This is a genomic window from Sphingomonas aestuarii, from assembly GCF_054457155.1.
The window spans coordinates 102,501-556,536 of the sequence record NZ_JBTKVV010000002.1; the positions used below are offsets into that span (position 1 = coordinate 102,501).

415 protein-coding genes, 7 tRNA genes, 2 rRNA genes, 1 pseudogene and 1 riboswitch (1 of these 426 running past the window's edge) are annotated in these 454,036 nt (G+C 65.2%); of the genes and pseudogenes, 226 read left to right on the plus strand and 199 right to left on the minus strand.

The window, feature by feature from the left end; genetic code table 11:
* Positions 1–265 precede the first annotated feature (265 nt).
* From ACX0GZ_RS03715 to ACX0GZ_RS03740, 6 genes are all read left to right on the plus strand, one after another.
* A 23S ribosomal RNA gene (locus tag ACX0GZ_RS03715) occupies positions 266–3,059 on the plus strand.
* Between the two features lie 125 nt (positions 3,060–3,184).
* Positions 3,185–3,299: ribosomal RNA gene (gene rrf / locus ACX0GZ_RS03720) — 5S ribosomal RNA — on the plus strand.
* Positions 3,300–3,401: 102 nt separating this feature from the next.
* A tRNA-Met gene (locus tag ACX0GZ_RS03725) sits at positions 3,402–3,478 on the plus strand.
* Positions 3,479–4,161: 683 nt separating this feature from the next.
* A complete protein-coding gene (locus ACX0GZ_RS03730; protein ID WP_458813507.1) occupies positions 4,162–6,258 on the plus strand; it encodes a TonB-dependent siderophore receptor in 2,097 nt (698 codons plus the stop codon).
* A complete protein-coding gene (locus ACX0GZ_RS03735; RefSeq protein WP_458813509.1) occupies positions 6,255–6,818 on the plus strand; it encodes a hypothetical protein in 564 nt (187 codons plus the stop codon). Before ACX0GZ_RS03730 ends, ACX0GZ_RS03735 begins: the two co-directional genes overlap by 4 nt.
* Entirely contained in the window at positions 6,815–8,290 is a 1,476-nt protein-coding gene (locus ACX0GZ_RS03740; protein ID WP_458813511.1) for a PepSY-associated TM helix domain-containing protein, read from the plus strand. The genes ACX0GZ_RS03735 and ACX0GZ_RS03740 overlap by 4 nt, the downstream gene beginning before the upstream one ends.
* A gap of 3 nt (positions 8,291–8,293) precedes the next feature.
* On the opposite strand, the gene ACX0GZ_RS03745 is transcribed toward ACX0GZ_RS03740, so the two are convergent.
* Positions 8,294–10,102 carry a DUF885 domain-containing protein gene (locus ACX0GZ_RS03745; protein WP_458813513.1) on the minus strand — a complete coding sequence of 603 codons (1,809 nt, stop codon included), beginning with the start codon at positions 10,100–10,102 and terminating at the stop codon, positions 8,294–8,296.
* Between the two features lie 155 nt (positions 10,103–10,257).
* Entirely contained in the window at positions 10,258–10,887 is a 630-nt protein-coding gene (locus ACX0GZ_RS03750; RefSeq protein ID WP_458813515.1) for a 5'-methylthioadenosine/S-adenosylhomocysteine nucleosidase, read from the minus strand.
* Positions 10,888–11,007: 120 nt separating this feature from the next.
* Between ACX0GZ_RS03750 and ACX0GZ_RS03755 the strand changes: the two genes are divergently transcribed.
* Together ACX0GZ_RS03755 and ACX0GZ_RS03760 are read left to right on the plus strand one after the other, a co-directional pair.
* Positions 11,008–11,799 carry an SDR family oxidoreductase gene (locus ACX0GZ_RS03755; protein WP_458813517.1) on the plus strand — a complete coding sequence of 264 codons (792 nt, stop codon included), beginning with the start codon at positions 11,008–11,010 and terminating at the stop codon, positions 11,797–11,799.
* On the plus strand, positions 11,799–12,158 hold the full coding sequence (locus ACX0GZ_RS03760; RefSeq protein ID WP_458813519.1) for a bleomycin resistance protein: 360 nt from the start codon (positions 11,799–11,801) through the stop codon (positions 12,156–12,158). Before ACX0GZ_RS03755 ends, ACX0GZ_RS03760 begins: the two co-directional genes overlap by 1 nt.
* Before the next feature lie 140 nt (positions 12,159–12,298).
* On the opposite strand, the gene ACX0GZ_RS03765 is transcribed toward ACX0GZ_RS03760, so the two are convergent.
* Positions 12,299–12,589 carry a 4a-hydroxytetrahydrobiopterin dehydratase gene (locus ACX0GZ_RS03765; RefSeq protein ID WP_458813521.1) on the minus strand — a complete coding sequence of 97 codons (291 nt, stop codon included), beginning with the start codon at positions 12,587–12,589 and terminating at the stop codon, positions 12,299–12,301.
* A 48-nt stretch (positions 12,590–12,637) separates the two neighbouring features.
* Between ACX0GZ_RS03765 and ACX0GZ_RS03770 the strand changes: the two genes are divergently transcribed.
* From ACX0GZ_RS03770 to ACX0GZ_RS03785, 4 genes are read left to right on the plus strand one after another with little or no spacing between them, the layout of a single operon-like run.
* Positions 12,638–13,045: a metallopeptidase family protein gene (locus ACX0GZ_RS03770; RefSeq protein ID WP_458813523.1), complete on the plus strand. Its 408-nt coding sequence runs from the start codon at positions 12,638–12,640 to the stop codon at positions 13,043–13,045.
* Positions 13,042–13,626 carry a heme ABC exporter ATP-binding protein CcmA gene (gene ccmA, locus ACX0GZ_RS03775; RefSeq protein WP_458813525.1) on the plus strand — a complete coding sequence of 195 codons (585 nt, stop codon included), beginning with the start codon at positions 13,042–13,044 and terminating at the stop codon, positions 13,624–13,626. Before ACX0GZ_RS03770 ends, ccmA begins: the two co-directional genes overlap by 4 nt.
* Positions 13,623–14,264 (plus strand): heme exporter protein CcmB, encoded by a 642-nt coding sequence (locus ACX0GZ_RS03780; RefSeq protein WP_458813527.1) that lies wholly within the window; start codon positions 13,623–13,625, stop codon positions 14,262–14,264. The genes ccmA and ACX0GZ_RS03780 overlap by 4 nt, the downstream gene beginning before the upstream one ends.
* A gap of 19 nt (positions 14,265–14,283) precedes the next feature.
* Positions 14,284–15,102, plus strand: a complete 819-nt coding sequence (locus tag ACX0GZ_RS03785) for an alpha/beta hydrolase (RefSeq protein ID WP_458813529.1) — start codon at positions 14,284–14,286, stop codon at positions 15,100–15,102.
* Here ACX0GZ_RS03785 and ACX0GZ_RS03790 read toward each other — a convergent pair.
* The 10 genes from ACX0GZ_RS03790 to coxB form a co-directional block, all read right to left on the minus strand.
* Positions 15,099–15,974, minus strand: a complete 876-nt coding sequence (locus tag ACX0GZ_RS03790; protein ID WP_458813531.1) for a class I SAM-dependent methyltransferase — start codon at positions 15,972–15,974, stop codon at positions 15,099–15,101. The two genes, ACX0GZ_RS03785 and ACX0GZ_RS03790, sit on opposite strands and share 4 nt — an antisense overlap.
* Positions 15,975–16,012: 38 nt before the next feature.
* Positions 16,013–17,407, minus strand: coding sequence for a threonine synthase (gene thrC / locus ACX0GZ_RS03795; protein WP_458813533.1), 1,395 nt, complete (start codon positions 17,405–17,407; stop codon positions 16,013–16,015).
* Positions 17,408–17,521: 114 nt separating this feature from the next.
* Positions 17,522–18,136 carry an SURF1 family protein gene (locus tag ACX0GZ_RS03800; protein WP_458813535.1) on the minus strand — a complete coding sequence of 205 codons (615 nt, stop codon included), beginning with the start codon at positions 18,134–18,136 and terminating at the stop codon, positions 17,522–17,524.
* The gene (locus ACX0GZ_RS03805; protein ID WP_458813537.1) at positions 18,133–18,534 is read right to left on the minus strand and encodes a DUF983 domain-containing protein; all 402 of its coding nucleotides are present in this window, start codon (positions 18,532–18,534) and stop codon (positions 18,133–18,135) included. The genes ACX0GZ_RS03800 and ACX0GZ_RS03805 overlap by 4 nt, the downstream gene beginning before the upstream one ends.
* Before the next feature lie 120 nt (positions 18,535–18,654).
* Positions 18,655–19,548, minus strand: coding sequence for a cytochrome c oxidase subunit 3 (locus ACX0GZ_RS03810; RefSeq protein ID WP_458813539.1), 894 nt, complete (start codon positions 19,546–19,548; stop codon positions 18,655–18,657).
* A gap of 46 nt (positions 19,549–19,594) precedes the next feature.
* Positions 19,595–20,128 carry a cytochrome c oxidase assembly protein gene (locus ACX0GZ_RS03815; RefSeq protein WP_458813541.1) on the minus strand — a complete coding sequence of 178 codons (534 nt, stop codon included), beginning with the start codon at positions 20,126–20,128 and terminating at the stop codon, positions 19,595–19,597.
* Positions 20,125–20,259: a hypothetical protein gene (locus ACX0GZ_RS03820; protein ID WP_458813543.1), complete on the minus strand. Its 135-nt coding sequence runs from the start codon at positions 20,257–20,259 to the stop codon at positions 20,125–20,127. Before ACX0GZ_RS03820 ends, ACX0GZ_RS03815 begins: the two co-directional genes overlap by 4 nt.
* A complete protein-coding gene (locus tag ACX0GZ_RS03825; protein WP_458813545.1) occupies positions 20,256–21,170 on the minus strand; it encodes a heme o synthase in 915 nt (304 codons plus the stop codon). Before ACX0GZ_RS03825 ends, ACX0GZ_RS03820 begins: the two co-directional genes overlap by 4 nt.
* Positions 21,171–21,301: 131 nt before the next feature.
* Positions 21,302–22,966: a cytochrome c oxidase subunit I gene (ctaD, locus tag ACX0GZ_RS03830; RefSeq protein WP_458813547.1), complete on the minus strand. Its 1,665-nt coding sequence runs from the start codon at positions 22,964–22,966 to the stop codon at positions 21,302–21,304.
* Between the two features lie 3 nt (positions 22,967–22,969).
* Positions 22,970–24,115 (minus strand): cytochrome c oxidase subunit II, encoded by a 1,146-nt coding sequence (gene coxB, locus ACX0GZ_RS03835; RefSeq protein WP_458813549.1) that lies wholly within the window; start codon positions 24,113–24,115, stop codon positions 22,970–22,972.
* Positions 24,116–24,312: 197 nt separating this feature from the next.
* Here coxB and pyrE point away from each other — a divergent pair, with 197 nt between their 5' ends.
* The 10 genes from pyrE to ACX0GZ_RS03885 all read left to right on the plus strand — a co-directional run bounded on the left by pyrE (position 24,313) and on the right by ACX0GZ_RS03885 (position 34,684).
* A complete protein-coding gene (gene pyrE, locus ACX0GZ_RS03840) occupies positions 24,313–24,897 on the plus strand; it encodes an orotate phosphoribosyltransferase (protein ID WP_458813551.1) in 585 nt (194 codons plus the stop codon).
* Positions 24,898–25,066: 169 nt separating this feature from the next.
* On the plus strand, positions 25,067–25,795 hold the full coding sequence (locus tag ACX0GZ_RS03845; RefSeq protein WP_458813553.1) for a pyridoxine 5'-phosphate synthase: 729 nt from the start codon (positions 25,067–25,069) through the stop codon (positions 25,793–25,795).
* Between the two features lie 145 nt (positions 25,796–25,940).
* Positions 25,941–26,342, plus strand: coding sequence for a holo-ACP synthase (gene acpS / locus ACX0GZ_RS03850; protein WP_458814318.1), 402 nt, complete (start codon positions 25,941–25,943; stop codon positions 26,340–26,342).
* 16 nt (positions 26,343–26,358) lie between these two features.
* Positions 26,359–27,237 carry a signal peptidase I gene (gene lepB, locus ACX0GZ_RS03855; protein ID WP_458813555.1) on the plus strand — a complete coding sequence of 293 codons (879 nt, stop codon included), beginning with the start codon at positions 26,359–26,361 and terminating at the stop codon, positions 27,235–27,237.
* A gap of 161 nt (positions 27,238–27,398) precedes the next feature.
* The gene (gene maiA, locus ACX0GZ_RS03860; RefSeq protein WP_458813557.1) at positions 27,399–28,028 is read left to right on the plus strand and encodes a maleylacetoacetate isomerase; all 630 of its coding nucleotides are present in this window, start codon (positions 27,399–27,401) and stop codon (positions 28,026–28,028) included.
* Positions 28,025–30,073: a TonB-dependent receptor gene (locus ACX0GZ_RS03865; protein WP_458813559.1), complete on the plus strand. Its 2,049-nt coding sequence runs from the start codon at positions 28,025–28,027 to the stop codon at positions 30,071–30,073. The genes maiA and ACX0GZ_RS03865 overlap by 4 nt, the downstream gene beginning before the upstream one ends.
* A gap of 64 nt (positions 30,074–30,137) precedes the next feature.
* Positions 30,138–31,151: a hypothetical protein gene (locus ACX0GZ_RS03870; protein WP_458813561.1), complete on the plus strand. Its 1,014-nt coding sequence runs from the start codon at positions 30,138–30,140 to the stop codon at positions 31,149–31,151.
* Complete coding sequence (locus ACX0GZ_RS03875) at positions 31,120–31,647, plus strand: DUF2141 domain-containing protein (RefSeq protein WP_458813563.1); 528 nt, start codon at positions 31,120–31,122, stop codon at positions 31,645–31,647. The genes ACX0GZ_RS03870 and ACX0GZ_RS03875 overlap by 32 nt, the downstream gene beginning before the upstream one ends.
* Positions 31,648–31,787: 140 nt before the next feature.
* Positions 31,788–32,975: a glycosyltransferase gene (locus ACX0GZ_RS03880; protein WP_458813565.1), complete on the plus strand. Its 1,188-nt coding sequence runs from the start codon at positions 31,788–31,790 to the stop codon at positions 32,973–32,975.
* 80 nt (positions 32,976–33,055) lie between these two features.
* Complete coding sequence (locus tag ACX0GZ_RS03885) at positions 33,056–34,684, plus strand: alkaline phosphatase D family protein (protein ID WP_458813567.1); 1,629 nt, start codon at positions 33,056–33,058, stop codon at positions 34,682–34,684.
* A 9-nt stretch (positions 34,685–34,693) separates the two neighbouring features.
* Here the strand turns inward: ACX0GZ_RS03885 and pepN are convergent, their stop codons facing one another.
* Positions 34,694–37,279 carry an aminopeptidase N gene (pepN, locus tag ACX0GZ_RS03890; RefSeq protein ID WP_458813569.1) on the minus strand — a complete coding sequence of 862 codons (2,586 nt, stop codon included), beginning with the start codon at positions 37,277–37,279 and terminating at the stop codon, positions 34,694–34,696.
* Positions 37,280–37,399: 120 nt separating this feature from the next.
* Between pepN and ACX0GZ_RS03895 the strand changes: the two genes are divergently transcribed.
* The 4 genes from ACX0GZ_RS03895 to ACX0GZ_RS03910 all read left to right on the plus strand — a co-directional run bounded on the left by ACX0GZ_RS03895 (position 37,400) and on the right by ACX0GZ_RS03910 (position 43,787).
* Positions 37,400–39,073, plus strand: coding sequence for a M28 family metallopeptidase (locus tag ACX0GZ_RS03895; protein WP_458813571.1), 1,674 nt, complete (start codon positions 37,400–37,402; stop codon positions 39,071–39,073).
* The gene (locus tag ACX0GZ_RS03900) at positions 39,073–40,650 is read left to right on the plus strand and encodes a M28 family metallopeptidase (protein WP_458813573.1); all 1,578 of its coding nucleotides are present in this window, start codon (positions 39,073–39,075) and stop codon (positions 40,648–40,650) included. The genes ACX0GZ_RS03895 and ACX0GZ_RS03900 overlap by 1 nt, the downstream gene beginning before the upstream one ends.
* A 96-nt stretch (positions 40,651–40,746) precedes the next feature.
* Complete coding sequence (locus tag ACX0GZ_RS03905; protein ID WP_458813575.1) at positions 40,747–42,369, plus strand: M20/M25/M40 family metallo-hydrolase; 1,623 nt, start codon at positions 40,747–40,749, stop codon at positions 42,367–42,369.
* 584 nt (positions 42,370–42,953) lie between these two features.
* A complete protein-coding gene (locus ACX0GZ_RS03910) occupies positions 42,954–43,787 on the plus strand; it encodes a Rossmann-fold NAD(P)-binding domain-containing protein (protein ID WP_458813577.1) in 834 nt (277 codons plus the stop codon).
* On the opposite strand, the gene ACX0GZ_RS03915 is transcribed toward ACX0GZ_RS03910, so the two are convergent.
* The 4 genes from ACX0GZ_RS03915 to ACX0GZ_RS03930 all read right to left on the minus strand — a co-directional run bounded on the left by ACX0GZ_RS03915 (position 43,697) and on the right by ACX0GZ_RS03930 (position 48,803).
* A complete protein-coding gene (locus ACX0GZ_RS03915; RefSeq protein WP_458813579.1) occupies positions 43,697–44,614 on the minus strand; it encodes a DMT family transporter in 918 nt (305 codons plus the stop codon). The genes ACX0GZ_RS03910 and ACX0GZ_RS03915 overlap by 91 nt on opposite strands.
* 8 nt (positions 44,615–44,622) lie before the next feature.
* The gene (locus ACX0GZ_RS03920; RefSeq protein ID WP_458813581.1) at positions 44,623–45,624 is read right to left on the minus strand and encodes a threonine aldolase family protein; all 1,002 of its coding nucleotides are present in this window, start codon (positions 45,622–45,624) and stop codon (positions 44,623–44,625) included.
* Between the two features lie 200 nt (positions 45,625–45,824).
* Positions 45,825–47,933, minus strand: coding sequence for a transglycosylase domain-containing protein (locus tag ACX0GZ_RS03925; protein ID WP_458813583.1), 2,109 nt, complete (start codon positions 47,931–47,933; stop codon positions 45,825–45,827).
* A 303-nt stretch (positions 47,934–48,236) separates the two neighbouring features.
* Positions 48,237–48,803: an HNH endonuclease gene (locus ACX0GZ_RS03930; protein WP_458813585.1), complete on the minus strand. Its 567-nt coding sequence runs from the start codon at positions 48,801–48,803 to the stop codon at positions 48,237–48,239.
* Between the two features lie 102 nt (positions 48,804–48,905).
* On the opposite strand from ACX0GZ_RS03930, the gene gluQRS reads away from it, so the two are divergent.
* The 5 genes from gluQRS (at position 48,906) to egtD (ending at position 52,975) form a co-directional block, all read left to right on the plus strand.
* On the plus strand, positions 48,906–49,754 hold the full coding sequence (gene gluQRS / locus ACX0GZ_RS03935; RefSeq protein WP_458813587.1) for a tRNA glutamyl-Q(34) synthetase GluQRS: 849 nt from the start codon (positions 48,906–48,908) through the stop codon (positions 49,752–49,754).
* An 88-nt stretch (positions 49,755–49,842) separates the two neighbouring features.
* A complete protein-coding gene (locus ACX0GZ_RS03940) occupies positions 49,843–50,073 on the plus strand; it encodes a twin transmembrane helix small protein (protein ID WP_458813589.1) in 231 nt (76 codons plus the stop codon).
* Positions 50,074–50,077: 4 nt separating this feature from the next.
* On the plus strand, positions 50,078–50,644 hold the full coding sequence (locus ACX0GZ_RS03945; protein WP_458814320.1) for a cob(I)yrinic acid a,c-diamide adenosyltransferase: 567 nt from the start codon (positions 50,078–50,080) through the stop codon (positions 50,642–50,644).
* A gap of 82 nt (positions 50,645–50,726) precedes the next feature.
* Positions 50,727–51,995, plus strand: a complete 1,269-nt coding sequence (egtB, locus tag ACX0GZ_RS03950; RefSeq protein ID WP_458813591.1) for an ergothioneine biosynthesis protein EgtB — start codon at positions 50,727–50,729, stop codon at positions 51,993–51,995.
* A 2-nt stretch (positions 51,996–51,997) separates the two neighbouring features.
* Complete coding sequence (gene egtD, locus ACX0GZ_RS03955) at positions 51,998–52,975, plus strand: L-histidine N(alpha)-methyltransferase (RefSeq protein ID WP_458813593.1); 978 nt, start codon at positions 51,998–52,000, stop codon at positions 52,973–52,975.
* A 121-nt stretch (positions 52,976–53,096) separates the two neighbouring features.
* Here the strand turns inward: egtD and ACX0GZ_RS03960 are convergent, their stop codons facing one another.
* A complete protein-coding gene (locus ACX0GZ_RS03960) occupies positions 53,097–54,239 on the minus strand; it encodes a DUF1176 domain-containing protein (protein WP_458813595.1) in 1,143 nt (380 codons plus the stop codon).
* Between the two features lie 86 nt (positions 54,240–54,325).
* On the opposite strand from ACX0GZ_RS03960, the gene ACX0GZ_RS03965 reads away from it, so the two are divergent.
* The gene (locus ACX0GZ_RS03965; protein WP_458813597.1) at positions 54,326–55,195 is read left to right on the plus strand and encodes a 3-hydroxybutyryl-CoA dehydrogenase; all 870 of its coding nucleotides are present in this window, start codon (positions 54,326–54,328) and stop codon (positions 55,193–55,195) included.
* Here the strand turns inward: ACX0GZ_RS03965 and ACX0GZ_RS03970 are convergent.
* From ACX0GZ_RS03970 to ACX0GZ_RS03980, 3 genes are read right to left on the minus strand one after another with little or no spacing between them, the layout of a single operon-like run.
* Positions 55,162–55,524, minus strand: coding sequence for a DMT family transporter (locus ACX0GZ_RS03970; RefSeq protein ID WP_458813599.1), 363 nt, complete (start codon positions 55,522–55,524; stop codon positions 55,162–55,164). The two genes, ACX0GZ_RS03965 and ACX0GZ_RS03970, sit on opposite strands and share 34 nt — an antisense overlap.
* Positions 55,521–55,649 (minus strand): hypothetical protein, encoded by a 129-nt coding sequence (locus ACX0GZ_RS03975; protein WP_458813601.1) that lies wholly within the window; start codon positions 55,647–55,649, stop codon positions 55,521–55,523. The genes ACX0GZ_RS03970 and ACX0GZ_RS03975 overlap by 4 nt, the downstream gene beginning before the upstream one ends.
* Positions 55,625–55,951 carry a MerR family transcriptional regulator gene (locus ACX0GZ_RS03980; protein ID WP_458813603.1) on the minus strand — a complete coding sequence of 109 codons (327 nt, stop codon included), beginning with the start codon at positions 55,949–55,951 and terminating at the stop codon, positions 55,625–55,627. The genes ACX0GZ_RS03975 and ACX0GZ_RS03980 overlap by 25 nt, the downstream gene beginning before the upstream one ends.
* On the opposite strand from ACX0GZ_RS03980, the gene ACX0GZ_RS03985 reads away from it, so the two are divergent.
* The gene (locus ACX0GZ_RS03985) at positions 55,929–56,075 is read left to right on the plus strand and encodes a hypothetical protein (RefSeq protein WP_458813605.1); all 147 of its coding nucleotides are present in this window, start codon (positions 55,929–55,931) and stop codon (positions 56,073–56,075) included. The genes ACX0GZ_RS03980 and ACX0GZ_RS03985 overlap by 23 nt on opposite strands.
* A gap of 41 nt (positions 56,076–56,116) precedes the next feature.
* On the opposite strand, the gene ACX0GZ_RS03990 is transcribed toward ACX0GZ_RS03985, so the two are convergent.
* Both ACX0GZ_RS03990 and ACX0GZ_RS03995 read right to left on the minus strand, forming a co-directional pair.
* The gene (locus ACX0GZ_RS03990; protein WP_458813607.1) at positions 56,117–57,424 is read right to left on the minus strand and encodes a sugar MFS transporter; all 1,308 of its coding nucleotides are present in this window, start codon (positions 57,422–57,424) and stop codon (positions 56,117–56,119) included.
* Between the two features lie 42 nt (positions 57,425–57,466).
* A complete protein-coding gene (locus ACX0GZ_RS03995) occupies positions 57,467–58,735 on the minus strand; it encodes a NupC/NupG family nucleoside CNT transporter (RefSeq protein ID WP_458813609.1) in 1,269 nt (422 codons plus the stop codon).
* Between the two features lie 166 nt (positions 58,736–58,901).
* Here ACX0GZ_RS03995 and ACX0GZ_RS04000 point away from each other — a divergent pair, with 166 nt between their 5' ends.
* From ACX0GZ_RS04000 to ACX0GZ_RS04025, 6 genes are all read left to right on the plus strand, one after another.
* Positions 58,902–59,339: a PepSY domain-containing protein gene (locus ACX0GZ_RS04000; protein WP_458813611.1), complete on the plus strand. Its 438-nt coding sequence runs from the start codon at positions 58,902–58,904 to the stop codon at positions 59,337–59,339.
* A gap of 183 nt (positions 59,340–59,522) precedes the next feature.
* On the plus strand, positions 59,523–60,182 hold the full coding sequence (locus ACX0GZ_RS04005) for a queuosine precursor transporter (protein WP_458813613.1): 660 nt from the start codon (positions 59,523–59,525) through the stop codon (positions 60,180–60,182).
* A gap of 128 nt (positions 60,183–60,310) precedes the next feature.
* Positions 60,311–61,210, plus strand: a complete 900-nt coding sequence (gene argB / locus ACX0GZ_RS04010) for an acetylglutamate kinase (protein WP_458813615.1) — start codon at positions 60,311–60,313, stop codon at positions 61,208–61,210.
* Between the two features lie 228 nt (positions 61,211–61,438).
* Complete coding sequence (locus tag ACX0GZ_RS04015; RefSeq protein WP_458813617.1) at positions 61,439–61,741, plus strand: YggT family protein; 303 nt, start codon at positions 61,439–61,441, stop codon at positions 61,739–61,741.
* A gap of 47 nt (positions 61,742–61,788) precedes the next feature.
* On the plus strand, positions 61,789–62,664 hold the full coding sequence (gene folD, locus ACX0GZ_RS04020; RefSeq protein WP_458813619.1) for a bifunctional methylenetetrahydrofolate dehydrogenase/methenyltetrahydrofolate cyclohydrolase FolD: 876 nt from the start codon (positions 61,789–61,791) through the stop codon (positions 62,662–62,664).
* The gene (locus ACX0GZ_RS04025) at positions 62,661–63,290 is read left to right on the plus strand and encodes a MarC family protein (RefSeq protein ID WP_458813621.1); all 630 of its coding nucleotides are present in this window, start codon (positions 62,661–62,663) and stop codon (positions 63,288–63,290) included. Before folD ends, ACX0GZ_RS04025 begins: the two co-directional genes overlap by 4 nt.
* On the opposite strand, the gene ACX0GZ_RS04030 is transcribed toward ACX0GZ_RS04025, so the two are convergent.
* Positions 63,242–65,077: an AcrB/AcrD/AcrF family protein gene (locus ACX0GZ_RS04030; RefSeq protein ID WP_458813623.1), complete on the minus strand. Its 1,836-nt coding sequence runs from the start codon at positions 65,075–65,077 to the stop codon at positions 63,242–63,244. The two genes, ACX0GZ_RS04025 and ACX0GZ_RS04030, sit on opposite strands and share 49 nt — an antisense overlap.
* A 62-nt stretch (positions 65,078–65,139) precedes the next feature.
* Here ACX0GZ_RS04030 and ACX0GZ_RS04035 point away from each other — a divergent pair, with 62 nt between their 5' ends.
* On the plus strand, positions 65,140–65,568 hold the full coding sequence (locus ACX0GZ_RS04035; RefSeq protein WP_458813625.1) for a GtrA family protein: 429 nt from the start codon (positions 65,140–65,142) through the stop codon (positions 65,566–65,568).
* 15 nt (positions 65,569–65,583) lie between these two features.
* Complete coding sequence (locus tag ACX0GZ_RS04040; RefSeq protein WP_458813627.1) at positions 65,584–66,309, plus strand: class I SAM-dependent methyltransferase; 726 nt, start codon at positions 65,584–65,586, stop codon at positions 66,307–66,309.
* Between the two features lie 123 nt (positions 66,310–66,432).
* Here ACX0GZ_RS04040 and ACX0GZ_RS04045 read toward each other — a convergent pair whose 3' ends face one another.
* The 6 genes from ACX0GZ_RS04045 to ACX0GZ_RS04070 form a co-directional block, all read right to left on the minus strand.
* On the minus strand, positions 66,433–67,503 hold the full coding sequence (locus ACX0GZ_RS04045) for a glycosyltransferase family 2 protein (protein ID WP_458813629.1): 1,071 nt from the start codon (positions 67,501–67,503) through the stop codon (positions 66,433–66,435).
* A 184-nt stretch (positions 67,504–67,687) separates the two neighbouring features.
* A complete protein-coding gene (locus tag ACX0GZ_RS04050) occupies positions 67,688–69,223 on the minus strand; it encodes a methyl-accepting chemotaxis protein (RefSeq protein WP_458813631.1) in 1,536 nt (511 codons plus the stop codon).
* Positions 69,220–69,528 carry a hypothetical protein gene (locus tag ACX0GZ_RS04055; protein WP_458813633.1) on the minus strand — a complete coding sequence of 103 codons (309 nt, stop codon included), beginning with the start codon at positions 69,526–69,528 and terminating at the stop codon, positions 69,220–69,222. Before ACX0GZ_RS04055 ends, ACX0GZ_RS04050 begins: the two co-directional genes overlap by 4 nt.
* Positions 69,529–69,562: 34 nt before the next feature.
* Positions 69,563–69,967, minus strand: a complete 405-nt coding sequence (locus tag ACX0GZ_RS04060) for an acyl-CoA thioesterase (protein WP_458813635.1) — start codon at positions 69,965–69,967, stop codon at positions 69,563–69,565.
* Positions 69,968–69,998: 31 nt separating this feature from the next.
* Positions 69,999–72,098 (minus strand): RelA/SpoT family protein, encoded by a 2,100-nt coding sequence (locus tag ACX0GZ_RS04065; RefSeq protein ID WP_458813637.1) that lies wholly within the window; start codon positions 72,096–72,098, stop codon positions 69,999–70,001.
* An 80-nt stretch (positions 72,099–72,178) separates the two neighbouring features.
* Positions 72,179–72,487, minus strand: coding sequence for a CC_3452 family protein (locus ACX0GZ_RS04070; protein WP_458813639.1), 309 nt, complete (start codon positions 72,485–72,487; stop codon positions 72,179–72,181).
* A 149-nt stretch (positions 72,488–72,636) separates the two neighbouring features.
* On the opposite strand from ACX0GZ_RS04070, the gene ACX0GZ_RS04075 reads away from it, so the two are divergent.
* Positions 72,637–73,128, plus strand: coding sequence for a winged helix-turn-helix transcriptional regulator (locus ACX0GZ_RS04075; RefSeq protein ID WP_458813641.1), 492 nt, complete (start codon positions 72,637–72,639; stop codon positions 73,126–73,128).
* Between the two features lie 106 nt (positions 73,129–73,234).
* Here the strand turns inward: ACX0GZ_RS04075 and ACX0GZ_RS04080 are convergent, their stop codons facing one another.
* Together ACX0GZ_RS04080 and ACX0GZ_RS04085 are read right to left on the minus strand one after the other, a co-directional pair.
* Positions 73,235–73,666 (minus strand): acyl-CoA thioesterase, encoded by a 432-nt coding sequence (locus tag ACX0GZ_RS04080; RefSeq protein WP_458813643.1) that lies wholly within the window; start codon positions 73,664–73,666, stop codon positions 73,235–73,237.
* A 38-nt stretch (positions 73,667–73,704) separates the two neighbouring features.
* Positions 73,705–74,913, minus strand: a complete 1,209-nt coding sequence (locus ACX0GZ_RS04085; protein ID WP_458813645.1) for an LL-diaminopimelate aminotransferase — start codon at positions 74,911–74,913, stop codon at positions 73,705–73,707.
* A gap of 167 nt (positions 74,914–75,080) precedes the next feature.
* Here ACX0GZ_RS04085 and ACX0GZ_RS04090 point away from each other — a divergent pair, with 167 nt between their 5' ends.
* From ACX0GZ_RS04090 to clpS, 3 genes are all read left to right on the plus strand, one after another.
* Positions 75,081–76,820, plus strand: a complete 1,740-nt coding sequence (locus tag ACX0GZ_RS04090; protein WP_458813647.1) for a PHA/PHB synthase family protein — start codon at positions 75,081–75,083, stop codon at positions 76,818–76,820.
* A gap of 115 nt (positions 76,821–76,935) precedes the next feature.
* Positions 76,936–77,706, plus strand: a complete 771-nt coding sequence (locus ACX0GZ_RS04095) for a phasin family protein (RefSeq protein ID WP_458813649.1) — start codon at positions 76,936–76,938, stop codon at positions 77,704–77,706.
* 234 nt (positions 77,707–77,940) lie between these two features.
* Positions 77,941–78,270 carry an ATP-dependent Clp protease adapter ClpS gene (gene clpS / locus ACX0GZ_RS04100; RefSeq protein WP_458814322.1) on the plus strand — a complete coding sequence of 110 codons (330 nt, stop codon included), beginning with the start codon at positions 77,941–77,943 and terminating at the stop codon, positions 78,268–78,270.
* Positions 78,271–78,398: 128 nt separating this feature from the next.
* Here clpS and ACX0GZ_RS04105 read toward each other — a convergent pair whose 3' ends face one another.
* On the minus strand, positions 78,399–79,136 hold the full coding sequence (locus ACX0GZ_RS04105) for a Crp/Fnr family transcriptional regulator (protein ID WP_458813651.1): 738 nt from the start codon (positions 79,134–79,136) through the stop codon (positions 78,399–78,401).
* Between the two features lie 136 nt (positions 79,137–79,272).
* Between ACX0GZ_RS04105 and murA the strand changes: the two genes are divergently transcribed.
* A complete protein-coding gene (gene murA / locus ACX0GZ_RS04110; protein WP_458813653.1) occupies positions 79,273–80,556 on the plus strand; it encodes a UDP-N-acetylglucosamine 1-carboxyvinyltransferase in 1,284 nt (427 codons plus the stop codon).
* Between the two features lie 32 nt (positions 80,557–80,588).
* Here murA and ACX0GZ_RS04115 read toward each other — a convergent pair whose 3' ends face one another.
* The 4 genes from ACX0GZ_RS04115 to ACX0GZ_RS04130 form a co-directional block, all read right to left on the minus strand.
* Positions 80,589–81,062 carry a hypothetical protein gene (locus ACX0GZ_RS04115; RefSeq protein ID WP_458813655.1) on the minus strand — a complete coding sequence of 158 codons (474 nt, stop codon included), beginning with the start codon at positions 81,060–81,062 and terminating at the stop codon, positions 80,589–80,591.
* Positions 81,059–82,891 (minus strand): DUF885 domain-containing protein, encoded by a 1,833-nt coding sequence (locus tag ACX0GZ_RS04120; protein WP_458813657.1) that lies wholly within the window; start codon positions 82,889–82,891, stop codon positions 81,059–81,061. Before ACX0GZ_RS04120 ends, ACX0GZ_RS04115 begins: the two co-directional genes overlap by 4 nt.
* A gap of 206 nt (positions 82,892–83,097) precedes the next feature.
* Positions 83,098–84,312, minus strand: a complete 1,215-nt coding sequence (locus tag ACX0GZ_RS04125) for a dipeptidase (RefSeq protein WP_458813659.1) — start codon at positions 84,310–84,312, stop codon at positions 83,098–83,100.
* Between the two features lie 63 nt (positions 84,313–84,375).
* On the minus strand, positions 84,376–85,413 hold the full coding sequence (locus ACX0GZ_RS04130) for a ligase-associated DNA damage response exonuclease (protein ID WP_458813661.1): 1,038 nt from the start codon (positions 85,411–85,413) through the stop codon (positions 84,376–84,378).
* An 89-nt stretch (positions 85,414–85,502) separates the two neighbouring features.
* Between ACX0GZ_RS04130 and ACX0GZ_RS04135 the strand changes: the two genes are divergently transcribed.
* From ACX0GZ_RS04135 to pdeM, 5 genes are all read left to right on the plus strand, one after another.
* A complete protein-coding gene (locus tag ACX0GZ_RS04135) occupies positions 85,503–85,706 on the plus strand; it encodes a hypothetical protein (protein ID WP_458813663.1) in 204 nt (67 codons plus the stop codon).
* Positions 85,707–85,829: 123 nt separating this feature from the next.
* Entirely contained in the window at positions 85,830–86,003 is a 174-nt protein-coding gene (locus ACX0GZ_RS04140) for a hypothetical protein (protein WP_458813665.1), read from the plus strand.
* Positions 86,004–86,108: 105 nt separating this feature from the next.
* Positions 86,109–88,553, plus strand: coding sequence for a ligase-associated DNA damage response DEXH box helicase (locus ACX0GZ_RS04145; protein WP_458813667.1), 2,445 nt, complete (start codon positions 86,109–86,111; stop codon positions 88,551–88,553).
* A 55-nt stretch (positions 88,554–88,608) separates the two neighbouring features.
* Positions 88,609–89,592: a retroviral-like aspartic protease family protein gene (locus ACX0GZ_RS04150; RefSeq protein ID WP_458813669.1), complete on the plus strand. Its 984-nt coding sequence runs from the start codon at positions 88,609–88,611 to the stop codon at positions 89,590–89,592.
* 44 nt (positions 89,593–89,636) lie between these two features.
* Positions 89,637–90,299, plus strand: a complete 663-nt coding sequence (gene pdeM / locus ACX0GZ_RS04155) for a ligase-associated DNA damage response endonuclease PdeM (RefSeq protein WP_458813671.1) — start codon at positions 89,637–89,639, stop codon at positions 90,297–90,299.
* Here the strand turns inward: pdeM and ACX0GZ_RS04160 are convergent.
* The 6 genes from ACX0GZ_RS04160 to ACX0GZ_RS04185 form a co-directional block, all read right to left on the minus strand.
* Positions 90,296–90,985 (minus strand): head GIN domain-containing protein, encoded by a 690-nt coding sequence (locus ACX0GZ_RS04160; protein WP_458813673.1) that lies wholly within the window; start codon positions 90,983–90,985, stop codon positions 90,296–90,298. The two genes, pdeM and ACX0GZ_RS04160, sit on opposite strands and share 4 nt — an antisense overlap.
* Positions 90,986–91,024: 39 nt before the next feature.
* Entirely contained in the window at positions 91,025–91,768 is a 744-nt protein-coding gene (locus tag ACX0GZ_RS04165) for a head GIN domain-containing protein (protein ID WP_458813675.1), read from the minus strand.
* A gap of 117 nt (positions 91,769–91,885) precedes the next feature.
* Complete coding sequence (locus tag ACX0GZ_RS04170; RefSeq protein ID WP_458813677.1) at positions 91,886–92,419, minus strand: CarD family transcriptional regulator; 534 nt, start codon at positions 92,417–92,419, stop codon at positions 91,886–91,888.
* Positions 92,420–92,688: 269 nt separating this feature from the next.
* Complete coding sequence (gene fdxA, locus ACX0GZ_RS04175; RefSeq protein ID WP_458813679.1) at positions 92,689–93,030, minus strand: ferredoxin FdxA; 342 nt, start codon at positions 93,028–93,030, stop codon at positions 92,689–92,691.
* A 35-nt stretch (positions 93,031–93,065) separates the two neighbouring features.
* Entirely contained in the window at positions 93,066–93,395 is a 330-nt protein-coding gene (locus ACX0GZ_RS04180; protein ID WP_458813681.1) for an RNA-binding S4 domain-containing protein, read from the minus strand.
* On the minus strand, positions 93,385–95,892 hold the full coding sequence (locus ACX0GZ_RS04185) for a helicase-related protein (RefSeq protein ID WP_458813683.1): 2,508 nt from the start codon (positions 95,890–95,892) through the stop codon (positions 93,385–93,387). The genes ACX0GZ_RS04180 and ACX0GZ_RS04185 overlap by 11 nt, the downstream gene beginning before the upstream one ends.
* A gap of 217 nt (positions 95,893–96,109) precedes the next feature.
* Here ACX0GZ_RS04185 and ACX0GZ_RS04190 point away from each other — a divergent pair, with 217 nt between their 5' ends.
* Entirely contained in the window at positions 96,110–97,624 is a 1,515-nt protein-coding gene (locus ACX0GZ_RS04190; protein ID WP_458813685.1) for a peptidoglycan DD-metalloendopeptidase family protein, read from the plus strand.
* A gap of 139 nt (positions 97,625–97,763) precedes the next feature.
* Here the strand turns inward: ACX0GZ_RS04190 and ACX0GZ_RS04195 are convergent, their stop codons facing one another.
* From ACX0GZ_RS04195 to ACX0GZ_RS04225, 7 genes are all read right to left on the minus strand, one after another.
* On the minus strand, positions 97,764–99,437 hold the full coding sequence (locus ACX0GZ_RS04195; RefSeq protein WP_458813687.1) for an ATP-binding protein: 1,674 nt from the start codon (positions 99,435–99,437) through the stop codon (positions 97,764–97,766).
* Between the two features lie 79 nt (positions 99,438–99,516).
* The gene (locus ACX0GZ_RS04200) at positions 99,517–100,284 is read right to left on the minus strand and encodes a TIGR02186 family protein (RefSeq protein ID WP_458813689.1); all 768 of its coding nucleotides are present in this window, start codon (positions 100,282–100,284) and stop codon (positions 99,517–99,519) included.
* The gene (locus ACX0GZ_RS04205) at positions 100,281–101,195 is read right to left on the minus strand and encodes a sulfite exporter TauE/SafE family protein (RefSeq protein WP_458813691.1); all 915 of its coding nucleotides are present in this window, start codon (positions 101,193–101,195) and stop codon (positions 100,281–100,283) included. The genes ACX0GZ_RS04200 and ACX0GZ_RS04205 overlap by 4 nt, the downstream gene beginning before the upstream one ends.
* A gap of 61 nt (positions 101,196–101,256) precedes the next feature.
* Positions 101,257–102,273: a hypothetical protein gene (locus ACX0GZ_RS04210; RefSeq protein WP_458813693.1), complete on the minus strand. Its 1,017-nt coding sequence runs from the start codon at positions 102,271–102,273 to the stop codon at positions 101,257–101,259.
* Complete coding sequence (locus ACX0GZ_RS04215; protein ID WP_458813695.1) at positions 102,273–103,643, minus strand: glycosyl transferase family protein; 1,371 nt, start codon at positions 103,641–103,643, stop codon at positions 102,273–102,275. The genes ACX0GZ_RS04210 and ACX0GZ_RS04215 overlap by 1 nt, the downstream gene beginning before the upstream one ends.
* Before the next feature lie 224 nt (positions 103,644–103,867).
* Positions 103,868–104,389 carry an RcnB family protein gene (locus tag ACX0GZ_RS04220; protein ID WP_458813697.1) on the minus strand — a complete coding sequence of 174 codons (522 nt, stop codon included), beginning with the start codon at positions 104,387–104,389 and terminating at the stop codon, positions 103,868–103,870.
* Between the two features lie 122 nt (positions 104,390–104,511).
* Complete coding sequence (locus ACX0GZ_RS04225; RefSeq protein WP_458813699.1) at positions 104,512–104,988, minus strand: outer membrane protein assembly factor BamE; 477 nt, start codon at positions 104,986–104,988, stop codon at positions 104,512–104,514.
* A 146-nt stretch (positions 104,989–105,134) separates the two neighbouring features.
* Between ACX0GZ_RS04225 and ACX0GZ_RS04230 the strand changes: the two genes are divergently transcribed.
* From ACX0GZ_RS04230 to ACX0GZ_RS04240, 3 genes are all read left to right on the plus strand, one after another.
* A complete protein-coding gene (locus tag ACX0GZ_RS04230) occupies positions 105,135–105,656 on the plus strand; it encodes a ubiquinol-cytochrome C chaperone family protein (protein ID WP_458813701.1) in 522 nt (173 codons plus the stop codon).
* Positions 105,653–106,180 carry a YceD family protein gene (locus ACX0GZ_RS04235; RefSeq protein ID WP_458813703.1) on the plus strand — a complete coding sequence of 176 codons (528 nt, stop codon included), beginning with the start codon at positions 105,653–105,655 and terminating at the stop codon, positions 106,178–106,180. Before ACX0GZ_RS04230 ends, ACX0GZ_RS04235 begins: the two co-directional genes overlap by 4 nt.
* Before the next feature lie 197 nt (positions 106,181–106,377).
* Complete coding sequence (locus ACX0GZ_RS04240) at positions 106,378–106,545, plus strand: GIY-YIG nuclease family protein (RefSeq protein ID WP_458814355.1); 168 nt, start codon at positions 106,378–106,380, stop codon at positions 106,543–106,545.
* 60 nt (positions 106,546–106,605) lie between these two features.
* On the opposite strand, the gene ACX0GZ_RS04245 is transcribed toward ACX0GZ_RS04240, so the two are convergent.
* Positions 106,606–107,283, minus strand: a complete 678-nt coding sequence (locus ACX0GZ_RS04245; protein ID WP_458813705.1) for a TetR/AcrR family transcriptional regulator — start codon at positions 107,281–107,283, stop codon at positions 106,606–106,608.
* Between the two features lie 116 nt (positions 107,284–107,399).
* On the opposite strand from ACX0GZ_RS04245, the gene ACX0GZ_RS04250 reads away from it, so the two are divergent.
* Both ACX0GZ_RS04250 and ACX0GZ_RS04255 read left to right on the plus strand, forming a co-directional pair.
* On the plus strand, positions 107,400–109,631 hold the full coding sequence (locus tag ACX0GZ_RS04250; RefSeq protein WP_458813707.1) for a TonB-dependent receptor: 2,232 nt from the start codon (positions 107,400–107,402) through the stop codon (positions 109,629–109,631).
* Between the two features lie 96 nt (positions 109,632–109,727).
* On the plus strand, positions 109,728–111,011 hold the full coding sequence (locus tag ACX0GZ_RS04255; protein WP_458813709.1) for a spinster family MFS transporter: 1,284 nt from the start codon (positions 109,728–109,730) through the stop codon (positions 111,009–111,011).
* Positions 111,012–111,150: 139 nt separating this feature from the next.
* Here ACX0GZ_RS04255 and ACX0GZ_RS04260 read toward each other — a convergent pair whose 3' ends face one another.
* The 5 genes from ACX0GZ_RS04260 to ACX0GZ_RS04280 all read right to left on the minus strand — a co-directional run bounded on the left by ACX0GZ_RS04260 (position 111,151) and on the right by ACX0GZ_RS04280 (position 115,776).
* The gene (locus tag ACX0GZ_RS04260; protein WP_458813711.1) at positions 111,151–112,722 is read right to left on the minus strand and encodes a peptide chain release factor 3; all 1,572 of its coding nucleotides are present in this window, start codon (positions 112,720–112,722) and stop codon (positions 111,151–111,153) included.
* A gap of 151 nt (positions 112,723–112,873) precedes the next feature.
* The gene (locus tag ACX0GZ_RS04265) at positions 112,874–113,620 is read right to left on the minus strand and encodes an SDR family NAD(P)-dependent oxidoreductase (RefSeq protein WP_458813713.1); all 747 of its coding nucleotides are present in this window, start codon (positions 113,618–113,620) and stop codon (positions 112,874–112,876) included.
* Positions 113,621–114,253: 633 nt separating this feature from the next.
* Complete coding sequence (locus tag ACX0GZ_RS04270) at positions 114,254–114,472, minus strand: hypothetical protein (RefSeq protein ID WP_458813715.1); 219 nt, start codon at positions 114,470–114,472, stop codon at positions 114,254–114,256.
* A 20-nt stretch (positions 114,473–114,492) separates the two neighbouring features.
* Entirely contained in the window at positions 114,493–115,017 is a 525-nt protein-coding gene (locus tag ACX0GZ_RS04275; RefSeq protein ID WP_458813717.1) for a hypothetical protein, read from the minus strand.
* A gap of 9 nt (positions 115,018–115,026) precedes the next feature.
* Positions 115,027–115,776, minus strand: a complete 750-nt coding sequence (locus ACX0GZ_RS04280) for an XRE family transcriptional regulator (protein ID WP_458813719.1) — start codon at positions 115,774–115,776, stop codon at positions 115,027–115,029.
* On the opposite strand from ACX0GZ_RS04280, the gene ACX0GZ_RS04285 reads away from it, so the two are divergent.
* The 11 genes from ACX0GZ_RS04285 (at position 115,775) to ACX0GZ_RS04335 (ending at position 123,068) form a co-directional block, all read left to right on the plus strand.
* Positions 115,775–116,044 carry a helix-turn-helix domain-containing protein gene (locus ACX0GZ_RS04285; RefSeq protein WP_458813721.1) on the plus strand — a complete coding sequence of 90 codons (270 nt, stop codon included), beginning with the start codon at positions 115,775–115,777 and terminating at the stop codon, positions 116,042–116,044. The two genes, ACX0GZ_RS04280 and ACX0GZ_RS04285, sit on opposite strands and share 2 nt — an antisense overlap.
* 2 nt (positions 116,045–116,046) lie before the next feature.
* Complete coding sequence (locus tag ACX0GZ_RS04290; protein ID WP_458813723.1) at positions 116,047–116,943, plus strand: hypothetical protein; 897 nt, start codon at positions 116,047–116,049, stop codon at positions 116,941–116,943.
* Complete coding sequence (locus tag ACX0GZ_RS04295) at positions 116,940–117,440, plus strand: LexA family protein (protein WP_458813725.1); 501 nt, start codon at positions 116,940–116,942, stop codon at positions 117,438–117,440. The genes ACX0GZ_RS04290 and ACX0GZ_RS04295 overlap by 4 nt, the downstream gene beginning before the upstream one ends.
* Positions 117,437–117,679 (plus strand): hypothetical protein, encoded by a 243-nt coding sequence (locus tag ACX0GZ_RS04300; protein WP_458813727.1) that lies wholly within the window; start codon positions 117,437–117,439, stop codon positions 117,677–117,679. The genes ACX0GZ_RS04295 and ACX0GZ_RS04300 overlap by 4 nt, the downstream gene beginning before the upstream one ends.
* 11 nt (positions 117,680–117,690) lie before the next feature.
* On the plus strand, positions 117,691–118,056 hold the full coding sequence (locus tag ACX0GZ_RS04305; protein WP_458813729.1) for a hypothetical protein: 366 nt from the start codon (positions 117,691–117,693) through the stop codon (positions 118,054–118,056).
* Positions 118,057–118,144: 88 nt separating this feature from the next.
* Positions 118,145–118,495 carry a hypothetical protein gene (locus ACX0GZ_RS04310; RefSeq protein ID WP_458813731.1) on the plus strand — a complete coding sequence of 117 codons (351 nt, stop codon included), beginning with the start codon at positions 118,145–118,147 and terminating at the stop codon, positions 118,493–118,495.
* Positions 118,492–118,974 (plus strand): hypothetical protein, encoded by a 483-nt coding sequence (locus ACX0GZ_RS04315; RefSeq protein ID WP_458813733.1) that lies wholly within the window; start codon positions 118,492–118,494, stop codon positions 118,972–118,974. Before ACX0GZ_RS04310 ends, ACX0GZ_RS04315 begins: the two co-directional genes overlap by 4 nt.
* Positions 118,971–120,914: a transposase domain-containing protein gene (locus tag ACX0GZ_RS04320; RefSeq protein ID WP_458813735.1), complete on the plus strand. Its 1,944-nt coding sequence runs from the start codon at positions 118,971–118,973 to the stop codon at positions 120,912–120,914. Before ACX0GZ_RS04315 ends, ACX0GZ_RS04320 begins: the two co-directional genes overlap by 4 nt.
* A gap of 209 nt (positions 120,915–121,123) precedes the next feature.
* Positions 121,124–121,858, plus strand: a complete 735-nt coding sequence (locus tag ACX0GZ_RS04325) for a hypothetical protein (RefSeq protein WP_458813737.1) — start codon at positions 121,124–121,126, stop codon at positions 121,856–121,858.
* Between the two features lie 188 nt (positions 121,859–122,046).
* Positions 122,047–122,838 (plus strand): DNA adenine methylase, encoded by a 792-nt coding sequence (locus ACX0GZ_RS04330; protein WP_458814324.1) that lies wholly within the window; start codon positions 122,047–122,049, stop codon positions 122,836–122,838.
* 11 nt (positions 122,839–122,849) lie between these two features.
* Positions 122,850–123,068 carry a hypothetical protein gene (locus tag ACX0GZ_RS04335; RefSeq protein WP_458813739.1) on the plus strand — a complete coding sequence of 73 codons (219 nt, stop codon included), beginning with the start codon at positions 122,850–122,852 and terminating at the stop codon, positions 123,066–123,068.
* Positions 123,069–123,165: 97 nt separating this feature from the next.
* On the opposite strand, the gene pheT is transcribed toward ACX0GZ_RS04335, so the two are convergent.
* The 7 genes from pheT to ACX0GZ_RS04370 all read right to left on the minus strand — a co-directional run bounded on the left by pheT (position 123,166) and on the right by ACX0GZ_RS04370 (position 130,116).
* Positions 123,166–125,547, minus strand: a complete 2,382-nt coding sequence (gene pheT, locus ACX0GZ_RS04340; protein ID WP_458813741.1) for a phenylalanine--tRNA ligase subunit beta — start codon at positions 125,545–125,547, stop codon at positions 123,166–123,168.
* Entirely contained in the window at positions 125,544–126,620 is a 1,077-nt protein-coding gene (gene pheS, locus ACX0GZ_RS04345) for a phenylalanine--tRNA ligase subunit alpha (protein ID WP_458813743.1), read from the minus strand. The genes pheT and pheS overlap by 4 nt, the downstream gene beginning before the upstream one ends.
* Before the next feature lie 38 nt (positions 126,621–126,658).
* On the minus strand, positions 126,659–126,991 hold the full coding sequence (locus ACX0GZ_RS04350; RefSeq protein WP_458813745.1) for a GIY-YIG nuclease family protein: 333 nt from the start codon (positions 126,989–126,991) through the stop codon (positions 126,659–126,661).
* 168 nt (positions 126,992–127,159) lie between these two features.
* Positions 127,160–127,525 carry a 50S ribosomal protein L20 gene (gene rplT / locus ACX0GZ_RS04355; RefSeq protein WP_458813747.1) on the minus strand — a complete coding sequence of 122 codons (366 nt, stop codon included), beginning with the start codon at positions 127,523–127,525 and terminating at the stop codon, positions 127,160–127,162.
* Between the two features lie 13 nt (positions 127,526–127,538).
* On the minus strand, positions 127,539–127,742 hold the full coding sequence (gene rpmI, locus ACX0GZ_RS04360) for a 50S ribosomal protein L35 (RefSeq protein ID WP_458813749.1): 204 nt from the start codon (positions 127,740–127,742) through the stop codon (positions 127,539–127,541).
* A gap of 132 nt (positions 127,743–127,874) precedes the next feature.
* Positions 127,875–129,071 carry an MFS transporter gene (locus ACX0GZ_RS04365; protein WP_458813751.1) on the minus strand — a complete coding sequence of 399 codons (1,197 nt, stop codon included), beginning with the start codon at positions 129,069–129,071 and terminating at the stop codon, positions 127,875–127,877.
* Positions 129,061–130,116 (minus strand): LacI family DNA-binding transcriptional regulator, encoded by a 1,056-nt coding sequence (locus ACX0GZ_RS04370; RefSeq protein ID WP_458813753.1) that lies wholly within the window; start codon positions 130,114–130,116, stop codon positions 129,061–129,063. Before ACX0GZ_RS04370 ends, ACX0GZ_RS04365 begins: the two co-directional genes overlap by 11 nt.
* Positions 130,117–130,247: 131 nt before the next feature.
* Here ACX0GZ_RS04370 and ACX0GZ_RS04375 point away from each other — a divergent pair, with 131 nt between their 5' ends.
* From ACX0GZ_RS04375 to ACX0GZ_RS04385, 3 genes are all read left to right on the plus strand, one after another.
* Complete coding sequence (locus ACX0GZ_RS04375; protein WP_458813755.1) at positions 130,248–130,817, plus strand: sigma-70 family RNA polymerase sigma factor; 570 nt, start codon at positions 130,248–130,250, stop codon at positions 130,815–130,817.
* The gene (locus tag ACX0GZ_RS04380; RefSeq protein WP_458813757.1) at positions 130,810–131,547 is read left to right on the plus strand and encodes an anti-sigma factor; all 738 of its coding nucleotides are present in this window, start codon (positions 130,810–130,812) and stop codon (positions 131,545–131,547) included. The genes ACX0GZ_RS04375 and ACX0GZ_RS04380 overlap by 8 nt, the downstream gene beginning before the upstream one ends.
* Before the next feature lie 86 nt (positions 131,548–131,633).
* A complete protein-coding gene (locus ACX0GZ_RS04385) occupies positions 131,634–132,224 on the plus strand; it encodes a fasciclin domain-containing protein (protein ID WP_458813759.1) in 591 nt (196 codons plus the stop codon).
* 190 nt (positions 132,225–132,414) lie between these two features.
* Here ACX0GZ_RS04385 and ACX0GZ_RS04390 read toward each other — a convergent pair whose 3' ends face one another.
* The 3 genes from ACX0GZ_RS04390 to ACX0GZ_RS04400 are packed head-to-tail and all read right to left on the minus strand — an operon-like array spanning position 132,415 to position 137,332.
* Complete coding sequence (locus ACX0GZ_RS04390) at positions 132,415–133,653, minus strand: threonine synthase (protein WP_458813761.1); 1,239 nt, start codon at positions 133,651–133,653, stop codon at positions 132,415–132,417.
* Between the two features lie 8 nt (positions 133,654–133,661).
* Positions 133,662–134,474 (minus strand): class I SAM-dependent methyltransferase, encoded by an 813-nt coding sequence (locus tag ACX0GZ_RS04395; RefSeq protein ID WP_458813763.1) that lies wholly within the window; start codon positions 134,472–134,474, stop codon positions 133,662–133,664.
* Between the two features lie 2 nt (positions 134,475–134,476).
* Positions 134,477–137,332, minus strand: a complete 2,856-nt coding sequence (locus ACX0GZ_RS04400) for a M16 family metallopeptidase (protein ID WP_458813765.1) — start codon at positions 137,330–137,332, stop codon at positions 134,477–134,479.
* 101 nt (positions 137,333–137,433) lie between these two features.
* Here ACX0GZ_RS04400 and ACX0GZ_RS04405 point away from each other — a divergent pair, with 101 nt between their 5' ends.
* Positions 137,434–139,014: a cisplatin damage response ATP-dependent DNA ligase gene (locus ACX0GZ_RS04405; protein WP_458814326.1), complete on the plus strand. Its 1,581-nt coding sequence runs from the start codon at positions 137,434–137,436 to the stop codon at positions 139,012–139,014.
* 153 nt (positions 139,015–139,167) lie between these two features.
* Here ACX0GZ_RS04405 and ACX0GZ_RS04410 read toward each other — a convergent pair whose 3' ends face one another.
* The 3 genes from ACX0GZ_RS04410 to ACX0GZ_RS04420 are packed head-to-tail and all read right to left on the minus strand — an operon-like array spanning position 139,168 to position 143,091.
* The gene (locus tag ACX0GZ_RS04410) at positions 139,168–140,463 is read right to left on the minus strand and encodes a HAMP domain-containing protein (protein WP_458813767.1); all 1,296 of its coding nucleotides are present in this window, start codon (positions 140,461–140,463) and stop codon (positions 139,168–139,170) included.
* A complete protein-coding gene (locus ACX0GZ_RS04415; protein ID WP_458813769.1) occupies positions 140,460–141,932 on the minus strand; it encodes an SLC13 family permease in 1,473 nt (490 codons plus the stop codon). Before ACX0GZ_RS04415 ends, ACX0GZ_RS04410 begins: the two co-directional genes overlap by 4 nt.
* Entirely contained in the window at positions 141,925–143,091 is a 1,167-nt protein-coding gene (locus ACX0GZ_RS04420; RefSeq protein WP_458813771.1) for a glycerate kinase family protein, read from the minus strand. The genes ACX0GZ_RS04415 and ACX0GZ_RS04420 overlap by 8 nt, the downstream gene beginning before the upstream one ends.
* A 117-nt stretch (positions 143,092–143,208) precedes the next feature.
* Here ACX0GZ_RS04420 and ACX0GZ_RS04425 point away from each other — a divergent pair, with 117 nt between their 5' ends.
* Complete coding sequence (locus ACX0GZ_RS04425) at positions 143,209–143,430, plus strand: hypothetical protein (protein WP_458813773.1); 222 nt, start codon at positions 143,209–143,211, stop codon at positions 143,428–143,430.
* 25 nt (positions 143,431–143,455) lie between these two features.
* Here ACX0GZ_RS04425 and ACX0GZ_RS04430 read toward each other — a convergent pair whose 3' ends face one another.
* A complete protein-coding gene (locus ACX0GZ_RS04430) occupies positions 143,456–144,289 on the minus strand; it encodes a cold-shock protein (RefSeq protein ID WP_458813775.1) in 834 nt (277 codons plus the stop codon).
* 224 nt (positions 144,290–144,513) lie between these two features.
* Between ACX0GZ_RS04430 and ACX0GZ_RS04435 the strand changes: the two genes are divergently transcribed.
* The 6 genes from ACX0GZ_RS04435 (at position 144,514) to rpoN (ending at position 149,759) form a co-directional block, all read left to right on the plus strand.
* Complete coding sequence (locus ACX0GZ_RS04435) at positions 144,514–145,335, plus strand: TerC family protein (RefSeq protein WP_458813777.1); 822 nt, start codon at positions 144,514–144,516, stop codon at positions 145,333–145,335.
* A gap of 49 nt (positions 145,336–145,384) precedes the next feature.
* Positions 145,385–146,002, plus strand: coding sequence for a ribonuclease D (locus tag ACX0GZ_RS04440; RefSeq protein ID WP_458813779.1), 618 nt, complete (start codon positions 145,385–145,387; stop codon positions 146,000–146,002).
* A gap of 11 nt (positions 146,003–146,013) precedes the next feature.
* Positions 146,014–146,652 carry an LPS export ABC transporter periplasmic protein LptC gene (lptC, locus tag ACX0GZ_RS04445; protein WP_458813781.1) on the plus strand — a complete coding sequence of 213 codons (639 nt, stop codon included), beginning with the start codon at positions 146,014–146,016 and terminating at the stop codon, positions 146,650–146,652.
* A 9-nt stretch (positions 146,653–146,661) separates the two neighbouring features.
* Positions 146,662–147,225 carry an LptA/OstA family protein gene (locus tag ACX0GZ_RS04450; protein ID WP_458813783.1) on the plus strand — a complete coding sequence of 188 codons (564 nt, stop codon included), beginning with the start codon at positions 146,662–146,664 and terminating at the stop codon, positions 147,223–147,225.
* 128 nt (positions 147,226–147,353) lie between these two features.
* The gene (lptB, locus tag ACX0GZ_RS04455; protein ID WP_458813785.1) at positions 147,354–148,130 is read left to right on the plus strand and encodes an LPS export ABC transporter ATP-binding protein; all 777 of its coding nucleotides are present in this window, start codon (positions 147,354–147,356) and stop codon (positions 148,128–148,130) included.
* A 126-nt stretch (positions 148,131–148,256) separates the two neighbouring features.
* Positions 148,257–149,759 (plus strand): RNA polymerase factor sigma-54, encoded by a 1,503-nt coding sequence (gene rpoN / locus ACX0GZ_RS04460; protein WP_458813787.1) that lies wholly within the window; start codon positions 148,257–148,259, stop codon positions 149,757–149,759.
* Between the two features lie 33 nt (positions 149,760–149,792).
* On the opposite strand, the gene ACX0GZ_RS04465 is transcribed toward rpoN, so the two are convergent.
* Positions 149,793–149,867, minus strand: a tRNA-Thr gene (locus ACX0GZ_RS04465).
* 91 nt (positions 149,868–149,958) lie between these two features.
* Between ACX0GZ_RS04465 and ACX0GZ_RS04470 the strand changes: the two genes are divergently transcribed.
* Positions 149,959–150,111, plus strand: a complete 153-nt coding sequence (locus ACX0GZ_RS04470; RefSeq protein WP_458813789.1) for a hypothetical protein — start codon at positions 149,959–149,961, stop codon at positions 150,109–150,111.
* Between the two features lie 126 nt (positions 150,112–150,237).
* Here ACX0GZ_RS04470 and ACX0GZ_RS04475 read toward each other — a convergent pair whose 3' ends face one another.
* Together ACX0GZ_RS04475 and ACX0GZ_RS04480 are read right to left on the minus strand one after the other, a co-directional pair.
* Positions 150,238–150,651, minus strand: coding sequence for a cupin domain-containing protein (locus ACX0GZ_RS04475; RefSeq protein WP_458813791.1), 414 nt, complete (start codon positions 150,649–150,651; stop codon positions 150,238–150,240).
* Positions 150,633–152,429 carry an aminopeptidase P family protein gene (locus tag ACX0GZ_RS04480; protein ID WP_458813793.1) on the minus strand — a complete coding sequence of 599 codons (1,797 nt, stop codon included), beginning with the start codon at positions 152,427–152,429 and terminating at the stop codon, positions 150,633–150,635. Before ACX0GZ_RS04480 ends, ACX0GZ_RS04475 begins: the two co-directional genes overlap by 19 nt.
* Before the next feature lie 171 nt (positions 152,430–152,600).
* Here ACX0GZ_RS04480 and ACX0GZ_RS04485 point away from each other — a divergent pair, with 171 nt between their 5' ends.
* The 4 genes from ACX0GZ_RS04485 (at position 152,601) to ACX0GZ_RS04500 (ending at position 156,868) form a co-directional block, all read left to right on the plus strand.
* The gene (locus tag ACX0GZ_RS04485; protein ID WP_458813795.1) at positions 152,601–152,936 is read left to right on the plus strand and encodes a tetratricopeptide repeat protein; all 336 of its coding nucleotides are present in this window, start codon (positions 152,601–152,603) and stop codon (positions 152,934–152,936) included.
* A 117-nt stretch (positions 152,937–153,053) separates the two neighbouring features.
* On the plus strand, positions 153,054–153,869 hold the full coding sequence (locus ACX0GZ_RS04490; protein WP_458813797.1) for a hypothetical protein: 816 nt from the start codon (positions 153,054–153,056) through the stop codon (positions 153,867–153,869).
* A gap of 45 nt (positions 153,870–153,914) precedes the next feature.
* Positions 153,915–155,975, plus strand: coding sequence for a S9 family peptidase (locus ACX0GZ_RS04495; RefSeq protein WP_458813799.1), 2,061 nt, complete (start codon positions 153,915–153,917; stop codon positions 155,973–155,975).
* A complete protein-coding gene (locus ACX0GZ_RS04500) occupies positions 155,975–156,868 on the plus strand; it encodes a PEP-CTERM sorting domain-containing protein (RefSeq protein WP_458813801.1) in 894 nt (297 codons plus the stop codon). Before ACX0GZ_RS04495 ends, ACX0GZ_RS04500 begins: the two co-directional genes overlap by 1 nt.
* A 66-nt stretch (positions 156,869–156,934) precedes the next feature.
* Here the strand turns inward: ACX0GZ_RS04500 and ACX0GZ_RS04505 are convergent, their stop codons facing one another.
* Positions 156,935–157,222, minus strand: a complete 288-nt coding sequence (locus ACX0GZ_RS04505; protein WP_458813803.1) for a BolA family protein — start codon at positions 157,220–157,222, stop codon at positions 156,935–156,937.
* A gap of 35 nt (positions 157,223–157,257) precedes the next feature.
* Here ACX0GZ_RS04505 and ACX0GZ_RS04510 point away from each other — a divergent pair, with 35 nt between their 5' ends.
* Complete coding sequence (locus ACX0GZ_RS04510; RefSeq protein WP_458813805.1) at positions 157,258–157,872, plus strand: J domain-containing protein; 615 nt, start codon at positions 157,258–157,260, stop codon at positions 157,870–157,872.
* 101 nt (positions 157,873–157,973) lie between these two features.
* On the opposite strand, the gene ACX0GZ_RS04515 is transcribed toward ACX0GZ_RS04510, so the two are convergent.
* The 5 genes from ACX0GZ_RS04515 to ACX0GZ_RS04535 all read right to left on the minus strand — a co-directional run bounded on the left by ACX0GZ_RS04515 (position 157,974) and on the right by ACX0GZ_RS04535 (position 161,296).
* Positions 157,974–158,435: an SRPBCC family protein gene (locus tag ACX0GZ_RS04515; protein WP_458813807.1), complete on the minus strand. Its 462-nt coding sequence runs from the start codon at positions 158,433–158,435 to the stop codon at positions 157,974–157,976.
* Positions 158,432–158,920 carry a VOC family protein gene (locus ACX0GZ_RS04520; protein ID WP_458813809.1) on the minus strand — a complete coding sequence of 163 codons (489 nt, stop codon included), beginning with the start codon at positions 158,918–158,920 and terminating at the stop codon, positions 158,432–158,434. The genes ACX0GZ_RS04515 and ACX0GZ_RS04520 overlap by 4 nt, the downstream gene beginning before the upstream one ends.
* Before the next feature lie 11 nt (positions 158,921–158,931).
* A complete protein-coding gene (locus ACX0GZ_RS04525) occupies positions 158,932–159,702 on the minus strand; it encodes a VOC family protein (RefSeq protein ID WP_458813811.1) in 771 nt (256 codons plus the stop codon).
* 137 nt (positions 159,703–159,839) lie between these two features.
* Positions 159,840–160,550 (minus strand): DUF1428 domain-containing protein, encoded by a 711-nt coding sequence (locus ACX0GZ_RS04530; RefSeq protein ID WP_458813813.1) that lies wholly within the window; start codon positions 160,548–160,550, stop codon positions 159,840–159,842.
* Between the two features lie 32 nt (positions 160,551–160,582).
* Positions 160,583–161,296, minus strand: coding sequence for a glutathione S-transferase family protein (locus ACX0GZ_RS04535; protein ID WP_458813815.1), 714 nt, complete (start codon positions 161,294–161,296; stop codon positions 160,583–160,585).
* A 208-nt stretch (positions 161,297–161,504) separates the two neighbouring features.
* On the opposite strand from ACX0GZ_RS04535, the gene ACX0GZ_RS04540 reads away from it, so the two are divergent.
* From ACX0GZ_RS04540 to ACX0GZ_RS04565, 6 genes are all read left to right on the plus strand, one after another.
* On the plus strand, positions 161,505–162,209 hold the full coding sequence (locus tag ACX0GZ_RS04540) for a winged helix-turn-helix transcriptional regulator (RefSeq protein ID WP_458813817.1): 705 nt from the start codon (positions 161,505–161,507) through the stop codon (positions 162,207–162,209).
* A gap of 190 nt (positions 162,210–162,399) precedes the next feature.
* On the plus strand, positions 162,400–163,404 hold the full coding sequence (gene cobS, locus ACX0GZ_RS04545) for a cobaltochelatase subunit CobS (protein ID WP_458813819.1): 1,005 nt from the start codon (positions 162,400–162,402) through the stop codon (positions 163,402–163,404).
* A 52-nt stretch (positions 163,405–163,456) separates the two neighbouring features.
* Positions 163,457–163,729, plus strand: coding sequence for a type II toxin-antitoxin system Phd/YefM family antitoxin (locus ACX0GZ_RS04550; RefSeq protein WP_458813821.1), 273 nt, complete (start codon positions 163,457–163,459; stop codon positions 163,727–163,729).
* A 3-nt stretch (positions 163,730–163,732) separates the two neighbouring features.
* The gene (locus ACX0GZ_RS04555; protein ID WP_458813823.1) at positions 163,733–164,119 is read left to right on the plus strand and encodes a type II toxin-antitoxin system VapC family toxin; all 387 of its coding nucleotides are present in this window, start codon (positions 163,733–163,735) and stop codon (positions 164,117–164,119) included.
* Positions 164,119–165,951: a cobaltochelatase subunit CobT gene (gene cobT, locus ACX0GZ_RS04560; protein ID WP_458813825.1), complete on the plus strand. Its 1,833-nt coding sequence runs from the start codon at positions 164,119–164,121 to the stop codon at positions 165,949–165,951. The genes ACX0GZ_RS04555 and cobT overlap by 1 nt, the downstream gene beginning before the upstream one ends.
* Positions 165,948–166,238: a ribbon-helix-helix domain-containing protein gene (locus ACX0GZ_RS04565; protein WP_458813827.1), complete on the plus strand. Its 291-nt coding sequence runs from the start codon at positions 165,948–165,950 to the stop codon at positions 166,236–166,238. Before cobT ends, ACX0GZ_RS04565 begins: the two co-directional genes overlap by 4 nt.
* Positions 166,239–166,322: 84 nt before the next feature.
* On the opposite strand, the gene ACX0GZ_RS04570 is transcribed toward ACX0GZ_RS04565, so the two are convergent.
* Together ACX0GZ_RS04570 and ACX0GZ_RS04575 are read right to left on the minus strand one after the other, a co-directional pair.
* Entirely contained in the window at positions 166,323–170,948 is a 4,626-nt protein-coding gene (locus tag ACX0GZ_RS04570) for an NAD-glutamate dehydrogenase (RefSeq protein WP_458813829.1), read from the minus strand.
* A 114-nt stretch (positions 170,949–171,062) separates the two neighbouring features.
* Positions 171,063–172,352 carry a PAS domain-containing protein gene (locus ACX0GZ_RS04575; protein WP_458813831.1) on the minus strand — a complete coding sequence of 430 codons (1,290 nt, stop codon included), beginning with the start codon at positions 172,350–172,352 and terminating at the stop codon, positions 171,063–171,065.
* Positions 172,353–172,532: 180 nt separating this feature from the next.
* Here ACX0GZ_RS04575 and ACX0GZ_RS04580 point away from each other — a divergent pair.
* A tRNA-Thr gene (locus ACX0GZ_RS04580) sits at positions 172,533–172,608 on the plus strand.
* A gap of 151 nt (positions 172,609–172,759) precedes the next feature.
* Here the strand turns inward: ACX0GZ_RS04580 and ACX0GZ_RS04585 are convergent.
* The 5 genes from ACX0GZ_RS04585 to ACX0GZ_RS04605 are packed head-to-tail and all read right to left on the minus strand — an operon-like array spanning position 172,760 to position 176,304.
* A complete protein-coding gene (locus ACX0GZ_RS04585) occupies positions 172,760–173,071 on the minus strand; it encodes a phage head closure protein (protein WP_458813833.1) in 312 nt (103 codons plus the stop codon).
* Positions 173,071–173,346, minus strand: coding sequence for a head-tail connector protein (locus tag ACX0GZ_RS04590; RefSeq protein ID WP_458813835.1), 276 nt, complete (start codon positions 173,344–173,346; stop codon positions 173,071–173,073). The genes ACX0GZ_RS04585 and ACX0GZ_RS04590 overlap by 1 nt, the downstream gene beginning before the upstream one ends.
* Complete coding sequence (locus tag ACX0GZ_RS04595) at positions 173,343–174,518, minus strand: phage portal protein (RefSeq protein WP_458813837.1); 1,176 nt, start codon at positions 174,516–174,518, stop codon at positions 173,343–173,345. Before ACX0GZ_RS04595 ends, ACX0GZ_RS04590 begins: the two co-directional genes overlap by 4 nt.
* Positions 174,509–175,072 (minus strand): HK97 family phage prohead protease, encoded by a 564-nt coding sequence (locus ACX0GZ_RS04600; RefSeq protein ID WP_458813839.1) that lies wholly within the window; start codon positions 175,070–175,072, stop codon positions 174,509–174,511. Before ACX0GZ_RS04600 ends, ACX0GZ_RS04595 begins: the two co-directional genes overlap by 10 nt.
* 2 nt (positions 175,073–175,074) lie before the next feature.
* Entirely contained in the window at positions 175,075–176,304 is a 1,230-nt protein-coding gene (locus ACX0GZ_RS04605; RefSeq protein WP_458813841.1) for a phage major capsid protein, read from the minus strand.
* A gap of 132 nt (positions 176,305–176,436) precedes the next feature.
* Here ACX0GZ_RS04605 and ACX0GZ_RS04610 point away from each other — a divergent pair, with 132 nt between their 5' ends.
* Together ACX0GZ_RS04610 and ACX0GZ_RS04615 are read left to right on the plus strand one after the other, a co-directional pair.
* The gene (locus tag ACX0GZ_RS04610) at positions 176,437–176,712 is read left to right on the plus strand and encodes a hypothetical protein (RefSeq protein WP_458813843.1); all 276 of its coding nucleotides are present in this window, start codon (positions 176,437–176,439) and stop codon (positions 176,710–176,712) included.
* Between the two features lie 17 nt (positions 176,713–176,729).
* The gene (locus ACX0GZ_RS04615) at positions 176,730–176,969 is read left to right on the plus strand and encodes a hypothetical protein (RefSeq protein WP_458813845.1); all 240 of its coding nucleotides are present in this window, start codon (positions 176,730–176,732) and stop codon (positions 176,967–176,969) included.
* Here ACX0GZ_RS04615 and ACX0GZ_RS04620 read toward each other — a convergent pair.
* From ACX0GZ_RS04620 to ACX0GZ_RS04645, 6 genes are all read right to left on the minus strand, one after another.
* Positions 176,966–178,549: a terminase large subunit gene (locus ACX0GZ_RS04620; RefSeq protein WP_458813847.1), complete on the minus strand. Its 1,584-nt coding sequence runs from the start codon at positions 178,547–178,549 to the stop codon at positions 176,966–176,968. The two genes, ACX0GZ_RS04615 and ACX0GZ_RS04620, sit on opposite strands and share 4 nt — an antisense overlap.
* A gap of 416 nt (positions 178,550–178,965) precedes the next feature.
* Positions 178,966–179,355, minus strand: a complete 390-nt coding sequence (locus tag ACX0GZ_RS04625; protein ID WP_458813849.1) for a hypothetical protein — start codon at positions 179,353–179,355, stop codon at positions 178,966–178,968.
* Positions 179,356–179,414: 59 nt separating this feature from the next.
* The gene (locus tag ACX0GZ_RS04630) at positions 179,415–180,074 is read right to left on the minus strand and encodes a hypothetical protein (protein ID WP_458813851.1); all 660 of its coding nucleotides are present in this window, start codon (positions 180,072–180,074) and stop codon (positions 179,415–179,417) included.
* Entirely contained in the window at positions 180,074–180,331 is a 258-nt protein-coding gene (locus tag ACX0GZ_RS04635) for a hypothetical protein (protein WP_458813853.1), read from the minus strand. Before ACX0GZ_RS04635 ends, ACX0GZ_RS04630 begins: the two co-directional genes overlap by 1 nt.
* Positions 180,324–180,611 (minus strand): hypothetical protein, encoded by a 288-nt coding sequence (locus tag ACX0GZ_RS04640; RefSeq protein WP_458813855.1) that lies wholly within the window; start codon positions 180,609–180,611, stop codon positions 180,324–180,326. Before ACX0GZ_RS04640 ends, ACX0GZ_RS04635 begins: the two co-directional genes overlap by 8 nt.
* A gap of 104 nt (positions 180,612–180,715) precedes the next feature.
* Positions 180,716–180,895: a helix-turn-helix domain-containing protein gene (locus ACX0GZ_RS04645; protein ID WP_458813857.1), complete on the minus strand. Its 180-nt coding sequence runs from the start codon at positions 180,893–180,895 to the stop codon at positions 180,716–180,718.
* A gap of 103 nt (positions 180,896–180,998) precedes the next feature.
* On the opposite strand from ACX0GZ_RS04645, the gene ACX0GZ_RS04650 reads away from it, so the two are divergent.
* Together ACX0GZ_RS04650 and ACX0GZ_RS04655 are read left to right on the plus strand one after the other, a co-directional pair.
* On the plus strand, positions 180,999–181,706 hold the full coding sequence (locus ACX0GZ_RS04650) for a hypothetical protein (RefSeq protein ID WP_458813859.1): 708 nt from the start codon (positions 180,999–181,001) through the stop codon (positions 181,704–181,706).
* Entirely contained in the window at positions 181,624–182,811 is a 1,188-nt protein-coding gene (locus ACX0GZ_RS04655) for a tyrosine-type recombinase/integrase (protein WP_458813861.1), read from the plus strand. Before ACX0GZ_RS04650 ends, ACX0GZ_RS04655 begins: the two co-directional genes overlap by 83 nt.
* Before the next feature lie 83 nt (positions 182,812–182,894).
* Here ACX0GZ_RS04655 and ACX0GZ_RS04660 read toward each other — a convergent pair whose 3' ends face one another.
* Entirely contained in the window at positions 182,895–184,526 is a 1,632-nt protein-coding gene (locus tag ACX0GZ_RS04660) for a recombinase family protein (RefSeq protein WP_458813863.1), read from the minus strand.
* Positions 184,527–185,733: 1,207 nt separating this feature from the next.
* Between ACX0GZ_RS04660 and ACX0GZ_RS04665 the strand changes: the two genes are divergently transcribed.
* Positions 185,734–187,386, plus strand: a complete 1,653-nt coding sequence (locus ACX0GZ_RS04665) for an MFS transporter (RefSeq protein ID WP_458813865.1) — start codon at positions 185,734–185,736, stop codon at positions 187,384–187,386.
* A gap of 401 nt (positions 187,387–187,787) precedes the next feature.
* Positions 187,788–188,210, plus strand: a complete 423-nt coding sequence (locus ACX0GZ_RS04670; protein ID WP_458813867.1) for a dicarboxylate/amino acid:cation symporter — start codon at positions 187,788–187,790, stop codon at positions 188,208–188,210.
* A gap of 135 nt (positions 188,211–188,345) precedes the next feature.
* Here the strand turns inward: ACX0GZ_RS04670 and ACX0GZ_RS04675 are convergent, their stop codons facing one another.
* Both ACX0GZ_RS04675 and ACX0GZ_RS04680 read right to left on the minus strand, forming a co-directional pair.
* Entirely contained in the window at positions 188,346–188,843 is a 498-nt protein-coding gene (locus ACX0GZ_RS04675; RefSeq protein WP_458813870.1) for a transposase, read from the minus strand.
* A 65-nt stretch (positions 188,844–188,908) separates the two neighbouring features.
* On the minus strand, positions 188,909–191,419 hold the full coding sequence (locus ACX0GZ_RS04680; protein ID WP_458813872.1) for a glycoside hydrolase family 3 protein: 2,511 nt from the start codon (positions 191,417–191,419) through the stop codon (positions 188,909–188,911).
* Between the two features lie 130 nt (positions 191,420–191,549).
* Between ACX0GZ_RS04680 and ACX0GZ_RS04685 the strand changes: the two genes are divergently transcribed.
* On the plus strand, positions 191,550–192,383 hold the full coding sequence (locus tag ACX0GZ_RS04685) for a glycoside hydrolase family 16 protein (protein WP_458813874.1): 834 nt from the start codon (positions 191,550–191,552) through the stop codon (positions 192,381–192,383).
* A gap of 4 nt (positions 192,384–192,387) precedes the next feature.
* Here ACX0GZ_RS04685 and ACX0GZ_RS04690 read toward each other — a convergent pair whose 3' ends face one another.
* The 3 genes from ACX0GZ_RS04690 to ACX0GZ_RS04700 form a co-directional block, all read right to left on the minus strand.
* Positions 192,388–193,071, minus strand: a complete 684-nt coding sequence (locus tag ACX0GZ_RS04690; protein ID WP_458813876.1) for an MFS transporter — start codon at positions 193,069–193,071, stop codon at positions 192,388–192,390.
* A complete protein-coding gene (locus tag ACX0GZ_RS04695; protein ID WP_458813878.1) occupies positions 193,068–193,598 on the minus strand; it encodes an MFS transporter in 531 nt (176 codons plus the stop codon). Before ACX0GZ_RS04695 ends, ACX0GZ_RS04690 begins: the two co-directional genes overlap by 4 nt.
* Positions 193,599–193,676: 78 nt before the next feature.
* Complete coding sequence (locus tag ACX0GZ_RS04700; RefSeq protein ID WP_458813880.1) at positions 193,677–195,929, minus strand: beta-glucosidase; 2,253 nt, start codon at positions 195,927–195,929, stop codon at positions 193,677–193,679.
* Positions 195,930–196,152: 223 nt separating this feature from the next.
* Here ACX0GZ_RS04700 and ACX0GZ_RS04705 point away from each other — a divergent pair, with 223 nt between their 5' ends.
* From ACX0GZ_RS04705 to folP, 15 genes are all read left to right on the plus strand, one after another.
* A complete protein-coding gene (locus ACX0GZ_RS04705) occupies positions 196,153–199,173 on the plus strand; it encodes a TonB-dependent receptor (protein ID WP_458813882.1) in 3,021 nt (1,006 codons plus the stop codon).
* A 98-nt stretch (positions 199,174–199,271) separates the two neighbouring features.
* Entirely contained in the window at positions 199,272–200,834 is a 1,563-nt protein-coding gene (locus tag ACX0GZ_RS04710) for a tryptophan halogenase family protein (RefSeq protein ID WP_458813884.1), read from the plus strand.
* Entirely contained in the window at positions 200,827–201,543 is a 717-nt protein-coding gene (locus tag ACX0GZ_RS04715; protein ID WP_458813886.1) for a SapC family protein, read from the plus strand. The genes ACX0GZ_RS04710 and ACX0GZ_RS04715 overlap by 8 nt, the downstream gene beginning before the upstream one ends.
* Positions 201,536–202,573: a cupin-like domain-containing protein gene (locus ACX0GZ_RS04720; protein ID WP_458813888.1), complete on the plus strand. Its 1,038-nt coding sequence runs from the start codon at positions 201,536–201,538 to the stop codon at positions 202,571–202,573. Before ACX0GZ_RS04715 ends, ACX0GZ_RS04720 begins: the two co-directional genes overlap by 8 nt.
* Positions 202,570–204,078, plus strand: coding sequence for a tryptophan halogenase family protein (locus ACX0GZ_RS04725; protein WP_458813890.1), 1,509 nt, complete (start codon positions 202,570–202,572; stop codon positions 204,076–204,078). The genes ACX0GZ_RS04720 and ACX0GZ_RS04725 overlap by 4 nt, the downstream gene beginning before the upstream one ends.
* A gap of 2 nt (positions 204,079–204,080) precedes the next feature.
* Positions 204,081–205,151, plus strand: coding sequence for a LacI family DNA-binding transcriptional regulator (locus ACX0GZ_RS04730; RefSeq protein ID WP_458813892.1), 1,071 nt, complete (start codon positions 204,081–204,083; stop codon positions 205,149–205,151).
* A gap of 245 nt (positions 205,152–205,396) precedes the next feature.
* Positions 205,397–206,169, plus strand: a protein-coding gene (locus tag ACX0GZ_RS04735) for an IS5 family transposase (protein ID WP_458813894.1) whose coding sequence is annotated in 2 segments (ribosomal slippage) — positions 205,397–205,754 and positions 205,754–206,169 — 774 coding nt in all. Because the reading frame shifts where the segments join, the coding sequence is not laid out codon by codon here.
* Positions 206,170–206,267: 98 nt separating this feature from the next.
* Positions 206,268–206,945: a response regulator gene (locus tag ACX0GZ_RS04740; protein ID WP_458813896.1), complete on the plus strand. Its 678-nt coding sequence runs from the start codon at positions 206,268–206,270 to the stop codon at positions 206,943–206,945.
* A complete protein-coding gene (locus ACX0GZ_RS04745; RefSeq protein WP_458813898.1) occupies positions 206,942–208,012 on the plus strand; it encodes a sensor histidine kinase in 1,071 nt (356 codons plus the stop codon). The genes ACX0GZ_RS04740 and ACX0GZ_RS04745 overlap by 4 nt, the downstream gene beginning before the upstream one ends.
* Before the next feature lie 116 nt (positions 208,013–208,128).
* Positions 208,129–208,812, plus strand: a complete 684-nt coding sequence (locus ACX0GZ_RS04750) for a LuxR C-terminal-related transcriptional regulator (RefSeq protein WP_458813900.1) — start codon at positions 208,129–208,131, stop codon at positions 208,810–208,812.
* Between the two features lie 389 nt (positions 208,813–209,201).
* The gene (locus tag ACX0GZ_RS04755; protein ID WP_458813902.1) at positions 209,202–217,709 is read left to right on the plus strand and encodes a peroxidase family protein; all 8,508 of its coding nucleotides are present in this window, start codon (positions 209,202–209,204) and stop codon (positions 217,707–217,709) included.
* Between the two features lie 78 nt (positions 217,710–217,787).
* Positions 217,788–219,533, plus strand: a complete 1,746-nt coding sequence (locus ACX0GZ_RS04760; RefSeq protein ID WP_458813904.1) for a type I secretion system permease/ATPase — start codon at positions 217,788–217,790, stop codon at positions 219,531–219,533.
* Between the two features lie 5 nt (positions 219,534–219,538).
* Entirely contained in the window at positions 219,539–220,897 is a 1,359-nt protein-coding gene (locus ACX0GZ_RS04765; RefSeq protein WP_458813906.1) for an HlyD family type I secretion periplasmic adaptor subunit, read from the plus strand.
* Positions 220,898–221,757: 860 nt separating this feature from the next.
* Complete coding sequence (locus ACX0GZ_RS04770) at positions 221,758–222,888, plus strand: DNA methyltransferase (RefSeq protein WP_458814328.1); 1,131 nt, start codon at positions 221,758–221,760, stop codon at positions 222,886–222,888.
* A gap of 101 nt (positions 222,889–222,989) precedes the next feature.
* Complete coding sequence (folP, locus tag ACX0GZ_RS04775) at positions 222,990–224,117, plus strand: dihydropteroate synthase (RefSeq protein ID WP_458813908.1); 1,128 nt, start codon at positions 222,990–222,992, stop codon at positions 224,115–224,117.
* A gap of 109 nt (positions 224,118–224,226) precedes the next feature.
* Here the strand turns inward: folP and ACX0GZ_RS04780 are convergent, their stop codons facing one another.
* Positions 224,227–224,973: an SDR family NAD(P)-dependent oxidoreductase gene (locus ACX0GZ_RS04780; RefSeq protein ID WP_458813910.1), complete on the minus strand. Its 747-nt coding sequence runs from the start codon at positions 224,971–224,973 to the stop codon at positions 224,227–224,229.
* Between the two features lie 53 nt (positions 224,974–225,026).
* Entirely contained in the window at positions 225,027–226,451 is a 1,425-nt protein-coding gene (locus ACX0GZ_RS04785) for a sigma-54-dependent transcriptional regulator (RefSeq protein ID WP_458813912.1), read from the minus strand.
* Between the two features lie 154 nt (positions 226,452–226,605).
* Between ACX0GZ_RS04785 and ACX0GZ_RS04790 the strand changes: the two genes are divergently transcribed.
* The 6 genes from ACX0GZ_RS04790 to ACX0GZ_RS04815 all read left to right on the plus strand — a co-directional run bounded on the left by ACX0GZ_RS04790 (position 226,606) and on the right by ACX0GZ_RS04815 (position 231,284).
* Positions 226,606–226,728 (plus strand): aa3-type cytochrome c oxidase subunit IV, encoded by a 123-nt coding sequence (locus ACX0GZ_RS04790; RefSeq protein WP_458813914.1) that lies wholly within the window; start codon positions 226,606–226,608, stop codon positions 226,726–226,728.
* A 1-nt stretch (position 226,729) separates the two neighbouring features.
* Positions 226,730–227,851: a Re/Si-specific NAD(P)(+) transhydrogenase subunit alpha gene (locus ACX0GZ_RS04795; RefSeq protein ID WP_458813916.1), complete on the plus strand. Its 1,122-nt coding sequence runs from the start codon at positions 226,730–226,732 to the stop codon at positions 227,849–227,851.
* 77 nt (positions 227,852–227,928) lie between these two features.
* A complete protein-coding gene (locus ACX0GZ_RS04800) occupies positions 227,929–228,309 on the plus strand; it encodes an endonuclease domain-containing protein (protein ID WP_458814330.1) in 381 nt (126 codons plus the stop codon).
* Between the two features lie 3 nt (positions 228,310–228,312).
* Positions 228,313–228,606, plus strand: coding sequence for an NAD(P) transhydrogenase subunit alpha part 2 (locus ACX0GZ_RS04805; protein ID WP_458813918.1), 294 nt, complete (start codon positions 228,313–228,315; stop codon positions 228,604–228,606).
* Positions 228,607–228,634: 28 nt separating this feature from the next.
* Positions 228,635–230,176, plus strand: a complete 1,542-nt coding sequence (locus ACX0GZ_RS04810) for an NAD(P)(+) transhydrogenase (Re/Si-specific) subunit beta (protein WP_458813920.1) — start codon at positions 228,635–228,637, stop codon at positions 230,174–230,176.
* Positions 230,177–230,285: 109 nt separating this feature from the next.
* Positions 230,286–231,284 (plus strand): hypothetical protein, encoded by a 999-nt coding sequence (locus tag ACX0GZ_RS04815; protein WP_458813922.1) that lies wholly within the window; start codon positions 230,286–230,288, stop codon positions 231,282–231,284.
* 12 nt (positions 231,285–231,296) lie between these two features.
* Here ACX0GZ_RS04815 and ACX0GZ_RS04820 read toward each other — a convergent pair whose 3' ends face one another.
* Positions 231,297–232,130: an inositol monophosphatase family protein gene (locus ACX0GZ_RS04820; RefSeq protein WP_458813924.1), complete on the minus strand. Its 834-nt coding sequence runs from the start codon at positions 232,128–232,130 to the stop codon at positions 231,297–231,299.
* Between the two features lie 87 nt (positions 232,131–232,217).
* On the opposite strand from ACX0GZ_RS04820, the gene ACX0GZ_RS04825 reads away from it, so the two are divergent.
* Positions 232,218–232,293: transfer RNA gene (locus tag ACX0GZ_RS04825), tRNA-Val, on the plus strand.
* Positions 232,294–232,308: 15 nt separating this feature from the next.
* Here ACX0GZ_RS04825 and ACX0GZ_RS04830 read toward each other — a convergent pair.
* The gene (locus ACX0GZ_RS04830; RefSeq protein WP_458813926.1) at positions 232,309–232,890 is read right to left on the minus strand and encodes a helix-turn-helix domain-containing protein; all 582 of its coding nucleotides are present in this window, start codon (positions 232,888–232,890) and stop codon (positions 232,309–232,311) included.
* A gap of 93 nt (positions 232,891–232,983) precedes the next feature.
* Between ACX0GZ_RS04830 and ACX0GZ_RS04835 the strand changes: the two genes are divergently transcribed.
* Positions 232,984–233,439 carry a DUF6456 domain-containing protein gene (locus ACX0GZ_RS04835; RefSeq protein WP_458813928.1) on the plus strand — a complete coding sequence of 152 codons (456 nt, stop codon included), beginning with the start codon at positions 232,984–232,986 and terminating at the stop codon, positions 233,437–233,439.
* Here ACX0GZ_RS04835 and ACX0GZ_RS04840 read toward each other — a convergent pair.
* The gene (locus ACX0GZ_RS04840) at positions 233,429–235,852 is read right to left on the minus strand and encodes a DUF2339 domain-containing protein (RefSeq protein ID WP_458813930.1); all 2,424 of its coding nucleotides are present in this window, start codon (positions 235,850–235,852) and stop codon (positions 233,429–233,431) included. The two genes, ACX0GZ_RS04835 and ACX0GZ_RS04840, sit on opposite strands and share 11 nt — an antisense overlap.
* A gap of 129 nt (positions 235,853–235,981) precedes the next feature.
* On the opposite strand from ACX0GZ_RS04840, the gene dapF reads away from it, so the two are divergent.
* Complete coding sequence (dapF, locus tag ACX0GZ_RS04845; protein WP_458813932.1) at positions 235,982–236,932, plus strand: diaminopimelate epimerase; 951 nt, start codon at positions 235,982–235,984, stop codon at positions 236,930–236,932.
* A gap of 149 nt (positions 236,933–237,081) precedes the next feature.
* On the opposite strand, the gene ACX0GZ_RS04850 is transcribed toward dapF, so the two are convergent.
* Positions 237,082–237,492, minus strand: coding sequence for a hypothetical protein (locus ACX0GZ_RS04850; RefSeq protein ID WP_458813934.1), 411 nt, complete (start codon positions 237,490–237,492; stop codon positions 237,082–237,084).
* Between the two features lie 135 nt (positions 237,493–237,627).
* The gene (locus ACX0GZ_RS04855) at positions 237,628–240,678 is read right to left on the minus strand and encodes a type ISP restriction/modification enzyme (protein ID WP_458813936.1); all 3,051 of its coding nucleotides are present in this window, start codon (positions 240,676–240,678) and stop codon (positions 237,628–237,630) included.
* Between the two features lie 272 nt (positions 240,679–240,950).
* On the opposite strand from ACX0GZ_RS04855, the gene ACX0GZ_RS04860 reads away from it, so the two are divergent.
* From ACX0GZ_RS04860 to ACX0GZ_RS04925, 14 genes are all read left to right on the plus strand, one after another.
* A complete protein-coding gene (locus tag ACX0GZ_RS04860) occupies positions 240,951–241,484 on the plus strand; it encodes a hypothetical protein (RefSeq protein WP_458813938.1) in 534 nt (177 codons plus the stop codon).
* Positions 241,471–242,817, plus strand: a complete 1,347-nt coding sequence (locus ACX0GZ_RS04865; RefSeq protein ID WP_458813940.1) for a DNA-packaging protein — start codon at positions 241,471–241,473, stop codon at positions 242,815–242,817. The genes ACX0GZ_RS04860 and ACX0GZ_RS04865 overlap by 14 nt, the downstream gene beginning before the upstream one ends.
* A 180-nt stretch (positions 242,818–242,997) precedes the next feature.
* A complete protein-coding gene (locus ACX0GZ_RS04870; protein WP_458813942.1) occupies positions 242,998–244,110 on the plus strand; it encodes a phage portal protein in 1,113 nt (370 codons plus the stop codon).
* An 88-nt stretch (positions 244,111–244,198) separates the two neighbouring features.
* On the plus strand, positions 244,199–244,507 hold the full coding sequence (locus ACX0GZ_RS04875) for a DUF6127 family protein (RefSeq protein WP_458813944.1): 309 nt from the start codon (positions 244,199–244,201) through the stop codon (positions 244,505–244,507).
* Entirely contained in the window at positions 244,495–244,884 is a 390-nt protein-coding gene (locus ACX0GZ_RS04880; RefSeq protein ID WP_458813946.1) for an HK97 family phage prohead protease, read from the plus strand. Before ACX0GZ_RS04875 ends, ACX0GZ_RS04880 begins: the two co-directional genes overlap by 13 nt.
* 134 nt (positions 244,885–245,018) lie before the next feature.
* Complete coding sequence (locus ACX0GZ_RS04885; RefSeq protein WP_458813948.1) at positions 245,019–246,077, plus strand: phage major capsid protein; 1,059 nt, start codon at positions 245,019–245,021, stop codon at positions 246,075–246,077.
* 83 nt (positions 246,078–246,160) lie between these two features.
* On the plus strand, positions 246,161–246,709 hold the full coding sequence (locus ACX0GZ_RS04890; RefSeq protein ID WP_458813950.1) for a head-tail connector protein: 549 nt from the start codon (positions 246,161–246,163) through the stop codon (positions 246,707–246,709).
* Positions 246,706–247,107 (plus strand): tail completion protein gp17, encoded by a 402-nt coding sequence (gene gp17, locus ACX0GZ_RS04895; RefSeq protein ID WP_458813953.1) that lies wholly within the window; start codon positions 246,706–246,708, stop codon positions 247,105–247,107. Before ACX0GZ_RS04890 ends, gp17 begins: the two co-directional genes overlap by 4 nt.
* Before the next feature lie 239 nt (positions 247,108–247,346).
* A complete protein-coding gene (locus ACX0GZ_RS04900) occupies positions 247,347–247,754 on the plus strand; it encodes a phage major tail protein, TP901-1 family (RefSeq protein WP_458813955.1) in 408 nt (135 codons plus the stop codon).
* The gene (locus ACX0GZ_RS04905; protein ID WP_458813957.1) at positions 247,751–248,062 is read left to right on the plus strand and encodes a gene transfer agent family protein; all 312 of its coding nucleotides are present in this window, start codon (positions 247,751–247,753) and stop codon (positions 248,060–248,062) included. Before ACX0GZ_RS04900 ends, ACX0GZ_RS04905 begins: the two co-directional genes overlap by 4 nt.
* Positions 248,063–248,160: 98 nt before the next feature.
* Positions 248,161–248,331 carry a phage tail assembly chaperone gene (locus ACX0GZ_RS04910; protein ID WP_458813959.1) on the plus strand — a complete coding sequence of 57 codons (171 nt, stop codon included), beginning with the start codon at positions 248,161–248,163 and terminating at the stop codon, positions 248,329–248,331.
* Positions 248,324–248,899: a tail tape measure protein gene (locus tag ACX0GZ_RS04915; protein WP_458813961.1), complete on the plus strand. Its 576-nt coding sequence runs from the start codon at positions 248,324–248,326 to the stop codon at positions 248,897–248,899. The genes ACX0GZ_RS04910 and ACX0GZ_RS04915 overlap by 8 nt, the downstream gene beginning before the upstream one ends.
* Positions 248,900–248,970: 71 nt before the next feature.
* The gene (locus ACX0GZ_RS04920) at positions 248,971–251,268 is read left to right on the plus strand and encodes a DUF2460 domain-containing protein (RefSeq protein WP_458813963.1); all 2,298 of its coding nucleotides are present in this window, start codon (positions 248,971–248,973) and stop codon (positions 251,266–251,268) included.
* A complete protein-coding gene (locus ACX0GZ_RS04925) occupies positions 251,265–252,077 on the plus strand; it encodes a DUF2163 domain-containing protein (RefSeq protein ID WP_458813965.1) in 813 nt (270 codons plus the stop codon). The genes ACX0GZ_RS04920 and ACX0GZ_RS04925 overlap by 4 nt, the downstream gene beginning before the upstream one ends.
* On the opposite strand, the gene ACX0GZ_RS04930 is transcribed toward ACX0GZ_RS04925, so the two are convergent.
* On the minus strand, positions 252,062–252,391 hold the full coding sequence (locus ACX0GZ_RS04930) for a hypothetical protein (protein ID WP_458813967.1): 330 nt from the start codon (positions 252,389–252,391) through the stop codon (positions 252,062–252,064). The genes ACX0GZ_RS04925 and ACX0GZ_RS04930 overlap by 16 nt on opposite strands.
* A 94-nt stretch (positions 252,392–252,485) precedes the next feature.
* Here ACX0GZ_RS04930 and ACX0GZ_RS04935 point away from each other — a divergent pair, with 94 nt between their 5' ends.
* From ACX0GZ_RS04935 to ACX0GZ_RS04945, 3 genes are all read left to right on the plus strand, one after another.
* Positions 252,486–254,612 carry a phage tail protein gene (locus tag ACX0GZ_RS04935; RefSeq protein WP_458813969.1) on the plus strand — a complete coding sequence of 709 codons (2,127 nt, stop codon included), beginning with the start codon at positions 252,486–252,488 and terminating at the stop codon, positions 254,610–254,612.
* Positions 254,613–254,631: 19 nt separating this feature from the next.
* On the plus strand, positions 254,632–255,144 hold the full coding sequence (locus tag ACX0GZ_RS04940; RefSeq protein ID WP_458813971.1) for a DUF2793 domain-containing protein: 513 nt from the start codon (positions 254,632–254,634) through the stop codon (positions 255,142–255,144).
* Positions 255,145–255,254: 110 nt separating this feature from the next.
* On the plus strand, positions 255,255–256,358 hold the full coding sequence (locus tag ACX0GZ_RS04945) for an OmpA family protein (protein WP_458813973.1): 1,104 nt from the start codon (positions 255,255–255,257) through the stop codon (positions 256,356–256,358).
* A gap of 310 nt (positions 256,359–256,668) precedes the next feature.
* Here the strand turns inward: ACX0GZ_RS04945 and ygfZ are convergent, their stop codons facing one another.
* A complete protein-coding gene (ygfZ, locus tag ACX0GZ_RS04950) occupies positions 256,669–257,412 on the minus strand; it encodes a CAF17-like 4Fe-4S cluster assembly/insertion protein YgfZ (protein WP_458813975.1) in 744 nt (247 codons plus the stop codon).
* A gap of 63 nt (positions 257,413–257,475) precedes the next feature.
* Between ygfZ and ACX0GZ_RS04955 the strand changes: the two genes are divergently transcribed.
* On the plus strand, positions 257,476–258,804 hold the full coding sequence (locus tag ACX0GZ_RS04955) for a dihydroorotase (RefSeq protein WP_458813977.1): 1,329 nt from the start codon (positions 257,476–257,478) through the stop codon (positions 258,802–258,804).
* A 1-nt stretch (position 258,805) separates the two neighbouring features.
* On the opposite strand, the gene ACX0GZ_RS04960 is transcribed toward ACX0GZ_RS04955, so the two are convergent.
* Positions 258,806–259,603, minus strand: coding sequence for a DUF1134 domain-containing protein (locus ACX0GZ_RS04960; protein WP_458813979.1), 798 nt, complete (start codon positions 259,601–259,603; stop codon positions 258,806–258,808).
* 159 nt (positions 259,604–259,762) lie between these two features.
* Here ACX0GZ_RS04960 and ACX0GZ_RS04965 point away from each other — a divergent pair.
* Positions 259,763–259,854, plus strand: a tRNA-Ser gene (locus ACX0GZ_RS04965).
* On the opposite strand, the gene ACX0GZ_RS04970 is transcribed toward ACX0GZ_RS04965, so the two are convergent.
* The 8 genes from ACX0GZ_RS04970 to ACX0GZ_RS05005 form a co-directional block, all read right to left on the minus strand.
* Entirely contained in the window at positions 259,815–260,723 is a 909-nt protein-coding gene (locus ACX0GZ_RS04970) for an XdhC family protein (protein ID WP_458813981.1), read from the minus strand. The two genes, ACX0GZ_RS04965 and ACX0GZ_RS04970, sit on opposite strands and share 40 nt — an antisense overlap.
* Positions 260,720–262,921, minus strand: a complete 2,202-nt coding sequence (paoC, locus tag ACX0GZ_RS04975) for an aldehyde oxidoreductase molybdenum-binding subunit PaoC (RefSeq protein WP_458813983.1) — start codon at positions 262,919–262,921, stop codon at positions 260,720–260,722. Before paoC ends, ACX0GZ_RS04970 begins: the two co-directional genes overlap by 4 nt.
* On the minus strand, positions 262,918–263,871 hold the full coding sequence (locus tag ACX0GZ_RS04980) for an FAD binding domain-containing protein (protein WP_458813985.1): 954 nt from the start codon (positions 263,869–263,871) through the stop codon (positions 262,918–262,920). The genes paoC and ACX0GZ_RS04980 overlap by 4 nt, the downstream gene beginning before the upstream one ends.
* Positions 263,868–264,488 carry an aldehyde dehydrogenase iron-sulfur subunit PaoA gene (gene paoA / locus ACX0GZ_RS04985; protein ID WP_458814332.1) on the minus strand — a complete coding sequence of 207 codons (621 nt, stop codon included), beginning with the start codon at positions 264,486–264,488 and terminating at the stop codon, positions 263,868–263,870. The genes ACX0GZ_RS04980 and paoA overlap by 4 nt, the downstream gene beginning before the upstream one ends.
* 105 nt (positions 264,489–264,593) lie before the next feature.
* Positions 264,594–265,754, minus strand: coding sequence for an acyl-CoA dehydrogenase family protein (locus tag ACX0GZ_RS04990; RefSeq protein ID WP_458813987.1), 1,161 nt, complete (start codon positions 265,752–265,754; stop codon positions 264,594–264,596).
* A gap of 161 nt (positions 265,755–265,915) precedes the next feature.
* The gene (locus ACX0GZ_RS04995; RefSeq protein ID WP_458813989.1) at positions 265,916–267,007 is read right to left on the minus strand and encodes an ATP phosphoribosyltransferase regulatory subunit; all 1,092 of its coding nucleotides are present in this window, start codon (positions 267,005–267,007) and stop codon (positions 265,916–265,918) included.
* 108 nt (positions 267,008–267,115) lie between these two features.
* Positions 267,116–268,693 carry a phosphoglycerate dehydrogenase gene (serA, locus tag ACX0GZ_RS05000; RefSeq protein WP_458813991.1) on the minus strand — a complete coding sequence of 526 codons (1,578 nt, stop codon included), beginning with the start codon at positions 268,691–268,693 and terminating at the stop codon, positions 267,116–267,118.
* Between the two features lie 127 nt (positions 268,694–268,820).
* On the minus strand, positions 268,821–269,951 hold the full coding sequence (locus ACX0GZ_RS05005) for a phosphoserine transaminase (protein WP_458813993.1): 1,131 nt from the start codon (positions 269,949–269,951) through the stop codon (positions 268,821–268,823).
* A 278-nt stretch (positions 269,952–270,229) separates the two neighbouring features.
* Here ACX0GZ_RS05005 and ACX0GZ_RS05010 point away from each other — a divergent pair, with 278 nt between their 5' ends.
* Positions 270,230–270,889 carry an extensin family protein gene (locus tag ACX0GZ_RS05010; protein ID WP_458813994.1) on the plus strand — a complete coding sequence of 220 codons (660 nt, stop codon included), beginning with the start codon at positions 270,230–270,232 and terminating at the stop codon, positions 270,887–270,889.
* Between the two features lie 39 nt (positions 270,890–270,928).
* Positions 270,929–271,792 carry an LOG family protein gene (locus ACX0GZ_RS05015; RefSeq protein ID WP_458813996.1) on the plus strand — a complete coding sequence of 288 codons (864 nt, stop codon included), beginning with the start codon at positions 270,929–270,931 and terminating at the stop codon, positions 271,790–271,792.
* Positions 271,793–271,997: 205 nt separating this feature from the next.
* Here the strand turns inward: ACX0GZ_RS05015 and ACX0GZ_RS05020 are convergent, their stop codons facing one another.
* Entirely contained in the window at positions 271,998–272,639 is a 642-nt protein-coding gene (locus ACX0GZ_RS05020; RefSeq protein ID WP_458813998.1) for a c-type cytochrome, read from the minus strand.
* 116 nt (positions 272,640–272,755) lie between these two features.
* Here ACX0GZ_RS05020 and ACX0GZ_RS05025 point away from each other — a divergent pair, with 116 nt between their 5' ends.
* The gene (locus tag ACX0GZ_RS05025; RefSeq protein WP_458814334.1) at positions 272,756–273,646 is read left to right on the plus strand and encodes a prephenate dehydratase; all 891 of its coding nucleotides are present in this window, start codon (positions 272,756–272,758) and stop codon (positions 273,644–273,646) included.
* A 126-nt stretch (positions 273,647–273,772) separates the two neighbouring features.
* Here ACX0GZ_RS05025 and nudC read toward each other — a convergent pair whose 3' ends face one another.
* The 3 genes from nudC to mutY are packed head-to-tail and all read right to left on the minus strand — an operon-like array spanning position 273,773 to position 277,010.
* Positions 273,773–274,648 carry an NAD(+) diphosphatase gene (nudC, locus tag ACX0GZ_RS05030; RefSeq protein WP_458814000.1) on the minus strand — a complete coding sequence of 292 codons (876 nt, stop codon included), beginning with the start codon at positions 274,646–274,648 and terminating at the stop codon, positions 273,773–273,775.
* Complete coding sequence (locus ACX0GZ_RS05035; protein WP_458814002.1) at positions 274,645–275,955, minus strand: serine hydrolase domain-containing protein; 1,311 nt, start codon at positions 275,953–275,955, stop codon at positions 274,645–274,647. The genes nudC and ACX0GZ_RS05035 overlap by 4 nt, the downstream gene beginning before the upstream one ends.
* On the minus strand, positions 275,952–277,010 hold the full coding sequence (mutY, locus tag ACX0GZ_RS05040) for an A/G-specific adenine glycosylase (RefSeq protein ID WP_458814004.1): 1,059 nt from the start codon (positions 277,008–277,010) through the stop codon (positions 275,952–275,954). The genes ACX0GZ_RS05035 and mutY overlap by 4 nt, the downstream gene beginning before the upstream one ends.
* 35 nt (positions 277,011–277,045) lie before the next feature.
* On the opposite strand from mutY, the gene ACX0GZ_RS05045 reads away from it, so the two are divergent.
* From ACX0GZ_RS05045 to smc, 4 genes are read left to right on the plus strand one after another with little or no spacing between them, the layout of a single operon-like run.
* On the plus strand, positions 277,046–277,600 hold the full coding sequence (locus tag ACX0GZ_RS05045) for a DUF721 domain-containing protein (protein ID WP_458814006.1): 555 nt from the start codon (positions 277,046–277,048) through the stop codon (positions 277,598–277,600).
* Complete coding sequence (locus tag ACX0GZ_RS05050) at positions 277,600–278,271, plus strand: DsbA family protein (RefSeq protein WP_458814008.1); 672 nt, start codon at positions 277,600–277,602, stop codon at positions 278,269–278,271. Before ACX0GZ_RS05045 ends, ACX0GZ_RS05050 begins: the two co-directional genes overlap by 1 nt.
* A 25-nt stretch (positions 278,272–278,296) precedes the next feature.
* Positions 278,297–279,031 carry a thioredoxin domain-containing protein gene (locus ACX0GZ_RS05055; RefSeq protein ID WP_458814010.1) on the plus strand — a complete coding sequence of 245 codons (735 nt, stop codon included), beginning with the start codon at positions 278,297–278,299 and terminating at the stop codon, positions 279,029–279,031.
* 21 nt (positions 279,032–279,052) lie between these two features.
* Entirely contained in the window at positions 279,053–282,457 is a 3,405-nt protein-coding gene (gene smc / locus ACX0GZ_RS05060) for a chromosome segregation protein SMC (RefSeq protein WP_458814012.1), read from the plus strand.
* Between the two features lie 123 nt (positions 282,458–282,580).
* Here smc and ACX0GZ_RS05065 read toward each other — a convergent pair whose 3' ends face one another.
* Positions 282,581–282,865, minus strand: coding sequence for a chorismate mutase (locus ACX0GZ_RS05065; RefSeq protein ID WP_458814014.1), 285 nt, complete (start codon positions 282,863–282,865; stop codon positions 282,581–282,583).
* Positions 282,866–283,045: 180 nt separating this feature from the next.
* Between ACX0GZ_RS05065 and ACX0GZ_RS05070 the strand changes: the two genes are divergently transcribed.
* Genes ACX0GZ_RS05070 through ACX0GZ_RS05090 form a run of 5 tightly spaced genes read left to right on the plus strand, consistent with a single transcriptional unit; the run spans position 283,046 to position 287,351 of the window.
* Positions 283,046–284,059: a polyprenyl synthetase family protein gene (locus tag ACX0GZ_RS05070; protein ID WP_458814016.1), complete on the plus strand. Its 1,014-nt coding sequence runs from the start codon at positions 283,046–283,048 to the stop codon at positions 284,057–284,059.
* Positions 284,059–284,250 (plus strand): hypothetical protein, encoded by a 192-nt coding sequence (locus ACX0GZ_RS05075; protein WP_458814018.1) that lies wholly within the window; start codon positions 284,059–284,061, stop codon positions 284,248–284,250. The genes ACX0GZ_RS05070 and ACX0GZ_RS05075 overlap by 1 nt, the downstream gene beginning before the upstream one ends.
* 1 nt (position 284,251) lies before the next feature.
* Positions 284,252–284,560 carry a hypothetical protein gene (locus tag ACX0GZ_RS05080; RefSeq protein WP_458814020.1) on the plus strand — a complete coding sequence of 103 codons (309 nt, stop codon included), beginning with the start codon at positions 284,252–284,254 and terminating at the stop codon, positions 284,558–284,560.
* A complete protein-coding gene (gene hrpB, locus ACX0GZ_RS05085) occupies positions 284,547–287,036 on the plus strand; it encodes an ATP-dependent helicase HrpB (RefSeq protein ID WP_458814022.1) in 2,490 nt (829 codons plus the stop codon). The genes ACX0GZ_RS05080 and hrpB overlap by 14 nt, the downstream gene beginning before the upstream one ends.
* 33 nt (positions 287,037–287,069) lie before the next feature.
* The gene (locus ACX0GZ_RS05090) at positions 287,070–287,351 is read left to right on the plus strand and encodes an ETC complex I subunit (RefSeq protein ID WP_458814024.1); all 282 of its coding nucleotides are present in this window, start codon (positions 287,070–287,072) and stop codon (positions 287,349–287,351) included.
* A gap of 126 nt (positions 287,352–287,477) precedes the next feature.
* Here the strand turns inward: ACX0GZ_RS05090 and ACX0GZ_RS05095 are convergent, their stop codons facing one another.
* From ACX0GZ_RS05095 to ACX0GZ_RS05110, 4 genes are read right to left on the minus strand one after another with little or no spacing between them, the layout of a single operon-like run.
* Entirely contained in the window at positions 287,478–287,972 is a 495-nt protein-coding gene (locus ACX0GZ_RS05095) for an NUDIX hydrolase (RefSeq protein WP_458814336.1), read from the minus strand.
* A gap of 35 nt (positions 287,973–288,007) precedes the next feature.
* Positions 288,008–288,694, minus strand: a complete 687-nt coding sequence (locus ACX0GZ_RS05100) for a TPM domain-containing protein (protein WP_458814026.1) — start codon at positions 288,692–288,694, stop codon at positions 288,008–288,010.
* Positions 288,694–289,500 carry a TPM domain-containing protein gene (locus ACX0GZ_RS05105; protein ID WP_458814028.1) on the minus strand — a complete coding sequence of 269 codons (807 nt, stop codon included), beginning with the start codon at positions 289,498–289,500 and terminating at the stop codon, positions 288,694–288,696. Before ACX0GZ_RS05105 ends, ACX0GZ_RS05100 begins: the two co-directional genes overlap by 1 nt.
* Positions 289,501–289,502: 2 nt before the next feature.
* A complete protein-coding gene (locus tag ACX0GZ_RS05110; RefSeq protein WP_458814030.1) occupies positions 289,503–290,093 on the minus strand; it encodes a LemA family protein in 591 nt (196 codons plus the stop codon).
* A 97-nt stretch (positions 290,094–290,190) separates the two neighbouring features.
* On the opposite strand from ACX0GZ_RS05110, the gene mscL reads away from it, so the two are divergent.
* On the plus strand, positions 290,191–290,646 hold the full coding sequence (mscL, locus tag ACX0GZ_RS05115) for a large conductance mechanosensitive channel protein MscL (protein ID WP_458814032.1): 456 nt from the start codon (positions 290,191–290,193) through the stop codon (positions 290,644–290,646).
* 28 nt (positions 290,647–290,674) lie between these two features.
* Here the strand turns inward: mscL and ACX0GZ_RS05120 are convergent.
* From ACX0GZ_RS05120 to ACX0GZ_RS05135, 4 genes and pseudogenes are all read right to left on the minus strand, one after another.
* Positions 290,675–290,925: pseudogene (locus ACX0GZ_RS05120) on the minus strand (family 43 glycosylhydrolase); the annotation flags it as partial.
* 109 nt (positions 290,926–291,034) lie between these two features.
* Complete coding sequence (locus tag ACX0GZ_RS05125) at positions 291,035–291,460, minus strand: OsmC family protein (protein ID WP_458814034.1); 426 nt, start codon at positions 291,458–291,460, stop codon at positions 291,035–291,037.
* Between the two features lie 16 nt (positions 291,461–291,476).
* Positions 291,477–291,851 (minus strand): glycine zipper 2TM domain-containing protein, encoded by a 375-nt coding sequence (locus ACX0GZ_RS05130; RefSeq protein ID WP_458814036.1) that lies wholly within the window; start codon positions 291,849–291,851, stop codon positions 291,477–291,479.
* A gap of 74 nt (positions 291,852–291,925) precedes the next feature.
* Positions 291,926–292,285, minus strand: a complete 360-nt coding sequence (locus tag ACX0GZ_RS05135) for a glycine zipper 2TM domain-containing protein (RefSeq protein WP_458814038.1) — start codon at positions 292,283–292,285, stop codon at positions 291,926–291,928.
* A gap of 810 nt (positions 292,286–293,095) precedes the next feature.
* On the opposite strand from ACX0GZ_RS05135, the gene ACX0GZ_RS05140 reads away from it, so the two are divergent.
* The 4 genes from ACX0GZ_RS05140 to acnA all read left to right on the plus strand — a co-directional run bounded on the left by ACX0GZ_RS05140 (position 293,096) and on the right by acnA (position 298,415).
* Complete coding sequence (locus ACX0GZ_RS05140; protein WP_458814040.1) at positions 293,096–293,359, plus strand: hypothetical protein; 264 nt, start codon at positions 293,096–293,098, stop codon at positions 293,357–293,359.
* Positions 293,360–293,396: 37 nt separating this feature from the next.
* Complete coding sequence (locus ACX0GZ_RS05145) at positions 293,397–295,157, plus strand: gamma-glutamyltransferase family protein (protein WP_458814042.1); 1,761 nt, start codon at positions 293,397–293,399, stop codon at positions 295,155–295,157.
* A complete protein-coding gene (locus ACX0GZ_RS05150; protein WP_458814044.1) occupies positions 295,154–295,576 on the plus strand; it encodes a VOC family protein in 423 nt (140 codons plus the stop codon). The genes ACX0GZ_RS05145 and ACX0GZ_RS05150 overlap by 4 nt, the downstream gene beginning before the upstream one ends.
* 166 nt (positions 295,577–295,742) lie before the next feature.
* On the plus strand, positions 295,743–298,415 hold the full coding sequence (acnA, locus tag ACX0GZ_RS05155; protein WP_458814046.1) for an aconitate hydratase AcnA: 2,673 nt from the start codon (positions 295,743–295,745) through the stop codon (positions 298,413–298,415).
* Positions 298,416–298,655: 240 nt separating this feature from the next.
* On the opposite strand, the gene ACX0GZ_RS05160 is transcribed toward acnA, so the two are convergent.
* The 3 genes from ACX0GZ_RS05160 to ACX0GZ_RS05170 form a co-directional block, all read right to left on the minus strand.
* A complete protein-coding gene (locus ACX0GZ_RS05160) occupies positions 298,656–299,558 on the minus strand; it encodes a pirin family protein (RefSeq protein WP_458814048.1) in 903 nt (300 codons plus the stop codon).
* 5 nt (positions 299,559–299,563) lie between these two features.
* Positions 299,564–300,184 (minus strand): nucleotidyltransferase family protein, encoded by a 621-nt coding sequence (locus tag ACX0GZ_RS05165; RefSeq protein ID WP_458814050.1) that lies wholly within the window; start codon positions 300,182–300,184, stop codon positions 299,564–299,566.
* A gap of 107 nt (positions 300,185–300,291) precedes the next feature.
* The gene (locus ACX0GZ_RS05170; RefSeq protein ID WP_458814052.1) at positions 300,292–303,396 is read right to left on the minus strand and encodes a TonB-dependent receptor plug domain-containing protein; all 3,105 of its coding nucleotides are present in this window, start codon (positions 303,394–303,396) and stop codon (positions 300,292–300,294) included.
* Between the two features lie 426 nt (positions 303,397–303,822).
* On the opposite strand from ACX0GZ_RS05170, the gene ACX0GZ_RS05175 reads away from it, so the two are divergent.
* The 7 genes from ACX0GZ_RS05175 to dacB all read left to right on the plus strand — a co-directional run bounded on the left by ACX0GZ_RS05175 (position 303,823) and on the right by dacB (position 313,557).
* Positions 303,823–306,210 (plus strand): penicillin acylase family protein, encoded by a 2,388-nt coding sequence (locus tag ACX0GZ_RS05175; protein WP_458814054.1) that lies wholly within the window; start codon positions 303,823–303,825, stop codon positions 306,208–306,210.
* 14 nt (positions 306,211–306,224) lie between these two features.
* Positions 306,225–307,802 (plus strand): N-acyl-D-amino-acid deacylase family protein, encoded by a 1,578-nt coding sequence (locus ACX0GZ_RS05180; protein ID WP_458814338.1) that lies wholly within the window; start codon positions 306,225–306,227, stop codon positions 307,800–307,802.
* A gap of 89 nt (positions 307,803–307,891) precedes the next feature.
* Positions 307,892–308,929 carry an N-acetyltransferase DgcN gene (gene dgcN / locus ACX0GZ_RS05185; protein WP_458814056.1) on the plus strand — a complete coding sequence of 346 codons (1,038 nt, stop codon included), beginning with the start codon at positions 307,892–307,894 and terminating at the stop codon, positions 308,927–308,929.
* Positions 308,887–309,885, plus strand: a complete 999-nt coding sequence (gene dgcA, locus ACX0GZ_RS05190) for an N-acetyl-D-Glu racemase DgcA (protein ID WP_458814058.1) — start codon at positions 308,887–308,889, stop codon at positions 309,883–309,885. Before dgcN ends, dgcA begins: the two co-directional genes overlap by 43 nt.
* The gene (locus ACX0GZ_RS05195; RefSeq protein ID WP_458814060.1) at positions 309,882–311,129 is read left to right on the plus strand and encodes a dicarboxylate/amino acid:cation symporter; all 1,248 of its coding nucleotides are present in this window, start codon (positions 309,882–309,884) and stop codon (positions 311,127–311,129) included. The genes dgcA and ACX0GZ_RS05195 overlap by 4 nt, the downstream gene beginning before the upstream one ends.
* Positions 311,130–311,163: 34 nt before the next feature.
* Positions 311,164–312,048: a LysR family transcriptional regulator gene (locus ACX0GZ_RS05200; protein WP_458814062.1), complete on the plus strand. Its 885-nt coding sequence runs from the start codon at positions 311,164–311,166 to the stop codon at positions 312,046–312,048.
* Between the two features lie 78 nt (positions 312,049–312,126).
* Positions 312,127–313,557: a D-alanyl-D-alanine carboxypeptidase/D-alanyl-D-alanine endopeptidase gene (gene dacB / locus ACX0GZ_RS05205; protein WP_458814064.1), complete on the plus strand. Its 1,431-nt coding sequence runs from the start codon at positions 312,127–312,129 to the stop codon at positions 313,555–313,557.
* Here the strand turns inward: dacB and ACX0GZ_RS05210 are convergent.
* Entirely contained in the window at positions 313,531–314,571 is a 1,041-nt protein-coding gene (locus tag ACX0GZ_RS05210; protein ID WP_458814066.1) for a serine hydrolase domain-containing protein, read from the minus strand. The genes dacB and ACX0GZ_RS05210 overlap by 27 nt on opposite strands.
* Before the next feature lie 23 nt (positions 314,572–314,594).
* On the opposite strand from ACX0GZ_RS05210, the gene ACX0GZ_RS05215 reads away from it, so the two are divergent.
* Positions 314,595–314,723 carry a hypothetical protein gene (locus ACX0GZ_RS05215; protein ID WP_458814068.1) on the plus strand — a complete coding sequence of 43 codons (129 nt, stop codon included), beginning with the start codon at positions 314,595–314,597 and terminating at the stop codon, positions 314,721–314,723.
* Positions 314,724–314,786: 63 nt separating this feature from the next.
* Positions 314,787–315,407, plus strand: coding sequence for a thermonuclease family protein (locus ACX0GZ_RS05220; protein WP_458814070.1), 621 nt, complete (start codon positions 314,787–314,789; stop codon positions 315,405–315,407).
* 467 nt (positions 315,408–315,874) lie between these two features.
* Here the strand turns inward: ACX0GZ_RS05220 and ACX0GZ_RS05225 are convergent, their stop codons facing one another.
* The 7 genes from ACX0GZ_RS05225 to ACX0GZ_RS05255 all read right to left on the minus strand — a co-directional run bounded on the left by ACX0GZ_RS05225 (position 315,875) and on the right by ACX0GZ_RS05255 (position 321,687).
* The gene (locus ACX0GZ_RS05225; protein ID WP_458814072.1) at positions 315,875–316,729 is read right to left on the minus strand and encodes an NgoMIV family type II restriction endonuclease; all 855 of its coding nucleotides are present in this window, start codon (positions 316,727–316,729) and stop codon (positions 315,875–315,877) included.
* Positions 316,726–317,670, minus strand: a complete 945-nt coding sequence (locus ACX0GZ_RS05230; protein ID WP_458814340.1) for a DNA cytosine methyltransferase — start codon at positions 317,668–317,670, stop codon at positions 316,726–316,728. Before ACX0GZ_RS05230 ends, ACX0GZ_RS05225 begins: the two co-directional genes overlap by 4 nt.
* A gap of 184 nt (positions 317,671–317,854) precedes the next feature.
* On the minus strand, positions 317,855–318,913 hold the full coding sequence (locus ACX0GZ_RS05235) for a ribonucleotide-diphosphate reductase subunit beta (protein WP_458814074.1): 1,059 nt from the start codon (positions 318,911–318,913) through the stop codon (positions 317,855–317,857).
* Positions 318,914–318,945: 32 nt separating this feature from the next.
* On the minus strand, positions 318,946–319,125 hold the full coding sequence (locus ACX0GZ_RS05240; RefSeq protein ID WP_458814076.1) for a hypothetical protein: 180 nt from the start codon (positions 319,123–319,125) through the stop codon (positions 318,946–318,948).
* Positions 319,126–319,132: 7 nt separating this feature from the next.
* Positions 319,133–319,456, minus strand: coding sequence for a hypothetical protein (locus tag ACX0GZ_RS05245; protein ID WP_458814078.1), 324 nt, complete (start codon positions 319,454–319,456; stop codon positions 319,133–319,135).
* A 105-nt stretch (positions 319,457–319,561) separates the two neighbouring features.
* Positions 319,562–319,756: a hypothetical protein gene (locus tag ACX0GZ_RS05250; RefSeq protein WP_458814080.1), complete on the minus strand. Its 195-nt coding sequence runs from the start codon at positions 319,754–319,756 to the stop codon at positions 319,562–319,564.
* Positions 319,747–321,687, minus strand: coding sequence for a ribonucleoside-diphosphate reductase subunit alpha (locus ACX0GZ_RS05255; RefSeq protein ID WP_458814082.1), 1,941 nt, complete (start codon positions 321,685–321,687; stop codon positions 319,747–319,749). The genes ACX0GZ_RS05250 and ACX0GZ_RS05255 overlap by 10 nt, the downstream gene beginning before the upstream one ends.
* A 513-nt stretch (positions 321,688–322,200) precedes the next feature.
* On the opposite strand from ACX0GZ_RS05255, the gene ACX0GZ_RS05260 reads away from it, so the two are divergent.
* A complete protein-coding gene (locus ACX0GZ_RS05260; protein ID WP_458814084.1) occupies positions 322,201–323,793 on the plus strand; it encodes an amidase in 1,593 nt (530 codons plus the stop codon).
* Positions 323,794–324,158: 365 nt separating this feature from the next.
* On the opposite strand, the gene ACX0GZ_RS05265 is transcribed toward ACX0GZ_RS05260, so the two are convergent.
* Positions 324,159–324,572 carry a DUF4345 domain-containing protein gene (locus ACX0GZ_RS05265; protein WP_458814086.1) on the minus strand — a complete coding sequence of 138 codons (414 nt, stop codon included), beginning with the start codon at positions 324,570–324,572 and terminating at the stop codon, positions 324,159–324,161.
* Positions 324,573–324,574: 2 nt separating this feature from the next.
* Positions 324,575–325,036, minus strand: coding sequence for a DUF2721 domain-containing protein (locus ACX0GZ_RS05270; RefSeq protein ID WP_458814088.1), 462 nt, complete (start codon positions 325,034–325,036; stop codon positions 324,575–324,577).
* 105 nt (positions 325,037–325,141) lie between these two features.
* Here ACX0GZ_RS05270 and ACX0GZ_RS05275 point away from each other — a divergent pair, with 105 nt between their 5' ends.
* Positions 325,142–326,242 carry a GNAT family N-acetyltransferase gene (locus tag ACX0GZ_RS05275; RefSeq protein ID WP_458814090.1) on the plus strand — a complete coding sequence of 367 codons (1,101 nt, stop codon included), beginning with the start codon at positions 325,142–325,144 and terminating at the stop codon, positions 326,240–326,242.
* On the opposite strand, the gene trmB is transcribed toward ACX0GZ_RS05275, so the two are convergent.
* Positions 326,243–326,935 (minus strand): tRNA (guanosine(46)-N7)-methyltransferase TrmB, encoded by a 693-nt coding sequence (gene trmB / locus ACX0GZ_RS05280; RefSeq protein ID WP_458814092.1) that lies wholly within the window; start codon positions 326,933–326,935, stop codon positions 326,243–326,245.
* Between the two features lie 108 nt (positions 326,936–327,043).
* Between trmB and ACX0GZ_RS05285 the strand changes: the two genes are divergently transcribed.
* From ACX0GZ_RS05285 to ACX0GZ_RS05300, 4 genes are read left to right on the plus strand one after another with little or no spacing between them, the layout of a single operon-like run.
* A complete protein-coding gene (locus ACX0GZ_RS05285; RefSeq protein WP_458814094.1) occupies positions 327,044–329,143 on the plus strand; it encodes a catalase in 2,100 nt (699 codons plus the stop codon).
* Positions 329,140–329,754 (plus strand): phosphatase PAP2 family protein, encoded by a 615-nt coding sequence (locus ACX0GZ_RS05290; RefSeq protein ID WP_458814096.1) that lies wholly within the window; start codon positions 329,140–329,142, stop codon positions 329,752–329,754. The genes ACX0GZ_RS05285 and ACX0GZ_RS05290 overlap by 4 nt, the downstream gene beginning before the upstream one ends.
* Positions 329,741–330,019 (plus strand): UvrB/UvrC motif-containing protein, encoded by a 279-nt coding sequence (locus ACX0GZ_RS05295; RefSeq protein WP_458814098.1) that lies wholly within the window; start codon positions 329,741–329,743, stop codon positions 330,017–330,019. The genes ACX0GZ_RS05290 and ACX0GZ_RS05295 overlap by 14 nt, the downstream gene beginning before the upstream one ends.
* A 45-nt stretch (positions 330,020–330,064) precedes the next feature.
* Positions 330,065–330,334: a hypothetical protein gene (locus tag ACX0GZ_RS05300; RefSeq protein WP_458814100.1), complete on the plus strand. Its 270-nt coding sequence runs from the start codon at positions 330,065–330,067 to the stop codon at positions 330,332–330,334.
* Here the strand turns inward: ACX0GZ_RS05300 and ACX0GZ_RS05305 are convergent.
* The 3 genes from ACX0GZ_RS05305 to lnt form a co-directional block, all read right to left on the minus strand.
* A complete protein-coding gene (locus tag ACX0GZ_RS05305; protein ID WP_458814102.1) occupies positions 330,331–331,191 on the minus strand; it encodes a hypothetical protein in 861 nt (286 codons plus the stop codon). The genes ACX0GZ_RS05300 and ACX0GZ_RS05305 overlap by 4 nt on opposite strands.
* Positions 331,192–331,378: 187 nt before the next feature.
* Complete coding sequence (gene metK / locus ACX0GZ_RS05310) at positions 331,379–332,590, minus strand: methionine adenosyltransferase (protein WP_458814104.1); 1,212 nt, start codon at positions 332,588–332,590, stop codon at positions 331,379–331,381.
* Positions 332,591–332,667: 77 nt separating this feature from the next.
* Complete coding sequence (gene lnt, locus ACX0GZ_RS05315; protein ID WP_458814106.1) at positions 332,668–334,209, minus strand: apolipoprotein N-acyltransferase; 1,542 nt, start codon at positions 334,207–334,209, stop codon at positions 332,668–332,670.
* Between the two features lie 105 nt (positions 334,210–334,314).
* On the opposite strand from lnt, the gene ACX0GZ_RS05320 reads away from it, so the two are divergent.
* From ACX0GZ_RS05320 to ACX0GZ_RS05345, 6 genes are all read left to right on the plus strand, one after another.
* The gene (locus ACX0GZ_RS05320) at positions 334,315–334,617 is read left to right on the plus strand and encodes a polyhydroxyalkanoic acid system family protein (RefSeq protein WP_458814108.1); all 303 of its coding nucleotides are present in this window, start codon (positions 334,315–334,317) and stop codon (positions 334,615–334,617) included.
* A 94-nt stretch (positions 334,618–334,711) separates the two neighbouring features.
* Entirely contained in the window at positions 334,712–334,933 is a 222-nt protein-coding gene (locus ACX0GZ_RS05325) for a hypothetical protein (protein WP_458814110.1), read from the plus strand.
* A 43-nt stretch (positions 334,934–334,976) separates the two neighbouring features.
* A riboswitch (cobalamin riboswitch) is annotated at positions 334,977–335,166 on the plus strand.
* 251 nt (positions 335,167–335,417) lie between these two features.
* Entirely contained in the window at positions 335,418–337,361 is a 1,944-nt protein-coding gene (locus tag ACX0GZ_RS05330; protein ID WP_458814112.1) for a TonB-dependent receptor plug domain-containing protein, read from the plus strand.
* A 47-nt stretch (positions 337,362–337,408) separates the two neighbouring features.
* Positions 337,409–338,185 (plus strand): ABC transporter substrate-binding protein, encoded by a 777-nt coding sequence (locus ACX0GZ_RS05335; protein WP_458814114.1) that lies wholly within the window; start codon positions 337,409–337,411, stop codon positions 338,183–338,185.
* On the plus strand, positions 338,182–339,165 hold the full coding sequence (locus ACX0GZ_RS05340; RefSeq protein ID WP_458814116.1) for a FecCD family ABC transporter permease: 984 nt from the start codon (positions 338,182–338,184) through the stop codon (positions 339,163–339,165). Before ACX0GZ_RS05335 ends, ACX0GZ_RS05340 begins: the two co-directional genes overlap by 4 nt.
* Positions 339,162–339,917, plus strand: a complete 756-nt coding sequence (locus ACX0GZ_RS05345) for an ABC transporter ATP-binding protein (protein ID WP_458814118.1) — start codon at positions 339,162–339,164, stop codon at positions 339,915–339,917. The genes ACX0GZ_RS05340 and ACX0GZ_RS05345 overlap by 4 nt, the downstream gene beginning before the upstream one ends.
* Here ACX0GZ_RS05345 and ACX0GZ_RS05350 read toward each other — a convergent pair whose 3' ends face one another.
* The 9 genes from ACX0GZ_RS05350 to ACX0GZ_RS05390 form a co-directional block, all read right to left on the minus strand.
* Positions 339,918–340,274, minus strand: coding sequence for a HesB/IscA family protein (locus tag ACX0GZ_RS05350; protein ID WP_458814120.1), 357 nt, complete (start codon positions 340,272–340,274; stop codon positions 339,918–339,920).
* A gap of 137 nt (positions 340,275–340,411) precedes the next feature.
* Positions 340,412–340,879 carry an SUF system Fe-S cluster assembly protein gene (locus tag ACX0GZ_RS05355; protein ID WP_458814122.1) on the minus strand — a complete coding sequence of 156 codons (468 nt, stop codon included), beginning with the start codon at positions 340,877–340,879 and terminating at the stop codon, positions 340,412–340,414.
* Positions 340,876–342,093 (minus strand): cysteine desulfurase, encoded by a 1,218-nt coding sequence (locus tag ACX0GZ_RS05360; protein WP_458814124.1) that lies wholly within the window; start codon positions 342,091–342,093, stop codon positions 340,876–340,878. The genes ACX0GZ_RS05355 and ACX0GZ_RS05360 overlap by 4 nt, the downstream gene beginning before the upstream one ends.
* Positions 342,094–342,201: 108 nt before the next feature.
* Positions 342,202–343,284 (minus strand): SufB/SufD family protein, encoded by a 1,083-nt coding sequence (locus tag ACX0GZ_RS05365; RefSeq protein ID WP_458814126.1) that lies wholly within the window; start codon positions 343,282–343,284, stop codon positions 342,202–342,204.
* A 5-nt stretch (positions 343,285–343,289) separates the two neighbouring features.
* Positions 343,290–344,033, minus strand: coding sequence for a Fe-S cluster assembly ATPase SufC (gene sufC / locus ACX0GZ_RS05370; RefSeq protein ID WP_458814128.1), 744 nt, complete (start codon positions 344,031–344,033; stop codon positions 343,290–343,292).
* The gene (locus ACX0GZ_RS05375; protein ID WP_458814130.1) at positions 344,020–344,268 is read right to left on the minus strand and encodes a hypothetical protein; all 249 of its coding nucleotides are present in this window, start codon (positions 344,266–344,268) and stop codon (positions 344,020–344,022) included. The genes sufC and ACX0GZ_RS05375 overlap by 14 nt, the downstream gene beginning before the upstream one ends.
* Positions 344,261–345,724, minus strand: coding sequence for a Fe-S cluster assembly protein SufB (sufB, locus tag ACX0GZ_RS05380; RefSeq protein ID WP_458814132.1), 1,464 nt, complete (start codon positions 345,722–345,724; stop codon positions 344,261–344,263). Before sufB ends, ACX0GZ_RS05375 begins: the two co-directional genes overlap by 8 nt.
* 9 nt (positions 345,725–345,733) lie before the next feature.
* The gene (locus ACX0GZ_RS05385) at positions 345,734–346,222 is read right to left on the minus strand and encodes an RrF2 family transcriptional regulator (RefSeq protein WP_458814134.1); all 489 of its coding nucleotides are present in this window, start codon (positions 346,220–346,222) and stop codon (positions 345,734–345,736) included.
* A gap of 82 nt (positions 346,223–346,304) precedes the next feature.
* Positions 346,305–347,153 (minus strand): AraC family transcriptional regulator, encoded by an 849-nt coding sequence (locus ACX0GZ_RS05390; RefSeq protein ID WP_458814136.1) that lies wholly within the window; start codon positions 347,151–347,153, stop codon positions 346,305–346,307.
* Positions 347,154–347,394: 241 nt separating this feature from the next.
* Here ACX0GZ_RS05390 and ACX0GZ_RS05395 point away from each other — a divergent pair, with 241 nt between their 5' ends.
* The 3 genes from ACX0GZ_RS05395 to ACX0GZ_RS05405 all read left to right on the plus strand — a co-directional run bounded on the left by ACX0GZ_RS05395 (position 347,395) and on the right by ACX0GZ_RS05405 (position 350,615).
* On the plus strand, positions 347,395–348,378 hold the full coding sequence (locus ACX0GZ_RS05395; RefSeq protein ID WP_458814138.1) for a quinone-dependent dihydroorotate dehydrogenase: 984 nt from the start codon (positions 347,395–347,397) through the stop codon (positions 348,376–348,378).
* A 125-nt stretch (positions 348,379–348,503) separates the two neighbouring features.
* Positions 348,504–348,743 carry a DUF2061 domain-containing protein gene (locus tag ACX0GZ_RS05400; RefSeq protein WP_458814140.1) on the plus strand — a complete coding sequence of 80 codons (240 nt, stop codon included), beginning with the start codon at positions 348,504–348,506 and terminating at the stop codon, positions 348,741–348,743.
* A 75-nt stretch (positions 348,744–348,818) separates the two neighbouring features.
* Positions 348,819–350,615, plus strand: a complete 1,797-nt coding sequence (locus ACX0GZ_RS05405; protein ID WP_458814142.1) for an AMP-dependent synthetase/ligase — start codon at positions 348,819–348,821, stop codon at positions 350,613–350,615.
* A gap of 118 nt (positions 350,616–350,733) precedes the next feature.
* Here the strand turns inward: ACX0GZ_RS05405 and ACX0GZ_RS05410 are convergent, their stop codons facing one another.
* Positions 350,734–353,622, minus strand: a complete 2,889-nt coding sequence (locus ACX0GZ_RS05410; protein WP_458814144.1) for a M16 family metallopeptidase — start codon at positions 353,620–353,622, stop codon at positions 350,734–350,736.
* Positions 353,623–353,784: 162 nt separating this feature from the next.
* On the opposite strand from ACX0GZ_RS05410, the gene ACX0GZ_RS05415 reads away from it, so the two are divergent.
* Positions 353,785–354,360 carry a NifU family protein gene (locus ACX0GZ_RS05415; RefSeq protein ID WP_458814146.1) on the plus strand — a complete coding sequence of 192 codons (576 nt, stop codon included), beginning with the start codon at positions 353,785–353,787 and terminating at the stop codon, positions 354,358–354,360.
* Between the two features lie 64 nt (positions 354,361–354,424).
* Complete coding sequence (locus ACX0GZ_RS05420; protein ID WP_458814148.1) at positions 354,425–355,030, plus strand: malonic semialdehyde reductase; 606 nt, start codon at positions 354,425–354,427, stop codon at positions 355,028–355,030.
* Between the two features lie 6 nt (positions 355,031–355,036).
* On the opposite strand, the gene ACX0GZ_RS05425 is transcribed toward ACX0GZ_RS05420, so the two are convergent.
* Positions 355,037–355,921, minus strand: coding sequence for an alpha/beta fold hydrolase (locus ACX0GZ_RS05425; protein ID WP_458814150.1), 885 nt, complete (start codon positions 355,919–355,921; stop codon positions 355,037–355,039).
* A 203-nt stretch (positions 355,922–356,124) separates the two neighbouring features.
* Complete coding sequence (locus tag ACX0GZ_RS05430; RefSeq protein WP_458814152.1) at positions 356,125–356,802, minus strand: OmpA family protein; 678 nt, start codon at positions 356,800–356,802, stop codon at positions 356,125–356,127.
* Between the two features lie 186 nt (positions 356,803–356,988).
* Between ACX0GZ_RS05430 and ACX0GZ_RS05435 the strand changes: the two genes are divergently transcribed.
* A complete protein-coding gene (locus ACX0GZ_RS05435; protein WP_458814154.1) occupies positions 356,989–358,296 on the plus strand; it encodes a hemolysin family protein in 1,308 nt (435 codons plus the stop codon).
* 180 nt (positions 358,297–358,476) lie between these two features.
* Here ACX0GZ_RS05435 and ACX0GZ_RS05440 read toward each other — a convergent pair whose 3' ends face one another.
* Together ACX0GZ_RS05440 and purD are read right to left on the minus strand one after the other, a co-directional pair.
* Positions 358,477–359,109 (minus strand): helix-hairpin-helix domain-containing protein, encoded by a 633-nt coding sequence (locus tag ACX0GZ_RS05440; RefSeq protein ID WP_458814156.1) that lies wholly within the window; start codon positions 359,107–359,109, stop codon positions 358,477–358,479.
* Positions 359,110–359,213: 104 nt separating this feature from the next.
* The gene (gene purD, locus ACX0GZ_RS05445; RefSeq protein WP_458814158.1) at positions 359,214–360,476 is read right to left on the minus strand and encodes a phosphoribosylamine--glycine ligase; all 1,263 of its coding nucleotides are present in this window, start codon (positions 360,474–360,476) and stop codon (positions 359,214–359,216) included.
* Between purD and xseA the strand changes: the two genes are divergently transcribed.
* Genes xseA through ACX0GZ_RS05460 form a run of 3 tightly spaced genes read left to right on the plus strand, consistent with a single transcriptional unit; the run spans position 360,475 to position 363,010 of the window.
* Positions 360,475–361,866: an exodeoxyribonuclease VII large subunit gene (gene xseA, locus ACX0GZ_RS05450; RefSeq protein WP_458814160.1), complete on the plus strand. Its 1,392-nt coding sequence runs from the start codon at positions 360,475–360,477 to the stop codon at positions 361,864–361,866. The genes purD and xseA overlap by 2 nt on opposite strands.
* A gap of 23 nt (positions 361,867–361,889) precedes the next feature.
* Positions 361,890–362,090, plus strand: coding sequence for a DUF2093 domain-containing protein (locus ACX0GZ_RS05455; protein WP_458814342.1), 201 nt, complete (start codon positions 361,890–361,892; stop codon positions 362,088–362,090).
* On the plus strand, positions 362,087–363,010 hold the full coding sequence (locus ACX0GZ_RS05460; protein WP_458814162.1) for a M23 family metallopeptidase: 924 nt from the start codon (positions 362,087–362,089) through the stop codon (positions 363,008–363,010). Before ACX0GZ_RS05455 ends, ACX0GZ_RS05460 begins: the two co-directional genes overlap by 4 nt.
* A gap of 5 nt (positions 363,011–363,015) precedes the next feature.
* On the opposite strand, the gene ACX0GZ_RS05465 is transcribed toward ACX0GZ_RS05460, so the two are convergent.
* Positions 363,016–363,642, minus strand: coding sequence for a DNA-3-methyladenine glycosylase family protein (locus ACX0GZ_RS05465; protein WP_458814164.1), 627 nt, complete (start codon positions 363,640–363,642; stop codon positions 363,016–363,018).
* 67 nt (positions 363,643–363,709) lie between these two features.
* On the opposite strand from ACX0GZ_RS05465, the gene ACX0GZ_RS05470 reads away from it, so the two are divergent.
* On the plus strand, positions 363,710–364,027 hold the full coding sequence (locus tag ACX0GZ_RS05470; protein WP_458814166.1) for a 2Fe-2S iron-sulfur cluster-binding protein: 318 nt from the start codon (positions 363,710–363,712) through the stop codon (positions 364,025–364,027).
* Positions 364,028–364,134: 107 nt separating this feature from the next.
* Here ACX0GZ_RS05470 and rlmB read toward each other — a convergent pair whose 3' ends face one another.
* On the minus strand, positions 364,135–364,881 hold the full coding sequence (gene rlmB / locus ACX0GZ_RS05475; RefSeq protein WP_458814168.1) for a 23S rRNA (guanosine(2251)-2'-O)-methyltransferase RlmB: 747 nt from the start codon (positions 364,879–364,881) through the stop codon (positions 364,135–364,137).
* A gap of 104 nt (positions 364,882–364,985) precedes the next feature.
* On the opposite strand from rlmB, the gene ACX0GZ_RS05480 reads away from it, so the two are divergent.
* Positions 364,986–365,071, plus strand: a tRNA-Tyr gene (locus tag ACX0GZ_RS05480).
* Positions 365,072–365,088: 17 nt separating this feature from the next.
* On the opposite strand, the gene ACX0GZ_RS05485 is transcribed toward ACX0GZ_RS05480, so the two are convergent.
* The 5 genes from ACX0GZ_RS05485 to ACX0GZ_RS05505 form a co-directional block, all read right to left on the minus strand.
* A complete protein-coding gene (locus ACX0GZ_RS05485) occupies positions 365,089–366,237 on the minus strand; it encodes a GNAT family N-acetyltransferase (RefSeq protein ID WP_458814170.1) in 1,149 nt (382 codons plus the stop codon).
* Between the two features lie 193 nt (positions 366,238–366,430).
* Positions 366,431–367,768: a mechanosensitive ion channel family protein gene (locus tag ACX0GZ_RS05490; protein WP_458814172.1), complete on the minus strand. Its 1,338-nt coding sequence runs from the start codon at positions 367,766–367,768 to the stop codon at positions 366,431–366,433.
* Positions 367,759–368,961 (minus strand): cystathionine beta-lyase, encoded by a 1,203-nt coding sequence (gene metC, locus ACX0GZ_RS05495; protein WP_458814174.1) that lies wholly within the window; start codon positions 368,959–368,961, stop codon positions 367,759–367,761. The genes ACX0GZ_RS05490 and metC overlap by 10 nt, the downstream gene beginning before the upstream one ends.
* Positions 368,958–369,794 (minus strand): 3-mercaptopyruvate sulfurtransferase, encoded by an 837-nt coding sequence (gene sseA / locus ACX0GZ_RS05500; RefSeq protein ID WP_458814176.1) that lies wholly within the window; start codon positions 369,792–369,794, stop codon positions 368,958–368,960. The genes metC and sseA overlap by 4 nt, the downstream gene beginning before the upstream one ends.
* A gap of 44 nt (positions 369,795–369,838) precedes the next feature.
* The gene (locus tag ACX0GZ_RS05505) at positions 369,839–371,374 is read right to left on the minus strand and encodes a cryptochrome/photolyase family protein (protein ID WP_458814178.1); all 1,536 of its coding nucleotides are present in this window, start codon (positions 371,372–371,374) and stop codon (positions 369,839–369,841) included.
* Positions 371,375–371,403: 29 nt separating this feature from the next.
* On the opposite strand from ACX0GZ_RS05505, the gene queF reads away from it, so the two are divergent.
* The 3 genes from queF (at position 371,404) to ACX0GZ_RS05520 (ending at position 375,612) form a co-directional block, all read left to right on the plus strand.
* A complete protein-coding gene (queF, locus tag ACX0GZ_RS05510; RefSeq protein ID WP_458814180.1) occupies positions 371,404–371,850 on the plus strand; it encodes a preQ(1) synthase in 447 nt (148 codons plus the stop codon).
* 149 nt (positions 371,851–371,999) lie between these two features.
* Entirely contained in the window at positions 372,000–374,285 is a 2,286-nt protein-coding gene (locus ACX0GZ_RS05515; protein WP_458814182.1) for a glycosyltransferase family 4 protein, read from the plus strand.
* Between the two features lie 49 nt (positions 374,286–374,334).
* The gene (locus tag ACX0GZ_RS05520; protein WP_458814184.1) at positions 374,335–375,612 is read left to right on the plus strand and encodes a glycoside hydrolase family 130 protein; all 1,278 of its coding nucleotides are present in this window, start codon (positions 374,335–374,337) and stop codon (positions 375,610–375,612) included.
* Positions 375,613–375,784: 172 nt separating this feature from the next.
* Here the strand turns inward: ACX0GZ_RS05520 and ACX0GZ_RS05525 are convergent, their stop codons facing one another.
* From ACX0GZ_RS05525 to hflK, 4 genes are all read right to left on the minus strand, one after another.
* Positions 375,785–377,413 carry a helicase HerA-like domain-containing protein gene (locus ACX0GZ_RS05525; RefSeq protein ID WP_458814186.1) on the minus strand — a complete coding sequence of 543 codons (1,629 nt, stop codon included), beginning with the start codon at positions 377,411–377,413 and terminating at the stop codon, positions 375,785–375,787.
* Positions 377,414–377,510: 97 nt separating this feature from the next.
* Positions 377,511–379,046: a Do family serine endopeptidase gene (locus ACX0GZ_RS05530; protein ID WP_458814188.1), complete on the minus strand. Its 1,536-nt coding sequence runs from the start codon at positions 379,044–379,046 to the stop codon at positions 377,511–377,513.
* A 118-nt stretch (positions 379,047–379,164) separates the two neighbouring features.
* Positions 379,165–380,025, minus strand: coding sequence for a protease modulator HflC (hflC, locus tag ACX0GZ_RS05535; protein WP_458814190.1), 861 nt, complete (start codon positions 380,023–380,025; stop codon positions 379,165–379,167).
* A complete protein-coding gene (gene hflK / locus ACX0GZ_RS05540) occupies positions 380,022–381,134 on the minus strand; it encodes a protease modulator HflK (RefSeq protein WP_458814192.1) in 1,113 nt (370 codons plus the stop codon). Before hflK ends, hflC begins: the two co-directional genes overlap by 4 nt.
* Before the next feature lie 242 nt (positions 381,135–381,376).
* Between hflK and ACX0GZ_RS05545 the strand changes: the two genes are divergently transcribed.
* Positions 381,377–382,342 (plus strand): Mrp/NBP35 family ATP-binding protein, encoded by a 966-nt coding sequence (locus tag ACX0GZ_RS05545; protein WP_458814194.1) that lies wholly within the window; start codon positions 381,377–381,379, stop codon positions 382,340–382,342.
* Between the two features lie 4 nt (positions 382,343–382,346).
* Complete coding sequence (locus ACX0GZ_RS05550) at positions 382,347–382,775, plus strand: CoA-binding protein (protein ID WP_458814196.1); 429 nt, start codon at positions 382,347–382,349, stop codon at positions 382,773–382,775.
* Between the two features lie 47 nt (positions 382,776–382,822).
* Here ACX0GZ_RS05550 and ACX0GZ_RS05555 read toward each other — a convergent pair whose 3' ends face one another.
* Genes ACX0GZ_RS05555 through ACX0GZ_RS05565 form a run of 3 tightly spaced genes read right to left on the minus strand, consistent with a single transcriptional unit; the run spans position 382,823 to position 384,839 of the window.
* Positions 382,823–383,353, minus strand: coding sequence for a flavodoxin family protein (locus ACX0GZ_RS05555; protein WP_458814198.1), 531 nt, complete (start codon positions 383,351–383,353; stop codon positions 382,823–382,825).
* Positions 383,350–384,177 (minus strand): 2,3,4,5-tetrahydropyridine-2,6-dicarboxylate N-succinyltransferase, encoded by an 828-nt coding sequence (gene dapD / locus ACX0GZ_RS05560; protein WP_458814200.1) that lies wholly within the window; start codon positions 384,175–384,177, stop codon positions 383,350–383,352. Before dapD ends, ACX0GZ_RS05555 begins: the two co-directional genes overlap by 4 nt.
* Positions 384,162–384,839 carry a pyrimidine 5'-nucleotidase gene (locus tag ACX0GZ_RS05565; RefSeq protein WP_458814202.1) on the minus strand — a complete coding sequence of 226 codons (678 nt, stop codon included), beginning with the start codon at positions 384,837–384,839 and terminating at the stop codon, positions 384,162–384,164. Before ACX0GZ_RS05565 ends, dapD begins: the two co-directional genes overlap by 16 nt.
* 113 nt (positions 384,840–384,952) lie before the next feature.
* Between ACX0GZ_RS05565 and ACX0GZ_RS05570 the strand changes: the two genes are divergently transcribed.
* Positions 384,953–387,340, plus strand: a complete 2,388-nt coding sequence (locus ACX0GZ_RS05570) for a S8 family peptidase (protein ID WP_458814204.1) — start codon at positions 384,953–384,955, stop codon at positions 387,338–387,340.
* A gap of 239 nt (positions 387,341–387,579) precedes the next feature.
* Here ACX0GZ_RS05570 and ACX0GZ_RS05575 read toward each other — a convergent pair whose 3' ends face one another.
* Positions 387,580–390,273, minus strand: coding sequence for an Rne/Rng family ribonuclease (locus ACX0GZ_RS05575; protein ID WP_458814206.1), 2,694 nt, complete (start codon positions 390,271–390,273; stop codon positions 387,580–387,582).
* Between the two features lie 471 nt (positions 390,274–390,744).
* Between ACX0GZ_RS05575 and ACX0GZ_RS05580 the strand changes: the two genes are divergently transcribed.
* The 4 genes from ACX0GZ_RS05580 (at position 390,745) to ACX0GZ_RS05595 (ending at position 396,659) form a co-directional block, all read left to right on the plus strand.
* Positions 390,745–392,001: an N-acetylmuramoyl-L-alanine amidase gene (locus tag ACX0GZ_RS05580; protein WP_458814208.1), complete on the plus strand. Its 1,257-nt coding sequence runs from the start codon at positions 390,745–390,747 to the stop codon at positions 391,999–392,001.
* 69 nt (positions 392,002–392,070) lie between these two features.
* On the plus strand, positions 392,071–394,614 hold the full coding sequence (locus ACX0GZ_RS05585) for a penicillin-binding protein 1A (protein ID WP_458814210.1): 2,544 nt from the start codon (positions 392,071–392,073) through the stop codon (positions 394,612–394,614).
* Between the two features lie 114 nt (positions 394,615–394,728).
* On the plus strand, positions 394,729–395,856 hold the full coding sequence (prfB, locus tag ACX0GZ_RS05590) for a peptide chain release factor 2 (protein ID WP_458814212.1): 1,128 nt from the start codon (positions 394,729–394,731) through the stop codon (positions 395,854–395,856).
* Positions 395,853–396,659 (plus strand): class I SAM-dependent methyltransferase, encoded by an 807-nt coding sequence (locus tag ACX0GZ_RS05595; RefSeq protein ID WP_458814214.1) that lies wholly within the window; start codon positions 395,853–395,855, stop codon positions 396,657–396,659. The genes prfB and ACX0GZ_RS05595 overlap by 4 nt, the downstream gene beginning before the upstream one ends.
* On the opposite strand, the gene ACX0GZ_RS05600 is transcribed toward ACX0GZ_RS05595, so the two are convergent.
* A complete protein-coding gene (locus tag ACX0GZ_RS05600) occupies positions 396,631–397,032 on the minus strand; it encodes a JAB domain-containing protein (RefSeq protein ID WP_458814216.1) in 402 nt (133 codons plus the stop codon). The genes ACX0GZ_RS05595 and ACX0GZ_RS05600 overlap by 29 nt on opposite strands.
* A gap of 134 nt (positions 397,033–397,166) precedes the next feature.
* Between ACX0GZ_RS05600 and ACX0GZ_RS05605 the strand changes: the two genes are divergently transcribed.
* The 7 genes from ACX0GZ_RS05605 to ACX0GZ_RS05635 all read left to right on the plus strand — a co-directional run bounded on the left by ACX0GZ_RS05605 (position 397,167) and on the right by ACX0GZ_RS05635 (position 404,887).
* A complete protein-coding gene (locus tag ACX0GZ_RS05605) occupies positions 397,167–397,961 on the plus strand; it encodes a thymidylate synthase (protein ID WP_458814218.1) in 795 nt (264 codons plus the stop codon).
* Between the two features lie 40 nt (positions 397,962–398,001).
* Positions 398,002–398,487 (plus strand): dihydrofolate reductase, encoded by a 486-nt coding sequence (locus ACX0GZ_RS05610; RefSeq protein ID WP_458814220.1) that lies wholly within the window; start codon positions 398,002–398,004, stop codon positions 398,485–398,487.
* A gap of 119 nt (positions 398,488–398,606) precedes the next feature.
* Positions 398,607–399,773: a dipeptidase gene (locus tag ACX0GZ_RS05615; RefSeq protein ID WP_458814222.1), complete on the plus strand. Its 1,167-nt coding sequence runs from the start codon at positions 398,607–398,609 to the stop codon at positions 399,771–399,773.
* 179 nt (positions 399,774–399,952) lie between these two features.
* Positions 399,953–400,882 carry a bifunctional riboflavin kinase/FAD synthetase gene (locus ACX0GZ_RS05620; protein ID WP_458814344.1) on the plus strand — a complete coding sequence of 310 codons (930 nt, stop codon included), beginning with the start codon at positions 399,953–399,955 and terminating at the stop codon, positions 400,880–400,882.
* A 42-nt stretch (positions 400,883–400,924) separates the two neighbouring features.
* Positions 400,925–403,960, plus strand: a complete 3,036-nt coding sequence (locus tag ACX0GZ_RS05625; protein WP_458814224.1) for an isoleucine--tRNA ligase — start codon at positions 400,925–400,927, stop codon at positions 403,958–403,960.
* Positions 403,957–404,475: a signal peptidase II gene (lspA, locus tag ACX0GZ_RS05630; protein WP_458814226.1), complete on the plus strand. Its 519-nt coding sequence runs from the start codon at positions 403,957–403,959 to the stop codon at positions 404,473–404,475. The genes ACX0GZ_RS05625 and lspA overlap by 4 nt, the downstream gene beginning before the upstream one ends.
* Positions 404,468–404,887 (plus strand): DUF3035 domain-containing protein, encoded by a 420-nt coding sequence (locus ACX0GZ_RS05635; RefSeq protein WP_458814228.1) that lies wholly within the window; start codon positions 404,468–404,470, stop codon positions 404,885–404,887. Before lspA ends, ACX0GZ_RS05635 begins: the two co-directional genes overlap by 8 nt.
* A gap of 163 nt (positions 404,888–405,050) precedes the next feature.
* On the opposite strand, the gene ACX0GZ_RS05640 is transcribed toward ACX0GZ_RS05635, so the two are convergent.
* The 4 genes from ACX0GZ_RS05640 to ACX0GZ_RS05655 form a co-directional block, all read right to left on the minus strand.
* Positions 405,051–405,818, minus strand: coding sequence for a TorF family putative porin (locus tag ACX0GZ_RS05640; protein WP_458814230.1), 768 nt, complete (start codon positions 405,816–405,818; stop codon positions 405,051–405,053).
* Between the two features lie 205 nt (positions 405,819–406,023).
* Positions 406,024–406,485, minus strand: coding sequence for a RidA family protein (locus ACX0GZ_RS05645; protein ID WP_458814232.1), 462 nt, complete (start codon positions 406,483–406,485; stop codon positions 406,024–406,026).
* Positions 406,486–406,782: 297 nt separating this feature from the next.
* Positions 406,783–407,403 (minus strand): HAD family hydrolase, encoded by a 621-nt coding sequence (locus tag ACX0GZ_RS05650; RefSeq protein WP_458814234.1) that lies wholly within the window; start codon positions 407,401–407,403, stop codon positions 406,783–406,785.
* Positions 407,400–407,675 carry a DUF3572 family protein gene (locus tag ACX0GZ_RS05655; RefSeq protein WP_458814236.1) on the minus strand — a complete coding sequence of 92 codons (276 nt, stop codon included), beginning with the start codon at positions 407,673–407,675 and terminating at the stop codon, positions 407,400–407,402. Before ACX0GZ_RS05655 ends, ACX0GZ_RS05650 begins: the two co-directional genes overlap by 4 nt.
* 94 nt (positions 407,676–407,769) lie before the next feature.
* Here ACX0GZ_RS05655 and ACX0GZ_RS05660 point away from each other — a divergent pair, with 94 nt between their 5' ends.
* Positions 407,770–408,132, plus strand: coding sequence for a response regulator (locus tag ACX0GZ_RS05660; protein WP_458814346.1), 363 nt, complete (start codon positions 407,770–407,772; stop codon positions 408,130–408,132).
* Between the two features lie 321 nt (positions 408,133–408,453).
* Here ACX0GZ_RS05660 and rpmG read toward each other — a convergent pair whose 3' ends face one another.
* Positions 408,454–408,621, minus strand: coding sequence for a 50S ribosomal protein L33 (rpmG, locus tag ACX0GZ_RS05665; protein ID WP_019516727.1), 168 nt, complete (start codon positions 408,619–408,621; stop codon positions 408,454–408,456).
* Positions 408,622–408,823: 202 nt separating this feature from the next.
* On the opposite strand from rpmG, the gene ACX0GZ_RS05670 reads away from it, so the two are divergent.
* From ACX0GZ_RS05670 to ACX0GZ_RS05680, 3 genes are all read left to right on the plus strand, one after another.
* Positions 408,824–409,144, plus strand: coding sequence for a hypothetical protein (locus ACX0GZ_RS05670; protein WP_458814239.1), 321 nt, complete (start codon positions 408,824–408,826; stop codon positions 409,142–409,144).
* Positions 409,145–409,156: 12 nt separating this feature from the next.
* The gene (locus ACX0GZ_RS05675) at positions 409,157–409,723 is read left to right on the plus strand and encodes a TMEM165/GDT1 family protein (RefSeq protein ID WP_458814241.1); all 567 of its coding nucleotides are present in this window, start codon (positions 409,157–409,159) and stop codon (positions 409,721–409,723) included.
* A gap of 98 nt (positions 409,724–409,821) precedes the next feature.
* Positions 409,822–410,313, plus strand: coding sequence for a Dps family protein (locus ACX0GZ_RS05680; RefSeq protein WP_458814243.1), 492 nt, complete (start codon positions 409,822–409,824; stop codon positions 410,311–410,313).
* Positions 410,314–410,427: 114 nt separating this feature from the next.
* Here ACX0GZ_RS05680 and ACX0GZ_RS05685 read toward each other — a convergent pair whose 3' ends face one another.
* Positions 410,428–411,951 carry a leucyl aminopeptidase family protein gene (locus tag ACX0GZ_RS05685; protein WP_458814245.1) on the minus strand — a complete coding sequence of 508 codons (1,524 nt, stop codon included), beginning with the start codon at positions 411,949–411,951 and terminating at the stop codon, positions 410,428–410,430.
* A gap of 95 nt (positions 411,952–412,046) precedes the next feature.
* On the opposite strand from ACX0GZ_RS05685, the gene ACX0GZ_RS05690 reads away from it, so the two are divergent.
* Complete coding sequence (locus tag ACX0GZ_RS05690) at positions 412,047–412,757, plus strand: SDR family NAD(P)-dependent oxidoreductase (RefSeq protein ID WP_458814247.1); 711 nt, start codon at positions 412,047–412,049, stop codon at positions 412,755–412,757.
* A 151-nt stretch (positions 412,758–412,908) separates the two neighbouring features.
* On the plus strand, positions 412,909–414,261 hold the full coding sequence (locus ACX0GZ_RS05695) for an MFS transporter (RefSeq protein WP_458814249.1): 1,353 nt from the start codon (positions 412,909–412,911) through the stop codon (positions 414,259–414,261).
* Positions 414,262–414,505: 244 nt separating this feature from the next.
* Here ACX0GZ_RS05695 and ACX0GZ_RS05700 read toward each other — a convergent pair whose 3' ends face one another.
* The 4 genes from ACX0GZ_RS05700 to ACX0GZ_RS05715 form a co-directional block, all read right to left on the minus strand.
* Positions 414,506–416,125 carry an alpha-glucosidase gene (locus tag ACX0GZ_RS05700; protein ID WP_458814251.1) on the minus strand — a complete coding sequence of 540 codons (1,620 nt, stop codon included), beginning with the start codon at positions 416,123–416,125 and terminating at the stop codon, positions 414,506–414,508.
* 32 nt (positions 416,126–416,157) lie between these two features.
* Positions 416,158–417,972: an alpha-amylase family glycosyl hydrolase gene (locus ACX0GZ_RS05705; RefSeq protein WP_458814253.1), complete on the minus strand. Its 1,815-nt coding sequence runs from the start codon at positions 417,970–417,972 to the stop codon at positions 416,158–416,160.
* Entirely contained in the window at positions 417,969–419,507 is a 1,539-nt protein-coding gene (locus ACX0GZ_RS05710; protein ID WP_458814255.1) for a tryptophan halogenase family protein, read from the minus strand. The genes ACX0GZ_RS05705 and ACX0GZ_RS05710 overlap by 4 nt, the downstream gene beginning before the upstream one ends.
* A 90-nt stretch (positions 419,508–419,597) precedes the next feature.
* Positions 419,598–422,300 (minus strand): TonB-dependent receptor, encoded by a 2,703-nt coding sequence (locus ACX0GZ_RS05715; protein ID WP_458814257.1) that lies wholly within the window; start codon positions 422,298–422,300, stop codon positions 419,598–419,600.
* A gap of 360 nt (positions 422,301–422,660) precedes the next feature.
* Here ACX0GZ_RS05715 and ACX0GZ_RS05720 point away from each other — a divergent pair, with 360 nt between their 5' ends.
* Positions 422,661–423,692 carry a LacI family DNA-binding transcriptional regulator gene (locus tag ACX0GZ_RS05720; RefSeq protein ID WP_458814259.1) on the plus strand — a complete coding sequence of 344 codons (1,032 nt, stop codon included), beginning with the start codon at positions 422,661–422,663 and terminating at the stop codon, positions 423,690–423,692.
* Between the two features lie 12 nt (positions 423,693–423,704).
* Complete coding sequence (locus ACX0GZ_RS05725; protein ID WP_458814261.1) at positions 423,705–425,198, plus strand: MFS transporter; 1,494 nt, start codon at positions 423,705–423,707, stop codon at positions 425,196–425,198.
* Positions 425,199–425,331: 133 nt separating this feature from the next.
* Here the strand turns inward: ACX0GZ_RS05725 and ACX0GZ_RS05730 are convergent, their stop codons facing one another.
* Genes ACX0GZ_RS05730 through ACX0GZ_RS05755 form a run of 6 tightly spaced genes read right to left on the minus strand, consistent with a single transcriptional unit; the run spans position 425,332 to position 431,214 of the window.
* A complete protein-coding gene (locus ACX0GZ_RS05730) occupies positions 425,332–426,189 on the minus strand; it encodes an RDD family protein (protein WP_458814263.1) in 858 nt (285 codons plus the stop codon).
* Complete coding sequence (locus tag ACX0GZ_RS05735) at positions 426,173–427,174, minus strand: stage II sporulation protein M (protein WP_458814265.1); 1,002 nt, start codon at positions 427,172–427,174, stop codon at positions 426,173–426,175. The genes ACX0GZ_RS05730 and ACX0GZ_RS05735 overlap by 17 nt, the downstream gene beginning before the upstream one ends.
* Positions 427,171–428,424: a DUF58 domain-containing protein gene (locus ACX0GZ_RS05740; RefSeq protein ID WP_458814267.1), complete on the minus strand. Its 1,254-nt coding sequence runs from the start codon at positions 428,422–428,424 to the stop codon at positions 427,171–427,173. The genes ACX0GZ_RS05735 and ACX0GZ_RS05740 overlap by 4 nt, the downstream gene beginning before the upstream one ends.
* The gene (locus tag ACX0GZ_RS05745) at positions 428,421–429,377 is read right to left on the minus strand and encodes an AAA family ATPase (RefSeq protein WP_458814269.1); all 957 of its coding nucleotides are present in this window, start codon (positions 429,375–429,377) and stop codon (positions 428,421–428,423) included. Before ACX0GZ_RS05745 ends, ACX0GZ_RS05740 begins: the two co-directional genes overlap by 4 nt.
* Positions 429,374–430,555 (minus strand): hypothetical protein, encoded by a 1,182-nt coding sequence (locus ACX0GZ_RS05750; RefSeq protein ID WP_458814271.1) that lies wholly within the window; start codon positions 430,553–430,555, stop codon positions 429,374–429,376. The genes ACX0GZ_RS05745 and ACX0GZ_RS05750 overlap by 4 nt, the downstream gene beginning before the upstream one ends.
* Entirely contained in the window at positions 430,555–431,214 is a 660-nt protein-coding gene (locus ACX0GZ_RS05755; RefSeq protein ID WP_458814273.1) for a DUF4129 domain-containing protein, read from the minus strand. The genes ACX0GZ_RS05750 and ACX0GZ_RS05755 overlap by 1 nt, the downstream gene beginning before the upstream one ends.
* 152 nt (positions 431,215–431,366) lie before the next feature.
* Between ACX0GZ_RS05755 and ACX0GZ_RS05760 the strand changes: the two genes are divergently transcribed.
* Both ACX0GZ_RS05760 and ACX0GZ_RS05765 read left to right on the plus strand, forming a co-directional pair.
* Complete coding sequence (locus ACX0GZ_RS05760; protein ID WP_458814348.1) at positions 431,367–432,782, plus strand: amidohydrolase; 1,416 nt, start codon at positions 431,367–431,369, stop codon at positions 432,780–432,782.
* Between the two features lie 11 nt (positions 432,783–432,793).
* The gene (locus ACX0GZ_RS05765) at positions 432,794–434,092 is read left to right on the plus strand and encodes an amidohydrolase family protein (protein ID WP_458814350.1); all 1,299 of its coding nucleotides are present in this window, start codon (positions 432,794–432,796) and stop codon (positions 434,090–434,092) included.
* Between the two features lie 233 nt (positions 434,093–434,325).
* Here the strand turns inward: ACX0GZ_RS05765 and ACX0GZ_RS05770 are convergent, their stop codons facing one another.
* A complete protein-coding gene (locus ACX0GZ_RS05770; RefSeq protein WP_458814275.1) occupies positions 434,326–435,084 on the minus strand; it encodes a FadR/GntR family transcriptional regulator in 759 nt (252 codons plus the stop codon).
* 187 nt (positions 435,085–435,271) lie between these two features.
* Complete coding sequence (gene bglX / locus ACX0GZ_RS05775) at positions 435,272–437,590, minus strand: beta-glucosidase BglX (protein ID WP_458814277.1); 2,319 nt, start codon at positions 437,588–437,590, stop codon at positions 435,272–435,274.
* Between the two features lie 496 nt (positions 437,591–438,086).
* On the opposite strand from bglX, the gene ACX0GZ_RS05780 reads away from it, so the two are divergent.
* The 8 genes from ACX0GZ_RS05780 (at position 438,087) to ACX0GZ_RS05815 (ending at position 449,962) form a co-directional block, all read left to right on the plus strand.
* Positions 438,087–440,945: a TonB-dependent receptor domain-containing protein gene (locus tag ACX0GZ_RS05780; protein WP_458814279.1), complete on the plus strand. Its 2,859-nt coding sequence runs from the start codon at positions 438,087–438,089 to the stop codon at positions 440,943–440,945.
* 79 nt (positions 440,946–441,024) lie between these two features.
* Positions 441,025–442,530, plus strand: a complete 1,506-nt coding sequence (locus ACX0GZ_RS05785; RefSeq protein ID WP_458814281.1) for a glucoamylase family protein — start codon at positions 441,025–441,027, stop codon at positions 442,528–442,530.
* A 113-nt stretch (positions 442,531–442,643) separates the two neighbouring features.
* Positions 442,644–442,979: a hypothetical protein gene (locus ACX0GZ_RS05790; RefSeq protein WP_458814283.1), complete on the plus strand. Its 336-nt coding sequence runs from the start codon at positions 442,644–442,646 to the stop codon at positions 442,977–442,979.
* A gap of 17 nt (positions 442,980–442,996) precedes the next feature.
* Complete coding sequence (locus tag ACX0GZ_RS05795; protein ID WP_458814352.1) at positions 442,997–443,749, plus strand: tryptophan 2,3-dioxygenase; 753 nt, start codon at positions 442,997–442,999, stop codon at positions 443,747–443,749.
* Positions 443,746–444,999 (plus strand): aminotransferase class V-fold PLP-dependent enzyme, encoded by a 1,254-nt coding sequence (locus tag ACX0GZ_RS05800; protein ID WP_458814285.1) that lies wholly within the window; start codon positions 443,746–443,748, stop codon positions 444,997–444,999. The genes ACX0GZ_RS05795 and ACX0GZ_RS05800 overlap by 4 nt, the downstream gene beginning before the upstream one ends.
* Before the next feature lie 77 nt (positions 445,000–445,076).
* A complete protein-coding gene (locus ACX0GZ_RS05805; RefSeq protein ID WP_458814287.1) occupies positions 445,077–447,266 on the plus strand; it encodes a TonB-dependent receptor in 2,190 nt (729 codons plus the stop codon).
* Positions 447,267–447,288: 22 nt separating this feature from the next.
* Positions 447,289–447,969 carry a Fe2+-dependent dioxygenase gene (locus tag ACX0GZ_RS05810; RefSeq protein ID WP_458814289.1) on the plus strand — a complete coding sequence of 227 codons (681 nt, stop codon included), beginning with the start codon at positions 447,289–447,291 and terminating at the stop codon, positions 447,967–447,969.
* Between the two features lie 67 nt (positions 447,970–448,036).
* Entirely contained in the window at positions 448,037–449,962 is a 1,926-nt protein-coding gene (locus ACX0GZ_RS05815; RefSeq protein WP_458814291.1) for a PhoX family protein, read from the plus strand.
* 226 nt (positions 449,963–450,188) lie between these two features.
* Here the strand turns inward: ACX0GZ_RS05815 and ACX0GZ_RS05820 are convergent, their stop codons facing one another.
* The 4 genes from ACX0GZ_RS05820 to ACX0GZ_RS05835 all read right to left on the minus strand — a co-directional run.
* Entirely contained in the window at positions 450,189–450,644 is a 456-nt protein-coding gene (locus ACX0GZ_RS05820) for a YaiI/YqxD family protein (RefSeq protein WP_458814293.1), read from the minus strand.
* Entirely contained in the window at positions 450,641–452,434 is a 1,794-nt protein-coding gene (locus ACX0GZ_RS05825) for a DEAD/DEAH box helicase (protein ID WP_458814295.1), read from the minus strand. The genes ACX0GZ_RS05820 and ACX0GZ_RS05825 overlap by 4 nt, the downstream gene beginning before the upstream one ends.
* Positions 452,435–452,621: 187 nt before the next feature.
* Positions 452,622–452,698 (minus strand) — tRNA-Pro (locus tag ACX0GZ_RS05830).
* Between the two features lie 105 nt (positions 452,699–452,803).
* Positions 452,804–454,036: the 3' portion of an FAD-dependent oxidoreductase gene (locus ACX0GZ_RS05835; RefSeq protein ID WP_458814297.1), read on the minus strand. The gene runs 84 nt beyond the window's last position; 1,233 of the gene's 1,317 nt are visible here — the last part of the coding sequence; its start codon lies off the right edge, out of view — the gene reads right to left on this strand; it ends in the stop codon at positions 452,804–452,806.

Here is a 454,036-nt window from a genome sequence, read left to right on the forward strand (position 1 = left end):
TTGTGAATGGGTTTTTCAAATCGATGCCGCGACGGCATTCGGTTTTCGGTCTTCGGATCGTCAGCTGGATGTGCGTTGCATAATGGGTGTCGTCAGAGTTCGCTCTGGCGATCCAATTCAAGGCTGAGATAATGATAACATCCGCATCAGGATGCTGACTGGGTTCGCCCGGACAGTGATCCAAGCCGCGGCAACGCATTGCCGAGTGGCTGTGCGATCTTTTGGATCGTGCATGCCCAGCGTTGTCGTTGGTGGTGTGGACTCTCAAGTGTGAGGTAAGAGCATTTGGTGGATGCCTTGGCATGTACAGGCGATGAAGGACGTGGCACGCTGCGATAAGCGTCGGGGAGTTGTGAGCAGACTTTGATCCGACGATTTCCGAATGGGGAAACCCACCTTCACCAATTAATTCAGCTGTTGAGCAATCAGCGGCAGGGTTAATTGGGGAGGGTATCACCTAAGCGAATAAAATAGCTTTGGTGAAGCGAACCTGGCGAACTGAAACATCTCAGTAGCCGGAGGAAAAGACATCAACCGAGATTCCGTTAGTAGTGGCGAGCGAACGCGGACCAGGCCAGTGCCTTCAATTCAAGTAGCAGAACACTCTGGAAAGTGTGGCCATAGCGGGTGACAGCCCCGTATGCGAAACTGATGTTGAAGGACTCGAGTAGGGCGGGACACGTGAAATCCTGTCTGAACATGGGGGGACCACCCTCCAAGCCTAAATACTCGTACATGACCGATAGCGAACTAGTACCGTGAGGGAAAGGTGAAAAGCACCCCGATGAGGGGAGTGAAACAGTACCTGAAACCGAATGCTTACAAGCAGTGGGAGCTCTCTTGTGGAGTGACCGCGTACCTCTTGCATAATGGGTCTGTGACTTAATGTATCAAGCAAGCTTAAGCCGATAGGTGTAGGCGCAGCGAAAGCGAGTCTGAATAGGGCGACTGAGTTTGATGCATTAGACCCGAAACCCGGCGATCTAGGCATGACCAGGTTGAAGGTGCGGTAACACGCACTGGAGGACCGAACCGATTAACGTTGAAAAGTTACCGGATGAGTTGTGTTTAGGGGTGAAAGGCCAATCAAGCCGGGAAATAGCTGGTTCTCCGCGAAATCTATTGAGGTAGAGCCTCGAGTGATTACCGTAGGGGGTAGAGCACTGGATGGATGCGGGCTGCGCGAGCGGTACCAATTCTAACCAAACTCCGAATACCTACGAGTACAGCTCGGGAGACAGACGGCGGGTGCTAAGGTCCGTCGTCAAAAGGGAAACAGCCCTAACCTACAGCTAAGGTCCCCAAGTCATCACTAAGTGGGAAAGCATGTGGGAATCCCAAAACAACCAGGAGGTTGGCTTAGAAGCAGCCATCCTTTAAAGAAAGCGTAACAGCTCACTGGTCTAAACAAGGGTTCCTGCGGCGAAGATGTAACGGGGCTAAAGTGATGCACCGAAGCTTAGGGTTCAGACATTAGTCTGAGCGGTAGCGGAGCGTTCCGTAAGCCTGCGAAGCCGAAGGGTAACCGACGGTGGAGGTATCGGAAGTGCGAATGCAGACATGAGTAGCGATAAACAGGGTGAGATGCCCTGTCGCCGAAAGACCAAGGGTTCCTACGCAAGGCTAATCCGCGTAGGGTGAGCCGGCCCCTAAGACGAGCCCGAAGGGGGTAGTCGATGGGAATGCGGTTAATATTCCGCAGCCTGGTGGTGTGTGACGGATGGTGTGAGTTGTACGATCTTATCGGATTGATCGTGCTTCGAAACTGTCCCAGGAAATAGCCCCACCGTATAGACCGTACCCGAAACCGACACAGGTGGTCAGGTAGAGTATACCAAGGCGCTTGAGAGAAGTGTCCTGAAGGAACTCGGCAAATTGCCTCCGTACCTTCGGAAGAAGGAGGCCCTCACATTGCGCAAGCAGTATGAGGGGGCACAGGCCAGGGGGTAGCGACTGTTTAGCAAAAACACAGGGCTCTGCTAAGTCGGCTTCAAGACGACGTATAGGGCCTGACGCCTGCCCGGTGCCTGAAGGTTAAGTGGAGGAGTGCAAGCTCTGAAATGAAGCCCAGGTAAACGGCGGCCGTAACTATAACGGTCCTAAGGTAGCGAAATTCCTTGTCGGGTAAGTTCCGACCTGCACGAATGGCGTAACGACTTCCCCACTGTCTCCAGGACATGCTCAGCGAAATTGAATTCTCCGTGAAGATGCGGAGTACCCGCGGTTAGACGGAAAGACCCCGTGCACCTTTACTGCAGCTTCAGAGTGGCATTAGGAAAGAACTGTGTAGCATAGGTGGGAGGCTTTGAAGCGTTGGCGCCAGCTGACGTGGAGCCATAGGTGAAATACCACCCTGTTGTTTTCTGATGTCTAACCACGAACCATGAAACTGGTTCTGGGACCCTCTGTGGCGGGTAGTTTGACTGGGGCGGTCGCCTCCTAAAGAGTAACGGAGGCGTGCGAAGGTTGGCTCAGGTCGGTTGGAAACCGACCGTTAGAGTGCAATGGCATAAGCCAGCCTGACTGCGAGACTGACAAGTCGAGCAGAGACGAAAGTCGGTCATAGTGATCCGGTGGTCCCTCGTGGAAGGGCCATCGCTCAACGGATAAAAGGTACGCCGGGGATAACAGGCTGATAACCCCCAAGAGCTCATATCGACGGGGTTGTTTGGCACCTCGATGTCGGCTCATCACATCCTGGGGCTGGAGCAGGTCCCAAGGGTTTGGCTGTTCGCCAATTAAAGTGGTACGTGAGCTGGGTTCAGAACGTCGCGAGACAGTTTGGTCCCTATCTGCCGTGGGCGTCGAAATTTGAGAGGAGTTGACCCTAGTACGAGAGGACCGGGTTGAACATACCTCTGGTGTACCTGTCGTCGTGCCAACGGCGCAGCAGGGTAGCTATGTATGGACGGGATAACCGCTGAAAGCATCTAAGCGGGAAGCCTCCCTCGAGATAAGATTTCTTAGGACGGTGAGAGACCATCACCTTGATAGATCGGATGTGGAAGTGCGGTAACGCATGAAGCTAACCGATACTAATTGTCCTATTCGCACCTGATGAGTCCCACCATCAACGACAGCGCTGGTTCTTCCAGTGTTGGCGTGATGTGGATGTCATCATTACGCCTTGAACATTCAGTGCACGATTTGAAAACCCAGTTTACCGAACGCACAAGCTTCATTGCTTGGTGGCTATAGCGTCTGTGACCCACCCGATCCCATCCCGAACTCGGCCGTGAAACCAGACAGCGCCGATGGTACTACTGCCTAAGCAGTGGAAGAGTAGGTCGTCGCCAGGCATTGCAGCTTGTGCGGTTGGTAAATTGGAAGCCCATTCACATTTTCGAAGCGCTATGCGCGCCTGGCCGTTAGGCTCGGCGCGTATTTGCGTCTCTGGTTGGCGCGGGGTGGAGCAGCCCGGTAGCTCGTCAGGCTCATAACCTGAAGGTCACAGGTTCAAATCCTGTCCCCGCAACCAGCTCTTTCTTGGAGATTTATACTCCGATACGCCCGTCTGGCATTCGCCCGGCGGGCTTTTTTGCGTCTGATTGACGGCGGGCGATAGTCGCAATATTGGGCGCGGCAGGTGCGGCTGTGCTCGGGCCATTCGGGAACTCGATTTTTCTCCGACTTGCTCGTCCAGAGCTTGCTTGCGGCGTCCGGTGTTTTTTCTGGGCAATGATCGAGGCCCTGACACTGCGGCGATCGCGACCAACGGTAACGCGGGCGATGAGCCACCTCCCCCATCGCTGTGCATCGCTAAGTCCGCTTGTTTCGAGCGCAGTCGAGAAACGCGACCCAAGCGCTCGGTAACGTTTCTCGACTTCGCTCGAAACGAAGGGACCAAGGGGGGCGTAGGATTGAATTCTCACCTGATCTTATCGAGCTTGGCGGCCGGTAGGTCGGCGGCGCGTGGCGCAACCTCCTGCTAATCAGCGATGCGGCCCTTCGGATCGCCGCGCAGCATGATCCGGCTGATATCCAACCTCAAATCGCTCGCCACGGGCGTTACGGCCGCGCATTGCAGTGGTCTTCGGCATAGCGCTGGGACCAGGCCCTCCAGACCGCTATCTCGATTTATCGCAATCCATTCTCAACAATTCTTGCAAATAGGAACGACTCGCATTAGCAAGCGCGGAGCATTGTCATCAGGGGCTTTCGATGTCGCGTTCCGTCTTGTTGTTGAGTGTTTCGTTTCTTGCCGTCGCCATGCCGGCAGCCGCGCAGCAATCGTCGGGGCAGCAACGTCCGTCGGTCGACTCCGAGGACATCGTGGTTACCGGCGAACTCGCCCGGTTCGGCGCGACCAAATCGGATACGCCGATCCTGGAAACCGCGCGGTCGATCTCGATCGAAACCGAACGCGATTTCCGCGACAAGGGGTTTGAGACGCTCGACGACGCGTTGGCCTATACCGCGGGCGTGACGGCGGAAACCTATGGCTTCGACATGCGCGGCGACTTCGTCACTATCCGCGGGCTGGGCGTGCCCGAATATCGCGACAACCTGCAATATCTGTTCGGCTTCTACAACAATCCCCGTCCCGACCTGTATCTGGCGGAGCAGGTCGAGGTGCTCAAGGGGCCGGCATCGGTGCTGTACGGCGCGGGGTCGCCGGGCGGCATCGTCAATGTCGTCACCAAGCGGCCCTTCGACGGCAAGCTGTTCGAGGTGCGCGGGCGCGTCGGCAATTTCGATCGCTATGAAGCGATGACCGATGTCAACACCGCGATCCCCGGCACCGGCGAGACCGGATTCTTCCGCTTCACCGGTCTCTATCGCAACACCGGCACCCAGATCGAACAGGTCGACGAGGAAAAGATCGTCATCGCCCCATCGATCAGCGCGCAGCCGACGCCCGACACGACGATCACGCTGCTGACCAACTATACCAGCCAGAAGACCGATACCGGTCACCAGTTCCTGCCGCTGGAAGGCACGTTGTTGCCGCATGTCAGCGGGCGCAAGATCGACCCGATGGTGTATCTGGGCGAGCCGGGGTTCAACCGGTATGATTCCGAAAGCGTCACCGTCACGCTGATCGCCGAACAGGGATTGGCAAAGGGGCTGAATCTCGAAGCGGTCGCTCGCTATTCCGCCTCGACTGCGGATTATAACCAGGCGTGGCCGGATTTTGCGGCGGTCGGCGCCCCTCGTCTGGATGCCGAAGGCAATGCCAATCGCGCCTTCTACCTGTCGCAGGCGCGCAGCGAGAGCGCGGCGATCGACGCCCGCCTGCGCTGGGAATTCGCAACCGGCGGGATCGAGCACCAGCTGCTGGGTGGCATCCAGTATCAGGATGTGATGACCGACAATGACAGCGCTTATTTCGTCGGCGCGCCGATCAACGTCTTCGATCCAGTCTATGGCAACGGCCCGAGCGAAGCCGAAATGGAGGCCGCGATCTTCCGCGCGCCTTCCAATTTCGTCGAGACCACCGGCCTGTATCTGAGCGATCAGATCACGGCGGGCGCCTTCATCGTCACCGGCGGCGTGCGGTTCGACCGGGTGACCAATCGCACCGGCCGCGCGACGCCGCAAAAGGACAGCGCGACCAGCGTTTCGGGCGGCGTGCTGTATCGCGGGCCGTTCGGGCTATCGCCCTATTTCAGTTACGCCGAAAGCTTCCAGCCGGTGCTGGGGATCGACGGCGACACGCTGGAAGCGTTCGAACCGCAGGAAGGCCGCCAATATGAAGCGGGCCTGAAATGGCAGATTCCTGATACGCGGTCGTTCGTCACCGTCGCGGCGTTCGACATCGAACAGACCAACCTCCCCAATCCGCAGGCGCTGCCCGGCGGCGGCGGCCAGCAGCTGGGTCTTGCGAAAATTCGCGGGGTCGAGATCGAGGGCAATATCGCGGTGGGCGGCCTGCTGATCGACGCCAACTACAGCTTCCTCGATCACGAGGATCCCGATGGTTTCCGCCTGTCGTCGATCCCGCGACATCAGGCATCGTTGTTCGCCACCTATCGCTTTGCGGGTGCGCTCGACGGTTTCCGTATCGGCGGCGGCGTGCGGTATCAGGGCGAAAATGAAAGCAGCGGGTTCACGGCGAGCGGCGCACCGCTGATCGTCGCGGTCGACGGCCACACGGTTGCCGACGCAAGCGTGGGCTATCGCTGGGGCAACTGGGATTTCTCCGTCAACGCGCGCAACGTGACCGACGAGCAGTATTTCACGACGTGTCTGGCGCGTGGCGATTGCTATCCCAACGAACGCCGCACCGTGATCGCGACGATCGGATACCGGCTGTGACGATTGCGCTCGCGCTGATCGCCGCGGCGTTGGGCGTGCTGCTGATCCGTCTCGGTTGGGGCCGGGACGGTGGGGCCACGCGAGTGTGCTTGGGCTGGGTGCTGGTCGCGCTCGGCCTCAGCGTGTTGATGTGGCGCGACGGTGCGTGGGGGCTGGCGCTGGGCGGATCGGTGGCGATCCTGGCGGCGATGGTTGTGCTGGCGCATGCGGCAATCACCGCGCCGCGCCCGCGAAAAGCGACGCCGGTTCGCGATTCGGTGACCACGGTCGCGTTGCACAGCGAGAGCTGGGGAGCGCTGGGCCGCCGCGTTCTGGTGTTTCTGATAACGGTGCCGGGTGCGGCGGCGGCATCGATGCTGGTGGCGCTTGCCGCGCAGACGCTGGCGCGCGCGGGCGGATGGGGAGACGCCAATGCAGGCGTTGCCGGCCTCGCGGCGTTTCCAATCGCCTGGGCGATCGTCACGACGCTGGTGATGCTCAAGGATCGACTGACGCAGATGGCTGGAATCGTTGCGGTCGTCGCGATTCCCGCCGCCGCCCTGTTCTGGGGACTGACATGAAGAATATCCTGTCACCCGATCTGGTCCGTCGCGCGCTGTCGGGCCACGCCGCCATTGGCCTGCTCGCGGGTGCATTGCTCTATATCCTGTGCCTGTCGGGCACGCTGATCGTCGTCCATCAGGAATGGCAGCGCTGGGAGCAGCCAACAATCGCAGAGGCGACCACGATCTCGCCCGAAGCGGTGCAACGCGCTGCTCAGGCAATACTCGCGACCGAACCGCGCGAAACCGAACATTTCTACGTCACCATGCCCACCGGCGGGCTGCCGCGACCGGTGGCCACCACCGACAACCGCGCCTTCTATCTGAACGGCGACGGCAGCGTCGCCGCGCCCGAGGAGCATGCCTGGACCGAGTTCCTGGTCTATCTCCATTATTATCTGCACCTGCCGATGCTGTGGGGGCTGATGGCGGTCGGCGCGCTTGGAGTGATGATGGCGTCGCTGATCGTCGGCGGCGTGCTGGCGCATCCGCGCATTTTCCGCGATGCGTTTCGCCTGCGGGCGCGTGGACAGAAACAGCTTGCGCTGGCCGACTGGCACAATCGGCTGGGCGTCTGGACGCTGCCGTTTGGCCTCGCGATCGCGATCACCGGCGCGATGCTCGGCCTGTCCATCATGACGACGCAAATCACCGCAAACACCTGGTATGGGGGCGATGTCGAGGCAGCCTATGCGCCGATCTTCGGGGCCGAAGGCGTGCATGACGATCGCCCCGCGCCGCTCGCCAACATCGCCAGCGCGATACGCGATTTCGAAACGCGCTTCCCCGACATTCGCTTGAGTTATGTGACGATGCACGATCCGGGCAAGGCCGGGCAGCATCTGCAACTGGTCGGCGATCATCCCCGGCGGCTGATCTTCGGCGAATATTATGTGTACGACCAGAACGGCACTTTCTTGCGAACCCAGGGACTGGCCGATGGTGACATCGGCAAGCAACTGGCCGCGTCGACTTACAAGCTGCATTTCGGCAATTTCGGCGGCTTGCCGGTCAAACTCGCCTATATCCTGATGGGCGCAGCGCTGACCGTGGTGGCGGGCACCGGCATGTCGATCTGGCTGGTCAAGCGCCGCCAGCGCGGTCGCGCCAGCCCCCGGCTGGAGGGGGCGTGGCAGGCGGTGCTGTGGGCCAGCCCGCTGCTGATTGCGCTCGCGCTGCCGATGCGCTGGATATTGGGACCGGAAGCGCCGTTGGTCGCGTTCTTCTGGGTGGCCTTGGCGCTGACCATTGCCGTTGCCGCTTTGTCGGGCGATGCGGCGCGGGTGCGGACCTGGCTGGCGAGCGCGCTCGGCGCGGCCATGGCGGCGATCGGTGCGGTCCATTTGATCGCAATGGGCGGCGCGTCGCAGCCCATCTATATCGGGTTCGACCTGATTTTGCTTGCAGGGGGGGCGGCGCTGCTCTGGTTCTACGCCAGAGCAGCGTTTGTCCGCCGCGCTGCCGAACTGGTGCCGACGCCCGCCGAATAGTTGTCAGGCCATCCGCGCACGCACCTGTCGCTGAAGCACGGTCAGCGGCATCGCCCCCTTTTGCAGGATGGCGTGGAAGACCTTGGGATCCCAGTTGCTCCCGGCTTTCCGACGCGCTTCGTTGCGAAGGTCGACCCAGACATTGTGGCCGATCTTGTAGCTGGTCGCCTGACCCGGCCAGACGGTGTAGCGGTCGATTTCGTTCTGCCCGCGTCCGCGCGCGATGCCGGTCGTCGCTAGGAAATACTCGGTCGCCTTTTCCCGGCTCCAGCGTTTCGAATGCAGGCCTGAATCGACCACCAGGCGGGTTGCCCGGAACAGGATCGACTGGAGATAGCCGACCTCCTCCAGCGGGATCGCCTTGAACATCCCCATCTCGTCAGCCAGCTGTTCGGCGTAGAGCGCCCAGCCCTCCGAATAGGCCGAAAAGCCGCCGCGCCGACGAATCAGCGGGATGGCGTCGGATTCGAGCGCGCTCGACACCTGTAAGTGATGCCCCGGCGACGCTTCGTGATGAGTCAGCGTGCGCAGGCCGAATTTGGGCCGGTCGAACGTGTCGCGGAGGTTGATGAAATAGGTGGCCGGCCGCGTTCCGTCGAGTGACGCGGACTGGTAATAGGCCCCCGCCGACCCTGCCTGGATCGCCTCCGGAACGCGACGCACCTCGACCGATGCCTTGGGCAGCACCGCGAATTGTTCGGGAAGCCGCGCGTCGATCTCGCGCACCTGCTGGCGGAGCAGGTCGAGCAATTCCTCGCGACCGGCATCGGTATTCGGAAAAACCTGATCTGGGCGCTTGTTGAGCGCGATCAGCCGCTCGCCGACGCTGCCCTGGCTCATCCCCTGACGCTTCAGGATGGTGTCGATCCGCGCGTTCAGCTCGGCGACCTGTTCCAGGCCGGTCGCATGGATTTCGTCGCCGGTCAGATTGGTCGTGGTCGCGGCGCTGGCGGCGGCGGTGTAATAGGCCTCGCCATCGGGCAGCCGCCACACGCCCGCGTCATGCCTGGCCTGGGCGCGCAATTCTTCGACCAGTGCGCGCTGGCGGTCGAGCGCGGGATAGACTGCGGTCTCGATGAGTCGCGCAGCCTCTGCGGCGCGCGCTTCGGGCAGATTCGCGTCCTTAAGCTTTGCGGTAAAGCTGGTGACCAAATTGTGCTGCGCGGCGGCGGGTTCGCGGGCGCTGGCGAACTGTTTGAGCGTGGTGTCGAGGATATAGTCGGGCGCGAACACGCCCTTGGCCGCGTCGGCGCGTTGGCGCTCGGTTTCCTGGTCGAGTACGGTCGCGAATGCCTCCAGCCGCGCCAGATAGGCGTCGGCATCGGCGGCGTCGCGAACCCGGTGCTGGTTGGCGAGGAAATCGGGCACGTCGCGGTACGCGCCCGACAGCTGGCTGATCGTATAGGGGACATAGCGCCCGCCGGTCGCGCCGTAGTCGAACCGCGCGCCTTCGAGTCCGCGTTCGAGCTGATATTCGACGACATCGTAATCGAGCGCGGAGTCCTCGTTCAGCTTGGCCCGGTCGATGGTCTTCAGTTGCGCCAGTTCGGTTCTGGTGCGCGCGATGTCCTTGGCGCGCCCTGCGGCGGACGCGTCCGACAGTTGCGATCGGAGCGGCGCACGCGCGCCCGTGTCGAGCCCGAGCGCCGTCGCGCCTTCCGGATTCTCGTCGATCCGTGCGTAGAAGAAACCGTCGAGCATCTCGCGCAACCGGGCGTCCTCGCCTGCAAGCTGAAACCCGCGCGCGGCGGCGGGGAGGGCGGCGAGCGTCGCGGCGACGCTGGCAGAGGCGAGGAATTGACGACGGTGCATGAGGACTCCTGCGGTACGGTTACGCAGGTGAGACTAGGGGACCGGAGCCTCGTAGCGCAACCGCTCGCCCTCTGCCGTGCGCGCGCGCGGGCGGGAGCCCAGCGTTTCGCGCGGACCGTGTGTGGCCTCGGACTCCCGCTTTCGCGGGAGCACGGTCACGCTGAATTATCCTTCGACGTCGACGCCAGCATATCCACCGCCTCGGCCAGCTTCTCATCGAGATGCCCGAGCAATTCGGTCCAGCCGTCCAGCCCCGCCAGTTCGCCCGGTCCGTCGGAAATGCCGCGCAGTCCGATCATCTCGACCCCGAACCGCTGGCACGCACGCCACACCGCGAAACTTTCCATATCGACCATGTCGGCGTCGATCGCCGCATAATGGTCGCCGGTGACGACGTTCGCGCCGGTCGACAGGCTGGCGCTGGGCAATTTCGCGATCGGCGTGCGCAGCGGCACCACCACCGGATGGTCGGCGAACGGCGTCGCCCCGCGCGCAAAGCCCAGCGGCGACGCGTCGATATCGCGCCACGCGATCGACGCGACCTGATACACCTCGCCCAATCGGCACTTTCGCGATCCCGCCGACCCCAGCGAACAGACCAGATCGGGCGGCGTCCCGGCATCGGTCAGGGCCTGCAGCGCGCGGGTCGTCTCGATCGCCGCCTCGATCGGGCCGACCCCGGTCATCACCGGGCGAATGCGCGCGGCGAGCGCCGGGCCATATTCGGGCTCGCACGCCATCACGAACAGGATGCGGCGGCCGGACAGGGACATGGTTTCGATCATGACGCTCGTCGATAGCGGCAGGAACCGGGACCGTCATCGCTCGATCGCCATTTTGCGCTGGCGTCGTGACCCCGCTTGAGGAAGGTTGCCATCAACGACCGATGGACATTGGGAGCGGGCATGACGGGCGAGGCAAAGGCGATGTTCATTACCGGCGGCGGATCGGGGATCGGGCGTGCGGTCGCGCAGCATTTTGCCGCGCGCGGCTGGCGGGTCGGTGTCGCCGATGTGAACGAATCGGGGATCGCCGAAACCCGCGCGCTGCTGCCGGAGGGCATGTCCAGCGCGCATGTCATGGACGTGCGCGACCGCGAGGCGTGGCGCAAGCAACTCGCGGCATTCGTCGCGGCGAGCGGCGGGCGGCTCGACGTGCTGTTCAACAATGCCGGGATCGGGTTTGGGGGCGAATTCGCGAACACGCCGCTCGACGATCTCGACCGGCTGATCGCGATCAACCTGATTGGGGTCGTGAATGGCGCGCATATCGGGCACCCCTATCTGAAGGCATCGCCGGGGGGCGGTTGTCTGCTCAGCACCGCGTCGGCGGCGGGGATATACGGCACCGCAGGCGCAGCGGTCTATTCGGCGACCAAGTTCGCGGTGCGCGGGTTGACCGAAGCGCTCGACGGCGAATGGGCAAAGGACGGCATCCGCGTCCGGTCGATCATGCCGAGCTTCATCGACACGCCGCTGCTCGATTCGGGCGTGACCGGATCAAACCAGAATGTCCGCGAACGCGTCCGTGCGGCGGGGCTGGAATTCACCCCGCTGAGCGAAGTCGCCGAACTTGCGTGGCAGGCGGTGCACGGCGATGCGATCCACACCGTCATCGGCAAGACCGCGCGCCGCATGAAATTCGCCGCGCGCTGGATGCCGAAGGCGCTGAGGAAGCAGGCGCGCGGGGGATTGTGATGACCGATCATGCCACGCCCAACCTGCCATCGCGTGATTTCGACACGACGGCGCAATTCTATGGCGCGCTCGGATTTCAGCAGGGCTGGCGCGACGATGGCTGGATGATCCTCAAGCGCGGCGAAGTCATCCTCGAATTCTTCCCCGATCCCGATCTCGACCCGCTGAGCAGCTCGTTCGGCTGCTGCCTGAGACTCGGCGATATCGACGCGATCTATGCGCAGGCGCTTGCGGCGGGGGTGCCCCAACAATGCTGGGGCATGCCGCGACTGCATCCGGCCAAGGTGGAGGATTCGGGGATGCGGATCGCTTATATGGTCGATCCCGATGGGACGCTGGTGCGACTGATTGAGAACTGAACGCCGTCGATCCGGAGGAGGGATTATCTCGCGCATACTCCTGCGAAAGCAGGAGCGCTGGCCGGTGCCAGTACCGCTTGCCGCCAACGCTCCTGCTTTCGCAGGAGCAGAGCGAATTTATTTGCGGATGCGCTTGCCCCTCACTCCACCAGCGCGTCGATCTTCTGCGCCATGTCCACATCGCGTTCGGACAAGCCGCCCGCGTCGTGAGTCGTCAGCAAAATGTCCACCCGGTTGTAGACGTTCGACCATTCGGGATGGTGATCGGCCTTTTCCGCGAGCAGCGCCACCTGCGTCATGAACGCGAAGGCTTGGGAAAAATCGTCGAAGGTGAAGCTGCGCGTTATGGCGTCGCGCGCTTCGTCCACGTCCCAGTCGGACAGACCGTCCAGCGCGTCCGCGCGTTCGGCTTCGCTCAGTTGCTCGACCATCGTCCCCTCCGCTTGGCAGTCGTCGCGGCCCGGCCTATGGCATGGCCCATGCCGACGCAAGCGCCGCGCCTCGCCCCGACCAACGACATGCTGGAAGCGCTCGCGCGCGAGGCGCTGGCGCGCATCCCCGAACCGTTCGCCAGCTATCTGAAGGACGTGGTCCTGATCGTCGAGGATTTCGCCGACGAGGAAACGCTGAAGGCGATGGGCATGGAGGATCCGTTCGAGTTGACCGGGCTCTATCACGGCCGCCCGATCGGCGAGAAATCGAGCTTCGACAGCGGCGGACTGCCCGACCGCATCCACCTCTATCGCAGGCCCTTGCTCGACGAATGGTGCGATACCGGCGTCGCGCTCGACGATCTGATCACCCATGTCGTGGTGCACGAAGTCGGCCATCATTTCGGCCTGTCGGACGACGACATGCACGCGCTGGAAGATTCGGTCGGCGAGTGAGCACAGGCGCGCTTCGCCTGGAGGCAGTCGCATGCGTTCGCGGCGGGCGAATGCTGTTCTCGGGCCTCGATCTCGATCTCGCGCCCGGCGATGCGGCGTTGGTGAGCGGCCCGAACGGCATCGGCAAGTCGAGTCTGCTGAGGCTGTGTGCCGGACTGCTCAGGCCGTTTGCGGGGCGAATCGACCGGAACGGCCAGTGTGCGCTGCTGGCCGAGGATCATGCGCTCGATCCCGAACGCTCGCTTGTCCGCGCGCTGGGGTTCTGGGCGCAGCTTGATGGCGACGCCGCCCGGCTGGATCAGGCGATCGCGCGGGTCGGGCTGGGCGGACTGGAAGACGTGCCGGTCCGGCTCCTCTCGACCGGCCAGCGCAAGCGCGCGGGGTTGGCGCGCACCATTGCGAGCGGCGCCGGGCTGTGGTTGTTGGACGAACCCGCCAACGGCCTCGACCGCCAAGGGGTGGCGATGCTGGAGGCGCTGATCGCCGGGCATCGTGCGGGGGGCGGCAGCGTGCTGATCGCCAGCCATCTGCCGATCGCAATTGCCGACGCGCAGCCCGTGCGGCTGGAGCGCCCGGCATGAGCGTGTTCGGCCAGCTGATCGCGCGCGACCTGCGCCGGGCATGGACCAGCGGCGGGCTGACATTGCCGATCGCCTTCTTCCTGCTCGCCGTCGTCCTGTTTCCGTTCGCGATCGGGCCGGATCGCGACATCCTGTCGCGCATCGCGAGCGGCGCGGTGTGGACCGCCGCGCTGCTCGCCGCGCTGTTGCCCGTCGAGCGGCTGGTCGTCCCCGATATGGAAAACGGGGTCATCGACCAGTTGGTGGTGCGCGGGCTGAGCGATCCGACGATCGCGGCGGCAAAGATCGTCGCCCACTGGCTGGGCTTCGCACCGGCCCTGCTGATCGCCACGATCGCGGCGGCGGCGTTGCTCGGCATGGACGGCGACCAGTTGCGCATCACGCTGGTCGCGCTGGCCATCGGCACGCCGGGCCTTGCCGCGCTGGGCGTCATCACCGCTGCATTGGTTGCGGGGCTGCGCGGCGCGGGCGCGCTGGCGGGGCTCGTCATGCTCCCCTTCGCGCTGCCGCTGTTGATCTTCGGCGCGGGCGCGAGCGACGGGGCGGGCGCGTTGAAGCTGCTCGCCGCGACCAGCCTGCTGCTTGTCGCGGGCGCGCCGTTCGTGGCAGGATCGGCAATGCGGATGGCACGGGGTTAGCGCAGCGGGGGTAAGGGCGATGCGACACGGGCTGCTGGCGGTTGGACTTGCGCTGTCGGCCTGCACCGCGACGCCGCCGCCCGAGCCGTCGCAGATCGCGTCGTTGCCCGCGATCACCGGCGATTATTTCCGGATGCGATCGGCGGCGACCGGGCACGATTATCACATCCATGTCCGCCTGCCGGTGGACTATGCCAAAGAGCCCGACCGCAATTACCCGGTCGTCTATCTGCTCGACGGCGACACGTTGTTCCCGATCCTGGGCGGCAATCATCTGTTTCTTCATTATGATGACGGCCTGCCCGATGCGATCGTCGTCGGCATTGCCTATGGCGGGTTCGGTCCCGTCAACAAGCGGAGCATCGATTTCAACGCGCCCGATGCCAGCCTGACCGAGGCGCAAGCTGGCGCGCCGCGATTTCAGCGATTCCTGAGCGACGAACTGTTTCCGCAGATCGAACGCCGCTATCGCGGCGATCCGGCCAAGCGCATCCTTTTCGGCCAGTCGCGCGGCGGCGGGTTCGTGCTGTGGTCGGCCTATACCCGGCCCGACCTGTTCTGGGGCCATATCGCCAGCAATGCCGCGTTCGAGCCGGGGGCCGAACGCTATTTCCAGATGCCCAAGGCGCGCGCGGACACCCATCTGGTCGTATCCAGCGGCACCCGCGACCGCCCCGATCTGCGCGCTTCGGCGCTACGTTGGGCGGAATATTGGCGCAACCGCGACAAGCCGTGGCGACTGCATTTCGTCGAGATCCGGGATGGCACCCATGCCGCCAACGCGTCCGACGCCTATCGCGCCGGTATGCGCGCGATCTTTGACTGGAAGCCGGGCTAACCCCTTCTGGACCACCGTGCGAAGATCGCGGTCGGCAATTCGAGTCCGCGCGTTTCCTCACGCACCGTCAACTCGCCCGCTTCGACCGTGCCGGGCAGGTCGGCAAAGGCCTGTCGCACCAGTTCGCCGATCGCGAGCGCCGACATGCGGACGGCATAGACGGTGAGGAACAGGCAGGATGAATTTTCGTCGAGCAGTGCGCGGCAATTGGCGATCAGGTCGGGGAGCCCTTCCTCGAGCTTCCAGACCTCGCCATTGGGGCCGCGGCCCCATTTGGGGGGATCGAGCAGGATCGCGTCGTAGCGCCGCCCGCGCCGCACTTCGCGCGCGACGAACTTGCCCGCATCCTCGACCAGCCAGCGGACCGGCAGGTCGTTCATCCCCGACAGCGCGGCGTTCTGACGTGCGGCCTCGACCGACTTCTTCGACGCATCGACATGCACCATCCGCGCGCCCGCGCTGGCCAGCGCCAGCGTGCCGACGCCGGTATAGCCGAACAGGTTGAGTGCTTCCGGGTTGTCCACAGCCGCGATCTGCCCGCGCAGCCAGGTCCACACGGGCGCCATGTCGGGGAAGAAGCCCAGATGGCGGAACGGCGTCGTTTGCGCGGTGAACTTCACCCGATCCCATTTGAGCGGCCAGCCTTGTTCGGGCACGTCGCGGAAATAATGCCAGCGCCCGCCGCCATCGTCGTCCGATGCGGGCACGAATTCGGCATCGGCGTCCCAGTCGTCGCTCGCGGGCGCCCACATCGCCTGGGGTTCGGGGCGGATGAAGCGGAACCGGCCATAGCGTTCGAGCTTTCGGCCATGCCCGCAATCGATCAGGCCGTAATCCGCCCAAGGCTCGCCGGTCAGGGTGATGAGGTTCATGGTTTCCCCATGCCAATTCGGGCGCGCGGGGGGAAGGCTCAGCGCGCGGTTGCGCGTTCGGCGATATAGGCGGTCACCGCATCGAAGGTGCCGGGCAGTTCGGCATAGCGTTCCTCGCGATCGAAAAGGTCGCCCATGCGCGCTGGCAGTGATGGGCGCTGGCCGGTGGCGCGTTCGACAGCATCCGGGAATTTCGCCGGGTGCGCGGTGGCGAGCGTGACGATGGGGACATCGCCAATATCGGCGCGACGTGCAGCCGCCAAGCCGATGGCGGTGTGCGGATCGAGCAATTGTCCGGTCCCGTCCTGTGCCCAGCGCATCGCCTGGGCCATCGCATCGGGATCGACCGAATCGCTGACGAAGGAAGCCGCCGCTCCCTGTGCCTGCGCGTTGGTCAGTTGCATCGCGCGGGTCGCCTCAAACCCGCGCATTTGTTCGGCCAGAGCCACGCCGTCGCGACCGCCAACGTCGAACAGCAGGCGCTCGAAATTCGAGCTGACCTGAATATCCATCGACGGCGCGGCGGTCGGCGTCACCTGCGCCGATGAATAATCGCCGCGCGACAGCGCGCGGTGGAGGATGTCGTTGACGTTGGTCGCCACGATCAGCCTGGCGACCGGCAGGCCCATCCGCGCGGCGACATGGCCGGCGAACACATCGCCGAAATTGCCGGTCGGCACCGAAAAGACGACCGCTCGTTCCGGCGCGCCCAACCGGCTGGCGGCGTAGAAATAATAGACCACCTGCGCCATCAGCCGCGCCCAGTTGATCGAATTGACCGCAGACAGGCGGAAGCGCCCGGAAAAGCCGGTGTCGTTAAACATCGCCTTCACCAGCGCCTGCGCGGTGTCGAAATCGCCCGAGATCGCGATGTTGTGGACGTTTGGGGCGAGCACCGTCGTCATCTGGCGACGCTGAACGTCGGACACGCGGCCCGAGGGATGGAGCATGAAGATGTCGATCCCCGTGCGCCCCGCCACCGCGTCGATCGCCGCCGACCCGGTATCGCCGCTGGTCGCGCCGACGATCGTCAGCGGGGCTTCGCCGGGCTGGATGAAGCGTTCGAAGAACAGCCCCAGCAATTGCAGCGCCACGTCCTTGAACGCCAGCGTCGGGCCGTGGAACAGTTCGAGCAGGAAATGCCGGTGGTCGAGCTGGACCAGCGGGGTGACGGCGGCATGGGCGAAGCGGCCATACGCCTGTTCGCACAGGTCGCGCAGTTCTTCGTGGGTCAGCGCGTCGCCGACAAAGGGGCTCATCACCGTCACTGCAACATCGACATAGCGTTGCGTCGCCATCGCTCGGATGGAGTCGGCGTCGATGGTCGGCCAGGTTTCGGGCAAATAGAGTCCGCCGTCCGGTGCCAATCCGCTGAGCGTCGCGTCCCGAAAGCCTAGGACCGGCGCATTCCCCCTGGTGCTGACATACCGCATGAGCGCTGGATTAAGGCGCGCCGCTAGGGGCGGCAAGCATGGCGATTATTGGGACAGGGCAGGCTGGGGTTTGTTTGGGGGGGAGGGGAAGCGGATGGATGAACGGACAAGGGATTACCCTTTCCGCCGATGCCTCAGTGCGAGGAGGTAGATCAGCACCGCAAACCCCGCGAACGCGAACCATTGGACCGCATAGGACAGGTGGTTGTTCGGCGCGCTCGACGGATCGGGCGCGCGGCTGGTGCCGAGGCCTTCGGGAGCGCGGTCGAGGACCAGCATCAGTTCGCGGGGTGCTCCCTTGCCCAGCGCGCGGCTGAGGATCGACTGGCCGTCGGGCGCCTGGGTCAGCACGCCGCTGACTTCGCCGCCGGTCCAGCTCGGCACGTAATCGGGTTCGGTCGCGACGCCGAGTTCGATCGGGAAACCGGGGCCTTCGACGCCGGTGCGGCAACGCCCGATCACCCGGAATCCCAGCTTGCCGTCGGCGGTGCGTCCGGCTTCGTTTTCCCAGCCGCCTGCGTCGATGCACATCCCGCGGGCACGGCGGAACAGGTTTTCGTCGCCCACCGGAAAACGCGGCAGGGCGATTTCGGGGAGCGCCATATTCTGCGCATGGCGTGCGATCTGCGCCTGTTTCTCGTCGGCGCGGCCAAGCTGCCAGACGCCGAGCGCGAGCATCGCGGCGACGGCGAGGCCGACGACGATGGTGGGAAGGACGGGGAGCTTCACGGGTGATCCTTACGGGCGATGCGGCCTTCGCGCGCGGCGTTCGCATACTCGAAGAACAGCAAAGCCGCCTTGGCGACGCGAAGCGATGCGATGACGGCGATCGTGGTCAGCGGAACCCACAGGACGACATGCACCCAGAAGGGCGGACCGACCGTCGCCTCCAGCACCAGCACGCCGATGACCAGCAGCGTCCCGATGATGGTGGTCAGGAACGCCGCCGGTCCGTCGCCGACGTTGAAATCCGAAAAATCGAGGCCGCACATACGACAACGGGCCGCGAATTTCAGCGGCCCGTCGAACAGGGTCTTCGCCCCGCAGCGGGGGCATAGCCCAGAAAGCGAAACACGCACCGGATCGGGTCTGGACTCCGTCACCGATGCGCTCCTTTCAATATGCATCTGGTTCAGGGCAAGTCGAAAATGGTGGTTTCCCCGCGACCCGGAGCGCAGCGTGCTTCTTGCACGTGCGCACCGGAAGCGCGGAGAACCGCCATTTGCAGGCCGCCCTGGGCCGAATGCCTAGATGGCCTCGGCACCCCAGCCGCCCCAGACATAGATCGAGACGAACAGGAACAGCCACACCACGTCGACGAAATGCCAGTACCAGGCAGCCGCCTCGAAGCCGAAATGCTGGCGGGGGGTGAAGTGGCCCTTATAGGCGCGCGCGAGGCAGACGATCAGGAAGATCGTGCCGACGATCACATGGAAGCCGTGAAAGCCGGTCGCCATGTAGAAGGCCGACGAATAGTTCGATTCGCCGAACGCGAACGGCGCGTGGCTGTATTCGTACGCCTGGATGAACGAGAAGACGATGCCGAGCACGATGGTCAGCCACAGGCCCTTCTTCACCACGTCGTTTTCGCCGACGCCGAGCAGGCCCCAGAACCCCTTCATCTCGCCGCCGCGCTGATTGTGGATCAGCCCGTGATGCGCCCAGGTGATGGTGGTGCCCGACAGCAGGAGGATGAAGGTGTTGAGCAGCGGCAGCTTGAACGCGTCGAGCACCACCAGCCCCTGCGGAGGCCAGACGCCCGCAACGTCGGTCAGCCGTTCGACCATGCCGTCGACATAGGCGATCGGTTTGGGAAACAGCGCAAAGTCGAAATAGGCCCAGAACCAGCCGACGAAGAACATCACTTCGGATGCGATGAACAGCACCATGCCGTATCGCAGATGAAGCTGGACGACGGGGGTGTGGTCGCCGGCATGGGCCTCGCGGATCACGTCCGCCCACCAGAACCAGAACACCGCCGAAATGGCGAGCAGGCCCAGGATCAGCACGGTGCCGCCCCAGGTGACCTCGTGCATGTACATGATACCGCCAATCGCCAGGATCAGCGCAGCAACAGACCCCAGCAGCGGCCACGGGCTCGCCGGCAGAATATGGTAATCGTGGTTCTTGGCTCCGGCCATGTCAGTCCCTGTCTGGCTCGATTTGCATTCGGTTTCCGACCATCCCCTAGCCAGCGGGCTTCGCGGAATCCATAGGATAAAATGTATAGGACAGCGTGATGTGCTGAATATCGCGCGCTTCGGGGTCGTCGAGGATCGCGGGATCGACATAGTAGATCACCGGCATTCGCACCTGTTGCCCCGGCTGCAGCGTCTGCTGCGTGAAGCAGAAACATTCGATCTTGGTGAAATATTTGCCCGCACGCTCGGGCGTCACGTTGAATGTCGCGGTGCCGCTGACCGGCAGGGTCGAATCGTTCTTGGCGGTGTAGAACGCCATCTGGCGTTCGCCGATATGGACGTTCTGGCTGCGCTTTTCAGGCGCGAACTGCCAGGGCAGGCCGACATTCACGTTGCTGTCGAAGGCGACGGTGACGCGTTCGGACACGCCGCCAGGCGCCTGGGCGCCGACCTGCGTCGTGCCGCCGAAGCCGGTGACTCGGCAGAACAGGTCGTAGAGCGGGACCGCGGCAAAACCGAGCCCGGTCATGCCGACGACGACGCTGCCGGCCATCAGCGCGACTTTGAAATTGGAGGTCATTGCCACCCCTGCTGAATCTTGACGATGGTGATCGCGAACATGAGCAGCGCGAAGCCGCCGAGCAGCAGCGCTACAACGCGCGCGCGCGACCGCTGACGCGCGCGAATCTCGGTTTCGGTCGGTTCGGTCATGCAAATACCCATCTGTCGACGACCAGCGCGCCGAACATCGCGAAAAGATAGAGGATCGACCAAGCGAACAGCCGCTTTTCGGGCTTCATCGTGTCGTCGGCCTGGGTGGTGCGAGTCGCGACCTGCGCCGCGAGCGCGGCGAAGATGCCGGTCAGCGCCACCGCCGCGATGCCGTAGATCGCGCCGGTCAGCCCCAATGGCCAGGGCGCAATCGCGGCGATCGCCATCGGAATGGTGTAAAGTCCGATCTGGCTGCGCGTTGTCCGCTCGCCCGCGACGACGGGCAGCATCGGCACGCCCGCATTGGCGTAATCGCTCTTCACGAACAGCGCGAGCGCCCAGAAATGCGGCGGCGTCCACAGGAAGATCAGCGCGAACAACAGGACCGGCAGCAGCGCGACGTCACCCGTCGCGGCCGCCCAGCCGATCAGCGGCGGGAATGCCCCCGCCGCGCCGCCGATGACGATGTTCTGCGGGGTCCGGCGTTTCAGCCAGACGGTATAGATCAGGACATAGAACAGGATCGACACGGTCAGGATCGCCGCCGCCGCCCAGTTGACCGCCACGCCCATCAAGAGGACCGAGAAGATCGCCAGGCCGACGCCGAAATGGAGGGCCGACTGCTTGTCCATGCGGCCTGCGGGAAGGGGACGGGCATGGGTGCGCTTCATCTTGGCGTCGAGATCGGCCTCATACCACTGGTTGAGCGCGCCCGCCGCGCCTGCGCCGAGCGCGATGCACAGAATCGCGGTGAAACCCAGGATGGGGTTGATGCCGACCGGTGCCGCCAGCATCCCGCACAGCCCGGTGAACACGACGAGCGTCATTACCCGGGGCTTGGTCAGCGCCAGGAAATCGCGCCACTCGGCGGGCAGGGTCAGGGTCTTCTCGGCTGTCGTCACGATCGTCATATAGCATGAACGCGCGCATCGTGGCGCGCGAATGGATGCGGTCGATCCTTCGAACCGCAAGGGAAACGCCCGCGTTCGGGCGCTTGCCTTGCGGCCCTCCCGTGCGGGGACGGGAGGGCGCGTCAGGTGCCTCAGTCGATCTTGGGCAGGGTTTCGAACTGGTGATAGGGCGGCGGGCTGCTGAGCGTCCATTCCAGCGTCGTCGCGCCTTCGCCCCAAGGATTGTCGGGAGCCTTCTTCCCCGCGAACAGCGACCAGAACAGGTTGACGAAGAAGATCGCCATGCCCGCTGCCATGATCATGTAGCCATAGGTCGCGATCTCGTTCCAGTGCGCATAGGCATCGGGATAGTCGGGATAGCGGCGCGGCATCCCCTGGGTGCCGAGGAAGTGCATCGGGAAGAACATGACGTTCACGCCGACGAAGAACACCCAGAAGTGCAACTGGCCGAGGAACTCGTTGTACATCTTCCCGAACATTTTCGGGAACCAGTAGAAGAAGCCCGCGAACAGCGCGAACACCGCACCCAGCGACAGCACATAGTGGAAGTGGGCGACGACGTAATAGGTGTCGTGCATGTAATCGTCGATGCCGCCATTGGCGAGCACGACGCCGGTGACGCCGCCGACGGTGAACATGAAGATGAACCCGATCGACCACAGCATCGGCGTCTTGAACGACAGCGATCCGCCCCACATCGTCGCGATCCACGAGAAGATCTTGATGCCCGTGGGGACCGCGATGACCATCGTCGCGGCGGTGAAGTAGATTTTGAGGTTCGCCGACAGGCCCGTGGTGAACATGTGGTGCGCCCACACGATGAAGCCCACGACGCCGATCGCGACCATCGCATAGGCCATGCCGAGATAGCCGAAGACCGGCTTGCGGCTGAACGTCGCGACGATCTGGCTGACGATGCCGAAGCCCGGCAGGATCATGATGTACACTTCGGGGTGGCCGAAGAACCAGAACAGATGTTGGTAGAGCACCGGATCGCCGCCACCGGCCGGATCGAAGAAGGTGGTGCCGAAATTGCGATCGGTCAGCAGCATCGTGATCGCCGCGGCAAGCACCGGCAGTGCGAGCAGCAGCAGGAAGGCGGTGACCAGCACCGACCAGACGAACAACGGCATCTTGTGCAGGGTCATGCCCGGCGCACGCATGTTGAAGATGGTGGTGATGAAGTTGATCGCGCCCAGGATCGACGAGGCACCCGCGATGTGCAGCGACAGGATCGCCATGTCGACCGACATGCCGGGTTCGCCATAGGTCGACAGCGTCGGATAGACCGTCCAGCCGGTGCCCGCGCCTACGCCGACGAAGGGCGAGGCGAGCAGCAGCAGGAAGGCCGGGATCAGCAGCCAGAACGAGATGTTGTTCATCCGCGGGAAGGCCATGTCGGGCGCGCCGATCATGATGGGGACGAACCAGTTGCCGAAGCCGCCGATCATCGCCGGCATGACCATGAAGAACACCATGATCAGGCCGTGCGCGGTAATCAGCACGTTCCAGAAATGAAGCGCCTGATCGAACGTCTGTTCGCCGTGCAGCATCGACGCCCATTGCGGCAGATACTGGATGCCCGGTTCCATCAGCTCGGCACGCATCATGCCGGAAATGCCGCCACCGATGATCCCCGCGATGATCGCGAAGATCAGGTAGAGCGTGCCGATGTCCTTGTGATTGGTGGACAGGAACCAGCGGGTGAAAAAGCCCGGAACATGGTCGGCATGGTCGTGATGCGCATGGTCGTCATGCGCCTGGAAAGCCGAAGGGCTGCGTGCAACGTCGGTCATGGCTTAGTTCACCGTTCCGGTGGCGGACTGGTTGGTGGTGACACCAGCGGCAGTCGCATCGATGGTTTCGGGGTTGACGCCTGCGGCAGGCGTGGTGGTGTCGTCGATCATCTGGGCAGGCGGTGCCGCATCGGCGTCGCCGGGCATGGTGCCGCCCTTGGCGCGGACCCAGGCTTCGAACTCCTCAGGCGTCACGGCCTGAACCGTGATCGGCATATAGGCATGGCGCGCGCCGCACAGCTCCGAGCACTGGCCATAGTAGAGGCCGGGCTTTTCGATGGTGAAGCTGGTTTCGTTGATCCGGCCGGGGATCGCGTCGAGCTTGATCCAGAAGGCGGGAATCGCCCAGGCGTGGATCACGTCGTTGGCCGTGGTCAGCAGGCGTATCGGCGTGTTGATCGGCAGCACGACGCGGTTGTCGGTCGCCATCAGGCGCGGACCGTCGGCGTCGGTGCGGAAGCGCTGGCCGGGTTCGACCTCATCCTGCTCGCGCAGCATGTTCGACACCAGGCTGAGGCCGCCATGATCGGGATATTCATAAGACCAGAACCACTGGTTGCCGATCGCCTTCAGCGTGACGGCGTTGTCGGGCGCAGGCTTGTACTGATTGGCGAGCAGCGAGAAGCTGGGCAGCGCGATGCCGGCGAGGATCAGCACGGGGATCAGCGTCCACGCGACTTCGAGCATGGTGTTGTGGCTGGTCTTGGACGGCACCGGGTTGGCGGCACGGCGATAGCGGATGACGACCCAGATCAGCAGTCCGAGCACGAACAGCGAAATCACCGTGATGATCGGCATCAGGATGGCGTCGTGGAACACGCGTGCCTGACGACCGGTGGGCGATACCTGGTCCTGGATGTGGATGCTTTTGGGGATGGGCAGGCCGACGCCTTCGACCGGACCGACAATCGGGGTGCCATCGGCGTTGCTCAAGGGATCGGCGACCGGAGCCGCCGGAGCGGGCGTGCCGCCTGCGGGGCTCGCGGGCGCGCCCGCCGCGATGGTCGGCGCCGTGTCGGTGGCGCCGGGCGCTTCGGTCGCAGACGGAGCCGAAGCCGGGGCCGTCTGGGGAGCCGCAGCCGGGGCGGCGGTCGCGGCGGAGGCCAGCGTCAGCCCTGCCGCGAGGAGGATCGTCTTCAACCCAAGCATTCGCATCGTATCGTTCTATCCATCTTCCAGATCGCGCTGCGAGGGCCGCTGCACGGGGTGCGGGAAGATACCCGTCGGGCGGCCTATACGCCGCGGTTGCCGATGTCTCAAGCACAAGCGGCGCGTTTTTGGCGAGTGTTGCGGGGCGGCACGCCTGTCCGTAAGGATTGCGCGCCAACCAACGAGGGATTGCCTGCGTGACCGACGACGAGATTCTGGCCGAATTCCGGGCTGCCGAGGCATTGCTGGAGGGGCATTTCATCCTGTCGTCGGGATTGCGGTCGTCGCGCTATCTGCAATGCGCGCGGGTGCTGATGGACCCGAAGCGCGGTGCCCGACTCGCCGATGCGCTGGCCGCGCGGCTGCCGGGCGAGGTGCGGTCGGCGATCGACGTGGTGATCTCTCCCGCGATGGGCGGGGTGATCGCGGGACACGAAATGGGCCGCGCGCTGGGGGTGCCCGCGATGTTCCTCGAACGCCCCACGGGCACGTTCGAGTTGCGCCGCGGATTTCGGATCGAGCCGGGCCAGCGCGTGTTGATGATGGAGGATGTCGTCACCACCGGCCTGTCGTCGCGCGAGGCCATCGCGGCGATCGGTGCGGCAGGCGGCGAGGTGATCGCCGCGGCGTCGCTGGTCGATCGATCGATGGGCAAGGCCGATCTGGGCGTGCCCTTCCATCCGCTGATCCGGCTGGACGTGCCGAGCTATGCGGCGGATGCGTTGCCGCCTGAGTTGGCAGCGATTCCCGCGATCAAGCCGGGAAGCCGGGTCGCGTTATGATCAAACCACTCCATCCGTTCGTTTCGAGCCCTTCGGCTGCCTGCCAAGGCAGGCGCTCAGGACAGGCTTCGAGCCTATGGCTCGAAATCGACAAACGCATACCCATCGATTGCGGCACGTTTCTCGACTTCGCTCGAAACGAGCGGGGTGGGTGCAAGGGCATGGATCAATGACCAACCACCTCCGCCTGGGCGTCAATATCGACCATGTCGCGACGGTGCGGAACGCGCGCGGGTCGGGTTATCCCGATCCGGTGCGCGCGGCCTTGCTGGCGGCGGAAGCGGGGGCGGACGGGATCACGGCGCATTTGCGAGAGGATCGGCGGCACATCACCGACGACGATATCGCGCGGCTGGCGAGCGAGCTTACGGTGCCGCTCAATCTCGAAATGGCGGCGACCGACGAGATGCTGGGCATCGCACTGCGCCACAAACCCCACGCCGCGTGCATCGTCCCCGAAAAGCGCGAGGAACGCACCACCGAGGGTGGGCTGGACGCGATGGGGCAGCATAATCTGCTTGCGCCGATGGTGCGCGAATTGAAGGGCGCGAACATCCGCGTGTCGCTGTTCATCGAGCCCGACCCCGCACAGGTCGAGGCGGCGCTGCGGCTGGGGGCGCCGGTGGTCGAGCTTCACACCGGGCGCTATTGCGAGTTGGAGGGCGAGGCGCAGACGGCGGAACTGCGGCGGATTGCAGACGCGGCGGCACTGGCGGCGAAGAACGGGATCGAGGTGCATGCCGGGCATGGGCTGACGTTCGATAATGTCGTGCCGATTGCGGCGATTCCGCAACTGGCGGAACTGAATATCGGGCATTTCCTGATCGGCGAGGCGATTTTCGATGGGCTGGCGCCGGTGGTGCGGCGGATGCGTGCGTTGATGGATGAAGCGCGGTGATTGCTTTCTTCAAATCCTCCCCCGTCGGGGGAGGGGGACCGCCGAAGGCGGTGGAGGGGGCTGGCCCCAAGCGTTGCGCTTCGTGGCGCTCCCCCTCCGTCAGCGCTGCGCGCTGCCACCTCCCCCGGTGGGGGAGGAGTTCTTTGTGATCATCGGGCTCGGCTCCGACCTCTGCAATATCGAGCGGATACAGAATTCGGTGGACCGTTTCGGCGAACGGTTCCTGGGCCGTGTGTTCACCGAGGTCGAGCGGGCCAAGGCGGTACGGCGGCCACATACGATCGCGGGGACGCTCGCCAAGCGGTTCGCCGCGAAGGAGGCGTTTTCCAAGGCGGTGGGCACGGGGTTCAAGGCGGGCGTGTTCATGCGCGACATCGGTGTGGTCAACGCGCCTTCCGGCGCGCCGACGCTCGAACTCACCGGCGGGGCCAAGGCGAGGCTTGACGCCATGATCCCGGAGGGCCACCTCCCGCGCATTCATCTGACGCTGACCGACGATCATCCCTGGGCGCAGGCTTTCGTCATTATCGAGGCGGTAAAGGCGTGAAGGGTTTGAACGGTTGATGGCAGCGGACGATCTGGCGGCGCACGAACCGGCCGAGCCTGCGCGCAAGGACGACAAGCCGCCGATGGACTGGTGGGCGGAGGCGCGCGGGTTGCTTTGGCTGGTGCTCGCGGTGCTGGGCTTTCACAGCTTCGTCGCCAAGCCCTTCTACATCCCGTCCGAATCGATGATGCCGGGGCTGCTGGTCGGCGACCGGCTGGTGGTGACCAAATATCCCTACGGCTATTCCTTCGTGACCCCGACCTTTCACCTGATGCCCTATGTCTCCGGTCGGCTGTTCGGTAGCCTTCCCGAGCGCGGCGATGTGGTGATCGTCACTCCGCCGGGCGAGCGCACAGATTACATCAAGCGCGTCGTCGGCCTGCCCGGAGAGACGATCGAGGTCGAGGGCGGGCAATTGCTGATCGACGGCGTTCCCGTCGAGCGCCGGGCGATGGGCGTGCGGAGCGTGCCCGTCGATGCGAACACACAATGCTCGGCGCTGCAATATCCGGGGGCCTATACGGAAACGCCAGACGGTGCGGTGTGCCGTTTGCCGATCTTCCGCGAAACGCTGCCCAATGGGCGATCCTATGACACGATCGACCTGGGCTATCGTGGGCGGGTGTCGGGCGACGATTATGGGCCCGTGCTGATTCCCGACGGCCATGTGTTCCTGATGGGCGACAATCGCGACGCCAGCGCCGACAGCCGCTTTTCGGTTGCCGAGCGCGGCCTGGGCGGGCCGGTGCCGTGGGAGAATATCGGCGGGCGGGCGGAGTTCATCACCTTTTCGCTCGACGGGACGGCGACGCTCAATCCGCTTAGCTGGTTCGGATCGTTCCGGTCGGGGCGGGCGGGGACGTCGCTTTCGCCCGAGCGGGAAGCGGTGGAATAACGGGACGCGTTCCCCCTCCACCCGTTCGTCCCGAGTAGCCTTCGAGCTTGTCGATAAGGCGTATCGAGGGATGCGCTGTCTCGATAGGGGTTCTCGACAAGCTCGACCCCTACTCGACACCAACGGGTTGGGGTGGCGGGTGTAATGATGCGGAGATCGGCATGTACACGCTTTATGACTATTACCGCTCGTCCGCCGCGTACCGCGTGCGGATCGGCCTGAACCTGAAGGCCGCGGCGTACGACAGCGTGGACGTGTCGCTGCTGAACGGCGACCAGCGTTCGCCCGAGCATCTGGCGCGCAACCCGCAGGGCTTCGTGCCGGTGCTGGACGTGGGCGAGGGCGTGCTGACGCAGAGCCTGGCGATCCTCGACTATCTCGACGCCAAGCATCCCGAGCCGCGCTTCGTGCCCGCCGATCCGCTGGCGCGGTCGCGGACTCTGGCCATGGCGCTGACGGTCGCGTGCGACATCCATCCGCTCAACAATCTGAGGGTGCTCAACCATCTCAAGCGCGAACTGAGCGTCGAGGAGGAAGCGCGCAACGACTGGTATCGGCATTGGGTGGTGCAGGGGTTCGACGCGCTGGAGGCGATGGCGGGCGACGGGCTGTATCTGGGCGGCGATGCGCCCGACATGGCGGACATCTGCCTGGTGCCGCAGATGTACAATGCGCGGCGGTTCGAGGTCGATCTGACGCCTTATCCCAAGCTCGTCGCGGCGGATGCGGCGGCGCAGGCGATCGAAGCGTTCGCGGCGGCGCATCCCGACCGGGTCAAGCCCGCTTCGTGAGGATCGCGACCCTATTGATCGCGGCGGCGTGCGTGCCGGGGGTGGCGGCTGCGCAGGATGCGGGCGAGGGCGCGGAGATCGTCGTGATCGGCACCGGGCTGGGTCCGGCGCCCGGTAGCGCGACCGACGCGGTGGTCGTGATCGATCGCGACCGGCTGACCGGTATCGCTAGCGGTCGGATCGAGGATGTGCTGCGCGACGCCGCCGGGTTCGCGCAGTTCCGCCGGTCCGATTCTCGCTCGGCCAATCCGACCAGCCAGGGTGCGAACCTGCGCGGGCTGGGCGGCAATGCCTCGTCGCGAGTGCTGTTGCTGCTGGACGGGGTGCCGCAGACCGATCCGTTCGGCGGCTGGATCGCCTTTCCCGCCTATCAGGCCGAGCGGCTGTCGAGCATCCGGGTGACGCGCGGCGGCGGGAGCGGGTTTTTCGGCCCCGGCGCGCTGTCGGGGACGATCGAGCTGGACAGCGTGCGACCGGGTGAGGTCGGAACACTGTCGGCGTCGCTGCTGGGCGGCAGCCGCGGCAGTGTCGAGGGTAACGCGGTGGGCTCGGTGCGGGCAGGCGACGGCTTCATGCTGTTCGCCGGGCAATACATGGCGGGCGACGGGTTTCAGCCGATCGTCGAGGGCGCAGGGCCGGTCGATCGCGCCGCCCCCTATGAACAGGCGAGCGGGACCGCGCGGTTCGTGACGGATCTGGGCGGGTTCGAGTTGCAGGCCAATCTGGGCGGGTTCGTCGATCGCCGCGACCGGGGCACCGATTTCACCGCGATCCGCAGCGAAGGCGCGGATGCGAGCGTGCGGCTGGTCGGTCGCGGACGCTGGCAGTGGTCGGCGCTCGCCTATCTCCAGACGCGCGCCTTTGCGAGCGGGTTTGCAAGTGTCGGGAACGGGCGGGCGAGCGTGGCGCAGGTGCTCGACCAATATGTCCCCGCCACCGGCAGCGGCGCGCGGGTGGAAATCGGTCCGCCGCTTGGCGAGGGGATCGAGTTGCGGTTTGGCGCGGACGTGCGGCGGGTCAGCGGGCGGACGCAGGAACTGTACCAGTTCGTCGATCTTTCGCCGACGCGGCGGCGGATTGCGGGCGGGGCATCGACCACCGCGGGCTTGTTCGCCGATCTGGGGGTGGAGACTGGCGCGTGGGAGTTTTCAGCGGGCGCGCGGATCGACCACTGGCGGATCGATGCGGGGCGGCTGGACGAACGGCTGCTGGCAGGGGGAGTGCTGACCGACACCGTGTTTGCAGCACGTGACGGTTGGGAAGCGACTGGACGGATAGGCGCGGCCTTCCGCCCGGCCGTGCCGGTGACGCTGCGCGCGGCGGCGTATCGCGGATGGCGAGTGCCGACGCTGAACGAGCTGTATCGGCCGTTCCGGGCGGGTGCGGATGCGACGGCGGCCAATGCGGCGCTGGCGCCCGAGCGGCTGACGGGGGGCGAAGTCGGCATCGAATGGCGCGCGGCCGAAGGCGTACGGGTCGGGATTACCGGTTTCGCCAGTCGGTTGAACGACGCCATCGCCAACGTGACGATCGCGCGCGGCCCCGGCACCTTTCCCGGCGTCGGCTTCGTGAGCGCGGCGGGCAGCTATCGCAGGCGCGAGAATCTGGATGCGATCGAGAGTGTCGGGGTGGAGGCGGATATCGCCGTCACGCGCGGCGACTGGTCGCTGGCGGTCGGGTATTCGCATGCCGATGCGCGCGTTCGATCCGGCGGCGTTGCGGGATCGCTCGACGGGCTGCGTCCTGCCCAGACCGCCGTCGATCAGCTCTCGGCGACGATCGGATGGCAACGCGAGCGGCTTCGCGCCGCCGTCACGGTGCGCCATGTCGGCGCGCAGTTCGAGGACGACCAGAATGACCGCACGCTTGCCCCTGCGACCACGCTCGATGCCCATGCGGAGCTGCCGGTGACCGGACGGATCGCTCTGGTGGCGCGCGCCGAGAACCTGACCGACACGCGCGTCGAAGCCGCGATCAGCGGCGACGGGGTGGTCGAACGCGCACCGCCGCGCACCGTGTGGGCGGGCGTGAAGCTGGCGCTGTGATGGCTGTCGGGTCCCGGTGCCGGGCCGGTCTGGCGTCGTATCGGCGATCGGGCTAGGCTTGGTCATGCGCTGGGTGCGATCAGACGGGCAATGGGTTCCGCAGGCGGAGCCGGCGATCGACGGGCGTAACGACCGCAGTGCCGACCCGGCGAACGCCGGCTTCGACCGCGATCTGGCGGGGCTGGAGCCGTTTCAGGGGCTGAAGCGTCGCTGGCCGACGGTTCTGGGATCGGTGGTGTCGATCGCGATGGTCGCGGTGCTGGCCTACGAATTGTTCGATGGCGGGTTGGCCGATCTGTTCCGGACACTGCCCGACAATCCGGCATTTTATCTGGCGTTTCTGGCGATGTACGCCGCGCCGGTATTTTTCGACTGGATTATTTTCAGGCGATTGTGGCGGATTCCGACATCGGGAATCGGCGCGCTGGTCAAGAAGCGGATCGCGAACGACGTGGTGCTCGGCTATTCGGGCGAGGCCTATTTCTACGCCTGGGCGCGCCAGCGGATGCGGATGATTACCGCGCCGTTCGGGGCGGTCAAAGACGTGTCGATCCTGTCGGCGCAGGCGGGCAACCTGCTGACGCTGGTCGCGATGGCGATCGCGCTGCCCTTTGCCTCGGGCGTGCTGACGCCCGACGAACTGCGCGGAGTCGGCTGGGCGGCGGCGATCACGGTCGCGATCGCGCTGCCCTTCATCCTGTTTTCGAAGCGCGTCTATTCGCTGCCCGGAGCCGAGCTGTGGTGGGTGTTCGCCATGCACTGCACGCGCATTCTGGCGGGCAGCTTCGCGCTTGCCTGGGCCTGGCATTTCGCGATGCCGGGGGTGGCGTTTGCGACCTGGGCATTTCTGGTTGCGATCCGGTTGCTCGTCACGCGCTTGCCGTTCGTTCCCAACAAAGACCTTCTTTTCGCCAACATCGCCATTATCTTAATCGGACAGGGCACCGACATGTCGGAACTGATGGCCCTGACGGCGGCAATGGCATTGCTGCTCCATGTGGCGCTGATCGGCGCCTTCGGATTTCTGGCACTGGCGAGGAAAACAGATGATCGGCAAGACCAGCCTGTTGGGGTTTAGCGTAGTGGCGCTGTCGCTGGCGGCAACGCCTGTCCAGGCGAACCGCGCGATCGGCCCCGACGCGGCGGCCTGCAATTCGAACAGCGGACCGGCGATCCGCGTCAACGTGTCGGGCCTGAAGGACCGCACCGGTCGGCTGAAACTGGAATTGTGGAACGCGACCGAGGAAGAGTTTCTGAAGGACGACCGCGACCTGAAGCGCGACGGGCAGTTCTTTCATCGCGTCTGGGCGGACATGCCGTCATCGGGCGCGGTGACGATGTGCATCAAGGCGCCGAAGCCCGGGCGTTATGCGCTGCTGTTCACCCATGATCGCGACGGCAAGAACAAGTTCAATTTCTGGCAGGACGGCGCGGGGTTCCCCAGCAACACGCGGCTGGGACGCAGTCGTCCGAAGCTCAGCCAGGCGGTGATCAACGTGCCCGCAGGCGTGGCAACCACCGAAATCAAGGTCCAGTATTTGCGCGGGGTCGGCGGATTCTCGCCTGCGGGGTGATCTGCCATTAGGGGGTCGTGGGGGGTCTTCTCCGTTCGTTTCGAGCGTAGTGGAGAAACGTGGGCGATGCGCCTGGTTGATGTTTCTTGACTACGATCGAGACGAACGAATGGGTCGTGTAGCCCGAGGTAAATGCCGCCATGCGGATCGTCGACGTCAACGAATATTATTCGCCCACCGGCGGCGGCGTGCGGACCTATCTCGACCGCAAGCTGTCGATCATGGCGGATCTGGGCCACGAACTGATCGTCATCGCGCCGGGTCGCGAGGACCGACTGGAAGAACGTCCCGGCGGCGGCAAAATCTATTGGGTGAAGGCGCCGCGGCTGATCTTCGACCGCAATTACGGCGTGTTCACGAGCGGCGCCGAAATCCGGCGGCTGCTCGACGAGATCGATCCGGATGTGGTGGAGACCAGCTCGCCCTGGCGACCGGCATGGATCGTCGGCAACTGGCAGGGCCGTGCGCTCAAGGTCTATTTCGCGCATAACGACAATATCGGGGCGTACCCGCAGCGCTGGTTCGAAGGCTGGGCGTCGTCCGAGCGGATCGAGGAAGCGTTCGGTTGGTACACCCGCTATATGGCGCGATTCCTTGAAAAATTCGACGCCTTCGTGACCAACGGCCCGGCAATCGCCAAACGCGAACAGCGTCGCGGGCTGACCGTCCACGCTGCGGCACCCTTGGGGATCGAGAAGGCGTATTTCTCGCCCGAGTTTCGCGACGAGAAACTGCGTGCGTCGCTGCTCGAACAATGCGGACTGCCGGCCGACGGGCATCTGCTGCTCGGCATGGGGCGGCATCATCCCGAAAAGCGCTGGCCGATGGTGTTCGACGCGGTGCAGCGCGCCGGTCGGCACTTGCCCGTCGGCATGATCCTGATCGGAACCGGGGTCGATGGCGGCAAGCTGGCGCGGCACATCGAGGGGAGCCCGCATATCCGGCTGTTCCGCCCCGTCTATGACCGCCCGCGGCTGTCGCGGATCATGGCGAGCTGCGACGCGCTGATCCACGGATCGGACGCCGAACCGTTCGGGCTGGTCGGGCTGGAGGCGATTGCCAGCGGATTGCCGCTGATCGCGCCCGACGAAGGCGGGTTTGCGGAAATCGCGGATCCGCTGTTCTGCGAAACCTATGCCGCGCGCGACGCCAAATCGGCGGCGGCGGCGATTCGCCGTCTGTTCGCGCGCGAGCCCGCGATCCTGCGCGCGGCGGCGCGACAAGCGGCGCAGGGCGTGATGTCCGACGTCGATCATGCGCGCGAACTGGTGGCGCTGTATCGAAAGATGATCGATCATCGCGACGGGCGGCTGCGTATCGTCGCCTGACCGCTCCGCCGTCAGTCGGCTGTCACGAACCCGCCACACACGCTTGCCAAGGCGGAGGCGCAGCAGGGGAGCCAGCCGTCATGACCATCGCCATCGACCGTCGCCAATTGATCCTGGGGGGCATGCTGGGCACGGGCGCGCTCGCCATTCCGGGGTTCGCCAACGCCTTTGCGCTGCTGCAGGCGAGTGGCTTTACCCATTCGGTCGCATCGGGTGAGCCGTCGGCGACCTCGTTGCTTCTGTGGACCCGCTATGTTCCCGCGAACCGGGGCGAAGCGCGGGTGAAGGTCGAATTGTCGGAGACCGCCGATTTCGCGCGCGTCGTCGGCGCGGGCGAAATGGTGACGGGGCCGTGGCGCGATCATACCGCCAAGATCACGGTGGCGGGGCTGCGACCGGGCACCCGCTATCATTACCGGTTCGTCGCGCCCGATGGCGGGTTTTCCCCGGTCGGGCGCGCCAGGACGCTGCCTGAGGGCAATGCCGAGCGGTTCAACATCGCGATCTTTTCCTGCTCGAATCTGGGCTTTGGCTATTTCAACGCCTACGGCCACGCCGCCGCGCGCGACGATATCGACCTGGCGGTGCATCTGGGCGATTATCTCTACGAATACGGGCCCGACACTTATCCCAACCGCCAGCAGACGGTCGGCGGACGCATTCCCCAGCCCGAGCGCGAAATGGTCAGCCTGGCCGATTACCGGATGCGCTTCGCCAGCTATCGCGCCGATCCCGATTTGCAGGCGCTACACGCCGCGCACCCGATGGTGGCGCTGTGGGACGATCACGAATCGACCAACGACAGCTGGGAAGGCGGCGCGCAGAACCACCAGCCCGACGAAGGCGAATGGGCGATCCGCCGCGCGGCGTCGATGCAGGCCTATTACGAATGGATGCCGGTGTCGGAAGAGCCGTGGAAGGCGTATGACATTGCGGGACTGGCGACGTTGTTCCGCACCGAAACGCGACTGGTGGGACGAAGCAGGCCGCACGAACTTGCCGAAATCTTGAGCGGCGCGGGCGATCCGGCCCGCGCGCTGGCGGCGTTTCGCGACGGGCCGTGGCGCGACCCGGCGATGACCATGATGGGCACGACGCAGGAGGTGTGGCTGGACGAAGCAATCCGTGCATCGGTGCGGTCGGGCGCGCGGTGGCAGGTGGTGGGTTTCGGCACGATCATGGGGGAGACGCGAACGCCGCCCAATGCCGGGGAATGGCTGGCCGAGGATGCGCCCCCCTTCGTGCGCGGGTTCGTCGAGCGCGGGGTGGCGGCCAGCCGCGCCGGACTGCCGCTCAATTTCGACGCCTGGGGCGGATATCCCGCCGCGCGCGCGCGCTTCCTGAGCGGGGCGCAGGAAGCGGAGGCCAATCTGATCGTCATTGCCGGAGACAGTCATAACGGCTGGGCTTACGACCTGGCGCAGGAGGGCCGAGCGGCAGGCGTCGAATTTGCCGGTCAGGCGGTGACGTCGCCGGGGTTCGAAAGCGCGCTGGGCGTCGATCCCAAGATCGTGGCGCGCGCGCTGGTCGAGGTCAATCCCGAACTCAAATGGGCGGATACCAGCAACCGCGGCTATATGGCGCTGAGCCTGACGTCCGACCGCGCGACCAACGACTGGGTGTTCGTGGACGGCGTGAGGACGCGGGGGACCGGCCCACGGATCGGGCACCGGGCAACCGTCATGCGCGGGCGCAACCGGATGGGGTGAGGGGACCCGTCAGTCGAGGCTTTTCGACACCTGTTCCAGCATGTCCTTCGACAATCCCGGCACGGCCATGATGCGTTCCAGCTCGGCGCGCATCAACGCGGCGCGGTCTTCGTCGAAGCGCCGCCAGCGGCCCAGCGGCGGCACGAGTTTGGCGGCGGTCTGGGGGTTGAGCGTGTCGAGCGCGATCAGCTGGTCGGCGACGAAGCGATAGCCGCGACCGTCCCTGGCATGGAAGGCGCGCTGGTTGACGCTGAACGCGCCGATCAGCGCGCGGGCACGGTTGGGATTCGACAGGGTGAAATCGCGGTGCGCGGCCAATTCCTCGACCACCGAGGCGGTATCGTCGCGTGATGAGAGCGCCTGGGTCTGGAACCATTTGTCGAGCACCAGCGCATTGTCCGAATAGCGATTGTAGAAAATGTCGAGCGCGGCGATGCGCTTGTCCGACGTGCCGCCGACCAAGGTAGTGAGCGCGCCCTGGCGGTCGGTCATGTTGTCGGCGCCCTCGAACTGGGCGAAGGCGAGCGCGGCGGCGTCGGGCGCGCCGGAGGCCGCGATATAGCCGAGCGCGACGGTTTTCAGGCGACGCGCGCCCTTGGCGGCGGGCGAATATTCGAAGCGGTTGGCGCGGTTGGCGTCATAAGCCTCGCGCCATAGCCCTTCCAGCTCGCGCCCCAGATCGCGGCGCAGCGCTTCCCTTGCGCGGAAGATCGCATCGGGATCGACCACCTGCATCTGGTCGCCGACGAAACTATCGGACGGCAGCAGCACTGCTTCGGCCATAAAGGCGGCGTCGAGCGCCGGGTCGTCGAGGGTGCGGCGCACGGCGTCGATGACCGGCGCGTGGTTGCCGCGCCCCTCCGCGACGCTGGCGACCAGGGTGTCGAGCATCAATTGCTGCATCGCCTCGTACCGGGCGAAGGGGTCGTCGTCATGTGCCGACAGGAAGGCGAGGTCGGCGGCGGAGCGGTTGGTGTTGACGATGACGGGCGCGGAAAAGCCACGATTGATCGACAGCACCGGGCGCTCTCCGGTGACCGCAAAGGCCACTTCGGCGCGCGCATCGTCGAGCATTACCAGCTGTTCGCCGGACAGCGCCTTGCCGTCCTCGCCGAACAATTTGAGTTTGAGCGGGATCGCCATCGGCTGCTTGTGCGGCTGGCCGGGCGTGGGGGGCACGTCCTGCGCCAGCGAGACGGTGACATGGGTTTCGTGCGCCTTGATCGACGCGGTGACGCGCGGCGTTCCGGCCTGCGCATACCAGAGGCGGAACTGGGTCAGGTCGCGGCCGGAGGCTTCCTCCATGCAGGCGACGAAATCCTCGCAGGTCGCCGCCGTCCCGTCGAACCGGTCGAAATACAGGTCGGTGGCAGCGCGAAAGTCCGGTTCGCCCAGCATCGTCGCCATCATGCGGATCAGCTCCGCGCCCTTGTTGTAGATGGTCGCGGTGTAGAAATTGCTGATCTCGATATAGGACTCAGGGCGCACCGGATGCGCGAGCGGACCTGAGTCTTCGGGGAATTGCGCGGCGCGAAGCGCGCGAACATCCTCGATCCGCTTGACCGCTGCCGACCCCTGATCGGCACTGAACTGCTGGTCGCGGTAGACGGTGAAGCCTTCCTTGAGGGAAAGCTGAAACCAGTCGCGGCAGGTGACCCGGTTGCCCGACCAGTTGTGGAAATATTCGTGCGCGACGACGGCGGCGACCGCGTCGTAGTCGTAATCGGTGGCGGTGTCGGGGTCGGCGAGGATGTAGCGGCTGTTGAAGATGTTCAGCCCCTTATTCTCCATCGCGCCGAAGTTGAAATCGTCGACCGCGACGATGTTGAACACGTCGAGGTCGTATTCGCGGCCATAGACCCGCTCGTCCCACGCCATCGAGGTCTTGAGCGCGTGCATCGCATGGTCGGTGCGCGGCAGATCGGCCTCGCGCACCCAGATGCCGAGCCGGACGTCGCGGCCCGAACGGGTGGTGAAGGTCGAGCGGTTTTCGGCCAGATCGCCCGCGACCAGCGCGAACAGATAGCTGGGTTTGGGGAACGGGTCGTGCCATTCGGCCCAATGCCTGCCGCCGTCCAGATCGCCCGAGGCGACCGGATCGCCATTGGCGAGCAGCACCGGATAGCGCGCCTTGTCCGCCGTCATCTTCACCCGGTAGCGGGCGAGCACATCGGGACGATCGGGGAAGAAAGTGATCCGCCGGAATCCTTCGGCCTCGCACTGGGTGCAGAGATTGCCGCCCGAGGCGTAGAGGCCCATCAACTGGGTATTGCGTTCGGGCTGGATCGAGACTTCGGTTTCGACCTGATGCACGTCGCCGTCGAGGCTCAGGACCAGCGTGCCGTCATCGACTACCCAGTCGGTGCATTCTTCACCATCGACCCGGACCGCGATCGGGTGCAGCCCGTCGCCGTCGAGGCGCAGCGGACGGTCGTGATCGCCGTTTCGGGTTGCCGTCAGCGTGGCGCGCACGCGCGTTTCGGCGGCGTCGAGATCGAAATCGAGCGCGATTTCCGGGACCAGCCAGTCGGGCGCGCGATAATCCTCTCGCCGGATCGCGGGGGGCTGGTTGGGGGCACGCTGAACGTCGAACATGAAGGCTGGCCTGCGTCGCGCAATCGACTTGCGCATTCATGAAAAAATCGTGCGCGTGCGTTGCGATTCAACGCCCGGCTGCTAACCATTCCCCTTATGCCCGGTTTCAAGAGGATGCCAATGATCCGTTTCGCCGTACCGTTCGCTGCGCTTCTGCTGTCCACCGCAGCCTATGCCCAGACCGCGCCTGCGCCCGCCTCCGCACCGACTGCCGCTTCGGTCGATGTCCATACGCTGAGAAATGACGAGCGCGCGATGCGGTCGCACGTCATGTTCCTAGCGTCCGACGCGATGCAGGGGCGTGAGGCGGGGACCGATGCCTATGACGTCGCCGCCGAATATGTCGCAGCGCAATTCTATGCGCAGGGGCTAAAGCCTGCGGGGACCGACGGCAGCTATCTGCAACAGGTGCCGTTGATCGCGTTCAAGGCGGCGGACAAGGGCAGCTTTGCCGTCACGCGCGGCGGGCAGAACAGTGCGCTCGAATTCGGGGTGGATTATATTCCGGGTGCGACCTCCGCGCGGCCAGAGGTCACGGTCAATGCGCCGGTGGTGTTCGTCGGCCACGGCATCGTCGCGACCGAATTCAAGCGCAACGATTATGCGGGCGTCGATGTGAAGGGAAAGGTCGTGGCGCTGTTCTCGGGCGCGCCCGCGAGCTTCAACGGCGAAGTCCGTGCGCATTTCGGCAGCGTGGCGAACAAGGCGGCCTATGCCGCGTCGCGCGGGGCGGTCGGCGTGATCGTGCTGGAAAGCCCGCAAAGCGCGCGGGTCCGCCCGTTCGCGCGGCTGGCGGAAACCTATGATTCGACGCGGATGAGCTGGATGCGGCCCGATGGGACCGGGTTCGACATTGCCGGCAATGCGCCGGTGCTGGGCACGCTGTCGTCGGCGGGGGCGGCCAAATTGTTCGCGGGCGCGCGCACCAACTGGACCGCGATCAGCAAGCAGGCCGAGGGCGAAGGTGCGACCTTCAGGGCGTTCGAGCTGCCGTCGCGGTTGAACGCGACGATCCGCTCGACCAGCGAAAAGGTCGAAAGCCCGAACGTCGCCGGGATGATCGAGGGGTCCGATCCTGCGTTGAGGGACGAAGTGATCGTGCTGACCGCGCATCTCGACCATGTCGGGATCGGGCGGCCCAATGCGAGCGGCGACACCATCTATAACGGCGCGATGGATAATGCGGTGGGGATCGCCGCGCTGATCGAGAATGCCCGCCGGTTCAAGGAACAGGGGGTTCGCCCCAAGCGCTCGATCCTGTTCCTGGCGGTGACGGCCGAGGAAAAGGGGCTGGTCGGCGCCGATTATTTCGCGCGCAACCCGACGGTGCGCCGCGAGCAGATGGTCGCCAACGTCAATCTCGACATGCCGATCATCACCTACAAGTTCGAGGATATGGTGGCATTCGGCGCCGAGCGTTCGACGTTGGGGCCGATCACCAAGGCAGCGGTCGAGCAACTGGGCGTAACGCTGTCGCCCGATCCGATGCCCGAGCAGGGCTTCTTCGTCCGGTCCGACCATTACCGCTTCGTCCAGCAGGGCGTGCCGTCGGTGTTCCTGTGGCCGGGCACCAAGGGGCCGGGCAAGGCGGCGTTCGACCATTTCCTGTCGACGCATTACCATCAGCCGTCGGACGAACTCGACCAGCAGCCGAACATCGACTGGGCATCGGGCGTGCGCTTCATCGAGGCGAATTTCGCGATCACCAAGGCGATTGCCGACGCGCCCGAACGGCCGCGCTGGAACAAGGGCGATTTCTTCGGGACGCTCTATAACGGTCATGGAGCCAAGTGATGCGTAATCTGGTCCTCTCCGCCCTGCTAGCCGGATCGTCGCTGGCGCTTGGCGCGTGCAGCTACGCCGCGCCCGAAAGCGCGTCGGTGGTGATCGACGGACAGACGCTGACCGCCGAACAGGCACGCTGGCGGTCGCACATCGCGATCCTGGCCGACGATGCGATGGAAGGGCGGCTGGCGGGGACGCCGGGGTATGACCGCGCCGCCGATTATGTCGTCCAGCAATTCGAGGAAATCGGCGCGACGCCGCGCGGCACCGATGGCTGGTTCCAGCCGGTGCCGCTGGTCCGCGCCTCCGCCGCGGGACCGGGCAGCGCGGCAATGGTTGCAGGCGGGCAGGCGACGCCGCTTACCTTCGGCACCGATTATGTGCCGGGGGCGACGATGGGCCACCGCTCGGTCGCGGTCGATGCGCCGCTGATCTTCGTCGGTCAGGGCATCGCCGCTCCAAGCGAAGGGCGCGACGATTATGCGGGCCTGGACCTCAAGGGCAAGATCGCGGTGTTCGCGCCGGGCGCACCCGACACGCTGCAAGGCGAAATCCGCGCGCACGCCGCGCGTCCCGACAACAAGGCAGCCGAAGCAGCGAAGCGCGGCGCGATCGCGACGATCATGCTCGCCCCGCAACAGATGCCGCTGTCCGAACTCGCGCAAGGCTATCAGGAGCCGCGCAACAGCTGGCGCAAGCCCGACGGCACCGGGTTCTCGATTGCGCCCATCCCGCAACTGGGCGTGCTGAGCAATGACGCCGCCGCGCGGCTGTTCGGCGGCGCGCTGAAGCCGGGGGCGGTGAGCAAGGCCAATCTGCGCTTTGCCAGCCAGACCAATTACGCGCCGTTCGAGAGCAAGAACATCGTCGGGATGATCCCCGGCACCGATCCGGCGCTGGCGGACGAATATGTCGTGCTGACCGGGCATCTCGATCACCTGGGCGTGCGCGCGGATGGCGAGGTCTTCAACGGCGCGATGGATAACGCGAGCGGCATTGCGTCGATGATCGAGGCAGGGCGCAAGCTGGTTGCCGAACCGGGTCGCCGTCCGATCCTGCTCGTCGCGCTCACCGCCGAGGAAGGCGGGCTGGTCGGCAGCGATTATTTCGCGCGGCATCCGGTGGTGCCGATTTCGCAGATCGTCGGCAATGTGAACCTCGACATGCCGATCCTGACCTATCCGTTTACCGACATGTTCGCCTTCGGCGCGGATCGATCGACGCTGGGGCCGATTACCGAGAAGGCGTTGGCCGATATCGGCATCACGCTGACCCCCGATCCCGATCCGCGCGAAGCGTTGTTCACCCGGTCGGACCATTATCGCTTCGTTCAGGCGGGCGTGCCGGTGCTGTTCCTGAAAACCGGCTTTGCGGGCGAAGGGCAGGTCGCGACCAAGACGTTCCGATCGGGGCCGTATCACAATGTGACCGACGATCTGACGCTGCCCTTCAACTGGGAATCGGGAGTGAAGTTCGTGGACGCGAACGTCGCCATCGCACGGGGGATTGCGAATGCGGCAGAGCGCCCGCGGTGGAACAAGGGCGATTATTTCGGCACGCTCTATGACGGGTACGGGGCAAAATAGGACGTGACCGGGCGCTCGGTCTGAGCCTGTCGAAGGCGGTTGGTAACACGCTACGACAGGCTCAGCGTGAGCGCGGTAGGGGGTTTGGGGGATAGAATGCGTAGCATTGTCGGCCTGTTTTCACTGGCGGCGCTCGTCGCCACGCCGCTTTCGGCGCAGACCCCGCCCCAGCAGGAAACCGCGCTGCGCGCGCATGTCGAATTTCTGGCCGACGACGCGATGCTGGGGCGCGACAGCTTCACGCCCGAATACCGGATCGCCGCCAATTACGTCGCGACGCAGCTGATGGCGGCGGGGGTGCAGCCGGGTGGCGACGATGGCGGATATCTCCAGAATGTCGGTTTTCAGGCGACGATCCCGGCAGCGCAGGGCGAAATGGCGATCACGCGCCGCGGCAAACGTCAGGCGCTGGCCTTTGGCGAGGATTTTGTCGGGGCGGTCAATCCGCAGGTCGCCGATTTCCGCCTGAGCGGCGAAGTGGTGTTCGCGGGCTATGGCGCGGTCGATCCCGATATCGGCTGGGACGATTATCGCGGGTTGAACGTGCGGGGGAAGATCGTCGCGGTGCTGGCGGGCGGGCCTGCCAGACTCGCCAGCGAGAAACGTGCGCATTTCTCCGGCCGCGCGTCCAAGTCGCAGGCGGCGCTGGCGCGCGGGGCGAAGGGCATCGTGCTGATCGATTCGATCGCCGACGATGCGGGCTATTCGGTCGCGGACCGTGCGGCGAACTGGCAGCGCCCCTCGATCAGCTGGGTGGCGCCCGACGGGAGGCCCAATCTAGAAGCGGGCGACGCGCCGTCGATCGGCACGCTCAGTCGGACGGGCGCGGCGAAATTGTTCGCCGGGTCACCGATTCGCTGGGCCGCGGTCGATGCCGCCGAGCGGGCGGGCGCGGCGATGCCGACCGGTCGACTGGGCGCGTCGATCGAGGCACGCCAACGCTCCGAGACCGCCGCACTCGAAAGTGCCAATGTCGTGGGCGTCATTCCCGGCAGCGATCCGAAACTGGCGCGCGAACAGGTCGTCCTGACCGCGCATCTCGACCATTTGGGGGTCGAGGAAATGACCGAAGACGATCCCAAGGCGGACCGGATCAACAACGGCGCGATCGACAATGCGATCGGCATTGCGATGATGCTGGAGGTCGCGCGGGAATTTCAGCGATCGGGCAAGCGCCCGCGCCGCACCATCGTCTTTACCGCAGTGACGGCGGAGGAAGTGGGGCTGCTGGGCTCGGAATATTACGCGCAGCACCCCAGTGTCGCCGGGACGATGGTCGCCAACATCAATCTCGACATGCCGATCATGACCTATCCGTTCCGCGACATCATCGCGTACGGCGCGGAGCGCAGCAGCATCGGCGCGACCCTGAAGCGCATCCTGGACGCAGAGGGCCTTCCGCTGACACCCGATCCGGTGCCGGAGGAGAATTACTTCGTGCGGTCGGATCACTATAGTTTCGTGAAGGCCGGGGTGCCGTCGATTTACCTCGACGCTGGCCCTGCGGGGCCGGGGAAGGCGGCGACCGATGCGTTCGTCAACAACCATTATCATCAGGTATCGGACCAGACCGACCTGCCGATCGACTGGACCGCGGCGCGGCGCTTCATGGCGATCCACTACCGTCTGGCGCGCGACATTGCGGACGCGGATGCGCGGCCCCGCTGGACCAGGGGCGATTTCTTTGGCGTGCTGTTCGGGGGATATGGGGCGAAATAGCACTACCCGTCACCTTGGTCGCCACGCGGGGTCCACTAAGCCGCCGCCTGAACAACGCAAGATTGATGACCGCGCGCGTGCCGCCCGGTGGACCCCGGAACAAGTCCGGGGTGACGGGTTGGGTTGGGCGAGTGGTCCGCCAAGGTCAGCGTTTCTCGACTTCGAGCCTTTGGCTCGAAGTTTATCCTGAGCGCCTGCCTTGGCAGGCAGTCGAAGGGCTCGAAACGAACGGATTTTGTGTGCGTGGAGGGCTTTCAGATGGCGTCCAGGGGGAGGCGAGAAGGGTGATCTTCCGAGCATCGGCGCGCAGCGTGCTTCCTGCACCTGAGCACCGAAGCGCAGGAAATCGCGCTTCGCAGCCCCGCATGGGCGCCATCTGAAAGCCCCTCCAACGCAACCGGGGTGAACAGACGAAGGGTGGGCCCTTCGACTTCGCCGCCCTTTAGCTTGGGGGTGCCTGGACATTGGCGGCGAGCCCCGGTTGCAGCGTCATATACACGACGCTTGGGGGACCCGCCGATTGGGCTTGCGAACATGAACGCCAGATTGACGGATCGCCTCGGTCACGTCTTTAACCATTTCCCATGCGACTAGTCGTTTTCGGCATGGGATATTCGGCGCGAACCATCGTCCGGCGGCTGGGCGACCGCGCGGTGCTGGCGGGGGCGACGACGCGCGACGGGCGGGGCGGGACGCTGCGCTTCGACGACCGAGAGGGGGTCGTGCGGGCGCTGGCGGTGGCGAGCCATGTGCTCTCCAGCGTGCCGCCCGAGGGCGATCGCGATCCTGTGCTCGAGCGCTATGGCGACATGCTCGGCGGGCGGAACCTCGCCTATCTGTCCTCGACCGGGGTTTATGGCGACACGGGCGGGGCGTGGGTGGACGAGAGCGCCCCTACCGGCGGCAGGCGCCCAGCGCGGACGGCAGCAGATGCGGCGTGGCTGGCGCTCGGCGCGCGGGTGTTCCGCTTGCCGGGGATTTACGGACCCGGTCGCTCGCCGCTCGACCGGGTGGCGGCGGGGCAGGCCCACCGGGTCGATGTGCCGGGCCAGATTTTCAGCCGTGTCCATGTCGATGATCTGGCGGACGGGGTGATCGCGGGCTGGGACGGGCCAGCGGGCGCGTATAATCTGTCCGACGACGAGCCCGCTCCGCAATCCGATGTCATCGCTTACGCCGCGCGGTTGCTGGGGCTGGAGCCGCCGCCGCTGATCCCGCTCGATCACCCGTCGGTGTCGCCTGCTGCCCGCGCTTTCTATGCCGAGAACCGGCGGGTGGCGAACGGCAAGGCAAAGCGGGTGCTGGGCTGGCGGCCCGCCTATCCCGATTACCGGTTGGGCCTGCGTGCCCTCAAGGCAATGACCAGCCCGATCATCGCCAGCACCCCGCCGCCCAGCGCCAGCGGCGACCAGCGGTAACCCTCGAACACTGTCGAAAAGATCATTGCGATGACCGGGACGATCACGCCGGAATAGGCCGCCTTGGCCGGGCCGATCACGCGGATGACATTGAAATAGAGGAAGAAGGCGATCGCCGAGGCCGCGATGCCGAGGTAAAGCAGCCCGGCGATATAGCCCAGCCGCATCTCGATCACCGGCGCGCCCACCGTCGCCCATGCCCAGCCAGCGTTGCCGAGTGCGCCGAGCAGCATCGAGATGCCCAGCATCGACGCCATCGGATAGCGTTTGGAGGTCTCCGTCCCCTGCATGATGTTGGCCGCGGACGCCGACAGGACCCCCAGCAACGTGATGCCGATCCCGGTCACGACAGCGGCGGTCGATGCGGAGCCTTCGCGGGCCTCGTGAACGAAGAGCAGCGCGATCCCGGCAACCGCGATCACCGATCCGACGAGCAATTGCCTGCCCATGCGCTGGCCGAGGAAAATGCGCGCGAGGATCGCGTTAGGGACCAGCAGGATCGCGAACACCACCGCGACTAGGCCGGAGGTGATGTACATCTCCGCGCGGTAGACGAAATTGAAGTTGAGGCAGAATTGCGCGAGCGCAAGGCCGCTTGCGAACAGCCATCCGCGTGCGTCGAGCCGAAGCGAATCGCGGCGGATCAGCGCCCAGGCGAGCATTGCGATCCCGGCAATGGCGAAGCGATAGGAAACCGACCAGGTCGGCGGCACGATGCCCAGCTGGTCGCGGATGACGATCCAGGTCGATCCCCAGATCAGGGTGACGATCGCGAACGGCAACAGGACGGTCAGCCGCGTCGATTGCGGCTTTTCGCCCTCTGCCATGGGTGTCGTCACAGCGCGGCGATGGCGTCGGCGAGCGGCTTTACCGCCGCTTCGTCCTGATCCCAGCTGATGACGAACCGCGCGAGGCCCGGTCCCCAGTCATAGAAATCGAACCCGGCGTCGCGCAGCGTCTGTGCCTCATCCGCGGTCAGTTTCACGAACAGCTCGTTGGCCTGAACCGGGTGGAGCAACCGGGCTTCGGCGACGCTTGCGAGCATCTGGGCGGCGGCGTTGGCGCGGCGCGCATTGTCGAGCCACACATCGCCGTCGAGCATCGCGAGGATCTGCGCGGCCAGATAACGGCCCTTGGACAGCAGATGCCCGCCGCGCTTGCGCCGGACCTTTGCGGCTTCGGCGAGATCGTTGCGGAAGTAGACGATCGCCTCTGCGTTCATCCCGCCATTCTTGACGAAGCCGAAGCTCAGCACATCGACGCCTGAACGCCACGTCACGTCGCCCGGATCGCAGCCGAGGGTGGCCACCGCATTGGCGAAGCGCGCGCCGTCCATGTGCAAGCCGAGGTCGCGCTTGTGCGCGTAATCGCCGATCGCGGCTACCTCATCCGGGGTGTAGACGAGGCCGTCCTCGGTCGCGTTGGTGATGGAGATCGCGTGCGGCTGGACGCGGTGGACGTCGTTGCGGATGCCCGACAGAAGCGCGTCGATGCCCTCGACCGTCAGCTTCGCGCCCTCGCCCTCTACGGTCATCAGCTTGGCGCCGTGGGTGTAGAATTCGGGCGCGCCCGCTTCGTCGCATTCGATATGCGCGTCGCGGTGGCAGACGATGCCGCCATAAGGCGGGCAGAGCGAAGCGAGTGCGATGGCGTTGGCGGCGGTGCCGGTGGGAATCCACAGCGCCGTGCATTTGGTGCCGAACACGCCCGACATGGCGGCATCCAGCTTCGCGCTCCACGCGTCGCCGTCATAAGCGGTGTCGAGGCTGTTGGCGGCGACGATCGCCTCCATCACCTGAGGGCAGACGGGGGCGGCGTTGTCGGAGAAGAAGCGCATGATGCGCCCTTGCGGCGGGGCGCGGGCGGGGTCAAGCGGGGGCGCGTGCGAGAAGGTTTTTCCTTTCGTCACCCCGGGGGGCTTGTTCCGGAGTCCACCACGCCGCCTGCGCATCCCTCCAGCTTCGGCGTCATCGCTCGCCGCCCGGTGGACCCCGGAACAAGCCCGGGGGGACGAAGTGTTCGTATCACGGACGCGCGTCAGAATCCGCCTGGCTCTTCCTCGCGCATCCGGGGATCGGGGCCGGGCGGCGGCTCCTCGCGCCGGGGATTGCCCCCGCGCAACTGAATGCCGCCTTCGCGGTCGAGGCGGAGGTTCAGGCCCCTGCCGCCGAATTCGCCTTCAAATTCCAGCGCATCGGGGCTTTCGGGAAGAATGCCGTCGAGGATATCGTTGCTGAGGGTGCCGATATCCTCGTCGATCTCGGCCTCGACCGCTACCGGGCGGGCGGGGGGGCTGGCGTCCGTCGCACCCACCATCACGTCGCGCCAGATGCGCGCGGCGACACCCCCGCCCGCGAGGCCGCTATTGGGCGAATTGTCGTCATTGCCCAGCCACACGCCGACCACCAGATCCTCGGTAAAGCCGACGAACAGCGCGTCGCGGTAATCCTGGGTGGTGCCGGTCTTGCCGAACGCCTCGACGTTGAGCGCAGCGGCGCGGCCCGTGCCGCGCTCGATCCCGGCGGCGAGCAGCGAGCGCATCCCCTCCACTTCGCGGCGCGACAGCGGGCGGGTGTCGTCGCGCAGCCGGTCGAGCCAGCTCTGCTCGCGCGCGTCGTCCAGCCCGCGCGGGCGTACCGGCGCTTCGCCCGCGGCGATCGCGGCATAGGCGGCGGTGAGTTCGAGCAGCGACACCGACGAGGTGCCCAGCGCAATCGACGCTTCGTTGGGGATGTCGGTCGACAGTCCCAGATCGCGCGCGGCGCGGATCACGGCGGCGGGGCCGACCTGTTGCGTCAGCCGCGCGGCGGCGACGTTGGACGAGGCGGCGAAGGCCTGACGCAGCGTGATCTCGCCGCGATAGCGATTGCCGTCATTCTTGGGCGACCATTCGCCGATGGTGACGGGTTCGTCCTCGATCATCGTGTCGGGCGACATCCCGTCGCGCAGCGCCGCGAGATAGACGAACAGCTTGAACGTCGATCCCGGCTGGCGGCGGGCCTGGGTCGCACGATTGAACGGGCTTTTGGTATAGTCCTTCCCCCCGACCATGCCGACGACGCGGCCATCGGGGCGCATCGCGACGATCGCGACCTGCGCCTCGCGCAAGCCAGCCCGGCGCACGGCGGCCTCGGCGGCGCGCTGAACGCGGGTTTCCAGCGTGGTGGTGACGGTCTGCTCGGTGGCGATCTCGCCCGCCCGGTCGCGCGCGGCGGCCATCACCCAGTCGGCGAAATAGCCGCCGGTGGGGAGCCGCGTGCCACGCGCGCGGACGCGCAGACGGGCAGGCGACACGTCGGCGGCCTCTGCCTCGGTAATGACGCCGGTCTCCGCCATCGCCGCGACCACCAGTGCCTGCCGCGCGCGCGCGCCCGACAGATTGCCGGTCGGCGCGAGGCGGCTGGGCGCCTTGACCAGACCCGCCAACATCGCGGCCTGGCCGATGGTCAGATCGTTGGGATCGCGACTGAAATAATGATTCGCGGCGGCATCGAGGCCGTAGACGTTGTCGCCGAAATAGACGTTCGACAGATAGCGCGACAGGATCTCGTCCTTGGTCAGCCAGGCCTCGAGCCAGAGCGCGATCATCGCTTCGCGGGCTTTACGGGTGAATGTCTGGTCCGAATCGAGGAAGGCGTTCTTCGCCAGTTGCTGGGTGATCGTGCTGCCGCCCTGTCGGCTGTTGTCGGTGAAACTGTTGTTCCAGAAGGCGCGCAGGATGCCGCGCGGGTCGATGCCCAGATGCTGGCGGAACCGGCGGTCCTCGATCGCGAGGAACGCGCCGGTGACGTGATCGGGAAGCGCGGTCGCATCGACGGCCTCGCCGATGATCGCGCCCGATTTGGCGATCGGTGTGCCTTCGGCCGACAGCAGGGTGATCGACGGCGGCGCCGGCGGCTTCAACGATTGCGACAGCGGCGCGGTGATTGCGAGATAGGCGATCGAGACGATCAGCAGCGCGAGGAAGGCCGCCAGCCCGCGCACGATCCACCGGCCCCAGCGGCGCGGCGCGCGCGGCGGCTCGGGCGGGGTGGGGGGCGCGTCGTAGCCACCCAAATCGCCGACCGGCATCCCGCGATAGCGCGCCTCGCGCGGGGAATGGGGATAGGGCAGCGGGTCTGCGGCGATGGGGCGGTCGTAATTCATGGTGCTAGCGGCGCTGTATTACCGGGATAGGACAGGCGCTGCAACCATGGTGAACGGGGCGATCTTCGATGCTCGCAAGGATCATCCCTCCACCGCGCTCACGCTGAGCTTGTCGAAGCGTGTTGAGACTCACCCGGTTTCGACAGGCTCAGCCTGAGCGCGGTTGGGATGGATGGCTGTGGGAGCATTCAATGAACGCCACACCGACCGTGCTCCCGCATAGGCGGAAGTCCGGGGTGGCGGGGGGCGCTTCGTTCCCCCGCGCTCCCGCCTTTGCGGGAGCACGTCAGGCCGGATAAACCCTCACGCTTCCAGTTCGATGTCCCAGTAGAGCCAGTCGTGCCAGGTTTCGTGCAGGTGGTTGGGCGGGAAGGAACGGCCATGTTCCTGCAACTGCCAGCTGGTCGGACGGATCGGCGCGATGTGGAGCGGCATGTGCGCCTGTTTCGGCGTCCGCCCCCCTTTGCGCAGGTTGCACGGTGCGCAGGCGGTCGCGACATTTTCCCAGGTGGTGCGGCCACCTTGCGCGCGGGGGACGACATGGTCGAAGGTGAGGTCGCGCGGGGAGCCGCAATATTGGCAGACGAACTTGTCGCGCAGGAACAGGTTGAAGCGGGTAAAGGCGGGATAGGCGGAAGGACGGACGAATTGTTTGAGCGCGATCACCGAAGGCAGTTTCAGCGTCGCGCTGGGACTTCGCACCTCGCGCTCGTAATGCGACACGATGTCGACGCGGTCGAGCCACACCGCCTTGATCGCGGTCTGCCACGGCCAGACCGACAGCGGATAATAGCTGAGCGGCGTGTAATCGGCGTTGAGGACGAGCGCCGGGCATCCATCCGGGTGCCGGATCAGATCGGGATGGTACATGGAAGACTTCCCCCTTTCCCGCGTTCTTCGATGGCGTTCCTGACGCACGCCGATGACGGGCATATGACAGCACGAGCCATGACTCGCGGTCAAGAGTCGTAAATGAGCGTGAGGGCGGTGACGCGCTTTGCGCCCAGTCCGACCGGACGGCTGCACGCAGGGCACGGATATTCGGCGCTGATGGCGCATGATTTCGCGCGGGCGCGCGGCGGGCGGTTTCTGCTGCGGATCGAGGATATCGACCAGGGGCGATGCCGCGCGGAGCATGTGCAGGCGATCCTCGACGATCTGCGCTGGCTGGGGATCGAATGGGACGGGCCGGTCGTGTTCCAGTCGGCGCGGATGGCGCTCTATGCCGAAGCGCTCGACCGGTTGAAGGCGATCGGGGTCGTCTATCCCTGTTTCTGCACCCGCGCCGACATTGCGCGCGAGATCGCGGCCAGCCAGTCGGCGCCGCATGGACCGGACGGGCCGCTTTATCCGGGAAGCTGCCGGGGGTTGTCGAAGGACCAGCCCGCGGCGCGGCTGGCGCGCGAGGATCATGCGTGGCGCATCGACATGGCCCGTGCGACCGCGCTCGCCGGGCCGCTCGACTGGCATGACGCGAGCGCAGGCCGCGTCGTCGCCGATCCGCTGTCGCTGGGCGATGTGGTGCTGGCGCGCAAGGATGCCGGGACCAGCTATCATCTGGCGGTGACGGTGGACGACGCCGCGCAAGGGGTGACCGATGTCGTGCGAGGGGTGGACCTGTTCCACGCGACGCATGTGCACCGGTTGTTGCAGGCGCTGCTGGGGTTGCCGACGCCGGGTTATCACCACCATCCGCTGCTGGTCGGGGAGGACGGCAAGCGGCTCGCCAAGCGGGATGGTGCGCCGACCTTGGCGGCAATGCGCGAGGCTGGCGAGGATGGGCTGGCGGTGGCGGAGAGGCTGAGGAAGTGGGGCCGATAAACGCGTATGACGCTTACTTGGGCGGGATGAGAAAACAGGGGCAAAGGTCGTGGTTGGAACCGGCACCCCGACGCGCTATATTCCCTCCATGTCCACCATCCTCCCCCTGCTCATCATCGCGGGCATGATCGCGACCGTGGTTGCGCTCATCCGCGGTGTCGTTTCGTTTCTCCGCACGACCGAGGCGGAATTGAAGGGGGAGGCGCCGATGACCTCCGCGGTCAAATCGAACAGGATGATGCAGCAGCGCGTGATCTTTCAGGGGGTGACCATCCTGATCGTCTGTCTGGCGCTGCTGGTGCTCGGCGGCGGGTTCTAAGCCCATCGTCAAGCTCAACAAAATCTATACCCGCACCGGCGACGACGGGACCAGCGGGCTGGTCGACGGGTCGCGCCGGACGAAGTCGGACGCGATTTTCGCGGCGATCGGCGATGTGGACGAGGCCAATTCGGCGATCGGGGTGGCGCGCGCCGCACTGGGCGGGCGTCACGACGATGTTCTGATGCGCGTTCAGAACGATCTGTTCGATCTGGGCGCGGACATCGCGACCCCCGGCGACGATTTCGCGCCCTCCGATATGACGCTTCGCATCGTGGCTTCGCAGGTCGAATGGCTGGAGGCGACGATCGACCGGGTGAATGCCGGTCTCGATCCGCTCAAAAGCTTCATTCTGCCCGCCGGAACCCCCGGCGCGGCGGCGCTGCATCTGGCGCGCGCAATCGTGCGCCGGGCCGAGCGTGCGCTGGTCGCCGCGAATGCGCGGACGCCCCTCAACCCCAACGCGCTAATCTATATCAACCGCTTGTCGGACCTGGTTTTTATTCTTTGCAGGGACGTGAACAAAAATGGGGGTGGCGACGTTCTCTGGGTGCCGGGCGCGTCGCGCTAGGCCGGCGCGCGTGTCTGCGCCGCAGGATTCACCGGGCGACTGATTCGCAAAGGCGCTCGTGTCCATCGCAAGGGAGAGGGCGATGACCGGCCAAGTTCAATCCGCCGCCCGGTCGCACAGGCCGGGGCTGGCCGAACGCTTCGCGGCGGTTCGCGCGCTGACCGAGGCGCTGGCCGAGCCGCTGTCCGACGCCGATGCAACCGTTCAGTCGATGCCGGATGCGTCGCCCGCCAAATGGCATCTGGCGCACACCAGCTGGTTCTTCGAAACCTTTATCCTGCGCGACCATGTGCCCGGATATCGGCTACACGACGAACGCTATCCGTTTCTGTTCAACAGCTATTACGAAGCCGAAGGCAAGCGCCATGCGCGGGTGCGGCGGGGGATGATTACCCGGCCCAGTCTGGACGACGTGCGCGACTATCGCGCGGCGGTGACCGGCGCGCTGCTCGCTGCGCTCGACGATCTGCCCGATGCCGCCCGTCAGCTGGTCGCGCTGGGTTGCCATCATGAAGAGCAGCATCAGGAATTGCTGCTGACCGACATTTTGCATCTGTTTTCGGAGAATCCCACCGAACCCGCGATCTGGCCCGGCGAGCGCAAGCAGCCGGTGCCGATGCCCGGACCGGTCGGGTGGATCGAGGGGCGCGAAGGTCTGGTCGAGATCGGCCATGACGGCGGCGCGTTCGCCTTCGATTGCGAAGGGCCGCGCCACCGCGCGTTGCTCCACCCGCACGCGATTGCCGACCGCACCGTGACCAACGGCGAATGGGCGGCGTTCATCGACGATGGCGGCTACCGCGACGCGAGGCATTGGCTGTCCGACGGCTGGGCCTGGGTGCAGGCCGAGGCGATCGACGCGCCGCTCTACTGGGCGCGGGGCGACGATGGCGGCTGGACCCGCTTCGGGCTCGACGGCAGGCGCGCGATCGATCCCGCCGCGCCGGTAACCCATGTCAGCCTGTTCGAGGCGGACGCCTATGCCAGCTGGGCGGGCGCGCGATTGCCGACCGAGTTCGAATGGGAAGCCGCCGCCAGCGCCGAAGATGCGCGTCTCGGCAATTTCCTCGACGCGGCGGGACCGGTCGAACCGCGACCTTCAACCGGCGGTCCGGCATGGTTCGGCGATGTGTGGGAATGGACCGGTAGCGCCTATCGCCCCTATCCGGGCTTCGCGCCCTGCGAAGGCGCGGTCGGCGAATATAACGGCAAGTTCATGAGCGGGCAGTTCGTGCTGAAGGGCGGATCGTGCGCCACCCCGCGTGGCCATGTTCGGGCAAGCTACCGCAACTTCTTCTACCCGCACCAGCGCTGGCAATTTACCGGCGTCCGGCTGGTCAAGGATTTGTGACGATGTTGAAGCAGGAGGCCGAGGACGGCCATCAATCGCTGGTCGATCCCGAATTTCGCCGCGATGTGGTGGAGGGGCTGGCGCGCCGCCCGCGTGCGATTCAGGCGCGCTGGTTCTACGATCGGCGCGGGTCGGAATTGTTCGAGGCGATCACCGATCTGCCCGAATATTATCCGACGCGGACCGAGGCGGCGCTGCTGAAATCGGCGGGGCCGGAACTGGCCGACGCGATCGGACGGGGACGTGCGGTGGTCGAGTTCGGATCGGGTTCGTCGGCGAAGACGCCGCTGCTGCTGTCGGCGATAGCGCCCGCAGCCTATGTGCCGATCGACATTTCGGGCGATTTTCTGCGGGCATCGGCGCGCGATCTGGCGGAGCGGTTTCCGGCGATCGACGTTTATCCGCTCGAGGCCAATTTCATGTCGCCGGTCAACCTGCCGCGCGATGTGGAGACGATGCCCAAATTGGGGTTCTTCCCCGGATCGACCATCGGTAATCTGACCCGTTATGCCGCGGTCGATCTGCTGAGGGCGATGCGCGGGTCGCTGGGCGAAGGCGCACAGTTGCTGATCGGGATCGACCGGGTGAAGTCACCCGAGCTTCTGGTCCCCGCCTATGACGATGCGCAAGGCGTGACCGCAGCGTTCAATCTGAACCTGCTGGAGCGGATCAACCGCGAACTGGACGGCGACATTCCGGTCGATGGATTTGCCCATGAAGCGCGCTGGAACGAGGGCGCGTCGCGGATCGAAATGCACCTGATCGCGACGCGCGACATGGCGTTCAGCGTCGACGGGCGCAATTTCCAGATCCACAAGGGCGAGGGCATCCACACCGAAAACAGCCACAAATACGGCCCTCGCGATGCGCGGATGCTGATGGATGCTGGCGGCTGGACGGTGATCGGCGAATGGACCGCGCCCGATGATGCGTTCGCGCTGTTGTTGGGCGAAGCGCAGCCAAGGCCGCCCGCGCCTTAATCGCTCAGTCCGTCATTGCGAGCGCAGCGAAGCAATCCAGAGGCTGGAAAATACTGGATTGCTTCGCTGCGCTCGCAATGACGTTTTTGCGCATCGGATTTGTCAGATAAGCAGGGACTTTTTACCGCACCTCGGCCCGCCAGGTCGTGACCAGCCGGGTCGATCCGCGGCATTCGGTCATCTCGCCCTGCTCGGTCAGGCGGAAGCGGGCGCCGTCCCAGGCGAAATTCTGCGACACGCCGCAATCGCCGATGCCGCGTCCCTTGGCATAGCTGGTCAACAACCCCTCGCCGAACCCGGCATTGACCAGTTGAGCCACCGTTCCGGCTTCGGAGTCGATGCCGGTCGATACGTCGAAGGTCGCGGGGCGCAGCGTGCCGTCACCCTGGATCACGAACACCGCCGACATGAAATTATACGCGCCCGCGCCGCAGGGCAGCAGGATCAGCGTCGCGCCATCGCCCAGCGCATGCGCTTCGGGCCGCGTCTGCGCTTCGTCGAGAAACTCGATCTGGCAATCGGCGGCGCGACGCATTGCGGTGACCTGCGCGGCGGTCGGGCGGGCAGCGCGACCCGATGGGCGAACGCGGGTGACGATCGGGAGCGCAGGCGGCGACGCGGTTGGCCGGTCCTTGCCGCGCGCGACCATCGCAGCAGTCGTGCCCGCAAGCCGCTGGCGCTCGTCCATGTAGCGCAGCGCCGCCGCAGCGCCGTTCAGCGCCAGCGCGGCGTCGGCCTTGCCCGCGACGATCCGGCCCGCCTTGCCCTGCGCGATCGCCTCGATCAGACGCGCCGCATCGTCGCCGGTGAAGATCACGCCTTCGTCATCGGCGCGTCCGCCCTTCGCCACGGCTTTGCCGTCGATGGTGATGCTGGCGGGCGCCGCCACATCGTCGTTCGAATCGACGATCACACGCGGCAGCGCGCCGCCCGCAGCCTTCATCACCACCAGGCGCAACGTCGGGAACTCCGCTCCGTCGGGGCCGAGCGCGACGGCGGTGCACGCCAGACGATTGTCGCATCCGACCACCCAGTCGCGGAACGTCCGCATCTCTCCCGGCGTCGCCTGTGGTCCGGGGGGCAGGGCTGCGGCGATGATCGGCTCGGCGGGGGGGGCGAGCGCGGGCGTGGAGGGCGGCGTGCCGGGCTGCGCGGGCACGTCCGGCGGCACGGCCGCGCGGGCGCGCGCGTCGTTTTCCTGCGGCTGCGGATTGGTGTTGCAGGCAGCAAGGATCAGGGCGGCGAACGGCAGGGCGACTTTCATGGGAAGGGAAGGAATATCGCGCTGCATCGTTCCCGAAAAGTCGCTATCGCCACCCGCAACAGCGAAAATAGATGACGGAGAATGCGATGAAGACGGTGGGCGTGATCGGCGCGGGTCAGATGGGATCGGGGATCGCACAGGTCGCGGCGGCCTCCGGCTACCGGGTGCTGCTGTCCGATATCGGGCTGGAGCAGGCGGAAATGGGCAAGGCGGGCATCGCCAAATCGCTCGACCGGCTGGTGGCGAAGGAAAAGATTTCACGCGACGCGCGCGACGCGACGCTCGCCAAGATCGAGCCCGTCGCGGACGTGTCGGCAATGGGCGCGTGCGAACTGGTGATCGAAGCCGCCACCGAGCGCGAGGCGGTCAAGCGCAAGATTTTCGAATCCGTCGGCAAAGTGCTGTCCGACACCGCGATCCTCGCGTCGAACACGTCATCGATCCCGATCACGCGACTGGCCCAGGCCAGCCACGATCCGGCGCGGTTCATGGGCGTTCATTTCTTCAATCCCGTCCCCGTCATGGGTCTGATCGAGCTGATCCGCGGGCTTGCCACCAGCGACGCGACGGTCGCGGCGGTGGAAAAATTCGGGCAATCGCTGGGCAAGGAAATCGTCCACGCCAACGACGCGCCCGGCTTCATCGTCAACCGCATCCTGATGCCGATGCTCAACGAAGCCTGCTTTGCGCTGGGCGAAGGCGTCGCCACCGTCCGCGACATCGACACCGCGTGCCGCCTGGGGCTCAATCACCCGATGGGGCCGCTGACATTGGCCGACTTTATTGGCCTCGACACCTGTCTGGAGATCACCCGCGTCCTGTTCGAAGGCACCGGCGACCCCAAATTCCGCCCCGCGCCGCTGCTCGTCAAATATGTCGAGGCAGGCTGGTTCGGTCGGAAAGTCGGCAAGGGCTTCTACGATTACTCGCAGCCCGAGCCCGTGCCGACGCGCTGAGGGCTTTCGGTCGGGGTGGAGAGGTTCAAACCTACCGCCCCGACCGCAATCAGGGCGATGCAGCCGATCTGGATCAGCGAAAGACTCTGGCGGAACACGACGACACCCACGACCGCGATGATGGTGATCCCCACACCGGACCAGACCGCATAGGCGACCCCCATCGGAATTTTGGTGAAGGCAAAGCCGAGCAGCCAGAAGCAGACCGAATAGAGCGCAATCGACGCGACGCCGTAATGCGGACGGGTGAAACCGTGCGATGCTTTGAGCAGGCTGGTCGCGACGACTTCGAACAGGATGGCCGCACCGAGCAAAATCCAGGCGTTCATCGCGTTTCTCCCGATTGCATCATGCGGTGCGCGGCGGCGGCGCGGACGAAATCCCACATTGCCGTGCTGAAGCCCGGATCGGCCTCGTCCGACCAGCTTTTCATGTCGTCATACATGCGCGACACGCCGGCCAGGACGTGGGGTGGGGCGCTGTCGGCAAAGGGTTTGAGCAGCGCGAACCATTGGTCGACGAACGTCGGCGCGCGCGGGCCTTGGCGAGTTCGCCAGGGGCATAGACGCGCCGTCCGCCCTCGCCGCGCAAAGGCTGGACGATCCCGCGTTGCTCATAGAAACGCAGCGCCCGTACGCTGAGCCCGGTGCGGCGTGCAACCTCGCTGATGTCGATCCGTTCGTTCATGCTGCGATGATTACCCGCTGACGTTACGTCAGGAGCAAGCGAAAAGATGAGCATCGACGACACCATCATCGATACGCCCGACGGCCCGATGACCTATGCCGAGTGGAAGAAGAAGAACCCGGTCCAGCTGCCGTCGCGCCGGACCAAGGGCAAGGATTTGCCCAACAAGGTCAAACGACGGACGGACGAGTGAGTCCGCTCGACCCCTTAAGCGTCAGGTCGACCCCTTAAGCGTCAGGCACTCGCGCGCTTTCTGGCGAACAGCCCGAACCCGGCAATGATCGCATAGCAGGCGGCTGGCAGGATCAGCGCAAAGGCCAGGCTGCCGCTGGCGTCTGCCAGCAATCCGGTCAGCGGCGGGATGACCGCGCCGCCGACGATCGCGACGCAGATGACGCCCGAACCGTCGGCCGCGCGTTTGCCCAGCCCTTCGCTGGCGAGCGAAAAGATCGTCGGGAACATGATCGCGTTCATCAAGCCGATGGCGAGCAGCGAATAGCCCGCGACATTGCCCGTCGAATTTGCCGAAATCAGGATCAGCGTGATCGCACCCGCCGCGACCGTCGCCAGCACCTTGCCCGGTGCGAAGACGCGCAGCACGCCCGCACCGATGAATCGCCCGACCAGCGCGCCGCCCCAATAGAGCGTGACCAGCTTGCCCGCGCTTTGTTCGGGAAGCGCCAGCACGTCGCCCTGCATCAGATAGTTGACGATGAGCGATCCGATCGCGACTTCCGCCCCGACATAGAGAAAAATGCATAGCGCGCCGAAGCCGAACCGCTTGCGCTTCAGCAGGTCGAACGCGCCGAACAGCGAGGTTCCGGTGGTCTCGTGGCTTTCCTGCAATCGCTTGCGGCGCGACCAGACGACCACTGCCACGATCAGCAAGGCCGCGGCGAGGCCGAGATAGGTGTTGACGATCACCTGCGCTTCTTCGGCGCGGTAGGCCGCAAGCGCGGGACCGGTCAGCGTAGTCGGGTCGATCGTCGCCAGCCCGCCCAGAATGACGATCGCGCCGACATAGGGGAAAATGGTGGTGCCCAGCGAATTGAATGCCTGGGCAAAGGTCAGGCGGCTGTGCGCGGTGCGCGCCGGACCGAGCAGCGAGATCAACGGATTGGCGACGACCTGAACGATGGTGACGCCGCCTGCCAGAACGAACAGCGCGAACAGGAACATGCCGAACGTCGCCGACTGCGCCGCCGGGATGAACAACAGGCACCCCGCCATCATCGTCGCCAGGCCGATCGCCGCGGTCCGCATATAGCCGGCCCGACGCACGATCGCGGCCGCGGGCAGCGAAACGAAGAAATAGGCGGCGAAGAATGCGGATTGGGTCAGCATCGCTTCGAAATAGGAGAGGGTGAACAACTCCTTGAATTTCGGGATCAGGATGTCGTTCAGGCTGGTGATGCCGCCGAAGATGAAAAACAGCGCGAACACGAACAGTTGCAGGTCGGGCGCATTAACGTGATCGCCCGACGCGTCTGCGGGAAGCGGATCGGTACTGGAGGCGAGCTGGGGATCGATCGACACGGCCATGAGTGAGCGCTCCGCGACAGGAAGAATGGAGTTATGGATGGATCAGCCCGGCAGCAGCAACCCCGCCAGCGCCGCCGACATAAGGTTGGCCAGACTCCCCGCGATCAGCGCCTTGATCCCCAGTTTCGCGATCATTGGGCGCTGGTTCGGCGCAAGACTCCCCGTCACCGCCATCTGGATCGCGATCGACGAAAAATTGGCGAAACCGCACAGCGCGAAGGTGATGATTGCGCGGCTGCGGTCGGAAAGGTCTGTCAGGTTGCCGAGGTCGATGAACGCGACGAATTCGTTGAGCACCACCTTGGTCCCGAACAGCCCGCCCGCGATCTGCGCTTCGTCCCAGGGGATGTTCAGCAGATACATGATGGGCGCAAAGATCGTGCCGACGATCGCCTGGAAGCTCAGTTCGGGATAGCCGAAGATGCCGCCGACCGCGCCCAGCAGCCCGTTGGCGAGCGCGACCAGCGCGACGAACGCCAGCACCATCGCACCGACCGCGACCGCCAGCTTGACGCCGGTCTGCGCGCCCATTGCCGCGGCCATGATGACGTTGGCGGCCTTTTCCTCCTCCACGACTTCGTCGGCGACGCGCACGGCTTCGTCGTCGCTGCCGCCCTGGAGCGGGAGTTCGCCTGCGGCCGGTAGCGGCACGTCGGGCATCATGATCTTCGCCATCAGCAGTCCGCCGGGCGCCGCCATGAACGATGCGGCGAGCAGGAAGGGCAGGTAGTCGCTGCCGAGGAACGTGGCGTATGCTGCCAGGATCGTGCCCGCGACGCCCGCCATGCCGACGGTCATGATCGCGAACAGTTGCGACGGCGTCAGGCTCGCCAGATAGGGTTTGACCACCAGGGGCGATTCGCTTTGCCCGACGAAGATGTTGGCGGCCGAACACAGCGATTCGACCTTGGAAATCCCGGTGACCTTTTCGATCGCGCCGCCGACCCAGCGCACGATCTGTTGCATGATGCCGAGATAATAGAGGATCGAGATCAGGCTGGCGAAGAACACGATGACGGGCAGCGCGGCAATGGCGAAGCTGTTGCCGCCGATCTCGGGCGAGGCCAGCGGGCCGAACAGGAAATCGGTGCCGTTCTTGGCATAGCCGAGCAGCGCCGAGACGCCGTTCGCCGCGCCCTGGATCGCGGCGCGACCGGCGGGGACATAGAGGACGAGCGTCGCGATCACGACCTGCAGCGCGAATGCGGCCCCGACGACGCGCAGGCGTATCGCGCGGCGATTGGACGACAGCAGCACCGCCAGCCCCAGTATGACGGCAATCCCGGCGATGCCGATCAGAAATCTTTCCATGAACCTTGCCCGCCCCCGGGTGAACGCGTTTATCGCCCGACGCCGGGCACAAGCGCGCGACCATAGAGGCTTTTGCGCCCTGCGCCAGATGGTGCGTTGCCGGAACAAGACGAATGGTTCGGGCATTGATGTGACCAAATCACACGAGAATCAATGGAGTTTCCAAATGTCGCTGACGCTGATGATCGCCGCATCCCTGTCCACACCCGCCGCAGCGCTCGAACTGCGCGATCCTAACCCGCGTGAGCGCGCCCGCATCGAACAGGTGCTCCGCCAAGCCGGGTTCGTGCGCTGGGACGATATCGAATTCGACGATGGCCTGTGGGAAGTCGACGACGCGCGCACCCGCAATGGCGGCGAATACGACCTGAAGATCGATCCGCGTTCGATGCGGATCGTCCGTCGCGACGGTGACCGCCCCGCCAACGCCCGCGAGCAGGCCGCGATCGAACGCACGCTGCGCCAGCAGGGCTATACGCGCTGGGATTCGATCAAGCTCGACAGCGACGGCTATTGGGAAGTGGATGACGCGCGGATGCGGAACGGGCGCGAGCATGATCTGAAACTCGATCGCCGGACGCTTCGCATCATCGAACGCGATTGATCTCGTCCAGAACCTCACCCCGTTCGTGCTGAGCTTGTCGAAACACTGTCCTTTCTGCGTGACCAGCAAGAAGGACAGTGTTTCGATACGCGCCTGCGGCGCTAGTCAGCACGAACGGGGTTGGGATTTGAGTCCGATCCATCGGGGCTTTTCGCACCCGGTGATTCGCGCTAGCAGCGGGCGATGACAGGATCACCGCCCGCGCCGATTTCGCGCTCGCTCTTCTTCTTCGGCATCTTCTATGGCGGCATGTGCTGCATCGCCGGCGTGCTGGGCAACAAGCAGGTGGCGCTGGGTCCGCTGGCGGTGGAGGCGGGAATCTTCGCGTTCCTGTTGCTGGTCGTCGTCGCCAGTGCGGTCGCCGAATTGCATGGGCGCCAGGTGGCGAACCGGCTGGTGCAGATCGGCTTCATCCCGCTGATCGCGTCGCTGGTGCTGTCGCTGATCGTGCTGGCGCTGCCTGCTTCGTCCAAGATGGAGCCTGCCCGGCTGGAGGCGTTCCAGTTGATGATGACCGGTACGCCGCGAATCTGGATCGGCGGGCTGCTCGCCTACGGGATTTCGCAGACGCTGAACGTCACCATTTTCGACGCGCTGCGCCGGGGCGAGGGCAAATTGCTATGGCTGCGCGCGGGCGTGGCGAGCGTATTGAGCCAGATCGTCGATACGCTGATCTTCGTGTTCGTCGCCTTTTACGGCGTGTTCCCGATCGCCGGCCTGCTCGCCGGGCAGATGCTGGCAAAGGTGGTGCTTTCGATCGTGCTGGTGCCGCCGCTGATCGTCGCGTTCGTGGCGCTGGGGCGGCGGCTCGACCGCGGGGTGGGGACGTTCAAGCGGGCTTGATGCCCCTGTTCCGATTTATGCCTTGACCCTCTTCCGTCATTCCCGCGAAGGCGGGAATCCATAACCCATGTCGGCGATTATGGATTCCCGCCTTCGCGGGAATGACGATACTGGATAATTGGCACACCATGACCGACCACGCACCCGATCCCGCGATGCTTGCCAAGGCGGAAACGCTTGTCGAGGCGCTGCCCTATCTCCAGCGTTATGCGGGCGAGACGTTCGTCATCAAATATGGCGGCCATGCGATGGGCGATCCCGAGGCGCAGCGGGACTTTGCCGAGGATGTCGTGCTGCTGAAGGCTGTCGGCATCAACCCGGTGGTCGTCCACGGTGGCGGGCCGCAGATCGGCGCGATGCTCAAGCGGCTTGGGGTCGAATCGCAATTCGTCGGCGGGCTGCGGGTCACCGACGCTGCCACTGCCGAGGTCGCGGAAATGGTGCTGGCGGGCAAGATCAACAAGGAAATCGTCGGCTGGATCGCCGCACTTGGCGGTCGCGCGGTCGGCATTTCGGGCAAGGACGCCAACCTCGTCACCGCGGAAAAGGTCAAGCGGACCGAGCCCGACCCCAATTCGGGGATCGAGCGCCATGTCGATCTGGGCTTTGTGGGTGAGCCGGTGAAGGTCGATGCGACGATCCTCAAGAACCTGACCGACGATCATTTCATTCCGGTCGTCGCCCCCGTTGCGCTGGGCGCGGACGGTGCGACCTACAACATCAACGCCGACACGATGGCAGGCGCGATTGCGGGCGCGCTGGGGGCCAAACGCTTTTTCCTGCTGACCGATGTCGCCGGCGTGCTCGACAAGTACAAGGCATTGCTGACCGATCTCGACCGTTCGGGGATCGAGGCGCTGAAGGCCGACGGCACGATTTCGGGCGGCATGATTCCCAAGGTCGACACCTGCATCGCCGCGGTCGAGGCCGGGGTGGACGCCGCGGTCATCCTCGACGGGCGGGTGCCGCACGCGATGTTGCTGGAAATCTTCACCGCGCGCGGGGCGGGGACGCTGGTTCGGGCGTAAGCCCGTTCCACCCTCAGCCACCTCCCGCTTGTCCCGAATAGTCTTCGAGCTTGTCGAGAAGGCGTATCGAGGGAAGGGAGAGCCGAAACGCTGTCTCGATACGGGTTCTCGACAAGCTCGAACCCTGCTCGACACCAACGGTTGGGGGGACGCATCGCCCGCCAGGGCTTGTCCCGCCGCCTGCCAATCCGCTAGGCAGACCGCACGTAATTTACCGGAGACCGACCGTTGATCACGCTGCTGCAAATCGTCCAGGTGCTGCTCACCGTGCTGTGGTGGGTCATCGTGATCCAGGCGGTGCTGTCATGGCTGATCGCGTTCAACGTCATCAACACCAGCAACGATTTCGTCCGCTCGCTGTGGGAAGGGCTGCGCCGGCTGACCGAGCCGCTCTATCGACCGATCCGTAAGGTTCTGCCCGATTTCGGGGCGCTCGACCTGTCGCCGATCGTGGTGCTGTTGATCGTGTTCATCCTGTCGAACATCGTCATCCCCAACATCATGATGTCGCTGGCATCGCCCGGTTACTGATATCGGGCCATCGGCGGTTAGCACCGCGCAACGCATAAGGGGCAGGCATGAGCGCTGACATCATCGACGGCAAGGCATTCGCCGAGGCCGTGCGCGGTCGCATCGCCACCGCCGCCGCCGACTTCGCCGCGCAAAGCGGGCGCAAGGCGGGCCTCGCGGTGGTGCTGGTCGGCGAAGACCCGGCATCATCGGTCTATGTCCGTTCGAAAGGCAAGGCGACGGTCGCGGCGGGGATGGAGAGCATCGAGCACCGCCTGCCCGCCGATATCGGCCAGGATGCGCTGATCGCCCTTGTCGAGCAACTGAACGCCGACGCGACCGTCGACGGCATCCTCGTCCAGTTGCCGCTGCCGAAGCATCTCGATGAGACGCAGGTGCTGCGCGCGATCGATCCCGACAAGGACGTCGACGGGTTCCACCCGGTCAATGCCGGACGTCTGGCGACGGGCTTGCCCGGTTTCGTGCCCTGCACGCCGCTCGGCTGCCTGATGCTGCTAAAGGACCGCCTGGGCGATCTGTCGGGGCTGGACGCGGTGGTGATCGGGCGATCGAACATCGTCGGCAAGCCGATGGCGGCGCTGCTGACCGCGGCCAACTGCACCGTCACCATCGCCCATTCGCGCACCCGCGACCTGTCGAGCCATGTCGTGCGCGCCGATATCGTCATCGCCGCGGTGGGCCGCGCCAATTTCGTGCGTGGTGAATGGATCAAGCCGGGCGCGACCGTAATCGACGTCGGCATCAACCGGGTCGACGGACGGCTGGTCGGCGATGTCGATTTCGACGGTGCTGCCTCGGTTGCGGGCGCGATCACGCCGGTGCCGGGCGGCGTCGGGCCGATGACCATCGCCTGCCTGCTGCGCAACACGCTGGTTGCGGCGCATCGGCGGGAGGGGATCGCGTTCGACGAGGGGGCGTTATGATCGAGCTGTTTCTCTCTGCATTCCTGACGCTGTTCGTCGTCATCGACCCGCCGGGCTGCGCGCCGATCTATGCGGGGCTGACCAAGGGGGCGAGTGCCGCGCACCGCCGCGTGATGGCGATCCGCGCCGTGCTGGTCGCGACCGCGATCCTCGTCATTTTCGCGCTGTTCGGCCAGCAATTGCTGCGCGCGCTGGGGATCAGCCTCGATTCATTCCGCATTGCTGGCGGGATCATGCTGTTCCTGATCGCACTCGAAATGGTGTTCGAAAAACGCACCCAGCGCCGCGAGGAGCGCGCGCAAAAGGTGCTGGACGATGACGAGATCGAGGATGTGTCGATCTTTCCGATGGCCATGCCGATGATCGCCGGGCCGGGGTCGATCGCCGCGATCATGCTGCTCTGGTCGCAGAACCCCTCGGTCGAGGAGCGGCTGGTAATCGGCGGCGCGGCCGCGACCGTGCTGATCCTGACGCTGATCGCGCTGATCGCGGCTGGCCCGATGATGCGGGTGTTGGGCGCCAAGATCGAAGCGGTGATTACCCGCCTCCTCGGTGTGCTTCTCGCCGCGCTGTCGGTTCAGTTCGTGGTGGACGGGCTCGTGGGCAGTTTCGGCGCGGCGTCGTAATCGATCCGCCACAGCCGGTAGGGCGAGCGGCGCGGCAATTCGACGGGGACGAGGAACGGGAACGTCTCGCCCTTGGCCATCCGGTCGTAGAAACCGCCCGGCGCGCGGGCGCGATAGACGGTGGTTTCCGCCATCATCGGACAGGTCAGCAGGTGAGTCGCGCCATATTGTCGCGCGTTCGCCAGAAACGTCTCGGGCGAACCCTTGAACGCGTTGTGCACGGCCAGGATCGAATCGCCGTTGCGGTGATACGGCCCCGCAATCGCCGAATGATGGGTGGTGGCGACGAGCCGCGGGCCAAGATCGACATGGGTGAACAAGGTGGTCGGCGGCAGTGCGCGGTCGAGCAGGCGCATCGATGACAGCATCGCGCATTGGCGATTGGCGCGGCTGACCATCTGCATCGTTTTCGACGGCGGATCGACGTTTAGCTGGCGAATGATGTAGCTGACGAACAGCCCGGCGACCGTCAGCACGATCGCCGCGCCTGAGCCGATGCGGACCCAGCGTCTGGGGTGGTCGAATAGCAGCGCCAGCGCCATCCAGGCCAGCGCCGTCGCCCCCGGCAACGCCAGCAACTGCGCGGCAGGCCCGGCGCGCACCTGCCAGAACAGCATCAGGAAGGCGAAGGCACCGAACAGCGCAACCGCGATCCAGCCGACGATTCGATCATGCGTCCTGGCACGCCAGAGCGCGAGCCCCGCGCCGATCATGCCGATGACCGGAATGACCGCCAGCGGCACGATGGCGCGCCAGGGATGTTGGTAGATCGGCTTGGCCTCGCGCACATTGTTCAGCCAGCTCGCCATCAGTTCGTCCGACACGCCTTCGGGCCGCGACAGGCAGTGCGGGAAAAGGAGCGCGAACCCGCCACCGATGACGCCACCCGCCAGCCCCAGCAGGCCCAGCCGCACCCAGCGGTTACCGGGATCGATCCGGGCGGCGACGAACAATGCGCCCCCCGCCGCGACCATCGCCGCCAGCCAGATCGGGGTCAGCGCGTCGCAGCGCATCGCCCAGTTGTCGTTCGACGCGAACGCCGCGAAACCAAGCGTGCAGCCGCCGACCAGGCTGAGCGCATAGACCTGCAACCGCCGCGCCTCGTCGCGGTCGATCACCCAGCGCAATCCGATGATCGCCCCCGCCATCACGCAATAGGGCAGCATTTCCAGACCGATCGACAGGCTGAACGCGCTCGACATGCCGATGATCGCGCCGCCGCGCGCCTTGCGCGGATCGGCCAGGCCCGCCAGCGTCAAGCTAAGGCAGGCGAGTTGCCAGTTGTGATGATCGATGCGCAGCGGCATGAACATCAACAGCGTCGCGGTGCAGCCGGTGAAGAAGATGAAGGCGATCGGCCAGGCCGCGCCCGCCACCAGCTTCCTGACGGTAAAGGCCAGCGCCATCAGCGCGACGACCAGCGGGATCAGCGGCGCGGCCCCGACCGCGATCCGCTCCGCCATCGCGCGCCCGACGAACGGTTCGGTCAGCAGGATCAGCCCCGCGATCGGCAGGTCGGGGATGCGCGACCAGTGGATGTTGAACCCTTGCGGAGGGCTGAGGCGATATTGGCGCAGATCGTACCAGCCCTGACCGCCCAGCCACGCACGGACCTGCGCCAGCCGCAGATTGTCGTCGGTATCGCCCAGCGCCAGCCACTGAATCGCGCCCCAGCGCTGCCACACGAACCACGCGGCCATCACGGCGCACGCCAGCAGCGCATAGCGCACCCAGTGCCGGTCCAGCCGGTCCTCTAGCGTCGTGGGGGATCGGGTGTCGCCGGTCAAAATCGCTTTCCTCTGCTGCCCCCGCGCATTAGGGCGGCGGCAAGGCATTGGGCAAGGCAAGTGTGACGGCGATTTTGCGAAACCTGGGCGCATGGCGCCGCCATCCGGTGCTGGGGCAGTTGATCCGCTTCGGTGTGGCCGGCGGGATCGCGACGCTGATCTATTCCGCCGTCTATCTGCCGCTCGCCCTGCTGTTGTTTCCGCGCGAACAGGCCGTGCTTGCGGTGCCGATCGCCTTTGCTGCCGCGGTGACCGCCGGTTACTTTCTCCACAGCGGCTGGAGCTTCAAAGGCCACGGGACGCGTCACAGCGGGCCGGGGCAGAAAGCCAAGTTCGTGCTGGTGCAGGGCGTGGGGCTTGGATTGCACGCGGCGATCACCTGGATCGTCACCGATCTGCTCGCGCAACCGGCCTGGGTGCCGCTGATCCCGGGCTTGCTGATCGTGCCGCTGGTGACGTTCGTGCTCAACCGCCAATGGGTGTTCCGATAAGATGGCCAAACGCTGATGGACCGGATCGTCTATGACCGGATGGCCGCGCATGACAGCCATCATTGGTGGTATCGCGCGCGCCGCGACATCCTGGCCGACTATATCGCGCGCGAGGCGAAGCTGCCCGCGAGCGCCCGCATCCTCGAAATCGGCTGCGGCACCGGGCATAACCTGCCGATGCTGGCGCGGTTCGGCGACGTGGACGCGATCGAGATCGACGAAGCCGCGCGCGAAATCGCCAGCGAACGGCTGGGCAAGCCGGTCGGCGCGGCACCGCTTCCCGCGCTGACGGGGGTCGAGCGCGGGGCGTACGACATGGTCGCGGTGCTCGATGTGGTCGAACATATCGAGGATGACGTGGCGGCGCTCAAGGCGATGGCCGAATGCCTGAAGCCCGGCGGCTGTATCCTGATCGCGGTCCCTGCGCATCAATGGATGTGGTCGGCGCATGACGTGGTGAACCATCACAAGCGCCGCTATTCGAAAGCGACGCTGGACGCGGCGATCCGAAAGGCCGGGCTCCGGCATAACGGGTTGAGCTGGTTCAACTCGCTGCTGTTCCCCGCCGCGGTGGCCGCGCGGCTGGCGGGCAAGCTGACCGGCAAGGACGACAGCGACGATTCGCCGCCGCCCAAATTGCTCAATACGGTGTTCGAGACGGTGTTTCGCGTCGAACGGCACCTGGTCGGGCGCGTCCCGCTGACGCCGGGGTTGTCGATCCTGACGCTGGCGCGGAAATAGCGGTGCCGCGAACCGATCCCTGAAACCCCGTTCGTTTCGAGCCCTTCGACTGCCTGCCAAGGCAGGCGCTCAGGATAAACTTCGAACCTTTGGTTCGAAGTCGAGAAACGCGGTCTGGGTGCTTCAGTCGCGTTTCTCGACTTCGCTCGAAACGAACGGGGGGGATGGTGCGTCACTGCCAGCGGACGGCGGTCGCTTCGGCGCAAGCGTTACCGCCTCCGCAATCTCCGCCTTATACCCCAAGGTCGCTTTGCCCTGTACCGGTCCCGCGACATCGGCGACCAGATAGAGCGGGCGGCGTTTCGATTCGACGTAGAGCCGCCCGAGATATTCGCCGATCATCCCCAGCACGAACATCTGCGCCGCGCCCAGGAACACGACGACCAGCATCGTCGAGGTCCAGCCCTGGATCGCGCTGCCCGACAGCCAGGCGAAACCGATATAAAGGAACAGCAGCATCGCCACCCCGGTCAGGATCAGCCCCAGATGGCTGGCCCAACGCAAGGGCGCTGTCGAAAATCCGGTGACGGCATCGAGCGCGAAACGGATCATCTTGCCCAGCGGGTATTTGCTCTCACCCGCATGGCGCTCGGCGCGGTCATAGACGAACGGCACCTGGCGGAAGCCCACCCAGGCGACCATTCCGCGAATGAAGCGCGCCTGTTCGGGCAAGCTGAGCAACGCATCGAGCGCGCGACGGCTCATCAGCCGAAAATCGCCGGTGTCGATCGGGATCGGGGTATCGGTGACCCGGTCGAGCACGCGGTAGAAAGCGGCCGCCGTCAGTTTCTTGAAGAACGTCTCGCCCTCGCGCTTGCGGCGGACGGCATAGACGACATCGGCGTCCTGCGCCGCCATCGTCGCGCGCATGTCGGACAAGAGTTCGGGCGGGTCTTGCAGGTCGGCGTCGATGATCAGGATCTGCTCGCCCGCGCACAGATCGAGCCCGGCGGTCAGCGCCAGCTGGTGCCCGTGATTGCGCGACAGGTTGATCGCGACCAGCTTCGGATCGGCGGCGGACAGGCGCTGCATCACCGGCCAGCTGCCGTCCTTCGACCCGTCATTGACGAGGACGATCTCGTAATCGTCACCCACCGCCGCGCGCGCCGCGCCGGACAGCCGCTGGTGCAGCAGTTCGAGGCAGGCTTCCTCGTTATAGCAGGGGACGACGATAGAGAGCGCGGGGCGGTTCATGGGCGCGGCAAATAGCGCAGCGCGGGGCGGTCGCCTAGGGGTGCGAATATTCGTGTCGTTGGTCGCGGTAAACCCAAAACACCGTTCGTTTCGAGCGAAGTCGAGAAACGCTTGCGTGCGGCAGGTTCACGTTTCTTGACTTCGCTCGAAACGAACGGGGACGGGGGCGTTGCTCAAAAGCTGTCTAAGCCGCGCGCAGACGGGCGATGAAGGCGTCGGTGGCGGCGGCAAGTTTCTCCGCCGATTGCGCGAGGCTCTGGGCGTCGGTGGCGACGGCATCCGACAATCGCTCAGTCTGCATGGCGACATCGGCGACCGCGCGGCTCTGCTGCGCCATGAAGGTCGCGCCCAGCGCGGTGTCGGCGGCGGTCGATTCGATCGATGCGGCAGTCTGGCGCTGCTGATCGACCGAGACGCGCAGCGCCGCGGCGGTTTCCGACAGTTCGGCGATCGAGGTCGCCATGTCGCCCAGCGCGCCGTCGGCGATATCCGCGCCGCCGCGCACGGTGGACGACAGCGTCTGGATTTCGCCCGATGCCTGCGCCGCCTGATTGGCGAGCAGTTTCACCTCATGCGCGACGACCGCGAAGCCGCGACCGGTTTCGCCTGCGCGCGCCGCCTCGATCGTGGCGTTGAGCGCGAGCAGGTTGGTGCGCGTCGCGATGGCGTGGATCGTCTCTGCAAAGCGCGCGATCGAATCGGTGCGCGCGCTGAGCGCCTGGACGGCTTCATGGCCCGAGCGCGAGGCCGCGCGCGCATCGGCGCTGAGGGTCGCCTGACGTTCGATGCGTTCGACGATGGTGCCGATCGTGGCGGTGAAATCATGGAGATTGCCCGCCAAAGCCTCCGCCCCGGTGGACGACTGGGTGGCGGCGGCGGCGGTATCGGCGGTGTCGCGGCTGGCCTTGCGAGCCAACTGTCCCAGTGCGCCCGACGACTGGTCCAGGCTTTCGCTCGATTGGCGGATCGCGGCGACGACATCGGCGACCGAGGATTGCAGCGTATCGGCAAGCGTCGTCCATTCGGCGCGACGTCCGGCTTCGCTTTCGCGTTCGATCGCTTCGCGGCGGGCCTGTTCGTCATGCGCGCGCGCTTCGGCGGCGCGTGCGGCCTGGGCGGAGGATTCGGCGTCGCGGCGGCGGGCGTCGGCCTCTGCCATCAGCGATTCGAGCCGGTCCTGCTGTTCGCTCTGCGCGAGGGTGAGGGTGCGCAGCCGGGTGACGAGCCAGGCGAGGATGCCGAACTGGAGCACGACCGCGACCGCATGGACCACCGTGCGTCCGAACGAGCCGCCGCCGGAAAACACCCAGTCGGGCGCGAGAAAGCCGAGCAACAGATGATGAGCCGCGATCAGGCCGCTTGCCAGCAGGATCGGGCGCCAGTCGCACAATATCGCAAGCCCCGCGAGCGCGACGAAGAAATACATATGCGCGTCCATCTGCCACATATGGCCGCCGAGCAGATAGACGGCGAGTGCAGGGTGGATCGCGGCCAGCGTCCCCGTGATGAGGCGCGCGGGCCTGTCGCGGCGCCCCTGCACCGCCATCAGCGTCGGCGCGATATTGGCGACAATCGCGATGGCGAGCACCAGCGCGGTATCGCCGCGCCCCAGCATCCAGCCCATCGCCGCCAGCCACAGCGTGACGATCCAGCCGCCCACGGCCAGCGCGCGAATGCCCTGCAGGCGCAGCGCGTCCAATATGTCGATCCGAGGCGTCATCGCGCATCCTTTTCGAGGGGGCCGCAACTCGCGGTGTCGGCGGCGATCAGCATCATGTCCGGCCGGGCGAGCGCGTCGCGGCGGCCATGAACCACGAACGAACCGGGGAACGCCCCCATGCGAAGCAATTGCCCGCCGCGATCGATCACGCTTTGCGGCAGCGCGGCTCGCGCTTCGCGCGTCAACGGGATCATCAGCATTGCGCCTTCGACCGGCGGGCGGAGCGTAACCCAGCCGACGTCGGCCGTCGCCAGCAAGAGCTGAGCGGTCAGCAGCAACCAGGCCGGGCGAATTGCGTAAATCACGCATTCCGCTTAGCGGTCGATGGTTAATGCGGTGCTAAGGCTGAAGCGGTGTCGGCTGTGGGATGAAGCGCGCGGCGATTTCCTTGGCCACGCGGATCGGGCGGCGAGTGGTGGCGTCGAGCGCGCACCAGCTCGATTCCACCTCGGCCAGCACTTCCTCGCCGCGCTTGACGATGGTGGTGAAGAAGGCACGCGCGCCTTCCACCCGTTCCGCGATCACGGTCGCGATCACATCGTCGTCGAGAAAGGCGGGGCGGCGATAGGTGATTTCGTGCTTCAACGCGACCCAGAGGTGCCGGGCGACATCCTCCTTGGGCGCGATCTTTTCCCAATAGGCGACGACCGCTTCCTGCACCCAGGACAAATACACCGCATTGTTGACATGACCCATATGGTCGATGTCGTTCGGTTCAATCGTCAGATTATGGTCGTGCGGCATTGCACAAAGATGCGGTCTGCTTACAGCGATGTCAATGAGTCGAGCCGTCGCGTTCCGCCGCGCTGACCGCATCGGCGGCCCGGAGCGCCGACAGTAATTTCATCAGATGCGACACGTCGCGCACGTCGATGTCGATCAGGTTGGTGTGGAACGTGGTGTCGCGGTTGTCGAGCCTGAGGCCGATGATGTTCGCCTTGTGCTGGCCCATGATCGTCGCGACCGCGCCCAGCGACCCCGGCTCGTTCTTCAGCGTGACGGCGATCCGCGCGATTCCGCCCTTTGCGTCGTCGCCCCAGCTGACGTCGATCCAGTCCGAATCGTCGCTGTCGGTAAGGCGCGAGCAATTGATGTCGTGGACCTCGATCGCCTCGCCTGCTCGGCGCAGGCCGACGATGCGGTCGCCCGGCACCGGACGGCACGCTTCGCACAGCTGGAACGCCATGCCGGGGGTGAGGCCCTTGATCGAGATCGCCTGGCGCTGGGACGGTGCCGCCGCCTCGATTCCCTCGGTCGATCCGGGCATCACCGCTTCCATCACCTCGGCATCGGTCAGCGCGCGCTTGGCGATCGCCTCCATCAGCGTGGGCGCGTCGGGCAGCTTCAGTCGCTTGAGTGCGCCTTTCAGCGCATCCTCGCCGACCGCGACCGGCAGGCGACTGACGATCTCGTCATAGAGCTTGCGCCCCAGCGCCACCGATTCGTCGCGCTCGCGGTGGCGGACATGGCGGCGGATCGCGGCCCGCGCCTTGCCCGTGATCGCGAAGTTCAGCCAGTTTGGCTGGGGATGCTGCGCTTTTGACCGCAGGATCTGCACCTGATCGCCATTCTCGATCTCGGTGCGCAGCGGCACCACGCGGCCATTGACCTTGGCGCCCACCGACTGGTCGCCCAGGTCGGTGTGGACGGCATAGGCGAAGTCGATCGGGGTCGCGCCCTTGGGCAGCTGGATCAGCTCGCCCGCCGGGGTGAAGGCGAAGATGCGATCCTGATACATCGCCATGCGCGTGTGTTCGAGCAGTTCGTCGGGATTGTCGGTATTGTCGAGAATCTCGACCAGATCGCGAATCCAGCTGACCTGAGTATCGGGGCGCACGCCGTCCTGCTTGTAGGCCCAGTGCGCGGCGAGGCCGTATTCGGCCTGGGCGTGCATCTCCGCAGTACGGATCTGGATTTCGATCCGCATATTGTCGGCATGGATGACCGAGGTGTGGAGCGAGCGATACCCGTTGCGCTTCGGCGTCGAGATATAATCCTTGAACCGGCCCGGCACCATCGGCCATCGGCGATGGATCGCGCCCAAGGCCTGATAGCATTGTTCTTCATTTTCGACGATCGCGCGGAACGCCATGATGTCGGTCAGCTGCTCCAGGCTGACATGGCGTTCCGACATCTTGCGCCAGATCGAATAGGGGTGTTTTTCGCGCCCCGAAATCTCGGCATCGACGCCGTTGCGCGCGAGCAGCAGTTTAAGGCCCGACGAAATCTTGGCGATGCGGTCGCCGCCGTCGGATTTCAGGCTATCGAGCCGCCGCGTGATCGACTCATAGCCTTCGGGCTCTAACTGCTGGAAGGCGAGCGTCTGCATCTCCTTCATGAACTCGTACATCCCGATCCGCTCGGCGAGCGGGGCATAGATGTCCATCGTCTCCTTCGCGATCCGCCGCCGTTTTTCGGGCTTGGGGATGTGATGGAGCGTCCGCATGTTGTGGAGGCGATCGGCGAGCTTCACCAGCAGCACGCGGATGTCGTCGGACATGGCGAGCAGGAATTTGCGCAGGTTTTCCGCCGCGCGCTCGCTCTCGCTCTGTGCTTCGATCTTCGACAATTTGGTGACGCCGTCGACCAACCGCGCCACCGAAGGCCCGAATTTGGAGAGGATTTCCTCCGGCGTCGCCACCGTATCCTCGATCGTGTCGTGCAGGATCGCGGTTGCGATCGTCTCGTCGTCGAGGTGAAGGTCGGTCAGGATGCCGGCGACTTCGATCGGATGGCTGAAATAGGGGTCGCCCGACGCCCGCTTCTGGCTCCCGTGCGCCTGCATGGAGAAGACATAGGCGCGGTTGAGCAACGCCTCATCGGCGTTCGGATCGTAGCCCAAGACCCGATCGACCAGTTCATATTGGCGAAGCACCCGCCCAACATGGGGGCGGGTGCTGCTGCTTTGCAATAATTTTGGTGGGCGGCCGGTAGGATCGCCGCCCGAGACCGCGATTATTTCGCGCGGCTGTTGCACTTCGACAGCGCTTCGGCGTCGAAGGCGGTGCCGCCTGCGGTGAATGCCGTCAGCGCACCGCCCTGACGGACGACGAGTTCGCACATGATCGCGTCGCGCGAACCGGCCTTGGGGGCGGTGCATGTGGTCCCGTTGCAGGTCCAGATGGTCGAGCGCGTCACGAATTTCGCGTCGCTGGGTGCAGTTGCGAAGGAAGCGGCGTAATAGGCGCCGGTCTGGGCCGATGCGGGTGCGGTCGCGCCGAGTGCGGCGGCGGCGAGGACGGCGAGGGGGAGGGTGCGAATCATCGTGGAAAACTCCGTACCGGGGAGGGTTGTCGATGGGCACAGAGTCTAGTTGACATCAGTGTAGGTTGCAACCAGAAACGGGTGCTGCACCCGCGAAAACGTCTTTCCCTTTGGCGGTGCTCGGAAATCCCGCTAGTCTTGGAACTGTCATGCGCCAACCGATCCGCGAATCCCTGCGCGAAGAAGCCGCCAAGTGCAGCCTGCCCGCCGCGCTGGAGGCGATGGGTGAGCGCTGGTCGTTCCTAATTCTGCGCGGCAGCTTCAACGGGTTGAAGCATTTCGAAGAGTTTCAGTCCGAACTGGGGATTGCCCGCAACATCCTCGCCAACCGGCTCGCGCGGCTGGTCGATCACGGCATATTGGAACGCCGCGCGTGCGACGACGACCGGCGCAAGGTCGAATATTGCCTGACCGACAAGGGCTATGCGCTGCTGCCGACGATGGTCGCGCTTCGCCAATGGGGCGAACGCTGGGAATTGGGCAAGGAAGCGACCCCGATCCTGGTCGATGCCCGCGACAGGAAGCCGATCCGCCCGGTATCGGTCACCGCGCATGACGGCCGCGTGCTGGGCAAGCGCGAACTGATCTGGGCGTTGCCGGAGGAAGTGTATGGCGGCGCCAGCGCCGAGGCGGCGGAATAGGATTCGCCCCCCTTAAAGCCCCGCTTGTTTCGAGAGAATTCGAGAAACGTGCGCTTGGCGTTGGATCGCGTTTCTCGACTTCGCTCGAAACGAACGGGTTCAGGCATTACCCCTTGGGCAACCCTTCCAGAAACGCCCGCACCTCCGCCAGCAACGGCGTCGGCTTCCCTGTCGGCAGATGCACGTTGACGCTGGTCATCATCACGACCGCGTGCAGCGCGCCGGTATCGGCATGGCACAGCTCGAACCGCTTGGTCAGGCTGGTATTGCCGATCTTCTCGATCCGCACGAAGGCCTGGATGGTGTCGCCCCAGACGAAGGGCTTCAGATAATCGACCTCTGCGCGCCGGACGTGAAACTCGCTCTCGCGCCACGCCGCCCCGATCTGTTCGGCTATTCCGGTCCAGTCCCAGAAATCGGTGACCGCAACATCGGCATATTCGAGATAGCGCGAGTTGAAGACGACCTTTTGCCCGTCAATCTCTGCATAGCGGACGCGGAAGCGGGTGGAAAAGGCGAAGCCGGGACGGGTGGTCATGCCGGGCTGGTTACCCGAACCTGCCGTCCGATCAAGCATCACCCCGCCTTCTTCTCTCCGACATTAACGCCCATCGATTGCAGATAGCGCTTGATGTTGCGCGCGGCCTGCCGCAGCCGCTGTTCGTTTTCCACCATCGCGATGCGCACGAACCCTTCGCCGTCCTCGCCGTAACCGACACCCGGCGCGACCGCGACCTTGGCTTCGGTCAGGAGTTGCTTGGAAAATTCGAGACTGCCCATTTCCTTGAGCGCGGGCGGCAGCGGTGCCCAGGCGAACATGCTCGCGCGCGGCGGGGGGATGTCCCATCCGGCGCGCCCGAAGGCCTCGACCATCACGTCGCGGCGCCTGTGATAGAGGTCGCGGTTCTTCTCGACGATGTCCTGCGGACCGTTGAGCGCGGCGCACGCCGCTGCCTGGATCGGGGTGAAGGCACCGTAATCGAGATAGGATTTCACCCGCGCCATCGCCGCGATCAGCTTGGCGTTGCCGACCGCGAATCCCATCCGCCAGCCCGCCATCGAATAGGTCTTGCTGAGCGAGGTGAATTCGATCGCGATGTCCTTTGCGCCCGGCACTTGCAGGATCGAGACGGTCGGGTTGCCGTCATAATAGAGTTCGGAATAGGCGAGGTCGGAGATCACCCAGACCTGGTTCTCCTTCGCCCACGCGACCAGCCGTTCGTAGAAGGCGAGATCGACCGTCTCCGCCGTCGGGTTCGACGGATAGTTGACGACCAGGATGCTGGGGCGCGGGACGGTGAAGGCCATCGCGCGGTCCAGCGAGCGGAAATAATTCTCGTCAGGCGTGGTCGGCACGCTGCGGATCGTCGCACCGGCAATGATGAACCCGAAGGTGTGGATGGGGTAGGACGGGTTGGGCGCGAGCACGACATCGCCCGGCGCGGTGATCGCGGTGGCAAGGCTCGCCAGCCCCTCCTTCGACCCCATCGTCACCACGACTTCGGTTTCGGGATCGACATCGACACCGAAGCGGCGGCCGTAATAATTGGCCTGGGCGCGGCGCAGGCCGGGTATCCCCTTGGACTGCGAATAGCCGTGAGCGTCGGGCTTCATCGCGACTTCGCAGAGCTTGTCGATGACGTGCTGCGGCGGCGGCAGGTCGGGATTGCCCATGCCCAGGTCGATAATGTCCTCTCCGGCCGCGCGCGCCGCTGCCCGCATGCCGTTGACCTCGGCGATGACGTAGGGGGGCAGGCGCTTCATGCGGTAGAATTCTTCGGACATCGGGTTTCGATCCTTTCGAATGCGGCTTAAGCTAAACGCAATTGACCCGTCACCCCAGCGAAAGCTGGGGTATCGTGCAGAAAAACTGCTGGCGCGTTGCAACCGCCTGAGAGGCCAGCCTACGCTGGCATGACGTTCGGGATCGATGGGGGCGAGAGAGGATTATCATGGCCGACAACAATGCCGACAGCCCGACCCCCGATCTGGCGGACCTTCAGCACTGGACCTGGGTGCTGGGCCGCGCGCAGCAGATGATGCTGGAGCATGGGCTGGATACGGTCGATGCGATGCCCGCGACGCCGGGTATTCCCGTCTGGGCCGACCCCAAGAACATCGCGCGCGCGCAGGCCGAATTCTGGGGTGACACGATGAAGCTGTGGCAGCGCTTCCTCGACCCCGCCCATGCCGAGCCGGTCGCGGAAAATCCCGCCCACGCCAAGGACAAGCGCTTCAAGGCGCCGCAATGGCGCGAGGAGCCGGTGTTCGATTTCCTGCGCCAGAGCTATTTCCTGATCGCCGATCATCTGGTGAAGGGCGTCGAGGGGCTGGACGGCGTCCACCCCAGGCAAAAGGAGCAGATCCGCTTTGCGACACAAGGCTTTATCGACGCGATGAGCCCGACCAATTTTCCCGCGACCAACCCGGTCGTGCTGGAAAAGATCGTCGAGACCAAGGGCGAAAGCCTGCTCAAGGGTCTCCAGAACATGCTCAACGACATCGCCAAGGGTCAGATGACCCAGACCGATCCGAATGCGTTTCAGGTCGGGCGCGACATGGCGACGACGCCGGGCAAGGTCATCAAGCGCACGCCGCTCTACGAGTTGATCCAATACACCCCGACGACGGACAAGGTGTATGAGACGCCGCTGCTGATCTTCCCGCCCTGGATCAACCGTTTCTATATCCTCGACCTCAACCCCGAAAAGAGCTTCATCCGCTGGGCGGTCGAGCAGGGGCTGACCGTCTTCGTCGTGTCGTGGAAATCGGCGGATGCGTCGATGAAGGACGTGCGCTGGGACGATTACATCGAACGCGGCCAGATCGACGTGATCGACACGGTGCGCGACCTGCTGGACGTGGATGCCGTTCACACCATCGGTTATTGCGTGGCGGGCACGACGCTGGCGGCGACGCTCGCGGTGCTGGCGGCGCGCGGCGAAGCGGACAAGGTGGCCTCCGCGACCTTTTTTACCGCACAGGTCGATTTCGCCGATGCGGGCGACCTCAACCTGTTCGTCGACGACGACCAGATGGCGCTGATCAAATCGCTGGGCGCGGACGGGTTTCTCGACGGGCGGTATATGGCCGCGACCTTCAACCTGTTGCGCGGGCGCGACCTGATCTGGAATTACGTCACCAACAATTATCTGCTCGGTCAGGATTATGTGCCGTTCGACCTGCTCCACTGGAATTCGGACGTCACCAACCTGCCATCGGGATGGCATCTCGATTATCTGACCGACCTCTACCGCGACAACAAGCTGGTCCAGGCGGGCGCGATGGCGATTTCAGGCACGCCGATCGACCTGACCAAGGTCACGACCCCCACCTATATCCAGGCGGGCAAGGAAGATCACATCGCGCCCGCCGCCAGCGTGTGGAAACTGACGCATCATTTCGGCGGCGAGAACCGCTTCGTGCTGGCGGGGTCGGGTCATATCGCGGGCGTGGTCAACCCGCCATCGGCGCAGAAATACCAATATTGGACCTGCGACGGAAAGGTCGAGACGCTGGCGGAGTTCGTCGCGAGCGCGACCGAAACCAGGGGAAGCTGGTGGCCCGACTGGGCGAAGTGGATCGACGAACGCGCGCCGAAAAAGGTTGCCGCAAAGGGCGCGCGCCAGCCAGGCAAGGGCAAGCTGAAGGGACTTGAGGATGCGCCCGGAACCTATGTGCGGACGCGTTAGCGGCCGCGCGGAATTCGCTGCGGCTTCAACTTTGTTGCAGCGCACAAAAAATACTTGAAATCACCCGTGCGAATTGATATTTGCTGCATTGCAACAAACGCAATGGAGCAGCACGATGGCGAGCAAAGGCCCGACCAAGTCGGCACCCAAAGCAAATGCAGACAAGCAGGTGGCGAAGGCCCCGGCGGCAGCGGCGAGCGCGCCAAAGCCCGCCGTGTCGGCTGCGCCACGGGCGACTGAACAGGCGTCTGTCCCGGCCAAACCGGTGACCAAGGCGGTCGAGGCCGTGGCCAAGACCGCCGATGCCACGGTTCGCAAGGCCAGCGACGAGGCCAAGACGGTCGTCGCCAAGACCGCGGCGCTTGCCGCCAAGGTGGCCGCGCCGGTGAAAGCCGCTGTCGAGACCGCCGCGAAGACGACCAAGAAAACCGCGAACAAGGATAACCCCATCATGACCACCATCGAAGAAACCATGACCAAGAGCCAGGCAATGTTCGGCGACGTCAACGAGCGCGCCAAGGCCCAGATGGAAAAGAACGCCAAGATCGTCGAAGAGATGAACGCGTTCGCCAAGGGCAATGTCGAAGCCCTCGTCGAATCGAGCAAGATCGCCGCCAAGGGCTTCGAGACGATCGGCCAGGAAAGCGCCGATTTCACGCGCAAGTCGTTCGAAAAGGCGACGGCGACGATGAAGGAACTGTCGGCGGTCAAGTCGCCCGCAGACTTCTTCAAGCTCCAGAGCGATTTCGTTCGCGAGCAGTTCGACGCGATGATCGCGGTGACCTCGAAGAACACCGAAGCGATGATGAAGCTGGCCGGCGATGCCGCACAGCCGATGTCGAGCCGCTATGCGGTCGCCGTCGAAAAGGCGAAGACCGCGGCATAAGCCGACGGCTTCGTCGAAGATCGATCCAAGGGAGAGGGCGGTCCGCAAGCGGACCGCCCTTTTTCGTTTGCGAATAACCCACCCCGTTCGTCTCGCCTTCGCCTGAAACAAACGGACGGGGATGCTGGCCTATATCTTCGCATTCGCGGTAAATCGCACATCTCCGGGTTGCGGAGCGCGGCCGACTTGCCATATTTTGATGCCGTGACCGCCCAACATCCCCTTTATCCGCTGATGGCGGACGACCATGCCGACGACGGCGACGACGATCTGTCGACGGGCGTTGCGACGCGCACCCGTACCAGGACGAAGAAGCCGACGCCCTATCGCGTGCTGCTGCTCAACGACGATTACACGCCGATGGAATTCGTCGTGCTCGTCCTTCAACGCTTTTTTCGGATGGATGCCGAACAGGCGACGCAGGTTATGCTCCACGTCCACCAGCGCGGCGTCGGCGTGTGCGGCGTCTTCACCTATGAAGTCGCCGAAACCAAGGTCGCGCAGGTGATCGAATTCGCCCGCCAGAACAGCCACCCGCTGCAATGCACGCTGGAAAAGGCTTAGCTTGACCATCGTTTGTTTCGAGCGAAGTCGAAAAGACGTTAGCTGGGCGCTTGTGAGCGTTTCTCGACTTCGCTCAAAACGAACGGGCAAGAAGGCAGCGGGTTAAGCTGGTCCGTGAGGATCGGAAATCACCGCGCGGCGGGCAGCCAGCTCAGATCCAGCCCCTCGAACCGATCGACATAATTCGACGCCTGCGCCAGCGCCGCATCGTCGAGCAGCTTCACCTTGCCGCCGGTGCGCGCGATCATGCCGTCATCCTCCAACTGGCGGAGCATTCGGTTGACGTGAACCGCGGTCAGGCCTGTCGCGTCGCCGATTTCCTCCTGGGTCAGCCCCAGCGTGAATTCATCGACGATCGATTTGTCGGTGGTGCGCTGGCGATTGCGCAATTCGAGCAGCAGCGCGCCGACTCGTGCCTTGGCCGATGTGCGCCCCAGCGACGCAAGCCGGTCGGTGAGCGCCACGCGTTCGATCTGGCTGACGACATAGATCAGCCCGGCGAGGCGCGGATGCGCGGCGGTCAATGTCGAAAACGCATTTTTCTCAAACGGGCAAACGGTTGCCTCGCTCAAAGCGGTCAGCGTTTCCGGCGCGTCGCGATAGACGAGCGATGCGGTGCCGATCATGTCGCCAGGAAACAGGAAGCGCAGGATCTGACGACTGCCATCGTCGAGCAGCACCGAACTCATCATCACGCCTTTGCGCAGGATGAACAGCTCGTCTGCCGATTCGTTCTCGCGCTGCAACGTCGCACCCCGCCGTAGAACGCGTTGCCGCTCCTCCAGATGATGAAGCGCCGCATGCTCGCTGTCGGTCAGATCGACGAGCGAGCCCAGTATCTCTGCAAAACAACTCGACGATCCCACGCGACTTCCCCCACCCGATTTCATTCGCAACAGCAGCGTAACGAGTTCGATGCATTAAAGTCGATCAAGTTCAGCGCGATACCCTACACGCTTTGCCGCCCTTGCGCACGTCCGCGCAAACGATAGAAGCTGCGCAATGGACAGAATCCTCATTCGCGGTGGAAACCGCCTTTCGGGTCGTATCGCCATTTCGGGCGCCAAGAACTCCGCGCTCACCCTGATGCCGTGCGCGCTGCTCACCGACGAGCCGCTGACGCTGCGCAATCTGCCCCGGCTGGCGGACGTCGACGGGTTCGGGCATCTGCTCAACCAGCTCGGCGTCTCGACGATGGTCGAAGGCGCGCGGCCGGAGGATTTCGGCCGGGTGATGACGATGCGCGCGCAGCGGCTGACGTCCAGCATCGCGCCCTATGACATCGTGCGAAAGATGCGCGCGTCGATCCTGGTGCTGGGTCCGCTGCTCGGTCGCGCGGGCGAGGCAACGGTGTCGCTTCCCGGCGGCTGTGCGATCGGGAACCGCCCGATCGACCTTCACCTTAAGGCGCTCGAAGGACTGGGTGCCGAAATCGAACTGGCGGCGGGTTACGTCAAGGCGACGGCGCCGGGCGGACGCCTGCCCGGCGGGCGAGTGTCCTTCCCGATCGTGTCGGTCGGCGCGACCGAAAACGCGCTGATGGCGGCGGTCACGGCGAAGGGCGGCAGCGTGATCGAAAACGCCGCGCGCGAACCCGAAATCGTCGATCTGTGCAATCTGCTGGTGGCGATGGGCGCGTCGATTTCGGGCATCGGCAGCGAGACGATCGAGATCGAGGGGCGCGAGCGTCTCCACGGTGCAACCTATCGGGTGATGTCCGACCGGATCGAGGCGGGGAGCTATGCCTGCGCGGCGGCGATTACCGGCGGCGCGCTCGAACTGGTCGGCGCCAACGCCGCAGAGATGCGCGCGACGATCGACGCGCTGCGCGACGCGGGCGTGACGGTCGAGGAGCGCACGGATTCGCTGTTCGTCGAAGGTTCGGGCGGGATGCGCGGCATCAACCTGTCGACTTCGCCCTATCCGGGTTTCGCCACCGACATGCAGGCGCAATTTATGGCGATGCTGTGCATGGCGAACGGCGCCAGCGTGCTGACCGAGACGATTTTCGAGAACCGTTACATGCACGTCCCCGAACTCGCGCGCATGGGTGCCGACATCACCGTCAGCGGACGCTCGGCGGTGGTGCGCGGGGTCAGCGGACTGGTCGGTGCACCGGTGATGGCGACCGACCTGCGTGCGTCGATGAGCCTGATCCTGGCGGGTCTGGTGGCAAAGGGCGAAACCCAGGTGGGTCGAGTCTACCACCTCGATCGCGGTTACGAGCGGCTGGAGGAGAAGCTGCAAGCCGTGGGCGCGGATATCGAGCGGGTTGGGGACGGGTGAACACCGCAACCTGCCAAGGCGAGCGGGGCGCTTTACTCTTTGCCCAATGCCACCCCGGCTTCCTTGCCTAAGGCCTCCAGCGCAGCCTGATCCATATAGAGGCCCGCCTTTTCGAATTCTGAATTGACCGCAGGCTGGTTGATCAGGCTCTGCATCGCGACCTCGCCTAGCACGCCGAAACTGGTCGCTATCGCCGAGCCGCCTTCGTTGCGGATCGCGGTGACCGCTTTCGTCCGGCAATCTCGGGTCAACAGCCGGTCGAACAGCCGCGCCATCGACCGGTGCAGCGTTTCCCGGTCGGCATCGGTCACGCGGCTGACTTCGCGGACTTCGGGGCTGTTTGCGACCGACGCGAAAACCCACCTTACGACCATCGCCTTGTCGGCGTCGCTGCTCTGCTCGACCAGACAGCGACTTAGGTCTTCGGTATACATTTTGCGCGTCTGATCGATCGCGAGCGGGGTCGGCATCGCCAGCATCATGGCGGGTAGCATGGCAAGGGTCATGCGCGCTTCTCCGCAATATACCGATCCACCTGCCCCTCCAGCACATCGAGCGGCAGCGCGCCGTTCGACAGCACGACTTCGTGGAAATCGCGGATGTCGAAGCGCGACCCCAATTGCTGTTCGGCGCGCGCGCGCAGTTCGGCGATCTTCAACTGACCGATCATGTAGCTGGTCGCCTGGCCCGGCCAGTTGATGTAGCGATCGACCTCGCGCTCGATGTCGAGCTGCGACAGCGATGAATTGTCACGGAAATACTGGATCGCCTGCTCGCGGGTCCAGCGCTTCGAATGGATGCCGGTGTCGGTGACCAGCCGGATCGCGCGCCAGATCTGGAGCGAGAGCATCCCGAATTCGGAATAGGGATCGCTATACGCGCCCATCTCCTTGGCCAGCCGCTCGGTGTAGAGGCCCCAGCCTTCGGTATAGGCGCTGTTGCCGCCACGCGCGCGGAACTTCGGAATACCGGTCAGTTCCTGCGCGCGCGCAATCTGGAAATGATGGCCGGGGGCGGCTTCGTGGACCGCGATCCCCTCCAATTGGACCTTCTGCACCTGATTCATGTCGGCGAGGTTGGTGTAATAGATGCCGGGACGCGATCCGTCGGGGGCGGGGCGGTTGTAGAAGGCGACCGGCGCGGTGCCCTGACGCCATTCCTCGACCGCGCGGACTTCAAGCTCGGCCTTGGGCAGGACATGGAAGAAGCGCGGAGCCGCTGCCATCATGTCGGCGACCACCGCGCGAACATCGGTCAGATAGGCTTCGCGACCGGCTTCGGTATTGGGATATTTGAATTTCGGATTGGTGCGGATTTCGTCGAAGAACTGCGCCAGCGTCCCCTGGAAACCGACGCGAGTCTTGATTGCCTCCATTTCCTGACGGATCGACGCCACCTGTTGCAGCCCGACCTGATGAATCTGGTCGGCGGTCATGTCGGTGGTGGTGAAATTCTGAAGCTGGTTGGCGTAATAGGCGTCGCCGCCGGGCAAGTTCCAGACGCCCTGATTGCCCTTCGACTTGGGTTCGATTTCATCTAGCACCGCGAACAGCGTGTCGAACCCGCGCTTGAATTCAGCCGTCAGCGCGGCGCTGGCGTCGGCGATCAGCTTGTCCTTGGTCGCCTGCGGCGCGTCGAGCGCGGTGACCTTCTTGCGGAAATCGGCGAGCAGGGTCGAATCATCGCCGCTCGTGAACGGCGCGCCGGTGATGACCTTCTTCGCGTCCGAGCGAGCGGGTGCGAACACCATTTTCGGCGGCACGATGCCGAGGCTCGCCTGTTCGCGCATGTTGGCGGCAACCTCGCGCATGACGCGCTCGGTCTCGCGGATGCGGGCAATATAGGCTTCCGCATCCGAGACCGTATCGACCCGGTGATTGTTGATGAGGAAAACGGGGATCGATCCCGCCGGGCTGCCATTGGTCGATACCGGCCAGCCGAACTTGCGGAATTCCCAGCCGCGCCGCGCCCGTTCGACCGTTTGTTCGTAGAGCATATAGCTCAGCCGACCGCTTTCGCTGAGGCGTTCGGGGGAAAATTGCGCCTTCATCTCGGCCAGCGTGCGCTCGGCCAGATCGAGCCGCTGCTTTTGCGCGGCTTCGGTATAATCGTCGAGCCGGTCGTAATTGGTCTTCTGGCCCTGAAAGGTCTGCGCCTCCGGGCTGAGCGCGATCTGCGCGTCATAGGCAGCATCGAGAAACGCGGTCAGCCGCGCGTCTTCTGCTGTCGCATTGGCGGTCGCAGGCGCGGCGGGCGGGGTCGGCGCAGTCTCGGCCATCGGCACGGTTGCGCAGCCTGCGAGCAGGATGAAGGGAAGCAGATGGCGTGCGCGCATGGGGTGGTCCTCTCGATAAGGGTTCGCCTGCCCGCGAAGGGGGCGGCGGGATTGATTGGGGGTGACGCTAGAGCGTGGCCGGTTGGGCCGCAAGAGTGGTCGCCATTTCCACTCCGTCGCCCCGGACGTGTTGCGGGGATAGCGATTCCAGCGGTGCGCAAGCGGCTTGGTGGACCCCGGAACACGTCCGGGGTGACGGGGAGACTTTAGGGCTTTGCCAACGACGGCGCCTGACCGGCCATCGACTTGGCCACTGCCTCCGAGCGCTCCATCACGCGCAGAATGTTGCCGCCGGTCAGCTTGGCAAGCTGCTCGTCGGTCCAGCCACGCCGGGCCAGCTCTGCCAGCAACACGGGCATCGAATCGACGCCCTCCATGCCCTGCGGCGAGGTGCCGCTGATCCCGTCATAATCGCCGCCCAGCCCGACATGATCGTGGCCCGCGACGCGCGCGATGTGCGCGACGTGATCGGCGACCTGTTTCACCGTCACCGGCGGTTCGGGATTCGCGCGGTCCCATGCGGACAGGTCGGCATTCGCACCGCCCTGCCGCGTGCGCTCGGCGTCGCGCGCATTGCTCCACGCGCGCCAGTCGGCGGACAGGAAGGCAGGATAGACCGCAACCATCACCACGCCGCCATTGGCTGCGATTGCCCTCAACAGATCGTCGGGAATGTTGCGCGGGTGATCGGTGACGGCGCGCGCGTTGGAATGCGATGCGATCACCGGCGCCTTGCTCGCCGCGATCGCCGCGCGCATCGCCGCGTCGGACACATGGCTGACATCGACCAGCATGTTCAGCCGGTTCATTTCCGCAATGACGGCGCGACCGAAATCGGTCATACCGCCTGCATTGCCCGCATCCCCGCTCGAATCGACCCAGCCGATGCTCGCCGAGTGGGTGAGGGTCATGTACCCGACACCCATTGCCGCATATTCGCGCAGCACGCCCAGGCTGCCGTCGATCTGGTGTCCGCCCTCGACCCCCAGCATCGATGCGATCCGCCCGGCCTTCATCGCCGCGCGAACCTCGGCGGCGGTGCGCGCGAATTGCAGCCGGTCGGGATGGGCGGCGACCATGCGGCGGACGATGTCGATCTGTTCCAGCGTCGCGGTGACGGCGTCCGCGCCCTTCATCGATGCGGGCACATAGACCGACCAGAATTGCCCGCCGACACCGCCGCTGCGCATCCGCGCCAGATCGGTCTGGAGCGGCTTTTCGAGCCGCGACGTATCCGCCGTCAGGTCAATCGCGGTGGGGTCCGATCCATAATGCTGGCGCAGCGCCCAGGGCAGGTCGTTATGCCCGTCGATCACCGGCGCGCGTTTCAGCACATTCTCGATCCGGGCTTTCATCGCGGGATCGGGCGCAGGGGCAGCCTGCACGGGGGCAAGAATTAGAGCGAGCGATGTAAGCAGCATGGACGACCCCCGAAGCGATGGTTGGCAAAGGTTCAGGCTCGCGGGTCGCGCTGTCAACCGCCGTCAGTCGTCCTCATCCTCGAACCCGACCAGATCGAGCGCGCGTGCCTTGATCTGGTGAAGCTGGCACCAGTGGACCAGCGCATCCTCCCGCCCGTGCGTGACCCACACTTCCGTGGGTGCGACCTCTTTCAGCGTCGTCGTCAATTCGTCCCAATCGGCATGGTCCGACAGGATGATCGGCAGCTCCACATTCCGTTGCCGCGCGCGCTGGCGCACCCGCATCCATCCGCTCGCCATCGCGGTGATCGGATCGGGCAGCCGCCGGGACCAGCGATCGTTGAGCGCGGAGGGCGGCGCCATGACGATCCGTCCCGCCAGTTCGCCCTTCGCCACCCCGGTCGCCGGGCGCAATTCGCCCAGATCGACGCCGTGCTCGACATAGAGGTCGCACAAGCGCTGGAGCGCGCCGTGAATGTAGATCGGATCGTCGAACCCCATGTCGCGCAGCTCGCGGATGACCCGCTGCGCCTTGCCCAGTGCATAGGCACCGACGACGACGCAGCGTTCCGGCTCGGCGCGCAATGCGGCGAGCAATTTGTCCATTTCGTCCTGCGTTTCGGGATGGCGGAACACGGGCAGGCCGAACGTCGCCTCGGTCACGAAGATATCGCACGGCACCACTTCGAACCGCGCGCAGGTGGGATCGGGGCGGCGCTTGTAATCGCCTGATACGACGACGCGTTCGCCCGCATGGTCGAGCACGATCTGCGCCGAACCCAGGACATGGCCGGCGGGCACGAACCCGACATCGATTTCGCCCAGCCGCAACGTCTCTCCATAAGCGACCGGGTGGCCGTTCTGGTCGCCGTACCGCACGCCCATGATCGCCAGCGTCTCCGGCGTCGCCCATACCTCGCCATGCCCGCCACGCGCATGATCGGCATGGCCGTGGGTGATGAGTGCGCGCGGCACCGGGACCGACGGGTCGACCCAGGCATCGGCGGCGGGGAGGTAGATCCCCTGCGGATGCGGATCGACCCAGTGCCCCAGCCGGTCGGGCGATCGTGGCTTGGCCGGGCGGGGACGGGCAGCGGGCATCGCGTTGATATGGGGACGGTTTCGTGAACGCGCCAGCGGATCGAAGCGGCGCGGGCTTCGTTGGTGGGATACAGGAAAGGAGCCCAATCATGGCCGACACCAATTTATGGGGCGTTCTGACGATCCTCGGTCCCATCTTGCTTGCCATCGCGATCATCTGGGCGATCCGCCACAATCGCACCAGCCGTGCGGATGACGCTCGTACCGAAGCCGCGACCAGGCGGATGTATGACGAACAGGCGAAGGACGATGGCATGCATCCCGAACGCAACAGCGACCGCCCCGCGCAATAACGCTCGGGATACACGCCGGACTGTGCGATACTTCGCCCCGCTGGCGAAGGACCGATGTGCCCGTCGGCATGAGTCGTATCCCCGCGACCGTCGGTCCGCGTCGCCCGCGTCGGGAGAAGATCGATGGGCAGCACAATCTGGGTGGCGCTGACGATCGTTGCGGGAATCGCCTTCATCGTCGCGATCGGCTGGGCGATGAGCCACAATCGCGGCACCCCGGAAGAAGAGGCCGCGACCGAAGAAGCGACGCACCGCATGTACGACGAACAGGCGCGAGACGACGGGATGATGCGGTAGGACATCGCCAGTGCGAGTGTAGCGTAGCGCCGGACGAGATGCTGGATTGCTTCGCTACGCTCGCAATGACGGGTGAGACGAGACGTTTAACCGAAATCGGTGCGTATGGCGTTCGCTTTTGACATAGCCGAGCCTGTGCCCGCCGACTCGCTCCCCCAAATCCTGACGAACTGGTTCGCGGATCGTAACTGGACCGTGCGGCGGCACCAGCGCGAAATGCTGGCGGCGGCACGCGCAGGACGCGACGCGCTGCTCGTCGCGCCCACCGGATCGGGCAAGACGCTCGCCGGGTTCCTGCCCAGCCTGGCCGAACTGGTCGAAGCGCCGACCGAGGGGCTGCACACGCTCTATGTGTCGCCGCTCAAAGCACTGGCGGTCGATGTGCAGCGCAACCTGATCGGCCCGATCGAGGAGATGGGCCTCGACCTTCGGGTCGAGACGCGCAGCGGCGACACGCCGTCCGATCGCAAGGCCCGGCAGCGGGCCAAACCACCGCAGATCCTGCTGACCACGCCCGAATCGTTGAGCCTGCTGCTCAGCTATCCCGACAGCTTCACGATGTTCGCAGGCCTGCGCACCCTCGTCATCGACGAGGTTCATGCCTTTGCCAGCGGCAAGCGCGGCGATCTGCTCAGCCTGTCGATGGCGCGATTGCAGAAAATCGCGCCCGCGATGCGCCGCGTCGGACTGTCGGCGACGGTGGCCGAGCCCGACCTCTACCGCGCCTGGCTGTCACGCGACGGCGATCCGACGGGCGTGGCGAAGGTGATGGGCGATCCCGGCGCCGAACCCGACATCGCCATCCTGCTCCCCGAGGGGCGCGTGCCCTGGTCGGGCCATTCCGGTCGCTACGCCGCGCCGCAGGTGATGGCGGAGATCGAGACGCATGAGACGACAATCATCTTCTGCAACACGCGCGGGCTCGCCGAGCTGATCTTTCAGGACCTGTGGAAGGTCAACGAGTTGAAGCTGCCAATCGGCATTCATCACGGCAGCCTCGACAAGGAAGCGCGCCGCAAGGTCGAGGCGGCGATGGCGGACGGTCGGCTGCGCGCGCTGGTCGCGACCGCCAGCCTCGACCTCGGCCTCGACTGGGGCAATGTCGATTGCGTGATCCAGATGGGCGCGCCCAAGGGATCGTCGCGGCTGATCCAGCGCATCGGCAGGGCCAATCACCGGCTCGACGAGCCGTCCGAAGCGGTGGTCGTCCCCGGCAATCGCTTCGAATATCTGGAGGCGCGTGCCGCGCTCGACGCGGTGCAGGCGGGCGAACTCGACGCCGATCACTTCCGCCCCGGCGCCTTGGACGTGCTGGCCCAGCATCTCGTCGCCTGCGCCTGCGCTGCGCCGTTCGACGAGCGGGAGATGCTGGCGGAAATCCGCAACGCCAGACCCTACGCAACCGTCACGCCCAAGATGTTCGCCCAGGTGCTCGGCTTCGTTTCCGATGGCGGATACTCCTTGCGTGCCTATGACCGGTTCAAGCGGCTGACCAAGGGCGTCGATGGCGTCTGGCGGATCAGCCACCCCAGATTCGTCGCGCAGCACCGGCTGAATGCCGGGATCATCGTCGATGCACCCGCGCTCGACGTGCGGTTCAGGAACGGGCGGCGGCTGGGCCAGATCGAGGAATATTTCGCCGCTTCGCTCTCCCCCGGCGATACGTTCTTCTTCTCCGGGATCAGCCTGGAGGTCGAACGGATCGAGACGAGCGATGTGATCGTGCGCGCGAGCAGCCGCCCGGCGCGCATCCCCACCTATGTCGGGGCGCGGCTGGCGCTCACCACCAACCTCGCCAACCGGGTGCGGGGATTTCTTCACGACCGCGAGCAGTGGCAGCGCTTTCCGAGCGATGTGCGCGAATGGCTGGAGGTGCAGGACCGCCGCTCGGTCTTGCCCAAGCCGGGGCAGTTGCTGGTGGAGACGTTCCCGCGTGACGGGAGGCACCATATGGTCGCGTACAGCTTCGAAGGCTGGAACGCGCATCAGTCGCTGGGGATGCTCGTCACCCGGCGGATGGAGGCGCAGGGGCTGAAACCGATCGGCTTCGTCGCCAACGATTATGCGCTGGCCTGCTACGGGCTGGAGCCGATCACCGATCCGGCGTCGCTGTTTTCGCCCGATATCCTCGAAAACGAATTCGTCGACTGGGTGCAGCAATCGGCACTGCTCAAACGCGCGTTCCGCGAAGTCGCGGTCATCGGCGGGCTGGTCGAACGCCAGATTCCCGGCAAGCGCAAGACCGGGCGCCAGGTCACCTTTTCCACCGACCTGATCTACGACGTGCTGCGCAAATACGAACCCGATCACCTGTTGCTGCGTGCCGCGTGGGAGGATGCGCGTGCGCGAATGACCGATGTCGGGCGACTGGCGGACCTGCTCGACCGCGCGGGGGACACGATGCTGCACGTCGATCTCGACCGCATCAGCCCGCTTGCCGTCCCCGTGCTGGTATTGATCGGCCGCGAAAGCGTGGCGCAGGGATCGACCGACGAGGCGCTGCTGATCGAGGCCGAAGCGCTGGCGGCGGACGCGATGCGCGAGGATTAGAGCGCGCCTGCCGAACGCAATTGCTGCGCAGCATGGATTGGGATATCGTGGTAGCATGTTGCGGTGGGTCGCCCTGCTGGCCTGCACGAGCCTGATCGGCGCCCAACCTCTTGATCCGGCGCAGGCACAGCATGTTGTCGATCCGCAAGCGGTCACGGCTTTGGCCGCCGCGCCCGAAATCGACCCCGATTTGCTGGAAACGCTCGAACTGTCGCCGCACGACCAGCGGATGGCGGTGCCGGTGATGATCGGCGACAATGACGGTTACCGCTTCGTGATCGATACCGGCGCCGAACGCACGGTCATTTCGCGGGAACTGGCCGATCGGCTGGCGCTGGGGGCGGGGCCGCGCATCAATCTGGTATCGCTCAGCGGGCGTAGCCAGGTTGCAACGGTCGCCATCCCGGCGCTGCGATTCGGGCGGAAGCGCGATCCGAAGCAGGTGATGGCGCCCGCCTTGTCGTATCGCCATCTGGGTGCTTCAGGGCTGTTGGGGGTCGATCTGCTCGAGGGGCACAAGGTTTCGATCGATGTCGATCGCCGCACGATGCAGGTTCGTCCGTCGCGCCGATCCGCACGCGCGTCGATGGAGCGAAGCAGTCCGAACGAGATCGTCGTGCGCGCAGCGTCGCGGCTGGGCCAGTTGATCGTTACCGACGCCGATTATCGCGGCAAGCGCATCCGCGTGGTGATCGACACCGGTTCGGGCATGAGCATCGGCAACATGGCGATGCGGCGACTGATCGGGGCACGCGGCACGCCATTGGGCAGCATCCCGATCACAAGCGTCACCGGGCAACAGGTGATGGCCGAATATCATCAGGTCGATCGGTTCCGGCTGGGCGGCATGCAGATGACCAACGCGCCGATGGCGTTCGGCGATCTGGAGCCGTTTCGCACGCTGGGCCTGGACGATGCGCCCGCGATGCTGCTGGGGATGGACGCGTTCCGCATGTTCCGCCGCGTCGACATCGATTTCGCCAACCGCGACATCCGTTTCGAATTGCGCAGCGAAGGGGTCGGTCTGCGGATGATGTGAAGCCGACGATTGCATTCGGTCGGCGCGCACGGCATGGCGGTGTTATGGTTCCCCTTTCGTTCGGTAGTGTCGCGTTTCGGGCGCTGGCAAATGGCGCGCTTTACTGGCCGGAGCGCCGCGCGTTGCTGGTCGCCGACCTGCACCTCGAAAAAGGAAGCTGGTTTGCGGCGCGCGGACAGATGCTGCCCCCCTATGATTCGATCGCGACGCTCGCTGCCGTGGACGAGGCGATCGATCGGACCGATGCGCGCGAGCTTTGGTGCCTGGGCGACAGTTTCCACGACGCCGCCGGGTGCGAGCGCCTTCCCGCCGACGCGCAAGCCGCGCTGCGGGCGTTGACCGCGCGGGTGGACTGGCACTGGATCGTCGGCAATCACGACCCGTTCTTTATCGATTGCTTCGGCGGCGAAGTCGTCGATGAGGCAGCGGTCGATGGGTTGGTGCTTCGCCACGAAGCGCTGGCCGGAGAGGTACGGCCCGAATTATCGGGACATTTCCATCCCAAATTGCGCGTCAACATGCGCGGGCGCAACGTCGCGCGGCGATGTTTCGTGGCGACGTCGACCAAGCTGATTCTGCCCGCATTCGGCGCGCTGACCGGGGGGCTCGATGCCGATCATCCGGAGATCGTGCGTGCGGTCGGCAAGCGCGCCGAGGCGCTGGTCCCGCTCAGCGACCGGCTGCTGCGTTTTCCGATCGCGGCCTAGCGATTGGCGCACGCCACCGGGCCGGGACCGCGGACGGTGCATTTGGGCGATCCCGACACGCTGATGCTGCCCAGCCCCATCGCCGATATGTCGGCGGTGTAACGCGCGTTGAACGCGCCGCTGCCCATGCCCTGCGACATCACGGTCAGGTCGCGTGCGACCAGCGTGCCCGCATCGATCGAGCCGGTGCCGGAGTTGAGGAAGCGCGCGCGACCCGCCGTGCCGCCCACCGTCAACGCGCCCGTCCCGTTCATCGTTGCGTTCAACTGATCGGTTTCGATCCGCGCGACCGACAGCGCGCCTGCGCCTGCCACCGACAGATCGACCGCCTGGGCGCGAAGATGGTCGATCCGCAACTGGCCACCGCCCGCGACCGTGGCGGCGCGCAGCATCGGCGTGGTCACCCTGACGCTGACCTGCCCCTTTGCATCGCCGGGATAGCCGCCCCAGCCATTCGCGCTAGCGCTGACGACCAGGGTGCGTCCCTCGACCCGGATGTTGACGCCGTCGATCGCGCGCGTGTCGCCCGACAGCACGCCGCCCGCCCCCTTGCCCGTCGTCAGCGTCACGTCGAACGGACCCTCGACGCGCACCCGGTCGAAACTGGTGAGCATCACCGTGCGGTCACGCGATTGCGCGGACGTCGGGAGCGAAAGCGCGATGAGGGCGAGCGTCAGCGGGATCATGCCGCGACGCTCGCATTCATTCTCCCATCAGGCAAGGCTTCAGCCTGTGCTGCCGCAGCGAACGTCGCCCGACCCCAGCTTGTTGACTCTGCATCTGGCCTGCGGGCCGAGGTCGACATCGCCCGACCCCATGATCGCGATCGACGCATCGCCATTGACCAGCGCGCGAACGTCGCCCGATCCCGCAATGTTGATATCGGCATGGCTGGCGGTCAGTCCCGGCGCGTCGAAATTGCCCGATCCGGCGATCGACAGTTCGAACCGGTCGATCTGGCCGCTGGCGGCGATCGTGCCCGATCCGGCGAGCGAAAAGTCGCCGCGCCCGCCCTGCAAGATGCCGATGGTCATGTCGCCCGATCCGGCAAGGTTGCCGTCGAAATCGCCGGTTGCGCGGTTGATCGTCAGGTCGCCCGATCCCGCCAGCAGGCCGCTGCGGATCGTCGGCATCGACACCAGGATGCGAACATCGCCATCGCCGCCGCCCCAGTTCCAGCCGGCGCGGTCCTTGCGCCCGACGATCAGCCGGTCGCCGTCGAGGCGGATTTCGATTCTGTCCAGGATCTCGGCATCGCCCTCGGCCCGGACGGAGAAATCGCCGCCGGTCGAAACCTCGACATCGTCCGATCCGCGCAGTTCGACCCTGGTGAAATCGCGCACGGCATAGCTTCGGGCATCGCCGCTGCCCTGCGCTTCGACCACGGTTCCCGATTTCTCGCCGATCGTGGCGTCTCCGTTGCACGCCATCAGCGGCAGGGCGGTGAGGGCGATCAACAGGCTGCGCATGGGACATCTCCTTTGTGTGTTATTGATATAACACACGTGGGAAGCGGTCAAACGAAAAGAGGCGAGCCCTTGTCAGGCCCGCCTCCTTCGGTTCGGTATGGGAAAAGTGTCGCGCGGTTACGCGGGCACCTTGTCCTTGTTGTGGATCGCGGCTGCCGCGCGCAGGATTTCGAGCAGCTTTTCGAGCGCGGTCGGCTCGTCCACCTGTTCCATCGCGGCGAGTTCGCGCGCGAGGCGGCTGGCGGCCGCTTCGAAGATTTGCCGCTCGGAATAGCTCTGCTCGGGCTGGTCGTCGGCGCGGAACAGGTCGCGGACCACTTCGGCGATCGACACCAGGTCGCCCGAATTGATCTTCGCTTCATATTCCTGGGCGCGACGCGACCACATGGTCCGCTTGACCTTGGGCTTGCCCTTGAGCGTGTCGAGCGCCTCGCGGAGCGTCTTGTCGCTCGACAGCTTGCGCATGCCGACGCTTTCGGCCTTGTTTGTGGGCACGCGGAGCGTCATGCGCTCCTTTTCGAAACGCAGCACATAGAGTTCGAGCTGCATGCCGGCGATTTCGGACTTTTGCAGTTCGATTACGCGACCGACGCCGTGTTTGGGATAGACGACATAATCGCCGACGTCGAAGGACAGGGCTGTGGAAGCCATGCGGGATACCTACCTTTCATGGGTAAACGCCAATCCGGGAGAAAAGGGGCGGCCAAAATGGCGAGCGACCCCGCGGCCGAACCGGCGGTGGTGAATTCGTACGTCTCCGAATAGCGCCGGGGCGACCTGTCCAAGCGCTTGCTGAGCATTGTTTAGCAGATTCGTAACAAAATTACCAGCCCGGCGTCATATATGACGCGGGCGCGACAGGCTGTGGATAACGGGGATAAGTCCCGCCAGTAAGCTGGACCGTTGCGGGTCCGAACCGGTCAGTCGCCGGCGCCGGGTTCGGGCGAGAAATATTTCTCGAACTTGCCCTCTTCGCCCTTGTGTTCGTCGGCGTCGGCAGGCGTCTGGCCGCTGTTCGACGTGACGTTGGGCCATTGCGCCGAGAAGGTGTTGTTCAGCTCGAGCCATTTTTCGAGGCCGTTTTCGGTGTCGGGCAGGATTGCCTCTGCCGGGCATTCGGGCTCGCACACGCCGCAATCGATGCACTCGCTGGGATTGATGACCAGCATGTTTTCGCCTTCGTAGAAGCAATCGACCGGGCAGACTTCGACGCAGTCCATATATTTGCAGCGGATGCAGGCGTCGGTGACGACATAGGTCATGGTCGGTCGGGCTCCTTGGGCGTCGAACGATCCTGCTATTGCGCGCGCCCGTCCGCGTCAACGGGGTTGGGGGCGGGGCTTTCTATCGCGGTGTAAAGCGTCGCGGCTTCGCTCGCAGGGCCACGGCGCTGGGGAAGCGCCTCGACACGCACGATCCGCACCGCGCCATTCCAGGGCCAGGCCAGCACCGATCCGACGCGCACGGTCGCATGGGCGCGGTCAATGCGGCGTCCGTCGATGCGCAGCGTGCCCTTGTTCGCGATGGTTTGCGCCATGCTGCGCGTCTTGGCGAGCCGCGCAAACCAGAGGAAGCGGTCGATCCGCATCGTGTCGCCAGCCCCCCTAGGCGCGGCGTCACTTGCCATGCGCGGCCTTCAGTTCGGCAAGCGCGGCAAAGGCGTTGCCGGGGCGAGGCGGCGGTGCAGCGCGCTTTGGCGCGACCGGGCGTCCGTTCCACGCCCAGCGCCGTGCGCCGTCATGCGGCTTTGCCGTGCGAAAGCCGAGCAGCACCATCAGCCGCGCCTGGCTGTCCTCGCTCAGCCCGATCGAGGTGGCGAGCGCAGGGTCGGGCGCGAAGGGCGTGCGGCCCTTGCGCGCGTCGTGCGCCGCGCGCGCGATCCGTTCGATCAGGTCGATGCGGACGAGTTGCGTGCCGATCGCACGAAAGCCTGCGGGGGCTGCATGATGCCCGCGTGCCAGGATCGTCGCCCCCGGTGGCGGCAGGACCGGCAGCGCGCTTCCCCGCGCGGCAAGCAGCACCGATCGCCATTCGAGCGGACCGGGTTTGAGCAAGGCGGGCGCGAACAGGTCGAGCGAGCCGATGGTAACGCCCGCCTGCCGCAGCCGTCTGCGCGACGCGGGGTCGAGCGCGGCGACTGCGTCGGCAAGCGGCTCGCGCGGGGTCATTCCGCCTGCATCGGCCAGCGCTGCGGCAACCGCGCGCAGCGGCGGCGGCGCATCCGGGTCGAGCGAAATCGCCTCCAGCTTTGCCAGCCACGGCGCGCGCTTTCGATTGGCGCTCGCGAGCCAGGCCTCGATCCGCGCGACAACCTTGTCGCGCGATACCGGCGTCAGCGCGGCAACGCTTGCATCGGGTACGATGCGCGGACGGGCGAGCGAACCGCCGGGTTTCAGAATCGCGATGACCGATCCCTGCCAGACCATCACCGGCACGCCGTCCTTCGCGATCACGCCGAACGCGTCGTCCTTCGCATCCGCGACCAGCCCGGCGCGGTGGGCGAATTCCTTGTGCAGCCGCTTTTCCGCCGCGGCGAGCAGCATCTTCTTGTCCGCCAGCCGTGCGTCGGGGGCGACGACGAAGCGGAACCCCTCGATCCGGCCGATCGCATGGCCTTCGACCTCGACCGCGCCGTCCGCCACAATCTCGACCGGCAACAAGTCGGGATCGGCGCCGATCTGGCGCAGCAACATCGTCGTGCGCCGGTCGACGAAGCGCTGGGTCAGCCGGTCGTGGAGCGCGTCGGACAGCCGCGCCTCGACATCGCGGGTGCGGCCTGCCCAATGTTGGGGATCGGCCAGCCAGTCGGCGCGGTGCGCGATATAGGCCCAGATGCGGACCCCCGCGATGCGGCCCGCGATCGTCTCGACATCGCCCTGCACCTGATCGAGCCGCGCGAGTTCGGCGGCGAACCAGTCCTGTGGGATGACGCCCGCGCCTTCGCTCAGATGCCCGAAGATGCGCGCGATCAACCGGCTGTGCATCTCGCTGCCCGACTTGCGGAAATCGGGCAGGCCGCACGCCGCCCATAGCCGCCGGACCATCGCCGGATGGCGGCAGCGGTCGCGGACCCAGGGTTCGCCCTCCAGTCGTTTGAGCACGGCGAGATCGGTCGCCTCGGGCGCGGCGCGCAGTTCGACGCCGTGCGGGCGCTTTTCGAGGCTGGCGATCAGCGCATCGACGGAGGCGAAATCGGGCGATCCTTCGCGCCAATAGAGGAAATCGAGGCGCGGAATATGATGCCCCTCGATGGCCATGATCTCTTCGGGCGTAAATGCGTTGGGGCCATCCTCGGTCAGCGCGCCGAAGGTGCCGTCGCGCTGGTGCCGACCCGCGCGCCCCGCGATCTGCGCCATTTCGGCGACGGTCAGGCGCCGCTGGCGGCGTCCGTCGAACTTGTTGAGGCCCGCGAAAGCGACGTGCGCCACATCCATGTTCAGCCCCATCCCGATCGCGTCGGTGGCGACCAGATAATCGACCTCGCCCGCCTGAAACATCGCGACCTGGGCGTTGCGAGTGCGCGGGGACAGTGCGCCCATCACCACCGCCGCGCCGCCGCGCATCCGGCGGATCGCCTCTGCCACGGCATAGACTTCTTCGGCGCTGAACGCGACGATCACCGATCGCTTGGGCAGCCGCGACAGCTTCTTCGCACCGGCATAGCTGAGCGTGGAGAAGCGCGGGCGGCTTTCGACCTGGGCATCGGGAAGCAGCGCGCGGATCATCGGCTTGAGCGCGCTCGACCCCAATATCATCGTCTCGTCGCGCCCGCGCGCGTGGAGCAGACGGTCGGTGAACACATGGCCGCGTTCGGGATCCGCGCCCAACTGCGCTTCGTCGATGGCGACAAAGGACAGGTCTTTGTCGGTCGGCATGCTCTCCGCCGTGCAGAGGAACCAGCGAGCACCCGGCGGGACGATGCGCTCTTCCCCGGTCAGAAGCGCGACTTCCTTCGGTCCCTTCATCGCAACGACGCGGTCATAGACTTCGCGGGCGAGCAGCCGCAGCGGAAAGCCGATCATCCCGCTCGAATGCGCGGTCATGCGCTCGACGGCCAGGTGCGTCTTGCCGGTGTTGGTGGGGCCAAGCACGGCGGTGACCGGATGGCGGTGGGGGCCGTTCATTTGTCCCCAACATCGCGAGTGGCGCCGGGCGGCGCAAGAGGGAGGGCTGTCGAAACCCGTGGTTCCGAAGATGCTCACAACTCGCCCCTCCCTCGCCACCATTCGCCGCATCCATCGCCGCCATCTGCCGGAGTTAATTTGACTTTAGCATTTGTGCTTCACAGGGTTTGGATCGGCCGGGGGTGGAGTTTTTCGGCGGTTTTCGGGGGCGAGCGCCGTGTTCTTGCGCAGCGATATCGGGTTGGAACTGGCAGGGGGCACCAGCGCGCGCTCCTTCGGTCGTGCGCCCGCACCGCCGCCCAGGCCGCTGACGCTGATCGAGCGCATCCAGGACCGGTTTCCCGATTTCGACCTGACCCCCGATCTGGGCTCGCGCATCGGCAGCCGCGAATGGTTTCGCGGGCTTGCGACCTGCGCGGGGCTGATTACCGTAACCCTGCTGCTGTCGCCCGGTTTCGAACGTCCGATCCACGGTGCGGTCACCCCACCGCTCAGCGGCACCGAATGGGAAGATGCGCGCAGCCAGTCGATTTCGGCGCTTGCCTATGGCGCGACGACGGGGATGCGCGGCGAAGCATCGGCGCTGGTGCGCCCGCTGGCCGACACGCCGGAGCGCCCGATCCTCGAACTCACTGCCGTGGTCGGCGCAGGCAGCCGCTTTGCCAGCGCGCTCGAACGCGCTGGTGTCGGCTCGGGCGATGCCGCGCGGGTTGCCGATCTGGTCGCAGGCGCGATCGATCCGACCGATATCCAGGCGGGCACGCGCGTCGATGTGACGCTGGGTCGCCGCTTGTCGAAGCTGGAAGCGCGTCCACTCGAAAAGCTCGAATTTAGGGCGCGGTTCGATCTGGCGGTGGCGGTGAACCGGGTCGACGGCGCATTGGCGCTCACTGAAATCCCGATCGCCGTCGATCACACGCCGCTGCGCATTCGCGGGCGGGTCGGCTCCAGCCTCTACCGCACCGCGCGTGCGGCTGGCGCGCCGGCGAAAGCGGTCGAGGCCTTCATCAAATCGATCGCCACCAAGGTTCCGATGTCGCGGATCGGCGCGAACGACCAGTTCGACCTGATCGTCGAGCGCCAGCGCGCCGCGACCGGCGAGGAACAGCTGGGCAAATTGCTCTATGCCGGGCTCGACCAGGGTCCCCGCGAGGTGCAGCTCGTCCGTTGGGAACGCCAGGGCCGCACCATGTGGTACGATCCCAAGGGCATCGGCGAGCGCACCGAGGGCATGTTGATGCCGACGCAGGGGCGTCTGTCGTCCAGCTACGGTTATCGCACGCATCCGGTGCTCGGCTTCCGCCGTCTGCACAAGGGGATGGACATCGCCGCCCCCACCGGCACCCCGATCCGCGCCGCCACCGATGGGGTGGTGCAGTTCGCGGGGCGCAATGGCGGTTACGGCAATTATGTCCGCATCAGCCATTCGGGGGGGTACCAGACCGCCTATGGCCATATGCACCGGATTTCGGTCCGCTCGGGCACCCGCGTCACGCGCGGCCAGGTAATCGGCACGGTCGGTTCGACCGGCATGTCGACCGGCCCGCACCTCCATTACGAACTGTGGAAGAACGGTCAGGCGGTCAATCCGCGCTCGGTCAGCCTGTCGAACACCGATCGCCTGACGGGCGCGGAGTTGAACCGTTTCCGCGGGGTGGTGTCGAACCTGCTCGGCACGCCGGTTGCGGGTGCTACTGCGGTGGCGAAATCGGACGACGGCGCCGCGGAATAAGCTCCGCATTTCGAGTTTCCAGCAACGTCCAAAGCGTCATCCCAGCGAAAGCTGGGATCGCAGGTGGTATTGAAATCCGGCATGAGACCCCAGCTACTGCTGGGATGACGGGGATGTTGGAGAGGCGTTCGCGGTTCGCTTACCGTCCCTGCAAGCGCCACCGCCGGATGGTGCGCTGAAGCATTTCCTCCTCGCCGCCGGTATCGCGCCACAATTCGCTGAACATCGGATCGCCCGATGCCGGGCGGCGCGAGGCTTCCAGATCGTCGAAGACCACGCGCATCGGCGTCGCGACGCCTTCGCCGCAGACGATGCATTCGCGGTTGCGCAGCGCCGGGATCGAATCGAGGAAACCGCGCGCCCCCTCTGGCATCGCTGCGCGCACATAGGCCTGGTCGCGATCGTTGTTCAGGCGCATCGAAATGATCGTGCCGCATTGCGACAGCACGCCTTCGGCCAGGTCGGACGGGCGCTGGGTGATGAGGCCCAGCGATACACCGTATTTGCGGCCTTCCTTGGCGATGCGGCTGAGGATGCGGCCGACCGAGCTGTTGTCGGCATTGCGTTCGTTGGGGACGTAGCGATGCGCTTCCTCGCAAACCAGCAGGATCGGGCGCTGCGCTTCGCCACGCGCCCAGATCGCATAGTCGAACACCATCCGGCTGAGCACCGCGACGACGACCGACGTGATTTCGTTGGGCACGCCCGACACGTCGATGATCGAGATCGGCTTGCCCTGCGACGGCAGGCGGAACACCCGGCTCAGGAAATCGGCCATCGTGTCGGCGACCAGCATGCCTGAAAACATGAAGGCATAGCGCGGATCGGCCTTGATCTCGTCGATCTTGGTCTTGATCCGCAGATAGGGCGCGGTCTCGCCCGCGCGGTCGAGCTTGCCCATTTCGAGCTGGATCAGGTTCGACAGATCGCTGAGCAGATAGGGGATCGGCGAATCGACCGTCAGCTTGCCCATTTCGCCCGCCAGCCTGTTCTTGGAGCGCGCGGCAAGCAGGCATTTGGCGAGGATGTCGGCATCGATCTGGCGCTCGTCGCCATGCGTGGTCAGGAACACTTCGCAATGTTCCTCGAAGTTCATGAGCCAATAGGGCATCGCCAGGTTGGACGAATCGTAGATCGCGCCATTGCCGCGAAACGCCGCCGAATATTCGCCGTGCGGATCGATCATCACGATATGGCCCTGCGGCGCGAGGTCGCAGATGCGGTGAAGGATCAGCGCCGCCGCCGTCGATTTACCCGTGCCGGTCGATCCCAGAAGCGCGAAATGCTTGCCCAGCAGCGCATCGACATACAGCGCGGCGCGGATGTCGCGGGTGGGATGCACCATGCCGATTTCGACATGCGCGCGGTTGTCGGCGGCATAGATCTGTTTCAGATCGGCGCTCGACACCGGATAGACCGGCGTGCCGGGCACAGGATAGCGCGTGACGCCGCGCCGGAAATGGTAGAGTTTGCCGGTCAGCTTTTCCTCGTCGCCTTCGCCCAGAAAGTCGATCTGGGCGGCGATATGATAGGGCGAGTTGTCGGCGATGCGCAGCGACCGCACGCTGGCGATCAGCCAGACATTGCCGACGCGCATCTTGACCTGGCTGCCCACGGTTCCGGTATTGGCAAGCGCGGGATCGGCGTGGTTGGACAATTCGGTCAGGGTTTCGGCATCGAGCAGCACGCGGCTGGTCGATCCGGTGATTTCGAACACGCTGCCGATCGGCTGCGGCACGAATCCCTTGGGGCTGACGCCGGTCTCAGCCGCGGCTGCGTCGGTAAAGGGGCGATTGCCCAACATTTCGTTCATACGCAGGCCCCACTCACCCTTCGGACGGTCGACCATGCGCGCGCAGACGTAAAGATCGGGTAAGGACGGCGCTAACGACTTAGAAACGCCGCCAAATCGCGCCCGCTCCCCAACCGAAGGCAAGCGACAGCAACACCGCGACCAGGCCGTAAGCCAGCGAGGCGTTTTCCGCCGCCGCCGCGACGAACCGCTCGAACCCCGATTTGCGGATGTCGATATCGCGCACCGCCGCCGACAGCACGCGACCGTCCTGGATCAGGAAGGTTTCGGCAGTGAATTTGCCGACCGGTACACGCGCCGGGATGATCAGGCGCGCCCGGTAAAGCACGTCGTCGGTAATCTCGACCGCGTCGGGATCCTCGTAATAGAGACCGGCGCGCCGTCTGAGGTCGACGAGCCCGGCGGCGAAGCGCGCTTCGTCGGCGGACGGCGCGCCCGATGCCGGCGACAATTGCAGGCTGTCGAGCCCGAGTTCGAAGATCGCGCGTCCGCGTTCGTCGATGATCTCTTCGATCGGGCGCGACGATGCGATGGCGTAGAAGCTGGGGGCGGAGCGATAGCGGTTGCTGTCGGCGTTGACCCATATGCCGGCCAGTCGCTGCTTTTCGCGCAGCAGGATCGATTCGGTCGGGCCTTTGACGACCACGACGATGTCGGCAGGACGACCGCCCTGGGGCACGCGGCCCTGCGGATACAATATTGCGCCGAACAGCAGCAATTCGGCACCGGTGAAGGAATAGGCGATCTCGATCTCGCGCTGCGACACGTCGGGGACGAGCACCGGGCTCGCCGCACCGATCAGCAGCGGCGCCAGCGTCAGGGCGGCGAGGGCGCGCAGCCGCCTCACATCAATTGCACCGAATAGATTTCGTCGGGTCGCCAGCCCAGGCCCATTGCCATGCGGATCGCCACCGCCAGCACCATGATGGCAAGCGCCAAACGCAGATATTCGGGCTTCGCTTTCTGCGCCAGCCGCGCGCCGATCTGTGCGCCCGCGACCGAACCGAGGAGAAGCAGGACGGCAAGGACGATGTCGACCGCCTTGGTGGTCAGCGAATGGACCATCGTCGCCGCGGCGCTGACGAAAAGGATCTGGAACAGCGACGTGCCGACCACGACCTGCGTGCCCATGCCGAGGATGAACAGCATCGCCGGCACCAGGAAAAATCCGCCGCCGACCCCCAGCAGCATCGTCAGAATGCCGGTCAGGATGCCGAGGATGAACGGCGCGAACGGCGAAATATACAGCCCCGACCCATAGAAGCGCCAGCGCAGCGGCAGCGCTGCGATGATGCGGTGATGGCGGCGGCCGCTGCTCTTGCGCACCGTGCCGCTGCGGCTGGCCGAGACGCTGGCGATCGCCTCGCGCAGCATCAGCCCGCCGATCGACCCCAGCAGCACGACATAGAGCAGGGCGATGACGACATCGATCTGGCCGGACGCCTGAAGCGCGCGAAAGATGATCGCGCCGAACAGCGATCCGACGACGCCGCCTGCGACCAGTACGCCGCCCATCTTCATGTCGACGCCGCCACGCCGCAAATGGGCATAGACGCCCGACACGCTGGCCCCCGTCACCTGGCTGGCGGCGGAAGCGGCGGCGACGGTGGGTGGAATGCCGTAGAAAATCAGCAGCGGCGTGGTCAGAAATCCGCCGCCGACCCCGAACATGCCCGACAGCAACCCCACCGCGCCGCCCAGCGCGATGATGACCAGCGCGTTGACCGACAGATTGGCGATGGGAAGGTAGAGGTCCATGATCGGCTACCGCCCTACCGCGTCGCGACGAAACGAAAAAGGGCGGGCGCGCGCTTTGCGGTCAGAAATCCGCCGCCAGCGTCAGTGCGATCCCCGATCCGGGGCGGACTTCGCCCGCGACGCGTTCTCGCCAGTCGATCGACGCGCGGAAATGGCGATCGCCGACGGGCATCCGCACGCCGATCGATGGGCCGATGTCGACACGCTGCGCATCGCGCTGCGCCGCCGCCCATGCCCCCAGCCCGACGTCGAAATCGGCGCCACCGGTATCGACGAGCTTTTGCGAGACGCGAACGAAGCCGTCGCCATAAGGCTCGGCACGCGCCCGCCAGATCACGCCGGCCTGACCATAAGCCTCGACATTGACGGCCAGATCGGAGCGGTTGGCGATGGCAGGTTGCGGGCCGATTCCGGCGACCGCACCCAGCGCCGGTCCGCCTTCGGTCCCGTCGATCCCGAAGCGATGCTCGGCAATGAGCCGCACCGGCGCATCGCCGGGCCGCATGTCGAATCCCAGCGCAACTTCGCCTCCTCGGCCAGCGAGCGGGGCCGTCGCGCGGCCATAGGCGCCGATCCGTTCGGTCAGCGCGTGGCGCACGACGATGCCGGCCTGGCTTCCGCCCAGCTGACGCATGCCGGGCGCAAAACCGCCGCGCGTCATCAACCAGGCGCTGGCCTGCAAGCGGTCGCTACGCTCGCGAAGCGAAAGCGGCGGGACGGGCGCGATCTGCGTCGCCGCCATATCGCCCAGCCGCCCCAGTTCGACATCGTCGGCCACGAAGCGGCCGGAAAAATGCGCCAGCCCTGCATAGGCGAAGCGCAGCCGATCCGTGCTGTGTACGCTGGGCTGGACCACGGGCAGCACGGGTGCCGGCCGCCAGTGATCGGCGACCGGCTTCGGAACCGGGGCGCCGGCATCGGCTGCCTTGGCTGTACCGATCAGATGCGCATCGACGATCGCGGCGGGCAGTTCGAGCAAGGTCGTGCGTTCGATCACCGGCCACAGCACGAACGCCCGCCAACCGATCCAGCCCGCCACCACCAGCCCCAGAAAGCGTAAAGGGCGGCCTTGCAGCATCACCGACCGATCTCGCCCGCAGTCGGGAAATGGTGCGCCGTCTTGTCCCAGCGCAGCGCATTGCCGCGCAGCAATTGCCAATATTGCCCCAGTGCCCGCCGCGCGGCGAGCATCGCGATGATGTTGCCGACCACCAGTCGCGGCACCGCCAGCCCGGCCGCACGCCAGCCATAGCCGGATGCCACCCAACCGATGCGCGACGCGATCCGCCACACCAGCAGAAACGCGGTGACGATCAGCAGCCAGGACAGCATGTCGCCCTTTGCGCCGGTGAAATCGCCGGTCAGCACGAACACTATGCCCCCCGCCGCCAGCCCCAGATAGGCGCAGGCGAGCGTCATGACCGACAGGATCGCGCGCCGATCGCGCATCCGCATCCACCATTCGACCAGCGAGGCGCGCCCGCCCCAGCCGGTGCGATCCCATCCGGCCAGCGCAATGCCGGTCATCCAGCGCGATTTCTGTCGGACCGCGGCGTCGATGGTGGCGGGGAAATAGGCGCGCACCGCCACCGGATTGCCGTTGGCATCGACCGCGCGGGCAAAGCCGCCGCGACCGCCTTCGCGCGCGATCGCCAGCCCCAGTTCATAATCCTCGGTCAGGCTGGACGCATCGAACGGAATGCCATCCCTTCGGTCCGCAATGGCGCCGATCAGGTCGCGACGGATCGCGCAGCCGACGCCTGCCAGCGGAAGCGCCGCGCCGATCGCGTCGCGCACCGGCATCTGGCGCCCGTGCGATTCGATGAATTCATCGCAATAATGGCCGCTGATCAGGGGCGAGCCGGGAACCGGCATCGGCAGCACCGGCAATTGCGCGGCCTGACGATGATCGAGCATCGCGCCCAGCACCCTCAATTCCAGCGGATGAACCACATCCTCCGCGTCGTGCAGCACGATCCCGCCGAAACGACGCCCCGTCGCCGCCTCGTCGCGGAGCAGCGCGCGCCACAGCGTGTTCAGGCAATCGGCCTTGGTCGTCGGTCCCGGATGCGGCAGCACGACCAGCCGGACGCGCGCATCGCGTTCCGCAACCTCCGCAACCGCGGCGATCGTCGCCGGATCATTGGGGTAAGTGCCGACGAAGACGCGCAGCGCATCTTCGCGCAGCGTTGCCGTCAAATGGTCGAGCATCGCGCCGATCACCGGCGATTCGTCCCAGGCGGCGATGAAGATCGCAAGTGGCGGCCCCTTGGGGCAAAGCTGTGTCGCGTCCGCCGGACGCAGGCGACCGCGCAATTTTTCGCGCAGCCACAGCAGATCGACAAGCAGATCGTCGGCCCCGCCGACCAGAAAGCCGATGGCCGCGAACAGCAGCGCTTCGCGCGCGGTGAACGCAACCGCGTCCACGATCCAGTCGGCAGCCCCCAAAACATGCCCCCCGATTCGGTGGCGGCATGATGCACGCCTGTCCCGCATCGGATCAAGCGATTGCGTAAGTTGCATGACTGGCCCGCGCTGTACCAAAACAAAACGCCCGGGAGCCAATCGGCATCCCGAGCGTTTCGCGTGCGGTCCTTTCCCTTTCGGGGACTGATGCCGTTCGGCATCCGGCCGCGCCGAGGCTTATCGCGGCGCGGCCATTGGACCGGGTCTTACCAGTAGAAGCCGCGGATCACGTCCACCACGACCCCGCGCCGGTAATCGATCAGCACCACATCGTTATAGTGGCGGACCCAGCGCTGGTTGCGGCTGACCGGCGGGAGGCGATAGCGCCACGGATCGTTGATCCAGTAACGCTGGGCGTAATAGGTCGGCGCGATGCGCGCACCGGGGCGAAACTGGTTGTAGCGGAACGGCGCGCGCCAGTTGCCGCGGGCGTAGAGCGCGCGATTGCTGTTGCGATAGTCGCGCCAGTCGTTGCGGCCCCAGCGGCGGTCGCGCTCGCGCACGCTCTGGTTCAGGTCGCGGCGGGCGTCGCGCACGTCGCGGCGCTGCTCCCGCACGTCGCGGCGATCGCCATAGCGCTGCGCCTGGCGCAGTTCGCGACGCTCCTCGCGCAGATCACGGCGATTTTCGCGGATTTCGCGGTTCGACTGGGCATTGGCGGTCGCCGGAACGATCGCGGCGGGCATGGCCACCGCAGCGATCAGCGACGCGATCAAGGTCTTACGCATACAAACCTCCTTCAATTCGGTCTCACCCTGTCCGGGTTTCGACCATGAAGGAGTATTTGGCCGATTCGTCCTGAACGGCGCGGGAATGCGCCGGTCAGGAAAACGAAAGGTGGCGTGGACGCTTATTGCTGCTGGGGCGGGGGCGCGCCAGCACCGACGGTGCCGATATTGCCGAACAGATCCTGGAAGAATCCGCGCTCGCTGCCGAGAGTCGGCGTCTTTTTCGACGTCGGGGTGATATTGGCGACGTTTTCCAGTCCCTCACGGGTGATGGCGGTTACCGTGCCGGCCTGGTCGAACTGGATGCGCAGCACCGTCTGTTGCGTCGGATCGGGCTTCTGGAACGCGAAATTGCGGTTTTCACGACCGAAATAATACCAGTCGCCCTGATCGAACTGCGCGGCAAAGGTCGGGCTGCCCAGCGTCCGCATCACCGAATCGCGATTGTCGACGCCGGGCGAGATCGAATTGACCAGATCGGCATCGGTCACATAACCGGTGAAGCTGCGCGATTTGGTGCACGCGCCCGTCGCCAGCATTGCCGTGCAGGCCAGCGCGAACGCCACGCGCCTGGCCGAAAAACCCGAAATCAACGCCATCACATTCTCCTCAGGCGAGCGCGCACGATCCTTCTCGCGCATTGCATCGCGTGTCGAAGCCCTCAATATGCGGGCACGAACCGGCAAACAAGCCGCTTGGCCACCAACCGCGTTTCCGGCGCGGTCGCGGGTGCCCGCGGGACGATATGGGAATCACGATGGGATTGCTCGACAGGCTGCTCGGCCGACAACGGGTGCAGCGCGGCGATGCGCTCTATGCGGCGGTCGTGGCGAAGGCGCGGGAGGAACACTGGTATCTGGCGGGCGGGGTCGCCGATACGGTCGACGGGCGGTTCGACATGGTCGCCGCCGTGCTGTCGATGGTGCTGCTGCGGCTGGAGGCCGTGCCGGGGAACGAGGAACTGAACGCCGCGCTCGCCGAGCGATTCGTCGACGACATGGACGGCCAGCTGCGCCAGATGGGGATCGGCGACATCGTCGTCGGCAAGCATATCGGGCGGATGATGGCGATGCTCGGCGGACGGCTGGGCGCGTATCGCGAGGGGCTGGCAGCGGGTGATCTGACGCCGGGATTGCGCCGCAACCTCTACCGCGATCAATCGCCGGAAGACGCGCAGGTCGTCTATGTCGATGAAGCACTACGCGCCTTTCACGCGCGGCTGATGGCGGGCGACGTTGCGGCGTTCGAGCGGGGGCCGTTGCCATGAACGTGGCGCCCGAATTCAGCCGTCTGGTCCGGCTGGACCGCATCGGCGCAGGTGCCAGCGCGCACGACCTGACCGCCGACGAGGCCGAGCGCGTCGCGCTCGCCGCGCGGTTCGGGCTTATCGCGATCGACCGGCTGGACGCAACGGTGAGCCTGAGCCGCGAAGGCGACGACGTGATCGCGACCGGTCGCCTGTCGGCTGCCGTGGTCCAGCGCTGCATCGCCAGCGACGAACCCGTGCCTGCGGCGATCGACACCGACCTCGCGATCCGTTTCGTCCCCGAACGCGACGATCCGGCGGAGGAGGTCGAACTCGATACCCAGGCGCTCGACACCGTCGATTATCGCGGCGGCGCGATCGACCTTGGCGAAGCGGCGGCCGAAACGCTGGCGCTGGCGCTCGATCCCTTCCCGCGCAGCCCGCAAGCCGAAGCGGCGCTGAAAGCGGCGGGTGTGCTGAGCGAGGACGAGGCGAAGCTGGCGAGCAGTCCCTTCGCGGCCTTGAAGGGGTTGGGGACGGGGTGAGGGGCCGCCAGGCACAATCCCCCACCCGTCATGCCAGCGAAAGCTGGCATATCAGGCGGCATGGGGTAGGCTGGAGATATGACAGGCGGCGGGGTCTACATCGCAGCGAATAAACCCGAGGGCATGATCTACACCGGCGTTACAGCCTATCTGGCCGAACGGATGACCCAACACCGCGAAAATCATGGGTCGGCCTATTGCCGCAAGTTGGGATCAAGATTCTGGTCTATGCCGAATGGCATGACGATATCCATGATGCCATCGTGCGGGAGAAGCGAATAAAGACATGGATTCGCGAATGGCGTGTCGCGCTGATCGAGAGCGGCAACGCCGACTGGTGCGACCTTTACGATACGCTCGCGTGAGGCCTGATATCCCAGCTTTCGCTGGGATGACGGAGAAAAAAATAAGACGGGCGCTTGCTATCAACCCCGCATCCCAATCCCCTTTGCCAGCATCTCCGCAATCACATCCGCGACATCCTCGGGTGCTTCGTCCTTCGACCACACACCGTAGCGCAGGCCCAGAAACACGTTCATGCCCATGATCGCCCACGCGTGAATTTCGGATAGCCCGGGCTGGACCTCGCCGCGATCGCCGGCCGCTGCCAGCCGCTTGGCGATGCGGTCGGCGGTGGTCGCATAATGGGCGTGAAAGCTGTCGGGATCGACGAATTCGGCTTCGTCGATGATCCGGTAGATTTCCTTGTGCTCGCGGACAAAGCGCAGGAATTCGAGCAGGCCGGCGCGTTCCGCCGCGATCTGGTCCGGTGCCTGCCGAATCGCGGGCGCGACGTGATCGCGAACCTGGTCGGACATGTCGCGGACGAGCGCGCGGAACACCGCGTCCTTCGAATCGAAATAGGTGTAGAAACTGCCCAGCGCGACGCCCGCGCGGCGGGTGATCCCGCTGATCGACCCGTCGTGAAACCCCTTTTCCCCGAACTCCAGCGCGGCGGCGTCCAGGATCGCACGCAACGTCCGGCGACCGCGCGCGGTGCGCGGTTCCTTGCCCGCACTCGCTGCCGACCCGGTGTCGTCAAGCGTTGTGGCGGCGGCTGCGACATCCGGTTTTGTTGCCGCGCGGACACGGTGTTCGGCCACTCGCGCTTCCTTCCCTAATTCCCAAGTTGAAACCCGGTTCAGGTTTCAGTATAGCGTCCGTCAAGCTCGCACAACCCGGAGCAACCGGGTCGCATTATCTTAAGGGAGGGGTTCCGATGGCACGTCCAATCATTTCCGCGCGCACGATGTTCAATCTCGGTGTTGCCCTCGGCGCGCTGACCGCCGCCCCTGCGCTGGCGCAGGACGTGGGCACCGATGGCGCGCCGATCGTTGAGGAACAGGATGGCGGCGACATCGTCGTTACCGCGCGCCGCCGCGAGGAAAGCCTGATCGACGTGCCGATTTCGATGTCGGTGGTGACGGGCGATACGCTGCGCGATACCGGCGCGGTCGATATCACTGTGCTGCAGGACAAGACCCCCAATTTGACGCTGCAGATCGCGCGCGGATCGAATTCCACGCTGATCGCTTTCTCGCGCGGCGTCGGCCAGCAGGATCCGCTCTGGGGCTTCGAACCCGGCGTCGGCCTCTATGTCGATGACGTCTACGTCGCGCGTCCCCAGGGTGCCGTGCTCGACATCTTCGACGTCGAGCGGGTCGAGGTGCTGCGCGGGCCGCAGGGCACGCTCTATGGCCGCAACACCATCGGTGGTGCGATCAAATATGTCACCAAGCGGCTTGGCAACGAGTTCGAGGGTTCGGCGCGCGCGGCCTATGGCTCCTACGATCAGATCGACCTGATCGGCCAGGTGACGGTGCCAGTGTTCGACGGCTTCTCCATAGGCGGCGCGGTCGCGCGCTACTGGCGCGACGGCTATGGCACCAACCTGACCACCGGTGCCGAGCATTATGACAAGGACGTGGTCGCAGCCCGACTGTCGGCGGAATACAACCCGACCGACACGATCTTCTTTCGTCTGGCGGGCGACCGCGTGCTTGACAAGTCGAACCCGCGCCACGGCACCCGGCTGCTGCCCAACGGGGCCGACCCGATCTATGCACCGACCGCCAGCGTCTATGATACGCGCGCCGGGATCGGCGACGACAACCGGGTGGTGACGCAGGGGCTATCGTTCACCGGTGAAATCGGCCTGTCGCCCGCGCTGACGTTCAAGACGATCACCGCCTATCGCCAGGGCGAATCGGACACGGTGATCGATTTCGACAATACGCGCCTGCCGACGCTCGACATCCCGGCGCGTTACGAGGATCGCCAGTTCACCCAGGAATTGCAGCTGCTCTACGAAGGCGACCGGGTGCAGGGCGTCGTCGGGCTCTATTATCTGAACGGTCGTGCCGCGGGCGCGTTCGACACCGTGGTTGGCCTGCTCAACACCACCACGCTGACTTCGGGCGAGGTAAAGACCGAAAGCTATGCCGCGTTCGGTGATGTCAGCTTCGACGTGACCGACCAGTTCAGCATTTCGGTCGGCGGCCGCTATACCAAGGACACCAAGGAAGGGACGGTCTTCCGCCAGAACTTCACCGGCATCCGCAGCCCGCGCTTCGGCAATGCCGCCGCGATCCCCGGCCTGATCCGCACCGATTACACCAACGAGCGCGATTTCGAGCAGTTCACGCCGCGCGTGTCGCTGAGCTACGAAGTGCGTCCCGAGCTGAACTTCTATGCCTCCTACGGCAAGGGCTTCAAATCGGGCGGGTTCGACATGCGCGGCGACGCGCTGTTCACCCCGACCACGGTCGACGGCTATGCGCCAGAAAAGATCGACAGCTACGAAATCGGGATGAAGGGCGCGTTCCTCGACCGCACCCTGTTCCTGAACCTCGCGGGCTATCATTCGAAATACAAGGATCAACAGGTCACCATCCAGGTGCCCAACGTCCTGGGTGGCATCGCCAGCTTCGTCGACAATGCCGGCCGCGCCGATATCTGGGGCGCCGAGGCCGAAGCGCGGATCGTGCCGAGCCGCAATTTCTCGGCGACGATGACGCTGGGCTATACCAACGCCGACTACAAGGAATTCCTGACCTTCATCGGCGGCGGCACCACGCCGGTCGACGTGGCGGACCAGCGGGTGTTCCAGAATACGCCGGAGTTCACCGCCAGCGCGTCGGCGACCTGGAGCGCCGACCTGATGGGCGGTCGTTTGTCGGTGACGCCTGCGGTGTCGCTGCGCAGCGACGTGTCGATGTTCGAGATTCCGACGCCCGCACTCGACCAGGACGGCTATTTCCTGGTCGATGCGTCGGCCAACTGGGTCGCGCCCGACGAACGGCTGACGGTCGGCGTCAACCTGCGCAACCTGACCGACGAACGCTACCGCGTGGGCGGCTATAATTTCCCCGGCGCGCTCTTCGGCAACTCGATCATCGGCTATTACGGCCCGCCGCGCACGGCGACGTTCAACATCGGCTATCGCTTCTGATCGAAATCACGGCATAACAAGGGGGCGGGGCCGGGTGCGCTTGGTAACGGCGTGCCCGGCCCGCTGCGTCTTGAGAAGATAGGGGAGGGGTTCGCAATGCAATTCGGAGGCACGATCGCGCCCGAAGACACGACGCCGCGCTACCGCGCTGCGGTGCTGGCGATGCTGCTGCTCGTCTATACCTTCAACTTTCTCGACCGTCAGATTCTCGGCATCCTCGCGGTGCCGATCAAGGCCGACCTGGGCCTGACCGACAGCCAATTGGGCCTGCTCGGCGGCCTGGCCTTTGCTGTCCTCTATTCGACGCTGGCGATCCCGCTGGCGCTGCTTGCCGATCGTACCAACCGCACCTGGGTCATCACCATCTCGCTGGTGGTATGGAGCGGGTTCACGGCGCTGTGCGGGATCGCCACCAATTTCGTGCAGCTGCTGATCTACCGAATCGGCGTCGGCGTGGGTGAAGCGGGCGGCGTTGCGCCGAGCTATGCGACGATCGCCGATTATTTCCCCCCGCATCAGCGCGCCCGCGCGCTCGCCATCTATTCGCTGGGAATCCCCATCGGCCTTGCCTCCGGCGTGTTGTTCGGGGCGTGGATCGCCGCCACGGTCGACTGGCGCGCGGCGTTCATCGTCATCGGGCTTGCGGGTGTGGTGATCGCGCCGTTCTTCCGCATGATCGTCAAGGAACCGCGCCGCGTGAAGCCCGCCGCCGACGCGCCAAAGGTGCCGATGGGCGCGGTGTTCGGCATTCTTGCGAAGAAGCGCAGCTTCTGGCTGCTGGCGTTCGCCGCGTCGATGAGTTCGCTGTGCGGCTACGGCCTTGCCTTCTGGACCTCGTCGCTGCTGGTGCGCAGCTTCGGCTTTACCCTGATCGAAACCAGCTGGTTCTTCGGATCGCTGCTGCTGATCGGCGGCGTCGCGGGCGTGTTCGCGGGCGGCTGGCTCGCCGACCGGATGGGCGGGGACAAGGCCAATTACGCACGGCTGCCGGCCTATGCCTGGCTGGCGAGCGCGCCTTTGTTCGCATTGGGGTTTCTGAGCGAAAATCCGGTTTGGGCCTGGGCGCTGCTGCTGATCCCCAACGGTCTCAACATCCTGTGGCTGGGTCCGCTGACCACCGCCGTTCAGCATCTGGTCCCGCCGAGCATGCGCGCGACCGCGTCCGCCAGCTTCCTCCTCATCAATAATCTGATCGGACTGGGGCTGGGGTCGTGGAGCATCGGCATCCTGTCCGACCAGCTGACGCCGGCTTATGGCGACGAGGCGCTGCGTTACGCGATGGTTGCCGCGACCGCCTTCTATTTCATCGCGACCGCGCTGGCGTTGCTGGGCGCGAAGTCGCTGCGCAAGGATTGGATCGAGGAACCGGTCGCGGGCTGACTTTCTTCGTCATTCCCGCGAAGGCGGGAATCCATAATCTATGTTGGCGGTTATGGATTCCCGCCTTCGCGGGAATGACGGTCTTGGTAATGATTTGATGCAATCATCACACTCTCGCGCTTGACGTGTATATTGCGGGTTACCGTTCCCTAGTCGCCGCGAACTTCACCTTGGGATAGCGATCGGCGACATAGCCGACTTCCCACGCCGATTTCGCCAGGAACACCGGATTGCCGTCGCGGTCGGTGGCCATCGCGCTGCGGTTGATGTCCATGAACGCCTTCAACTCCGCCGGGTCTTCTGCCGAAATCCAGCGCGCGGTTTCGAACGGGGCCATCTCCAGCCCCGCCGCGACCTTGTATTCGGCCTCAAGCCGGGAAATCAGCACCTCCAGCTGCAACTGGCCCACGACGCCGACGATCCAGTTCGACCCGATCTCGGGATAGAAGACCTGGGTCACGCCTTCCTCGGCCATGTCGTCCAGCGCCTTGCGGAGCTGCTTGGTCTTGGTCGGATCTTTCAGCGCGACGCGGCGCAAAATTTCGGGCGCGAAATTGGGCAGGCCGGTGAAGCGCACATCGGCGCGTTCGGACAGCGTGTCGCCGACCCGCAGCGTCCCGTGATTGGGGATGCCGATGATGTCGCCCGGAAACGCCTCGTCCGCCAGTTCGCGTTCGCGGGCGAAGAACAGGATCGGCGAATGCACCGCGATCGGCTTGCCGTGGCCGGTGGGGGTCAGCTTCATGCCGCGTTTGAACGTCCCCGATACCAGCCGCATGAACGCGATGCGGTCGCGGTGGTTGGGGTCCATATTGGCCTGCACCTTGAAGATGAAGCCGGTGACTTCATCGTTCGATGGCTCGACCGGCGCAGGCTCGGCAGGCTGCGGACGCGGAGAGGGGGCGTGTTCGGCGAGCGCCGCGATCAACGTATCGACGCCGAATTCCTTGAGCGCGGAACCGAAATAAACGGGCGTCAGGTCGCCGTTGCGATAGGCCTCCGCATCGAAATCGGCATAGCCCGCCATCGCCAGTTCGGCATCCTCGCGCAGCTTGGCGAGACCCTGTTCGGAGAGCAGTTCGTCGAGCTTGGGATCGTCGAGGCCCGACACCTTGACCACCTTGCCCTGAAACTCGCGGCTCGGCCCCTCGGGCAGCAGCAGGCGGTTGCCGACCAAGTCGTAGATGCCCTCAAACTGGCCGCCCATGCCGACCGGAAAGGTCATCGGCGTGACATCAAGCGCCAGCAGGTCGGCGATTTCGTCCAGCGTCTCGAACACCTCGCGGCCTTCGCGATCGACCTTGTTGACGAAGGTGATGATCGGGACGGATCGCAGGCGGCACACTTCGAACAGTTTTCGCGTCTGACTTTCGATGCCCTTGGCGACGTCGATCACCATGACCGCGCTGTCGACCGCGGTCAGCGTGCGATAGGTGTCTTCGGAGAAATCCTCGTGTCCCGGCGTATCGAGCAGGTTGAAGGTAATCCCCTCGCGCTCGAACGTCATCACCGACGAGGTGACCGAAATCCCGCGCTGCTGCTCGATCTTCATCCAGTCCGACCGCGCGCGCCGCGCTGCCCCGCGCGCCTTTACCTCACCGGCAAGATGGATCGCACCGCCGAACAGCAGCAGCTTTTCGGTGAGCGTGGTCTTGCCCGCATCGGGATGCGAGATGATCGCGAAGGTGCGGCGGTCTTGGGGGGTGGTCATCGAATGCCTCTAGTCGTCATCCCCGCGAAGGCGGGGATCCATAGCCCATGCCGTGTCGAAGGAGTCGGAAAGTCAGAGAATATGGATTGGCTTACGCCGAACTTCGTTTCCCGCCTACGCGGGAATGAGGGTGAGGGGCAAGGCTCGGCCTTCAACCTTCGCGCGCGACCTGAAACCCGGCAAAGGATTGCGAAACGGGCATCAGTTCGAGCGTGTTGATGTTGAGGTGTGGCGGCAAGGTTGCGACCCATAGCAGGGTTTCGGCAATATCCTCCGCCGTCATCGGATTGGCGCCGCCATAGAGCTTGTCGGACGCCGCCTGGTTGCCGCCCGTGCGGACCAGGGTGAATTCGGTTTCCACCATGCCCGGCTCGATCGAGGTGACGCGAACGCCGGTGCCATGCAGGTCGCTGCGCAGGCCAAGCGAGAATTGATGCACGAACGCCTTGGTCCCGCCATACACATTGCCGCCGGTATAGGGATAGGTCGCGGCGACCGACGACAGGTTGATGATCGCGCCCTTTCGCTCGATCAGGCCGGGCAGCAGTTTGTGGGTGAGCGAGACGAGCGCGGTGACGTTGGTGTCGATCATCACGCGCCAGTCGTCGAGGTGCGCGGCTTGCGCGGGCGCGGTGCCGCGCGCGAGCCCGGCATTGTTGATGAGGCAGTCGATCCGCGCAAAGTCGCCGGGCAGCGTGTCGAGCGCGGCGTCGCGCGCGGCCTCGTCGGTGACGTCGAAAACGGCGGGATGGAAGGTGTCGCCCAGTTCGGTCTTGAGCGCATCCAGCCGCTCCGCGCGCCGCCCGGTGCCGACGACGTTCCAGCCCGCGCCGACGAATTCACGCGCGGCGGCTTCGCCGATTCCGGCGGTGGCTCCGGTAATGAGAACGGTCGGCATCTGTGTCTCCCTACTCAGTTTCTCCCCACATGTGGGGAGGTGGCAGCGCGAAGCGCTGACGGAGGGGGCGTGCAACGTCGCACAGCGCTTGAGGCCTGCCCCCTTGTTAGGTGACAGTTGAGGCTGGAGTAGCCGGGATTTACCGGGATTTTGCGGGATGTCGTGGGATTGCCCCCGGACAATGAGGTTTTTCGCGGCTTCTCGCGGTTTCGCGGCGGGTGGTTCATTGTCAAGAGTCCCAGGCGGTTTAGACATCGCTGTGACAGGAGCGGCTGGAGTGGGCGGCGTCAAGGCCGTTCGCTTCTTAGAAGCGTCTTAAGCTAGCAAAATCGGGACGAAAGACGCGCCTAAGTCGTCAGGCAACCGATGGAGCGGCCCGCGTTCCATCATCGACAAGTGGGACTTGCATGGTCCCACTTCCGCATTCGCGTCCCACTTCCGAAAAACGCCGATGGCGCGGGACTTTCGCCGCCGCTTAACGGCAGTGCGGCGACTGACCACTGTGCTTTAAGTGGGACCGTTTTCCGCCCTGGTCATCTGCCCGGAACCAGGCTGGCGATCGATGCGATTATCGCAGTGACGACGATCGCACCCAAGACGGCGGTCTCAATGCGAACGCCCCAGGGTGAGCGCTCAGGCTCCGACATCGGCTGGCGACCACGGATCACGAGCGCCGAGTTCGCGTTCGTCGATCTGAAAGAACTGGGCCAGCTTCAGACGATCATCTTCGTCGAGCCTTTTGGGCGAACTGCGGGCAACAAACTGTTGCAGATATGCCGGGTTGCGACCGAGCAACCGGGACAAGCTCTCCAAGCTTACGGCGCGATCGTCGGCGAGCTGGCGAAGGCGCACCCTCTGATCGATCATCTCAATCAGCGGGCGAAAGGATCGCTCGGGTTCGTCCGCGCGACTTCGTCCGCGCACCGACGCAACGCATCGACGGCTGGTGCAGTACCATTCAAAGAGGTGCTGGCCACCGTCGCCGACCCTCGCGTCACTCGAAGCCCTTCATACGTAGAGAGCTGATCGAGAAAAGGCGGTGCTTCGAAGATTGTGGTGACCATCCGATTTGGAGCGGGCAGTTGCCCGCCCACGAATTTGACATCGGAATAGGTTTGCTGACGGTCGGCGGATTGGAAAGACACGTCCAATTGATATGTCTCGCCCTCGGCGACCGACTGAAATGCAGGGTCTGCAATCGACAGGATTGCCTCGCCCAGTCGCGCATCATAGCGAACGTGGACGAACGATCCGCCTTCGAAGGCTGCGATCATGCTGCAAGAATTATCGAGGCGAGTGATCGACCAGGGGCCAACATCGGCGTGCGGATCGCGGCGATCAGTCTGATCAGGCCCGGCCAATAGCATTGCCAACAATGTCGCTACAGTTCCGATCATTCTGGCCCCCTAAACGCGCCGACCGACGAAAATCACACGGCCGACAACATTGATCTCTTCGTGGTGCGCTTCATCCATAGGCACCAAAGTGTTGTCAGATAGTATCTGAATTCGCTCACCGCGGCTACGTACCCGCTTGATCATTGCGAAATCGCCGATTGTAAGTGCCCACATCGCATCCTGTTCGCGGATCGTGCGCTGCGATCGGTCGATGATAACCATGTCGCCATCCTGGATCGTCGGCTGCATCGAATCGCCGCGACCACGCGCGATGGTCAGCATCGACGCCGGGGTTGCCGTGATCGATTGGACCCAATCGCGAGGGAAATGATGCGTTCGGACTTCAACCGGGCCGTCAGAAAACTGGCCACCGAGCCCATAGGCAAGATCGATCTCCTGCACCTGGACTAGGTCAAACTCCTCTTCCAACGCCGCAGCGTGATCCAGCGACGGGGCAATTGCCCCGCTCGCAATCTGTTGAAGACGGGTCTCATGGCCGATCAGCCAGCCCACGTTCGTGTTGAGCGCCGTAGCTAACGGGCCGAGTGTCTCGGTCGGCCAGACGCGCTTGCCTGCCCAATAATTTCCCACGCTAGAGCTAGGCAAGCCAAGGATTTTTCCAACCTTCGCCTGATCCAGACCTGCCGACCGAGCGCGCGCTCGAACACGTTTTGCGAGGGATTCCACGAATGTGACTTTACTTGCCCCGTTTGTGGAGTTAATATCCACGTTCGTGGCAACTGAAGGATCGTCGGTCATGTCAATCGTGACCCTGCACCGCGAAGTGGTGAAGGCAGAAATCAGAATAAAGCATGGTTCGATTGAGGCTTTTGCCGACGCGAACAACCTGAAGTCGCAGGTTGTCCGCGACTTGCTCCGCGGGCAATCGGCCGCTGCCAAGCAAGCCGTGGCGGACCTGCTCGGTGTCGATGCTGATCAATTGGTGATCGTTCGCGACTCCACTCATGTGGAGCGGTCTAGCAAACGGAAATCCCGGCCGCATCGTCTAAATGCGGGAGGGCAATAGACATGTCCGTTGCCGCTGAACCCGTATCCGCGGGTGAAATCATCATCCTCGATCCGACCGAGATTACGATCGGTGATCGGCTGCGTCCGATCGATCCGGTATTTGCCGAGGCGCAGGGCCGTTCGATGGTTCGTGACGGGCAAATCTACCCGATCGATGTGTGTCGGTTGCCTGGGCAGAACGGTTGGTTTCTGGCCGGTCCTGGCGGACACCGCCTGACGGGTGCGCGGATCGTCGGAATGGAAGGGATTGAATGCCGGGTGGTCTCGGCCAATCCGGCAAGCCGCCAACGCCGAGAAGCGGTGGAGAACCTATTTCGGCGCGCAAACGATCCGCTGGAGCGCGCCGCCGCCGTTGCACAGCTCGTTCGCCTACAAAAGGAGCGTGCCGGAATTGAGGCGGACGCGCATCGGACATCGTCGGTTCCGCAGAAGCTGAGCCGCCAGATTGCTCTGGACACGGCCGATACGTTGGAAACGATTTCCAACGTCTATGGCTGGTCGGAAGAGGTCGGGGCTGAAATCGGATTTACCGGGCGCACTGTCCGCAACGACCTGCTGCTCTACCGCAGCTTGGTCCCTTCCCTGATTTCGAGGCTGCGCGACGCTCGGCATCCCATCGTGTCGAACGGGACACAGCTTCGAGCGCTCGCCAAGCTTGGGGAGCAGGAGCAGGCGGACGCAGTCGAGAAGCTCGTTTCGGGCGGCGCGAAGACTGTGGCGGAAGCCACTAAATCCGCCGCCGCAAAGCCGAAACCGGATGCCGAGGCAAAGCGGCTCTCGACCTTTATCGGCACGTTCCAACGGATGGCGCTAGCCGAGCGCAAAGGGGCGCTTGCCCATCTACGCGATCTGCTCCCGGCCGGTTTCAAGCTGGTGAGCGAAGGGGGTGAAAAATGAGCCCCCAGCAACTCCGAACGCTCGACTTTGTGCGGGAGCATATTTCCACGATCGGCGTCGCGCCGACGCAACGCGAGGTTGCTACGCATCTTGGCAGGTCGCGCGGCGCTGCTGTTTCGGCGATCGACGGTCTGGTTGCACGTGGGAAGCTGCGGCGGCGCAGTGCAGCCTCGCGCGGTCTAGAGCTGGCCGAAGCGGCGGACCTGCGGACTGTTCCCACGGACGAAATCCGCGCAGAGCTGGCACGTCGCGGTGTAACGATGGACGCGCTCGCGCGGCCTCGCGCGCTGAATTACGGACGACGGGCCGTCACCTGTGCGGCCGATAGCTGTCATGTCGAAGTCCGGCGCGGGCACCTGATGTGCTGGGACCATTGGTCGCAGCTCCCCCGCGCACTTCAGCAGGAAATTCTGACCAGTTTCGGACGGCGGGACGAAGTTGCCTACGGCGACGCCGTGCGCCGCGCCCGCGATCTCATTGATGGGGGACGTTCATGATGCCCCGCGCAGCCGACCCCATCGCTCGCGCCGAAAACCTTCGCGTGTTCCAGCGCGCCGTCCGCGACGAAGTCTCGATGGACGAAGCCCGTCGTCGCATCGCCCAGGATCAAGAGGCGCTGTACCAGCAGCGGATCGCCGCGCGGGCCAATGCCTGCGGCACAGCCGCCCCGGCGATCCCCTCCGATCAAATGCCCGCGGCCGAGGCCCAAGGCGAACCGCAACGTCCAGTCCAATGATGGCAGCAATGGTGACCCAGAATTCCAATGTCCGCGCGGCCCCGCGCGAAGTTTCCCCGCTGCTGATCACTCGGCTGCTTGGCATTTTCGAGAAGGTTGCGGCGGATGAAGGTCGCGGGCCGCGCCTACCCAAGCCAGCGACGCCGCGCATTCGCATCGGCGGCAACGAGCCTAAGCCGCGCAATGTCGTTAAGCTGGCGACACCGTTGCAGGGCTCGGCGGCGGCACTGGCTTTCCTGCGCGCGAACGGCGTGTCGGTATCGGTGGCGGAAAGCAGCAATCACGGCACCACCCGGTGGTGGGTTAGCGGTCATTTCGATCCGCTTGATGCCGCCGCGTTGATCGAGCTGGCCCGCGCTAAGGGGTTTGCAGCGTGAGCGCGCGGTTTGCACGCGTTCTGGTCGGCGCGAGCGGCCTGTCGGTCATCCTGTGGGCGATCATCATCGCGACTGCGGTGCGCTTCGCATGAGCGGCGGTCGCCCCTGCCTGGGATATCCCTCGCGATCGGCGGCGGTTGTCGGTCTGCGCGCCGAGGGCGTGCCGGATCGAGAAATCGCCAATCGCATTGGGATTGAGGTCAAGACGGTCTCGGCGCTGGCGATCAGCGCCGAGCGGAAAGCAGCGCGTCAGGCCGAGCAGGGTTGGACGCCGTCGCGGTCGTCGTTGGTGTTGCCACTCGACGTGCAGCAGCGGCTCCGCAAGGCGGCACGGGCGCGTCAAGTCAGCGTCTATCAGTTGGCGCTGACGATCATCGAAGTGGTGGCGTCGAGCGGACTAGCCGACGCGGTGCTGGATGACGGGGTGCAGACCCGGTGACCAAGCGCCGCCCCTCGATCAGTCCCAATCAGCTTGGCTTCACCTTTGATCCGCCCGCGCCTGCGCGCCGGGAGGCGGAGCTTGCCGGGCTGGATCGAGTGATCGCGGCCACCGTGTCCTTGATCCTGAAAGAGGACGCTCGATCGCGAGACGAAATTGCAGGCGCGATGTCGGCGCTGTCGGGTGAAACCGTCTCCAAGACCATGCTGGACGCCTATGCGTCGGAAGCGCGCGACGCGCACAATATCTCCGCCCACCGGTTGCTGGCGCTGATCGCCGCGACCGATCGCCACGATCTGCTCGACGGCCTGGTCCGCAGGATCGGCGCGGCGCTGTTGGTCGGCGAAGAAATTGCAACCGCAGAACTCGGTCACATCGACAGCCAAATGGCGCGCCTGAAAGCACGGCGGAAGGCCGTGGCAGCGCGGGTTCAGCCAATCGAGCGCCAATCGATCAATTCGGGGAGTTCCGCTAAGTGAAAGTTGGTGGGGGAAAGGTTTGGTACACTGCCGCCGAGCTGGCCGACATGGCCCTGCCGGGGTTGCCCAAGACCAAGCGGAAGATCAACGAGCGTGCCGCTGCCGAGGGGTGGGCGCTCGCGACCGGGAAAGCGGGCGAACCGCTGGCGCGTCCGCGCCAGGCGCGCGGCGGCGGGCTGGAATATCACATCGACGTTTTGCCCGCTGCGGCGCGCACGACGCTGGCGCAGCTCGGCGTAACGGTGGTCGCCGATGTGGCGGCGGAACCGGAGAGTCGCGCTTCGCAAATGTGGCGCTGGTTCGACGGCCAGAGCGCCAAGGACAAGATTGAGGCCGAGCGCCGGTTGCAGATCATCGCGTTGGTCGAGGCGCAGGAAGCTGCCGGTCTTACCCGGTCGGCCGCGGTGGCAACCGTCGCGGCGCAAGCATCGGTAGGCGCATCCACGTTGTGGGGATGGCTTCGCGATATCGACGGAATCGGGGTGAGTGATCGCTTGCCGTTCCTCGCACCGAAGCGGACGGGTGGCGGATCGGCGTGCGACATCGATGCCGGTGCCTGGCAGTTTCTGCTGTCAGACTATCTCCGGCCCGAAAAGCCGACGTTCACCAGCTGCTACTGGCGGATGGTTCGCGGCTATGCCGACCAGCGCGGGCTTAAAATTCCGCACGAACGCACCTTGCGCCGCAAGGTGGAACGCGAAGTCGACGGGCGACTGGTGATCGCGCGGCGCGAAGGGGCCGAGGCGCTCCGCCGCACGCTCCCTGCGCAGCAGCGGTCGGTGGCCGAGCTGCACGCACTCGAAGCGGTCAACATCGACGGGCACAAGTTCGACGTGTTCGTGCGGCATGAGGACGGCCGGGTTGCCCGCGTCGTCATGGTCGCCATCCAAGACCTATACAGCCGCAAGATACTGGCGTGGCGGATCGGCGAGAGCGAAAGCGCGCTGCTGACGCGCCTAGTGTTCGCCGACCTGTTTCAGAAGTTCGGCATCCCGAAGCAGGCGGTGCTCGATAACGGACGGGCCTTCGCATCGAAATGGATCACGGGCGGCGTCAAGAATCGCTTTCGCTTCAAGGTGAAGGACGACGAACCGACCGGCGTCCTGACCGCGCTGGGCGTCCAGATCCACTGGGCGACCCCGTATCGCGGTCAATCGAAGCCGATCGAGCGTGCCTTCCGCGACCTATGCGACACGATCGCCAAGCACCCGTCGCTTGCGGGCTGCTACACCGGCAACAAACCCGATGCGAAGCCAGAGAATTACGGATTGGCAGCGGTGCCGCTTGCCCGGTTCCGCGAGATCGTCGAGGCCGGAATCGCCGCCCACAACGCGCGTCCCAAGCGCCGCACCGAAATGGCGCGGGGAATGCACAGCTTCGACGACGTGTTCGCCCAATCGTACGCCGTCGCCCCGATCGGCAAGGCCACGCCCGAGCAGCTCCGCATCGCGCTGCTGACCGCCGAGGACCGGATGGTCGATCGGCGCACCGGCGAAATCACGCTTGAAGGCAATCGCTATTTCGCGCCCGAGCTGTGGGACCATGCGGGCAAGCGCCTGACGGTGCGGTTCGACCCCGACAATCTGCACGGCGAGGTCCATGTCTATGCCCGCGACGGCAGCTTCATCGCGACGTGTGCCGCGATCGAGACGGTCGGGTTCTTCGACAAGGCGTCGGCGACGAAGCGGCGCAAGCAGGAAAGCGATCTGCGCCGCCGCGTTCGCGACGCCGCCGAACTGGAGCAGCTGCTCGATGCCGAGCAGATCGCGGCGATGCTGCCGGATTATGCCGATGAAATGCCGTTGCCGACGCCCACCGTCGTTCGACCGGTGCGCGCGCGCGGCTCCGCAGCCGCCGCTCTCAAAACCCATTCAGAGGTTCGTGAAGTGCCTCTCAACCCCGTCATCGATCGGCTCGGCCATCTGAGCCTGGTCCGATGAAATTGGCCGCGCGCGAGGTCCAGTCGCGCGCGGCCGCAACACGAAGTGAAGCAAGGAAGCCCATAGCATGATCGACCCAGCAAACCACAAGATCGACGTTGCCGAACAGCGTGCATGGCTGATCGGACATAAGTCAGAGTCAGGCCTAGCCTGGTCGCAGATCGCGCCCAAGATCGGCATCAAGCCCGGCACGCTGACGCCGTTCGCCGGTGAAACCTATCGGCGCGTCGCGCGGTTCCGGCGCACAGAACCTCTCCACCGTCGAGCCAAAGGAGATTTGGCGAGACAATGCTGTTGGATCGGAGGCGTCGATCACGATCGACTTGGGCGGCGTGCGGTCGATCGACACGATATTTCTGGGGTTCGTCACCGATCCGGCCGACGCCGCGACCTTCCGCGCGTCCGGAGGCATTGGCAGCTATGGCGAGTTTGCCATTCAGGAGGCAGCGCCACTGCGCGCGCCTGATGCCGCTGGAATTCGCAGTGCGAGCAGCCATGCGCTGTGGCACGGCGCGCCGGTCAACGCCCGCTATGTCAGCTTGGGTGTGACCCAGACCAGTGGTCAGCCGATCAGCGCCGGGATCGTGATCGTTGGAAAGGCATTTCGGCCTGCGCTGGGCCAAGAATGGGGCGCGGGGCGTCGCCCGATCGACACGGGATCGGTCACGCCGTTGCTGTCGGGTGGCTTCGCGATCGTCGAGGGCGCGCGAAAGCGCCATCTGAATTTCACGCTGGGCGATCTCAGCGAAGAAGAAGCCGACCAGCTCGAAGCCCTCGCGCTCGATCGCGGCGAATCGCGCCCGGTGCTGATCGTCGAGAATGTCGATCGCACGCCCGGCCTGCGCCAGCGCATTCATTACGGCCTGTTCGAACGCTGGCGCGCCTTCGAACGGCGAAACCGCAAGCAGACCCGCTGGGAGATCGGGTTGGAGGAATGGGTCTAGACCGTCGAGTTCGTTGATGTTTAGCCAGCCCCCGGCGAAAAAAGAGGGGGGACGGCACGTTGGCGCGTGCCGAGCCGCGGGATTGAGGCCCGCACCTAGCCCGGTCGCGACCGGGTTCGATCCCCTCACCGGGCGCACCGGCAGGGGCCTATTGAGTTGAACCTAATATGGAGTCTACCCCGAACGTGATGCTCGACACGGTAAAGCCGGTCGGGACGCCCGCTGGCTATATCGGCGGCAAGCGAAACCTCAGCCGCGCCTTGGTCGCGCAGATCGACGCGATTGAACACAGCCTCTACGCCGAACCCTTCGTCGGCATGGGCGGCATCTTCTTCCGTCGCCGTCGTCGGCCGAAGGCGGAATATATCAACGATATCTCGAAGGATGTGGCCACGCTCTTCCGCATTCTCCAGCGGCACTACCAGCCGTTCCTGGACATGCTGAAGTGGCGCTTTGCCAGCCGATCCGAGTTTGACCGGCTGATGGCGGTCGATCCGGCGACCTGCACCGACCTGGAGCGGGCGGCGCGTTTTCTCTATCTCCAGCGCAACGCCTTCGGTGGCCAGGTCAGCAAGCGGAACTTCGGGCTGAGCTACGGCCAGCCGAGCAAATGGCGTCTCTCGACGTTGGAGCCGCTGTTGCAGGACATCCACGACCGCCTGGACGGGGTGTGGATCGAGTGTCTGCCCTACGCCGCCTTCATCCGCCGCCTCGATCGGCCGGGCGCGCTGTTCTATCTCGACCCGCCCTATGCCGGTTGCGAGGATGACTATGGGGAAGGCGTGTTCTCAGAGGCCGATTTCGCAGCATTAAGTGATCTCTTAGGATCGATTGAGGGGCGCTTCATCCTGTCGATCAACGACACGCCGATGATCCGAGACGTGTTCGGCCGGTTCGCCCAGGAGCCGGTGGAGCTGAACTATCGAGTGAGCGGGAAGGTGACACCGGCACGCGAGCTGATTATCAGCGGCCGACCATAGGGAGAAAGAGAATGGCTGACGACGCTGGGCACCGGAAGGTCAACGTGATGCGCGATATGATCGAGGCGGGGCGCACGCCGATCGTGACCTTCAAGGGGGTTGAGCAGCGCTACGCGTTGAATGTCGTCAGCCAAACTGAGAGCGGCCTCGTGAAGGGCGAAACCAATGGCCTCGAAATTTTCTTCTCGCCGCAAGATGTCGCGATCGTCGTCGTCGAGACCGATAATTGAGTGCTCCAGCTTTAGGTGTCAAAGACTCCAGAAGCTTTTGTCACGCTACACCCCTCCACCGCCTTCGGCGGTCCCCCTCCCCGTGCCGGGGAGGATTTTAACCGCGCAACACCGCGCCCAGCTTCCCCGCCGCAGCAATCACCTTGTCCGCCACCGCTTTCAGCTCGGCATCGGTGAAGCTCTTGTCGCCCGGCTGCAGCGTCACTTCGATCGCCAGGCTCTTCTGCCCTTCCTCGACGCCCGCGCCTTCGAACAGGTCGAACAGTCGCGCATCGACGATCGCCGCCTTGTCCGCACCCCTGACCGCGCGGACCAGATCGCCCGCGGGCAATTCGCTCCGCACCAGAAACGCGAAGTCGCGCGTCACCGCCTGCAAGGCGGGCGGGGTATAGGCCGGACGCATGAAGCCGCCGCCTTGATCCTTGCTCCGCTTGGCGGGCAATGCATCCAGATAAAGTTCAACCGCCGCGACCGGACCCGACAGGTCGAACGCTTTCAACACGCTGGGATGCACCATCCCGAACGCGGCGATGACGGTCTTCGGACCCAGCCGCAGCGTCGCCGACTGGCCGGGATGCCAGGCATCGCCTGCCTCTCCCATGACCTGCAGATTGCCGACCGGCGCGCCTGCCGCTTGCAGCAGCGCCAGCGCCTCGGCCTTGGCGGCATAGGCGTCGAAGGTCTTTGCCTTGCCCGCCTGCCACCCGCGCGGGGTCGCGTCGCCCGCCAGCAGCACGGTCAGCGTCGCACGCTCCTTGTCGGCGAGATAGCGACGGCCGAGTTCGAACAGCCGCACCGAATCCGCCCCGCGTTTCATGTTGCGCGCCGCCGCCGACAGCAGGCCGGGGAGCAGCGACGGCCGCATCACCTTCATGTCTTCACTGATCGGATTGGCCAGCGTCCATGCACCGCCGCCGAACGCGGCGGCTTCGCGTTCCGAAATGAAGCTCCAGGTGATCGCCTCGTTCAGCCCGCGCGCGGCCGCGGTGCGCCGCATCCGGCGTTCCAGCTTCTGTTCCGCCGTCGCGGTCGGCGTGGCGACGCCGGGCGTGCGGGGCAGCGGGACCGAAGGGACGTTATCGAGCCCCTCGATCCGGATCACTTCTTCGACCAGATCGGCCGAGCCTTCGACATCGCGCCGCCAGCTCGGCACGGTGACGGTCCAGTCCGCATCGACCGCAAAGCCCAGCCGTTCGAGAATGGCCTTCTGACGATCCGCTGCGATGGCGAGCCCGCCCAGCGTCTCGGCGCGCTGCGTATCGTAACGGATGGTGCGCGCCGTAAGCGGCGGTTCGCCCGCCCGCGTGACACCACTGGCCTTGCCGCCACAGATCGACAGCACCAGCCCCGTCGCGATTGCGAGCCCATCGTCCAGAAACGCCGGATCAACCCCGCGTTCGAACCGCGTGCGCGCGTCGCTGGTCAGCGTCAGCGCCTGTCCGGTGCGTGCGATATGTTCGGGCGTGAACCAGGCGCATTCGATGACCACATCGGTCGTCTCCGCCTGAACCCCCGACTCCTCGCCGCCCATGATGCCGCCGATGTCGTGGACATGGGTGTCGTCGGCGATGACCGTCATCGCGTCGGTCAGCGTATAGGTCTTGCCGTTCAGCGCCAGCACCTGCTCTCCGGCTTGCGCCTTGCGCGCGACCAGCCCGCCCGACAGCTTCGCCTTGTCATAGACGTGCAAGGGCCGGCCCAGATCGATCATCACATAATTGGTGATGTCGACCAGCGCGGAAATCGGCTTCTGGCCGATCGCCAGCAGGCGCCGGGTCATCCAGTCGGGGGCGGTGCCGTTGACGACGCCCGTCACCGACTGGCCATAGAAAGCCGGGCAGCCCTCGGGGTCGTCGGTGCGCACATCGGGGCCGGGGCCTTCGCCGTCGATGGTGGGGATGTCGAGCGGTTTGAGCGTTCCCAGTCCTGCCGCTGCCAGATCGCGCGCGATGCCGCGCACGCCCATGCAATCCTGACGATTGGGGGTGATCGCAACGTCGATGACGGGATCGTTCAGCTCGGCATAATCGGCATAGCTCTGGCCGATCGCGCTTTCGGCAGCGGCGGGCAGCTCGATGATGCCGTCATGGTCGTCGCCCAGTTCCAGCTCGCGCGTCGAACACATCATGCCGTTCGATTCGACGCCGCGAATGGCGGCGAGCTTCAGCACCATGCCGTTGGCGGGCACGGTCGCACCGGGCAGGCCGAGCACGCCAAGCATTCCCGCGCGGGCATTTGGCGCGCCGCAGACGACCTGAAGCACGCCGTCGCCGGTATCGACCGACAGGACTTGCAGCTTTTCGGCCTGGGGGTGGCGTTCGGCGGTCAGCACTTTGGCGACCTTGAAGGCCGACAGCTTCTCGCCCGGATTGTCGACGCCTTCGACTTCCAGGCCGATGCGCGTCAGCCCCTCGACGATCTGGTCGAGCGTGGCGTCGGTGGCGAGATGCTCGCGGAGCCAGGAAAGGGTGAATTTCATGCGCCGACTCCTCCCGACAGCGTGGGCACGTCGAGCGCGGAAAAGCCGTAATGTTTCAGCCAGCGCAAATCGCCGTCGAAAAAGGCGCGCAAATCGTCCATCCCGTATTTGAGCATGGCGAGCCGATCGACGCCGGTGCCGAAGGCGAAGCCCTGCCATTCGTTGGGGTCGAGCCCGCACGCTTCGATCACCTTGGGATGGACCATGCCGCTGCCTAGCACTTCCATCCAGCCTTCCGATCCGCCGATGACGCGCTTTCCGTTCACGACCGAGTAGCCGACATCGACCTCTGCCGAGGGTTCGGTGAAGGGGAAATAGCTGGGGCGCAGTCGCAGGACGATGTCGTCGCGCTCGAAAAACGCCTTCAGGAACGTCTCGAGCGTCCATTTCAGGTGGCCGAGCGTGATGCCCTTGTCGATCACCAGCCCCTCGATCTGGTGGAACATCGGCGTGTGCGTCGCGTCCGAATCCGAACGATAGACGCGACCCGGCGCGATGATGCGGATCGGAGGCTTCTGCGAGGTCATGGTGCGGATCTGCACGGGGGACGTGTGGGTGCGCAGCACCATCGGGCGTTCATGTTCGCCCGCCAAATAGAAGGTATCGTGCATCGCCCGCGCCGGATGCGTCTCTGGAATGTTGAGCGCGGTGAAGTTGTGCCAGTCGTCCTCAATCTCGGGGCCGGTCGCGACCGCGAATCCCATATCGGCGAAGATTTCGGCGAGTTCGTCCATCACCTGGCTGACCGGATGCACCGATCCGGGCGCGACGCCGTCCACCGGTAGGGTCATGTCGATCGTCTCGGACGCGAGCTTCGCCTCCAGCGCGGATGCCTCCAGCGAGGCCTTTCGCGTTGCAATCGCCTGCGTAACCGCCTCGCGCAGCGCGTGGATGCGCGCGCCGGTGGTCTGGCGCTCCTCAGCCGACATCGCGCCGAGCGATTTGAGCAGGCCGGTAATGGCGCCCTGTTTGCCCAGCGCGTGGACCCTCACCGATTCGAGCGCGTCGATGCCGGCGGACGCATCGATTGAGGCGAGCAGGTCAGCCTGGAGTTGATCGAGATCGGGAGTCATCGCGTTCCTTCGTCATTCCCGCACAGGCGGGAATCCATTCACGTTGTCGCCAGTGGCTCGAAGCCGAGGCCGATTGCCAGGTCAACCCATTCCGGGTTGGATCGCTCGATCAGATTGAGCTTCCAGTCCCGATTCCATTGCTTGATGCGCTTTTCCCGCTGGATCGCGGCATCCATCGTTTCGTGCATCTCGAACCAGACGAGGTGTGCGACCCCGTATCGGGATGCGAACCCTTTGATCAACCCTTCGCGGTGTTGATGGAGGCGGACGATGATGTCGCTGGTCACGCCCGTGTAGAGCGTGCCGTGCCGACCGCTGGCCAGAATATAGACGCAAGGTTGCTTGGCCAAATTCCTCCCCCCCCCCGTCATTGCCGCGCAGGCGGGAATCCATAACCCATGTCGTCGCTTGAGCCACTGGCGTCAGAGAATATGGATTCCCGCCTACGCGGGAATGACGGTGTTGGGGGAGAAGGAAAACACAAAAGGGCGCCGGTGGTTTCCCACCGACGCCCCTCATGTCACTCGCTGTCAGGACGCTCAGGCGGCCTGGGGCAGTGCCGCCTTCGCCTGAGCGATGATGGCGGTAAAGGCTTCGCCTTCGTGCATCGCGATGTCGGCCAGAACCTTGCGGTCGAGTTCGATGCCCGCGAGCTTCAGCCCGTGCATGAACTGCGAATAGGTCAGGCCTTCGGCGCGGACGCCGGCGTTGATGCGCTGGATCCACAGACCGCGGAAGGTCCGCTTCTTCACCTTGCGGTCGCGATACGCGTACTGGCCTGCCTTTTCGACGGCCTGACGCGCGATGCGGATCGTGTTCTTGCGACGGCCGCGATAGCCCTTCGCCTGATCCAGAATCCGCTTGTGCTTCAGCTTGGTGGTCGTGCCACGCTTTACTCGTGCCATGTCGGGGCTCCTCTTACTTCAGGCCGTAGGGCGCCCAGAGGCGCACGTGGCCGGCATCGGCCTCCGACAGCACCGACGTACCGCGGTTCTGGCGAATATATTTTGCGTTGTGGCTGATCAAACGGTGGCGCTTGCCAGCGACGCCGTGCTTGATCTTGCCCGTCGCGGTGAATTTGAAGCGCTTCTTCACACCGCTCTTGGTCTTCAGCTTGGGCATTTTCGTCTCCTTGTGTTCGACGATTATGAACGGCCCTGGCAGCCCACACTGGCCAGGCAGTTCTGCAACTAATCGCGGAAAGGCGGTCCGGTAACGAAAGCGCCTTCGTTTTGCAACCGATTCTGTGGCGCTTCACGCCCGCCGGGGGCGCTCGACCGGCAGGATCACGGCACCGGCGATGACGCAGGCGGCGGCGAGCAGCATCAGGATGGTGCTGAAATCCCGTCCCGACACCAGGCTCCAGGTCACAAGCGGCCCGGCGATCGCGGGCAGGGTGTTCGCGAGATTGATGAACCCCAGGTCGCGCCCGCGATGCGCAGGCACGGGCAGCACTTCCATCGTCAGCGCGGTATGCAGCGACAGGAAACACGCATTGCCACAGGCATAGAGGACGAAACCCGCCGCCCCGACCAGCCATTCCTCCGCCAGCGCCATCATCGCAAGGCCCCCCGCCATCACCAGCGCCGCCGCCAGGATCGGCGGTTTGCGCCGCGCGCTCCGATCGGACCAGCGGCCTGCGACCACCGCCAGCGGTGCGGCGACGGCAAAGGCGAAGGTGACGAGTTGCGCGACCTGCGGCGCCATACGCTGCGACGGCGCATCGGCCACCGCCGCGAAATAATAGAGCAGATAATAGAACAGCACATTGCCCGACAGCTGGACCAACAACCGCGATGCCCAGGCAAGGACGAGGCTGCGGCGGCCCTGTCGCGCACGGTGCGCCGCCGGAGCGGCCGACGGGACCAGCATCGCAGGGCTCAGCAGCAGCGGCAGCACCATCGCGGCAATCGCGGCGCACAGGGCGGCGAACAGCCATGCGCCCGACGACCAGGTCACCGCCAGCAGCAGCGCCGACAGCGCCGACGCGATCGGCTGGGCGAGCGCCAGCATCCCGCCGACCACGCCTTTTTGCGCATCGGGCACCTCGTCCGCCATCGTCGCATAGATCGGCGACAGCAACGCGTTGAGCGCGATCTGATAGACGATAACCGCTGCGATCAGCATCGCCGGGGTGGTGGCAAGCGCGATCGGCGCATAGCTGACGATGGTCGCGATCAGGCCGCCCGTCATCCATCTGCGGCGACTGCGCCCGCGCGCGACGCTGCGGTCGCTCAACATGCCGAAGCCGATGTTCGACAGGCTGGCCGCGACCGCACCCGCAATCGCCGCGACGGTCAGCCAGCCGATGCGGTCTTCGCCTGCCAGCGCCTCGATCCGGATTGGCAGCAACAGGGTCAGCAGCGGCAGGAATGCGGCGACGCCGCCCGCATTGGCCAGGGCATAGATCAGCAGGAACCGAACCGGGCGCGGCGCGCCCTCAACCCCCATGCGGGGCGGTCGATTCTCGGGCGACGAGGCCGAAGGGCAGGATGCGGATGCCACGATCGACGTCTTGCCCCGCGGATGCCGCGATCAGCAAGTCCGCGGCGCGTTCGGCCATCTTGGCGATCGGCTGGTTGATCGCGGTCAGCGGTGGCATGGCGTGCCGCGCGCCCGGCGTATCGTCGAAACTGACGATCGACAGGTCGCGCGGGATGTCCAGCCCCCGCCGCCGCGCGACATGGAGGGTGGCGAGCGCCATCTGTTCGCTCGACGCGACGATCGCGGTCACCGGCTCGGCCAGCGAAAGCAGTTCCGATGCGGCGCGTTCGCCGGATTCATAGCCGAAATCGCCCGCCGCGACCCAGGCTGGGTCGGTCGCAAGCGCCGCCGCCGCCATCGCCGCGCGGTAACCGGAGGCGCGCTCTTCGCTCAGCCGATATTCGGGATCGCCGGTGATGAACCCGATGCGGCGATGGCCGAGTTCGATCAGGTGGCGCGTCGCCGCTTCGCCCGCTGCCCGGTCGTCCATGCGAATGGGAAAGCCCGCGCCGTCGGCGTCCGACCCGATCCGCGCGAACGGGACCCCGAGTTCGACGAGCAGCGCGGTAATCACCGGATTGTCCGAATGCGGCGGGGTCAGGATCACGCCGTCGGGGCGCACCGCGGCAAGCGCGGCGGCGATCTCCCGCTCGACATTTTCGGCATGGGTGTCGACCAGCTCGATCAGCAACCGATAGCCATGCTCGGCGCATTTGAGCATCCCGCCATAGAGCATCTGGTCGATATAGTCGGACCCTTCGCCCAGCTGCCACCCTTCGATCGTGCGGTCGCGGTCGTGGAACGACAGCAGCATGTACGAGCGCGATCCTGACAGGCGGCGCGCGGCCAGGCTGGGGACATAGCCCAGCTTCTTCACCGCAGCGCGCACCTTGTCCTTCATTTCCGGGCGGACATTCGGTTCGTCGTTCATCACCCGCGACACCGTCTGGAGCGATACTCCGGCTTCGGCGGCGACGTGGCGGATGGTGACGGTCTGGCGGGGGCGGGCCATCAGGACTCCGGGATCATGGGGCGGGTGCCGGGCAATGGCGGGCCAGGAATTCACCGCTCGTGCGCACCGACCGTGAGGCGGCGGCCATAAGCGGGTGACAACGCGCCGTGCGCACGCTAGCCCTTTCGCCTGTGAGCACGAACCCCATCGCCGATACTGCCAGAGCCGAACTGGTTGCGCTGCTCGAACGGGTCGGGCGCGGCGAGCGTGCGGCGATGCGCGGCGTCTATGATCGCACCTCCGCGAAGCTGTTTGGCATTGCCCTGCGTATCTGCGGAGAGCGGGAAGCGGCGGAAGACGTGTTGCAGGACATCTATCTCAAAATCTGGCGACGCGCGGGGCGGTTCGATGCGTCGCGCGCCAGCCCGATCACCTGGCTGGCGACGATCGCGCGCAACACCGCGATCGACTGGCGGCGCGCGCATAACGGGCCGGTCACGGTCGGTGACGATGCGCTGGCGACGGTCGCCGACGATCGCATCGGCGCCGATGTGATGGCCGAGGATGCGGAGACTCGCGCGCGCATCTTCACCTGCATCGACGCGCTGGAGGAACGCCGCGCCAGTGCGATTCGCGCGGCCTTTTTCGACGGGCTATCCTATCCGCAGCTTGCCGAGCGCATGGCGGTGCCGCTGGGCACGATGAAAAGCTGGATACGGCGGGGGCTGATCGAATTGAAAGCGTGCCTGGGTCATGGCTGATCCCATCGACATGAACGATCGCGAGGCGATGGCCGCCGAACTGGCGCTCGGCCTGCTCGACGGCGACGAACGCGCAGCGGCGTTGCGGCTGCAATTGTCCGACGCCGATTTCGCTGTCGAGGTCGAAGCGTGGCGCGACCGGTTCGCGCCGCTGGCCGCCGGGTTCGCCTCAGCGTCGCCACCGGCAGCCCTTTGGGCGGCGATCGAGGCGCGGCTGGGCGGCGACGAGGAAACCCCTGCGATCGCGGAACTGCCTTTGGCAATCTCTCGCCGACTGGGCCGCTGGCGCGCCGCTGCGATCGGCAGCAGCGCGGTGGCTGCGGTTCTGCTCGCGGCGATCGTGCTGCGACCGGCGCCCGAACCCGTGATCCAGCCGGTGCCGGTCGCCGCCGACCGCCCGGTGACGATCGCGCAACTGGCGGGCGAACCTGGCGGCGCGCTGCTCGCCGCGCGTTACATGGACGAACCCGGCGAATTGATGATCCGATCGGCGGGCATGCCGACGGGCGACCTCGCGCCCGAACTCTGGGTGATCCCCGCCGACGGCGTGCCGCGATCGCTCGGTCTGGTCGCCATCGACGGGATGACGCGCGTCACGGTGCCGATCGAACTGCGCGGCATGATGGCCGACGGCGCGACGCTGGCCATCACGATGGAGCCCGCCGACGGCGCGCCCCACGACGCACCGTCGAGCGCGCCGATCGCAGCGGGCACGATTTCGACGATCTGACTCGCATCCGGGGTCGCTCGGTATCCGTATCTCCTCGTGCCCTACCGCCTTGGCGGAGGGCCAATTCCACGAGGAGCACGCCGAACATGACTGAGTTCACCAAGGGGATTTCGCTGGCTGCCGCAGCCGTGCTGATGGCCGCGACCGGCGGTTGCGCGACGATGATGGGCGACGATGCCGCGATGGCATCCGATCAGAATGTACCGATGGTCGGCGGTGCGCCGATGTATCCGACGCGGAACATCATCGAAAACGCCGTCAATTCGCAGGATCACACGACCCTCGTTGCTGCGGTCAAGGCAGCCGGGCTGGTCGATACGCTGTCGGGTCCGGGTCCGTTCACGGTCTTCGCGCCGACCGATGCAGCGTTCGCCAAATTGCCCGCAGGCACGGTCGATACGCTGGTTCGCCCTGAGAACAAGGCGATGCTAACCGGCATCCTGACCTATCATGTCGTGCCGGGTCGATTGAGTGCCGCCGACATCGCGGCTCAGGCGGCGCGTAACGGCGGGACGCTCAATCTCACGACGGTCGCTGGCGGCTCGATCGCGCTCAGCCGCGCCGGAAATGGCTGGCGGATCACCGATGCCAAGGGCGGCACGTCGATGGTCACCATCGCCGACGTCAACCAGTCCAACGGCGTGATCCACGTCGTCGACACGGTGTTGATGCCCTGACGCCCGATCGGGATCGGCCATCGGCACGCGGCCTCCCTCCTGAGATCGTGTCGGTGGCCGTTTCGAGTACGACCGGACGTTGCTCGCGTTACGTTTCAGGCAACGCCAAGGTCGGCTCGAGCGGGGCGGCGGAAGTCCGAATCACCCACGGGCTTTCGTCGCCCTTGCTATGTCCGGCATCGGATGGCGGCTAAAGCGCGGCCCAATCGATTTCGCCGTGCCGGTCGATCGTGCCGCTATGATCGGCCATCGGGTATTTGAGCCCCGTCGCACAATTGAACAGCAGCACCCGGTCGTCGGGCGACACGCGCCCGTCCGCCAGCGCCATCCGCCAGGCGGCCAGCGTCGCGCCGCCTTCGGGACAGAGCAGCATCCCGTCCCTGCGGCCCGCATCCTCGACCGCCTGAACGATCGCCGTATCGGGCACCGCGATCGCAACGCCGCCGCTGGCGCGCACCGCGTCGAGGATCAGGAAATCGCCGACCGCCTGCGGCACGCGAATGCCCGCGGCGACGGTATGTGCGTCCTCCCAGCGGGTGGCGTGGCGCTCGCCCGCATCGAAGGCGCGCACGATCGGCGCGCAGCCCTCTGCCTGCACCGCGATCATGCGCGGGCGCTCCGGCCCGATCAGGCCGATCGCTTCCAGCTCGTCGAACGCCTTCCACATGCCGATCAGCCCGGTGCCGCCGCCGGTCGGATAGAAAATAACATCGGGAAGCTGCCAGCCGAGCTGTTCGGCCAGTTCCAGCCCCATCGTCTTCTTCCCCTCGATCCGGTAGGGTTCCTTCAGCGTCGACAGGTCGAACCAGCCCCGCTCCTTGGCGCCTGCGCCGACCAGCTTGCCGCAATCGTCAATCAGGCCGTTGACGCGGTACACGCGGGCACCCTGTGCCGCGATCTCGCGAACGTTGATCTCTGGCGTGTCGTCGGGGCAGAAAATTACCGCCTCGATCCCCGCGCGCGTCGCATAGGCGGCGGCGGCAGCACCCGCATTGCCGTTGGTCGGCATCGCGAGGGTGGTGACGCCCAGTTCCTTGGCCATCGAAATCGCCATCACCAGCCCGCGCGCCTTGAACGATCCGGTGGGGAGGCGCCCTTCGTCCTTGACCAGCAAGCTCGCCGCGCCCGCTTCGCGCGCAATCGTCTCCAGCGGGATCAGCGGCGTCGCATTCTCGCCCAGGCTGACGATGTTCGTCTTTTCCCGCACCGGCAGCAATTCGCGGTAGCGCCACAGATCGGCGGGGCGCGACGCCAGCGCCTCGCGCGTCATCGCCTGCGCCGCTGCGGCAAGATCGTAGCGCACCAGCAAGGGCCGTCCGACGCGCGACAGGCCATGCAGCCGGTCGGCCTCGTACCGTTCCCCGGTCATCGAACATTCAAGATGCGTGACGAAGGTCGCGCGATCGGCGGTGAGGTTGTCGTCGTGCATGGAAATCCTCATTCCGCGCGTTCGGCGCGCCATCCGGACGCGGCAGTCGCGGGTGCCTGAGGGTCGGGGACGATCGCGCGGTCGCCGACGATGGCGCGATAGGCGACGCCGCCTGCGGTGAAATCCAGCCGGTCGCCGCTCAGCCGTGCCATCGACAGCATGTCGCTGCCCAATGTGCCGGTGATGCGGCTATAGCGTTGTTCGATGGTGAGCATCGCGACCGTGCCGTCCGCGCGTGTCAGCCGCCATTCGCCGCCCGCAACCGCAGGAATCGTCCACAGATAGACGTTCTTTTCCTCGATCCGTTCATGTTCGTCGGGCGGCCAGTCGCCCATGTCGAACGCATGGCTGACGACGCGCGCGCCGGGCTTCATTTCGGTCAGCAACTTGGGACGCAGTTTCTCGTTGATCTGTGGCAGCAGATAGAGGGTGACGACATCGGCCTCGCGCAGCGACACCGCGAACAGGTCGTCGCGGACAAACCGCGCATTATCCTTCTGCCCCGCCATTTCCGCATTCATTCGCGCGCGTGAGACGAGGCGCGGATTGATCTCCACCCCCATCGCCTGCGCCCCGCGTTTCGCCGCCGCGATCGCGATCCGCCCGTCCCCCGATCCCAGATCGACCAATCGCTCGCCGGGCTGGAGTTTCGCCATGCCCAGCATCCCGTCGACCACGGCCTCGGGCGTCGGGACATAGGGGACGACCGGATCGTCCTGTGCGCTGGCATAGGCGGTGCGCGCGATCATCGCGATCGGCGCAGCGAGCATGACCAGCGCGGCAGTCAGCAGCATCGGACGATACAGGTGGCGTTTCGTCATCGTCACTCCGCCAGCAAGGTCGGACGATCGAGCGCCAGTGCATCGACCTGCACCAGTTCCAGATCGGGATGGGCGCGACGCAGCGCATCGACGAACAGCTTGGCATCGCCGACGACGACGATGCTCGCGCGGTTGGCGGCGACATTGGCGCGGGCGGCGGCGGTTGCGCTCTCGGGCGTGACGGCGGAGATGCGCTCGACTACGCGGGCCGCCTCTGCCGGGGCGACGCCCTGCTGAACCAGTCCGGCGACGGTGCTGGCGAAACCGCGACTATTCTCCGCGGTGCGACTGACGCTGCCGATCAGGAACGCCTTGCGCTGTTCGACCGTCTCGGCGTCGAGCGGCTCGCTCGCCAGTCGGTCGAGTTCGGTGCGAAAGATCGCGACGACATCGGCGGCGCTTTCGTTCTTGGTCTGGGCAGCAGCGGTGATCAGCCCGCTTTCCGCCCGTGCCCCGAGCGACGAACTCGCGCCATAGGAGAGCGCGCGTTTGACTCGCACTTCCTGAAACAATCGCCCGTTGGAACCCGATCCCAACACCGCGTTGGCGACCAGCAGGTCGTAATAGGCGGGATCGGCGCGGTCGGGGACGCGAAGCGCCGCCGTGACCGCCGCCTGGCCCGCGCCGGGCATGTCGATCACCACGATCCGCGGGGCCGGCACCGCGCCTGCGCGCGCGGTCGGCACGGCAGGCGCAGGGCCGGTCGCCCGCCAGTCGGCAAAGGCGCGTTCGCCGATCGCGCGGGCTTGCGCGGCATCGATCCCGCCGGTCACCACCATCGTCGCCAGATCGGGCCGCCACCAGCGGTCGCGCTGCGCGATCAGATCGGCCCGCGTCATCGCCTCAAGGCTCGCAGGCGTCGGCACGCGGCCATAGGGCGCGTCACCGAAGCTGACGGGTTGAAGCGCATAATTTGCAAGCGTTCCGGGATTGCGCATCGCGACCTGAAGCCGGTCGATCGTCTGGCGGCGCTCGCGGTCGAACTCGGCCTGCGGGAAGGTCGCGTTGCGCGCCAGATCGGCAAGAATGCGCGCTGCGGGTTCCAGCGTGGCGACCGGTGCCGTCACGCTCAATGTGGTGCCGTCGGCCCCGGCGGAGGTCGATAGCGACGCGCCCAGCGCCTCCATATCGGCGGCGATCTGCTGCGCCGACCGGGTCGCCGTGCCGCGCGTCGCCAGGTCCGCGGCCAGGCTCGACAATCCGGCGCGCCCGTCGGGATCGGTCGCCGCGCCGCCGGGGAATACCAGTGCCAGCGTGGCGATCGGCACCTGCCCGGTGCGCGCGCTGACCAGGGTGATGCCGTTGGCGAGGCGCGCCTCTGCCAGCACGGGTGGGGTAACGGGCACGGGGGCCGAGGGTTCGGGCGGCGGCTGGCGGTCGCCTTCCGCTGCCAACGCCAGCGGCGCACGCGTTGCGGGCGGAACCGACGCCCAGCGCGGCATCGGCACCGGGTTGGCCCAGGCATCGGCCTGTCCCGACGGACGCAGGCTTTCATCGAGATAGCGGATATCGACCCGCGCCTCGGGTTTCAGATAGGTGCGCGCGACGCGCTGAATATCGGCCGCCGTTACGCGGGACACCGCCGCCAGCCGCGCATCGAGCGAGCGCGGGTCGCCGGTGCGCACCAGCGCTTCTCCGATCGAAAAGGCGCGCGACGAAAACGTCTCGCGCGCGGCAAGCGCGGACGCCAGTATCTCGTTTTTCGCTTCGGCCAGTTCCGCCGCGTTCACGGGTTCGTCGCGCATCCGTGCGATCTCGGCGGCCAGCGCCGTTTCGGCTTCCTCGACCGACCGACCGCTCGCCAGCGTGACCTGAGGCGCATAATAACCGCCATCTTCGGTATCCGACAGTTGCGCCCCCGCCGACGTCGCAATCTGGCTTTTGAACACCAGCGCCTGGCGCAAGCGGCTGTTGTCGCCTTCGGACAGGATGGCATCCATGACCATCAGCGCGGGCAAATCGGGGTGGCTCGCGCCCGGGATCCGCCAACTCGTCGCGATCAGTGGCAGGGAGACGTTGGGCGCATAGGCGGTGACGGCACGCGGGCTGGTGCGCGGTGCTTCGGTCGCGGTGATCGTCAGCGGGATCGCGTTCTTTCGTGCCGGGATCTCGGCAAAATAACGGTTCACCAACGCGTCGAGTCTGGCAGGGTCGAAATTGCCCGCGACGATCAGCGTGGCGGTGTCCGGTCCGTAATAGGCTTCGTGAAACGCGCGCGCATCCTCCAGCGTCGCGGCGTCGAGCTGGTCCAGGCTGCCGATCCCCGGACGGCGATGGGGCATCGTGTCATAGCTGTTTTCGTCCATCACCAGCCGCAACCGGCCATAAGGCGGGGCAAGCACGCGCTGGCGATATTCCTCCTTCACCACGTTGCGTTCGGTTTCGAACACATCGGCGTCGACCACCGGACGCGCCATGCGCTCCGCATGGGTCCACAGCATCGTCTCAAGATATTGGGCGGGCACGATCTCGTAATAATTGGTGCGATCGAACCAGACCGAGGCGTTGCGCTGGCCGCCGACATTTTCGGTCAGGCGGTTGATCATGTTGTAGGGCATGTTCACCGTCTTGCGCGACAGGATATGCTCGAACAGATGCGCGAAGCCCGACCGCCCTTCCGGATCGTGCTTGGACCCCACATCGTACCACATCTGCACCGTGACGTTGGGCGTGGTGGTGTCGCGAATGGCGATGACGCGCAGGCCGTTTGCCAGTTTGCGTTCGGTGAAGTCGATCGGCGGAACGGTGATGGCGGGGCTCGCCGACGCTTGGTCGCCACTGGCGGCAAGCGCAACGCCGGGGGCGGCAATGCTCAGTGCGATGACACTCGCAGCCAGGCGACCGAATTCGCGAACCATGATTTCTCTCCGATGCAGCAAGGCTTTACCCTAGACGGCAGAGAGATCATGGCAAGCAAAGGATGCGGAACCGCGCGGTCTGGTGCGGGGTTGGACCGACGATGCGCGCTTTTGCCGACCTTCTCGATCGCCTGATCTACACGCGTTCGCGCAATACCAAGCTGACGCTGATCGCCGATTATCTGAAGACGACACCCGACCCCGACCGGGGTTGGGCGCTGGCGGCGCTGACGGGGGCGGTCGATATTCCGGCGGTCAAATCCTCGACCATCCGCGGGTTGATCATGGAACGTGTCGATCCGACGCTGTTCGCGATGAGCCGCGATTTCGTCGGCGATACGGCCGAGACGGTCGCGCTGCTCTGGCCGGAACCGGTGATGCTGCCCGCCAGCGATGCGCCGCTGCTGACGGTGACGCAGGTCATCGAAACGCTGTCCGCGGCCTCGCGGGCAGAAGCGCCTGCGCTGGTGGCCGCGATGCTCGACCGGCTCGATTCGGACGAACGATACGCGCTGTTGAAGCTCGCGACCGGCGGGTTACGGGTCGGTGTGTCGGCGCGGCTGGCAAAGACCGCGTTCGCGCAGGCCTTCGGGCTCGATGTCGATGCGGTCGAGGAGGTCTGGCACGCGCTCGACGCGCCCTACCCGGAGCTGTTCGACTGGGCGGAAGGGCGGGGCGACCAGCCGAGCGCCACCGATCTGCCGGTGTTTCGTCCCTTCATGCTCGCCCATCCGCTGGAGGAGTTGCGCGTCGATCTTTCCGACTATGCCGCCGAATGGAAATGGGACGGCATCCGCGTGCAGATGGTCCATGTCGGCGGCGAGACGCGGCTCTACAGCCGGGCGGGCGACGACATCACCGGCAGCTTTCCCGATGTCGCGGCGGCATTTGCGACGCCCGGCGTCGTGGACGGCGAATTGCTGGTCAAGGGTGAGACGCAGGGCGGGGAGGCCGCAAGTTTCAACGCGTTGCAGCAGCGGCTGGGGCGCAAGACCGTGTCGGCCAAGATGCTGCGCGACTATCCGGCGTTCGTCCGCGTGTACGACCTGTTGTTCGATGGCGCGGAGGATTTGCGCGCGAAATCATGGACCGAGCGCCGCGCGCGGCTGGAGGCGTTTGCCAGCGGTCTCGATCCCGACCGGTTCGATCTGTCGCGGGTGATCGACGCGGCGGATTTTGATGCGCTTGGCGCGATCCGCGACGGTGCGCGTGACGCCGCGATCGAAGGAGTCATGCTCAAACGCCGCGACAGCCCGTATGTCGCCGGGCGGCGCGTCGGGCTGTGGTATAAATGGAAGCGCGATCCGCTCAACGCCGATTGCGTGATGATGTACGCGCAGCGCGGGTCGGGCAAAAGATCGAGTTTCTACAGCGACTATACGTTCGGCTGCTGGACCGAGGACGGGCAGTTGCTCCCGGTCGGCAAGGCCTATTCGGGGTTCACCGACGAAGAGCTGAAATGGCTCGACCGCTTCGTGCGGCAGAACACCGTCAACCGCTTCGGCCCGGTGCGCGAGGTGGAAAAGTCGCTGGTGCTGGAGGTCGCGTTCGATTCGATCCACCGTTCGGCACGGCACAAATCGGGACTGGCGATGCGCTTTCCGCGCATTTCGCGCATCCGGCGGGACAAGCCTGCCACGGAAGCGGATCGGATCGAAACGCTGGAGCGGATGATCGGCTGACGCCGGTTCTCAGTAAACCGGGTGTTTCAGCTGATCGTCATTGCGAGCGAAGCGAAGCAATCCCGCAGCAACACAGGGGGGCAATGGATTGCTTCGCTGCGCTCGCAATGACGAAGCCGCAAGACCGATATCAGCGCTTCCGGCCCGGCTTGCTCACGGCAGCGCCAGCTGCACCACCTGACCCTTGGCATCCGCAAATAGCCGCGCGCTGCCGCCCAGTTCCGCCGCCATCGCCTCGACCGGCGACAGATCGACTTCGCCCGCACCGCCATTGTCGGCCACCTCGATCCGGCCGCTGCCGTCGGTTTCGCGATAGGCGCGAAGCCCCAGCCGCCCGCCGCGATCGGGCAGGCGGTCGAGCGCGAGGCCGATCATCGCCTCGACCGCAGGTTCGATCACCCTCAGGTCGCCGGAAAGCCATGCCGATGCCTCCAGCCGCTGTTCGACCGCGATCCCGCGCCGTGCGATTTCGCCCTGATGGCGCGTCAGCAGCCGATGGAACAGTGCGGACAGGTCGATGCGTTCGCCGCGCGCTGCGACGGCGGGCAGGGCGGCGGCCATCGCCTCCACCGCGCGCCAGTCGGCGTCGTTCGCGCCGCTTTCCCGCATCGTCGCCAGTCGTGCGGCCATCGCCGCGCCGATCGCGCTGTTTGCTTGCGGCGCGGGTGCGGTCGCAGCAGGGGCGGCCATCGCCTCGGCCAGCCGGTTCACCCCGCGCGCGACCGCGCCGATCTCGTCGTTGCGGCCCGCATCGGCGCGCGCCTCGCGGTCGCCGTTTGCGATGCGTCCCAGCACGTCCGACAATTCACGCAACGGCCGGAACAGGTCGGACGAGAGATAGGCCGCAATCAGCAATATCAGCGCGACGACGCTGATCGCGCTGATCGCCAGCATCACCTGCGCCGTGTTGCGCAGCGCCCGCGTCTCTCGACCGATGCCGTCGCGAATCGCCAGATCGGCATCCATCGCCGCGACCGTGATCGCGCGGAACCGCGCCAGATCCTTGGTATCCACTTCGTCGTCGGCAAGCTGGATCGCGGCGGCACGGTCGATCGGCATCAGATCGAACACCCGCCGCCCGCTCGTTACCAGTTCGGCGTGCGCGGCGCGGACGCGGGCGACCTCTTCGCGTTCGGCCTCGGTGTCGGCAAGCGCGGCCCAGGCGGCGAAATCGCGCGTCGCGGGTTCCAAAGCGGCTTCGAAATCGGCGCGGGCATCGACATGATCGCCGGTCAGCCCGTCATCGACCTCTTTGAGCGCCTGAAAGGTGTTGGCGCGCACGCTCTGCAACAGCAGGCTGCGCTCGTAATGCATCTCCATCTCGCCGTTCGCCGCCTGCCAGCGCAGCGTGGTGTAGAATGCGACGCCGATCACCAGCAGCGCGATCGCCGCCAGCCCGGCGAAACTCGCGATCAATTTGGTGCGAAGCGACATGCCCTTGGTGTTCATAGCGCCAGTCCCACATGCCGCCAGTACAGGAAGTAGAAGGCGATCATCAGCAGCGCATGGACGGGCAGCATCACCGCCGACAGCCTGAGCAGGTCCGCGGGCGCCCAGGTTTCGCGGTCGATTTCCTGGAACAGCAGCAGCGCTTTCGAACTCACCGGAAAGGTCAGGCAGTAATCCATGCCGACGGTGGCGATGAACATCACCGCGACCATGTCGAGGTCGAGCGCCCCGGCCAGATAGAGGAGCGGCGGGATCAGCGCCGCCGCGCGCGCCGCGTGCGAGGTCAGATAAAGGTGCGAGGTGAGCGTCAGGACGGCCAGCCCGGCCACCACTACCATGTCCGATCCGCCCGCGGTCAGGCCCGATGCCTCGAACATCCGGTCGATCAGCCACTGGGCGGCGCCGGTTTCGATCAGCGCTTCGCCCAGGACCAGCGCGGCACCGACGAAGAAAATGAGGTTCCAGCTCACCGCCTTCAACCCCGCTTTCCAGCTGATGACGCCGATGCCGGGTGCCGTCAGGACGAAGCCGCCCGCAATCGCGACGGTCGCGATTTCCAGCGGGTGGAGCCCTTCGGTCATCCACAGCGACACCATGACGATGATGACGGCAAGCGTGCGCCATTCGTCGCGGGTCCATCGGACGCGCTCGCCATTGCCCAGCGTCACCACGCGTCGGCGCGTCTGAGCGTCCAGGAACAGGTGCCCGACCACCCAGCCGGTGGCGAGACTCGCGGCGACGCCGAAGGGCAGGCCCCACAGCATCCACTGGCCGAAGCCGATCGAGCGGTCGGAGACCTCGTCTAGCAGTTCGTTGGCGATCAGGTGCGATCCCGCACCGACCAGGCTGGAAATGGTCGAGACAAGGATGATCGCCGGGATCAGCAGCGCCAGCGCCCGCGTCACGCGCCTGTCCCCGGCGGCATCGGCCAGGCGGTGGAACATCGGCAGCACGACGGCTGCGCGGCCCGAGGTGGAGGGGATCAGAAAGGCGAGCGGGACGAGTGCGGCGGTGATCCGCCAGATCAGGCCGCCGACGCTAGCCTGCCGGCCCGCGACGGCGCGCGTCATGCGCGATGCCAGGCCGCTGGTCTGCACCGCCGCGCCCAGCATGAACGCGCCGATCATCAGCCAGATGACATCGGCCTCGAGCGCCTCGAACAGCGCGTCCTGCTCGATCGCGCCGGTCAGCGACAGGAACAACGCGGCGCCAAGTGCCACATAGGCGGCGTTCATTTTGGTGAAGGTCCACAGGATCGCCGCCGCGCCGAACGCGAACAGCGCCAGGCGGGCCGGGGTATCGACGTCGCGCGGCAGGAACACCGCCAGGCTTAGTGCGACCATCAGCACCATGACCGGCAGCGCGCCGACCACCCATCGGAAATCGCGGGCGCGCGGGCGTGGCGCCTGATGTGCGCGCGCGCGTGCCGCCTCTACGGGTGCGAACAGGTCGGGCGGCGCGTCAGCCACGCCGTTCCTCGCCCAGGGCCATGCCCGCGACGAAGGTGCGGACGACATGCTCGGCCATCAGCGTCACCTGTTCGCGGGTATGCTCGATCGCCTCGGCCAGCGTCTGAGGCTTCTCGACCGTCGAGAAATAGGCGCAGACGCCGTGGTTCAGCACGACCTCGGCGCGTTCGCCGACGGTGCCCGCCAGCACGATCACGGGCTTGCCCGCCGCGCGACCACGCATGCCGATCTCGGCCGGGATCTTGCCGCGCGCGGTCTTGAAATCGACGCCCCCTTCGGCGGTGATGACCAGATCGCATTCGGCGATCGCGGCATCGACATCGAAATAGGGAAACAGCGCATCGAAGCGCGACACCAGCCGCGCGCCGAGCAGCGCGTGCAGCCCCGCACCGACTCCGCCCGACGCGCCGCCGCCGGGCATGACGCGCACGTCCTTTCCGCAATCGCGTTCGACGATGTCGGCATAGCGGTCGAGCGCGGCCGCCAGCGTCTCGACATCCTCGGGCGACGCGCCCTTTTGCGGGCCGAACAGCCGTGCGACGCCATCGGGGCCGGTTAGGACGTTGGCGATGTTGCACGCGACCTCGATCTCGATCGCGGCGATGCGCGGGTCTAGGTTTGTCAGGTCGATGCGGTCGAGATCGCCTAGTCCGATGCCGCCCTCCGCAATCTCTTCGCCGCGTGCATCCAGGAAGCGCACGCCTAGCGCCCGCGCCAGCCCCATCCCGCCGTCGTTGACGCCCGAATCGCCGCAGCCGATGACGATGCGTTCGGCGCCCTGGTCGAGCGCGGCGGCGATCAGTTCGCCGACTCCGCGCGTCGTCGTCCGCATCGGATCGCGCCGGTCGTTCGGCACATGGCGCAGTCCCGCAGCGGCGGCGAGTTCGACCATGGCGGTCGGGCGGTCACTGTTGCCCAGCATCGCGAAATGCGACGCGATCGTGTCGCCGACCGGCCCGGTCACGCGCGCATCGACCATCCGTCCGCCGGTGATCCGCGCCATCGTCCGCGCCGTGCCCTCGCCACCATCGGCCAGCGGCAATTCGGTGACGTGCACGCGGTCGGATGCCGCACGCGCACCCTGCGCGATCGCCGAAGCGACGCTCTCGGCGTCCAGGCTCTCTTTATAGCCCGATGGTGCGACCAGCAGCCTGAGCATCGTCCCCTCTTTCGCACGTCGCAGCGGTTACGGAGGCGTAACCACGAACCGCGCGCGAAGTTGCTTCAGATCAAGTGAACGGGAGATGGCCGGGCTGGAAGGCGGTTGTGGGCCGAGATGATGGTCCACGCCGTCCGCCGTCATCGCGAGCGCAGCGAAGCAATCCAGCGCCTCACGCGGGTCGCTGCTGGATTGCTTCGCTGCGCTCGCAATGACGAGCTGGTGGCGATCGTTTCAAGTTCGCCTGTCGCGGGTCGGCGCATTCGCGGACATCGCGCATCGGCGCGCCTCAACGGCCAAACAAAAGGCCCGGTCGTCACGCTGGACGACCGGGCCTGATGTCGTCGCCGTGCTGGCGCTGCGCTTATTGCTGCGGCGTCAGGTTCACGGCGGCATGCTTGCCGCGGCGATCGACTTCGATTTCGAAACCGAGGCGGTCGCCTTCGTTGAGCGTCGGCATGCCGGCGCGTTCAACGGCAGAGATGTGGACGAACGCATCGGGCTGTCCGTCGTCGCGCTGAATGAAGCCGAAGCCCTTCATCGCGTTGAAGAACTTGACGGTGCCCGTCGCCTTCTCACCGGTCAGCTGACGCTGGGGTCCGCCGCGATCGCCACCACCGAAGCCGCCACGATCGCCCCCGAAGCCGCCTTCGCGCGGTTCGCGGGGCGCGCGTTCCTGCACCGGCATCGGTTCGCCGTCGATCTTGAGGTCGGTGGCCGAGATGCGACCGCCGCGATCGACAAGGGTGAAGCCCATCGGCTGACCTTCGGCTAGGCCGGTCAGGCCGGCCTGTTCGACGGCCGAGATATGCACGAACACGTCTTCGCCGCCGTCATCGCGCACCACGAAGCCGAAGCCCTTTTGCGCGTTGAAAAACTTTACGACACCGGTCGCTTCGCCGACGACCTGGGGGGGCATGCCGCGACCACCGCCGCCACCGCCGCCGAAACCACCGCCGCCGCCGCCACGGAAGCCGCCGCCGCCACCGCCGCCGCCGCCGAATCGGTCGCCGCCGCCGAAGCCGCCGCCACCACCACCGCCGAACCGGTCGCCGCCGCCACCAAAGCCGCCGCCACCGAAGCGATCACCGCCGCCACCAAAGCCGCCGCCACCGAAATTATCGTCGCCGCCGAAACCGTCGCGCTTGTCCCTGCCGCGCCCGCCACGTTCGCCGCGGCGCCCTCGATCAAAACTCATTGCCCTGTTCGTCTTCCCGCTTCGCCCAAATCTCAAATCATAAAGCCCGGCGTCGGACGACGAACGCAAGTCTTCGGACGCGCAAACGCAGCGCGCCACCGATTCGCCTTACCCGAAAAAATCGCCTTTCGCGAATGATTTTGTCGATTCGTCGCAAGGCCGCACGTCGTATCTTGCGCGTTCGTGGCGGAAACGGCACAGCCTGTCGCGCTATGGACTATATCATGACGCTGCTGCAGAGCCCTGCAGCCTGGGCCGCGCTGATCACCCTGATCGTCATGGAGGTCGTCCTTGGCATCGACAATCTGATCTTCATCTCGATCCTGTCGAACAAGCTGCCCGAGCATCAGCGCCAGACCGCGCGCCGCGTCGGCATCGGTCTCGCGCTGATCATGCGGCTGGGGCTGCTGTCGATGATCGCGATCATCGTGTCGCTGACCACGCCCGTTATCGACCTGGGCATCACCGGTCCGCTGACCGAGGAAGGCGTGCCCACGTTCGACACCGAATTTTCGTGGCGCGACATCATCCTGATCGTCGGCGGGCTGTTCCTCGTTTGGAAGGCTACCAAGGAGATCCACCATACGATGGACGTCCAGCCGACGCCTGACATCCTTGACAAGAAGACGAGCGCGGGCGCGACCTTCGGCGCGGTGATCGTCCAGATCATCCTGCTCGACATGGTGTTCTCGATCGATTCGATCCTCACCGCGGTCGGGATGACCGAGCATATTCCGATCATGGTCACGGCGGTCATCGTGACCGTCATCGTCATGCTGCTTGCCGCCGATCCGCTCGCGAATTTCATTCACAAGAACCCGACCGTCGTCATGCTCGCACTCGGCTTCCTGCTGATGATCGGCATGGTGCTGATCGCCGAGGGCTTCGGCGCGCATGTGCCCAAGGGCTATATCTACGCGGCGATGGCGTTCTCGGCCGGCGTCGAGGCGCTCAACATCTTTTCGCGCCGGGCAAAGGCGAAAAAGGCCGCGGCCAGCGGCAACGTCATCGATTCGCCCGAAACCATGCCGCCCGCCGCGCTTTGATGCGGCGAAGCCATTGAGCGTTCATCCCGAAGCGTCTAGGCGCTTCGGGATGGCTGTTTATTTCCACGAAGAAGATTTGCCCGAAGGCGTGCTCGCCGACGGCCCCGTTGCCGTCGATACCGAGACGATGGGCCTCAACACCCCGCGCGACCGGCTGTGCCTCGTCCAGATTTCGGACGGCAATGGCGACGAGCATCTGGTGCGTTTTTCGCCCGCGTCCGACTATGACGCGCCCAATCTGAAGGCAGTCCTCGACGATCCGGCGCGGCTGAAGCTGTATCATTTCGCGCGATTCGATCTGGCCGCGATCCAATATTATCTCGGCGTCGATGCGTCGCCCGTCTATTGCACCAAGATCGCCTCTCGGCTGGTGCGGACCTATACCGATCGCCACGGGCTGAAGGAGCTGGTGCGTGAGCTGGTGGGCGCCGAACTGTCCAAGGTCCAGCAATCGTCCGACTGGGGCGCCGAGGAGATCAACGACGCCCAGCGCGAATATGCCGCGTCCGACGTGCGCTACCTGCACCGGATGAAGGAAGAGTTGGACAAGCGCCTGGTGCGCGAAGGGCGGATGGAACTGGCCCAGGCCTGTTTCGATTTCCTGCCCGCACGCGCCGTGCTCGACCTCGAAGGCTGGCCCGAAACCGATATCTTCGCCCACGCGTAACTGAAGGCATCATGTCCGACATCGCCCGCCAGGTCCGATCCGAACGCCGCCGCTGGGCTCGCCCCGGCAGCGTGCACGATCGCGTGGTCCAGATCGCGCAGGTGATCCTGCCGATGGGGATCGGCGTGCTGGCGGCGTTTCTGGTGATGGCACCGCTGTTCATGGGCGGCGATGTTTCGTTCCTGCTCGACAAGAACAAGGTCGAGGTGGCGCAGGAACGGATGCGGACGACGTCGGCGTCCTATCGGGGTGCGGACGCCAACGGCCAGCCGTTCGCGCTGACGGCCGGTTCCGCGGTCCAGCAAAGCTCGGCCGAACCCATCGTTCGGCTCGATGATCTGGCAGCAGGCATCCAGTTGCAGGACGGCCCGGCGCGGATGAAGGCCGAGCGAGGCCGCTACGACATCGAGCAGGAACGCGTGATGGTCGACGGGCCGATCGAGTTCAATGCGGCCAATGGCTACCGCATGGATACGCGCGACGTGACCGTCGATCTCAAGACCCGCCAGATGCAGAGCGCCGGGCCGGTCACGGGTTCGACGCCGATGGGCAATTTCTCCGGCGACCGGATGCGCGCCGATCTGGAGGAAAGAAACGTGCGGCTTGAGGGAAATGCCCGCTTGCGGATTTACCCCGGACGCACGAATTAAGGTCGCATCATGAAGCGTCCCCGCACTGCCCAGATCATCCTTCTCTCTGCGCTGACGACGACGGCGGCGATCGCCGTCGGCGGTGGCGCGACCGCGCAGCAGCGGCATAATTCGAACGCGCCGATTGATTTCGCCGCGCAGAATATCGAGCTTCAGGACCGCGCCAACCGCGCCATCCTGTCGGGCGGGGTCAAGATCACCCAGTCGAACATGACGCTGGACGCATCCCGCGTGACCGTCGCCTATACCGGCGCGGTGCTCGACGGGAATCCGCAGGTCTCGCGGCTCGATGCGGCGGGCGGCGTGACCGTGGTGCGCCCCAACCAGCGCGCGAGCGGGCAATATGCGGTCTACGATCTCAATCGCCGGGTCATCACGATGGTCGGCGGCGTGACGCTGAACGAAGGGCCGAACGTCATTCGCGGCGGGCGTCTGTCGATCAACCTCGACAGCGGGCGTGCGGTGATCGACGGATCGGCGACCGGCGGCAGCACGACCGCACCCGACGGCAGCGTAACGCAGGGCGGCGGGCGCGTCACCGGACGCTTTTCGGTCCCCAATCGCGGCGAGTGATCGCGTCGGCCCCACGGGTCGCCCGTTGCACGCTTTCGCGCCGCTTTTCGTTACGGCACACTAGCCAAAGCGGCCCACATGCAATAAATCTGCCAATCGACGCGCCATAAGGCGCAACAGGGGATTTCATGGATCAGGTCACGACGCTCGACACGATGGAGGCGGTGCACGAAACCCCGCCGTCCGACGGGCTGGCCGTCGTTTCGATCGCCAAATCCTATGACAAGAAAGTCGTGCTGTCCGACGTGTCGATGTCGGTCGGGCGCGGCGAGGTGGTCGGGCTGCTCGGCCCCAACGGGGCGGGCAAGACCACCAGTTTCTATTCGGTGATGGGGCTGGTGAAGCCCGATGCCGGTCGCATCATGCTCGACGGCGCCGACATCACCGGCCTGCCCATGTATCGCCGCGCGGTGCTGGGGCTCGGTTACTTGCCGCAGGAAACCTCGATCTTTCGCGGGATGACGGTCGAGAAGAATATCCTCGCCGTGCTCGAACTCGCCGAGCCTGACCGCGCGGCGCGCGAAAAGCGGCTCGACCAATTGCTCGACGAATTCGGGCTTACGCGGCTGCGCGCCTCACCCGCGATGGCGCTGTCGGGCGGCGAACGGCGCCGTGCCGAAATCGCGCGGGCGCTGGCTGCCGATCCGACGATCATGTTGCTCGACGAGCCGTTCGCCGGGATCGACCCGATCTCGATTTCCGACATTCGCGATCTGGTGAAGGATCTGAAGCGCCGCGACATCGGCGTGCTCATCACCGACCATAATGTCCGCGAAACGCTGGAAATCGTCGATCGCGCCTACATCATCTATGACGGCCGCGTGCTGTTCGCCGGATCGCCCGAGGAACTGGTGGCGGACGCGAATGTGCGGCGGCTGTATCTGGGCGAGGGTTTCACGCTCTAGCGTCATGCGGTCCGCACCTGCCTTCCCCCAAGCGTCATCCCAGCGGAAGCTGGGATATCAGGCCGTGGGAGCGAGGCAGGAGCCGCATGATATTCCAGCATTCGCTGGAATGACGGATTTCGGGCCATGAGCCTCGCCCCGCGCCTCGATCTGCGCCAGTCCCAATCGCTGGTGATGACGCCGCAGTTGCAGCAGGCGATCCGGCTGCTCGCGCTGTCGAACCTGGAGGTCGAAGGCTTCATCGCCGAGGAAATCGAACGCAACCCGCTGCTCGAATCGGGCGAACGCGATGAGGGCGAGCCAGCGCGCGAAATCGAAGGAGAGGGCGACGACACCCCGAGCGAACCGACCGACAGCGCCGATCTGATCGAACGCGGCGACGCGACCGGCGAAACCTCAATCGACGCCGACTTCGCGGGCGAGACCTTTCACCACGACAGCGCATCCGATTCGGTCGGCGGTCTCGACGGATCGCTCGGCGTCTCCGGCGTGTCGGGCGCGGGGTCGGAGGACGGGCCGGATTTCGACAGCTTCGCCGCCCGCGACATCAGCCTGGCCGACCATCTCAACCACCAGGCGGGCGAAACCCTGTCTGGCCGTGCGCTGTTCATCGCCCAGCATCTGATCGATCAGATCGACGAGATCGGCTATCTGCGCGCCGATCTGCTCGACGTGTCGCAACGCCTCGGCGTCGCGCTGGCGGAGGTGGAGCAGGTGCTCGCCGTCATTCACGGTTTCGACCCCACCGGCGTCGGCGCACGCAATCTCGCGGAATGTCTCGCGCTTCAGGCCAGGGAAGCCGATCGCTACGACCCGTGCATGGCGGCGCTGATCGACAATCTCGAATCGGTTGCGCGCGGCGACATGGCGCGTCTTCGCAAGCTCTGCCGCGTCGATGACGAAGACCTGGCCGACATGATCCGCGAGCTTCGCGATTACGACCCCAAACCCGGCTGCCGTTTCGGTGGAGAGCCGAGCCAGGCGGTGGTCCCCGACCTGTTCGTCGCGCGCCGCGGCCAAGGCTGGGGCATCGAGATCAACGCCGCGACGCTACCGCGTGTGCTGGTCAACCGCGCTTATTATGTCGAGCTGTCGGGCGGCAAACAGGACAAGACGTCGAAAGCGTGGCTCAGCGACATGCTCGCCAGCGCCAACTGGTTGGTCAAGGCGCTCGACCAGCGCCAGCGCACCATCATCAAGGTCGCCAGCGAAATCGTGAAACAGCAGGAGGCGTTCTTCCTCCACGGCGTCGCGCATCTCAAACCGCTGACGCTGGCGCGCGTGGCGGATGCGATCGAGATGCACGAATCGACCGTCAGCCGGGTGACCAGCAACAAATATCTCAGCTGCGCGCGCGGGCTGTTCGAACTCAAATATTTCTTCACGAGCGCCATCCAGTCGGCGGATGGCGGCGACGCGGTGTCGGCCGAGGCGGTCAAGGCCGCGATCCGCACGCTGATCCAGGGCGAAGACGCCAAGAAGATCCTGTCCGACGACACGCTGGTCGATCTGCTCAACGCCAGAGGGTTCGACATCGCGCGGCGTACGGTCGCCAAATATCGCGAGGCGATGGGAATCGGCAGCTCGGTCCAGCGGCGACGGCAAAAGGCGCTTCAGGGCGTCGGTTGATCCCTTGATCGCCGGTCGCGCGATGAGGGAAAATGGTGCTGCCGGTGAGGATTGAACTCACGACCTCAGCCTTACCAAGGATGCGCTCTACCACTGAGCTACGGCAGCACTCACCGGCCGCTTGGCCGGGTGGGAGCGGCCTATTCGCCGCCCATGCCCCGATTGTCAACCCGCGGTCGAGGGGGCTAGGGCGAAAAGCATGAACGCAAAGGACGAACGGGCGGAACGACTGGCGGCGCGGCTCCGCGAGAATCTGCGAAGGCGCAAGGCACAGGCGCGCGGAATGCAAAGCGGGGAGGGGGAAGCCGACACGTTGCCGGGCGATGGGAGCGCGAAAGAGCGCGGCGACTGAGCCACAGGGCTTCGACCCCTTTATCCTTCTCCGTTTGTTTCGAGCGAAGTCGAGAAACGTGAGATTGGCGCTCGTGAGCGTTTCTCGACTTCGCTCGAAACGAACGGGTTTGGAGGGCGCGGTTTTCTATCGCGGCCGGTGCTCTGTCCCCATGCCCGCCGTCACGAACAATGCGGTTGCTTCCCCCGCCACGTCGGCGGTGTGCCATACGCCTGGCGGGTTGATCGCATAATCGCCCGGACCAAGCGTAACCGTCTCAACCGCGCCGTCAGGAAATTCCTGATGCAGCGTCATGGTCCCCGTGACGCACACCACCAGTTCGTCGCCCGCCGGATGCATTTCCCATGCGTCCCAGTCGCTGTCGAACCGATAGAGGCTAACCAGCCGCCCCTCCGCGCCGTCCCCTGCGGTGCGCGCCGCATAGGCCTCATACCATTTGGGGCTGTCGAACGCGGGCTGAACCTCGGCTTTCGCGCCGAGACCCAGATGGACGAATTGTTCGAACAGCGACGGCACCGGCCCTATCCGATCGGCGCGCATTTGGCTTCAAGCCAGGCGCGCTCCTCGGCATCCAGCTGCGGCCCGATCAGCGCCAGCACCTTGGCGTGATAATCGTCGAGCCACGCCGTTTCGAGGTCGTTCAGCAGCGACGGTTCGATCAGATCGCGTTCGATCGGCGCAAAGGTCAGCGTTTCGAACCCCAGCACCTGCTTCTCCGCGCCGGGCACGTCGATCGGCACGGTCAGGATCAAATTCTCGATGCGGATGCCGTACTCGCCCGCCTTGTAGTAACCCGGCTCGTTCGACAGGATCATGCCCGCCCGCAAAGGCTCGGCAGGCCCGCCGCCGGGATAATTGGGCGCGGCGATGCGCTGCGGCCCTTCATGCACCGACAGATAGGCGCCGACGCCGTGGCCGGTGCCGTGCGCGTAATCGAGCCCGACTTCCCACAGGGGCGCCCGCGCGAACCCGTCGATCTGACCGCCGGTCACGCCTTCGGGAAAGCGCACGGTGTCGATCGCGATATGGCCCTTCAACACCCGCGTGAACCGGTCGCGCATTTCGGCGGTCGGCGGCCCCACGGGGACGACTCGGGTGATGTCGGTGGTCCCGTCCTCATATTGCCCGCCTGAATCGACCAGATAGAGCTGGCCGCGCTCGATCCGCGCATTCGATTCTTGCGTTACCTTGTAATGCGGGCTTGCGCCGTGCGCGCCCGTCGCGGAGATCGTATCGAACGAAATGTCTTTCAGCGCGCCAGTCGCCTCGCGATATTCCCTCAGCTTGGCAGCCGCGGTCAGTTCGTCGGTCTCGCCTGCGGGCAGCACCTCCTCGCACCATTTGAGGAAGCGGACGATCGCAGCGCCATCTCGCGCCTGCGCCGCCTTGTGCCCCGAAATCTCGACCGGGTTCTTGATCGCCTTGGCCAGCACCGCCGGGTCGCGGACCGACAGCACCTTTGCGCCGCCACCCTCGAGCCCGTCGAAGATCGCCGCCACCGCGCGCTCGGGATCGGCGGCGACGCGCTTGCCCGCGAACTGTTTCAGCGCTTCGCCGAAGCTCAGGCGGTCGCGAACGCGCACTGCGTTGCCCAGATGCTGGGCGACCGCGTCGGTCATCTTGCCGGGATCGACGAACAGCTCCGCCGTGCCGTCGGCATGGACGATCGCATAAGATAGCGCGACCGGCGTATGCGCCACATCGCCGCCGCGGACGTTGAACACCCAGGCGATCGAATCAAGCGCCGACAGCACCACCGCATCGGCCTTTCGCTCGTCGAGCCAGGTCGCGATGTCGGCGCGCTTTTCCGCCGACGAACGACCGGCGGAGCCGTTGTCGTAGACCGTTAGCCTGGCGTCGGAAGGCGAGGGCCGGTCGGTCCATACCCGGTCGATCGGGTTGCTCTCGACAGCCACCAGTTCGGCCCCGCGCTCGGCCAACGCCCTGGTCGCCTCTTTTACCCAGGCGCTGGTGTGAAGCCACGGGTCGTACCCGATCCGCCCGCCCTCTGGCGCGTGTTCGGTCAGCCAGTCGGTCATGCTGGTGCCGGGCACCGCGACATAGTGCCAGTGATCCGGCGATACCTGCTCACGCACTTGCAGCGTATAGCGCCCGTCGGTGAACATCGCGGCCTGCTCTGGCAGCACGATCGCCGACCCGGCCGATCCCTGAAACCCCGTCAGCCACGCCAGCCGCTGGGCGTAATCGCCGACATATTCGCTCATATGCTCATCGGTCAGCGGCACGACGAACCCGTCGAGCGCGTCCGATTTGAGTTGGGCGCGCAGGGCGGCGAGGCGGTCGGCGTAACTGGACATCAAATTCTCCTTATCGATGCCAATCTAGCGCGCCGGGCGGCGAATTTCCATCGAAGCGACCGCGCCTCCGCCTTCCAAACACGCTTGCCCGATTGCAACCAAGATGACATGATAATGTCATCGAACTGTAATTAAAAAGTCGCGGAAATGACTTTAAGCAGGAGAAGGGCGATGAAGACGTTGTTGATCGCTAGCGCCATGCTGGCGCTCCCCATGACCGCCGCTGCGCAGGATCGTGGCGATCGATATGCGCATGCCGCGATCGAGCGCGGCGATTATGCCGCTGCCGAGCGCCAGTTGAGCCGCGAGGCGCGGGTATCGCCCAATCGCCCCGAAGTGCTGCTCAATCTCGCTGCCGTCTATGCGATGACGCAGCGCCCCGACGAAGCGCGCGCACTTTATGAACGCGTGCTGGAGGGCGACGATGTTCCGATGGCGCAGAATGCCGATCGCGTCGCGGGTTCGCACCGGATCGCGCAGGTCGGGCTGGCGCAACTCGGGCGCTGATCGGCGGAAGCGGCTTGCGTCGCGACATGGTTTGGACGCAATGATCCCGTAACGCGAGACGCGTGGTGCGGGCACGGGACATGATCCCGTGTGCGCCGTTGCCGGGTTCGAGGTCGTTTGTCCCAAGCCGTTATCGACACTGAAACGCACATAAGCGGACGCTATCGCGCGGGCCCCGAACGGCGCCCGATCGCGCTGGCACTGACGATCGGCATCCAGGCGCTGGTCGTCGTGCTGCTGATGTGGGTCGCGCCGACGATTCCCTTCGTCGACAAGGTGGGTGAAAGCCTGACGAGCTTCGACGTTTCCACCCCCGATGCGCCGCCTGCCGCCGCTCCGGCCGCCGAGGAGGAAGCCGCGCCGACGCCCCCGACGGCAGAGCCGGCGCCGATCACGCCGCCCGCTCCGCGCGAGCAGCCGCCCGAGCGAATCGACACGCCCCCCGTTACCCCGCCCGCCGCACTCCCCTGGATCGAACTGACGCGCGAACAGATGGCATCCGCCGACAGCGCCGTCCGCCGCCCGCCTGCCGCGCCCCCCGCCGCGCGCGCCGGTCCGCCTGCACCCACCTATGGCCCGGTCGGCAACGCGCGCGGGCGTTCGGGCGACAGCGAGCGGGTGGAGGGGAGCGGCCCCAATGGCGAACCGCTCTATGCCGCATCCTGGTATCGCCGTCCGTACCCGGACGAGTTGCGCGGTTTCCTGTCGACCGCACAGGGGCCGGGCTGGGGCCTGATCGCCTGCCGCACGGTCGCCGATTTCCGCGTCGAGGATTGCATTGCGGTCGGCGAATCGCCGCAAGGATCGAACATCGCCCGCGCGGTGCTGGCCGCCGCCTGGCAATTCCGCGTCCGCCCCCCGCAGATCGGCGGACGCCCGCAAGTCGGCGAATGGGTGCGCATCAGGATCGATTACGACCTGCGGCGGGAGTGAGCCGCCCTCTCGCCATTTGGCGATCGAGCCTCTACCTCACGCGCCATGAACGATATTGCCACGCCTCCCGTCGCCTCCGTCCGTCCCTCCAGCTTCACCGCGCATGGACATACCGTCTCCGATGATTATGCCTGGCTGAAGGATGCCGGTTATCCGAAGATCGAGGACAAGGACGTGCTCGGTTATTTAGAGGCCGAGAACGCCTATTACGAAAGCGTGATGAAGCCGCACCAGCCGCTGGTCGATCGGCTGTTCGAGGAGATGCGCGGGCGGATCAAGGAGGACGAGTCCACCGTTCCCCAACGCGACGGCGACTGGGTTTACTGGACCGCGTACGAGACCGGCGGCGAGTATCGCAAATGGTGGCGCAAGCCTGTCGGCGGCGGCGACGATCAACTGATCCTCGACGAGGTGGCGCTCGCCGAGGGCAAGGACTATTTCTCGCTCGGCGCGTTTTCGGTCAGCCCCGACGGCAATCTGCTGGCCTATGCGGTCGACGACACCGGGGCCGAGCGGTTCGAGGTTCGGGTGAAGGATCTCCGCACCGGCCAAGACCTGCCCGATGTGATCCCCGGCATGTTGTCGGCGATCGTCTGGGCGGCGGATTCGCAGAGGTTTCTCTATTGCCTCGCCAACGATCAATGGCGCACTGACAATGCCTGGCTGCACGTCGTGGGCACGCCCGTCGCGGACGACGTGAAACTATATCATGAGGATGACGAGGGATTCCGCGTCGGCGTCGGCGAAACCCAGTCGCGGCGGTTCCTGGTGATCTCGTCGGGCGATCACGTCACCAGCGAGGTGCGCCTGATCCCCGCCGACGATCCGCTGGCCGAGCCGATCCTGGTGTCGCCGCGCAAGCCGGGCCGCGAATATGATGTGGAGGAGCATGACGGCATCCTGTTCATCCACACCAACGACACCCACCCCAATTTCCGCCTCGCCACCGCCAGCCTCGACGCGCCGGGTGAGTGGGAAGAGCGGATCGCGGCCTCGCCCGATTTCTACATGACCGGCGTCACCACCTTTGCCGAGCTGTTCGTGGTGGAGGGGCGCAAGGCCGGGCTCGATCAGATCTGGCTGCACGATTATGAGGGCGGCGCGCCCCGCCAAATCGAGTTTGCCGAGCAAAGCTATGTCGCCTCATTGGGCGACAACCCCGAATATTCGGTCGACCGGCTGCGGCTGGGTTACGAATCGATGGTCACGCCGGGGACGGTGTATGATTACCACCTGAGCGACGGACGGCTGGAGGTGCTGAAGGTTCAGGAAATCCCCAGCGGCTACGATCCCACCCGCTACGCCACCGAACGGCTGTCGATCACCGCCCGCGACGGGACGCAGGTGCCGTGTTCGATCGTCTATCCCGTCGGCTTCCCGCGCGACGGGACGGGCAAACTCTATCTCTATGCCTATGGCGCGTATGGCTATGCGATCCCGCCGGGCTTTTCGACCAGCCGCATGTCGTTTCTCGACCGTGGGGTGGCGTTCGCCATCGCGCATATCCGCGGCGGCGATGACCTTGGCCAGCAATGGTATCTGGACGGCAAGCTGGAAAAGCGCGCCAACACCTTCAACGATTTCGTCGATGTGGCGAAGGGGCTGATCGACCGCGGCTATACGTCGGCGGGCCAGATCGCCATTGCTGGACGGTCGGCAGGCGGCGAGCTGATGGGCGCGGTCGCCAATTCCGACCCGGAATTGTGGGCGGTGGTCGTCGCCGACGTGCCGTTCGTCGATGTGCTCAACACGATGATGGACGACAAATTGCCGCTGACGCCGGGCGAGTGGCCCGAATGGGGCAATCCGATCACCGACGCGCAGGCATTCGAACTGATCCGCGGCTATTCGCCCTATGACAATATCCGTCCGCAGGCCTATCCGCCGATGTTCATCTCCGGCGGGCTGAACGATCCGCGCGTCACTTATTGGGAACCCGCCAAATATGCGGCCAGGCTGCGCGCGGTGAAGACCGACGACAATGTGCTGGTGCTCAAGACCAATATGGGCGCGGGGCATGGCGGCAAGTCGGGGCGCTGGACGGGGTTGAAGGAATCGGCCGAGGAAATGGCGTTCGTGATGTGGCAGTTGGGGGTCGCCAACTGATGCGTGCGCTGGCCTTTGCCGCTGTGCTGCTGGCTGCGTTTGCGGCTCCGGTCTCGGCGCAGACGCCGCCGGTGCCGACCACGCAGGCCGAGGCCCCGCGCACCATCCTGTTCATCGGCAACAGCTTCACCGAAGGCGCCAATTCCGCCGTCCTGCGCTATCGCACCGACAGCGTGACGCATCTGAACGGTGACCGGATCGGCGGCATCCCGGCGCTGTTCGCGCGCTTTGCCGGGCAGAAGGGACTGAACTGGCGCGTCGCAATGCATACGCATGGCGGCTGGACGCTGGCGCAGCATCTGCGCGAGCGCGCTGACCGCTTTGCCAAGGCATGGGACGCGGTGGTGCTTCAGGAATACAGCACGCTCAGCCCTGAACGTCCCGGCGACGCCAGCGGCTATGGCGCGGCGGTTCGCGACATGGCTATCTTGTTCACGAAGCATAATCCGGCGGTCGATCTGTATCTGATGGCGAGTTGGTCGCGTGCCGACCAGATTTACCGCGTGGACGGACCGTGGCGCGGCACGCCCATTGGCCGCATGGCCAGCGACCTGCGCGTCGCCGCCGACCAGGTGGCGGCGACCAATCCGGCGGTCGATGGCGTGATCCCGGTGGGCGAGGCGTGGACTCGCGCGATGGAGGCCGGGGTGGCCGATCCGAACCCGTATGACGGGACCAGCTATGGCCAGATCGACCTGTGGAGTTACGACCATTATCACGCCAGCGCGGCGGGCTCGTACCTTCAGGCGCTGACGATTTTCGGCCGGATCACCGGCATCGACCCGCGCTCGCTCGGGCGCGGAGAGGCGGCGGCGGAGGAAATCGGCCTGTCGCAGGATCAGGCGGCCGCCCTCCAGCGGATTGCGGCGGAGACATTGGGGCTGGCGGGATGAACGAACAGGCGCGCGGTCGGTGAAAATCGCGTCCATTTCCGCGCCGCGCGACGGCAACGTCGGTTTTCATGCCTCTCCCGGTGCGCGCGCCTTGATGCTCATCGCGTGGACCCGCTCGACCATCAGGTCGCCCAGCGCCTGATTGACGAGCCGCTGGCGCATGACGCGCGACTGGCCGGTAAAGGCGTCGCTGACGATGTGCACCGTGAAATGCGATTCGCCCGATCCGTCGTCGCCCATATGCCCGCGATGCTGGGCGCTGTCGTTGATGACGTCGAGCGTGGTAGGCGCAAGCGCGGCGGTCAGGCGTGCGGCGATTTCGGTGGCGACGGGGCCGGTGGTTTCGGTCTGCATCGCCCCTATATAAGCCGCTTTTTCCGAGGAGTCGCGTGCCCGACCACAAGCCCGACAAGGATCGACCCCGTACCCGATTTCACGGACGCGTGGAGGCGAACGGACGCGCCTGCGCGCATCCCGGTTGCGAGGAACCCGGCGAATTTCGCGCGCCGCTGGGCGAGCGCGGCGGTCATGCGGGCGACGGTCCACCGCAATTCCGGTTCCTGTGCCTGGACCATGTGCGCGCGTTCAATTCGGGCTACAATTTCTTCACCGGGATGACCCCCGACGAGATCCACGCCGCGCAGCGACCCTTTGCCGGGTGGGAGCGCGAGACCCGCGCCTTCGCGTCGAACGGTGCCGACCGACCGCCCAAATGGTCGGATTTCAACGATCCGCTCGACGCGATCGGCGCCCGGTTCCGCGACCGGATGAAGGCGGAACAGCCGCGCGCCGACGGCAAGCCGTTATCGGGCAGGGACCGCTCCGCGCTGAGCGTGCTGGGGCTGGGGATGGACGCCGACCGCAAGGCGCTGCGCCAGCGCTACAGCGATCTGGTCCGCAAATTCCACCCCGACCGCAACGGCGGCGACCGCAGCCACGAAGCGGCGTTGCAGCGCGTCATCGAGGCATATCAGCAACTGCGGAAATCGCCCGCCTTCGCCTAATCCAACTCCTTCCCATCGGGAGCGGTGGCAGCGTGCGGCGCTGACGAAAAAGGGGAGCGCCTCAGCGCAACCGCTGCGGTCACCCCCCATGCGGCGGAATCTCAATCGCGCCCGGCAATCCGCTGCGCGACCGCCTCCCATTGTTCGGCGACCTTGCCCCAGCCTTCGGCAAAGCCCATCGCCTCGTGCTGGGCCCTGGCTTCCGCCGTCCAGTGTCGGGCACGGCCGCGATAGAGAGTGCGGTCGCCGCGCGGTTCGAACTCGAACGATCCGACCATGAACGGTCCGGTCGGGTTCCAGCCGTGCGTGAACGCGTCGGTGAACACGATCAACCGCTCGGGAATCACCTCCAGATAGACGCCTTCGTTGGGCATCACCTCGCCATCGGGACCGTACATGGTGATCGCCGATCGGCCGCCGGCGCGCAGGTCGATTTCCTGCACCTCGGCGCGCCAGGGGGCGGGGCAGAACCATTCGTCCAGATGATCGGTATAGGCCGTCCATAGTGCTGCGACCGGCGCATCCATCAGCCGTTCGACGACGAGTTCATGCCCGGCGGTCATGCGGGGACGCCCCGTCGTGCCGCCTCGATCGTGGCGATGTCGATCTTTCGCATCGTCATCATCGCCTCCATCGCCCGCCTGGCGGCGTCGCGGTCGGGATCGGTGGTCGCCTCCAGCAGGACGCGCGGCGTGATCTGCCACGAAAAGCCCCAGCGGTCCTTGCACCAGCCGCACTGGCTCTCCGCGCCGCCATGCTCCACGATCGCATTCCAGTAGCGGTCGGTCTCCGCCTGATCCTCGGTCAGGATCATGAAGCTGACCGCCTCGGTCGGCTTGAACCTGTCGCCGCCGTTCAACCCGACGAACTTGCGTCCGAGCACGGTGAAATCGACGGTCAGCTCGCCGCCTTCCTTCATGCCGGGATTGTCGGCAGGCGACGCGTGGCCGTCGCCGACATGGCTGTCGGGAAAGGTCGCGGCGTAGAATTCGGCCGCCGCGCGCGCCTGGCCGTGATCGAACCACAGGCAGGTCACCATCTCGGTCATCTTGCCTCTCCCTATGTGCGCGGGCCGACCAGGCCGAAGCCCGCGCCCTGCGGGTCGCGCGCGACGAGCGCATAATCGCCGCCGGGGATTTCCATCGGCTCCTGCACGACCGTCCCGCCGCCCGAGCCGATCCGTTCCGCCGCCGCGTCGATATCGGGAACGTGGAAATAATATTGCCAGCCCGGTGCGCCGCCCGGCATCACCCCCATCAACGCGCCGAAGCCGACATTGCCTGCCTGGAGGAAGCGATAGTCGCCCAGCTCGCCCATCGGCATGCCGCCTTCCTGACCCCAGCCGAATGTGCCGCGATAGAAATCGAGCGCCTTGTCGGGATCGGGTGCGGACAATTCGCACCACACGACATGGCCGACCGATCCTGAATCCGACTGTTTGAACGCGGTGCTCGGTGCATCGCCTTCGCCGCGCATGACATAGAAGGCTACGCCTTGCGGGTCGGTCAGCATCGCCATCCGCCCGACGCCGGGCATGGTGGTCGCGGGCATGTGCGTCGTGCCGCCTGCGCCCTCGATCTTCGCCACGCTGTCATCGACATCGTCGACGCCGATATAGCCGAGCCAGATGGGGCCTTCGCCCATGCCGTCGGGTTGCTTCATCAGCCCCGCGACCTCGCCGTCACCGGCGCTGAGCAGGCGATAATCCATGCCCGGCATCCCGCTCGACTTCGCAGCCCAGCCGACGACATCGGCGTAGAAATTCTGGGCGGCGTCGGGATCGGGGGTGAGCAATTCGAACCACACCCATTCGCCGTGTTTGTTGGTCATTTCGGTCGTCCTGTCCAAGCAACCGTTCGTCCCGAGCGAAGTCCGGGGGCCTTTTCGAGCGAAGCGAGAATGCCTCGGCTACGCTCGGCAATGTTTCTCGACTTCGCTCGACACGAACGGGTTATGTTCTCACTCGCTTACGCATCCACCACCGGCACGAACCCGCCGAACATCATCCGCTTGCCGTCGAACGGGCGGTCGTGGTTCGCCATCCGCTCGTCCTTCATCAGCTGTTCCCACGCCGCGTCGCGCGTGGCCTTGTCGGGCCATTCGATCCAGGAAAAGACCACCGTTTCGTCGTCCTTGCGGTGGGTGGCGCGGTGGAAATCGGTCTGTTTGCCGACCATCAGGTCGTCGCCCCAGCCATCGACGATCCGCGTCGCGCCCTGTTCGCGAAACGCCGCGTCCACCGTCCTGCAGAAATCGCGATAGGCTTCCTTCTTGTCCCTGGGCACCGGAAGCACGACGCCGTCGACATAGCCGGGTTTGCCCCCCGATCCTTCTTCGTGAAGCATTTCGAAGCCCGACCAGATCATGCGTTTGCCGTCGAACGGCATGTCGGCCATGTCCTTCATCGCCGGATCGGCTTCCATCCGTTTATAGGCCGCGTCGCGGGTCGCCTTGTCGGGATATTCGATCCAGCTGAACAATACGGTCTCGTCGTCCCTGGCCTGGACCGCGCCGTACAGGTCGTTGACCTCGCCGCGCGGCACGTCGTCGCCCCAGCCTTCGACCATGCGGGTCGCGCCATAGCCCTTGAACATCGGCAGCGCGGCCTCGGCATGCTCGCGATACTGTTCCTTGTTGGCGGTCGGCACCGCGACCAGGAAACCGTCGACATAGGTCATTGCAGCTCTCCTCGTTTCTCGAATTTTGGTTCTCAGGCTTGGATTTTGGCCCTCATCGCCTTTTCCCATTCCACGAACTGGGGCGGTGTCGGCGCGGTGAAACCCGCCATCTGGTCCGCCAGTGCGCGACCGAACGCAGGCCGCGCCTCGCCCCGCGCCACATAGGTTTTGAGAGTGGGATGGGCGTCGAGCAAGCTCATATCTTTCACGATGCGCAGCACCGACACCATCAACAGGTCACCGGCCGAAAAGTCGCCGTCGAGCCACTCGGAATCGCCCAGCCGCGTCGAAAGTTCGCCCAGTCGCTCGTCGATGCGCTTTTCCACCGCAGGCAGGCGCGGCGCGGACCAGGGCTCGCCCGCTTCGAACAAGGTCGCGATCGCATGATCCATGATCGGCGGCTCAACCGTGTTGAGCGCGGCAAACGCCCATTCGATCGCCCGCGACCGGGCGGCGCGGTCGCTGGGGAGCAATTTCCCGTGGCTTTCGGCGATGTGCAGCACGATCGCGCCCGATTCGAACAAGGTCAGATCTCCTTCCTCATAGGTCGGCACCTGGCCGAAGGGCTGGCGCGCACGGTGCGGCGGCGCTTTCTGGCTGCCCTGCGACAGATAGGTGACGGCATAGGGCTGGCCGACCTCCTCCAGCGCCCAGCGGACGCGCAGGTCGCGCACCTGGCCCTTGGCGAAATCGGGCACCCAGTCGAACGGGGTGATGCGGACGGGGGCGGTGTCGTCGATCGGCATCGTCTCTCTCCCTGTCAGGTGGATGTGTCAGGCGAAGGTCGCGCTGCCAGCGGTCCAGGCATGGCCGAGGATCGCGAGGATCGTGACGGCGAACGAGGAAACGCCGATCAGCAGGCTGCGGGTGGCGGACATTTTCTCTCCCCGTCATTGACGGACTGCGAATCGGCTTCGTTGACGGTGATGCGCTTATTGGTTACAAAAAACAACCATGAAGTTAGATAAAGTGACCAAGATGAAATCCCAGCGCGACGAAGCGAGTATCAAGCGTTGGTACGACGATGCGTGCGGCACCGCGCTCGCGCTGGAATTCATCGGCGAACGCTGGGCGCTGCTGGTGATGCGGGAGTTGATGTTCGGCCCGCGCCGCTTCGGGGAGATCAAGGCGAACCTTCCCGGCATCAGCGCCAATGTGCTGACCCAGCGGCTCGAAGGGCTGGAGGCGGCGGATATTCTGCGGCGACGGCGGCTGGCTTCTCCCGCCAACGTACAGGTTTACGAACTCACCCCCTGGGGCCTGGAGGCAGGACCGCTGATCCGCGATCTTGGCCGCTGGGCCGCACGCTCGCCGCGCCACGATCCGATGCTGTTCATGTCGCCCGCCTCGGCGATGATGTCGCTGCAGACCCTGGTCGACGACGCGCGCGTGGTCGAGACCGACCTGACCGTCGCCCTCCGCTTCCCCGCCGATCGGTTCGTCGCGCGCACCGGCGCGGCCGGGCTGACGATCGCACGCGGCGAAACCGACGACGCGGTCGTCACGTTCACCGGTGACACGGTGGCGATGCGACACACCATCTACGGCAAGGCACCGCTTACGCGCGATGGCGAAGGCGGCACCCTGGCCGTTGACGGGGATATCTCTGCCGCCCGGGCGTTCGTCGATCTGTTCGCGTTGCCCGACAAACTCACCTGACTCGCCAACCCGTTCGGTTGAGCGGAGTCGAGAAACGTAAACCGGACGAGACATTTGCGTTTGTCGACTTCGCTCGAAACGAACGGAGGAACTCGGTCGTTGGGGGGTGCCGAAAGCAAACATAACTCGACTATCCCGGTGTGCGAGCGCTAGGGATGCCCCCGACTCTTCGAAACAAGCGAATGCGCCCATGACCGACATCCCCAACACTCAGCCCGACAGTCGCGAAACGACGATCCTCGACGCGCCCGATCGGATGGTGAAGGTGCGCGAGTTGTTCGGGATCGATAGCGACATGGAATGTCCCGCGTTCAGCGAGGCGGACGAACGCGTCCCCGATCTCGACCCCGCCTATGTCTTCGATCCCGACACGACATTGGCGGTGCTGGCGGGCTTCGCGCACAATCGCCGGGTGATGGTCCAGGGCTATCACGGCACCGGTAAATCGACGCATATCGAACAGGTGGCCGCCCGGCTCAAATGGCCGTGCATCCGCATCAACCTCGACGCGCATATCAGTCGCATCGACCTGATCGGGCGCGACGCGATCGTCCTGCGCGACGGGCAGCAGGTGACCGAGTTCCGCGAAGGGCTGCTCCCCTGGGCGCTTCAGACGCCCACCGCGCTCGTGTTCGACGAATATGATGCGGGCCGTCCCGACGTGATGTTCGTCATCCAGCGCGTGCTGGAGACCGAAGGAAAGCTGACGCTGCTCGACCAGAACCGCGTGATCCGTCCAAACCCGCATTTCCGCCTGTTCGCGACGGCCAACACGGTCGGTCTGGGCGACACGTCCGGCCTCTATCACGGTACGCAACAGATCAACCAGGGTCAGATGGACCGCTGGAACATCGTCGTCACGCTCAACTATCTGCCCGCCGCCACCGAAGCGCAGATCGTGCTCGCCAAATCGGGCGAGTATGACAAGCCCGGCGGCAAGGAGACGGTCGACAATATGGTCCGCGTCGCCGACCTGACGCGAAAAGGCTTCGTCAACGGCGATATCTCGACCGTGATGAGCCCACGCACCGTCATCACCTGGGCGCAGAACGCGCTGATCTTCGGCGATGTCGGCTTCGCCTTCCGCCTGTCGTTCCTGAACAAGTGCGACGAGGCCGAACGCGCACTGGTCGCGGAATATTACCAGCGCGTGTTCGGCAAGGACTTGCCCGAAAGCGTGGTGGGGAAGGCTTGAACAATATAATGGACTTAGCTAACTTAGCTTAGTCCATTATGGAATCTGTACGATGGCAGAGGCCGATCCACTAAAGACGTTCAACGTCCATGACGCGAAGACCCAGCTTTCGAAGCTGATCGATCGCGCGCACGCGGGGGAAGAAATCATCCTGTCAAAAGCAGGAAAGCCCTACGCCAAACTGATCGCGTTCGAGCCCTCGCCGTTGCCGCGACGCCAGCCCGGCCGGTTCAAACATTTACTGAAACAGGTGCCCAGCGACATCTGGTTCGAGCCGACATTTACCGACGAAGAACTGGACGCATTCGAGCGCAGGGAACTCTGACGGGTGCGCCTGCTACTCGATACGCACGCGCTGATCTGGTGGTGGTTGCAGGACGACCGCCTCTCGAATCGCGCGCGCGAGGCAATTGCAGAGCCGGAAGTGGAGACCTTCGTTTCCGCCATTTCCTGTTACGAAATCGCGCTAAAGGTCGGCAGCGGCAGATTGCCCGCGATGGTCGAGCCATTATCGCAATTCGCCGAAGCGTGCGAGCAGGATGGTCTGATACAGCTTGCGATCCGATACGACCATGCGCGCACCGCGGGGTTGCTGCCGTTGGCGCATCGCGATCCCTTTGACCGGATGATCGCGGGGCAGGCGCTCACGGAGCGGTTAGTCGTGGTGACTTGCGATCGCGCGATCGCGGCGTTCGGCTGCGAGACGCTCTGGTAATGGCGTCCGAAACGCCCCTCGATCGGTTCAAGTCGGTGCTCGGCGGCGCAGCGCGTGCGTTGTCTCAGGAGGCGGAGGTCGAGCTGGCCTTCACCGCCGATGCGCCGGTGCAGTCGGGCAAGCATATCAAGGTGCCGATGCCCGCGCGGACACTGCCTGCCGATCAGGTCGCGGAGGCGCGGGGGTTTGCCGATGGCTTCGCTCTGCGGTTGCGTCACCACGACGTGGCGCTCCATGCGAAGCATGCGCCCAGCGAAGCGGTCGCGCGGTCCGTTTTCGATGCGGTGGAAACCGCGCGGGTCGAGGCATTGGGATCGCGCGGCTATGCGGGCATCGCCGACAATCTCGACCGGTCACTGGCAATGAAGCTGCGCTCCGATCCGATCGCGCGGGCGCGCACGCGGGACGAAGTGCCGCTGGCGACCGCCGTTCAGCTGATGGTGCGTGAGCGGCTGACCGGCAAGCCCATCCCCGACAGCGTTTCCGACGCGATGGCGATGGTCGCGCCGTGGATCGAGGACAAGGCCGGGGCCGAACTCGACGCGCTGGCGCTGACCATCGACGATCAGGCCAATTTCGCCAAGCTGGTCACGACGCTGCTCGAAGACCTGGAACTCGTGGAAGGGGACCAGATCCCTGACGAGGCCGATGAAGGCGGCGCCGAGGACGAAGGCACCGACGATGCCGAGGACGACGCGGGCGACGATTCCGACGACGGCGAGCAGGGCCAGGGCGAGATCGACGCGCGCGGCGAGGATCGCGAGAGCGACCAGAGCGAAGGCGATTACGAGGATGTCCGCGACGATTCGCTCGACGACGGAGACGGCGCGGAGGGCGATGCGGAAGGGCAGGAAGGGATGCTCCCGGTGCGTCCCAACCGTCCCTGGTCGGACCTGACGCCGCAATTCGATTACGGCGCCTACACCACCAAGTTCGACGAGGTGATCGCCGCGACCGAACTCTGCGATGCCGACGAGTTGGACCGCTTGCGCGCCTATCTCGACCAGCAGCTCGTTCAGTTGCAGGGGGTGGTGACCAAGCTCGCCAACCGACTGCAACGGCGGTTGATGGCGCAGCAGAACCGCGCCTGGGATTTCGACCAGGAGGAAGGACTGCTCGACGCCGCGCGGCTCGCGCGGGTGATCGTCGCGCCGGGGCAGTCGCTCAGCTACAAGATCGAACGCGATACCGATTTCCGCGATACCGTCGTCACGCTGCTCATCGACAATTCGGGGTCGATGCGCGGGCGTCCCATCTCGATCGCGGCGATCAGCGCCGATATTCTCGCGCGCACGCTGGAGCGGGTCGGGGTCAAGACCGAAATCCTGGGCTTCACCACCCGCGCCTGGAAAGGCGGCCAGGCGCGTGAGGCGTGGCTGGCCGATGGCCGTCCGCCGCAGCCGGGTCGGCTGAACGACGTGCGGCACATCATCTACAAACAGGCCGACGAGCCGTGGCGGCGGGCCAAGAAATCGCTCGGCCTGATGATGCGCGAAGGGCTGCTCAAGGAGAATATCGATGGCGAGGCGCTGGTCTGGGCGCATGATCGCCTCTTGCGGCGTCCCGAAGAGCGCAAGATCCTGATGGTCATTTCCGACGGCGCGCCGGTCGATGATTCGACGCTCAGCGTCAATTCGGGCAGCTATCTCGAACGCCATCTGCGCCAGGTGATCGGCTGGATCGAGAGCCGTTCGCCGGTGCAGCTGGTCGCGATCGGCATCGGTCACGACGTCACGCGTTACTATAACCGCGCGGTGACGATCATGGATGCCGAGCAACTGGCGGGGACGATGATCGAACAGCTTGCCGGGCTGTTCGACGACGAAAAATGAAGGACGTGACGCCGCCGCCCGGCGGGTTCGTCGGTCCGGTCAAGCGATCGGTGACGATTGCGGGTCACCCGACATCGATCAGCCTGGAGCCGCCATTCTGGGCGGCGCTGGAGACGGAGGCGGCGGCGCGCGAGTTGCCGCTCAATGCGCTGATCGCGGCGATCGACGTGGCGCGCATCGCGGCGGAGGAGCCCCCCAATCTGGCGAGCGCGATCCGAAGCTGGTTGTTCTCAATCAAATCCTCCACCGGCGGGGGAGGGGGACCGGCGCAGCCGGTGGAGGGGTAGTCGCGGCGAACGATCCGCTCGCGGACAATACCCCCCGTCAGCGCTATGCGCTGCCACCTCCCCCGCCGGGGGAGAATTTAACGCTTACCGCCCCAGCAACACCCTCGCTTGCCCCGCGATCTGCGCGAGCATCGCCGCGTTTGGCGCAGGCGCTTTTCTGGCCCGCGCAATCAGCCCGGCAAATTGCTCGACCCGCGCTCGGTTCTTCTCGAGCCAGGCTTCGACCGCCGCCTGCGGGTCTTTCTTGCCCACCCGCGACAGGAATTCGAACCGCAACTGCTGGAAATCCCGCGCCAGCCCTGCGATCAACAACCGCTCCCACGGATCGCCAGCGGTAATGCGCGCGGCATTGGCCTGCGCCCAGTCCAGCCCCAGCGCATGACCGAGATGGGTAAAGGCGCGAGTCAGCACCGCTTCGTCCAGTTCCAACCGCTGGCCAAGATCGGCGAGCCCGACTGCGCCGTCGAGTTCGAACACGCGCACGACCTTTCGCACCAGCGCCTTGGGTGCACCCGCACTTTCCAATCGCTCCGAGATCCGCGCCGATTGCGCCTTCGCCTCTTCGAGCAAGAGCGCGCGCGCCTGTTTGTCGAGGCTGGCGATGCCCGGCTCCAGCCGCGCAACGACAACTCCGGGACCGGTGCCCGGCGGACACACGCGCAGCAGGTCCGCCATTTGCGAGCGGGTCGCCACCGCCACTTCCTCGAACAGCGCGATCCGCGCCGCCTCGGGAATGTCGGCGGTTTCGATTTCCTCCCACAGCGCAGGCAGCCCGAACAAGCGCTCGGCGACGACGAACATCGCCGCGATGTCGCTCATCGCCGCGCCTTCCTCCTCGGCCAGTTCGAACGGGTGGAGCACGCCCAGCCGGTTGACGATGCGGTTGGCCAGCTTGGTCGCGACGATCTCTCCGCGCAGCCGGTGCTGCCGAATCGCGTCGCCGAACTTCTTCTGCATCGGTTTCGGGAACGCGGCCATCAGGTCGGGCTCCAGGTCCGCATCGCGGCACAGGTCGGAATTCTCGATCGCATCCTGTAGCGCGAGCTTCGCCGACGCCAGCAGCACAGCGAGTTCGGGCCGCGTCAGTCCGTTGCCTTCCTGTGCGCGCCGAAGGAAATCCTCGTTGCTGGACAGCCCTTCGACCTCGCGGTCGAGCCGACCGGCGGACTCCATGATCTCGATCACGCGGACATAGCTCGGCACCGCGACCGCGCCGTCATTTTCCATGAACGACAGGCCCAGGGTCTGAAGCCGGTTATCCTCAAGCACCAGATGCGCCACGTCATCGGTCATCGATTCGAGGAACGCGTCGCGCTTGGCCTGCGCCAGTCGCCCTTCCTTGACTTCGCGGTTGAGCGCGATCTTGATGTTGACCTCATTGTCCGAACAATCGACCCCGGCCGAATTGTCGATGAAGTCGGTGTTGATCCGCCCGCCATTCATCGCGAATGCGATGCGTGCGGCCTGGGTCACGCCCAGGTTGGCGCCTTCGCCGATCGCTTTCGCGCGCAATTGCTCGGCATTGATGCGAATGCGGTCGTTGGCGGGATCGCCGACATCGACATGGCCTTCGGACGCGGCCTTTACATAAGTGCCGATGCCGCCGAACCAGATGAGGTCGACGGGCGCCTTCAGGATTGCGGAGATCAGCTTGGCCGGTTCCAGCGCGTCGTCCTCGACGCCCAGCATGTCCTTGACCTGCTTCGTCAGCTTGATGCTCTTTTCCGAACGCGCGAACACGCCGCCCCCCTTGGAAATCAGCTTCTTGTCGTAATCCTCCCAGCTCGATCGCGGCAGTTCGAACAGGCGCGCGCGCTCCTCCCAGCTTGCCGCCGGGTCGGGATCGGGATCGAAGAAGATGTGGCGATGGTCGAACGCGGCCTTCAGCCGGATCGCCTTGGACAACAGCATCCCGTTACCGAACACGTCGCCCGACATGTCGCCGCAACCGACGACATCGATGGGATCGGTTTGAACATCGATGCCCTGTTCCAGGAAATGCCGCTGGACCGACACCCACGCGCCCTTGGCGGTGATGCCCATCGCCTTGTGATCGTAACCGTTCGATCCGCCGCTGGCGAACGCATCCCCCAGCCAGAAGCCGCGTTCCTCGGCAATCGCGTTGGCAACGTCGGAAAAGGTCGCGGTGCCCTTGTCGGCGGCAACGACGAAATAGGGGTCTTCGCCGTCGTGCGGCACGACGTCTTCGGGGTGAACCACCGCGCCTTCGACGATGTTGTCGGTGACCGACAGCAGCGAGCGTATGAAGATGCGATAGCTTTCCTTGCCTTCCTCGAACCACGCATCGCGGTCGATCTGGGGATTGGGCAAATGCTTGGGATAGAAGCCGCCCTTCGCGCCGGTCGGCACGATCACCGCGTTCTTCACCCGCTGCGCCTTCATCAGGCCCAGAATCTCGGTGCGGAAATCGTCGCGCCGGTCGGACCAGCGAAGCCCGCCGCGCGCGACCGGTCCGGCGCGCAGGTGGATGCCCTCCACCCGCGGCGAATAGACGAAGATCTCACGCCACGGCAGCGGCCGGGGGAGATAGGGGACACGCTCGGAATCGAACTTGAACGCCAGCGCCTCGCGCGCGGCGGGCGCGAACGCGTTGGTGCGCAGCGTCGCCATGACCACCCCGCGCAGCGACCGCAGGATGCGGTCGTCGTCGATCGCCGAGACCGCTTCGAGCCCGCTGTCGATCGCCTTGGTCGCCGCCTCGATCGCGGCTTCGTCGTTGCCGCGTTCGGGATCGTGCGCGGCGCGAAACCGCTCGATCAGCGCCGTCGCAACCTTGGGCGCGCGGCGGAGCGCCTCGACCACCGTGGTCAGGCCGTACGCAAGACCCGTCTGGCGCAGGTAGCGGAACCAGGCGCGGAACAGCACCACCGCATCGGGGGTCATGCCCGCTTCGACGATCAGCCGGTTGAATGCGTCGTTCTCCGCGCGTCCCTCCAGCACCGCGTCGATCGCTTCTTCGGCGACCGCGACGTCGAGGGCGGGCACGTCGCCGCCGGTCTCCATCGAGACTTCGAAATCATGGATATAAGCGTCATGCTCGCCGCCCAGCCGGGTCGGAATTTCCTCGATGACGTGGAATCCGAAATTCTCGAACACCGGCACCGCTTCGGACAGCGGGATCGGCTCGCCCAGGCGATAGAGCTTGATCCGCAGGCTGTCGTCGCCCTTGGCATGCGGGATGATGCGGACCGCGCGTGGATTGCCGTCGCCCAGATCGGCGACCTTGACGATGTCCAGCGCGGCCTCGTCCGCGCCGTGGCTGTTCCTGAAATTGGCGGGGAAGGCGTTGGCGTAGGTCAGCGCCAGGCGACCCGCCCGGTTGCCGACATGATCGACCAGCGCCGATTCGACCGCAGGCAGCCAGCCGCGCATCATCCGCACCAGCCGCTGGTCGAGTTCCCTGGGATCGGGCATGCGTCCCGATCCGCGCAGGTCGAGCGTGTAGCGCAGCTGCGCGACTTCGCCATCGCCCAGATAGATCGACCAGCTGAGCTGCGACGCATTCGCCGCTTCTTCCAGCATGTCGCCGATCGCGACCCGGCGACCGGTCGATACCTCGTCGCGCGGCAACCAGACGAAGGCGAACAGATGCCGCCCCAACGGGCTGCGGATCAGCACCAGTTTCGACCGTGGGCGATCGGTGATCGACATGGTGGTCAGCGCGAGCGATTCGACCGATTCGGGGGTGAAGCCTGTGGTCAGGTCGTGCGGCAGCGCGGTCAGCGCGTGCGCCAGCGCCTTGCCGGTATGGCCCTTGGGATCGAAGCCGAACTTGTTCTGAAGCGCGGTCAGCCGCGACCGCAGCAGCGGCACGTCCTGCGGCGCGGCGTTCAGCGCGGCGCTGGTCCACAGCCCGGCATGGAGCGACAGCGCGACGACCTTCTTCCCCTCGCGCACCGGCACCAGAACCAGGTCGAGCGGCGCGCGGCGATGCACCGTCGAAATGCAGTTCGATTTGAGCAGCAGGACATCGTCCTTGGAGTGTTTTTCGAACCACTCCGCCGCCAGTTCGCGCGATGCCTCCGCCAGCAAGGGCACGTCCAGCGCCTCGCGCGCCAGCCCCAGTTCGTTCGACGCCTTGCCGCTCTTGCGGTCCCAGCGCTCATGCCCGATCAGCGTCAGGTTGCGATCGAGGAACCAGCGCAGCAATCCCGACTGCTCGTCATCCTCGATGGCATCGGCATCGGCCTTCAGCGCGGCCTGCAACGCGGGCCAGTCGTCGACCGCGTGCCGCACATGGGTCAGGTTGCGCGCGATCTCGCTTTCCAGCTCGCGGCGTTCCTTCGCATCGACCCGGTCCATCTCGATATAGACGAAGGATTCGGGAACGCCCTCGCCGATCGCCTCCAGCTCGCCCTTGGCGTCGCGCGTCGCGGCGATGACGGGGTGGATGATGCGGTCGATGGCGATGCCATGCGCGCCGATCGTGGCCGCAATCGAATCGACCAGGAACGGCATGTCGTCATTGACGACCGCCAGCCGCATCCGCCGCATTTCGTCGTCTGACGATACTGATTCGAGCGCGATGACGGGCTTGCCGCGTCGGCGCACCGCGCCCGTCGCGCCGACGAAACGCGCGGCTTCGGCCTGTCGCGTCTTGTCGAACCCCTCCAGTTCCTGCGGTAACGCGCCTTCGACGAAGCGATCCTCAAAGGCCTTGACCAGCGACTTGTTCTTCTGTGTCGTCATGCCCCAAGCGCCTACGCCCGCCCACGAAAAGCCTCAAGACTTCTCGCACCTGCGAAGGCACTTACCCGTCGTCTTTGCAGCTTTAGGACAAATCGGGCACCGGTCGGCGCACGCTTATTTCACGACGCGGCGAACCACCTGTTCGGTCAGCTTGTCGCCGTCGTCCACGCGCGCGACGATGTCGAGCATCCCGTCGAGCCCCGCCCGCGCGACCAGCAGCACGAACTCGGCGTTGCCCGCATCCATCGCGACGCTTGCGATCGCGGCCTGATTGCGCAGCTTGCGCGCCGCTTCCTCGAACCCGTCGGGGCGAGCGGCGGGCCGCCTGGCATCGCGCTCCGCCTTGACCACAGCCTTTATCCCGCCGTCCTGGCGCTCCAGGAATTCGGCGAGTTCGCCCGGACCGATCCCGACGCGCCGTGCATGCGCCAGCACGGTCGCGAATTCGGTCACGCGCGTCTTGTCGTAATCCAGCCCGAACACGAGCTTCACGATCGGCGTGGTCGGCGCGCGCGGCTGAACCTTCAGCCCGGCATCGACCAGCAACGTCGCATAGCCTTCATGGTCGGCGTCGGCGGCCAGACCGAAATCATGCGCGCGGCCCAAAGCGCGATAGAGCGCGGCGCGCGAGCGCACGTCGCTTGCCCGCACCGCTGCGGCGCTTTCGCGGGCGAGCATCAGGCTGTCGGCCAGATTGGCGGCGACCGATGCGTCGATCGCGCTCGGCACCGACGGCTCGACCGAAGGCTCGGGCACCGGTGGCGCGTCGAACCCGCCGCTCGGGCCGTCGGCCCAGACCGGCGCGGTCTGCGTGCGCTGCGGCGCGCTGCGGCGGGCGGCATCCAGTTCGGCGTTCAGCTTTGCCTGGGTTTCGGCATCGACCATCTCTTTCCAGTTGATGACGCCATAGATGAAATCGATTTCCTCGCCCGACGACGAAAACGGCATCAGGATGCCGCGATAAAAGGTGTTATGCCCGCGCTGGCTGACGAATTCGGCCTCGAACCCGATCGGCGCGCGATTGGCAATGATCTGGAGATAATGATCGGTCAGCCGCGACAAGAGCGAACGCGGCGGAACGTCGGCGATGCGGGTGATCGACTGATCGATCCCGCATTCGCCGCGAAGCGCTGCGCCGAGAAACCGGATCGCCGGATCCTCGATTCCTGCGGAAAAATCGATCAGCACCGAATTGGGGCCGAAATCGGCAAGGCTTTCGGGGTCGAGATCCTGAATCGCCGGATAGGGCCGGTCGCCCAGCAGCGACACCCAGTAATTATAGGCGCGGACATGCATCCGCCGCTCGTCGGTGCCGATGTTGAAGCCGTCGTCGCTCACTGCGGCATCGGTCGCATGGGTATCGTCCCCGTCGATTCGCTCGTCGATTCCGCGTGCGGTATCCATAGCTGCTCCCTTGGGCGACGCATGATCTGCCGCCGGTCTGAAAGCGGTTGTGCCCCCGATCTGGTAAACACCGCGTAAAGCACCGGGCGAAGGCGGACACGCACGCAAAGCCGCTTGCAGCGATCCCGAGGCACTGCTAAGCGCCGCGTCCTCGATAGCTCCTGCCACGCCGGGAGCCGGGCCGCTTTAGCTCAGTTGGTAGAGCATCGCATTCGTAATGCGGGGGTCACAGGTTCGAGTCCTGTAAGCGGCACCACGATTTCCCCAATCAAAACAGTTGCTTAGGTCGGCTGAGGTTGCCTTGTCCGGTCGGTTTCATGTTACACGGTGTTGCTTGCGAATGTCCCGGATTCCCTCGCTTTTCGCGCGGCTCCGGCTGCTCCATGCAACACGGATGCAACATGGGATTAGACCGATGCGACCGCGTGCAGCTCGATTCCAGCGGCCCGCCCAAGCTCGCGAACGTCCTGGATATTATAGGCAATCCCTCGATAGATCACCCGGTCCAGCGGGGTGATGCCTTCACGCCAGCGCATTCGAAAGACGACACGCTGCACCGCCTCTAGCCCACCGGCCTCGAAAAACTCGCGTCCGGTCTGTTGAACCACTTGTGCCCAGCCGTGGAATAGATCGGCCCAATCCTCGACCGTGCCCCAGCCGTCATCATATGATTCGAAACGCTGGATTGTGATGCGCCGGTATAAGGAACCCGCGCGCATTAGACGGTCAGCAGGCGCAGCGGTCCTAGCAGATGGGTTTCGCCATCCGCGCCCGTCACCTTCTCCCGGTCATCGAATGCCACCGCCACGCGCGCCAGCACCGCCAAGCGGATGCGGTCGGGGATAGGCTCGCCCTCTAGCGGAACCCAGCCGTCTGCCAACGTCACCACGGCTTCGGTCGCGGCCCCGATCAGCATTGCGATCGTCTCGTCCTCGTCGTCGGCATCGACGCGCAGAAAGGCTTTCGCCTCTGCCAAGCTCACAAGTTCAATCATGCCGCCACCGCTGCGTCGTTGTCGGGTTGGGGATCGCGCCCGGTGCGGGGGTTCCAGCCTTCCACCTGCCGAACCTCGTCGGGGTCCAGCACGCCCGCGTCGATCGCGATCTTATGGCTTGCCCACCGGGTTTGCGGGTCGCCGCGAAGGAAGCCGGATAGGTCTAGCTCCAGTTCGGTGCCGCCCGTCAAGACGGTGCGGGCAAACTCCGATTCGATCTTGCGTGCCCAGGGTGCCAGCGTGAATTGAGCGAACCACCGGCCCGCCGTCTCCGAATTGGTGAAGGTGTTGTGCGAATAATCCTGCACCAGCGGCGGAGGCACCTGAAACAGTCGGCAGATTTCCTCGACACCGAATTTCCGGCTTTCCAGCAGCTCGGCATCCTCTGGCGAGATTTGCGAGGCTTTCCACTTCATGCCGCCGTCTAGGATCAGCGTGCTGCCCGCGTTGGCGCTGCCGCTATGCTTCGCCTGGAATTGATCGCGAAGGCCCGTGCGCTGTTCTGGTGTAAAATGCCCGTCAAGTTCGATCACGCCGCTGGGGGACGCCCCCCGGTCCAGGAACGTGCGCGCGAATTGATTGGTCGTGATGACGCCCGCCACGGTGTCAGCCGCGCGGGATAGTCGGGAACGTCCCACCAGGCCGTCGTCGGTGCGATCGCGAAGGTGGATAACCTCGCTTTGCAGGAAGCGGCGCAATCCGCCCCGTGCGTCCGATACGTCAAAGGCCAGCCGTCCGCTCTTGAGATATTGGACCGTCACCATGCCCCACGGCACCCAGGTCAGGCTTTGCAGCTCCCCGTTCGGTGCCCGGTCGATCGTCGCCAGCCCGTTGCCGGTCAGCAGCGCGGATGCGACCAGATGTTCGATAAGGTCAGGCCACGCCATTTGTTCGTTGGCACCTTCACGGGTCAGCCGTCGCACGGGATGCGACATTAGCTCGACACGCGATTCGCCCTGGATGCGGTAGATCAGCGCCGGGACGTAGGCCAATGCGGTCGCGATTGCGGTTGTGCAGGCCAGCACTGCCGACAAGTTTTCGTGCGCGCGTGCAGACAGGGCAGCGGGATAGCCGATGCCGGGTGCAATCGCGGCCCATGACGGGTCGGTCAGGTCGTTATCGGCGCGGCGCTCATACCCCAGCGCACTCGCCATGCGATCGATCAGCCCCATTGTCCGGCCTCCGCTAGAGTCAGGATGCGGCGGCGGCGGGCATTGCCTGCATCGGCCCGCATCGCGCGTAATGCCAGTTCGGTGTCGGGATAGGCAGGCCACGCCTGCACCACGCTGATTTCCTTTAGATCGATCGCGCGAAGGCTCCGCTTGGTGCCGGTCCACGATTCGCCGCCCTTCGGAACCTTGAACCCGAAAGACATGCCGCCAAGGTCGCCGCGATCGGCAAGTGCCAACACGTCGCGCCCCGCTGCCGTCTCTGGCAAGTCGAGCGAAAAGGCCAAGCCCCGACTATCCTCCGACAATCGAAGCGTGCCCGATTTCGTGCGGCCCAGCACCTTGCCCGCGTCATGGTCGAGCAATGCGAGCACGTCGCCGGACAGGGCGGCGCGGAATGCACCGGGTTCGATCGTTTCCACGAACGTCCCTAGCCGTGCCTCCGCGCCGAATGTTGCGGCATAGCCCTCTAGCCGTCGCTGGGGTGCAAGAACCCGCAGCTCGGTGAAGGCCCGCCGCTCAATAGCGGCACCCAGGGGAGCAAGCGCCGCCCCCATGATTAAGCCCCAATCGGGACCGTGCCGGGAACGCCGGTTGCCGATACGAACGAAGCCGGACGGCGAACGCCAAAGTCCACCGTCGCCATCGCGCGGATGAGGATGTTGCCCTTGCTGTAAGCGGTTTCGGCATACGGATTAACCAGGATGTCGAGCTGCGACCAGACGCCCATCACGAAGTCGCGCCAATCACCGTAGATCATGGTGTGTTCGTCTTCCTCGGTCCCCAGGTCGTTCGGTGCCTGGTTCGTGAAGCGGATGGGTTCGTTGTGGAACGTCTCGGCCATCGGGATGGCGCGGCCATCGGCGTCCTGCAAAAGCATTGCGTCCGTCTTTACGCCGTTCGTCGCCAGGAAGCTGCGTGCGGCCTCCACGTTGGACAGGTCGGCCAGGGCGATCATGTTGGCGCTGGTTGTGAACAGGTCCGTAGCATAGGCCAGGGTCGGCACGTCGGGGTCATTCAGGATGCCCCGCGGTTCCGCGCCGGTCCCGGTGCCGTTGATCGCAGCGCGGTCGATTTCGAGCGCGATGTTCCGCGAAAGCATGTTCCGCAAAAGCTGTTCGACCGATGGGGATGCCTGCATCACCATGTTCCGGCTGATTTCGGTGATCGCCCCGACGTGATGCGGGGAGAGCGTGAAGCTGTCGAAAGACGCATCGCCGGTCGGCAGCGCGGTATTCTCGGCAACCCAGCCCACGGCAGGCGAACCCGTTTCGCGAGGGATTTCGACATTGCCGGTCAGGCCGGTCAGAACGGTTGCGCCCATTGCCTGCATCACCGTGCCAGCGGTCAGCGCCGATACGAACAGGTCAGGGCGATAGTCGGTCGGCACCAGCGGCCCGCTGTTCGCGGTCGTCTGCACGCGCTTTTCGAACACCTCCAGCGGGGCATAGAAGCCCTTGGCAGGTCCGCCCGCACGCTTGGCGAGTTCATCCTGGAGTTCGATTTCGCGGCCTGCATCGATGCGCGGGTCAATCTGGTGCGCGATCATGCGGCTGATCGAAAAGTTGCGAAGCTCTTTGTCCAGGTTCGCATCGCCGGTGGTGGTGATCGGCGTGCCGGGATCTGCGCGGTCTGCCGCGTCGATCGCCTTGGCGCGCATCAGCTTGGCATCGTGCGAACGCAATTCGGTTTCGGCACTGTCGAACGCCGTCTGGTCGTCCTTGCCGTGCGCTTCATTCATGCGGGCAACAATCGCCGCCCGCTGCTCAATAAGTTCTGCCGTCTTCACAGGTCATGCTCCCCCAAAAAAGGTCAGCATTACTTACCTATAAAAGCGTGAAAAGTCAACGCTGCGGAGTTCGTGGGGGCTAGCGTCCTTAAGTAATTCACTCCACTATCCAAGCATTAGGTGGAGGATCGAATGCGCCAGTTGAAAATGTCGGACGGTGATCGTGCTTTCCACGAAGGAAACCAAGGTCTCGCCATTGATGCAAATGGAATGGAAATTTTGACCGGTCTCACTCGCGAAGAGTCCGAATGGCTTATCGCCGATAGCGAAACTTGGCTTGTGCAGCGGATGACCGGTCGGCGTGATCGTGCCGATCGCTCGCGTTATTTAGAGTTGGCTGACAAGCATGAGGTTGCCAGACTTAGGGGAATTGGTCTGGTGCAGTCCCCGCCAGCAGGAACAGCTTAAGCCGATAGGAGACGAAGATGACCGACGTGAAAGTAAATAGTGTGCAGCCCAGCGCAGTTTCGAAAGAAATGGTAGCCCTGTATCTGCTAGCGCAAGTTTCTGAAGCTCAAGGAGCCCGGGTGAATGTCCGCGATGGAGTTCCATATATTGAGGGTGGGATGACGAAAAAGCAGATACTTCTGAACTATATTGACTGCTTATATGCAGTCCGCAACGTGGGCGAGTGCCATAATTATATCAAAAACTTGCCCGACTAAACCCAAGCCAGCCCAGCCCCCTTATAGACTTTCGGCCCGGTATCGGCAGCGGCAGCACCGCACGCCATAATCAGCGCCGCAAGCCCGTCGATGCGGTCGATTGATCGCGCCTTGTTCGGCTTGCGTGCGCCTGCCGGGTCGGTGTCCAGGATCAGGTTGCTGGCATTCCAGCGTAGGACCGGGTGCATCCCGTGGCGTAGATTTCCGGCGAGCAATGCCGTCTCGAATGCGTCCACTGCCGGTCCCATGCTGGCAAAGCCTTGCCCCCAGGGCACCAGCGGCAGGTCCACGCCTTCACCGTCCAGGATGACGGTTAGGTCGTTTATGCCCCACCGATCGAACGCCACCGCCTTTAGGTCGTAATCCGCGACGATCTGCGCGAGGCGGCGGGCGATGTAACGCTTGTCGATCGCGTTGCCGGGTGTCGCCTCGATATGCCCAGCCTTCGCCCAGGTGCGGTAGGGGACGTGATCGATTTCCTCTTTGACCGCGATACCGGCCTTTGGGCACCAGAAGAACGGCAGGACCGCGCCGCCGTCGTCGGGGAAATACAGCACCAGCGCAGCTAGATCGCGCACGCTGGCGAGGTCCAGGCCCGCATAGCACGGACGCCCCCTAAGCGCCTTAGCGTCCACCGGGTCGCCGCACGCCTGCCACTCGGCTGGGTTGATCGCTTTCGGCTCGGCATCGACGCGCATGTTGCAATGCAGGTTGAGGAACGCGGGTTCGAACGTCGGCATCCGCTTCGCCCGCTCGGCTTCGTCGGCAAGCTGCTCGGCAGATACGAATATGCCGATCGCCGGGTTCGCCAGTTTCCAGTTGTCGGGATCATAGGGGTCCGCATCCTCTGGCACGGCATAGACCGCGCCGTGGAAGCTGGGGTCGGACACCTCGCCAGACGCAACGCGGCCCGAATAGTCCACCAGTTCCGACATGATATTGACCGGATTCGGGGACTGCGTGCCGATCGCCAGCAACAGCGGCTCTTTGCGCTTGCCCATGCTGGTACGCAGCACGTCAAACAGCTCGCGCTTTTTCCATTGGGCGAGTTCGTCGCAGACGATGAAGCTGCTCGCTAGGCCGTGAACGCTCGCCCCATCACTCGCCAGCGCCCGATAGATCGACCCGGTTTCGGCATCCTCCATCCGCTTGTGGAATCGCTGCACGTTGATGCGCGCGGCCAACCAGGGGACCGCAAAGATCACCGCTTCCATCTCGGCAAAGATCAGCGCCGATTGATCCTTCGTCGCGCCCGCCGAATAGCACTCCCCGCGCGCCTCCGCTTCGGGTCCGGCTAGATGGGCAAGGCATAGCAATGCTGCCAGAACAGTCTTTCCCTGTCCGCGCGCAACGCTCAACAGGCCCGTCCGCACGCGCCGCTTGTCGTCGTCGCCGGTCGCGTAGATCGCGGCAATCCAATCCCGCTGAAACGGCAGCAGCTTCACATTCTCGCCCGCTCCATACCCCTTCGTGATCGGCATGGATTCAATGAACGCGATAACCCGCTCGGCACGGGTCAGGCTGGGGTCGTCCCACGGGTGCGGATCGCCCTGTTCGGCCATCTCCGCAGCCTTCCGCATCCGGCTCGCGCCTGGTCCTCTAGCGCCCATATCGGTTGCCTTTTGAAACTAACTCTATTCTCGGGTTGGCGGCGGTCCCCAAAGCGTCAGCCCTGAGCGATTTTTCGTTCCACGGATGCGCGGGGTCGATGGGGTTGCCGTTGGCATCACATCCCCGTCGAGGTCTCAGGGCACGGTCTGTTCGCACCGCCCCGGCCTCGGTGCCCCGTGCTGTCTTGGCGCTATGGCAGGGCACGCACATACTGGTCAGGCCGTCGTGACCAGGGAAGGCCATGCCTCCATCGTTGATCGCCTGATTGTGATCCACGGTGTTGGCAATGGTGATCCTGCCCACCGCCCTGCACGGCACGCACACGGGGAACATAGTCAGGTGCCGCTTGCGTAGGCGCTGCCAACGCTGGGTCGAATAGGGCCAATCAGCCATCGGTTGCCCCAATGAATGCCCGCACGCCGGTCAGGTCGTCGTCGGTCGCCGGTTCGTCATCATAGGGCGGGTTGGGGATGCTGGTGCCGATATACTCCGCATCGGTGCCGCCCAGCGCCCGATAGGCTTCGCGTGCGTGCAGCATCATCGCATGGCGCAAACTGTGGTCGATAATCTTGACCGATCGCCGGTCCATTTCCGGCCCGTCCAGTTTGGGGGGCCATGCTGCCAACCCGCCTTTTGCAGTTCGTGCCAGCGCGCAGCCGGTGAAGGCAATGCCGCGCGCTTCGCAGTTGAACCAGGCGATAACGGTCGAGCCGCCGTTGTTCGGTTTGGGGGTCGTCACCCGGTTAAGGCCGGTGATCGTAACTTTCTCGGTCATGTCAGCTTCTCCAATGCTGTCGAAAACAGACGCGCGCACGGGCGGCAGTGCGACAATGCTCATGCCGCGTCTCGGCTGGCCGAAATTGGGCCGCTGTTATTTTGGGGGTCTATTCGGGGGTATTTCCCAACCCGAGATTTAGCCCCCTGGTATGGCTTACTTATAAGTGATGACACTGCGTCAGCAGCATGGATGGGCACTTTTGGCGGTTTTCCATTGGCCTCTGCTGAACCTGTGTCAGCAGCATCGGGACGCTCTGCTGAACCTGTGTCAGCAGAATTGACGTTCCTTGCTGACACAGTGTCATCGCCAGAAAATGGAGCGGGTTTCCAATCGCGATATTCGTTCGTGGCGGGGCGGTAGGTTCCGGGTCCGCCCGTGTTCACGAACGTAAGCCGATATTGCCGCGCCATGCGTTGCTTCCACTGCCCTTCGGCGGTGATATCGATCAGGCCGTGCGACATTAATTCTGCCACCGCCTTACCGATACTGCGAAAGTTCGTCGTGCGGAGACGCTCAGCTATTTGGCGTTGGCTAATGCCGATCTCGCCGTTGTTATAGCCGTTCATCTCGCGCACGACTTCGACCAGAACAGCGCGGCCCCATAGGGAGAGATGCCGGTAGGCGAGGCTATCAATCACGCAATGCGGTATCCCCGCCCATGCGCCACCACGATTGTCCGCCCGATGGTCGGCGCGCTGTTTGGCCTTTTTCGCCATTATGCCACCCGATCGCTGTCGCCGACCTGATCGTGCAGTTTCCACCCCAAGGTGCGGGACAGCCGCTCGCCATATTCGAGCGCCGCCGCATAGGTCGGAAACTCGCAATCGTGACCGACGCCCGCCGGGGTCGGCAGCACTACAACTTCGAAGGCCGCGCCAAATGCTTCCTCGCGGACGACAATCCAGGGGTCATTCTGTTCAGGCCGGAATCGCAGCGACAGGCGCTCGCGCGGGAAGGGGATGAGGTTAGCCACGTTGCGCCTCCCGGCGATATGCCATGATCGTGTCCTCGATCGCGCCAAGCTCCTCTTGAATGTCCTTTATCAGGCGGCAGGACGCATCGGAGAGGCTGTCGAGCCGCCCTAGGATCGGCACGTCGTCTTTCGCGACATCGATCTTGTCGGTCAGGTCCCAGGCGGCGTGAGCCACAGCATAGGCGCGGAATGTGGCAAGCTGCGCTTCACCGACCAGCTTTTCAATCGTCGCAAGGGCTGGCGGAATGCCGATATAATCGCTATTCTGATGTTCAACCATGTTGCTCTGTCCTTGAGTATGGGTTGTTCGAGCCGGAGCGAGGTTGCAGCCTTGCTTCGGCTCATTTGCGTTTTGGGCTGCGCCGCCTCTGGCGTTTACCGCCGTCACGCTGCCTCGGAGCGGAATGCCGCTTCCAATTCCGATTTCCGGTAAAACAGCCGCCGACCCTTACGGATGACGGGTAGCTGCCCCGCATCGGTCATTTTGTAGATCGAGCGCGGGCTTACCCCGACGAATGCAGCGGCATCCCGTGCGCCGGAAAGTAGGTCTTCATTTAGAGCCATCTTAACCTCCTAGACGATAACAACACCGTTGTTGTCTGGTTGTACCTAGACGTGTCCGCGCCTCCATGCAATAGGGCAACGTCATCGTTATTGTGTGGACGCTGTGGCTGATCGTTCGATTGAGCAAATTGCCGCGAGTGCGGAGGAATTGACCCTTACCTTTGGGGAGGTCGAAACGATTCTCGGTGCTCGGTTTATGATCGATCCGGACCGGCACACGGCATTCCGGGGCCGTCTCCAGAATCTACAGCGGAAAGGATTTCCAGCCGGGGTCAACACGGGGAAAGGGACGCCCGCAGTATATGGCTTTGCTCAACTAGCCGACATGATGCTGGTCTTTTCGTTCATTGATCTCGGTATGCTTCCCGACCAGGCGGTAGAATTGGCGAACAGCATTCGCGATAAATTCTTGTCAGAAGTTAAAGACTATTTTTGGCTTATTGACGTGCAATCGGACTTAGAGACTGCCCTGTCGATGATGGAGGACGACAAGATTGCAAAGTTCAAAGTCGAGCCTCACGGTAAGATGCTGGTGATTTATCCAAATTCCCTAGGCGTCCTAAAAGAAAGGTCACAGCGCGATCCAGAAGTCTATTTCCTAGCCATTCAAGATATTCGCGACGAGCTTGGCGATCACGCGCCATTTTCGAGCGCGCCGCACCTCGTAATCCCAATTGGCGAGCTGGTAATGCGGATGCTTATGTATATCGCACTAATTAGGAAGTGGGATGGCAAGCGCGTTGCTAGGTCATTCATCCGTTGGGCAACCGAATACGATAGACGAACCAGTGCCGTCGATACGAAAGCGTAGCTGGGTCGGTCCTAAGGGCGACGATCGCACGGCATGGCAGGTAGATTACCGCGACCAGGGCGGCGCGCGCCGGTCAAAGCAGTTCGCCCGCAAAAAGGATGCGGAGGCTTGGCTGGTCGGTGCCGCGTGGCAGGTGCAGCAGGGAACACATACCGCCGACTCTCAATCGATCACGGTCGATCAGGCGTGCAAGCTATGGCTTGAGCGCGGCGCGAGCGAGAACCTGGAGCAGAGCACGCTCCAAGGTTACGAAGCCCGCGTGCGTCTGCATATCCGCCCCCTGATCGGTGCAGAGAAGCTAAGCAGGCTCACCCGCCCCCAGGTCGAAGGCTTCGCCGATAAGCTCGTTGAAACGCGGGGCAAGGCGATGGCGGTCATGGTGATGCGCGCCCTAAGTTCGGCAATCGGTGATGCCCAGCGGCGTGGCCTGGTCGCGCAGAACGTCGCGGCGGGGGTCAGGATCAAGCGACCTGCGCGTGATCGCGAGCGGGTTGAGATACCGACGAAAGACGAATTACGCGCCGTCCTGAAAGCAGCGGATGATCGCGAGCGCCCGATCATTATGACGGCGATATTCACCGGGTTGCGCGGGTCGGAATTACGCGGCCTACGCTGGTCCGACATTGATCTGCAATCCGGTCGCGTGACGGTATCGCAGCGGGCGGATGCCTGGAATGAAATAGGCTCGCCCAAGTCTGCCGCGGCGCGTCGGTCCATACCGCTCCCCCCGGCCCTGGTCGCGGAATTGAAACGGTGGAAGCTAGCGTGCCCGAACGGCAAGCTCGACCTCGCTTTCCCCAACGGCGTCGGCAAGGTCGAAACGCATTCGAATTTGCTCCAGCGCGTGATCGGCCCGCTCCAGGTCCGTGCCGGTGTCACCGAACCCGATAAGGATGGGGAACCGACGTGGCGCTATGGCCTACACTCGTTTCGCCATGCTGCCGCGTCGATGTGGATCGAACGGTCGATCGACGCCAAGCGGGTGCAGACGTGGATCGGCCATTCATCGATCCAGCTCACGTTCGACACGTATGGGCACCTGTTCGAAGCTGCCGCATCCGACGCCGCCGTGGCGTCCGCGATCGAAGCGGAATTGATGGCGTAGCGCCCGCCGATGCAACACCGATGCAACATAGAGCGCGAAAACGGCAGAAAGGCGTAACTAAAAACGCATTCGTAATGCGGGGGTCACAGGTTCGAGTCCTGTAAGCGGCACCACTCCCGAGCAGAAGAGGGCACCACAGGTGCGATCTGCTCGGGGTCCCCGCAGGAGGCCATTTCTAGCGATTTCACTGGACCTGTGATCGTGATGAGGTTTGGTGCCACAACAACTTTGCTGATGAACCGGCGAGCGTATCCCTGGCGCAGAGCGTAGTCCTCCGATCGCAATTTCTGCAGGATAACCTCACCCAGCCGAGACACCGCTCCGGGCGTAACACGCCGCTCTGCCGAGGATAGCTGCCGCTCAACGAGGACAATCTCAATCTCGATATCCGCGCGGCGGGTGCGCTGGGCGGCAAGGCGTGAGGCAAATTCTGCATCCCGCGCAGTCACGATTCCTTGTTCGATAAAATCGAACATGTTCTGGATGGCACCATCTACTCGAGTGCGCTCGGTACGGAGCGCTTTGAGATGGTTCTGACGGTCTCGAATCGCAGCGGAACTGTCATCGAGCAGATTGGCGAGCAGTGCCTTCAACCGATCCGGCTGAAGCAAACGCTTTTCCAACGCATCGATCACCACGCTTTCCAGCTTCTCATCGCGAATGCTGGTGCCCTGACAGGCTGTTTCGCCTCGACGCAGCCGCCGCGAGCATCGGTAGTAACGGTATCGCCCACCTTTTCCGGTGGCGATAGTGAGTGCGTTACCGCACTCGGCGTGTCCGCACTTGGCGATCCCGGCAAGCATCGTTGGACCAGATTCGATTCGGGCCGGGGTGATGTGGCTAGCATTGCGCGCGATACCAGCCTGCACTTCGAGCCATTCCGCCTCGGGAATGATGACGGGCGCCGCCACCTCCTGCCATTCTTCCTCAGGCCGCTTGACCCCGTTGCGAGTGTCGTGGACGCCGTAGAGATGCTTGCCGCGATACGTCGAGCGCGTAAGAATGTCCCGCACGTTGGAAACGTGCCATTTGCGGCCGCGGAGCGTCGATCCATTTGCATTCAGATGGCAGACGATCTTTTTGTAGCCCATCGGCCCCTGGCCAATCCCAACCCGCTTCATTCGAAATATCTGTTGGACTTGGAGGGCTTCGGAAGGCTCGATTGCCAAGCGCTTCTTGGCATTGGGGCCGCGCATTTCGGCAACTACGGTGGTGTGGCCAAATGGTGGCACCGCGCCATTCCAGAACCCGGCCTCAGCATTGCGCCGCATGGTGTCAAGCGTAAATTTAGCAGTCTGACGCGACTGATATTCGTCGAAATTAGAGAGTACTGAACGGACCAGATCGCCTTCTGCGTCATGTCCAACCTCCTGTGTGATTGCGACCAGTCTGACACCCGCGCGTTTCAGCTTCCGGCGATAATGCTCGAGCAGGTAATGATCACGAAATAGCCGCGAGAAACTATAGACCCCGATCTCGGTGATGCCGCTCCCCTGGCGCATAGCGTGCTCGAACAATGCCTGGAGGCCGGGTCGATTGTCGGTGGTCCCCGACAGGCCGCCATCTTTATGGATATGAACCAACTCAACGCCGCGACCTGCGTAATATGCCGTGAGACGCTGTTCTTGATTATCCAGACTGATCCCGCCCTCGGCCTGACGCTGGGTCGATACCCGCACATAACCGAGCGCGCGCTCAGTCTTTGTCTTCAACATGATCTGGGCCTTCGAAAATAAAGCGCAGTTCGTCCGCGCTCAACAGGGTCAGCAACCATTCTGACTCGGATCGCGACAGCGGGAAAGAGCCTGACAACAGATCATTAACGGCGCGCTCTTCGGCACGCTGAGATCCCGGGGCCCCGTCGTCGATTTTCGGCTTCTCTCGCGCACCGTCGTCGCTGGTAGAAGAACAAAGTCGTTTCACCCACCAGCGTTTGCCGTGAGAGATTTCGGAGAACGATGTAACCGGTCAGATAATTTGCAGAAAAAAAGGCAGGTTGACCCAGGGATTGGGAAGAAAAAATAGGAATTTGAAATGATTGAATTTATCTTGATTGCTACCACGCTCACTAGCACGGCATTTTTCGGGCGGCTTTTAGCCCTTCTTGCTGACTTCATCGTAACCTTAACTGCAATATACTACGGCGTGCGATTGGCTCGCCTCTAGCAGGCCCTGCTTGCAACCAGGGGCAAGAACGAGGAGGTTCACTACGATACGGTGTCTTCACGAGCACAACGCCGCCTCCTCAGGCGCCATCTGACTATGACCATGGCCATGACAGCCCACGCCAGCATGTTTCCAAGCTCAAGCGCTCGAGCGAGAGGATTAATCAGCGCTGGAGCCACTAGGCGGGTTTATGGGTCCTGACCCTAGTGCAACGCGGTTCTCAGTCCCGGTCCACGGATCGTCGAGCCGCCTCGGCGAGCTGGCAGTTTTGCTCCGTCGACCGACATTGGCGCTCAAGCATCTCGACAATCTTGAGTTGTTCCTGGCGAACATAATTGTCGCTTCGGATGGCGGGGGAATAGACGTCTCTCACGGTTGCCTGGGGGGCAGGTTGACGGAGATTGTCACGGTCGCCAGAGCTGAAAGTGGCAACTGAAGACGTGCGTGGGATCGTAAATCCGATAACAACCCCAGCGATCAAACACGCGCCCGCTATGGCTGGTGTTTTAAAGCGTCGAAGGCGCGTCATAAGCAGCTTATAGTAGCACCGTGTCCAATTATCATCATCGATGTTGCCGAAGCGACCCTTCAGCTTTGCGCCCTATTACCAGCGAAGAAGCATCCTTCCGTCGGTCCACCGAAAGCTGACCTGCGGCTCTAGCCATATTCCAACCAGAACCTATCGTTCAGCAACGAAGTAGCCGAATGCCGCATCGCTGCTTGGCATAGGCATCGTGAACGCGCATCTGAGGCGGCATGGCCGACACCGATCCGCCTTCGCCATTGTCCGTTCCCGTATTTCGCGCGGTGTGGATCGCGAGCATGGCATCCAACTTTGGCGGGTTGATCCAATCGGTCGGCGCATTATGGCTGATGACCTCGCTGACACCATCGTCCCAGATGGTGGCGCTGGTTCAAGCATCCACCGCGTTGCCAATTTTGTTGCTATCGCTGTGGTCCGGCGCGGTCGCGGATAATCTAGACCGCAGGCGGGTGATGCTCGCTGCGCAGGGGTTCATGCTAGTGGTGTCGGTGGTGCTGGCGGTCATCACCTTTGCGGGCTGGATCTCGCCCTGGCTGCTGCTCGTCTTTACCTTCCTGATCGGCTGCGGCGCGGCCATGAACGGTCCGGCGTGGCAGGCCTCGGTGGGTGATATGGTGCCGCGGTCTTCCCTACCGGGGGCGGTCGCGCTCAATTCGATGGGGTTCAATATCGCACGCAGCGTCGGCCCAGCAATCGGCGGCGCGATAGTCGCCGCGGCAGGTGCGGCGGCGTTCGTGGTCAATGCGGTAAGCTATGTCGGTTTGATCGCGGTATTGGCGCGGTGGAAGCCAAGCTATCCCGAACGCATCCTGCCGCGCGAACCTCTGGGTCACGCCATGACTGCCGGGGTGCGATATGTCGCAATGTCGCCCGACATCCGCACGGTGCTGGCTCGTGCGCTGATTTTCGGGATTGGCGCTAGCGCGGTTCCGGCAATGATGCCGCTGGTCGCGCGCCATGTGATCGTCGGCAATTCTCTGACCTACGGCGTTCTGCTCGGCGCATTCGGGATCGGCGCAGTAGGCGGCGGGTTGATGGTGCGCCGTCTTCGCGACGGTATGAGCGTGGAGGCGATCGTTCGCGCTGCCGCCACCGCGCTTGCGATCGGCACGGTGCTAACCGGCTTCAATTCGACGCTGTGGCTGACCATTCCCGCGCTGGCGCTGGCGCTGGCGGGCGGGGGATGGGTGCTGGCGCTTTCCACCTTCAACGTGACGGTTCAACTGGCCGCACCGCGTTGGGTCGTCGCACGCTCGCTATCGCTATACCAGATGGCGGCGTTCGGCGGGATGGCGAGCGGGGCAGTGCTGTTCGGTGCGATCGCAGACACACACGGGGTTCGGATCAGCCTATTCGCCGCGGCTGCGGTCCAGGCGCTGACCATCCTGTCCGGGCTCGTCCTGCCCCTGCCGGTTGCGCGTGATCTCAATCTCGCGCTGCGCGAATGGTCGGAGCCGGAAACGGCCGTGTCTGTAGACGACCGCAGCGGCCCCGTGGTGGTGACGATCGAATATCGCATTACGCCGGGCAATATCCCGCGTTTCCCAAACGTGATGCACGAACGACGGCGCATTCGCAGGCGCGACGGCGCACGGCATTGGACGCTGTTGCGTGATTTGGGTGAACCCGATCTGTGGGTGGAGCGCTATCACGTCGCCACTTGGCTTGATTACGTCCGTCACAATCAGCGACGTACATTCGAGGATGCTCAAAATACGCTCGACATCCTTGCTCTACATTGCGGTCCGGCCAAACCGGTTGTTCATCGAATGATCGAGCGCCAGACCAGCACGCTGCCTGGGATCCGTGACGCGACACCGCGCGAATTGGCCGAACCGATGACCGACACGGCGCGGCAAAGTTAACCGCTCGATCGAACGTTCGACATCGGCGAGCATCGCGGTTCCCGCCACAACCCAAATGAGCGAAGCGATTATGTCCGGTGGGGCAGGTTCGCCTCATCATACAGCACGGTCGCAGTCCGCCAGCAGCCGGGAAACACTTTACGCTGGATTCGCGAAAGCGGACCTGCGGCTACAGCCAGTTTCCAGCCAGGACCTGCCGTTCAGCAACCGGCCCATAAGCCGTTGAACCGGTGTCAGCGTGACCTGCCAGTCGGCAAAGCGCCCCATCCCGGTCCTAGGGCCAACCGTTAGCATCGCCCAAAACCGGTCATATTACTCGGTCGTGTGATGTCCACTTTGGACGATGCTGACCAGTCTTTGTTCGTTTTTACGGTGGCCAAACAGCGCCAAGGTGAACGACGATGACATACTCATATCTCGATCCCGTTATGCAGAACCGCGTGGCTTGGAATGCCGGTAAAACGATTGGTACGAAGCGACCTGTCACTCAGAAGCAGATCTGTGCGATCGGCTTCTCGACATCATCCAGTTCCGCGACCTTGCCCGTAGCAATCCGCGTTGCCGAGGATAATCTCAGTGTTTCGCCCCCATTAACATCGACGGTGCTACCGCTGGGCGCAGCGATCGGCATGGACGGCTTAACGAAGTATGTGGCGATGCTGGCCTTGTTCGCCGCTCATGCGTTTGGCATCGATCTAACTCTGGCGGACTACATTATCATCGCAGCGAAGACAACAATCGTTGCAATCGGCGTAGCGCCAGTGCCCTCGGGATCGCTATTTATGTTGGCCGCGGTGCTCGCCGCGATCGGGATCAGACCTTAGCAAACCTCATTAGCCTTGGGCTTATCTTCCCGCTTGACCGCATTCTGGAAATGGTACGCACCTTCCCAAACCTGACCTCTGACCTGTCGATCGCGACTCCCGCGGCGGATGGGAAGGCCAGTTGGATGTGCCTGCTTACTTGGCAAATGAGGATAAGCCATTGCACTGTCGTTTTTTGTAGCCTTTGCTACGCCCCTGCCGCTGTGACGATAGGATGATTTCGGTCCAGTCGATCGATGCATCCTGAACGCGCCGGACGATGCGTTGCGCCGTTACGGGTGCGACGCCGAATGCTGCAACGATTTGCCGCACGAGCATTTTCGAGCTGACGCGTTCTGACTGCCGAATGGCGTAGAACCACAATCGCAGCGGAATGCGGCTGCTCTGGAGCGGCGTACCCGCTGTAGGGTGGAGATGATTGCCGCACCATTGGCAGGAATAGGCGCGTTCCGCTTTGATCCGGTGCCAATTCGTCGAACGACCACATCGGGGACAATCGAAACCGGTGCCGAATCTGGTCTGAAACAATTGTTCGAGGCAACTGTCATCGGTCGGAAAGTGCAGGTCGAACGCCGCGATCGTCTCAAGTGCTGCAGGAGGATCGTCCCAACTGCGCTTCGGGGTGTGCTGCATTGCAACCCGGCACGGGGTTCCGCTATCGTGTATGCCATCCCCCCGATGTGGTGCTTCGCCATAATTCATTGGCGCGCGCATTCGGCGGGTTGGCCTGTGGATTGTGCGAAGCGGATGGACGAGATGGTGATGTCCATGGTGCCGGCGGTGGTGATGCGGATGGGGTTGGTGATCCGGCTCATGTCCGCACCGGCCTGGGCAAAGCAGCGCAGCGGGATGGAGGCGGTGGTCCAACGGCCAAGGGGCGTCTCGTTCAGCGCCGGTGCGAACGGCTGTTCGCCGGTACAGCCTGCGCCGCAGTCGATGGCAAGCGTGACCGGCCCGGTGGGCGCGCGGTCGACCCGGTACTGGATCGACAGCACCAGATCGCCGTTCGCCTCGCGCGTCAGGTCGATGGGTTCGTGGCGCTCGATGGTCGCGCTGGCCAGTCCTTTGCCGGTCCAGGCGATCCGCACGCTGTCTTCCTGAGCGTTGCGGTCGGCGCCGCGTGCGCTGATCAGGTCGGGGCCGGGATTTGGCGAGAGTTGACCGGGCGCCCCCAGCAGCAGCCTGGCGCCCGCACCCGGCTTGCCGCTGCCGAACACGGTGTTGCGATCCTCGGCGATGCCACCGGCGCGCGCTTCGGGCAGGATGGCAACGTCGCCCCCCTTGGCATAGGTCAGGCCATAGCCATAGGCGAACAGCGGGTTGTAATCAGCATCGCCGATATTGACCGCAGTCTGGTCAGTTTCGCGCGGCCAGCTATAGGGCAGGGTGCCTTTGAAGTCGGCCTTGCCGAACAGGACATCGGCGACGCCGCCGCCTTCCGACCCCGGCAGCCAGGCCGCAACGAACGCGTCCGATGCATTGAGATGCGGGTTCACCCACAACGGACGACCCGACAGGAACACCGACACGGTCAGGATGCCCGCCGCCTTCAGCCGTCGCAGCAGCGCCAGATTGTCGGCAGGGTCATCGAACGCGACATCGGGCCGATCGCCCTGGAACTCGGCATAGGGATCCTCGCCGAACACGACGACCGCGACATCGGGGCGAGTCTTGAACGTGCCATCGATCGCCAGTTCGGTGCTGCCCCCGGCTTCCTTCGCGGCCTTTGCCATTGCTTCGGCGATGGTGTCGGCATTGGGGAAGTCGGCGCGATTGGTGCCGGTGCCCTGCCAGGTCAGCGTCCAGCCGCCGGTCTGCTTGGTCATGCTGTCGACGCCGTCGCCGGCAAGCAGGATACGCGCGCCCGGTTTGAGCGGAAGGACACTGCCCTGGTTCTTGAGCAGCACCAGCGATTCGCGCACCGCCTGGCGCGCCACCGCGCGGTGGTCGGCACTGCCCAGCAGGTGGTATTGTCCACTCAGCATCCGCGACGACGGCTTGCCCGCTTCGAACAGGCCCGCGCGTACCTTGACGCGCAGGATGCGGCGCACCGCCTCGTCGAGCACTGGCATCGGCAGCGCGCCGCTGGTCGCATGCGCCAGGGTCGATTGCCACAGCCCTTTCCAACTGTCGGGCGCCATCGCCATGTCGAGCCCGGCGATGAACGTCTCCCGACAATCCTCGTTGGTGCAACCCGGTATCTGGCCATGCGCGTTCCAGTCGCCAACCAGAAAGCCGTCGAAGCCCCAGCGATCCTTGATTACTCCGGTCAGCAGCGACCGGTTGCCGTGCATCTTGACGTCGTTCCAGCTCGAAAAGCTGACCATGATCGATTGCACGCCGGCCTCGATCGCGGGGACATAAGGCGCGGCGAACAGCCGCTGCAGATCCGCTTCGGACATCCGCGCATCGCCCTGGTCCTTGCCGCCGACGGTGCCGCCATCCGCCACGAAATGCTTGGCAGTGGCGACGATACGGGGGCCGCGCAGCCAGTCGGGATCGCCGATCTTGCCCTGCAATCCCTCGATCAGCGGACGCGCATAGGATGTCGCGATCTCGGGGTCCTCGCCAAACCCCTCATAGGTGCGGCCCCAGCGGTCGTCGCGTACCACCGCCAGCGTCGGGGCAAAGGTCCAGTCGAGCCCGGTGACGCGCATTTCGATCGCGGTCACTTCGCCGATGCGGCGCATCAACTCCGGGTTCCGCGCGGCACCCAGGCCGATATTGTGCGGAAACAGCGTCGCGCCGACGATGTTGTTGTGGCCGTGAACCGCGTCGCTGCCCCAGATAACCGGGATGCGCGGCAGCGACCCGCTCGCCCGCATCGACGCTTCGTAAAAGGCATCGGCTGCCTTCAGCCATTCGGGCGCCGGCGCATTATAGGCACCGCCAGGGCTAGAATTACCGCCGTTCAGGATCGATCCAAGATGATAACGGTGCACATCGTCGGGGGTCACGCTCGCCAGATCGGCCTGCACCACTTGCCCGACCTTCTGTTCCAGCGACATGCGCCGCAGCAAATCCTCGACCCGGCGCTCAACCGCGGCATCGCTGGTCGCGGGACGCTGCACGACCGGCCACGTCGCCGGATCGGCAACGCCTGCAGCCTGGGTTCCCGGCGCGACCTGCGTCGCCTGCTGGGCCAGAAGTGGTTGCGATACACCCGCCATCAGCGCCATCGCCGCGATTTTTAGCCATGGCCGACCCATCTCACGCTCCCCTCGTTCCGATTATTGCCCCTTTCTGACTCGGGTTGAGAACGTTATCAAATGATTTGTCGAGTCCCTGCCTCCCGATCGGGTAGAGCGATAACGGGCTGGACCAACGGGAGAGCGAGACATGAGCTTCATTCTATTCGCCTTGCAGGTGGTGGGCCTTGGCGCGACGAATTACGGCATCGATGCACCGATGGCGGCACCCGTGTCGGCCCCCGCTTTCGCCGACGAGTTCGAGGATGAAGAGGTGGATTCCACCGTCTGGCGGTACGATGCATCGCGCAATGCGCAAGGCTGGCACAACAACGAGTTGCAATATTATGCCGTTGCGCGCCCCAAAAATGCCCGGATCGAGAACGGTGCCCTGATCATCGAGGCGCATCAGGAGACGATGTCGAAAGCGATGTTCGCTGACTGGGGCGGTCAGGCGTACAGCTCCGCCAAGCTCGTGTCGCACAAGCCGCTGGGCTATGGATTCTACGAGGTTCGCGCCAAATTGCCCTGCGGTCGGGGTGCCTGGCCCGCGATCTGGATGCTTCCCGAAGGCGGCAGCTGGCCCGAGATGGGCGAGATCGACATCATGGAGATGGTCGGCTGGGACCCCAAGGTCATCCACGCGACGCTGCATTCCGGCACTTACAACCACGCCAAAGGAACCCAGCGCGGCGCTCAGAAGCGCGTCGAGACCGCGTGCAACGAATTCCACACCTACCAGCTCGACTGGCAGCCCGACGCGATCACGATCGGCATCGACGGTCGCGCGCACATGCGGGTGACCAACGACATGCCCGGCGACAAGGGCGCGTGGCCATTCGACCGGCCCTTCCACCTGATCCTGAATCTGGCCGTTGGTGGCGACTGGGGCGGCCAAAAGGGCGTTGACGACAAGGCGTTTCCCATGCGCATGACGGTCGATTATGTGCGCCACTGGCCGGTCGAGGCCAAGGCTGCACGCTAGAACGTCAGGGCGTCGTCGTCGGCGAAGGTGCGTACTGCAGTGATGCGCGCTCTTCGCTCCGCACGCCCAAAATCGCAACGCCGCCGAGCAGGGTCAGGATCGCGAGCGCCAGCATGGCGGGCGTAAGGTCGTTGGGCGTTGCCAGCATCCAGGCGATCGCCGGTCCGATCAGCGAGGGCGCCGTGTTGGCCAAATTGAGCAGGCCAAGATCGCGGCCCCGATGCTGCGCGCTTGGCAGCAATAGCATCGCAAAGCCGGCGTGGAGCACCAGGAACACGTTCGACCCGAGCGCATAAAGGCCGTATCCGATCGCGCCCATCCGCCAGTCGCTTGCCGCAGCCATCGCGACCAGTCCGCCCGATGCCAGCATCGCGGCAGCGAACAGGATCGGCTTTCGCCGCCGGGTTTGGTCCGACATCCGGCCCAGCCCCACCGCAAGCGGCAATGACAGGATATAAACGAGGGTCATCAGCCGACTGACCCCCGATGCGGTGTCGATCGGCATCCTCACCGACGCCAGGCTCTCGAAATAATAATAAAGGTAGAGGAGCAGAACCGTCCCGGCCACCTGTACCAGCAGTCGCGCCACCCAGACGATGGCCAGATCGCGGCGCGCGAGGCAACGCTCGGGCTGCGATGCGGGCGCATCCGACAGGAAGATGCTGCGCGTGAACAACAGGGGCGTCACGCAGACGGCAATGGCGATCGGAACCGCGCCGCTTCGTCCAGTACTGCAAAGCCCACCAGCGCTGCGCCGAATGCGGAGGCGAGCGGCGACCCCAATGCCAGCATCCCGCTTGCCACACCCTTTTGCGCATCGGGGATTTCGTCGGCCATGATCGCCGCCAGCGGGGCCAGCAACGCGTTGATCGCGAGTTGAACCAGGATCAGGGACGCCAGGATAGCGGCAGCAGTGGTCGCCACAGCCGCCGCAACATAGGCCGGGAACAACAAAGTGATGCCGAAGATCAGCCAGCCGCGCCGAGTGCGGCCGCGCGCCACCGATCGATCGCTTAGCCAGCCGAACAGGATGTTGGACCCGCTGGCGACGATCGCGCCGATGATGACGGTCGCGGTGAACACCCCCAGCCGCGCGTCGCCCGACACGTGTTCGATCCGCATCGGCAGCAGCAGGGACAATAGCGGCAGATACGCGATCACCCCGCCTGCGCTCGCCAGCGCATACAGCATCAGAAATGCCGTCGAACGACGCACAGGCGGAGGTGGGGCGACGGGCATTGCCGCGCCTTATCGGCGCATGATAGCGGCGCGGCAATGCTCGTCAGGACGTGGTCAGGGCTTCATCGTCGCCGCATCCAGCGTCACCGTCGATACCATCGACCGGTCGCCGGCATTCTTCGCCAGCGCGACCCGGTAGCGCCCGCCCGCGATCCGCCAGCCGGGCAGTCGCGTATCGTAATCGGCCACGATCCGCGGTTCGGCGGTCAGCGTTACGCGCCGGGTTTCACCCGGGCGCAGCATAATCCGCTGAAACGCGGCAAGTCGCATCGGCGTCGATGCGCCGTCGCGCGCCACATAGAGTTGGGGAACATCCGCGCCGTCGCGCTTGCCGGTGTTGGTGACGTCGAACGTCACGCGGACCGTTTTGCCGCCAGACACGACCGGATTGCCATAGGCGAAGTTGGTGTAGCTGAGGCCGTGGCCAAAGGCGAACAACGGGGTCTGGCCCTGCCGCTCGTACCAGCGATATCCGACGTCGGCGCCCTCGACATAGTCGATCGGATAGCTTTGCAATTGATAGGCCCCGGCATTGGCCGGGTTCGCCGCCGCTTGCGCTTCCAGATCGGAAAACTTGTCCAGTCCGACCGGACGCCAGCGTGGCGCTTGTCCGACATGAGCGGGGAAAGTGATCGGCAGTCTGCCCGAAGGATTGACCGTTCCAGTCAGGATGTTGGCGATCGCCTCTCCCCCGCGCTGCCCGGGATACCAGGCTTGCACGATCGCGGGCACCGATTCGATCCACGGCATCAGTACCGGTCCGCCCGTTTCGAGCACCGCGATCGTATTGGGCTGGGCGGCGGCGACCGCAGTGATCAACGCGTCCTGCTGGTGCGGCAGGTTGAGGTTCGGCACATCCTCTGCCTCTGTCGTCCACTGAGTCGCAAAGACGATGGCCAGGTCGGCTGACTTCGCCGCGGCGGTGACGGCGTTCAGGCTGCGACCATCGACGAAATCGATCTGCGCGTCGGGCAATGCCTTTCGCAACGCGGCAAGCGGCGATGAAGCGTGATAGGTGATTCGAACGAAGGACGCAGCAGGCCCACCGCTCAGCGGAATCTCGATCGGCGCTCCGCCGACTGAACGAACCTGGCTTGATCCGCCGCCCGACAGCACGCCCAGATCGGCTGCACCGCCGATAACGGCAATTCGCTTGGCGGTGTGCGCAATCGGTAACAGATTGCCTTCGTTCTTCAGCAGGACGATGCCGGCTTCTGCTGCGCGCTGGGCAACTTCGGCATTCTTCGCGTAATCAATGCGCTGCGCCGTTGCAGGCGCGGCGGTGTCAAACGCGCCGGTCGTAATCAGGCCTGTCAGATACCGCGCGACCATGTCGTCGATTCGCGCCATCGTCACCCGGCCCGCGGCGACATCGGCGCGCAATGGCTTGTCAAAATAGATTTCGCGGTCGAGTTCCTGCCCCGATTGCTGGTCGAGCCCGGTATTGGCGGCTTTGGCCGATGAATGCACACCGCCCCAATCGCTCATCACCCAGCCGGGATACTGCCAATCGCGTTTGAGCACCTGGTTCAGCAGGAAATCATTCTCGCACGCCCAGTCGCCGTTGACCTTGTTATACGCGCACATGACCGAACCGGGCTGGCCCTTTTCGATCGCGAATTGGAAGGCGAGCAGATCGCTCATCCGCAGCGCCGCTTCGTCAATCCGAGCATCGAGAACCATGCGACCGGTTTCTTGCGAATTGAGTACGAAATGCTTGACGGTCGAGACGATCCGGTTGGACTGCACGCCCGCAATCTGGGCGCCCGCCATCAGGCCCGACAGCAATGGGTCTTCGCCCATATACTCGAAATTGCGCCCGCCCCATGGATCGCGGGTCAAGTTAACGCCACCCGCCAGCAGCACGTTGAAGCGCTTTGCACGTGCCTCTGCGCCGATCATCGCTCCGCCTGAACGCGCGATGTCCGGGTCGAAGCTGGCAGCAGTGGCAAGTGCTGACGGCAGGGCGGTCGCGACGTCGCCCTTGCGCTGTTCGACCTGGTTGGCCACGCCTAGCGACGCGTCGCTTTCCCGTACTAGCGGAATGCCAAGGCGCGGGATGCCGTCGATATGTCCCGCCGACGGGATCATCTCATTGTCCGTCTTACCTGCCGCCATCGGCGGAAACAGTCCGTGAAGCAGGGCGATCTTTTCGTCGAGCGTCATTCTGGAGACGAGGGCGTCGGCACGGTTACGCGCATCGATGGCTGGTTTATTATGTTGCGGCGCGGATACAGGTTCGCGAGCGATCGCCGAGCCGGCAAGTATCGAACCGGCAGCGAGCGCGACCATAAGGCGACGGTTCATCTGGTTTCCTCCCCCTTGCAGAACGACTCTCTTCAATGGAGCCAGCCCCCGTAGAGCATAGTTATGGGAACGCTCACAACCCAGTGTTGCCGGGGAAACACATTTATCGGCAAAGCATGTGAGGGCCTCTTGACATAAATCGCAGACAGGCAGAGTGAACGTTCCCAATTAGATCGAAGATCGTTGCGGGGAACGGCCCGTATCGATGAAGGGGAGGATTGGGATGCGGCGCTTCAAAGCTCGTTCGATTTCGCGTTTCTTGGCCGGTGCATCGATAATATCGACCATTGCAACGTCTGGCGCAGCAATGGCCCAGGATGCCGCTGCGACGCTGGGAAATCCGGGTCCTTCTGAAATTCAGGAACAACCGCAATCCGACGATAGCGACGCTGGCAACGAAATTGTTGTTACCGGTATCCGAGCTTCGCTCCGCGAAGCGGTCGAGATCAAGCGTAACGCACAGGGCGTTGTCGATGCGATTTCCGCTGAGGACATCGGCAAATTCCCCGACACTAATCTGGCCGAGTCGCTACAGCGCATCACCGGTGTGTCGATCGACCGACGCGACGGCGAAGGATCGCTGGTCACTGTTCGCGGTTTTGGCCCGGAATATAATCTCGTCACGCTGAACGGGCGCCAGATGCCGACCGCAACGCTGGGCGATGGCGCCAGTCCGCCTGCATCGCGCTCGTTCGACTTCGCGAACCTCGCTTCCGAGGGTATCGCCGCCGTTGAAGTCTACAAAACTGGTCGCGCCGCCGTACCATCGGGCGGTATCGGCTCGTCGATCAACATTCTGACGCCGCGGCCGCTGGATCGCCCCGGCATGCGTGGGTCGATCGCGGCGCGCGGCGTGCTCGATTCCTCGCAGAATGACGGGCAGGATATCACGCCGGAAGTGTCGGGCGTGTTCAGCGCGACTTTCGGGGACAACGACCAGTTCGGTATCCTGGTGTCCGGCGTGTATCAGAAGCGCAAGGCGAGCGTGAACTCCGGTCAGGTCGGCTTCGGAAATGCCTTTTTGGGGACGGAGAACGATTGGGGCACGCTGGGACCGGAAGGTCCGAACGTCATCAATCGTCCGGGACCAACGGATGTATACGAAGTTCCCCAAGAGGCGTCCTACTCGCTCACTGATATCGATCGTGAGCGGATCAACGGTCAGGTCGTGCTGCAATTTCGCCCTGTCGATACGCTGACCGCGACGGCCGATTTCACTTATTCGCGCAACCGTGTTGAAGCGCGCAACAGCAGTGTTGGCATGTGGTTCAACTTCGGCGACACCTCGACCGAATGGACCGACGGGCCCGTGGCAGGTCCGGTCTTCTATACCGAGCGGTTCGGCCCAGGTAAGGACCTGTCTTATAGCGGGTCGCTGACCGCCAACGTGACCGAGAACAAATCTTGGGGCGGCAATTTGAAATGGGACGCCCCCGGCGGCGTCACGATTACGCTGGATGGGCATCATTCAACGGCGGAATCACGGCCGACCAACCGGTTCGGCACCAGCACGTCGGTCGGCAGCGCGGTTTTCGGCGTCGCATCGCAAACCATCGATTTCCGGTATGACCTGCCGGTTCTGTCCTATGTCATGCAGCCGGGGATCGATGCTCTCGACCCGTCGCGGATCAATGCAACCGGCAACTCGTTCCGCAACGCTTATTTCAAGGACGAGATCAACCAGATCCGATTAGATGGTCGCTATGACCATGACGGCAGCTTCCTGGATTCAATCGATTTCGGCTTCTCCTATGTCGAGAACCGGGTGCGTTCGGCCTATGGGTTCCTTCAAAACGACACCTGGGGCGGTGTTGGCACTCCGGCGGATCTGCCGGACGATTTGTTTGAACTCGTCACCATACCGGACAAGTTTCCGGGCGTCTCCGGGGCGGACCAGGGGATCATTCCTGCCTATTACCGGTTCGATTTCGAACGCATGGTGGATCTGCTCGACGACCGGTTCGGGATTTGCGGCGGCGACGGAAACTGTCTTGCCGCCTATGACACCGATCGACGCATTACCGAAAAGACGATTTCACCGTTCATCCAGGTCAATACAGAATTCGACCTGCTGGCTGGACCGGCGCATATCATTGCGGGCGTGCGCTACGATCAGACCAACGTGAATTCGTCGGCGCTGACCCCTATTCCGGTGGGCACAGCCTGGGTCGCGGCAGGTGAGTTCAATATCATCTATGCCCCCGACGCTGATTTCGTGACGGCAAGGGGCAGCTATCAAAACTGGCTGCCTGCGATCGATTTCGACATGGAGCCGATCGATAATGTGAAGCTCCGCGCGTCGTACAGCCACACGATCACGCGTGCAGACTATGGTGCGTTGCAAGGCGGGCGCACGTTCAGCCGTCAGTTCGGCATCACCGGGGGTGGGGGATCGCAGGGCAACCCCAACCTCATCCCGTTCCTATCGAAGAATATCGATGTGTCGGCGGAATGGTATTACGACTATAGCAGCTATATCTCCGCAGGTTATTTCCGCAAAAAAGTCAGCAACTTCATTAACTCGCAGGAGATTGAAAGCTCTGCCTTCGATCTGCGCAATCCCGGCGATGGTCCCAGATTCCGGGCGGCGCAAGCTGCCTTGGGCGGATCGACCGACGTGTCCGCCATTCGCGACTATATCTTGCGCAACTTCACGAACGGTGTGGAAGTCGCGCGAGATTCGGCAGGTAATCCAGTCCTCGATCAGAACGGCTATTTCACCGGTCGCATCCTTGGGTTGCCCGAAGACGACCTCGTAACGTTCCGCGTGGGAACGCCGTTCAACTCAGATCAGACCGCCACACTCGACGGCTTCGAATTTGCGATCCAGCACAGCTTCTGGAATACTGGGTTCGGCACGATCCTAAATTACACGATCGTCCGCGGCGATGCGCGGTTCGACAATGCGCTGGACCCTAATATCGGCCAATTCGCACTCGCCGGGTTGAGCGACAGTGCGAACGCGGTTCTCTATTACGACAAGAACGGGCTGCAGGCGCGTGTCGCGTATAACTGGCGTGACGAATTCTATGCTGGGGGCAATCCTAACCCAACCTATATCGAGGCTTATTCCCAGATCGATGCCAGCGTCAGCTATGAATTCAGGCGCGGCCTGACGGTGTTTGCAGAGGGCATTAACCTGACCGGGGAAAGCCGCCGGGGCCATCGACGCTCGGATGAATTCGTGACTTTCGCGCAACCGGGCTTCGCCCGCTATACCGGCGGCGTCCGCTTCAGCTTCTGACGGTGGGCTCGTCCCGTCGTGCGTCGGAGATGCTTGCTCGAAAGGGTGGCTTTTCCGATACGCGACAGGCAGGTTCGCATGGGTGAACGGGACGGGCGATGCATAAGCGGGTGAACAGGATTGTGGTCGTCGGCGGTGGAACCGCCGGATGGCTCGCGGCCTGTCGTATTGCCGCCGCTGCCGATCCTGCCGCCGCCGAACCATTGTCGGTCACGTTGATCGAATCACCTGATCTGCCGATCATCGGGGTGGGAGAGGGCACCTGGCCGACGATCCGCGGTACCCTTGCCAAGATCGGGATCGACGAAGCCGAGTTTCTGCGCGCAACCGACGCCTCGTTCAAACAGGGTTCGCGGTTTGATGGTTGGCACGACGGAACGGCAGAAGACAGCTACTTTCATCCCTTCACGGCACCGATCGACGCCGCGCCGCGCGACCTGATCGCGCATTGGCAAGCATCGGGCGGTTCGTTCGCCGATGCGGTCTGTGCCCAACCGCGCCTGTGCGCCCAGCATCTGGCGCCCCGACAGCGCACTATGCCGAGTTATGCAGGCGCGGTGAACTATGCCTATCACCTTGATGCCGTGAAGCTGGCCGATCTGTTGCGGCGGGTGGCGACCGAGCGGTTGGGAGTGATCCATCTTCGCGATCATGTGACCGGGGTCGACGCGGCCGACAATGGGGACATCGCAGCGGTACGCACCCGTGCGTCCGGTAACATCGAAGGCGACCTCTTCCTCGACTGCACCGGCCATGCCGCGTTGCTGATCGGCGGGCATTGCGGCGTGCCCCTGATTGATCGCAGCGACGTGTTGTTCAACGACCGCGCGTTTGCTGTGCAAGTGCCCGTCGCAACCGACAGTCCGATCGCCGCGCAGACAAATGCGACCGCGCATTCAGCCGGATGGATCTGGGACATCGGCCTGCCCACCCGGCGCGGCATCGGCTGCGTTTATTCGAGTAGCTTTGCAAGCGACGATGCCGCTGAGAATACGCTTCGCAATTATCTGAAGCGGGCAGCGCCGGAGGTTGATCACAACGCGCTGTCGTTTCGCCGCCTGACGTTCCAGTCGGCACATCGTGAGCGGTTTTGGCAGGGCAATTGCCTGGCGCTCGGGCTTGCGGCTGGGTTTCTGGAGCCGCTGGAGGCGTCGGCGATCGTGCTGGCCGAATTGTCGATCGACGCGTTGCTCGACGGATTTCCCGCCAACCGTGCGGCAATGGAGTTGCACGCCAGCCGGTTCAATAGCCTGTTCCGCTATCGTTGGGAGCGGATCGTCGACTTCCTGAAGCTACACTATGTTCCCAGCATCCGCAACGAACCCTATTGGCGGGCACACCGCGATCCCGACACGATCCCGGACCGGCTGAAGGAATTGCTGGAATTGTGGCGCACGCAGCCACCCACCGCCGCTGACTTCCGTCATGCGGACGAGATTTTCCCCGCCGCCAGCTATCAATATATTTTATACGGTATGGGTTCTCCACCGCCGCTGGCGTCTGTGGTGCGTTCGTCCGTCCGCGGGGCGACCGTCGCCGATGCCGCTCAGAAATTGGATCAGCGAGCGCGTGCGCTGGCCGCGAGCCTGCCGACCAACCGTGTCTATCTAGATGCGGTGTGCCGTTCCGAACCGCTTGTCCAAAAGGCCATTCATGTCTGATCATGTGCTGCTAAACGCCGAAGCACACCGTGACCTGCGTATCCGCCGCGAACGCTCTGTCAAACTGGGTGACGGGGTGATGACCGCGATGACGGTCCCCAACGAGTTTCGACGCGTCCAGGCCGATTATCCGATCCTGTTCCGCCGCGATCTTAAACGCGGCGATGTCGTCGCACTTGCCGTGTTCGGGTTCGAAAGCGGCGAGAACCTATTCTTGCAGGACGACCGATGGGACGCCCGCTATCTCCCGCTTTCGATGGACATCCAACCCTTCCTGATCGGCGGCGCACCTGAAAGCGAGGGCGACAAACAGGTAGTGATCGACATGGCGAGCCCGCGGATCGCGGAGGGCGAGGGCGTGCGGCTTTTCGACCAGAACGGGAGATCCACCCCCTATCTCGACACTATCGTCGAGCGGCTGGGCGCATTGGACGCGGGGTATCAGGCATCGCGCGGTTTCTTCGCCGCGCTTCAGCGGTACGACCTGCTGGAACCCTTCACGCTCGACGTGACGCTTGACGATGGCGCCGCGCATCGCATGGTCGGCTTCCACATTATCGACGAGGACAAGTTGCGCGGCCTAGACGCAGCGACGCTGGGCGACCTAAACCGTGAAGGGCATTTGCTCCCCTTGTTCATGGCGGTCGCATCGCTTGCCAACCTGCCTGCACTGATCGCGCGCAAGAACCGGCAGGTGGCAAGTGGGTGAGGCCGATCCGGTCGGTCGTGCCATACCGACAGCGGTGGGAGAGGTACAGGTTGCGGATACCGCCGCGCTCGACGCCCTATTGCACAACGCCGACGAGCCTTTCATTGTCCGCGGTCTGGTCGCCGATTGGCCGCTGGTGGTCGAGGGACGCAAATCGCCGGGTGCGGCGCGCGACTATCTGCTCGCCCACAGCCGCGACCGTGCCTTTTCGGTCTCGGTAGGCGCATCGGCCAGCGACGGGCGGCTATTCTACGACGATGCGATGGGCATGAACTTTCGCATGATGAAGGCGGCGCTGCCGGACATCTTCGATCGCATGGCGAGCGGTGAGCGGGCGGATTTTGGCGACGCGCCGACCCTGTATCTCGGCTCGATCGACGTGCATGACTATTTCAACGGACTGCATGCCGCCAACCATGTCAATCTGGGTGACCGCGATGTTACTGCGAGCATCTGGATCGGGACGCGGACCCGGATCGCGGCGCATAACGACGTGCCGCACAATCTGGCATGTGTCGCGGCCGGGCGGCGGCGGTTCACGCTGTTCCCGCGCGATCAGTACGCCAATCTCTATCTCGGCCCGCTCGATAATACGCCTGCGGGTCGTCCGATCAGCATGGTCGATTTCTCGACACCTGATCTTGACCGCTTCCCTCGTTTTGCAGACGCGATGGCGGCGGCGCAGGTCGCGGAGTTAGGCCCTGGCGATGCGCTCTACATACCGGCGATGTGGTGGCATCATGTCGAGGCGCTCGACCAATTCAACATCCTGCTTAATTACTGGTGGCGCGAAACCCCGCGCTGGCTGGCACACCCGCAGGATGCGCTCAACCACGCCCTGCTCGCGATCCGCGACTTGCCCGAGGATGAAAAGGCGCATTGGCGCGACCTGTTCGACCATTATGTCTTCACCGATGACGATACCGCCATCGCGCATATCCCGCTGGAAAGTCGCAGCGTGCTTGCGCCGCTGACGCCGGAAACCGCGGGTCGCCTGCGCGCCTACCTCCTGCGACAGTTGAGCCGATGAAAAGCGAGCATCCGATCAAGCGCATCGTCGTCGCAGGCGGCGGCACCGGCGGTTGGATGGCGGCTGCCGCCATTGCACGCACCATGGGCCGCGCGGCGCAGGTGACGCTGGTCGAATCCGAATCCATCGGAACGGTGGGTGTGGGCGAATCCACCATCCCGCCGCTGGTCACCTATAACCGGCTGCTCGGCATCAACGAGGCCGAGTTCATGCGCGCGACCAACGCGACGTTCAAACTGGGCATCCTGTTCGACGGCTGGAAAAACGGCAGCGACCGTTATTTCCATTCGTTCGGGCTGACCGGCAAGGATCACTGGGCTGCCGGGTTCCAGCATTACTGGCTCTATGGCCGCGAGCGCGGGCATGAAGCGTCGTACGACGATTACTGCCTGGAACTGGTGGCGGCGATGGAGGGCAAGTTCGCGCACCTGCCCGACAACGGCATGAACTATGCCTATCAGCTCGATTCCACGCTCTACGCCAAATTTCTGCGCACCATGGCGGAGGGCGATGGCGCAGTGCGGATCGAGGGGAAGATCGCACACGTCGAACTGGACGGCGAAAGCGGCGACGTCGCGGCCCTCGTGCTTGATCGCGGCGATCGGATCGAGGGGGACCTGTTCCTCGACTGCACTGGCTTTCGCGCGCTGTTGATCGAACAGGCGCTGCACGCCGGGTTCGACGACTGGACGCACTGGCTGCCGTGCGATTCCGCGATTGCGCTGCAGACCGAAAATGTCGGGCTGCCGGCGCCCTATACTCGCGCGATGGCGCATGATGCCGGGTGGCAATGGCGTATTCCGCTTCAGCATCGCACTGGCAACGGGCTGGTCTGGTGCAGCCGCTATCTCGACCGCGATGCGGCGCTCGACCGGCTGCTCGGCAATGTCGAGGGCAAGGTGCTGACCGAGCCCAACCATCTGCACTTCACCAGCGGTGTCCGGCGGCGGCAATGGTATCGCAACTGCATCGCGATCGGCTTATCGGGCGGGTTCATGGAGCCGCTGGAATCGACCAGCATCCACCTGATCCAGCGCGCGGTGTTGCGGTTGATCCGCATGTTGCCACTGGGACCAGTCAATCCGAGCGATGTGGCTGAGTTCAATGACCAGCAGACACAGGATATGCTGCAGATCCGCGACTTCCTGATCCTTCACTACAAAGCAACCGAACGCCGCGACTCCGCATTCTGGCGACAATGCGCTTCGATGTCAGTGCCCGATACGCTGGCGCAGAAGATTAAGCTGTTCCGCGAAACGGGTCGCGTATTCCGCCGCAATGAAGAACTGTTCGCCGAGAATAGCTGGGTTCAGGTGATGATGGGGCAGGGGATCATGCCCCAATCCTGGCATCCGATCGCGGCGAAACTCTCGGACGATGATCTCGAACGATTGCTGACCACCGTTCGCGACGGGGTTGCTCGCACCGTTGCGACGTTGCCCGCACACGCCACTTATGTGACGCGCTATTGTGGCGCATACGATACGATGGCCAGGGCGGGTTAGGCATGAACCGGCGTCGCCAGACGGTCACGATTAAACATGTTGCGGCGGATGCGGCGGTGTCGTTGCAGACGGTCAGTCGCGTGATCAACAAGGAGCCGAACGTCCGGCCGGAAATGGTCAAACGGGTTCAGGCGTCGATCGACAAGCTGGGCTATGTCCCCTCAATCGCGGCGCAGCGTATGGCCGGGTCGCGATCCTATCTGATCCTGGCCATCAACGACCGCGAACGGACCATCGCCGACTGGCGCGACCGTCAGGGAACCGACTGGGTTGATCAGATGATGCTGGGGGGCATGATCAAATGCGCTGAGCATGGCTATCGCTTGCTTGTCGAACTCGTTGATACGCGCAGCGACCATATCGAACGCGAGCTTGCTGCTGCTCTCGGCGCGCTGCGGCCGGACGGCGTAATCCTGACGCCACCCCATTCCGAGAATACGAAAATCCTCTCCCTGCTCGAGGCGCGACACATCAGCGTTGCCCGGATCGGATCACTTCGCGAGGGCTATGGCTTTGCCCTTACGATGGATGACGAGCGCGCGGCCTGCATGGCGACCGAGCATTTGATCGAACTCGGGCACGAACGGATCGGCTTCATTGCTGGACCTGCCGCATACGAACTGAGCGGCTGGCGCGTCGCGGGCTGGCGCGCGGCGATGACGGCGGAGGGACTTGATATGACCGGCCTGCTGGAAGCAGGCGATTTCAGTTATGAGTCCGGCATCTCCGCGGGAGATGCATTGCTGGCAAGCGATACGCCACCGACTGCGATCATCGCGAGCAACGATCGCATGGCGCTGGCCGTGTTGGAAATCGCGCGCAGTCGTGGACTGAAGGTGCCCCAGAACTTGTCGCTCATCAGTTTCGACGACACGCCGATCACCCGCTTCACCCATCCGCCACTGACGGCCGTCGTTCAGCCAATTGCTGAGGTCACTGCCCAAGCGGTGTCGCTGATTATCGACGAACAGGCTCAGCGTGACCCACCGCGCAACACGATCATCGTCCCCGCATCGCTGGCCGTGCGATCATCGACGGCCCCGCCGGGCCGTCAATATCCCGTGATCCGCTAAACCGACAATGCTGCTGAATTGCGTGCCTGAGCGATGATTGATTGATTCGACGGCGGCATGAGGAGCCGTTCTCATAGGTAGATTCGATCGGGTGGGCATACGTTGCTGTGTCGGATCAACCTCTTTCCGTTGATAGCGATCTGCCGCCGTTCATACGGTCGATCGGACTAGGCTCGGGACCCATTAAATCGCTTGCGCTGGAGGTAGTGGATTGATTCAAGGGTGGCATCAAGGAGGTGCTGCTGTTGTCTGAAGTCTGGTTGTTGAGCGAGGCGCAGATGCGCCGGATCGAGCCCTATTTCCCACTGTCGCATGGCATTCCGCGGGTCGATGATCGGCGGATCGTCAGCGGCATCATCTTCGTGATCAGGAATGGACTGCGCTGGCGTGATGCGCCTGCTGCCTATGGTCCTCACAAGCCTGTCTCGAGCGCAGTCGAGAGGACGATCTATAACCGCTTTATCCGCTGGAGCCGCCTGGGCGTCTTCAACCGCATCTTTGCCGAGTTGGCGGCCAAGGGCGACAAGCCAGATCAGTTGATGATCGACGCCACCCACCTCAAAGCACATCGGACGGCAGCAAGCCTGCTAAAAAAGGGGCTCTACCCAGACGTATCGGGCGCACCAAAGGCGGGTTGAACTCCAAGCTCCACGCCGTCTGCGATGGCAAGGGCCGCCCGTTGATCATGCTGCTCAGCGAAGGACAAATGAGCGACTACAAGGGCGCTGCGCTGATGATCGACGCCTTTCCCAGAGCCAAGGCGTTGCTGGCCGACCGGGGCTACGATGCCGACTGGTTCCGCGCCGCCCTGGATGCCCGTGGCATCGCTGCCTGCATCCCATCAAAGACAAACCGCAAAGTGCCCATACCGCACGACGCCACGCTCTACCGCCAGCGCCACAAGGTCGAAAACATGTTCGGAAAGCTGAAGGACTGGCGCCGCATCCACACCCGTTACGACCGCTGCGCCCACACCTTCATGTCCGCAATCTGCATCGCCGCAACCGTCATCTTCTGACTACCGCAATGAGTCCTGAGCCTAACGGTAGGGAATGAATACCAGGATGCTTGACGGATCGGCCCTTGGGTGTTGGACTTGTTCGGGGGGAGCAGAGGGTGCGGCTATTGATTGTCGAAGATAATGTCCGGATCAGCGGTCTCACCGCTAGGGGGCTTCAGCCGTTCGGTTTTTCCTGCGATTGCGTAGCGACGCTCGCTGATGCCGACCATGCGATTGAGCTGTACGCATATGACGCCCTGGTGCTTGATCTGGGGATGCCCGATGGCGACGGTGCGGCGTGGCTCGTCGATCGACGCAGAAACCGCCTTTACACCCCCGTCATCATGCTGACGGCGCGATCCGCGCTTGGCGACCGCGTGACCGGCCTGGATGCGGGCGCGGACGATTATCTGGTCAAACCGTTCGCGATCGAGGAACTGGCGGCACGGCTGCGCGCGTTATTGCGCCGACCCGGTTCGCGAACCGACCCTGTCATAGCGATCGGTCCGCTGCGCTTCGATGCCGCAACCCGGTCCGCGACATACGAAACGGCGCCCCTGCACCTCACTCAACGCGAGGCCGCACTGCTGGAATTGATGATGACGCGGGCTGGGTCGGTGGTGACGCGGACACAGATCGAAAGCTCGATCTACACGTTCAACGAACCGGTCACATCCAATGCGCTGGAGGCACTCGTATCAAGGTTGCGTCGCAAGCTTGCGGTGCACGGTGTAGGCGAAATGCTGATTACGCTTCGCGGAGTCGGCTATTTGATGATGGAAGATCGGCGATGAGCGGGGAACCGCCCTCGATCATCGGGCGGTTGCGACATGGCGTTGCTTGGAGCGCGGCGATCGGCGCGGTCATCCTCGCTGCGTTTCTGATCGCCGATTTCGAGTTGATGAAAGCCGAAACTCGCGCGGCTTACGGTGGGATCGGAATCGTTCACGAAGTTGTCGACCATGTCGTCTTTCCGATTGTCGTCCTGCTCGCTCCGCTCGCGGTTGCAACGGGCTGGCTGATCTCGCGTTCGCTAAGCCCGCTTACCGACGCTGCAGAGCGGATACATCAGGCCGCCGGGCAAGACCGCGGGTTTCGGGTGGAGACAGGCAATCTGCCTGTCGAAGCGCTGCCCTTTGCCGATGCGGTCAACCAATTGCTCGCTCGGCTGGACGATGCCGCGCGGCGACAAGAGGGTTTTGCCGCAGACGTCGCGCATGAACTGAAGACACCCTTATCGGTGGTGATGCTGGAATTGCAGCATTTGGGGACTGTCGAGGCCAGGCGGATGTTTAACGACCTGGCGGCGATGAACCGGTTGATCGAACAATTGCTGATCCTGGCCCAGTTGGATGCCTATGCCGCAGCACCGCAACCGTTCCGCATGCTGGACCTTCGCGACGTGGCGCTCGATGCGATCAAGCTGACGGCGCTCGATGCCGCTCGACGCGGCGTGAATCTGGCATTGCAGCACCATGACCCGCAGCCGGTGTCCGGGCGTCGGGAAGCGTTGGCCGCGGCGATCCGTAATCTGATCGAAAACGCGATCCGGGTGACGCCCGATGGTGGCGAAGTCGTCGTCACCTGTGGCCCCGGCCCGCATTTGCGCGTTAGCGACGGCGGGCAAGGGATCGACGCGTCCACGCTTGCCCAATTGTGCGATCGATTCAATCGCGGCGATCACGCCAGCCCGGGCGGTGCCGGTCTTGGACTGTCGATCGTGGCACGGGTGATGGAAGTGCATCGGGGCGCGATCGGCACGGACAAGGCAGCATCGACACTGTTGCTGACCTTTCCTGAAAATTCATTCGCTCGACCGATCGTTACGCTGTCAGCTTCCTGTCAGCTAACGATGCTATAGTCCGAGTCGTCGGGGACCAGTGGGTTCGGTTCTCGCGTCGGGGTGGCCAATTCGGGCACTGTCCACCTTTGGTTCGCGACGGGTCGCAAACCGTTGGGGCAATTGGGGGAAGAACCGTGTCCGTCATCTCGACCGCGCTCGTCGTGGAAAGGCAGGTGCTGTGCCGCGCCGGGTTGGTTGCTTTGCTGGCCGAAGCCGTGCCGGTTTGCAATATCGGCGGCACCGGCGCCCTCGACAGCGCAACCCGGTGGCTGGAAGACCATCCAAATACCAGAATCGTGACGCTGGACCCGAGTCTTTCCACCATTCCGCTTGCCGAGTGGATCGCCGCGCTCAGGCGTTGTTTTACTTCAACCAAACTGGTCGTCGTCGATTGGAACAATGATCGAAAGTCGGTTTTTGACGCGCTGGGTGCAGGCGCGCACGGCTTTATTCCGAAGGATGTCGATCGAGCTGATATGGTTCGCGCGTTGATCGCAATCGACAGCGGTCAGATTTACGTGCCGCCCTTTTCCGCCGATCCACCGATCCGGTTTCAACCCCAACCCCAAGCGCATGCCGATCGCGATTTCATAACCCTGACCGAACGGCAGCGCGAAGTCCTCTCGCATCTTGCCACCGGCAAATCGAACAAGGAAATCGCACGCGCGCTGCGCATATCTGAATGTACCGTGAAGGTGCACATTGCCGCGACCTTCCGGCAGTTGGGCGTCCATAACCGCGTCAGTGCCGTAGCCGCGCTGCAAACTCAGGGCACGCGGCCATCCCCCACTGCGGAACCGCAGGAACGGCGCGCTTGACTTGGCGCCCGGGCGGTCAGGTCAGCAGGCGCAGCGCGAGTTCGCAACAACCATCCTCTCATCACCCGGACTGGCTATCAGCTGGTCCGAAGACCCAATTGCGCCTGCGCAATCCTGCACTACGCAATATCCCGTAATGGAGCATTAATCAGCTCATCATAATGCCTATGCCCTTTCATGGGACGGATTAGTCCACATGGCTGAATCGACTCTAACCCCATCCAAAACCTAGCATCGCATTAATCTTTCCGAGTCGAGCCGAACAATCGACTTGGCGAGATTTGCTGGCGGGGACCGCACCAGCTCAAATTCTTTGATTCAATAAACCGCGCTTTTGCGGATACCCGCGCTCGTCTTCGAGACAGTGCGAGTTAGACTGGAGATGCGACATGGTACAGCTGACCAAGCACGACCTGACCTTCATTCTGAAGCAGATCAAGATCTCGGAACTCCATTCGGCCGGAACGCCGCTGACGCAGATTCGGCTGGACGCGAACGGTAATCCGGTGCTCGGGGCCACGGGCGCATTCGCGATTCCCGATCCGCTCGCCCCTTACGGCCTGCGTACCGTCGATGGCAGCTACAACAATCTCAACCCCGGGCGTGAAAGCTGGGGCGCCGCGGACAATCCGTTTCCGCGCTTGAGCGATCCGTACTGGCGCGACGAGGATGACGATACGATGACGGTCAGCGGCTACGCGGTCGTCGACATCACCGATCCAGGTCTTCAGAACAATGATTACGGTTCGCCGGGCAACGTGATCGATGCCGATCCGCGGCTGATATCGAACCTGATCGTCGATCAGACGCTAGGCAATCCAGCGGCGATCGCGGCTGCGCTGACCTATGGTGGCTATAGCGGCAGCACGCTCAAAGCAGCGCTGGATGCGATTGTCGCGGCGCGCGATGCGCTGTCGGCGATCGAAGCGAGCGATCCTGGCAACACTGCTGCCATTGCCGCGGCCCAAGCAAACCTTGACGAAGCGCTTGCTGATCATGGCGTCAATATGGAGGGCAGCAGTGTTGTCATCCCGAACGTCGCGCCCGACGAAGGGCTTTCGGCGCCGTTCAACGGTTGGTTCACGTTGTTCGGCCAGTTTTTCGACCATGGGCTCGATCTTGTCGAGAAGAAGGGCGGAACCGTCTTCATTCCGCTGAGCCCGGACGATCCGCTGTACAATCCGGCGACGCCGTGGACCAATTTCATGGTCATCACCCGCACGACAAGCGATGCGGCAAACCTGACGACCCCTTTCGTCGATCAGAACCAGACCTATACCTCACACGCATCGCACCAGATGTTCCTGCGCGAATATGCCATGATCGGCGGACAACCGCTTGCGACCGGCAAGCTGCTTGAGGGCGACCGCGGGCTTGCGACCTGGGCCGACGTGAAGGAACAAGCACGCACGATGCTGGGCATCGAACTGACCGATGCGGATGTCGGCAACGTGCCCCTGTTCGCAGTCGATGCTTATGGCGAGTTCATCCGCGGTGCCAACGGACTGCCGCAACTGGTTGTCGGTTTGGGGACGGATGGGCAGTTTGGGACCACCGACGATGTTTTGGTGGAGGGTAATCTTGCGTCCCCCATCAACCCCACCGCCGTCGGAGCATTCCGCACCGGCCACGCGTTTCTGGACGACATCGCGCACGCCGCGCAGACCGTGAACAGTCGCGGCCAGATCATGTATGCCGATGACGACAACGCCGTTGGCATCGGCGTGACGCTGGTTCCCAATCCGATCTATGACGACCAGCAGCCGATCGGCGGCACCAATCAGCCTACCCTTGGGGTGCTAAATCCGGCGTTCAACGCGTCGCTGCCCGTCAGCGCCACGAATCCCCAATATCTTTCGGCCGACCGTTTCTATGATAACGAGCTGCTCGACGCGCACTACATCACCGGCGACGGGCGCGGGAACGAGAATATCGGTCTGTCGGCGGTCCATCATGTGTTCCATTCCGAACATAACCGCATGGTCGAACAGATTCGCGCGACGGCGTTGGCTGAGGGGCAGACCGACCTTTCCTTTTTGAACGAGTGGCTGCTGGTCGATGTGACGGCAATCCCCGCCGACCTTTCGACCCTGCAATGGGACGGTGAACGCCTGTTCCAGGCGGCGCGCTTCTCGACTGAGATGCAGTACCAGCATCTGGTCTTCGAAGAATTCGCGCGCAAGGTTCAACCCGACGTCGATGCGTTCGTATTCAACCCGTCGATGGATATCGACCCGGCGATCTTCGCCGAGTTCGCTCATGTCGTCTATCGCTTCGGCCATTCGATGCTGACCGAGAGCGTCGATCGGGTGAATGCCGACGGCACCACCGCGCACATGGATTTGTTCGAAGCGTTCCTGAACCCGCTGGCATTCGGTTCGGACACGATCGATCACCACACGGCAGCCGGTGCGATCGTGCGCGGGATGACAGCGCAGGTCGGCAACGAGATCGACGAATTCGTCACCAATGTTCTGCGCAACCAGTTGCTCGGCATTCCGCTCGACCTGGCGGCGATCAACATCGCGCGCGGGCGCGATACGGGGATGCCGACCCTCAATCAGGCACGCGAGCAGTTCCAAGCGGTGGCCAATGGCGACACCCAGCTCGATCCCTATACGAGCTGGACCGATTTCGCGCTCAACCTCAAAAACCCGGCGTCGATCGTCAATTTCCTTGCCGCCTATGGCACTCACGATTCGATCGCCGCTGCGACCACTGCAGAGGGTAAGCGCGATGCCGCTACCCTGATCGTGTTCGGGGGCGCAGGCGCGCCTGCCGACCGGTTCGACTTCCTTAACGGCACCGGCAGCTGGGCCTATGCGCGTGGCAGCGACGGCAAGCTGGGCACCGGCGACGACGTCAATGAATCGGGCGTCAACCTGATCGACCTGTGGGTCGGCGGGCTGGCCGAAAAGAAGATGGCGTTCGGCGGGATGCTCGGCTCCACCTTCTCGTTTGTATTCGAGCTTCAACTCGAGAACCTCCAGAATGCCGACCGTTTCTATTATTTGTCGCGCGTCCAGGGACTGAACCTGCTCAACGAGCTGGAGAATAACTCGCTCGCCAAGATGGTGCTCAACAACACCGATCTGGGGGCCAGCGGCTACGCGCTGCCGGGCGACATCTTCTCGGTTCCCGACCATGTTGTCTATGTCGAGCAATATATGATGGACCGGTTCAACCTGACCGATCCCGAGCTGGACGATCCGTTCCTGTCACAGTTCGCGAAAATGGTCGAACGCGCCAATGTCGATGCCAATGGTCGCGCCGGCTATCTGCGGGTCAACAGCAACGATCATTTCTTGATCCAGGGCAGTGACGGTGACGACCATATCGTCGCGGGCGGCGGCGACGACAGCATCTGGGGTGGCGACGGCAATGACCGGATCGAGGCAGGATACGGCGTCGACAAGGTTCACGGTGGCAAGGGCAACGACATCATCACCAACAGCGGCACCGATATCGGCGAAGTCGATATGTTGCATGGCGAGGAAGGTGACGACGTCATCCATGGCGGATCGGGACTGGCGCTGATCTTCGGCAACCAGGGTCAAGACTTCATCATCACCGGGCCCGACGGCAAGACTGCGATGGGTGGCCTGGGCAACGACTTCATTCTGGGCGGTGAAGGCGGCGACAATCTGCTCGGCAACGAAGGCGACGACTGGATCGAGGGCGGCAACGGCTTCGACATCATCTCGGGCGATAATTCCGAGCTGTTCTTCAACTCGACGATCATCGGTCACGACGTGATGTTCGCCGGGCAGAACGAACAGGATTTCGATGCCGAAAGCGGCGACGACATCATGGGGCAGGGCGAAAGCGTCATCCGCAACGAAGGGATGTGGGGCTTCGACTGGGCGATCCACAAATTCAATACCGAAGCCGGCGACAGCGACATGCTGATCAAGATCTTCTCGACTGACGAAGAGGATATCCTGCGCGACCGCTTCGATCAGGTGGAGGCGCTATCGGGCTGGAACCTGAACGACGTGCTGCGCGGCGACAGCCGCACCAGTGCGACGATCGCCGGTGTCGATGCCGGTGCCGAGAGCCTGATGGACAATAACGAACTGACCCAGGCGGGCGTCGATCGCATTGCCGGTCTGCGCGCCGTGCTTGGCGACTGGGTTGCACCCGCGCCCGGCGCTGGCGTCGATCGCGAAAGCGTGATCGCATTCGATGCGGGCAACATCCTGCTCGGCGGTGGTGGTAGCGACGTCCTCGAAGGACGTGGCGGCAACGACGTGATCGACGGCGACAGCTGGTTGAACGTCCGCATCCGCATCGAAGCGGGCGGACAGGTCTACACCGCCGAACGCATGGCCGGGAAAGTCTATCTCGAAAGCGCGGTCGTTCAGGGCGTCGTTCCGGCCAATGCGGTCGCCCAGTTCGGCGGCAAGACGCTGGACGCACTGATGCTGGCGGGGACGCTCAATCCCGGCCAGTTGTCGATCGTGCGCGAGGTCGTGAAGGATGACGGCGTCGGCGACAACGATGTCGCTCAGTTCTGGGATATCGTCGACAATTACAGCTTCACCCGTTCGAGCGACGGCGGCTATCTCGTCACGCATACCGGGTTCGATCCGGCGAACCGTCCGGCGGGCGTCAACACCGTGTCGGACGGCACCGACAAATTGTGGAACATCGAAACGCTTCGCTTCGGCGACGGCACGGGCGGAACGGTCGATTTCGACATCGGTCAATTGTTCAACAGCCCGGCAACCGGCGTCCCGGTCATCTCTGACCTGACGCCGACCGAAGGACAGGCGCTGAGCGTCAACACCTCGGCCATCGCCGACGAACAGGGTCTGGGCGCGTTCCGCTATCAGTGGCAGGTGTCGAACAATGGCGGCACGACCTGGGCCAACATCCCGCTCAACGCAACGGGTGCGTCCTTCACCCCCACCGACGGCATCCTGGGGATTGGCGGACAGGTCGGCGGCCTGATCCGCGTCGCGGTCAGCTTCACCGACGGTCGCGGTAATCCCGAAACCGTGTTTTCCGCACCCACCGGGGTGGTGGGGGATGACTGGAACGGGGTTCCGCTGGTCAACAATGTCTTCAACGGGACGGCGGGCGATGATATCGCCGACGGGGTCAGCCCGATCCTGACCCTCGGCGGGAACGACACGCTTAACGGCAATGGCGGCGACGACATATTGAACGGCGCTGGCGGCAACGACACGTTGAACGGCGGCGCGGGCAACGACCGGCTGGACGGCGGGGCGGGCAACGATGTCGCGGTGTTCGCAGGCGCTATCGGCCAGTTCACGGTTGCATCGTCGGGTGCCAACATCGTCGTCACCGACCGCACGGGGGCCGAGGGCACCGATACGATCAGCACGGTGGAGACGTTGCGCTTCGCCGGGGTCAATCATGCCGTCGTGCAGGGAACGGCCGCAAACAATGCCAATCTGAACGGAGCCGCCGGTGCGGCGGGCGCGCAGGCGATCTTCGGCCTGGCGGGCAATGACAGCCTGAACGGTGGCGCCGGCAACGACCTGCTGGTCGGTGGTCAGGGCAACGACACGATCAACGGCGGTGCCGACAACGACACCATCTATTGGTCGGCAGGCGATGGCCGCGACCTGATGGACGGTGGCACGGGTGTCGATACGGTCAAGTTCGTGGGCGATGCCAGTGCGGAAACTTATCGCATCTATGCGCGCGCCGAGGCCGTTGCCGCCGGCATCACCGGGCTGGGTGTCAATACGGAGATCGTCGTCACCCGCAACGGCACCAACAATGCCGCGGTGATCGCGGAACTCGACAATATCGAGGAGATCGTGATCCATGGCGGCGGCGGGGGCGACGTGTTCATTCCGATCGGCGATTTCACGCCGACCACGCTGCTGGCCAACACCATCCGGATCGAGGGAACCGACGGCAACGACACGGTCGATATGACCGCGCTGCAATCGGCGCACCGCGTCGTCTTCGCCTCGAAAGGCGGAAACGACACGATCATCGGCACACTGCGGCCGCAGGACCGGATCGAGCTGAAATCCGGTACCATCGTGGCGGATTACGATGCCACGACCAACGCCGATGGCAGCACGACGTTGGTCAACGGGACGCACAGCGTCACCTTCTTCGGGACGCTTGCCAATGCCGGTGGCCGGGTGACGGGACCGTTCGATCTGCCCCTGGATCGCGAGGACTTCGCCGACCTGCGTGAGATGGTTCGAGACGGGCTGGTTCGCGATGCGTCGGGCAACGGCAACAATGTCGACAATCCGACCTATGGCTCAGCCAACCAGCCGTTCATCCGGCTGACCGATCCCTATTATGTCGACGGGGCAGCCGAGGCGCGGACGACGACTCTCAGCCCACGACAGATTTCGAACATCGTCGCCAATCAGGACAATGATGGCGACGGGATCGAGGAAAGCATCCCGAACCAGTTTGGCGGTACCGCGCTGCTGACCTTCTTCGGGCAGTATTTCGATCACGGGCTGGACTTTGTCGGCAAGGGAAAACCGGGATCGACGGCGATCGGCACCCCCGATTTTCCGATCTCTGCGCCGCGCTCAAACATCGTTCCGGGCACCGGTATCGACCCCGACGGTATCCCGAACAATGGCGACGAGATCGCGGCGCAATATATCAACGACGCTTCGCCTTTCGTCGATCAGAATCAAGTCTATGGCTCGCTGAATGCGGTCACCGACCTGTTGCGCAAATGGGAAGTCGGCACTGATGGCTCTCCCGTCCAGACCGCCTATATGCTGACGGGTGACATCGACGCGTCGGGCCATGCTCTGCTGCCCACCCTCGATCATGTGCGCGACAATTACCGCATCATGACCGATGGTGGCGAACTCACGGGTGCCGACATTTCGGATTATGACGGGACCGGCCAGCCGCTGCTGATCGATTTCATCCCGTCGTTCGTCACCTTGCCCGACCAGCTCGAGCCGCAACTCGATCTCGATGCGATCGGCCATTACTTCGTCACCGGCGATGGGCGCGCAAACGAAAACGTGATGCTGACGTCGATCCACACGATCTGGGCGCGCAACCACAATTACTGGGTCGACCGGATCAAGGAGGAAACCGGCGGACGCTGGAGCGAGGCGGAATATTTCGAAGCCGCGCGGATCATGAACGTCGCGGAATATCAGCGCGTGGTGTTCACCGAATTCGCTACCGCGATGGCGGGCGGACTGGATGATGACGACGAACACGGGTTCGAAGGATATGACCCGACCGTCAATTCCGCGATCTCGGTTGAATTCGCCCAGGCCGCGTACCGGTTCGGCCATTCGATGCTCAACGAAACGGTCGGGTTCGTCGGTTCCGACGGCACGTTGGAGCAATTGTCGCTGGTCGAGGCGTTCCTGACGCCGGGCACGGTGTCGAGCCGAGGAATCGAAGGGTTTCTGGCAGGCGCGACGATGATGTCGCACCAGGCGATCGACACCGACATGGTCAATGCGCTTCGCAACCAGCTCGTCGGCCGTCCGCTCGACCTTGCCGCGCTGAACATCTTCCGCGGGCGCGACATGGGCATCGCGCCGTTCAACGACGTGCGGACCCAGCTCCACGAACAGACCGGGCAGGCCAGCCTGCGCCCCTATTCGGGCTGGGATGATTTCCAGCAGCGCAACCGGATTTCGGATGCCGTGATGGATCAGCTGAAGGCGGCCTATCCGCAGGGCTTCGCGACCATGGACCTGTGGATCGGGGGGCTGGCCGAACGCCCGACGCACGGACAGCTGGGATCGACCTTCGGCTATATCTTCCTCGAACAGCTCGACCGGCTGCAGCATGGCGACCGGCTCTACTATCTGGAGATATTTGACGACAGCGTGTTCGGCGATGGTGCGGCCATGACCTTCTCCCAGATCGTCATGCGGAACACCGGGCTGACTGAATTGCCCGAAAACATCTTCCAGAGCGGAGAAATCCCGCCCTTCGACGACGATGAAGAAGAAGACGAAGACGATAATCAGGACGGTGATGACGCCGACCAGGACGACGACGATACCGATGATGAAGACGACATCATCGTCACGCCTCCACCGGTGGTGCCATCACCCGACGACACGCTGACGGGTACGGCAGGCGCCGACCAGTTGAAAGGCGGGTCGGGAAACGATGTCATCAGCGGTCTGGGCGGTGACGACGTTATCGAAGGCGGCTCGGGCGACGATGTTCTGTCCGGCAATGCGGGTGACGACCGGATCGGCGGTGGATCGGGCGACGACCTGATCCGCGGCGGTGAAGGCGATGATCATCTGAGCGGCGGGTCGGGCGACGATGTCATCGAAGGCGGCGACGGCGACGACGCCATCTTCGCCGGATCGGGTGACGATCGGATCGACAGCGGCGACGGCGACGATGTGATGTCGGGCGGCAGCGGCGACGATGTGTTCATCTTTGGCAAGGGCGACGATCGGGTGACCGATTTCGAGCGGGGTGCTGACACGATCGATCTGAGCGGCCTCGGCATCACCGCGCAGAGCTTCGGCTCGCGAGTGGTCATCAGCCAGGACGGCGACGACGCAATCGTGCGGATCGACGGGCAGTCGATGCGGCTCGACGGGGTAGGGGCTGCGGAGTTGATGGCCTCGTCGTTCGTGTTCGCTGCTGCGGGCGCGGCAGGAGGCACTCCGGCGGGGAGCACAGCGGGGAGCGCGCAGGGCACGTCACCGCCCGAGACAGCTCCGCAGGTTCCGCCATCCGTCCCACCTATCGCCACCACGCCGGTCGATACTGGCGTATCCGGAGGCGATACGGATGCCGGTCCGCACCTGTTCACGCGAGAGGATCTGGTGGTCAACGATCATTCCTTGCCGGCATTTTTCAGCGTCCACCATGATTTCCTGCGACCTGTGGATCTTTCGGCGACGGACGTGTTCATCCGCCCCGACTGGGACTTCATCTAGGCTCCCATCCCCCTGGGAGGGCCCGGGCGGAACCCGTCCGGGCCACATTTTCCGAGCAGGTCGCGAAAGGAATTTCCGGTGTCGAACAAAGCCTCTTTGCCCGCACCCGTGCGACAGGCGCTCGCTGCGTGTCGCCAGCATTTCGTCTCGGTCGGGCTGTTCAGCGCGTTGGTCAACATCCTCTATCTCGCGCCGACCATCTACATGATGCAGGTCTATGATCGGGTCGTGCCAACCGGGGGCGTGCTGACGCTGTTCTGGATTACGATCATCGTCGCACTGGCGATCGGATGCCTGAGTGCACTCGACATGGTCCGCAACCGGTTGATGCTGCGCGCATCGATGCGGCTCAATCGCCATCTTGCCTCGCCCATTCTCGATCGCCTCATCGCGCAGGCAAAAGGCGCGACAGACCCCGCCGCCGCCCTGGCGATGCGGGACTTTGACGGTCTGCGCCAGATAATGGCCAGTCCGTCGGCGATGGCGATCTTCGATCTGCCATGGACGCCGATCTACTTCATCGTCGCCTTCGTGATTCACCCCTTGCTCGGCGCTCTGGTACTGGGCGGCGGCGCGGTCTTGCTTTGCCTCGCCCTGCTCAACGAGCGTGCGACGCGACGCGGCGCCGCCGACGGACACAAGGCGATGGCCGCGGCCTATTTGGGGCAGGAGGCGATGTTCGGCAAAGCCGAAATCGTCCGCGCGCTGGGTATGCGCCGCGCACTTGTTCGGCAGCAGATCGAGGATCGGCGACAGGGCCTCGAAGCGGGCGCGCGGACCCAGATCGCCGCATCGCGCTATACCGGGATGGTCAAGTTCGCGCGCATGTTCATGCAGTCGCTGGCGCTGGGTGTCGGTGCCTGGCTGGCCATCAATGCGGAGATTTCGGTCGGCGCGATCATCGCCGCCTCGGTCCTGCTCGCGCGCGCGCTTCAGCCAATCGAACAGATGGTGTCGGCATGGCCGATGATCGGTCAGGCGCGTCAGGCGATGGCGTCGATCGAGGCGCTGTTCCGTTCCACCGACGCGCTGGTCGGCGAGCGGCTCGTCCTTCCCGCGCCGCAAGGCTATGTCCAGCTCAGCAACATTTTGCATCGCTCGCCCGATAACAGCGCCCTCATCCTGCGCGGCGTGTCGACCTGGATCGTGCCCGGTGAAGTGCTGGGCGTGATCGGCCCGTCGGGTGCGGGCAAGACCACGCTCGCGCGGATCGCAGCGGGGGCGATCCCGCCCGATGGCGGCGAAATCCGCATCGACGAGGCGCAATATGCCGACTGGGATCCCGAAAGACTGGCGGCGCATATCGGCTATCTGCCACAGGAGCCCACCTTGCTGCCGGGATCGATCGGCGAGAATATTTCCCGCTTTGCCGCCGCGCGGGGCGAACATGTCGCGGATATCGATCACAAGGTCACGCGCGCTGCCATCGCCGCCGGCATCCACGACCTGATCCTGCATCTGCCGGGCGGTTATAATGCGCGGCTTGGCGACGGCGGCCTTCGCCTGTCGGGAGGACAGGCACAACGCGTCGCGCTGGCCCGCGCGCTTTATGGCGATCCGAAGCTGCTCATTCTCGACGAGCCCAACGCCTCGCTCGACAGTCAGGGCGAGGAAGCGCTGGGCGAAGCGATCCGGGCCGCCAAGGCCAGACAGGCAGCAATACTGATCGTCACCCATCGCCACGCCGCACTCCGTGATGCCGACCGCCTGGCGGTGATGAAGAACGGCACGATCGAGCATCAGGGTCCGCGCGAAGAGATACTCGAAATCCTGCGCCAGGGGGCGGCGGCAGCAGCCAATGTCGTCAAGATGAAACGGGGATAGGCATCATGAATGCGATCAGCTTTTCGGACGAACTGCACGGCGATCCGTTACCGAGCGACGCGATGGATTCGCCCAAGCGCGAACTGCGTTCCGGTGCGTTGATCGGCGGCGCATTCTTCATCGGACTGCTCGGCTGGGCGGCGATGACGCCGCTCGATGCAGGCGCGCTTGCCCAAGGCAACGTCGCTGTATCGGGAAACCGTCAGGCGGTTCAGCATCGCGACGGCGGCATCGTCACCGCGCTTGCAGTCCAGGAAGGCGCAACCGTTGCACAGGGCGATGTGCTGCTCAAGATTTCGGCATCCGATGTCGTCGCGACCGAGCGTGGATTGACTGCCGAGGTCATCGCGCTGCTCGCCCAACGGGCCAGGCTGGTTGCCGAGCGGGACGGCGCGCGCGAAATTCTGGAGCCGAGCGAGTTTTCGACCAGCCTGGCGGGCGAACGCGCGTTTGCCGAAGAAGCGATGCGCGGCCAGCGGTTGTTGTTCGAAGCGCGACGTCGGTCGGTCGAAACCGAACGCGGCGTACTGGGCCAGCGCATCGCCCAGCACAGCAGGCAGATTGGAGGTTATGGTCACCAGATCGGCTCGAACCGGACACAACAACGACTGATCGCCGAGGAGCTGGGTGGGTTGCGGACCTTGTCGAGCCGCGGCTTCGTATCGGCGAACCGCATTCGGGCGATCGAACGGTCGGCCGCCCAACTGGATGGCGATTTCGGTGCATTGCAGTCCGATATCGCGCGGCTTGAAGAAGCGATCGGCGAATCCCGATTGCAGATGGTGTCGATGGACCGGCGGATGCTCGAGGAAGTGGCGACCCAGTTACGCGACGTGCAGGTCCGGCTCGACGAACTTCGCCCGCGCCTGTTGGCGACGCGCGAGCGGCTGACCCAATCGGTGGTGCGCGCACCTGCGGGCGGGCTGGTCGTCGGGCTGAAGATTTTCACGGTCGGAGGCGTCGTCGCACCGGGCGAAATGCTGATGGAAATCGTGCCACAGAACAAGGCGCTGGTGGTGTCAGCCAAGGCAGCGCCCAATGATGCGGACGACCTGATGGTCGGCATGGAAACCCAGGTCCGCTTCTCGGGCATCCAGGAACGCAGTCTGCCAATCCTGAAAGGAAAGCTGACAAAGGTGTCGGCGGACAGTCTGGAAGACCAGCGCACGGGTCTCCAGTATTTCGAGCTCGAGATCACGGTTCCGCCCGAAGAACTGGCGCGCATCGCCGCGTTTCGTGGCGAGAACGGGCTTCGCGCCGGAATGCCGGCAGAGGTCATGATCCCCTTACGCAAACGCACCGCGCTCGGTTACCTGATCGAACCGCTAACCCAAACGTTCTGGAAAGCAGGTAGAGAGCAATAAGTGCTGCTGAGAATGTATCCTCGAAAGCTATCGGGTGCGTGTGGACAAACCGGACCGCGCCCCGGATGGCTGCATCCAATTCCAAGTTCGCATGGCACGAACACCTTGCACCAGCGTTCGTGCCGCCTAGGTCCGGTCGAACTTGCTGCGACCTGAGCTGGGTGGCAGTCTCGGCGGCAAGGTCGTTCTGGATTTCGAGCCTGAAGGATTGGCCTGCCGATTTAAAGCGGCTCTGCCGCCGCATTCGAGCAGCCCCTGGACTGACCAATATGGAGGTGGCCCCTTAAATGACTGCCAGGGTTTCGCTCCGGCCCTACCATCGGCCTTCAAAAGCCGATTTTCTGCTTTTGCCAGTTCCCGAGCAAAAGGTGCAATTCAGCAACCGGCCCAGTTTCAGTCACGGAAAATCGACATTCTCCAATGATTTGAGTGCCCTGCTTTGTCCTCTGTGGGGCACCACTTACGGTCAAAAACGTGTACTGCCGTTGCGGCATTGGCGGCAAGGCCGAGCGACTAGTTTATTCATGCCGTGATGATTGGCCAATGCCGGTCGCCAAAATCTGGACGCATGCGGAACGAACGAGCGCATCAGCTTTCGTCATGTTTCCCAGCCTTGCTCGAAACGGACGGGGAGAAGGGCTTCGACGCGCAGCCCTGTGGATAACTTGTCCGGCAGGTGAGTCTTTCCGGCCACACGCTAGGGGTTGGGGCTGTGGATAAGTCGCGGACTCAACATCTCGTTTGTCCAGAGGGAAAGCGTTCACGTTAACCATTTCGTAAGCCGTTTCGTTAACCAATGTTCGCTTGACGCAGCGGTGGGGTCGCCGGGATATCCTGCGCTCCAACAACCGGGGGCAATGATGGCGGTAATCGAAAAGGCGCGGGTGAGCCGCGTAAAGAAAGAGGCGGCGCTCGCGCCCGCGCTCCCGCTCGACCAGATTTTGATGGACGATTGCGTTGCCGCGATGAAGGCGCTGCCCGCTGCATCCATCGACATGATCTTCGCCGATCCGCCCTACAACCTCCAGCTCGGCGGCGACCTGCTGCGTCCCGACGGCAGCCAGGTCGATGCGGTCGATGACGAGTGGGACAAGTTCGACAGCTTTGCCGCCTATGACCGCTTCACCCGCGCCTGGCTGAAGGAAGCGCGGCGCATCCTGAAACCCAATGGCTCGATCTGGGTGATCGGCAGCTATCACAACATCTTTCGTGTCGGCACCGCAGTGCAGGATCTGGGCTTCTGGATCCTGAACGACGTGGTGTGGCGCAAGGCCAATCCGATGCCCAATTTCAAGGGCACCCGCTTCACCAACGCGCACGAGACGTTGATCTGGGCGTCGATGGGGGAGAAGGCGCGCTATACGTTCAACTATCGGACGATGAAGACACTGAACGACGAATTGCAGATGCGATCGGACTGGGAATTCCCGATCTGCGGCGGGCAGGAGCGGTTGAAGAAGGACGGCGTCAAGGTCCATCCGACCCAGAAGCCCGAGGCGCTGTTGTACCGCGTGATGCTGGCGACGACGAAGAAGGGCGATGTCGTACTCGACCCGTTTTTCGGGACGGGGACGACGGGCGCGGTCGCCAAGCGGCTGGGGCGGCGGTTCATCGGGATCGAGCGCGAAATCGGTTATATCGAGGCCGCGAAGGAGCGGATCGCCGCCGCCCTGCCGCTCGACGAATCGGCAATCACGACGATGCAGGCGGGTCGTGCCGCGCCGCGCGTTGCCTTCGGTTCGCTGATCGAAAACGGGTATCTTAGGCCCGGCGCAGTGCTGAGCGATGCGAAGCGGCGGTGGCGCGCAGAAGTCCGCGCCGACGGGTCGCTGTCGTGCGACGGGGTCGAGGGGTCGATCCACAAGCTGGGCGCGACATTGCAGGGCGCGCCGTCGTGCAATGGCTGGACCTTCTGGCATCACGAGACGGCGGACGGGTTGAAGCCGATCGATACGCTGCGGCAGACGTATCTGCTGGCGACGCAGCCCTGATGTCCTTCCCTCCGTTCGTCTCGAGCGAAGTCGAGAAACGCGATCGTCGGGCTGGCGGACGTTTCTCGACTTCGCTCGAAACGACCGGTTAGGGGTTGGTGATGATTCAGTTTCCCCCCATCTCCCCCGACGCCCGCCTCTATCTCCGGCCCGAGCGGTTCATCGATTCGCCGGTGGGGCGCGATGGGGCGTTTGCACGGCTGGCGGGCGGGATGCTGTTTCATTCGGGTTACGATTTGATCGTTGCCGAGGGTGGCAAGCGGGTCGCTTCCTTGGCGGTCGATGTGGCTGACCTCGACGCGGTAATGGGCGCAGTGTCGGAAGCGCAGGCCGCGCGATTGCGCGACCAGCACGCTCGGCTCGCCGCGCCGCGCCCGGCGATGACGCTGGGCGAGCGGGTGCTGCGGTTCGACCAGCCGCAGGTGATGGGCATCCTCAACGTCACGCCCGACAGTTTTTCCGATGGCGGCGCGCATGACGGCGATTCGGCGGGCGCCGCCGAGGCAGGCGCGCGCTTGGCCGAGGCCGGGGCGGCGCTGATCGATGTCGGTGGCGAATCGACGCGGCCCGGGGCGGCGACCGTATGGGAAGGCGACGAAGTCGCGCGCGTGGTGCCAGTAGTCGAGCGGCTGGCGCGGGGCGGCAATCTCGTGTCGATCGACACGCGCAAGGCCGCAGTGATGGAGGCGGCGCTGGGCGCGGGGGCGGCAATCGTCAACGATGTCGCGGCCCTTGCCTATGACGATCGCGCGGTCGAGGTCGTGGCGCGCGGCGGTTGCCCGGTGGTGCTGATGCATTCCCCCAACCCGAAGGGCGGCGGACATGGCGAGATGCCGCCCGGTGACGCCTTGCTCGCGGTCTATGACTGGCTGGAGGCGCGGATCGACGCGGTAGCGGCTGCGGGCGTGGATCGCGCGAAGATCATCGTCGATCCGGGAATCGGCTTTGGCAAGACAGTCGCGCAAAATCTGGCGCTGATGAACGGGTTGGCGCTGTTCCACGCGCTGGGGTGCCCGGTGCTGCTGGGTGCCAGCCGCAAGCGGCTGATCGGGGCACTGTCGAACGAAGCGCCCGCGAGCGAACGACTGGGCGGCAGCCTGATGCTCGCGATGAAGGCGGTGGAAAGCGGATGTCAGATCATCCGCGTCCACGATGTGATGGAGACGGTGCAGGCGGTCCGCGTGTGGCGGGGATTGCGGGATGCCGCACTGACCCAGCGATTGGGTTGACCAAATCCAATCCCCACTTCGTTTCGAGCAAGGTCAAGAATCCTGCGCTGGACTCGATGGAGCGTTTCTCGACTTCGCTTGTAACGAACGGGTGAGAGATCGGGAGTGATTACAGCAAATAGCCGCCATCGCTGACCAGCACGCTGCCGGTGATGAGCGAAGCCGCATCCGATAGCAGGAATGCGATCTGTTCGGCGATCTCCTCCGGCTTGGCATAGCGGCCGAACGGGGTGGCCATTGCCGCCAGCTCGGCTAAGGCGGCGTCGCGGCCAATTTCTGAGGCACGGTCGGCGAACATCGGGACCGCGTCCCAAATGGGAGTTTCGACGCCTGCGGGGGCAATCGCGTTGACGCGGACGCGGCGGGGCGCGGCTTCCCTGGCGGCGACCTTGGTCAGGTGGATGAGCGCGGCTTTGGACGCGCCATAAGCGGCGACGCCGGGTTCGGGCTTCAGCCCCGACGCGGAGGCGACGGTGACGATCGCGCCGCCGTCGTTGATCGCGCGAAGGGCGGCGCGCAGCGTCAGGAAGGCGCCGTCGAGATTGACGCCGAGGATGCGCCGCCATTCGGCGTAATCGTGGCTGGCGATGGGCGACGCGCCGGCGACCCCTGCGTTGACGACGGCGAGATCGAGGTTGGCGAGGTCGAGGCGATCCCACAGCGCTTCGTCCGATACGTCGCCGGGGATGCTTTCGATGGAGCAGGCGAGCTGCAGCGCTTCGAGAGAGGCGGCGTCGCGGTCGACCAGGGTCAGGTGCTTGGCGCCGTTGGCGGCGAGATGTTGTGCGGCGGCCTTGCCGATGCCGGATGCGGCGCCGGTGATGAGCGCGGTTTTACCGGTGAATGTCTGGGTCATGATCGACAGGCTAACGGCTTTTGGCAAGACCGGTTAGCGGTTCCGCCGGTATTTTACGCGACGTGCTGGTCGATGCCGAGTTCGCCGAGCTTGCGATAGAGCGTCGAACGACCGATCCCCAGTCGCCTTGCGACTTCGGTCATGCGGCCGCGGTAATGGCCGATCGCCAGGCGGATGACATCGGCTTCGATTTCTTCCAACGCGCGCAAATTGCCGTCGCTGCGGAACAGGGTGATGCCGCTGGTCGCGGCCAGCGCGGTGCGGCTGCCGGTGGTCGATCGTCCTTCGGAATGCGCCGCGATCTGGGGGAAGTCCGCCCGCGTCAACGCATCGCCGTCGCACAGTACCGCCGCGCGGAACAGCGCGTTGTGGAGTTGGCGGACATTGCCCGGCCAGTCGTAGCTGGCGAACAGGCCGATCGCTTCGTCGGTGATGCCCAACGGGCGCAGGCCCGGCTGCTTGGCGATGCGCGACAACAGGTGCCGCGACAAGGCGGGCAGATCGCCGATGCGGTCGCGCAAGGGCGGGATCGTGACCTGAACGACGTTCAGCCGGTAATATAGGTCTTCGCGGAAGCGGTCGGCCTCGACTTCCTCGATCAGCGTCTTGTTGGTCGCGGCAATAACCCGGACATCGATGTCGATGCTGCGGCGCGCGCCGATCGGGTGGATTTCGCCGGTTTCCAGCAGGCGGAGCAGCTTTACCTGCGCCTCCAAGGGCATTTCGCCGACTTCGTCGAGAAAGATGGTGCCGCCATCGGCTTCCTGGAAACGCCCGATCTTGCGCTCGAACGCGCCGGTGAACGCGCCCTTTTCGTGCCCGAACAGCTCCGATTCGACCAGGTTCGACGGGATCGCGCCGCAATTGACCGAGATGATCGGCTTTTTCGAGCGGGGCGACGCCGCGTGGATGGCCTCTGCGACCACTTCCTTGCCGACGCCGCTTTCGCCCTCGATCAACACCGGCACGCGCGAGCGGGCCGCTTTTGCGGCGATGGCGAGCGCGGCGCGAAACTGGGGCGCGGCACCGACGATCTCGTCGAAGCCCAGCGGGTGCGAGAGTTTTTCGGTCAGCGGGCGAAGCTCGCCGCTGGCGCCGCTGCCGACGGCGGCCTCCAGCGCACCGAGCAGGCGTTCCGGCGCAATCGGCTTGGCCAGGAAATCGCTGGCGCCCGCGCGCATCGCCGATACCGCCGCGCCGACCGAGCCGTTGGCGGTGAGCATCAGGATGGGCAGCGCGGGGCGGTTCTCGCGCAATTCGGCGATCAGCGCGGGCGCGTCCGAATCGGGTGCCCAGCTGTCGAGCAGGATCGCGTCGAGCGCCATGCCGTCGGGCGTGCCGAGCGTCGCCAGCGCCTGTTCGGCGTCCTTGGCAAAGATGGTGCGCCACGCGCGACGCGCAGCGATTGCGGCGACCAGACGGCGCTGTGCCGGTTCGTCGTCGATCAGCATCAACAGGCGCTGGCCGTTACGCGTCATGCATCCACTTCCCGAATCTGTCCCATATCGAGGCAGATTTACAGGCCAAGGCGTAAAGACGGGCTTAAACGCGGCGAAGCGCGAGCGGACTTGAGGGAAAGCGCGGTGCTGGCTAGAGAATGGACCACGGGTTTTGAAAATTCAGGGGACGATCATGGCCGGTAACGGCAATATGAAGCAGGCCGAGGGCACCTATTCGGGTTTCACCGTGCTGATGAAATGGGGCACCATCGCCAGCGCCATCGTCGCGGCATTCGTTGTCTGGTTGATCGCATAAGGTGCGGATCGCGGTCCTGAAGGAAGGCGCCGCGAACGAGCGGCGGGTTTCGGCCACGCCGGAGACGGTCAAGAAATTCATCGCCCTGGGCGCCGACATGGCGGTCGAGGCAGGTGCGGGCGCGCATGCGTCGATCAGCGATCAGGCCTATGCCGACGCAGGCGCGACGGTCGGCGACCGCGCAAGTGTGCTGGCGGGCGCGGACATCGTGCTGGGCGTGCAGGGGCCGGACCCCGACAGCCTGGGCGGCGTGAAGCCGGGCGCGTGGCTGGTTGCCGGGCTCGATCCGTTCGGCGAGCGCGAGCGGGTGAACCGTTATGCCGCGCTTGGACTGGAGGCGCTGGCAATGGAATTCATGCCGCGCATCACGCGCGCGCAATCGATGGATATCCTGTCGTCGCAGGCCAATCTGGCCGGATATAAGGCGGTGCTCGATGCCGCAGGCGAATATGGCCGCGCCTTTCCGATGATGATGACCGCCGCCGGGACCGTCTCGGCGGCGAAATTGTTCGTGATGGGCGTGGGCGTCGCCGGATTGCAGGCGATCGCGACCGGACGGCGGCTGGGCGCGCAGGTGTCGGCGACCGATGTGCGCGCCGCGACCCGCGAGCAGATATTGTCGCTGGGCGCGAAGCCGATCTTCGTCGAGAATGTGAAGGGGATCGAGGGTGAGGGATCGGGCGGCTATGCCACCGAAATGTCCGACGAATACAAGGCGGCCCAGGCCGAGCTGGTATCGAGCCACATCGCCAAGCAGGATATCGTCATCACGACGGCGCTGATCCCCGGACGGCCCGCACCGCGGCTGATTTCCGACGCTCAGGTCGCGAGCATGAAGCCCGGCAGCGTGATCGTCGATCTGGCGGTCGAACAGGGCGGCAATGTCGAAGGGGCGGTCGCGGGCGAAGTCGTCGAGCGCCACGGGGTCAAGATCGTCGGCCACAGGAACGTGCCCAGCCGATTGGCGGCGGATACGTCGGCGCTTTTCTCGCGCAACCTGTTCAATTTCCTCTCCGCCTTCTGGGACAAGGAAACGGGGCGTCCGGTGCTGGACGAAGAGATCGGCAACGCCGTGCGGGTCACGCAGGGTGGCAAGGTTGTGAGCGAGAGGTTGCTCTCTTGATCCTCCCCGACACGGGGAGGGGGACCGCGCCCGCAGGGCGTGGTGGAGGGGGCGTGCCCCGACAGCTTCGACCTGAAGTGGCGCTGGCCCGTCGCCAACGTCGCGCCATGACCTATCCCGAAGTGCTGTTGTGGCAGCGACTTCGTGGCAGTGCCGCAGGTATGCGGTTCCGCAAGCAGCATCCGATTGGGCAGTATGTCGTCGATTTCTACTGCGCGAGTGCAAAACTCGTGATCGAGGTTGATGGCGACATCCATTCGCAGCCCGCTGCGGTCGAACACGATGCTCGTCGCGACCGGTTTTTGAGCGATAATGGCTATCGCTTAATTCGTATCGTTGCCGTCGATATTATCCGCAATGCCGATGCGGTGGCAGCGTCGATCGGGTCGCTTGCCGCACGCCCCCTCCACCGTCCTTCGGACGGTCCCCCTCCCCGTGCCGGGGAGGATCAGGAGTAGATCATGGACTTCATTTCGATCTTGTCGATTTTCGTGCTGGCCTGTTTCGTCGGCTATTATGTCGTGTGGTCGGTGACGCCTGCGCTGCACACGCCGCTGATGGCGGTGACCAATGCGATTTCCTCGGTCATCATCGTCGGCGCGCTGATCGCGGCGGCGGCGGCGGGCGTGCCGGGGGCCAAGTGGCTGGGACTGCTGGGAGTGGTCCTCGCCAGCATCAATATCTTTGGCGGGTTCGCGGTCACCGCGCGGATGCTGGCGATGTACAAGAAGAAAGAACGGCCGGCGGCCAAGTGATCGCGGGACGTGAGGGGGAGTGTGAGCGATGCATGAAGCGGTGAACCCCTGGGTGGCGCTGGCGTACCTGATTGCGGGGGTGTGCTTCATCCTCGCGTTGCGCGGGCTGTCGTCCCCGGAAACCGCGCGGCGCGGCAATCGCTATGGCATGATCGGCATGGGGATCGCGGTCGTCACGACGCTGGTGATGCATCTGCCAGGATCAATGGTCACACGCGCAGGACAAATATGTAATCAGCTCTATGTGGCAGGCAGCCAGCTAAACCAAACAGACGCTGACCCATCCTGCCAAAGAATCGATTATGCGGCAGCTTTTGAAATTGATTGGATCACAGCCGCCGAAATATTGGCCGCCATTGCCATTGGCGCGGTGATCGGACTTACCATTGCGCGGCGGATCGCGATGACGGCGATGCCGCAGCTGGTCGCGGCGTTTCACTCGCTGGTCGGGATGGCGGCAGTGCTGGTGGGGGTCGCGGCCTATTTGAATCCGCAGGCGTTTGGCATCACCGATCCCGACAGCGGCCTCATCAATGCGGTCAGTTCGATCGAGCTGGGGCTGGGCGTCGCGATCGGGGCGATCACCTTTTCGGGATCGGTCATCGCCTTCCTGAAACTCAACGGCAACATGTCGGGTAAGCCGATCCTGCTGCCCGGACGGCACGTCATCAATCTGGGGGTGATGGCGGCGATCCTGGGCGGCGTCGGCTATTTCACCGTCGAGCAAAGCCCGGCGCTGTTCTTCACCATCACCGCGCTCGCCTTCCTCGTCGGGTTCCTGCTCATCATCCCGATCGGCGGCGCGGACATGCCGGTCGTCGTGTCGATGCTCAACAGCTATTCGGGCTGGGCGGCCGCGGCGATGGGCTTCACGCTTGGCAACACCGCGATGATCGTCACCGGTGCGCTCGTCGGATCGTCGGGTGCGATCCTCAGCTACATCATGTGCCGGGCGATGAACCGCAGCTTCATCAGCGTCATCGCGGGTGGCTTCGGCGGCGACAGCGGCGGCGGATCGGGCGATGCGCAGGCGATAGACCGGCCGTGGAAGCGCGGATCGGCGGAGGATGCTGCGTTCCTGATGAGCCAGGCCGAACAGGTCATCATCGTCCCCGGATACGGCATGGCGGTAGCGCAGGCGCAGCACGTCCTTCGCGAAATGGCGGAAAAGCTGCAGGAGCACGGCGTCCGCGTGAAATACGCGATCCACCCGGTGGCAGGGCGGATGCCGGGGCATATGAACGTGCTGCTCGCCGAGGCGAACGTGCCCTATGAAAACGTCTTCGAGCTGGAGGACATCAATTCGGAGTTCGCGCAAACCGACATCGCTTTCGTCATCGGCGCGAACGACGTGACCAACCCGGCGGCCAAGACCGACAAGTCCTCGCCCATCTACGGCATGCCGATCCTCGACGTGGAAAAGGCCAAGACCGTGCTGTTCATCAAACGGTCGATGGGCGGAGTCGGCTATGCGGGCGTCGATAACGAGGTCTTCTACCGCGACAACACGATGATGCTGCTGGCGGACGCGAAGAAGATGGTCGAGGAGATCGTCAAGTCGCTCGACTGAGGTGCGCGGATTGCGCGAGTTCGATCCAGATCGGAGATATTCGCGCTGGCATCCGGGCGATGAGCCAATAGGTTCGTGCGAACAGAGCATGAACCGAAACGGGGGCGTCATGGATCGCGACATGTGGGGGATGCAGGGAAAGGGCGCGGTCGATGCGCTGAGCGTGATTGTCGCGGGCGACGACGCGGCGGGGCTGGCGGCGGCGGCCAAGGCCGTCGGGATCGCCGGCGGGCGGTTGGTGGCCGAAGTGCCGCTCGACCGGTTGGGCGAACGGCTGGCCGGGCAGGTCGCGGTCGACCTCATCCTGCTGGAATGTGCGGGGGCGAGCCCGCACGCCGTCGATCGCGCCATCGATCAGCTTTTGACATCGGATCATGGTGTCGATGCCGGTGAGGATGGCGGCGGGGTGCCGGTCATCGCGGCGATCGATGTCGATCAGATCGATCCGGTGTCGGCGCGGCTGCATGGGCGCGGCGTGCAGCTGCTGTGTGCGCCCAGCCTGGCCGAGCGCACCGCGGCGATCGCGCTGGTGCGCGAGGCAAGCGGCGGCGCGGCGCTGTCCGACCTGGCGCGCGAGAGCGAGCATGAGCGGCTGAAACGGCTGGACGAGGATGTCGCGCGGATCGCCGATGCGCTGGCGCGGCTGACGGGGCGCGACCCGATGCGCGCGGCCGATGGCGAAGGACGCCCGCGCGGCGTAACCTTGCACGAGGCGCCGTTACGCTATGGCGCGCCGCCCGCAGTCCCGGCGACTAACGAACTTGCGCTTGCCGGCAAGATCCGCAGCGCGATCAAGGCGCGGCGGATGCGCGACCAGTTTTTCGAGGCGACGTTGTTTGCCGATCCGGCCTGGGACATGCTGCTCGACCTGTTCGCGGCAAAGCTCGAACATGCGCGGGTGTCGGTATCCAGCCTGTGCATTGCCGCCGCGGTTCCCCCGACGACGGCGCTGCGCTGGATTTCGACGCTGAGCGAAGCGGGGCTGATCGAACGCGAAGCCGACCCGCTGGACAAACGGCGCGCGTTTATCGGCTTGTCGGAAGCGGCGGGCGAGGGGATGCGGGGTTATGTCGCAGCGGTCGAGCGGGCCGGGTTGACGATGGGGTGAGAGGGTGTCGCGCTACCTCAAGAGCGCAGCATGCGCCTGATCCCAGCTTTCCGCACATCGCGCCGCGAGCAGGCCGCCGCCCCCGCTTGCGGCACGATATCTCTCGCCTCCCGGTCGAGCGACATGGCCGCCAGCTTCCGTTAGGAACAAGGCGCCTGGGGCGTGATCCCAAGGAAGCGTGCGCCAGTATAGGGCGAAGTCCTCCTCTCCGGTAGCGATTGCGGGATATTCTGCTCCGCAACACATATATCCAGGTAATTGCTCGCCGATGTTTCCGGCCCGCGCCTCGACGATCGTGCGGATATCTGGCGGCATGAAGCGACCGAAAACCGCGCCGCGTAATTGATCTGCGCCTCTTGACCCTTTTGCAGTCGTGACACGATTGCCATCCATCCAGGCGCCGCTGCCTCGTTCGGTAACAGCAAGCCTCCCGGTTACGGGATCGAGCATCCAGGCGGCGATCGTTTCGCCGTTGGACAGCAGTGCAACCATCAATGCGAACGGAGTGCGGCCGGCTGCAAAATTGGCGGTGCCGTCAAGCGGATCGACCAGCCAGACATCTCCTTGGTCGAGAGCGGACAGTTGCGAAGGATCGACTGCCGATGCCTCCTCGCCCACGACGCGGCTTCCCGGTCGAAGAGAGAGCAAGGCGCTTGTGATTGCTGCCTCGGCCTCGCGGTCGGCGATGGTCACGATTTCGCCTGGAGACTTTTCTTCGATATCCCCCGAACGCAACGTCTGAAAGCGCGGCATGACGACCGAGGATGCGACATCCCGTAACAGTTGTGCGATCCGGTCCATCATGGCAATCACATGCCATGTCGCGAACGGCGACGAAACAGCCATGAAATGGGTTTTGCCGGAGCGCAGTTGCTTCCCACCGCGTATTGACCAATGCCCCAAACCCGCTACACGCGCAGCTTCCGGGCATCCGGGCGATTAGCTCAGTTGGTAGAGCATCTCGTTTACACCGAGAGGGTCGGCGGTTCGAGCCCGTCATCGCCCACCATTTCCTGGCTTTCCCTTACAGACGCCGCACAAGGCGGACGGCTTCGGCGATCCAGGCGGGGTCTGTGACGACTTGCTGGCGCTGGCCGCTGCCCAAGGGGAGCAAGTGGAGCTTGCCGGGGGTGTCGCCAGCGGGGGCTTCGCGACCGATCAAGCGGCCGAACAGATAGCGGCCTGCGGGGCGGGGAACCAGGATGTCGCGGTTGAGCGCGTTGACGAAATGTTCGGGGTCGAGGCGCTCGCACCAGATGTCGTCGCCGCTGCGATAATCGCCGATCCCGGCATGGACCGTGACCGCGACGAGGCGCGGAGTCGGCTTCGGCGGGGTGACGCGCCATTTATGGCGCGGGGCACTGGCGCCGTCGGCGTCGAGCATCGCGGCGACCGGGATGTCGGGGCGGTCGGGCATCGCCACCAGGTCCGACGCATCGACACCGAGCGCGTCGGCGATGCGGTTGAGCCAGCCGACCGAGACCGTGCGGGTGCCGGTTTCTAACCGTCCGATCGTTTGCGCAGTGGTGGGCGGATTGCAGCGCTGGGCGACCTGATCGAGAGTCAGGCCCTGAGCGCGGCGGACTTCGCGGATGGCGGTAATCATCACCCAGCCTTTCATTAACCGATCTGGTTTTTCTTCTTTCCTACAATGTGCCGTTGATGGCAAGCGGCGATTCTGGTTATGGGAGAAATGTGGATGCGCGAATTGGTGGAGCGACGGCTGGATGCGGGGGTGGCACTGCCGGGACGCGGGCGTAGCGTTACCGTCAATCTGGGCGAATCGGCGCTGAGCTGGCTGGGCGCGCGCAAGCTGATCGATTCGCGGCAGATCGAGGCGGGAGAACGGCTGCGCGGCGATTACGAGCGCGCGTCGATCGCGCCCAGTGTTACGATGCGGTGGGATGCCACGCCGCGCGGGCGTTCGGGCGAGGCGCTGGACCCGACCACCGCGCAGATCGAAGCGAAACGCCGGTTCGACGCGGCGATCGCGGGCGTGGGGCCGGGTCTGAGCGACGTGCTGTGGCGCGTGGTGTGCGCCGACGAGCGGCTGGCCGATGCCGAGCGGGCGCTGGGTTGGCCTCAGCGCGCGGGCAAGCTGGTGCTTGGGTTGGCGCTCGACCGGTTGGCCGAACATTACGCGCTCAGGCGGTAGGCGTGGGCTTGGGGCGGCGGAGGAAGCGGCCATAGAGCGCGCCGATGCCGATCAGCGCGAGCCCCAGGCCGAGAAACGACAGGACGCGGAGCACGCCGTCGAGCCGTGCGGCATCCAAGAGAAAGACCTTGAACGTGACGGCGGTGAGGAGGGCGATGCCGAGGGTGCGCAGGTCGCGCTTTTCGGTCGCGATGCCGCGCCAGAGCCAGAACAGGCCGATGCCCAGAGGGACGGCGGAATAGCCCCAGTTTTCGGTGACGCCGATGCCGCCGGTGAGGATGTCGCCCTGCGCGAGCTGGCGGACGAGGACGACCCCCGCGATCAAGGTCGTTGCGGCGGCAGACAGGCGCAGCCAGCGGCGTGGCGGCATTGTCCAGAGCCAGAAGGCGGCAAGCGCGGCGTGCGCGACTGCGAAATTGGCGACCGGGACCGCGCCGACCGACTGCGGTACGAAGACGGGGTTGAAGACGATCAGGTCGAACCAGAGGATTCGGAACAGCGCGAGTGCAGTGAGTGCGGCGGCCAATTTGGTCGCGCGGTCGCTGCGGTGGAGCTGCCAGGCGGTGGCGAGCAGCGCCTGGGTGATGAGCACGCGCTCGAGGAAGCCGTTGGCGACGAATGCGGATGGCGTGGCGATCGCGAAGACTTGCTTGGCGAGGATGTGGAGCGCGATCAGCGCTAGGGCGGTGGCGATCAGCGCGACCTGTGGGCGGTGGGTGGCGAAGGTGGTGGGGCGCCATTTGAGGAGTGCGAAGACGGCGATGGCGGGGAGCGCGAAGCTGCGCAGTGCAGCCAGCGGATCGGGAAGCGCGACATAGATCAGCGCGTTGCCGGTGAGGCCTTGCGATGCGGCGCCGAGCCATTCGGTCAGCGGTTGCGCGGCGGCGAGGATGGCGGCGGCGAACGCTAGGGTCGGGAGGCGTGCGAGGTCGCGATCGGGCGTCTGGTCGGCCCACCAGGCGAGCGCCGCCATTGCGATGACGATCGGCAGCGCGACCCAGGCGAAGGGAACGAGGCGATCGAGGGCGAGGACGAACAATATCGCGGCGAACGCGCTGCCGAGGGTCAGGCCCGGGTCGCGGGTGTCGACCAGCGCGCGGCGTCGCCACGCGAGGCTGGCGCAGGCGGCCGCGAGCGCGAGGCCGGTCGCCATCCAGAGCGTATCGGCCATGCGCGGGGCGATGGTGCCAAGCGCGATGATCCAAGGGCCCGCGGTGCCCGCAATGGCAACCAGCGACCAGTTGCGATCGCGCGTGGCCAGCACATGACCGGCGCCGCCGAACAACAGGGTTGCGACGACCGCCATCCACGGGGCTGCGCCGGGCTGGGGCTGGAACAGCGCGGTCGCGAGCAGGACGAGGACGAGCAGGGCCGCACCCACGACGGCGATGACGAGGCGCGGGTCGCGCCATGCAAGGATGAGCGCGGCGGCAGAGAGGGTAAGGTAGAACCCCCATGCCAGCAGGGAGAAATCGAGCGCGGGGGCGAGCAACAGGAGTTGGATCAGCCCCGCGGCGAGCGGAAGAAGGCGGACCCAGCCGCGTCGCATCTCGGTCGCGGGGAGCGCGAGGGTCGCGCCGATCGCGAGCAGGACGACGAACAACCCGACGGCGGGGAGATCGCCGGGGCCGAGCAGAAACAGCAACAGGTTGATCCAGGCGAAACCGCTGGCCGTCGCGGCCAAGGCCAGCCATGCCCAGCCGCGGTGGATGGCCAGCCCGAACAATGCCGCCACGAACAGGCCCAGATAAACGAGCAAGGGCCCGATGCCCGCCACGTCGAACCCGGCGATCAGGGGTGCTGTAAACCCGCCCACCAGCGCCATCACGGCCGTCGGTGGCCCGTGGCGCAGTGCGAGGACCAGGCCCGCTGCGGTGACGGCGATCATCAGAATGAAGGCGGGCAACGCGCCGATCAGGTCGTAGAGCGCGGCAGCCATGTACAGCGTGCCATAGGCGGAAGCGATGCCCGCACCCGCCAGCACCTGGCCGATGCGCGGGTCGTCGGCGGTGGCGGGGATGCGACGCGCGGCCTCGCTCGCGGCGATGAGCGCGGCGGCGAACAATGCGGCGAGGACGACGCGGACGCCGGGCCCGAGCAGCCCGGATTCGATCGACCAGCGCACGAGAAAGAAGCCCGCAAGGACGAGGGCAGCGCCGCCGATCCAGATGGGAAGACGACCCGCGATCATCGATTCAAGGTCGATCGGCGCGCGCGGCGGCCGTGCGTCGGGCGCGGGTGTCGAAGGTCCGGCCTGAACCCGTTCGGCGATCGACGATATGTCGTGCTGCCCAAGCAGCGACTCAAGCCGGTCGGCGCGTCGCTCGACCGCGGACAGCCGGCGATGCTGATGGACCGCGACGCCGGTCAGGACCAGCACGGCGAGCAGCAGCAGTCCGATCACCCAGAACATCCGTTACGCATCGCGAGGGCTTTTCGCACAAGGTAGCGGGCTTGTCTCGTGCGGATCGCCGGACTGGACGCTTGCGGCGGGGTGACGATCCCCTCGCCAGCGGCGCGACCAAAGACTATCTGAGGCATCATGCGGATTGAATTCATCAAATGTCATGGGTCGGGGAATGATTTTCCGTTGATCGACGGGCGGGGTTGGGATTGGGCAGACGCCGATTGGGCCAGGCTGGCGCGGGCGTTGGCGGATCGAAGCGGGCCGGTGGGGGGCGACGGGTTGCTGGCGCTGGTCGATGGCGATGAAGATCACGCGTTCGGGATGAAAATGTTCAACAGCGACGGGTCGGAGGCGGAGACGTGTCTGAACGGGTTGCGCTGCACCGCGCGGCTGGGGTTCGAATTGCTGGGGCTGGATGCGGCGCGGGTGAAGTTGAAGACAAGCAGCGCCGATGTCGCCCGCGCCGAGCCGATTGCACCAGGGGTGGAGACGATCCTGACGCGGGTGGGGCCGGTTTCGATGGCGACGCGCGATGTGGGGTTGCGGATCGGGGCGGCGGAGCTGATCGACACGCCGGCCCCGGAATTGCCGAGTGACCGCGCCTTTACGGCGGTGGCGATGCCCAATCCGCATCTGGTGGCGTTCGTCGATGCGGTGGACGAGGGCGAGCTGGTGGCGCTGGGCGAATGGTGCGAGGCCGCGCCGCCAGTGCTGCCCGCTCGCGCCAATGTGAGTATTGTCCGGCACGAAGATCCGAGCACGATTTTCGTTCGAACCTATGAGCGCGGGGTCGGCCTGACCGACAGCTGCGGGAGCGCTATGGCGGCATCGACGCTGGCGGCGGTGCTGACGGGGCGGATGGCGGACGCGCGCTGGGTGACGGTGCGCAATCGCGGCGGGCTGGTCCGCGCGATGGTCGAGCGGGGTGCGGGCGGACCGGTGGTGTCGATCGCGGGCAACGCGACGTTCGAGGCGGACCGGGCTGTGGATTACGACCCGGCGACGGGGGCGCTGGGCGCGGTCGAGACGTTGCGCGAGCGGGGGGACGAGGTCGCGGCGTGGGCGGCGGTAGTGGGCGCCGGGTGAGGCCAGCGGGCCGGGCGCGTCGTTCAGGTTTCTCGACTTCGCTCGAAACGAACGGATTCAGGGGGTGTCCGTTCCAAACGCGTAAGGGTGCGCGAGGGGCTGGATGGGTGGTGGCGTCGGGCGCAATGACGGGTCAAGCCCGGCATGCGTCAGGGCGTGCGCGGTTTCGGCGGAAGGCCAAGCGGCGGCAAGGCGGGGCGGGCGACGGGGGTCGGATCCCAGCTTTTGTCGAACACGCCGAGGCCGCCGCCGCCCGATACGGCAGAACGGCGCGAGGCGGCGGTCGCGGCCATCGAGGTGCCGCGCTGGTCGGCGGTGGTCAGCGGCGCGGCGGCGCGCTTGCGAACCTCTGCCAGGCCGGTGCCGCGTTCCCGGCGCAGCGCGAGCACGCCCGTTTCCTCTACCAGCAGGGCGAGGCCATTCGGGTTCTGACTCCATTCGAGGCGACCGTCGCCCATCATCCGCTTCACGGTCGCGGTGTTGGTGCCGATGAGCTTTGCGGCACGACCGATCGGCATCCAGCGTTTGCCGTCGACGGTATAGACGGGCTTAACCGCCATTGCGCGCGCGCTTCGTTCGCGGATAGGGTGCGCGCGGCAGCGCCCGGCCCATAACCGGGATACCGTGCCCCTGTGGCAGCGGGGGTAGGATGCGGGGGAGCGAGGGCTGCTGTACCCCGCATCCATCCCGGCCCGTCATTCGGGCGCGTCCCAGCCGGTGCGGTCGAGCGCGGCCATTTCGCCCGTGATGGCGACGGTATCAACGCTGACGCGGATGACCCTGGCAAGCAGTAGAATCATCGATTCCTTGTAATCGGCGAAGCGATAGGTATTGAATTTTTCGCGGATGGTGGGATCGCGCGGGGTCTTTTCCTTGTGCTGGTCGAGCACCCAGTCGATCGCGCTGCGGTTGCCGAGGCGATAGGTCCACGCCTGAGGCGGCACGCCGGTGATCTGCGTATCCTCGTCCACGCGGACGGTGCCGGTTTCGGGAAAGGATTTGAGCGCGGGTTTGGGATGCGTGCCCTCCGCACGTTTGGGGTTGGGCGTGTCGGTGCGAGTCACCGGCCACGGCTCCACATTTTCATAACCGATATGCATCGCCATGAGGGTTTCGCCCCACGCCGCCCAGCGGGCGAAATCGGGATAGAAGGGGATGCGCGGAAATTCGCGCTTCAGGTTCAGCGCGTATTTCTCGCGATAGACGGGATCGTGGAGGACGGCATAGACATAGGCGAAGATCGCGTCCTTGGTGACGCCGCGCTTGCCGTATTGCTTGACGAACTTGTTGAGCGCCCAGTCGGTGATGTTGTCGATCCGATCGCCAGAAATAATATAGCGATAGCGCGGAAAATAGTGTCCTGGATCAGCGCTATAAAAATTGTAGTTAGGAAGAGCAGATGTTCCAATAATAGAAAAAGGAAGTCTCGTGCCAAAATTGAATATCAAGGCAATATTCTTTTCATTATTAGGAAAAGTCGTTCCGGATTTCCCGGATTCATCAACAAGTATGTTATTTTTGTATATAAAGCGATCAGTGTACGGTCGATAAGCATGATTTGATACGTAATTTCTGTCCAGAATGATTGAGTTTCCGCTGGTGGCATGACGCTTCAAATTCCTAGACCATTTGATATCTTGGCTTTCAAAATCCTTAGCGCGCGCCAGGACATTGTAGCGCGCGGCGAACTCAGTTGCTTTTTCAATGCTATCGTCATGGGTCCGTGCAATAGCCCAGTCGTCTCTACCAGTCAGCACACCGGTGAAGCTAAGCATGAACACCGAATTGCCCCCAGATGTTTTGGAGGCTGACCGCGGAGCGAGGGGAATCAGGTCAGCAAATTCATCCAAACCTGCGTCGAGCCAAACACCTGTTGCTGATGGCTTGACTTGCAGAAAACCAGTGTCCCCCAGCCGAAGTTGCCCAAGCCACGATATTTTTTCTTCGGCAGTTTCCATCTCAGGTCTTCGAATGTACCTTATTGCCGCTCGGTCCTTCGTTTGCCGGCGGACCAAGAGGGCGATGGCGACGCCCGTTTGAATTCCAAAGACATTGTGCTTCGTGCCTGAAAGCTTTGGGTTGGCCCGGACATCACCTCCTAGATCAATCGCCCAAATCTCCTGAAAGTCCTTGGCTATCAGTTTTCGAAAACCGTCAAAAGTGCGGCTATCTAGGAAGCTTCTATTGGTGACGAAGGCGACAATCCCCTCATCTCCTAGCCGATCACTCGCCCAGCGGTAGAAGCGCGCATACATATCGTACAGCTTGGTCTTCTGCGCCGTACTTGCCTTGATATACGTGTTCTTGATGCGCGCATCGATGTGCGCGTAGGCGCGGTTCTTGTTGTTGTCGTTCTCGTTCTGCTGATTGGCATTATAGGGCGGATTGCCGATGACGACGCTGATCTTGCGGCGGTTCTGGCGCTTCACCCGTTCCATATTCTCGTCGGCCAGCCCGCCCAGCAAGTCGAACTGGTGGCCGGAATGGATGCCGAGCGCGTCGACATTGTCGAGCGTGTCGACGAAGCACAGGTTCTCGAACTCGGCGAACTGGCCGGTAATCGCCTGATAGGTCGCCTCTATATTCAGATTGGCGACGTAGTAGGGGAGGATGGCGACTTCGTTGGCGTGCAGCTCTTCCTTGTATTTGTGGCGCAATTTCTCGTGGTTGCCGCGAAAATGTTCGAGCAGCTCGACGATGAAGGTGCCGGTGCCGGTGGCAGGATCGAGAATCTCGACGCCGCGATCGATGAGGTTCTTGCCGAAATGCTGTTCGCACAGCCAGTCGGCGGAGCGGATCATGAAGCGGACGATTTCGCCGGGGGTATAGACGACACCCAGCCGGTCGGCGGCTTTCTTGTTATACGCCTTGTAGAAATCCTCGTAGAGCGCCTTGAGGAAGCCCTGTTTTTCGCTGTGGCTTTGAATCAGCGCGGCGGTGCTGGCGATGCCGGAATAATAGGGGGCAAGCGCGCGCAGAAGCTGCGCCTTTTCGCCGCGCCCGAACAGCACATCTTCAAGCCGTTTGAGTTCGGCGGCGATGTTGTTGTGTTGGTGGAAATCGGGGTTGTCGAAAACCTTGGCAAAAATATCCTCGGTCAGGACGTGCTGGATCAGCATTTCCTGAACATCGTCCTCTGTCACCGCCGGGTTGATGGCGTCGCGAGCGTGTTTGAGGAAGGCGGCCTCGGCGGCGGCGAAGTCGCTGGAGGCGGCGCGCTTTTCGGCGATGCGTTCGCGTAGCGCCGTGAGGATGGCGGGAAGGTCGGTGGCGAATTGTTTCACCGCCTTGTTGAAATCGGCGATTTCCTGGCGTTCATGGGCGAAGAAGCGGGTCAGCAGCCGGAGCAGGCTGTCGTCGTCGCCCTGCATGGCGGCGCGCATGACTTCGCCGCCGTCCTGATACAGCACCGCCGTCGCATCGTCGGTGAAGATGATGTTGTCGCGCGGATAGCCTTTGCGGAACTTCGCTTCGATCTCGCGTTCGAGGTCGTCGTTTTCGTCCTTGGCCTCCCAATAGCCGAAGGGGACGCGCAGGCCGTGGAGAAGGGCGCCGTCGAGATAGATGCGGTTCATCGCCCGCGTCACGATGTCGTGTTCGGCGATGAATTGCAGATCGTGCGATTTGCCCCAGCGTTTGAGTAGATCCTTGAACGCTTCGCGCAGCACGCTTTCGCGGCGGCTGCCCGAGACGGCACGCAGCCGGTCGAGTTCGGCGCGATATTCGTTGATCAGATGCTGGCTCATGCGGCGCTTGGCTCCCCCCGGCAAGCACCGTGGCGGGAAGTGGGGGCGGGTTCAAGACGTTAGCGGACAGCGAAACGGGAGTTGCGCAGCCGTGGACTGGATGGCTTCCCCCGATGTGGCGGCGGGGTCGATATAACGGCGAACAGCAGCACATAACCAGATAGGCACAAAACACTTGACATCGTCACGCTGATATGGCACATATCGGGAACGATGGGGAATTGCGGGTCGGGCAGGGATGCCGCGGCCCGTTTTCGTGTGGGGGACGGGCGATGGGCGAGACCATCATCAATGCGACCGGCAGGCGGCAGCGGCAAAAGGCGAAGGCCAACAGTTTTGGCGCGCGCAAGCGGGCGCGCTTTCTGGATATGCTGGGGCTGACGTGCAACGTGACCCAGGCCGCCGCCCATGCCGATGTGTCGGCATCGACCGTGTGGCGCGCGCGACACCGCGACCCGGTGTTCCAGGAACAATGGCGCGAGGCGCTGGCGACCGGATATGACCGGCTGGAGGCGCTGGTGCTGGAACATGGCGGCGCGGGCGAGCGGGTCGTGCCCGATCCGACGCGGACGGTGGCGGACGGCGCCACGGACGAAGCCCCAACCGGGGCGCCGGTCGATGTGCCGTTCGATTTCGATCGCGCGCTGAAGGTGCTGGTGTATCGCCGGGGGGAGCGCAACGGCGAACCCAATCGCCGGACCGGTCGCCCGCCGGGGCAGGCGACGCGCGAGGAAACCAACGCGGCGCTGCTCAAGGCGCTGAATGCCGCCAAGCGCCGGGTCGAGAAGCAGCGTGAGCGGGAATAGGCGGGCCACGGGGCGGGGCGAGCGCGCGATCGACGAGGCGCGCCTGATCGCGGCGGTGCGGGCGCTGCCCGATGACGAACTGCCGCGGCTGCTCAACCGATTGACCGACCGGCAGGCGCGCGAGCTGCACAAACGCTGGCCGCTCTGGGCGCATGAGGGGCAGCTGGCGCCGCCGGGCGACTGGCGGGTGTGGCTGATCCGTGCGGGCCGGGGCTTTGGCAAGACGCGCGCCGGTTCGGAATGGGTGAGCGAATGGGCGCGCTCGGACAAGAACGCGCGGATCGCGCTGGTCGGGGCGACGGCGGACGATGTCGCCAAGGTGATGATCGAGGGGCCGAGCGGGGTGATCGCGGTGGCGCGCAGCGGAGAGACGGTGACGTGGCGGGCGAGCGCGGGCGAGGTGACGTTCCATTCGGGGGCGAAGGGCTTCGTCTATTCGGCCGAGGCGCCCGAGAAATTGCGCGGGCCGGAACATCATGCGGCGTGGTGCGACGAACTCGCCAAATGGCGGCGCGGGGACGCGACCTGGGATAACCTGACCATGGGAATGCGGCTGGGCGAGCGGCCGCGGGTGGTGGTGACGACGACGCCGCGCCCGGTGAAGCTGATGAAGCGGGTGATGACGCTTCCCGATTGCGTCGAGACTTTGGGGCGGACGCGGGACAATCCGCATCTGCCCGACAGTTTCGTGGCCACGATGATCGGCGAATACGGCGCGAGCCTGCTGGGGCGGCAGGAACTGGACGGCGAGCTGGTCGAGGATGTCGCGGGGGCGCTGTGGACGCGCGGGCTGATCGAACGGGCGCGGGTGCGGGTGCTGCCCGAGGTGACGCGCGTGGTGGTCGGGGTGGATCCTCCGGCCGGCGTCGGCGGGGATGCGTGCGGGATCGTGGCGGTGGCGCTGGGGGCGGACGGGTTCGGCTATGTGCTCGACGATGCAAGCGTGGCGGGGGCGACCCCACGCGGCTGGGCGGAGGCGGTCGCCGCCTGTGCGCGGCGATGGGGTGCGGACAAGGTGGTGGCGGAGGCCAATCAGGGCGGCGAAATGGTGCGGACGACGCTCCACGCCGCCGATGTGGCGATGGCAGTGGCCCTGGTTCATGCGAGCCGGGGAAAGGTGGCGCGGGCCGAGCCGGTGGCGGCGTTGTACGAGCGCGGGCGCGTGTTTCACGTCGGGGCGTTCGGGAGCCTGGAAGACGAGATGTGCGGGCTGGTGACCGGCGGTGGCTATGAAGGGCCGGGTCGCTCGCCGGACCGGGCGGATGCGCTGGTCTGGGCACTGCACGCGCTGATGCTGGGCGGCGGGGGCGAGCCGGGGGTGCGGGCGCTTTAGCAGCGGACGCGACATTCAGCCCAGATGGGCCTGCAAAGCGCGATTTCCTGCGCTCCGGTGCTCACGTACTTGAAGTACGCTGCGCTCCGGTGCTCGAAAGATCGCCCTTTTCGGCTCCACCTGAACTGAATGTCGCGCCCGCCCCGTATGACGTTGGCACTGTGTATTTCGGAGAAACACATGAAATGGTTCGGCAGGAAGGCTGTCGGGCGCGAATTGTCGCGTCCGGCGTTGGCGCGTTCGGCGAGCGGGGTGCCGCTGATCGGGGAATGGCCGCGCGGGTATGAGGCGCAGGTGCGCGAGGGCTATGCGGGCAATCCGGTGGCGCAGCGCGCGGTGCGGCTGGTGGTCGAAGGCGTGGGGGCGGCGCCTTTGACCGCTTCGGAGCCGGGGATCGAGGCGCTGGTGCGGACGCGATCGGCGGGGCAGCAATTGGTCGAGACGGTGGCGGCGCAGCTGCTGCTCCACGGCAATGCCTATGTCCAGATTCTGTGCGGATGCGATGGCGGGGCGGCGGAGCTGTATGCGCTGAGGCCGGAGCGGGTCGCGATCGAGGGGGACGCGAGCGGCTGGCCGGTGGCGTATCGATACCGGGTGGGCGAGCGGGTGACGCGGATCGCTTCGGAAGACGAGGCCGGGCGTCCGGCAATCGTGCACATCAAGGGCTTTCATCCGCTCGACGATCATTATGGGCTGGGGTGCCTGGGCGCGGCGGCGGGGGCGGTGGCGATCCACAATGCGGCGACCCGGTGGAACAAGGCGCTGCTGGATAATGCGGCGCGGCCTTCGGGAGCGTTGGTGTACGAAACGCGCGACGGGGCGGCGCTGTCGGCTTCGCAGTTCGAGCGATTGCAGGAGGAAATGCGCGCGGCGTTTCAGGGGGCGGCGAATGCGGGACGGCCGATGCTGCTCGACGGCGGGCTGAAATGGCAGGCGATGAGCCTGTCGCCAGCCGACATGGATTTCGTCGCGCTGAAGGCGGGGGCGGCGCGCGAGATCGCGCTCGCCTTCGGGGTGCCGCCGATGCTGATCGGGCTGCCCGGCGACAACAGCTATGCCAATTACCGCGAGGCGAACAAGGCGCTGTGGCGGCTGGCGATCCTGCCGCTGGCGGACAAGATCTATGGGGCTCTGGGGCAGGCATTGGGGGCTTGGTTTCTGGGGGTTTCGCTGGCGATCGATTTGAACCGGGTGCCGGCGCTGGCCGAGGACCGGGCGGCGATCTGGGCGCAGGTGAAGGGGGCGGATTTCCTGCACGCGGCCGAGAAGCGGAAGCTGTTGGGGCTGGCGTGAGTCGGCACCTCGATACGAGACCTCGATACGCCGCTGACGCGGCTACTCGGCCTCTACTCGGCACGAACGGGATTTGGGGAGCGGTGAGATGAGCGATGGGGCGGTGCTCGCTCAGTTGATCGGGCAGGCTGAGGGGCGCGGGGCGGATCTGGCGACGCTGCGTGCGATCGCGGAAGAGGCGGGCGAGCTGGGCGCGGCGCGGGCGTTGAAGCGGCTGGGCCTGGACGATCCGGCGGCGGCCAAGGACATGGCGGAGTTGCGCGAGTTGTTGGGGGCGTGGCGCGATGCCAAGCGATCGGCGTTGCGCGCGGCGATCGGGTGGGTCGCGCGGCTGGGGCTGGCGTTGGTGCTGGTCGGGCTGGCGGTGCGGCTGGGGTTCGACGGATGGGTGAAGTGAGCGTGCGGTTCGCGGGCTATGCCGCCGTCTTCGATGCCGTGGATCGCGGGGGCGATGTCGTGCGGCGGGGGGCGTTTGCGGGCGCGCCCGATGTCGTGCCGCTGCTGTGGCAGCATGGCGGGCGCGCCGTCGGCGAGGTGCGGGTGCTGGGGGAGGATGCGCGCGGGTTGCGGGTGATCGGAACGGTGGCGGAGCCTCGGCTGGCGGCGCTGGTCGCAAAGGGCGCGCTTACGGGGTTGAGTTTCGGATACCGGGCGCGGGGCGTGCGGCGCGGGGCGGTACGCGAATTGACTGCGGTCGAGCTGGTCGAGGTGAGCCTGGTGGCGCAGCCGATGCAGACGCTGGCGCGAGTTCATGCGGTGGCGGGGGGAGCGTAGGCGCTGTCTCGATACGGGCTCTCGACAAGCTCGAACCCTAGTCGACACGAACGGATTTGAGGGTGGGTTTGACCGGGATGACGGGTGGGCGTGGCCGCATTGGCTGCGCCCTTTTTCATGTGTGGAGATGATGAATGAGCGAGCGGACGATGGATGCGCTGGGCGACAGCTTTGCAGGGGTGGAGACGCGCGGCGTGGTGGCGCGACCGATGTTGGCCGGGAGCGATGCGCGCGTCGGCGGCGGGGCGTTTGAGGGGTTCCTGCGATCGGGCGGCGGGATGCTGGAATTGAAGGCGATGTCGGGGGCGAGCGGGGCCGAGGGCGGCTATGCGGTGCCGCGCGAGATCGATGCGATGATCGATGCGACCTTGGCGGCGGTGTCGCCGATCCGCGCCATCGCCAATGTCGTGCAGGTGGGAACGGCGGGCTATCGCAAGCTGGTCGCGTCGGGCGGCACGCCGTCGGGCTGGGCGGCGGAGACCGAGGCGCGTGGGCAGACCGGAACGCCGGTGTTCAACGAGATCGCGCCGCCGATGGGCGACCTGTTCGCCAATCCGGCAGCAAGCCAGGCGATGCTGGACGATGCCGGGTTCGACGTCGAGGCCTGGCTCGCCGAGGAAGTGGCGCGTGAGTTTGCACGCGCCGAGGGCGCGGCGTTCGTTTCCGGTAGCGGGGTCAATCGACCGCGCGGGTTCCTGACCGCTCCGACCGCGACGACGGGAGACGGCGCGCGGGCGTTCGGCACGATCCAGCATATCGTGTCGGGTGCGGCGGGCGGCTTTGCGGCGAACCCGGAAGAAAAGCTGATCGACCTGATGCAATCGCTGCGGTCGCCCTATCGTCAGGGCGCGGTGTGGGTGATGAATTCGGCGACGCTGGCGCGCATCAGGAAGTTCAAGACGAGCGACGGCGCGTTTCTGTGGCAGCCGGGGCTGACGGAGGGTCAGCCTGCGACGCTGCTGGGCCATGCGGTGGTCGAGGCCGAGGACATGCCGGACATTGCGGCGGGTTCGCTTTCGATCGCGTTCGGCAATTTCAAGGCGGGGTATCTGATCGCCGAGCGGACCGAGACGCAGGTGCTGCGCGATCCCTATTCGAACAAGCCGTTCGTGCATTTCTACGCGACCAAGCGGGTCGGCGGATGCGTGAGCAATTCGGAAGCGATCAAGCTGATGAAGTTCGCCGCGAGCTGATCGTGGCGACGGGGCCGCGCGCGGGCGGGCGTGCGCGGCCCCCATTCGTCGAGGCGAGGCAATCGGGTTCAGGGGAGATGTCGATGGAGCGGGATCCGATTCCGCAGGCGGTCGTGGCGGCCGCCGCGCAAGATGTGCGCGTGTATCTGCGCGGTGGGGCGAGCGAGGCGGACGGGCTGGTCGAGCGGATGGCGGCGAGCGCGCTTCTGTTGTTCGAAGCCTTTGCCGGACGCGTGCTGATCGTGCGCGAAGTTCGCGAAACGGTCGCGAGCGGGGTTCGGTGGCAGCGGGTCGTGGCGACCCCGGTGCGATCGATCGATCTGGTCGAGGGCCTTCCCGCCGAGGGATCGGCGTTTGCAATGCCGGTCGGCAGCTATGCCATCGACATCGATGCCAGTGGCGATGGCTGGGTGCGGGTGAACATGGCGGGGATTGCGGGTCGGGTTCGCGTGACGCTGAGCGCGGGCGACTGTGCCGGATGGGACGAGGTGCCGGGACCGGTGGCGCAGGGGATCGTGCTGCTGGCGGCGCACATGATCGAGGGGCGGAGTGCCGAGGATGCGCCGCCCGCGGCGGTGAGTGCCCTGTGGCGACCGTATCGCCGGATGCGGATCTCGGGAGCGATGCGATGACGCCAGGCGAGCGGCTGGTCGCGGCAATCGCGGTGGCGCTGGAAGCGGCGGAGGGCATCGCGGGCAAGGTCGCGGTGTTCGACGCGCCGCCCAGCCGGGCTGCGCGGCCGCATCTGGTGATCGACGAGCCGGTGCAGGGCGACTGGGGCGCGAAGGGCGTGGAGGCACGCGAATATCGGGTGACGGTGCGCGGGCACGACAGCGGCGAGCGGCCCGTGCGGCTGCGCGGCATCGGTGAGGCGGTGGACGGCGCGGTGCGCGGGCTGCCGCGTGATCTGGGCGAGGGCTGGGGGTTGGCGAGCGTGGCGTTGGTTCGGGTTCGGACGCTGCGTGAGGGTGGCGATCGGTGGGTGGCAAGCAGCGAATGGCGCGTGCGGATGGTTCGGGGGTCAGGCTGACCCTGGCCTGAATCGTCACCCCGGCTGAAATGCCGGGGTCCACCGGGCGGCACAAGCATCGTTCGATGTTCTAGCGACGCGCAAGCTGCTTGGTGGACCCCGGCATTTCAGCCGGGGTGACGGGCATTATTGGAGGGCTGCGCGCTGGTTCAGCAGCCTTCGTTGGCAACAATTGGTTGGGTCGTGTGGCCTGGGCTCCCGCTTTCGCGGGAGCACGGCGTGGATTGGGGAGAGAGTCGATGGCGGCGGAGAAGGGAAGCGCGTTCTTGCTGAAGGTGGGCGACGGGGGATCGCCGGTCAGTTTCGCGACGGTGGCGGGGCTGCGGACGACGCAGCTTTCGATCAATGGCGAGATGGTGGCGATCACGTCGAAGGATTCGGGTGGGTGGCGCGAGTTGCTGTCGGGTGCAGGCGTGCGGTCGGTCAGCGTGTCGGGGGCGGGCATCTTTACCGGGTCGGCGACCGAGGCGCGGTTGAAGGGCAATGCCTTGTCTGGGGCGATCGACGATTATCGGCTGTCGTTCGAAGGGGGCGAGACGTTGACCGGGCGGTTTCTGGTGACGCGGCTGGACTATGCCGGGGACTATAATGGCGAGCGCAATTACACGTTGAGCCTGGAGAGTTCGGGCGTGGTGGTGTCGGCATGACCGTTGCCAATCCGGTGCGGGGCGAGGCGTCGCTTCGGGTGGCTGGGGAGATTTTGATCCTGCGACCGAGTTTTGCGGCGCTGGTCGCGGCTGAGGGTGAGATCGGGCCATTGTTCGCGCTGGTCGAGCGGGCGGCGGAGGGGCGGTTGTCGCTGGGCGAGTTGGTGGCGCTGTTCTGGCATTGTCGGTTCGAGGCGCCCGAGGGGGTGACGCGCGAGCGACTGGGCGAGGCGGTGGTGGCTGCGGGACTGGCGCAGGTAACGCCGGTGCTCAGGGTGTTGTTGCAGCAGATTCTGGCGGGGCGGTGAGGGGGCGGCTTCAGGAAGGCCCCTCCACCATCCCCTGCGGGAATGGTCCCCCTCCCCGAGACGAGCTCGGGGAGGATTTTAGCGGGGCTGCTCGGCGGATGGCTGGGTTGGCGGGGTTGGCGTTCGGGTGGACGCCCGAGGTGTTCTGGCGGGCTACGCCTGCCGAACTGGGGGCGCTGGTGGAGGCCGCTTGCGGCGAGGGTGAGCGGGTCGACCCGCCGGACCGGGGGCTGGTCGCGCGGTTGATGGAGGCGTTTCCGGATGGATGAGCTGGACGAGATGATCGTGTCGGTGCGGGCCGACACGCGGGGGTTTGCGCGCGACGTGGCGGAAATGCGCGGGGCGCTGGACGGGCCGCTGGTGGCGGGCGCCGACCGGGCGGGGCGGGCGATCGAGACGACGCTGTTGCGCGCGGTGCGGACCGGCAAGCTGGGGTTCGAGGATCTGCGGCGCGTGGTGCTGGGGGTGATGGGCGAGATCGCGCAGGCGGCGATCGGCGGCGGGGTCGCTTCGCTGCTGGGCGGGGCGCGGACCTCGCGGGGGAGTGCGGGCGGGTTGCTGTCGGGATTGCTGGCGGCGGTGGTTGGGGCACCGGGGCGGGCGACCGGCGGGCCGGTGTCGCCGGGGCGGGCTTACCGCGTCGGGGAGAATGGGCCGGAGCTGTTCGTGCCGAGTTCGGCCGGGCGGGTGGAGACGGGGGCGGCTCCGCCCGGTGCGCGCGAGGTGCGGGTAGCAATTACCGTCAATGCGGGGGCGGGAGAAAGTTCGGCGGCGTTGCAGCGGTCGAGCAGGCAGGTGGCGCGGGCGGTGAAAGCGGCGTTGGTTGGGTTGGAGTGACGCTCTCTAGCTTTGCGTTTGCGGGTTGGTGGACCCCGGCACTTTGGCCGGGGTGACGGGGAGGGTGGGGGATGGGTTTTTGGCTTGCGAATGAGCGGCGGGGGCAGCGCGAGAGTGTGATCGCTCGCTTCGACCCGGTTTACTGGACGATGAATTTTCCGCGGCCGATGATGGCGAGCGTGGTGACGACGGCGGCGGATGCGTTGCGGGTCGATTGCGTGTTTTATCGCAAGGACGACCTGGCGGGGTTGATCTGGGCGGCGGAAGACGAACACGACCATCCCTTGCTGCGATACGAAACGCGCCGCGATTTCCGTCGGTGTCGGCTGTCGTTCCGGTGGCGCTCGGGAGGCGTGCGGAGGCTCGACGAAACCAACGGCCCGGTGCTGACGATCGAAGGGCGCGATGCCGGGGGCAATCCGCGTGCCTGGTATGTGCGGCTGTGGAATTATGCCAGCGGGTCGCCCGAGGATGCGGTGGTCACGCTCGATTTCGATGCGCTGGCGGGCGGGTATCGGTTGCCGGAAGAAGGCGATCCGGTGTTTGCGGGCGATATCGACCGGATGTTCTTGTCGCTGGTGGCGGGTGAGTATGACGGCACGCCGGAGCCACTGGCTGCGCCGGTCGAGGGCTGGGTCGAGCTGTCCGGCATCACGTGCGAGGGATCGGGATCGGTTTTGGTGATCGGCGATGTGGTGGTGCCCGAACATGGGCTGAGCATCGCCAGCGGATATGACGACAGCTATCACATGACGCCCGAGCGGCTGCTGAGAAATGCGCTGCATCTGGGGTATCGCGGGAGCATCGTCCACTATGTCGGGATGAGCCATTATTTCAGGCTCGAGGCGCTGGGGGGTGGATTCTATGTCAGCCTGGCGGGGAGTGCGCTGTGCGTGCCGTGCACGGCGTGGCACCGCGACTTTGCGGCGCGTGCCAAGGCGCTGGGATACAATATCATCTGGTCGCTGAGCTACGAGTTGTTCGACGCGCATTGCTGGGGCGACTGGAAGCAGCGGGCGTGGGACGGATCGCCGGCGCTGACCGGATGGGAGCCGCCATCGACGTTGCTGTCGCCCGCGCATGCCGGGGCGATGAGCTATCTGAAGGCGGTGGCGCGGGCGTTCGTGGCGATCGGGCGCGATGCGGGGCTGAGCGTTCGGTTTCAGGTCGGCGAGCCGTGGTGGTGGGTGCAGCCCCAGACCCAGGCGCCGTGCCTGTACGACGATGCGGCGCGGGCGGCGTTCGGAGGCGATCCGCCGGTGATCGCGGATGCGCGGTTGCCGATGGACGCGGGGCAGAAGGCGTTGCTCGACCAGGCGGGGACGATGCTGGCGGCATCGACCGCGGCGCTGGTGGCGGCAGTGCGCGAGGAGGTGCCGGGTGCGGAATCGCTGTTGCTCGCCTATCTGCCCACGATCCTCGACCGCAAGACGCCGGAGATGCGGCGCGCGAACCTGCCGACTGGCTGGGCGAGCCCGGCGTTCGATGTGTTGCAGCTGGAGGACTACGACTGGGCGGCGGAAGGACTGACCAGTGCGACCGCGCGCGGGGTGGCGGCGGCGACCGAGCAGCTGGGATACCCGGTCGAGCGGCAGCATTATTTCTCCGGCTTCGTGCTGAGGCCCGACCAGCGCGCGCAGTGGCGACCGATCGATGCGGCGGCTGAAGTCGCGCGCGAGCGAGGGGTGGCCGAGACCTATATCTGGGCGCTGCCGCAGGTGATGCGCGACGGATATGTTCATTTCGATGAGGAGAAGGCGGTGCAGGCGTTTGACGACGTGGCGTTTCCGCTGGCGCTGGGGCGCGAGGTGGAAGTCTCCCCCGAATGGTCGACGGCGGTGGTCGCGAGCGCCGGGGGGCATGAAAAGCGCAATGCCGAATGGGCCGAGGCGCGGACGCGCTACGATGTCGGACCCGGATTGCGGAGCGAAGCCGATATTGCCGCGCTGCTGGCCTTCTTCCGCGCGCGGATGGGACCGGCGCGGGGGTTCCGCCTGCGCGATCCGTTCGACGCGTCGTCGGGCGAGGGCGCGGTGTCGCCAACCGACCAGGTGATCGGGACTGGCGACGGCGACCATGCGGTGTTCGATCTGGTCAAGGCCTATGGCGAGCAACGGCGGCGGATCACGCGCCCGGTATCGGGAAGCGTGCGGATCGCGATCGACGGAGTCGAGACGCAGGGCTTTGCGGTCGAGACGTTGGGGCGCGTGGTGCTGGACGACCCGCCGGAGGACGGCGCGATCGTCACCGCCGGATTTCTGTTCGACGTGCCGGTGCGGTTTGCCGAGGACCGGCTGAGCGTCAATCGCGCGACGTTCCTGGCCGGAGAAGCGGTGTCGGTGCCGCTGATCGAGGTGCGCGAGGCATGAGTGTGCCCGAATGGCTGGCGACTGAGCTGACCAGCGTCGCGTTCTGCTGGCGGATCGAGCGGCGCGACGGGGTCGCGATCGGGCTGACGTCGCATGACCGCGATCTGGTGATCGAGGATTTGCTCTATCGTGCGGCACCGGGAATGGTGCCGTCGGCGATCGCGCGCGGCGATGCGGCGGGCGAAGGCGGGATGGAAGTGTCGGGCGCACTGGGCGGCGATGCGATCGCCGAGGTCGACCTGATCGCCGGGCGCTGGGACGGGGCCGAAGTGCGGGTGTTCGCGACCGACTGGGTGAATGGCGGGACGCTGTCGCTGGGCGGCGGGACGTTCGGCGCGGTCGAATTGAGCGCGCAGGGGTTCAGCGCGGAACTGCGCGGGGCGCTTGCCGCGCTCGACGCGCCGGTGAGCGAGCGGACCTCGCCCGATTGCCGCGCCGAGCTGGGCGATTCGCGATGCCGGGTGGCGATGGCGGGGCGGCGGCGGTTCGCGCGGGTGCTGGCGGTCGAGGGAAGGGTGCTGACGGTCGATGCAGTCGAGCCGGGCGCCAATGCCTATGGCGAAGGGCGACTGGTCTGGTTCGGCGGTGGCAATTCGGGGCTGGAGGATGCCGTGCTGTCGTCCGATGGCCCGACGCTGACTCTCCGGCGCGAGCCGCGTTTCGACGGCGTGGGTGCGCTCGTGCGGATCGAGCAGGGGTGCGACAAGATGCTGGCGACCTGTGCGGGGCGGTTCGGCAATGCGATGAATTTTCAGGGCGAGCCCTATCTGCCCGGCATCGACCTGCTGACGCGTTATCCCGGCGGATGATCGGGGCGGCGGACGTCGTCCTGGCGGCGGCGCGCGCGCTGGTCGGCACGACGTTTCGGCTCCACGGGCGCGATCCGGCGCATGGGCTGGATTGCGTTGGGCTGGTTTGCGTGGCGTTCGCGGCTGCCGGAGTGCGGATCGCGGCGCCGAGCGGATACCGGCTGGCGAGCGGTCGGGTCGAGCAGTTTCAGGCAGCGGCCCTTGCTGCAGGGTTGAAGGCGGCCGGAAGCGTAGCGGCGGGCGATGCGGTGCTGTGCCGGGTCGATGCGCGGCAATGGCATCTGGGGATCGCGAGCGGCGACGGGCTGATCCATGCCGATGCGGGATTGGGGCGCGTGGTCGAGCGGCCGGGGGCGATCCCGTGGCCGGTGATGCGGTGCTGGCGGATAGAAGCGGGGGGAGAGGCGGATGGCGACGCTGGCGCTGACGGTGGTGGGCGGCGCGATCGGGGGACCGGTCGGTGCGATGCTGGGCGCGGTGATCGGGCAACAGGCGGATGCCGCGATTTTTGCGCCCAGGGGCCGCGAGGGACCGCGATTGACCGATTTGTCGGTGCAGACGTCGAGTTACGGCAGCCACATCCCCCATCTGTTCGGGACGATGCGCGTCGCGGGCACGGTGATCTGGGCGACCGAGCTGAAGGAAAGGCGATCGACGAGCGGCGGGGGCAAGGGACGGGCTTCGACCACCCAGTATAGCTATTCGGCCTCCTTTGCGGTGCTGTTGTCGGCGCGGGCGGTGCGGCGGATGCTGCGCATCTGGGCCGATGGCAAATTGCTGCGCGGGGCGGCAGGCGACTGGAAGGTGCCGACCGGGTTCCGCCTGCACCTTGGCGATCTCGACCAGCCGGTCGATCCGCTGATCGCGTCGGCGGAAGGAATTGGCGCGACGCCCGCGCATCGCGGTCATGCCTATGCCGTGTTCGAGGATCTGGCGCTGGAGGAATTCGGCAATCGCATCCCGTCGTTGACCTTCGAGGTGGAGGCCGATGTCGGCCCTGTAAGCGCGGCGGCGATCGTCGGTGCGGTGGCGCCTGGCGTGGTGACGGAACCGGGGGGCACGGGCTTTGGCGGTTTCGCGGCGGTGGGCGAGCGCAGGCGTTCGATCGTCGAACTGATGGCCGAGGTGGAGGGCGGGTGGATCGAGGCGGGCGCGCCGCTGCGCTGGCGGGCCGGGGCGGGTGACGCGATCGCGCTGAGCGCCAAGGACATTGCTTCGGGCGGTCCAGGCAGCGGGTCGCAACGCGCGATCGGCACCGCGGATCGTGCGCCGACTTCGCTGGTGCTGCGGCATCACGATCCGGTGCGCGATTACCAGATCGGCAGCCAGCGGGTGCGGCGTCCGGGAAGCGGCGCGCAGGAAGCGATGATCGATGCGCCGATGGTAATGAGCGCCGACGTTGCGCGCGGGCTGGCGCTGGCCGCGATCGAGCGGCGCGATGCGGAGCGCGAGACGCGACGGATTGCGCTCGATTGGCGGTGGATGGGGGTGGTCCCCGGCGTTGTGGCGCGCTTGGCGGATGATGCAGGCGTGTGGCGGGTGCGCGAGGTGACGGTCGAGGCGATGATCGTGCGGCTCGAACTGGTGCGGGTCGGTTTTGGAGCGGTTCCGCTGTCGGCGGCATCCGGGCGAGCGCGGCTGGCGCCGGACCTGAATGCCGGGGAAACCCGCATCGAGCTGGTCGAGCTGCCGCCCATCGACGGTGTGGCGGATGCGCCGCAACTGTTCGTCGCGGCGTGCGGTACCGGCGCTGGGTGGCGCGCCGCTGTGCTGTCGAGCAGCATCGATGCCGGCGCAAGCTGGCAGGCGGCGGGGCGCACGTCGGGCGTCGCGATCCTGGGGGTGCTGACGGCAGCGCCCGAGGCGGCCCCCGCCACGCTGATCGACCGGGCGAATGCGATCGAGGTCGAGCTGCATATGCCGGGAGCGGTGCTCAACGATGCCGATGACCGGGCGATCGACGCGGGCGCCAATCTGGCGATGGTCGGCGACGAATTGATCCAGTTCGGGCGCGCGGAGCCGATCGGCGGCAATCGATGGCGACTGTCGCGATTGTGGCGCGGGCGGCGCGGAACCGAATTCGCCGCGGGCGCGCAGCAGACCGGCGACCGCTTCGTCCTGATCGAGGCGGAGACGATGCTGCCGATCGGGTCGCTGGGCATCGCGCCGGGGCGCGACGTTCATGTGCTGGCAAACGGCACCGGCGATTCGGGCGGCGGTGTCGAGTGCGTGCGTCATGTCACCGGCTGGTCGGTACGGCCGCCCGCTCCGGTGCACGGCGTGATTGAGCACGGCGATGACGGCGCGCGATCGCTGCGCTGGGTACGGCGCAGCCGCAACGGATGGGGCTGGCACGACCTGGTCGATGTGCCGATCGGCGAAGAGCGCGAACGCTATCGCTGCGACTGGGTCGGGGGCAGTGCCGAGGTGGCGGTTCCGGAGTTCGCGCTGCCGCCGGGAATGGAGAGCGCGACGGTGCGACAGCAGGGCACGGTCGCGGCGTCGCTGCCGCTGGTCATCGGTCAGTCGGGTTGACGTCAATCGGGAGTGGAACATGGAATTGTCGAATACGCATCGGCTGGGCTTGCCGTTGCTGCATGCGGGGCAGGCACAGAAGGATATCTGGCACAACGAGGCGCTCGCGCTGCTCGACCTGGTGGTGCAGCCGGTGGTCCGGTCGATCGGGGACGCTGCGCCGCCGGAGGCGCCCGAGCTGGGTCAGTGTCATGTCGTGGGGCCGGACGCGCAGGCCGAATGGGCGGAGCGGGAACGGATGATCGCGGGTTGGACCGCAGCCGGATGGCGATTCGTCGAACCGGTCGAGGGCATGCAGGTCGTGATGGCGGAAACGATGATTCCCGCCTGCTATGTCGAAGGCGCCTGGCGCATCGGGATCGTGCCGGCATCCGAATTGTGGGTCAGCGGCAGGAAGGTGGTGGGTCAGCAAGGGGCGGCGGTCTCGGTTCCGTCGGGCGGAACCGTGATCGACGACGAGGCGAGAGCCGCGATTTCCTCCATCATCTCGGCGCTGACCGAGCATGGGTTGATTGCGGCGTCGACGGCTTGATCTGTGTTGTTCCTGCAACAGTTGCGGGTTTTTGTTCGCTTGCGCGGAAACCAACCTTTGGCTAGGGAGTTTGCGCTGTCCGTATGGACAACCAAGAAAGGGGATTTATGATGCGGAAGCTTGCCCTCACAGTGGCACTCGCGACCACCGCACTCGCCACTCCCGCCCTTGCCCGCGACAATGCGTGGTATGTTGGCGTCGAAGGCGGTGCGATGATCGTGGAAGATATCGATTTCACGCTCGCCAGCACTGGCGCTCAGATCAACAGCACCGATTCCGACTATGGTTGGGATGTCGGTGGCATGGTCGGCTACGACTTTGGCGGTTTCCGTCTGGAAGCCGAAGTCAGCTATCGTGAAGCGAATGTCGAATCGCACACCACCAGCGTTGCGTTTCCCGGCGTTCCGATCGGCGTTTATGAAAATCGTGCCTTTGGCGATGCCTCGGCACTGAGCTTCATGGTCAACGCGCTGCTCGACTTCGGTCCCGATGACGGCCTTCAGGGCTTTGTCGGCGGTGGTGCCGGTGTCGCTCGCGTGAAGTACAACGAATATGGCATCCTGCCGACGACTCTGATCGACGACAGCGACACCGTGTTCGCATGGCAGGCAATCGCCGGTGTGCGTGCGCCGCTCAGCGACAATGTCGACGTGACCTTCAAGTATCGCTTCTTCAATGCCGACAACGTCAACACCGTTGCGGCAACGGGTGCGGAACTCGAATCGCGCTTCCGTTCGCACAGCCTGCTCGGTGGCCTGACGTTCAACTTCGGTGCGCCGCCGCCGCCGCTGCCGCCCCAACCGGAGCCCGCTCCGATGCTGCCGCCCGCTCCGCAGCCTGCTCCGACGCCGGAACCGGTCGTCTGCACGCCTGGCCCGTACATCGTGTTCTTCGAGTGGGATCGCTCGGACATCACGCCGGAAGCCGGTGGTATCCTCGACAACGCCGTGTCGGCCTATCAGAGCTGCGGTAACGCGCAGGTCATGCTGGCAGGTCACGCCGACCGTTCGGGTGCAGCAAGCTACAACGTCGGTCTTTCGCAGCGTCGTGCGGACTCGGTGCGCGCCTATCTCGGCTCGCGCGGCATCCCCGATGGCGTGATGACCACCGAAGCGTTCGGCGAAAGCCGTCCGCGCGTCGACACCGCAGACGGTGTTCGCGAACTCCAGAACCGTCGTGTGGAAATCACCTACGGTCCGGGTTCGGGCATGTAAGCCACGCTTCCTTCGGGAACGAGAATGGGGAGGTCGGAGTAATCCGGCCTCTCTTTTTCTTTGCGTGAGAGCGCTTGCGTCAGCAAGTTCGGCATGCAGCGCGCCGTTAATGGGTCCTGACCCTAAGGACGCTGCCAGCGACGGCCTTCGCGCTTGCAAGAATTTGCGACGAAGCATGCGTGGAGTCGGTCGATCGGACCCAGGATATGGGCCCCGAGACCGACCGCATGAAACGCGGTTAGACGACTCTATTCTGGTGTTTCCGTTTTTCTCAATCCCGTCCGCAACCAACGGATCGGGTTGACCGCGATCATGTTGGGTCGGAGCCGCCGCAAGCAAGCGCGGCATTCAGCCAGTCAGGGGTCAGCGCGTCGCCCAAGGCCTCGATGCGGCGTAGCGCGACCATCTTTCCGAGTGCGGGATAGGCGATCCGCATTTTCGCTTCGCCATCGGCAATCGGTGCAACCACGAGCCGCCGGTTGACCTTGCCGCGATAATGCATCCGGGCGGTGTTTTCCTGGCCGATGAAACAGCCCTTGTCGAACGCGGTGCCGTTCAGTTCGCGAGCGTTTGCCTCCAGCCAGAGCGTCTGGTCCTGGCCGAGTTCGTCTGCGCCTTCGGTAACGCCGAGCGACAATCGGTGCGCGCGCCACCCTTCCGCCGGTTCGCCCGTTTCGCCCAGCCAGCGATGGCCGAGCGCCGCGAGCCGTGGATCGGGCACGCCCTGCGCTGACGATCGCGACCAATGCACCCCACCATCCACCGCGACGATCTCGATCGGGCGACGCAGCCGGTAGAGCATCAGCCGCCGCGCCAGCGCATCGCGCTGCGCGACTTCGCAATCGATCAGGATCGCGTCGTCATCGTCCCACAACAGAAAATCGAACAGCGCCTTGCCCTGTGCGGTAAGCAGTCCGCTCCATTGCGGCGCGCCGGGCGCGACGCGGCGCAAGTCCTGCGTCACCAGTCCTTGGAGAAAGCCACGGACATCGTCACCGGTCAGGCGGAGCAGCGCACGATCGGCAAGCCAGGTGCCGGGGGTGGTATCGGTCATGGCCAAGAGTTAGGGTCTCGCCCGCACGGGTTACAAGCCCGAACGACGAGGAAAGCGCCGACCATGCCCAGCTATGACCTGATCCTGTCCAACGGCACCGTCCATACGCCCAGCGGTCCGGTGCGCGCCGATGTCGGCGTGCGCGCGGGCAAGATCGCAGCGATCGGCGTCAGCGGCGATGCGGGCGAGGCGATCGACTGCACCGGGCTCGACATCCTGCCCGGCGTGATCGACACCCAGGTCCATTTCCGCGAGCCCGGTCTCGAACACAAGGAAGACCTGGAAAGCGGCAGCCGCGCCGCGGTGCTTGGCGGCGTGACCGCGGTGTTCGAAATGCCCAACACCAACCCCAACACCGACACCGCCGAGGCGGTCGCCGACAAGCTGGCGCGCGCGCGCGACCGGATGTGGTGCGACCATGCTTTCTATGTCGGCGCGACATCGGCCAATGCCGAGCATCTGGCGGAGTTGGAGCGGCTTCCCGGTGCGGCGGGGGTCAAGATTTTCATGGGCGCATCGACCGGCAGCCTGCTGGTGGCAGAGGATGCCGAGCTGGCACGGGTGCTGGCATCGGGCCAGCGTCGCGTGGCGATCCATGCCGAGGACGAGGCGCGGATGAACGAACGCGCCGGTCTGCGCGTCGCTGGCGACCCGTCCTCGCATCCCGTCTGGCGCGATGACGAAAGCGCGATGCTGGCCACAAGGCGCATCCTGAGCCTCGCACGCGAAGCCCGGCGGCGCATCCATGTGCTGCACGTGACGACGCCCGCCGAGCTGGAACTGCTGGGCGCCAACAAGGACATCGCCAGTTGCGAAGTCACGCCCCAGCACCTGACGCTGGCCGGGGAAGAGGCCTATCCCGAACTGGGCAGCCATGCCCAGATGAACCCGCCGATCCGTTCGCGCGCGCACCGCGACGGGCTGTGGCACTGGGTGACGCAAGGCGTGCCCGACGTGATCGGATCGGACCATGCGCCCCACACGATCGAGGAAAAGGCCAAGCCCTACCCGTCGAGCCCCAGCGGTATGCCGGGGGTTCAGACGCTGCTTCCGCTGCTGCTCGACCATGTCGCGAACGGACGGCTGACGCTGGCGCGGCTGATCGACCTGACCAGTGCGGGGGCGCAGCGTATCTTCGGGATTGCGGGCAAGGGGCGGATTGCGGTCGGATATGACGCCGATTTCACCGTCGTCGATTTGAAGAAGCGCTGGACTGTCGACGAGGCATGGCTGGCGTCGCGCTGCGGCTGGTCACCCTTCACCGGGCGCAACCTGACCGGCAAGCCGATGGGGACGATCGTGCGTGGCGGCCGGGTGATGTGGGACGGCGAACTCGCCGGGGCCGCCACCGGCCGCCCCGTCAGGTTCGAGGCGACCGAGTTCCCTGGTTAGATCAGAAGGGCAGCCAGCGCGATTTTTCCGTGAAGTTCATATAGCCCGCGTTGACCCCGAGCCGCCAGCCTACGCCCAGCCGCACGGGGATCAGCACGACGTCGCCGCGCCGCATGTAGCTCGCGGAAAATCCGCCGACGAAATAGACGCGGCCTTCGCCCGCAGGGAAGCGTTTGTAGAGTTCCTGCGAATCGTAGAGGTTATAGACCAGCACGAACACGTTGGCGGCGTCGCCGCCGACATCGAAGCCAACCGAAGGACCGGTCCAGTAAACCGGGCGCTGCCCTTCGATGGCGTGATGCATGATCCCCGAACCGTAACGCAGGCCGACGATGAACGCGCCGGACGCCTCGCGCCCGGCGATGTAGGCGTTGGGCTCGCCCTGTTCGCGCAAGATATCCTCGATGATGCCGGCAAGCCCCGCGGCGCCCTTGCCGAAAACGCCTTCGGCTGCACCGATCAGGTCGTCGCGACGGTAGGTCGAGGCGGCAATGCGGGCCTGGTCCGCGGCGCCGGGCATGGCGCTCGGCGGGGCGATGTCGAGCTGATCGGCGACGCGCGGTTCGCCCTGATGCTGCGTCGGATAGGCGGGGGCGGGATCGACCGGCACGGGTTGATCCTGATAGGTCGGTTCGACCGGCTCGACGGGCGGCTGTGGCTGATAGTCTTGCTGATAACCGGGCTGGAGGTCGCGATCGATCGCATTATTGGGATCGACCGTCTGCATCTGCGCCATCGCGGGCGTTGTCGCCACGAACAGAGCGGCCATCGCCGCAACCCAAAACCTACGCATCTTCATTACCCCACCCAAGGCGCATCGCCGACCTGACTATGCGCAAGCATCGACGAAGCGCAATGAACGGGCGATGACCCGAGTCGATTTCGCGCCGAACCCGCGGGAAAACGGGTGTTGATCGGTGCTCGCCTGCTCGCTATAGCCCGCGCTCGGCACCGGCCTGGAGACGTGGGTGAGTGGCTGAAACCAACGCTTTGCTAAAGCGTCGTACCTCTTAAAGGGTACCGAGGGTTCGAATCCCTCCGTCTCCGCCAGCCTTGGTCGTCGATCGCACGCTTTTCGGCAGTGCCTCTTCGCGGCGACCAATCCGATCATATTCGCCGACGACTTGCGCGAGGATCGACAGCGCCAGCGTGGCCGGATCGCGGGTCGACGGGATCAGGCCGACCGGCGCCCGGATGCGGCGCGTCGCGGATTCGGGAAGGCCGCGCGCTGCCAGTTGCTCCAGGCGACGCTCGCGGGTGCGCCAGCCGCCGATCGCGCCGATGTGAAATGCCGGGGTCGCGATCGCCCATTCGAGCAGCGCCTGTTCCCATTCGTGATCGTGAAACAGCATCAGGATTGCGGTCCAGGGGTCGGCGGTGATGCCGCTCGGCGCCTGGCCCAGGGTCAGGCCCGGATGGTGCGCGTCGGCGGGGCGATGGGTTTCGCAGTCGATGTCCATCGCCGCGGCCAATCGCTCGACGGCATCGACTTCCGGGCCGCCGCCCAAGGCGACGACGCGCAGCGGAGGGATATAGCTAAGGATCAGGTCGCCGATATCGAGCGTCGCGATACGTCTGGCGCCTAATTCGGACAGGATGTGCGCGATGCGTTCCCGATCGGGCGCGGGGTCGATATGAATGTCGATGCCGCTGCCGCATGGCAGGCGAAAATCGATCATCGACGACCCGCGACCGAAGCGGACGATCTGCGCTGGCTTGCCACGCAGCGCCGCCGCATGGGTGGCCAGTTCGGCTTCCAGACAGCCATCGGCGAGCGACCCCGCCATCCGCCCGTCCCAGGCGATCGCCAGATGGCTGCCGATCGCGCGCGAATAGCTGCCCTCGATCCCGACGATCGTGCACAGCGCGCCGTCATGTTCCGCCAGCAGCCGAAGCGCCGACAGGTCGTAAGCGTTCATCCGATTGCCGGCAGGCCGTCGAGATATTTGTCGAGCGTGATCGGATAGTCGCGCACGCGGACGCCGGTGGCGTTGTACACTGCATTGGCGACCGCCGCGCCGACGCCGCACAGGCCAAGCTCGCCGACGCCCTTGGCCTTCATCGGCGACACCTTGTCGTCAGCCTCGTCGAGGAAGATCACGTCCTGATGCGGGATGTCGGCGTGGACCGGCACTTCATAGCTGGCGAGATCGTGATTGACGAACAGGCCGAAGCGCGTGTCCACCGCCAGTTCCTCCATCAACGCGCCGCCGACGCCCATTGTCATCGCGCCGATCACCTGGCTGCGCGCCGATTTGGGGTTGAGGATGCGACCCGCCGCGCAGACCGCCAGCATCCGCCGGATACGGGTCTCTCCGGTATAGGAGTCGACTGCGGCCTCGACGAAATGCGCGCCGAAGGTCGATTGCTGGAACTTTTTCCCCAGATCGCCGAATTCGATCTTGTCCTCGGCGACCAGATCGCCGTCGCTGGTCGCGTCGGTCAGCGGAACGCTGCGATTTCCCGCGATCACGCGACCATCGGTGAACTCGGCGGCCTGGGGATCGAGGCCGAGCTTGGTCGCCACCACGTCGCGCAGCTTGACGCAGGCGGCGTAAAGCCCGGCGGTCGAGCTGTTCGCGCCCCACTGGCCACCCGAGCCCGCCGATACCGGAAAGCTCGAATCGCCCAGTACGACGCGAACCCGCTCAATCGGCACGCCCAGCATTTCGGCCGCGGTCTGCGCCAGGATCGTATAGCTGCCGGTGCCGATATCGGTCATGTCGGTCTCGACCGTGACGGTCCCGTCGCGGCCCAGTCGGACGCGCGCGCCCGACGTCATGTTGAGGTTGTTCCGAAACGCCGACGCCACGCCCATGCCGATCAGCCACCTGCCGTCACGGCGCTGCGCGGGCGTGGCGTTGCGCTTGGTCCAGCCGAAGCGGTCCGCGCCGGTACGCAGACATTCGACGAACTGGCGCTGCGAAAAGGGACGATCGGGCGCTTCCGGGTCGACCTGAGTATCGTTGAGGATGCGGAACTGCACCGGGTCCATCCCCAATTTTTCCGCCATTTCGTCGATCGCGATTTCCAGCGCCATCATTCCCGGCGCTTCGCCGGGCGCGCGCATCGCGTTCGCCTCCGGCAGATCGAGCACCGCCAGCCGCATCGCGGTCAGTCGGTTTGCGCCTGCGTAAAGCAGGCGGGTCTGCTGGGTCGCAACCTCGGGACCGCCGCCGGGCAGATCGCCCGACCAGCTTTCATGGCCGATCGCGGTGATCTTGCCGTCTTTGGTGGCGCCAATGCGGATGCGCTGGATGGTCTTGGGCCGATGCGTCGCGTTGTTGATCGACAAGGGCCGTGTCATCGCGACCTTTACCGGCCGCTTGGCGGCACGCGCGCCCAGCGCGGCCAGGATGGCGTCGCTGCGGACGAACAGCTTACCGCCGAACCCGCCGCCGATATAGGGAGAGATCAGCCGCACCTTGTCTTTCGGGATGCCCAGCGTTCGCGCGACATCGCCGCGACCCCACGCGACCATCTGGTTGGCGGTCCACACGGTCAGTTGGTCGCCGTCCCACTGCGCGGTCGATGCGAACGGCTCCATCATCGCGTGGCTCTGGTCGGGGGTGGTGTAGCGACCGTCGAACTGAACGGTGGCGGCATCGAACGCGCCTTCGAAATCGCCGGTCCGGGTGTCGGCATTGTCGTCGCCGCTGGGCTCGACAGCAGATGCCATCGCATGTTCGAGGTCGTAGCGACCATCGGTGCGCGCGTAATCGACGCGGAGCAACCCAGCGGCGGCACGCGCCTGTTCAAAGGTTTCGGCAACGACCACCGCGATCGCTTGGTGATAATGGTCGATCTCCGGCCCGCCGAGCAGTTTGGCGGTGTTGAAATTGCCCTTGGTCAGCTTGCCTGCGTTGGCCGCGGTGACGACGGCGAGCACGCCGGGCGCGGCTTCGGCGTCGCGCGTGTCCATGCTGGCGATCCGGCCCTTGGCGATCGCGGCACCGACGATGTGGCCATAGGCAGGATTGGGCACCGCGTCGTGGCGTTCATAGGCATAGGGCGCGCGGCCCGTCGTCTTGAGCGCACCGTCGATGCGGTCGATCGGCTTTCCGACCACAGTCATCCGGTCGATCGGGTTGGGGCCTGCGGGGGTATCGAACCTCATGCGGTCCTCGCTTCGTTCAACACCGCAGCAAGCGTGCGCTCGACCAGCGGCACCTTGAACGCGTTGTGATGGGTGGGGGTGGCGCCGCCGAGCAATTGCGCGACGACCGGTCTGGCGCCGCTGCGAAGCGCGCCCTCGGCCCCTTCGCTGCGCCACGGCTTGGGCGCGACGCCGCCGACCGCGACCCGGCCCGATCCGTTGCGCTGAACGACGGCGGCGACCGAGATCAACGCAAAGGCATAGGAAGCGCGGTCGCGGACCTTGTGATAGAAATGCTCGCCACCCAGCGGCCGGGGCAGGGTGATCGCGGTGATCAACTCACCGGGGTCGAGCGCGGTTTCCACATGCGGCGTGCTGCCGGGGAGCAGATGGAAATCGGCGATCGGGATCGCGCGCGTGGAGCCGTCGGGCCGTACCGTCTCCACCGACGCATCGAGCAGCCGCAGTGCGACGTTCATGTCGCTGGGGTTGGTGGCGATGCACGCGTCGCTGGTGCCGATCACGCCCAATTGCCGGCTATACCCGCCGATCGCGGCACAGCCCGATCCGGGCTTGCGTTTGTTGCACGGCAAATTGGTGTCGTAGAAATAGGGACAGCGCGTCCGTTGAAGCAGATTGCCTGCGGTCGTCGCCTTGTTGCGCAGCTGGCCCGATGCGCCCGCCAGCAAGGCGCGCGACAGCACGCCGTAATCGCGCCGCACCCGGTCGTTCGCCGCCAGGTCGGTGTTGCGCACCAGCGCGCCGATGCGAAGCCCGCCGCCGTCGACCCGTTCGATCCGGTCGAGGCCCAGCCCGTTGACGTCGATCAGGTGAACCGGCGTCTCGATCTCCAGCTTCATCAGGTCGAGCAGATTGGTGCCGCCAGCGATGAACTTTGCGCCCTGAGTGCGGGCAGCGGCAGCAGCGGCATCGGCGACGCTTGTCGCGCGTTCGTAGGTGAACGGCCTCATGCGTCCGCTCCCGCAATTTCGGTCATCGCATCCAATATGTTCGAATAGGCGCCGCAGCGACAGATGTTGCCGCTCATCCGTTCGCGCATTTCGTCACTCGTGATGCGGGGGCGGCGGGTGATGTCGCCGCTGACATGGCTGGGGATGCCTGCCTTGATTTCCTCGATCACGGCGACGGCCGAACAGATTTGGCCGGGTGTGCAATAGCCGCATTGATAGCCGTCATGCTTGATGAAGGCCGCCTGCATAGGGTGCAGTTGCTCGGGGCTGCCCAGTCCCTCGATCGTCGTGATCGAGTCGCCGTCATGCATCACCGCGAGCGACAGACAGGCATTGATCCGCTTGCCGTCGACCAGCACGGTGCACGCGCCGCACTGGCCGTGATCGCACCCCTTTTTGGAGCCGGTCAAGTTCAGATGCTCGCGCAGCGCATCGAGCAGCGTGGTGCGATTGTCGAGCGTCAGGCTGTGATCCGCGCCGTTGACGCGCAACGATATGCTGGAAGTGCTGGGTGAAGCAGCGGCCTGCTTCGGCGCCGTCGCCTCTGCGGCGACGGCGGGCATCTGGGTGGCCGCAGCGGTCGCCGCGCTGCCGATCAAAACCCCGCGTCGTGACATGCCTACCTCATCGTTCCGCATCGCCTGCGCTCCCGCCATCCGCGCGTCCGCTCGTTATCAGAAACGTTCGCCCGCCGCCGCTCAACGCACGCCGGGCCAGGTCGTTCACAAACTTCTCGCGACCAGCAATTTCATGATCTCGGTCGACCCGCCATAGATGCGCGACACCCGCGCGTTACGGAAAATCCGGGCGATCGGATAGTCGTTGATATAGCCATAGCCGCCGTGGAGTTGCAGGCAGGCATCGACGATTTCCCATTCGGTTTCCGACGCCCACATCTTGGCCATCGCCGATGTCGTGCCGTCGAGTTCGCCCTTCACCGCCTTGTCCACGCATTCGTTGATGAAACTGCGCCCGACGCGCGCCTTGGCCTTCATCTCGGCGAGTTTGAACTGGGTGTTCTGGAAACTGATGAGCGGCTGGCCGAACGCCTTTCGTTCGCGGGTGTATTCGATGGTCACCTCGATCGCGCGCTCCATCGAATTCTGGCTGCCGAGCGCAATGATCATCCGTTCGCGTGGCAGCTCCGCCATCAATTGCGCGAAGCCGCGCCCTTCGATTCCGCCCAGCAGATTGTCGGCGGGGATGCGGACATCGTCGAAGAACAGCTCCGACGTGTCCTGCGCATCGAGTCCGATCTTGTCGAGCTTGCGTCCACGGCGAAAGCCCGTGACCTTGTCGGCCTCGACCACCAGCAACGAGATGCCTTTTGCGCCTTCCGCCGGATCGGTCTTGGCGACGACGACGATCAGGTCGGCGAGCTGGCCGTTGGAGATGAAGGTCTTCGATCCGTTGATGACATAATCGTCGCCGTCGCGGATCGCGGTGGTGCGGATCGACTGAAGGTCGGAGCCTGCGCCGGGTTCGCTCATCGCGATGGCCGAGACCAGATCGCCGTTCGACAGGCCGGGGAGCCAGCGATGCTTCTGCTCTTCGGTGCCGTGAAGCTGGATATAGGGGACGACGATCACATTGTGCAGCGACAGTGCAAAGCCGTCGAGCCCGGCGCGCTGGACTTCATTGACCAGCACCACGTCATGCCGGAAATCGCCGCCCTGGCCGCCATATTCGGTCGGAACGCTGACGCCGAGGAAGCCTGCGGCGCCCGCTTCGCGCCAGAAATCGCGGTCGACCTGGCCGGCTTCGCGCCATGCCTCGACGCGTTCGGGCGGGGCAGCGCGTTCGAAGAAGCGGCGCGCGGAATCGGCCAGCATTTGCAGTTCTTCGTCGGCCATGAAGCTGGCTTGCGGAAAATCGAGCGCCATCGCGCATCCCCTCATGTCTTGTTTGGGACATGGTGCATGGGGGTGAGGTTGGTTGCAAATGGAAACGGACTTCCACGCGCCGTCATCCCAGCGGAAGCTGGGATATCGTGCCGCATACGGTCCTGTGCCGCCTGATATCCCAGCCTTCGCTGGGATGACGTTTAGAGTGGCGCTGGTCCGTCCAACGTCAACAGGTGCGTGCACGCCTGTGCAGCGGCACTGTCGCTGTCCTCAAGCGCCGCGACCGTGACCCAGCCTTCGCCACGCAACCGCGCGACCACCGCCGGGTCGCTCCCCAGCGGCACGAACAGCCGCCGTCGCTCGGTAGACACAATCCCTGCTTCCAAAACCGGATCGACGTAGAGCGAGAAGCCGACCGCCGCTTCCTCGCGCCCGTCGGCGACGACGGTGTAGGTCCCGCCCCGCCCGATCTCCTCGCGCGCGCCGTCAGCGAAGATCGAGAAGCCGAACCAGCTCTGATATTCGAACCCATGACGCTCGGTCGGGTCGAGCGTCAGCGTCGCGCGGTCGCCGACGCTTTGCGCAATCGCTACCAGCGCGTCGATGCGGGTGGTCAGTACGCCGCCGGTGTCCAGCGCGCGCAGGCGTTTGATCGCCTGGTCGAACGGCCCAGCAGCATCGATCAGCGGCAGGAAGGTTGCATCGATTTCGGCAACCCCGCCGGCGTCCTTGGCATCGAGCCGGTCGCGCAATGCCTCGACCGTGGCGGCGTCGCGATTCTTGGCCAGCGTATCCACCAGATCGGGCAGCGTCAGGTCGATGGTCAGCGCAGGACAGCCCGCAGCGTGCAGCGCCTCGACCGCGACGGCGACGATCTCGCGCACCGCGGCGACCGAATCGAGCCCGATCAGCTCGCAGCCCAACTGGCGGCGGGTGCGTTCCGGGCGCAGATCGGTGCCCGCCAGCAGCAGCACCGGCCCCGCATAGCTCAGCCGCACCGGACGCGGGTGATGCGCCATGCGGGTGGCCGCGATGCGCCCGATCTGGCTGGTGATGTCGGGCCGGATCGCGAGCATGCGCCCCGACACCGGATCGACGAAGCGCACCGCATGCGCCGCGCCGCCGGATTTCAGCCGACCGGTCAGCGTCTCCTCGAACTCGGCGAGCGGCGGGTCGGCGCGTTCGTAACCATGCGAGAACGCCGCGCCGAGCACCGCTTCCTCGAACCGCGCGGCGGCATCGGCGAGCGGAGGGAGGAGGTCGTGAAAGCCCTTGGGGAGAAGTCCGGTCATGGGTGCCCCTTTGAACCAAGCGTCATCCCGGCGAAAGCCGGGATATTGTGCCGCAGGCTCCCGCACCTGCCGCTCGTCATCCCAGCTTTCGCTGGGATGACGGTTTTGTCAGAACCTGAGCGCCATTGCCATGCGCACGCCCGGCAGCGCGCGGACCTTGGCGACCAGCTCGTTTGACACCGGATCGTCCACCGACAGCAGCAACACCGCCTCACCGCCCGCATCGCGGCGTCCGAGATGGAAGGTGCCGATGTTGACGCCTTCCTCACCCAGCAGCGAGCCGATGCGGCCGATGAACCCGGGCGCGTCTTCGTTGACGACATAGAGCATGTTGCCCGCCAGATCGGCCTCGACCTTGATCCCGAACAATTCGACCAGGCGCGGGGCTTCGTTGCCGAACAAAGTCCCCGCGACCGAGCGATCCCCCGCCTCGGTCTTGACCGTCACCCGCACCAGCGTGTGGTAATCACCCTCGCGCTCGTGCCGCACCTCACGGACGTCTAGCCCGCGTTCCTTGGCCAGATAGGGCGCGTTGACCATGTTCACCGTGTCCGAATGGACGCGCATCAGACCCGCCAGCACTGCGCCGGTGATCGGCTTCTGGTTTAGTTCGGCCGCCGCGCCCTCGACCTCGATCGCGATCGATTTGAGCGCGCCGTGGGCGAGTTGGCCGACGAGGCTGCCGAGCTTTTCGGCAAGCGCCATGTACGGCTTCAACCGCGGGGCTTCCTCTGCCGACAGGCTCGGCATGTTGAGCGCGTTGGTGACGCCGCCGTTGACTAGATAATCCGCCATCTGCTCGGCGACCTGGATCGCGACATTGACCTGCGCTTCGCTGGTCGATGCGCCCAGATGCGGGGTGGAGACGAAATTGGGCGTGCCGAACAGGGGCGATTCCTTGGCCGGTTCGGTCACGAACACGTCGAGCGCTGCGCCCGCGACATGGCCCGAATCGAGCGCGTCCTTGAGTGCCGCTTCATCGATCAGCCCGCCACGCGCGCAGTTGATGATCCGCACGCCCTTCTTGGTCTTGGCGAGATTTTCGGCGGACAGGATGTTGCGCGTGCTGTCGGTCAGCGGGGTGTGGAGCGTGATGAAGTCCGCGCGCGCCAGCAACTGGTCCAGCTCGACCTTTTCCACGCCCATTTCGATCGCGCGTTCGGGCGTCAGGAACGGATCGAAGGCGATGACCTTCATGCGAAGCCCGCGCGCGCGGTCGGCGACGATCGAGCCGATATTGCCCGCGCCGATCAGGCCCAGCGTCTTCGACGTCAGCTCGACGCCCATGAAGCGGTTCTTTTCCCATTTGCCCGCCTGGGTCGATGCGTCGGCCTCGGGAAGCTGGCGAGCGAGCGCGAACATCAGCGCGATGGCGTGTTCGGCGGTGGTGATCGAATTGCCGAACGGCGTGTTCATGACGACCACGCCCTTGGCCGATGCCGCCGGGATATCGACATTATCGACGCCGATCCCGGCGCGCCCCACGACTTTCAGATTGGTCGCGGCGTCGAGGATCGCCTGGGTCACCTTGGTCGAGGAACGGATGGCGAGGCCGTCATAGTCGCCGATGATCGCGGCCAGTTCTTCCGGCGTCTTGCCGGTGATCTCGTCCACCTCGACCCCGCGTTCGCGGAAGATCTGGGCGGCCTTGGGGTCCATTTTGTCGCTGATGAGCACTTTGGGCATGGGATGGTCCTTTTAATTCCACGTCCGTCATTCCCGCGAAGGCGGGGATCCATACACGCTGAAGCTGCGCTTTGTTGACCGACGTTCGAGATTATGGATTCCCGCCTTCACGGGAATGACAATGAGGTTATTGGCGGGCGCTCGCATAGGCCCAGTCGAGCCAGGGGCCGAGCGCCTCGATATCGGACGTGTCCACCGTCGCGCCGCACCAGATACGCAGGCCCGGCGGGGCATCGCGATATCCGGCCACGTCATAAGCGGCGTGTTCGGCCTCCAGAAGCGATGCCATCTTCTTGATGAGCGCTTCATCCGCACCGTCGACCGTCAGGCAGACGCTGGTTTTCGACCGCGTCGCCGGGTCCGACGCCAAATGCCCGAGCCAGTCGCGGTCCGCCACGATCTTGTCGAGCGCGGCGGCATTGGCGTCCGAGCGCGCGATCAACCCGTCGAGGCCACCGAGCGCCTTCGCCCATTCGAGCGCGAAGATCGCGTCTTCGACCGCCAGCATCGACGGCGTGTTGATCGTCTCGCCCTTGAACACGCCCTCGGCCAGCTTGCCCTTGGCCATCAGACGAAACACCTTGGGCAGCGGCCAGGCCGGGGTATAATGTTCCAGCCGCTCGACCGCGCGCGGGCCGAGGATCAGGACACCGTGCCCGCCTTCGCCGCCCAGCACCTTTTGCCACGAAAAGGTCGCGACATCGATCCTGTCCCACGGGATGTCATAGGCGAGCACCGCGCTGGTCGCGTCGGCGAAGGACAGCCCTTCGCGGTCCTCGGCGATCCACTCGCCGTCCGGCACGCGCACGCCCGAGGTCGTGCCGTTCCAGGTGAACAGCACGTCGTTCGACCAGTCGACCGCGTTCAGATCGGGGAGCTGCCCATAATCGGCGCGGAGCACGGTGGGATCGAGCTTCAACTGCTTGACCGCGTCGGTCACCCAGCCTTCGCCGAAACTTTCCCACGCCAGCGTCGTCACCGGACGCGCGCCGAGCATCGTCCACATCGCCATTTCGAACGCGCCGGTGTCGGAACCGGGGACGATGCCGATGCGGTGCGTGTCGGGCAGGCGCAGCATCTCGCGCATGAGGTCGATGGCGTATTGCAGCCGCGTCTTGCCCAGCTTCGACCGGTGCGAGCGGCCCATCACGGCGGTATCGAGTTGTTCGGGGGTCCAGCCCGGAGGCTTGGCGCAGGGTCCGGACGAAAAATGCGGACGCGTCGGTTTCGTGGCCGGCTTCGGCGGGTAATCAGTCATGTAGTCTCTCCTCACAGAGAGCGCGCGCGGCGTTGGGGCCGCGTGGCCCGCCGACGGCCCTAGCGATGTGGGGTGGTGAGTCAACCGTGTCGCGACCAGCGCGTTCCGTGCTCCGGCGAATGCCGGAGCGCTGGCGGCGATCGCGTGACCTCTACCCAACGCTCCGGCTTTCGCCGGAGCACAAGTGGTCGCAACGCTGGCCGCAAAGGGTGGGCAAGCTGGAGTCGCCCCGGCTATAGTCGTCACCGATGCGTATCGGTCGGTTGTCCGCAGCAGCGATGTTGCCCCTGTTGCTCGCTGCCTGTTTCGGCGGGGGCGACCGGGCGCGCGACGTGCCGCCCAAGCGGATCGCCGAACGCCCATCGGGTCCGCGCACTCTGTTCAGCCGACCGAGCGCGGAAACGCAGCAATGCTTCACCGACCTCTCGCGCGCGAACATACGCTATTCGCCGCTGCCCGATCGCGATTTCGGCGGCGGCTGCGTGGTGATCGGGGCGGTGCAACTGCTCGACATCGGCGTGCCGGTCACCGGCATCACCTCGATCCGCTGTCCGCTCGCGCGCAACTTCTCCGCCTGGGTCGAACATGCCGTGCGCCCCGCCGCGCGGCAGATGCTGGGAAGCGAGCTGGTCCGGGTGGAGACGATGGGCACCTATAGCTGTCGCGGGATCGTCGGTGGCGGTACGGCGGCATCGGGGCGCTTGTCCGAACATGCGCTGGCCAACGCGATCGACGTGTCGGGCTTCGTGCTGGCGGATGGACGCCGCATCACCATTCGCGGCGACTGGCGGACCAGCGACCCTGCGACCAAGCAGTTCCTGACCGTCATCCACCAGTCGGCGTGCAAGCGGTTTCGCACCGTGCTCAGCCCCGAATATAACGCCGCGCACCACGACCATTTCCATTTCGACATGGGGCGCGGACCCTTCTGCCGGTAAGGCTATCGCGGCCCCCGAAAACCCGCTAACGCCGACGAAATGACCGAAACCAAAGTACCGAGCCGCGTTTTCGCCCGAGCGCAGGAAGACGCCGAAACCGCCCGCGCCCAGTCGCATACCCCGCAGACCGAACATCCCGCCTATAAGCTGGCGTTCCAGGACATGGATTTCCTGCTGCGCGAGGATCTGCGTCCCGTCCGCTTCCAGCTCGAATTGCTGAAACCGCAATTGCTGCTCGACGAAGCGAATATCGCATCGACATTGGTGATGTACGGATCGGCGCGCATTCCCGAGCCGGAAAAGGCCGCCGCGCTGCTGGAACTGGCGGAGGACGACCAGTCGCGCCGGATCGCCGAGCGGCTGGTCGCCAAGTCCAAATATTACGACGTCGCGCGCGAACTGGCGCGGATTTCGAGCAAGTTTCCCGTGGACGAGGACGGCAAGCGTCACTTCGTCGTGTGTTCGGGCGGCGGGCCGTCGATCATGGAAGCCGCCAATCGCGGCGCGCAGGATGTCGGCGCCGATTCGATCGGGCTGAACATCGTCCTGCCGCACGAACAGGCGCCCAATCCCTACGTCACGCCGTCGCTGTCGATGCAGTTCCACTATTTCGCGCTCAGGAAGATGCACTTTCTGCTCCACGCGCGTGCGGTGGCGGTCTTTCCGGGCGGGTTCGGCACGTTCGATGAGAGTTTCGAGCTGCTGACGCTGATCCAGACCGGCAAGATCGCGCGCATTCCGGTGCTGTTCTATGGCCGCGAATTCTGGGACCGCGTGGTCAGCTTCGAGGCATTGTGCGAGGAAGGCGTGATCTCACCCCGCGACCTCGACCTCATCACCTATTGCGAGACCGCTGAAGAAGGCTGGGACGCGATCAAGCGGTTCTACAGCGACGAGTTTTGACCGATAATTCCTCCCCCCCCACCGGGGGAGGGGAACCATCCGAAGGATGGTGGAGGGGGTTGGCCGCAGACGCTGTGCTGCGGGGCGCCCCCTCCCTCAGCACTTCGTGCTGCCACCTCCCCCGAACAGGGGAGGAGTTTAGAACGAAAAAAAGCCCCGGCAGTCCGCACCGCCGGGGCTTTTGCTATCTCAAACCGAACGGCGCTTATTGGGCGGCGGTCGCGTTCTCCGCTGCCGCATCCGTCGCATTCGCATCGGCGTCGGTCGCATTGGCGGCAGCATCCGCTTCGCCTTCCGCGCCCTCGGCGGCTTCTTCCTCGCCCGGCGCGGGTGCGGCGGGGAGCGGCAGGTTCGAGCCTTGCGTGTTCATCCACGCGATCATGTTCGCGCGTTCCTGCGGGTTCGAAAGCCCGGCAAAGGTCATCTTGGTGCCCGGCGCATAGCGGCGCGGGCTGGCCAGCCAATCGGACATGCTCTGGAAATCCCAGTTGCCCGGAATGCTCTTCAAGGCATCCGAATAGGCGAACCCGGCGACATGGCCGTGCGGCTGGCCCAGCGATGCCCACAGGTTCGGCCCGATCCCGTTCGCGCCGCCCTGGTTGATGGTGTGGCACGCCGCGCACTTGGCGAACGAGGCTTCGCCCGCGGCCAGGTCGGCGCTGGCGAGCAGGGTCGCGATCGGCACTTCTTCGGCACCGCCGCCGGCTTCCTCGACGCCCTCGATCGGATAGCCCATGGTTTCGGGGCGCTCCGAATGAAAATAGATGCCGCTGATGATCGAAAGTCCAAGTGCCGCGGTGCACCCGGCCAATGCCCAGCCCGCGATCGTGTTCGTCCGATTGTCCATGTGCGTCAGCAGCCCGCCGTGTTGCGAATAAAAGTCGTGCCCCTTTAGATGGGCATATCGCCTATCGCAAGCCACGCTTGATCGCTTGTTCGCCCGCGACTAGGCCCGCGACCACGATGCAGAGCTTCGCCGAACCCGCCCGCCCGATCGTCGCGCGCATGACCGCCGCCGCCGCCGCCGAGCCTGGCCGCGCGGTCTCGTTTCAGGGCGCACCCGGCGCGAACAGCCATGTCGCCGCGGTCGAGGCCTTTCCCGATTGCCTGCCGCTGCCGTGTTTTTCCTTCACCGACGCGATCGATGCGGTGCGCGATGGACGGGCGGACTGCGCGATCATCCCGATCGAGAATTCGCTCCACGGGCGCGTCGCCGACATTCATTTCCTGCTGCCCGAATCGGGGCTGGTCATCACGGCTGAGCATTTCCTGGGCATCCGCCATGCGCTGATGGGGGTGGGCGCGCGCGATCAGATCACATCCGCGATGAGCCACGAACAGGCACTCGGCCAGTGTCGCCACTGGCTGCGCGACCACGGCATCGCGCCGGTCGTCTATCCCGACACCGCGGGCGCCGCAGCGGTGGTCGCGGAGCTTGCCGACCCGGCGGTCGCAGCACTCGCGCCCCCGGCGGCGGCGAGGCTCTACGGGCTCAACCTGATCGAGGCGGACATCGCCGACGCCGATCACAACACCACGCGCTTCGTGGTGCTGGCGCGCGACGCGCCGCCGGTTGCGGGGGAGGGGCCGTGGATGACGACCTTCGTGTTCGAGGTGAAGAACATCCCCGCCGCGCTCTACAAGGCGCTGGGCGGTTTCGCGACCAACGGCGTCAACATGACCAAGCTGGAAAGCTATCAGCAGGGCGGCAGCTTCGCGGCGACCCAATTCTATTGCGATATCGAGGGGCGACCCGGCGACGCAACCGTCGATCGCGCGCTGGCCGAACTGGCGTTTCATACCAAATGGGTGCGGCTGCTGGGGACGTACCGACAGGCGCGGGCGCGGGGTTAGCCACACCCCTTCCGTCACCCCGGACTAGTTCCGGGGTCCACCAAGCCGCTTGCGCTTTGCTCGATCCTCTTTCGGTATCATCTGCCGCCCGGTGGAGCCCGGAACAAGTCCGGGGTGACGGGTGGCTCAATCCTCCCCCACCCACGCCGTCAGCAGCGTGTGCGCAATCGCATAGGGCGGCGGCGCAAGGAACGGCGCGCCCGCATCCCCGGCCAGCGCGGCGGCGCAATCGTCGCGGCGGACCCAGATCGCGTCCTCCAGTTCGTTGCGGTCGATCGTCAGCGCATCGTCCTCGGCTTTCGCCACGCAGGCGATCATCAGCGACGAGGCGAACGGCCAGGGCTGGCTGGCGACATAATCGACCTCGCCGACGCGCACGCCGGTTTCCTCCCAGATTTCGCGCGCGACCGCTTCCTCCACCGATTCGCCGACTTCCACGAACCCCGCCAGCGCCGAATAGCGCCCCGGCGGCCAGCCGGGGCCGCGACCCAGCAGCGCGCGGCCGTCATGTTCGGCGATCATGATGACGACGGGATCGGTTCGCGGGAAATGCTCCGCGCCGCAATTGTCGCAGGCGCGCGCCCAGCCGGCGCGGATCATCCGCGTGGGGCTGCCGCATTCGGCGCAGAACTGGTTGCGGACATGCCAGTCGACCACGCTCCTCGCCTGGGCATAGCGCGCGGCGTCGCCTTCGCGCAGCAGCCCCAGCATCTGCATGATCCTGGGCGAGCGCCCGCGGACGGGCCGCATATCGGGGGTGACGCAAGTGAAATAGGGCCGCTCGCCCTCCAGCCCCAGCAGGATCGGCTCCGCGTTTTCAGGCAGATCGGCGAGCGTCGTCCAGATCAGCCCGCCCGCATCGTCGAGCGACGGATCGAGCGCGTCGAGCATCAGCAACCGCCCGCGCCAGTCGCCCAGCATCGCTTGAATCGCGTCGGTATCGTTCCTGAACCGGTCGGCACGGTCGAGCCCGCCGCCGGTAAAGCCGGGTCGCAACTTCACCGCGAATAGACCGCCTTCATCAGATCGGCGCGGAGCGGCCATTTCTCCGCCGGGAAATAATTCACATAAGCCGATGCGCGCAGGCCGTTCTTGGGATCGACCCAGGCGATCGTCCCCGCCGCACCGCCCCAGCCATAGGTGCCCGCCCCTGGCCCGCCGGGCACATCGGTCAGCGTCACGAACCCGCCCGCGCCGTAGCCGCCCGCATTGTTCTGCGCGCCGGTGCCGGGAATGCCTGAAAAGGTCACGCCTTGCGGCAACAGGTTCGACATGGCGAGCCGCACCGTCTCCGCTTTCATGACCCGGCGGCCGTCCAGCTCGCCACCGTTCAGCAGCATGGCGAGGAACCGGTCATAATCGCGCGCCGACATCACCAGCCCCGCGCCGCCATAGGGAAAGCTGGGCGCCTTGGCGTATACCGAAGCGCTGCCTGCGGGATCGAGCGGAATGCGGTTGTCGCCCGCCCAGAAATAGTTCGGCCCCAACCGTCCGGCTTCGCTCGAAGGCACCGCCCAATAGGTGGATGTCATCCCCAGCGGTCCGAACATGCGGCGTTGCAGGAAGTGCTCGAACGACATGCCGCTCGCGACCTCGATGACGCGGGGCAGCAGGTCAAGGCCGATCGAATAGCTCCATTCGGTCCCCGGATCGGCGATCAGCGGCAGCGTCGCCAGCCGGTTGGCGAATTCCTCCAGGCTTTTGGGGCGGACGGTGACCGCCTGCGCCTCGGTCTTGGGCTCGACCGCGCCGGGGAGGATGCCCAGCCGCTCATATTCGGCCTTGAGCGGCCCCGTGGTGACGATGGAGTAACCGAGCCCTGCGGTATGCGTCAGCAGGTGGCGGACAGTGATCGGTCGTGCGGCGGGGCGGCTGTTCAGGCTGTTTTCGGGATCGGTCAGCACCCGCATGTTCCGAAACGCCGGGATCAGCTCGTGGATCGGCTGGTCGAGCCGCAGCTTGCCGTCCTCGACCAGCATCATTGCCGCCATGCCGGTGATCGGCTTGGTCATCGAATAAACGCGCCACAGGCTGTCGGCGTCGGCAGATTCGCCATTGGCGGCATCGTCGATGCGTCCGGCGTGCGCGAAATGGGCGGGTTGGCCGCGCGTGCCGACCGCCAGCACGATCCCCGGCGCGCGGTTTTGCGCCACATAGCTTTCGGCAAGCGCGTCGGTGGCGGTGGCCGTGGCGCGTGGTGCAGGGGCGGGGCGCGCGACTTGCGCTTCCAGCGTCGGCGCAAAGACGATGCCGGAGAGCGCGGTCCCGGCAAGGACGACGGCGACGGCGGCGCGTTTCAGGACGGTCATCGGTCGGTCTCTCCCAGATGCTTTATGGCCTTGGCGAACACGGTGGGCAGCCCTGCCGAATCGAGATCGGCGATCGGCCACCATTCGCCTTCGACTGAGGATTGCCCGTCCCATGTCCCGCGCACAAGCGCGCATCTGAGCGCGAAATGAGTGAAGACGTGGGTGACCTCGGCATCGATCGGCTGCCATTCGGTGGCGACGGGGGCATCGGCCAAGCCGGGCGGTTCATCGTTCCACAGACCCGTAGGAAAGGCACGCATACCCCCGAGCAATCCCTTGTCCGGGCGGCGAACGAGCAGCACGCGATCGTCGTCATGCAGTAGAAAGATCGTGCCGAACCGTTGCGGCTTGGCCCGTTTGGGCAGGCGGCGCGGGTAAGTTGCGGGATCACCTTTTGCTCGCGCCGCACAATCGGGTGCCAGCGGACAGAGCAGGCATTTGGGCGATTTCGGCGTGCAGATCCCCGAGCCGAGATCCATCATCGCCTGCGCGAAATCGCCGGCGCGCGTGTCCGGTGTGATCGTATCGGTCAGGCGCTTGAGTTCGGGCTTTGCGGCAGGCAGCGGGGTTTCGACCGCGAACAGTCGCAACACCACCCGCTCGACATTGCCGTCCACGACCACCGCACGCTGGCCGAAGGCGATGCTGGCGATGGCGGCGGCGGTATAGGCGCCGATCCCCGGCAGCTTGAGCAATTCGGCTTCGCTGGTCGGTAACCGCCCGCCATGCTCGCTCGCCACGGCTCGCGCGCACGCCAGCAAATTGCGCGCGCGGGCATAATAGCCGAGCCCTGCCCAGGCGCTCATCACGTCCGCGTCTTCGGCGGCGGCGAAGCTCTCGAAGTCCGGCCAGCGGGTCGTGAATTTCTCGAAATAGGGAATCACGCTCGCGACCTGCGTCTGCTGGAGCATGATTTCGGACAACCAGACCCGGTACGGATCGGCGGCATTCGCCCCCGGCGGCGCGCGCCACGGCAGGTCGCGGGCATTGGCGTCGTACCAGTCGAGCAGCGTGCCCGCGATCCCGCCCGGATCAGTTCGCAGATTGTCTAGCACGGCTCGCCTATGGCATGGGTGGCGGCGATATTCGAATGGCGAACGAACCCCCTCCGAAGAAACCGCGCAAATCGCGTGCGAAACCCGTTGCCGCCACCGAACGGCCGCGCGGTGGCGTGCGCGCGGTGTCCGACCTGCTGCCCGATATCGGCGCGGCGGCATTTCGGCGCTTCGGCTTCGTGCAAAGCTCGATCGTCAGCCGCTGGGCGGAAATCGTCGGCGATCGCTATGCGCGCGTCTCGACGCCCGAATCGATTCGCTTTCCCCACGGACAGCGCGCCGACGGCGTGCTGACGCTGACCGTCGAGGGCGCGCACGGGACGATGATGCAGCACATCTCGCCCGAGATCATCGACCGCGTGAACCGCTTCTTCGGCTATACCGCGGTCGCTAAGGTGGCGTTTCGCCAGGGCGACGTCCGCCGCGACGCGCCGCGGGAAAAGAAAGCCGCTGAACCCGTCGCCGTTCCCGCCGAACTCGGCGATTCGCTGCGCGCGATCGTCGATCCCGAATTGAAGGCGGTGCTTGAGGCGCTGGCGGTCGGCGTCGCGCAACCCCGTCCCATCCCCAAGATCGGAAAAATCAACTGATGTCGCGTATCCTCGGCCTTGTCGGCGTCCTGCTCGCCCTGCTGGTCGCCGCACCCGCCGCCCAGGCGCAGCGCGACTGGCGAACCAACGTCACCCGGACACAGGCGGGCGATTACGTCATCGGCAATCCGGCGGCAAAGGTTTCGCTCACCGAATATATCAGCTTCACCTGTCCCGCCTGCCGCCTGTTCGTCGAACAATCGAGTCCCGCGCTGCGCGGCGATCTGGTCCGGCGCGGGGTGGTGCGGGTCGAGATTCGCAACATGACGCTGAACGGCCTCGACATGGCCGCCGCGATGCTCGCGCGCTGTGCCGGGCCAAGCGGCTTCGTGCCGATGCACGACCTGATCTATGCCAATCAGGGGGCGCTGATCGACCGGGCGCAGCGTATCCGTCCGGCGTTTCTCGCCGGATCGCCGACCGACCAGGCAAAGGCCTTTGCCGCGCAAAGCGGCCTCGCCGATCTCGCCAAGTCGCGCGGGATGACCGATGCGGGAATCGAACAATGCCTGTCGAACAGCGTCGAACTCGACCGGCTGTCGACATCGACGCAAGCCGCACTCCCCCGCATCCACGGCACGCCGGGGTTCGAGATCAACGGCAAAATCGCCCATGACGTCCACAACTGGACCGCGCTTCAGCCACTGCTGACGGCGGCCGGCGCCAAATAAGCCCATCTTTCAGGAGAATTATCCGATGCGTATTCTGCTCATCACGGCCTCTGCCCTGGCGCTTGCGGCATGCGGCGGCGAAGGCGACGGCAACGTCGTCACCGCGCCTGCCGGTTCGATCGAGAATGTCGCCGCGCCTGCAGGCCAGAGCTGGACCGAGGTGGTCGAGCGCACCCCCGAAGGCGGCTTTCGCATGGGCAACCCGGACGCGCCGCTGAAGCTCGTCGAATATGGATCGCGCTCGTGCCCGGCCTGCGCCAATTTCTCCGAAACCGCGTCCGAGCCGCTCAAGCAGCAATATGTCGCCAGCGGCAAGGTCAGCTTCGAATATCGCGACTTCATCCGCTCGCCGCTCGACATTTCCGCGGCACTGGTGGGCCAGTGCGGTGGCACCGCCGCGTTCTTCCCGATGCTGGAGGGGATGATGGCCGACCAGGCGGCGATGTTCGAACGGCTGGAAGCAGCGGGTGACGGCTTGCAGGCGCAGCTTCAGGGGATGCCGCCCGCGCAACAGGCGGGGGCGCTGGCCGATGCACTCGGCTATGTCGAATTTGCCAAGGCGCGCGGCGTGCCCGAACCCCAGCTTCGCCAGTGTCTGGCCGACACCAATGCCGCACAGGCACTCGCCGACGGCACGCAAAGCGCGGCGCAGGAATATAACCTGCCCGGTACCCCAACCTTCCTGCTCAACGGCAAGGTCGTGCCGAACGCGGTCGCGTGGCCGCAGGTCGAGCAGGCGCTGAAAGCGGCCGGCGCGTAAAGGACGTCGGGGGGCGGGGCGATGAAGATCAGGCGATTGAGGCTTTCGGGCTTCAAGAGCTTCGTCGATCCCGCCGACCTTCGGATCGAACCGGGGCTGACCGGAGTCGTCGGCCCCAATGGCTGCGGCAAGTCCAACCTGCTCGAAGCGCTGCGCTGGGCGATGGGCGAGAATTCCGCCAAATCCATGCGCGGTTCGGGCATGGAGGACGTGATCTTCGCCGGGACCGCGACGCGCCCGCAGCGTGAGTTCGCCGAAGTCTCGATCCTGGCGGATGACGGCGAGGGCGACGAACTCGAAATCGTCCGCCGGATCGAACGCGGGGCGGGGTCCGCCTACCGCATCAACGGGCGCGACGTGCGCGCCAAGGATGTCGGGCTGATCTTCGCCGACGCCGCCACCGGCGCGCATTCGCCCGCGCTCGTCAGCCAGGGCAAGATCGGCGCAGTCATCGCCGCCAAACCCGCCGAACGCCGGGCGATGCTGGAGGAAGCGGCGGGGATCGCGGGGCTCCACGTCCGCCGCAAGGATGCCGAACAGCGCCTGCGCGCGACCGAGGCGAACCTGACGCGGCTGGGCGAGATCATCGCCGATCAGGAAGCACGCGCATCCCAATTGAAACGCCAGGCGCGGCAGGCCGAGCGCTATCGCCAGCTGTCCGACCGCATTCGCGTTGCCGAGGCGCGGATGATCTATGCCCGCTGGCGCGATGCGGCGGCGGCGGCGGATGTCGCGAAACGCGAAGCCGAGGCCGCCGAGGCGCTGGTGATGCAGCGGGCCGAGGCGCAGCGCGCGGCAGCGGCGCACAGCCATGATGCGACGCAGAAGCTGGCGACCGCGCGCGTCGCGGCGCTGGCGGCGCGCGATGCGGCAGGCGATGCACTCAGGAAACGCGAGGCGCTGGAGTCCCAACAGGCGAGCACGGAGCGCCGCATCGCCGAGGTCGCTGATGCGCGCGAGCGGCTGAGTGCCGACCGCGCGCGCGAAGGCGATCTGGCGAACGATGCCGCCAACGCGCTCAAGCGGCTGGCGGACGAACTGAAAACGCTGGAGATGCGGATCGCCGATGCGGCGAAGCGGGTGCCCGCCGCCGATGCGGCACTCGCCACCGCCGAACGTGCCGCGCGCGATGCGGAAGTCGCGCTGGCGCAGGCGCTTGCCGATCAGGCGCGCGAGGCCGCCGACGCGCGCGTCGCGCAGGCAGCGGTCGCGGCGGCGCACCAGCGGCTCGACCGGGCGACCCGCGACGTCGCCCGGATCGAGGCGGAGCGCGCGGGGCTGTCCGACGCGGCGCCGCTACAGGCCGCGCGCGATATGGCGCGCAAGGATCGCGCGCGCGCCGACCGCCAGATCGAATCGGCACGCGCCGGCCTGAACCGCGCCGACGCCGCCGAACGCAGCGCGATCGAGGCGCAAGGCCGCGCCCAGAGCGCCCGCGCTGCCGCGCATGCCGAACTTGCCGCGCTCGACAGCGAAACGGCGGCGCTGTCGAAGGCGATTCGCCCGTCCGGCCGCGACCGCCTGCTCGACCGGCTGCGCGCCGAACCGGGGTACGAACGCGCGCTCGCATCGGCGCTTGGCGACGATCTGGAAGCCGGGCTAGACCCCAAGGACGAGCGCCACTGGGCGGGCGCGTCGCCGCTCGCCGCCGATCCTCCCGCGCCGCGCGGCACCACGCCGCTTGCCCGCATGGTCGATGCGCCCGAGGCGCTGGCACGGCGGCTGGCGCAGATTTTCGTGGCCGAAACCGATGACGGCCAGCCGCTGGCGGTCGGCCAGCGCCTCGTCACCCTGGCGGGGGTGTTGCGGCGCTGGGACGGTTATGTCGCGCTGAGCGGCGGCGCGGCGGCGGCCGAGCGGCTGGAGCGCGTCAACCGGCTCCGCGCGCTGGAAAAGGCGCGCCCGGCGCTGATCCGTGCGGTCGACGCCGCCAACGCTGATCTGGCGCGCGTCGATGGCGACATATCCGAGGCGAGGCGCGCCGCTGCGGATTGCAGACGGCTGCTAGATGCCAGCGAATCGCTGTCGCGCGACGCCGCCCGCGCCGAGGACCGCGCCGCCGCCGCGCTCGAACGGCTCGACGCGCAGGCACAGGATCTGGCGCAGAGGGCGACTCGCGTCGCGATCGATCGCGACGATGCGGCGGCGGAAGTCGCGCGCGCCGATGCCGCGCTTGCCGCACTCCCCGACGGCAGCGCCACGCGCGATCGGGTCGCGCAACTGACCAGCGGCGCGGAAGCGAAGCGCGGCGCGGTCGCCGCCGCACGCGCCGAACGCGCAGGCATCGACCAGGCGCTGGCGGTGAATCGCGAACGTCAGGCGAGCGCCACCGCCGACATCCGCAACTGGAAAGCGCGCGCGGGCGATGCCGCCAAACGGATCGCCGACATGGACAAGCGCGCGGTCGCGCTCGCCGAGGAAGCGGCGGTGCTGGCGGCAAAGCCCGACAACATTGCGCGCGCGCTCGACGCCGCGCGCGCCGAGGCGGAGGAAGCGCGCACCGCGTCCGAAGCGGGAGTGATCGCCGAACGCGAGGCAGAGGCGGCATTGCGTGCGCTGGAGGCAAAGGCCGCCGCCGCCGCTGAATCGCTCGCCGAAGCGCGCGAGCAACGCGCCGGGGCTTTGGCGCGCGCCGAGAACCAGGAACTGCGACGGGTGGAGATGGGGCGGCTGTCGGGCGAGCGCTTCGAATGCCCGCCTCCACTCTTGCCGGAACGCTTAGTGTTCGACGCCGACAGCGTGCGCGAGCCGGGCGCGGAATCCGCCGAGCATGAACGGTTGAACGTCGAACGCGAGCGGATCGGGCCGGTCAATCTGGTCGCCGAGACCGAACTCGCCGAACTTGAGGCGGGCACGGCGACCAACATCCGCGAGCGCGACGAACTGGAAACCGCGATCCACCGGCTGCGCGGGTCTATCGGGACGCTGAACCGTGAGGGGCGTCAGCGGCTGCTCGCCGCGTTCGAGGCGGTGGACAAGCATTTCCAGCGGCTGTTCACGACATTGTTCGGTGGCGGTCAGGCGCATCTCGCGCTCGTCGATTCGGACGATCCGCTGGAGGCGGGGCTGGAGATCATGGCCCAGCCGCCCGGCAAGCGGCTCCAGTCGCTGACGCTCTTGTCGGGCGGCGAACAGGCGCTGACCGCAGTCGCGCTGATCTTCGGCCTGTTCCTGACCAACCCCGCGCCGATCTGCGTACTCGACGAGGTCGATGCGCCGCTCGACGACGCCAATGTCGAACGCTTTTGCGACCTGCTCGACGCGATGACGCGCGAGACCGAGACCCGCTACCTGATCGTCACCCACAACGCCGCGACGATGGCGCGGATGCACCGGTTGTTCGGGGTAACGATGGTCGAGCGCGGGGTCAGCCGTCTGGTGTCGGTCGATCTCGGCGGAGCAGAGGGGTTGCTGGCGGCGGAGTGACATCAACCGTCACCCCGGCCGCGGTGCCGGGATCCACCGAGCGGTATCCGATGCGCTGAATTCTTTAGCTACTTTAAAGCGGCTCAGTGGACCCCGGCACTGTGGCCGGGGTGACGGAGTAGTTTAGGCGCCATCACGCGCTTGCTGGTGATGGCGGATCACCTCGTCGATGATGAAGCGCAGGAATTTCTCCGAGAATTCGGGGTCGAGATTGGCATCGCGCGCCAGCGACCGTAGCCGTTCGATCTGGCGTTCCTCGCGGCCCGGATCAGCAGGCGGGAGCCCGGTTTCGGCCTTGTAGCGGCCCACCGCCTGCGTCACCTTGAATCGTTCCGCCAGCATGAAGACGAGCGCGGCATCGATATTGTCGATGCTCTGGCGGTAATGCTCCAGCCGGTCGTCGGTCATGCGCGATCCTTTTTCGAGCGCTCACCCTGAGCCTGTCGAAGGGTGTTATGGCAGGCTTCGACTAGCTCAGCCTGAGCGCGGTTGGGGGATGTGTCGCCTTGTTGCGCCCCCGCGGCAACCCTGGTTTTCTTCGACCCGCCCTTGCCTTTGCTTGGCCCCTCCGCCACATCGCGCAGCGACATGACAGCCACGGTCCACCGCCTGGGCGCCTCCTCCGCCCCATCGCTCGATCCGCTCGTCGGGCTGGTCGCGCACGACCTGAACCTTGTGAACAGCGTGATTCTCGACCGGATGCAGTCGGACATTCCGCTGATCCCGACGCTGGCCGGGCATTTGATCGCCGGCGGCGGCAAGCGCCTGCGCCCGATGCTGACATTGGTAAGCGCCAAATTGCTCGATTATGCGGGCACGCGACACCACCGGCTGGCCGCAACGGTCGAATTCATCCACACCGCGACGCTGCTCCACGACGACGTCGTCGACGGATCCGACCTGCGGCGCGGCAAACGCACCGCCAACGTCATTTGGGGCAATCCGGCAAGCGTGTTGGTCGGCGATTTCCTGTTCAGCCGCAGCTTCGAACTGATGGTCGAGGATGGCAGCCTGAAGGTGCTGAAAATCCTCTCCAACGCGTCCGCCGTGATCGCGGAAGGCGAGGTCAACCAATTGACCGCCGCGCGCCGCACCGACACGTCGGAGGAACGCTATCTCGACATCATCGGCGCCAAGACTGCTGCCTTGTTCGCCGCTGCGTGCCGCATCGCCGCAGTGGTCGCCGAGCGGCCCGAGGCGGAGGAAGCTGCGCTCGACGCTTATGGCCGCAATCTGGGCATCGCGTTCCAGCTCGTCGATGACGCGATCGATTATGTGTCGGACGCAGGCACGATGGGCAAGGACGCGGGCGACGATTTCCGCGAGGGCAAGATGACCCTGCCCGTAATTCTCGCCTATGCCCGCGGCGATGCCGAGGCGCGCGCATTCTGGAAGGACGCGATCGAGGGACGGCGTTCGTCCGACGACGATCTGGCCGAAGCGACTCGCCGCGTTCAGGAAACCAACGCCGTGGCCGACACGCTGGCGCGCGCGCGGCATTACGGCCAGCGCGCGATCGACGCGCTGGGCATCTTTCCCGATTCCGCCGCCAAACGCGCGATGGTCGAGGCCGTCGAGTTCGCAATCCACAGGGCCTATTGATGCGTAACAACCCACGTGTGACCGCCGACGGCTATGACCGGATCGGCCCGTTCCACCCGAAACTGGTATGGGCCGCGATCCTGCTGGTCGAACTGGTCGTCGTGGTCAGCCTGCTGACCGGCTTCGTGTGGGTCGGCGACAAGGTCGAGGACCGGATTGCGCCCGGCGGCACCGAATGGATCGATTTCTGACATGCTCGTATCGCTGATCGCCATTGCTGCACTGGTGCAAAGCGCTGGCGAGCGCCCGACGCTCGATCAGGCGCAGCGTTGTTCGGCGCTGGTCCATGTCGCGAGCCTGGCCGATGCCGAGAATGACGACCTGTTCGACGCCGGGCTTTACTGGTCGCTCGCCGCCACCGAGATCGCGCGCGACGCCGACGTCACCGATCGCGATTTCGCCGCCGCGCAGGACCGCGCCCGCGCTGCGGCAGCGAGCGGCGACAAGGCGGCGCTCGACGCGTGCCTGCGCGCCGTGCCCAGCCTGAATGGCCGGGGCTGACCCGACCGCCGGACTGCCGATCGCGGCGGTCCTTCCCGACATTCTTACAGCGCTTCAGGGTGCGCCGAACCTTGTGCTCGTCGCCCCGCCCGGCGCGGGCAAGACCACGGCGGTCGCGCCCGCGCTGCTGGACGAGTCGTGGTGCGGCGGCGAAATCCTGCTGCTGTCGCCCCGTCGCCTGGCCGCACGCGCCGCTGCCGAACGCATGGCCGAACTGGCGGGGGAGGCGGTCGGCGCGACCTATGGTTACGCCACGCGGATGGACAGCAAGCGGTCGGCAGCGACGCGCGTTACCGTCCTGACCGAAGGCATTTTCGTCAACCGTATCCAGGCCGATCCCGAACTGGCGGGGGTATCGGCGGTGCTGTTCGACGAGGTGCATGAACGCAGCCTCGATAGCGATTTCGCACTGGCGCTGGCGCTCGACGCGCAAGCCGGATTGCGGGGCGACCTGCGGCTGGTGGCGATGTCGGCGACGCTGGACGGCGCGCGCTTTTCGACGCTGATGGACGCCCCCGTCGTGGAGAGCGAAGGCCGCAGCCACAGCCTCGACCTGCGCCATGTCGGACGCAGCAGCGAAGCGCGGATCGAGGATGACATGGCCCGCGCGATCCGCCGCGCGCTGGCCGAGGACGATGGCGGCATCCTCGCCTTTCTGCCCGGCGTGGCGGAGATCAACCGCACGGCGGTGCGGCTGGAGGGGCTGGGCGACGGCATCGCGCTGCACCTGCTCCATGGCGGCGCGGACCCCGCCGAGCAACGCCGCGCGATCCGTCCCGACCCGGAGCGGCGGCGCAAGGTCGTGCTCGCCACCTCGATCGCCGAAAGCGCGCTGACCCTGGACGGCATCCGCATCGTCATCGATTCGGGCCTGGCGCGCCGCCCGCGCTACGACCGCGCGGCGGGGATGACGCGGCTGATGACCGAGCGCGTCAGCCGGGCATCGGCCACCCAGCGCAGCGGTCGAGCGGCGCGTCAGGCGCCGGGTATCGCCTATCGGCTGTGGGAAGAAGCGGCGACCGCGGGCTTGCCGCCGTTCGATCCGCCCGAGATTGCAGAGGCCGATCTGTCGGCGCTGGTGCTGGCGACCGCGATCTGGGGCGTGGCCGATCCGCGCGATCTGCACTGGCTCGATCCGCCAAGCGATGCAGCGATCGCAGAGGCGCGGCGGCGGTTGCACTCGATCGGGGCAGTCGACGCCGACCACCGCCCGACACCGCACGGGCGAAAAATCGCGACGCTGCCGATGCCGCCGCGGCTCGCGCATATGCTGATTCGTTCGGGTGAACTTGGCATCGCCGACCGTGCGTCGGAGGTCGCGGTGCTGCTCGGCGAGCGCGGACTGGGCGGCAACGACCCCGATCTGGAGGCGCGCGCGCGCCGCTGGCGCGGCGAACGCGGCAAGCGCGCCGATGCGGGGCGGGCGCTGGCGCGGCGTTGGGCGAAGCTGGCTTCCCGGCCGTCCGATGCACCGTCCCGGCTGAGCGCCTCGCCGGTCGCCGTCGCGTTGGCGCTTGCCTTTCCCGACCGGATCGCGCGGCGGCGCGACGCGTCGGGCGAGCAATGGGCATCGGTCGGCGGGCGCGGCTATCGGCTTGATCCGCTGTCGAGCCTCGCGCGCGAGGAATGGCTGGCGGTTGGCGAAGCGCAGGGGGTGGCGTCGGGCGCGCGGATATTGTCGGCGGCGGCGATCGACCTGGCGACGATCGAGGCGCTGTTCGGCGACCGCATCGAACGCCGCACCCATGTCGCCTTCGACCCCGCGACCGGCACGGTGGCGACGACCAGCGAGCGGCGGCTGGGCGCGCTGAAACTCGGCGGCGGGCAGGATGCGTCGGCGTCGAAGGAAGCGATCGCGGCGGCGTTGGTCGAGGGGGTGCGCACGCATGGCCTGTCGCTGCTGCCTTGGGACGACGTCGCACTGGCGCTTCGCGCGCGCGCTGCCTTTGCCGCGACGCACGGCGCAGCGTTACCCGCGCTCGACGATGCCACGCTGATCGACCGGCTCGACGAATGGCTGCCGTCGCTGGTCGAGGGGAAGCGGCGGCTCGACGCCCTGTCGCCTGCCGCCCTCACCCAGGCGCTCGAAGGGCTGCTTGGCTGGGATGGGCTGCGGACGCTCGATGCCATTGCGCCCGCGCGGCTTTCCACGCCTGCGGGATCGAGCCACGCAATCGACTATGCGGCAGAAGCCGGGCCGACGGTCGAATGCCGCCCCCAGGCGCTGTTCGGGCTGGCGGGGCACCCGATGGTGGCGCGCGGGCGGGTGCCGATCGTGCTCAGCCTGACTTCGCCCGCCGGACGCCCGATCCAGACGACTCGCGACCTGCCCGGTTTCTGGGCGGGAAGCTGGAGTGCGGTGGCCAAGGAAATGCGCGGTCGATACCCTCGCCATCCCTGGCCCGACGATCCCGCAAACGCTTCACCGACATTGCGCACCAAAAATGCGGATGCACGGGCGCGCGGTTCGCGCTAATCGGAACGCGAGTCGAAACCGGAGTTTGCCGCCGTGCCCACCGCCCGTATCTATCAGCGCCCCAAAAACGCGATGCAGTCGGGCCGCGCGCGCACTGCCGAATGGATGCTGGAATTCGAACCCAGTGAGGCGAAGAAGCCCGATCCGCTGACCGGCTGGGCCGGTTCGGGCGACACGCGCGAACAGGTTCGGCTGAGCTTTCCGACCTGCGAAGCGGCGGTCGAATATGCGACGCGCGAGGGGATCGCGCATCACATCGCCGCGGCACCGGAGCGCAAGCTGAAGCTTCAAGCCTATGCGGATAATTTCCGGTAAGCTGTTTCGGAGGCTCGCGCTCCCCTATCCCGTTCGTTTCGAGCGAAGTCGAGAAACGCCTACCAGCGCTTTGGTCACGTTTCTCGACTTCGCTCGAAACGAACGGATGGGAGGGGCGATTAGCGGCTAACTGAGTATCGAGCCCGCCAGCAGCAACAGCAGTTTGACGTCCACCGCATAGCCTTTGCCGCGCATCTCGGCGATAAACCCCGGCACCTCCGCCAGCGCGACACGGTGCACGACGATCCCCTCGTCCTCCACCCCGCCGCCGTCGCCCACGCGCACCAGATCATGCGCGCGCATCAGGTGGAAGCTTTCCGAGACCATGCCGGGCGAGGAATAGAATTCATCCAGATTTTCAATCCGCCCCGCGCGGTATCCGGTTTCTTCCTCCAACTCGCGTGCCGCTGCCATTTCCGGCGCCTCGCCCGCATCATCGTCGCCGATCAGCCCGGCGGGCAGTTCCAGACAGCGCCGCCCCAGCGGCACGCGATACTGATCGACCAGCAGCACATGCCCGTCGTCCACCGCCAGGATGACCGCCGCGCGGATGCCGCGGGCGCGCGAGACATATTCCCAGCGGCCCTGTTTCTTCGCGGTGACGAACCGCCCGGCCCACATCGTCTGAATGGGCGCATCATGATCGGGCGGCAGGCTCAAAGCTCGATCAGCCGGTCGGGCAGTTCGTTGGGATTGTCCTCCGATGCGGGCACATGCGCGTGGAGGATATCGCCGATCGCATCGACCGCCGCGACCATCCCGCCCGCCGGATCGCCGTCGCGCACCCGGTCGACCAAAGCCGCCATCGCATCGCCCCAGCGTTCGGGCGGCACCGCATGGTGGATCGCTTCATCGGCGACGATCTCGGCCACATGCTCGTCGAGGCTGAGGTAGAGGAGAATGCCGACGCGGGTCGCGGTGCGCTTTTCAGCACTGGCGCGAAAAAACTGGACCGCGCGCCGCCGTACCCGTCGCGACTTAACCGCGCGCGGGGTGAGCGCGAACCGCAGCCGGTCCCAGGACAGCGCGTATCGCACGACCAGATACACGATCAGCTCGGCCGCGAGCACGAACAGCAACAGCCGCTGCGCCTCGGCATCGCCCTCGGCGCGCCAGCCGCCCGACACCCAGTCGAGCTTCGCCTCGATCACGCCGGGAAACAGCGCGATCGCGCCCAGCGCGAACAGCATCGCCGCGACCGCCCAGATGAAGGCGACATCGCGGTAATCGTCCGAATGGCCGGTGACGATCGTCACGATCTCGCCATCGGTGCCCTGTTCGGCGCGCGCGACGGAAGCGGTGACCCGCGCGTGATCGGCCTCGGACAGTCGGATCGTCGCCATCACCAGCCCCCCGATGCGCCGCCGCCGCCGAACGACCCGCCGCCGCCGGAGAAACCACCACCGCCGAACCCGCCGCCGCTGCCGCCGCCGAAACCGCCGCCGCCCCAGCCACCGCCACCCGATCCGGTCCAGGTCGGACCCCAGATGACGACGGGGGCGCGACCGCGGCGATATTTCTTGCCGCCCGCCGCGCCGATCACGACCGGCACGAGGATGAACAGCAGCACGGCGATCCAGAAGATGAGCGCGATCCAGTTGACGTCGCCGCCACCGCGCGACGAGCGACTGGCCTTGGCCGCCTCCAGCGCGCGCGCTTCCGCTTGTTCGAGCGGCAGACGAAGCTGCTCGGCGATCTCGTTCGCGCCCGCGACGATGCCCCCGCCCATGTCGCCGTCACGAAATGCGGGCAGGATCGTGCCGTTGATGACCTGACTGGCGTAACCGTCGGGGATCACCGGCTCCAGGCCGTAACCGACCTCGATCCGCACGCGGCGCTCATTGGGCGCGACGAGCAGAATGACGCCGTTATTGGCTTCGGACTGGCCGATCTGCCATTCGCGCCCCAGCCGGTATCCGTAATCCTCGATCGGATAGCCTTGCAGGTCGGGCACGGTTGCCACCACGAACTGGCGCGACGACGCCGTCTCGATCTCCGCCGATAGCGCGGTCAGTTGCGCTTCCTGTTCGGGCGACAGCAACTCCGCCGAATCGACGACGCGGCCCGTCAGCTCGGGAAAGGTCTGCGCCGCTGCGGGGCTGGCGACAAACGCCAGCACCAGCAATAGCCAATGAGGGGGGCGGATCAACGTCAGTTGCTATTGCCGAAATCGACGGTCGGCGCCTGGTTCGCGCCTGCCTGTGCTTCGAAGGGTACCATCGGTTCAGCACCGTGGATCACCCGCGCGCCGATCGCGTCGGGAAAGGTGCGGATGGTGGTGTTATAGCCGCGCACCGCTTCGTTATAGTCGCGGATCGCGATGTTGATGCGGTTCTCGGTCCCCTCGATCTGGCTCATGAAGGTCTGGAACCCCTGCTGGCTCTGGAGCTGGGGATAGGCCTCGACATTGGCGAGCAGCCGCGACAGCGTGCCGCCCAGCTGCTGCTGCGCGGCCTGGAACTGTTGGACGCGCGCCGGATCGGTCAGATCGTCGCCCGAAACCTGGATCGCGGTCGCGCGGCTGCGTGCGTCGATGACGTCGGTCAGGATCTGGCGCTCGCTGCCCGCCGCTCCCTGCACCGTCGCCTGAAGATTGGGGATCAGGTCGGCGCGGCGCTGATAGGCCGCCTGAACGTCGGCCCATTTCGCCTTGGCATTTTCCTCTGCGGTGGGCACGCTGTTGATGCCGCAGGCCGAGAGGCTGAGCGCCATGATGCCGATGAATGCGAGACGAATTGACATGCGGTGGCCTTTCATCGCCTAAGTGTTACCCGTTGATACGACACCGGGTGGGTGGCGTAAAAGCGAAATCGGAGACCTTGGGGAAGGGAGACCGGAGATGCTGAACGAATTCAAGACCTTCATCGCGCGCGGCAACGTCATCGACCTGGCGGTCGGCGTCATCATCGGCGGCGCGTTCGCGACGATCACCAAATCGCTGACCGACGATCTGATCATGCCGGTCGTCGGCTGGCTGTTCGGCGGATTCGATTTTTCCAGCTATTTCCTGATCCTGGGCGATGTTCCCGAAAGCTATACCGGATCGCTCGCCAACTATGCCGCGCTCAAGGAAGCGGGCGTGCCGCTGTTCGGATACGGCCAGTTCGTCACGGTGGCGATCAACTTCCTGATCCTCGCCTTCATCATCTTCCTGTTCGTGAAGGGCGTGAACCGAATGGTCGCGCGGATAGAGCAGGAAAAGGCGGAAGGGACCGCGCCGCCCGCGGCGGACCCCGCCGACGTCGTCCTGCTCCGCGAAATCCGCGACGAATTGCGCGCGCGCAAGGGGGATTGATCGGAAGGGGCCACCGGCGGGGCAGCGGTCAAAGGGTGCGAAAGCGGAAACCGGAAAAGCGTGCGGTGCTCTGTCCGGCCGAATAGAATAAGGGCCGGGCCTCCGGGCCTGAGCATCCGAAACCCGCCGCAGACGTGATGGTGGTATTCCGACACCCCCATGCCCCCGGTCAAACCGCTTCCACGTTCGCCCGCCATCGCCGCCAGTGTCATTGGTGACGATGTGACGATCGTTGGTGACGCGGAAAATCCGCCGGGTGGGAGGGGACAAAACTTCGCCCACTCAGTCCCTGCGGAACCCGATTTTGCCTCTGTCGCGTCGATGCGGGCGCGGTTCGTCAAAAAAGGCCCGCGGTTACCCGCGAGCCTCTTCTGTGCCGCAATGCGGCTTAGCCGAAGGTCGTTTCCAGCGTGATTTCGGCGTTCAGAACCTTGGAAACCGGGCATCCTGCCTTTGCTTCGTCGGCAATGCGACGAAACTCGGTTTCCTCGATTCCCTCGACCTTGCCGGTCAGCGTCAGGTCGGACCGGGTGATCTTGAACCCGTCGCCATCCTTGTCCAGCGTGACCTTGGCGCTGGTTTCCAGCGTGCCTGCCGAGTGCCCGGCCTTTGCCAGGGCAAAGGACAGTGCCATCGTGAAGCAGCTGGCATGCGCCGCCGCGATCAGCTCTTCGGGGTTGGTGCCGGGTTCGGTTTCGAACCGTGTGTTGAAGCCGTAGGGTTGGTCGGAGAGCACGCCCGACTGTGTCGAGACGTGCCCTTTCCCGTCCTTGCCCAGGCCGTCGTAGCGTGCGGAGCCGCTGCGGGTGGTCATGGCAACTTCCCTTTGCTTAGCGGCAGCGAACTTCGCCCTTTTCGACCGATTCGCCGATCGCGGCACCGGCGGCACCCCCGATCAGCGCGCCGAGCAGCGACGATCCGCCGGGTGCAATCACCGCACCCAGGGTGCCACCGGCTGCCGCGCCGATGACCAGGCCCGACGTGCCATCCGGGCGACGGCAATAGTAACGTCCGTCCGACCCGCGATAGATGCGATCGTTCCGGCTGAGGCGGCGCTCGGTGTAGTTGGGGCCGTCGCGATAATAGCGCGGTGCGTCCCAATTATCGGAATAGCCCGGACGGTCGAACCCGCTGCCATATTGGCTGCACGCACCCAGCGTCATTGCGGTAGCCGCGGCACTGGCGGCGATCATCAATTTCTTCATCGTCACTCTCCCTCTGTTGAATGCTGCTTATGGAAAAAGGGGCGCCCCGGATGGGGCGCCCCTGATGGCTTCGATCAACGGCGACGCTGGGCGCGGCATTCGCGCTTCTGGCCGCTGCGTTCGACTTCGCGACCGACCAAGGCGCCGGCACCTGCACCGAGCACGGTGCCGAGCGTGCGGTCGCCGCGGGTGTCGACCGTGCGACCGACCAGCGCGCCCGCTACGCCGCCGACCAGCAGGCCGGTCGTGCCGTCGGGGCGGGTGCAGTAATAGCGACCGTCACGGCCCCGCCACTCGCGATAGCGCCGGTTCTGGTCGAACGAAGCCGCAGTGGCGGTCGCCGACTTGATTTCGACGCGGTTGCTGTCCGAAACGCCGATCCCCGCCGGGATGGCGACAGCAGCGGCGACGGCTGCGATCATGAGCTTGTTCATTGAAATACTCCCTTCCGTACTATGGAATATGTGCCCCCAACGCATCGACGCGCGGGTAAGTTTCATGAACGGAATGACAGGGAAACCGGCCATTCCGTGCTCGCCTCGATTGATACCGAGCAAGCGCAACCGAAATGAACCGCGCGATATGAACGTCCGCTGCGGGCTTGATCGTCGGACGACAGGGCGGTTCGATCGTGCGACGAGGCGTTCTGTCGCCGGGCCGCGGCCTTATCTTGGATGCGGTTCGGCTGTCCCCATTATCCACGTTATCCACAGGGACGGCAGCGTCGATTTACCCTTTGTGCGACTCGCAAAGGGTGACACCATCCATTTGCAAGCGAGCGACGGAACGAAGAGAAATCCTAGCAAAGTCAATTGCTTGTGGCTCATTTGGCATGGGCTGGTGCCTTCGGGAAACCGCATATGCCGGATTGGGTCGGTCGATCGGAGCGACCGGATGCGAATGGTGTCGATGCTGAATGGCGCTTGCGTCACCAAGTGGCGACGACCGGACGTAACCGGACCCGCGAAGAAACGACCACAGGCCAAACGAGCGGTTCGCCGCGCGGGAGGCTGGCCACGGATACACGAACGCGGCTTCATCGGATGGAAACATCGGAGGAATTGGCGATCGACGAACGGGCCGAAGCAACGTGGAATTTGCCTTCGGGCAAAGGAAGCGGAGCTGGCCGCCGAGGCCGGAAACGCGGGAAGCATCGACCTCCGGGTCGGCGCGGACAGGCGACCGGCCCCGGTGACCGACCTCATGATCGTGAAGTCTCGCCGCCCTTGCCGGTGCGAGGCAGAATGATCGTGAAGCCGCCGAGCGAAGGCGGCGACGCGCCCGATGAGGGAGCAACCGCCGCCGGATACGGCGACACGGGGGAGCTGACAGCGATGTCGGCTCCCTTTTGTCGTTGTCCGACTTTTGCCGCTCTCCGGCGCTTCCTGCCAATTTGGAAAAATTTGGAAATTTGCTCGGCAGCTTCGGACGTCGTTTGCGAATGGGCGGTTATCGGCTCACGCACCAATTCCTGTTTGGGGTTCCATCGTGGCGACCTCTTCCGCTAGCGTCGGCGCGAGCGGTGGAACAGGGGCGCATTCGAAGATGATCGATTTGGCTGGGACAAGGCGCGTCCTGCGGGTGCGCGGCGCGGCGGCGCTGGTTGCGGGCGCGCTCTCGATATCCGCATGCGCGCCGGTCATGGCACCGCGGCTGACGGATAATGCGCCTGTCGCGCCCAATGCGGTATCGGGTCAGGCATTCGTTGCCGCCGCGCATCCGCTGGCGGTCGAGGCGGGGCTGAACGTGCTGCGGGGCGGCGGCAGTGCGGTCGATGCGGCGGTCGCGATCCAGGCGATGTTGAGCCTGGTCGAGCCGCAGAGTTCCGGGCTGGGTGGCGGTGCGTTCATGGTCCGCTATGATGCGAAGACGCGCGCCGTCACCGTTTACGATGGCCGCGAAACCGCGCCTGCGGGCGTGCGGCCGGATGTGTTCATGGGCGCCGACGGCAAACCGATCGGTTATCGCGCCGCCGTGCTGTCGGGCAGCGCGACGGGCGTGCCGGGGGTCGTGCGGATGCTGGCGATGGCGCATGAACGCCACGGCAAGCTGGCGTGGCGCGACCTGTTCGGCGATGTCGCCCGCACAGCCGAGCAGGGATTCGTGATCGGCGCACGACTGGAGCGCTTCGTCCACGGCAGCGCGCCACAGGCAAGCGCACCCGATGTCGTCGCCTATTTCCGCAACGAAGCAGGCGAGAAAATCCGTGCCGGCGATCGGCTGCGCAACCCCGCTTATGCGGCGTTCGTACGAAGGCTGGCCGATGGCGGGCCGGAGGTGATGTACGCAGGAGAGACCGCCAGGCGAATCGTCGCGCGGGTGCGTGAGGGCGACCTGGCATCGACCATGACGGAACGCGATCTCGCCGCCTATCGCCCGGTCGTCCGCGAGGGGCTTTGCAATCCCTACCGCGTCTATATCCTGTGCGCGCCGCCGCCGCCGTCGAGCGGGGTGGGGCTGCTGCAATTGATGGCGCTGGTCGAGCGCACTGACATCGGCACGCGCGGGCCGACCGACCCGGTCGCCTGGGTCAAATATGCCGAGGCGAGCCGGTTGATGTATGCCGATCGCGACGCCTATGTCGGCGATACGCCCGACGTGCCGGTGAAGGGGATGCTCGATCCGGCCTATGTCGCGTCGCGCGCGGCGCTGGTCGGCGACCGCGCCGGGGCCGCACCCAAGCCGGGGACGCCACCGGGCGCGCGCACCGCGTCGATCGACGCGACTCATGAGGTCGCCGGAACCTCGCATTTCGTCGTGGTGGACGGCGAGGGCAATGCGGTGTCGATGACGACGACGGTCGAAAGCCTGTTCGGATCGGGCCGGATGGTCGACGGGTTTTTCCTGAACAACCAGATGACCGATTTCGCGTTCGTGCCGAGCGGCCCCAATGCCATCGCACCGGGCAAACGCCCGCGATCGTCGATGGTGCCGACGGTGATACTGGACCGTGACCGCCAGCTGGTCGGCGCGATCGGGTCGCCCGGCGGCAACGCCATTCTCGGCTATGTGTCGAAGGCGCTGATCGGCGTCATCGACTGGAATCTGCCGATGGCGGAAGCGATCGCGCTGCCCAATCTGATCGCGCGCGGATCGAGCTTCAACGGAGAGGTCAGCCGGTTCACGCCCGAAATGCGGCGCGCGATGACCGAACGGGGCGTCACGGTCCGCGCCGGATCGGGCGAGGATTCGGGGCTGCACGGCGTCATCATCCGCGACGGTCGGTTCGACGGCGCGGCCGATCCGCGTCGCGACGGCGTGGCGCGCAGCATCACGCTGGCACCGCGCGGGCAGGCCGCGCCATGAGCGCGCTGACCCCGTTCCACATCGCCTTTCCGGTCGACGATCTGGACGCTGCGCGAGCGTTCTACGGCGAGGTGATGGGGTGCCCTGAGGGGCGCAGCGCCGACGACTGGATCGATTTCGACCTGTACGGGCATCAGATCGTGGCGCACCGCGTCGCTGGGCATCGCCCGCGCGCGGCGCATAATCCGGTCGACGGCCATGCGGTGCCGGTGCCGCATTTCGGCGTCGTCCTGACGCCCGAACGATGGCGAGCGCTGGCCGATCGGCTGACCGCGAACGGCGTCGCCTTTGTCATCGAACCGCATACCCGCTTCGCCGGTCAGCCGGGCGAGCAATCGACGATGTTCTTCCTCGACCCCGCAGGCAATGCGCTCGAGTTCAAGGCGTTCGCCGATATGGGCAATCTGTTCGCGAAATAGGCGGGGCAGGGCAGTTCAAACTGTTCGGCTCACCCCTTTCCCGACCCCGCCGCGCTTGCTATGGCCCGCGCAAACCACCGCATTCAGCGTCTCAAGGCGCGCTCGCGCGGCTCCCTGCCGCCTCCCCGTGAGCGCCACGACGAAACAGGGAAGGACGTAACGTCACATGACAGCCATCGGCCAGGACACGCTCGGCACCCGCGACACGCTCGATGTCGGCGGCAAGCAGTACAGCTACTATTCGCTGCCCAAGGCCGCGGCGAAGCTCGGCGACATTTCGCGCCTGCCTTTCTCGATGAAGGTGCTGCTTGAGAACATGCTCCGCTTCGAGGACGGCGTGACGGTCACGCCCGAAGACGCGCAGGCGTTGGTCGACTGGCAGAAGGACGCGCGGTCCGACCGCGAAATCCAGTATCGCCCCGCGCGCGTGCTGATGCAGGATTTCACCGGCGTTCCCTGCGTCGTCGATCTCGCGGCGATGCGCGACGCGATCACCAAGCTGGGCGGTGACGCGGCGAAGATCAATCCGCAGGTGCCCGTCCATCTCGTGATCGATCACTCGGTCATGGTCGACGAATTCGGCACGCCCAAGGCGTTCGAGCAGAATGTCGAGCTGGAATATGAGCGCAACGGCGAGCGTTACGAATTCCTGAAATGGGGATCGAAGGCGCTGGACAATTTCAAGGTGGTGCCGCCAGGCACCGGCATCTGCCATCAGGTGAATCTGGAATATATCGGCGACGCGGTTTGGAATTCGGTTGCGCCTGACGGCACCACGGTCGCCTATCCCGATACGCTGGTCGGCACCGACAGCCACACGACGATGATCAACGGGCTGGGCGTGCTGGGCTGGGGCGTCGGCGGAATCGAGGCGGAAGCCGCGATGCTGGGGCAGCCGGTATCGATGCTGATCCCCGAAGTCGTCGGCTTCAAGCTGACCGGAAAGCTGAAGGAAGGCATCACCGCCACCGATCTGGTGCTGACGGTGACGCAGATGCTGCGCGCCAAGGGCGTGGTCGGACGCTTCGTCGAATTCTACGGCCCCGGTCTCGCGATGATGAGCCTGGCCGATCGTGCGACCATCGCCAACATGGCGCCCGAATATGGCGCGACCTGCGGCTTCTTCCCCATCGACGACAAGACGCTTGATTACATGCGCCTGACCGGTCGCGATGCCGAAACCGTCGCGCTCGTCGAGGCTTACTGCAAGGCGCAGGGCATGTGGCGCGAGGATGACGCCGCCGATCCGATCTTTACCGACACGCTCGAACTCGACATGGGCTCGGTCGTGGCCAGCCTGGCGGGTCCGAAGCGCCCGCAGGACCGGGTGACGCTGGGCAAGGTCGACGAGGTGTTCAACAGCGACCTGTTCAAGGTCTATGGCAAGGAAAATGGCCACCGCGTCGCAGTGGATGGCAAGGACCACGACATCGGCGACGGCGACGTGGTGATCGCCGCGATCACCAGCTGCACCAACACGTCGAACCCGTCGGTGCTGGTCGCCGCGGGGCTGGTCGCGCGCAAGGCGAACGAACTGGGCCTGAAGCCCAAACCGTGGGTCAAGACCTCGCTCGCGCCGGGTTCGCAGGTCGTCACCGACTATCTGACCAAGGCGGGCCTCACCGCCGACCTCGACGCGATCGGCTTCAACCTGGTCGGCTATGGCTGCACCACCTGCATCGGTAACTCCGGCCCGCTGGCCGAGCCGATTTCGAAGGCGATCAACGGCAACGACATCGTCGCCGCCTCCGTGCTGTCGGGCAACCGCAACTTCGAAGGCCGCGTGTCGGCGGATGTGCGCGCCAATTTCCTCGCCTCGCCGCCTTTGGTCGTCGCCTATGCGCTGAAGGGCACGGTGACCGAGGACATCACCGAAACCCCGATCGGTCAGGGCAAGGACGGACAGGACGTGTTCCTCAAGGACATCTGGCCGACCAACGAAGAAGTCGCCGCCACCGTCGCCGCCAACATCGACGACGGCATGTTCCGCGCGCGCTACGGCAACGTCTATCTCGGCGACGAGCATTGGCAGAAGATCGAGGTCGAAGGGTCCGACACCTATCGCTGGCCCGCCGCCTCCACCTACGTCGCCAATCCTCCGTACTTCGACGGGATGACGATGACGCCCGCACCGGTGACCGACATCATCGACGCCAAGCCGCTGGCGATCCTCGGCGATTCGATCACCACCGACCACATCTCGCCCGCCGGTTCGATCAAGGCCGACAGCCCGGCGGGGTCGTATCTGCAAGAGCATCAGGTCGCGCGTGCCGATTTCAACTCATACGGCGCGCGGCGCGGCAACCATGACGTGATGATGCGCGGCACCTTCGCCAATATCCGCATCAGGAACGAAATGGTTCCTGGCGTCGAAGGCGGCATGTCGTCCTACAAGGGCGAAACCATGCCGATCTATGACGCGGCGATGCGCCACAAGGCCGACGGCACGCCGCTCGTCGTCGTCGCGGGCAAGGAATATGGCACCGGATCGTCGCGCGACTGGGCGGCGAAGGGCACCAATTTGCTCGGCGTCCGCGCGGTCATCACCGAAAGTTTCGAGCGTATCCACCGTTCGAATCTGGTCGGCATGGGCGTGCTTCCCTTGCAGTTCGCCGAGGGGGTGACCCGCCAGACGCTGAAGCTCGACGGCAGCGAGACGTTCACCATTACCGGCGTCGCGGAAATCCGCCCGCGGCAGGACGTGTCGGTCACGCTGACCCGCGCCGACGGCTCGACCGAAACCTTCCAGACCAAGTGCCGGATCGATACCGTCAACGAGCTGGAATATTTCCTCAATGGCGGGATCCTGCATTACGTGCTGCGCAAGCTGGCGGCGTAAGCGGCGATTTCTGCACCGGAAATGAAGAGGGCGGCTCCCGCAAGGGGCCGCCCATTTTTTTACGATTATCCATCCTATCCCCACCCGTTGGTCCTGAGTAGCGATCGAGTAGCCCCGAAGGGGCGTATCGAGAGCGCGTATCGAAGGATGTGAGGCGCGGAACGGTGCTTCGATAGGCGCGCGGGCGCGCGCTACTCGGTCTCGACTCAGCACAAACGAGGGAGGAGACTCTTTATCCCCTCACGGATAACTGACCGTTTTCGGCACTTCGGGGATGGGGATCCATTCCTTCTCATCCCCGGGCACTTTGGGAAACTCACCCGCCGTCCAGGCGCGCTTCGCCTCGTTGATGCGTTCGCGTGACGAGCTGACGAAATTCCACCAGACGTGGCGCGGGGTCGCGAAGGCTTCGCCGCCGGCCAGCATTACGCGGCCTCCGTTGGCTGAGCGCAAGGTCGCCGCGATACCGGGTCTGATGACGTAGAGCTTTTGCGGCTCCAGCGTCATGCCTTCCAGTTCGGCCTCGCCCATCGCCAGATAAACGCAGCGTTCGTCCGTCGAATCATCGATCGGCACCGACCCGCCCGGCTCCAGCACGATGTCGGCATAGATGGTTTCGGCGTGGGTGGTCGTGGGGGCGGTTGCGCCCCACAGGCTCCCCATGATGATCCGCGCGTTTGCGCCCTTGCTTTGGATGACTGGCAGTGCGCTCGCCTCGACATGCTCGAAATCGGGGTCGGTTTCCTCGTGCCGCTCGGGCAGTGCGAGCCAGGTCTGGATGCCCGACAGGGCCGGACCGCGCTGGCGCTCACCGCCGGGCGAACGTTCCGAATGGACGATGCCGTGGCCGGCGGTCATCAGGTTCACCGCGCCGGGCTCGATCGTCGCGAACGTCCCCAGCGAATCGCGATGGTCGATTGCGCCATCGAACAAATAGGTGACGGTCGACAGGTTGATGTGCGGATGCGGGCGCACGTCGATCCCGTCGCCTTCGGGCAAATGTGCCGGCCCCATCTGGTCGAAGAAGATGAACGGCCCGACCATCGTTCGCGGGCGGCTGGGCAAGGTGCGGTGGACCTTGAATCCGCCCAGGTCATGGGTGGTCGGCTCGATCGTCTGTAGGATCATGTCGTCATTGGTCATGCGGTTCAGCCTATGCCGGGCGACGCTCCCGGTAAAGCGCCCGTGGTTTGCGTGCTGCCTGACGGTCGTTCGATCATGCCGCGCGCGCGGTCGAGTGCTTCGGGCGTGTCGATGTCCAGCAACTGGTCGGCGGGCCAGTCGATCAGCCCCATGTCCGCGTTTGCCAGCGCCGATCGCGCGCCGCGTTCGCCGGTCAGCCCGCCCAGCCGGGGCAGCAGCCGGGCGGGGATCCAGGCGGGTGGACCGCCAACATCGCCGCTATGGCGTGCGAACGTCGCGTGGCCGGGGTGGATCAGCGTTGCCAGAGCGCGGCCATCGACGAAGGGCATGTCGGCCAGCAGGATGATCAGCCCCGCATGACGGCCCGCCATGGCCGCGCGCGCGGCGCAGGCGACCGATGTGCCCATGCCCTGCGCAGCGTGAGGGTTGTCGATCAGTCGAATGCCTAAGCGCGCCTGCGCTTCGAGTGCAAAGGACGGCGGCGTCGATCCGACCACCACCGCGATCGCGAACCCGCTTTCCGCCGCATTCGCCAGCGCCCATGCGCCCAGCGCCCGGCCGCCAAGCGGCGCATCGAGCTTGCTCCCGCCGAAGCGGCGAGCCGATCCGGCGGCAAGGATTGCCACCAACGGGCCGTGCGGGGATCGAGGGTCGCTGGACATCGCCGCGCGTTAGCACGAGACGTAGGCAACGAAAAAACGGGGCCGCTCGTCGGGGCGACCCCGTGCAAAAATCAGCGCGTCTCCATCCGGATGCCGATGCGGAACTGGCGTCCCAGCAGGTCCGAATAGGTGCTGTTCGCGGCCAGCCCGGTTTCGGGAAGGATCAGCGCATCGCGGTTGAACAGGTTGGTCACGTTGACGAAGAACTGCGCTTCCGAAGCACTGCCGAAGCGGATTTTCTGCGTCACGTTCAGATCGGCGTAAAACAGGCCGCTGACCCGGTTCGATTCATAGGTTGGGAACTGCGTGGTCGATACCGGGCAGGTCGTCTGGCATTCGATGCCGTTCGCGACATATTTACCCGCGCTGATGCCGCGACCGACAGCGGTGATCGAGAAATCCTCGGTGTCGTAGCTTGCGTTGACGCGGTACATCCAGGTCGGCGTGCCGCCTTGTCCGCCATTTACGCCCACCGTGTTGAGCACCACCGATTGTGGCACGCCGCTGTCGAAGCGGTTTTCGATGTAGCGGGTGGCGACGCCGCGGATGGTGAACATGCCGTCCGCATCGGCGAACAGCCGGTTGAGCGGCAGACGATAGGACGCGTCGATATCCACGCCGCGAACCTGCTGGCTTGCCGCGTTGAACGGCTGGCTGCGGATGATCAGATAGGGCTGCGCCGGGTTCTGCGTGCGGGCCGGATCGGTGCTGATCGCGTCGCAGAAGGCTGCATTGCCGAGATAGCAGAGATTGACGATCTGCTGCGCGCTGAACGTGCTGATGCCCTGATCGACATTGATGTCGAAATAATCGACCGACAGGTTGAAGCCCGGCAGGAAGGTCGGCGACAGGACCACGCCCACATTCCACTGATCGGCCTTTTCCGCTTCCAGGTTCGGGTTGCCGGTGGCGAAACCCGAATAGCTGTAACCGGCCTGTGGCGGCTGGCCCGCCGGCACGAAGGGCGGACTTTCGCCGTTGACGAAACCGGGATTGCCGACCGAGTCGCTGTTTGCCGAACCGGCCTGGAACAGATCGTTCAGGTTGGGCGCGCGAATGTCGCGCGACCGCGTGACGCGGAAGCGGATATCGTCGATCGGCTGCCACGTCGCACCCGCCTTCCAGGTGGTGACATAGCCTGCCGTCGAATAATCGGTCGCACGCACCGCGCCGTTGAATTCGAGGCCCAGGCCAAGCGGCACGACCGTTTCCAGATAGGCTTCCTTCACGTCGTAGCGCCCGACGCTGGCCAGATAGTTGCCGACCGACCAGCGGTTCGACGCGCCGGTGACGTTGCCGTTGGCGTCGCGGATCGGCACCGGCTGGAATTCGTCGGGGACGAAGCCGTTGATCTTTTCCTCGCGATATTCGGCGCCGACGGCGATGCTGACATCGCCTGCCCAGGTCGCGAACGGCGTGGTCGAAAGGTTCACACCCGCGGCAATCTGTTCCAGCGTCTGTTCGCGGTAGGGATCGCCGAGCACATAGGGGATAGCCGCCGGATTGGCGACGCCCAGACCCAGCCGGTTCAGCGGAATGCAGTTGCGGTCGTCGTTGGCGGTGCTGGCGTCCAGATTGATCGTGCACTGGATCGACCCGACCGCGAACCCGCCGGGGTTTCCGGCCTGCGCGAAGGCGACGTTGGTTGCGTCGCGCAATCGGGCGATATTCTGGATGTTGCGCAACTGCTCGCGCGTGTCGACGCGGCCATATTGGCCGTAGAGATTCCACGGCGCCGCTTTACCGAACAGGCCAAGATCGCCTTCCGCGCCGATCGTGTAGCGCTGCGCCTCGCGCTTGTTGTCGACGGCGCGGAACGGCAGGTCGGCGAAGGTGGTGGCGACGGTCACGCTGGTAATGCCCTGTAACCGAGCAGGGCCGAGCGCATTGTAGAGGAACGCGTTGCAGGTGATGGGGGCGGCAGCGGGCGTCGCCGCGGTCCCGCACCCGGTTGCGGTCAGGACGGCGCCGGTCGCGAGGTTCGGCCCGGCGTTGAAGAACACTTCCTGCCGGTTATAGGCCCCTTCCGCAAACAGCGTTACGCCATCGGCGACCTCATAGCTGAGGCGACCGAACACGCCGTAACGGTCGTCCTCGGGATCGAGACCGATCCGCCTGCCGGAATCGTTGACCTGCCAGCTGCCACCCTGCGTCCTGAGCGGCACGGCGGTTCCCGTCGGCGACGGAAAGGTCAGCGCGCCATATTGATATTGCAGCACTTCGCCATTCGAACCGAAATAGATGCCGCGCAGCCGATTGGCCACGCCTCCTGCGGAGTTGGTAATCAACCCGCCCGGCGTGGAATTGGCCGCTCCGGCGCCGCGCACGAAGATGTAGAAGGGCACGCTCGAATTGGTCGCCGCATTGTAGGCCGGGTTTTCGAACCGCAGGAAACCCTGCTGGTTCCAGTCGCGCCCGATGGTCGAAAAGATGCCGTCGCGGTGCGCCAGCTCGCCGCTGAGCAGGATATGTCCGCGCCCGCCCGCGAACGACATGCCGCCCGCAACCCCGAACGAATAATTGAAGCCGTCGCCTTCCTCGGTAATCCCGCTGTCGGCCGTAACTTTCAGCCCTTGATAATCCTTGTCGAGCACGAAGTTGACGACACCCGCCACAGCGTCCGAACCATAGGCGGCCGATGCGCCGCCGGTCACGACCTCGACCCGTTCGATCAGCGCCTGGGGAAGCGTGTTGACATCGACCAGTCCGTTGATCGTCGATGGCACTGCGCGCCTGCCGTCGAGCAGCACCAATGTGCGTTCGGAGCCGAGATTACGCAGGTTGAGCGCGTTGATCCCGGCCTGGCCGCTCGACAGGTTGAGGCGCGAGTTGGCGGGTTTGGTCGATCCCGCCATCGACGGCAGCTGGTTGACGAAATCGGCGATGTTGTTCGATGGCGAGCTGTTCTGGATATCCTCCAGCGTCAGTACGGTCAGCGGCGTCGGTGCCTGGAATCCGTCGCGGGCGACGCGCGTGCCGGTGACGACGACGTTCCCTTCCGCGGCTTGTTCCTCCGGCGTCTGCGGCGCGTCTTGCAACGCGGTCGCCGTGGCGGCCGTGCCGAGCGCAACTTCCTGCGCGGAGGCGGGCGCGGCGAGCGCCACGAGCATCGACGCGGCGCTGGCCGACATCGACAGGCGGATCATGCGTTGGGTGGATGTGGCGCGATAATTCATGGAAGCCCCCGCTACCGATGATGACGGAACCGACCGTCATCCTGTTGCAACGATACTGCCCTAGGACGCTGAGGCGCCGTTCGGACATTCGATTGCCGCTTCCCCGTTCGTGCCGTTCCCCTGTGCGGGATCAGAACGGCCCGAACCGCTGAAATTGGCTCCCTGCCAGCCGCCGGTCGCCCGCCCGAAACGGGTCGTGATCGATCGGTCAGCCAAGGGCAAATCGTGCCGGTAGGGCGCGAACATCGTCAAGGCGTTGGGCGCTTCTATGCCTTTGCTGGTCCATAGCCCAAGGGCATGATCCTGCCTGTCCATAGCCTTGCCTTATGACGGTGGCAGTCCTTGCCATGAGACGCAGGGCATTCGCGGCCTAGACTGGCGGCACCATCCACGCGGATTACGCCATGCCGACGCAGGAGGAAGAAATTGCTCGACCGCCGCTCCTTTCTGCTGGGTTCAACGGCGATCCTGGCCTTTGCCCCTGACATGGTCCGCGCGACCCAGGCGGCGCGGCGCGCGAGCGTGAAGGGGGCATCCGCCCCGATCGAGATCATCGACGACGCGATGGGCGTGCCGCATATCCGCGCGCAATCGAAGCGCGATGCCTTCTTCGGCCAGGGCTATGTCGTCGCGCGCGACCGGCTGTTCCAGATCGACCTGGGCCGCCGGGGAGAGATGGGGCGGATGGCCGAGGCATTCGGGCCAGGCTTCGCAGAGGCCGACCGGCGCGCGCGGCTCTTCCATTATCGCGGCGATATCGCGGCGGAACTCGCGGGCATTCCCGCGGAGGTGCTCGACTGCGCGCAGGGCTATGTCGATGGCGTCAACGCCCGCATGGCGGAGGTCGAGGCAAACCCCGCGCTGCTCCCGGCGGAATACCGTATCCTAAACCTGAGGCCGATGCGCTGGCACATTACCGACATGGTGATCGCGCGCGGGGCATCGAGCGGCAACATGACCGACGAGGTGCGCCGTGCGCGGTTGCACGCGATGGGCCTCGCGCATCTCGACGCGCTGATCGCGCCGCTGCGCCCGGCCTGGACGCTGACCGTGCCGGAGGGGCTGGATACGGCCGCAGTGTCGGAAGCCGATCTGGGCGTGTTGCTGGCGACGCGCGGCGGACTGCCGTTCAGCACCTCCACGCCTGCCGCCAATCCCGACGACCCCGATCAGGGGCCGGACGACGACGTGATCGAGCGCGGCAATGCCGGAAGCAATGCGTGGACGGTGGACGGCAGCCGTACCGCGACCGGACGACCGATCCTGGCCAACGATCCGCATCTCGGCATCGGCGGGTTCGGTCCGCGCCATGTGTCGCATCTGACCGCGCCCGGCCTCGACGTGATCGGCGGGGGGGCGCCCGGCCTGCCTGGCATCATGCAGGGGCATACCGATCGTTTCGCCTTTGGCCGCACCAATTTCCACATCGACGGGGACGACCTGTTCATCCTCGAAACCCATCCCGACGATCCGATGCGTTACCGCCACGACGGCGAATGGAAGCGCTTCACCGTTCACCGCGATACGATCAAAGTCGCGGGCGAGGCCGACCGGGTGGTCGAGCAATATTATTCGGTGCACGGCCCCGTCGGCGCGCGCGACCCCGCCAGACGGCGGGCAAGTGCGGTGGCGTCGATCGACTATCGGCCCGGCGGCTGCGGCTGGTTCGCGATGATCGCGATCAACCTGTCGCGCGACTGGGAGAGCCTGAAATCGGCGTTCCGCCTCCATCCTTCGCCGACCAATTTCCATTATGCTGACATCGACGGCAATACCGGCTGGCAGGTGATCGGCCATGCGCCCGTAAGGAAGCGCGGCGACGGGTTGATGCCGGTGCCGGGCGACGGACGCTACGACTGGACCGGGCGGATCATGTATGACCGGCTGCCGTCTAGCTATAATCCCGCACCCGGCTGGTTCGCCTCTGCCAACCAGAACAACATTCCGGCGGACTATCCGTTCAAGGCCAATCCGCTCGCCTTCTCGTTTCGCGATCCGTACCGATACGAGCGGATCAAATCGGTGCTGGAGGTTCAGGACAAGCACAGCATCGCCGACAGCGTGACGTTGCTCCACGACACTTATTCGACGCCCGCCCGCCAGCTTCAGGCGTTGTTGCCCAAGACCGCGGACGGCGACGCCGGGCTCGCGCTCGCCATGCTGCGCGACTGGGATGGACGCATCGATGGGGATAGCGGTGCGGCGGCGCTCTATCAGATCCTTTGGCGCGAACTCGGCAACCGGCTGCGCGGACTGATTATCCCCGAACGTGCCCGCGAACTGGTGGATTCGCTGTCGCCCTCGGTCGTGCTCGGCCTAATCGCGCATCCCGACGCGCGGCTGGGTGCGGAACCGGTAAAGGCGCGCGATACGCTGCTGCTCGCCGCGCTCGCCACCGCCTGGTTCAGCGCGAAGCGGCTGATGGGGGACGATCCTGCGGCGTGGCGCTGGGCGACGCTGCACCGGGTCCGCATCGCGCATCCGCTCTCCAGCATCCCCGCCATCGCCAGGGCGTTTCCGCCGATCGAGGGCGAGGGGACCGGCGGCGATTCCTATACCCCGATGGCGCGCTGGATTCCGTCGTCGAGCTGGCGCGTGTCGGGCGGCGCCAGCTATCTGATGGTGTGCGACGTGGGCGCGTGGGACAATAGCGTATTCCTGATGCTGCCGGGTCAATCCGCCGATCCGAACTCGCCGCATTATCGCGATTTCTATCGCCCCTGGGTGAACGAGCAGATGCAGCCCTTGCTGTTCAGCCGTGCGCGGGTCGATGCAGCGGCGAAGTCGCGTACCATGCTGGCGCCTGCGTCGTGATGCGGCGGATCGGGATGGCCGGACTGGCGCTGGTGACGATTGGCGCGGCCCCTGACCAAACCCGCGTCGACGTCGCAATCCGCGGTGGCACCATTTACACGGGTGCGGAAGCGCCGCCCGTCACCGGCGATGTCGAGATGGTCGGCGACCGGATCGTCTATGTCGGACCCCCGCGGCAGACACCGGCGTCCAAGGTCGTCGATGCACGCGGCAAGATCGTCGCGCCTGGCTTCATCGATCCGCACACCCATCCCGACACTTACATCCGCGCGGCCGATGCCAAGGCGCGGCTCAACCTGCCCTGGCTTGCGCAGGGCGTCTCGACCATCGTCATCGGCGTCGATGGCGGCGGTACGCCCGATGTGGCAGCGGACGCGGCCAAGCTCCAGGCAAGCGGGATCGGCACCAATGTCGCGCACATGGTCGGTTTCGGCGCGATCCGCAGCCGGGTGCTGGGGCAGGACGATCGCGCGCCGAGCGCGGATGAACTGGCACGGATGCGCGGTCTCGCGGCGAAAGCGATGTGCGAAGGCGCGATGGGGCTGTCCACCGGGCTGTTCTACGCCCCGCAGAGTTTCGCCAAGACGGAGGAAGTGATCGCGGTCGCGCGCGAAGTCGGGTCGCGCGGCGGCCTTTATGACACGCACCAGCGCGACGAATCCACCTATTCGATCGGTCTGATCGCTTCCACCGAGGAAGCGCTGCGTATCGGGCGTGAGGCAAACATGCCCGTGCATTTCGCGCATCTGAAGGCATTGGGCGTCGATCTCCACGGCCAGGCGCCGAAACTGATCGCGACGATCGAGGCGGCCCGGAAAGCCGGGCAGCAGGTGACCGCCGACCAGTATCCCTGGCTCGCTTCGGGCACCAGTCTCGACGCGGCGCTCGTCCCGAGATGGGCGGTGGATGGCGGCTACAAGGCGATGATCGCGCGGTTCGACGAACCTGCGACGCTGGCGCGCATCCGCAAGGAGATGGCCGAAAATCTACGTCGTCGCGGGGGCGCGGAGTCCATCCTGCTCACCGCTCAGGGCCAGCCCTGGACCGGTCGCACCTTGGGGCAGATGGGCGCGACGTGGAGCCTCGATCCCGTCGACGCCGCGGTCCGCATCCTGCGCACGCCGAATGCCGCGGGAACCGGCGCGCGCGGCGTCGGTGTGGCGTCGTTCAACATGGCGCAGGGCGATGTCGACCGGATCATGCAACAGCCCTGGGTGCTGACCGCCTCCGACGGATCGGACGGCCATCCGCGCCAGTACGCGACCTTCCCGGAGAAATATCAGCGCTATGTCCGCGAGCGGAAGGTTGTCGACATGGCTGCGTTCATCCGCCGCTCCACGGGGCTGACCGCCGACACCTATAAGATCGCCGAACGCGGCTATCTGAAACCCGGTCATTATGCCGATGTCGTCGTGTTCGATCCCGTGAACTTCGCACCGCGCGCCGATTATGTGAACCCGCGCGTGCCCAGCGTCGGGGTGGAGGCACTGTTCGTCAACGGACGGCTTGCGCTCGACAGGGGCAAGGCGACCGGCACCGCTGCGGGCCGCGCGCTGCTGCGTTCCCGCCCTGCCGATTGTCCGGCATCATAGCCCCGCGTTATAGGAGGCGCGCGCACCGCGATTGTTCGTGCGCTGGCGTTCGCGCTTACTCCTCAATCTCCACCTGATCGAGATCCGCGATGATCGCTGCGCCCTATCTCCTCTATCTCGGCCATTCCGACGATCCGGTCGGAATCAAGACTTCGCGCGGGCTGGCCGCGTTTCGACGGCAAGATTGCGTCGGCGAGTTCCGCCACGACGATTGCCCGCTGACCCTTGGCCTGCCGCGCATGACGATCGACGAAGCGCGGGCGGCGGGTGCGCGGACAATGGTCCTTGGCATTGCCAATGCAGGCGGGACGCTCGGTCCGTCGCTGATCGACGACGCGCTGGCGGCGATCGCGGCGGGGATGGACGTGGCCTCAGGCCTGCACCAGCGGCTGCGCGACAATCCGCAGCTGGTCGCGGCGGCTCAGGGCTCAGGCGTCCGTCTGATCGACGTGCGCGACCCCCCCGCCGATTTGAAAGTCGGCAGCGGAAAGCGACGCGCGGGCAACCGCTTGCTGACCGTCGGCACCGATTGTTCGGTGGGCAAGATGTATGCGACGCTGTGCTTGCGGGACGCCTTTGTCGCGCGCGGCGTGCAGGCCGATTTCCGCGCCACCGGCCAGACGGGGATTCTGATCGCAGGCGACGGGGTGCCGCTGGACGCGGTGGTTGCGGACTTCATCTCGGGCGCGATCGAAATGCTTTCCCCCGCGCGCGAGGACGACGGCTGGGATCTGATCGAGGGACAAGGGTCGTTGTTCCATGCCTCGTTCGCAGGCGTATCGACCGGCCTGCTCCACGGTGCGCAGGCCAAGGCGCTGGTGCTGTGTCACGATCCGGCGCGCGAACATATGCGCGGCCTGCCGCATTTCGCCGTGCCCGATCTCGCCGAATGCCTGGAGGCGAACCTCAACGTCGCGCGGCTGACCAGCCCCGATGTGCAGGCGGTCGGCGTCGCGCTCAACACCGTATCGCTGGACGAAGCTGCGGCGCGAAGGTTGTGCGAGGAAACGTCCGCGCGGCTGGGCCTGCCGACCACCGACCCGTATCGCTTCGGCGCCGACACTATCGTGGACTGGACCCTCGAATGTTTCGCACCCTCGACGCACGCCACGACCGCTACCGGCTGAAGGCCCCGTTCCGCATTTCGCGCGGGGTGAAGACCGACGCCGATGTCGTTACCGTGACGATCCGTCAGGGGGATCATGTCGGGCGCGGCGAAGGCGTGCCCTATGCCCGTTATGGCGAAAGCATCGAAAGCGCCCTGACCGCGATCGAGGGCGCTCGCGATCTGATCGAAACCGGGGGCAACCGCGCTGCACTGGCCGCAGCGATGCCCGCGAGCGCCGCGCGCAATGCCATCGACAATGCGTTGTGGGATCTCGAATCGAGGTTGGGGGGACGCAGCGTGTCCGCGCTTGCGGGCCTGCCCGAGCCGCTCGCTCTCCCCTCGGCGATCACCATCGGGCTCGACGCGCCGCAGGCGATGGCCGCTGCCGCCGCGCGCGCCGCCGATGTCCCGCTGCTCAAGGTCAAGGTCGATGCCAGCGACCCGCGCGCGCAGATCGCCGCCGTTCGCGAGGTCGCACCCGGTCCGCGCCTGATCGTCGATCCCAACGAGAGCTGGACGATCGACACCATCGCCGAACTCCACGATTTCCTGATCGCATCGCGCGTCGATCTGCTCGAACAGCCGCTCCCTGCGGGCAAGGATGCCGCACTCGCCGATTTCGCCACGCCGCTGTCGATCTGCGCCGACGAATCGCTCCACACCGCGCGCGATCTCGAATCGCTGGTCGGCCGCTACAGCCATGTGAACGTGAAGCTCGACAAGACCGGCGGGCTGACCGAGGCGCTGGTGCTGGCACGCATGGCAAAGGCACGCGGGTTCGGTTTGATGGTCGGCTGCATGGTCGCATCGTCGTTGGGGATCGTGCCCGCAATGGCACTGGCGGGGGAGGCGGAATTCGTTGATCTCGACGGGCCGCTCTGGCTGGCCGAGGATTACGTAGGCGGCGTGACCGATATCGCGGGTATGCTACACCCGGCGCGCAAAGGGTTCTGGGGCGACGGGGTTAGCGGATGACGATGGTGCGCGCGTGGTTTGCGATTCCGCTGTGGAAACGCGTGGTCGGCGCGCTCGTCCTCGGCATCCTGCTCGGCGCGCTCGCGCCTGCATGGGCGCCCGCGGTGCAGATATTGGGCGACATCTTCGTCCGGCTCATCAAGATGCTGGTGGTGCCGGTCGCGCTGGTCACCATCGCCGCAGGGATCGCGACGATCGGCGATCCGCGGCGGCTGGGGCCGATCGGCGGGCGTACCGTCGCGCTATTCGCGATGACGACGCTGATCGCGGTGACGGTCGGCATGACGCTGGGACTGCTGACCCGCCCTGGCGAGGGCATCGTGCTGGGCGGCGTCACCGCGCACGCGCTGGGTGCGCCCGTCACCCCCTATGACCAGTTGCTGGGGATCATCCCTGCCAACATCATCGACGCACTGGCGCGCGGCGACATGCTGGCGATCATCTTCGTCGCGGTACTGCTCGGCATCGGCAGCGTGGTCGCAGGCGAAGCAGGCAAGCCGGTCGTCGCGCTGCTGCAATCGCTTTCGAACGTCCTGCTGCACATCGTCCGCATCGTGATGGAGTTCACCCCGTTCGGCGTGTTCGCGCTGATCGCGAACGCCATCGCCACCAATGGCGCGGCATTGTTCGTCAATGTCGGCTGGCTGGCGCTGTGCGTGATCCTCGGCTCGCTGATCCAGATGGCGATCCATAGCGGCCTGCTCGCCAGCATCGCGCGCTTGTCCGTCGCGCGTTTCTATCGCGGGATCACCGATGCGCTGGCGGTCGCCTTCTCCACCGCCTCATCCTCCGCCACGCTGCCGGTCGCGATGCGCGTCGCCAGCGATAATCTGGGAGTCGCGAAACCCATCGCCTTCACCGTGCTGCCGCTGGGCGCAAGCATCGGCAAGGACGGGACCGCGCTCTATGTCGGGCTGATGGGCCAGTTCGCGTTGCAGGCGCTGGGCATCACCCCCGACTGGGTGATGCTGGCGATCATGCTCGCAACCGGCGCGCTCGCCGCATTTGGCACCGCGCCGGTGCCGTCGGCATCGCTGTTCATGCTCGCGGCGATGCTCGCCTCGGTCGGGGTCAGCGCCGAACAGACCGCGCTGATCGTGGGGCTTGTCCTGCCGTTCGACCGGTTGCTCGACATGACGCGCACCGTGCCCAGCGCTTCGGCCAACCTGACCGTGACGACGCTCGTCGCCCATGCGGAGGGCGCGATCGACCGCGACCGGTTCAGCGGACAAGCCACCGCGTGACGCGGGCAGTGCGCATGGCTATGCTCGGCCAAGCATGAACCTTCGCCACATCGAGATTTTCCACGCCGTCTATGTGAACGGATCGGTCAGCGCGGCGGCGCGGGCGCTCAACATTTCACAGCCCTCCGTATCAAAGACGCTGCGCCACGCCGAATCGCTGCTCGGTTTCGAGCTGTTTCAGCGCGCCGCCGGGCGGCTGATCCCGACCGACGATGCCCATGCCCTATTCTCCGAAGTCAGCGAAATTCAGGATCGTGTCCACGCCCTGCGTGAAGCGGGCCGCAACCTGCGTCGCGGCGAAGGTGGGATGCTGCGGATCTCGGCATTACCGTCGCTGGCACTGGGCGCGCTGCCAACCGCGGTATCGCATTTCCTGACCGCGCATCCCAAGGTCCGCTTCGACCTTCAGACCGTGCATCACGACGACCTGCTTCGGAAATTGCACGAGCGCGAGACCGATGTCGCGATCGCTTACGAAGTCCCGCCCGCCGCCCCCATCGGCCACAAATGGCTGGGCGAAGGCGAACTGGTGGTCCTCTACCGCGAAGAGGACATGCCCGACGCGCCCCCTCGCCTGGAGCTGGAGGCGCTATGCGGACGCCCGTTCATCAGCTTGGCAGCAAGTGGCCCGATCGGCCTGTTGTTCAGCGCCGAACTCGACCGGCGCGCGGTCGTGCTCGACGAAGTGGTGTCGGCGCGCACCTTTTACATCGCGACCGCTTTGGTGCGCGCCGGCGTCGGACTGACCGTGGTGGATAGCTTCACCGCAGAAGCCGCGATGGGGCCTGGGCTGGCGATGCGCGGGCTCAAACCCTCCATCACCTTCGACGTCCATGCGATGTTCCTATTGAACCGTCCCCCGACCGCGCTCGCGCTCGATTTCCTTAAAACGATGGGTCGCGTCGTCGAGGGTGAATGACACGCGGTTATGACCGCCCGACCATTGCGAATGCGCGTGCCCCTTGCGAAGCCGCGCCCGTCCGATAGCCTGAGCGCCATGATCCGTGCGCCCCTCGCAGCCCTGCTGCTCCTCACCCTGCCCCAGCCCGCTGCCGCCAGCGATCCAATCGAGGACGCTGTCCGTGCGAAACTGGCGGAGGCCGGACCCGGCACGCGCTTCGGCCTCGTCGTGGTGGACGATCAGGGGCGCGAGATCGTGGCGATCGCCCCCGACGACCGCTTCGTCCCCGCCTCCAATACCAAGATGTATTCGACCGCGCTCGCCTATGAAACGCTGAGCGTCGACGGCCCCGACGCGGTGGGCGGGACGCAGGTTCGGTTGGGCGAAGGGCCGCGCCCCGACGTGATCCTGGTCGGACGCGGCGATCCGCGGCTGTCGGGCACGGCGGATTGCACGGTCGATTGCCTCTCCACGCTCGCCGATGCGGTTGCGGCTCGGACGCGCGTAGTGGGCGACGTCATCGGTGACGACACGCTGTTCCCCGACGAGCGCTGGCCGTCGGGGATGAGCTGGAACAACATGACCAGCCGCTACGGCACCGCAATTTCCGCGCTGTCGATCGACGACAACGAATGGCGCGTGAGGGTCACGCCCGGGGCGATCGGAGAGGCCGCGCGCATCGATGGCGATGGGTATGAGGCGATCGACAATCACGTCACCACTGGGACAAAGACCGACCTGTCGACGATGCGGATGCCGGGCAGCGGGCGGCTGCGTGTGTGGGGCACCGTCGCTGCCGGTGCAGCGCCCGAGTTGGTCCGCGTCGGCATCGAAGACCCCGCCCACCGCGCCGCCTGGCTGATGCGCCGGATGCTGGAGGCGCGTGGGGTTCGCGTGACCGGCGATGTCGGCACCCGCCACCGCGCGATTTCGCCGTCCGATGATCCCGCGCGTGGTGCGCCTGCGCCGCAAGTGCCGAACCAGCCCGCGCTTGCGACGCTGACGCCGCCCGCGCTGTCCAACACGCTGACCATCACCAACAAGGTTAGCCAGAATCTCTACGCCGATCTGCTGCTGCGTCGCGCATCGGCAATCACCGGCAGCGGATCGGTCGCAGATGGACAGGCGGCGATCGAGGCGATGCTGACCCGCGCAGGCGTCGCGCGGCACCAGTACGACTTTTCCGACGGCTCCGGCATGTCGACCTATAATCGTCTGTCGCCGCGCGGCACCGTCACCTTCCTGCGCTGGACGCAGACTCGCCCCTGGGGCGCGGCGTTTCGCGAGACGCTTCCGATTGCGGGCAAGGATGGCACGCTGTCGCGCCGCTTCACCGGCACGCCGCTCGAAGGACGGTTGTTCGCCAAGACCGGCAGCCTGAATGCGTCGAACGCGCTGTCGGGGTTCATCACCGCCAAAAGCGGCCGGACGCTGACCTTTGCAAGCTTCGCCAACGACATGCCCGCCGACAAATCGGTGCGCGACACGGTGGACGCGGCGCTAAACCTGATCGCCGACGCTTACTGATCGGTCCCAGGCCGCGATAACCGCGTCGCCGGTTTCGCGGCGTAATCGGACGATGCCGCTGTCCGAATGACGGCTTGGATGCACGCGATTGGTCAGCAATGTCCAGGCAAGCCCGCGCTCGAAATCCACCCACAGCCCGGTGCCGGTAAAGCCGGTATGCCCGATCGTCGCATCCGAACACGCATCCCCGCCGGGCCAGCCATCGGCACGCGCTTCCCAGCCATGCGTGCGGTTGGCGTGAACCCGCGTGCGGATCGCCTCGATCTCGAACGCCGATGCGCTGCCGTCGAGCAACCCGGCCGCGAAATCGAGTACTCCGGCGACCGTGCCGAACAGCCCGGCATGACCGGTGCGCCCGCCCATCGCGAAACAGTTCTCGTCATGCACCGCGCCCTTCATCACCTGTCCGCGCCAACTGCACCGTTCGGTCGCGACCGCCGGGCCGGGCGGTGGTCCCCAGGACAGGCCATCGCCCAGCGGCAAGGCGTCGAGGGATCCCCCCGTCAGCCGCTCGACCACGATCCCCAGCAGGATGAAATTGATGTCGGAATAAACGGGCGGCCCGTGCCGCCATTGGCGTTGCAGCACGAACGCCCGCAGCCGGTCGGGATCATCGCCATAGGTGTAGAGGGGCTCGACCGCAGGCAGAAAGGTGCGATGCGCCAGGCAATCGCGGAACGTCAGCCGCCGTTCGGCTGCCCCCGCCACATCATATTGCCGCAAGTCGGGAATTGCGTCGGTCAACGGCCGGTCGAGGGCGATCCGTCCCTCCTCCGCCAGCCGCAGCACCAACCGCGTCGTCGCGATCACCTTGGTCAGCGAGGCGAGGTCAAACCAGTGATCTGCGGTCAGCGTCTCCGCTTCCGGCTCGACCTGCGCCAGTCCCGCCACACGGGTCGCCCGGCGTCCATCGGCCGCGACGATCCCCAGGATCGCGCCCGGAATGCGCGCGCTCGCCACGCTGGCGGCCGCAGGCTGGAATGCGCGGTCAGCAATGTCGGTCAGCGATGGCATTGGCGGACGGCACTCCTGATGGCTTGATCCGACAACTTGTCGAGTTCCCGCCTGAGGAGGTCAAGGACAAGGCCGACCTTCGACGGCGAATGCGCCGTCCGGTCGCGCAGGGTGCGCCGGATCGTGGCCCGGCTGCGGCGCAGCGCGCGTGATGCGCCCGGTTCGGTTTGGGCGTCAACCGGCTGGTCATCCTCGCGCGGGTAACGTCGGCGACGATGACAAGAAACCGATCCAATCACCGCCGCGGATGGCATGGCGCGAACGACGGCAAGTTCGGGCGCGGGCGAAAGCGCGCGCGCGGTATGCGGTTCAGCTGGGGCGAGTTGCGGCTGGTCGTGCTGGGCGGAATCTTGGCGGGGCTGAGCGTTGCCGCAATGCCCGACGACTGGTTGAACGGCAGGGCGTTCGCGGAGGGCGCGGCGGAGATCGGGTTGGTCGTGCCGGGCGCGGAACCGGAGACAGAGGCCAGAGCAGGCGCAGGCGATGTCGCCCATGCGCGGTTCGACCGTTGTTCCGGCCCGGTGCGCGTCAACTGCGTGGTCGATGGCGACACCTTCTGGATGGACGGCGAGAAGATCCGCATCGCCGATCTGAACGCGCCCGAAGTCTCCAGCCCCAAATGCGCGTCTGAGGCACGACTGGGCGCGCGGGCGACCGATGCGCTGATCGTTCAGCTCAACGCCGGCCCCTTCGCGCTGGAGCGCATCGACCGCGACGAGGACCGCTACGGCCGCAAGCTGCGTCGCGTCACGCGCGGCGGCGAGTCGGTGGGCGAGGCGATGGTGAGCGCGGGCGTCGCGCGCTGGTATGGCGAGGGACGTCGCGGGTGGTGTTGAGGCAGGGTGTGGCCCGCACGGCGTTCGGAAGGTTAGTCGAAAGTTGGTCCAATGCGCGGTTTGCGGGAGGGGGCGGACGAGGCGGTGTTCGGTGCCGTTTCCCCGCGCTTTGACGCCGCTGCCATTGCTCCTCCGCACCCTGCCCGTCCGCCAAGGGAAGTAAGCAAAGTGCGGCGTTGTAGGACAGCGGAAACATCGCACCAGGGAGGGTCAGTTTTTCGACTAAGCCACAATGTTCGTTACTGTTTGGCGCTTTATCTCCACGAGAGTCGTTTCCTCATCGCATTGATGGCAATGTGCGTGGTCAAAGACTGCGCCGTGCACCCAATCCTGGTCTTGTTCATCTCAGTTCGCCCACGCGTCTCGCGAAACCGCTTCGCTTTTGCATTTGATGCACATCATGACGGTCCGCCCTTTAATGATCGTCGGCGGTCCTCCAAAACAGATCGTCAGGCCGGATCGAGCGCTCAACTGGCCAAATCCAAGGGAAGGTCTGCGATATCTCGCAGCCGATCGCCCTCGATCATCATGCCAAGAAGGTTCACCACCTCGTCTTGTCCCAATGCTTCTACCGCTTGGACAAGTTCCGGCAGTGCGAAATGATAGACGCAGTCCAGATCGCCCGTTCCGAGCGCCAAGGAAGCCAGACGGCTGGGTGATGGTTCGCCGGTGACAACAACGATGTGCGGTACGCGGCCCTTACGGCTACGGATCAGGTTCAGTGCTTCGAATCTGGAATTCTGTGCGCGATCGCTGCGCATGGTCCATTTGCACGAAACGGACGCGTGCATCAGCGGCATTGCGTTGTTTCGGTGTCGCAGCGGCGAGCGAAGACCGGAAATTTCATCCAGCGCCAAACCGCTGCTCGCGAAGGCCGCATCGGCAAGTGGCGTGCGGGAAATGACGATATCGGATGCGACCGCGTAATCGCCGCCGACGAACGCCGCCAGATCGGGGTTTGCTTTGGTTATTCGCTGTACTTCGGCCAGATGCGAATATTGCTGATAGCGGGCGATCACCAGTTCGGACCGCGCGTTGATGCATTCGGTTTTCCATTCGCCCGGACGGATCGTTGCCAGATGAGCGAATACCGATTGGATAAACGCGGTCACGGCGGTTTCGAATTCCACACCGGCGGTTTGACCGGCAAGCTTCTTTCCGTCGCGCGCTCCCAGAGTTTCAGCAATAGTGGCAGCGATGCGAACGCTCGATTGCTGGCTACCGTCCGCGTTCGAAGCGACGCCGTCCGATAAAACCAAAAGTCTGTCGCACAAACGATCGTGAAATTCGGCGCGTAAAGCGGTGAGCGAAGCGACCGTCATGCCGCGAACAATTTTCTTACCGACATGGCGACACGCAGGTTGCGGGCGACGGCACAGGCCACCGGCGGGGGGAAGGCGTTGCCGACCTGGCGATAGGCGGTCGTCTTGCGGCCGTAGAATTGCCAGTGGTCGGGAAAGCCTTGCAGGCGAGCGACCATCCGCACCGTCAATCGTGGCATTCCGACGAAATCGGAAGGCGGCGCATCGTCCGACAGGCTGCGTCCCTCAACCCCGAGCGACGCCCATGCCTTTCGGGCGCGAGTGGGACCGAGATCGGGTCCACCATGTTTTTTCGAACCGCCGACGATCGTGGGTGCAATGTCATTGGCGCACCGAGCCCAGACATCGACACCACGCCAGCCATTGGCTCCCATCAAATCACGAAGCAGGTAGCCAACGGGCGCGGGATTGTGCGGTTGAGCGGTCGGCCAGTCGAAAAGATCGGTCATGTCTTTCCTGACAGCGACGATGACGACGCGGGGGCGGAGCTGGGAAACGCCGAAGTCCGACGCGTTGAGCAACCGCCATTCGGTTTGGTAGCCCAGCTTTTCGAGCTGGCGGCGCAGATTGTTCCGGTAATCCTCGAAAACGGCGGACAAAAATCCACGTACATTCTCGATCATCACGGCGCGTGGCCGAATTTCGTCGATCAGGCGCAATGCGGCTGGAAACAGATTGCGTTCGTCCTTATCGCCCAGTTGCTTGCCCGCCACCGAGAATGGCGGACAAGGGAGCCCCGCTGCGAACAAATCAACGCCCTTATAGGGCCGCCCGTCGAAATCGTTCATGTCGGCGGTGTGGACGTCCCAACTGGGACGGTTCAATCGCAGGGTTTTGGCGAAGTCCGGTTCGATCTCGACCAGAGCGGTATGTCCGAAACCGGCTTGTTCGATGCCAAGAGCCTGCCCACCCGCACCGGCGCAAAATTCGATCGACTGCATAACTTCGCTCACGGTTGAGAAGCGGGGACGATATGTTCCCAATACGTTCCGGTCAAGGGTGGCGTTTTTGCTTATCGCCCGCCACGGGGAAAGCCCGTGGCGTCGGTCGGCGCTGTAGCGCCGCCGGCCGGGCGCGCCGCCGGTAGCGCGGATTAGCGTTCGCTAATCCGCTGCGCGACGCGCCTCACTCCGCCGCCACCCCAGCCCGCGAGAACATATCCCCCTCGCCGCCGTCCGCATCCTCATTCGCAGGCGCGACAACCTTTGCCTTCTGGCGCTTGTCGAAGCTGTCCCATACCTCGTTCCAGTTGCCCCGCGTCGCGCCCTTCGAATATTCGGTCGCGCGCTGTTCGAAGAAATTGGCGTGTTCGACGCCGTTGAGCAGCGGGGCGAGCCAGGGGAGGGGGTGTTCGTCGATCATGTAGATCGGCTTCAGCCCAAGCTGCCCCAGCCGCCAGTCGGCGATGTAGCGGATGTATTTCTTGATTTCCTTGGGCGTCATGCCGGTCACCGGACCCTGTTCGAACGCCAGGTCGATGAACGCATCCTCCAGCCGCACCGTGGTCTGGCACATGTCCATGATGTCGCTCTTGACCGATTTGGTCAGGCAATCGCGCTCCTTGGTGAAGGCATGATAGAGGCGGATGATGCCTTCGCAGTGCAGGCTTTCGTCGCGCACGCTCCACGACACGATCTGGCCCATGCCCTTCATCTTGTTGAAGCGCGGAAAGTTCATCAGCATCGCGAAGCTGGCGAACAATTGCAGCCCTTCGGTGAAGCCGCCGAACATCGCCAGCGTCTTGGCGATATCCTCATCGGTATCGACGCCGAAATTCTGCAGATAATCGTGCTTGTCCTTCATCTCGGCATATTCGAGGAACATGCCATATTCGCTTTCCGGCATGCCGATCGTGTCAAGAAGGTGGCTGTAGGCGGCGATGTGCACCGTTTCCATGTTGGAGAAGGCGGCAAGCATCATCTTGACCTCGGTCGGTTTGAACACCCGGCCGTATTTCTCGTGATAGCAATCCTGCACCTCGACATCGGCCTGGGTGAAGAAGCGGAAGATCTGGGTGAGCAGGTTGCGCTCGTGATCGGTCAGCTTCTGTGCCCAGTCGCGGCAATCCTCGCCCAGCGGGACTTCTTCCGGCATCCAGTGGATCTGCTGCTGGCGTTTCCAGAAATCGTACGCCCAGGGATATTCGAAGGGCTTGTAGGTCTTGCGGGCTTCGAGAAGGGACATGGAACGCGCTCCTTTACGGGCTGAATGGCGGACTAAACGGTGGGTTGGGCGACGAGGGCGAAGGTGCCGAGCACCAGCCCCGCGGCAATGGCTAGCCCCGCACAGATCGCCATCAGGCGCGGTGCCTTGGAGGCGCCGTTGCGGGACTGGAACAGACAGGCGATCGCGACGACGAAGGCGATGACGGTCAGCGCGGTGAGCGTGGTTTTCATGGTCGCCTTACCGCTCGTTCTCGATCACGGTGCCGCGCCGGGCGGGGCGTTCGACGACGCGGGTGCGATAGACGGTGCGGCTGCTGCGCGCGCCGACGCCCAAGAACACGACGCCGATGAAATAGCCGAAATCATACCAGCCGCCGTTATTGGGAACGGAGTAAATGGCGATGTCGGCGACGAACAGCGACAGGATCCAGGCGACCGGAAAGATGAAGCCGTGCCACACGCCCCAGAAGAAACCGGGGGCGGCGGGATCGACCCCCGATGCGACCTGCGACGCGCAGGCGGAAAGCGTCGCGGCGGCGGCGATCACAGCAAAAATGCGCACACCTGTTCCCCCGCGCTCAGGCTGAGCCCGTCGAAGCCGGGTGGCAACACCCTTCGACAAGCTCAGGGTGAGCGCGGTTGGAGAGGGGGCGCGCGCAGGCATGACTTACGCTGCCTGTCCCGTCGCCTCGGTCAGGACCGAGGCGGCGAGGACGCGGATTTCATCGACGCTGATCGATTCCGGACGCTTCAACGCGCGGGTCGCGAGCGTGACGAGTTCGTCTGGGGTCAGCGTCGGCCCGGCATCGACCAGCGGATCGGTGTCGCTGGCGGCGATAAAGGGGCCTTCGACTACTGACATGCCAGGCATTCGTCATAATCCGTGCTCTCGCCCAGATCATATTTGGCGAGTTCGGAGGTGTTGTCGGCCTCGACCCCGCCCGCAAAGCCGGCGCGCTGCACCGATTTGGAGCGGAGATAATAGAGCGACTTGATCCCCAGTTCCCACGCGCGGAAATGGAGCATCAGCAGATCCCATTTGTCGACGTCGGCCGGGATGAACAGGTTGAGCGACTGCGCCTGATCGATGAACGGCGCGCGGTCGCCGGCAAGTTCGAGCAGCCAGCGCTGGTCGAGTTCGAACGACGTCTTGAACACGTCCTTTTCTTCATGGCTCAGGAAGTCGAGATGCTGGACGCTGCCGCCCTTTTCCAGAATCGAATTCCAGACATTGTCCGAATTCTTGGATTTTTCGTTGAGCAGCTTTTCCAGATACGGGTTCTTGACCGACCACGACCCCGACAGCGTCTTGTGGGTGTAGATATTGGCCGGGATCGGCTCGATGCACGCCGACGTGCCGCCGCAGATGATCGAGATCGACGCGGTGGGCGCGATCGCCATCTTGCACGAGAAGCGCTCCATCACGCCCATCTCGGCGGCGTCGGGGCAGGGGCCGCGCTCGACCGCCAGCGCCATCGACGCCTCGTTCGCCTGGCCGCTGATGTGTTTGAACATGCGCAGGTTCCACGACTTGGCCATCGCGCCTTCCATCGGCAGGCCGCGCGCCTGGAGGAAGCTGTGGAAGCCCATGACGCCCAGCCCGACCGAGCGTTCGCGTTCCGCCGAATAACGCGCGCGGGCCATCTCGTCGGGCGCGCGCTCGATATAATCGGTCAGGACGTTGTCGAGGAAGCGCATCACGTCCTCGATGAAGCGCTTGTCGCCGTTCCATTCGTCCCAGGTTTCGAGATTGAGCGACGACAGGCAGCAGACCGCGGTGCGATCATTGCCCAGATGGTCGCGGCCGGTGGGCAGCGTGATTTCCGAGCAGAGGTTGGAGGTCGAAACCTTCAGCCCCAGATCGCGGTGATGCTTGGGCATCGCCGAGTTCACATGATCGCTGAACACGATGTACGGCTCGCCGGTGGCGAGGCGGGTTTCGACCAGCTTCTGGAACAAGGCGCGCGCATCGACCTTGCCGCGCTCGGACCCGTCCTTGGGGCTGCGCAGCGTCCATTCGCCGCCCGAACGGACGCATTCCATGAATTCGTCGGGGATGAGGACGCCGTGATGGAGGTTCAGCGCCTTGCGGTTGAAGTCTCCGCTCGGTTTGCGGATTTCGAGGAATTCCTCGATTTCCGGGTGGCTCACGTCGAGATAGCAGGCCGCCGAGCCGCGACGCAGCGAGCCCTGGCTGATCGCGAGCGTCAGCGAATCCATGACGCGCACGAACGGGATGATGCCGCTGGTCTTGCCGTTCAGACCGACCGGCTCGCCGATGCCGCGCACCGCGCCCCAATAGGTGCCGATGCCGCCGCCGCGCGACGCGAGCCAAACATTCTCGTTCCAGGTCTCGACGATGCCCTCAAGGCTGTCGGGGACCGAATTGAGATAGCAGCTGATCGGCAGGCCACGCCCCGTGCCGCCGTTCGACAGCACCGGCGTCGCGGGCATGAACCACAGTTTCGAGATATAGTCGTAGAGGCGCTGCGCGTGATCGGCATCGTCGGCATAAGCCGACGCCACCCGCACGAACAGATCCTGGAACGATTCGCCGGGCAGCAGATAGCGGTCCTTCAGGGTATCCTTGCCGAATTCGGTCAGCAGCGCGTCGCGGCTGTGATCGACCTCGACCGGATAGGGCGAGGGGATTACCGACTTGCTGTCGACGGTCTTTACCGCGCCTTCGCGCTTGGGCGCGCGGGCGTTGTGGGCAGCGTCCGCGACGGGCGCTTCGGCGGTGTGGGTGGCGGTATCGTTCACGCGATCATCCTGCGTTTCCCTGAAATCCATGACTGGCCCCCGTTCCTAATTCGTTCGACTCGGGGACAAGCCCCAGTGATAGCATTTCGGACGGGGTGGAGGCCACAGAACAAATCGGGTCCGCGGCCATCGAAAGGGCGCAAAGCCAGCCCCCACCCGAAATAGCATCGCGTGGCTGGCATACCAGTGCTAGCGCTTGTCCCCCGTCGTGACCACTAGAGATTGTGGCCAAACGGCTTTCGACGCAAGCCTGTAAATCTTTTGTTCATCCAACTGTTGGTCGATGAAAAGGCTCGCTTCGTCGCGTGGCGCCATTGCCGAACCGGCCGCGACGCGCGGCGTTATGGGGGTTCCGGAAAACGCAAGCGAACAGGAATCGAACGCGAAATTTATTTCGTCGGATGAGTCCTGAATGCACCAGCAACCACAAGTGCTTGTGTTGCGGCGCGTTGGCCGACTAGCCTTTGATCGAACGGGGGTGTCCGATCCGATCCCATCCACGGTGTTGGGGGGGCGGAACGACCCGTAGCGGGGGATAATGCGATGATCTGGCACTGGCTGGCGGCGTTGGGGGCGATGGGCGCGGCGACGCCCGACGATCCGGTCACGCAGACGCGCAGCGTTACGGTCGAGGAGCGATCGGTCGCCGAGCTTCAGGCGATGATGACGCGCGGCGAGGTGTCGAGCGAGGCGATTGCCGCTGCCTATCTGGCCCGAATCGAATCGATGGATCGCAAAGGCCCGACTCTCCGCGCGATGATCGCGGTCGAACCCGGCGCGATCGCCGAAGCACGCGCGATGGACGCCGAACGCCGTGCCGGGCGGGTGCGCGGGCCGCTGCACGGCGTGCCGGTGGTGGTGAAGGACAATATCGAAACGCGTGGGGGGTTGCCGACCACCGCAGGGAGCCTGGCGCTCGCAGACAACGTCACCCGCCGCGACGCGCCGGTGGTGGCAAAGCTGCGCGCGGCAGGCGCGGTGATCCTGGGCAAGACCAACCTTTCCGAATGGGCGAACATCCGGTCGACCGAATCGATGAGCGGGTGGAGCGCGGTCGGCGGGCTGGTCAGGAACCCCTATGCGCTCGACCGGTCGGCCTGCGGATCGTCGTCGGGCACCGGGGCGGCGATCGCGGCGAGCTATGCCGCGGTCGGTGTGGGCACCGAAACCGACGGATCGGTCACCTGTCCCGCCGCCATCAACGGCCTGGTGGGGTTGAAGCCGACGATGGGCCTGATCAGCCGCACCCATATCGTGCCGATCAGCCACAGCCAGGACATTGCCGGGCCGATGGGCCGCAGCGTCGCCGATGTCGCCGCGCTGTTCTCTGCGATGATCGGCAGCGACTATGCGGATGCGACGACCAAGGACGCCGATCGCCACCGGCGCGATTATGCGGCCGATCTGTCGAGCGCGTCGCTTAAAGGCGTGCGGATCGCGGTGCTGCGTCCCACCATGTCGGACGAGATCGAAGCGCGCTACGACGCCGCGCTTGCGGTGTTGAAGGCTGAAGGCGCGGTGCTGGTCGATGCCAGGATGCCCGACTTGCCGGGCCTTGGCGACGCCGAGTTCGCGGTGCTGCTCGCGGAGTTGAAGGCCGATCTGAACGCCTATCTCGCCACCACGCCCGCCGCGGTGAAAACGCGGACGCTGGCCGATGTGATGGCGTTCAACACGCGCGAGGCCGCGCGCGAAATGCCCTATTTCGGGCAGGAAATCTTTGCGATGGCGCAAGATACCAAGGGGCTGGACGATCCGGCCTATAAGGAAGCGTTGGCCAAGGCGCGGCGACAGGCGGGGCCGCAAGGGATCGACGCGATCCTGAAAGCGGCCAATGCGCAGCTCTACGTCGCGCCGTCGAATGGCCCGGCCTGGTTGAGCGATCCGGTCCACGGCGACAATTTCGGCGGGCCGAGCGCAAGTCGGCTGGCCGCGGTATCGGGCTATCCGCACCTGACCGTGCCGATAGGGCTGGTCGATGGCTTGCCGGTCGGAATGTCCTTCATCGGCCCCGCGCACAGCGACGGGCTGCTGCTGGGCGCGGGATATGTGTTCGAACGTGCGGGCAAGTTGCGTCAGCCGCCGCGCTATCTGCCGAGCGTCGAGACGGGCGAGGGGCTGGAGGGCGCGCGATAATATTCCCAACCCGTTCGTTTCGAGCGAAGTCGAGAAACGCTTGCGCGCGCCGGAACCACGTTTCTCGACTTCGTTCGAAACAAGCGGGGGAGAGGTCGATAGGGTCCAAACTCAATCAGGAGGTCGACGTGATCGCCCGGAGCGGCGGGTGGGCAAGGAAGGTCGCGCAGACGCGTAGCGGCGCTACGCGCAAGCGGCCTGACGGCGCCCACCCGCCGCTCCGGGCGACCGCTTTGCGGCGGGCCGATTTCGGCGCCAGGCAGCGTTGCTCATCGGGCACGATGCTCAAGCATCGCGCCTTCCTCGCGCCTTGCCTGACACCAAAATCGGCTCCGTCACGTCGATCTCCTGATTGAGTTTGGACCCTAAAGCAGCGCCGCCGCTTCCCGATTGGCGCGCCGCGCGAACGACCATTGCCACGCGGTGACCAGCGGCACGATCACCAGTTCGATCGTCAGCCCGCCGAGATGACCGAAGGACGGCAAACCGACCACACCGATGCTGTATGCCCGCGACAGGCCACCCACGACCACGATCAGCGCCAGCAACCTAAGCCGTGGCCCTTTTTGCTCGATCCTGCGCATGCAGCTCAGAAATCCGATCGCGATGGCGAGCAGCAGCCCCGAAAGGTAACGGAAATGGCTGTCGAGATCGGTCGCGACATAGCCGTCCGCCATCAGCCAGCCCGGCCCCGACAGGATCGAAGTGACCGAGGCCGAAAGCGATACGGTGCAGGTTGCAGCGATCACGCCCTGAAGCAATCGGCGTTCGACCGACATTCTCACGTTGCGTCGCGCTCCAGCAGTTCGGCGCGGACATGGATGGCTTTCAGCGACATCTGAACCTCGATCAGGAACAGGATCAGCCCGATCGTGAGCACCGCCATCGACAGGATGAAGGCGAAGGCGACGATCCGTCCGATCGACAGGTTCGTCAGCGCGCCGACGAACAGCAGCGCGACGACCAGGCAGATTGCCACCGCGCTCAGCACGCAGAGCGAAAGCGCGCCGTTGATGACGGTGATCCGCCGGTCGAGCAGCCGCAATTCCCAGACGTGCCGGTCATGTTCGGGGCCGGTCGATGCCGGGTGCAGTTTTTCCAGCGTGCGCGCCCGATCGACGATGCGCGCCAGCCGCCCGGCCAGCACGTTCAGAATCGCGCCGATCCCGGCAAGCAGGAAGACGGGCGCGATCGCGGACTGGATCGTCGCGGCGACGGTCGAGATGCCGGGGGAAAATTCCATTGCGCAGCGACTATGGCGCGGGGCCGTCCCGTGCTGCAAGCCACTTGATGCTGTGGACCGATTTCCACCGGTTGGTAACGCATTTGGGCGTAGGGGCATCGGGTGATGAACGCTCCCATCGTTGCAGGCGACCGCGCCAGCTTCGCCAACCGGCACGCCGTGCTGGTGCGCGACGGGCTCTCGACGGCGATCGATGCGGTCGCCGAATGCGGCGCGCCCACGCACCGCTTCCTGCGGCATGGCTGGTTCGCTGCTGCGGTTCGGGCCTATGGTGGACGGCCGCGCACCTGGGTGGTGGAGCGCGACGGCCTGCCCGTAATCGCGTTGCCTGCCGTATCGGTCGGCCCTCGGGGCCTGAAGATGGCGATGGTCGCGGGCAGCTATTGGCCGTTTCGCAGTTTCCCCGTGGCGGGGGAGGCGGGGCCGGGCGCGTTCGATGCGCTGCTGGATGCGGTCGCGCGCGATACTCGCGTGCTGCGATTCGGGCCGGTCTATGATGGCGATCCGGCACTCGAAGGATTGCGCGCCGCGGCCGAGCGGTGCGGCTGGCGCGCGGTGTCGCGCTTCGTCGCCGAAAGCTTCGTGCTCGACATGGCCGGACTGCGCGCCGAGGGGACCTGGCCGCGCAACTCGACGCTGCGCAAGAACCGCTTTCACGAAAAGCATCTGGGCGAACATGGCCCGCTCGACTGGCGTTTCGTGCATGACGCGGGCTGGGACGAGGCGGCATTCGATGCACTCGCCGATATCGAACGCGGCAGCTGGATCGGCGAACGGACCGATGGGCGCGACGCCAAGTTCGCCAGCGACGCGCATGGCCATTTCTGGCGGCTGGCGGCGGCGGACCCGGTGATCGCCGGCGCGATGTGGGCGGCGGTGCTCCGCGTCGATGGCAAGCCCGCGGCATTCTCGTTCGACCTCAACGCCGGCGACCTGAAATACGCCATCGCCAACAGCTACCTGCCCGCCTACGCCAAGCATTCGCCGGGGAAATTGCTTTATTACCGCAATCTGGTCCGTGCGCTGGGCGACGGCATCACGCGCGTCGATTGGGGCGCAGGCGACAGCGGCTACAAGCGCACCATCGGCGCCGAGGATGGCCCCGCGATCCGCGACTGGCTGTTCGTGCGACCGGGGATTGCGGGTATCGCGGCGGATGCATTGGGATGGGCTTGGGCGCGAAGTGGGCATAGACCTGCGGTCTGATCAGACTCGCAAATAGCGGAAATACCAGACTTCGTGGCCCTTGCGCCGCGCCTTGCGTTCGTAACGCGTTTCCGGCCAGTCGGCGGGGCGGGTCAGGAAATCCTGCGCAGATGCCGCCTGCCATTCGAAATCGCGGCGCTGGTCCATCACCATCATCGACCAGCGGCAATAGGTCGGGTCGTCGGTGCCCAGACGGAACTCGCAGCCCGGTTTCAGCTTGGCGGCGATCAGGTCCATCGGACCGTGATTCATCATCCGGCGCTTGGCGTGCCGCGCCTTGGGCCAGGGGTCGGGATGGAGCAGATACACGCGGCTCAAACTCGCATCTGGAAAACGCTCGAGCACTTCCAGCGCGTCGCCCATATGGATGCGGACATTGCTGAGGTCGCGGTCGCGGACATGGGTCAGCGCGCCGACCACGCCGTTGATAAAGGGCTCGCAGCCGATAAAGCCGTGGTCGGGCCGTGCTTCGGCCTGGCCCGCGAGATGCTCGCCGCTGCCGAAGCCGATCTCGAATTCGAGCGGGCGCCGCGATCCAGGGGCGTCGCCGAACAGCAACGTCGCGTCGAGCGCGCCGGTTTCGGGGACTTCCAGCTTGGGCAGCAATTCCTCGACGAGCGCGGCCTGGCCGGTGCGCAATTTATGGCCCTGTCGTCGGCCGTAAAGGCGGCGGATGGTGGTGGGATCGTTCATTTCGCGCGTCCCTTAGTCTCCAGAGTTGGCCATGTCCAAGGCGATGCCCATCAGGAATGATACTGATCCGGATCAGTCGGGGGACCTTTGCCTGTTGCTGCGTGTTGCATGTCCGAACCCATACAGGAGGGCATCATGGCCGGCGAGCAATTCAAGACCGTAAAAGGCAATGGCGGAGAGACGCACCAGCAGGCGAGCGGAGACGCGGCGGTGCTGACGACCAACCACGGCGTTCCGATCAGCGACAACCAGAACAGCCTGAAATCCGGCGCACGGGGACCGACGCTGCTCGAAGACTTCGTCCTGCGCGAAAAAATCTTCCACTTCGATCACGAGCGTATTCCCGAACGCATCGTCCATGCCCGCGGATCGGGCGCGCACGGCGTGTTCGAGGCGACCGACGATATTTCCGACCTGTCCCGCGCGGCGGTGTTCAAAAAGGGCGAGAAGACGGAGGTGTTCGTGCGCTTCTCGACGGTCGCGGGCGGTGCCGGATCGGTCGATACGCCGCGCGACGTGCGCGGCTTCGCCGTCAAATTCTACACCAAGGAAGGCAATTGGGATCTGGTCGGCAACAACATCCCGGTGTTTTTCATCCAGGATGCGATCAAGTTCCCCGACCTGGTCCATTCGGTGAAGATGGAGGCCGATCGCGCCTATCCCCAGGCCGGCAGTGCGCACGACACGTTCTGGGACTGGGCCAGCCTGATGCCGGAGACGACCCACATGCTGATGTGGGCGATGTCCGACCGCACGTTGCCGCGTAGCTTGCGCATGATGGAAGGCTTCGGCGTCCACACGTTCAAGCTGGTGAACGAGAAGGGCAAGGCGAGCTTCGTCAAATTCCACTGGAAGCCGGTGCTCGGCATCCAGTCGACGATCTGGGACGAGGCGCTGAAATTGCAGGCCGCGGACAACGACTATCACCGCCGCGACCTGTTCGAGGCGATCGACGGCGGCGACTTCCCGGAATGGGAACTGGGCATTCAGGTGTTCGACGAAGCCTTTGCCGAGGCGCAGCCCTATGACGTGCTCGACGCGACCAAACTGATCCCCGAGGACGATATTCCCGTGCGAATCATCGGCAAGATGACGCTCAACCGCAATGTCGACAATTTCTTTGCCGAGACCGAGCAGGTCGCGTTCCTGCCGTCGAACATCGTGCCCGGCATCGATTTCTCGAACGATCCGCTGCTCCAGGGACGGCTGTTCAGCTATCTCGACACGCAGAAGTCGCGGCTGGGGACGACCAATTTCCACCAGATTCCGGTCAATGCGCCCAAATGCCCGATGCATAATTTCCAGCGCGACGGAATGATGCAGACGATGGTGCCCAAGGGGCGCGCGAACTATGAACCCAACAGCCTGGCCGAGCATGGCGAAGAAGGCGGCCCGCGTGAGAGCGCGGCCAAGGGCTTCGTCACCGTCGATGCCGCGACCGGATCGGACGAGAGCGGTGAGAAGCTGCGCGTGCGTGCCGAACTGTTCGCCGACCATTACAGCCAGGCCCGGCTGTTCTGGAAATCGCAGGACGACCATGAAAAGGCACATATCGCGTCGTCCTTCGTTTTCGAACTCTCGAAGGTCGGACTCGAACAGGTGCGCCCGCGGATGGTCGCCAATCTGCGCAATGTCGATGAGGAACTGGCGAAGCGCGTTGCCGACGGGCTGGCCATCGACCTGCCATCGAAAGCAAAGGCCGCGCGCGAGCCTGTGGACATGAAGCCGAGCGATGCACTGTCGATCCACAAGAACATGAAGGCGACACTGGAGGGCCGCAAGGTCGGCATCCTGATCGCCAATGGTTCGGACGGCGCGGAGATCGACAAGGTGAAGGCCGCGGTCGAAAAGGCGGGCGGCACGGTGATGATCGTCGCGCCCAAGGTCGGCGGCGCGAAGCTGGCCGATGGCAAGATGCGCGCAGCGGACGGGCAGTTGGCGGGCACGCCCAGCCAGATCTTCGACGCGGTGGCGATCATCCTGTCGGCGGACGGCGCCAAGGCGCTGACCAAGGAAGGCGCGGCGGTGCAGTTCGCGATGGATGCGTTCGGTCACCTGAAGGCAATCGGTGCCAATGACGGCGCGCAGGCGCTGCTCGACAAGGCGGGCGTCGAGCCGGATGCGGGCGTCACCGATCTGGGCGGCTTCGTCGAGGCGGCGAAACATCGCTTCTACGATCGCGAGCCCGGCGTGCGCATGCTCGCGTGACGAAAAAGACCAGGGCGGAACAGGCGGCGCGCGATACCAGGCGCGCCGCCACGCGTGTGGAAAAGGCCGATATCGCGATCGGTCACGCGGCAGCGCGCTATCAGGATCATCCGGCGGTTAAGGCGCTGGGTGCCGTCAGCGAAATTGCCGATCAACCGCCGCTGATCGCGCTTTCGGTGGCGACATTGGCTGTGGGGCTGGTGCGCGACGATGCACGGCTGGCGCAGACGGGTGCGCGGATGCTGGCGAGCCATCTGGTCGCGACCGCGATCAAGACGCTGATCAAACAGCGCGTCGATCGCGCGCGCCCCGGAGCGTTCACCACGCATCACCAACATCGGATCACGCCGGGTGATACCGACGACGGGCCGATGAACAGCTTTCCCTCAGGGCATACCGCAGGCGCGGTCGCGGTGACGCGGGCGATCGCGCGCGAATATCCCGCCACCAACACGTCCGCCGCACTGGGCGCGGCAGCGATCGCCGCGATCCAGCCGGTGCGCGGCACGCATTTCCCGATCGACATCGCAGCAGGTGCGATCGTCGGGCTGGCCAGCGAATGGCTGGTCGCGCGCGCGTTCGAAAAGGCTGCGATCGATGGCAAGCGATGACGTCATCGCGCGCCTGACCGCCGAAATGGCGGCGGCAGCGCAAGCACAGGATTTCGAGCGCGCAGCGGCGCTCCGCAACGAGATCGCGGTGCGGCGGCAGGCAGCGGGTGGCGACGCCGCCGACGCCGATTTCGCCGGGCTCAAACGCCAGCAGCCCGGCGCGATGGGTATTGGGTCGGAACGGCCCAAGCGTGATGCGCCGGAAGGGTGGACCCGTCCGAAGAAGCCCGATCCGATGACGACGGGTCGCAGTCGACGGCGGTGAAGCGCGGTCCGATGCCAGCGCAATTTTCCTAATCGAATCAAATAGTTGAAATATCTCAAATTTCGCGATCGCCTCATCGTGTGCTACGATGCGAAACGCGATAATTTATCACATTTGAGGCTTTTTGTCGCTATGACCGCCACCGTGCCCAAGGAATCGACCCGCCGCTGGCTCGCTGGTTTGGCCATTACGCTAACGACCGTTATCGCGCTGTTCGGATTTTGGCGTTTATCGCCCGGTCTTACGTTTCTTATCGCTTGTGTTGCCCTCGTCGGGTTGATCATTTCGTTTTGGATCGCCGGGAAAGACGGTTAGTCGAATTTGGGCGCTATCACTCGCATTACTGAGCGGCCGCCTCGGACGAGCTTCCATTGACCATCGACCTGCACTTCACGCGCTTCGATGCGGATCGTCATCCGAACGCCCTCTTTCATCTGGGCAGGAAACCCTCTGTCCTGAATTGCTTGGAGAACCTTCGCGTCACGCATCACAGCGTCAAATTCTGCGAGGCCGTCTGGCTTGAAGGTCCATGAACGCGGTGTGTGAACCAACGCAGGTTTGACGAGAACAACGTCTAACACTGTCTGCGTGATCCGCTCCTGCACCCCTTCTTCTTCGAGGGCGAATACTCCTCCCGCTATCGGAAATTCAGAGCTTTCTACTGAAACAATGGGGTCAGAGTCGGGTCGCTCTTTGATCGCTACCGAAGTAATTGCTCTCTCACGTTCCATCGTCCGGAAAAATTTCTGCTTTGCCGTTTCAAGCGCCAAGCTCTTGTTGAGTTTATCTTCGATGCGCTTGTCCCGCTCACGGTCTTCTTGAGTATAAGCATCACCGAAATAGGCGTCGTAAGTGGGATAGGCCGTCGTAATGGTGAAGGCAGCGAGCCCTACAACCATTCTTCTAGATCGCGGATTTCGCTCCCGGCCTTTTGCTAGACGATCTAGTTTCGGCTCTACGTTGCGCTCAAACCAATCCGCAATGACATTATAGACCGCGCTGCTCTGGTCGACGTTAACTAGTTGAACTCGAACGTCACTATTCGGGTCAATGGCTTGAGCCGCAGCGCGTAAGGTCTCAACCCAAGCGATTGCGGCAGCCGATATAATTTCAAGATCGGCGGTAGCCCCTTTCTTTAACCCGAAATACAGGCTGATCGTTTCTTCCGACATTAGCTCCCCCTGCGGGAAGCTAAGCGGATTCAGGCCCTTGCGTCAAACAGGTGTGCGAAGAGATAGCGTCGAACAAGTGCGGGTTGACGGGGGTGAGCATGTGTGTCGCATGCAAGAAAGGCCCGCGCTCCACCCATCTCGGGGACCGGTAGCGCAGGCCTTTTCATTTCGGCCGAGTGCGTGAGGCTTACGCCGCCAGCGCAGCCTTCAGATCATCGACCAGATCGGTCTTTTCCCAGGGGAAGAAATCGCCGTCCGCCTTGCGGCCGAAATGGCCATAGGCGGCGGTGCGGGCGTAGATCGGCTTGTTGAGGCCGAGGTGCAGGCGGATGCCGCGTGGGGTCAGGCCACCCAGCTTTTCGATGCGGGCGATGGCTTCCTCGATCTTGTCGTCGCCGACGGTGCCGGTGCCGTGGGTGTCGACATAGAGCGACAGCGGCTTGGACACGCCGATCGCATAGGCGAGCTGGATGGTGCAGCGCTGCGCCAGGCCCGCCGCGACGATGTTCTTCGCCAGATACCGGGTGATGTACGCGGCCGAGCGATCGACCTTGGTCGGATCCTTGCCCGAAAACGCGCCGCCGCCGTGCGGGGCCGCACCGCCATAAGTGTCGACGATGATCTTGCGCCCGGTCAGGCCCGCATCGCCATCGGGTCCACCGATCACGAAGCTGCCGGTCGGGTTGATGTGATATTCGGTTTCGTCCGACAGCAATTCGGCCGGGATCACCTTGGCGACCACCGCCTTCACATAGGCCTTCAGCTCGGCTTCCTGCTCGCCCTGGTCGTATCCTTCGGAGTGCTGGGTCGACACGACGATGGCGGTGCAGGCGACGGCCTTGCTGCCTTCGTAACGCAGCGTCACCTGGCTCTTGGCGTCGGGCTCGAGGAAGGGGGCCGCGCCCGAATGGCGATCGGTGGCCATGGCCTGCAGGATCTTGTGGCTGTAATCGAGCGTCGCGGGCATCAGGTCGGGGGTGTCGTTGGCGGCATAGCCGAACATGATCCCCTGATCGCCGGCGCCTTCGTCCTTGTTGCCCGATGCGTCCACGCCCTGCGCGATGTGCGCGGATTGTCCATGCAGGTTGTTTTCAAAGCGCAGCGTCTGCCAGTGAAAGCCGTCCTGCTCGTACCCGATCCGCTTTACCGTATCGCGAACCGTCTGTTCGACGCGGTCGAGAATGCCGGGCGCCCATTCGCCGTTTTCGTAAATCCCCTTGCCGCGGATTTCACCGGCCAGAACCACGAGCTGGGTGGTGGTCAGCGTTTCGCAGGCGACGCGCGCTTCGGGATCGATGCCCAGGAACAGATCGACGATCGCGTCCGAAATCTGGTCGGAAACCTTGTCCGGGTGGCCTTCGGAAACCGATTCGGACGTGAAGAGATAATTGGAACGCATGTGTTTTCCTTGTGTGGGACCAGAGGAAAGCCGGGCCGTTGCCATGCCTGATATAAAGCTTTCCTTATATGGCGTTCCTAACGCCTTGCGCGGCGGAACGCAAATGCGATCGCGATCAGGAGGAGTGCCGACAGGATCACCATCCAGTTGCCGACGCGCGCGAAGATGGTGGGCTCGCGAGGCGCGGGCAGGGGGACTTCGATCGCGCCCTCGACACCCCTCGGGATTGCCGCGATCAGCTCGCCCTTCGCGCCGATGACGGCGGAGATGCCGGTAGGGGTGGAACGCAGGATCGGCAGCCCTTCCTCGATCGCGCGCATCCGCGCCTGCGCCAGATGCTGGGGCGGGCCGGTATAGCCGAACCAGGCGTCGTTCGACGGGTTGAACAGGAATTGCGGGCGTGCCGCATCGTTCACGACCTGGCCGGAAAAGATGATCTCGTAACAGATTTGCATCCCCGCCAGACCGATGCCGGGGATCGACAGATTGGCCGGACCGGGGCCGGGGAGGAAATCGATGTCGCCCATGACGAGCCGCGACAGGCCGAGCGGCTGGAGGATCGAGCGCATCGGCAGATACTCGCCGTAGGGCACCAGATGCGCCTTGTCATAGCGGCCCGCCAGTTCGCCCGAGGGCGCAATCGCGAACACCGAATTGCCCGCGCCATCGAGTTCGCCGTCCGCACCGAAGATCAGCGCGGTCCCGCCGACCAGTGCGATGTCCCGCTCGCCCAGCCGCGCGGCAATGCGGGCGCGGATGACGGCGGGGGAGACGCCTTCATACCATTCGAACGGGTAATCGTCCTCCAGATAGTAATTCACCGTCCCCTCGGGCCAGGCGAGGATGCGGGGATAGGGGGCCGGGCCGCCACTCAGGCTCAACTGGCGCTGGAAGACATCTTCCTTGTAGCCCGGCGTGCCGACATTTTCCTGACCGATATTGGGCTGGACCACGCGGACGCGCGCGTGGTCGGCAGCATAGTTGGGCTGCGCGCCAGGCTGGACGAAGAATGACGCGACTACCGGGACCGCGACGATCGCGCCCAATCGCCAGCGAAGCCCCGCCGCCAGCAACAGCCCCCCGCCGCTCGCCAGCACGACAAGACCGGAAAGCGCATAGGTGCCGATGAAACTCGCGATCTGCGCGACGCCGGGGGCAAGCCAGACCATGCCCAGCGGATTCCAGCTATACCCCGTGAACATCGACGCGCGCAGCCATTCGGTCACGATCCACGCGCTTGCGAACACCAGCACATAGCGTTCGTCGGGTGGCCCGCCAGTCACGCGCCCCCAGCGCCAGGCCAGCCCTGCGGCGGCGGCGGGATAAACGGCGAGGTAGAGCGCCAGCAGAACCACCGCGCCATAGCCAAGCTCGGGCGGCATTTCCTGCTGATAGTCGAAGGCGTGCTGGATCCAGCTATTGCCGAGCGTGAAATGCGCGACGCCGAACAACCAGCCGATCAGGAGCGCGCGTTTGAAGCTGGGTGCGTCATGGACCAGCCACAGCAACACCGCGACCGCAACCAGCGTAACCGGCCACCAGTCGGTCGGCGCAAATCCCAGCGCGGAGGCGAAGCCCGAGGCGATGGCGAGCAGCGGAGCGGTCCAGGATCGACGCATGGCTGGCGCTATTGCCGGGAAGCGGGCGTCGCGCAAGGCTTGGCACGCGGGAGCCGAGGCCCTACCTAAGCGTATTAGTCGCTTAATCCACTTGAGGAGCGCCCGATGGCCGAGCCGATCACCGTCGATATTCCCCACAAACTGGGCCGCGAAGGCGCGCGCGCGCGGATTTCGGGCGGGGTGGGCAAGATCGCCGATCTGATCCCCGGCGGCGCGTTGACCGACAATCGCTGGGACGGCGATACGCTCTATTTTACGATCGAGGGCATGGGCCAGCGCGTGGCGAGCCGATTGGATGTGGCGGAGGATGTGGTGAAGGCAACGGTGGACCTGCCGCCCTTCCTGGCGATGTTCGCGAACAAGATCCGCGAGAAGCTGGCGGACAATGGGACCAAGTTGCTGAAATAGGGCTGGTAACCACCCACGAACGGAGTGGGGGAGGGCGTTGGGAACCCCTTGCGCTGCTCCGCATTGATGCGGCGGGCAGTAAAGGGAGTGAACCATGACCGGTTGGGCTGCCAAGGCCGCGATCTGGTTGATCGGCATATCGTTGATCGGATTGAGCACCGGCTATGTGCTGGGCGGTTTTGCCGTGGGGCGCGACACGCACCGTGTCTATTACGGATATCACATGCCCGATGCGGGCACGGCGGAAGCGTCGGTCGCGCTCCTTGCCGAGCGTGACCGGCTCGCGTCGATCGCGAGCGATGCCGCGCTTCGCTGAATCCCCTTTCAATCGCTGAATTGACACGAGCCGTCCCGCCGCACTAGGGGCGCGACCAGATGGTTCTCCCCTAACCGGGAGCGAAGAGGGAAGCCGGTGCGATACCGGCGCTGTGCCCGCAACTGTAAGCCGGGAGCTTACGGCCACTTAGTCACTGGTGCCCAAACACCGGGAAGACGGCCGCAAAGCGACGATCGGCGAGCCAGGAGACCTGCCATCGCGTCGTTCACCCGTGGCCGGGTTCAGCCATTCGGGGACGGAGCGTTCGCGCATCCTTCGAAACGACAGTCATGGCCGCTAGTCGCACCGGGCAACCGGTGGGCCGGATATTGTCGTTGCTGCCCCGCCGTCTCGACCGCGGATGGGGCGAAGGAAGTCACAAGTGAAGCAATTTTCGTCTGACCATGATCTCACCGCCTTGACGCCTACCGTCTTTGCGAGCGTAGCGAAGCAATCCAGCAGCGGATCGCGCCGAAGGGCTGGATTGCTTCGCGCTGCTCGCAATGACGGTGCGGCTTGGCTGCAATATGCCCTGTTCGCGCTGCCCGTCGCCGCGCTGTTCCCCGCCATCGCCTCCGCCCAGCCCGCCAGCGAAGGCTGGCGCGACGAACAGAGCGTCACCGTCACCGCCGCGCGCACTGCACGCGATACTGACGAAACCCCGCAATCGGTGAGCGTGCTGACCGAGCAGGATATTGAAACCCGCCAGTCGGCCACGGTCCTCGACCTGCTGCGCACGCTGCCCGGTCTGACCACCACGACCAGCGGCGGTCCGGGTGCGATCGGGACGGTCAACATCCGCGGTGCCGAAAGCGACCATACGCTGGTGCTGATCGACGGGGTGAAGATCAACGATCCCGCCTCCACCGGCGGCGGCTATAATTTCGGGACGCTGCTGACCGGCAATATCGAGCGGATCGAGGTGGTGCGCGGGCCACGTTCGGTGCTGTACGGCAGCCAGGCGATCGGCGGGGTCGTCAACCTCATCACCCGCGCGCCGCAACCCGGCGAGGGCGTCGTCGTCAACGCGCGGGCCGAAGCGGGCGGTCGCGAAACCTATAACGCGGTCGGCAACGTCGCGGCCTCGCTGGGTCCGGTCGCGGCGAGCCTGGGCGGCGGCTGGTACAAGACCGATGGCTTTTCCGCGTTCAACGAAGCGCGCGGCGGGATCGAGCGCGACGGATACGAACAATGGCACGCCAATGGCCGCGTCGCGGTTGCGCTGGGTGAGAATGCGGGGATCGACCTGCGCGGATCGATCGCCGACGGGCGCACCGATATCGACGGGTTTACGCCGAGTTTTACGTTCGGCGATACCCTCCAATATGGCGATCAGCGTGACATCACCGGCTATGCGGGCGTGAATTTCGCATTCGGACCGCTCAAGAACCGGGTCGGCTATGCAATCACGCGGGTCGAGCGGACCGATTACGATCCCGAGGGCTTCCTCCCCATCACCTATGATTCGGTCGGCACCAACGAGCGGCTGGAATATCAGGGGGTGGCGACCTTCGATTGGGCGGAGGCCGTGTTCGGCGCAGAGCGCGAATGGTCGCGGTTCGATTCCGACAGTTTCGGCACGGTGGGCAGCGGCCGCGCAACGCTGGACAGCTTTTATGGCGAGCTGACCGCCAAGCCGGTTCGCGGTCTGACGCTGTCGGGCGGCGTGCGCCACGATGAACATAACCGTTTTGGCGGGGCGACGACGGTGTCGGCGGGGGGCGTGTTCACCCCCAATGATGGCGCGACCCGCATCCGCGCGAGTTACGGCGAGGGGTTCAAGGTGCCGTCCCTCTATCAACTCTACAGCAATGTCGGGAACGACGCGCTCCAGCCCGAAACGTCGGAAAGCTGGGAAGTCGGCATCGACCAGCGCTTCATGGATGGCGCGGTCGAGGTCGGCGCGGTGTATTTCCGCCGCGATACCGAAAACCAGATCGATTACATATCGTGCTTCACCGCCAGCCCCCCGCCGATCTGCGACGGCGCACCGGACCGATTCGGCTATTACGACAATCTGCGCCTGACACGGGCAGAAGGAGTCGAGTTCACGCTTGGGCTTAAGCCCGTCGATCGACTGTCGGTGGTCGGACAGTATAGCTTCGTCGATGCAAAGGACCGCGAAACCGGCAACGAACTCGCCCGCCGTCCGCGCCATTCGGTCAGCGCGGTCGTCGATTATGTCTGGCCGTTCGGGCTGAGCACCGGCGCGACGATCACCCATATCGGCGACCGGTTCGACAATGCTGCCAATACCACGCGCGTCGATGGCCATGCGCTGGTCGATCTCCGCGCGAGCTTCCCGGTAACTGCCAACATCGAAGTCTATGGTCGCGTCGAAAATCTGTTCGACGAACGCTATGAGGTGGTCGCGACCTATGGCACGCCGGGCCGTGCGGCGTTCGGAGGGGTGCGGATCAAATTGTGAAAGCCGGGCTGGCGATCCTGATCGGGGTTTTGGGAAGTGCGGGTTGCGTGCCGCAACCATCGGCTGACCCTGTCCTGCCCGACCGCCCGATGCGGATCGTCAGCCTGGATTATTGCGCCGACCAATATGTGCTGAAGCTGGTCGAGCGCGACCGGATCGCCGCGGTCTCGCCCGACGCCGACCGCGATTTCAGCTATATGCGCGCCGCCGCGGTCGGCGTTCCCAGCGTGAGTCCGCGCGCCGAGGATGTGCTGGTGCTCAAACCCGATCTGGTCATCCGTTCCTATGGCGGTGGTCCGGATGCGGCGGCGATGTTTGCGCGGGCGGGCGTGCCGGTGCTCCAGATCGGCTATGCGAACGACTTGAAGGCAGTGCGCCAGGTGCTGGTGGAGACCGCGATCGGGCTGGGCGAGGGCGCAAAGGGCGCGGCGCTGGCGGCCGACATGGACCGGCGTCTGTCGGCGCTGCCGCCACCCGATGCGCGGCGGCCGAGCGCGCTCTACGTCACGCCGGGCGGGGTTACGTCCGGCCCCGGCGGTCTGGTGGACGAGATGATGCGCGTCGCGGGCTACGACAATTTCGAAGCCGCGCCCGGCTGGCGCACACTGCCGCTCGAACGGCTGGCGCATGAGGGGCCGGACCTGATCGCCAGTGCCAGTTTCTGGAATGCCCCGCCCGACCGGTGGAGCGCGGCGCGGCATCCGATCGTCGCGCGGGCGATGCGCGACACGCCGGTCGTGCCCATCGAAGGCGCGTGGACGGCCTGCGGCGGCTGGTTTCTGGTCGATGCGGTCGAGGCGTTGGCGAAGGCGCGGCGGCAATGACGCGCGGACTGAACCTGTGGCTCGGCGCGGGTGGGCTGGTCGCGATCCTGGCGGCGTGTCTTCTGGGTTCGACGCCGCTGCCGCCCGAGCGGATGCTCGCGGCGCTCATCGGGACAGGCGACATCGCCGACCGGGTCATCGTGTGGGAAATCCGCTTGCCGCGCGCGCTCGCGGCGTGGCTGGTCGGTGGCGCCTTGGGCGCGAGCGGTGCGGCGCTGCAAGGACTGCTCCGCAACCCGCTGGCCGAACCCGGGGTGTTGGGGGTGAGTGCGTCGAGTGCGCTTGCCGCGACGATCACGCTCCATTTCGGGTTCGCTGCCTTGTCGCCTTTCGTCCTGCCGCTTGCCGCGATTGCGGGAGCGTGCGCGGCAACGGCGTTGCTCGCGGCGGCAGCGATCCGGGCGCAGTCGATGACGACGCTGATCCTGATCGGGGTCGGGCTGTCGAGCTTTGCCGCCGCACTGATGTCACTGCTGATGAACCTCGCGCCCAATCCGTTCACGCTGGCGGACATGGTCAACTGGATGATGGGATCGGTCGCCAATCGCGGCCTGCCCGACATCGCGCTGGGGCTGCCGTTTCTGGCGGTCGGGCTGGGGCTGCTTTATGCGACGCGGCGCGGGCTGTCGGCGCTGACCCTGGGTGAAGAAGCGGCGGCGGGCATCGGGCTGAACGTCCGGCGTCAGCGGCTGGCGACGGTGTTGGGCGCCGGGGTTGCGACCGGCGCGTCGGTGGCGATTGCGGGCGCGATCGGCTTTGTCGGGATCGTCGCGCCGCATCTCGTGCGCCCCTGGGTGGGCCATGATCCGGCGCGCAGCCTGGTGCCGTCGGCATTGCTTGCCGGGCTGTTCCTGGTGCTCGCCGATATCGTCGTGCGCGTCATGCCCGGCGAGAACGAACTGAAGCTGGGCGTCGTCGCCGCACTGGTCGGTGCGCCCATCTTCCTGCTGATCGCGGTGCGGCGACGGGGACTGGCATGACCCTGACCGCACACGGGATCAGCGTCGAGGTGGGCGGTGCAACCTTGGTGGCGGATGCCGGCCTGACGGTCGCGCCCGGCGAACTGGTCGTGTTGTTGGGACCGAACGGGGCGGGCAAGACCAGCTTGTTGCGGGCTGCGCTGGGGCTGATCGACGCGAGCGGCAGCGCCACGCTGAACGGCCATTCGACCGCATCGATGCCCGCTGCCGCCCGTGCGCGGGCGCTGTCCTATCTGCCGCAGATGCGTCCGCTCGCCTGGCCCGCGCGGGTGCGTGACGTGGTGGCGCTGGGGCGGTTTGCGCATGGGGTGACGTTGGGGCGGCTATCGCCGCGCGATGCCGGGGCGGTCGATACGGCGCTCGTCCGCTGCGATCTGATTCCGCTGGCCGACCGGGCGACCGATACGCTGTCGGGGGGCGAACTGGCGCGGGTGCATCTGGCGCGCGCGCTGGCGGCGGAGGCGCCGCTGATCGTTGCCGACGAACCGGTGGCGGCACTCGATCCACGGCATCAGCACCGGGTGATGGGCCTGCTGCGCGATTTCGTGCGCGGCGGCGGCGGGGCGCTGGCGGTGTTGCACGATCTGGCGCTGGCGGCGGCCTATGCCGATCGGCTGGTGTGGATGAAGGATGGCCGCGTTGTCGCCGACGGATCAGTGCGAGAGACGATGACGGTGGAGCGCATCGCGCAGGTTTACGGCGTGCGCGCGCGGATTATCGATGGCGATGTGATGATCGACGGAGCGATCTGATCAGACCGTGAAACTCTCACCGCAGCCGCACGCGCCCTTGGCGTTGGGGTTGGTGAACACGAAGCCGGCGGTGAAATCGTCCTCGACCCAGTCCATCGTCGATCCGATCAGATACAGCACCGACGCGCCGTCGACGAAGAAACTGCCGCCGGGCGTCTCGATCCGCTCGTCCATCGGGTTGGCCTCGGTCACATAATCGACCGAATAGGCGAGGCCCGAACAGCCCCGGCGCGGGGTCGACAGCTTGACCCCGATCGCACCTTCGGGTGCGCGCGCCATCAGTTCGGCGACTCTGGCTTCCGACGAAGCCGTCAAAATAATCGCCGCCGGGCGGTTGCGGGTCTGGGTCGTCGTCATCGTCTTCTCCATGTGTCCCGACAGAGGAGCCTGGGTCACGCCGCCAACACTGCCCCCCTGTGGGCGTGGCTGCGGTTCCTCGATCCCGATCCGGCGGTGGGGTTGTTGCACCCGCTTCGCCGCCGGATCGGACTTTTTCAGAGCATTCCCAGTTCCAGTTTCGCGTCGTCCGACATCTTTTGCGGATCCCAGGGCGGATCCCAGACGAGGTTGACCTCCGACGCACCGACGCCGGGCACCGCGCCGACGCGCAGTTCGACCTCGGCAGGCATCGATTCGGCGACCGGGCAATGCGGGGTCGTCAGCGTCATCGTCACGATCGCGTGATTGTCGGGACCGATTTCGACGCCGTAGATCAGGCCCAGATCATAGATGTTGACCGGGATTTCGGGGTCGTAGATTTCCTTGATCGCCGCGATCACCGCTTCGTAGAGTTCGCCGCCGGGCTCAGTGCCGTCAAGCGGTTCGGGCTTCTTGGCAAGGAAACCTTCGAGGTAATCGCGCTTGCGCTCGAAGGTCTCGCGCGCCGCATCCTCCACTCGCGCCTTGGGCGGGGCGATGACGGCATCGACTTCCTCGACAGCGATTTTGCTTTGCTCGTTCATCCGAAAATCTTTCGTACTCGGTTCAGTCCGGCGACCAGCCGGTCGATGTCATTTTCATCGTTATACACGCCGAAGCTCGCCCGCGCGGTTGCGGGGACACCGAGCAGGTCCATCAGCGGCTGCGCGCAGTGGTGCCCGGCGCGGATCGCCACGCGTTCCTCGTCCAATATGGTACCGACATCGTGGGGATGAACCCCCTCCACCGCAAAGCTGACGATGCCCGCCGCATCCTCCGGCCCGAACAGGCGGATGCTGCTGAGCGACGACAGCGCATCGCGGGTCTTCGCGACGAGCGCAGTTTCGTGCGCGTGGATACGGTCGAGCCCGATCGCGTCGACATAATCGATCGCGGCATGGAGCCCGAGCACGCCGACGATGTGTGGCGTACCGGCTTCGAACCGCGCAGGCGGCGGGGCGTAGGTCGTCTTTTCGAAGGTCACCCGGTCGATCATTGCGCCGCCGCCCTGTACGGGCATCGTCGCCTCCAGCAGCTCAGCACGGCCCCATAGCACGCCAATGCCGGTCGGGCCGTACAGCTTGTGGCCGGAGAAGACGTAGAAATCGCAGTCGAGCGCCTGCACATCGACCGCAATGCGCGGGACTGCCTGGCAGCCGTCGAGCAACAGCTTTGCGCCAACGCCGTGCGCAAGGTCCGCGGCCCGGCGGGCGTCGAGGACCGAGCCGAGCACGTTCGACACATGCGCCAGCGCGACCAGCTTGTGCTGGGGCGTGAGCATCGACTCCATCGCGTCGAGGTCGATGCGGTGGTCGTCGGTCAGCGGCACGACGTCGATGTGCGCGCCGATCCGCTCCGCCACCATCTGCCACGGCACGATGTTCGAATGATGCTCCAGTGCCGACAACAGGATGCGGTCGCCGGATTTCAGGTGCTGCGCGGCCCAGCCCTGCGCGACGAGGTTGATCCCCTCGGTCGCACCGCGGACGAAGACGATTTCGTCGGGCGTTGGCGCGTTGAGGAAGGTCGCGACGCGGCGGCGTGCGGCTTCATAGGCAAGCGTCATGTCCGCCGAGCGCTGATACACGCCGCGATGCACGGTGGCATAGCTCGTGTCGTATCCGCGCGTGATCGCGTCGATGACTTGGGCAGGTTTCTGCGCGGTGGCGGCGGTGTCGAGATACGCCCAGCCGTCCGGGATCGCCGGGAAATCGGCGAGCAGGTCGAGGGGGCGGGTGTCGAGTTGGAGGTCAATCACGCGCCAACCTCCCCGTTCGTTTCGAGCGAAGTCGAGAAACATGTTCCGAGCATCCAGCAAGCGTTTCTCGACTGCGCTCGAAACAAACGGATTGGGTAGAAGAAAGGCTCACAACGCCCGCTCCAGCCACGCTTCCGCGTCGGCAGCAAACGCGGAACGCACTGTTTCGTCGCCGATCCGGTCGATCGCGTCGGCCACGAAGGCCCGCGTCATCAGCGCGGTCGCGCGCGCTTCGTCGATGCCGCGCGACTGGAGATAGAACATCGCCGCCTTGTCGAGTTCGCCCACCGTGGCACCATGCGCGCATTTCACGTCGTCGGCGAAGATTTCAAGTTCGGGTTTCAGATTGATCGTCGCCGTGCGTTTCAACAACAACCCACGCAAGCTCTGCTCGCCATCGGTCTTCTGCGCGCCGCGTGCGACTTTGACGCGCGCCGCAAGGCTGGCGGTCGAGCGGTCGGCGGCGACCGCGCGCCAGATCTGCTTGCTGGTGCCATATTCGGCGTCGTGGCGGAGCGCGACTGCGGCTTCCTGACGTTGGTCGCCGCTGGTCAGCAGCGCGCCGCCCATCTCCGCAAAGCCGCCCTCGCCGGTGACGCGGATATGGCCGTCGATGCGCGTGCCCATGCCGCCTGCGCCCAGGAAGATCGACACCAGGCTCGCGGCTTTGCCGACTTCCGCTTCGTCGCGGACCGATACGAAGCCGTTGGATTGGAGCAGCCGCACCGACCGCATCAGGCGGGCGCCTTCGCCAAGCTTGATATGAGTCAGACGGTTGGCCCATCCGTGACCGACATAAGTCTCCACGACTTCGGCGACCGCGTCCTTGGCGAGCACGATGCGCGCGGGCAGATGGTTCTCGCCCCCGGTCGAGACATGGACGATTTGCACGGGTCCGGTCGCATGGTCGTCGCCAAGTGTCAGCGACCAGCCTTCGCCCGTTGCGCGCGCGCCAAGCGGGTGGCGAGTGTCCAGTGACAGGCGTTCGACCACGACCTTGCCGGGACGGCTGTGCGCGGGCTCGAACCGGCCATCGACGAAGGTCAGGCGCGGACCGTCGAGGTCGAGGAACTGCGCGGGAATATCGACGCCCGAGTCGGCAGACGGTGCGACCGCCGCAGCCTCGAGCGTCGGCAGATCGGCCCAGCGCCAGTCTTCGCGCACATCGCGGGGGATGGTGATCGCGTTCATCGCGTTCAAGCCGCCACCGCCGCATAGCCTTCGCGTTCCAGCGTCTTGGCAAGTTCCGGCCCACCGCTCGCGACGATCTTCCCGTCGGCCAGCACATGGACGAAATCGGGCTCCACATAATCGAGCAGCCGCTGGTAATGGGTAATCAGCAGCACTGCCTTGTCGGGGGCGCGCATGATGCGGTTGATGCCATCGCCGACCGCCTTCAGCGCGTCGATGTCGAGTCCGCTGTCGGTCTCGTCGAGGATCGCCAGACGCGGCGCAATGATCCCCATCTGGACCATTTCGTTGCGCTTCTTCTCGCCGCCCGAAAAGCCGACATTGACCGGGCGTTTGAGCATTTCCTGATCCATGCCGAGCGCATCGGCCTGCGCCCGCGCGATCTTCAGGAACTCGGCGCCTGACAATGGGCCCTCGCCGCGAACCTTGCGCTGCGCGTTGAGCGCCTCGCGCAGGAACTGCACGTTGGAGATGCCGGGGATTTCGACCGGATATTGGAAACCGAGGAACAAGCCGAGCGCAGCGCGTTCATGCGGTTCGAGATCGAGCAGGTCCTTGCCGTCGAACGTCGCGGTGCCCTCGGTCACTTCGTATCCGGGCCGTCCGCCGAGTACATAGCCCAGCGTCGACTTGCCCGCGCCGTTCGGCCCCATGATCGCATGGACCTCGCCCGCGTTGATCGTGAGCGACAGGCCCTTGAGGATCGGCTTGCCGTCGATTTCGGCGTGCAGGTTTTCAATCTTGAGCATTTATGCCCTCTTCGAGATATTTAAGTTGGCTGATATCACCACCGTAGCGATGGTAGATCGCCTTGAGTTCAAGCAGGTCTTCCGTAGTCACTGCTCGGTCGATTTCTAGAAAAAGCCGCTGACCTTTACCGTGCACACCCCGGACGCAGCCAATGCGCTTCAGCCAGTCGAAATGTGCGCGTTCATCGCCATCGGACCAATAGTGAGTTGCTTCAAAAAAGAAGGGACTATCCAACCGATCCCTCCAAACTGATTCCCAGCAGCTTCTGCGCCTCGACAGCAAACTCCATCGGCAGTTGCTGCAACACCTCTTTCGCGAACCCGTTGACGATCAGCGCCACCGCACTTTCGGCGTCCAGCCCACGTTGCATCGCGTAGAACATCTGGTCGTCGCTGATCTTCGAAGTGGTCGCTTCATGCTCGATCTGCGCCGACGGGTTGCGAACCTCGATATAGGGGACGGTATGCGCGCCGCACTGATCGCCCAGCAGCAAGCTGTCGCACTGGGTGAAGTTGCGCACGCCCTCTGCATTCGGGCCGACGCGCACCAGCCCGCGATAGGTGTTGTCGGAACGCCCGGCCGAAATCCCCTTCGACACGATGGTCGAGCGCGATCCCTTGCCGTTGTGGATCATCTTGGTGCCCGTATCGGCCTGCTGTCGGTTGTTGGTGACCGCCACCGAATAGAATTCGCCGACACTGTTTTCGCCATTCAGCACGCAGCTCGGATATTTCCAGGTGATCGCACTGCCGGTCTCGACCTGCGTCCACGATACCTTCGAATTGCGGCCCTGACACAGCGCGCGTTTGGTGACGAAATTATAGATGCCGCCCTTGCCGTTCTCGTCGCCGGGATACCAGTTCTGGACGGTCGAATATTTGATTTCGGCATCGTCGAGCGCGATCAGTTCGACGACCGCGGCGTGGAGCTGGTTCTCGTCGCGCATCGGCGCGGTGCAGCCTTCGAGGTAGGAGACATACGACCCTTTGTCGGCGACGATCAGCGTGCGTTCGAACTGGCCGGTATTTTCGGCGTTGATGCGGAAATAGGTGCTGAGTTCCATCGGGCAGCGCACGCCCTCTGGAATGTAGACGAACGTCCCGTCGGAAAAGACCGCGCAGTTGAGCGTCGCGAAATAATTGTCGTGCATCGGCACGACCTTGCCCAGCCACTTGCGGACGAGATCGGGATATTCCTTGATCGCCTCGCTGATCGACCGAAAGATGACGCCGGCGGCCTCCAGTTCCTTGCGAAAGGTGGTGGCGACCGACACGCTGTCGAACACCGCGTCCACCGCGACCTTGCGCGCACCTTCGACCCCCGCGAGCACTTTCTGCTCCTCGATCGGGATGCCGAGTTTTTCGTACACGCGCAGGATTTCGGGATCGACCTCGTCCAGCGAGCCGAGCTTGGGCTTCGCCTTGGGTTCGGCGTAATAATAGGCGTCCTGATAATCGATCGGGTCCAGGTTCAGCTTTGCCCAGTCGGGGGCCTCCATCGTTTCCCACAGGCGAAACGCCTTCAGCCGCCAGTCGAGCATCCATTCGGGCTCGCCCTTCTTGGCCGAGATGAAGCGGACAGTGTCCTCGCTCAGCCCCTTGGGCGCAAAGTCCTGCTCGATATCGGAGCTGAACCCCCACTCATATTTCTTGTTCGCGGCGGCGAGCGCCTCTGCGTTCTTGGTGGCCATATTATCCACTCATCCGTTTGTTTCGAGCGAAGTCGAGAAACGCTCGCGCGCGCCCAGATCACGTTTCTCGACTTCGCTCGAAACAAACGGGATTGGTTGGTTCAAATTTGCAAGGCTGATCCCCGCCAGCGCCCCGCGCACCGCGCCGTTGACGGCATTGGCATGCGGCTTGATCCGGCAATTGCCCTCGATCGCGCAATCGTGCCGCCCGGCATCGACGCAGGTCGTCAGCGCGATCGGACCTTCGATCGCCTCGACGATGTCGGCCAGGCTGATCGCGGCGGGGGGGCGCGACAGGCGGAAACCGCCGCCGGTGCCGCGCGTCGATTCGATCAGGCCCGCAGACGACAATCGGCTGACCAGTTTCTGAACTGTCGGTAGCGGCAAGCCGGTTTCCTCCGCCAGCAAAGTCGCGTTCAGTCGCGCGACGCCGCCGCAATGGCGGGCCGCGGCGCTGAGCATGACGACGGCATAATCTGCCTGGGCGGAAAGGCGCATGTGCGAATGGTTCTCAAATCGGATCGAATCGTTCCGATTGGGCAGATGGGGGCGTTCGATGCTTGCGTCAACCGCAGGCTTGTCAGGTTTCGGAGATGATCGGGTTGATCTGTCCGGTCAGCGCATGGCGTCCGGCGATCGTCAATTGCGCGAGCAGACTGGGCTGTTCGCGCAGCTGGACCGGGGTCAGCCCGGTAAACTGCTTTACCTCTCGAATGAAATGCGACTGGTCGTAGAATCCGCGCTCGATCAGCGCGTCGGTATCGGCTTCGTGCGCCGCCAGCGAAACCGCTGCCTTTAGCGCACGATATTTGCGGGCCAACAATTTGGGCGGTGCGCCGTACAGCGCATTGCATCGCCGTTCGACCTGACGCCGCGACAGCCCGGTGGCGGTGACCAGATCGTCAACTTGCGGAGAATGGCTTGCCGCCAGCCAGGCATCGACCTGTGCGACGAAGCTGGACTGGCGCCTGGCATCGGCAACCCATCCGTCGATCATGGCCTCGACGATGGCGACCATATCGGCGGTGTCGGCGGCCCGCCCCAATGCCGCCGCCGCTTCTCCGACCGCACAGCCGAGCAGTGCGTGCGCATCCACGACCCGATTCAGAAAGGCGGAGGCACTCGCGCCGGTGATCGCCGCCCAGCCCGCGGGCGTGATTCCCGCGCCGAACACATGCACCGGCCCTTCCGCCACCACCCGCATCGCCCCGCTGGTCGGGCCGACGACATGATGGGCGGGCGCCTCCTGCGCGCTCCCGTCGGCGAAGTGATAGGTGGCGCCTCCGGTCGAAAGGCGAAAGCGCAACTGCGCGTGGTCGGCGCGCTCGGTATCCTCGAAACGCGGCACATCGGCGCGGAAATGATAGAACAGCGTGAATATCTCGGCGGCACCAGCGCCAGGCACCGCATAGTCGAGCGCGATCGACATGCGTTCCGTCCCCCTGTTGACGGATCGGCACCATAGCCCGTTTCGCAGCCGAAAGAAATGGCCCCGCAGCCTGAAAGGCCGCGGAGCCATTAGGGTTAAGCGTTCGTCGATGACGTCCGCTTCGGGTCGCACGGCTTTCCTAATCGATTCGCACCCGTTTCGTATTGGATGGAATCGCCATTTCGGATCGATCCGGCACGGGCTTTGACGAATATCGCGCCTTGCGCCATGCGAAAACGCGATGTTCACCACCCTTCGCCCGCTCCTGTTCCGACTCGATCCCGAGTCGGCGCACCGCCTGACGATTCGCAGCCTGGCCGCGTGGCAGGCGGCGGGATGTCCGGGCGCGCCTTCGCCGCCGAAACGCCGTCCGGTGACGGTCGCCGGAATCGAATTTGCGCACCCGGTCTGTCTGGCGGCGGGATTCGACAAGGATGCCGAGAGCATCGACGCGTGCCACGCGCTGGGCTTTGCCGGAGTCGAGGTCGGCACGCTGACCCCGCGTGCCCAAGCGGGCAATGCCAAGCCGCGCCTGTTCCGGCTGGCGGAGGATGCCGGCGTCATCAACCGCATGGGGTTCAACAATGGCGGGTTGGACGCCGCGCTTCCTCGCGTGGCCGCAGCCAGGCGGCGCGGCGTGGTTGGGGTGAATGTCGGCGCCAACAAGGACTCGTCCGACCGCATCGGCGACTATGCAGGCGCGGTGGCGAAGGCGGCGCCGCATGCCGACCATGTGACGATCAACATTTCGTCGCCCAACACGCCGGGTTTGCGCGATTTGCAGGATCCGGCGATGCTCGGCGAATTGCTGGCGGCGTGCGACGGTGCGCGGATGGTCGCGGGCAGGCACGTGCCGCTGTTCCTGAAAATCGCTCCGGACCTCGACCGTGCTGCGCTTGATCCGATCGTGCGGACGGTGATCGATGGAAAGATTGATGCGCTGATCGTGTCGAACACCACCATCTCGCGCCCCGAATTGCGGTCGCGCGATCGCGGGCAGGCCGGCGGGTTGTCGGGAAAGCCCTTGCAGCTTCTTGCGCGGGAAAAACTGGGCGAGGTCGCGGCGATCGCCGGCGGCGCGATCCCGCTGATCTCGGCAGGCGGCATCGACAGCGCCAACGAAGCGCGGCGGCGACTGGAGATGGGAGCAAGCCTGGTCCAGCTCTATTCGGCCCTGGTGTTCGAAGGACCGGGCCTCGCGCGCCGCATCGCGAACGGAATTTGATCGAGCCCGAAACGAACGGGTGAGGGGGCGTGGCCATCATCGACCCGCCCGATCACGCTCGTCGCGACAATCGCTTGGATCGATTTGCGCCGCTCGCGCATTGTGCCCGCATGAGGAGAATCCGCATGTCGCGCGATCTGGCGAAAACATTGAGCTATCTGGTGATCCATCTCGGGATCGGCTTCACCGTCGCTTATCTCTTCACCGGATCGGTGGCGATCGCGGGCGGCATCGCGCTGGTCGAGCCCCTGTGCAACGCCGTCGCCTATTTCTTCCATGAAAAGGCGTGGAACGCGCGGATGACCCCGCGCAAATTGCTCGACATTCTCGTCCACCGCCATCCCATGCCGGGAAGGGCGGATTGACGTTACGGCCTTGCGCCCCTGCGATTAGGGGTTAGTCCTTTCGCCAACGATATAGGCGAGAGGCAGGTCGGCCCCATGCGGCAGCTCGAACATTTTCCCAATCTGGTCACCATGTTCTTCACCCGCGCGCGCGAGAATGGCGACAAGCCGTTCCTGTGGGCGAAACAGGCCGGTGCCTGGGTGTCGATCAGCTGGGCAGACGCCGCGCGTCAGGTCGCGAGCCTCGCCGCGGGGCTGACCGCGATCGGGCTGAAGCCCGGCGACCGGGTGATGCTGGTCAGCGAAAACCGCCCCGAATGGTGCATCTCGGATCTGGCGATCATGGCGGCGGGCTGCGTCACCGTGCCCACCTATGTCACCAATACCGAGCGCGACCACACGCACATCATCGAAAATTCGGGCGCGGCGGCGGTGATCGTATCGACGGCGAAGCTGGCACGGGTGCTGTTGCCCGCAGCGCTCCATTCGGATCACCTTCACCATGTCATCGGCATGGAGGATCTGAAGATCGGGCAATCCGGCACGCTCGATTTCCACCACTGGTCCAGACTCATCGCCGACCACCCGGCCGAGCCCGAAGCGGCCGCGGCGCGCGCGCAGTTCAAGCGCGAGGATCTGGCCTGTATCATCTATACCTCGGGCACGGGCGGCGCGCCGCGCGGGGTGATGCAGCATCACGGCGCGATCCTCCATAATGTCGAGGGGTGCTGCGCGGTCATCAGCGAGGATTTCGGCTGGGGGGACGAGGTATTCCTGTCCTTCCTGCCGCTTAGCCACGCCTATGAGCATTCGGGCGGGCAGCATTTCCCGATCGGGCTGGGCGGGCAGATCTATTATTCCGAAGGGCTCGACAAGCTGGCATCGAATATCGAGGAGACGCGGCCCACCATCATGGTCGTGGTCCCGCGCCTGTTCGAAGTGCTGCGGACGCGGATCACCAAGGCGGTCGAGAAACAGGGCAAGATGTCCGCCTATCTGCTCGATCGCGCGGTTTCGATCGGCGGCAGGAAGGCGGAGACGGGGAAGGTCGCGGTGGGCGACATGCCGATGAACCTGATCGTCAACCGGCTGCTTAAGCCGAAGATTTCAAAGCGGTTCGGCGGGCGGATGAAGGCGATGGTGTCGGGCGGCGCGCCGTTGACGCCCGAAGTCGGCAATTTCTTTCAGTCGCTCGGCCTGACGTTCTTGCAGGGATACGGCCAGACCGAGGCCGCCCCGGTGATTTCGTGCAACCGCCCGTCGGCGGGACTGAAGATGGACACGGTCGGCCCGCCGCTCAAGAATACCGAGGTGCGGATCGCCGAAGACGGCGAAATCCTGGTGCGCGGCGAACTGGTGATGCACGGTTACTGGCGCAACGAAGAAGAAACCGCCCGCGTCCTGAAAGACGGCTGGCTGCACACCGGCGATATCGGCCTTATCGACGAGGCCGGGCGGATCAAGATCACCGATCGCAAGAAGGACATCATCGTCAACGACAAGGGCGATAACGTCGCCCCGCAAAAGATCGAAGGGATGCTGACTCTCCAGAACGAGATCGTCCAGGCGATGATCTATGGCGACCGCAAGCCCTATATGACCGCGGTGATCGTCCCCGATCCCGACTGGACTCAGGAATGGTGCGCGGCGGGCGGCGCGAAATGCGATTTCGTCAGCCTGGCGCAGAACCCGCAATATCGCGCCGCGCTGAATGCCGCGGTCGAGCGGGTGAACAAGGATTTGTCGGTCACGGAACGCGTCCGCCGGTTCATCCTCGCCGATGCGCCCTTCGCAATCGAGAACGAGCAACTGACGCCGAGCCTGAAAATCCGCCGCCACGTGCTGCGCGCCGCCTATGGCGAGCGGCTGGACGCGCTCTACAAACAGGGGTGAGAAGCGCCCCGTCATGCCTTAGTCCGTCATTCCCGCGAAGGCGGGAATCCATATTCTCCGACATGGGTTATGGATTCCCGCCTTCGCGGGAATGACGGAATATTAGGGGCAGGGAGCCTTACTCCGCTCCCTTTTCCGGCAGCACGACCATCGACCAGTCCTTGTCGGCGCCCAGATATTTCGCCGCCAGCGCCTGAATTTCGGCCGGCGTGGTGCGCTGATAATCGGGAACCAGCGTCGTTACCGCCTGAATCCGTGCCGGATCGCGCGTTCCGCCTGCGGTCTGCTGCATCCAGAAGCTGTTGCCGCTCGACATCCGCATCGTTTGTTGCACCGTCGGCAGCACCGCGCGTTGCAATTCGTCGGGGGTGATCGGCGTGGCGACCAGATCGGCGGCGATCTTGCGCGCGGCTTCGAAGAAGAATTTGGTCTGGTCGGGCGTCACCATCGCGATGGCCATGATGCGCCCGCCACTGTCGAGACCAACCGGCCACTGGCTGAGCACCGTCGGCGAATAGCTGGTGCCGGTGCGTTCGCGCAATTCGTCGAGCACCCGGTCGCGGAACACCGCCGCCAGCACTTCGAGCTTGCGGCTTTCGGCCAGCCCGGCGCTGCCGCCGCCGGTCGGCCAGGCGATGACCGCCGCGGCCTGATTGGGCTGGCCGCTGTGGTTTCGCACCACCGGCGCATCGCGGTGCGCGGGTGCGACAACGGGCGCCCCTTGCGTCGAGGCCGGTGCGCGGGGCGGCAATGCGCCGAAGGTCGCCGCCACCGCCTTTGCCGCGGCTTCGCTTTCGACATCGCCGAAAATCTGAACCTCGATCGGCCCGGTCTTCAGGATCGGTTCCCAGAAGGCGCGGAAACTCGCCGGGTCGAGCGCCTCGACCGCCGCGCGGCTCGGCGTCGCCCAGCGCAGGTCGCCGTCGCGCAGCAAGCCTTCGAGATCGCGCGCGAGGATGCCGTCGGGCGACGCCTCCATCGCCGCATAGCCCGCCAGCATTTCGGCCCGCGCGCGGATCACCGGATTGGCGTCCCAGCGCGGATGCGTCAGCTTGGCCGCCAGCAGCCGCAACTGATCGGGCAGGTCGGCGGCGGTCGTCTGTCCGCCCAAGATCCAGGCATCGTCGTCAGGTGCAAAGCTCAGCCCGATATTGCGGTTGCCGACCAGCCGGTCGAGCTTCTCCTGGTCGAGATCGCCGATCCCCGACTGCATCAGCGCCATCGGCCCGGCCCAGGCGACGGTCTGCTCTTTCGCGGGCAATCCCTTCAACCCGCTGCCGAACCGAACGCGGACATAGACGCGGTTGGTTTCGGCATCGTTGGGGAACATCAGGACGCTGACGCCGTTCGACAGGCGCATCGCCTCGATATTGATTTCGGGATTGCTCAGCACCGGCTGGCGCACCTCGACCGTGCCTGGCGCACCCAGCGGGGGCAGGTCGTCGATCGACACCGGTTCGGCATTGGCCAGCGCTTCCGAACCGGTCACCTCGGTTTTCAGCGCGGTCGCGAGTTTCGCGGTCGCGGTGTTGTCGGGGGTGCGGGTGTTGACGATGCCGCGCAGCGCGGTGCCGTCGAAAATCTTCTTCGACGAAGCGAGCACGCGCGCGGGCGAGAACATGCCCTTGGTTCGGGCGTCGTTGAAGATGTCGTAACTGACCTGCGCCGACGCCACGGTTTCGTTGATGTCGACCGCCTCGACCATCGTATCGGCCAGCCGCGCGCCGGGTTCGACCGGCGCGGTGGCGATGCCCTGTTTCATAGCATTTTCGATCTCGGCGAGTTCGCGGTCGATTTCGGCTTGGGTCGGTGCGCGGGTCGTCGCGTCGGCGATCACCGCGCGCACGTCTTTCAGCGCCGCTTCCCAATCGTCGCCCAGCGGATAGACCGAGACCGAGGTCAGGTTGGTCGATCGCGAGATATCGTCGAGGCTGACGCCTGCGCGCAGGAAACTGCCGCCTGCCCGCGCGCGGCTTTCCAGTCGTCGGTTGACGATGCGCGACGCGAGCAGGTCGGTCAGGCGCTCCTGATTGAACAGGATGGTGTCCGCGGTGATCGACCAGGGCCGCAGCCAGGCGAAACTGACCGCAGGCGGCAGCGATGCCTCGGCGGTCGCGGCCGTCGTCGGCTGAGACGGATCGGGCTTGCCGAAATCGGGTGTCGGGGTCGCCGCGCCGACCGGTTTCCAGTCGGAGAAATGCTTGACCACCATCTGTTCGAGCAGCCTGGCGTCCTTGTCGCCCGCGATCACGACGACGGTGCGGTCGGGGCGATACCAGCGCTGGTGGAACGCGCGGACGCTCTGTTCGGTCGCCTTTTCCAGCGTCTCGATATTGCCGATGGGCGATCGTTCGGCGAGTGGCTGGCCGCCGAAGAACAATCCGCGCAACGCTTCGCCGAAGCGCATCTGCGGCCCCGGCTGCTCACGCTGTTCGGCGAGCACGACGGGGCGTTCGGCATTGAGCGCGGCAGTGGTGATCGACGGACGCTCGAGCATTCCCGCGACGATCTTCATCGACTCGTCCAGCCCCTGATCGGTCGCGGTCGGCAGGTCGAGCTTGTAGACGGTGTTGGTCGGCGTGGTGGCGGCATTGCTGTCCGACCCGAAGGTGACGCCCAGCCGCTGCCACACGCGTTTCGATTCGCCGTCGGGAACGTGTTCGGAACCGCGAAAGGCGAGATGTTCGAGCAGATGCGCGTAACCCAGCTCGCTTTCGCGCTCCATCAGCGAGCCCGCGTCGATGCGCACGCGGATCGACACCTGACCCGGCGGCACACCGTTACGACGCACCGCGTAGCGCAGGCCGTTGGGCAGCACGCCGAACGTCCAGGCGGGATCGGGCGGAATGTCGCTGCCCTGGAACAGCCACGGCGTCCCCGACGATTGCGGCGCTGCGACGGTTGCGGCTTGCGGCGCGGTCTGCACCGTCTGCGCATTGGCCGCGACCGATAGCGCGAGGAGGGAGACGAGCGATAGGCGCGAGATGCGCCGGGCAAGGCTGTTCATAGGGTCCAATCTAGGCGGTGAGGCACGGTGTCGCCAGCGGCAATGATCTGATGCGCGAGGATGACGCCCCCACCTTGCGCGTTGCTGAACGGGGGCGTTGGAAAACGCTTCGTTGCCGTCGCTTGCCTTGATCCCTTCGCCTCCTCACGCCACATGGCACGCATGCTGATCGAAACCGAAGCGACGCCCAACCCGTCCACCCTCAAATTCCTGCCCGGCCAGTTGGTGATGGAGGCGGGGACGCGCGATTTCGCCGCGCCCGAAGAAGCCGAAGCGTCGCCGCTTGCCGAAGCGTTGTTTTCCCTCGGTGACGTGACCGGCGTGTTCTTCGGACGCGACTTCATCTCGGTGACGGCGGCACCGGGGGTGAATTGGCCCGATCTGAAGCCCGATGTGCTGGGCATATTGATGGAGCATTTCTCGGCTAACATGCCGTTGTTCCGTGCTGGCTCTGCCGCCGGGATTGCGGTGCCGCCTGCCGATGCGGAATTTGCCGAGAATCCCGAAGACGCGGAGATCGTCGCCCAGATCAAGGAACTGATCGAAACCCGCGTCCGCCCCGCGGTCGCCAATGACGGCGGCGACATCGTGTTCCGCGGCTTCGATCAGGGCAAGGTCTATCTCCAGATGCAGGGGGCCTGCTCGGGCTGTCCATCCTCGACGATGACGCTGAAAAGCGGGATCGAGCAGCTGTTGCGCTATTACGTGCCCGAAGTGACCGAAGTCCGCGCGGTCTGAATCGCCCTGCTATCGTCGCGTGCTCAGCCTGAGCGCCCCAGATACAATCGTTCAAGGATATCGCATGACCCAGCCCCTCGACGACGCCGCACTCGACACCCTGTTCCGCACCGCGCGGACCTATAACGGCTATGACGATACGCCCGTCACCGAAGCGGATATCAGGGCGATCTACGAATTGGTGAAGATGGGGCCGACCTCCGCCAACCAGCAGCCCGCGCGCTTCGTCTGGTGCCTGTCTCAGGACGCCAGGGACAGGCTTGCCGACGCGGCGACCGGCACAAACCCCGACAAGATCCGCGCCGCGCCCGCCGCCGTCGTCATCGGCATGGACGAGAATTTTCACGAACATCTGCCCTGGCTGTTCCCGCATACCGACGCGAAGGCGTGGTTCGACGGCGACAGCGAAGCGGCGCGCGCGGGTCGCAAGACCAGCGCGTTTCGTAACGGCACGCTCCAGGGCGCCTATTTCATCATCGCCGCGCGCGCGCTGGGCTGGGACACGGGGCCGATGTCGGGCTTCGACGCGGACAAGGTGAACGCGGCGTTCTTTGCCGACCAGCCCGGCGTCACCGCCAATTTCATCGCGACCTTCGGCAAGGGTGACCGTTCGACCATTTTCGATCGCAGCCCGCGCCCCGATTTCGGCAGGTTCAACCGGATCGACTGACGCTGGTCAACGCTCGTCGAGCCAGTCGCGCATCGCCGTGTTGACCGCGTCCGGTCGTTCCCAGGGCACGAAATGCCCGGCCTCTTCGATCCGCGTGATCGTAAGATCGGGCACATAGGCATCCAAGCCGTCGAGCTGGACGGGCAGCAGCGCCTTGTCCTGCATTCCCCAAATGACCAGCGTCGGCGGTTGGACGGGCGGGAACGGCGCGTTGACGAAGGCGGGCATCGCCGCGTCCTCGTCCATCGCGGGGACCGCAATCGCGCTGGCGCGATACCAGTTGAGCATCGCGGTCATCGCGCCGGGGCGCGACCAGTCGGCGAGGTAATGCGGCTTTTCCTCGGCCAGCAGGGCAGGATCGGCGTGCTTGGCGAAGCTGGTGTCGAAGAAGGCCTCGACGCCCATCTTGGCGATATGCGCCTCGATGCCGGGCGAGCGGAACGCGGTGATGTACTGGCTCGCGGCGCGCTGGGCGGGATCGTCGATCAGCGATTTCTGAAAGACGAGCGGATGGGGGGCGTTGACGATGACGAGGCCCGCGACCCGGTCGGGGCGTTGCAGCGCCGCCATCCACGCGATCGCGCCGCCCCAGTCGTGGCCGATCAGCGTGAAGCGATCGATGCCGAAATGGTCGGCCAGCGCGATCAGGTCGGCAACCGGCTTGTCGGGGGTATAGTTCTCCACGCCTTCGGGCTGGTCCGACGCACCGAACCCGCGCTGGTCGGGCGCGACGACGAAATGATCCTTCGCGAACTCGCCGATCTGGTGCCGCCAGGTGCGATGCGATTCGGGAAAGCCGTGGAGGAAGATCAGCGGCGGCGCGCCGGGTTCGCCCGCGGTGGCGACGTTGAGGGTGATGCCGGTGGAAAGGGCGATCCGTTCGGTCTTCATCTTGCCTGCTCCCAAGCGCTTAATTTCCGTTCGTTTCGAGCGAAGTCGAGAAACGCGACAGGGCGCACGCTGCGCGTTTCTCGACTTCGCTCGAAACAAACGGTGGAGGGGCTTGTGGCCCCCATTATCTCGATGCACTGGTATCATGAAAAAGGCGCGCGAGGCATGCCCCGCGCGCCCATATTCACACAACCGGTATCGGATCAGCGCAGATCGCTCTCGGCGATCGGCACGACCTTGATTTCGACGCGGCGGTTTTCCGCACGGCCCGCTTCGGTATCGTTCGACGCGATCGGCTGGGTTTCGCCGAAGCCGCGCGTGCCGAGGCGCGCCGATGCGACGCCGCGCGACGTCAGGTAATTGGCAACCGCCGATGCGCGGCGTTCCGACAGACCCTGATTATACGCATCCGATCCGGTCGAATCGGTGTGACCGTACACATCGACATAGGTGTTGGGGTATTCGGCGAGCACGGCGGCGACTTCGTTCAGTGTCGGGCGGAACTGCGGCGCGATGTTTGCGCTGTCGGTGGCGAAGGTGATGCCCGACGGCATCCGCAGCAGCAGATCGTCGCCCTGGCGCACGACATCGATGTCGCTGCCGGCGGTGCGTTCGCGCATCGCGCGTTCCTGGCGGTCCATGTAATTGCCGATGCCGGCGCCCGCGAGGCCGCCGATGCCCGCGCCGACGATCTTGGCGGTGCGATCGTTGCGACCGCCGACCAGATCGCCGAGCAGATAGCCGCCCAATGCGCCGCCCACGCCGCCCAGTGCGGTCTTCGAAATCGTACGCTCGCCGGTCACCGGGTCGGTGACGCAGGCGCTGGTCAGGGTGAGCGCGCCGACGGCGGCGAGCATCGAGAATTTGCTGGTCAGTTTCATATCGTCCTCCTTTTAGGAATTCGGTTTCCCCATCCGAACCTCGGACCCTCCAACCCGCTCGCCTGATAGTTGTTCCACGGGCGAATCGATGCTGAACGGCTCGTTCATCGGAACGAAACCTATGATCCCGTGATTCGCCGCTTGTGCGTGCCGCCCGCGAGGCGCTAAGGCTTGGTCCAGTCAACCATGACAGACCCCCTTCCTTTTCCCTGGCTCGATGTCGCGATCATCCTGGCGTTGGTCGCGCTCAACGGCGTGTTCGCCATGTCCGAACTCGCCATCGTTTCCTCGCGCAAGGCACGGCTCGAAGGGGCCGCGCAAAAGGGGAGCCGGGGCGCCGCCGCCGCGATCGCGCTGGCCGAGGATCCGGGCAAGTTCCTGTCGACGGTCCAGATCGGCATCACCCTGATCGGCATCGTCGCGGGTGCCTATTCGGGCGCGAGCCTGGGCCAGCCGGTCGCCGATCGGCTCGAATTGTGGTTGGGGCTGACCGATGCGACCTCGAACGCGGCGGGGCTGGCGCTGGTCATCGGCCTCACCACCTATGCCTCGCTCATCATCGGCGAGCTGGTGCCCAAGCAATTCGCGCTGCGCTCGCCCGAGCCGATCGCGACGTTGATTTCGCTGCCGATGATCTTTCTGTCGAAGGTCGCCGCGCCACTCGTCTGGCTGCTCGACAAATCGACGGGACTGGTGTTCCGCCTGCTTCGCATGAACCGCGAATCCGAAAACCGGGTGACGGCGGAGGAACTGCACCTGCTGGTGGCGGAGGCCACAAGGTCGGGGGTGATCGAGGAGCATGAACGCTCGATCATCTCGGGCGTGGTGCGGCTGGCGGATCGCCCCGTGCGCGAAGTGATGACGCCGCGAACCGATGTCGAATGGGTCGATGCCGATCTGGGCAGCGATGCGCTGTTCGCCAAGCTGGCGGTGACGCCGCACACGCGGCTGGTGGTTGCCGAAGGGTCGATCGACGCGGTGCTCGGCGTGGTCGAGGCGCGCGACATCGTCGCTGCCCTCGTCAAACAAGAGCCGCTGTCGCTGCGCACGCTGATGCGCGCGGCACCCGTGCTGCCCGATCAGGTCGACGCGATGGACGCGCTGACGGTGCTGCGCCGATCGGGCGTGCCGATGGGCATGGTTCATGACGAATATGGTCATTTCGAAGGAATCGTGACGCCCGCCGACCTGCTGGCGGCGATCGCGGGCAGTTTCGCGTCGGATGCCGATGACGACGACGCGCCGCATGTCGTGAAACGCGAGGACGGATCGCTGCTGGTGTCGGGCCAGATGGCCGCGGACGCGCTGGCCGAACGCATCGGCATCGATTTGCCCGAGGATCGCGATTTCGCCACCGTCGCCGGGCTGGCGCTGTCGGTCATCAAACGGCTGCCCGAGGAAGGCGACCATTTCACCGAACAGGGCTGGCGGTTCGAGATCGTCGACATGGACGGCCGCAAGATCGACAAGCTGCTGGTCGAACAGCGGGATTGATCGGCCTCAACGCGTCGTCATTGCGAGCGCTGCGAAGCAATCCAGTGCGCCATGCCGAATTGTTCCAAGATTTCGTCATTCCCGCGAAGGCGGGAATCCATATTCTCGAACGTAGCGCTTCTTTCGAAGCGGAAGAGATTATGGATTCCCGCCTTCGCGGGAATGACGTCGGAAACAAACTCAGCCGAGTTTCCCGAACTGCGCTTCATACCCCGCGATGTTGCCTGCGCTCAGCAGCCGTGCCTGTTCGATCCACTTGTCGCGGCCCATGCGGCCCCTGAAATTGCCCAGCTGCGCGTCGAGATCTGCGGCCTGCGCGTCGTCGAGCGCGGCGAGATCGGCAATGCGGGTGACGCCGAGTTCGGCGAGCCGCGCGGCGACTTTCGGACCCAGACCCTTGAGCCGGGTAAGGTCGCCTGGCGTCGGCTGCGGAGCAGCAGCGGGCGGTGCGATCACCTCCGCCTGGGGTTCGATGATCGGCGGCGGAGGCGGGGCGACGGGCACCGGCTGGGGAATGGCTTCGGAGACTGGCGCCACGACCGGTGCGGGATCGGCGGGGCGCGCGACCGGTTCGGTCGGGGCGGCGGGTTCACCGGTTGCGGGGGCGTCGGCATCGATCGCCTCGATCCGCCCATCGGCTTCCAGTTCGGACATCGCGCGCTTGTTCGCGCGCCAGCGTTTGGTCCCCCACAGAATGATCGCCACCGCGGCGACCGCGAACAGCGCGATCAGGATCAGATGGATGGTGGTGATCGTCCCCATCATGTCGATCGCGCCCAGGGGAGAGGTCGATTGCAGCGATTTTTCGTCCATGATCCGCCTTTGCGCATAATCGGTGTCGCCCGGTCATAGCGGGACGAGGCTGGACCGCCAAATCGGTGAGATCAAATCACCGATGGGGAGGGAATATCTGTTCGCTATCCGCGCGCCAGTTCGCGCCAGCCGATGTCGCTGCGGCAGAAACCGTCCTCGAAGTCGATCGCCTCGACCCCGCGATAGGCCGCGTCGCGCGCGGCGCGCAGGTCGGGGCCGGTCGCGGTGACGGTCAGCACGCGGCCGCCGCTGGCGCGCAAGCGGCCGCCATCGAAGCTGGTTCCGGCTTGGAACACCGTGACCGGTCCGCTTGCTTCCGCCGCGTCGATGCCGGTGATCGCACCGCCCGCAATGGCGGTGCCGGGATAGCCCTTCGCTGCCACCACCACGGTCATCGCGTGATCGTCGCGGAAGCGGGCGGGTGTGCGTTCGGCCAGCTTGGCCGTCGCCGTGGCGACCATGATGTCCAGCAGATCGTCGTCGAGCCGCGCCATCAGCACCTGGCATTCGGGATCGCCGAACCGCGCGTTGTATTCGATCAGTTTCGGGCCCGTATTGGTCAGCATCAGCCCGGCATAGAGCACCCCCGAATAGGGCATCCCCATATCGGCCAGCGCCTGCACCGTCGGCCGCACGATCTCGTCGATCGCCCGCTGTTCCAGCGCTGGCGTCAGCACCGGCGCGGGGCTGTAGGCGCCCATGCCGCCGGTATTGGGGCCGGTATCGCCGTCGCCCACGCGCTTGTGGTCCTGCGCCGATCCGAACGGCATCAGGTTGGTGCCGTCGGTCAGCACGAACAGGCTGGCTTCCTCGCCGTCCAGAAACTCCTCGATCACCGCTTCGCCGCCGGGACGGTCGAACAGGGCGACGATCGCGGCCTCGGCTTCGTCGTGCGACATGGCGATGGTGACGCCCTTGCCGGCCGCCAGACCGTCGGCCTTGATGACCACCGGCAGCCCGAAATCGCCTAGCGCGGCGCGCGCGCCGTCCAATGAAGTGACGCGCGCATAGCCCGCAGTCGGAATGTTGGCGCGGGCACACAGATCCTTGGTGAAGCCCTTCGATCCCTCAAGCTGCGCGGGCGCCTTGTCGGGACCGAACACGCCGATCCCCATCGTGCGCAGATTGTCGCCCAGCCCCTGAACCAGCGGCGCTTCGGGGCCGATGACGACGAATTCGATCGAATTTCGCAGGCAGAAATCGATGATCCCGCGCTGGTCGGTCGCGGGGATGTCGGCGATATCGGCATGGTTCGCGATGCCGGGGTTGCCCGGCGCGGCGTAAAGCTTAGTCAGGGTCGGCGATTGCGCCAGCTTCCACGCCAGCGCATGTTCACGGCCCCCCGACCCGATCAGAAGGACGTTCATGGCGGATCCCCTGTTTGATGCGACTGCGCGCCTGCTAGCCGAGAGTTCGCCCGGCGACAACGCCGCGCCGCTGAGCGTGGGCGAGCTTTCGGGCAATCTGAAACGGATGGTGGAGCGCGAGTTCGGCCATGTTCGCGTGAAGGGAGAGATTTCGGGCTATAAGCGCGCCGCGTCGGGCCATGTCTATCTGACGCTGAAGGATGCCGATGCGGTCATCGACGGGGTGATGTGGCGCGGCGCGGCAGGGGCGCTGGCCTTCGTGCCGCAGGACGGGATCGAGGTTGTCGCGACCGGCAAGGTCACGACCTATCCGGGGCGGTCGAAATACCAGATCGTTATCGACAAGATGGAGGTCGCGGGCGAGGGCGCGTTGATGGCGCTCTTGGAAAAGAACAAGGCGCGCTTCGAGGCCGAAGGGCTGTTCGCCAAGGGCAAGGCGCGAAGGCCGCTCCCCTATCTGCCGCGTGTGATCGGGGTGGTGACCTCGCCGACCGGCGCGGTGATCCGCGACATTCTCCACCGGCTGGAGGATCGCTTTCCCAGCCATGTCATCGTCTGGCCGGTGCAGGTGCAGGGCGAGAGCGCGGCGGCGCAGATCGCGGCGGCGATCCGCGGGTTCGATGCGATTTCTCCCGGCGGCCCGGTGGCGCGTCCCGATCTGGTGATCGTCGCGCGCGGCGGCGGGTCGATCGAGGATTTGTGGGCGTTCAACGAGGAAGCGGTGGTGCGTGCGATCGCCGAATGCTCGATCCCGATCGTCTCGGCGGTCGGGCATGAGACCGATACGACGCTGGGCGATTATGCGGCCGATCTGCGCGCGCCGACGCCGACTGCGGCGGCGGAGATCGCGGTGCCGGTGCTTGCCGATCTGAAATACACGCTGACGACGCTTGGCGCGCGCACCGAGCGCTGCGTGACCCGGTATCGAGAACGTGGTGCCGAACAGCTCGCGGCATTGGTGCGCGTGATGCCGAAGCGTGACGCGCTGTTGGGGCCGCAACGCCAGCGGGTGGACGATGCAGGCCAGCGGCTGGGGCGCGGGCTGGAACGGCGCGCGGACGTCGCGCGGCGGCAGCTTGACCGGGTGGCGGGCGCGCTGCGTCCGGCGGCGCTGGAGGCGCGGCTGACGGGCGCGCGGCAACGGCTCGCCGACATGGAGCGGCTGTTGACTGCCGCCCACCCCGAACGCCCGCTGGAGCGCGGCTATGCCTGGGTCGAGGCGCGCGCCAGCGGCAAGGTTGCGGCGACTGCCGCCGAGGCCCGTTCCGCCAGCGCCCTGCGGCTGCACTTCAAGGACGGCGAAGTCGACGCCACCGTCGATGGCGCGGTTCCCAAAACGCCGCGAAAATCCTATGCTGGGACGAAGCCGGAGCAGGGCGACCTGTTCTGATGCTCAAACTGGGACGCAAGACCATGCTCATGTCGAACAACAGCCGCGCCGCGCGGCTTCATTATATGGCCAACGGCTTTCGGATGCTGGCGTCGGGCGACCATGTCGTCTGCGCGGTATCGGGGGAGCGCATTTCGCTCGACGAACTGCGCTACTGGAGCGTCGCCCGGCAAGAGCCCTATGCCAGTGCCGAAATCGCGACGAAGGCGATGACCGCCGCATGACATCGGCGCGCTGGGGGGCGGCCGCCGCCATTTCGGTTCTGTTGATGGGATGCGCATCGGCGCTGCCATCGCCGGTGCGGCGCGCGTCGTGGAGCCCGGCGGGCGTCGCAGTGACGCCGGTTGCGCTGCCGACACCTGCGCGATTGCCGCAAGTGACGCGCATTGCCCTCGAAGGTCAGGCGATCCAGGGCGGCGTGATGCTCGGCACCGCACCTGCGGGGACGACGCGGTTGACGCTGAACGGAACGCCGGTGCGCGTCGCCGATGACGGCCGCTTCATCCTCGCCTTCGACCGCGATGCCGGGACGACCGCGTCGCTCGTCGCCGAGCGTTCGGACGGCAGCCGCGTGACCCAGGCGATCGCGGTCGCCCCGCGCGCCTGGCGGATCGAGCGGCTCAATTCACTGCCGCGCATTTCGCAGCCCAGCGCCGAATTCCAGCGTCGTCGCGCTCCCGAACTCGCGCAGATCAATGCGGCGCGCGCCAAGGACACCGGCGCAAACGGCTGGCGTCAGCAATTTCTGTGGCCGGTCACGGGGCGCGTCTCCGGCCTGTTCGGCGCGCAGCGCATCTATCGCGGCGAACCCGGCAGCTATCATTCGGGCGTCGATGTCGCGCGCCCCACCGGCACGCCGCTGATGGCGCCCGCCGATGGCGTCGTGGTGCTGGCGACGCCCGGCGAGTTCACGCTGGAGGGCCGGTTGCTGATGATCGATCACGGCATGGGGCTGAACAGCGCGTTCCTGCACATGGATGCGATCGACGTGAAGGAAGGCCAGGCGGTCAGACGGGGCCAGCGCCTCGGCACGGTGGGCGCGACCGGGCGCGCGACCGGCCCCCATATGCACTGGGGCATGAAATGGGGGGACGCCCGCATCGACCCGATGCTGCTCGCAGGCCCGATGCCGACGGCCGAATAGACGGATCAGATGACGTCCATATCGACCTTGTAATGATGCCAGGCGAAGATCGCCGCCGCGCCCCTGTGCGGGCGCCAGTTTTCCGCAAGTTCCCGGATCGCCTTTTCGCTGGGGCGCTCGTCATGCCCCAGCAGTCGCCCGATCTCGATCTGAACGGCCAGATCGCCTGCGGGCCAGATGTCGGCGCGTCCTTCGGCGAACAACAGGTAGATTTCGGCGGACCAGCGCCCGATGCCCTTGATCTTGGTCAGCTCGGCAATCGCGTCCTCGTCGTCCGTCGGAAGATTGTGGAGATCGAGTTCGCCGCTCGTCACCAGCCCGGCCAGGCTGCGCGCATAGCCTAGCTTCTGGCGCGAAAGCCCTGCACCCTTCAGCACCTCATCGCTGGCAGCGAGCAATGCGTCGGGATCGTCGGCACGTCCGCCCAGCGCGGCGTCGAGCTTGTTCCACACCGATGATGCCGCCGCGACGCTGACTTGCTGGCCGACGATCGTGCGCAGCAAGGTGGCATAGCCCGGTTCCCGAATACGCGGCTCGGGATAGCCCGCGCGCGCAAGCCCTGCGGCAAAGGCGGGTTCGCGCAGCGCCAGCGCGTCGAGCGCGGTCTGCAACTGGCCGGCGCTCAATCCCATCGGCTACGTCTCTTGATGTTGGCGACCGCGCGCGGCATGGCGGCGGGCGAACCACAGGGAGGATTCCATGCCGCAGCTTATCGTCGTCACCCGCGATGGGGAAGAACGTGCCGTCGAGGGCGAGGTCGGATTGTCGGTGATGGAAGTGATCCGGGACAATGGCTTTGACGAATTGCTGGCGCTGTGCGGCGGCTGCTGTTCGTGCGCGACGTGCCACGTCCATGTCGACCCGGAATTTGCGGGCAAACTGGCGCCCATGAGCGAGGACGAGAACGACCTGCTCGATTCCTCGATGGACCGGGATGAAACCTCGCGCCTGTCGTGCCAGATCCAGTTCACCAGCGCGCTGGACGGGCTACGGGTGAAGATCGCCGCCGAGGATTGAGGGTTCATCCGTGACCCTAAGCCGCTTGCGCTGCGTGCGATCCTCGGAGCGCGAACCGCGCCGCCCGGTGGACCCCGGCACGGTGGCCGGGGTGACGGCTGCGGGTCCTACCCCCGCGCCGCCACCGCATAGAGCGCGATCGCCGCGGCGTTGGACACGTTCAGGCTTTCCATCCTGGGCGAGATCGGCAGCCTTGCCAACTGGTCGCAATGCGCCTCGGTATTGTGCCGCATCCCTTCGCCCTCGGCCCCCAGCACCAGCGCGATGCGCGCGTCGCCCAGCGCATCTTTCAGCGTCATGTCGCTGGTGCCGGTAAGGCCGATGCGCCAGAACCCGGCTTCCGCCATTTCGTCCATCGCCCGCGACAGATTGACGACGCGCACCCACGGCACGATCTCAAGCGCGCCTGACGCGGATTTGGCGAGCGCCCCCGATTCGGGCGGCGCGTGGCGGTCCTGCGTGACGATGCCCAGCGCGTCGAACGCCGCCGCCGAACGCAGGATCGCGCCGACATTGTGCGGATCGGTCACCTGATCGAGCACGACCAGCGGGCGCATGTCGCCCTGTCCCTGATCGAGCAGATCGCCCAGCCACACATCCTCCAGCGCATCGACTTCGGCGACCAGCCCCTGATGCGGCGCGTCACCGGGCACCAGGCGCCCCAGATCGGCGGCGTCGGCATAGACGATCGGCAGGTCGGACGGCAGCGTCAACGCGCCCAGCGCCTCGCGCGTGCCCCAGATCTTGCGCACGACCCGTTCGGGATTGGCGAGTGCTGCGGTGACCGCATGCTTGCCCCAGAAGCGCGGACGCCCCGACTGGGCCTTGCTGGGACGATGACCGCGACGCGACATGACGAGGATTCCTTGACGGCTGGGGTGAAAAGACGCGGGTCAGGCGTTGACACAGACGGGGCGCATCGGCAATGGACGCCGCTCGCCCAGATGGCGGCCCCAATGGACAGGTGGCCGAGTGGTTAAAGGCAGCAGACTGTAAATCTGCCCGTGAAAGCGTACGCTGGTTCGAATCCAGCCCTGTCCACCACCTTTTCCTCGATCAGATCACCCCGGTCGTTTGAACGGCGTCATCTCGCCCAGAAACGCCTGTTCCTGCTCGACCGAGGCACGCTCTCGGCGCAGGAAATCGGCGACGGCGTGGCGAAAGCCCCTGTCGGGCAGGTAATGGGCGGACCAGGTGGTCACCGGCACATAACCGCGCGCCAGTTTATGTTCGCCCTGCGCGCCCGCCTCGACCCGCGACAGGCCGCGTTCGATCGCGGCATCGATCGCCTGGTAGTAGCAAAGCTCGAAATGGAGGAACGGCACGTCCTCGGTGCAACCCCAGTATCGGCCGTACAGCGCATCGCCGCCGATCAGGTTGAGCGCACCCGCGATCGGCCGACCATTGCGTTCCGCAAGAATCAGCAACAGCCGGTCGCCCATCGCCTGTCCGATCCGCGAGAAGAATGCGCGCGTCAGATAGGGCTGGCCCCATTTGCGCGTGCCGGTGTCCTGATAAAAGGTCCAGAACGCATCCCAATGCGCCTCGGTGATCGCCGCTCCGTTCAGTGGACGGATCGTCAGACCCTCGATGGCGGCGGCGCGCTCCTTTCGGATCGCCTTGCGCTTGCGGCTGGCCAGCGCGCCGAGGAAATCGTCGAAGCCGCCATAACCCGCGTTCCGCCAGTGAAACTGCGTGCCTTCGCGGATCAGCCAGCCCGCCGCCTCGAAGGCGGCGATCTGGTCGGGCGCGACGAAGGTCGCGTGCGCCGACGACAGCCCGGCGTCGGTCGTCACCGTCTCGATCGCGCGGATCGCCGCGCGGGTCGCGGCATCGCGGTCCGTCGATGGATGGACCAGAATGCGCGCGCCGGGGACGGGGGTGAAGGGCACCGCGATCTGCAATTTCGGATAATAGGATTGGCCCGCGCGCTCCCACGCATCGGCCCAGGCGTGGTCGAACACATATTCGCCCTGGCTATGCCCCTTGGCATAGCTCGGCACCACCGCCAGCGGCGCGTCGTCGGGACCGACGATCAGCGGGAGCGCCTGCCAGCCGGTGCCGGGACCGACCGATCCCGATTCCTCGAGCGCCGACAGAAAGGCGTGGCTCAGAAACGGGTCGGCATCGCCCGCGCAGGCGTCCCAGCGTTCGCGCGGTACCGACGCGACGCCGGGGGCGATATGGGCAGTCACGATAGGTTCGCTCACCCGCCCGATGTAGGCCGATTGACGCGCGATGCCAGAGCTTTGGACGCGGCCAAATGCCCGACACCGTAAATCCCGCGACAATCATGCCGGCCAAGCCGATGGACGGCGTTCCGGGCGATAGGGCGGGATCGCATTTCGTCGTGGTTCGCCGCGCCGCCCGCTCGCAACATGATCCGGCAATGAGTCCTCACCCTTAGGGCGCATCCTCCATTCCGCCGACGGGGCCATCCGATCGCTTGCCTGCGACGCTGCCGATCCGGTCGCCCTTGCTCGAACGGAAATGGAGCACTTGCTGCGGGAACGGAATTTCGATGCCGTGTTCCTGGAACTTGACCCATAGCCGGTTGAGCACGTCCGATTTGACGTTGCCAACGCCGCCTTCGGGATCGTTGATCCACGCCAGAATTTCGTGTTCCAGCGCATAATCGCCGAACGAGGTCAGCCAGACATTGGGCTTCGGGCTGTCGAGCACGCGGGGGCTTTCATTTGCTGCCTCCAGCATGAGTTGCTGGGCCAGCTTGATGTCCGATTCATAGGCCACGCCGACCGGAATGCGGACGCGGACGTTGCGATCCGAATAGGACCAGTTCTCGACATCCTGGGTCATCAGATTCTCGTTGGGAATCAGATGCTCCTTGCCGTCGCGGGTGATGATGCTGACGGCGCGCACGCCGATCTTGTTCACCCAGCCGAACTGGTCGCCGACGACGATCACGTCGCCCGGCTTGACCGACCGGTCCATCAGCAGGACGATGCCCGCAAACAGATTGCCGACCGTCTTTTGCAAGCCAAAGCCCAGCGCCAGGCCGAACGCGCCCGAGAACACCGCAAAGGTGGTGAGGTCGAGGCCGAGCAGGTCGATCGCGAAGAAGAACAGCGCGACCAGGATCGCGATGCCGGCCAGTTTCTGGAACAGCAGCTTTTGCGTCGCATCGAACCCGCGCGCCTGTTCGATCGAATGCGCGACCAGCCGGTTGGCAAGTCGCGCAACGGCGAACAGCGCGATGATGGTGACGATCAGCGTGACGACGCTGAGCAGCGAGATGCGCCGTCGCCCCAGATTGAAGCCGACGCTTTCGAGCAGGCCGGTCACTTCGCCCAGCCCGCCGATCGCGCCCGACAGGATGGCGACGAACACGAACGCCGCGATCGTCCGCGCCGCCCAGCGCGGCATGGCCAGTCCGCGCATCACCTCCAGCAGCAGCATGGCCGTCGCCGCCCCCAGCGCGATGCCGAAACCGAGTGCCGCCAGCGTCTCCCACGGCCACAGATAGAACAGGATCGCCAGCAGGAGCGCCGCGACGCCGTGCCGAACGATCGAGCCCATCCGGCCGGTAAGCCCTTCGGCATGGCCGACCTTTTCGGTCCAGAAATCGTTCAGTCGCGGCCCGAGCCGCCGACCGGCATACCATCCGGCGGCCAGCGCCAGCAGCGCAAAGCCCAGCGCGACCGCCGCCTCGATCAGCTCTGCCGTCGGCGGCACGACGATGCCGCGCGCAACCAGCCAGGCGTTGAACTGCTCTATCGGCATGCGGCACGAAACCGTTCGAGGCCCAGCGCCAGGTCGGCGATCAGGTCTTCGCTGTCCTCGATCCCGATCTGCAGGCGCACGACCGGCCCTGCGGCCTGCCAGTCGGTGACGCTGCGGTGGCGCTGGGGATCGACCGGCACCACCAGGCTTTCGTACCCGCCCCAGCTATAGCCGATGCCGAACAGGTCGAGCCCGTCGATCAGGGCGGTGCGCGCCGCATCGTTTCCGCCGTCGAGAACGAACGAAAACAGCCCCGACGCGCCGGAGAAATCGCGCTCGAACACGTCGTGCCCCGGACAGGTGTCGAACGCCGGGTGCAGCACCCGCGCGACGCCCGGCTGCTGCGCCAGCCACCCGGCGATGGCGAGCGCGCTTCGCCCCTGTTCCTTCAACCGCAGCGCCATCGTCCGCAGCCCGCGCGATCCCAGATACGCGTCGTCCGCCGACACGCACTGGCCCAGCTGGAAACTGGTCTGGCGCAGCGGGTCGAACCTGCCGGGCGCGGCGGTCACCGACCCAAGCATCGCGTCCGAATGACCGACGACATATTTGGTGCAGGCCAGGATGGAATAGTCGATGCCCCGCCCGATCGCCGGAAACAGCAGCGGCGTTGCCCAGGTGTTGTCGAGCAGGGTAACCAGCCCGCGTGCCTTTGCGACCTCGACGATGGCGGGCACGTCCTGCACCTCGAAGGTCAGGCTGCCGGGACTTTCCATATAAATGGCACGGGTGCGCTCGCCGATCAGGTCGGCGATGCCCGCGCCCACCATCGGATCGTAGTAGCGAGTCGTGATCCCCATCCGCGCGAGCAGCCCGTCGCACAGCCCGCGCGTCGGGTCATAGACGCTGTCGACCATCAGCAGTTCGTCGCCCGGCGACAGCACGGTGAGCAGCGCGGCGGCGATGGCGGCCACGCCCGATGGATAGAGAAACGTCGCCTCCGCCCCCGGTTCCAGTTCGGTCAGCGCATCGGCCAGGCTCCACTGCGTGGGCGTGCCACGCCGTCCGTAGAATAATTTGTGATGCGTATCGGCGCTGCCGCGCGTGCGCATCTCGGCGACCGACTCATACAGGATGGTGGACGCGCGCCACACCGGCGGGTTGACGATCCCGCCGGTCCATTCCTTGCGCCGCCCCGCCGCGACGACGCGCGTCGCCTTGCCCAGTTCGTGGTCGTCGCCCTTGTCCTTCACGCGGTCCCCTTCGCCTTGGGCAGGTCGCTGCCGCCCCAATCGGCCCAGCTGCCGTCATAGAGCGCCGCCTCGCTCCCAAGCAAATGCAATGCGAAGACGATGACCGCAGCGGTCACCCCCGAACCGCAGGTGGCGACCATCGGGCGATCGACATCGACCCCGGCTTCGGCAAACAGCGCGCGCAATGCCTCGCGCGACCGCCAGCGTCCCTCCGCGTCGAACAGCCGCGAATAGGGCAGGTTGATACTGCCCGGAATATGCCCCGGCTCGACGCCGGCGCGCGGCTCGGGCTCGTCGCCCGCATAGCGCGTCGGCGAACGCGCATCGATCACCTGTTCCTCGCCACTCGCCAGATTGGCCTGCATCGCCGCGCGGTCGCGCACCAGCCCGCGATCCGAATGCGCCATGAAGATGCCGGGCGATGCGGGCGTCTCGCCGCGATCGAGCAGCCTCCCTTCCGCGCGCCATGCCGCCAGCCCGCCATCGAGGATCGCGACCCGCGGCACCCCCATCAGCCTGAGCATCCACCAACCCCGCGCCGATGGATGCAGCGGACTGTCGTCATAGAGCACCACCCGGCTGTCGTTCGACACCCCCAGCGCCCGCATCGCTTCGTTGAACTGGTGGTCCGACGGCAGCATCATCGGCAGCGCATCGTGCGCGTCGACCAGCGCTGCGAGATCGAGGAACCGCGCGCCGGGAACATGTCGCTCGGCAAATTCGGCGCGCGGATCGCGGCCATGTTCGGGCAGAAACCAGCTGGCGTCGAGCACGACCAGATCGCTCTCGTCCAGCCGCTCGGCCAGCCACTGCGTCGAAACCAGATCGTCCATGCGTCCCTCCCTTGTGCGGGTGATCCTGACCGCCGGGGTGCGAGTCAGGCAAGCGATTTCAGGAACCTGCCCGCCTGTTCGCGCAGCGAATCCTGCGTGTCACCGTCCATCCGGTCCCAATTCCGATAGGGCATCGCCAACCGACGATTGTCGCCCAGCTTGCCGCGATTGCGCGCCAGAAAATCCCAATAAAGCGCGTTGAAGGGGCAGGCATCGTTGCCCACCCGCTGCTTCACGTCATACCGGCACGACCGGCAATAATCCGACATCCGGTCGATATAGGCGCCCGACGATGCATAGGGTTTCGATCCCAGCAGGCCGCCGTCGCCGAACTGGCTCATCCCCAGCGTATTGGGCAACTCCACCCATTCATAGGCGTCGGCATAGACCTCCAGATACCATAGATGCACCGGATGCGGGTCGGCACCGATCAGCAGCGCGAAATTGCCGGTAATCATCAGCCGCTGGATATGATGGGCATAGGCCCGCTCCAGCGTCTGGCCGATGGCTTGGCTAAGGCAGTGCATGTCGGTCTCGCCGGTCCAGTAAAACCCGGGCAAGGCGCGCTTGGCATTCAGGAAGTTCCGCCGCGCATAATCCGGCCCCTCGCGCCAATAGATGCCGCGCACATATTCGCGCCAGCCGATGATCTGGCGGATGAATCCTTCGGCCGAATTGAGCGGTGCCCGCCCGGCGCGATACTCAACCTCGACCTTGCGGCACAGGTCCAGCGGATCGAGCAATCCGGCGTTGAGATAGGGCGACAGGACCGCGTGCCACAGATAGGGCTCGCCGGTCAGCATCGCATCCTGATAGGTGCCGAACCCGGCCAGCGCGTGCTTCAGAAACTGCCGCTGCGCCCGCATCGCCTCGTCATGCGTCACCGCGAACTCGAACCGGTCGAGACTGCCGGGATGATCGGCGAAACGCTCCGCGACCATGTCGATCACCTCGCGCGTGATGTCGTCCGGCCGGAACGCGATCGGGCGCGGCATCAGCAGGTCGTTCTGCGCGGGCTTGCGGTTCTCGGAGTCGTAATTCCACTGCCCGCCTTCGGGCTTGTCCCCGTCCATCATCAGCCCGGTCTTGCGGCGCATCTCGCGATAGAAAAACTCCATCCGCAACTGCTTGCGGTCGTCGGCCCAGGCGTCGAACTCGGCGTGCGAACAGATGAAGCGGTCATCCTCGACGATTTCCACCGCGCAATCAAACTTGTCCGCCCAGCCGTCGATCGCGGTGCGCACTCGCCATTCGCCGGGTTCGGTCACGCGGATCGTGGCGGGCGCATGGCGCTCGACCGCGCGGGCGACTTCGCCGGTGAAACTCCCGGCATTGTCGGCGTCGTCCAGCCGCACATAATCGACCGTCCAGCCCAGCGTCCGCAACCGTTCGGCATGATGGCGCATGGCGGACAGGATGAACGCGATCTTGGCCTTGTGATGGCGGACATAGGTGGTTTCCTCATCCACCTCCATCATCAGCACGACGCTGGTTGCCGGGTCCGCATCCTTCAGCGCCGCGATGTCGGGAGACAACTGGTCGCCCAGCACCGGAATCAGCGTCTCGACAGAGTGTTTCAATTCCGCCCCAACCTTCCTAAATCGCAGGCATGACCCCAAAGCATCTTGGCCAGACCAGCGCGCTTCCCGCCACGCCGGAAGAAGCCACGCTCGATTATGTTCCCAATCCGCGCGCAGGACAGCTTTACTGCGTGCGCTTTTCCGCCCCGGAATTCACCTCGCTCTGCCCGGTGACCGGCCAGCCCGATTTCGCGCATCTGGTCATCGACTATGCCCCCGGCGACACGATCGTCGAATCCAAATCGCTCAAGTTGTTCCTCGGCGCGTTCCGCAACCATGCCGCCTTCCACGAGGATTGCACCGTCGGGATCGGCCAGCGCCTGTTCGACGAGATGAAACCGACATGGCTTCGCATCGGCGGCTATTGGTATCCGCGCGGGGGCATTCCGATCGACGTGTTCTGGCAATCGGGTGCGCCGCCGGAAGGGTTGTGGCTGCCCGACCAGGGCGTCCAGAACTATCGCGGGCGGGGGTGAGAGCGCGCAATTTGGCGCAAGCCGAAAAGCACTCGTCGCGAATTGTCTTGCTGCATTGCAACATTAGTGCAACCATCTGTCCTTCAAGCGGTTACTGAGTCGCCGCCCGTCTTATGCGGGCGCATTCTCGCTCTTGCGAAGGGACTGCGATGACGCATTTTGCGGCCGGATCCTCGTCGATCGATCATATTGCCTTGCTCGGCAATTACCTGCCCCGCAAATGCGGCCTCGCGACCTATACCACCGACACCTATCTGGCGATGAAGGCGCGGTTCCCCGACCTGCGCGTCGATGTCTATGCGATGGACGATCATCCGGGTCGCTACGCCTATCCGCCTGAAGTAACCCGCGCGATCCCCCAGGCCGATCGCGCCGCCTATTCCGACGCCGCGCGTTCGATCCAGGAATCGGGGGCGAAGGCGCTTTGGGTCCAGCATGAATATGGCATCTATGGCGGATCGGCGGGCGATTATCTGCTCGGTCTGCTCGACCGGATTACCTTGCCCGTGGTCGTCACGCTGCACACCGTGCTCGAACATCCCAGTGTCGAGGAACGCCGGGTGATGGACGCGCTGTTGCGTCGCGCGTCGAGGGTCATCGTCATGGCAGAGGCAGGCCGTGACATCTTGAAGCGGGTCCACGGTGCCGACGACCGCCAGATCGCGATGATTCCGCATGGCGTGCCCGACCGCGCTCTGATCGATCCCGATGCGAAGAAAGCGGCATTCGGTTGGCAAGGCCGCCGCGTCGTGCTGACCTTCGGCCTGCTCGCCCCGAACAAGGGGATTGAGACGATGATCGACGCGCTGCCCGCGATCGTCGCGCCGCATCCCGACACGCTTTATGCCGTACTGGGTGCGACGCACCCCAATCTGGTCGCGCATGAAGGCGAGGCGTATCGCGACGGCCTGATCTGCCGTGCCGCCACATTGGGGGTAAGCGATCATATCGAGTTCATCGACAAATTCGCCGAAACCGACGAATTGCTCGATTATCTCGACGCTGCCGACATTTACGTGACCCCGTACAGCAATCCGGCGCAGATCACCTCGGGGACGCTGTCCTACGCCGTCGCATCCGGCAAGCCGGTGGTATCGACTCCCTATATCCACGCGACCGAAATCCTGAACGACGATCATGGGCGCCTGGTCGACTTCGGCGACAGCCAGGGGTTTGCGCGCGAGATTTCGGCGCTGCTGGCGGACGATGCGGCCCGCGGCGCGCTGGCGGCGCGCGCTTATGCCCGCGGCCGCTCGATGATCTGGTCAAAATTGGCCGAAAACGGCATGGTGGAGCTTGCCACGGCCGTCGCCGCCAAACCGCGCCGACTGACCCCGGTGATCGCCGCGCGAAAGGCGCCGACGATCCTCGATCCCGATTTTCAGGCGGTCGAGCGGATGAGCGACGCGACCGGGATGCTTCAGCACGGCATCTATTCGGTGCCCGATCGCCGCCACGGCTATTGCATCGACGACAATGCCCGCGCGCTGATCCTCGCGAGCCGGATTCCCGGCCTCGACATGGCCGCGCGCGACAAGTGGACGACCGTTTATGCGTCCTTCGTCCAGCACGCCTGGAACCCCGACACCCGCGCCTTCCGCAACTTCATGGCGTTCGACCGCAGCTGGTGCGAGGACAAGGGTTCGGAGGACTCGAACGGTCGCACTTTGTGGGCGCTCGGCGTCACCGCCAACGAAGCGCCCGAGCGCAAGCATCGCGACTGGGCGACGGCCCTGTTCGATCAGACCGCCCCCATCGCGCTCGATTTCGGCAGCCCGCGTGCACAGGGTTTTGCCATGCTGGGCGCAGCATCGATCGATGCTGCGCGTCCGGGCCACGGGCTCGCCCGAAACCTGATGGCGCGGTTCGGCGATCAGTTGCTCACCCTGCTCGACGCCGCCCGCCGTCCCGAATGGAAATGGTTCGAAATCGTCCTCGCCTATGACAATGCCCGATTGCCCGAAGCGCTGATCCGCGCCGGCGTGGCGCTAGGCCGCGACGATCTGGTCGCGTGCGGCATTGAGACGCTCGACTGGATCGTCGCGCGCCAGACCTCGCCAGAGGGGCATTTCCGCGCGATCGGCACCGAAAGTTTCGGGCGCGAATATGCCGACCCCCTGCCGTTCGACCAGCAGCCGCTGGAGGCGCAGGCAACGATTGACGCCTGCGCCGCAGCGTTCGACGCGACGCGCGATCCACGCTGGGTGGACGAGGTGATGCGCGCTTATCGCTGGTATCTGGGCGCGAACGAACTCGATGTGCCGCTGGCGAGCGGTGCCGATGGCGGCTGTTACGACGGGCTGATGCCGACCGGCGTCAACCGCAACCAGGGCGCCGAATCGATCCTGGCCCTCCAATTGGCGTCCTGCGCGATTTCGGCCCTTTCAAAACGCAGCGGAACCGTGGCACAGGCTGACCGACGCGCGAGCGCCTGAACGGTTGCGCGCAACCTTGTTGATTGCGCGTAACAGCCAGGGGTCGCCGATGATCGAACTCTTCCACCACAGCCTGCGGCTGCACGCCGACCCGTCCCGCGTCGTGGTCCGCCCGTTCCACATCGGCTGGCAATCGAATGGCGCTGGCGAAAGCCGCACCCAGCGGCTGGTGCGCGAAGTGCTCGAAATGTCGCCCGGTCAGGCGACCAAGCAGTTGAAGGCGGTCTTGCGCGATTTCGAGGCGCGCCACTGGCAGACGCGCCGCGTGTTCATGACCCGCTTTGACGAAATCGCCGAACTGGTCGCCATCGATCCCGATATTTCGGACGAGAAACGCCAGTTGATCGGCGCCTATTTCTGCCACGAATACAGCTATGCCGCCGCCGCGCTGATGAACCCAAGCGCGGTGCCGCATCACGACCAGACGGGCATGCCCAAGGGCTCGCTTCGGATCATCATGTCGCTGCGCGCCGTCGGCGAAGGGCATATTTCTTCCGTAGCGTTCCGCGAGGGCATCATCACTGACAAGGGCCAGTTGCGGCTGGCGCCCGACGCGCCGTTCGCGACGACTTGCGATTTTCACGGGGACGAACGCACCGCGCCCGAAGGCGAAGTGACGATCCAGCGCCACCGCGATTCGACGCTGTCCGGCACAGTGATCTTTCCGATCACCAAGCAGCAGTCGAACGGGCTGGAGGACTTGCGCCTCGTCCGGTTCGATCATGGCGACGGCGATTACGAATGGCTGGGCAGCTACACCGCCTATAACGGCTTCGGTATCCAGTCCGAACTGCTGCGGACCCGCGATTTCCGCGACTTCGATCTGGTGCCGATGACCGGCAGCGCCGCGCGGAACAAGGGCATGGCGCTGTTCCCGCGCAAGATCGGCGGCCACTATATGACGATCGGGCGGCAGGACGGCGAAAACCTGTTTCTCATCAAATCCGACAGCCTGACGCACTGGGACGAGGGGCAGAAGCTGCTCGAACCCTGCTATCCGTGGGAACTGGTGCAGATCGGCAATTGCGGGCCACCCATCGAACTCGACGAAGGATGGTTGCTGCTCACTCATGGCGTCGGCGCGATGCGCAAATATTCGATCGGCGCGGTGCTGCTCGACAAGGACGACCCGTCAAAGGTGATCGGCCGCACCAAACAACCGATCCTGGAGGCCGCACGGCAGGACCGCGAAGGCTATGTCCCCAACGTCGTCTATTCGTGCGGCGCGATCCGGCATGGCGACATGCTGTTCATCCCCTACGGCGTCGCCGATTCGTCGGTAGCGTTCGCGTTCGTGAAGGTGGGATCGCTGCTCGCCGCGATGTAATTTCGCACATCCCCGACCCCGTTGGTTTCGAGCGAAGTCGAGAAACGCTCTCGCTCGGTTGGGTCACGTTTCTCGACTTCGCTCGAAACAAACGGCGGCGGATGCGTAAGCAAGGTTGGCGACTGGCAGTAAGCCGTGCCCAGTCTGAGCACGGGCGGGATCGGTATCCCATCTACCCCCTGAACAACCCGCCAAGCACGCCGCGCAGCAATTTGCCGCCAAGGCCGCCGCTTCTGCCGCCACCGAACACCGCCTTGCTGATTTCGGTGGCGACGTGACGGCTGACGGTGGTCGTCGCGGTGCGGGTGGCGCTTTTCTTGGCGCGCTCCCAGGGGGAGTTGGCGGCTTCGCGCTCCGCTGCGCGTTGCTGGCGTTCGGCTTCGCGGGCGGCGGCGACGCGCTGGCGTTCGGCTTCCTTGGCGATGCGCGCGTCCTCCTTCGCCTTGATCGCGGCGGCCTTGTCGGCTTCGGCCCGGGCTTTCTCGGCAGTCGCGGCGGCTTGCGCCTCGGCGCGTTTGGCACTCAGGATTTCCTCGGCCGATTCGCGGTCGATGGGCTCGTCATATTTGCTGCCCACGGCGTCGGTCATCGTCAGCACTCCGCGTTCCTGGCGCGTCAGCGTGCCGACGCGCGAGGCAGGCGGGCGGATCAGCGTGCGTTCGACGGGGGAGGGCGATCCGTCCGGCTGAAGCAGCGACACCAGCGCCTCGCCGACCTTCAGCTCGGTGATCGCGGTCGCGACATCGACATTGGGATTGGCGCGGAAGGTTTCGGCCGCGGATTTGACCGCTTTCTGATCGCGCGGGGTGAAGGCCCGCAGGGCGTGCTGCACACGGTTGCCGAGCTGCCCCGCGACCGTCTCGGGAATGTCGATCGGGTTCTGCGTCACGAAATACACGCCGACGCCCTTCGAGCGGATCAGGCGCACGACCTGCTCGATCTTGTCGATCAGCGCAGGCGGCGCTTCGTCGAACAAAAGATGCGCCTCGTCGAAGAAGAAGACGAGCTTGGGCTTGTCGGGGTCGCCGACCTCGGGAAGCGTTTCGAAGAGTTCGCTCAGCAGCCACAGCAGAAAGGTCGCGTAGAGCCGCGGGGAGGCCATCAGCTTGTCGGCCGCCAGAATGTTGACCACGCCGCGGCCATTTTCGTCGGCCTTTATGAAGTCGACGAGTTCCAGCGCGGGTTCGCCGAAGAAATGGTCGCCGCCTTGGGCACGCAACTGGAGCAATTGTCGCTGGATCGCGCCGACGCTCGCCTTGGTCACATTGCCGTATTGCACGCCGATCTGGTCGGCATTTTCGGCGCAGTGGACCAGCATCGCCTGCAAATCGTCGAGGTCGAGCAGCAACAGCCCCTGATCGTCGGCGATGGTGAAGGCGATGGTCAGCACGCCCTCCTGCGTGTCGTTCAGGCTCATCAGCCGCGCCAGCAGCAGCGGCCCCATTTCGGAAACCGTGGCGCGCACCGGATGGCCCTGTTCGCCGAACAGGTCCCAGAACTGCACCGGGCAGGCGGCATAGGCCCAGTCGGTCATGCCGATCTCGGCTGCCCGCGCCGCAAAAGGCTCATGCGTTTTGGCGGTCGGCGATCCCGCCATGCCCAGCCCGGCGAGATCGCCCTTCACATCGGCGACGAACACCGGAACGCCCGCATTCGACAGCCCCTCGGCAAGTCCCTGGAGCGTCACCGTCTTGCCGGTGCCGGTCGCACCCGCGATCAGCCCGTGGCGATTGGCGCGTTTGAGGACCAGGTTCTGCGGCTGGCCGCCGCCCAGACCGATATAGACGCCTGCATCGCTCATGCCCGTTCTCCCCGCCTGCCGAGAATCGGGAGCCTAGAACGAAAAACGGCGCGCGTCAGTATCCCGACGCGCGCCGCTGTTTCGAGGTTGGATCGTCTTAGCGAGCGGCCAGTTCCACCGAGACGAACCGGCTGACCGCGCGCGTCTGTACATAGAGCAACACGCTGTCGCGATTGGCCGCACGCGCCTGTGTCACCACCCGCGCCAGGTCGGCAGGCGTTGCCACCGGCGTGCGATTGGCCGAAGTGATGACCAGACCACGGGTCAGGCCCTTTTGCGCGGCATCGCTCGACGGATCGACCGCGAGGATGACGACGCCGCGGGTATCCTGCGCAACGCCGATGCTGCGCGCGATCTGCGGCGTGAGCGCCTGAACGCTCAGGCCCAGAGCGGCGGTTGCGCTGGCTGCGTCGTCGGACGGACGACCCGGCATCGGCTGTTCGGCATTGGGGTCGAACTCCGTCGCTGCCAGTTCCTCTGCGGATGGGCGCGTGCCGACGCGGACGCGGACCGTCTGGCGGCGACCGTCGCGGATCAGTTCGACCGGGATGGTCGTGCCGGGCCGGACATTGGCGACCAGATAGCTGAGCGACTGGTCCGGCGTCACATCCTGGTTGTTGACGCGGACCACCACGTCGCCTTGGCGAATGCCCGCCGCTGCGGCAGGCTGGCCGGGCTGGACGCTGGAGATGACTTCGCCCCGGTCACGCGGCAGGTTCGACGGCAGGTTCAACCCCTGCGCCAGGTCCGGAGTCAGCGGCTGGATGCCGACGCCCAGATAGCCGCGCTGGACGGTTTCGCCGCTCCGCAGCGTTTCGATGATCGAACGCGCTTCGTCGGCGGGGATGGCGAAGCCGATGCCGACATTGCCGCCGGTCGGCGAATAGATTTGCGAATTGATGCCGATGACGTTGCCGTTCAGATCGAACAGCGGCCCGCCCGAATTGCCCATGTTAATGGAGGCATCGGTCTGGATGAAGCGGTCGAACGGACCGCCCTGACCGGTCACGCGCTGCACCGAGGAAATGATCCCGGCGGTGACCGTGCCACCCAGTCCGAACGGATTGCCGATGGCGACGACCCAGTCGCCGGCACGCGCATTACCCGAACTGCCCAGACGAACGAACGGCAGACCGTTGCCCTCCACCTTCAGGACGGCCAGGTCGGATTCGACATCGCGTCCGACCAGCCGTGCGGTCATCTCACGACCATCGGTCATCGTCACCTTGATCGATTCCACCACCGCATTGCGCGTGCCAGCCGACACGACGTGGTTGTTGGTGACGATGTAACCGTCGTTGGAAATCAGAAAGCCCGAGCCCAGCGAATTGCCGCGACGCTGAACGGGTTGCCCGCTGCCACCACGATTTCCGAAAAAGCCTTCGAACGGCGTGCCGGCAAACGGGTTGTTCTGCTGAACAGTTACGCGCTGTTCGGTCGAGATATTCACAACGGCGGGCTGCAAGCGCGCGACCAGATCGGCAAAGCTTCCGGGCGCACCTGCGCGCGGTGCGCTGGCGGTGGTCATCCCGTCATTCTGTGCGGTCTGCGCGCCGACCGGGGTCTGGAGCGCCATCGTCGCGGCGGCGCCGCCGACGAGCAGGGCAGAGGTGATCGCATAAGCGTATCGCACTTAGGTCTTCCTTCCTAACTGTGTCACGACCCCGATGGATGGGCCGGGCGGTTTCCCGCCATTCATCCCTTTTCGATGCTGAACGCCGTTTGAATATGAACGGTCCGTCAGCGTTTCTCTACCGCCCCCCGGCCCGGAATTGCTGGAGATAGGCGTTGTCGGGTGCCAGCACGAATGCCGTCTCCCCGTCAGTCCCGTCGCCGCGCTGGTTGAAGGTATAGCGATAGGACTGCATCGCCCGCCAGAAATTGTAGAACTCGGCGTCCTTGCCGAAGCTGGTGGCATAGATCTGCGCGGCTTGGGCATCGGCCTCGGCGCGGATGATCTGCGCCTGGCGTTCGCCCTGCGCGCGGATCGTCAGCGCTTCCTGGCTACGCGCGGTGCGCATCCGCTCCAGCGCCGAATCGAGCGGGCTGCCGGTGGGGAGCCCCGCCTGCTTGATCCGCACATCGACGATCTCGACGCCGTACTGGCCCGCGACATTCTGCAAACCGGTCTGGATGTTTTCCATGACCTGGCCGCGCTCGGGGCTGAGCAGCGCCGCGAACGGCCGCTTGCCAAGCTCGTTGCGAAGCGCCGAGCCCAGGATCGGGCGCAGCGCGTCGATAACGCCCTGTTCGCTGCGCGCGGTGGTCACCATGCGCAGCGGATCGACGACGCGGAAGCGCGCGAACGCATCGACTTCCAGGCGAAGCTGGTCGATCGACAGCACCTGCTGATTCTCAAGCTCGATATCCAGCACCCGCTTGTCGACCCACACGATCCGCTCGATCAGCGGAATGCGCGCGATCAGGCCCGCCCCGGTATTCCCGAACGCCTCGCCCTCGCGGTAACGGTTCACCGTGCCGACCGGCTGTTCGAACCGCAGGATCACGCCCTGTCGCGTTTCCGGGACGATCGACATCGACATCGACAGGATGATCGCGACGAATACCGCGATGATCGCGAGCACCATCGGGTTCTTGATTGACCAGCTCATTGCGGTGCTCCCGTCGCGGCTTGCGGCTGCGGCGCGGGCTGCGCCTGTCCGCGCACCGCCGGCAGCGGCAGATACGGCGTTACGCCGGGCGTCTCGACAATCGTCTTGTTCGACTTGGCCAGAATTTCTTCCATCGTCTCGTAATAGATTCGCTGGCGGGTAACGGCGGGGGCCAGGCGATATTGTTCGTAGATCTGGTCGAACGACGCCGCGTCACCCTGCGAGCGGGCAATGATCTGCTGCGCATAGGCGCGTGCCTGGTTCAGGTTGGCCTGTGCCGCCTGCTGCGCGGCGGTGACCGCCTTGAACGCTTCGTCCACTGCGGCGGGCGGGTTGGCGGTACGGATGGCGACGCCCTGAACCTGGATGCCCGAATTATATTCGTCGAGCATCTGCTGTGCCAGTTGCTGGACGCGCACTTCGGTCGCCGAACGGCCCGCGCCGATGATCTCGTCCAACGTCACACTGGCAACGGCAGCACGCATCGAACTTTCGGCGACGGCGCGCACGGTCGATTCGGGATTGGCGATCTGAAACAGATAGCTTTCCGGGTTCGAGATGTTCCAGCGCAGCGAATATGCGAGATCGACGATGTTCTGGTCGCCGGTCAGCACCAGATTCTCGCCGCCGCCCTGGGGAAAGTCCTCGTTGCGGATGCCGGTCACGTCGATCACGCGGACGGTGTTGAACGGTGCCGGCATCGTCAGGTGGATGCCGGGCGTCAGGGTGCGCGAATATTTGCCCAGGAACGATACGACGCCGCGTTCCTGCGGGCCGACGCGGTGGAACATGGTGAACGCCAGGAACAGCGCGAACACCAGCAGCGCGCCGAAAATCCAGACCTTCTTGCCGCCTGGCGCTTCGAACCCGCCGCCGCCGAAGCCGCCACCCCCGCCGCCATTGCCACGGGTGCGCTTCAGGAAATCCTCTAGCGACGTGGCGTTGCCGCCACGGCTGCGCTTGCCCTCCGGCGGGAATTGCCACGGGTTGCGCGGGCCGCCTTCGCCGCCCGAGCCGCCATTGTTGTTGCCGCCACTGCCCCACGGGCCTTTGGCATTATCGTTCCTCAGCACGCTGGCGCGCGCGAACCACCCCGAAAAAATCGACATGCCATCCTTTATAGGGGGCTGCGCGCCGATTTACAGTGGCAACACGCGGTTTGTTGGCAAGGCTGGCGCATCAAGCTTTTACGGTCGTACTCCTGCGAAAGCAGGAGGCTTGGCCATAAGCGGTGCGTGATAAGCCAACGCTCCTGCTTTCGCAGGAGTACGGAGCGTCATTCGCAACGCCGCTGGTGCGGATTGCATCATCGGCGTTCTCAAACCCGCATCCAGCGCCTATGTCGCCGCGCATGACCGATACCGCTGGCCTGAACGCATTGCTTGCCCCCATCGCCGCCGGACGCGCTGCCGCGCGCGTGAAGGACGGTTTGGCGAGCATCATGCTCGACGTGACGGGCTTGCCCGAGAGTGCGCGCGATGCGCTGGAGGCCGATGTCCGCGCCTCGGCGGAATCCGCGCCCGGCATCGCGACGGTGCGGATCGTCCAGACATCGAACCGCACGCGCCGCCGCCTGATCGCGGTGGCGAGCGGGAAGGGCGGGGTGGGGAAATCCACCGTCTCCGCCAACCTCGCCATCGCGCTGGCACAGGCGGGGCGCCGGGTCGGGCTGGTCGATGCCGATATCTATGGCCCGTCGCAGCCGACCTTGTTCGGGGTCGCGGACACCAAGGCGCAGGCGCGCGACAAGCAATTGCTCCCGGTCGCCACGCCATACGGCGTGCCGATCCTGTCGATGGGGCAGCTTGTGGCGCCCGAAAAGGCGCTGGCGTGGCGCGGGCCGATGGCGTCGGGCGCGCTGGGGCAACTGGTCGATGCCGATTGGGGCGATGCCGATACGCTGGTGCTCGACCTGCCGCCCGGCACCGGCGACGTCCAGTTGACGATGGTGCAGAAACACAAGCCGACGGGCGCGGTGATCGTCTCCACTCCGCAGGATCTGGCGCTGATCGATGCGCGCCGCGCGATCGACCTGTTCAACAGCGCGGGCGTTCCGATCATCGGGCTTGTCGAGAACATGGCGGGCTATGCCTGCCCGCATTGCGGCGAAGTGTCGGATCCATTCGGGCAGGGCGGCGCGGAGGCCGCCGCGGCGCAGCTGAACGTGCCGTTCCTCGGGCGCATTCCGCTGTCGATCGATATCCGTACCGCGTCCGACGCGGGCACGCCGCCCGCATTCGGGAACGGCGCGGACGCGGCGGCGTTCATCGATATGGCCGGACGCGTCAGCGACTGGCTGAACCACCAGCCGGAGTAATGCCATGCCGATCACCAGCGATGCCGAGATCAAGGAACTCCTCGAATCGGCAAAGGTGATCGCGATGGTCGGCGCCTCCGATCGCCCCGAGCGGGCATCGAACGGCGTGATGGAATATCTGCAGGGTCGTGGATATCGCGTGATCCCGGTCAATCCGCAGATCACCGGCGAACATATCCACGGCGAATTCGTGTTCCGTGAATTGAGCCAGATCGGCGAGCCGATCGACATCGTCGATATCTTTCGTAATTCCGAAGCCGCCGCCGACGCCGTCGATCATGCGATCGACGTCGGCGCAAAGGCGGTGTGGATGCAATTGGGCGTCGTCAACGAAGCCGCGGCGGCGCGGGCCGAGGCGGCTGGGCTCAAGGTCGTGATGGACCGCTGCCCCAAGATCGAGATTCCGCGGCTGGGGATCGCGTCGGTCGCCTGACCTTACGCCGTTCCGATGCGGGCAATGCTAATCTGCCATCGCATTGTTCACACCCCGCCGCGCGCTTGGCGCAGCCGCGTGGTGAAGGAACCGAGCGGGTCGACAATATGCCGATCCCAGTTGTCGCCGCGACTGTTGAGGTACAGGCTGGTTTCCCAGTTCATCCCGAAATAGCGGCAGGTGCGACGAAACGGTTCTTCGAAACCCGGCGGCAATTCGGGGTCGGTGCCGACCGCGATCAGCCATCCGCGCCGTCCGGCAAGCGCGCGCCCTTTCTCTCGAAAACCGGCGTCGCGCAGCAGATCGGTCAGTCGGTCGAAAAACACCTTCATCGGCCAGCCCATCGCGTACCAATAAACCGGTGTCGCAAACACAATGTCGTCGGTCGCGAGCATGGCATCGACCAGCGGCACAAAATCATCGTCCAGCCGGGCAGGCGCATAGACATAAGGCGCGATCCGCGTCTGGCAGAGCATCGCCGTGACAGCCCCCGGAAAGGCCGGGACGAATGCCGCGACCGCGCGCGCGGTGTCGCCGTCGCGGCGTGCCGATCCGTTCAGGACCAGCGGCGGCCTCAATCGCGAAGCAATTCGTTGATGCTCGTCTTCGACCGCGTCTGTTCGTCGACTCGCTTGACGATCACGGCGCAATAGAGCGCAGGCTTTCCATCACTACCACCGATGCTGCCGGGCACGACCACCGCATAGGGCGGGACTTCGCCACGGAACACTTCGCCGGTCGCGCGGTCGATGATCTTGGTCGATGCGCCGAGGTAGACACCCATCGACAGCACCGCGCCTTCGCCGACGCGGACGCCCTCGGCGACCTCGGCGCGCGCGCCGATGAACGCTCCGTCGCCGATGATGACGGGGTCGGCCTGCAGAGGTTCCAGCACGCCGCCGATGCCGGCACCGCCCGACAGGTGAACATTCTTGCCGATCTGAGCGCAGCTACCCACCGTGGCCCAGGTATCGACCATCGTGCCTTCGCCGACATAGGCGCCGATATTGACGAAGCTGGGCATCAGCACCGCGCCCTTGCCGATAAACGCGCCGCGGCGGACGATGCTGCCGGGGACGGCACGAAAGCCCGCGGTGCGGAACGCCGCTTCGTCCCAGCCGGCGAATTTCGACGGCACCTTGTCGAACGCGGGCGTGCCTGCGCTGCCGCCGTCGATCAGCACATTGTCGTTCAGTCGGAACGACAGCAGCACGGCTTTCTTCAGCCACTGATTGACCGTCCAGCCGCCATTGCCGTCAGGCTCGGCCACCCGCACTTTGCCGCTGTCGAGCTGTTCGAGCGCGGTGTTGACCGCATCGCGCACCGCGCCGGTCGTCGCGAAGCTGATGGCGGCGCGATCTTCCCACGCGGCGTCGATGACGGAAATCAGGTCGCTGGACATGTGCCCTCCAAAAGTTGTTCGAGCCAGTGCCCGATATCGTGTGTCGTGAAATCGATGAAGTCGCGTGCCGCGTCGGACGCCTGTTCGGAGCCATTGTCGACCCACACCGTCGTCATTCCGATCGCTTTGGCGGGCGCCAGATTGCGCGCCATATCCTCGACGAACAGGCTTGTCCGAGGATCGAGGTTGTGGGTGTCGCAGAGGCTGGCATAGGCGGCGGCCATCGGCTTGCACTGGTAACCGACCGCGTGAATGTCGTGGATCGCTTCGAAACTGTCCTGCAATCCCAGCCGCTCGAGCACTTTCAGCGCATAGGGCGCATCGCCATTGGTGAACACCAGTTTGCGCCCCGGCAGCCGCGCGATCGCATCGGCGAGCGCGACATCGGCTTGCAGCGCCGACATGTCGACGTCGTGGACGTAATCGAGGAAGGCATGCGGATCGACACCATGTTCGGCCATCAGCCCGGCGAGCGTCGTGCCATGTTCGAAAAAATATGCTTTCTGGATGCGCTGCGCCTCATCCGTTTCGCATCCGATCAGATCGGCGACAAAGCTGCCCATTCGCGCGTCGATATGGTTAAACAGCCCCGCCGACGCCGGGTACAGCGTGTTGTCGAGATCGAAAATCCAGTTGCGGATATGCGAAAGCTGGGCAAGCATTGCGCCAAGCCTTTAGGCACGGCGCTTGCGCGGGGCAAGCGAAGCGCGCGCGAGCGGGAAGGGTGAGCCCCCGCGCGCTCCGCCAACCGACAAGGCGGTTGAGGGTTCGGCCCATGTATTGCGTATCCTATTTCCTCTCCGACGAGCGGCGCGGTTCTGCTCGACTGAGGGCCAGTCATTTGCGCGGTGGTGCGGCGCTGGCGGTTCTGTTGCTCGCATCCGCCTGTGGCGGCGGCGGTGGCGGCGGGGTCAATCCGGTGCCTGCGCCCCCGGTCGCACCGACCCCGACCCCGACCCCGACCCCGACCCCAACTCCCGTGCCCACACCGGCACCCACGCCGACCCCGACCCCCACGGTCAATTACGACACCGCCGAATATCGTGCGACCGTCGGCGCGGTGTCGGCGAATGCGCTTGCCGCCTATAACCGCGCGGCGACGGGGGCGGGGATCACCGTTGGCGTCATCGACACCGGCATCGACCTGCAAAGCGAGGAATTCGGCAACCGCATCCACCCGGCGTCCCGGGACACCGCGGGCAACGGCACCGTCGATGACGAAGGCGGGCATGGCACTGCGGTCGCCTTCACGCTTGCCGGGCGCCGCAACGATGCGGGAACGCACGGGATCGCGTTCGACGCGACCGTGCTTGCGCTCAGGACCGACCGGCCGGGAAGCTGCGCGACCGAAGACCCGGACAATGACGAAAGCGGATGCCGCCATCCCGAAAGCGCGATCGCATCGGCGCTCGACGTCGCGCGGGTGAACGGAGCGCGGGTGGTCAATATTTCGCTGGGCGGCGGCGGCGGCGTCGGCTCGACCCTGCTCCAGTCGATCAATCGCGCAACGGCGGCGGGCGTGATCATCGTCATTTCCGCCGGCAATGACGGCGAAGCCAATCCCGACAGTTTCGCCGCGACGCCTGCGCTCAATGCCTCGGTGGCGCGCGGACTGATCATCATTGCCGGGTCGGTGGGGACGGGCGACGTGATTTCGACGTTCAGCAACCGTGCGGGCAATGCGGCGCAGGTCTACCTGGCGGCGGTGGGCGAACGGGTGCGCGCCCCCAATCAGGCGAACACGCCGTTTCTGTGGTCGGGCACCAGCTTTTCCGCGCCGCAGATCGCCGGGGCTGCGGCCTTGTTGGCGCAGGCCTTTCCCAACCTGACCGGGCAACAGATCGTCGATCTGCTGATGACCACCGCACGCGATGTGGGCGATCCCGGCACCGATGCGATCTATGGCCGCGGCGTCCTCGACCTGACCCGCGCCTTCCAGCCGGTCGGCGCGACCAGCATGGCGGCGTCGCGCGAAAGCGTGTCGCTGGACAACAACGCGGTCCTGTCCGCGCCGATGGGCGATGCGACGAGCAGCGGCGGTGTGGGTGCGGTGATCCTCGACGGATATGACCGCGCCTTTGCGATCGATTTGGCACGCACGATCCGGCGCGACCGTCCGGCCAGGACGCTGACGGGCGTGTTGCGTACCGATCGCCGCCATCTGGGCGCGGCATTTCCCGGCGGGTCGATCGCGGTGACGATCGCGCCGACGCGCGAGCGCAGCCTGATCGAGCGGTTGGAAATGCCGATGGCCGATGCGCAGGTGTCGCGCGCCATTGCGGCATCCGCCACCGGCAGGCTGGGCGAGGATGCGACGTTCGGCTTTGCGGTCGCGGAAGGGAGCGGCGGTCTGGTCGCGCGGCTGTCCGGTCGCGACGATCCCGCGTTTCTGGTCGCGGGCGATGCAACGCGCAGCACCGGCTTCGACATATCGTCGGACGCCTCGGTCGCGGTTCGCCAGCAATTCGGGCGGTTGGGGCTCAGCGTCGGCATCGAAACTGGCGATGTGCTCACCCGGCGGCAAAGCGACTTTGCCCAGCTTCGCACCCGGTTCGACCGACATGGCTATGACCGGCTGACGATCGGGCTGGACCGCCGCTTCGGCCCCGTCGCCGCCACGCTGAACATCGCCCGACTGGCGGAGTCCGATACATTGCTGGGCGCGCATTTCTCCGGCGCGTTCGGGTCGGCGCGGGCGATCAGCCATTTCGTCGATCTGGCGGCGCGGTGGTCGCTTTCCGATGGCTGGTCGCTCGGCGGGTCGATGCGCCAGGGCTGGACGCGCGCCGAACTGCGCGGCGTCGAGGGACGCGGGTTGCTGCGCACCAACGGTTATGCGTTCGACATCGGCAAACAGGGCGTGCTGCACGGGTTTGATAGCTGGGGATTGCGCATCGCCCAGCCGCTGCGCGTCGCGCGCGGCGGACTGGATCTTCGCCTGCCGACCAACTGGGATTATGCCAGCGGCAGCGTCGATGTCTGGACGACCCAGCGGCTGAACCTGACCCCGACGGGCCGCGAAATCGATGTCGAGATGCGCTATTCGACGCCGCTGTGGGTCGGCAATTTCGGGACCAACCTGTTCCTGCGTCGCCACCCCGGCAATTTCGCACAACTGAGCAACGATGTCGGGGCGGTGGCGCGGTATTCGATGGCGTTCTGACGGGGGGGTGGGGTACCAAGGCGCCACACGGGCGTTCTGACGGGTGGAGGGTGCCCAAACCCCAAGCGTCATCCCTGCGAAAGCAGGGATATCTGGCGAGGTACGATCGCCATGTTGCTTGAGATCCCTGCTTTCGCAGGGATGACGGTTTTGGGGTTTTGAGCGCCTAGCGCGTCGCGCCTTCGGTGAAAGCGGCGTCCCGTTCGCGCTGAAACGAACGGGACGCGCCAATCACATCACTATGCGCCGAAGGTGCGCTGCCACCAGCCGCGGCGGGGGTTGGCGTTGTCTTCGCCTTCGGCCGCTTCGATCTCAGCCGCATCGGCGACCGCCGCGACGGCGGGGTTGGCTGCGGGGGCAGCGTCCGCCGGGGTGGCGTCCTCGACGGCCGGAGCCGCGGCTTCGGCGGCGTCCGCTTTCTTGCGCCGGGTCCGCTTGGGCTTCGGCTTTTCAGCCGGAGCCTCGTCGCTGTCCGTAGCCACGACGGACGCTTCGGCCGTTTCGGGAGCGGCTTCCGCCTCGACCTTCTTGCGACGCGTGCGCTTGGGCTTCGGCTTTTCTTCCGCTTCCGCCTCGACCGGCGATTCGGGGACGACTTCGACCGGAGCCTCGACGGTTTCGACCGTGTCGGCATCGGCAGCGCGCGCCCGTGGGCGACGACGTGCCCGCTTGGGCTTTTCGACGGCTTCTTCCGCGACCGGTTCGACCGGTTCGGACGCCGCGATCACCGCCTCGTCGACCGGCACCGCGCCGTCCGCATCGGCAGTCTCACCCGCATCGACCGCATCGTCGCCGCTCGCAGCCGTTTCGCTGCGGCGCGCGCCGCCGCGACGGCCGCGCCGGCGCCGCTTGCGCTTTTCGCCGCATTCGTGGCTATTTTCTTCGGACGGTTCGCGATCGTCGGCGTCCTGCGCGTCGTCCGAGCCTTCCGACTCGTCACGATCGGCCTGAGCGTCTTCACCCTCGACCGCTTCGCCTTCGTCGCGTCCACGGCCGCGGCGTCCGCGGCGGCGGCGGCGCTTGCGACCGCCTTCGCCGTCGGCATCGTCGCGCTCGCGGCGGGCACGCAGTTCGGCTGCTTCGGCTTCTTCCTCGTCGGCTTCGTCCTCAATGTCTTCGGGATAGTCTTCCTCGACCTCTTCGACGACCGGGGCAAACCGGGGCGCATAGGCAGGCGGCGGGCCGCTCGCCTCAACCGACATGCGCGCACCCTCCAGTTCGCCGTCCGACAGGATTTCGACGCGAACGCCGTAGCGTTCCTCGATCTCGGCGATGTCGGCGCGCTTGTTGTTGAGCACGTAGAACGCCGCTTCCTGGCTGGCGCGCAGCGTGATGTGCGATCCGCGACCGCGCGCGGCCTCGTCTTCGATCAGCCGGAGTGCCGACAGGCCTGCCGACGATGCGGTGCGGACCAGCCCGGTGCCTTCGCAATGGGGGCACTGGCGGGTCGACGCTTCGAGCACGCCGGTGCGCAGCCGCTGGCGGCTCATTTCCATCAGCCCGAACGCGCTGATACGGCCGACCTGGATGCGGGCGCGATCGTTTTTCAACGCCTCCTTCATCGCCTTTTCGACCTTACGGACGTTGGACGAATGATCCATGTCGATGAAATCGATCACGACCAGCCCGGCCATGTCGCGCAGCCGCAATTGGCGCGCGATCTCCTGCGCGGCTTCAAGGTTGGTTGCGGTCGCGGTCTGTTCGATCGAATGTTCGCGCGTCGAGCGCCCGGAATTGATGTCGATCGACACCAGCGCCTCGGTCGGGTTGATGACCAGATAGCCGCCCGATTTCAGCTGGACGACCGGGTGATACATCGCCGCTAGCTGATCCTCGACATGGTGGCGCTGATAGAGCGGCACCGCGTCCGAATATTGCTTCACCTTGCGCGCATGGCTCGGCATCAGCAGTTTCATGAAATCCTTGGCCTGACGATAGCCTTCCTCGCCCTCGACGATCACCTCGTCGATCTCGCGGTTATAGATGTCGCGGATCGCGCGCTTGATGAGGTCGCTGTCGCCATAGACGAGCGCAGGCGCGGCGGATTTCAGCGTCTCCTCGCGGATCCCGTCCCACAGGCGCGCCAGATAGTCGAAATCGCGCTTGATCTCGGTCTTGGTGCGCTGGAGCCCGGCGGTGCGGACGATGCACCCCATCGTCGGCGGCAGCGTCAGTTCGGACATGATCGACTTCAGCCGCTTGCGGTCCGACGCGCTCGAAATCTTGCGGCTGATGCCGCCGCCATGCGCGGTGTTGGGCATTAGCACGCAGTAACGGCCCGCCAGGCTCAGATAGGTGGTCAGCGCCGCGCCCTTGTTGCCGCGTTCTTCCTTGACGATCTGGACCAGCAGCACTTGACGCCTGCGGATCACGTCCTGGATCTTGTACCGCTTGCGCAGGTTCAACCGGCGCTGACGCAGCGCCTCGACCGCCGGGTCTTCGCTGCCGTTCTTCTTGCGGCCGCGTCCGCGGCGGCGATTGTCGCCGCTTTCCTCGTCGGTGCCCTCGGCGTCATCCTCGTCGGCATCGTCGCCATGCTCGGCTTCGTCCTCGTCGGACGGACGCTCGACCACTTCGACGTCGCCGTCCTCGTGATCGTCGTCGTCATGATCCGCCTCGGCGCGCAGCGCGGCCTCTTCGGCGGCGTGTTCGGCCTCTTCGCGGAGCAGCGCTTCGCGATCTTCACGGGGGATCTGATAATAATCCGGGTGGATTTCGCTGAACGCCAGGAACCCGTGGCGATTGCCGCCATAATCGACGAACGCCGCCTGAAGCGACGGTTCGACGCGGGTTACCTTGGCGAGATAGATATTGCCTTTGAGCTGCTTGCGCTCGGCGCTTTCGAAATCGAACTCCTCAATCCGGTTTCCCTTGACGACCGCCACGCGGGTTTCTTCCCGGTGGCGTGCGTCGATCAGCATACGCGTTGTCATGAAAGTCTCTCCACGCGCGCCGTCCCCGTGAAAGGTTCGGCCGCGCGCTCATAGGGGTCGCGACCGGGCGGTAAAGCGCCGCTCCGTTCGCACGATGTGGATGATGTGCCTCTGCTGCATCGACATGTCCGACCCGGTGGGTTGGAACTCCCGTCGCCGCACGGCCGCTCGAACGAGCGCCGAGTTGCGGAAATGACGGGAAAGGCCTCATGCAGCGTCAACCTGGATGCGCCGTCCCCGAAGGAAGCTGGGGGCGGGCGATGAATGCCGAAACAAACTGCGGCGCACATGTCGCAGCTTTCCGGTCACCCTGCGGCCTAGCACCGCCGGGCGTGCGCATCAACTGGCAGCTTCTTGCCGGTCGACCGGCAAGATTATGCCGAACGGCAAATTAACCGCACACATGAACCGCGATTGAAGGCGGCAAGCCCTATCCGATGCTCAACAGGGCAGTAACGACGGGTATAGCGCATGATTTTCGGCTGGACCGGCATCGGCTCCGCTTGGCATAGCCTGCGTATGGGGCTGTTCGTCACGATCCTCCTGATGTGGTTTCAGGGTGCGCCTGCGCTGGCGGGCGTGGTGACGGCGGTCGAGGTGCGCGACGACCGCATCGTCCTGACCTTCGACGCGCGGGTGGCGGACGCATCGGCATTCCTGCTCGCCGGCCCCGACCGGATCGCGGTTGACGTGACCGGCGCTCAGCCGGGGCAGGGACAGCTGGTGTCCGGCGGCCCGGTGGCGGCGGTGCGCCAGGGAAATCACGGTGACGGCGCGCGGATCGTGTTCGATCTGGCGCGCCCGGCGATCGTCACGGAGGGTAGCTTCGGACGCGATGGCCGAACGCTGACGCTGATGCTCAAACGCGTCGACCCGCGCGGCTTCGCGCAGGCAAGCGGGGCAGGGCGGATCGACATCCTGCCCAGCTTTTCGATGGGCAAGCGCCCCGAACGCCCGGCGGCAACGAAAGTTCGCGTCGCGGTGCCGCCCGCGAAAAAGGGTGCCACCCTGCCGCGCATTCACGGCGTCGCCGACGACAGCCGCCCGCTGGTGGTGATCGACGCGGGGCATGGCGGGCACGATCCCGGCGCGATCGCCGCCGACGGCACGCGAGAGAAGGACCTGACGCTTGCCACCGCGCTCGCGATCCGCGACGCGCTGGTCAAATCGGGGCGGGTGCGGGTGGCGCTGACCCGCGAGGACGACCGCTTTCTGATCCTCCAGGAACGATATGGCATTGCCCGGCGGCTGGGCGCCAACCTGTTCATTTCGGTGCACTGCGACAGCGCAGGCAATGTCCAGGCATCGGGCGCGACCGCCTATACCCTGTCCGAAGTCGCCTCCGATCGCGAAGCCGCGCGACTGGCGGCGCGCGAGAACAAGGCGGATGTGCTGGCGGGGGTGAATCTCGCCGAACAGACATCCGACATCTCTTCGATCCTGATCGACCTTGCCCAGCGCGAAACGCTCAACACTTCGGCCCGCTTCGCACGGCTGCTGGGGCGCGAGGCCAAGGATCGCATCCCGACCCGCGAACATTTCCATCGAATGGCGTCGCTGATGGTGCTGCGCGCGCCCGACATGCCGTCGGTGTTGTTCGAAACGGGCTATCTGTCGAACGAAGGCGATGCGAAATTTCTGAATTCCGACCGGGGCCGGATGCGGATCGCGGAGACGGTGCGCGAATCGGTGGAGATCCATTTCGCGACCCAATTGGCAGCGCGATAGAGCTGAAAGCCACCCGATCCGCCGCGAACCACTGGCAGCGGCGTCAAATCCTGCTAAACCGCGATCATCATGGCCGATGTCGATGCGTCTTCGTACAATCTGAAACTGCAACGCGGGATGAGCGGGTGGCGCGCGCGCTGGGCGCACGTCGAGGATCGGTTCGCCGTCCTCAACACCCGCTGGTGGTTCCGCACGCTGGCATGGCTGGCGTTGCTGGCGGGTGTCGGCTTCGTTACCACCTATACGCTGCTGACCCGCGACCTGCCGTCGGCGGAGGCGCTCAAGGAATATGAGCCGCCGCTGCCGACCAATGTGCGCGCCGCCGACGGACTGCCGATCTACAGCTATGCGCGCGAACGCCGGGTCGAATTGTCGTACGACGAATATCCCCAGGTGATGATCGACGCGATCCTGGCCGCCGAGGATCGCAATTTCTTCGACCATTCTGGTGTCGATTACGTCTCGATCGTCGGTGCCGTCATCAGCAACATGCGCAGCGACGGTCGCCCCGTCGGCGCATCGACCATCACCCAACAGGTCGCCAAGAACCTGCTGCTCGACAACGAGGTCAGCTATATCCGCAAGGCGCGCGAGGCGATCCTCGCGTTCCGCATCGAGGATTCGCTGACCAAGCAGCAGATTCTTGAGCTGTATTTGAACCAGATCGCACTGGGCCGGAACGCGTTCGGCGTCGAATCGGCGGCGCAGGCCTATTTCGGCAAGAGCGTGGCCGACCTGGCGCTGCACGAGGCGGCCTATCTGGCGATCCTGCCCAAGGGGCCGTCCAACTACATGCCCGAACGCCATCAGGCGCGCGCGATCGGGCGGCGCAACTGGGTGTTGGGCCAGATGCTGCGCAACGAATTCATCACCCAGGCCCAACATGACGCGGCGGTGCGGATGCCGCTGGGGGCGATCCCGCGCCAGACGCCGACGCAGGAAAGCCTAGGCGGTTATTTCATCGAGGATGTGCGCCGCGAACTGATGGAGCGGTTCGGCGAAACCGACGAGGCCGGTCCCAACAGCGTCTATGCGGGCGGACTGTGGGTACGAACCTCGCTCGATCCCGATATCCAGCGCCATACGACCAAGGCGCTGCGCGACGGCTTGTTGCGCTTCGACCGCGCGCGCGGCTGGTCGGGTCCGATCCGCGAAGCCGAATTCGAAGGCGATGGGTGGGAGAGCGCTTTGCTCAACACCAACATCGCGCTCGATTACGAGGACTGGCGCGCGGCGATCGTGATTTCGAAAACGGGCGACACCGCGGCGATCGGCTTTGCCGACGGCACGCAATCCACGCTGTCGCGCGGCAATGCCACGATGCCGGTGCGCGGCGAAGGCGGCACCGCCTTCGCCAAGCTGAAAGCGGGCGACATCATCGCGGTCGCCCCTGCCAGCGGCGACTACGCGCTGCGGTCGATCCCGCGCGTGTCGGGCGGCATGGTCGTGCAGGATCCGCGCACGGGCCGCGTGCTGGCGATGCAGGGCGGCTTCGACGCCAGCGTCCAGGCGTTCAACCGCGCGACGCAGGCCCAGCGTCAGCCCGGCTCCACGATCAAGCCGATCGTCTATACCGCCGCGCTCGAACGCGGAATGACCCCCGCGACGCTCATCAACGACGGCACCTTCTGCGTCGATCAGGGCGCCGGGCTGGGGCGCAAATGCTTCCGCAATTTCGGTAACCAGCGCGGCGCAGGGATGCGGACGATGCGCTGGGGCATCGAACAGTCGCGCAACCTGATGACGATTCAGGCGGCGAACACGACCGGGATGAACCACGTCACCGACCTGATGCACGAAATCGGCGCGAGCGCGGAGAATTTTCCCAACTATCTCAGCTATGCGCTGGGTGCAGGGGAATCGACGGTGCTGCGCATGACCAATGCCTATTCGGTGCTGGTCAATCACGGCCGCGCGCTCAACCCCACGCTGATCGATTTCGTCCAGAACCGGCGCGGTCAGGTGATCTGGCCGGAAAACTGGCGCGCATGCGAGCGCTGCAACCTGCGCGACTATGATGGCCAGCCGATGCCCCGCCCCCGTGCGCGCACGCGTCAGGTCGTCGATCCGATGAGCGCGTATCAGATGGTGCATGTGCTCGAAGGCGTCATCCAGCGCGGCACCGCCACGACGCTGCGCGACCTGAAACGCCCGATCATGGGCAAGACCGGCACCTCGTCGGGTCCGCGCGACGTGTGGTTCATCGGCGGTACGCCGCAGATGATCGCCGGGCTGTATCTGGGCCACGACACGCCGACCAATCTGGGCAATGCGCAGGGCGGGACGATCGCCGCGCCGATCTTCAAACAGTTCGCGACCGCCGCCTATGAAGGGATGGAGGTGCTGCCGTTCCGCGCGCCTGCGGGCACTCGCATGGTGCGGATCGACCGCATGTCGGGGCGTCCGGTCTATGGAACCTGGCCGACCGACGATGCGCGTGCCAGCGTGATCTGGGAAGCGTTCAAACCCGAAAGCGAACCGCGCCGCACCGCCCGCACCACCGGCAACGACGAACGGGAAGCGCCCAAGGTCGAAGCGAAGGCGGTAACGCGCCAGGTCGAAGCGCAACCGCGCGACAGCGACTTCTTGCAAAGACAGGGCGGAATCTACTAGCCGCTGTTCAAGTGGTTCGTCATTCCCGCGGAGGCGGGAATCCATAACCTCGAACGCATGAGAATATGGATTCCCGCCTCCGCGGGAATGACGTCTTTAATACCGGAGTCAATTATGCGCGCCGAAGCGCAATCTCATATCGATTCGATCAAGGAAGCGCTCGCGCTGCTCAGGCGTTCGCTCGATTGGGACCGCGCGTTGCGCCGTCTCGACGAGCTGAACGCGCGCGTCGAGGATCCGACGCTGTGGAACGACGCCAAGGCCGCGCAGGACGTGATGCGCGAGCGTCGCCGCCTCGACGAAGCGATCACCGCGACCCGCGCGATCGAACAGGAATTGTCGGACACGTCCGAACTGATCGAAATGGCCGAGGCCGAAGGCGATCAGGAAATGGCGGACGAGGGCACGGCGGCGCTCGCCGCGCTTGCCGAACGCGCCGAGCGCGACAAGGTAATGGCGCTGCTGTCGGGCGAAGCCGACGCCAACGACACCTATATCGAGATCAATTCGGGCGCGGGCGGCACCGAATCGAACGACTGGGCGGGCATGCTCCAGCGCATGTACACCCGCTGGGCCGAACGCCACGGGCTGAAGGTCGAACTGATCGACTATCATGCGGGCGAGCAGGCGGGGATCAAATCGGCGACCCTGCTGGTCAAGGGCGAGAATGCGTACGGCTATGCCAAGACCGAAAGCGGCGTCCACCGGCTGGTCCGCATTTCGCCCTATGACAGCGCGGCGCGGCGGCACACCAGCTTTTCCAGCGTCTGGGTCTATCCGGTGATCGACGACAATATCGAGGTCGATTTCAACGAAAGCGACCTGCGGATCGACACCTATCGCGCATCGGGCGCGGGCGGCCAGCACATCAACACCACCGACTCCGCGGTCCGCATCACCCATTTGCCGACCGGCATCGTCGTCCAGTGCCAGAATCAGCGTTCGCAGCACAAGAACAAGGCGGAGGCCTATAATCAGCTCCGCGCGCGGCTTTACGAGCGCGAACTCGCCGAGCGCGAGGCGGTCGCCAATGCGGAGAACGCGACCAAGACCGATATCGGCTGGGGGCACCAGATTCGGAGCTACGTCCTCCAACCGTACCAGATGGTCAAGGATTTGCGCACCGGTGTGACCTCGACCGCGCCCGGCGATGTGCTAGACGGGGATCTCGACGCCTTCATGGCCGCTGCCCTGTCGCAGCGCGTCACCGGCGAAAGCGTCGAGGTGGAGGACGTCGATTGAGCCTGACGCATGCGCTGTTCCTGACCCTGCCGATCGCGCTGACGCTGTCGGCGTGCGAGGTCAATCCACCGCGCGCGCAGGGCAATAACGAGACCGAGGATGTCGGCACGTTTCCGCCCGCCGACCGTCCGGTCGCCACCATCGTCTCCAGCCGCTGGTCCACCGAGGAAGCGCGCGACCGGCTGAACGAGGCCGAAACCGTGATGGACCGCGCCGGGATTCGCCCCGGCATGACTGTCGCCGATATCGGTGCGGGTGAAGGCTATTACACCACGCGCCTCGCCGCGCGCGTCGGCGAGGACGGGCGCGTGCTGGCGCAGGACATCATCCCCGAGGTTCGCGACACGCTGGCCCAGCGCGTCGCGCGCGAACGGCTCGACAATGTGAGCGTCCGGCTGGGCGTCCCCGAAGACCCGAGGCTGCCCGATGCCAGTTTCGACCGCATCTTCATGGTCCATATGTATCACGAGATTGCGGAGCCTTACGAGTTTCTGTGGCGGATGCGACCGTCGCTGCGCCCCGAGGGCGAGGTCATCGTCGTCGATGCCGACCGGCTGACCCAGAATCACGGGACGCCGCCCGACCTGCTCAAATGCGAATTCGCCGCCGTCGGCTACCGGCTGGTTTCGATGCAGACGATGCCGTCGGCGGGCGGCTATATGGCGGTATTCCGCGCCGAAGGACCGCGCCCCGAACCCGCCGACATCGCCTCGTGTCGCTACACGCCCAATGCCGAGCGGCTGGATCGCGAGCAACCGGGTCGCGACGCGCGGCTTACATCAGACCGAGCGCGCGCAGGCTGACGCTCCTGTCGGTGGTCACGATCCAGTGATCGACCAGCCGCACGTCGAACATCGCCAGTGCGCGCGATAATCGCCGCGTCGCATCGATGTCTGCCCGCGATGGCCGCGCGATGCCGCTCGGGTGGTTGTGCGCCATCACCAGCCCGTCGGCGTCGAGCAGGATCGCTTCGCGTACGATTCGCCGGATCGGCAATTCGACCAGATCGGGCAGCCCCGACCCGATCGTCCGCGTGCCGAGCAACCGGCCGCATCGCGCGAGATAGGCGAACGCGGCGACTTCATGCTCGGCACCAGCCAGAGTCCTGTCCAGCCGCCGGGGCCGCTTCCCCGCGGAAGCCTGCGCGTCCGACGCCAAGGCCAAAGTCACCCCCATGACAATCAGGGAGTTTTTCGGCTTCGGCGCACGGCGTCGATACCCAGACGGGTCGGGATCGGATGCGATCAACTCCGTTTCGGATGCATCTCACCGGCTTGGCGGCCCGCCGCGCACGCGCTACGCCAGTTCCCATGCGGCAATATCTCGACCTGATGCAGCGCGCGCTCGACGACGGCGCGATCCAGCACGACCGGACCGGCGTCGGCACGCGCAGCGTGTTCGGCGCGCAGATGCGATTCGACCTGAGTAAGGGCTTTCCGGTGCTGACCACCAAGAAGCTGCACCTCCGCTCGATCATCGTCGAACTGTTGTGGTTCCTGCGCGGCGACACCAATGTCGGCTGGCTGCGCGACCGCAAAGTGAGCATCTGGGACGAATGGGCCGACGAGAACGGCGATCTCGGCCCCGTTTACGGAAAGCAATGGCGCGACTGGGAAGCCGCCGACGGACGCCATATCGACCAGATCGCGGAGTTGCTTGAGACGATCCGCACGAGCCCCGCCTCGCGCCGCCAGATCGTCACCGCCTGGAACCCCGGCGAACTTCACGCAATGGCGCTATCCCCGTGCCACTGCCTGTTCCAGACGCATGTTGCGAACGGCAAGCTGTCGTTGCAGCTTTATCAGCGTTCGGCGGACATCTTCCTCGGCGTGCCGTTCAACATCGCCAGCTACGCGCTGCTGACGCACATGCTCGCGCAACAGGCAGGACTGGAGGTCGGCGATTTCATCTGGACCGGCGGCGATTGCCATCTCTACGAAAACCATCTCGACCAGGCACGCGAGCAACTGGCGCGCGAACCGGGAGCGCTTCCCCGTTTGGAAATCAAGCGCAAGCCATCCTCGATCGACGCTTATGACTATGAGGATTTCGAGCTGATCGATTATGTCGCGCAAGCCCACATCAAGGCGCCCGTGGCGGTATGAACGCCAACCCAGATACTCCTCCGCCGGGGGAGTTTAGGTGATGCTCACCCTCATCCTCGCACGCGCGCGTAACGGCGTGATCGGCATCGACGGCAAACTCCCCTGGCATCTCCCCGCCGACCTGAAACGCTTCAAGGCGATGACGATGGGCAAGCCGATGGTAATGGGGCGCAAGACCTTCGACAGCTTTCCCAGCCCGCTTCCGGGCCGCCGGCACATCGTTCTTACGCGCGACCGCCGCTGGTCCGCCCCCGGCGCCGAAGTCGCACACAACCCCGACGATGCGCTCGCGCTGGCGGGCGAGGGCGAGGTCGCGGTGATCGGCGGGGCGGAGGTGTTCGCGCTGTTCCTCGACCACGCCGATCGCATCGAACTGACCGAGGTGGATTGCGTACCGGAGGGTGATGCACTGGTTCCCGATTTTGGTTCCGAATGGCATGAATTGTCGCGCGAAGACCACGCGGCAGAGGGCACACGCCCCGCCTACAGCTTCGTCACGCTCGCGCGGCAGGGCAGGGACGGCTGATCACGCCGTACCCCCGAGAAGGCGAGTGTCCAGGGCATCGAGTATTGAGGCTTGCCGGACTGGACTCCTGCCTGCGCGCGAGTACGGTCGGGGCAGGCTAGGGTGGGGGACGTGGCACTATGCGCAAATATGTGTTCGGCACGCTCGCCCTGATCCTGGTGGCGGTCGGCATGTTCTTCCTGCTCGCGCCCGGCATCGCCGAGCGGTCGATGAACAAGGTGGAGCCGACCGACCTCCCCGAAATCACGCCCGAGGCGCGCGAACTCCATGCGCGGCTCGCCATCGCCGACCTGCACGGCGATACCTTGCTGTGGAAACGCAGCCTGCTCGACGCCGCCGATCGCGGCCAGATCGACGTGCCGCGCTTGCAGGCGGGCAATGTCGCGCTTCAGGTGTTTTCGTCGGTTACCAAGACGCCGAAAAACCAGAATTACGACGCCAATTCGGACCGTACCGACAACATCACGGCGCTTGCCATCGGCCAGTTGCAGCCGATCCGCACCTGGGGATCGCTGCTCGAACGCTCATTGTGGCATGCGACCAAACTCGACCGCCAGTCGCGCGCGTCCGAGGGGCAATTGCGCGTCATCCGCAACGCCGCCGACATCGATTCATTGCTCGCACAGCGGCGCGGCGGTGCGCAGGTGACCGGCGCCTTGCTGTCGATCGAGGGGTTGCAGAATCTCGAAGGGCGGCTCGACAACCTCGACCGCCTCCATGCCGCAGGATTCCGTATGGCCGGGCTGACCCATTTCTTTGACAATGAAGTCTCCGGGTCGATGCACGGCGAGGTGAAGGGTGGCCTCACCCCGCTTGGTCGTCAGGTCGTCGTGCGGATGGAGCAGTTGGGGATGATCGTTGACATCGCCCATGCCAGCCACACGTCGGTCGCGGAGATCTTGGCGATGGCGCGCCGCCCGGTCGTCTCCAGCCATGGCGGGGTGCAGGCGACCTGCAACGTCAACCGCAACCTGTCGGACGAAGAGATTCGCGGGATCGCGGCGACCGGCGGGGTGATCGGCATCGGCTATTGGGATGCGGCGGTGTGCGGCACCTCGCCACGCCACATCGTCGATGCGATCGCGCATGTCCGCGACCTCGTGGGCATCGACCATGTCGGGCTGGGTTCCGATTTCGACGGCGCGGTGACCACCGGTTTCGATACCAGCCAGTTGGTCGCGATTACTCAGGAATTGATGGACCGCGGGTTCAGCGAAAGCGAAATCGCGCAAGTGATGGGCGGTAATGTGTTGCGGTTGCTGAGGGCAGGGGTGGAACCGCTCTAAATTCCTCCCCCATCGGGGGAGGGGGACCATGCGAAGCATGGTGGAGGGGGTTTAGCCGCGGGCGGTGCGCTTCGGGCCAGCCCCCTCCGTCAGCACTTCGTGCTGCCACCTCCCCCAGAGGAGGAGGAGTTTAGTTGGGACTTCCACCCCGCACCCCGCACCCCTATAGCCGCGCCGATATGGAGCGGCTCGACGGCAACACGCCTATCCCTGAACATCTGGCGGGCGCGATCGTCGCGCTCGGCAATTTCGACGGGTTTCATGCCGGGCATCAGGTGGTGGCGGGCCGCGCGATCGACTGGGCGCGCGCCGAGGGGCGACCCGCGATCATCGCGACCTTCGATCCGCATCCGATGCGCCATTTCCGGCCCAACACGCCGCCGTTCCGCCTGACCACGCTCGACCAGCGCCAGCGGTTGTTTGCCGAAGCCGGGGCCGACGCCATGCTGGTGTTCGCGTTCGACCGCGATCTCGCGAGCCTGCCCGCGCGCGCCTTTGCCGAACAGCGGCTGGTCGAGCGCCTCCGCGTCGGCGGCGTCGTCACCGGTGCGGATTTCACCTTTGGCAAGGGCCGCGACGGCAATGTCGCTGTGCTGGCGGCGCTTGGCGAGGAGTTGGGCTTCGGCGCGCAGACGGTCACGGCGGTCGATGACGGCACGGGCACGATTTCATCAAGCCGCATCCGCGACCTGCTGGTCGAGGGACGTCCGCGCGATGCTGCCGCGTTGCTGACGCGGCCCTTCGTGGTCGAGGCGGTGGTCGAACCCGGCGCGCAGCTTGGTCGCCAGCTTGGCTATCCGACCGCCAACATGCGGCTCGGCAACTATCTTCGCCCGAAATACGGCATCTACGCAGTGCGTGTGACGCTGCCTGACGGGCGCGTGCTCGACGGGGTCGCCAATCTGGGGGTGCGTCCGACCATCGCGGGTCAGGCGGAGGAATTGCTCGAGCCCTATTTCTTCGATTTTTCCGGCGATCTTTATGGCCAGACGATCGAGGTCGCGCTGATCGACTTCCTGCGGCCAGAGGCAAAATTCGACGATCTGGAAGCGCTGAAGGCGCAGATGGCGAAGGATTGCGACGCGGCGCGCATCGCGCTTGCGCGCTAGCCCCTTTCCCCGCCGCGCGGCTTCCGTTAACGCCAGCGCCAAATGACCGACGAAACCAGCGCCCAACGCGACTACCGCGACACCGTCTTCCTGCCGAAGACCGACTTCCCGATGAAGGCGGGCCTCGCCGCCAAGGAACCCGCGATCCTCGATCGTTGGGCGCGGATCGGCGTGTACGACCGGCTGCGCGAACAGCGTCGGGGCCGTGAGCGCTTCATCCTTCACGACGGCCCGCCCTATGCCAATGGCGACATCCATATGGGCCATGCGATGAACAAGGTGCTGAAGGACATCGTCGTCCGCAGCCAGACGTTGATGGGCAAGGACGCGCCCTATATCCCCGGCTGGGATTGCCACGGCCTGCCGATCGAATGGAAGATCGAGGAAGCGTATCGCAAGAAGAAGCTGAACAAGGACGAGGTGCCCCAGGCCGAATTCCGCGCCGAATGCCGCGAATACGCCGCCAATTGGGTGGGCATCCAGCGCGCGCAGTTCGAGCGGCTGGGCGTGATGGGCGATTGGGAAGACCCGTATCTGACCATGAACTATGCCAGCGAAGCGGTGATCGCGGGCGAACTCCTCAAATTCGCGATGAGCGGCCAGCTCTATCGCGGCGCGAAGCCGGTGATGTGGTCGCCGGTGGAAAAGACCGCGCTTGCCGAGGCCGAGGTCGAATATGAGGATGTGGTGTCGACCCAGATCGACGTCGCGTTCGAGATCGTCGATGCCCCGAACGCGCCGGAGTTGGTCGGTGCCCACGCGGTAATCTGGACGACGACGCCGTGGACAATCCCGGTGAACCAGGCTTTGGCTTATGGTGAAGAGATTGAGTACGTTGCTGTCCGTCTGTCGGGCGGGATGGTCACAGAGCCAGTCCCGGGCGATTGGACACTCCTTCCGGACCCGTTCCACCAGATCGTCGTGGTAGCTGAAACACTCGTACGCTCGATGTATGGAAGGCGTGGCATTTCTCATGCGAAATGGGATGTGCTTTGGCAGGGAAAGGGTTCGGACCTTGCCGGCGCCACCGCTCGCCACCCGATGCACGCGCTCGGCGGTTTCTTCGCCAAACCGCGCCCATTCCTCCCCGGCGATTTCGTCACCACCGACGCGGGCACCGGGCTCGTCCACATGGCGCCGGACCACGGCGAGGACGATTTCCTGCTGTGCAAGGCGCATGGGCTCGACCCCGTCTTTGCGGTGGCCGGCGAGGGCAAGTATCGCGACGACTGGCTGTGGCTGGGCGGGCAGGGGAGCGTCATCAACCCGAAGTTCGTCGCGTCCGGAAACGGCGGCAAGCTGGAGGAAGGCCCGATCTGCCGCGACCTTCGCGAGGCGGGCGCGCTGCTCGCCGCCTCGGACGATTTCGCGCACAGCTATCCGCATTCGTGGCGGTCCAAGGCCAAGGTGATCTTCCGCGCGACGCCGCAATGGTTCATTCCGATGGACCGGCCTGCTGCGGGCGTCTCGCAGCGTTTCTCGACTTCGCTCGAAACGAACGGGGTCGGGGACGGGGATCAAAAAACGCCGTTCGTTTCGAGCGAAGTCGAGAAACGTGCCCCAGGCGCAGCCGCCGACGAACTGCCCGGTTTCGCGCAGGCCGCGGGCTTCGGCCCCGTGGTCAATCCCGGCACCAACGCCCCGACCTTGCGCAACCTCGCGCTCGACGCGATCGAACACACGCGCTTCGTGCCCGCAAAGGGCCGCAACCGCATCCATGCGATGGTCGAGGGGCGCCCCGACTGGGTGATCAGCCGCCAGCGCGCCTGGGGCGTGCCGATCGCGCTCTACGTCAACCGCGCGACCGGCGATTACCTCCGCGACGAAGCCGTCAACGAACGCATCCTCGCGGCCTTTCGCGAAGGTGGGGCCGACGCCTGGTATGCCGCCGATCATCAGGCGCTGCTCGGCCCGGATTACGCGCTTGAGGATTATGAGGTCGTCACCGACATCCTCGACGTGTGGTTCGACAGCGGTTCGACCCATGCCTTCGTCATCGAACAGCGTTACGGCGAAGGCGTCTGCGCCGACCTGTATCTCGAAGGCTCCGACCAGCATCGCGGCTGGTTCCAGTCGTCGCTGCTCGAATCCTGCGGCACCCGCGGGCGTGCGCCCTACGGTGCGGTCCTGACCCACGGCTTCGCGCTCGACGGCAATGGGCGCAAGATGTCGAAATCGCTCGGCAATGTCGTCGATCCATTGAAGATCATCGGCGAAAGCGGCGCTGACATATTGCGCATGTGGGTCGCGCAGACCGATTATTTCGAGGATGTGCGGATCGGCAAGGAAGTGCTGGCCGGGACCGGCGATGCGTATCGCAAGCTGCGCAACACGTTCCGCTACATGCTCGGCGCACTCGACGGGTTCAAGGATGCGGAAGCGCTGTCGGTCGAACATTTGCCCGAGCTGGAGCTGTATATCCTCCACAAGCTCGGCCAGCTCGACGTCGAACTACGCGCGGCGGCGGAAGCGTTCGAGTTCAACCGCTATATCCGCGCGCTGACCGATTTCGCGAACGAGGACCTGTCGGCCTTCTTCTTCGATATCCGCAAGGATTCGCTCTATTGCGACGCGCCCGGTGACCCCAAGCGCCGCGCCTATCGCACCGTGCTCGATCATCTGTTCCACGCACTGGTCCGCTACGCCGCGCCGATCATCCCCTTCACGGCGGAAGAAGTGTGGCAGGCGCGCTTCCCGTCCGAAGACGGCTCGGTGCATTTCCTCGAATGGCCCGATTTGCCCGCGCTGCCCGGCGACGACGCGATCTCCACCGAATGGGAGGATGTCCGTCGCCTTCGCGAGCGGGTGACCGAAGCGATCGAACCGCTGCGCCGCGAAAAGACCGTGCGGTCGAGCCTGGAGGCCGAAGTCACCGTGCCCGATCTGATCGAGGATGCCGACCTGCTCGCCGAAATCTTCATCGTCGCGAAGGTGACCGAGGGCGGCGAGGACATCGCGGTCACCCGCACCAAACACCACAAATGCGGCCGCTGCTGGCGGCTGTTGCCCGACGTGAGCGAAGACAGCGCGCTGTGCGGGCGCTGCGAAAGCGTCGTCGCTCAGGGGGTCGCAGCATGACTAGCAACGCACGCTTCGGCTTCGGCATCGCGGCGATCATCTTCGGCGTCGATCAGCTCATCAAATACATTGTCACTGACGTGCTCGGCATCAGCTATCAGGGCGCGGTGATGGAATTGCTGCCGTTCTTCGACCTGCGCTTCGTTCCCAATATCGGCGTGTCGCTGGGGCTGCTGCCCGCCAACAGCGATGCGATGCGCTGGGGGCTGGTGGTGATGACCGCGCTGATCGCGGGCGGTGTCAGCATCTGGATGCTGCGCGAAAAGAATCGCTTCGACGTGCTGGCGCTGTCGCTCGTCCTGGGCGGGGCGCTCGGCAATATCGTCGATCGCGCGCGGTTCGGCTATGTCGTCGACTATGCCGACCTGCATTTCGGCGAGTGGCGGCCGTTCCTGATCTTCAACGTCGCGGACGCCGCGATCACCATCGGCGTCGTGATCCTGCTTGCCAGAGCGATCTTCGTGCGCGAAAAGCCCGAGACGGCTTCGGCCGATATGGAGAATCCCCATGCGTAAAGTTTCTGTTTTCGCTTTGTCGGCGGCTGCCGTCGTGCTTTCCGGCTGTGCCTCGCTCGGCCTGGGCGACCGTCAGCGTCCCGACGAATTCGCCGTCGCGCGTCAGGCGCCGCTGGTGATCCCGCCCGATTTCGGCCTGACCCCGCCCCAGACGGGCGCGACTCGCTCGACCGAAGGAACTGCGCAGACCCAGGCGCTCCAGGCCCTGTTCGGCGGCCCCGCCCCGCGCAGCGATGCCGAACGCAACGCGCTGAACGCGGCTGGCCAGCCGACGGCGGAACCCGGCGTGCGATCGGCAGTGGGCGATCCGCAGACCAACGTCATCGACAAGGGTTCGACCACGCGCGACATCATCGCAGCCCCCCCCGGCGACGGTCAGGCGACGCGGGTGACCACCCCCGGCGGCGAATAAGCCCACCGGTTTCGGATATGAAAAGAGCCCGGAAGGATGATCCTTCCGGGCTCTTTTCTGTCAGGCAGATTTTCCCGCCGCGCTCACCCTGAGCTTGTCGAAGGGTGTTGGAACCCAACCGGCTTCGACAGGCTCAGCCTGAGCGCGAGGGCTGTAGGCAGATTTAAAAACTGAACCCGACGTAACCCACGACCGTCGACCCGCGACCCAGCGACTGGGCGAAGCGACCGGCATTCGAGATGTCGGTGTCGATATATTTCACGCCGCCGACGATCGGTCCGCCCGACCATTCGACGCCCGCCGACCAGTCCCAATAGACGTCGCTTGCATCGATGTTGAGCAGCGCAAGCGATCCTTCGCTGCGCCCGACATGCGCGTTCAGCGTCAGCGGGGTGGTGGGGATGCCGACGCTGGCATCGGCGTAGAGATAGAGGTTGTCGTCCTTGCCGCCGGTGAAGTCGAGCCCGTCCTGACCGCCCCAGGCATAGGCCGCGCCGAGTTTGGTGCTGACCGGCCCGATCGAATAGGTGATCGCGGCATAGGGTTCGAAGAAATCGGTCTGCGCGCCCGATACGGCATCGGGATAGAGATAATAGAGCAGCCCCACGTCGAAGCCGATGCCGCTGGCCGTCTCGGTCGAAAATCCGCCGAACAGGTTGGTTTCCGCCTCACCATAGCCGGGCAGCGAATTGGTGCTGATCGACGACGCCCAGCCGCCGACATAGAAACCCGATTCGTGCGAAACGGTGATCCCGGCCTGTGCTGCGGGGCCTTCGTCCGACTGGGTGATGCCGCGGAAGCGATAGTCGGAGGTCAGGGTGATCGTGCTGCTGACCGAAACCGGCGGGGGAATGTCGGTTTCCTGCGCGAAGGCGGGGGTCGCGGTGGCGGCAAGCGCCAGCGCGCTGAGGCTTAGGGTAGAGAAACGCATCGGAATCCTTTCGCGAAAGATGAAGCGACGATTCCCTCCTGTCGCAACCGGCTCGCGCGTCTGTCCGCCATCCGGCGTCGCGCGCGATGTCAGTCGCACTTACAAGATTGCCGAATTTCGGCGCATCGCACAATAAGATTTCGCTGCACTTGCGAAGAATTGTGACCCTTATGTTGCGTCACCGCCACATAAGGGCTTGCGAAGGTCAGGCGATCTCGACGATGGCGTCGACTTCGACCGCCGCGCCCAGCGGCAGCACGGGCACGCCCACTGCGCTCCGCGCATGACGACCGGCATCGCCGAACAGATGCTGCATCAGTTCCGATGCACCGTTGGCGACCTTGGGCTGGTCGGTGAAATCGCCATGCGAATTGACGAACACGCCCAGCTTGACGATCCGCTTGACGCGCGACAGGTCGCCCAGCGCCTTTTCGATCTGCGCGACCAGCATCAGCGCGCAACGCTCGGCGGCGCGGACGCCGTAATCGAGATCGCGGTTCTCGCCCAGACGACCGGTCATGAGTTCGCCGTCCTCGAACGGCAATTGCCCGGAAATATGCAGCAGCCCGCCTGCTTCGATGGCGGGAACATAGGCGGCGACTGGGGCGGCAGCCTGAGGAAGGGTCAGGCCGCGTTCGGCGAGTTTCGCTTTGATCTGGTCGGTCATGGGATTGCTCCAACACGGGGGAGGGGGCGGGGTCAAGGGTGGTCGGTTATTTGCTCCCACAAAGGCACCAAGGCGCAAAAGGAAGATCGAAGAGAATGGCTCGCGCAAAGGCGAAAAGCCGCGAAGAGGGCGCGCCTGCCGCGTCAGCGGCCTTCAATCACTGGCCGCTCAAACCCGATAGAGATCAAGCCGCTACGCGGCAAAGAAGACCAACCGCTTTGCGCCTTTGTGCCTTTGCGCGAACCATTCCTTCTCTTCTTACTTGGTGCCTTCGTGCCTTTGTGAGAGCAAATCCCTTTACGCACCAACCCCGGCTTCGAACCTTGCCAATATCCACGTCTCCGCCTCGCGCCAATCGTCGATCCGGGCATGAGCAGCAGCGGCGGGCGGAATGTGCGGCGCGAGGTCGGGTTCGCTGACCATGTGCAGTCTGTGGACGCCCGGCGCATGGCGTGCGACCGAATCGTGGTGGACCGCCAGATCGTCGACGAACACGGTCACTGGAGCACCATGTTCGGCGACCAGCCTTGCCACCGGTCCGCCTTTGCCGCCCTGATTGCACTCAACGCGGTGGACGATGCCATGCGCGGTCAGTTGCTCGATCCTGGCATCCCGGCAGTGATCCTTCAAATTGGTCAGGATCACGATGTCGGCCCGCTCGCCCAGCGTCGCCAGCGCCTCGCGCGCGTGCGGCACCAGGGTCTGGCGTGCCATTTCCTGCGGGAAAAAGCCGTCGAGCAATTCCCACATCTCTTCGCGCGCCAGCTCGGGCGTGCCGGTTCGCCGCCGCATCGACGAGGTGAAATCGCCGCCGCTCAGATCGAAATCGATGTCGTGCGCCTCGTCCAGCCAGGTTCCGAAATGGCGGACCATGTGCAGCAGCACCTCGTCGCAGTCGCAGATCAGCAGGGGTTTCACGCAGTCTCCAGTCGCTGGCGCGCCGTGACCAGCGCCATCGGCGGATGCCCGATCGCGTCGGCACAGGCAACCAGATCGGCCTCGTGCGCTTCGAGAAATGTGAGTGTCGCGGCCAGCACCGACGGTTCGTCGGCGCGCATCCGCAACTCGTCCGCATCGAGCCCGGTCAGCGCAAGCAACCTACCGGCGCGCGCATCGTCGGACAGCGTCCAGGCCAGCGCGTGCAGCGCAACCGCCGCTGCATCCATATCGTCAAGATTCCGTATCTTCATCTCGTCGTGCGCCTAGTGCGCTTTGTCCTACTGGCGCAACCCTGTCGGGTCCGCTATGTCGAGTCGGGGGTACACGCGTTTGGGGGTCGATCACATCGTGGGGAAAGTGCTCGTTGTCGAGGACAACGAACTCAATCTGAAACTGTTCAGCGATCTGCTGCGGGTTCATGGGTTCGCGGTCGAACCGGTGCGTGACGGACGCGAGGCGGTGACGCGCGCGCGCGCGTTCGAACCGGACCTTGTGATTACCGACATTCAGCTGCCGCATCTGTCGGGCACCGACCTGATCCGCGCGCTTCGCGCCGACGCCAAGCTGAAGCCCGTGCCGGTGATGGCGGTCACCGCCTATGCCGGGCGCGAGGACGAGGAACGCGTCCGTGCGGCAGGGGCCAACGCCTATGTCACCAAACCCATTTCGCTCGCACGGTTCATCGACGAGGTGCGCGCGCTGATGTGATTCGGCGTGGAGGCTGTGGCTTCCATCAAGAGCGCGATCAATGTGCGACCAAAGTCTATAACGTCATCGTGCTCCCCCGAAGGCGGGAGCCAAGGGTTATAAAGGTCATCGCGTGCTACCCTGGGCTCCCGCCTTCGCGGGAGCACGGATGAGCAATATCGCGTCCGTTGCGTCAAATCGGCTGTGTTCAAGTCGTTAAAGCAGCGATCGTATATCCCGCAAACGCGAATCGGCCCGCCGCCGCACCGAAGGACCGGTGGGGCAGGCGGGCCGCATCAGAACCAGCAAAGCGGCGAGCAGCCTGGGCCGCCCGTCGCGGATTTACTTGATCTTCGCTTCCTTGAAATCGACGTGCTTGCGCACGACGGGATCATATTTGCGGAACGACAGCTTTTCGGTCTGGGTGCGCGGATTCTTCTTGGTGACATAGAAGAAGCCGGTATCGGCCGAGCTGACGAGCTTGATCTTGACGGTGGTCGGCTTGGCCATGACCCTTAACCCTTGAAACTGTGAAAAACGGCAAAGAGCGGCACGCGCTTGAACGCGGCCGCCCAACAGATGCGAGCCGATGCGATATCGCGCCCGCAAAGTCAAGCCGCGCCAGCAGGTGCGCGCTGCTTCATTCTTCGTTTACCATGTGGGCGCAAGATTGTGTCTGCCCGTAATCTCGCGGGCTTTGGGGGGTGAGCATATGGCCGCCAGAGCAGTCGAACCGGCGATCGTCGCCGAACTATCCGCCCGCATCGACCTGATCGATGCTCGCGCCGACCACAGCCGACCGAACGATCTGGCGTCCGAACTCGAAGCGATTCGCAAGCTCGCGCACGCCAATGGAATCCAGCCCGCGGTCACCGTCATCCATGCGATCGATTCGGCGCTGGCACGCGGCGAACACCGGGCGATGATCCACGGCTGGCTGTCGATCCTGCGCGATGCGGTCGGGTGCGACCGGCGCGATGCCGATGCCGACGCGGCCTTCGCCGCCGCCTGCATCGTCCGCTACGGCGGCTGATCCTCCAATTCGATGGACGCATTCCTTCCGGTTCTGGTCGCGGCTGCGTTCGCTCAATTCTCCGACCGCGCCCCGACGCTGGCGGCGGTGCTGTCCGACCGTTACGCCGCGCCGCGCCGCGTTCTGCTCGCTTTTGCCGCCGCGCATCTGATCGGCTTTTCGCTTGCCGCTGGCGCCGGGCTCATCATGGCGAACGTAATGACGCCCGAGGCGCGTCGCCTGATCCTGGGATTGGCCTTCCTGTTCGGCGCGTTCGGCATGGCGTGGCGACAGGGAAAGCTCGACCGGCTGGAGGGCTGGCGGATCGGTTCGGTCGCAACCGCCTTTCTCGGCGCGTTCATCCTCGCCTTTGGTGACCGCACCCAATTTCTGGCGCTCGGCTTTTCGGCATGGAGCGCCAGTCCGCTGCTGCCCGCGATGGGTGCGACCCTTGGCGCGATGATCCCCATCGTCATCGCCGTTGCGATGGGGGAGGCCGCCTGGTCGCGCCTGCCGCACCGTTGGGTCCGTTATGCGACTGCCGCGATCTTTGCGCTGGTCGGCGTGCTGCTCGCGCTGTCGGCCTGGGGCCTGATCTAGCGGATCGATCACCGCAACCGGCAAATCTTGTCAGCGGGAAACGGACCCAATCGCCCGCGTCCTCGTTTCATGTCCGAACCAAATCATTGGAGGGCATCATGACCAACGCCGCACTCAACACCCCGACCGACCTCAAGGCCAACGCGGCAAAAACCGTAGCGCAGGCGTTGAACGGCATCCTAGCCGACAGCTATGCGCTTTATCTCAAGACCAAGAATTTTCACTGGCACGTCTCCGGCCCGCATTTCCGCGATTATCACCTGATGCTCGACGATCAGGCCGCGCAGATTCTGGCGACCACCGACGATATCGCCGAACGCGTGCGCAAGACCGGCAACACCACGTTGCGGTCGATTGGCGACATCGCCCGTCACCAGACGATCAAGGACAACGACAAGGACTTCGTTCGCCCCGAGGACATGCTGTCCGAACTGCGCGAGGATAATCTGAAGCTCGTCGAACTGCTGCGCGAGGCCAAGGACATCGTCGACGAGGCGAAGGACAATGCCACCAGCGGCGTCCTCGACGACTGGACCGACCAGGCCGAAGAGCGCGCCTGGTTCCTGTTCGAGGCCAGCCGCAAGGGGTGACCTCATACTGCCGTCATCCCCGCGAAGGCGGGGATCCATCTCCCAACCGCGTCGCGTGACGACGGGATGGGAGATGGGCTCCCGCCTCCGCGGGAGCAACGATCATGCTGGCGCTTACTCCCCCGCAACCGGCTGGAAATTGCGCACGAAGCTCTCAAGCAACCGTACGCCGAATGCATCGACCCCGGTTGGGGTCAGTGGGCCGGTCACCCCGAATTGCATCCCGGCAATGTCGATATGCGCGAACGCTGTGGCGGGGGTAACGAAACGGCTGATGAACGCTGCACCGTAAGCGGCGCCGGGCGTTCCGCCGCCGTCGGCGATATCCGCATAATCGGCAATGTCGGACCGCACGCTGTCGACATAACGCTGCGTCAGCGGCAGTCGCCACACCCTCTCGTTGCTCGCTTCGCTGGCCGTCTGCAGTTGCGACGCCAGCGCATCGTTGCGCGTGAACACGGCGGCATGGTCGCTGCCGAGCGCGGTGACCTTGGCGCCGGTCAGCGTGGCGATATCGACGATTGCGGCCGGTTTGAACTTCGATTCGGCGTAGGCGACGGCGTCCGCCAATACCATGCGCCCCTCGGCATCGGTGTTGAGCACCTCGATCGTGCGGCCGTTATACGCGCGCACGACATCGCCGGGACGCGTCGCACGGTCGCTTGGCATGTTTTCGGCAAGCGCCGCGATCGCCACGACATTGACCGGCGCACCTGATTTGGCGAGCGCATGGACGGTGCCGATAACAGCGGCGGCCCCCGCCATATCGCCTTTCATCCGCCACAAGCCTGCGCCCGGCTTGATCGAAATGCCGCCGGTGTCGAAGGTGATGCCCTTGCCCGCCAGCACCACCGGTTGCGCGTTCGATCCGCGATAATGGACGACCAGCATCCGCGGCGGGCGGGCCGAACCCTTGCCCACCGACAGGATCGCGCCCATTCCCATCCGTTCCATCTGCGCCTCGTCGAGCACTTCAATGGTGACGCCGCGGGTGCCCGCCAGCGCCTTGCGCGTGCGATCGACGAAGCTCTCGGGATAGATGACGTTGGCAGGTTCGGAAATCAGGTCGCGGGCCAGCGCCACCCCGTCGGCCAGCGCCGCATTGCGCCGGTCCCAGGTCGCGCCGCCGGTGCCGATCACGGTGATCGGTGCAGGCGCGCCCGCCTTTGCGTCCTTCGTCTTATAGATATCGAACGCATAGCCGCCCAGACGCGCCCCCAGTCCCAGTTCGGCGGCGGCGCCTTCGGGCAGGCCGCCCGCGGCGATCGCCACCGGCCCGGTCGCCCCCTTGGTCTCGCGCGCGGCGACGGCGCCCAGTTCGTGCAGGTCGGTCGCGGCGAGCGGGTCGTTGCCCATGCCGATCACCACCACCGAACGATACCCCCCGGCAGCCGCGACGGTCGCGGTCGATCCTTTGTCGAAATCGAATTCCTGCGCGGTCAGCGCACGGGCGACCGCATCGCGAGCGGCGGCGTCGAGGCCGGGCGCACGCGTTGCGATCTCGGCAGCGTTCGACAGCGGAAGCACCAGCGTGCCCGATGTCGGCGCGGTGGCGGCAAAGTCCACCATGCGCTGGGCAGAAGCGGGCGCGGCGACAAGCATCGCCAGCGCGACAAGCGGAAGCGCGATCGGTTTCATGTGACAATATCCCCTCAAGATGGTTGTCCCCTTCTTGGCGAAGCGCTTCCGTGCGAACAAGGCATATGTGACGCGATCGAATGGGTGGGTGAGCGATGACCGGATCGGCGGTAGTGATCGGGGCAAGCGGCGGGATCGGCGCGGCGCTGGTCCGCGCGCTGGTGGGGCGGGCGCAGTACGGCGCTGTCCACGCGCTGACGCGAACGGGCGACGCGGCGATCGACGGCGCGATTGCGGGCCGGATCGACCTGACCGACGAAGCGAGCATCGCAGCCGCGTTCGAGCGTATCGACGGCGACATCGACCTGCTGCTGATCGCAAGCGGGATCCTGCACGATGGCGATCGTCGCCCCGAACGGAGCCTGCGCGATCTCGATCCCGACTGGATGGCGCGCAACTTCGCGGTCAACGCGATCGGACCGGCGCTGGCGATCAAGCACGCTGCACCGCGCCTGCCGCGCGACCGGCGCAGCGTCGTTGCGGCCCTGTCGGCGCGGGTGGGCAGCATTTCCGACAACCGCATCGGCGGCTGGTACGGCTATCGCGCGTCGAAGGCGGCACTAAACATGCTGGTGCGGACCGCATCGATCGAAGTCGCGCGCTCGCGGCCGAAGGCGGTGGTGGCCGCGCTTCATCCCGGCACCGTCGATACGCCGCTCAGCGCCCCGTTCCAGCGCAGCGTCGGAGAGGGAAAATTGTTCGATTCCGGTTTCGCCGCAGGCGCGCTGCTGACCGTCGTCGATGGCCTCGATCCGGCTGGCAGCGGTCGGATTTTCGCGTGGGACGGGCGCGAAATACAGCCGTGAGGCTGGGCGGTAAGGCCAATGTTGTCGCGCGTCCCTGGCGGGCTCGTTACGACAAAGGCTGGCAATCCCGAACCTTCTGTTGCAAACCCACCTGATTCGGATGGCGGAAAATCGGTCTGACCGTTCGACAAAACCGTTTCGGGGAGCGTGCATGACAGCGCAACGATCATCGACCATCGGCGCCTTCGCCGCGGTCACCACCCTGTTCTTCGCCTGGGGCTTCATCACCTCGATGATCGACCCGCTGATCGCCGCGGTGTCGGGGATTTTCAGCCTTACCCATACTCAGGCGATGCTGTCGGCTTCGGCCTTCTTCATCGCTTACGGCCTCGTCTCGCTGCCTGCGGCCGTGCTGGTCGCGCGGCGTCGTGCGGCGCCGTCGATCCTCGTCGCGCTCGTCCTGATGATCGCGGGCTGCATGGTGATGCTGCTCGCCGCCAATCTCGCCATCTATACGCTGGTGCTGCTTGGCCTGTTCATCCTGGCGAGTGGGATCACCATTCTTCAGGTCGCGGCGAACCCGCTGGCAGCCGCGCTTGGCGATCCGAAATACAGCCATTTCCGCCTGACGCTCAGCCAGACGTTCAACAGCCTCGGCACCTTCATCGGCCCCTATATCGGCGCGGTGCTGTTCCTCGAAGGACTGGGCGTCCAGCCGGGCGAAGTGGTGAGCGAAGAGGCGCGGGCGAACGCGCTGATCGGCATCGATTTCGCCTATTTCTGGATCGCGGGGCTGATCGCGGCCCTGTTCGTGTTCTTCCTGTGGCAGCGCAAGCGCGTCGATGCGGTCGCGCCGCTGATCGGCGATCCGCGCGTCGGCATCGGAGAGACGCTGCGCGATGCGCTGTCGTCGAAATGGACCATCCTGGGCGGTGCGGCGATCTTCCTCTATGTCGGTGCCGAAGTGTCGATCGGCGCACAGATCGCGTTTCTGCTCAACTCACCGGGCGTGTGGGGCAATTACAATCCGGCAGAGGCCGTGCCGCTGCTCGGGTGGTTCGTCACGCTCGACGACACGCCGGGCATTTCGCTCCAGGACGCGGGCAAGCTCGTGTCGCTTTACTGGGGCGGGGCGATGGTCGGCCGGATGATCGGATCGGTGCTGCTGACCCGCGTGCCCGCCTGGGCGCTGCTGATCGCCGCCACCGCGATCGTGTCGGCGATGTGCTTTTACGTGTTTTCGATCGGCGGGATCGCGGCCGGCTTCATCGCGCTGTCGATCGGGCTGTTCAACTCGATCATGTTCCCGGTGATCTTCACGCTGACGCTGGAGCGTTCAAGCGCCAGCGCGGCAGCGACGTCGGGTTTCCTGTGCACCTGCATCGTCGGTGGCGCGGCGATCCCGCCGCTTGTCGGCCTGGTGTCGGATGCGACCAGCTATTCGACCGCGTTCGTCGTGCCGATGGTCTGCTACGGCCTGCTGTGCCTGTTCGCGATCCTGGCGAAAGGCGCACCCGTTCACGCGATCGGCGAAGGCGAGGAACGGGTGGTCGCTGGCCACTGATCGGTTGCGACCGTGACCAAAAGAAAGGCCCGGCAGCAATGCCGGGCCTTTTTTGCGAGGAAAAAAGATGGAAGGGAATGGCTCGCACAAAGGCGCAAAGGCGCGAAGATGAATCGACTGCCACGATGGTGGCCTTCAATCATGAACGAATGAATCGGGCGCGCGGATAATGAAGGCCGCTAAGCGGCAAGTCCCCCAATCCCTTCGCGCCTTTGCGTCTTTGCGCGAGCCAATTCTTCTCTCCTTAGCTGCCGAGGTCGATAATCAGCCCCGAACGCGGCGGCAGGAGTTGCGGCGTCGCATCGTTGACCGAGACCAGCACCCGGTCGGCATGGGCGCCGTCGGGCTGCCACTGGATCGCGTCGCTGCCCAGATTGAACGCGCAGCACAGGCGTTGCCCGTCCTCGGCGCGCTCGAAGATCAGCAGGCTGTCGGTCGCACGCCCCACTGTCATCGTGCCGCGCGCCAATGCCGGATTGGTCTTGCGGATCGCGATGAGGTGGCGGGTGAGGGTTAGGAGCGACGCCGGATCGCCATCCTGCACATCGACGGCGCGCTCGGCATGATCCTCGCCGATCGGCAGCCAGGGCGTGCCGGTGGTGAAGCCCGCATTGGCGGCGTCGCGTTCCCACGGGATCGGCGTTCGCACCCCGTCGCGCGACAGGGTCAGCGGCCAGTTGGCGATCGCCTCCGGGTCTTGCAGGTGATGGAACGGCACATCGACCTGAGTCAGCCCCAATTCCTCGCCGTTGAACAGGATGGCGTTGCCGCGCAGGCTCATCAGCAACAGCATCTTCATCCGCGCGAACCGGTCGCGCTCGCCCGGCATCGCCCAGCGCGAAATGGCGCGCGGCGCGTCGTGATTCTCGAACGCCCAGCTCGGCCAGCCCACGCCCGGCGCATCGGGCCAGCCCGCCACCGCGTCGCGGACGAGCGCCGGCGTCAGCCGGTCGGCATAGAGGAAGTTGAAGCCATAGGCGCTGTTCAGATGCCGGTCGTCGGCGGTGAAGGCGTGCATTTCCGCCTCGGGTGACGGTCCGCCGACTTCGGCGACGGTAAAGCGCCCGCCGGGATAGCCGTCGGCCAGCGCCCGCACCCGCGCCAGGAATTTGGGAATGTCGGTATGGCTCTGATTAAAGACGTGCTGCTGGAAATCGAACGGGCGGGTGCGCGGCAGCCCCGTATCGGGCGCGGGCGGATTGTCGCGCAATTCGGGATCGTGCATCGAAAAATTGATCGCATCGATGCGAAAGCCGTCCACACCGCGATCCAGCCAGAATTTGGCGACATCCAGGATCGCCTGCTGCACATCGGGATTGTGAAAGTTCAGGTCGGGCTGTTCAGCCAAAAAATTGTGCAGATAATATTGGCCGCGGCGCGCGTCCCACGTCCAGGCCGGACCGCCGAACACCGATTGCCAGTTGCTGGGCGGCGATCCGTCGGGCTTGGCATCGGCCCAGACATACCAGTCGGCGCGGGCATTGGTGCGGCTGGCGCGGCTTTCCTGAAACCATGAATGCTGGTCCGAGCTGTGCGACCAGACCTGATCGATCAGCACTTTCAGCCCCAGCGCGTGTGCCTTTGCCACCAGCGCGTCGAAGTCGGCGATGGTGCCGAAAATGGGATCGACATCGCAGAAATCGGCGATGTCATAACCGAAGTCGCGCATGGGCGAGGTGAAGAAGGGCGATACCCACACCGCATCGACGCCCAGCGACGCGATATGATCCAGCTTCTGCGTGATGCCATTGAGGTCGCCGACACCGTCGCCGTCGCTATCGGCGAAGCTGCGCGGATAGACCTGATAGATTACCGCGCCGCGCCACCATTCGGTGGTGGTGCCGGTCGCCGGAAGCAGGGTCATGGCCTGGGGAGCGTTCATCGGGAAACGAGCTTTCAGTTGGCCGACGCAGCGCAGACCGCGTGGCCGAAGGCGGGAAGGGTGAGCGCGATGCTACCGGGCGCGGTGGACCGTGCGGCGCAGGTGCCGGCGAGCGTGGTCCACACATTGTTGGCGGGGTCGACCTCGACATTGACGGTGATCGCCCGTGCCGAGGTGTTGAACGCGACCAGATACTCGGCACCCGACGTCGGATCGAAGCGCGACACCGCGAACAGCCCCGGTTCCTCGCCATAATTGCGCGTCACCTGACGCCCCCGAGTCAGCGCCGGATGCTCGACGCGTAGCTTCGCGAGGCTCGCGATATGCGCGAACAGCGGGTGATCGGTGTCGAAATTGCTGTCGGCGGTCGTCTTCGATGTGCCGAGCAGGACGTTGTCGTTGTAAACTGCGACCTTGGACGGAAACAGGCTCTCGCGCGCGTCCTGATCGTTGCCGTCGCCGATGAATCCCTGTTCGTCGCCCGAATAGACGGTGGGCACGCCGCGCAGGAGCATCAGCATCGAATGCGCCAGCCGGGTGCGTGCGAGGATTTCGGCATTCGACGCTTGCGGAAAGCCCTTCCGTACATCGGTCGAAAACCGGCCATGATCGTGATTGGAAATGAAGGTCGGCAATTGCAGCGCGGTTGCCTCTCCCCCCTCATACAGCGCGTCGCGGACGAACAGATTGGCGAGCACATCAGTGCCCTTGTCGCCCGCCACGGTCTGTTGAACCGCCGCGCGAAACGCGAAGTCGAGCACGGTCGGCAATTGGTGGACGCGCGTGTGGAGCGCCAGATCGCCCGCATCGCCGTCATTTGCGACCTCTCCGAAAATGTGGAAGTTCGGGATGCCCTTGGCCTTCGCGCGCTCGATCATCGCCTGGGAAAACGGTCCCCAGAATTCGGGGTTCACATGGCGCGCGGTGTCGATGCGGAACCCGTCGATGCCGAACTGGTCGATCCAGTCGCCATAGATATCGATCATCCCCTGCAACACGCGCGGATTCTCGGTGAACAGATCGTCGAGCCCGACGAAATCGCCCATCGTCGAATTTTCGCCACGGAACGTCGTGTTGCCGCGATTGTGGTAATAGATTGGATCGTTGAGCCAGGCGGGCACCTTCACATTGCGCTCTGCACGCGGCACGAACGGCGTGTAGGCGAAATTGGGGTTGGTGAGACTGGCGAAATTCTCCGCCGTCATCACCTGATCGCCCGCGAAGCCCGGATTGATCGCCTTGCCCTCAGGCCCGGCCAGCGTCGAATAGGGATAGTCGGCGCGGCTGCGATACTCGCACGCACTTTCCGGGCATTCGCGATACTGGATCACGTCGGCGGTGTGGTTGGTGATAATGTCGAGATACACCTTGATCCCGCGCGCGTGCGCGGCATCGACGAACGCCTTCATTTCCGCATTCGTACCGAAATGCGGATCGACGCGCGTGAAATCGGTGATCCAGTATCCGTGATACCCCGCCGATTCCTGGCCCGGTCCGCCCTGGACGGGCTTGTTCTTGTAAATGGGACCCAGCCAGATCGCGGTCGCGCCCAGCGCCTGGATATAATCGAGCCGCTTGATGATCCCGGCGAGATCACCGCCGTTGAAGAAGCCCTTGAGCGTGGGGTCGAAACCGTGATCCATCTTGCCGCCACGAATGCCGCCGCGGTCGTTGGATGTGTCGCCATTTTCGAACCGGTCGGGGAGCATGAAATACAGGACTTCGTCCTGGGGCAGCCGCTCGCGAAATTCCTGGGCGGAGGCGGGCGTGGACAAAAAGGCGGCGCTCGCCATCAGGGCGAGCGCGCGCAGGGGGAGGGGGGTCTTCATGCGAATTGGCTCCGGCTAGCGGTCGGGGCGGGGGAAGCGCGGTTCGCTTCCAGAAATTGGCTGTGCGTCGGCAGGGCGTCGGCGGTGCGTCGCGCGACCGAACGCACGGTATCGAGGAATTGGCTGAGTTCGTTTGGGGCCACCTGGTCGGCGAGCGGGGACCACGCGTGGGGCACGATGCCCTGGCCGATCATCACCTGAAGCCAGCCGGGCTCGGCGAACAATTCCTCGTCGCGCCGCGACAGGCGCGCGGAGGCGCGGAACAGTGCGATCTTGCGCGTCAGTTCGTCGGGCAACGCCATGCCGCGGACATGATCCCAGAGCGGTTGTCCGTCGCGCTGATTGGCATGGTAATGGAGGATGATGAAGTCGCGGATGCGGTCGAATTCGACATGGGACAGCCGGTCGTACTCGGCGCGGTCCGCGTCGCGCATTTCGCTCGACGGCAGGAATTGCAGGATGCGCGCGATGGCCGTCTGGATCAGGTGGATGCTGGTCGACTCCAGCGGCTCCAGGAACCCGCTGGCCAGCCCGACGCCGACGCAATTGCGAACCCAGAACGCCTGCCGCTTTCCCGGCGTGAATTTCAGCGAACGTGGATCGCCTTCCGTCGGACCGTCGAGATTGGCAAGCAGTGTTGCCGCCGCTTCGTCGTCCGACAGCTGCTGGCTCGAATAGACGTAACCGTTGCCGGTGCGATGCTGGAGCGGAATGCGCCATTGCCACCCGGCTGGCCGTGCAATCGCACGGGTATAGGGGATCGGATCGGCGACCCGCGCGCTCGGCACCGCGACCGCGCGGTCGCAGGGCAGCCAGTGCGACCAGTCCACATATTCCACGCCCAGCGTCTCGCCGAGCAGCAGCGAGCGGAAGCCCGAGCAATCGACGAACAGATCGCCGTCGACGCAGCGCTCGCCTTCGAGCATCAGCCGCGCAATGTCGCCATCGTCGGCGCGCTCTGCCGACGATATGCGCCCCTCGACCCGCTCGACGCCGCGCGCCTCGGCATAACCGCGCAGGAATTTCGCGTAGAGCGCGGCGTCGAAATGATAGGCATAGGGCATCGCCGGGACCGGCCCCTGCGGCTGGTCGATCCGCGCGAACTTGCCTGCGCGGGCCGCCATGTTGTTGAGCGAATAGTCGCCGAACTCATCGGCGTTCCCCGCCGCTCGCGCGCGCAGCCAGTAATGGTGAAAGCCGACCAGCCCCAGCCCGCGCCCGACTTCGCCGAAGCCGTGGAGGTAGCTGTCGCCGTCGCGCGTCCAGCCGTCGAAGGCGATGCCAAGTTTGATCGTCCCTTGCGTGGCGGCGAGGAACTCGCCCTCGTCCACGCCCAGCCCGGCATTGAACAGCCGGATCTGCGGGATCGTCGCCTCGCCGACGCCGACCGTACCGATCGCATCGCTTTCGATCAGCGTCACCGACCACAGATCGCGCGACAGAAATCGCGCGAACGCTGCCGCGCACATCCATCCCGCGGTGCCGCCACCGACGATGACGATGCGGCGCTTCGCGGGCGCGGTCGCTTCGGTCATGGCATGGCCCTCCCTCGGTCAGACGCGGATCGGCTGGATACTCGAAAAACCGCCGGGGCGAAGGGGTATGCCCCGCCCCGGCAGGGTCGATCAGAATTTGAAGGACGCCCCTGCCAGGAAGCGGCGGCCATAGGTCTGATAATCGATCACCTGGAGCGGTGAATCGGGGTTGGTGGTGGCGAAGCGTTCGTCCGTCAGGTTCTGGCCCTGAACGAACACCGACAGGCCTTCGAGGGCGGAGCCGGGCTGGAAGTCATAGCCGACCTGCGCGTCGAAGATCGTCTCGTCCAGCGCGCGGCGGCGGACACGGTTTGCGGCGAAGCCCGACAATTCACCCTGGAAGGTCGAGCGATACCGCACCGACCCGCGGACGTTGAAGCCCCACTTTTCGAAATAGGCAGTGCCGTTGGCGACCCATTTCGAATAGCCGGGAATATCCTCGGGATCGCCGCCGGGCGTCGGGCTGATCTCGGTTTCGGTATACGACACCCCGCCCGTCAGCCCGAACCCGTCGAGCGCGCTTGTGAATTGACCCAGCGGCAGCGTGCCCGCCAGTTCGACGCCATAGATGCTGCCGCCATCGCCGTTGATCGGTGTGTTGGCGAGGCCGATCGGCGAGACGCCGGGTGGCGCGTTCGACGGCAGCGGATAGCCGGTGTAATCGAACACCCGTTCGAGGTTGTACACATAGCTCTTCAGATCCTTGTAGAAGAACTGCGCGGCGATATAGCCCGACGTGCCGAAATATTTCTCGAACGACAGGTCATAGCTGTTCGACCGGATCGGGCGCAGGAACGGGTTGCCGCCGCCGCCGCCGCCGCCGTTGATGATCTGGTTCGCAGTGTCATAGCCATAGCTGAGCGCGACGCGCATGTCGTCGAGGCGCGGGCGCATCACCTGACGCGCGGCGGCGGCACGGATCACGAAATCGCCTGCGGTGCGCAGCGACAGGTTTACCGATGGCATGAAATCGACATAGTCGGCGCCCGCCGTCACCGGGTTCAGCGCGCCGTTGGCTGCGACCAGACCCGACGAGTCCTGTTCTGCCCAAACCACCTGCGCACCGACATTGCCGGTCAGTCGCGCGGTGCCAATATCCTGGTCGATATTCGCCTGGGCATAGACGCTCATCAGGTCTTCGCTGATCGTATAGGCCTTGGCCGGCACGTCAAAGCTGGTGTTTAGCACACGCGTATAGACGCCGCCATCCAGCAGTGCGCGCGGGTCGTAGGACAGGATCGGACCAAGCCCCAGATAATCCTGGCTGGTCGATCCCAGGATGAATTGCGACGGGATCGTCGCTTCCAGCGCACCGTTCGGCAGTACCAGCAGATATTCGTCCGGCGTCAGCGACTTGTCGCGATCGGTATAGTTCATGCCGACCTTGACCGAGCGCAGGAAGCCTTCCAGCTCCTTTTCGACTTCGAGCCGGTACTGGAGGATGCGGTCCTCGACGATGCGGCCGTTATAATAGCCCGCCTGGACGTTCGACCCGCCCCAGCCTTGCGGGTCGGTCAGCCGGATCAGATTGGGGTCCGAATAATCGAGGCGCGAAGTGAAGAAGGCGCCGGTTTCGGTCGATACGAAATCGATCGTGTCGGTGACGCCGTTCGCCGCGCCATAGGCGGTGCCCGCATAGGTTTCGAGCACGGTTTCGGTGCGGTCGGTCTTGGACAGACTGACATCGGCGGTGACGTTCCAGCCGTCATCGCCTTCCCATTTGCCGTTCCAGCCGAACGAATAGAGCTTGGCCTTGCGCTCGAAACTGTCGTTACGGATGACGCCCTTGACCCCGGTAAAGGTGCCCGAGACGACCTGATCGCCCTCGATCACGCCGTTGGTCAGCGGGCGACCGCCCCAGAACAGCGGCAATTCGATCCCGCGCTTCACCTGATCGTCGTCGAAATCCGAATAAAAGGCATCGACGGTCGAGGTGAAATTGGGGTGGGGGCGCCACTGGACCGTGCCCGACAGGCCAAGCCGTTTGAGCTGGGTCGAGCTGACATAGGATTTGGAGCCGCCGATCACGAAGGGAGGACCGTCGTTGACCGTCCCGGCATAGCCCCAGGCGTTGAATTCCTGAATCTGATACGGTTCGTCGAGATAATTGGCGGATAGTGCGATGCCCAGCGTGTCGTCGAAGAACTGGTCGATATACGTGCCGCTCAACCGGTAGCCATATTCCTTGGACCCCGCGTTCAGCGCGCCGAGATCGGCATAGCTGCCCCGCGCGCCGACCGAGATCGCACGGCGTCCGTAATCGAGCGGGCGGACGGTGCGCAGATCGACCGTACCCGACAGGCCCTGGCCGACCAGATCGGCCTGACCGGTCTTGTACACGAGCACTTGGCTCATCGTTTCCGACGGATATTGGTCATATTCGACCGCGCGGTTGTCGCCGGTCGAGGTCTGCTCGCGACCATTGAGCAACGTGGTCGAGAAATCGGGCGCGAAACCACGGATCGAAATGACGTTGGAGCGACCCGACACGCGCTGCGAGGTCAGGCCGGGCAGGCGCGAGATCGATTCGGCGATCGACGCGTCGGGCAGCTTGCCGATATCTTCGGCGGAGATCGATTCGACGACCTGATCGCGGTCCTTCTTTTCCGCGATGGCGCTTTCGAGCGCGGCGCGGAAACCGGTGACGACGATGTCGCCTTCCTGCTGTTCTTCCCCGACCGGCGCGTCCTGCGCGAAGGCGACCGAAGGCGCGGCGATGGCGAGCGCGGCGATGCTCGCGCCGAGCGACAGGCGCATCGATGCGCGCCGACGACTGCTGATGGAAACCCGCATGAAATCCTCCCCTTGTGCGGGCGTGCCGAACCGACGCGATTCTTGGTGTCGCGAACTTGCTGGCGATGCCCGTATCGTCCACCCCTTGACCGATGCGTGGCGGGGGCTGCCATTTGAATATGCCGATGGCCCGGGCGCGACCATAATTGGACATACGTATTCAATTTTATGCACTAGACCGGTCGAAAACACAGTCGAAACAGCGGTTTTTCTTACCTTCCGCTACGGCAGGCGCAGGGACCGGATGGCACGGCGTGCGATTGACGCCGCCGCGAAGCTGGGGTTGGTTCGCGGCGCAGCATCGATCGGCGGGACGACATCGCCGACGGCGCGCAACACGGGGAGGATAAGTTCGCGATCATGGCGCGCAAGGTGACATCGTTCGACATCGCGCAAGCCGCGGGCGTTTCCCAGCCAACGGTGTCGCGCGCGCTGTCGGGCAGCACCCGCGTATCCGACGCGACGCGCAAGCGGGTCGAGGCGATCGCCAAGCGGATGAACTACCGCGTCGACAAGGCCGCCTCCAATCTGCGCACGCGTCATGCGCGCACGCTGGCGCTGTTGATCTTCGAAGACCCGACGCCGGATGAAAGCGCGATCAACCCGTTCTTCCTGTCGATGCTGGGGTCAATCATGCGCGCATGCGGCGCGCACGACCATGATTTGCTGGTGTCGTTTCAGCAGATGTCCGCCGACTGGCACACCGATTATGAAGACAGCAGGCGCGCCGACGGGCTGATCCTGCTCGGTTACGGCGATTACGAACTCTATCGCAGCCGTATCGAATCGCTGGTCGAACAGGGAACGCATTTCGTGCGCTGGGGTGCGGTCAGCTCGGACCCGGCGAACCTGACCATCGGTTGCGACAATCTGGGTGGCGGCGAGGCAGCGACCCGCCATCTGATCGCGCACGGGCGCCGTCGGATCGCGTTCCTCGGCTCGGCGGATTCGCATTATCCCGAATTTCACGACCGGTATCGCGGCTATCTCGCGGCGCATCAGGCGGCGGGCATCACCCCCGATCGCGGGTTGCAGGTCGATGCGATCACGACCGAAGCGGCAGGTCAGGTGGCAGCGGCAACGCTGATTGACAGCGGCAAGCCCTTAGACGCGATCCTGGCGGCGTCCGACCTGATCGCGCTGGGCGCAATGCGCGCGCTGGCCGCGTCGGGCATGCGTGTGCCCGAGGATGTCGCGGTGGTCGGCTTCGACGACATTCCCGCCGCGACCCAGGCCAATCCGCCGCTCACCACCGTGATGCAGGACCCGGCACTCGCCGGACGCACCCTGGTCGAGACGCTGCTGGGCCGCATCCGCGAACAACCGGTCGAGGGGCAATTGCTGCCGACCCGCCTCGTCGTCCGCCAGTCGTGCGGCGCGAGCCTTTTCTAGAGGACGACGACGATGGACATGCAACCGGCCATCAAGCCGCGCCAGGGGTTCTGGGGACTGTGGAACATCAGCTTCGGCTTCTTCGGTATCCAGATCGGCTTCGCGCTTCAGAATGCGAATATGAGCCGCATTTTCCAGTCGCTGGGGACCGGGATCGACGATCTTGCGATCCTGTGGGTGGCGGCACCGTTGACCGGATTGCTCGTCCAGCCGGTGATCGGCCATTACAGCGACCGGACCTGGGGGCGCTTCGGTCGGCGGCGACCCTATTTCTTTGGCGGCGCGATCTGCGCGGCGCTGGCGCTGGCGGGCATGCCAAATGCGCCGACCTTGCTGGTCGCAGCGCTGCTACTCTGGGTGCTCGACGCCGCGCTCAATGTATCGATGGAGCCGTTCCGCGCCTTCGTCGGCGATATGCTGGGCAAGGATCAGCATACGCAGGGCTATGCTTTCCAGACCGCGTTTATCGGTGTGGGCGCAGTGATCGGATCGGCGACGCCGTGGCTGCTTGATGCCTGGGGCGTGAGCAACGTAGCGGTGGCAGGGGGCGTGCCGGACACAGTCCGCTACAGCTTTTATTTCGGCGGCGCGGTGCTGCTCGCGGCGGTGTTGTGGACGGTGTTTACGACCCGCGAATACTCACCCGAACAACTCGCGCGTTTCGACGGTCGCGAGGGTGTAGAGCACGCCCCTGCTCCCGTGCCGCCCGCCGCGACTGCGGGCGGGCTGGCCTGGATTGGTGGCGGTGCGGCGATCGCGGTGCTGGTTGTGGCTGCGGGGCTGGAAAAGGAAATTTATCTGCTCGCTGTGCTGGTCGCCGCTTACGGTCTCGCGCGGATCGTCGCGGGCGCGATGGCGGCACGGGGGAAAGACGATAACCTTCTAACCCATATCGTCGGCGATTTCGCGGGAATGCCCGACATCATGAAAAAGCTGGCGCTGGTTCAGTTCTTCACCTGGTCGGCGCTGTTCATCATGTGGATCTACACCACGCCGGTCGTGGCACAGTATGCGTTTGGCTCGGCCGATCCAACCTCCGCCGCCTATAACGAAGGCGGCAACTGGGTCGGCATCCTGTTCGCCATGTATAACGGCGTCGCCGCGATCTTCGCTGCCTTCTTCCTCCCCGCCATCGCGCGCCGGCTGGGGAAGGTGCGGACGCATGTCGCCTGCCTGATTGCCGGGTCTGCGGGCTTCGCCAGCTTCCTGTTCATCCGCGATCCGCAGTGGCTGCTCGTGTCCGAAATCGGCATCGGTATCGCCTGGGCGTCGATCCTCGCCATGCCCTATGCGATCCTTGCCTCGACGCTGCCGCAGCACAAGCTCGGCATCTATATGGGGCTGTTCAACGTGTTCGTGGTGTTGCCGCAATTGCTGGTGGCGACGATCATGGGGACGATCGTGCGGACGTTCTTTCCTACCGAGCCTGTGTGGACGATGGCGTTCGCGGCGGTGGTGCTGTTGCTGGCGGCGGGAGCGATGTTGCGGTTGCCGAGGGATATCTGAGTTAAAATTCCTCCCCCACTGGGGGAGGGGGACCATCCGCGGGATGGTGGAGGGGGTTTGCCGCGAGCGATGCCTTGCGTGGCACCCCCTCCGTCAGCGCTACGCGCTGCCACCTCCCCCGATGGGGAAGGACCTAAGCGGTATCGAACTTGTCGGCCTTGCGTTTGCCCATCAGCAATCCGCCCTCCAGCTCGACCCGCAACGCCGCATAATAAGCCTCCAGAAACAACCGGTCGTCGCCCCAGTCGGTGCGCCCCAATTTGCCCCGGATCGTCGCCGCCACCGCCTTGATCGCCGCCGCGTTGTTTTGCCGCAGCACCGCTTCCAGCTTGTGCAGTTCGAACGTTCCGTACACCGCCAGTTCGTCCGCGCTGAAGCTCGGTGCATCGCCGTTCGCTGCCACTGCGTCGATCAGGTCGATGCCGATCTTGCGCCGCTCATTCTCGACCACCCACGTCCCCGCAACGATGTCGCCGGCGCGCAGCCGGTCGCGGTTGAACAGCGGCAGAAACAGGAAGATCGCCGCCCAGGCGAGTCCGAAGCTCAACGTGCCCGAACCGCCTCCCTCGGCCATCGCTGCGGCCAGCATCGTCAGCGGCAGCATCAGTTCGACTTCGCGCATCATGTTGCGCGCGACCACCGCGCCGGTGGTCAGCCGCCCGCCGTCGCGGGCGACGACGCGCAGCTTGACCAGCCTTTTGCCAATGGTCGCGGCGCGGGGTCCGCTTTCGAACGCGATGAAATACAGGTTGCGGATCGCGAAGAACCCCAGCAGCCAGATCACCGCCGCGACCGATTGCGCGTTCCGGTCGCTCAACACCGACACCACCGCCCAGGTCAGCAGCCCCAGCGTCACCAGCATCAGCAACAGGTCGACGATCAGCGCCCCCGCGCGCGCCGATGCGCCTGCCAGCCGCACGTTGAGCACCACGCCTTCGGGCGTGACGAGCGCACGGTCGAGCGTGCGGGAGAGCCTATTCGCGCGCGCCACGCCGCCCCCCGAAGAAATAGACCAGCCACAAGGCGAGCATGACGATGCCGATGGCGTAGCGCGGCACGTCCTGCGAGATGAGCTGCCGCCCGAATCCTTCTAGCAACCCCGCCACCAGCATCATCCCCACCACGCCGACCATCACCTTGGCGGCGCGCCGCCCCGCTTCGGATGCCGCCGCCATCCGCGCCCGGCTTCCCGGAAAGGCGACCGCCCGGCCGATGTGCAGCCCCGCCGCGCCCGCCAGCAGAATCGCGAAAATCTCGGTCGTGCCGTGGATCATCAGCCAGCCGGTCAGGCCGTATCCCAGCCCGTGCGGCACGAACGCGGCATAGAATGCGCCCAGCATCGCGCCGTTCGACGCGACCAGAAACAGGGTCGGGACCCCGAACGCAAAGCCCAGCGCGAACGCCAGGATCGCGATGCGGCTGTTGTGCGTGAACAGCATCGTCGCGAACACTTCCAGCCCGCTTTGCCCCGGTGGATCATAGAGCGAGGCGCGCAGCGTCTCCGCGCTCGCCTCCATGTCGCGCCCGGCGGCGAGCGACGGATCGACCATCGCCCCGAACCATTCGGGATCGGCCGTCACCAGAAAATAACCCGCCAGCGCGCTGGCGAAGAACAGCGCGGCGATCACCAGCAGCTCGGGGACGATCCCGCGTACCGCCTGGGGCAGTCCGGAGCGGATAAACTGTTTGAGCTTCACCCCGATCGGCTCGCGCGCCGAGTAAAGATTGAAATAGGCGCGGGTGCTCAGCCCCTCCAGATAGGCGATCAGCGCCGCGTCGAGCGAGGTTTCGCGCGCGATCGACAGCGCCGACAGCGTCGCGCGGTACAGACGCGGCAGGTCGCTCAGGTCGTCGTCGGTCAGGCGGCGGGCAGACCGCTTTTCGACGCGGTCGAGCAACGCTTCCAGCCGCGCCCAGTCGGCTTCGCGCTCGGCGCGGAAATGCCGGATGGCGAACAGCGGGCGGGTGTTGGTCATGCGCGTTCCCGCAAGCTGAGATAGCGATCGACCAGCGCCAGCGGCATCGCGTCGGGCGCCGCCTCGATCACGTCGATGCCGTGCCGCTTCAACCGTTCGATGACGATGCGGCGTTCGCGCAGCAATGTGATCGCGACATTGGCGCGCGTCACGTCGTCGGCATGATCGGGGCGGCGCGTGGCGATCGCCTCCAGCTCGACATCCTCGAACAGCACGAACAATATACGGTGACGGCGCAGCATCCGGCGTGCGGCGGCGATCATCAATTCGGCGCTGGTCGGATCGGTGAATTCGGTGAACAGCACGACGATCGAGCGCCGCTGCAACCGCTGGTCGAGCGTGATGAGCGACAGGGTGTAGTTCGACTCCTCCGAGGCATAATCGATCTCCGCCGCCGCCCTGTGCAGCGCCGCGAAACCGCGCGCGCCATTGACGCTGCCGCTGTCTACGCGCGGGCGGCCGCTGAACGAGAACAGTCGCACCGCATCGCCGCTTCGAAGCGCCACGAATGCGGAGAGCAACGCCGCCGATACCGCGCGATCGACGCGCGGCACGTCACCCACCGGATCGCTCATCGCGCGCCCCGCGTCGACCGCGAACACCAGATTGTTGGCGCGCTCGGTGCGATATTCGCGCGCAAGCAGCGAAAGATGCTTTGCCGACGTCTTCCAGTCGATCGCGCGGCGTGCCATGCCCGGCTGAAATTCGGTCAGCGCCTGAAACTCGTTGCCGTCTCCCGCCTCGGGCCGCATCCGCAGGCCATGCTGCTGCGAGCGGAGGAATTGTCGCATCCCCTGATCGCGCACTGGCCCCAGATCGGGGACGATCGCGATGCTGCCTTCGCCACCCACGCGCTTCTGCCGCCAGGCAAGCCCCAGCGGCCCCGACCGCCGCGCCCAGACATTCGCCAGCCGCGCCGATCCTCGACGGGCGGCCCGGAACGCGTTGCCGCCATCGGGAATCGCGGGCGCGCCCAGTTCGACGGCAAAACCGGTGCCCGCCGACGTGCCGCCCGCGAGCGACGGGCGCAGTTCGAACCGCTCGCCGACGCTGACCGCATTCGGCATATCGACCTCGATCCCGCCGCCGATCGGGCGCGCGAGCAGCGCATCGACCGCGAACAGGATCAGGATCAGCCAGACCCACAGCAATGCGAATACCCAGCCGCCCGGCGCCGCGACGCCGACCAGCAGCGCCACCGGCGCCGCCACGGCGGTCAGCACGACCGCGCGCTGGGTGGGATAGATCAACGCGGCGCTTCCGTCGCTTCGACCAGTTGCGCGACGATATCGTCCACCCGCCTTCCGTCGATTTCCGCGGTCGGCGACAGGATCAGCCGGTGACGCAGCAGCGCAGGGGCCAGCGCCTTCACATCGTCGGGGATCACATAATCGCGCCCCTCCAGCGCCGCCGCCGCGCGCGCCGCCCCGGCCAGCGCCGCCGCCGCGCGCGACGATGCCCCCGACGACAGGTCGGGATGGTCGCGCGTCGCCCGCACCAGCGCCACGACATAGTCGATCACCTCATCCGCCAACCGCACGGTCGCGACCGTGCCGATCGCGGCGGCGATGGTGGCAGCATCGGCGACCGCTTTCACACCGCTTTCCTCGGGCCGCGGTGTGCCGCTGCGCGTGCCGTATTGGGCGACGATCGCGCGTTCGGATTCTGCGTCGGGATAATCGACCGCGACCTTGAACAGGAACCGGTCGAGCTGCGCTTCGGGCAATGGATAGACGCCCTGTTGCTCGATCGGGTTCTGCGTCGCGATCACGGTGAACCGGTCCGACAGCCGCTCGGTCCGCCCGTCCAGCGTGATGCTGCGTTCCTGCATCGCCTCCAGCAGCGCGGCCTGCGTCTTTGGCGGGGTGCGGTTGATCTCATCCGCGAGCAGGATTTCGCAGAAGACCGGGCCACGCGTCAGCTCGAACTGGCTGGTCTGGAAATTGAACAGGTTCGATCCGATCAAGTCGCCAGGCATCAGATCAGGGGTGAACTGGATACGCCCGAAATCGAGGTGCAGCGTCCGCGCAAAGCTCTGCGCGAGTAGCGTCTTGGCGGTTCCCGGCGGTCCTTCGAGCAACACATGGCCCGCCGACAACAAAGCGATGGTCAGGAACCGGACCGTGCCCGCCTGGCCGACCACCGCCTTGGCGATCTCGCCGTCGATCCGCGCGCCAAGCGCCTGGACGTCTTCAACCTTCATCGCGTCATATCCCTTTGCAGATCGTTCAGGTCGCGCGCCGCTTCCAACAGCTCGCTTTCAGTGCGCGCATGGCGCAACCGGTGGTCGATATGGGCATAGCCCGGCGCGCGCGCGTCGAGCCAAGCGGTCAGCGCGTCGTCGCTCAGATCGGGCGGCGCATGCAGCCGTTTCGCGATCCGCTCGCGCACCGCATCGGCGTGGCGCGCACCGCCCCCGGTCACCCGCCGCGCGGCGCGGGTCAGCGCGGCGATATTGTCGATCAGCGCGCTTCGCCCGAACGCGACCGCGCGGGCTTCCCTGCGCACCGGGCCGAAGCGATTGGCGCTCGCAAAACCGGCCAGCATCGCCGCGGCGAACACCGCGATCGTCACTGCGAGGAAGGGCGGCGTGAACATCAATTGCACCAGATTGCGCTCCGCCCCGCCGCGGGGAAGCGTCATGTCGAACGCGATGTCCACCGGACCCGACAATGCGGACATCTGCGCGAACTGCCGGATCGCCGCCACGGCATTGGCGGATGATTTCATGCCGATATTGTTGATGAGGTCGGGGTCGGTCATCAGATAGACTTCGCCCGGATGATCGGTCAGCACGATGATCGCGTTGCGCGTTTCCTGGTCGTCGAACGGGTTGTGGGGGGTCGCCTGTACCGTTGCGGGTAACACGAAGCCTTCGGGTGCCAGCACTTCCGCAGGGCTGGTGCGGCCGATGGGAAAGGTCAGCCCGCCATCGACAAGGGGCAGGATGTCGGCGACGGCAGCGACCGGCAACAGGCCGTGGCCCTCCGCCCAGTTGCGATTGCCCTCCAGCGGGGCCACTGCCCATTTGGGCAGCACGATCAGCGTCGCCAGTTCCGAGGAGGAGCGATAGTCGATGATCTCGGCAATCTGTTCCCTCGTGGTGTCGATGCGCGGCGTCAGGATCAGCAGCCCCGGATGGTCCCAGTCGGCAGTCGCGTCGTCGTCGTCGCCCGCCAGTCCGGTGCGCTCGATAATCCGTCGCAGTCCCGCAAAGCCGATGCCCGCGCGCGATGTCGCGCTCGGGTGGATCGGGTTGGCCGGCGTCAGCGCATTGCCGAAACCGCTCATCAGCAGAAACCCGATCAGCAGCACCACGCCCGCGCCGATGATGAACGCCAAGGTGCGCGTGCCGAACGGGTTGGCGCTTACCTGATCCATCAGCCGCGCCCCAGCGCGAAGGCGGCATAGTCGGCGCGCGCCGCCTGCCAATCGTCCGCCGACAGGCGCTGGCCTGCGAAAATGCTGCGCTCCACCACCGCAGCAATGCGTGCGAACACGCCGCGCGCGGCGTCGGGCAGTTCGTCGGCTGCGGCAATGTCGCGCGCGGTCAGCGACGGGACCAGCGCGTGCCCGCGCCAGACCTCGATATCGTCGATGCTGCGGAGCAGGATGATATGGACTGCCCCGTCATAATCGCCCGCCGCTGCGCGTGCGTCGGCATCCGCCAGCAGCGCGCGGGCGCGGCTTTCCTCGGGCGTCCATTCGGGCGCGTCTTCCTCGGTCACGGCCTTGCGTCGCCGCATCCGGTCCAGCGCCCATTCGCGAAGCGGCGGGACCAGCGCGATCACCAGCACGATCACAGCCACCGCGATCAGCACCCAGAACAGGATTTGCCAAAGCGGCCCCATGCTCGCCAGCCAGTCGAACAGCCGAATCAACCAGTCGGGCGGCGGGTCGGGGGTTTCGGGCTGGGCCAGATCGAACTGGATCGAGCGGTCGGCACGCACCGCGTCATGCGCGGCGGTAATCGCGGCGGGATCGGCTTCGGGTGGCGCGGCATCCGCGCTTTCCTCCGGCAATCGACCCTGAAACGCCATTCACCCCCCGACCGTGCGGTCGCCAAGCGTTGGAGCAAATCAGGGCTTTGCACGCAATGGCTTTCACGCTTACCCTGTCGGGAAAGGGGCAGGCATGACGTTCGCATCATGACCGAAAGCCCGCCGAACAGGGACAAGGGGGGTCAAGCGTGATTCGTAGTTTCACCGCCACAGCGGCGATGGCCGCCGTGCTGGCCTTGGGAGCATGCGCCAGTCCGAACGCGGACACCCGATCGGCATCGTCATCGACCCCGCGCGCGAAGGGCACGCCGGTCGCGCGCGATCCCTATCCCAGCACCTACCGCGCCTTCCCGGGGGTGCCGACCCTCGTCACCAACGTCACGATCCTCGATGGCGAAGGCGGGCGGATCGACAACGGCTCGATCCTGTTCGCCGATGGCAAGATCGTTCAGGTCGCGCAAAATATTGCCGCACCGTCGGGCGCGACGGTCATCGACGGGCAGGGCAAGTGGCTCACCCCCGGCATTATCGACGTTCACAGCCATCTGGGCAATTATCCCTCGCCGGGCGTCGCCGCGCATTCGGACGGCAACGAAGCGACCAACCCGGTCACGGCAGAGGTCTGGGCCGAACATTCGGTCTGGCCGCAGGATCCGGGCTTCGCCCGCGCGCTCGCCAATGGCGGCGTCACCACGCTTCAGATCCTGCCCGGTTCGGCGAACCTGTTCGGCGGGCGTTCGGTGACGCTGAAGAACGTCTATGGCCGCACGGTCCAGGCGATGAAATTCCCCGGAGCGCCCTACGGCATGAAGATGGCGTGCGGCGAAAACCCCAAGCGCGTTTATGGCGGGCGCCAGCGGATGCCCTCCACCCGCATGGGCAACATGGCGGTCAACCGCGCCACCTGGGCCAAGGCGGTCGAATATAAGCGCAAATGGGTGAAATATGAGGAAAGCGGCGGCGAAGCGCCGGTCCGCGACCTCCAGATGGAAACGCTGCGCGGCGTGCTCGACGGCGACATTCTGGTCCACAATCATTGTTACCGTGCCGACGAAATGGCGCTGGTCCTCGATATGGCCAAGGAGTTCGGGTACAAGGTGACCGCGTTTCACCATGCGGTCGAGGCGTACAAGATCGCCGATCTTTTGAAGGCCAACGGTACCTGCGCCGCGGTGTGGGCCGACTGGTGGGGCTTCAAGATGGAGTCCTATGACGCGATCACCGAAAACCTCGCCATCCTCGAAAAAGAGGGCGCGTGTGGCCTCATCCATTCGGATGACGCGAACGGCATCCAGCGGCTGAATCAGGAAATCGCCAAGGTGGTGGCTGCCGCCAACCGCTCGGGCATGAACTTTTCCAAGGAACAGGCCTGGCGCTGGGCGGCGATCACCCCGGCCAAGGCACTCGGCATCGACGACGTCACCGGCTCGCTGCGCGCGGGCAAGATGGCCGATATCGTGCTGTGGAACGGCGATCCGTTCAGCGTCTATACCCGCCCCGACCGCGTCTGGGTCGATGGCGCCTTGCTGTTCGACGCCAACAACCCGCGCCTTCGCCCGGTATCCGATTTCGAGCTGGGCCAGCCCGGCGAGGGAGACGTGAAATGAGCCGCTTCAAATTGAAACTGGCCGCATTCCTTGCCGCTAGCGCCATTGCGCTGCCCGCCGCCGCGCAGGACGTGGCAATCACCAATGCCCGCCTCGTCATCGGTGACGGGTCGGGGCCGGTCGAGGGCGGAACCGTCGTCATTCGCGGCGGTCGCGTCGTCGCGGCAGGCACCGGCGTCGCCGTGCCTGCGGGCGTCCGCACCATCGACGCCGAAGGACGCTGGGTCTCGCCCGGCATCTTCGCCGGGTTCAGCCGCCTGGGCATCGTCGATGTCGACGGCGTGCAGGAAACCGACGACAGCCGCGCGCGCACCTCGCCGTTCAACGCGGCGCTCGACGTGGTGCCCGCGGTCAATCCGCGTAACCTGTCGATCGGCATCAGCCGGGCGGAAGGGCTTACCCGCGCGGTCGTTGCACCGCGCACATCGGGCGCGATCTTCGGCGGGCAGGGGGCGGTCATCGACCTTGCCGCCGATATGGATGCGGTCACGCGCCCGCGCGCGTTCCAGTTCATGGAATATGGCGAAACCGGCGCCAGCGCCGCAGGCGGCAGCCGTCCGGCGGCGTTCGCTTCGCTGCGGAACACGCTGTTCGAAGTCGCGGCCTATGCGCGCAACCCGGCGGCGTATCTCGACCGCGGCAAGGAATCGCTGCTGACTCGCGCCGATGCCGAAGCGCTGCGCCCCGTCGCCGAGGGCCGCGTGCCGTTGCTCATCCATGTCGAGCGCGGGTCGGACATGCTGACGCTGATCGACCTGAAACGCGAATTCCCACGCCTCAACCTCGTCTTCGTCGGTGCCAGCGAAGGCTGGACCGTCGCGCGCGAAATCGCCGCCGCACAGGTGCCAGTGATCGCCAGCGCACTGACCGACCTGCCCAACAGCTTCGAACAGCTGGGCGCGACCCAGTCGAATGTCGGGCGGATGAAGGCGGCGGGCGTGCTGGTCGGGATCGGCATGATCAACGACGACGAAACCCGCCAGGCGCGGCTGGTGAAGCAATATGCCGGCAATCTGGTGGCGTTGACCAGGGTGCCCGGCGCAACCGGCGTCGAATGGGGCGAAGCATTCGCCACGATCAGCTCGCGCCCGGCAGAGGCAATCGGCATGGGCGGCGAGTTCGGATCGCTGCGCGCCGGTCGCCGCGGCGACGTGGTGATCTGGGACGGCGACCCGCTCGAGGTCGGCACCGCGGCCCAACAGGTCTTCATCGACGGGGTCGAACAGCCGACGGTCGATCGCCAGGACCGCTTGCTACGGCGCTATCTCAACCCGGCGGAAGCGGCTTTGCCCAAGGCTTACGACCGGTAGTCACGATGCAAATTCGGATCGCCGCACCCCGACCCGTTCGTCCTGAGTAGCTATTGAGCGAAGCCGAAATAGCGTATCGAAGGATCGTCACCTGACGCCATCCTTCGATACGGGCTCCTTCGACTGCCCGCCAAGGCAGGCGCTCAGGACAGGCTTCGGCTACGCTCAGTCCCTACTCAGGACCAACGGGTCGGTGCTTGCCGGGAAGGGGTGGATTCGCCTTGACGTCCCCCTCAAGCCGCGTCGTTGGCCTCGGCCTTTTTCGGAGGCACCCGGAACCGGTTGCGTAGCGCGTTCGCCTCACCCTTGGCGCGCTGCATCGCCTCCACTTCGGTCTGGCGCAGCAAATTCTCCAGCACGCGGTTGAGGTGCGAGTGCATGGCGTTGCGCGCGGCATGCGGATCGCGGCGCTTCAGCGCGCGCAGAATATTTTCGTGATCGCGAAGCCGCGGGGCGATGCCGCCCTGGCGCGCCTTGCGCATCGCGATCAGCATCGGGCTGGTGTCTCGCATCTTCCACAACTGGTCGATCGCCGCGACAAAGGCCGGGTTCTGCGTCGCATCGGCGATTGTCATGTGGAAATCGCGGTCCGAATTCTCGCCGATGGTCGGCGTCGCATATTCGACCTGCATCGCCTCCATCAATTCTTCCAGCCGTGCGAGCTGGACATCGTTGATGTGCACCGCCGCCGCCGCGGCGATCTCGCCTTCGATCGCGCGCCGCGCCTCGACCAGTTCGAACGGGCCGACATCGTAATCGGTCGGTCCTGCGCTGGTCGGTTCGGTGCTGATGACATAGACGCCCGAACCGGTGCGAACCTCTACCAGCCCTTCGATTTCGAGCGCGATGATTGCCTCTCGCACGGTCGGTCGCGATACGTTGAATTGCTTGGCCAAGTCGCGCTCGGCGGGCATCCGCTGGTCCAGCGCATAGGCGCCGGAGGCGATCTGCTCGCGCAAATGCTCCGCTACCTGCTGGTATAACCGCCGCATTTCTGCCCCTCTCGCATGGCGTCGCTACGGGCGTGCTAAGTCATTGGCGACAAAACGCAGATGCCAGTACGGCGCAATTTACTTTCGCGCATCCTAACAAGCCAATCCGGCTTCGTCGCGCAAAAAAACGCCCGGTCTGACCAATGTCGGACCGGGCGTGAGGAGAGAGGCTGGTTGCCGCTACGGCTTATTCGGTCAGTGTGAAGTTCGCCTGCTGAAGCTGGTCAGAAGCGGTGCCGACGAACAGCGTGAATTCGCCGGGTTCCGATCCCCAGCTCATGTCCTGGCGGGTGAATGCCAGATCGGCGTCGGTGATGGTGAAGGTCACGCGGCGGCTCTGTCCTGGCTTGAGCATGACCTTTTCGAAACCCTTCAACTCCAGCACCGGACGCGTCACCGAACCGACCAGATCGCGGACATACATCTGCACGACTTCCTCGCCCGCGCGCTTGCCGGTGTTGGTGACCGTCACGGTCGCGGTCAGCGGCTGGCCCTTGCGCACCGATGCCGCGCTCAGCGTCACCGGCGAATAATTGAAGGTCGTGTAGCTCAGGCCGTGGCCGAACGCGTAAAGCGGCGTATTGGGCACATCCAGGTAGCGCGACAGATATTTCTGTTCGGCATTGTCCGGGGTGTAGGGGCGCCCGGTATTCTTCATGTCGTAATGGATCGGCACCTGACCCACCGTCCGCGGGAAGGTCATCGGCAATTTGCCCGACGGGTTGTAATCGCCGAACAAGACGTCGGCGATCGCGTGGCCGCCCATCGTGCCGGGATACCAGGCGTGGAGGATCGCATCGACATTCTCGTGCGCCCACTGCATCGTGTTCGGACGGCCCGACATGACCACGAGGATGATCGGCTTGCCGAGCTTCTTAAGCTCCTTGAGCAGCGCCGTCTGCTCGCCGGGGAAGTCCAGATCGGTGCGGCTGGCGGCTTCGCCGGTCTGGTCCCATTTTTCGCCCATCGCTGCGATGATGACGTCCGAATTCTGCGCGGCGGCGATCGCCTCGGCAAAGCCGGAGGTGTCGGTGTCGCCGATTTCGTAGCTTGCGCCCTTGGCATAAGTGATCTGGGGCGGATTCTTGCGGGCCTGCAACCCTTCGACCAGCGTTACCGGGCGCGTCTGACGGTCGCCCGCCGCCGACCAGCTGCCGATCATGTCGGTCTTGGAATTGCCCAGGGGTCCGATCACCGCGATCCGCTTGGCGGTGGCCGCCAGCGGCAGCGCGTTGTTCTCATTCTTGAGCAGCACCATCGACTTGCGCGCGACGTCGCGTGCAGCCTCGAGGTATTCGGGCTTGTAGAGACCGGTCTTCTGGCGGTTCAGATCCGAATAGCGGAACGGATCCTCGAACAGGCCCAGCCGGTACTTCATTTCCAGGATCGATTTCACCGCGGCGTCGATCCGTGCCATCGGCACCGTGCCATCGGCAACCGATTTGGCGAGGTGATTCATGAACACCGCGCCCTGCATGTCCATGTCGACCCCGGCATTGGCGGCCTGTTCGCCCGCATGCTTTTCGTCGCGCGAGAACCCGTGCGGAATCATTTCGTTGATCGAGGTATAGTCGGTGACGACGAAGCCCTTGAAGCCCCATTGGTCGCGCAAAACGTCGGTCAGCAGATGCTTGCTGCCGCTGGCGGGAACGCCGTCGACTTCGTTGAACGAGGTCATGATCGACGCCGAGCCGGCATCGATCGCCGCCTTGAACGGTGGCAGATACACGTCGCGCATCGTGCGTTCGGACACGTCGACCGTGTGATAGTCGCGGCCCGCCTGCGCCGCGCCGTAAGCGGCATAATGCTTGACCGTTGCGAGCATGGTGTCGAGCGCGCCCAGATCGTCGCCCTGATAGCCGCGCACCCGCGCCTTGGCGACGACGTTGTTCATGTAAACCGATTCGCCCGCTCCTTCGGACACCCGGCCCCAGCGCGCATCGCGACCGACATCGACCATCGGCGCGAAGGTCCAGTGCAGCCCTTCGGCGGTCGCTTCCTTGGCAGAGATGCGCGCGGCGCGTTCGATCGCTGCCAAGTCCCAGGACGCCGCCTCGCCCAGCGAGATCGGGAAGATCGTGCGGTGGCCGTGGATCACGTCATATCCGAACAGCAGCGGGATTTTCAGCCGGGTTTCGTTGACGGCCATGCGCTGGAGTTCGGTGGTATATTCGACCGTGTAGGCGTTGAAGAGCGCCCCGACCTTGCCCGCGCGGACATCCTCGCGATAGCCTTCGCGAAGCGTCGGCCCGGTCGATTCCAGATCGCTGGTGAGCAGCGTCATCTGGCCGATCTTTTCCTCCAGCGTCATCTTCGCCATCAGATCGGCGATAAAGGCATCCATCTTGGCCGTGTCTTCGCGCTGCCACCCGGCGGCGTCGACCTGCTGGGTCGCAGCAGGCGTCCGACGCTGCTGGTCGGCGTCGCGTGCCTGAAGCGGGGTGGCGAGGGCGAGGGCGGCGGCGAGGGCGGTCAGGCCAACCCCGATAAACGGACGCGCGGTCATGCGGTCTCCTTCTCTGCGAAACTTGTGGCGTTGAGTGTGACAGAAATCCCGCATTCGGAACGGAATGCGGTTCGAAATTGCGCGTTGGTCTTGCCAATCAACCCCCGCATTGGCAAGTGGAACACAATCGATTTCGACTAAGTAATTGAAACATAGTGATTATGGCCTGGGCGAATCGAGAGGGCACCACTGCCGGTAGAATCTGCTTGACCAATCGGGGTGCGAGCGAAGATTAACCGGGCATACGTATGCAACAAGCGGCGCGCCCACGACGATCGCGGTGACAGAATTTTCAGGGGAGACCATCATGACGTTCATTGAAAAGGATCGGCGCAGCCGCCGTACTCGCACCATGCGCCTTGCCGCCGCGCTGATGATCGGCACCGCCGCCAGCGCGGTCGCGGTGACACCCGCGCATGCCCAGACCGTCGATGCGTCGCTGCGCGGAACGATCCGTACCGACAATGTGGCAGTGACGCGGGTCACGGCGGTTGAGGTGAACACCGGCTATCGCCAGAACGCGTCGATCGCAGGCAACAGCTATAATTTCGCATCGCTTCGGTCGGGCACCTATCGACTGGAAATTACGCTGGCCGATGGCCTGCGCCAGACCGACCAATTCACCCTGTCGGTCGCGCAGCGCGCCGCGCTCGATTTCGATTTCACCGCTGGCGGTGTCGATAGCGCGCCAGTGGACACCACCGCCAGCACAACCGAAGATTTGGGGGCTGACGAAGGGTCGGTCGTCGTCATCGGCAACCGCATTCGCGGCATGGAGGGCGGCGAGGTCGGCACAACGATCTCGCAGCGGTTGATCGAGCAGCTGCCCCAGAATAACCGCAACTTCCTGGCCTTTGCCGATCTGGCGCCGGGCGTTCAGTTCGTCGAAGACGCGGTGAGTGGCCAGAGCCGGTTGCAGGGTGGTGCGCAGAACAGCCGTACCGTCAACGTGTTCATCGATGGCGTCGGTCAGAAAGATTACGTCCTGAAGAACGGGATCACCGGTCAGGACTCGTCGGCGGGCAACCCGTTCCCGCAGCTTGCGATCGGCGAATATCGCGTCATCAGTTCGAACTACAAAGCGGAATTCGATCAGGTCAGTTCGGTGGCGATTACCGCCGTCACCAAGTCGGGCACCAACCGATTCGAAGGGTCGGGCTTCATCGACTTCACCAATCAGGATTTGCGTGCGGCACGTCCGCAGGAGATCTTCCCGGCCAACCCGAGCGGGATCATCGAAAGCCGCGATCTGCAGTTCGGCGGTTCGCTGGGCGGCCCGATCATTCGCGACACGTTGCACTTCTTTGCGACTTATGAAGGTAAGCGGCGCATTTTCCCGCGTGACATTTTCCCGGGTCTCAGCCTGCCCGTCAGCTTCTTCCCGGCAGAATATCAGGGGGTTTTCGGGTCGGCGAGCCAGACGTTCAACGAAGATCTGTATTTCGGCAAACTCACCTTCGCGCCCACCTCGCGCGACCTGTTCGAACTTTCGGCCAAGTATCGTGACGAATCTGGCGAGGGGTTTGGGAGCGGCTCTAACGCTTTTGAGACGCGCACCAATACGTTGGTGAAGGAATGGCGCGGCCTGGCCAGGTGGCAGCACACCGCCGACAATTGGGTCAACGATTTCAAGGTATCGTACGAGGACGTAACCTGGGGTCCGAGTCCGGTCACGAACGCGCCGCGTCAGTTTTTCCGGACGCGCATCCAAAACCCGAACGGCACCTTCTCGGTTGGCGACGTCCTGAGCGTCGGGGGCGGCACCAACTTCCAGGACAAGGGGCAGACCGGCTGGACGGTCGGCAACGACTTTACCTATACCGGGCTAGAGGGGCATACTTTCAAGGTGGGCGTCAAGGCGAAGTGGGTCGAGCTGAACTCGCTTCAGCTGAATGCGGCCAACCCGACGCTCCGTTACTTCACCCCGCTCGGCGGAACGTTCAACGACACCACTCCCTATCAGCTGGTGTTCCAGGATCTGGCCGATGGCGATCCTGAAATCCGCTCGAAGAATTTCCAGTTCGGGATCTACGTCCAGGATGATTGGGTGGTTACAGACCGCCTGACGCTGAACCTCGGCCTGCGGTGGGATTATGAAGAGACACCGGCGTTCCTCAACTATGTACATTCGGCGGCACAGGTCGCGGCTGTTAGTCCCGCGCTTTATCCGAACCTGAACAACGCCAATTACGACATCAATGACTATATCTCGACCGGCAGCGAGCGGAAGGCGTTTCTGGGTGCTTGGCAGCCGCGTCTGGGCTTCTCCTACCAGCTCGACGAGCGGGGCCGTTTCGTTCTGTTCGGCGGCTATGGGCGTTCCTACGATCGCAACCAGTTCGATTTTATCCAGCAGGAGCTAGCGCAGGGGATCGGATCGTCGCGGACCTTCAACTTCTTCAACGCTCCTAACGAAAATACGCCGTGCACGCCGTCCGCGACCTGCATTGCGTGGAATCCGATCTATCTGACGCCGGAAGGACGCTCGACCCTGCTGTCGACCCTGCCTCCTGGGGCGGCGCGTGAACTGCGTTTCATCAACAACGACCTGAAAATCCCGTATTCGGATCAGTTCAGTCTGGGTCTGCGCACCCGGTTTGACATGCTGGAACTTGAAACAGGCTATTCCTACGTCACCAGCAAAGATGGTTTCGCCTATCTGAACGGGCGTCGCCGGCCGGACGGAAGCTTCTTTGGCGTCAACCCCACAACTGGTGGTCCTCAAACGCCGGGCGCGGCGTTCAACCCGCCGAACTTCTCGGCGCTGCTGCTCGGCGACAGCGGTCTGGAGACGCGCGCGCATTCGGCATATTTGAAAATGGTCAAGCGCTACACCGCCGCTTCGCCGTGGAGCTTGGACGCAACCTATACCTGGACGCGGGCTGAAGAAAACCGGACCTTCAACGAGTATTTCTCGCTCGATTTCCCGTCGGTGGAAGATTACCCATTCGCTCGCTCGTCCGGCGTTCGTACGCATCGTTTCGTGATGGCGGGCTCGGTCGATATTCCATATGGCATTGCATTGTCGGGCAAGTTCCAGATCGCTTCGCCGCGCTGGCTGAAGTCGCTCGTGTCGACGCCGGGAGCTCCGGCGTTCGAGGTGATCGCGGTAGAAGCCGACAGCAACGGCGATCGTTGGGGATATCGCCAGCTGGATCTTGCGCTTACCAAGAATATCGATCTGCCCTTCCTGACCGACCGGACGCGAGTGTGGGTGCGCGCGGACATCATCAACCTGATGAACGACCGCAACTACAACAGCTTCAACGCAACGACCGGCATTCGTAACAACAATGCGTTCGGGACCGACGGACCGCCGCGCACGATCAAGCTGTCGACCGGCTTCAATTTCTAAGCCGGGTTCATAGGGGCCGGTCCGCTTTTTTGAGTGGACCGGCCCCTTTTTCTTTGCCTGTTTTCCAAGGAGACGAATGGTGTCCATCCGCCCCCTCATCCTGTCGCTGTTCGCGGGCACCAGCCTTGCCGCTTGTGTGCCCTATGCCGCTGGCCCCGACAGTGCGGCACCTGCGCAAGCAACGCCCGGTAGCTTCACCATGTCCGCCGCGCAGGTCGCGTTTGCCGACGATCTTCAGCAGCGCACCTTCCAGTATTTCTGGGATACCACCGACCCCAAAAACTGTCTCGCGCCCGATCGCTGGCCGTCGAATCCCTTTTCCTCGATCGCCGCGACCGGCTTTGCGCTGACCGCTTACGGTGTCGGTGCCGAGCGCGGCTATGTCACGCGCGAAGCGGCGGCAGAGCGTACGCTCGCCTGCGTCGAATATTACTGGAACGCCAAGATGGGCCCGGCGGAGTCGGGCGTCGCGGGGCACAAGGGGTTTTTCTACCACTTCCTGAATTATGACGGGACGCGGCGCGGCAACACCGAACTGTCCAGCGTCGACACCACGTTGCTGCTGGGCGGCATCCTGTTCGCGCAAAGCTATTTCGACCGCGACACTCCGACCGAGGCGCGCATCCGCGACCTGGCCGAGCGCATCTATGGCCGCGTCGACTGGACTTTCATGCAGCGCAAGGCCGGCGATCCGCCCGCGGCCAACATGCCCAATTCGCGCGGGATCGCGATGGGGTGGAAGCCCGAGCGCGGATACGAACCGCATGACTGGATCGCCTATGACGAAGGGATGCTCGTCTATATCCTCGCGCTCGCATCGCCGACCCATCCGGTGACCAAGGAGGATGCCTGGGACAATGGCTGGGCGCTGGGGCTGGGCAAGCGCTGGGGCCGGTTCATGGGCCAGGAATATGAGGCGTTCGAACCGCTGTTCGGCCATCAGTACAGCCATGTCTGGGTCGATTTCCGCGGCATCACCGAGCCCTATATCGCATCGCGCGGGATCGATTATTTCGAGAATAGCAGGCGGGCGACGCTCGCCCACCGCGCTTACGGCATCGCCAATCCCGAAAACTGGAAGGATTACTCCGGCAACATCTGGGGCTGGACCGCCTCGGACGGGCCGAAGGGGGTCGATGGGCTGGTGGTGAACGGCAAGCCGCGAAACTTCATGACCTATTCGGCGCGCGGCGTCTCGCCGATGATCACCCGCGACGACGGGACGGTCGTCCCGACCGCGGCGGGCGGATCGGTGCCGTTTGCGCCGGAGGTGACCATCGACGCGTTGATGGCGATGAAGGAAAAATACGGCGATCGGCTCTACACGAAATATGGCTTTCAGGACGCGATCAACCCCAGCTTCACCTTCCAAGATCAGAACGTCACCACCGGCACCGTCTATCCCGATATCGGCTGGGTTGCGCGCGACCATCTGGGCATCGATCAGGGACCGATCCTGGCGATGATGGAAAATCACCGCAGCGAGCTGATCTGGAAAACGATGCGCAAGAACCCGCACATCATCCGGGGCTTGCGTCGTGCGGGTTTCACCGGCGGCTGGCTGGATCGGGCGCCTGCCGAGTGACCGGCGAACGGCGCGGCCCCGGTCGCGCCGTTTTCGCATCAACTTTTCGCACGCTCGTTGGTTGACCCGGTGGCGCCCGCACGAAACAAGGGCGCGAACCGATGGAGGGACCAATGAACGCATCGACCAAGCTGCTGGCGACCGTCGCAGGCGCGCTGTTGCTGACTGCGTGCAACCAGCAGGCCGCCGAGCCCGAAAACGTAACCGTCAACGAGGCCGCCGACACCACCAATTATGTCGCCGAAGTCGTGGCATTGAGCGAGCCCCAACGGCGCGGCGTGATGTTCCGCGCGATCCGCGACGCCGGGCTGCCGTGCCAGGAGGTGAAGACCGCCGAGATCGAGCCCGGCATGACCCCGACGACATGGCGCGCGGTGTGCGAGGATGGCCGCAATCACCTGATCGCGATGCAGGACAATGGCGATGCGACCGTGATGAGCGGGCGGTAGGACGCGCTGTGACCGACATGACCTATGGGCGTTATCTGGCGCTCGACGACCTGCTCGCCGCGCAGCATCCGATTTCGGACCGGCATGACGAATTGCTGTTCATCGTCATCCACCAGACCAAGGAGCTGTGGCTGAAACAGGCGATCGCTGAGATTGCGCTCGCGATCGATCTGGTGCGGCAGGACCGGCTGGTGGAGGCGTACAAGTCGCTGGCGCGGGTATCGCGCATTCAGGCGGTGATGACGCTCAGTTGGGACGTGCTGACGACGATGACGCCCGCGGATTACACGCGGTTTCGCGACGTGCTCGGCACCTCGTCGGGGTTTCAGTCGGACCAGTTCCGCACGGTGGAGGTCATGCTGGGGGTGCGCGACAGCGCGCGGCACGGGCCGATGACGGCGGAGGCGGCGGACAGGCCCAGCCTGTGGGACGAGGCGAATGCCGCATTGGCGCGCGCGGGCTTCGCCGTGCCGGGCGCCGCGCTCACCCGCGACTGGTCGCAGCCCTACGTCCCGAATGAGGCGGTCGAGGCCGCCTGGGCAGAGGTGTATCGCGACACCGAACGCTGGTGGGAACTGTATCAGCTGGCGGAAAAGCTGGTCGATATCGACGATGCGATGGCGACGTGGCGGCACAAGCACGTCCTGACCGTCAGCCGCATCATCGGCGGCAAGCGCGGGACTGGCGGGACGGCGGGCGTGCCTTATCTGGAATCGACCTTGTCCAAGCGGGCGTTCCCGGAATTGTGGTCGCTGCGGACGCTGTTGTGACCAGCTACAAACACCTGTTCGCGCGCGCGGTCGGCGCCGCGCCAGACCGGCTGCACCTGGCGGCGCACAGCCATCACCTGTGGCCCGACGCAAGCTGGCTGGGGCAGCAGGCCGCATGGGAAGACGCAGCCCGGCTCGCCGACCGCAAATGGGACCGGGTGATGGGCGAAATCTGGCCTGCGGCGCAGGCGCATGTCGCGGAGGAATTGCGCCTGCCCGAGCGCAAGAACGTGGTGTTCGCGGGCAATACCCATGACCTGCTGGTGCGGATCGTGTCGGCCATGCCGCGACGGCCGTTGCGCATCCTGACCAGCGACGGCGAGTTTCACAGCTTTCGCCGGCAGGTGGCACGCTGGGAAGAGGCCAGCGTGGTCGAGGTGACGCGGGTTCCCGTTGCCACTTCACTCCGCGCTCAGGCTGAGCCTGTCGAAGCCGGGTTGAGTTTCAACACCCTTCGACAAGCTCAGGGTGAGCGCGGTGGGCGGCGAGGGAAAGATATCGGCGAAGATTTCGCCACCCGCTTCCTCGCCGCCGCGCGGTGTGGCGACCACGATCTGATCTTCGTCAGCCAGATGATGTTCGGCAGCGGCACGCCGTTCACGGCGCTCAGCGAACTCGCCGACCTTGCCCGTCCCGACGGGCCGTGGGTGGTGGTCGATGGCTATCACGGCTTCATGGCCGTCGAGACCAATCTGTCTGCCGTCGCCGACCGGCTCTTCTATACTGCGGGCGGCTATAAATATGCGATGGCGGGTGAGGGGTGCGCGTTTCTGCATTGTCCGCCCGGCTTCGGGCCGCGCCCCGAAATCACCGGCTGGTATGCCGAGTTCGACGACCTGTCGCTGCCGCCCGGCATGGTCGGCTATGCGCCCGATGCCATGCGCTTCATGGGCGCAACCTTCGACCCGAGCGGGCTGTACCGGTTCGTCGCGGTGCGCGATATGCTGGCGCGCGAGGGGCTGACGACCGCAGCGATCTCCGCGCATATCGATGGGCTGCGCGCGCGATTGCTCGCCGCGCTGGACGGGACGCCGCTCGCACAGGCCGAGCCTATCAACGCCGACACCCGACCGACCGCGCGCTTCGTGGCGTTGCGTTCGCCAAAGGCTGCCGCATGGCGGGCGGAATTGCTGGCGCATGACGTCATCGTCGATGTCCGCGGCGACGTGCTGCGAATCGGGCTGGGGCTGTATCACGATGTCCGCGACATCGACCGCTTCGTCGAAATTGCGAACGAATTGAGCGATTAGTCAAAACGCTATTGCGAGCGAGTATCAAAATCACTATCGGCCATCCCAAGATATAGAATATCAAGGGGCCAGAGTTCATGTTTCGTCGTCAGTTGATCGCCGCGCTCGGCACCGGAGCCGCCCTGTCCGCCGCGCCCGCCTATGCCCAGCCGGTGTCCGACCCCGATGCGCCGCAGGAAGTGGTGGTCACCGGCCAGTATCTGACCGACGATCTGTCGCTGCCGCAACAGGTGCTGCCCCCGCTCGACACGCCGCAATCGGTGACAGTGGTCGAGGACGACCTGATGTCCGAACAGGGCAGGCGCACGCTGCGCGATGCGATGCGCAACATCACCGGCGTCAGTTTCCAGGCGGGCGAGGGCAATCCCCCCGGCGGCGGCGACGCATTCAACGTGCGCGGCTTTTCCGCGCGCGACGACATCTTCGTCGATGGCATCCGCGACCCGGGCAATTATTTCCGCGATCCCTTTTATGCCGAACGGATCGAGGTGACCAAAGGTCCGGCGTCGGCCTTTGCCGGGCGCGGCAACGTCGGCGGCACGGTGAACATCGTCACCCGCCAGCCCGAACTGGTCGAACGCGTGCGCGGCGAATTCGGCATCGGCACCGACAATTTCTATCGCGGCACCGCCGATTTCAATCAGGTGATCGACGCCGAGAACGGGGTTGCCGCGCGCATCACGGTGATGGGCCATTCGGCGGACGAACCGGGGCGCGACCATGTCCATAACCGCCGCTGGGCAATCGCGCCGTCGATCGGCTTCGGCATCGGCCAGGACACCAGCTTCATCGTCAACTACCTGCATCTGGAACAGGACGATCAGCCCGATCTGGGCATTCCGAACGCCCGCAATCTTTCGCTGGCGGGGTCGGGGTTCGAAGGGAAGCCCGCGCCGGTCGATCGCAACAATTATTACGGCTATTCGACCGATTATCGCGATGTCGTCACCGACACCCTGACCGGGCGGTTCGAGCACCGCTTCAACGACGTACTGACGTTCCGCAACGTCACCCGCTATGCCCGCGTCGGCAACGATCAAGTCGTATCGGGACCGCGCTTCGTCGGCAACGTCACCACGCTGAACGCGACGACCCAGGCGGTCGGCAACGCCAAACCGCGCGATCAGGTCGACCGGCTGTTCATCAACCAGGCCAATCTGACTGCCGAATTCGCGACCGGGGCGTTGCGTCACACGCTGGTCGCGGGTGCGGAATATGTCGACGAATCGAGCGAGAACCGCCGTCGCCTCGACGCCAACGGCCCCAACCTCAACCTGTTCGACCCGGCCTTCGTCGCGGCCCCGCGCATTCCGTATAACGGCACCCGCGCGCGTACCGATGTCGAGACGCTGGCATTTTATCTGTTCGACACGATCGAACTGGGCGAGCAGTTGAAGCTGGTCGGCGGCCTGCGCCACGACCGGGTGAAGAGCCGCGCGCGCGGGTTCGACGATAATGGAATCGCGCCCGGCTTCGTCACCGACCTGTCGCGCACCGACAATCAATTGTCGGGCAATGCCGCGATCGTGTTCAAACCGACGCCGTCGTCGAGCCTCTATGTCGCCTATGGCACGGCGTTCGAACCCTCGGGCGCGGTCGAGGTGGTTCAACTGGCGGGCGGCAACAGCAATGCGCCGGTAACTGCGGCCAATTTCAACGTCGACCCCGAAACCAGCCAGTCCTGGGAAGCGGGGGCCAAGGTCGATGTGATGGGCGGGCTGCTAAACCTGTCGGCGGCGGTGTTCCAGATCACCCGCGACAATGGCCGCACCCCCGGCATCAATCCGGGTGATCCCGCCATTGTTCTCGACGGCGAGCAGCGCGTGCGCGGCATCGAGGCGCAGATCGTCGGGCGCATCACCCCGCGCTGGAACATCTTTGCGGGCTATACCTATCTCGATGGCGAAGTGACCAAGTCGAACCGTGCGTTCGAGGTCGGTCAGAGGCTGGACCACACACCCGAACATTCGGCCAATCTGTGGACCAGCTATGCGCTGTTCGACGGGTTCGTGCTGGGCGGCGGTATCCAGCATGTGTCGAGCCGCACCAGCGACGTTCGCCAGTCGGCGACGTCGAACATCACCATCACCGCGCCCGCCTACACGGTGTTCGACGCGTTCGCCGAATATCAGATCAACGAGAATTTCGGGCTGCGCGCCAATGTCTATAACATCGGCGACGAACGGTATTTCTATTCGTTCGGCAGCGGCCAGTCGATCCCGGCGGCCTCGCGCTCGGCGACACTGACCTTGACGGTCGGCTTCTGATGCCGTCACGCTCGATCCCGACATGATGATCGAGATCGAGCGATTACTGGATGCGGAGTCGGTTCGCCGTCTCCGCGACCGACTGGCGGAGGCGCCGTGGGCCGATGGGCGGGCGACGGCGGGCTACCAGTCGGCGCTTGCGAAGGATAATGCGCAACTGCCGCAGGATTGCGTCGAGGCGCGCGAACTGGGGGCGGAGATTGCGGCGGCGCTGGCGGCCAACCTGCTGTTCCAGTCCGCCGCGCTGCCGCGTGCCGTCTATCCGCCGCTGTTCAATCGCTATGCCGGGGGGCAGGCGTTTGGGACGCATGTCGACAATGCGTTTCGCCCGATGCCGGACGGGCAGGGGCGGTTGCGGACAGACCTGTCGGCGACGCTGTTTCTGTCCGACCCAGCCGACTATGACGGCGGCGAACTGATCATCGAGGACGGGCATGACGGCAAAGCGATCAAGCTGCCCGCCGGGCACATGATCCTTTACCCCGCGACCACACTTCACAGTGTCGCCCCCGTGACCCGCGGCGCGCGCATCGCCAGCTTCTTCTGGATCGAAAGCCTGGTGCCCGACGCCGCACAGCGCGCGACCCTGTTCGACATGGATATCGCCATCCAGTCGCTCCGCCCCCGCGTCGGCGACCGTGACCCCGCGCTGATCGCGCTGACGGGCTGTTATCACAACCTGCTCAGAGGCTGGGCGCGCTGAGCGTTCACCAAACTGCCACATTGCGTCCCTAGGCGGGATGGGATTTCCCATTCTCCCGGAGAACCCCATGTCGCGTCCGTTCGAAACCATCGTCGAGGCACGCCTGTCGCGCCGGTCGATCCTGACCGGGTTGGGCGGTGTTGGCGCGACGGTGATGCTGTCGAGCTGCGGCTATAGCGGCGCGGGGCTGGGGAGCGGCACGGCGGCGGCCCCCGCCTTCGCCTTCACCCCGATTTCGCACGGGATCGATCGGAACCACCATGTCGCGCCCGGCTATACCGCCGACATATTGCTGCGCTGGGGCGATCCCGTAATGCCGGGCGCACCCGCCTTCGACCCCGCGAACCAGAATGGCGAATCGCAGTCGAGGCAGTTTGGCTATAATTGTGATTTCGTAGGGCTGATCCCGATCGACGCGAACCGCATGATGCTGGGCGTCAATCATGAATATGTCTCGACCGAACTGATGTTCCCGGACCTGTTCGACGCTTCGGGCAAGTTCGACCCCGCGCGTTACGGGCGCCGCCATTCGGAGGTCGAGCGCGCGGCGTGCGGGGTGTCGATGGTCGAACTGCGCCGCGATGGCGCGGGCTGGGCCCCGGTGATCGGAACGATGAATCGCAAGGTCGACATGCTGGCGACGCGCGTGGCGATTTCCGGGCCCGCCGCCGGCGACGCGCGGATGCGGACGGTCGCCGACCCGGCAGGGCGCACCGTCATCGGCACCTATGGCAATTGCGCGGGCGGACAGACACCCTGGCGCACCTATCTGACGGCCGAGGAGAATATTCAGTATCCGTTTTCCGGTGGGCTGCCTGAGGGTCATGCCGAGACGGTCAATCATCGCCGGATGGGCGTGGTGCGGGACGACGGCAGGCCCACGCGCCCCGGTGAAGGACGATTGGGTTGGGCGGCGTTCGATCCGCGCTTCGACATCGGCCGGGACCCCAACGAGGCCAATCGCTTCGGCTGGATCGTCGAGATCGATGCGCTCGACCCCAACGCGGTGCCGAAAAAACGCACCGCACTTGGCCGTTTCGCGCATGAAGGAGCGGAAACCATCGTCAATCGCGACGGTCGGCTGGTCGTTTACATGGGCGACGATGCCCGCAACGAATTTCTCTATCGCTTCGTCAGCAGGGACCGGGTTAGCGACGATCGCGCGGCGAACGCCGACCTGCTCGACCACGGCGTACTGTCGGTCGCGATCTTCGACGAAGACGGCATGCGCTGGGTGCCGCTGGTGCACGGCACCGGCCCGCTGACGGCGGAGAACGGGTTCGCCAGCCAGGCGGACGTGGTGATCGAGGCGCGGCGTGCGGGCACGTTGCTGGGGGCAACGCCGATGGACCGGCCCGAGGATGTCGAGGCGCATCCATCGAACGGCCGCGTCTATGTCATGCTCACCAACAACACCGATCGGGTGCAGCCCGATGCCGCCAACCCGCGTATCGCCAATCGCGACGGCCAGATTCTCGAACTGGTCGCGCCGGGTGGCGATCATGCCGCCGACCGGTTCGACTGGGAAATCCTGGTGCTGTGCGGTCGCCCGAACGATCCCAAGGTCGGCGCGCGCTGGAACGCGGAGATATCGGACAGCGGCTGGTTCTCCTGCCCCGACAATTGCGCATTCGATCCCGCCGGGCGGTTGTGGATTTCGACCGATCAGGGTTCGAACTGGCCCAACAGCGGCACAGCGGACGGATTATGGGCGATGGAAACCGAAGGGGAGGGCAGGGGCACAGGACACATGTTCTTCCGCGTGCCAGCGGGCGCCGAAATGTGCGGACCCCGCTTCACCCGCGACGGGCGGCATTTGTTTCTGGCGGTTCAGCATCCGGCGGCCGATGGCATGGACAAGTGGCCGGCGTTCGGACGGCGCTCGACCGCCGTTGATCCCGCGCATCGCTGGCCGGATTTCAAGCCCGACATGCCGCCGCGCCCGTCGGTCGTGGTGGTGCGAAAGGACGATGGCGGCGTGATCGGGGTTTAGGGGGCGACCAAACCGGGCTCCGACGGGCTCAGCCTGAGCGCTGGAGGGCACCAAGCTCCGTTCGTTTCGAGCGAAGTCGAGAAACGCTCGCGTGCGCCAGATTCACGTTTCTCGACTTCGCTCGAAACGAACGGTCCGAGAGGGATTGACCTCCCCCCAGCGCTCAGGCTGAGCTTGTCGAAACCGGATGAGCCTTGCGCCCGTCCGACCGCCAGGGCGGAATCAGTTACCGCTTCATCCGCACCAGCGCGGTGTCCAGTGCTTGCAAGAACGCTGACCGGTCCTTGCCCGAAAAGGGCGCAGGCCCGCCGATCTGGTCGTCGCCCGCGCGCAAATCGGCCATGATCGCGCGGGTCGCGATCGCGGCCCCGATCGAACTGGTCGTGAACGGCGTGCCGTTGGGCTTGAGCACCGTTGCGCCGGCCTTCAGGCAGCGGTCCGCCAGCAGGATGTCCGCCGTGACCACCAGCTTTGCCGCATCCGACCGTTCCGCGATCCAGTCGTCGGCGGCGTCGAAGCCGTCGCTTACCACCACGCGGTCGATCAGCGGGTGATCGGGAATGCGCAGATACTGGTTGCTGACCAGGGTCACAGGCACCGCGTGGCGCCAGGCGACCTTGTAGATCTCATCCTTTACCGGGCAGGCATCGGCATCGACCAGGATATGCGGCGTGCCGCTCACCGGGCGCGGGGTGGTCCGCCGGGACGGCGATTGCCGCCGGGTTTGTTGCCGCCACCCTTATAGGGCGTGGGGCTGTGGCGCGGTGCGCCTGCACCGGCGTTACCGCGCGGTGGACCCTTGCGATGGGGCGAAGGAGCCAGCCGTTCGCGCGGGCCACCCCCGCCGCGTGCGCCGGGCTCGGGTGCATCGGGCGCGGGTTCGATGCGGACATCGCCTTCGTCGCCATCCTGTCCCGCAGTCCGCGCAAGTGCGGCGCTGAACTTGTTCGCGATGGCGCGCGGAATCTGAAAATGGGTCTCGTTCGGGCCGATGCGGATCGCGCCGACTTCGTTGCGGGTGATGTGCCCGCGACGGCACAGCAACGGCAGGATCCAGCGCGGATCGGCGTTCTGGCGGCGACCGATATCCATGCGGAACCAGATCGTGTCGTCGAAACCCGGACGGTGGCGTTCCTGTTGAGCCGCCTGCCGCGCTTCGGGTGAATTGGGGATGAGTTCCTCGGGCTGCGGCATCGACGCGCGGTGCGAGCGAACCAGCGCGGCGGCGATATCCTCTGCCGGACGCTCGGCCATCAGCCGTTCGGCGAGCGCGCGATCCTCATCATCATATTCCTGGGGTGCGAGCAACGCGGCGATCAGGCGCTCGCGGTCCTGCACCCGGATTTCTTCCGGCGTCGGTGCGGAAATCCAGTCCGCTTCGATCCGCGCGCCGCGCAGCATCGATTCGACCCGGCGACGGCGCGGATAGGGAACGATCAGCACTGCCGTCCCCTTCTTGCCCGCGCGGCCCGTGCGGCCCGAGCGATGCTGCAACGCCTCTGCATCGCGCGGAATTTCGACATGGATGACCAGGCTGAGCGTCGGCAGATCGATGCCGCGCGCGGCGACATCGGTCGCGACGCAGACGCGCGCGCGGCGGTCGCGCAGCGATTGCAGCGCATGGTTGCGCTCGTTCTGCGAATGCTCGCCCGACAGCGCCACGGCCGCAAAGCCGCGTTCCTGCAACGTCGCGTGCAGATGCCGGACATTGTCGCGGGTCGCGCAGAACAGCATCGCCGTTTCGGCTTCATGGAAGCGCAACAGGTTGATGACGGCATGCTCGATCTCCGATGGGGAGACGGTCACTGCCTGATAGGCGATATCGCCATGCCCGCGGTCGTCGCCGACGGTGGAGATGCGAAGCGCATCGCGCTGATAGCGTTTGGCCAGCGCCACGATCGGACGCGGCATCGTTGCCGAGAACAGCAAGGTACGGCGCGTATCGGGCGCAGCGTCGAGAATCTGTTCCAGATCTTCGCGGAAGCCCATGTCGAGCATCTCGTCGGCCTCGTCGAGGACGACCGCCTTCAATGCCGACAGGTCGAGCGCGCCCCGTTCGAGGTGATCGCGCAACCGTCCCGGCGTGCCGACGACGACATGCGTGCCGTGGGACAGCGCGCGGCGTTCCTTCGATGCGTCCATCCCGCCGACGCAGGTCGCGATGCGCGCGCCTGCCTTGCCGTACAGCCACATGAATTCGCGGCTGACCTGCAATGCCAGTTCGCGCGTCGGTGCGATGATGAGGGCGATCGGCGCGCCGGGCGCGGCCATCCGGCCTTCATCGCCCAGCAGGTCGGTGGCCATCGCCAGTCCGAACGCGACGGTCTTGCCCGACCCGGTCTGCGCGGAGACGATCAGGTCGCGGCCCGCGGCTTCGGGTTCCAGCACCGCGGCCTGGACCGGGGTGGGGGCGGCATAGCCACGCGCTTCGAGCGCTTCGGCGAGCAGGGGGGGGAGTTCGGCAAATGACATGACGGCAATAATCCAACGATGCCGCATGGGGGCGGCGAAAAAATAAGAAACGGCCAAATCACCGGCGTTGATCGCGCGAAACCCGACGCACGACACCGATGATATATGGCGATCCCCTATGATGTTCGCCGGGCCACTGCGCGTCACGATCTCTGCGGATCGCCAATGCGCCGATACTGATAAGCGGTGGTCGGGAAGAGAGGATTCGAACCTCCGGCCCCTGCCTCCCGAAGGCAGTGCTCTACCAGGCTGAGCTACTCCCCGACGGAGTTCCGGTCATGGGCGCATATTCGCGCGACCGGTGCTTGGAAGGCGCGCCTATACAAAGCGTGCCTGTGCCGTGCAAGTGGGTCTGCGGCCTTTTCCCGGTCAAGTCCCGGCGGGCGTGCGCGCGGCTCCCAGCATTTCGCCGACGACCACGAATTTCTCGCGCGGAGAACCGTCGCGCGCGGCGGCGATCTCTGCCGAATCGATATTCTGCCAGTCGCGAAAGGTGACGACATCGACGCCGCGCGTCGCCAGCAACCGATCGAGCGCGGGGCGCCCCTGCTTGCCGCCACCCTCACCCACATCCTTGGCGATCTTTTCGACGATCGCGAAGCCGTCGGGGCGGTTGGTGCCGATCGTTCCCGAAGGCCCGCGTCGCGCCCAGCCGACGGCGTAGAGCCCTGGCAGGATGCGCCCCTCGTCATTGGCGAAGCGCCCGGCGCGTGCGTCATAAGGCACGCCGTCGATCGGCGGGGTGCGATATCCGATGCAACTGACCACCAGCCCGGCGGGGATCGCATAGGTCTCCCCCGTCCCGGCTGCGCGGCCGTCAGCATCGAGCGCGGTGCGTTCGACGATGATCCGTTCGGCGCGGCCTACGCCCTCGATCGCCACCGGCATGGCGAAGAAATCGAATGCGATACGGACCGGCTTGGCATCGTCCGGTCCCTTGGTCGCATAATCGCGCAGATGGGTGACCGACTTGCGCTGGCCTGGCTCGAGCGCCGCGTCGTCCTCCGCGGGGGGCAGGTCGCCCGGCTCGACCAGCGGCGTCGCCCGCTCCAGATGGCCGAGTTCGCCCAGTTCCTTGGGCGTCATCGCGATCTGGTGCGGACCGCGCCTGCCCAGGAGTGTGATCGTGTCGATCCCCGCACCCTCCAGCGCGGCCAGCGCGTGGTTGACGATATCCGATCCAGCGAGTTCGGCCGGGCTCTTGGCGAGGATACGCGCGACGTCGAGCGCGACATTGCCATTGCCGATCACCACCGCGCCCGGACCGTCGAGCGGCGGTGCGAGCCCAGCGAAATCCGGGTGGCCATTATACCAGCCGACAAACGCCGCCGATCCCACTACGCCGGGGAGGTCGCTGCCGGGAATATCGAGCGGCCGATCCGCAGGCGCGCCGGTCGCCAGCACCACCGCGTCGTACAGGTCGCGCAGTTCGTCGATCGTCACGTCCGAACCCACCGTCACATTGCCGACGAAGCGGACGGTGTCGGTCAGCGCCGTCGCCTCGTACCGGCGCGACACGCCCTTGATCGACTGATGGTCGGGCGCGACCCCGGTGCGGATCAGTCCGAAGGGGACGGGCAGCCGGTCGATGATGTCGACCCG

Excerpts from the sequence above, each read along its gene's own strand:
- ACX0GZ_RS03730 (WP_458813507.1), top strand. The coding sequence starts at position 4,162 with ATGTCGCGTTCCGTCTTGTTGTTGAGTGTTTCGTTTCTTGCCGTCGCC.
- ACX0GZ_RS03740 (WP_458813511.1), top strand. The coding sequence starts at position 6,815 with ATGAAGAATATCCTGTCACCCGATCTGGTCCGTCGCGCGCTGTCGGGC.
- ACX0GZ_RS03745 (WP_458813513.1), bottom strand. The coding sequence starts at position 10,102 with ATGCACCGTCGTCAATTCCTCGCCTCTGCCAGCGTCGCCGCGACGCTC.
- ACX0GZ_RS03750 (WP_458813515.1), bottom strand. The coding sequence starts at position 10,887 with ATGATCGAAACCATGTCCCTGTCCGGCCGCCGCATCCTGTTCGTGATG.
- ACX0GZ_RS03755 (WP_458813517.1), top strand. The coding sequence starts at position 11,008 with ATGACGGGCGAGGCAAAGGCGATGTTCATTACCGGCGGCGGATCGGGG.
- ACX0GZ_RS03760 (WP_458813519.1), top strand. The coding sequence starts at position 11,799 with ATGACCGATCATGCCACGCCCAACCTGCCATCGCGTGATTTCGACACG.
- ACX0GZ_RS03765 (WP_458813521.1), bottom strand. The coding sequence starts at position 12,589 with ATGGTCGAGCAACTGAGCGAAGCCGAACGCGCGGACGCGCTGGACGGT.
- ACX0GZ_RS03770 (WP_458813523.1), top strand. The coding sequence starts at position 12,638 with ATGCCGACGCAAGCGCCGCGCCTCGCCCCGACCAACGACATGCTGGAA.
- ACX0GZ_RS03780 (WP_458813527.1), top strand. The coding sequence starts at position 13,623 with ATGAGCGTGTTCGGCCAGCTGATCGCGCGCGACCTGCGCCGGGCATGG.
- ACX0GZ_RS03785 (WP_458813529.1), top strand. The coding sequence starts at position 14,284 with ATGCGACACGGGCTGCTGGCGGTTGGACTTGCGCTGTCGGCCTGCACC.
- ACX0GZ_RS03790 (WP_458813531.1), bottom strand. The coding sequence starts at position 15,974 with ATGAACCTCATCACCCTGACCGGCGAGCCTTGGGCGGATTACGGCCTG.
- thrC (WP_458813533.1), bottom strand. The coding sequence starts at position 17,407 with ATGCGGTATGTCAGCACCAGGGGGAATGCGCCGGTCCTAGGCTTTCGG.
- ACX0GZ_RS03805 (WP_458813537.1), bottom strand. The coding sequence starts at position 18,534 with ATGCATATTGAAAGGAGCGCATCGGTGACGGAGTCCAGACCCGATCCG.
- ACX0GZ_RS03810 (WP_458813539.1), bottom strand. The coding sequence starts at position 19,548 with ATGGCCGGAGCCAAGAACCACGATTACCATATTCTGCCGGCGAGCCCG.
- ACX0GZ_RS03815 (WP_458813541.1), bottom strand. The coding sequence starts at position 20,128 with ATGACCTCCAATTTCAAAGTCGCGCTGATGGCCGGCAGCGTCGTCGTC.
- ACX0GZ_RS03820 (WP_458813543.1), bottom strand. The coding sequence starts at position 20,259 with ATGACCGAACCGACCGAAACCGAGATTCGCGCGCGTCAGCGGTCGCGC.
- ACX0GZ_RS03825 (WP_458813545.1), bottom strand. The coding sequence starts at position 21,170 with ATGACGATCGTGACGACAGCCGAGAAGACCCTGACCCTGCCCGCCGAG.
- ctaD (WP_458813547.1), bottom strand. The coding sequence starts at position 22,966 with ATGACCGACGTTGCACGCAGCCCTTCGGCTTTCCAGGCGCATGACGAC.
- coxB (WP_458813549.1), bottom strand. The coding sequence starts at position 24,115 with ATGCTTGGGTTGAAGACGATCCTCCTCGCGGCAGGGCTGACGCTGGCC.
- ACX0GZ_RS03845 (WP_458813553.1), top strand. The coding sequence starts at position 25,067 with ATGACCAACCACCTCCGCCTGGGCGTCAATATCGACCATGTCGCGACG.
- lepB (WP_458813555.1), top strand. The coding sequence starts at position 26,359 with ATGGCAGCGGACGATCTGGCGGCGCACGAACCGGCCGAGCCTGCGCGC.
- maiA (WP_458813557.1), top strand. The coding sequence starts at position 27,399 with ATGTACACGCTTTATGACTATTACCGCTCGTCCGCCGCGTACCGCGTG.
- ACX0GZ_RS03870 (WP_458813561.1), top strand. The coding sequence starts at position 30,138 with ATGCGCTGGGTGCGATCAGACGGGCAATGGGTTCCGCAGGCGGAGCCG.
- ACX0GZ_RS03875 (WP_458813563.1), top strand. The coding sequence starts at position 31,120 with ATGATCGGCAAGACCAGCCTGTTGGGGTTTAGCGTAGTGGCGCTGTCG.
- ACX0GZ_RS03880 (WP_458813565.1), top strand. The coding sequence starts at position 31,788 with ATGCGGATCGTCGACGTCAACGAATATTATTCGCCCACCGGCGGCGGC.
- ACX0GZ_RS03885 (WP_458813567.1), top strand. The coding sequence starts at position 33,056 with ATGACCATCGCCATCGACCGTCGCCAATTGATCCTGGGGGGCATGCTG.
- pepN (WP_458813569.1), bottom strand. The coding sequence starts at position 37,279 with ATGTTCGACGTTCAGCGTGCCCCCAACCAGCCCCCCGCGATCCGGCGA.
- ACX0GZ_RS03895 (WP_458813571.1), top strand. The coding sequence starts at position 37,400 with ATGATCCGTTTCGCCGTACCGTTCGCTGCGCTTCTGCTGTCCACCGCA.
- ACX0GZ_RS03900 (WP_458813573.1), top strand. The coding sequence starts at position 39,073 with ATGCGTAATCTGGTCCTCTCCGCCCTGCTAGCCGGATCGTCGCTGGCG.
- ACX0GZ_RS03905 (WP_458813575.1), top strand. The coding sequence starts at position 40,747 with ATGCGTAGCATTGTCGGCCTGTTTTCACTGGCGGCGCTCGTCGCCACG.
- ACX0GZ_RS03910 (WP_458813577.1), top strand. The coding sequence starts at position 42,954 with ATGCGACTAGTCGTTTTCGGCATGGGATATTCGGCGCGAACCATCGTC.
- ACX0GZ_RS03915 (WP_458813579.1), bottom strand. The coding sequence starts at position 44,614 with ATGGCAGAGGGCGAAAAGCCGCAATCGACGCGGCTGACCGTCCTGTTG.
- ACX0GZ_RS03920 (WP_458813581.1), bottom strand. The coding sequence starts at position 45,624 with ATGCGCTTCTTCTCCGACAACGCCGCCCCCGTCTGCCCTCAGGTGATG.
- ACX0GZ_RS03925 (WP_458813583.1), bottom strand. The coding sequence starts at position 47,933 with ATGAATTACGACCGCCCCATCGCCGCAGACCCGCTGCCCTATCCCCAT.
- ACX0GZ_RS03930 (WP_458813585.1), bottom strand. The coding sequence starts at position 48,803 with ATGTACCATCCCGATCTGATCCGGCACCCGGATGGATGCCCGGCGCTC.
- gluQRS (WP_458813587.1), top strand. The coding sequence starts at position 48,906 with ATGAGCGTGAGGGCGGTGACGCGCTTTGCGCCCAGTCCGACCGGACGG.
- ACX0GZ_RS03940 (WP_458813589.1), top strand. The coding sequence starts at position 49,843 with ATGTCCACCATCCTCCCCCTGCTCATCATCGCGGGCATGATCGCGACC.
- egtB (WP_458813591.1), top strand. The coding sequence starts at position 50,727 with ATGACCGGCCAAGTTCAATCCGCCGCCCGGTCGCACAGGCCGGGGCTG.
- egtD (WP_458813593.1), top strand. The coding sequence starts at position 51,998 with ATGTTGAAGCAGGAGGCCGAGGACGGCCATCAATCGCTGGTCGATCCC.
- ACX0GZ_RS03960 (WP_458813595.1), bottom strand. The coding sequence starts at position 54,239 with ATGAAAGTCGCCCTGCCGTTCGCCGCCCTGATCCTTGCTGCCTGCAAC.
- ACX0GZ_RS03965 (WP_458813597.1), top strand. The coding sequence starts at position 54,326 with ATGAAGACGGTGGGCGTGATCGGCGCGGGTCAGATGGGATCGGGGATC.
- ACX0GZ_RS03970 (WP_458813599.1), bottom strand. The coding sequence starts at position 55,524 with ATGAACGCCTGGATTTTGCTCGGTGCGGCCATCCTGTTCGAAGTCGTC.
- ACX0GZ_RS03985 (WP_458813605.1), top strand. The coding sequence starts at position 55,929 with ATGAGCATCGACGACACCATCATCGATACGCCCGACGGCCCGATGACC.
- ACX0GZ_RS03980 (WP_458813603.1), bottom strand. The coding sequence starts at position 55,951 with ATGATGGTGTCGTCGATGCTCATCTTTTCGCTTGCTCCTGACGTAACG.
- ACX0GZ_RS03990 (WP_458813607.1), bottom strand. The coding sequence starts at position 57,424 with ATGGCCGTGTCGATCGATCCCCAGCTCGCCTCCAGTACCGATCCGCTT.
- ACX0GZ_RS03995 (WP_458813609.1), bottom strand. The coding sequence starts at position 58,735 with ATGGAAAGATTTCTGATCGGCATCGCCGGGATTGCCGTCATACTGGGG.
- ACX0GZ_RS04000 (WP_458813611.1), top strand. The coding sequence starts at position 58,902 with ATGTCGCTGACGCTGATGATCGCCGCATCCCTGTCCACACCCGCCGCA.
- ACX0GZ_RS04005 (WP_458813613.1), top strand. The coding sequence starts at position 59,523 with ATGACAGGATCACCGCCCGCGCCGATTTCGCGCTCGCTCTTCTTCTTC.
- argB (WP_458813615.1), top strand. The coding sequence starts at position 60,311 with ATGACCGACCACGCACCCGATCCCGCGATGCTTGCCAAGGCGGAAACG.
- folD (WP_458813619.1), top strand. The coding sequence starts at position 61,789 with ATGAGCGCTGACATCATCGACGGCAAGGCATTCGCCGAGGCCGTGCGC.
- ACX0GZ_RS04025 (WP_458813621.1), top strand. The coding sequence starts at position 62,661 with ATGATCGAGCTGTTTCTCTCTGCATTCCTGACGCTGTTCGTCGTCATC.
- ACX0GZ_RS04040 (WP_458813627.1), top strand. The coding sequence starts at position 65,584 with ATGGACCGGATCGTCTATGACCGGATGGCCGCGCATGACAGCCATCAT.
- ACX0GZ_RS04045 (WP_458813629.1), bottom strand. The coding sequence starts at position 67,503 with ATGAACCGCCCCGCGCTCTCTATCGTCGTCCCCTGCTATAACGAGGAA.
- ACX0GZ_RS04050 (WP_458813631.1), bottom strand. The coding sequence starts at position 69,223 with ATGACGCCTCGGATCGACATATTGGACGCGCTGCGCCTGCAGGGCATT.
- ACX0GZ_RS04060 (WP_458813635.1), bottom strand. The coding sequence starts at position 69,967 with ATGCCGCACGACCATAATCTGACGATTGAACCGAACGACATCGACCAT.
- ACX0GZ_RS04070 (WP_458813639.1), bottom strand. The coding sequence starts at position 72,487 with ATGATTCGCACCCTCCCCCTCGCCGTCCTCGCCGCCGCCGCACTCGGC.
- ACX0GZ_RS04075 (WP_458813641.1), top strand. The coding sequence starts at position 72,637 with ATGCGCCAACCGATCCGCGAATCCCTGCGCGAAGAAGCCGCCAAGTGC.
- ACX0GZ_RS04080 (WP_458813643.1), bottom strand. The coding sequence starts at position 73,666 with ATGACCACCCGTCCCGGCTTCGCCTTTTCCACCCGCTTCCGCGTCCGC.
- ACX0GZ_RS04085 (WP_458813645.1), bottom strand. The coding sequence starts at position 74,913 with ATGTCCGAAGAATTCTACCGCATGAAGCGCCTGCCCCCCTACGTCATC.
- ACX0GZ_RS04090 (WP_458813647.1), top strand. The coding sequence starts at position 75,081 with ATGGCCGACAACAATGCCGACAGCCCGACCCCCGATCTGGCGGACCTT.
- ACX0GZ_RS04095 (WP_458813649.1), top strand. The coding sequence starts at position 76,936 with ATGGCGAGCAAAGGCCCGACCAAGTCGGCACCCAAAGCAAATGCAGAC.
- clpS (WP_458814322.1), top strand. The coding sequence starts at position 77,941 with ATGGCGGACGACCATGCCGACGACGGCGACGACGATCTGTCGACGGGC.
- murA (WP_458813653.1), top strand. The coding sequence starts at position 79,273 with ATGGACAGAATCCTCATTCGCGGTGGAAACCGCCTTTCGGGTCGTATC.
- ACX0GZ_RS04115 (WP_458813655.1), bottom strand. The coding sequence starts at position 81,062 with ATGACCCTTGCCATGCTACCCGCCATGATGCTGGCGATGCCGACCCCG.
- ACX0GZ_RS04120 (WP_458813657.1), bottom strand. The coding sequence starts at position 82,891 with ATGCGCGCACGCCATCTGCTTCCCTTCATCCTGCTCGCAGGCTGCGCA.
- ACX0GZ_RS04125 (WP_458813659.1), bottom strand. The coding sequence starts at position 84,312 with ATGCTGCTTACATCGCTCGCTCTAATTCTTGCCCCCGTGCAGGCTGCC.
- ACX0GZ_RS04130 (WP_458813661.1), bottom strand. The coding sequence starts at position 85,413 with ATGCCCGCTGCCCGTCCCCGCCCGGCCAAGCCACGATCGCCCGACCGG.
- ACX0GZ_RS04135 (WP_458813663.1), top strand. The coding sequence starts at position 85,503 with ATGGCCGACACCAATTTATGGGGCGTTCTGACGATCCTCGGTCCCATC.
- ACX0GZ_RS04140 (WP_458813665.1), top strand. The coding sequence starts at position 85,830 with ATGGGCAGCACAATCTGGGTGGCGCTGACGATCGTTGCGGGAATCGCC.
- ACX0GZ_RS04145 (WP_458813667.1), top strand. The coding sequence starts at position 86,109 with ATGGCGTTCGCTTTTGACATAGCCGAGCCTGTGCCCGCCGACTCGCTC.
- ACX0GZ_RS04150 (WP_458813669.1), top strand. The coding sequence starts at position 88,609 with ATGTTGCGGTGGGTCGCCCTGCTGGCCTGCACGAGCCTGATCGGCGCC.
- pdeM (WP_458813671.1), top strand. The coding sequence starts at position 89,637 with ATGGTTCCCCTTTCGTTCGGTAGTGTCGCGTTTCGGGCGCTGGCAAAT.
- ACX0GZ_RS04160 (WP_458813673.1), bottom strand. The coding sequence starts at position 90,985 with ATGATCCCGCTGACGCTCGCCCTCATCGCGCTTTCGCTCCCGACGTCC.
- ACX0GZ_RS04165 (WP_458813675.1), bottom strand. The coding sequence starts at position 91,768 with ATGCGCAGCCTGTTGATCGCCCTCACCGCCCTGCCGCTGATGGCGTGC.
- ACX0GZ_RS04170 (WP_458813677.1), bottom strand. The coding sequence starts at position 92,419 with ATGGCTTCCACAGCCCTGTCCTTCGACGTCGGCGATTATGTCGTCTAT.
- fdxA (WP_458813679.1), bottom strand. The coding sequence starts at position 93,030 with ATGACCTATGTCGTCACCGACGCCTGCATCCGCTGCAAATATATGGAC.
- ACX0GZ_RS04180 (WP_458813681.1), bottom strand. The coding sequence starts at position 93,395 with ATGGCAAGTGACGCCGCGCCTAGGGGGGCTGGCGACACGATGCGGATC.
- ACX0GZ_RS04185 (WP_458813683.1), bottom strand. The coding sequence starts at position 95,892 with ATGAACGGCCCCCACCGCCATCCGGTCACCGCCGTGCTTGGCCCCACC.
- ACX0GZ_RS04195 (WP_458813687.1), bottom strand. The coding sequence starts at position 99,437 with ATGAACGAAATGTTGGGCAATCGCCCCTTTACCGACGCAGCCGCGGCT.
- ACX0GZ_RS04205 (WP_458813691.1), bottom strand. The coding sequence starts at position 101,195 with ATGGACCTCTACCTTCCCATCGCCAATCTGTCGGTCAACGCGCTGGTC.
- ACX0GZ_RS04210 (WP_458813693.1), bottom strand. The coding sequence starts at position 102,273 with ATGCTGCAAGGCCGCCCTTTACGCTTTCTGGGGCTGGTGGTGGCGGGC.
- ACX0GZ_RS04220 (WP_458813697.1), bottom strand. The coding sequence starts at position 104,389 with ATGCGTAAGACCTTGATCGCGTCGCTGATCGCTGCGGTGGCCATGCCC.
- ACX0GZ_RS04225 (WP_458813699.1), bottom strand. The coding sequence starts at position 104,988 with ATGGCGTTGATTTCGGGTTTTTCGGCCAGGCGCGTGGCGTTCGCGCTG.
- ACX0GZ_RS04230 (WP_458813701.1), top strand. The coding sequence starts at position 105,135 with ATGGGAATCACGATGGGATTGCTCGACAGGCTGCTCGGCCGACAACGG.
- ACX0GZ_RS04235 (WP_458813703.1), top strand. The coding sequence starts at position 105,653 with ATGAACGTGGCGCCCGAATTCAGCCGTCTGGTCCGGCTGGACCGCATC.
- ACX0GZ_RS04250 (WP_458813707.1), top strand. The coding sequence starts at position 107,400 with ATGGCACGTCCAATCATTTCCGCGCGCACGATGTTCAATCTCGGTGTT.
- ACX0GZ_RS04255 (WP_458813709.1), top strand. The coding sequence starts at position 109,728 with ATGCAATTCGGAGGCACGATCGCGCCCGAAGACACGACGCCGCGCTAC.
- ACX0GZ_RS04260 (WP_458813711.1), bottom strand. The coding sequence starts at position 112,722 with ATGACCACCCCCCAAGACCGCCGCACCTTCGCGATCATCTCGCATCCC.
- ACX0GZ_RS04265 (WP_458813713.1), bottom strand. The coding sequence starts at position 113,620 with ATGCCGACCGTTCTCATTACCGGAGCCACCGCCGGAATCGGCGAAGCC.
- ACX0GZ_RS04275 (WP_458813717.1), bottom strand. The coding sequence starts at position 115,017 with ATGATCGGAACTGTAGCGACATTGTTGGCAATGCTATTGGCCGGGCCT.
- ACX0GZ_RS04285 (WP_458813721.1), top strand. The coding sequence starts at position 115,775 with ATGTCAATCGTGACCCTGCACCGCGAAGTGGTGAAGGCAGAAATCAGA.
- ACX0GZ_RS04280 (WP_458813719.1), bottom strand. The coding sequence starts at position 115,776 with ATGACCGACGATCCTTCAGTTGCCACGAACGTGGATATTAACTCCACA.
- ACX0GZ_RS04290 (WP_458813723.1), top strand. The coding sequence starts at position 116,047 with ATGTCCGTTGCCGCTGAACCCGTATCCGCGGGTGAAATCATCATCCTC.
- ACX0GZ_RS04295 (WP_458813725.1), top strand. The coding sequence starts at position 116,940 with ATGAGCCCCCAGCAACTCCGAACGCTCGACTTTGTGCGGGAGCATATT.
- ACX0GZ_RS04300 (WP_458813727.1), top strand. The coding sequence starts at position 117,437 with ATGATGCCCCGCGCAGCCGACCCCATCGCTCGCGCCGAAAACCTTCGC.
- ACX0GZ_RS04310 (WP_458813731.1), top strand. The coding sequence starts at position 118,145 with ATGAGCGGCGGTCGCCCCTGCCTGGGATATCCCTCGCGATCGGCGGCG.
- ACX0GZ_RS04330 (WP_458814324.1), top strand. The coding sequence starts at position 122,047 with ATGCTCGACACGGTAAAGCCGGTCGGGACGCCCGCTGGCTATATCGGC.
- ACX0GZ_RS04335 (WP_458813739.1), top strand. The coding sequence starts at position 122,850 with ATGGCTGACGACGCTGGGCACCGGAAGGTCAACGTGATGCGCGATATG.
- pheT (WP_458813741.1), bottom strand. The coding sequence starts at position 125,547 with ATGAAATTCACCCTTTCCTGGCTCCGCGAGCATCTCGCCACCGACGCC.
- pheS (WP_458813743.1), bottom strand. The coding sequence starts at position 126,620 with ATGACTCCCGATCTCGATCAACTCCAGGCTGACCTGCTCGCCTCAATC.
- ACX0GZ_RS04350 (WP_458813745.1), bottom strand. The coding sequence starts at position 126,991 with ATGACGGGGGGGGGGAGGAATTTGGCCAAGCAACCTTGCGTCTATATT.
- rplT (WP_458813747.1), bottom strand. The coding sequence starts at position 127,525 with ATGGCACGAGTAAAGCGTGGCACGACCACCAAGCTGAAGCACAAGCGG.
- rpmI (WP_458813749.1), bottom strand. The coding sequence starts at position 127,742 with ATGCCCAAGCTGAAGACCAAGAGCGGTGTGAAGAAGCGCTTCAAATTC.
- ACX0GZ_RS04365 (WP_458813751.1), bottom strand. The coding sequence starts at position 129,071 with ATGGGGGTTGAGGGCGCGCCGCGCCCGGTTCGGTTCCTGCTGATCTAT.
- ACX0GZ_RS04370 (WP_458813753.1), bottom strand. The coding sequence starts at position 130,116 with ATGGCCCGCCCCCGCCAGACCGTCACCATCCGCCACGTCGCCGCCGAA.
- ACX0GZ_RS04380 (WP_458813757.1), top strand. The coding sequence starts at position 130,810 with ATGGCTGATCCCATCGACATGAACGATCGCGAGGCGATGGCCGCCGAA.
- ACX0GZ_RS04385 (WP_458813759.1), top strand. The coding sequence starts at position 131,634 with ATGACTGAGTTCACCAAGGGGATTTCGCTGGCTGCCGCAGCCGTGCTG.
- ACX0GZ_RS04390 (WP_458813761.1), bottom strand. The coding sequence starts at position 133,653 with ATGCACGACGACAACCTCACCGCCGATCGCGCGACCTTCGTCACGCAT.
- ACX0GZ_RS04395 (WP_458813763.1), bottom strand. The coding sequence starts at position 134,474 with ATGACGAAACGCCACCTGTATCGTCCGATGCTGCTGACTGCCGCGCTG.
- ACX0GZ_RS04400 (WP_458813765.1), bottom strand. The coding sequence starts at position 137,332 with ATGGTTCGCGAATTCGGTCGCCTGGCTGCGAGTGTCATCGCACTGAGC.
- ACX0GZ_RS04405 (WP_458814326.1), top strand. The coding sequence starts at position 137,434 with ATGCGCGCTTTTGCCGACCTTCTCGATCGCCTGATCTACACGCGTTCG.
- ACX0GZ_RS04410 (WP_458813767.1), bottom strand. The coding sequence starts at position 140,463 with ATGAACACCAAGGGCATGTCGCTTCGCACCAAATTGATCGCGAGTTTC.
- ACX0GZ_RS04420 (WP_458813771.1), bottom strand. The coding sequence starts at position 143,091 with ATGCTCAGGCTGCTGGTCGCACCATCGGGCTATAAAGAGAGCCTGGAC.
- ACX0GZ_RS04425 (WP_458813773.1), top strand. The coding sequence starts at position 143,209 with ATGATGGTCCACGCCGTCCGCCGTCATCGCGAGCGCAGCGAAGCAATC.
- ACX0GZ_RS04430 (WP_458813775.1), bottom strand. The coding sequence starts at position 144,289 with ATGAGTTTTGATCGAGGGCGCCGCGGCGAACGTGGCGGGCGCGGCAGG.
- ACX0GZ_RS04435 (WP_458813777.1), top strand. The coding sequence starts at position 144,514 with ATGACGCTGCTGCAGAGCCCTGCAGCCTGGGCCGCGCTGATCACCCTG.
- ACX0GZ_RS04440 (WP_458813779.1), top strand. The coding sequence starts at position 145,385 with ATGGCTGTTTATTTCCACGAAGAAGATTTGCCCGAAGGCGTGCTCGCC.
- lptC (WP_458813781.1), top strand. The coding sequence starts at position 146,014 with ATGTCCGACATCGCCCGCCAGGTCCGATCCGAACGCCGCCGCTGGGCT.
- ACX0GZ_RS04450 (WP_458813783.1), top strand. The coding sequence starts at position 146,662 with ATGAAGCGTCCCCGCACTGCCCAGATCATCCTTCTCTCTGCGCTGACG.
- lptB (WP_458813785.1), top strand. The coding sequence starts at position 147,354 with ATGGATCAGGTCACGACGCTCGACACGATGGAGGCGGTGCACGAAACC.
- rpoN (WP_458813787.1), top strand. The coding sequence starts at position 148,257 with ATGAGCCTCGCCCCGCGCCTCGATCTGCGCCAGTCCCAATCGCTGGTG.
- ACX0GZ_RS04470 (WP_458813789.1), top strand. The coding sequence starts at position 149,959 with ATGAACGCAAAGGACGAACGGGCGGAACGACTGGCGGCGCGGCTCCGC.
- ACX0GZ_RS04475 (WP_458813791.1), bottom strand. The coding sequence starts at position 150,651 with ATGCGCGCCGATCGGATAGGGCCGGTGCCGTCGCTGTTCGAACAATTC.
- ACX0GZ_RS04480 (WP_458813793.1), bottom strand. The coding sequence starts at position 152,429 with ATGTCCAGTTACGCCGACCGCCTCGCCGCCCTGCGCGCCCAACTCAAA.
- ACX0GZ_RS04485 (WP_458813795.1), top strand. The coding sequence starts at position 152,601 with ATGAAGACGTTGTTGATCGCTAGCGCCATGCTGGCGCTCCCCATGACC.
- ACX0GZ_RS04495 (WP_458813799.1), top strand. The coding sequence starts at position 153,915 with ATGAACGATATTGCCACGCCTCCCGTCGCCTCCGTCCGTCCCTCCAGC.
- ACX0GZ_RS04500 (WP_458813801.1), top strand. The coding sequence starts at position 155,975 with ATGCGTGCGCTGGCCTTTGCCGCTGTGCTGCTGGCTGCGTTTGCGGCT.
- ACX0GZ_RS04505 (WP_458813803.1), bottom strand. The coding sequence starts at position 157,222 with ATGCAGACCGAAACCACCGGCCCCGTCGCCACCGAAATCGCCGCACGC.
- ACX0GZ_RS04515 (WP_458813807.1), bottom strand. The coding sequence starts at position 158,435 with ATGACCGCCGGGCATGAACTCGTCGTCGAACGGCTGATGGATGCGCCG.
- ACX0GZ_RS04520 (WP_458813809.1), bottom strand. The coding sequence starts at position 158,920 with ATGACCGAGATGGTGACCTGCCTGTGGTTCGATCACGGCCAGGCGCGC.
- ACX0GZ_RS04525 (WP_458813811.1), bottom strand. The coding sequence starts at position 159,702 with ATGACCAACAAACACGGCGAATGGGTGTGGTTCGAATTGCTCACCCCC.
- ACX0GZ_RS04530 (WP_458813813.1), bottom strand. The coding sequence starts at position 160,550 with ATGACCTATGTCGACGGTTTCCTGGTCGCGGTGCCGACCGCCAACAAG.
- ACX0GZ_RS04535 (WP_458813815.1), bottom strand. The coding sequence starts at position 161,296 with ATGCCGATCGACGACACCGCCCCCGTCCGCATCACCCCGTTCGACTGG.
- ACX0GZ_RS04540 (WP_458813817.1), top strand. The coding sequence starts at position 161,505 with ATGAAGTTAGATAAAGTGACCAAGATGAAATCCCAGCGCGACGAAGCG.
- cobS (WP_458813819.1), top strand. The coding sequence starts at position 162,400 with ATGACCGACATCCCCAACACTCAGCCCGACAGTCGCGAAACGACGATC.
- ACX0GZ_RS04550 (WP_458813821.1), top strand. The coding sequence starts at position 163,457 with ATGGCAGAGGCCGATCCACTAAAGACGTTCAACGTCCATGACGCGAAG.
- cobT (WP_458813825.1), top strand. The coding sequence starts at position 164,119 with ATGGCGTCCGAAACGCCCCTCGATCGGTTCAAGTCGGTGCTCGGCGGC.
- ACX0GZ_RS04565 (WP_458813827.1), top strand. The coding sequence starts at position 165,948 with ATGAAGGACGTGACGCCGCCGCCCGGCGGGTTCGTCGGTCCGGTCAAG.
- ACX0GZ_RS04570 (WP_458813829.1), bottom strand. The coding sequence starts at position 170,948 with ATGACGACACAGAAGAACAAGTCGCTGGTCAAGGCCTTTGAGGATCGC.
- ACX0GZ_RS04575 (WP_458813831.1), bottom strand. The coding sequence starts at position 172,352 with ATGGATACCGCACGCGGAATCGACGAGCGAATCGACGGGGACGATACC.
- ACX0GZ_RS04585 (WP_458813833.1), bottom strand. The coding sequence starts at position 173,071 with ATGCGCGCGGGTTCCTTATACCGGCGCATCACAATCCAGCGTTTCGAA.
- ACX0GZ_RS04590 (WP_458813835.1), bottom strand. The coding sequence starts at position 173,346 with ATGATTGAACTTGTGAGCTTGGCAGAGGCGAAAGCCTTTCTGCGCGTC.
- ACX0GZ_RS04595 (WP_458813837.1), bottom strand. The coding sequence starts at position 174,518 with ATGGGGCTGATCGATCGCATGGCGAGTGCGCTGGGGTATGAGCGCCGC.
- ACX0GZ_RS04600 (WP_458813839.1), bottom strand. The coding sequence starts at position 175,072 with ATGGGGGCGGCGCTTGCTCCCCTGGGTGCCGCTATTGAGCGGCGGGCC.
- ACX0GZ_RS04610 (WP_458813843.1), top strand. The coding sequence starts at position 176,437 with ATGCGCCAGTTGAAAATGTCGGACGGTGATCGTGCTTTCCACGAAGGA.
- ACX0GZ_RS04615 (WP_458813845.1), top strand. The coding sequence starts at position 176,730 with ATGACCGACGTGAAAGTAAATAGTGTGCAGCCCAGCGCAGTTTCGAAA.
- ACX0GZ_RS04620 (WP_458813847.1), bottom strand. The coding sequence starts at position 178,549 with ATGCGGAAGGCTGCGGAGATGGCCGAACAGGGCGATCCGCACCCGTGG.
- ACX0GZ_RS04625 (WP_458813849.1), bottom strand. The coding sequence starts at position 179,355 with ATGACCGAGAAAGTTACGATCACCGGCCTTAACCGGGTGACGACCCCC.
- ACX0GZ_RS04630 (WP_458813851.1), bottom strand. The coding sequence starts at position 180,074 with ATGGCGAAAAAGGCCAAACAGCGCGCCGACCATCGGGCGGACAATCGT.
- ACX0GZ_RS04640 (WP_458813855.1), bottom strand. The coding sequence starts at position 180,611 with ATGGTTGAACATCAGAATAGCGATTATATCGGCATTCCGCCAGCCCTT.
- ACX0GZ_RS04645 (WP_458813857.1), bottom strand. The coding sequence starts at position 180,895 with ATGGCTCTAAATGAAGACCTACTTTCCGGCGCACGGGATGCCGCTGCA.
- ACX0GZ_RS04655 (WP_458813861.1), top strand. The coding sequence starts at position 181,624 with ATGGCAAGCGCGTTGCTAGGTCATTCATCCGTTGGGCAACCGAATACG.
- ACX0GZ_RS04660 (WP_458813863.1), bottom strand. The coding sequence starts at position 184,526 with ATGTTGAAGACAAAGACTGAGCGCGCGCTCGGTTATGTGCGGGTATCG.
- ACX0GZ_RS04665 (WP_458813865.1), top strand. The coding sequence starts at position 185,734 with ATGGCCGACACCGATCCGCCTTCGCCATTGTCCGTTCCCGTATTTCGC.
- ACX0GZ_RS04670 (WP_458813867.1), top strand. The coding sequence starts at position 187,788 with ATGACATACTCATATCTCGATCCCGTTATGCAGAACCGCGTGGCTTGG.
- ACX0GZ_RS04675 (WP_458813870.1), bottom strand. The coding sequence starts at position 188,843 with ATGCAGCACACCCCGAAGCGCAGTTGGGACGATCCTCCTGCAGCACTT.
- ACX0GZ_RS04680 (WP_458813872.1), bottom strand. The coding sequence starts at position 191,419 with ATGGGTCGGCCATGGCTAAAAATCGCGGCGATGGCGCTGATGGCGGGT.
- ACX0GZ_RS04685 (WP_458813874.1), top strand. The coding sequence starts at position 191,550 with ATGAGCTTCATTCTATTCGCCTTGCAGGTGGTGGGCCTTGGCGCGACG.
- ACX0GZ_RS04700 (WP_458813880.1), bottom strand. The coding sequence starts at position 195,929 with ATGAACCGTCGCCTTATGGTCGCGCTCGCTGCCGGTTCGATACTTGCC.
- ACX0GZ_RS04705 (WP_458813882.1), top strand. The coding sequence starts at position 196,153 with ATGCGGCGCTTCAAAGCTCGTTCGATTTCGCGTTTCTTGGCCGGTGCA.
- ACX0GZ_RS04710 (WP_458813884.1), top strand. The coding sequence starts at position 199,272 with ATGCATAAGCGGGTGAACAGGATTGTGGTCGTCGGCGGTGGAACCGCC.
- ACX0GZ_RS04715 (WP_458813886.1), top strand. The coding sequence starts at position 200,827 with ATGTCTGATCATGTGCTGCTAAACGCCGAAGCACACCGTGACCTGCGT.
- ACX0GZ_RS04725 (WP_458813890.1), top strand. The coding sequence starts at position 202,570 with ATGAAAAGCGAGCATCCGATCAAGCGCATCGTCGTCGCAGGCGGCGGC.
- ACX0GZ_RS04730 (WP_458813892.1), top strand. The coding sequence starts at position 204,081 with ATGAACCGGCGTCGCCAGACGGTCACGATTAAACATGTTGCGGCGGAT.
- ACX0GZ_RS04745 (WP_458813898.1), top strand. The coding sequence starts at position 206,942 with ATGAGCGGGGAACCGCCCTCGATCATCGGGCGGTTGCGACATGGCGTT.
- ACX0GZ_RS04755 (WP_458813902.1), top strand. The coding sequence starts at position 209,202 with ATGGTACAGCTGACCAAGCACGACCTGACCTTCATTCTGAAGCAGATC.
- ACX0GZ_RS04765 (WP_458813906.1), top strand. The coding sequence starts at position 219,539 with ATGAATGCGATCAGCTTTTCGGACGAACTGCACGGCGATCCGTTACCG.
- ACX0GZ_RS04770 (WP_458814328.1), top strand. The coding sequence starts at position 221,758 with ATGGCGGTAATCGAAAAGGCGCGGGTGAGCCGCGTAAAGAAAGAGGCG.
- folP (WP_458813908.1), top strand. The coding sequence starts at position 222,990 with ATGATTCAGTTTCCCCCCATCTCCCCCGACGCCCGCCTCTATCTCCGG.
- ACX0GZ_RS04780 (WP_458813910.1), bottom strand. The coding sequence starts at position 224,973 with ATGACCCAGACATTCACCGGTAAAACCGCGCTCATCACCGGCGCCGCA.
- ACX0GZ_RS04785 (WP_458813912.1), bottom strand. The coding sequence starts at position 226,451 with ATGACGCGTAACGGCCAGCGCCTGTTGATGCTGATCGACGACGAACCG.
- ACX0GZ_RS04790 (WP_458813914.1), top strand. The coding sequence starts at position 226,606 with ATGGCCGGTAACGGCAATATGAAGCAGGCCGAGGGCACCTATTCGGGT.
- ACX0GZ_RS04805 (WP_458813918.1), top strand. The coding sequence starts at position 228,313 with ATGGACTTCATTTCGATCTTGTCGATTTTCGTGCTGGCCTGTTTCGTC.
- ACX0GZ_RS04810 (WP_458813920.1), top strand. The coding sequence starts at position 228,635 with ATGCATGAAGCGGTGAACCCCTGGGTGGCGCTGGCGTACCTGATTGCG.
- ACX0GZ_RS04815 (WP_458813922.1), top strand. The coding sequence starts at position 230,286 with ATGGATCGCGACATGTGGGGGATGCAGGGAAAGGGCGCGGTCGATGCG.
- ACX0GZ_RS04820 (WP_458813924.1), bottom strand. The coding sequence starts at position 232,130 with ATGGCTGTTTCGTCGCCGTTCGCGACATGGCATGTGATTGCCATGATG.
- ACX0GZ_RS04830 (WP_458813926.1), bottom strand. The coding sequence starts at position 232,890 with ATGATTACCGCCATCCGCGAAGTCCGCCGCGCTCAGGGCCTGACTCTC.
- ACX0GZ_RS04835 (WP_458813928.1), top strand. The coding sequence starts at position 232,984 with ATGCGCGAATTGGTGGAGCGACGGCTGGATGCGGGGGTGGCACTGCCG.
- ACX0GZ_RS04840 (WP_458813930.1), bottom strand. The coding sequence starts at position 235,852 with ATGTTCTGGGTGATCGGACTGCTGCTGCTCGCCGTGCTGGTCCTGACC.
- dapF (WP_458813932.1), top strand. The coding sequence starts at position 235,982 with ATGCGGATTGAATTCATCAAATGTCATGGGTCGGGGAATGATTTTCCG.
- ACX0GZ_RS04850 (WP_458813934.1), bottom strand. The coding sequence starts at position 237,492 with ATGGCGGTTAAGCCCGTCTATACCGTCGACGGCAAACGCTGGATGCCG.
- ACX0GZ_RS04855 (WP_458813936.1), bottom strand. The coding sequence starts at position 240,678 with ATGAGCCAGCATCTGATCAACGAATATCGCGCCGAACTCGACCGGCTG.
- ACX0GZ_RS04860 (WP_458813938.1), top strand. The coding sequence starts at position 240,951 with ATGGGCGAGACCATCATCAATGCGACCGGCAGGCGGCAGCGGCAAAAG.
- ACX0GZ_RS04870 (WP_458813942.1), top strand. The coding sequence starts at position 242,998 with ATGAAATGGTTCGGCAGGAAGGCTGTCGGGCGCGAATTGTCGCGTCCG.
- ACX0GZ_RS04875 (WP_458813944.1), top strand. The coding sequence starts at position 244,199 with ATGAGCGATGGGGCGGTGCTCGCTCAGTTGATCGGGCAGGCTGAGGGG.
- ACX0GZ_RS04880 (WP_458813946.1), top strand. The coding sequence starts at position 244,495 with ATGGGTGAAGTGAGCGTGCGGTTCGCGGGCTATGCCGCCGTCTTCGAT.
- ACX0GZ_RS04885 (WP_458813948.1), top strand. The coding sequence starts at position 245,019 with ATGAGCGAGCGGACGATGGATGCGCTGGGCGACAGCTTTGCAGGGGTG.
- ACX0GZ_RS04890 (WP_458813950.1), top strand. The coding sequence starts at position 246,161 with ATGGAGCGGGATCCGATTCCGCAGGCGGTCGTGGCGGCCGCCGCGCAA.
- gp17 (WP_458813953.1), top strand. The coding sequence starts at position 246,706 with ATGACGCCAGGCGAGCGGCTGGTCGCGGCAATCGCGGTGGCGCTGGAA.
- ACX0GZ_RS04900 (WP_458813955.1), top strand. The coding sequence starts at position 247,347 with ATGGCGGCGGAGAAGGGAAGCGCGTTCTTGCTGAAGGTGGGCGACGGG.
- ACX0GZ_RS04905 (WP_458813957.1), top strand. The coding sequence starts at position 247,751 with ATGACCGTTGCCAATCCGGTGCGGGGCGAGGCGTCGCTTCGGGTGGCT.
- ACX0GZ_RS04910 (WP_458813959.1), top strand. The coding sequence starts at position 248,161 with ATGGCTGGGTTGGCGGGGTTGGCGTTCGGGTGGACGCCCGAGGTGTTC.
- ACX0GZ_RS04915 (WP_458813961.1), top strand. The coding sequence starts at position 248,324 with ATGGATGAGCTGGACGAGATGATCGTGTCGGTGCGGGCCGACACGCGG.
- ACX0GZ_RS04920 (WP_458813963.1), top strand. The coding sequence starts at position 248,971 with ATGGGTTTTTGGCTTGCGAATGAGCGGCGGGGGCAGCGCGAGAGTGTG.
- ACX0GZ_RS04925 (WP_458813965.1), top strand. The coding sequence starts at position 251,265 with ATGAGTGTGCCCGAATGGCTGGCGACTGAGCTGACCAGCGTCGCGTTC.
- ACX0GZ_RS04930 (WP_458813967.1), bottom strand. The coding sequence starts at position 252,391 with ATGGATCAGCCCGTCGCCGCTCGCGATCCCCAGATGCCATTGCCGCGC.
- ACX0GZ_RS04935 (WP_458813969.1), top strand. The coding sequence starts at position 252,486 with ATGGCGACGCTGGCGCTGACGGTGGTGGGCGGCGCGATCGGGGGACCG.
- ACX0GZ_RS04940 (WP_458813971.1), top strand. The coding sequence starts at position 254,632 with ATGGAATTGTCGAATACGCATCGGCTGGGCTTGCCGTTGCTGCATGCG.
- ACX0GZ_RS04945 (WP_458813973.1), top strand. The coding sequence starts at position 255,255 with ATGCGGAAGCTTGCCCTCACAGTGGCACTCGCGACCACCGCACTCGCC.
- ygfZ (WP_458813975.1), bottom strand. The coding sequence starts at position 257,412 with ATGACCGATACCACCCCCGGCACCTGGCTTGCCGATCGTGCGCTGCTC.
- ACX0GZ_RS04955 (WP_458813977.1), top strand. The coding sequence starts at position 257,476 with ATGCCCAGCTATGACCTGATCCTGTCCAACGGCACCGTCCATACGCCC.
- ACX0GZ_RS04960 (WP_458813979.1), bottom strand. The coding sequence starts at position 259,603 with ATGAAGATGCGTAGGTTTTGGGTTGCGGCGATGGCCGCTCTGTTCGTG.
- ACX0GZ_RS04970 (WP_458813981.1), bottom strand. The coding sequence starts at position 260,723 with ATGAACGCTTACGACCTGTCGGCGCTTCGGCTGCTGGCGGAACATGAC.
- paoC (WP_458813983.1), bottom strand. The coding sequence starts at position 262,921 with ATGAGGTTCGATACCCCCGCAGGCCCCAACCCGATCGACCGGATGACT.
- ACX0GZ_RS04980 (WP_458813985.1), bottom strand. The coding sequence starts at position 263,871 with ATGAGGCCGTTCACCTACGAACGCGCGACAAGCGTCGCCGATGCCGCT.
- paoA (WP_458814332.1), bottom strand. The coding sequence starts at position 264,488 with ATGTCACGACGCGGGGTTTTGATCGGCAGCGCGGCGACCGCTGCGGCC.
- ACX0GZ_RS04990 (WP_458813987.1), bottom strand. The coding sequence starts at position 265,754 with ATGGCGCTCGATTTTCCGCAAGCCAGCTTCATGGCCGACGAAGAACTG.
- ACX0GZ_RS04995 (WP_458813989.1), bottom strand. The coding sequence starts at position 267,007 with ATGACCGGACTTCTCCCCAAGGGCTTTCACGACCTCCTCCCTCCGCTC.
- serA (WP_458813991.1), bottom strand. The coding sequence starts at position 268,693 with ATGCCCAAAGTGCTCATCAGCGACAAAATGGACCCCAAGGCCGCCCAG.
- ACX0GZ_RS05005 (WP_458813993.1), bottom strand. The coding sequence starts at position 269,951 with ATGACTGATTACCCGCCGAAGCCGGCCACGAAACCGACGCGTCCGCAT.
- ACX0GZ_RS05010 (WP_458813994.1), top strand. The coding sequence starts at position 270,230 with ATGTTGCCCCTGTTGCTCGCTGCCTGTTTCGGCGGGGGCGACCGGGCG.
- ACX0GZ_RS05015 (WP_458813996.1), top strand. The coding sequence starts at position 270,929 with ATGACCGAAACCAAAGTACCGAGCCGCGTTTTCGCCCGAGCGCAGGAA.
- ACX0GZ_RS05020 (WP_458813998.1), bottom strand. The coding sequence starts at position 272,639 with ATGGACAATCGGACGAACACGATCGCGGGCTGGGCATTGGCCGGGTGC.
- ACX0GZ_RS05025 (WP_458814334.1), top strand. The coding sequence starts at position 272,756 with ATGCAGAGCTTCGCCGAACCCGCCCGCCCGATCGTCGCGCGCATGACC.
- ACX0GZ_RS05035 (WP_458814002.1), bottom strand. The coding sequence starts at position 275,955 with ATGACCGTCCTGAAACGCGCCGCCGTCGCCGTCGTCCTTGCCGGGACC.
- ACX0GZ_RS05045 (WP_458814006.1), top strand. The coding sequence starts at position 277,046 with ATGGCGAACGAACCCCCTCCGAAGAAACCGCGCAAATCGCGTGCGAAA.
- ACX0GZ_RS05050 (WP_458814008.1), top strand. The coding sequence starts at position 277,600 with ATGTCGCGTATCCTCGGCCTTGTCGGCGTCCTGCTCGCCCTGCTGGTC.
- ACX0GZ_RS05055 (WP_458814010.1), top strand. The coding sequence starts at position 278,297 with ATGCGTATTCTGCTCATCACGGCCTCTGCCCTGGCGCTTGCGGCATGC.
- smc (WP_458814012.1), top strand. The coding sequence starts at position 279,053 with ATGAAGATCAGGCGATTGAGGCTTTCGGGCTTCAAGAGCTTCGTCGAT.
- ACX0GZ_RS05065 (WP_458814014.1), bottom strand. The coding sequence starts at position 282,865 with ATGACCGACGACCGGCTGGAGCATTACCGCCAGAGCATCGACAATATC.
- ACX0GZ_RS05070 (WP_458814016.1), top strand. The coding sequence starts at position 283,046 with ATGACAGCCACGGTCCACCGCCTGGGCGCCTCCTCCGCCCCATCGCTC.
- ACX0GZ_RS05075 (WP_458814018.1), top strand. The coding sequence starts at position 284,059 with ATGCGTAACAACCCACGTGTGACCGCCGACGGCTATGACCGGATCGGC.
- ACX0GZ_RS05080 (WP_458814020.1), top strand. The coding sequence starts at position 284,252 with ATGCTCGTATCGCTGATCGCCATTGCTGCACTGGTGCAAAGCGCTGGC.
- hrpB (WP_458814022.1), top strand. The coding sequence starts at position 284,547 with ATGGCCGGGGCTGACCCGACCGCCGGACTGCCGATCGCGGCGGTCCTT.
- ACX0GZ_RS05095 (WP_458814336.1), bottom strand. The coding sequence starts at position 287,972 with ATGTGGGCCGGGCGGTTCGTCACCGCGAAGAAACAGGGCCGCTGGGAA.
- ACX0GZ_RS05100 (WP_458814026.1), bottom strand. The coding sequence starts at position 288,694 with ATGGCGACGATCCGACTGTCCGAGGCCGATCACGCGCGGGTCACCGCT.
- ACX0GZ_RS05110 (WP_458814030.1), bottom strand. The coding sequence starts at position 290,093 with ATGTCAATTCGTCTCGCATTCATCGGCATCATGGCGCTCAGCCTCTCG.
- mscL (WP_458814032.1), top strand. The coding sequence starts at position 290,191 with ATGCTGAACGAATTCAAGACCTTCATCGCGCGCGGCAACGTCATCGAC.
- ACX0GZ_RS05125 (WP_458814034.1), bottom strand. The coding sequence starts at position 291,460 with ATGACCACCCGCAGCGGCTCCGCACGCTACGACGGCCTGGGCAAGGAC.
- ACX0GZ_RS05130 (WP_458814036.1), bottom strand. The coding sequence starts at position 291,851 with ATGAAGAAATTGATGATCGCCGCCAGTGCCGCGGCTACCGCAATGACG.
- ACX0GZ_RS05135 (WP_458814038.1), bottom strand. The coding sequence starts at position 292,285 with ATGAACAAGCTCATGATCGCAGCCGTCGCCGCTGCTGTCGCCATCCCG.
- ACX0GZ_RS05140 (WP_458814040.1), top strand. The coding sequence starts at position 293,096 with ATGATCGTGAAGCCGCCGAGCGAAGGCGGCGACGCGCCCGATGAGGGA.
- ACX0GZ_RS05145 (WP_458814042.1), top strand. The coding sequence starts at position 293,397 with ATGATCGATTTGGCTGGGACAAGGCGCGTCCTGCGGGTGCGCGGCGCG.
- ACX0GZ_RS05150 (WP_458814044.1), top strand. The coding sequence starts at position 295,154 with ATGAGCGCGCTGACCCCGTTCCACATCGCCTTTCCGGTCGACGATCTG.
- acnA (WP_458814046.1), top strand. The coding sequence starts at position 295,743 with ATGACAGCCATCGGCCAGGACACGCTCGGCACCCGCGACACGCTCGAT.
- ACX0GZ_RS05160 (WP_458814048.1), bottom strand. The coding sequence starts at position 299,558 with ATGACCAATGACGACATGATCCTACAGACGATCGAGCCGACCACCCAT.
- ACX0GZ_RS05170 (WP_458814052.1), bottom strand. The coding sequence starts at position 303,396 with ATGAATTATCGCGCCACATCCACCCAACGCATGATCCGCCTGTCGATG.
- ACX0GZ_RS05180 (WP_458814338.1), top strand. The coding sequence starts at position 306,225 with ATGGCCGGACTGGCGCTGGTGACGATTGGCGCGGCCCCTGACCAAACC.
- dgcN (WP_458814056.1), top strand. The coding sequence starts at position 307,892 with ATGATCGCTGCGCCCTATCTCCTCTATCTCGGCCATTCCGACGATCCG.
- dgcA (WP_458814058.1), top strand. The coding sequence starts at position 308,887 with ATGTTTCGCACCCTCGACGCACGCCACGACCGCTACCGGCTGAAGGCC.
- ACX0GZ_RS05195 (WP_458814060.1), top strand. The coding sequence starts at position 309,882 with ATGACGATGGTGCGCGCGTGGTTTGCGATTCCGCTGTGGAAACGCGTG.
- ACX0GZ_RS05200 (WP_458814062.1), top strand. The coding sequence starts at position 311,164 with ATGAACCTTCGCCACATCGAGATTTTCCACGCCGTCTATGTGAACGGA.
- dacB (WP_458814064.1), top strand. The coding sequence starts at position 312,127 with ATGATCCGTGCGCCCCTCGCAGCCCTGCTGCTCCTCACCCTGCCCCAG.
- ACX0GZ_RS05210 (WP_458814066.1), bottom strand. The coding sequence starts at position 314,571 with ATGCCATCGCTGACCGACATTGCTGACCGCGCATTCCAGCCTGCGGCC.
- ACX0GZ_RS05220 (WP_458814070.1), top strand. The coding sequence starts at position 314,787 with ATGACAAGAAACCGATCCAATCACCGCCGCGGATGGCATGGCGCGAAC.
- ACX0GZ_RS05225 (WP_458814072.1), bottom strand. The coding sequence starts at position 316,729 with ATGACGGTCGCTTCGCTCACCGCTTTACGCGCCGAATTTCACGATCGT.
- ACX0GZ_RS05230 (WP_458814340.1), bottom strand. The coding sequence starts at position 317,670 with ATGCAGTCGATCGAATTTTGCGCCGGTGCGGGTGGGCAGGCTCTTGGC.
- ACX0GZ_RS05235 (WP_458814074.1), bottom strand. The coding sequence starts at position 318,913 with ATGTCCCTTCTCGAAGCCCGCAAGACCTACAAGCCCTTCGAATATCCC.
- ACX0GZ_RS05240 (WP_458814076.1), bottom strand. The coding sequence starts at position 319,125 with ATGAAAACCACGCTCACCGCGCTGACCGTCATCGCCTTCGTCGTCGCG.
- ACX0GZ_RS05250 (WP_458814080.1), bottom strand. The coding sequence starts at position 319,756 with ATGTCAGTAGTCGAAGGCCCCTTTATCGCCGCCAGCGACACCGATCCG.
- ACX0GZ_RS05255 (WP_458814082.1), bottom strand. The coding sequence starts at position 321,687 with ATGGATTTCAGGGAAACGCAGGATGATCGCGTGAACGATACCGCCACC.
- ACX0GZ_RS05260 (WP_458814084.1), top strand. The coding sequence starts at position 322,201 with ATGATCTGGCACTGGCTGGCGGCGTTGGGGGCGATGGGCGCGGCGACG.
- ACX0GZ_RS05265 (WP_458814086.1), bottom strand. The coding sequence starts at position 324,572 with ATGTCGGTCGAACGCCGATTGCTTCAGGGCGTGATCGCTGCAACCTGC.
- ACX0GZ_RS05270 (WP_458814088.1), bottom strand. The coding sequence starts at position 325,036 with ATGGAATTTTCCCCCGGCATCTCGACCGTCGCCGCGACGATCCAGTCC.
- ACX0GZ_RS05275 (WP_458814090.1), top strand. The coding sequence starts at position 325,142 with ATGAACGCTCCCATCGTTGCAGGCGACCGCGCCAGCTTCGCCAACCGG.
- trmB (WP_458814092.1), bottom strand. The coding sequence starts at position 326,935 with ATGAACGATCCCACCACCATCCGCCGCCTTTACGGCCGACGACAGGGC.
- ACX0GZ_RS05285 (WP_458814094.1), top strand. The coding sequence starts at position 327,044 with ATGTCCGAACCCATACAGGAGGGCATCATGGCCGGCGAGCAATTCAAG.
- ACX0GZ_RS05295 (WP_458814098.1), top strand. The coding sequence starts at position 329,741 with ATGGCAAGCGATGACGTCATCGCGCGCCTGACCGCCGAAATGGCGGCG.
- ACX0GZ_RS05305 (WP_458814102.1), bottom strand. The coding sequence starts at position 331,191 with ATGTCGGAAGAAACGATCAGCCTGTATTTCGGGTTAAAGAAAGGGGCT.
- metK (WP_458814104.1), bottom strand. The coding sequence starts at position 332,590 with ATGCGTTCCAATTATCTCTTCACGTCCGAATCGGTTTCCGAAGGCCAC.
- lnt (WP_458814106.1), bottom strand. The coding sequence starts at position 334,209 with ATGCGTCGATCCTGGACCGCTCCGCTGCTCGCCATCGCCTCGGGCTTC.
- ACX0GZ_RS05320 (WP_458814108.1), top strand. The coding sequence starts at position 334,315 with ATGGCCGAGCCGATCACCGTCGATATTCCCCACAAACTGGGCCGCGAA.
- ACX0GZ_RS05325 (WP_458814110.1), top strand. The coding sequence starts at position 334,712 with ATGACCGGTTGGGCTGCCAAGGCCGCGATCTGGTTGATCGGCATATCG.
- ACX0GZ_RS05340 (WP_458814116.1), top strand. The coding sequence starts at position 338,182 with ATGACGCGCGGACTGAACCTGTGGCTCGGCGCGGGTGGGCTGGTCGCG.
- ACX0GZ_RS05345 (WP_458814118.1), top strand. The coding sequence starts at position 339,162 with ATGACCCTGACCGCACACGGGATCAGCGTCGAGGTGGGCGGTGCAACC.
- ACX0GZ_RS05350 (WP_458814120.1), bottom strand. The coding sequence starts at position 340,274 with ATGACGACGACCCAGACCCGCAACCGCCCGGCGGCGATTATTTTGACG.
- ACX0GZ_RS05355 (WP_458814122.1), bottom strand. The coding sequence starts at position 340,879 with ATGAACGAGCAAAGCAAAATCGCTGTCGAGGAAGTCGATGCCGTCATC.
- ACX0GZ_RS05365 (WP_458814126.1), bottom strand. The coding sequence starts at position 343,284 with ATGAACGCGATCACCATCCCCCGCGATGTGCGCGAAGACTGGCGCTGG.
- sufC (WP_458814128.1), bottom strand. The coding sequence starts at position 344,033 with ATGCTCAAGATTGAAAACCTGCACGCCGAAATCGACGGCAAGCCGATC.
- sufB (WP_458814132.1), bottom strand. The coding sequence starts at position 345,724 with ATGGCCACCAAGAACGCAGAGGCGCTCGCCGCCGCGAACAAGAAATAT.
- ACX0GZ_RS05385 (WP_458814134.1), bottom strand. The coding sequence starts at position 346,222 with ATGCGCCTTTCCGCCCAGGCAGATTATGCCGTCGTCATGCTCAGCGCC.
- ACX0GZ_RS05390 (WP_458814136.1), bottom strand. The coding sequence starts at position 347,153 with ATGTCGATCGCGCTCGACTATGCGGTGCCTGGCGCTGGTGCCGCCGAG.
- ACX0GZ_RS05395 (WP_458814138.1), top strand. The coding sequence starts at position 347,395 with ATGTTCACCACCCTTCGCCCGCTCCTGTTCCGACTCGATCCCGAGTCG.
- ACX0GZ_RS05400 (WP_458814140.1), top strand. The coding sequence starts at position 348,504 with ATGTCGCGCGATCTGGCGAAAACATTGAGCTATCTGGTGATCCATCTC.
- ACX0GZ_RS05405 (WP_458814142.1), top strand. The coding sequence starts at position 348,819 with ATGCGGCAGCTCGAACATTTTCCCAATCTGGTCACCATGTTCTTCACC.
- ACX0GZ_RS05410 (WP_458814144.1), bottom strand. The coding sequence starts at position 353,622 with ATGAACAGCCTTGCCCGGCGCATCTCGCGCCTATCGCTCGTCTCCCTC.
- ACX0GZ_RS05415 (WP_458814146.1), top strand. The coding sequence starts at position 353,785 with ATGCTGATCGAAACCGAAGCGACGCCCAACCCGTCCACCCTCAAATTC.
- ACX0GZ_RS05420 (WP_458814148.1), top strand. The coding sequence starts at position 354,425 with ATGACCCAGCCCCTCGACGACGCCGCACTCGACACCCTGTTCCGCACC.
- ACX0GZ_RS05425 (WP_458814150.1), bottom strand. The coding sequence starts at position 355,921 with ATGAAGACCGAACGGATCGCCCTTTCCACCGGCATCACCCTCAACGTC.
- ACX0GZ_RS05430 (WP_458814152.1), bottom strand. The coding sequence starts at position 356,802 with ATGAAACTGACCAGCAAATTCTCGATGCTCGCCGCCGTCGGCGCGCTC.
- ACX0GZ_RS05435 (WP_458814154.1), top strand. The coding sequence starts at position 356,989 with ATGACAGACCCCCTTCCTTTTCCCTGGCTCGATGTCGCGATCATCCTG.
- ACX0GZ_RS05440 (WP_458814156.1), bottom strand. The coding sequence starts at position 359,109 with ATGGACGAAAAATCGCTGCAATCGACCTCTCCCCTGGGCGCGATCGAC.
- xseA (WP_458814160.1), top strand. The coding sequence starts at position 360,475 with ATGGCGGATCCCCTGTTTGATGCGACTGCGCGCCTGCTAGCCGAGAGT.
- purD (WP_458814158.1), bottom strand. The coding sequence starts at position 360,476 with ATGAACGTCCTTCTGATCGGGTCGGGGGGCCGTGAACATGCGCTGGCG.
- ACX0GZ_RS05455 (WP_458814342.1), top strand. The coding sequence starts at position 361,890 with ATGCTCATGTCGAACAACAGCCGCGCCGCGCGGCTTCATTATATGGCC.
- ACX0GZ_RS05460 (WP_458814162.1), top strand. The coding sequence starts at position 362,087 with ATGACATCGGCGCGCTGGGGGGCGGCCGCCGCCATTTCGGTTCTGTTG.
- ACX0GZ_RS05465 (WP_458814164.1), bottom strand. The coding sequence starts at position 363,642 with ATGGGATTGAGCGCCGGCCAGTTGCAGACCGCGCTCGACGCGCTGGCG.
- ACX0GZ_RS05470 (WP_458814166.1), top strand. The coding sequence starts at position 363,710 with ATGCCGCAGCTTATCGTCGTCACCCGCGATGGGGAAGAACGTGCCGTC.
- rlmB (WP_458814168.1), bottom strand. The coding sequence starts at position 364,881 with ATGTCGCGTCGCGGTCATCGTCCCAGCAAGGCCCAGTCGGGGCGTCCG.
- ACX0GZ_RS05490 (WP_458814172.1), bottom strand. The coding sequence starts at position 367,768 with ATGCCGATAGAGCAGTTCAACGCCTGGCTGGTTGCGCGCGGCATCGTC.
- sseA (WP_458814176.1), bottom strand. The coding sequence starts at position 369,794 with ATGGACGATCTGGTTTCGACGCAGTGGCTGGCCGAGCGGCTGGACGAG.
- queF (WP_458814180.1), top strand. The coding sequence starts at position 371,404 with ATGACCCCAAAGCATCTTGGCCAGACCAGCGCGCTTCCCGCCACGCCG.
- ACX0GZ_RS05515 (WP_458814182.1), top strand. The coding sequence starts at position 372,000 with ATGACGCATTTTGCGGCCGGATCCTCGTCGATCGATCATATTGCCTTG.
- ACX0GZ_RS05520 (WP_458814184.1), top strand. The coding sequence starts at position 374,335 with ATGATCGAACTCTTCCACCACAGCCTGCGGCTGCACGCCGACCCGTCC.
- ACX0GZ_RS05525 (WP_458814186.1), bottom strand. The coding sequence starts at position 377,413 with ATGAGCGATGCAGGCGTCTATATCGGTCTGGGCGGCGGCCAGCCGCAG.
- hflC (WP_458814190.1), bottom strand. The coding sequence starts at position 380,025 with ATGAGCTGGTCAATCAAGAACCCGATGGTGCTCGCGATCATCGCGGTA.
- hflK (WP_458814192.1), bottom strand. The coding sequence starts at position 381,134 with ATGTCGATTTTTTCGGGGTGGTTCGCGCGCGCCAGCGTGCTGAGGAAC.
- ACX0GZ_RS05545 (WP_458814194.1), top strand. The coding sequence starts at position 381,377 with ATGACCGATACCGCTGGCCTGAACGCATTGCTTGCCCCCATCGCCGCC.
- ACX0GZ_RS05550 (WP_458814196.1), top strand. The coding sequence starts at position 382,347 with ATGCCGATCACCAGCGATGCCGAGATCAAGGAACTCCTCGAATCGGCA.
- dapD (WP_458814200.1), bottom strand. The coding sequence starts at position 384,177 with ATGTCCAGCGACCTGATTTCCGTCATCGACGCCGCGTGGGAAGATCGC.
- ACX0GZ_RS05565 (WP_458814202.1), bottom strand. The coding sequence starts at position 384,839 with ATGCTTGCCCAGCTTTCGCATATCCGCAACTGGATTTTCGATCTCGAC.
- ACX0GZ_RS05570 (WP_458814204.1), top strand. The coding sequence starts at position 384,953 with ATGTATTGCGTATCCTATTTCCTCTCCGACGAGCGGCGCGGTTCTGCT.
- ACX0GZ_RS05575 (WP_458814206.1), bottom strand. The coding sequence starts at position 390,273 with ATGACAACGCGTATGCTGATCGACGCACGCCACCGGGAAGAAACCCGC.
- ACX0GZ_RS05580 (WP_458814208.1), top strand. The coding sequence starts at position 390,745 with ATGATTTTCGGCTGGACCGGCATCGGCTCCGCTTGGCATAGCCTGCGT.
- ACX0GZ_RS05585 (WP_458814210.1), top strand. The coding sequence starts at position 392,071 with ATGGCCGATGTCGATGCGTCTTCGTACAATCTGAAACTGCAACGCGGG.
- prfB (WP_458814212.1), top strand. The coding sequence starts at position 394,729 with ATGCGCGCCGAAGCGCAATCTCATATCGATTCGATCAAGGAAGCGCTC.
- ACX0GZ_RS05600 (WP_458814216.1), bottom strand. The coding sequence starts at position 397,032 with ATGGGGGTGACTTTGGCCTTGGCGTCGGACGCGCAGGCTTCCGCGGGG.
- ACX0GZ_RS05605 (WP_458814218.1), top strand. The coding sequence starts at position 397,167 with ATGCGGCAATATCTCGACCTGATGCAGCGCGCGCTCGACGACGGCGCG.
- ACX0GZ_RS05610 (WP_458814220.1), top strand. The coding sequence starts at position 398,002 with ATGCTCACCCTCATCCTCGCACGCGCGCGTAACGGCGTGATCGGCATC.
- ACX0GZ_RS05615 (WP_458814222.1), top strand. The coding sequence starts at position 398,607 with ATGCGCAAATATGTGTTCGGCACGCTCGCCCTGATCCTGGTGGCGGTC.
- ACX0GZ_RS05620 (WP_458814344.1), top strand. The coding sequence starts at position 399,953 with ATGGAGCGGCTCGACGGCAACACGCCTATCCCTGAACATCTGGCGGGC.
- ACX0GZ_RS05625 (WP_458814224.1), top strand. The coding sequence starts at position 400,925 with ATGACCGACGAAACCAGCGCCCAACGCGACTACCGCGACACCGTCTTC.
- lspA (WP_458814226.1), top strand. The coding sequence starts at position 403,957 with ATGACTAGCAACGCACGCTTCGGCTTCGGCATCGCGGCGATCATCTTC.
- ACX0GZ_RS05635 (WP_458814228.1), top strand. The coding sequence starts at position 404,468 with ATGCGTAAAGTTTCTGTTTTCGCTTTGTCGGCGGCTGCCGTCGTGCTT.
- ACX0GZ_RS05640 (WP_458814230.1), bottom strand. The coding sequence starts at position 405,818 with ATGCGTTTCTCTACCCTAAGCCTCAGCGCGCTGGCGCTTGCCGCCACC.
- ACX0GZ_RS05645 (WP_458814232.1), bottom strand. The coding sequence starts at position 406,485 with ATGACCGACCAGATCAAAGCGAAACTCGCCGAACGCGGCCTGACCCTT.
- ACX0GZ_RS05655 (WP_458814236.1), bottom strand. The coding sequence starts at position 407,675 with ATGAAGATACGGAATCTTGACGATATGGATGCAGCGGCGGTTGCGCTG.
- rpmG (WP_019516727.1), bottom strand. The coding sequence starts at position 408,621 with ATGGCCAAGCCGACCACCGTCAAGATCAAGCTCGTCAGCTCGGCCGAT.
- ACX0GZ_RS05670 (WP_458814239.1), top strand. The coding sequence starts at position 408,824 with ATGGCCGCCAGAGCAGTCGAACCGGCGATCGTCGCCGAACTATCCGCC.
- ACX0GZ_RS05675 (WP_458814241.1), top strand. The coding sequence starts at position 409,157 with ATGGACGCATTCCTTCCGGTTCTGGTCGCGGCTGCGTTCGCTCAATTC.
- ACX0GZ_RS05680 (WP_458814243.1), top strand. The coding sequence starts at position 409,822 with ATGACCAACGCCGCACTCAACACCCCGACCGACCTCAAGGCCAACGCG.
- ACX0GZ_RS05685 (WP_458814245.1), bottom strand. The coding sequence starts at position 411,951 with ATGAAACCGATCGCGCTTCCGCTTGTCGCGCTGGCGATGCTTGTCGCC.
- ACX0GZ_RS05690 (WP_458814247.1), top strand. The coding sequence starts at position 412,047 with ATGACCGGATCGGCGGTAGTGATCGGGGCAAGCGGCGGGATCGGCGCG.
- ACX0GZ_RS05695 (WP_458814249.1), top strand. The coding sequence starts at position 412,909 with ATGACAGCGCAACGATCATCGACCATCGGCGCCTTCGCCGCGGTCACC.
- ACX0GZ_RS05700 (WP_458814251.1), bottom strand. The coding sequence starts at position 416,125 with ATGACCCTGCTTCCGGCGACCGGCACCACCACCGAATGGTGGCGCGGC.
- ACX0GZ_RS05705 (WP_458814253.1), bottom strand. The coding sequence starts at position 417,972 with ATGAAGACCCCCCTCCCCCTGCGCGCGCTCGCCCTGATGGCGAGCGCC.
- ACX0GZ_RS05710 (WP_458814255.1), bottom strand. The coding sequence starts at position 419,507 with ATGACCGAAGCGACCGCGCCCGCGAAGCGCCGCATCGTCATCGTCGGT.
- ACX0GZ_RS05715 (WP_458814257.1), bottom strand. The coding sequence starts at position 422,300 with ATGCGGGTTTCCATCAGCAGTCGTCGGCGCGCATCGATGCGCCTGTCG.
- ACX0GZ_RS05720 (WP_458814259.1), top strand. The coding sequence starts at position 422,661 with ATGGCGCGCAAGGTGACATCGTTCGACATCGCGCAAGCCGCGGGCGTT.
- ACX0GZ_RS05725 (WP_458814261.1), top strand. The coding sequence starts at position 423,705 with ATGGACATGCAACCGGCCATCAAGCCGCGCCAGGGGTTCTGGGGACTG.
- ACX0GZ_RS05735 (WP_458814265.1), bottom strand. The coding sequence starts at position 427,174 with ATGACCAACACCCGCCCGCTGTTCGCCATCCGGCATTTCCGCGCCGAG.
- ACX0GZ_RS05745 (WP_458814269.1), bottom strand. The coding sequence starts at position 429,377 with ATGAAGGTTGAAGACGTCCAGGCGCTTGGCGCGCGGATCGACGGCGAG.
- ACX0GZ_RS05750 (WP_458814271.1), bottom strand. The coding sequence starts at position 430,555 with ATGGATCAGGTAAGCGCCAACCCGTTCGGCACGCGCACCTTGGCGTTC.
- ACX0GZ_RS05755 (WP_458814273.1), bottom strand. The coding sequence starts at position 431,214 with ATGGCGTTTCAGGGTCGATTGCCGGAGGAAAGCGCGGATGCCGCGCCA.
- ACX0GZ_RS05770 (WP_458814275.1), bottom strand. The coding sequence starts at position 435,084 with ATGCGGCGGTTATACCAGCAGGTAGCGGAGCATTTGCGCGAGCAGATC.
- bglX (WP_458814277.1), bottom strand. The coding sequence starts at position 437,590 with ATGACCGCGCGTCCGTTTATCGGGGTTGGCCTGACCGCCCTCGCCGCC.
- ACX0GZ_RS05790 (WP_458814283.1), top strand. The coding sequence starts at position 442,644 with ATGAACGCATCGACCAAGCTGCTGGCGACCGTCGCAGGCGCGCTGTTG.
- ACX0GZ_RS05795 (WP_458814352.1), top strand. The coding sequence starts at position 442,997 with ATGACCTATGGGCGTTATCTGGCGCTCGACGACCTGCTCGCCGCGCAG.
- ACX0GZ_RS05805 (WP_458814287.1), top strand. The coding sequence starts at position 445,077 with ATGTTTCGTCGTCAGTTGATCGCCGCGCTCGGCACCGGAGCCGCCCTG.
- ACX0GZ_RS05810 (WP_458814289.1), top strand. The coding sequence starts at position 447,289 with ATGATGATCGAGATCGAGCGATTACTGGATGCGGAGTCGGTTCGCCGT.
- ACX0GZ_RS05815 (WP_458814291.1), top strand. The coding sequence starts at position 448,037 with ATGTCGCGTCCGTTCGAAACCATCGTCGAGGCACGCCTGTCGCGCCGG.
- ACX0GZ_RS05825 (WP_458814295.1), bottom strand. The coding sequence starts at position 452,434 with ATGTCATTTGCCGAACTCCCCCCCCTGCTCGCCGAAGCGCTCGAAGCG.